General features: G+C 61.7%; 379 protein-coding genes, 6 tRNA genes, 3 rRNA genes, 13 pseudogenes and 1 riboswitch (2 of these 402 only partly in view). Of the genes and pseudogenes, 151 read left to right on the top strand and 250 right to left on the bottom strand.

All coding sequences use genetic code 11. The annotated features are described in order from the left end of the window. The 3 genes from hrpA to AC15MQ_RS10695 all read right to left on the bottom strand — a co-directional run. Nucleotides 1-2,102 carry the 5' portion of an ATP-dependent RNA helicase HrpA gene (gene hrpA, locus AC15MQ_RS10705; protein WP_483080111.1) on the bottom strand. The gene continues 1,831 nt to the left of window position 1, outside the view, so 2,102 of the gene's 3,933 nt are visible here — the first part of the coding sequence; the start codon lies at nt 2,100-2,102; the stop codon falls past the left edge of the window. Between the two features lie 47 nt (nt 2,103-2,149). Beyond that, nucleotides 2,150-2,443 carry a DUF3579 domain-containing protein gene (locus AC15MQ_RS10700; RefSeq protein ID WP_287655371.1) on the bottom strand — a complete coding sequence of 98 codons (294 nt, stop codon included), beginning with the start codon at nt 2,441-2,443 and terminating at the stop codon, nt 2,150-2,152. 100 nt (nt 2,444-2,543) lie between these two features. Next, nucleotides 2,544-2,618 (bottom strand) — tRNA-Val (locus tag AC15MQ_RS10695). A 316-nt stretch (nt 2,619-2,934) separates the two neighbouring features. Here AC15MQ_RS10695 and AC15MQ_RS10690 point away from each other — a divergent pair. Further along, nucleotides 2,935-4,921: pseudogene (locus AC15MQ_RS10690) on the top strand (UvrD-helicase domain-containing protein). A gap of 97 nt (nt 4,922-5,018) precedes the next feature. On the opposite strand, the gene AC15MQ_RS10685 reads toward AC15MQ_RS10690, so the two are convergent. After that, entirely contained in the window at nt 5,019-5,465 is a 447-nt protein-coding gene (locus AC15MQ_RS10685; protein WP_483080110.1) for a c-type cytochrome, read from the bottom strand. 124 nt (nt 5,466-5,589) lie between these two features. Here AC15MQ_RS10685 and AC15MQ_RS10680 point away from each other — a divergent pair. The 3 genes from AC15MQ_RS10680 to AC15MQ_RS10670 all read left to right on the top strand — a co-directional run bounded on the left by AC15MQ_RS10680 (nt 5,590) and on the right by AC15MQ_RS10670 (nt 8,399). After that, nucleotides 5,590-5,666: transfer RNA gene (locus AC15MQ_RS10680), tRNA-Arg, on the top strand. A gap of 146 nt (nt 5,667-5,812) precedes the next feature. Continuing rightward, complete coding sequence (locus tag AC15MQ_RS10675) at nt 5,813-6,805, top strand: glycosyltransferase family 2 protein (RefSeq protein WP_287669104.1); 993 nt, start codon at nt 5,813-5,815, stop codon at nt 6,803-6,805. A gap of 10 nt (nt 6,806-6,815) precedes the next feature. After that, a complete protein-coding gene (locus AC15MQ_RS10670) occupies nt 6,816-8,399 on the top strand; it encodes an ArnT family glycosyltransferase (RefSeq protein WP_483080109.1) in 1,584 nt (527 codons plus the stop codon). On the opposite strand, the gene AC15MQ_RS10665 is transcribed toward AC15MQ_RS10670, so the two are convergent. Further along, the gene (locus tag AC15MQ_RS10665; RefSeq protein ID WP_483080108.1) at nt 8,356-8,754 is read right to left on the bottom strand and encodes a GtrA family protein; all 399 of its coding nucleotides are present in this window, start codon (nt 8,752-8,754) and stop codon (nt 8,356-8,358) included. The genes AC15MQ_RS10670 and AC15MQ_RS10665 overlap by 44 nt on opposite strands. 82 nt (nt 8,755-8,836) lie before the next feature. Between AC15MQ_RS10665 and AC15MQ_RS10660 the strand changes: the two genes are divergently transcribed. Then, the gene (locus AC15MQ_RS10660) at nt 8,837-9,634 is read left to right on the top strand and encodes a ChbG/HpnK family deacetylase (protein ID WP_483080107.1); all 798 of its coding nucleotides are present in this window, start codon (nt 8,837-8,839) and stop codon (nt 9,632-9,634) included. Nucleotides 9,635-9,656: 22 nt separating this feature from the next. Here the strand turns inward: AC15MQ_RS10660 and AC15MQ_RS10655 are convergent, their stop codons facing one another. Together AC15MQ_RS10655 and AC15MQ_RS10650 are read right to left on the bottom strand one after the other, a co-directional pair. Further along, entirely contained in the window at nt 9,657-10,412 is a 756-nt protein-coding gene (locus AC15MQ_RS10655) for a GNAT family N-acetyltransferase (RefSeq protein ID WP_483080106.1), read from the bottom strand. Next, nucleotides 10,409-11,614, bottom strand: coding sequence for an MFS transporter (locus tag AC15MQ_RS10650; RefSeq protein WP_483080105.1), 1,206 nt, complete (start codon nt 11,612-11,614; stop codon nt 10,409-10,411). Before AC15MQ_RS10650 ends, AC15MQ_RS10655 begins: the two co-directional genes overlap by 4 nt. Before the next feature lie 468 nt (nt 11,615-12,082). Here AC15MQ_RS10650 and AC15MQ_RS10645 point away from each other — a divergent pair, with 468 nt between their 5' ends. Further along, nucleotides 12,083-12,319: a hypothetical protein gene (locus AC15MQ_RS10645; protein ID WP_483080104.1), complete on the top strand. Its 237-nt coding sequence runs from the start codon at nt 12,083-12,085 to the stop codon at nt 12,317-12,319. A gap of 91 nt (nt 12,320-12,410) precedes the next feature. Here AC15MQ_RS10645 and AC15MQ_RS10640 read toward each other — a convergent pair. From AC15MQ_RS10640 to AC15MQ_RS10585, 12 genes and pseudogenes are all read right to left on the bottom strand, one after another. Beyond that, nucleotides 12,411-12,533: pseudogene (locus AC15MQ_RS10640) on the bottom strand (Tn3 family transposase); the annotation flags it as partial. 172 nt (nt 12,534-12,705) lie between these two features. Beyond that, entirely contained in the window at nt 12,706-12,909 is a 204-nt protein-coding gene (locus AC15MQ_RS10635) for a hypothetical protein (RefSeq protein ID WP_483080103.1), read from the bottom strand. Nucleotides 12,910-13,009: 100 nt separating this feature from the next. Next, entirely contained in the window at nt 13,010-13,717 is a 708-nt protein-coding gene (locus AC15MQ_RS10630) for a vWA domain-containing protein (protein WP_483080102.1), read from the bottom strand. A 109-nt stretch (nt 13,718-13,826) separates the two neighbouring features. Then, nucleotides 13,827-14,465 (bottom strand): hypothetical protein, encoded by a 639-nt coding sequence (locus AC15MQ_RS10625; RefSeq protein WP_483080101.1) that lies wholly within the window; start codon nt 14,463-14,465, stop codon nt 13,827-13,829. 393 nt (nt 14,466-14,858) lie between these two features. Beyond that, nucleotides 14,859-14,993: a hypothetical protein gene (locus tag AC15MQ_RS10620; RefSeq protein WP_483080100.1), complete on the bottom strand. Its 135-nt coding sequence runs from the start codon at nt 14,991-14,993 to the stop codon at nt 14,859-14,861. Between the two features lie 267 nt (nt 14,994-15,260). Then, nucleotides 15,261-20,927, bottom strand: coding sequence for a tetratricopeptide repeat protein (locus tag AC15MQ_RS10615; protein WP_483080099.1), 5,667 nt, complete (start codon nt 20,925-20,927; stop codon nt 15,261-15,263). A gap of 72 nt (nt 20,928-20,999) precedes the next feature. Further along, nucleotides 21,000-21,719 (bottom strand): hypothetical protein, encoded by a 720-nt coding sequence (locus tag AC15MQ_RS10610; protein ID WP_483080098.1) that lies wholly within the window; start codon nt 21,717-21,719, stop codon nt 21,000-21,002. Nucleotides 21,720-21,773: 54 nt separating this feature from the next. Further along, complete coding sequence (locus AC15MQ_RS10605; protein WP_483080097.1) at nt 21,774-22,691, bottom strand: hypothetical protein; 918 nt, start codon at nt 22,689-22,691, stop codon at nt 21,774-21,776. Beyond that, entirely contained in the window at nt 22,651-23,226 is a 576-nt protein-coding gene (locus AC15MQ_RS10600) for a protein DA1 (protein ID WP_483080096.1), read from the bottom strand. Before AC15MQ_RS10600 ends, AC15MQ_RS10605 begins: the two co-directional genes overlap by 41 nt. Before the next feature lie 255 nt (nt 23,227-23,481). After that, entirely contained in the window at nt 23,482-23,727 is a 246-nt protein-coding gene (locus AC15MQ_RS10595) for a hypothetical protein (protein ID WP_483080095.1), read from the bottom strand. Nucleotides 23,728-23,737: 10 nt separating this feature from the next. Beyond that, entirely contained in the window at nt 23,738-24,991 is a 1,254-nt protein-coding gene (locus tag AC15MQ_RS10590; RefSeq protein WP_483080094.1) for a protein kinase domain-containing protein, read from the bottom strand. Between the two features lie 11 nt (nt 24,992-25,002). Further along, nucleotides 25,003-26,430 carry a protein phosphatase 2C domain-containing protein gene (locus tag AC15MQ_RS10585; protein ID WP_483080093.1) on the bottom strand — a complete coding sequence of 476 codons (1,428 nt, stop codon included), beginning with the start codon at nt 26,428-26,430 and terminating at the stop codon, nt 25,003-25,005. Between the two features lie 485 nt (nt 26,431-26,915). Between AC15MQ_RS10585 and AC15MQ_RS10580 the strand changes: the two genes are divergently transcribed. From AC15MQ_RS10580 to AC15MQ_RS10570, 3 genes and pseudogenes are all read left to right on the top strand, one after another. Next, entirely contained in the window at nt 26,916-27,956 is a 1,041-nt protein-coding gene (locus tag AC15MQ_RS10580; RefSeq protein WP_483080092.1) for an IS5 family transposase, read from the top strand. A gap of 1,102 nt (nt 27,957-29,058) precedes the next feature. Further along, nucleotides 29,059-30,333, top strand: coding sequence for a DNA recombination protein RmuC (locus AC15MQ_RS10575; RefSeq protein ID WP_483080639.1), 1,275 nt, complete (start codon nt 29,059-29,061; stop codon nt 30,331-30,333). Nucleotides 30,334-30,476: 143 nt separating this feature from the next. Next, a pseudogene (locus AC15MQ_RS10570) lies at nt 30,477-30,599 on the top strand (IS1595 family transposase); the annotation flags it as partial. 151 nt (nt 30,600-30,750) lie between these two features. Here the strand turns inward: AC15MQ_RS10570 and AC15MQ_RS10565 are convergent. From AC15MQ_RS10565 to AC15MQ_RS10550, 4 genes are all read right to left on the bottom strand, one after another. Then, on the bottom strand, nt 30,751-31,182 hold the full coding sequence (locus AC15MQ_RS10565; RefSeq protein WP_483080091.1) for a hypothetical protein: 432 nt from the start codon (nt 31,180-31,182) through the stop codon (nt 30,751-30,753). Beyond that, on the bottom strand, nt 31,182-32,384 hold the full coding sequence (locus AC15MQ_RS10560) for a recombinase family protein (RefSeq protein WP_483080090.1): 1,203 nt from the start codon (nt 32,382-32,384) through the stop codon (nt 31,182-31,184). The genes AC15MQ_RS10565 and AC15MQ_RS10560 overlap by 1 nt, the downstream gene beginning before the upstream one ends. A gap of 460 nt (nt 32,385-32,844) precedes the next feature. Beyond that, entirely contained in the window at nt 32,845-33,468 is a 624-nt protein-coding gene (locus AC15MQ_RS10555) for an RES family NAD+ phosphorylase (RefSeq protein WP_483080089.1), read from the bottom strand. 61 nt (nt 33,469-33,529) lie between these two features. Then, nucleotides 33,530-33,910 carry an antitoxin Xre-like helix-turn-helix domain-containing protein gene (locus tag AC15MQ_RS10550; protein ID WP_483080088.1) on the bottom strand — a complete coding sequence of 127 codons (381 nt, stop codon included), beginning with the start codon at nt 33,908-33,910 and terminating at the stop codon, nt 33,530-33,532. A gap of 171 nt (nt 33,911-34,081) precedes the next feature. On the opposite strand from AC15MQ_RS10550, the gene AC15MQ_RS10545 reads away from it, so the two are divergent. Together AC15MQ_RS10545 and AC15MQ_RS10540 are read left to right on the top strand one after the other, a co-directional pair. Further along, a complete protein-coding gene (locus AC15MQ_RS10545; protein ID WP_483080087.1) occupies nt 34,082-34,318 on the top strand; it encodes a hypothetical protein in 237 nt (78 codons plus the stop codon). Between the two features lie 150 nt (nt 34,319-34,468). Next, complete coding sequence (locus AC15MQ_RS10540) at nt 34,469-35,005, top strand: hypothetical protein (protein ID WP_483080086.1); 537 nt, start codon at nt 34,469-34,471, stop codon at nt 35,003-35,005. Between the two features lie 151 nt (nt 35,006-35,156). Here the strand turns inward: AC15MQ_RS10540 and AC15MQ_RS10535 are convergent, their stop codons facing one another. Then, nucleotides 35,157-35,957, bottom strand: a complete 801-nt coding sequence (locus tag AC15MQ_RS10535) for a hypothetical protein (protein WP_483080085.1) — start codon at nt 35,955-35,957, stop codon at nt 35,157-35,159. 261 nt (nt 35,958-36,218) lie between these two features. Here AC15MQ_RS10535 and tnpA point away from each other — a divergent pair, with 261 nt between their 5' ends. The 17 genes from tnpA to AC15MQ_RS10450 all read left to right on the top strand — a co-directional run bounded on the left by tnpA (nt 36,219) and on the right by AC15MQ_RS10450 (nt 65,474). Then, entirely contained in the window at nt 36,219-36,650 is a 432-nt protein-coding gene (gene tnpA / locus AC15MQ_RS10530) for an IS200/IS605 family transposase (protein WP_483080084.1), read from the top strand. A 337-nt stretch (nt 36,651-36,987) separates the two neighbouring features. Next, nucleotides 36,988-37,332: an AAA family ATPase gene (locus AC15MQ_RS10525; RefSeq protein WP_483080638.1), complete on the top strand. Its 345-nt coding sequence runs from the start codon at nt 36,988-36,990 to the stop codon at nt 37,330-37,332. A 31-nt stretch (nt 37,333-37,363) separates the two neighbouring features. Then, nucleotides 37,364-37,894 carry a hypothetical protein gene (locus tag AC15MQ_RS10520; protein WP_483080083.1) on the top strand — a complete coding sequence of 177 codons (531 nt, stop codon included), beginning with the start codon at nt 37,364-37,366 and terminating at the stop codon, nt 37,892-37,894. 16 nt (nt 37,895-37,910) lie between these two features. Next, nucleotides 37,911-38,228: a hypothetical protein gene (locus AC15MQ_RS10515; RefSeq protein WP_483080082.1), complete on the top strand. Its 318-nt coding sequence runs from the start codon at nt 37,911-37,913 to the stop codon at nt 38,226-38,228. A 585-nt stretch (nt 38,229-38,813) separates the two neighbouring features. Further along, complete coding sequence (locus AC15MQ_RS10510) at nt 38,814-39,446, top strand: hypothetical protein (RefSeq protein ID WP_483080081.1); 633 nt, start codon at nt 38,814-38,816, stop codon at nt 39,444-39,446. Between the two features lie 552 nt (nt 39,447-39,998). Next, the gene (locus AC15MQ_RS10505; protein WP_483080080.1) at nt 39,999-42,170 is read left to right on the top strand and encodes a vWA domain-containing protein; all 2,172 of its coding nucleotides are present in this window, start codon (nt 39,999-40,001) and stop codon (nt 42,168-42,170) included. Between the two features lie 38 nt (nt 42,171-42,208). Continuing rightward, nucleotides 42,209-45,625 carry a tubulin-like doman-containing protein gene (locus AC15MQ_RS10500; RefSeq protein ID WP_483080079.1) on the top strand — a complete coding sequence of 1,139 codons (3,417 nt, stop codon included), beginning with the start codon at nt 42,209-42,211 and terminating at the stop codon, nt 45,623-45,625. A 15-nt stretch (nt 45,626-45,640) separates the two neighbouring features. Continuing rightward, nucleotides 45,641-47,821, top strand: coding sequence for a hypothetical protein (locus tag AC15MQ_RS10495; protein ID WP_483080078.1), 2,181 nt, complete (start codon nt 45,641-45,643; stop codon nt 47,819-47,821). After that, nucleotides 47,818-51,024 (top strand): hypothetical protein, encoded by a 3,207-nt coding sequence (locus AC15MQ_RS10490; protein WP_483080077.1) that lies wholly within the window; start codon nt 47,818-47,820, stop codon nt 51,022-51,024. The genes AC15MQ_RS10495 and AC15MQ_RS10490 overlap by 4 nt, the downstream gene beginning before the upstream one ends. A 2-nt stretch (nt 51,025-51,026) precedes the next feature. Further along, nucleotides 51,027-51,755, top strand: a complete 729-nt coding sequence (locus AC15MQ_RS10485; RefSeq protein ID WP_483080076.1) for a hypothetical protein — start codon at nt 51,027-51,029, stop codon at nt 51,753-51,755. Nucleotides 51,756-51,840: 85 nt separating this feature from the next. Further along, nucleotides 51,841-52,431 carry a DUF350 domain-containing protein gene (locus AC15MQ_RS10480; protein WP_483080075.1) on the top strand — a complete coding sequence of 197 codons (591 nt, stop codon included), beginning with the start codon at nt 51,841-51,843 and terminating at the stop codon, nt 52,429-52,431. A 40-nt stretch (nt 52,432-52,471) separates the two neighbouring features. Further along, entirely contained in the window at nt 52,472-54,001 is a 1,530-nt protein-coding gene (locus AC15MQ_RS10475) for a hypothetical protein (RefSeq protein ID WP_483080074.1), read from the top strand. Between the two features lie 104 nt (nt 54,002-54,105). Beyond that, the gene (locus AC15MQ_RS10470) at nt 54,106-54,525 is read left to right on the top strand and encodes a PGDYG domain-containing protein (RefSeq protein ID WP_483080073.1); all 420 of its coding nucleotides are present in this window, start codon (nt 54,106-54,108) and stop codon (nt 54,523-54,525) included. After that, on the top strand, nt 54,522-56,405 hold the full coding sequence (locus AC15MQ_RS10465; protein ID WP_483080072.1) for a potassium channel family protein: 1,884 nt from the start codon (nt 54,522-54,524) through the stop codon (nt 56,403-56,405). The genes AC15MQ_RS10470 and AC15MQ_RS10465 overlap by 4 nt, the downstream gene beginning before the upstream one ends. Before the next feature lie 11 nt (nt 56,406-56,416). After that, the gene (locus AC15MQ_RS10460; protein WP_483080071.1) at nt 56,417-61,450 is read left to right on the top strand and encodes an AAA family ATPase; all 5,034 of its coding nucleotides are present in this window, start codon (nt 56,417-56,419) and stop codon (nt 61,448-61,450) included. A 265-nt stretch (nt 61,451-61,715) separates the two neighbouring features. Further along, on the top strand, nt 61,716-62,783 hold the full coding sequence (locus AC15MQ_RS10455) for a hypothetical protein (protein ID WP_483080070.1): 1,068 nt from the start codon (nt 61,716-61,718) through the stop codon (nt 62,781-62,783). A gap of 150 nt (nt 62,784-62,933) precedes the next feature. Further along, the gene (locus AC15MQ_RS10450; RefSeq protein WP_483080069.1) at nt 62,934-65,474 is read left to right on the top strand and encodes a tetratricopeptide repeat protein; all 2,541 of its coding nucleotides are present in this window, start codon (nt 62,934-62,936) and stop codon (nt 65,472-65,474) included. 89 nt (nt 65,475-65,563) lie between these two features. Here AC15MQ_RS10450 and AC15MQ_RS10445 read toward each other — a convergent pair whose 3' ends face one another. The 3 genes from AC15MQ_RS10445 to AC15MQ_RS10435 all read right to left on the bottom strand — a co-directional run bounded on the left by AC15MQ_RS10445 (nt 65,564) and on the right by AC15MQ_RS10435 (nt 69,943). Further along, nucleotides 65,564-67,984 (bottom strand): S9 family peptidase, encoded by a 2,421-nt coding sequence (locus AC15MQ_RS10445; protein WP_483080068.1) that lies wholly within the window; start codon nt 67,982-67,984, stop codon nt 65,564-65,566. 415 nt (nt 67,985-68,399) lie between these two features. Beyond that, complete coding sequence (locus AC15MQ_RS10440) at nt 68,400-69,470, bottom strand: helix-turn-helix transcriptional regulator (protein ID WP_483080067.1); 1,071 nt, start codon at nt 69,468-69,470, stop codon at nt 68,400-68,402. 209 nt (nt 69,471-69,679) lie between these two features. After that, complete coding sequence (locus AC15MQ_RS10435) at nt 69,680-69,943, bottom strand: hypothetical protein (protein ID WP_483080066.1); 264 nt, start codon at nt 69,941-69,943, stop codon at nt 69,680-69,682. A 453-nt stretch (nt 69,944-70,396) separates the two neighbouring features. Here AC15MQ_RS10435 and AC15MQ_RS10430 point away from each other — a divergent pair, with 453 nt between their 5' ends. Continuing rightward, the gene (locus AC15MQ_RS10430; protein ID WP_483080065.1) at nt 70,397-71,689 is read left to right on the top strand and encodes an ISNCY family transposase; all 1,293 of its coding nucleotides are present in this window, start codon (nt 70,397-70,399) and stop codon (nt 71,687-71,689) included. Nucleotides 71,690-71,959: 270 nt separating this feature from the next. Here the strand turns inward: AC15MQ_RS10430 and AC15MQ_RS10425 are convergent, their stop codons facing one another. Both AC15MQ_RS10425 and AC15MQ_RS10420 read right to left on the bottom strand, forming a co-directional pair. After that, nucleotides 71,960-72,538: a cyclin-dependent kinase inhibitor 3 family protein gene (locus AC15MQ_RS10425; RefSeq protein ID WP_483080064.1), complete on the bottom strand. Its 579-nt coding sequence runs from the start codon at nt 72,536-72,538 to the stop codon at nt 71,960-71,962. 5 nt (nt 72,539-72,543) lie between these two features. After that, nucleotides 72,544-74,802: an AAA family ATPase gene (locus AC15MQ_RS10420; protein WP_483080063.1), complete on the bottom strand. Its 2,259-nt coding sequence runs from the start codon at nt 74,800-74,802 to the stop codon at nt 72,544-72,546. Between the two features lie 878 nt (nt 74,803-75,680). Here AC15MQ_RS10420 and AC15MQ_RS10415 point away from each other — a divergent pair. The 3 genes from AC15MQ_RS10415 (at nt 75,681) to AC15MQ_RS10405 (ending at nt 78,314) form a co-directional block, all read left to right on the top strand. Then, nucleotides 75,681-76,439: a homing endonuclease associated repeat-containing protein gene (locus AC15MQ_RS10415; protein WP_483080062.1), complete on the top strand. Its 759-nt coding sequence runs from the start codon at nt 75,681-75,683 to the stop codon at nt 76,437-76,439. 226 nt (nt 76,440-76,665) lie between these two features. After that, nucleotides 76,666-78,027 (top strand): IS4 family transposase, encoded by a 1,362-nt coding sequence (locus AC15MQ_RS10410; protein ID WP_483080637.1) that lies wholly within the window; start codon nt 76,666-76,668, stop codon nt 78,025-78,027. 113 nt (nt 78,028-78,140) lie between these two features. Further along, nucleotides 78,141-78,314, top strand: a complete 174-nt coding sequence (locus tag AC15MQ_RS10405; RefSeq protein ID WP_483080061.1) for a hypothetical protein — start codon at nt 78,141-78,143, stop codon at nt 78,312-78,314. A 70-nt stretch (nt 78,315-78,384) separates the two neighbouring features. Here AC15MQ_RS10405 and AC15MQ_RS10400 read toward each other — a convergent pair whose 3' ends face one another. Further along, entirely contained in the window at nt 78,385-78,888 is a 504-nt protein-coding gene (locus AC15MQ_RS10400; RefSeq protein WP_483080060.1) for a metallophosphoesterase family protein, read from the bottom strand. A gap of 43 nt (nt 78,889-78,931) precedes the next feature. On the opposite strand from AC15MQ_RS10400, the gene AC15MQ_RS10395 reads away from it, so the two are divergent. After that, nucleotides 78,932-79,972 carry an IS5 family transposase gene (locus tag AC15MQ_RS10395; protein WP_483080059.1) on the top strand — a complete coding sequence of 347 codons (1,041 nt, stop codon included), beginning with the start codon at nt 78,932-78,934 and terminating at the stop codon, nt 79,970-79,972. Between the two features lie 169 nt (nt 79,973-80,141). Here the strand turns inward: AC15MQ_RS10395 and AC15MQ_RS10390 are convergent, their stop codons facing one another. The 6 genes from AC15MQ_RS10390 to AC15MQ_RS10365 form a co-directional block, all read right to left on the bottom strand. After that, entirely contained in the window at nt 80,142-80,900 is a 759-nt protein-coding gene (locus AC15MQ_RS10390) for a hypothetical protein (RefSeq protein WP_483080058.1), read from the bottom strand. A 775-nt stretch (nt 80,901-81,675) separates the two neighbouring features. Then, nucleotides 81,676-83,172, bottom strand: a complete 1,497-nt coding sequence (locus tag AC15MQ_RS10385) for a complex I subunit 4 family protein (protein WP_483080057.1) — start codon at nt 83,170-83,172, stop codon at nt 81,676-81,678. Beyond that, nucleotides 83,165-84,664, bottom strand: coding sequence for a complex I subunit 4 family protein (locus AC15MQ_RS10380; RefSeq protein ID WP_287669134.1), 1,500 nt, complete (start codon nt 84,662-84,664; stop codon nt 83,165-83,167). Before AC15MQ_RS10380 ends, AC15MQ_RS10385 begins: the two co-directional genes overlap by 8 nt. After that, on the bottom strand, nt 84,661-86,211 hold the full coding sequence (locus AC15MQ_RS10375; protein WP_483080056.1) for a proton-conducting transporter transmembrane domain-containing protein: 1,551 nt from the start codon (nt 86,209-86,211) through the stop codon (nt 84,661-84,663). Before AC15MQ_RS10375 ends, AC15MQ_RS10380 begins: the two co-directional genes overlap by 4 nt. Further along, nucleotides 86,211-89,417: a DUF2309 domain-containing protein gene (locus AC15MQ_RS10370; protein ID WP_483080055.1), complete on the bottom strand. Its 3,207-nt coding sequence runs from the start codon at nt 89,415-89,417 to the stop codon at nt 86,211-86,213. Before AC15MQ_RS10370 ends, AC15MQ_RS10375 begins: the two co-directional genes overlap by 1 nt. Further along, the gene (locus AC15MQ_RS10365) at nt 89,418-90,887 is read right to left on the bottom strand and encodes a complex I subunit 4 family protein (protein WP_483080054.1); all 1,470 of its coding nucleotides are present in this window, start codon (nt 90,885-90,887) and stop codon (nt 89,418-89,420) included. Nucleotides 90,888-91,008: 121 nt separating this feature from the next. Between AC15MQ_RS10365 and AC15MQ_RS10360 the strand changes: the two genes are divergently transcribed. From AC15MQ_RS10360 to AC15MQ_RS10345, 4 genes are all read left to right on the top strand, one after another. Beyond that, nucleotides 91,009-91,302, top strand: coding sequence for an acylphosphatase (locus tag AC15MQ_RS10360; protein WP_483080053.1), 294 nt, complete (start codon nt 91,009-91,011; stop codon nt 91,300-91,302). Between the two features lie 56 nt (nt 91,303-91,358). Then, nucleotides 91,359-92,252 (top strand): Dyp-type peroxidase, encoded by an 894-nt coding sequence (locus tag AC15MQ_RS10355; protein ID WP_483080052.1) that lies wholly within the window; start codon nt 91,359-91,361, stop codon nt 92,250-92,252. A gap of 172 nt (nt 92,253-92,424) precedes the next feature. Continuing rightward, a complete protein-coding gene (locus tag AC15MQ_RS10350; RefSeq protein ID WP_287669149.1) occupies nt 92,425-94,074 on the top strand; it encodes a mechanosensitive ion channel family protein in 1,650 nt (549 codons plus the stop codon). A gap of 108 nt (nt 94,075-94,182) precedes the next feature. Next, entirely contained in the window at nt 94,183-96,204 is a 2,022-nt protein-coding gene (locus AC15MQ_RS10345) for a spermidine synthase (protein WP_483080051.1), read from the top strand. Between the two features lie 81 nt (nt 96,205-96,285). Here the strand turns inward: AC15MQ_RS10345 and lysA are convergent, their stop codons facing one another. Both lysA and lptM read right to left on the bottom strand, forming a co-directional pair. Further along, a complete protein-coding gene (gene lysA, locus AC15MQ_RS10340; protein ID WP_483080050.1) occupies nt 96,286-97,530 on the bottom strand; it encodes a diaminopimelate decarboxylase in 1,245 nt (414 codons plus the stop codon). Further along, nucleotides 97,527-97,730 (bottom strand): LPS translocon maturation chaperone LptM, encoded by a 204-nt coding sequence (gene lptM / locus AC15MQ_RS10335; RefSeq protein ID WP_483080049.1) that lies wholly within the window; start codon nt 97,728-97,730, stop codon nt 97,527-97,529. Before lptM ends, lysA begins: the two co-directional genes overlap by 4 nt. A 44-nt stretch (nt 97,731-97,774) precedes the next feature. Here lptM and cyaY point away from each other — a divergent pair, with 44 nt between their 5' ends. After that, entirely contained in the window at nt 97,775-98,092 is a 318-nt protein-coding gene (gene cyaY / locus AC15MQ_RS10330) for an iron donor protein CyaY (RefSeq protein WP_287669158.1), read from the top strand. 109 nt (nt 98,093-98,201) lie between these two features. Here cyaY and AC15MQ_RS10325 read toward each other — a convergent pair whose 3' ends face one another. The 4 genes and pseudogenes from AC15MQ_RS10325 to AC15MQ_RS10310 all read right to left on the bottom strand — a co-directional run bounded on the left by AC15MQ_RS10325 (nt 98,202) and on the right by AC15MQ_RS10310 (nt 101,584). Continuing rightward, nucleotides 98,202-99,596, bottom strand: a complete 1,395-nt coding sequence (locus tag AC15MQ_RS10325; protein ID WP_483080048.1) for a carbohydrate porin — start codon at nt 99,594-99,596, stop codon at nt 98,202-98,204. A gap of 1 nt (nt 99,597) precedes the next feature. Then, on the bottom strand, nt 99,598-99,870 hold the full coding sequence (locus tag AC15MQ_RS10320) for a DUF6587 family protein (RefSeq protein WP_483080047.1): 273 nt from the start codon (nt 99,868-99,870) through the stop codon (nt 99,598-99,600). A gap of 1 nt (nt 99,871) precedes the next feature. Beyond that, nucleotides 99,872-101,306 (bottom strand): annotated as a pseudogene (feoB, locus tag AC15MQ_RS10315) (ferrous iron transporter B). Next, nucleotides 101,303-101,584, bottom strand: coding sequence for a FeoA family protein (locus tag AC15MQ_RS10310; RefSeq protein ID WP_483080046.1), 282 nt, complete (start codon nt 101,582-101,584; stop codon nt 101,303-101,305). The pseudogene feoB and the gene AC15MQ_RS10310 overlap by 4 nt, the downstream one beginning before the upstream one ends. A gap of 17 nt (nt 101,585-101,601) precedes the next feature. On the opposite strand from AC15MQ_RS10310, the gene AC15MQ_RS10305 reads away from it, so the two are divergent. Next, the gene (locus AC15MQ_RS10305; RefSeq protein WP_483080045.1) at nt 101,602-101,919 is read left to right on the top strand and encodes a hypothetical protein; all 318 of its coding nucleotides are present in this window, start codon (nt 101,602-101,604) and stop codon (nt 101,917-101,919) included. A 5-nt stretch (nt 101,920-101,924) separates the two neighbouring features. On the opposite strand, the gene AC15MQ_RS10300 is transcribed toward AC15MQ_RS10305, so the two are convergent. The 3 genes from AC15MQ_RS10300 to AC15MQ_RS10290 all read right to left on the bottom strand — a co-directional run bounded on the left by AC15MQ_RS10300 (nt 101,925) and on the right by AC15MQ_RS10290 (nt 105,395). Beyond that, the gene (locus AC15MQ_RS10300) at nt 101,925-103,673 is read right to left on the bottom strand and encodes a PocR ligand-binding domain-containing protein (RefSeq protein WP_483080044.1); all 1,749 of its coding nucleotides are present in this window, start codon (nt 103,671-103,673) and stop codon (nt 101,925-101,927) included. A gap of 61 nt (nt 103,674-103,734) precedes the next feature. Then, nucleotides 103,735-104,868, bottom strand: coding sequence for a sensor histidine kinase (locus tag AC15MQ_RS10295; RefSeq protein WP_483080043.1), 1,134 nt, complete (start codon nt 104,866-104,868; stop codon nt 103,735-103,737). Then, nucleotides 104,823-105,395 (bottom strand): PAS domain-containing protein, encoded by a 573-nt coding sequence (locus tag AC15MQ_RS10290; protein WP_483080042.1) that lies wholly within the window; start codon nt 105,393-105,395, stop codon nt 104,823-104,825. The genes AC15MQ_RS10295 and AC15MQ_RS10290 overlap by 46 nt, the downstream gene beginning before the upstream one ends. A gap of 647 nt (nt 105,396-106,042) precedes the next feature. Between AC15MQ_RS10290 and AC15MQ_RS10285 the strand changes: the two genes are divergently transcribed. The 5 genes from AC15MQ_RS10285 (at nt 106,043) to lon (ending at nt 111,266) form a co-directional block, all read left to right on the top strand. Then, a complete protein-coding gene (locus AC15MQ_RS10285) occupies nt 106,043-106,363 on the top strand; it encodes an H-NS histone family protein (protein ID WP_287666481.1) in 321 nt (106 codons plus the stop codon). Nucleotides 106,364-106,611: 248 nt separating this feature from the next. Beyond that, the gene (galE, locus tag AC15MQ_RS10280) at nt 106,612-107,616 is read left to right on the top strand and encodes a UDP-glucose 4-epimerase GalE (RefSeq protein ID WP_483080041.1); all 1,005 of its coding nucleotides are present in this window, start codon (nt 106,612-106,614) and stop codon (nt 107,614-107,616) included. A 5-nt stretch (nt 107,617-107,621) separates the two neighbouring features. Further along, entirely contained in the window at nt 107,622-108,443 is an 822-nt protein-coding gene (locus AC15MQ_RS10275) for a symmetrical bis(5'-nucleosyl)-tetraphosphatase (RefSeq protein WP_483080040.1), read from the top strand. Nucleotides 108,444-108,506: 63 nt separating this feature from the next. After that, nucleotides 108,507-108,884 (top strand): Hsp20/alpha crystallin family protein, encoded by a 378-nt coding sequence (locus tag AC15MQ_RS10270; RefSeq protein WP_287666486.1) that lies wholly within the window; start codon nt 108,507-108,509, stop codon nt 108,882-108,884. A 9-nt stretch (nt 108,885-108,893) separates the two neighbouring features. Continuing rightward, complete coding sequence (gene lon, locus AC15MQ_RS10265) at nt 108,894-111,266, top strand: endopeptidase La (RefSeq protein ID WP_483080039.1); 2,373 nt, start codon at nt 108,894-108,896, stop codon at nt 111,264-111,266. Between the two features lie 34 nt (nt 111,267-111,300). Here lon and gpmI read toward each other — a convergent pair whose 3' ends face one another. Continuing rightward, the gene (gene gpmI / locus AC15MQ_RS10260; RefSeq protein WP_483080038.1) at nt 111,301-112,941 is read right to left on the bottom strand and encodes a 2,3-bisphosphoglycerate-independent phosphoglycerate mutase; all 1,641 of its coding nucleotides are present in this window, start codon (nt 112,939-112,941) and stop codon (nt 111,301-111,303) included. A gap of 126 nt (nt 112,942-113,067) precedes the next feature. After that, nucleotides 113,068-114,042, bottom strand: coding sequence for a hypothetical protein (locus tag AC15MQ_RS10255; protein ID WP_483080037.1), 975 nt, complete (start codon nt 114,040-114,042; stop codon nt 113,068-113,070). A 189-nt stretch (nt 114,043-114,231) separates the two neighbouring features. Between AC15MQ_RS10255 and AC15MQ_RS10250 the strand changes: the two genes are divergently transcribed. Beyond that, nucleotides 114,232-116,901: a cation-transporting P-type ATPase gene (locus tag AC15MQ_RS10250; RefSeq protein WP_483080036.1), complete on the top strand. Its 2,670-nt coding sequence runs from the start codon at nt 114,232-114,234 to the stop codon at nt 116,899-116,901. 101 nt (nt 116,902-117,002) lie between these two features. Here the strand turns inward: AC15MQ_RS10250 and AC15MQ_RS10245 are convergent, their stop codons facing one another. Further along, nucleotides 117,003-117,236 (bottom strand): hypothetical protein, encoded by a 234-nt coding sequence (locus tag AC15MQ_RS10245; RefSeq protein ID WP_483080035.1) that lies wholly within the window; start codon nt 117,234-117,236, stop codon nt 117,003-117,005. Nucleotides 117,237-117,247: 11 nt separating this feature from the next. Then, nucleotides 117,248-118,189 (bottom strand): DUF3616 domain-containing protein, encoded by a 942-nt coding sequence (locus AC15MQ_RS10240; protein ID WP_483080034.1) that lies wholly within the window; start codon nt 118,187-118,189, stop codon nt 117,248-117,250. A gap of 126 nt (nt 118,190-118,315) precedes the next feature. On the opposite strand from AC15MQ_RS10240, the gene AC15MQ_RS10235 reads away from it, so the two are divergent. Next, the gene (locus AC15MQ_RS10235) at nt 118,316-118,777 is read left to right on the top strand and encodes an MliC family protein (RefSeq protein WP_483080033.1); all 462 of its coding nucleotides are present in this window, start codon (nt 118,316-118,318) and stop codon (nt 118,775-118,777) included. A gap of 7 nt (nt 118,778-118,784) precedes the next feature. Here AC15MQ_RS10235 and AC15MQ_RS10230 read toward each other — a convergent pair whose 3' ends face one another. From AC15MQ_RS10230 to AC15MQ_RS10185, 10 genes and pseudogenes are all read right to left on the bottom strand, one after another. Next, entirely contained in the window at nt 118,785-119,237 is a 453-nt protein-coding gene (locus AC15MQ_RS10230) for an outer membrane lipoprotein (RefSeq protein WP_287666503.1), read from the bottom strand. Between the two features lie 11 nt (nt 119,238-119,248). After that, nucleotides 119,249-120,184 (bottom strand): carbohydrate kinase family protein, encoded by a 936-nt coding sequence (locus AC15MQ_RS10225; protein ID WP_332335312.1) that lies wholly within the window; start codon nt 120,182-120,184, stop codon nt 119,249-119,251. Nucleotides 120,185-120,275: 91 nt separating this feature from the next. Then, nucleotides 120,276-120,902, bottom strand: a complete 627-nt coding sequence (locus AC15MQ_RS10220; protein ID WP_332335311.1) for a DUF3426 domain-containing protein — start codon at nt 120,900-120,902, stop codon at nt 120,276-120,278. A 225-nt stretch (nt 120,903-121,127) separates the two neighbouring features. Next, a pseudogene (locus tag AC15MQ_RS10215) lies at nt 121,128-121,226 on the bottom strand (MJ0042-type zinc finger domain-containing protein); the annotation flags it as partial. Between the two features lie 3 nt (nt 121,227-121,229). Then, nucleotides 121,230-122,120 carry a 50S ribosomal protein L11 methyltransferase gene (gene prmA / locus AC15MQ_RS10210; protein WP_483080032.1) on the bottom strand — a complete coding sequence of 297 codons (891 nt, stop codon included), beginning with the start codon at nt 122,118-122,120 and terminating at the stop codon, nt 121,230-121,232. Nucleotides 122,121-122,135: 15 nt separating this feature from the next. Continuing rightward, a complete protein-coding gene (gene accC / locus AC15MQ_RS10205; protein ID WP_287666514.1) occupies nt 122,136-123,500 on the bottom strand; it encodes an acetyl-CoA carboxylase biotin carboxylase subunit in 1,365 nt (454 codons plus the stop codon). Between the two features lie 15 nt (nt 123,501-123,515). After that, complete coding sequence (accB, locus tag AC15MQ_RS10200) at nt 123,516-123,968, bottom strand: acetyl-CoA carboxylase biotin carboxyl carrier protein (RefSeq protein WP_287666516.1); 453 nt, start codon at nt 123,966-123,968, stop codon at nt 123,516-123,518. 84 nt (nt 123,969-124,052) lie between these two features. Then, nucleotides 124,053-124,544, bottom strand: coding sequence for a type II 3-dehydroquinate dehydratase (aroQ, locus tag AC15MQ_RS10195; protein ID WP_483080031.1), 492 nt, complete (start codon nt 124,542-124,544; stop codon nt 124,053-124,055). Nucleotides 124,545-124,592: 48 nt separating this feature from the next. Then, a complete protein-coding gene (locus tag AC15MQ_RS10190) occupies nt 124,593-125,144 on the bottom strand; it encodes a TlpA family protein disulfide reductase (protein ID WP_483080030.1) in 552 nt (183 codons plus the stop codon). Continuing rightward, nucleotides 125,141-125,749, bottom strand: coding sequence for a hypothetical protein (locus AC15MQ_RS10185; protein WP_483080029.1), 609 nt, complete (start codon nt 125,747-125,749; stop codon nt 125,141-125,143). Before AC15MQ_RS10185 ends, AC15MQ_RS10190 begins: the two co-directional genes overlap by 4 nt. Nucleotides 125,750-125,859: 110 nt before the next feature. Between AC15MQ_RS10185 and mpl the strand changes: the two genes are divergently transcribed. Beyond that, a complete protein-coding gene (mpl, locus tag AC15MQ_RS10180) occupies nt 125,860-127,260 on the top strand; it encodes a UDP-N-acetylmuramate:L-alanyl-gamma-D-glutamyl-meso-diaminopimelate ligase (RefSeq protein WP_483080028.1) in 1,401 nt (466 codons plus the stop codon). Here mpl and cyoE read toward each other — a convergent pair. From cyoE to AC15MQ_RS10165, 3 genes are read right to left on the bottom strand one after another with little or no spacing between them, the layout of a single operon-like run. Further along, a complete protein-coding gene (cyoE, locus tag AC15MQ_RS10175) occupies nt 127,222-128,109 on the bottom strand; it encodes a heme o synthase (RefSeq protein WP_483080027.1) in 888 nt (295 codons plus the stop codon). The genes mpl and cyoE overlap by 39 nt on opposite strands. Nucleotides 128,110-128,131: 22 nt before the next feature. Then, entirely contained in the window at nt 128,132-128,722 is a 591-nt protein-coding gene (locus AC15MQ_RS10170) for an SCO family protein (protein ID WP_483080026.1), read from the bottom strand. A gap of 8 nt (nt 128,723-128,730) precedes the next feature. Then, nucleotides 128,731-129,552 (bottom strand): SURF1 family protein, encoded by an 822-nt coding sequence (locus tag AC15MQ_RS10165; protein WP_483080025.1) that lies wholly within the window; start codon nt 129,550-129,552, stop codon nt 128,731-128,733. Between AC15MQ_RS10165 and AC15MQ_RS10160 the strand changes: the two genes are divergently transcribed. Further along, a complete protein-coding gene (locus tag AC15MQ_RS10160) occupies nt 129,551-129,751 on the top strand; it encodes a twin transmembrane helix small protein (RefSeq protein WP_287666535.1) in 201 nt (66 codons plus the stop codon). The two genes, AC15MQ_RS10165 and AC15MQ_RS10160, sit on opposite strands and share 2 nt — an antisense overlap. Here the strand turns inward: AC15MQ_RS10160 and AC15MQ_RS10155 are convergent. From AC15MQ_RS10155 to AC15MQ_RS10135, 5 genes are all read right to left on the bottom strand, one after another. Continuing rightward, nucleotides 129,739-130,599 (bottom strand): cytochrome c oxidase subunit 3, encoded by an 861-nt coding sequence (locus AC15MQ_RS10155; RefSeq protein ID WP_287666537.1) that lies wholly within the window; start codon nt 130,597-130,599, stop codon nt 129,739-129,741. The two genes, AC15MQ_RS10160 and AC15MQ_RS10155, sit on opposite strands and share 13 nt — an antisense overlap. 2 nt (nt 130,600-130,601) lie before the next feature. Then, nucleotides 130,602-131,207: a cytochrome c oxidase assembly protein gene (locus AC15MQ_RS10150; RefSeq protein WP_287666538.1), complete on the bottom strand. Its 606-nt coding sequence runs from the start codon at nt 131,205-131,207 to the stop codon at nt 130,602-130,604. A 162-nt stretch (nt 131,208-131,369) separates the two neighbouring features. Further along, a complete protein-coding gene (gene ctaD / locus AC15MQ_RS10145; RefSeq protein WP_287666540.1) occupies nt 131,370-132,977 on the bottom strand; it encodes a cytochrome c oxidase subunit I in 1,608 nt (535 codons plus the stop codon). 23 nt (nt 132,978-133,000) lie between these two features. Next, nucleotides 133,001-134,182: a cytochrome c oxidase subunit II gene (gene coxB / locus AC15MQ_RS10140; RefSeq protein WP_332335302.1), complete on the bottom strand. Its 1,182-nt coding sequence runs from the start codon at nt 134,180-134,182 to the stop codon at nt 133,001-133,003. A 28-nt stretch (nt 134,183-134,210) separates the two neighbouring features. After that, on the bottom strand, nt 134,211-134,684 hold the full coding sequence (locus AC15MQ_RS10135) for a DUF2244 domain-containing protein (RefSeq protein WP_483080024.1): 474 nt from the start codon (nt 134,682-134,684) through the stop codon (nt 134,211-134,213). Nucleotides 134,685-135,039: 355 nt separating this feature from the next. On the opposite strand from AC15MQ_RS10135, the gene AC15MQ_RS10130 reads away from it, so the two are divergent. Genes AC15MQ_RS10130 through AC15MQ_RS10120 form a run of 3 tightly spaced genes read left to right on the top strand, consistent with a single transcriptional unit; the run spans nt 135,040 to nt 141,086 of the window. Further along, nucleotides 135,040-136,311 carry a TolC family protein gene (locus tag AC15MQ_RS10130; RefSeq protein ID WP_483080023.1) on the top strand — a complete coding sequence of 424 codons (1,272 nt, stop codon included), beginning with the start codon at nt 135,040-135,042 and terminating at the stop codon, nt 136,309-136,311. Continuing rightward, nucleotides 136,308-137,930 (top strand): efflux RND transporter periplasmic adaptor subunit, encoded by a 1,623-nt coding sequence (locus AC15MQ_RS10125; RefSeq protein WP_483080022.1) that lies wholly within the window; start codon nt 136,308-136,310, stop codon nt 137,928-137,930. The genes AC15MQ_RS10130 and AC15MQ_RS10125 overlap by 4 nt, the downstream gene beginning before the upstream one ends. Nucleotides 137,931-137,954: 24 nt before the next feature. Then, nucleotides 137,955-141,086: an efflux RND transporter permease subunit gene (locus AC15MQ_RS10120; protein WP_483080021.1), complete on the top strand. Its 3,132-nt coding sequence runs from the start codon at nt 137,955-137,957 to the stop codon at nt 141,084-141,086. A gap of 57 nt (nt 141,087-141,143) precedes the next feature. On the opposite strand, the gene AC15MQ_RS10115 is transcribed toward AC15MQ_RS10120, so the two are convergent. Together AC15MQ_RS10115 and rpoH are read right to left on the bottom strand one after the other, a co-directional pair. Then, entirely contained in the window at nt 141,144-144,482 is a 3,339-nt protein-coding gene (locus AC15MQ_RS10115; RefSeq protein WP_483080020.1) for a cadherin-like domain-containing protein, read from the bottom strand. A 376-nt stretch (nt 144,483-144,858) separates the two neighbouring features. Beyond that, nucleotides 144,859-145,713, bottom strand: a complete 855-nt coding sequence (gene rpoH / locus AC15MQ_RS10110; RefSeq protein WP_287666552.1) for an RNA polymerase sigma factor RpoH — start codon at nt 145,711-145,713, stop codon at nt 144,859-144,861. Nucleotides 145,714-145,955: 242 nt separating this feature from the next. On the opposite strand from rpoH, the gene bufA2 reads away from it, so the two are divergent. The 3 genes from bufA2 to AC15MQ_RS10095 all read left to right on the top strand — a co-directional run bounded on the left by bufA2 (nt 145,956) and on the right by AC15MQ_RS10095 (nt 147,897). After that, nucleotides 145,956-146,219 (top strand): BufA2 family periplasmic bufferin-type metallophore, encoded by a 264-nt coding sequence (gene bufA2 / locus AC15MQ_RS10105; protein WP_287666555.1) that lies wholly within the window; start codon nt 145,956-145,958, stop codon nt 146,217-146,219. A gap of 80 nt (nt 146,220-146,299) precedes the next feature. Then, nucleotides 146,300-147,139: an MNIO family bufferin maturase gene (gene bufB, locus AC15MQ_RS10100; RefSeq protein WP_483080019.1), complete on the top strand. Its 840-nt coding sequence runs from the start codon at nt 146,300-146,302 to the stop codon at nt 147,137-147,139. After that, a complete protein-coding gene (locus AC15MQ_RS10095; RefSeq protein ID WP_483080018.1) occupies nt 147,136-147,897 on the top strand; it encodes an HvfC/BufC family peptide modification chaperone in 762 nt (253 codons plus the stop codon). Before bufB ends, AC15MQ_RS10095 begins: the two co-directional genes overlap by 4 nt. Nucleotides 147,898-148,080: 183 nt before the next feature. On the opposite strand, the gene nudB is transcribed toward AC15MQ_RS10095, so the two are convergent. From nudB to AC15MQ_RS10045, 10 genes are all read right to left on the bottom strand, one after another. Beyond that, nucleotides 148,081-148,536: a dihydroneopterin triphosphate diphosphatase gene (gene nudB, locus AC15MQ_RS10090; RefSeq protein WP_287666561.1), complete on the bottom strand. Its 456-nt coding sequence runs from the start codon at nt 148,534-148,536 to the stop codon at nt 148,081-148,083. Beyond that, complete coding sequence (locus AC15MQ_RS10085) at nt 148,533-148,976, bottom strand: barstar family protein (RefSeq protein ID WP_483080017.1); 444 nt, start codon at nt 148,974-148,976, stop codon at nt 148,533-148,535. The genes nudB and AC15MQ_RS10085 overlap by 4 nt, the downstream gene beginning before the upstream one ends. Further along, nucleotides 148,973-149,380, bottom strand: coding sequence for a guanyl-specific ribonuclease (locus AC15MQ_RS10080; protein ID WP_483080016.1), 408 nt, complete (start codon nt 149,378-149,380; stop codon nt 148,973-148,975). Before AC15MQ_RS10080 ends, AC15MQ_RS10085 begins: the two co-directional genes overlap by 4 nt. Nucleotides 149,381-149,385: 5 nt before the next feature. Continuing rightward, the gene (aspS, locus tag AC15MQ_RS10075) at nt 149,386-151,188 is read right to left on the bottom strand and encodes an aspartate--tRNA ligase (protein WP_483080015.1); all 1,803 of its coding nucleotides are present in this window, start codon (nt 151,186-151,188) and stop codon (nt 149,386-149,388) included. Nucleotides 151,189-151,214: 26 nt separating this feature from the next. Continuing rightward, nucleotides 151,215-151,850 (bottom strand): DUF502 domain-containing protein, encoded by a 636-nt coding sequence (locus AC15MQ_RS10070; protein WP_287666567.1) that lies wholly within the window; start codon nt 151,848-151,850, stop codon nt 151,215-151,217. Beyond that, the gene (locus AC15MQ_RS10065; RefSeq protein WP_483080014.1) at nt 151,835-152,176 is read right to left on the bottom strand and encodes an FmdB family zinc ribbon protein; all 342 of its coding nucleotides are present in this window, start codon (nt 152,174-152,176) and stop codon (nt 151,835-151,837) included. Before AC15MQ_RS10065 ends, AC15MQ_RS10070 begins: the two co-directional genes overlap by 16 nt. Nucleotides 152,177-152,279: 103 nt before the next feature. After that, nucleotides 152,280-153,140 (bottom strand): prepilin peptidase, encoded by an 861-nt coding sequence (locus tag AC15MQ_RS10060; RefSeq protein ID WP_483080013.1) that lies wholly within the window; start codon nt 153,138-153,140, stop codon nt 152,280-152,282. Then, nucleotides 153,140-154,378, bottom strand: coding sequence for a type II secretion system F family protein (locus AC15MQ_RS10055; RefSeq protein WP_332335289.1), 1,239 nt, complete (start codon nt 154,376-154,378; stop codon nt 153,140-153,142). The genes AC15MQ_RS10060 and AC15MQ_RS10055 overlap by 1 nt, the downstream gene beginning before the upstream one ends. Nucleotides 154,379-154,391: 13 nt before the next feature. After that, on the bottom strand, nt 154,392-156,107 hold the full coding sequence (pilB, locus tag AC15MQ_RS10050; RefSeq protein ID WP_287666576.1) for a type IV-A pilus assembly ATPase PilB: 1,716 nt from the start codon (nt 156,105-156,107) through the stop codon (nt 154,392-154,394). A 240-nt stretch (nt 156,108-156,347) separates the two neighbouring features. Continuing rightward, a complete protein-coding gene (locus AC15MQ_RS10045) occupies nt 156,348-158,636 on the bottom strand; it encodes an NADP-dependent malic enzyme (RefSeq protein ID WP_287666579.1) in 2,289 nt (762 codons plus the stop codon). A gap of 298 nt (nt 158,637-158,934) precedes the next feature. Here AC15MQ_RS10045 and fusA point away from each other — a divergent pair, with 298 nt between their 5' ends. Beyond that, nucleotides 158,935-160,983: an elongation factor G gene (gene fusA, locus AC15MQ_RS10040; RefSeq protein WP_287666581.1), complete on the top strand. Its 2,049-nt coding sequence runs from the start codon at nt 158,935-158,937 to the stop codon at nt 160,981-160,983. 23 nt (nt 160,984-161,006) lie between these two features. Further along, entirely contained in the window at nt 161,007-163,484 is a 2,478-nt protein-coding gene (plsB, locus tag AC15MQ_RS10035; RefSeq protein ID WP_483080012.1) for a glycerol-3-phosphate 1-O-acyltransferase PlsB, read from the top strand. A 26-nt stretch (nt 163,485-163,510) separates the two neighbouring features. Here the strand turns inward: plsB and AC15MQ_RS10030 are convergent, their stop codons facing one another. Further along, a complete protein-coding gene (locus tag AC15MQ_RS10030; protein WP_483080011.1) occupies nt 163,511-164,152 on the bottom strand; it encodes a transglycosylase SLT domain-containing protein in 642 nt (213 codons plus the stop codon). A gap of 588 nt (nt 164,153-164,740) precedes the next feature. Here AC15MQ_RS10030 and AC15MQ_RS10025 point away from each other — a divergent pair. Then, on the top strand, nt 164,741-166,045 hold the full coding sequence (locus AC15MQ_RS10025) for a hemolysin family protein (RefSeq protein WP_483080010.1): 1,305 nt from the start codon (nt 164,741-164,743) through the stop codon (nt 166,043-166,045). 297 nt (nt 166,046-166,342) lie between these two features. Here AC15MQ_RS10025 and AC15MQ_RS10020 read toward each other — a convergent pair whose 3' ends face one another. The 7 genes from AC15MQ_RS10020 to AC15MQ_RS09990 all read right to left on the bottom strand — a co-directional run bounded on the left by AC15MQ_RS10020 (nt 166,343) and on the right by AC15MQ_RS09990 (nt 175,906). Continuing rightward, entirely contained in the window at nt 166,343-166,804 is a 462-nt protein-coding gene (locus tag AC15MQ_RS10020) for a hypothetical protein (RefSeq protein ID WP_483080009.1), read from the bottom strand. A gap of 23 nt (nt 166,805-166,827) precedes the next feature. Beyond that, complete coding sequence (locus AC15MQ_RS10015) at nt 166,828-169,932, bottom strand: efflux RND transporter permease subunit (RefSeq protein ID WP_483080008.1); 3,105 nt, start codon at nt 169,930-169,932, stop codon at nt 166,828-166,830. A 9-nt stretch (nt 169,933-169,941) separates the two neighbouring features. Beyond that, nucleotides 169,942-171,123: an efflux RND transporter periplasmic adaptor subunit gene (locus tag AC15MQ_RS10010; RefSeq protein ID WP_483080007.1), complete on the bottom strand. Its 1,182-nt coding sequence runs from the start codon at nt 171,121-171,123 to the stop codon at nt 169,942-169,944. Between the two features lie 16 nt (nt 171,124-171,139). Continuing rightward, entirely contained in the window at nt 171,140-171,646 is a 507-nt protein-coding gene (locus tag AC15MQ_RS10005) for a hypothetical protein (RefSeq protein ID WP_483080006.1), read from the bottom strand. Between the two features lie 38 nt (nt 171,647-171,684). Continuing rightward, entirely contained in the window at nt 171,685-172,905 is a 1,221-nt protein-coding gene (locus tag AC15MQ_RS10000; RefSeq protein ID WP_483080005.1) for a TolC family protein, read from the bottom strand. A 185-nt stretch (nt 172,906-173,090) separates the two neighbouring features. Continuing rightward, entirely contained in the window at nt 173,091-175,286 is a 2,196-nt protein-coding gene (locus tag AC15MQ_RS09995; RefSeq protein ID WP_483080636.1) for a copper-transporting P-type ATPase, read from the bottom strand. A gap of 110 nt (nt 175,287-175,396) precedes the next feature. Next, nucleotides 175,397-175,906, bottom strand: coding sequence for a hypothetical protein (locus tag AC15MQ_RS09990; protein WP_287666599.1), 510 nt, complete (start codon nt 175,904-175,906; stop codon nt 175,397-175,399). Between the two features lie 410 nt (nt 175,907-176,316). Here AC15MQ_RS09990 and AC15MQ_RS09985 point away from each other — a divergent pair, with 410 nt between their 5' ends. After that, nucleotides 176,317-176,916, top strand: coding sequence for a hypothetical protein (locus AC15MQ_RS09985; protein ID WP_483080004.1), 600 nt, complete (start codon nt 176,317-176,319; stop codon nt 176,914-176,916). A gap of 33 nt (nt 176,917-176,949) precedes the next feature. Beyond that, on the top strand, nt 176,950-177,828 hold the full coding sequence (locus AC15MQ_RS09980) for a hypothetical protein (protein ID WP_483080003.1): 879 nt from the start codon (nt 176,950-176,952) through the stop codon (nt 177,826-177,828). 181 nt (nt 177,829-178,009) lie between these two features. Here the strand turns inward: AC15MQ_RS09980 and AC15MQ_RS09975 are convergent, their stop codons facing one another. The 5 genes from AC15MQ_RS09975 to AC15MQ_RS09955 all read right to left on the bottom strand — a co-directional run bounded on the left by AC15MQ_RS09975 (nt 178,010) and on the right by AC15MQ_RS09955 (nt 184,905). Further along, nucleotides 178,010-178,261: an AarF/UbiB family protein gene (locus tag AC15MQ_RS09975; RefSeq protein WP_287666607.1), complete on the bottom strand. Its 252-nt coding sequence runs from the start codon at nt 178,259-178,261 to the stop codon at nt 178,010-178,012. Between the two features lie 219 nt (nt 178,262-178,480). Then, nucleotides 178,481-181,615 (bottom strand): efflux RND transporter permease subunit, encoded by a 3,135-nt coding sequence (locus tag AC15MQ_RS09970; protein WP_483080002.1) that lies wholly within the window; start codon nt 181,613-181,615, stop codon nt 178,481-178,483. 35 nt (nt 181,616-181,650) lie between these two features. Beyond that, a complete protein-coding gene (locus tag AC15MQ_RS09965; RefSeq protein WP_483080001.1) occupies nt 181,651-183,015 on the bottom strand; it encodes an efflux RND transporter periplasmic adaptor subunit in 1,365 nt (454 codons plus the stop codon). Continuing rightward, nucleotides 183,012-184,241, bottom strand: coding sequence for a TolC family protein (locus AC15MQ_RS09960; protein ID WP_483080635.1), 1,230 nt, complete (start codon nt 184,239-184,241; stop codon nt 183,012-183,014). The genes AC15MQ_RS09965 and AC15MQ_RS09960 overlap by 4 nt, the downstream gene beginning before the upstream one ends. 223 nt (nt 184,242-184,464) lie before the next feature. Continuing rightward, on the bottom strand, nt 184,465-184,905 hold the full coding sequence (locus tag AC15MQ_RS09955; protein ID WP_287666614.1) for a DUF411 domain-containing protein: 441 nt from the start codon (nt 184,903-184,905) through the stop codon (nt 184,465-184,467). Between the two features lie 272 nt (nt 184,906-185,177). Here AC15MQ_RS09955 and AC15MQ_RS09950 point away from each other — a divergent pair, with 272 nt between their 5' ends. From AC15MQ_RS09950 to AC15MQ_RS09925, 6 genes are all read left to right on the top strand, one after another. Next, the gene (locus AC15MQ_RS09950) at nt 185,178-185,861 is read left to right on the top strand and encodes a heavy metal response regulator transcription factor (RefSeq protein WP_287666617.1); all 684 of its coding nucleotides are present in this window, start codon (nt 185,178-185,180) and stop codon (nt 185,859-185,861) included. A 14-nt stretch (nt 185,862-185,875) separates the two neighbouring features. Further along, entirely contained in the window at nt 185,876-187,273 is a 1,398-nt protein-coding gene (locus AC15MQ_RS09945; protein ID WP_353849906.1) for a heavy metal sensor histidine kinase, read from the top strand. Between the two features lie 232 nt (nt 187,274-187,505). Beyond that, on the top strand, nt 187,506-188,960 hold the full coding sequence (locus tag AC15MQ_RS09940) for an SPOR domain-containing protein (RefSeq protein WP_483080000.1): 1,455 nt from the start codon (nt 187,506-187,508) through the stop codon (nt 188,958-188,960). 370 nt (nt 188,961-189,330) lie between these two features. Then, the gene (locus AC15MQ_RS09935) at nt 189,331-190,041 is read left to right on the top strand and encodes an alpha/beta hydrolase (protein ID WP_287666625.1); all 711 of its coding nucleotides are present in this window, start codon (nt 189,331-189,333) and stop codon (nt 190,039-190,041) included. 2 nt (nt 190,042-190,043) lie between these two features. Further along, nucleotides 190,044-190,550: a M48 metallopeptidase family protein gene (locus AC15MQ_RS09930; protein ID WP_287666628.1), complete on the top strand. Its 507-nt coding sequence runs from the start codon at nt 190,044-190,046 to the stop codon at nt 190,548-190,550. 135 nt (nt 190,551-190,685) lie between these two features. After that, nucleotides 190,686-191,450, top strand: coding sequence for a ParA family protein (locus tag AC15MQ_RS09925; protein WP_287666631.1), 765 nt, complete (start codon nt 190,686-190,688; stop codon nt 191,448-191,450). 40 nt (nt 191,451-191,490) lie between these two features. Here AC15MQ_RS09925 and AC15MQ_RS09920 read toward each other — a convergent pair whose 3' ends face one another. Then, entirely contained in the window at nt 191,491-192,717 is a 1,227-nt protein-coding gene (locus AC15MQ_RS09920; protein ID WP_287666634.1) for an esterase/lipase family protein, read from the bottom strand. A gap of 125 nt (nt 192,718-192,842) precedes the next feature. Further along, nucleotides 192,843-193,403 (bottom strand): sugar transferase, encoded by a 561-nt coding sequence (locus AC15MQ_RS09915; protein ID WP_332335281.1) that lies wholly within the window; start codon nt 193,401-193,403, stop codon nt 192,843-192,845. Nucleotides 193,404-193,946: 543 nt separating this feature from the next. On the opposite strand from AC15MQ_RS09915, the gene AC15MQ_RS09910 reads away from it, so the two are divergent. Continuing rightward, nucleotides 193,947-194,768, top strand: coding sequence for an XDD3 family exosortase-dependent surface protein (locus AC15MQ_RS09910; RefSeq protein ID WP_483079999.1), 822 nt, complete (start codon nt 193,947-193,949; stop codon nt 194,766-194,768). Nucleotides 194,769-194,803: 35 nt separating this feature from the next. Here the strand turns inward: AC15MQ_RS09910 and rpoD are convergent, their stop codons facing one another. The 14 genes from rpoD to AC15MQ_RS09840 all read right to left on the bottom strand — a co-directional run bounded on the left by rpoD (nt 194,804) and on the right by AC15MQ_RS09840 (nt 207,901). After that, nucleotides 194,804-196,762 carry an RNA polymerase sigma factor RpoD gene (gene rpoD / locus AC15MQ_RS09905; RefSeq protein WP_287666640.1) on the bottom strand — a complete coding sequence of 653 codons (1,959 nt, stop codon included), beginning with the start codon at nt 196,760-196,762 and terminating at the stop codon, nt 194,804-194,806. Nucleotides 196,763-196,814: 52 nt separating this feature from the next. Further along, nucleotides 196,815-198,560, bottom strand: a complete 1,746-nt coding sequence (gene dnaG / locus AC15MQ_RS09900; protein WP_483079998.1) for a DNA primase — start codon at nt 198,558-198,560, stop codon at nt 196,815-196,817. A gap of 42 nt (nt 198,561-198,602) precedes the next feature. Next, a complete protein-coding gene (locus tag AC15MQ_RS09895; RefSeq protein ID WP_332335278.1) occupies nt 198,603-199,052 on the bottom strand; it encodes a GatB/YqeY domain-containing protein in 450 nt (149 codons plus the stop codon). A 116-nt stretch (nt 199,053-199,168) separates the two neighbouring features. After that, on the bottom strand, nt 199,169-199,381 hold the full coding sequence (rpsU, locus tag AC15MQ_RS09890) for a 30S ribosomal protein S21 (protein ID WP_012807257.1): 213 nt from the start codon (nt 199,379-199,381) through the stop codon (nt 199,169-199,171). Nucleotides 199,382-199,548: 167 nt separating this feature from the next. Beyond that, nucleotides 199,549-199,986 (bottom strand): nuclear transport factor 2 family protein, encoded by a 438-nt coding sequence (locus tag AC15MQ_RS09885; RefSeq protein WP_483079997.1) that lies wholly within the window; start codon nt 199,984-199,986, stop codon nt 199,549-199,551. A 13-nt stretch (nt 199,987-199,999) separates the two neighbouring features. Further along, complete coding sequence (locus AC15MQ_RS09880) at nt 200,000-200,770, bottom strand: SDR family NAD(P)-dependent oxidoreductase (RefSeq protein WP_483079996.1); 771 nt, start codon at nt 200,768-200,770, stop codon at nt 200,000-200,002. 4 nt (nt 200,771-200,774) lie between these two features. Further along, on the bottom strand, nt 200,775-201,317 hold the full coding sequence (locus tag AC15MQ_RS09875; protein WP_287666653.1) for a DUF3833 domain-containing protein: 543 nt from the start codon (nt 201,315-201,317) through the stop codon (nt 200,775-200,777). Beyond that, nucleotides 201,317-202,573 carry an MFS transporter gene (locus tag AC15MQ_RS09870; RefSeq protein WP_287666656.1) on the bottom strand — a complete coding sequence of 419 codons (1,257 nt, stop codon included), beginning with the start codon at nt 202,571-202,573 and terminating at the stop codon, nt 201,317-201,319. The genes AC15MQ_RS09875 and AC15MQ_RS09870 overlap by 1 nt, the downstream gene beginning before the upstream one ends. A gap of 2 nt (nt 202,574-202,575) precedes the next feature. Beyond that, the gene (locus AC15MQ_RS09865; RefSeq protein WP_287666659.1) at nt 202,576-203,103 is read right to left on the bottom strand and encodes a chalcone isomerase family protein; all 528 of its coding nucleotides are present in this window, start codon (nt 203,101-203,103) and stop codon (nt 202,576-202,578) included. Next, a complete protein-coding gene (locus AC15MQ_RS09860) occupies nt 203,103-204,332 on the bottom strand; it encodes an SAM-dependent methyltransferase (RefSeq protein WP_287666662.1) in 1,230 nt (409 codons plus the stop codon). The genes AC15MQ_RS09865 and AC15MQ_RS09860 overlap by 1 nt, the downstream gene beginning before the upstream one ends. Continuing rightward, entirely contained in the window at nt 204,329-205,111 is a 783-nt protein-coding gene (locus AC15MQ_RS09855; RefSeq protein ID WP_483079995.1) for a DUF1365 domain-containing protein, read from the bottom strand. Before AC15MQ_RS09855 ends, AC15MQ_RS09860 begins: the two co-directional genes overlap by 4 nt. Continuing rightward, complete coding sequence (locus AC15MQ_RS09850; protein WP_287666668.1) at nt 205,108-206,448, bottom strand: NAD(P)/FAD-dependent oxidoreductase; 1,341 nt, start codon at nt 206,446-206,448, stop codon at nt 205,108-205,110. Before AC15MQ_RS09850 ends, AC15MQ_RS09855 begins: the two co-directional genes overlap by 4 nt. A 16-nt stretch (nt 206,449-206,464) precedes the next feature. Continuing rightward, a complete protein-coding gene (gene folE2 / locus AC15MQ_RS09845; protein WP_483079994.1) occupies nt 206,465-207,265 on the bottom strand; it encodes a GTP cyclohydrolase FolE2 in 801 nt (266 codons plus the stop codon). 66 nt (nt 207,266-207,331) lie between these two features. Beyond that, nucleotides 207,332-207,901 (bottom strand): glutathione peroxidase, encoded by a 570-nt coding sequence (locus tag AC15MQ_RS09840; protein WP_483079993.1) that lies wholly within the window; start codon nt 207,899-207,901, stop codon nt 207,332-207,334. A gap of 285 nt (nt 207,902-208,186) precedes the next feature. Between AC15MQ_RS09840 and AC15MQ_RS09835 the strand changes: the two genes are divergently transcribed. Beyond that, nucleotides 208,187-210,202 carry a hypothetical protein gene (locus AC15MQ_RS09835; RefSeq protein WP_483079992.1) on the top strand — a complete coding sequence of 672 codons (2,016 nt, stop codon included), beginning with the start codon at nt 208,187-208,189 and terminating at the stop codon, nt 210,200-210,202. Nucleotides 210,203-210,681: 479 nt separating this feature from the next. Here the strand turns inward: AC15MQ_RS09835 and AC15MQ_RS09830 are convergent, their stop codons facing one another. Then, nucleotides 210,682-211,227, bottom strand: a complete 546-nt coding sequence (locus AC15MQ_RS09830) for a septal ring lytic transglycosylase RlpA family protein (RefSeq protein ID WP_483079991.1) — start codon at nt 211,225-211,227, stop codon at nt 210,682-210,684. Between the two features lie 282 nt (nt 211,228-211,509). Here AC15MQ_RS09830 and AC15MQ_RS09825 point away from each other — a divergent pair. Next, nucleotides 211,510-212,245: pseudogene (locus tag AC15MQ_RS09825) on the top strand (formylglycine-generating enzyme family protein). 208 nt (nt 212,246-212,453) lie between these two features. On the opposite strand, the gene AC15MQ_RS09820 reads toward AC15MQ_RS09825, so the two are convergent. The 3 genes from AC15MQ_RS09820 to AC15MQ_RS09810 form a co-directional block, all read right to left on the bottom strand. Then, nucleotides 212,454-213,335, bottom strand: coding sequence for a dihydrofolate reductase family protein (locus AC15MQ_RS09820; protein WP_483079990.1), 882 nt, complete (start codon nt 213,333-213,335; stop codon nt 212,454-212,456). A 205-nt stretch (nt 213,336-213,540) separates the two neighbouring features. Continuing rightward, nucleotides 213,541-213,984, bottom strand: a complete 444-nt coding sequence (locus tag AC15MQ_RS09815; protein WP_287666688.1) for an OsmC family protein — start codon at nt 213,982-213,984, stop codon at nt 213,541-213,543. Then, entirely contained in the window at nt 213,981-214,304 is a 324-nt protein-coding gene (locus tag AC15MQ_RS09810; protein WP_287667566.1) for a hypothetical protein, read from the bottom strand. Before AC15MQ_RS09810 ends, AC15MQ_RS09815 begins: the two co-directional genes overlap by 4 nt. Here AC15MQ_RS09810 and AC15MQ_RS09805 point away from each other — a divergent pair. Both AC15MQ_RS09805 and AC15MQ_RS09800 read left to right on the top strand, forming a co-directional pair. Further along, nucleotides 214,225-215,526, top strand: coding sequence for a PQQ-dependent sugar dehydrogenase (locus AC15MQ_RS09805; protein WP_483079989.1), 1,302 nt, complete (start codon nt 214,225-214,227; stop codon nt 215,524-215,526). The two genes, AC15MQ_RS09810 and AC15MQ_RS09805, sit on opposite strands and share 80 nt — an antisense overlap. A 181-nt stretch (nt 215,527-215,707) precedes the next feature. Then, nucleotides 215,708-215,917: pseudogene (locus AC15MQ_RS09800) on the top strand (HU family DNA-binding protein); the annotation flags it as partial. Between the two features lie 212 nt (nt 215,918-216,129). On the opposite strand, the gene AC15MQ_RS09795 reads toward AC15MQ_RS09800, so the two are convergent. The 4 genes from AC15MQ_RS09795 to AC15MQ_RS09780 are packed head-to-tail and all read right to left on the bottom strand — an operon-like array spanning nt 216,130 to nt 218,163. Continuing rightward, a complete protein-coding gene (locus tag AC15MQ_RS09795; protein ID WP_483079988.1) occupies nt 216,130-216,933 on the bottom strand; it encodes a sulfite exporter TauE/SafE family protein in 804 nt (267 codons plus the stop codon). A 6-nt stretch (nt 216,934-216,939) separates the two neighbouring features. Then, the gene (locus AC15MQ_RS09790; RefSeq protein WP_483079987.1) at nt 216,940-217,395 is read right to left on the bottom strand and encodes a DUF6691 family protein; all 456 of its coding nucleotides are present in this window, start codon (nt 217,393-217,395) and stop codon (nt 216,940-216,942) included. A gap of 10 nt (nt 217,396-217,405) precedes the next feature. After that, nucleotides 217,406-217,837, bottom strand: coding sequence for a YeeE/YedE family protein (locus AC15MQ_RS09785; protein ID WP_287666690.1), 432 nt, complete (start codon nt 217,835-217,837; stop codon nt 217,406-217,408). Then, entirely contained in the window at nt 217,834-218,163 is a 330-nt protein-coding gene (locus AC15MQ_RS09780; protein WP_332335257.1) for an ArsR/SmtB family transcription factor, read from the bottom strand. The genes AC15MQ_RS09785 and AC15MQ_RS09780 overlap by 4 nt, the downstream gene beginning before the upstream one ends. A gap of 82 nt (nt 218,164-218,245) precedes the next feature. Here AC15MQ_RS09780 and AC15MQ_RS09775 point away from each other — a divergent pair, with 82 nt between their 5' ends. The 4 genes from AC15MQ_RS09775 (at nt 218,246) to AC15MQ_RS09760 (ending at nt 221,242) form a co-directional block, all read left to right on the top strand. Next, nucleotides 218,246-219,106, top strand: a complete 861-nt coding sequence (locus AC15MQ_RS09775; protein ID WP_287666693.1) for an MBL fold metallo-hydrolase — start codon at nt 218,246-218,248, stop codon at nt 219,104-219,106. A gap of 161 nt (nt 219,107-219,267) precedes the next feature. Further along, nucleotides 219,268-219,633, top strand: coding sequence for a carboxymuconolactone decarboxylase family protein (locus tag AC15MQ_RS09770; protein WP_287667505.1), 366 nt, complete (start codon nt 219,268-219,270; stop codon nt 219,631-219,633). A gap of 299 nt (nt 219,634-219,932) precedes the next feature. Beyond that, nucleotides 219,933-220,421: a cytochrome C gene (locus AC15MQ_RS09765; RefSeq protein ID WP_483079986.1), complete on the top strand. Its 489-nt coding sequence runs from the start codon at nt 219,933-219,935 to the stop codon at nt 220,419-220,421. A gap of 194 nt (nt 220,422-220,615) precedes the next feature. Then, nucleotides 220,616-221,242 (top strand): SAM-dependent methyltransferase, encoded by a 627-nt coding sequence (locus AC15MQ_RS09760; protein WP_332337360.1) that lies wholly within the window; start codon nt 220,616-220,618, stop codon nt 221,240-221,242. Between the two features lie 76 nt (nt 221,243-221,318). Here the strand turns inward: AC15MQ_RS09760 and AC15MQ_RS09755 are convergent, their stop codons facing one another. From AC15MQ_RS09755 to AC15MQ_RS09680, 16 genes are all read right to left on the bottom strand, one after another. Continuing rightward, the gene (locus AC15MQ_RS09755) at nt 221,319-221,885 is read right to left on the bottom strand and encodes a DUF3299 domain-containing protein (protein ID WP_350497790.1); all 567 of its coding nucleotides are present in this window, start codon (nt 221,883-221,885) and stop codon (nt 221,319-221,321) included. Between the two features lie 30 nt (nt 221,886-221,915). Continuing rightward, on the bottom strand, nt 221,916-223,190 hold the full coding sequence (locus tag AC15MQ_RS09750; RefSeq protein ID WP_287666701.1) for an ABC transporter permease: 1,275 nt from the start codon (nt 223,188-223,190) through the stop codon (nt 221,916-221,918). Then, nucleotides 223,178-223,900: an ABC transporter ATP-binding protein gene (locus AC15MQ_RS09745; protein ID WP_287666702.1), complete on the bottom strand. Its 723-nt coding sequence runs from the start codon at nt 223,898-223,900 to the stop codon at nt 223,178-223,180. Before AC15MQ_RS09745 ends, AC15MQ_RS09750 begins: the two co-directional genes overlap by 13 nt. A gap of 7 nt (nt 223,901-223,907) precedes the next feature. After that, the gene (locus AC15MQ_RS09740) at nt 223,908-224,483 is read right to left on the bottom strand and encodes a DUF2796 domain-containing protein (protein WP_483079985.1); all 576 of its coding nucleotides are present in this window, start codon (nt 224,481-224,483) and stop codon (nt 223,908-223,910) included. A 139-nt stretch (nt 224,484-224,622) separates the two neighbouring features. Then, nucleotides 224,623-225,405, bottom strand: a complete 783-nt coding sequence (locus AC15MQ_RS09735; protein ID WP_287666707.1) for a metal ABC transporter permease — start codon at nt 225,403-225,405, stop codon at nt 224,623-224,625. Next, on the bottom strand, nt 225,402-226,307 hold the full coding sequence (locus tag AC15MQ_RS09730) for a metal ABC transporter substrate-binding protein (RefSeq protein ID WP_483079984.1): 906 nt from the start codon (nt 226,305-226,307) through the stop codon (nt 225,402-225,404). The genes AC15MQ_RS09735 and AC15MQ_RS09730 overlap by 4 nt, the downstream gene beginning before the upstream one ends. A gap of 19 nt (nt 226,308-226,326) precedes the next feature. Further along, on the bottom strand, nt 226,327-227,700 hold the full coding sequence (locus AC15MQ_RS09725; protein WP_483079983.1) for a hypothetical protein: 1,374 nt from the start codon (nt 227,698-227,700) through the stop codon (nt 226,327-226,329). Between the two features lie 73 nt (nt 227,701-227,773). Next, nucleotides 227,774-228,055, bottom strand: a complete 282-nt coding sequence (locus AC15MQ_RS09720) for a hypothetical protein (protein ID WP_287666711.1) — start codon at nt 228,053-228,055, stop codon at nt 227,774-227,776. Nucleotides 228,056-228,704: 649 nt separating this feature from the next. Then, nucleotides 228,705-229,904, bottom strand: a complete 1,200-nt coding sequence (locus AC15MQ_RS09715; RefSeq protein ID WP_483079982.1) for a DUF3142 domain-containing protein — start codon at nt 229,902-229,904, stop codon at nt 228,705-228,707. Nucleotides 229,905-230,183: 279 nt separating this feature from the next. Beyond that, nucleotides 230,184-231,113: a hypothetical protein gene (locus tag AC15MQ_RS09710; RefSeq protein WP_332335246.1), complete on the bottom strand. Its 930-nt coding sequence runs from the start codon at nt 231,111-231,113 to the stop codon at nt 230,184-230,186. Nucleotides 231,114-231,256: 143 nt separating this feature from the next. Then, nucleotides 231,257-232,060, bottom strand: coding sequence for a YfaP family protein (locus tag AC15MQ_RS09705; RefSeq protein WP_483079981.1), 804 nt, complete (start codon nt 232,058-232,060; stop codon nt 231,257-231,259). After that, complete coding sequence (locus AC15MQ_RS09700; RefSeq protein ID WP_287666719.1) at nt 232,057-232,878, bottom strand: YfaP family protein; 822 nt, start codon at nt 232,876-232,878, stop codon at nt 232,057-232,059. The genes AC15MQ_RS09705 and AC15MQ_RS09700 overlap by 4 nt, the downstream gene beginning before the upstream one ends. Nucleotides 232,879-232,889: 11 nt before the next feature. Further along, on the bottom strand, nt 232,890-234,551 hold the full coding sequence (locus AC15MQ_RS09695; protein WP_483079980.1) for a DUF2300 domain-containing protein: 1,662 nt from the start codon (nt 234,549-234,551) through the stop codon (nt 232,890-232,892). A 32-nt stretch (nt 234,552-234,583) separates the two neighbouring features. Further along, nucleotides 234,584-239,269, bottom strand: a complete 4,686-nt coding sequence (locus AC15MQ_RS09690) for an alpha-2-macroglobulin family protein (protein WP_483079979.1) — start codon at nt 239,267-239,269, stop codon at nt 234,584-234,586. Continuing rightward, nucleotides 239,203-239,922, bottom strand: a complete 720-nt coding sequence (locus AC15MQ_RS09685; RefSeq protein ID WP_483080634.1) for a DUF1175 family protein — start codon at nt 239,920-239,922, stop codon at nt 239,203-239,205. Before AC15MQ_RS09685 ends, AC15MQ_RS09690 begins: the two co-directional genes overlap by 67 nt. Next, nucleotides 239,922-241,550: a DUF2138 family protein gene (locus AC15MQ_RS09680; protein ID WP_483079978.1), complete on the bottom strand. Its 1,629-nt coding sequence runs from the start codon at nt 241,548-241,550 to the stop codon at nt 239,922-239,924. The genes AC15MQ_RS09685 and AC15MQ_RS09680 overlap by 1 nt, the downstream gene beginning before the upstream one ends. 426 nt (nt 241,551-241,976) lie before the next feature. Here AC15MQ_RS09680 and AC15MQ_RS09675 point away from each other — a divergent pair, with 426 nt between their 5' ends. Beyond that, on the top strand, nt 241,977-242,894 hold the full coding sequence (locus tag AC15MQ_RS09675) for a MerR family transcriptional regulator (RefSeq protein WP_332335240.1): 918 nt from the start codon (nt 241,977-241,979) through the stop codon (nt 242,892-242,894). 10 nt (nt 242,895-242,904) lie between these two features. On the opposite strand, the gene mnmC2 is transcribed toward AC15MQ_RS09675, so the two are convergent. From mnmC2 to AC15MQ_RS09615, 12 genes are all read right to left on the bottom strand, one after another. Next, nucleotides 242,905-243,594: a tRNA (5-methylaminomethyl-2-thiouridine)(34)-methyltransferase MnmC2 gene (mnmC2, locus tag AC15MQ_RS09670; RefSeq protein WP_483079977.1), complete on the bottom strand. Its 690-nt coding sequence runs from the start codon at nt 243,592-243,594 to the stop codon at nt 242,905-242,907. 149 nt (nt 243,595-243,743) lie between these two features. Next, nucleotides 243,744-243,857: ribosomal RNA gene (gene rrf / locus AC15MQ_RS09665) — 5S ribosomal RNA — on the bottom strand. A gap of 85 nt (nt 243,858-243,942) precedes the next feature. Next, a 23S ribosomal RNA gene (locus tag AC15MQ_RS09660) occupies nt 243,943-246,829 on the bottom strand. Between the two features lie 226 nt (nt 246,830-247,055). Next, nucleotides 247,056-247,131, bottom strand: a tRNA-Ala gene (locus AC15MQ_RS09655). 52 nt (nt 247,132-247,183) lie between these two features. After that, nucleotides 247,184-247,260: transfer RNA gene (locus tag AC15MQ_RS09650), tRNA-Ile, on the bottom strand. 61 nt (nt 247,261-247,321) lie between these two features. Next, nucleotides 247,322-248,857: ribosomal RNA gene (locus AC15MQ_RS09645) — 16S ribosomal RNA — on the bottom strand. The 16S, 23S and 5S rRNA genes sit together here with 2 tRNA genes alongside, the layout of an rRNA operon. A gap of 475 nt (nt 248,858-249,332) precedes the next feature. After that, the gene (gene tyrS, locus AC15MQ_RS09640) at nt 249,333-250,532 is read right to left on the bottom strand and encodes a tyrosine--tRNA ligase (RefSeq protein WP_287666736.1); all 1,200 of its coding nucleotides are present in this window, start codon (nt 250,530-250,532) and stop codon (nt 249,333-249,335) included. Between the two features lie 489 nt (nt 250,533-251,021). After that, the gene (locus AC15MQ_RS09635; RefSeq protein WP_287666738.1) at nt 251,022-251,282 is read right to left on the bottom strand and encodes a YfhL family 4Fe-4S dicluster ferredoxin; all 261 of its coding nucleotides are present in this window, start codon (nt 251,280-251,282) and stop codon (nt 251,022-251,024) included. A gap of 13 nt (nt 251,283-251,295) precedes the next feature. Further along, nucleotides 251,296-251,793, bottom strand: a complete 498-nt coding sequence (gene coaD, locus AC15MQ_RS09630) for a pantetheine-phosphate adenylyltransferase (RefSeq protein WP_332337358.1) — start codon at nt 251,791-251,793, stop codon at nt 251,296-251,298. Further along, complete coding sequence (rsmD, locus tag AC15MQ_RS09625; protein ID WP_287667511.1) at nt 251,786-252,340, bottom strand: 16S rRNA (guanine(966)-N(2))-methyltransferase RsmD; 555 nt, start codon at nt 252,338-252,340, stop codon at nt 251,786-251,788. Before rsmD ends, coaD begins: the two co-directional genes overlap by 8 nt. A gap of 4 nt (nt 252,341-252,344) precedes the next feature. After that, nucleotides 252,345-253,640 (bottom strand): M16 family metallopeptidase, encoded by a 1,296-nt coding sequence (locus tag AC15MQ_RS09620; protein ID WP_483079976.1) that lies wholly within the window; start codon nt 253,638-253,640, stop codon nt 252,345-252,347. 10 nt (nt 253,641-253,650) lie between these two features. Then, a complete protein-coding gene (locus AC15MQ_RS09615; RefSeq protein WP_350497610.1) occupies nt 253,651-255,018 on the bottom strand; it encodes a M16 family metallopeptidase in 1,368 nt (455 codons plus the stop codon). 95 nt (nt 255,019-255,113) lie between these two features. Here AC15MQ_RS09615 and ftsY point away from each other — a divergent pair, with 95 nt between their 5' ends. The 3 genes from ftsY to ftsX are packed head-to-tail and all read left to right on the top strand — an operon-like array spanning nt 255,114 to nt 257,685. Continuing rightward, on the top strand, nt 255,114-256,106 hold the full coding sequence (ftsY, locus tag AC15MQ_RS09610; RefSeq protein WP_332335236.1) for a signal recognition particle-docking protein FtsY: 993 nt from the start codon (nt 255,114-255,116) through the stop codon (nt 256,104-256,106). Beyond that, a complete protein-coding gene (locus tag AC15MQ_RS09605; protein WP_332335235.1) occupies nt 256,103-256,789 on the top strand; it encodes a cell division ATP-binding protein FtsE in 687 nt (228 codons plus the stop codon). Before ftsY ends, AC15MQ_RS09605 begins: the two co-directional genes overlap by 4 nt. Further along, the gene (gene ftsX / locus AC15MQ_RS09600) at nt 256,786-257,685 is read left to right on the top strand and encodes a permease-like cell division protein FtsX (protein WP_483079975.1); all 900 of its coding nucleotides are present in this window, start codon (nt 256,786-256,788) and stop codon (nt 257,683-257,685) included. Before AC15MQ_RS09605 ends, ftsX begins: the two co-directional genes overlap by 4 nt. 81 nt (nt 257,686-257,766) lie before the next feature. On the opposite strand, the gene AC15MQ_RS09595 is transcribed toward ftsX, so the two are convergent. Further along, complete coding sequence (locus AC15MQ_RS09595; protein ID WP_287666751.1) at nt 257,767-258,141, bottom strand: diacylglycerol kinase; 375 nt, start codon at nt 258,139-258,141, stop codon at nt 257,767-257,769. A 188-nt stretch (nt 258,142-258,329) separates the two neighbouring features. On the opposite strand from AC15MQ_RS09595, the gene rpiA reads away from it, so the two are divergent. Next, nucleotides 258,330-258,992, top strand: a complete 663-nt coding sequence (gene rpiA / locus AC15MQ_RS09590; RefSeq protein ID WP_483079974.1) for a ribose-5-phosphate isomerase RpiA — start codon at nt 258,330-258,332, stop codon at nt 258,990-258,992. A 77-nt stretch (nt 258,993-259,069) separates the two neighbouring features. Here rpiA and AC15MQ_RS09585 read toward each other — a convergent pair whose 3' ends face one another. From AC15MQ_RS09585 to AC15MQ_RS09570, 4 genes are all read right to left on the bottom strand, one after another. After that, nucleotides 259,070-259,342 (bottom strand): oxidative damage protection protein, encoded by a 273-nt coding sequence (locus AC15MQ_RS09585; RefSeq protein ID WP_287666756.1) that lies wholly within the window; start codon nt 259,340-259,342, stop codon nt 259,070-259,072. A gap of 68 nt (nt 259,343-259,410) precedes the next feature. Next, nucleotides 259,411-260,730 carry an amino-acid N-acetyltransferase gene (gene argA / locus AC15MQ_RS09580; protein ID WP_287666759.1) on the bottom strand — a complete coding sequence of 440 codons (1,320 nt, stop codon included), beginning with the start codon at nt 260,728-260,730 and terminating at the stop codon, nt 259,411-259,413. Between the two features lies 1 nt (nt 260,731). Beyond that, nucleotides 260,732-262,417: a polyphosphate:AMP phosphotransferase gene (pap, locus tag AC15MQ_RS09575; RefSeq protein ID WP_483079973.1), complete on the bottom strand. Its 1,686-nt coding sequence runs from the start codon at nt 262,415-262,417 to the stop codon at nt 260,732-260,734. Next, nucleotides 262,410-263,168, bottom strand: a complete 759-nt coding sequence (locus AC15MQ_RS09570) for a 16S rRNA (uracil(1498)-N(3))-methyltransferase (protein WP_350497614.1) — start codon at nt 263,166-263,168, stop codon at nt 262,410-262,412. Before AC15MQ_RS09570 ends, pap begins: the two co-directional genes overlap by 8 nt. A gap of 56 nt (nt 263,169-263,224) precedes the next feature. On the opposite strand from AC15MQ_RS09570, the gene AC15MQ_RS09565 reads away from it, so the two are divergent. The 5 genes from AC15MQ_RS09565 to AC15MQ_RS09545 all read left to right on the top strand — a co-directional run bounded on the left by AC15MQ_RS09565 (nt 263,225) and on the right by AC15MQ_RS09545 (nt 268,916). Next, nucleotides 263,225-263,776 (top strand): thioredoxin family protein, encoded by a 552-nt coding sequence (locus AC15MQ_RS09565; protein WP_287666767.1) that lies wholly within the window; start codon nt 263,225-263,227, stop codon nt 263,774-263,776. Between the two features lie 6 nt (nt 263,777-263,782). Further along, the gene (locus AC15MQ_RS09560) at nt 263,783-264,637 is read left to right on the top strand and encodes an inositol monophosphatase family protein (RefSeq protein ID WP_332335229.1); all 855 of its coding nucleotides are present in this window, start codon (nt 263,783-263,785) and stop codon (nt 264,635-264,637) included. Between the two features lie 136 nt (nt 264,638-264,773). After that, nucleotides 264,774-265,865 (top strand): iron-sulfur cluster carrier protein ApbC, encoded by a 1,092-nt coding sequence (apbC, locus tag AC15MQ_RS09555; RefSeq protein ID WP_483079972.1) that lies wholly within the window; start codon nt 264,774-264,776, stop codon nt 265,863-265,865. 131 nt (nt 265,866-265,996) lie between these two features. Then, nucleotides 265,997-266,563, top strand: coding sequence for a dCTP deaminase (dcd, locus tag AC15MQ_RS09550; protein ID WP_287666772.1), 567 nt, complete (start codon nt 265,997-265,999; stop codon nt 266,561-266,563). A gap of 115 nt (nt 266,564-266,678) precedes the next feature. Then, nucleotides 266,679-268,916, top strand: a complete 2,238-nt coding sequence (locus AC15MQ_RS09545) for an arginine/lysine/ornithine decarboxylase (protein WP_287666775.1) — start codon at nt 266,679-266,681, stop codon at nt 268,914-268,916. 90 nt (nt 268,917-269,006) lie between these two features. On the opposite strand, the gene AC15MQ_RS09540 is transcribed toward AC15MQ_RS09545, so the two are convergent. Then, nucleotides 269,007-270,443, bottom strand: coding sequence for a hemolysin family protein (locus tag AC15MQ_RS09540; protein ID WP_287666777.1), 1,437 nt, complete (start codon nt 270,441-270,443; stop codon nt 269,007-269,009). A 384-nt stretch (nt 270,444-270,827) separates the two neighbouring features. Here AC15MQ_RS09540 and hisG point away from each other — a divergent pair, with 384 nt between their 5' ends. The 3 genes from hisG to AC15MQ_RS09525 all read left to right on the top strand — a co-directional run bounded on the left by hisG (nt 270,828) and on the right by AC15MQ_RS09525 (nt 273,934). After that, nucleotides 270,828-271,472, top strand: a complete 645-nt coding sequence (gene hisG / locus AC15MQ_RS09535) for an ATP phosphoribosyltransferase (RefSeq protein WP_287666779.1) — start codon at nt 270,828-270,830, stop codon at nt 271,470-271,472. Beyond that, nucleotides 271,469-272,782: a histidinol dehydrogenase gene (gene hisD, locus AC15MQ_RS09530; RefSeq protein WP_483079971.1), complete on the top strand. Its 1,314-nt coding sequence runs from the start codon at nt 271,469-271,471 to the stop codon at nt 272,780-272,782. The genes hisG and hisD overlap by 4 nt, the downstream gene beginning before the upstream one ends. Before the next feature lie 555 nt (nt 272,783-273,337). Beyond that, entirely contained in the window at nt 273,338-273,934 is a 597-nt protein-coding gene (locus tag AC15MQ_RS09525) for a tetratricopeptide repeat protein (protein ID WP_483079970.1), read from the top strand. 223 nt (nt 273,935-274,157) lie between these two features. Here the strand turns inward: AC15MQ_RS09525 and AC15MQ_RS09520 are convergent, their stop codons facing one another. Both AC15MQ_RS09520 and AC15MQ_RS09515 read right to left on the bottom strand, forming a co-directional pair. Then, nucleotides 274,158-274,667 (bottom strand): DUF1269 domain-containing protein, encoded by a 510-nt coding sequence (locus tag AC15MQ_RS09520; RefSeq protein WP_287666785.1) that lies wholly within the window; start codon nt 274,665-274,667, stop codon nt 274,158-274,160. Nucleotides 274,668-274,890: 223 nt separating this feature from the next. Further along, nucleotides 274,891-275,982: a DUF2914 domain-containing protein gene (locus AC15MQ_RS09515; protein ID WP_483079969.1), complete on the bottom strand. Its 1,092-nt coding sequence runs from the start codon at nt 275,980-275,982 to the stop codon at nt 274,891-274,893. A 244-nt stretch (nt 275,983-276,226) separates the two neighbouring features. On the opposite strand from AC15MQ_RS09515, the gene AC15MQ_RS09510 reads away from it, so the two are divergent. Next, nucleotides 276,227-276,739: a hypothetical protein gene (locus tag AC15MQ_RS09510; RefSeq protein WP_332335223.1), complete on the top strand. Its 513-nt coding sequence runs from the start codon at nt 276,227-276,229 to the stop codon at nt 276,737-276,739. Nucleotides 276,740-276,818: 79 nt separating this feature from the next. Here the strand turns inward: AC15MQ_RS09510 and ssb are convergent, their stop codons facing one another. Further along, on the bottom strand, nt 276,819-277,298 hold the full coding sequence (gene ssb, locus AC15MQ_RS09505; RefSeq protein ID WP_287666790.1) for a single-stranded DNA-binding protein: 480 nt from the start codon (nt 277,296-277,298) through the stop codon (nt 276,819-276,821). Nucleotides 277,299-277,348: 50 nt separating this feature from the next. Then, nucleotides 277,349-278,530, bottom strand: coding sequence for an MFS transporter (locus AC15MQ_RS09500; RefSeq protein WP_287666792.1), 1,182 nt, complete (start codon nt 278,528-278,530; stop codon nt 277,349-277,351). 94 nt (nt 278,531-278,624) lie between these two features. Between AC15MQ_RS09500 and uvrA the strand changes: the two genes are divergently transcribed. From uvrA to AC15MQ_RS09445, 11 genes are all read left to right on the top strand, one after another. Continuing rightward, nucleotides 278,625-281,492, top strand: coding sequence for an excinuclease ABC subunit UvrA (gene uvrA, locus AC15MQ_RS09495; protein ID WP_483079968.1), 2,868 nt, complete (start codon nt 278,625-278,627; stop codon nt 281,490-281,492). Then, nucleotides 281,493-281,969 carry an HU family DNA-binding protein gene (locus AC15MQ_RS09490; RefSeq protein WP_332335221.1) on the top strand — a complete coding sequence of 159 codons (477 nt, stop codon included), beginning with the start codon at nt 281,493-281,495 and terminating at the stop codon, nt 281,967-281,969. A gap of 189 nt (nt 281,970-282,158) precedes the next feature. Next, nucleotides 282,159-282,605, top strand: coding sequence for a helix-turn-helix domain-containing protein (locus AC15MQ_RS09485; protein WP_287652175.1), 447 nt, complete (start codon nt 282,159-282,161; stop codon nt 282,603-282,605). A gap of 37 nt (nt 282,606-282,642) precedes the next feature. Further along, on the top strand, nt 282,643-283,161 hold the full coding sequence (locus AC15MQ_RS09480; RefSeq protein WP_287652176.1) for an IS630 family transposase: 519 nt from the start codon (nt 282,643-282,645) through the stop codon (nt 283,159-283,161). A gap of 87 nt (nt 283,162-283,248) precedes the next feature. Further along, nucleotides 283,249-283,764, top strand: coding sequence for a hypothetical protein (locus tag AC15MQ_RS09475; RefSeq protein ID WP_483079967.1), 516 nt, complete (start codon nt 283,249-283,251; stop codon nt 283,762-283,764). An 88-nt stretch (nt 283,765-283,852) separates the two neighbouring features. Next, nucleotides 283,853-283,928: transfer RNA gene (locus AC15MQ_RS09470), tRNA-Ala, on the top strand. Between the two features lie 955 nt (nt 283,929-284,883). Next, nucleotides 284,884-287,031 (top strand): type I restriction-modification system subunit M, encoded by a 2,148-nt coding sequence (locus AC15MQ_RS09465; protein ID WP_483079966.1) that lies wholly within the window; start codon nt 284,884-284,886, stop codon nt 287,029-287,031. Beyond that, entirely contained in the window at nt 287,028-288,425 is a 1,398-nt protein-coding gene (locus AC15MQ_RS09460) for an AlbA family DNA-binding domain-containing protein (RefSeq protein ID WP_483079965.1), read from the top strand. The genes AC15MQ_RS09465 and AC15MQ_RS09460 overlap by 4 nt, the downstream gene beginning before the upstream one ends. Nucleotides 288,426-288,534: 109 nt before the next feature. Further along, the gene (locus tag AC15MQ_RS09455; RefSeq protein ID WP_483079964.1) at nt 288,535-289,788 is read left to right on the top strand and encodes a restriction endonuclease subunit S; all 1,254 of its coding nucleotides are present in this window, start codon (nt 288,535-288,537) and stop codon (nt 289,786-289,788) included. Further along, complete coding sequence (locus AC15MQ_RS09450) at nt 289,785-290,918, top strand: Fic family protein (RefSeq protein ID WP_483079963.1); 1,134 nt, start codon at nt 289,785-289,787, stop codon at nt 290,916-290,918. The genes AC15MQ_RS09455 and AC15MQ_RS09450 overlap by 4 nt, the downstream gene beginning before the upstream one ends. Before the next feature lie 52 nt (nt 290,919-290,970). Continuing rightward, complete coding sequence (locus tag AC15MQ_RS09445; protein ID WP_483079962.1) at nt 290,971-294,000, top strand: type I restriction endonuclease subunit R; 3,030 nt, start codon at nt 290,971-290,973, stop codon at nt 293,998-294,000. Between the two features lie 50 nt (nt 294,001-294,050). Here AC15MQ_RS09445 and AC15MQ_RS09440 read toward each other — a convergent pair whose 3' ends face one another. After that, nucleotides 294,051-294,461, bottom strand: a complete 411-nt coding sequence (locus AC15MQ_RS09440; RefSeq protein WP_350495649.1) for a Uma2 family endonuclease — start codon at nt 294,459-294,461, stop codon at nt 294,051-294,053. 459 nt (nt 294,462-294,920) lie between these two features. Between AC15MQ_RS09440 and secA the strand changes: the two genes are divergently transcribed. Together secA and argJ are read left to right on the top strand one after the other, a co-directional pair. After that, nucleotides 294,921-297,632 (top strand): preprotein translocase subunit SecA, encoded by a 2,712-nt coding sequence (gene secA / locus AC15MQ_RS09435; RefSeq protein ID WP_483079961.1) that lies wholly within the window; start codon nt 294,921-294,923, stop codon nt 297,630-297,632. 109 nt (nt 297,633-297,741) lie between these two features. Continuing rightward, complete coding sequence (argJ, locus tag AC15MQ_RS09430; RefSeq protein ID WP_350495651.1) at nt 297,742-298,980, top strand: bifunctional glutamate N-acetyltransferase/amino-acid acetyltransferase ArgJ; 1,239 nt, start codon at nt 297,742-297,744, stop codon at nt 298,978-298,980. 58 nt (nt 298,981-299,038) lie between these two features. On the opposite strand, the gene apaG is transcribed toward argJ, so the two are convergent. Further along, nucleotides 299,039-299,422: a Co2+/Mg2+ efflux protein ApaG gene (gene apaG, locus AC15MQ_RS09425; protein ID WP_483079960.1), complete on the bottom strand. Its 384-nt coding sequence runs from the start codon at nt 299,420-299,422 to the stop codon at nt 299,039-299,041. Nucleotides 299,423-299,624: 202 nt separating this feature from the next. Between apaG and rpe the strand changes: the two genes are divergently transcribed. From rpe to AC15MQ_RS09405, 4 genes are all read left to right on the top strand, one after another. Next, nucleotides 299,625-300,314, top strand: a complete 690-nt coding sequence (rpe, locus tag AC15MQ_RS09420; protein ID WP_287653712.1) for a ribulose-phosphate 3-epimerase — start codon at nt 299,625-299,627, stop codon at nt 300,312-300,314. Beyond that, nucleotides 300,314-301,000: a phosphoglycolate phosphatase gene (locus AC15MQ_RS09415; RefSeq protein WP_287653714.1), complete on the top strand. Its 687-nt coding sequence runs from the start codon at nt 300,314-300,316 to the stop codon at nt 300,998-301,000. The genes rpe and AC15MQ_RS09415 overlap by 1 nt, the downstream gene beginning before the upstream one ends. Nucleotides 301,001-301,137: 137 nt before the next feature. Next, nucleotides 301,138-302,610, top strand: coding sequence for an anthranilate synthase component I (trpE, locus tag AC15MQ_RS09410; RefSeq protein WP_483079959.1), 1,473 nt, complete (start codon nt 301,138-301,140; stop codon nt 302,608-302,610). A gap of 190 nt (nt 302,611-302,800) precedes the next feature. Continuing rightward, nucleotides 302,801-304,330: a hypothetical protein gene (locus AC15MQ_RS09405; protein ID WP_332335212.1), complete on the top strand. Its 1,530-nt coding sequence runs from the start codon at nt 302,801-302,803 to the stop codon at nt 304,328-304,330. A gap of 114 nt (nt 304,331-304,444) precedes the next feature. Here the strand turns inward: AC15MQ_RS09405 and mog are convergent, their stop codons facing one another. Further along, entirely contained in the window at nt 304,445-305,044 is a 600-nt protein-coding gene (gene mog / locus AC15MQ_RS09400; protein ID WP_483079958.1) for a molybdopterin adenylyltransferase, read from the bottom strand. Further along, nucleotides 305,031-305,570: a ribosome biogenesis factor YjgA gene (gene yjgA / locus AC15MQ_RS09395; protein ID WP_483079957.1), complete on the bottom strand. Its 540-nt coding sequence runs from the start codon at nt 305,568-305,570 to the stop codon at nt 305,031-305,033. Before yjgA ends, mog begins: the two co-directional genes overlap by 14 nt. A 115-nt stretch (nt 305,571-305,685) precedes the next feature. Between yjgA and pmbA the strand changes: the two genes are divergently transcribed. Together pmbA and AC15MQ_RS09385 are read left to right on the top strand one after the other, a co-directional pair. Next, on the top strand, nt 305,686-307,059 hold the full coding sequence (gene pmbA / locus AC15MQ_RS09390) for a metalloprotease PmbA (protein WP_287653720.1): 1,374 nt from the start codon (nt 305,686-305,688) through the stop codon (nt 307,057-307,059). A gap of 106 nt (nt 307,060-307,165) precedes the next feature. Then, nucleotides 307,166-308,245 (top strand): TRAP transporter substrate-binding protein, encoded by a 1,080-nt coding sequence (locus tag AC15MQ_RS09385; protein ID WP_287666859.1) that lies wholly within the window; start codon nt 307,166-307,168, stop codon nt 308,243-308,245. A 100-nt stretch (nt 308,246-308,345) separates the two neighbouring features. Here AC15MQ_RS09385 and AC15MQ_RS09380 read toward each other — a convergent pair whose 3' ends face one another. From AC15MQ_RS09380 to AC15MQ_RS09360, 5 genes are all read right to left on the bottom strand, one after another. Further along, entirely contained in the window at nt 308,346-309,845 is a 1,500-nt protein-coding gene (locus AC15MQ_RS09380; RefSeq protein ID WP_483079956.1) for a TRAP transporter large permease, read from the bottom strand. Next, entirely contained in the window at nt 309,845-310,432 is a 588-nt protein-coding gene (locus tag AC15MQ_RS09375) for a TRAP transporter small permease subunit (protein ID WP_350497323.1), read from the bottom strand. The genes AC15MQ_RS09380 and AC15MQ_RS09375 overlap by 1 nt, the downstream gene beginning before the upstream one ends. A 405-nt stretch (nt 310,433-310,837) precedes the next feature. Continuing rightward, entirely contained in the window at nt 310,838-313,942 is a 3,105-nt protein-coding gene (locus tag AC15MQ_RS09370; protein WP_483079955.1) for an efflux RND transporter permease subunit, read from the bottom strand. Beyond that, on the bottom strand, nt 313,939-315,039 hold the full coding sequence (locus AC15MQ_RS09365; RefSeq protein WP_350497324.1) for an efflux RND transporter periplasmic adaptor subunit: 1,101 nt from the start codon (nt 315,037-315,039) through the stop codon (nt 313,939-313,941). Before AC15MQ_RS09365 ends, AC15MQ_RS09370 begins: the two co-directional genes overlap by 4 nt. Next, nucleotides 315,036-315,707 (bottom strand): TetR/AcrR family transcriptional regulator, encoded by a 672-nt coding sequence (locus tag AC15MQ_RS09360; protein WP_483079954.1) that lies wholly within the window; start codon nt 315,705-315,707, stop codon nt 315,036-315,038. The genes AC15MQ_RS09365 and AC15MQ_RS09360 overlap by 4 nt, the downstream gene beginning before the upstream one ends. Before the next feature lie 303 nt (nt 315,708-316,010). Here AC15MQ_RS09360 and AC15MQ_RS09355 point away from each other — a divergent pair, with 303 nt between their 5' ends. Then, nucleotides 316,011-317,642: a methyl-accepting chemotaxis protein gene (locus AC15MQ_RS09355; protein WP_483079953.1), complete on the top strand. Its 1,632-nt coding sequence runs from the start codon at nt 316,011-316,013 to the stop codon at nt 317,640-317,642. Between the two features lie 61 nt (nt 317,643-317,703). On the opposite strand, the gene AC15MQ_RS09350 is transcribed toward AC15MQ_RS09355, so the two are convergent. Next, complete coding sequence (locus AC15MQ_RS09350) at nt 317,704-319,356, bottom strand: NAD(P)-binding protein (protein ID WP_332335205.1); 1,653 nt, start codon at nt 319,354-319,356, stop codon at nt 317,704-317,706. A gap of 3 nt (nt 319,357-319,359) precedes the next feature. Beyond that, nucleotides 319,360-320,859 carry a polyamine aminopropyltransferase gene (locus AC15MQ_RS09345; RefSeq protein ID WP_287653729.1) on the bottom strand — a complete coding sequence of 500 codons (1,500 nt, stop codon included), beginning with the start codon at nt 320,857-320,859 and terminating at the stop codon, nt 319,360-319,362. A 333-nt stretch (nt 320,860-321,192) separates the two neighbouring features. On the opposite strand from AC15MQ_RS09345, the gene ydiK reads away from it, so the two are divergent. The 6 genes from ydiK to AC15MQ_RS09315 all read left to right on the top strand — a co-directional run bounded on the left by ydiK (nt 321,193) and on the right by AC15MQ_RS09315 (nt 328,592). Beyond that, nucleotides 321,193-322,317: an AI-2E family transporter YdiK gene (gene ydiK, locus AC15MQ_RS09340; protein WP_287653730.1), complete on the top strand. Its 1,125-nt coding sequence runs from the start codon at nt 321,193-321,195 to the stop codon at nt 322,315-322,317. 85 nt (nt 322,318-322,402) lie between these two features. Beyond that, nucleotides 322,403-323,008: a riboflavin synthase gene (locus tag AC15MQ_RS09335; protein ID WP_287653731.1), complete on the top strand. Its 606-nt coding sequence runs from the start codon at nt 322,403-322,405 to the stop codon at nt 323,006-323,008. Between the two features lie 224 nt (nt 323,009-323,232). Then, entirely contained in the window at nt 323,233-324,390 is a 1,158-nt protein-coding gene (carA, locus tag AC15MQ_RS09330) for a glutamine-hydrolyzing carbamoyl-phosphate synthase small subunit (protein WP_287653785.1), read from the top strand. Next, a complete protein-coding gene (carB, locus tag AC15MQ_RS09325; RefSeq protein ID WP_287653732.1) occupies nt 324,368-327,574 on the top strand; it encodes a carbamoyl-phosphate synthase large subunit in 3,207 nt (1,068 codons plus the stop codon). The genes carA and carB overlap by 23 nt, the downstream gene beginning before the upstream one ends. A 66-nt stretch (nt 327,575-327,640) precedes the next feature. Next, complete coding sequence (greA, locus tag AC15MQ_RS09320) at nt 327,641-328,117, top strand: transcription elongation factor GreA (protein WP_287653733.1); 477 nt, start codon at nt 327,641-327,643, stop codon at nt 328,115-328,117. 10 nt (nt 328,118-328,127) lie between these two features. Next, complete coding sequence (locus AC15MQ_RS09315) at nt 328,128-328,592, top strand: DUF4149 domain-containing protein (protein ID WP_483079952.1); 465 nt, start codon at nt 328,128-328,130, stop codon at nt 328,590-328,592. A gap of 65 nt (nt 328,593-328,657) precedes the next feature. Here the strand turns inward: AC15MQ_RS09315 and AC15MQ_RS09310 are convergent, their stop codons facing one another. Next, nucleotides 328,658-329,017: a YhbY family RNA-binding protein gene (locus AC15MQ_RS09310; RefSeq protein ID WP_483079951.1), complete on the bottom strand. Its 360-nt coding sequence runs from the start codon at nt 329,015-329,017 to the stop codon at nt 328,658-328,660. A 168-nt stretch (nt 329,018-329,185) separates the two neighbouring features. Between AC15MQ_RS09310 and AC15MQ_RS09305 the strand changes: the two genes are divergently transcribed. The 5 genes from AC15MQ_RS09305 to AC15MQ_RS09285 all read left to right on the top strand — a co-directional run bounded on the left by AC15MQ_RS09305 (nt 329,186) and on the right by AC15MQ_RS09285 (nt 335,880). Further along, nucleotides 329,186-329,818 (top strand): RlmE family RNA methyltransferase, encoded by a 633-nt coding sequence (locus tag AC15MQ_RS09305; protein ID WP_287653736.1) that lies wholly within the window; start codon nt 329,186-329,188, stop codon nt 329,816-329,818. Nucleotides 329,819-329,924: 106 nt separating this feature from the next. Then, nucleotides 329,925-331,808, top strand: coding sequence for an ATP-dependent zinc metalloprotease FtsH (ftsH, locus tag AC15MQ_RS09300; RefSeq protein ID WP_287653737.1), 1,884 nt, complete (start codon nt 329,925-329,927; stop codon nt 331,806-331,808). Between the two features lie 61 nt (nt 331,809-331,869). After that, the gene (folP, locus tag AC15MQ_RS09295; RefSeq protein ID WP_483079950.1) at nt 331,870-332,733 is read left to right on the top strand and encodes a dihydropteroate synthase; all 864 of its coding nucleotides are present in this window, start codon (nt 331,870-331,872) and stop codon (nt 332,731-332,733) included. 216 nt (nt 332,734-332,949) lie between these two features. Next, nucleotides 332,950-334,317 carry a phosphoglucosamine mutase gene (glmM, locus tag AC15MQ_RS09290; protein WP_287653740.1) on the top strand — a complete coding sequence of 456 codons (1,368 nt, stop codon included), beginning with the start codon at nt 332,950-332,952 and terminating at the stop codon, nt 334,315-334,317. A gap of 342 nt (nt 334,318-334,659) precedes the next feature. Further along, on the top strand, nt 334,660-335,880 hold the full coding sequence (locus tag AC15MQ_RS09285; protein WP_483079949.1) for an IS110 family RNA-guided transposase: 1,221 nt from the start codon (nt 334,660-334,662) through the stop codon (nt 335,878-335,880). A 109-nt stretch (nt 335,881-335,989) separates the two neighbouring features. On the opposite strand, the gene AC15MQ_RS09280 is transcribed toward AC15MQ_RS09285, so the two are convergent. From AC15MQ_RS09280 to AC15MQ_RS09265, 4 genes are all read right to left on the bottom strand, one after another. Further along, nucleotides 335,990-337,201, bottom strand: coding sequence for an exo-beta-N-acetylmuramidase NamZ family protein (locus AC15MQ_RS09280; protein ID WP_287666888.1), 1,212 nt, complete (start codon nt 337,199-337,201; stop codon nt 335,990-335,992). After that, nucleotides 337,201-337,818: a DOMON-like domain-containing protein gene (locus AC15MQ_RS09275; protein ID WP_350497330.1), complete on the bottom strand. Its 618-nt coding sequence runs from the start codon at nt 337,816-337,818 to the stop codon at nt 337,201-337,203. Before AC15MQ_RS09275 ends, AC15MQ_RS09280 begins: the two co-directional genes overlap by 1 nt. Before the next feature lie 101 nt (nt 337,819-337,919). After that, a complete protein-coding gene (locus tag AC15MQ_RS09270) occupies nt 337,920-338,981 on the bottom strand; it encodes a CobW family GTP-binding protein (protein WP_350497331.1) in 1,062 nt (353 codons plus the stop codon). A gap of 140 nt (nt 338,982-339,121) precedes the next feature. Next, nucleotides 339,122-339,574 carry a Fur family transcriptional regulator gene (locus AC15MQ_RS09265; RefSeq protein ID WP_287653746.1) on the bottom strand — a complete coding sequence of 151 codons (453 nt, stop codon included), beginning with the start codon at nt 339,572-339,574 and terminating at the stop codon, nt 339,122-339,124. A gap of 411 nt (nt 339,575-339,985) precedes the next feature. On the opposite strand from AC15MQ_RS09265, the gene msrB reads away from it, so the two are divergent. Both msrB and msrA read left to right on the top strand, forming a co-directional pair. Further along, a complete protein-coding gene (msrB, locus tag AC15MQ_RS09260; RefSeq protein WP_287653748.1) occupies nt 339,986-340,492 on the top strand; it encodes a peptide-methionine (R)-S-oxide reductase MsrB in 507 nt (168 codons plus the stop codon). Beyond that, nucleotides 340,489-341,097: a peptide-methionine (S)-S-oxide reductase MsrA gene (gene msrA, locus AC15MQ_RS09255; RefSeq protein WP_350497333.1), complete on the top strand. Its 609-nt coding sequence runs from the start codon at nt 340,489-340,491 to the stop codon at nt 341,095-341,097. Before msrB ends, msrA begins: the two co-directional genes overlap by 4 nt. Before the next feature lie 21 nt (nt 341,098-341,118). Here msrA and AC15MQ_RS09250 read toward each other — a convergent pair whose 3' ends face one another. The 4 genes from AC15MQ_RS09250 to AC15MQ_RS09235 all read right to left on the bottom strand — a co-directional run bounded on the left by AC15MQ_RS09250 (nt 341,119) and on the right by AC15MQ_RS09235 (nt 344,458). Then, nucleotides 341,119-342,309 carry a class I SAM-dependent rRNA methyltransferase gene (locus AC15MQ_RS09250; protein ID WP_287653751.1) on the bottom strand — a complete coding sequence of 397 codons (1,191 nt, stop codon included), beginning with the start codon at nt 342,307-342,309 and terminating at the stop codon, nt 341,119-341,121. A gap of 221 nt (nt 342,310-342,530) precedes the next feature. Continuing rightward, on the bottom strand, nt 342,531-342,662 hold the full coding sequence (locus AC15MQ_RS09245; RefSeq protein WP_483079948.1) for a hypothetical protein: 132 nt from the start codon (nt 342,660-342,662) through the stop codon (nt 342,531-342,533). A gap of 86 nt (nt 342,663-342,748) precedes the next feature. After that, nucleotides 342,749-343,399, bottom strand: a complete 651-nt coding sequence (locus AC15MQ_RS09240) for a DUF47 domain-containing protein (RefSeq protein ID WP_287653755.1) — start codon at nt 343,397-343,399, stop codon at nt 342,749-342,751. Between the two features lie 15 nt (nt 343,400-343,414). Then, complete coding sequence (locus tag AC15MQ_RS09235; protein WP_483079947.1) at nt 343,415-344,458, bottom strand: inorganic phosphate transporter; 1,044 nt, start codon at nt 344,456-344,458, stop codon at nt 343,415-343,417. Nucleotides 344,459-344,590: 132 nt separating this feature from the next. On the opposite strand from AC15MQ_RS09235, the gene ypfJ reads away from it, so the two are divergent. The 3 genes from ypfJ (at nt 344,591) to AC15MQ_RS09220 (ending at nt 346,807) form a co-directional block, all read left to right on the top strand. Next, nucleotides 344,591-345,451 carry a KPN_02809 family neutral zinc metallopeptidase gene (gene ypfJ / locus AC15MQ_RS09230; RefSeq protein WP_483079946.1) on the top strand — a complete coding sequence of 287 codons (861 nt, stop codon included), beginning with the start codon at nt 344,591-344,593 and terminating at the stop codon, nt 345,449-345,451. A 13-nt stretch (nt 345,452-345,464) separates the two neighbouring features. Further along, on the top strand, nt 345,465-346,316 hold the full coding sequence (locus AC15MQ_RS09225; protein WP_483079945.1) for a peptidoglycan DD-metalloendopeptidase family protein: 852 nt from the start codon (nt 345,465-345,467) through the stop codon (nt 346,314-346,316). Nucleotides 346,317-346,507: 191 nt separating this feature from the next. Then, nucleotides 346,508-346,807: a hypothetical protein gene (locus AC15MQ_RS09220; RefSeq protein ID WP_287653759.1), complete on the top strand. Its 300-nt coding sequence runs from the start codon at nt 346,508-346,510 to the stop codon at nt 346,805-346,807. Here AC15MQ_RS09220 and AC15MQ_RS09215 read toward each other — a convergent pair. The 21 genes and pseudogenes from AC15MQ_RS09215 to aroC form a co-directional block, all read right to left on the bottom strand. Next, nucleotides 346,804-347,991 (bottom strand): O-succinylhomoserine sulfhydrylase, encoded by a 1,188-nt coding sequence (locus tag AC15MQ_RS09215; RefSeq protein WP_483079944.1) that lies wholly within the window; start codon nt 347,989-347,991, stop codon nt 346,804-346,806. The two genes, AC15MQ_RS09220 and AC15MQ_RS09215, sit on opposite strands and share 4 nt — an antisense overlap. Beyond that, nucleotides 347,991-349,517, bottom strand: a complete 1,527-nt coding sequence (gene purF, locus AC15MQ_RS09210; RefSeq protein WP_287653760.1) for an amidophosphoribosyltransferase — start codon at nt 349,515-349,517, stop codon at nt 347,991-347,993. The genes AC15MQ_RS09215 and purF overlap by 1 nt, the downstream gene beginning before the upstream one ends. Nucleotides 349,518-349,525: 8 nt before the next feature. Then, a complete protein-coding gene (locus tag AC15MQ_RS09205) occupies nt 349,526-350,014 on the bottom strand; it encodes a CvpA family protein (RefSeq protein ID WP_287653761.1) in 489 nt (162 codons plus the stop codon). Further along, a complete protein-coding gene (locus AC15MQ_RS09200) occupies nt 350,014-350,859 on the bottom strand; it encodes an SPOR domain-containing protein (protein WP_483079943.1) in 846 nt (281 codons plus the stop codon). Before AC15MQ_RS09200 ends, AC15MQ_RS09205 begins: the two co-directional genes overlap by 1 nt. 273 nt (nt 350,860-351,132) lie before the next feature. Further along, nucleotides 351,133-352,455, bottom strand: a complete 1,323-nt coding sequence (gene folC / locus AC15MQ_RS09195) for a bifunctional tetrahydrofolate synthase/dihydrofolate synthase (protein WP_287666905.1) — start codon at nt 352,453-352,455, stop codon at nt 351,133-351,135. A 10-nt stretch (nt 352,456-352,465) separates the two neighbouring features. Further along, on the bottom strand, nt 352,466-353,338 hold the full coding sequence (gene accD / locus AC15MQ_RS09190; protein WP_287653764.1) for an acetyl-CoA carboxylase, carboxyltransferase subunit beta: 873 nt from the start codon (nt 353,336-353,338) through the stop codon (nt 352,466-352,468). Next, a complete protein-coding gene (gene trpA / locus AC15MQ_RS09185; protein WP_483079942.1) occupies nt 353,326-354,159 on the bottom strand; it encodes a tryptophan synthase subunit alpha in 834 nt (277 codons plus the stop codon). The genes accD and trpA overlap by 13 nt, the downstream gene beginning before the upstream one ends. Before the next feature lie 2 nt (nt 354,160-354,161). Next, nucleotides 354,162-355,367, bottom strand: coding sequence for a tryptophan synthase subunit beta (gene trpB, locus AC15MQ_RS09180; protein ID WP_483079941.1), 1,206 nt, complete (start codon nt 355,365-355,367; stop codon nt 354,162-354,164). Between the two features lie 148 nt (nt 355,368-355,515). Continuing rightward, nucleotides 355,516-356,166 carry a phosphoribosylanthranilate isomerase gene (locus AC15MQ_RS09175; RefSeq protein ID WP_434735534.1) on the bottom strand — a complete coding sequence of 217 codons (651 nt, stop codon included), beginning with the start codon at nt 356,164-356,166 and terminating at the stop codon, nt 355,516-355,518. Continuing rightward, on the bottom strand, nt 356,166-356,981 hold the full coding sequence (truA, locus tag AC15MQ_RS09170; protein ID WP_287653767.1) for a tRNA pseudouridine(38-40) synthase TruA: 816 nt from the start codon (nt 356,979-356,981) through the stop codon (nt 356,166-356,168). The genes AC15MQ_RS09175 and truA overlap by 1 nt, the downstream gene beginning before the upstream one ends. 3 nt (nt 356,982-356,984) lie before the next feature. Further along, nucleotides 356,985-357,581 (bottom strand): energy-coupling factor transporter transmembrane component T family protein, encoded by a 597-nt coding sequence (locus tag AC15MQ_RS09165; RefSeq protein ID WP_287653768.1) that lies wholly within the window; start codon nt 357,579-357,581, stop codon nt 356,985-356,987. Nucleotides 357,582-357,677: 96 nt separating this feature from the next. Beyond that, complete coding sequence (locus tag AC15MQ_RS09160) at nt 357,678-360,182, bottom strand: motility hub landmark protein FimV (protein ID WP_483080633.1); 2,505 nt, start codon at nt 360,180-360,182, stop codon at nt 357,678-357,680. 165 nt (nt 360,183-360,347) lie between these two features. Beyond that, nucleotides 360,348-360,737 (bottom strand): annotated as a pseudogene (locus AC15MQ_RS09155) (type IV pilus assembly protein FimV); the annotation flags it as partial. A 164-nt stretch (nt 360,738-360,901) separates the two neighbouring features. Beyond that, the gene (gene asd / locus AC15MQ_RS09150) at nt 360,902-362,032 is read right to left on the bottom strand and encodes an aspartate-semialdehyde dehydrogenase (protein ID WP_287666916.1); all 1,131 of its coding nucleotides are present in this window, start codon (nt 362,030-362,032) and stop codon (nt 360,902-360,904) included. Nucleotides 362,033-362,058: 26 nt separating this feature from the next. Continuing rightward, nucleotides 362,059-363,123 (bottom strand): 3-isopropylmalate dehydrogenase, encoded by a 1,065-nt coding sequence (gene leuB / locus AC15MQ_RS09145; RefSeq protein ID WP_483079940.1) that lies wholly within the window; start codon nt 363,121-363,123, stop codon nt 362,059-362,061. Between the two features lie 10 nt (nt 363,124-363,133). Continuing rightward, nucleotides 363,134-363,772: a 3-isopropylmalate dehydratase small subunit gene (gene leuD, locus AC15MQ_RS09140; protein WP_350497340.1), complete on the bottom strand. Its 639-nt coding sequence runs from the start codon at nt 363,770-363,772 to the stop codon at nt 363,134-363,136. Nucleotides 363,773-363,794: 22 nt separating this feature from the next. Then, complete coding sequence (locus AC15MQ_RS09135; protein ID WP_287653774.1) at nt 363,795-363,923, bottom strand: entericidin A/B family lipoprotein; 129 nt, start codon at nt 363,921-363,923, stop codon at nt 363,795-363,797. A gap of 15 nt (nt 363,924-363,938) precedes the next feature. Beyond that, nucleotides 363,939-365,345, bottom strand: a complete 1,407-nt coding sequence (gene leuC, locus AC15MQ_RS09130; protein WP_483079939.1) for a 3-isopropylmalate dehydratase large subunit — start codon at nt 365,343-365,345, stop codon at nt 363,939-363,941. Between the two features lie 51 nt (nt 365,346-365,396). Next, on the bottom strand, nt 365,397-366,584 hold the full coding sequence (locus AC15MQ_RS09125) for an MFS transporter (RefSeq protein WP_332337736.1): 1,188 nt from the start codon (nt 366,582-366,584) through the stop codon (nt 365,397-365,399). Nucleotides 366,585-366,631: 47 nt separating this feature from the next. Beyond that, nucleotides 366,632-366,883, bottom strand: a complete 252-nt coding sequence (locus tag AC15MQ_RS09120; protein WP_287653778.1) for an HP1242/YdcH family protein — start codon at nt 366,881-366,883, stop codon at nt 366,632-366,634. Between the two features lie 79 nt (nt 366,884-366,962). After that, complete coding sequence (gene aroC / locus AC15MQ_RS09115; protein ID WP_483079938.1) at nt 366,963-368,066, bottom strand: chorismate synthase; 1,104 nt, start codon at nt 368,064-368,066, stop codon at nt 366,963-366,965. 172 nt (nt 368,067-368,238) lie between these two features. Between aroC and AC15MQ_RS09110 the strand changes: the two genes are divergently transcribed. Continuing rightward, nucleotides 368,239-368,406, top strand: a complete 168-nt coding sequence (locus AC15MQ_RS09110) for a hypothetical protein (protein WP_483079937.1) — start codon at nt 368,239-368,241, stop codon at nt 368,404-368,406. Between the two features lie 120 nt (nt 368,407-368,526). Here the strand turns inward: AC15MQ_RS09110 and AC15MQ_RS09105 are convergent, their stop codons facing one another. The 4 genes from AC15MQ_RS09105 to AC15MQ_RS09090 form a co-directional block, all read right to left on the bottom strand. Further along, complete coding sequence (locus tag AC15MQ_RS09105) at nt 368,527-368,934, bottom strand: amine oxidase (protein WP_287653783.1); 408 nt, start codon at nt 368,932-368,934, stop codon at nt 368,527-368,529. Nucleotides 368,935-369,102: 168 nt separating this feature from the next. Further along, nucleotides 369,103-369,789, bottom strand: coding sequence for a DUF1345 domain-containing protein (locus AC15MQ_RS09100; RefSeq protein WP_287666928.1), 687 nt, complete (start codon nt 369,787-369,789; stop codon nt 369,103-369,105). A gap of 429 nt (nt 369,790-370,218) precedes the next feature. Further along, a complete protein-coding gene (locus AC15MQ_RS09095) occupies nt 370,219-370,431 on the bottom strand; it encodes a hypothetical protein (RefSeq protein ID WP_287666931.1) in 213 nt (70 codons plus the stop codon). Nucleotides 370,432-370,606: 175 nt separating this feature from the next. Continuing rightward, nucleotides 370,607-370,694, bottom strand: a tRNA-Ser gene (locus AC15MQ_RS09090). A 200-nt stretch (nt 370,695-370,894) separates the two neighbouring features. Between AC15MQ_RS09090 and AC15MQ_RS09085 the strand changes: the two genes are divergently transcribed. Next, nucleotides 370,895-371,587 (top strand): Bax inhibitor-1/YccA family protein, encoded by a 693-nt coding sequence (locus AC15MQ_RS09085; protein ID WP_287655271.1) that lies wholly within the window; start codon nt 370,895-370,897, stop codon nt 371,585-371,587. Nucleotides 371,588-371,648: 61 nt separating this feature from the next. On the opposite strand, the gene AC15MQ_RS09080 is transcribed toward AC15MQ_RS09085, so the two are convergent. Then, entirely contained in the window at nt 371,649-372,524 is an 876-nt protein-coding gene (locus AC15MQ_RS09080) for a polysaccharide deacetylase family protein (protein ID WP_483079936.1), read from the bottom strand. Between the two features lie 37 nt (nt 372,525-372,561). Then, nucleotides 372,562-372,933 (bottom strand): Mth938-like domain-containing protein, encoded by a 372-nt coding sequence (locus AC15MQ_RS09075; protein WP_287666982.1) that lies wholly within the window; start codon nt 372,931-372,933, stop codon nt 372,562-372,564. A gap of 146 nt (nt 372,934-373,079) precedes the next feature. Between AC15MQ_RS09075 and alaC the strand changes: the two genes are divergently transcribed. From alaC to AC15MQ_RS09060, 3 genes are all read left to right on the top strand, one after another. Further along, complete coding sequence (alaC, locus tag AC15MQ_RS09070) at nt 373,080-374,264, top strand: alanine transaminase (RefSeq protein ID WP_287655276.1); 1,185 nt, start codon at nt 373,080-373,082, stop codon at nt 374,262-374,264. Nucleotides 374,265-374,273: 9 nt separating this feature from the next. Continuing rightward, entirely contained in the window at nt 374,274-375,509 is a 1,236-nt protein-coding gene (locus AC15MQ_RS09065; RefSeq protein ID WP_483079935.1) for a pyridoxal phosphate-dependent aminotransferase, read from the top strand. Nucleotides 375,510-375,583: 74 nt separating this feature from the next. Continuing rightward, nucleotides 375,584-376,894, top strand: coding sequence for a homoserine dehydrogenase (locus tag AC15MQ_RS09060; protein WP_287655278.1), 1,311 nt, complete (start codon nt 375,584-375,586; stop codon nt 376,892-376,894). A gap of 125 nt (nt 376,895-377,019) precedes the next feature. On the opposite strand, the gene queC is transcribed toward AC15MQ_RS09060, so the two are convergent. Continuing rightward, complete coding sequence (gene queC / locus AC15MQ_RS09055; RefSeq protein ID WP_483079934.1) at nt 377,020-377,718, bottom strand: 7-cyano-7-deazaguanine synthase QueC; 699 nt, start codon at nt 377,716-377,718, stop codon at nt 377,020-377,022. 354 nt (nt 377,719-378,072) lie between these two features. Here queC and AC15MQ_RS09050 point away from each other — a divergent pair, with 354 nt between their 5' ends. Further along, nucleotides 378,073-379,131, top strand: coding sequence for an SMP-30/gluconolactonase/LRE family protein (locus tag AC15MQ_RS09050; RefSeq protein ID WP_287655280.1), 1,059 nt, complete (start codon nt 378,073-378,075; stop codon nt 379,129-379,131). A 40-nt stretch (nt 379,132-379,171) separates the two neighbouring features. Here the strand turns inward: AC15MQ_RS09050 and AC15MQ_RS09045 are convergent, their stop codons facing one another. The 18 genes from AC15MQ_RS09045 to AC15MQ_RS08960 form a co-directional block, all read right to left on the bottom strand. Continuing rightward, nucleotides 379,172-379,639: a phasin family protein gene (locus tag AC15MQ_RS09045; RefSeq protein ID WP_287655282.1), complete on the bottom strand. Its 468-nt coding sequence runs from the start codon at nt 379,637-379,639 to the stop codon at nt 379,172-379,174. A gap of 88 nt (nt 379,640-379,727) precedes the next feature. Next, the gene (locus AC15MQ_RS09040; RefSeq protein WP_287666988.1) at nt 379,728-381,113 is read right to left on the bottom strand and encodes an alpha/beta hydrolase family protein; all 1,386 of its coding nucleotides are present in this window, start codon (nt 381,111-381,113) and stop codon (nt 379,728-379,730) included. A 171-nt stretch (nt 381,114-381,284) separates the two neighbouring features. After that, nucleotides 381,285-381,647, bottom strand: a complete 363-nt coding sequence (locus AC15MQ_RS09035) for a PilZ domain-containing protein (protein ID WP_287655285.1) — start codon at nt 381,645-381,647, stop codon at nt 381,285-381,287. A gap of 26 nt (nt 381,648-381,673) precedes the next feature. Then, a complete protein-coding gene (queE, locus tag AC15MQ_RS09030) occupies nt 381,674-382,333 on the bottom strand; it encodes a 7-carboxy-7-deazaguanine synthase QueE (protein ID WP_287666989.1) in 660 nt (219 codons plus the stop codon). Nucleotides 382,334-382,337: 4 nt separating this feature from the next. After that, complete coding sequence (gene ybgF, locus AC15MQ_RS09025) at nt 382,338-383,129, bottom strand: tol-pal system protein YbgF (protein ID WP_332337726.1); 792 nt, start codon at nt 383,127-383,129, stop codon at nt 382,338-382,340. 1 nt (nt 383,130) lies between these two features. Then, nucleotides 383,131-383,661, bottom strand: coding sequence for a peptidoglycan-associated lipoprotein Pal (gene pal, locus AC15MQ_RS09020; protein ID WP_287666992.1), 531 nt, complete (start codon nt 383,659-383,661; stop codon nt 383,131-383,133). Between the two features lie 40 nt (nt 383,662-383,701). Beyond that, entirely contained in the window at nt 383,702-384,994 is a 1,293-nt protein-coding gene (gene tolB / locus AC15MQ_RS09015; protein WP_483079933.1) for a Tol-Pal system beta propeller repeat protein TolB, read from the bottom strand. Nucleotides 384,995-385,205: 211 nt separating this feature from the next. Further along, nucleotides 385,206-386,375 (bottom strand): cell envelope integrity protein TolA, encoded by a 1,170-nt coding sequence (gene tolA / locus AC15MQ_RS09010; protein WP_483079932.1) that lies wholly within the window; start codon nt 386,373-386,375, stop codon nt 385,206-385,208. An 11-nt stretch (nt 386,376-386,386) separates the two neighbouring features. Continuing rightward, nucleotides 386,387-386,791 carry a protein TolR gene (gene tolR, locus AC15MQ_RS09005; RefSeq protein ID WP_483079931.1) on the bottom strand — a complete coding sequence of 135 codons (405 nt, stop codon included), beginning with the start codon at nt 386,789-386,791 and terminating at the stop codon, nt 386,387-386,389. A 4-nt stretch (nt 386,792-386,795) separates the two neighbouring features. Further along, entirely contained in the window at nt 386,796-387,473 is a 678-nt protein-coding gene (tolQ, locus tag AC15MQ_RS09000) for a protein TolQ (protein ID WP_034924219.1), read from the bottom strand. After that, on the bottom strand, nt 387,470-387,913 hold the full coding sequence (gene ybgC / locus AC15MQ_RS08995) for a tol-pal system-associated acyl-CoA thioesterase (protein ID WP_483079930.1): 444 nt from the start codon (nt 387,911-387,913) through the stop codon (nt 387,470-387,472). Before ybgC ends, tolQ begins: the two co-directional genes overlap by 4 nt. Nucleotides 387,914-387,989: 76 nt before the next feature. Beyond that, nucleotides 387,990-389,054 (bottom strand): Holliday junction branch migration DNA helicase RuvB, encoded by a 1,065-nt coding sequence (ruvB, locus tag AC15MQ_RS08990; protein ID WP_287655292.1) that lies wholly within the window; start codon nt 389,052-389,054, stop codon nt 387,990-387,992. After that, nucleotides 389,051-390,142, bottom strand: coding sequence for an AI-2E family transporter (locus tag AC15MQ_RS08985; protein WP_287655293.1), 1,092 nt, complete (start codon nt 390,140-390,142; stop codon nt 389,051-389,053). The genes ruvB and AC15MQ_RS08985 overlap by 4 nt, the downstream gene beginning before the upstream one ends. A 7-nt stretch (nt 390,143-390,149) precedes the next feature. Beyond that, nucleotides 390,150-390,725 carry a Holliday junction branch migration protein RuvA gene (ruvA, locus tag AC15MQ_RS08980; RefSeq protein WP_287667005.1) on the bottom strand — a complete coding sequence of 192 codons (576 nt, stop codon included), beginning with the start codon at nt 390,723-390,725 and terminating at the stop codon, nt 390,150-390,152. Nucleotides 390,726-390,738: 13 nt separating this feature from the next. After that, entirely contained in the window at nt 390,739-391,305 is a 567-nt protein-coding gene (gene ruvC, locus AC15MQ_RS08975; protein WP_287655295.1) for a crossover junction endodeoxyribonuclease RuvC, read from the bottom strand. Then, complete coding sequence (locus AC15MQ_RS08970) at nt 391,302-392,165, bottom strand: DMT family transporter (RefSeq protein WP_287667008.1); 864 nt, start codon at nt 392,163-392,165, stop codon at nt 391,302-391,304. The genes ruvC and AC15MQ_RS08970 overlap by 4 nt, the downstream gene beginning before the upstream one ends. 170 nt (nt 392,166-392,335) lie before the next feature. After that, nucleotides 392,336-393,004, bottom strand: a complete 669-nt coding sequence (locus AC15MQ_RS08965; protein WP_483079929.1) for a ComEA family DNA-binding protein — start codon at nt 393,002-393,004, stop codon at nt 392,336-392,338. A gap of 247 nt (nt 393,005-393,251) precedes the next feature. After that, complete coding sequence (locus tag AC15MQ_RS08960) at nt 393,252-394,031, bottom strand: IclR family transcriptional regulator (RefSeq protein WP_287655298.1); 780 nt, start codon at nt 394,029-394,031, stop codon at nt 393,252-393,254. A 302-nt stretch (nt 394,032-394,333) separates the two neighbouring features. Between AC15MQ_RS08960 and AC15MQ_RS08955 the strand changes: the two genes are divergently transcribed. The 3 genes from AC15MQ_RS08955 (at nt 394,334) to AC15MQ_RS08945 (ending at nt 402,432) form a co-directional block, all read left to right on the top strand. Continuing rightward, on the top strand, nt 394,334-395,206 hold the full coding sequence (locus tag AC15MQ_RS08955) for an LpxL/LpxP family acyltransferase (protein WP_483080632.1): 873 nt from the start codon (nt 394,334-394,336) through the stop codon (nt 395,204-395,206). A gap of 146 nt (nt 395,207-395,352) precedes the next feature. Further along, nucleotides 395,353-397,128: a carbamoyltransferase family protein gene (locus AC15MQ_RS08950; protein ID WP_287655299.1), complete on the top strand. Its 1,776-nt coding sequence runs from the start codon at nt 395,353-395,355 to the stop codon at nt 397,126-397,128. A 1,704-nt stretch (nt 397,129-398,832) separates the two neighbouring features. Next, on the top strand, nt 398,833-402,432 hold the full coding sequence (locus AC15MQ_RS08945) for a bifunctional diguanylate cyclase/phosphodiesterase (protein WP_483079928.1): 3,600 nt from the start codon (nt 398,833-398,835) through the stop codon (nt 402,430-402,432). A 298-nt stretch (nt 402,433-402,730) separates the two neighbouring features. Here AC15MQ_RS08945 and AC15MQ_RS08940 read toward each other — a convergent pair. From AC15MQ_RS08940 to AC15MQ_RS08930, 3 pseudogenes are all read right to left on the bottom strand, one after another. Continuing rightward, nucleotides 402,731-403,186, bottom strand: a pseudogene (locus AC15MQ_RS08940) (LacI family transcriptional regulator). Beyond that, nucleotides 403,183-404,220: pseudogene (locus AC15MQ_RS08935) on the bottom strand (recombinase family protein); the annotation flags it as partial. The pseudogenes AC15MQ_RS08940 and AC15MQ_RS08935, both read right to left, overlap by 4 nt. Before the next feature lie 9 nt (nt 404,221-404,229). After that, a pseudogene (locus AC15MQ_RS08930) lies at nt 404,230-404,598 on the bottom strand (DUF2924 domain-containing protein); the annotation flags it as partial. Here AC15MQ_RS08930 and AC15MQ_RS08925 point away from each other — a divergent pair. Next, a complete protein-coding gene (locus AC15MQ_RS08925; RefSeq protein ID WP_483079927.1) occupies nt 404,546-404,656 on the top strand; it encodes a hypothetical protein in 111 nt (36 codons plus the stop codon). The pseudogene AC15MQ_RS08930 and the gene AC15MQ_RS08925 sit on opposite strands and share 53 nt — an antisense overlap. A gap of 5 nt (nt 404,657-404,661) precedes the next feature. On the opposite strand, the gene AC15MQ_RS08920 is transcribed toward AC15MQ_RS08925, so the two are convergent. The 6 genes and pseudogenes from AC15MQ_RS08920 to AC15MQ_RS08895 form a co-directional block, all read right to left on the bottom strand. Continuing rightward, the gene (locus AC15MQ_RS08920; RefSeq protein ID WP_483079926.1) at nt 404,662-405,168 is read right to left on the bottom strand and encodes a GNAT family N-acetyltransferase; all 507 of its coding nucleotides are present in this window, start codon (nt 405,166-405,168) and stop codon (nt 404,662-404,664) included. Further along, on the bottom strand, nt 405,165-405,443 hold the full coding sequence (locus AC15MQ_RS08915) for a type II toxin-antitoxin system TacA family antitoxin (protein ID WP_483080631.1): 279 nt from the start codon (nt 405,441-405,443) through the stop codon (nt 405,165-405,167). The genes AC15MQ_RS08920 and AC15MQ_RS08915 overlap by 4 nt, the downstream gene beginning before the upstream one ends. A gap of 424 nt (nt 405,444-405,867) precedes the next feature. After that, a complete protein-coding gene (locus AC15MQ_RS08910) occupies nt 405,868-406,269 on the bottom strand; it encodes a hypothetical protein (protein ID WP_483079925.1) in 402 nt (133 codons plus the stop codon). 227 nt (nt 406,270-406,496) lie between these two features. Beyond that, a complete protein-coding gene (locus AC15MQ_RS08905; RefSeq protein ID WP_483079924.1) occupies nt 406,497-408,599 on the bottom strand; it encodes an alkyl/aryl-sulfatase in 2,103 nt (700 codons plus the stop codon). An 849-nt stretch (nt 408,600-409,448) separates the two neighbouring features. Then, a pseudogene (locus AC15MQ_RS08900) lies at nt 409,449-410,670 on the bottom strand (IS110 family RNA-guided transposase). Nucleotides 410,671-410,997: 327 nt separating this feature from the next. Next, the gene (locus AC15MQ_RS08895) at nt 410,998-412,218 is read right to left on the bottom strand and encodes an IS110 family RNA-guided transposase (protein ID WP_483079923.1); all 1,221 of its coding nucleotides are present in this window, start codon (nt 412,216-412,218) and stop codon (nt 410,998-411,000) included. A gap of 259 nt (nt 412,219-412,477) precedes the next feature. Between AC15MQ_RS08895 and AC15MQ_RS08890 the strand changes: the two genes are divergently transcribed. The 3 genes and pseudogenes from AC15MQ_RS08890 (at nt 412,478) to AC15MQ_RS08880 (ending at nt 416,954) form a co-directional block, all read left to right on the top strand. Continuing rightward, the gene (locus AC15MQ_RS08890) at nt 412,478-413,527 is read left to right on the top strand and encodes a Fic family protein (RefSeq protein ID WP_483079922.1); all 1,050 of its coding nucleotides are present in this window, start codon (nt 412,478-412,480) and stop codon (nt 413,525-413,527) included. A 777-nt stretch (nt 413,528-414,304) separates the two neighbouring features. Beyond that, nucleotides 414,305-415,529: pseudogene (locus AC15MQ_RS08885) on the top strand (IS110 family RNA-guided transposase). A gap of 201 nt (nt 415,530-415,730) precedes the next feature. Beyond that, on the top strand, nt 415,731-416,954 hold the full coding sequence (locus tag AC15MQ_RS08880) for an ISAzo13-like element ISCap1 family transposase (protein ID WP_483079921.1): 1,224 nt from the start codon (nt 415,731-415,733) through the stop codon (nt 416,952-416,954). Nucleotides 416,955-417,084: 130 nt separating this feature from the next. Here AC15MQ_RS08880 and AC15MQ_RS08875 read toward each other — a convergent pair whose 3' ends face one another. Further along, nucleotides 417,085-418,095, bottom strand: coding sequence for an AraC family transcriptional regulator (locus AC15MQ_RS08875; protein WP_483079920.1), 1,011 nt, complete (start codon nt 418,093-418,095; stop codon nt 417,085-417,087). A gap of 225 nt (nt 418,096-418,320) precedes the next feature. On the opposite strand from AC15MQ_RS08875, the gene AC15MQ_RS08870 reads away from it, so the two are divergent. Beyond that, nucleotides 418,321-420,741, top strand: a complete 2,421-nt coding sequence (locus tag AC15MQ_RS08870) for an arylsulfatase (RefSeq protein WP_483080630.1) — start codon at nt 418,321-418,323, stop codon at nt 420,739-420,741. 25 nt (nt 420,742-420,766) lie between these two features. Then, nucleotides 420,767-421,117: a hypothetical protein gene (locus AC15MQ_RS08865; protein ID WP_287655468.1), complete on the top strand. Its 351-nt coding sequence runs from the start codon at nt 420,767-420,769 to the stop codon at nt 421,115-421,117. A 182-nt stretch (nt 421,118-421,299) separates the two neighbouring features. Here the strand turns inward: AC15MQ_RS08865 and AC15MQ_RS08860 are convergent, their stop codons facing one another. From AC15MQ_RS08860 to AC15MQ_RS08835, 6 genes are all read right to left on the bottom strand, one after another. After that, nucleotides 421,300-422,571, bottom strand: a complete 1,272-nt coding sequence (locus AC15MQ_RS08860; RefSeq protein WP_483079919.1) for a recombinase family protein — start codon at nt 422,569-422,571, stop codon at nt 421,300-421,302. Between the two features lie 107 nt (nt 422,572-422,678). Beyond that, nucleotides 422,679-422,852 carry a hypothetical protein gene (locus AC15MQ_RS08855; protein ID WP_483079918.1) on the bottom strand — a complete coding sequence of 58 codons (174 nt, stop codon included), beginning with the start codon at nt 422,850-422,852 and terminating at the stop codon, nt 422,679-422,681. 129 nt (nt 422,853-422,981) lie between these two features. Continuing rightward, nucleotides 422,982-424,778 (bottom strand): lipid A export permease/ATP-binding protein MsbA, encoded by a 1,797-nt coding sequence (gene msbA, locus AC15MQ_RS08850; protein ID WP_483079917.1) that lies wholly within the window; start codon nt 424,776-424,778, stop codon nt 422,982-422,984. 166 nt (nt 424,779-424,944) lie between these two features. Then, a complete protein-coding gene (locus tag AC15MQ_RS08845) occupies nt 424,945-427,242 on the bottom strand; it encodes a penicillin-binding protein 1A (protein WP_483079916.1) in 2,298 nt (765 codons plus the stop codon). Between the two features lie 34 nt (nt 427,243-427,276). Beyond that, nucleotides 427,277-429,844: a tetratricopeptide repeat protein gene (locus tag AC15MQ_RS08840; protein ID WP_483079915.1), complete on the bottom strand. Its 2,568-nt coding sequence runs from the start codon at nt 429,842-429,844 to the stop codon at nt 427,277-427,279. Continuing rightward, entirely contained in the window at nt 429,822-431,135 is a 1,314-nt protein-coding gene (locus AC15MQ_RS08835; protein ID WP_483079914.1) for a hypothetical protein, read from the bottom strand. Before AC15MQ_RS08835 ends, AC15MQ_RS08840 begins: the two co-directional genes overlap by 23 nt. Before the next feature lie 438 nt (nt 431,136-431,573). Here AC15MQ_RS08835 and AC15MQ_RS08830 point away from each other — a divergent pair, with 438 nt between their 5' ends. Genes AC15MQ_RS08830 through AC15MQ_RS08820 form a run of 3 tightly spaced genes read left to right on the top strand, consistent with a single transcriptional unit; the run spans nt 431,574 to nt 435,857 of the window. Continuing rightward, nucleotides 431,574-432,506 carry an AAA family ATPase gene (locus AC15MQ_RS08830; protein ID WP_483079913.1) on the top strand — a complete coding sequence of 311 codons (933 nt, stop codon included), beginning with the start codon at nt 431,574-431,576 and terminating at the stop codon, nt 432,504-432,506. A gap of 19 nt (nt 432,507-432,525) precedes the next feature. Beyond that, entirely contained in the window at nt 432,526-433,866 is a 1,341-nt protein-coding gene (locus AC15MQ_RS08825) for a DUF58 domain-containing protein (protein ID WP_483079912.1), read from the top strand. Beyond that, nucleotides 433,863-435,857, top strand: a complete 1,995-nt coding sequence (locus AC15MQ_RS08820; RefSeq protein ID WP_483079911.1) for a transglutaminase-like domain-containing protein — start codon at nt 433,863-433,865, stop codon at nt 435,855-435,857. The genes AC15MQ_RS08825 and AC15MQ_RS08820 overlap by 4 nt, the downstream gene beginning before the upstream one ends. 34 nt (nt 435,858-435,891) lie before the next feature. Here the strand turns inward: AC15MQ_RS08820 and ppc are convergent, their stop codons facing one another. Beyond that, complete coding sequence (ppc, locus tag AC15MQ_RS08815) at nt 435,892-438,681, bottom strand: phosphoenolpyruvate carboxylase (protein WP_483079910.1); 2,790 nt, start codon at nt 438,679-438,681, stop codon at nt 435,892-435,894. A gap of 29 nt (nt 438,682-438,710) precedes the next feature. Next, nucleotides 438,711-440,552, bottom strand: coding sequence for an SUMF1/EgtB/PvdO family nonheme iron enzyme (locus tag AC15MQ_RS08810; RefSeq protein ID WP_483079909.1), 1,842 nt, complete (start codon nt 440,550-440,552; stop codon nt 438,711-438,713). Between the two features lie 16 nt (nt 440,553-440,568). On the opposite strand from AC15MQ_RS08810, the gene AC15MQ_RS08805 reads away from it, so the two are divergent. From AC15MQ_RS08805 to AC15MQ_RS08790, 4 genes are all read left to right on the top strand, one after another. Continuing rightward, nucleotides 440,569-442,929, top strand: a complete 2,361-nt coding sequence (locus tag AC15MQ_RS08805) for an MFS transporter (protein WP_483079908.1) — start codon at nt 440,569-440,571, stop codon at nt 442,927-442,929. Further along, complete coding sequence (locus tag AC15MQ_RS08800; RefSeq protein ID WP_287654675.1) at nt 442,926-443,957, top strand: ABC transporter substrate-binding protein; 1,032 nt, start codon at nt 442,926-442,928, stop codon at nt 443,955-443,957. Before AC15MQ_RS08805 ends, AC15MQ_RS08800 begins: the two co-directional genes overlap by 4 nt. Continuing rightward, a complete protein-coding gene (locus AC15MQ_RS08795) occupies nt 443,948-444,802 on the top strand; it encodes a formyltransferase family protein (protein ID WP_483079907.1) in 855 nt (284 codons plus the stop codon). Before AC15MQ_RS08800 ends, AC15MQ_RS08795 begins: the two co-directional genes overlap by 10 nt. A gap of 165 nt (nt 444,803-444,967) precedes the next feature. After that, nucleotides 444,968-445,627 (top strand): MT-A70 family methyltransferase, encoded by a 660-nt coding sequence (locus AC15MQ_RS08790; RefSeq protein ID WP_483079906.1) that lies wholly within the window; start codon nt 444,968-444,970, stop codon nt 445,625-445,627. 114 nt (nt 445,628-445,741) lie between these two features. Here the strand turns inward: AC15MQ_RS08790 and AC15MQ_RS08785 are convergent, their stop codons facing one another. Then, entirely contained in the window at nt 445,742-446,155 is a 414-nt protein-coding gene (locus tag AC15MQ_RS08785; protein WP_287667938.1) for a type II toxin-antitoxin system VapC family toxin, read from the bottom strand. Next, nucleotides 446,152-446,403, bottom strand: a complete 252-nt coding sequence (locus AC15MQ_RS08780) for a type II toxin-antitoxin system Phd/YefM family antitoxin (RefSeq protein ID WP_287654679.1) — start codon at nt 446,401-446,403, stop codon at nt 446,152-446,154. Before AC15MQ_RS08780 ends, AC15MQ_RS08785 begins: the two co-directional genes overlap by 4 nt. A 265-nt stretch (nt 446,404-446,668) precedes the next feature. Here AC15MQ_RS08780 and AC15MQ_RS08775 point away from each other — a divergent pair, with 265 nt between their 5' ends. Continuing rightward, nucleotides 446,669-448,465, top strand: coding sequence for a gamma-glutamyltransferase family protein (locus AC15MQ_RS08775; protein ID WP_483079905.1), 1,797 nt, complete (start codon nt 446,669-446,671; stop codon nt 448,463-448,465). 2 nt (nt 448,466-448,467) lie between these two features. Continuing rightward, a complete protein-coding gene (locus AC15MQ_RS08770) occupies nt 448,468-449,718 on the top strand; it encodes a DUF1615 domain-containing protein (RefSeq protein ID WP_483079904.1) in 1,251 nt (416 codons plus the stop codon). Nucleotides 449,719-449,763: 45 nt separating this feature from the next. Here AC15MQ_RS08770 and AC15MQ_RS08765 read toward each other — a convergent pair whose 3' ends face one another. From AC15MQ_RS08765 to rapZ, 9 genes are all read right to left on the bottom strand, one after another. After that, the gene (locus AC15MQ_RS08765; protein ID WP_483079903.1) at nt 449,764-450,963 is read right to left on the bottom strand and encodes a hypothetical protein; all 1,200 of its coding nucleotides are present in this window, start codon (nt 450,961-450,963) and stop codon (nt 449,764-449,766) included. A gap of 53 nt (nt 450,964-451,016) precedes the next feature. Continuing rightward, the gene (locus tag AC15MQ_RS08760; protein WP_287654683.1) at nt 451,017-451,742 is read right to left on the bottom strand and encodes a hypothetical protein; all 726 of its coding nucleotides are present in this window, start codon (nt 451,740-451,742) and stop codon (nt 451,017-451,019) included. Next, entirely contained in the window at nt 451,742-452,305 is a 564-nt protein-coding gene (locus AC15MQ_RS08755) for a hypothetical protein (protein WP_483079902.1), read from the bottom strand. The genes AC15MQ_RS08760 and AC15MQ_RS08755 overlap by 1 nt, the downstream gene beginning before the upstream one ends. Next, complete coding sequence (locus tag AC15MQ_RS08750; RefSeq protein WP_287654685.1) at nt 452,302-452,580, bottom strand: DnaJ domain-containing protein; 279 nt, start codon at nt 452,578-452,580, stop codon at nt 452,302-452,304. Before AC15MQ_RS08750 ends, AC15MQ_RS08755 begins: the two co-directional genes overlap by 4 nt. 125 nt (nt 452,581-452,705) lie before the next feature. Further along, nucleotides 452,706-453,545: a methylenetetrahydrofolate reductase [NAD(P)H] gene (gene metF, locus AC15MQ_RS08745; protein ID WP_287654686.1), complete on the bottom strand. Its 840-nt coding sequence runs from the start codon at nt 453,543-453,545 to the stop codon at nt 452,706-452,708. 7 nt (nt 453,546-453,552) lie between these two features. After that, nucleotides 453,553-453,906: a phage holin family protein gene (locus AC15MQ_RS08740; RefSeq protein WP_287654687.1), complete on the bottom strand. Its 354-nt coding sequence runs from the start codon at nt 453,904-453,906 to the stop codon at nt 453,553-453,555. Between the two features lie 24 nt (nt 453,907-453,930). Further along, complete coding sequence (gene ahcY / locus AC15MQ_RS08735) at nt 453,931-455,343, bottom strand: adenosylhomocysteinase (RefSeq protein ID WP_287654689.1); 1,413 nt, start codon at nt 455,341-455,343, stop codon at nt 453,931-453,933. A 105-nt stretch (nt 455,344-455,448) separates the two neighbouring features. After that, nucleotides 455,449-455,521: riboswitch (S-adenosyl-L-homocysteine riboswitch) on the bottom strand. A 75-nt stretch (nt 455,522-455,596) separates the two neighbouring features. After that, the gene (locus AC15MQ_RS08730; RefSeq protein WP_287654709.1) at nt 455,597-455,971 is read right to left on the bottom strand and encodes a NusG domain II-containing protein; all 375 of its coding nucleotides are present in this window, start codon (nt 455,969-455,971) and stop codon (nt 455,597-455,599) included. Then, nucleotides 455,971-456,852: an RNase adapter RapZ gene (gene rapZ, locus AC15MQ_RS08725; protein WP_287654690.1), complete on the bottom strand. Its 882-nt coding sequence runs from the start codon at nt 456,850-456,852 to the stop codon at nt 455,971-455,973. Before rapZ ends, AC15MQ_RS08730 begins: the two co-directional genes overlap by 1 nt. A gap of 83 nt (nt 456,853-456,935) precedes the next feature. Between rapZ and AC15MQ_RS08720 the strand changes: the two genes are divergently transcribed. The 3 genes from AC15MQ_RS08720 (at nt 456,936) to AC15MQ_RS08710 (ending at nt 460,481) form a co-directional block, all read left to right on the top strand. Next, nucleotides 456,936-458,099, top strand: a complete 1,164-nt coding sequence (locus AC15MQ_RS08720; RefSeq protein ID WP_483079901.1) for a M20 aminoacylase family protein — start codon at nt 456,936-456,938, stop codon at nt 458,097-458,099. Between the two features lie 236 nt (nt 458,100-458,335). Continuing rightward, nucleotides 458,336-459,016, top strand: a complete 681-nt coding sequence (locus tag AC15MQ_RS08715) for a response regulator (RefSeq protein ID WP_483079900.1) — start codon at nt 458,336-458,338, stop codon at nt 459,014-459,016. Beyond that, nucleotides 458,985-460,481 carry a sensor histidine kinase N-terminal domain-containing protein gene (locus tag AC15MQ_RS08710; protein ID WP_483079899.1) on the top strand — a complete coding sequence of 499 codons (1,497 nt, stop codon included), beginning with the start codon at nt 458,985-458,987 and terminating at the stop codon, nt 460,479-460,481. Before AC15MQ_RS08715 ends, AC15MQ_RS08710 begins: the two co-directional genes overlap by 32 nt. 67 nt (nt 460,482-460,548) lie before the next feature. Here the strand turns inward: AC15MQ_RS08710 and AC15MQ_RS08705 are convergent, their stop codons facing one another. After that, nucleotides 460,549-461,373, bottom strand: partial view of a LysR family transcriptional regulator gene (locus AC15MQ_RS08705; protein ID WP_287654694.1) — the 3' portion only. Its footprint extends 87 nt past the window's final position; the window shows 825 of its 912 coding nt (coding positions 88-912); its start codon lies off the right edge, out of view — the gene reads right to left on this strand; the stop codon is at nt 460,549-460,551.

Here is a 461,373-nt window from a genome sequence, read left to right as displayed (position 1 = left end):
AGCAGGTGCGCGCCCACCCGCTCCAGCCATTCAGGCTCGATGCGCGCGACGCAGCGGGCGAACAGGCGTGTCGTTTCACTGATTTCAGCGGCGACGAGCCACTTGCCGGCCTTTTTCTGCAGTGCCGATCCCGGATGGATCAGAAACTTGATGCCGCGCGCACCCAGGTAATGCGCCGACTCTTCCGACTTGCAGCCGATGTTGCCGAGCAAGCCGGCGAGCAGTGCGCGATGAACCGCGTCGTAAGTCGCCGGCAACTGGTTCTCGTGCCACTGCTGCTCGACGACCAGCGCGTGCAACTGGCTGTGGATGTCCCGCCACTCGCGCATGCGCAGCGCGGAGAGGTAGTTCTCATGACAGGCCTCGACGAGTTTGCGTTGCGACTTGCGGTGCTCGAATTCGGCCTGATACCAGTCCCAGAGCCGCAGCCAGGAGAGAAATTCCGACTTCTCGTCGGCAAACTTCCGGTGTGCCGCGTCGGCCGTACCTTGCCGCTCCTGCGGCCGCTCGCGTGGGTCCTGTACCGAAAGCGCGGCGGCGATCACCAGCACCTCGCGCAGACACCCTTCGTCGCGCGCGGCGACGATCATCCTGCCCAAGCGCGGATCGAGCGGCATTTTCGCCAGTTCCTGGCCGATCGCGGTCAACGCATGCTCGGCGCTGACCGCGCCGAGTTCGAGCAGCAACTGGTAACCGTCGCTGACCGCCTTGCGCGGTGGCGCGTCGAGAAACGGAAAGTCCTCGATGTCGCCGAGGCGCAGGGCCTTCATGCGCAGGATCACCCCGGCCAGCGAGGCGCGCATGATTTCCGGATCGGCGTAGGCCGGTCGCAGCGCGAAATCCTGCTCGCCGTAGAGGCGGATGCAGACGCCCGCGGCCACCCGGCCGCAGCGCCCTGCCCGCTGGTTGGCCGAAGCCTGGGCGATCCTCTCGATCTGTAGTTGCTCGACCTTGTTGCGGTACGAATAACGCTTGACGCGTGCCAGGCCCGAATCGACGACGTAGCGGATGCCGGGCACGGTCAGCGAGGTTTCGGCGACGTTGGTCGCCAGAACGATCCGGCTGCCGACATGCGGTTTGAAAATCCGCCCCTGTTCCTCGGCCGAGAGCCGGGCAAACAGGGGCAGGATCTCGGTGTGCGGTGGGTGGTGCTTGCGCAGCGCCTCGGCCGCCTCGCGAATCTCGCGTTCACCCGGCAGAAAGACCAGGACATCGCCCGGCCCGACACGATGCAACTCGTCGCAGGCTTCGGCGATCGCGTCATAAAGGTCGCGTTCGTCGTCCGGGGCGGTTTCCTCCTTCTCGGTCTGCAGCGGACGATAACGCACTTCAACCGGATACAGCCGGCCCGACACCTCGATCACCGGCGCGCCGTCAAAGTGCTGCGAAAAGCGTTCGGCGTCGATCGTCGCCGAGGTGATGATCAGTTTCAGGTCACGCCGCTTTGGCAGCAACTGTTTGAGGAAGCCGAGCAGGAAGTCGATGTTCAGGCTACGCTCGTGCGCCTCGTCGATGATCAGCGTGTCGTACTGCTCCAGCCAGGGGTCGCCCTGCGTTTCGGCGAGCAGAATGCCGTCGGTCATCAGCTTGATGAAGGCGTCTGGCGAAGTCCGGTCGCTGAAGCGAATCTTGTATCCGACCAGACGTCCAAACTCGCTCCGCAACTCCTGCGCGATGCGTGCAGCAGTGGCACGTGCGGCGATGCGTCGAGGCTGCGTGTGGCCGATCAGACCCGTCGTGCCGCGCCCGATTTCGAGACAAATCTTCGGGATCTGCGTGGTTTTTCCCGAACCCGTTTCACCGCAGACGATCACCACCTGGTAGCTGTCGATCAGCGCCGCAATTTCCTCGCGGCGCAAGTTGACCGGCAGGTCGTCGGCAAACTCCGGTGTCGGCAAGCGCACGCGGCGCGCGGCGACGGCGGCACGCGACTGTCCCAGCAGGCGGTCGTGCTCGGCCGACAGCGCCTCACGTTTGCCGCCAAAAAGGTGCCTGAGATCGCGCGCCAGGGAGCGCAGTCGACGCTGGTCGACGGCCAGACAATCGGCGAAGAGGTTGCTGGAGGCGTGCGGGGGAAACGATCTGGGAGACCTGGCCGTCATCGTCGGATACAACCGGCGCTCACGAGCGCGCCACTCGCCACAGACGCCTACGAGCGGGTCGCAGCGACGTCCTGAATCAGTTGCAGATCGTTGTCCTGTGCAAAGTGAAGGACAAAACGATAAGCCATCGGCTCAACTTCGTACAACCGACCGTCCACGTAAACCGCCTTCTCACCTTTGTAGTTCCGCGGGCCGACATAAGGGGAATAGCGCATTTTCTTCTCGGCCCCAAAAGCCGACAGAACACCACAGAGTCTCTCCGCCCAGTCGCTTGGCCGAAACTTCTTGCCCGCGATGGTTAGACCGACGATGATGAAAGAGGAGTGCGGCGTAGTGGTCATATCTCGGTGGTAGGGTAGCGAGCTGAACCGCGAATTACTCTCTTGGATTGTCGTTGAACGCCTGCCAGGACGGTCGACAGCCCTGTTTCAACAGGTGTGATGGTGGGCGATAGTGGGTTCGAACCACTGACTTCCACCGTGTGAAGGTGGCACTCTACCACTGAGTTAATCGCCCAAGTTCCTGTATTGTGGATGCCCCTGACAGCCAAGACACGACCGGCAACCGGCCAGACGCAGCAACGGGCACTCCTGCACAATCCATGCTGCTTAGGTCCAGTGCCACCGTCAAACTGAAAGCGCTGCACCGTATCTCCACCGTAAGCCACAGGAGCTGCGATTACATCACAAGTCGCTAGTCCGGTCAATCCAGGCGATCAACCCGAGCACACCGCGACCGCAAGTGTCGGTGCTCTCTCCCCGGCAGATTCCGGCTGTCTGGCACCGGCTTGGTGGCGTGCTAGAATCGCGCCCCGTTCCAGCCCTTGTCCACGATGTCTGTTCTGAACCCTCCGCAACGCGAAGCGATCCGCTACCTCGACGGCCCGCTGCTGGTATTGGCCGGCGCCGGCTCGGGCAAGACGCGCGTCATTACCGAGAAAATCGTGTACCTGATCGAGTCCTGCGGCTTCAGCCCGAGCAACATTGCCGCCATCACGTTTACCAACAAGGCGGCGCGCGAGATGCAGACGCGTGTGCACCGGCTGCTCACCGGCAAGCCCTCGCGCAACCTCACGATATCGACCTTTCACGCGCTCGGTGTGCGCATCCTCCGCGAGGACGCCGGCACGCTGGGCTACAAACCGACCTTCTCGATTCTTGATTCCAGCGACTGCCTTGGCATCGTCTCGGAACTTGCCGGCAGCACCGACAAGGCCACCATAAGAAAACTGCAGGCACTGATCTCAAACTGGAAAAGCACCCTGATCTCGCCGGACGAAGCACGGAAAAACGCCCGGGACGAAACCGAAACACTCGCGGCAAACGCGTTCGCGAGTTATTCGGCCACCCTGCAGGCTTATCAGGCGGTCGACTTCGATGATCTGATCGCGCTTGCCCGTGGCGCTTTTCGAAAGCCAGCCGGGCGTGCGCGACAAATGGCAAAATCGCCTGCGTTATCTGCTGGTCGATGAGTACCAGGACACCAACGCCAGCCAGTACAAACTGCTCAAGCTCCTGGCCGGACCGCGCGCCGCATTCACCGCCGTTGGCGACGACGATCAGGCGATCTATGGCTGGCGGGGCGCCGACATCGCCAACCTGCGGGGACTGCCGCGCGACTATCCGAACCTCAGGTTGATCAAGCTCGAACAGAACTATCGCTCGACCGTACGCATCCTCAAGGCGGCCAACGCCTTGATCTCGCACAACGAAAAACTGTTCGACAAGAAGCTGTGGTCGGACCTGGGACACGGCGACCAGATCACCGTAAATGCCTGCCCGGACAAGGAAAAGGAAGCGGAATCGGTCGTCATGAAACTGCAGGCACATCGCTTCGAACATCAGGGAGCGTTCCGGGATTACGCGATTCTCTATCGCGGCAACTTCCAGGCGCGGGCCGTCGAACAGTTCCTGCGCAACCAGCGTATCCCCTATCTCTTGTCCGGCGGGCAGTCCTTCTTCGAAAAGGCGGAAATCAGGGACCTCACGGCCTACCTGCGTCTGCTGGCCAACAGCGACGACGACCCAGCCTTCCTGCGCGCCGCCAGCACCCCCAAGCGGGGTATCGGTACCGGCACGCTGCAGGCACTCGGCAGCTACGCCGGCGAGCGCCGGACTTCGCTCTTCGCTGCGGCCTTCGAACACGGTCTTGCACAGCGTCTGCAAGCGCGCCAACTGACACCACTGCTCGAGTTCTGCAACTTCATCAACCGCCTGCAACTGCGTGCCCAGCAGGAACCTGCCGCCCAGGTGCTTCCCGACCTGCTGACCGCGATTGCTTACGAGGCGTGGCTATACGACCAGGATGAGGCGCGCGCCGCCGGGGTCAAGTGGGGCAACGTCAAGGAGTTCTGCGACTGGCTGAGCAGGAAGGGCGAGGAGGAGCAGAAAACGCTGATTGACCTCACCCAGAGTATCGCGCTGATCAGCATGCTCGACAGACAGGATGCCGAGGTCGACGCGGTCCAGCTGTCGACACTGCACGCCGCGAAGGGTCTGGAGTTCAAGCACGTCTTCCTGATCGGCGTCGAGGAAGGCATTCTGCCTCACCGCGAAGCACAGTCGGCAGAGCGCATCGAGGAAGAACGGCGCCTGATGTACGTCGGCATCACACGCGCACAACGCTCGCTGCACCTGAGTTATTCCGAAAAGCACCAGCAGGGTCGAGAACTGATCCCCTGTCAGGCCTCACGCTTCATCGCCGAGATGGGTAGCGAAGACCTGCGCTTCATCGGAGGCAAGGCGGCGGCCGCGCCGGACAAAGCCGCCAACGCGCAACGCTTTTCAGCGCTGAAAGCCATCCTTGGCAAGGTGCAATGAAGGCGGCGCTGCATGCGGCCGCTTCGGGCAATCCGCCGGCGAAAGACAAAAGAGGCCGAAAAGGCCTCCTTGTCCTGTCCTGGCTTCGCGTACGGCGCTACTTCGACAGACCCACCAGATGCTCCACCGCCGCCTTGACCTCGGCATCGCTCAAGTCGGGGTTCCCCCCCTTGGGCGGCATCGCGTTCTTGCCGTTGATTGCACTCTTGATCAGCGCAGCGCTGCCTGTCGCAATACGCGGCGCCCAGGCCGCCTTGTCGCCCGCCTTCGGTGCACCGGCGGCACCGCTGGCATGGCAGGCCATGCACACCGCGTTGTACACAGTGGCGCCGTCGCGCGGCTTGCCGTCAGTCTTGGCCGCCGCTGCCTTGGCCAACTCCACTTTCGCCACCGGCTGAATGCGTGCTTCCGCATCGTCATTACCGGCCGTCTTGGCGCCCCCTTTGCCAATCATCGACAACGGCCAGATGACCACGATCAGGATGACTGCGATGACGATGGTGATCATCAGGATCGACCTCGAAGAGTGTTGTGACTGAGCCATGCCAAATCCTTGGTAGTCTGCGGTTAAGATGCGCGATTGTACCGCCGTTTCGCGCCGCCAAAAAGCCCCGGGCGGAGCCAGGGTGGACTCACTGGAGCAAACCGGTTAAGCTCTCTCCCTGCACGCGCCCGTAGCTCAGTTGGATAGAGTACTGCCCTCCGAAGGCAGGGGTCGGACGTTCGAATCGTCTCGGGCGTGCCATCAAGCTGAGCACACGAACCATCTGCGGATGGCTTTTTCTTTGGTACGGACCCCACACGCAATGCCCCTCCCGGTCGGGCGCCTGGATCAAGCGCAGAGCGCCGCCTTCGCACGCCAGGGCGCCATCCGCACGAAGCCCGTCGTTCATGGATCCTGATCTGCCGGATTCGACGATGCCGGGACCGCGCACCGGGTTGCCGTGTCTGAGTTGCGTCGTGCCGGCACTGAACGAACATGACAACCTGGCCCTGCTCCTGCCAGCACTGGCCGAAATGCTGACGCAAATCAGTTCGGTGTGGGAGGTTATTGTTGTCGATGATGGCAGCAGCGACCGCACTCCGGAGTTGATGAACGTCTTCGCCGGGATCAGCGGCTTCCACTATCTGCAGTTGTCGCGCAACTTCGGCAAGGAGGCGGCACTCAGTGCCGGGCTGGCGACGGCAAGCGGCGATGTCGTGGTCTGCCTTGATGCCGACCTGCAACATCCCCTCGCCCTGATTCCGGAGATGCTCGAGCGCTGGAAGGCGGGCGTCGATACCGTCTATGCGGTCAGGAAGAATCGCGGCGATGAATCCTGGCTCAAGCGTGTCGGGGCCGCGATTTTCTACGGGATTCTCGGACAGGGTCAGAGAGTCCGCATTCCCCCGGATGCCGGTGACTTTCGCCTGATGGACAGGCAAGTCGTCGACGCTCTGCTGCAATTGCCTGAACGCACCCGCTTCATGAAGGGCCTGTACGCCTGGGTAGGCTTCAAGGCCGAACCGATCCTCTACATTCCCGCCGAACGCCTGCATGGGCGGACCCATTTCAACCTCTTTCAACTGATCCACTTCGCGGTCGATGGCATCACTTCGTTCTCGACCTGGCCGCTGCGCGCTTTCAATCTTGTCGGCAGCCTGGTGGCGTTGCTCGCCTTTGGCTATGGCATCTACCTGGTCATCGATTATTTCCTGAACGGGCATGATGTTTCCGGCTGGACGACCATCGTCACCGGAATGTTCTTCTTTTCCGGAATCAACCTGATGGCACTGGGTACGATTGGTGCCTACATCGCGCGCATTTTCGACGAGGTCAAACAACGTCCGTTATACGTGGTCAAGCAGAACACGCGGCTGAAGTTGCCTGACGGCAAGTCTTGAGAAAGCGTTTGTGAGCACGCCCGGAGCACGCCTGTTTGCGCGGTTGGTCGACACCCGGTCGGCGCTGCTGGTCATCGTCGCGACCGCCGTGTGGCTGGCGGCGACGGCCGGAGTCCGCCCGCTGATGCTCCCCGACGAGGGGCGTTATGTCGGGATCGCGTGGGAAATGCTGACTTCCGGCGACTGGCTGGTTCCCCGACTCGACGGCCTGCCGTTTTTCCACAAACCACCGCTGTTCTATTGGTTGACCAGCCTGAGCCTGGGTCTTTTCGGCAGTCATCAACTGGCGGCGAGAGTGGCATCGCTGCTCGCCGCCACACTTGCCGCCGGCGGCATGTACCTGTTCGCCCGCCGCTACCGTGGCAGCCAGGTCGCCACGATCGCCGTCGTGGTCCTGCTGACGCAACCCATTTTCTACGCTGCAGCGCAGTTTGCCAATCTCGACATGCTGGTTGCCGGCCTGATTTCGCTGGCCATCCTGTCGGGTGCCGACGCCTTGCTGCGTCTGGAAAAAGGCAACCCCTACCACGCCGCCCTGGCCCGGACCTATGGTTTCACCGCGCTCGGCATCCTCGCCAAGGGGCTGATCGGCATCGTACTGCCTGCCGGCGTGCTGTTGCTCTGGCTGCTCTGGCGCCGGTCATGGCGCTTCCTGCCGGCAATGCTCTGGCCTTACGGGTGCCTGCTCCTGCTACTGATCGCGCTACCCTGGTTTTTCTGGATGCAACATCTGTATCCCGGATTCTTCGATTATTTCGTCGTCTATCATCATTTCCAGCGCTTCTCGGAAACGGGATTCAACAACCAGGTGGCTTTCTGGTTCTATATTCCAGTCATTCTTCTCTGCGCCCTGCCCTGGTCACCCTGGTTCGCGCGGGTGTTCATCAAGCCCTGCTGGACCGACATGGACGCCAGCGGCCTGCGCAGCCTGATGGCCATCTGGCTAGGGGTGATCGTCGTCTTCTTCTCTCTGCCCAGTTCAAAACTGGTGGGCTATATCCTGCCGGCGATTCCGCCGTTTGCCTACCTGATTGCCGAATCGTTGTCGATCTGGCTCGATCGGAACCGGGTACAAGCCCAACGCTGGTATGCCGGTACGTTGGCTGTGGCCGTTGTGGCCTGTCCTGCGCTGGTGGTCGGCGTCGCCCTGGCCGACAAGGTCTCGGCAAAGCCTCTCGCCGCCACCGCTGCCATTATCTTCCAGCCACAGGACCAACTGCTGATGGTCGACGAATACCAGTACGACCTGCCGTTTTACCTGCAGTCACGCCAGCCCGCCTGGGTGGTCAGCGACTGGAACAATCCGGAAATCCCCCGGCGCGACAATTGGCGCAAGGAACTCGCCGACGCCGGAAAATTCGAGAACGCCAGCCGGCAGGCGGTACTACTGAGCAGCGCACAGCTCGGCGAGCAACTCTGCCGTCCGGACGCGCGCGTGCTGTGGATATGGGGCCGCGCACAGGCCACCGCATTCCTGCCGTGGCTGAACGAGCAGCCGCCTTTCGGGACCAGCGGAAAACACGTGTTGTGGCGCCTGACGCCGGAAACGCTCAGCAGGCTTCCGCTCTGCTCCGGAAAGCCCAGAAACGGCTGAACACGAAGGTCAATACGGCAATGGCCACCAGAATGCCGCCCAACAGCAAATCGTAGGGGATGTCGGTGAGAGTCAACAGGCAGGCGTAGGACACTTCGTTGATCATGAAGCCGGCCGCTGAAACCAGAAAGAAACGCCGGCAGGCCACGGCCAGGGATTGGCGCTGCTGACGAAAAGTCAGAAGATAGTGACCGCTGAAAGACACCAGGAAGGCGACCAGCCACCCGCAGACATTTGCCGCCAGCGGCGGCAAATGCCAGACCGCGACGCACGCGACGGCAATCAGCCAGTGTGTCGCGGCTGCGGCACAACCGACGAAGACAAACCAACCGAGCTGCCGGATCATTCCTGCCATGCAAAAGACCTGTAATAAGGCGTCTACGCGATCCCCGAATCAAGCCCGGAAAGGGATCGTCATCTGCGCCGATGATTTCGGGATGAGCGCCGGCATCGACGCGGGCATCCTCCAGTTGGCCAGTGCCGGCCGCCTCAGCGCCGTCAGTTGCCTGACCCAGGGAGCGACATGGAAACACCAGACACGGTCGTTGGCGGCGCTGCCGGTGGACATCGGATTGCACCTCAATTTTACGGAGTCCTTCGCGAGCGGGCAGTTTTTCCTGCCGCTACCGCGCCTGATTGCCGCCTGCTACGGGCGACGCCTGCCTGCCGCAGCGATCGCCGCGGAGATCAACGCCCAGCTTGATGCCTTCGAGGCCGGCTTTGGACGCCCGCCGGATTACATTGATGGCCACCAACACGTTCACCAATTGCCGATGCTGCGCGAAAGCCTGCTGCAGATCATGGCCCTGCGCTACCCCGGGCAAGGCCTCTGGCTACGCTCGACAAAGCCGCCATGGCGTGGGAACCCGTATCCGCTGAAGGCCGCCATCATCTCGATGCTCGGAGCACGGAGAATGCGCCGTCTGGCCAGCGCACAAGGGTTGCCGATGAACAGTCGCCTGTTGGGCGTCTATGACTTTTCCGCAAGCCGCGAGAAATACGCGGACCTGCTCAGGACCTGGCTGGCCATCGCCGCTGAGGGCGACCTGCTGATGTGCCACCCGGCGGTTTTCGCCGAACCCGAAGACTGCATCGGACCGCAACGCGAAAGGGAATTCTCGGTGCTATCCGATGGCCGCTTCCCCAACTGGCTGGAACAGCAGGGCTTGACCCTGTCGCGGCTGTCGCAGGAGACCGCCTGCCCGACAGGCACGTCCGGGCGGCATCCGGGGTGAGGAGCGGTCACCACTCTCCTCCTCAGATCGTTCTCGCACGCGGGCAGAGGCCAGCTTCAGCGGCGAGCGCCGCCCGCGTCAGCGACGAGAGCGCGACGCGCTGCTCTCCGCCGGCGTCGAAATTGGCCGGGTCAAGCCAGCGCGAGAAAGCGGCGTCAAGGGCCGGCCATTCGCGGTCGATCGTAGCGTACCAGGCGGTATCCCGATTGCGGCCCTTGACCACCGTCGCTTGTCGGAAGATGCCTTCAAACGCTAGGCCAAGGCGCTGCGCCGCCGCCCGCGAAGGCGCATTGAGGGCATCGCATTTCCACTCGCAGCGTCGGTAACCCAGTTCAAAAGCGTGTTTGAACAATAGATACAGGGCTTCGGTGGCTGTCGGCGTGCGCTGCAGAAGCGGCGAGAAATGGATATGCCCCAGCTCGATCGAGCCACTTTCCGGAGCAATCCGCAAGTAGCTGGCCATCCCGAGGGCACGCCCGGACGCCCGCTCGATGACCGCATAAAAGAGCGGATCGCGATCGCCGCAGCGCGTTGCCATCCATGACTGGAAAGTGTCGATGTCGGCGAATGGACCATACGGCAGGTAGGTCCAGTTGTGCCCTGCGGTGTCGACCGCGTACGCCGCGTAGAGACTCGCGGCATGGCACTCGGCAACGAGCGGTTCGAGTCGAGAAAAGCGCCCCTCCAGCAGCAGCCCCGCTGGCAGTGGCGGCACCCGCCAACCGGGCAGCGGCTCCCCGACGGGTTGCTCGTCAGCGCTGCCGGAGCGCAGGCTCATGCCGCTGCCGGCAGCGCCGCCTCCCTGATCGGCAGATTCAGCAGCGCCGCTGCCGCCGCCAGCGCGATGTCGGCGTACCACATCCAGGCGTAGTCGCCGAACTGCGTCAGCGCGATGCCGCCCAGGTAGGCTCCGAGGAAGCCGCCGATCTGGTGCGAGAGCAGTGACATGCCGAACAAGGTGCCGAGATAGCGCACGCCGAAGAGTTTGCCGACGATCGCCGCGGTCGGCGGCACGGTCGCCAGCCAGGTGAATCCGAGGCCGGCCGCGAAAACGTAGAAGGTCAGTTCGGTCTTCGGTGCGAGCAGATACAGACCGACCATCAGCGCGCGTGACCCGTACATCCAGAACAGGACATACTTGCTGCGATAGCGCGAGACGCAGGAACCCGCATAGAGGCTGCCGGCGATGTTGAACAGCCCGATTATCGCCAACGCCCAACTGGCCACTGTCGTCGGCAGACCACAAAGGTCCACCTCGCCCGGCAGATGCGTCACCAGAAAGGCGATGTGAAAACCACAGGTGAAGAAGCCGAGATTCAGGAGCAGATAGCTCCCGTCCGCCATCGCGTCCTGCACGCTCTGCCACAGGCCCGTTTCACCAGCAGAAGGCGCAGGTGGATTTTCGACCGGCTTCGAGACCACCCGCACCAGGGGCAAGGCCGCCAGGGTCATCAACGCCAGCGACCACATCGCCCCCATCCAGCCGAGCACCTGAATCAGCGCCTGCAGGATCGGCGCGAAGACGAACTGGCCGAACGAGCCACCGGCGTTGATCACCCCCGAGGCGGCGCCGCGGGCGGTGATCGGCAGGCGTTGGCTGGAAGCCCCGATCAGAACCGAAAAGCTCCCTGCCCCCGAACCGATCGCCGAAAGCAGGCCGAGCGAGACGATCAGTCCCCAGGTGCTGCTCATGAACGGCGTCAGCGCACTACCGAGGGCCAGCATCAAGAGCCCGCCCAGCAGCACCCGCGCCGGTCCGAAGCGATCAGCGGCAGCCCCGGCGAGAGGCTGAATGGCGCCCCAGGTGAATTGCCCGATGGCCATCGCCAGGCTGATCGACGCCACGCCAAGACCGGTGGCCGTATTCAGCGGCGAAAGAAAGAGCCCGAGCGATTGCCGCGCCCCCATGGTGACCATCAGGATACCGGCCGCCGCCAGGGTGATCGCCCACAGCGACGGTTGATTGAGCGTTCGAAACATGGCGGCGACCTTGGTCAACAATGCAGGAGGACGCATTGTAGAACGAGTCGCACCGGACCACCGTCAGTCGACGACCGATGTGATCAGGTATCGCCCAGGACACACCACACCGCGCCGTCATGTTCCTCTAGGATATCCGCGCCAGATTCCGGGACATCCAACGGAACCCGCTGATCACCAGCTCCGTTCCGACATAGGCGACGAGGCGCGCAATGAACGGTGTTGCTCCGGCGCGAAATTCATCAGATACATTTTCTTGATACCTTCGAGCAGATGGAGACTAGCGGGTGCGTCTTGACTGGCAAGTTGTTCTCCATCTACGAGCCGCGACTTGATGTCAGCAAGTGGCATTACGTGAGGACGACTTTGCCGCAGACCTCTCGCCGGTGTTGCGTGGCGAGTTCCCGATGAGTATAAGCGCCCGGATCTCTTCTCCGCCACACCTGCACCAAGGACATCAGGAACGTCTTGAAGCAGCTTGAGATGCGGCTCTCTGACCCGCCCGACCAGATTGAAGCCATCTTTCGTCTCGACACTCCGTTTGGCAGCAGCGGGTCGCAAGCGCTGATTGCGTTCGAGCACGGCACACGCGGCCTGTCCGGCGTGGCCAACGCCTACCAGTTTCTCGACGCCTCCTTGCGGCGCCGGTACGCGTTGCCGCCTTTGATGGCTAAAATGCCGATCCGGTCAATGGGCACCGAATAAGCGACACACTGCCGTCTATTCGACTTGAGGAAACTTGGCTTATGCGCTTGCGTGGTGAGACCGGAGCATCGCGCATTGGCATCACCACAGCCGCTATGGGCTGCGCCAGCCGGGTTGGCCGGTTACCCTCCTGGAGGGTGCGCATTATGGTGGTGGCCGGTACGCGGCCGAGCTTTAGGGAACCGGTCAGGCGCAGCATGTGATCCCAATGCGGTATGAATTTCTGCAAAATTACTTACTTCGGCCCCTGTAGAAAAGGCAAGCGCCACGGGCCATGCCTGACCTCAGACATGGCCCGTGGCGCAGCTTGATTTGTCCTGCTCAAGAGTCAATGCCCTCGGCCGCTGATTTTCTTGGTTCGTTCGCCCGGATGACGGCTTTTTTGGTCAGCGCGGAGGACGCCAACGGTCTTCCCAACTTTCATCCCAGTGAGGATGTTTCTTGAGAATGGCCGTGATCTGGTCTTGCGCGTTGCCGATCGTTTTCAGCGCAAAGGCTTTGTCTTCCGGCTCCGGATAGCTCCTGTGCTTGTTGATATGCTCGCGGATTGCTGCGCGCTGGCCTTCGAGCTTTTTGTCGTCGTTGGACATGGAAATCTCCTGGTTCAAGGTCATCATAAAAGGACACCGGCCCGCAGGAAGCGGGCCGGTGACAGAAGCACCGCCTTCGGAATGAGGGCGGAACGGGGGGTTACACGGCGCTTGCGACCGACGCCAGTGCTGCGCAGGCATTGGTGCCAGCACGTTGAGTGACGCGTAGGGTGTGTCCGACCTTGGCCAGGAAAGCCAGGAGCTGAGGGCCGGTCATGCACTTGCCATGGTGCTGGTGACTGGTTGCGAGCCTGCGGAGTAATATGTCGTCCGCATCGCCTCCAAAGGCGCAGGTCACGATGATGCACCCGCGTTGTTTCAGTGCCTCGGCTTCGCGCTCGGCTTGGGCTATATCTTCGGTACAGCCGTCGCTCAGCAGAAATAGGACGGACGCGAGGAGTTCGCTATCGGGAGGTGCGACAAATCCGTCGAGAAGCTCTCGGACCTTGGCCAGCCCTTGGCCGATATTGGTGCCATAGCCACTCGGCTGGATCGGGTTAAGCGCTGCCAACGTTGTCGGGGAAGCAAAGTTGCTAACCACCCAGGCTCCTTCGTTGAATGCGACGACCCCGTGCAGAAATCCATCCCGGTTTTGAGGATCGCACAGCAACTGATTGAACTCGGCGAATGCCCGATTAGCCTCTTCAGTTTTGTGTTCGGCACCCATCGACGGCGATACGTCGACGACCGAAACAACGCTTTGGATGGCGCGGATTTTGAAGCTCTTGAACGGGGGCGGAGCGGCCAGCAACGTATGGCCGAAAATGCCCTGAGAGCCCCCACGCGTGGACGGATTTTTCTGGTTCATTTTGAGACTCCTTATGAGTGATTGCGGCACTGCCCCCGCCGCAGGGGTGTTGCGGATGCAAATTGAACTGGCAGAAACGGGGTGGGGTTCAGGCCCCACTCCGCCTGGCTTAGATGGAAGGGACGGTGTCGCCACGTACGGTGGTGGCGCCCGGCCCGATCGAGCTCTTGATCGTGGCCGTCAGACGCTCAGCCAGCTTGTTGGCTTCACGGGTGCCGGGATTGGCATCGAGCTCGAAAAAAAAGCCGTACTGGCCGGCCCCCTGAGACATCTCTTTCATGTTTGATCCCGGTGTCCCGACGACGAAGAGATAAATTCTCCGTTTCGCCAGAGCGGCGCCGAGATCGCGCAAAGACCGTCCCGACTTAAGCAGCTTGGTACTGGATGTCTCGAAAACGATCATCGCCTTGCTCACCTCGCTGCCCCCGCCGAAAGGATAGTACTGCTCGGCTCTTTCGACGCTCCAGGCGAATGTTTCGTCCGGGTCGCCACCACCTTCGCGAGTGGCTGCTTTCTGTTCGCGCAAAAGTTCGGTGCCTGTGCCTTCTTCGAGGCGGGGTTCATCCTCCTCGCCCACATCCTGGTCGCGCATTCCGAGGTAGCCCCAGGTGACCTTGGCCAGGCTCGCCTCAAGCGCCGAAACCATGTTTTCGGTCACTTGCTCGATCGCAACACCCCAGGTCTGGGATGAACCGCTGAGGTCATCGAAGACGAGGATGGAAGCGGCGATAGGTTTCTTGCCGCCCATCGTCTGCCGCATCGGCGGCGGACTATTGAATGCAGGGGCGTCCATCGCCTGAACCAGCACTTTTTTGTCAAACAGCTTCCCGAATTTCTTCAAAACAGACGTGATCATGGTGACCTCCTGGAGGTTGTTAATTTAGGGGCGGACAGCGCCTACAAGTGAATGCCGGCACCGACGAAGTTTTCGGGTACCGGCGCGCAATGCGCGACATCAAAACCGGGTTGGGGATCGGCGGCACAGACCGCCTAAGAGTGAATGCCGACGCCGCACGATATTTCTGGTGTCGGTTTGAACTTCGCCTCGAAAATGAACTGCGAGACTTCGGTGGTCGCGATCTCTTAAGCGTAAATGCCGGCACCGAAGGCTTTTTCTGGTACCGGCTTGATACGCGTTGGGTCAGAAGCGCAGGACAGGAACGTCGTAGTCCGCAATACGCGTATTGATCGCTTCGCGCATCTGATCGATGAGCTGATCCAGCCACAACAGGTAGGCGTCGATGCTGCGGTCAATGGACGCCTCGTGCTTGGACACCGTGCGCCAACAATACGGCCGTGCCGTCGGGCACGGTAATGGCCGACAACCGAGCCTCAGCTGGCTGAGTTTGAGGCCCCGTTGGCGAGCGAGGGGGCTGAGCGAATCATAGGCAATGGCATGGCATTTCCTTTCCAGTGGGACGACGAAGTTGTCGTTACTGGTAAATGCCGATGCTGCGCGATTTTTGTGGGGAATTGCTTTCCCGAAGGGGAATAGGCAGGGCCGAGTCCAGTCGGCACCGCCTATTCTCCGGGCTTGTTGCCCTCAGTGGGTCGCTATTCCCCGCTGCGGATAGCCGTAGATCTGGATGAAGGACGCCAGCTCCCTGAGGTTGAAACGCAGATCAGCGTCTTCCTTTGTATCGTTGATGAACCCCTCCACCCACGTGCCAATCGTCTCCCTCAAATGCTCGATAGACAAAGGCTTTTCGTCCAGTTTGTCTAGCTTGCCTTTAGTGCCGGGAATGCTCTGCAAGATGACATGGAACCAGTCCTGCCATGCCGCATGGTCGAATCCGGCCAGCTTGCCGTCCTCGGTCTGCGGCAGGACCGCCAGCAAGCCTTCGACATAGGCGGTTTTACAGTATTCACCGAAGCACTTCACCGTATCGATGCGCCCGTCAGCCTGCCGATCCTTTCCGCCCCCCGGCCAGCGGGCTTCGGCGAACTCGCTGCGAGCGCGCAGCGTCGCCCGGTACGCGGCGTCCTCCCGATCGGCAAAGGTGTGCTGCAGGTGGTAATTGACCAGGGCGGAGAAGAACGGCATGTAGGCATCGAGCACCGGAATCCAGCTGCCGACGACGACCTTCGAACCGCGCAGCAGGAAGGCACTGGCCACACCCAGGGCGTTGCCCAGGTCATCCTCGCTCGTGCGCCCGACCAGACAGGCACTCAGGAAGACCAGGTCGGCCTGCAGCCGGGCCGCCATGATCCGCCCGACGTTGAGCTTGCCGGCTTCGCCCCCGCCCAGTAACAGGTGGGCGTCGGCGCCATGGCTGTGATGCCCGTGACAGGCAATGTGCAGGTAGCCCAGGCGCTGTCCGGAGAGGCGGGCAAGGTCCTCGGCCGTGCGCAGCACTGGCGCCTCCGGTTGGCCCTGCAGATGCTGCACCAGAACCGCTTCCTGCCATGCCATGGGGATCGGGGTCGGACGGTCCGACGTCATGCCCTGCAGCCACGCGGTCTTCTGCCAGCCGGCCGGCAGCGCCGGGTCGCAGGCGACGACCAGCGCATGCTGGGTGGCGCGCTCGTCCACCGGTCGGAAGTGGCGCTCGAGCAGGAAATACGGCAGACCGGGATAGACCACGGTCAGGCGATTGTCTTCCTGCCCGTCGGGCAACAGCCGTTGCCAGGGCAGTGCATGCAGCAGGTCGTCGGTGCAGACGACCAGGTGCCCGATGCCGTCGAGGTGTGGTGCAATCGCCTCCTCGAAGGCTCGATCGAAGTCCCGCAGCAGCGTGCCCGGCGTCTCATCGGACAGCGCGGCGGCGTTCTCGTCCTCGGCGCCGGCCGTTTTTGACGCAGCCTTCCCTCCGGCAGATCCGTCTCGCCACACGCCTGTATCGGTCCGGGGCGTGTAGCCGACAAAACGCCGGGCGAGCGGCAGCAGGCGGCCAAGATCGAGGACGGTTCCCGATCCGTCGGCGCGCAGCACATACCCCAGCGCCAGATTGCCGTCAGCGTGGAGCACAAGGAGAATCAGGATACCTTCGCCAGGCGCGAGACGGGCGACGATCTCGGCCTGGGTCACCGGTTTGAAGGCACCGGCAAAACGGTAGCCCGGGTCATATTCAGCGACCGCTTGGACCAGTGCTTCCCGCTCGGTGCGCTTGGCCTGGATCTTTTGCTGAAGGATGGCCAGATGCTCGACTACTGCCTCCCGCGCTGGTGCCGCCATCGCCGCTCGGTGGCCGTTCTCGCCTCCCATGGCGTTGCCGCTGCCATTGCTGCGTAGGGCCTCGAATTCCAGCAGCAGCGCCTGGAACTCGCGGCTAACCTCGGCGAGTTGGCGCTTGGTCTCATCGGTCACGCTGTCCGCTTCCAGATCGGCCTGTATCCAGTGCATGACGTTGCGCGACTGCACCGCCTGCGCAATTTCCGGCAGGACAGAATTTTGTCCGAACGCGAGAACATGAATGACGTACTTCCCGACGAAGCTGAAGAAATGCTTCAGATCGTCGACGGAGGAAAGGCTTCCCACCCGTTTATCCAGTCGGGCGAGAAAGAGCGCCATGGCTTGAGAAAAGAAGGTCATCAGCTCTTCTTCCACCAAGGAATAGGAACGTGTTTCGGCGGTTTTGCCCCCGTATTCCGACGCCTCCTCAACCAAACTTGGCCAACCGTTGTACATAGTATCCTCGTGATGAAGGAGTAGCATGCGCAGCCGTCTCATCTGCTCCTTGCAGCTTCGTGCATCTCCTACCACGGACAGCCAGTTCGCCAGGGTGCCGAGGCTCATGGCGAGGTCCGGGGTATAGGCGGCCGGATTGTCCCGGGCGAGGGCTTCGCAGAGATCCACGGCCCGCCGGGCGGACGCCAGCGCCGCCGAGCGTTCCCCGGCCTCGGACAAGTGAATCGCCAGGTTATTGAGGCTCCTGGCGAGGTCCAGGGTATAGGCGGCCGGATTGTCCCGGGCGAGGGCTTCGCAGAGATCCACGGCCCGCCGGGCGAGCGCCAGCGCCGCTTGGTGCTCCCCGGCCTCGGACAGCCGGTTCGCCAGGGTGTCGAGGCTCATGGCGAGGTCCGAGGTATAGGCGGCCGGATTGTCCCGTGCGAGGGCTTCGTAGAGATCCACGGCCCGCCGGGCGGACGCCAGCGCCGCCGGATGCTCCCCGGCCTTGGACAGCCAGTTCGCCAAGTTGTTGAGGCACATGGCGAGGTTCGGGGTATAGGCGGCCGGATTGTCCTGGGCGAGGGCTTCGTAGAGATCCACGGCCCGCCGGGTGGACGCCAGCGCCGCCGGGTGCTCCCCGGCCTCGGACAGCCAGTTCGCCAGATTGCCGAGGCCCCCGGCGAGGTTCGGGGTATAGGCGGCCGGATTGTCCTGGGCGAGGGCTTCGTAGAGATCCACGGCCCGCCGGGCGGACGCCAGCGCCGCCGGATGCTCCCCGGCCTTGGACAGCGGGTCCGCCAGAGTGTTGAGGCTCGTGGCGAGGTCCGGGGTATAAGCGGCCGGATTGTCCCGGGCGAGGGCTTCGCAGAGATTCACGGCCCGCCGGGCGGACGCCAGCGCCGCCGGATGCTCCCCTGCCTTGGACAGCCACATCGCCAGGGTGCCGAGGCTCCTGGCGAGGTCCGGGGTATAGGCGGCCGGATTGTCCCGGGCGAGGGCTTCGTAGAGATCCACGGCCCGCCGGGCGGGCGCCAGCGCCGCTTGGCGCTCCCCGGCCTCGGACAACAGTTTCGCCAAGCGATAGAGGTTCCCGGCGAGGTACGGGGTATAGGCGGCCGGATTGTCCCGGGCGAGGGCTTCGTAGAGATCCACGGCCCGCCGGGCGGGCGCCAGCGCCGCTTGGCGCTCCCCGGCCTCGGACAACAGTTTCGCCAAGCGATAGAGGTTCCCGGCGAGGTACGGGGTATAGGCGGCCGGATTGTCCCGGGCGAGGGCTTCGTAGAGATCTACGGCCCGCCGGGCGGGCACCAGCGCTGCCGGGCGCTCCCCGGCCACGGCCAGCCAGTTCGCCAAGTTGTTGAGGCTCCCGGCGAGGTTCGGGGTATAGGCGGCCGGATTGTCCCGGGCGAGGGCTTCGTAGAGATCCACGGCCCGCCGGGCGGGCGCCAGCGCCGCCGGGCACTCCCCGGCCTCGGACAGCCGGATCGAAAGGTGGTGGAGGCTTCCGGCGAGGTCCGGGGTATAGGCGGCCGGATTGTCCCGGATGAGGGCTTCGTAGAGATCCACGGCCCGCCGGGCGGGCGCCAGCGCCGCCGGGTGCTCCCCGGCCTCGGACAGCCAGTTCGCCAGATTGCCGAGGCTCCCGACGAGGTACGGGGTATAGGCGGCCGGATTGTCCCGGGCGAGGGCTTCGTAGAGATTCACGGCCCGCCGGGCGGGCGCCAGCGCCGCTTGGCGCTCCCCGGCCTCGGACAACATGTACGCCAAGTGGTTGAGGTTCCCGGCGAGGTACGGGGTATAGGCGGCCGGATTGTCCCGGGCGAGGGCTTCGTAGAGATCTACGGCCCGCCAGGCGGGCACCAGCGCCGCTTGGTGCTCCCCGGCCTCGGACAGCCGGACCGCCAGGTTGTCGAGGCTCCTGGCGAGGTACGGGGTATAGGCGGCCGGATTGTCCCGGGCGAGGGCTTCGTAGAGATCCACGGCCCGCCGGGCGGGCGCCAGCGCCGCTTGGTGCTCCCCGGCCTCGGACAGCCGGACCGCCAGGTTGTCGAGGCTCCTGGCGAGGTACGGGGTATAGGCGGCCGGATTGTCCCGGGCGAGGGCTTCGTAGAGATCTACGGCCCGCCAGGCGGGCACCAGCGCCGCTTGGTGCTCCCCGGCCTCGGACAGCCGGACCGCCAGGTTGTCGAGGCTCCTGGCGAGGTACGGGGTATAGGCGGCCGGATTGTCCCGGGCGAGGGCTTCGTAGAGATCCACGGCCCGCCGGGCGGGCGCCAGCGCCGCTTGGTGCTCCCCGGCCTCGGACAGCCGGACCGCCAGGTTGTCGAGGCTCCTGGCGAGGTACGGGGTATAGGCGGCCGGATTGTCCCGGGCGAGGGCTTCGTAGAGATCCACGGCCCGCCGGGCGGGCGCCAGCGCCGCTTGGCGCTCCCCGGCCTCGGACAACAGGTTCGCCAAGCGGTTGAGGTTCCCGGCGAGGTACGGGGTATAGGCGGCCGGATTGTCCCGGGCGAGGGCTTCGTAGAGATCTACGGCCCGCCGGGCGGGCACCAGCGCCGCCGAGCGCTCCCCGGCCTCGGACAGCCGGACCGCCAGATTGCCGAGGCTCCCGGCGAGGTCCGGGGTATAGGCGGCCGGATTGTCCCAGGCGAGGGCTTCGTAGAGATCCACGGCCCGCCGGGCGGGCGCCAGCGCCGCTTGGTGCTCCCCGACCTCGGACAACAGGTTCGCCAGGTGGTTGAGTTTCCCGGCGAGGTACGGGGTATAGGCGGCCGGATTGTCCCGGGCGAGGGCTTCGTAGAGATCCACGGCCCGCCGGGCGGGCGCCAGCGCCGCCTGGTGCTCGCCGACCTTGGCCAGCCGAATCGCCAGGGTGTTGAGGCTCCCGGCGAGGTTCGGGGTATAGGCGGTCGGATTGTCCCGGGCGAGGGCTTCGTAGAGATCCACGGCCCGCCGGGCGGGCGCCAACGCCGCCGGGCGCTCCCCGGCCTCGAACAGCAGGTTCGCCAGGCTGTTGAGGCTCGTGGCGAGGTCCGGGGTATAAGCGGCCGGATTGTCCTGGGCGAGGGCTTCGTAGAGATCCACGGCCCGCCGGGCGGACGCCAGCGCCGCCGGATGCTCCACGGCCTCGGACAGCCGGTTCGCCAGGGTGTTGAGGCTCGTGGCGAGGCCCGGGGTATAAGCGGCCGGATTGTCCCGGGCGAGGGCTTCGTAGAGATCCACGGCCTGCCGGGCGGGCACCAGCGCTGCCGGGCGCTCCCCGGCCACGGCCAGCCAGTTCGCCAAGTTGTTGAGGCTTCCGGCGAGGTCCGGGGTATAGGCGGCCGGATTGTCCTGGGCGAGGGCTTCGTAGAGATCCACGGCCCGCCGGGCGGACGCCAGCGCCGCCTGTTGTTCTCCCAGCGAGGACAGCGTTAGACTTTTTTCGTGAAACACCCGCGCTTGAAGTACAAGTAGCTCTTCGGAAAGAGGAGCATCGAATTCCTCCAATAAATCTTCCGTGATCGTCAGTTCCAGCAATGCATCCTGCGGACGATCAGTGCTCCCAAAATCCATTGCTTGCCGGAGATGCCTCTTGACCTCATCGATTCTTTCTTGCACTCAGTTCTCCTTCCGAGCCCACCCAGGCCGATGGCAGCGCTTATTTTTACCGCTTCGGCCCCAATATTTGCCTCAACGTCGTGCGTACAGTAACTCGACGTTGAGTTCACCGTTTTCGCCGTCCCATGCCCCGACCCACAAAAAATCTGTGCTGTCCGAGGACAGGCCAAGTGCTTCCAAGTCGGGTGAAGGAACGTGCACCACCTTCTGCAAGGGGGTGCACTGCCATTGGCTCTCCACGTGCTGCCGATGGCTGTGGTTATCGGTGACGAATACACGAAGCGCTGGCATCTCTACGACTTTGCGTATGCTGCAGATCCATTTTTTGTCTTCAAAAGCGACCACCGGGCGAAGAGCGAAGCTCACACCGTCTTTTCCCCAGGCAGGCTTTTTTTCGCCGAGAATCCAGATATCCTTGCCATGGGCCGTGTCCGGCGCACCTTCACCACGAACTTCCGTCCGGCGAGCCAGCGCGGGCATGTAGGTGGGCTGGATTGCCTCGAACGCCGTGTGATAAGTGTCCTCCAGCAGCTTCTGGAGATTGTCGATCAGCGCCCGCCCGGCCTCGGGCAGCTTGGCCAAGCCTTCGAGCATGCCGGAAACCAGAAACGCCCTCTTTTCGCCTGCCGGCGCTCTTTGTTGAAGCCTGGTCAGGGCCTTGGCAAAGACAGCCTTATGCGGTTCATAACGCTCGGCAAATTCCGCGTCGCGCTGCTCCTTCGGCTTCATGAAGTGAAATTTCATGAAGGCACTTACATCATTTTCAAATTGCTCATCCCATTTATCAGTCATTTTAAACTCCATAATTTTCGCTTTCCGCGTGTATTTGAATTTCGCTCATCGGCATTACAGGCCGAGTTTTGTGAGTTCGCGTTGATCGCTGAGACGGTCGGCAAGCTGATGGCCGACAAACATATTAAATTGGTGTTGCTTGTCCCTCGCCTGATAGTCAGTCAATTTTATTTCGTCTGCGACCGAATCTCGAATTTGTCTCATCACCTGTAGATCTGTGATTTCTTGGAATTGGCCATGATCAAGCCAATTCAGGTAGTGCCTTCTAAAGCACTCCCATATGGGCTTTTCAGGATCATGCTCGGCAAAATGAAGCTCTATTATTACATTGCGCACGCATACTCGGAATTTGGCTACCGAGGAGGAGGCAACGTCACCTCGTTGAATCGCTTCGTAATACAGTGTCTCCAAAATGTCGAAATCGTCATTTTCATCGTCAGTACCCGCTGCAAACAATGCATCCTTGCCGATTTCCTTCTTGCACCATTCCCTGAACATCGTCCGCACCAAGTTACCGCCGATCCAAATGGCTACTTCGCGTATGGACGTCGGGTCACCTGCGAATTTTCCGCCATACCCATAAGCAGAATTCTTGCCATATTTGATGCGGATGCGTTCATCCGCAAGACTATAAGCCAAGGCGTCATCTATAAGCTCGATCACAGTCAAAATAAGGAATTCATTGAAAGACGATCCTGCATCATTGGGGTTGTGCGCGAAGCCGTATGCTTTACGCAACTCCCCTTTGTATATCCAGCCTGCATAGGAACGGAAGAATTCCATAACTGAGGTCAGGTGATCCACCTGCAGCGTTATACCATGCTTGTTATTGAAAGCATCGTCTTGGTTATATAGAGCGGCTAACGCCTCAAAAATCTCGTATATTTCACTTACTCTTTTCTCTTGTCGTTCTTTGTGCTTGTTCAAATACTCACGATTCGCTGTACCTTTTGGTTTTGTTTGTTCTTGCATAACGCCCCCCTTGACGAAAATGTTCCATCAACCCGGAGAAGCTCCGGATCTGCTTGTACTGCTGACGCACCTCCCGAAACCCATCGCCATATAACGGGCTGGGATCCTGACGCAACTGCTCCTCAAAAATCCGCGCCGCCGGGGCATCGAATTGTTTGAGCCAGAAATACCCCAGGAGGTTGGCGGTACCCTCTTCCAGAGCGGCGTCGAGGTTCATCTTATTGACGGAGGAATATACATGAAAACACTCATGTGCCAGGGTGCTGCAGCATAGCAGGCGGGGCATGCCTTCGCGCAGCAGGACGCGGAAATTTTGGTCAATGATGATGCCGCACCAACTGCGCGAATTCGTCACTGTCAGACCGAGGGTGTTCGCACATCCCCCCGTGGCAACGATGTCTGCCCGGCTCGCCAAGGTGACGACCTTGCTGGGCAGGACCGATTGCAAGTCGATGGCGAGCTTCTCCTTGAGAAAGCCCGTCACGTCAGTCCACAATTGACCCACCTGGTCTTGTTTGCAGATGGCGGTCGCCATGCATCCAGGGCAAAGCCCGGACGCACCGGTCGGTATTTTCTGAAGAGTGTTTGGGTGATACGGACGGGAACAGGCCCAACAAATGGACATCGCAGAGGCATGGTGAGCACAATAGCCTTGCCCCCACGAATCGATGAAATATCTTCCTTGAATCGGTTGATGGCAAACCTGACAATCGAGGTTCATGACGAACTCCAAAGAAAAGGGGTGGCGCCTGGCGCCACCCCCGGGTAATTGAGAGAAAAACCGCGAAGACTAGCCATCGCGACCCGAGCCAATGAACCTGTTGTTCCGGTCCCGATAGATCGGGTCAGTACGGCGATTTCCGTTAAAGACCCTGAACCACTCATCGGACATATTTGTGAGCACGTGACCGAGGAACGTATATCGAGCATCGGCATTCATCCGGTTTTGCAGAACGCGATCCTTGAGGCTAACCGGCACTGCCGGCGGGCGCCCGAAGCGGGGGAGGGGCAGCAGATTCAACAGATTGAAACGCATGGTTTTTCCTTTACACACTGATCACATACAGTTCGACATCGGCCACTCGCAGCACCGCGTCCTTCGAGGGGGCTACCAAGACCGACTCGCGCTTGCCGATCGGACGCCAGGAACCATTGGCATCGCGATACCAGGTTCCGTTCATCGAGTTGTTGTCGGTGACACGCAGAAACGGGCCGACACGCTGAACATCGATGTGCTGACCGGAGACCTTGGACGAAAGGAGGTCGGAACGACCGATCTTCTTCCCTGCGGCCGACGGAATGGGGATCCGGTTGCCGTTCGGCAAGACCAGGGCGGGGGTGCCGAAATCGGCGTGGCAGTGAGGGCAGGCGCGTTTTCGGGAATCGACGAACACCGGCTGACTGCACTTCGGGCACGCGAAAACCCGCCCCTCTTCGAGCAAGGTGCGGAAATACTCGGCCCATTCTGATGCACTCGGGCGCTGGTCCGGATGGGCACTAAAGCTGTGCCGGAACAGGTGCGCCAACCGCGTATCGAGCATTTCGGCCTTGTAGATCGCCGACGCGGCCTCTTCCGGCCGCTGGGGGTTGTAAAGATCGACAATCCAGCGACCTTGCGCCCGTGCGGCCTTGAACTCATCTACCGACTTTGCATGACTCGCATCGTCCTGGCGCAGGATCAGGATATGCAGCAAATGAGCCATCGCATAGACGTCCGCGGCGGCAGAGACGTAGCGCGGATCGCCGGTTTTTCGAATCTCGGGGGCGAACCACGTTTCGTCACCCAGCATCACGGGGCCGTGCGGCATGCCGGGCGCGACGTAGTTGTCTAAATCGATGTACAAAACCGAATCGTCGGGAAGCCGGAAGATGTTTTCCGGCCGAAAATCTCCAAGAGCGACGTTCTGTCCATGCAGGATCGCCAGCCCGGCCGTGACCACTGCAGCGAATTTGATATCTGAGTCATAGCCGGGGCTGGCGACAGTGCCGTCCAGGTAGGCACCGAACGTAGGGGCGTCGATATATTCGGTGACGTATCCCTGTTCCCCGCTGGCGGCAGCGACCATTTCGATGGGCAGAACAATCGGCGGATTGCCTTTGAACGGGATCCTGGACAGGTACTCCGCGCGCTGAATATCGACCCCGCTTGCCCCGCGGAAAATTTTGATCGCCATCGTCCTATTGGTTTTGAGGTCCTTGCCCTTGTATACGTCTGCCTGCCCCCCGACACCGATATGGTCAATTACGCGGTACTTGTTTTTGCCGCGAGTGCTTCGGACAGTTTCGCCGTTCCTGATCATGATGTTCTCCGTTAAGGGGTGGCCAGCGCCACGATGGTCATGTTGTCGTCAGCGAGAAAACTGCCGTCGTTGCTTCGTAACGTGCCGTAGTAAGCAACGACGTTATCGATGACGTTCTGCAAGGAGGTGCTGTTGCGATAGCGATCGGTGAGATATGTCATGAAGTGCTCGCCATCGACCCGGTCAAACACTCCGTCACTGCCTAGGGCGAGAAGCTCCTCTTTCCCCCGCCGAGCTTCCTTGAACTGCGGAGCGCCGTAGGTGGTGGGTCCGATGAGACGGGTCACCTCGTTCTGGTGGGCTCCCTTATGGGCTTCCATCAACGGCTCGACACTCCCATCCGACCGGCATACGTAGGCTCCGCCATCGCCCATCCATCCGCAGATGTATTGCTCCGCATCGGCCCCAACGACAATCAGCGTTGTCGCGAGTGCTTCTTCCTCTGGCTCATAACCGAGATGCCGCGCGATCTCGGCCATGACCTCACTGCTTCTGGCGAACACCGCCTCGATGGCGGTACGCAACGTCCCTTCGCCGCTCAAACGGGCCAGGACTTGCCATGCCACCGCGGTAACGATGCGACTGGCACGATTGCCGTCGGTGTACCCTCCGAGACCGTCGGCGGAAATCAGGAAGGTTGTCTTGTCCTGCAGATGAACCCCGCTCGCGAAATCGTCATTTTTGCTCCGAACCGGCCCCTTGGCGCTGATGATGCCAAGTTGTGATGGGGCCAAAGCATGCAGTTGTCTCTGATCGCCTTTGCTGGGCATAAACCGCCATGCGTCGAGCGGCGTAACGTCGAGTGCAATGCACTGATTTGCAAAGGTGAGAGCGAACTCGGCATCCGGCGAGAGGCCGCTCACCGGCTCGCCGGGCTCCTCGGTTGGGGCCTCCGTTACGTCCTGGACGGCTTTATCCTGCGGCGCGGCACCGTCTTTATCTTCGCCGCGCCGGCGACTTATGAATGGAGAGCTTGCGCCCCTTATGCCGGCGACCAGCGCCCCGCCGGTGACAGCGCCAGCAAGAGCGCCGGCGGCCATCATCAGAGACGGGTCAGTGGCTACGGTCGGCTCTGTGGCACCTGATGCCAAAGCACTGGCCCCGTTGGCGCTATTCGGGGGGATATCAAAACTCGGCTCGGTCCACTTCGTCACTTCTGTGTTCACTGTCATCGAATTTCCGTTCCAATAGGGGGCCTGCCAAAAACTGTTTCGCATGACAGGGGGTTCTGCCAGCGGCCCGTTATATATGTCTGTAATGCTCAGTTCCGAATGACATTCGGCCGTTCTGAAGAGCGGCTCATCGCGCTTCATCGTGCCGCAAGCGCCGCCAATAAGATCTCCTTCAAACAACCGGTAGCTGATTTCACTTTCGGCGCCCATACCGGGAGCCGCTTGGGATAGCGCCAGAACAGCGCTACAGATCATGCTCAATTTCATGGTTTGTTCCTCGGGATGCGAAAGTTGATAAGAGATCTGCCCAGGCGGCGAAGTCGCAAAGCGATGGCGATGCCGACTTTGTGGCATCCCGCCCCGGGTTGCGTCTGCGCTGAAATGCCTCTCTGCACGTTGTTCCAGTACGAGCGGAGACCATCGCCAGCCCGTCGAAAGAACTCGCCGCAACGCTCAACTCGTGTAGGGTTACCGGGTCTGCTTATCCGGACCAGACGCTTGAACTCGTCTGGGCTCAGCGAAACTCGCTGAAAATGGGAACTGTATTTCCCGCTCGTTTTTCCGCTCATCGTGCTCACCTCCGGTTCGTGGGTTACCTGAAGTAAAAATGCCGACCACTAGGGGGTTTTTTGGGGAAATTATTTTTTGGGGCCTCCGGAGAAGACTTTCCAGTGCAGTCAAGAGGGGCGTTGGTGTAGTATATTGGCATCGCCCCCGGAGGGTCCGGGGTGGGCTGTCGGAGGAGATCGATCATGGCGATGCGCGTGAAGCCGGACACTGGCGAGGTGGGGCTGAAGCAACAGTACCGGGTGACGAACTGGTCGGAATACGATCGGGCCTTGGTCAACCGGGGGAACCTGACGATCTGGTTTGACGAGGCGAGTATTCGGGACCAGTGGACTCCTGCACCACCGGTGGGCCGTGGCAAGCCCGGGCTGTACTCGGACACCGCCATCCAGACGTGCCTGACGATCAAGGGGCTGTTCCAGTTGCCGTACCGCGCCACGGAGGGACTGATCAAGTCGCTCATGCGCCTGTGCCAACTGGACTTGCCGGTGCCGGATCACACCCATATGTCGCGACGGGCTGCGCAGCTTTCGGTGAAGATTCCTCGTCGGCCGCGCAAGGGTCCAACGCATGTGGTGGTCGATTCGACGGGACTGAAGATCTTCGGCGAAGGCGAATGGGCGGAGGCGGGGTTGCGTGAAGCATCGCTTCGCGCCGCCGGAGCCGGTCGGCTGTGCAAAGCCGACCGTGGAACGGTGCGTCAGCACGGGGTGGGTAAGCGTCGCACGTGGCGGAAGATCCATCTGGCGGTTGACGAGACCAGTAAGGACATCATCGGCATCGAAGTGACGACCACCGCTTGGGGCGACAGCGAAATCTTGCCCGGCCTGCTCGATCAGGTCGAAGGCGAGATCGCCCAAGTCTCGGCCGATGGCGCCTACGACAGCCACGGCTGCCATGCGGCGATCGCCGAGCGGGACGCGCGTGCCACCATCCCGCCCCGCGATGGAGCGGTTGCGTGGGGAGACGACCACCCCCGCGACGCCATCCTCCAGGAAATCGAAGCCAAGGGACTCGCCAGCTGGAAGAACGACAGCGGTTACCACCGGCGCAGCATCGCCGAGAACATGATGTTCCGGCTGAAGCAACTGGGCGACAGCCTGTACTCCCGAACCTTCGAGCGGCAAGTGACAGAAGCTCACGTTCGCGCCGCCATCCTCAACACGTTCACCTACCTGGGCATGCCGCGTTCTGACCGGGTAGGGAAAATTGCGTCCGCTGCATGAAGCAGCGCGGGAAAAAGGGAGAGTCATGCCGAAAAAAGGGAGAGTCATGCCGAAATTTCGCAACCAAGCCAAATGGCATATTAGTAGTTTCTAATAGTGCACCAACGCCGCTTTGAGCGGCTCACATAATGAAAGCCCCCGGCTTTGCCGGGGGATGGTTACTAAATGTTTCACCATGGCTTTTAAATATTAATTATCTCGACTGAATCTGCTGCCTGATCGAATTGCTACCTCTTTTCAGCATCGTAAGGTTACAAATTTTCTATAACAAGTATAAGAAAGGTTTTCAGTGACCGATATTCTGCTAATCGTTACTATTATCCTGCTTCTTTCTACTCTGGCCCTCTTAACTGTTCTATTGAAAAGAGCATCGCAGGCCGATGCCTCAGTGCTTGCACCCCGTCTTGATGCATTTGAAAAGGCACAGGAGCGTACCGAGCGTGCGGTTAGAGAGGAGGTGGCTCAAAGCCGGGACGAATTGAATAAATCGGATCGAGAGCAACGCCAGGAACTTACCGAAGCTTTCAAAACATTCGGTGATTCCGTGGTGCATAGGATGATGGACATTGCCAATGTGCAGAAGGGACAACTTGTGGCCTTCACTGGCCAACTTGATTCTTTTGCCAAAGCAAGTGGTGAAAGATTTGAGGCTGTTCGAGCCGAATCTGCTACGGGAGCTAAACAGCTACGCGAAGAAGTGGTGGGTACGCAAAAAGCTTTGTCGGAGACTATCACCGGAACTATGAGCGAATTGGCAAATGTCCAGAGAAAACAACTCGATTCTTTCTCAGGTCAACTTGGCTCGTTTGCCAAAGCCAGCGGAGAAAGACTCGATGGAGTCCGGGCCGAGTTAGCTTCTGGAGCGAAGCAACTTAGAGAAGAAGTAGTAGGTACACTGAAAGCACTTTCCGAGTCCATTACAAAAAACATGGGTGAAGTGGCCAATGTTCAGAAGGGGCAACTCGATTCTTTCTCAGGCCAGCTTGGATCCTTTGCTAAAGCCAGCGGAGAAAGACTCGACGGTGTACGTGCCGAATCTGCATCAGGAGCGAAGCTCCTTCGTGAGGAAGTCGTGAAGACACTCAAGAGTATCTCTGAGACGATGGCAAAGACGATGGTAGACTTAAGTATTGCCGAGAAAGCTCAACTTGAGTCATTTTCCGGGCAAATCGCCTCATTAACTAAGACCAGCAGCGATAAACTCGATGGTATCAGGGTGGAGTCCGCTACAGGAGCCAAGCAGTTAAGGGAGGAGGTTATAGCAGCTCTGAAAGGTATTACGGAAGCCACAACCAAAACAATGAGCGAGTTGGCCAATCTCCAGAAGATACAACTTCAAGCAATGTCACACGAAATTGAGAAGCTTTCAGGTTCGAACGAGAAAAAACTTGAGGCGGTTAGGGTCACTGTAGAAACTAAGCTCCAGAGCATACAGACCGATAATGCCAAACAGCTTGACCAAATGCGGCAAACCGTAGACGAAAAATTGCAAGGAACGTTAGAGAAGCGTTTAGGAGAGTCCTTCAAGCAAGTCAGCGAACGTTTGGAGCTCGTACACAAGGGGCTTGGTGAAATGCAGTCGTTAGCTACAGGGGTGGGCGATCTTAAAAAGGTACTTACCAACGTCAAGACTCGCGGAACGTGGGGTGAGATACAACTTGGTGCGTTGTTGGAGCAGGTACTCAATCCCGATCAGTTCGCTACAAATGTGGCAACAAAAGACGGTGGCGAGCGTGTCGAGTTTGCAATAAAGTTGCCAGGACAAGGAACGGACAAAGATGAAATCATCTGGCTTCCAATAGATGCCAAGTTCCCTGTCGAAGACTACCAACGTCTGATGGATGCGCAAGAGAGAGGCGACGTCGACGGAGTGGACGCTGCAGGGAAACAGTTAGAGGCTCGTGTTAAGGCTTGTGCAAAGGACATCTGCTCGAAGTACCTGAACCCACCCAAGACTACAGACTTTGCTATCCTTTTCTTGCCTATCGAAGGTCTCTTCGCAGAGGTGATACGCAGGACAGGGCTGACTGAATTTATACAAAGGGAATGTCGTGTAATTATTGCAGGCCCAACTACTCTGTGGTCAATTTTGAGCAGCCTACAAATGGGCTTTCGGACACTTGCTATCCAGAAGCGCTCCAGTGAAGTCTGGAATCTCTTGGCTGCAGTTAAAACTGAGTGGACAAAATATAGTGAAGTTCTCGATGCTGTCCAGAAGAAGCTGAATCAAGCATCCGACACAATCGAGAGAGCAAAGGTGAGATCAAGAGCTATTGGCAGGAAACTTAGGGAAGTGCAAGAGCTTCCAGTAGGAGAGGCGGCCGCCTTGCTTCCTCCGAGTGCATCAGGAGATGACGGAGAGTATGATGAAGAATGAGTTATTAATGCGGCATTATGGAGCAGCCACCCCAACCTCCTGGGGGCCGTCCCGGCGCCGACGCTTTTTTCCGTCAAGCGCATCCTGTGAGCCCGGCCACGGATACACTGGTGCACACGACATACCCCCCGTGAGCCCCTGCGATGAGTCTGCATTTCCTGCTGAAAGCCGAAGCCCGGACGCGGTCCCTGGTGGAAGTCCTGGGCATGAGCGACGATGATGCCTTTACCCTGTTCCGGCGCGTGCGCTGGGGCGATGGGGACGAAGAGTTGGTCCTGGAGAACAGTGCCGCGCTGTCGGCATTCATGCTCGTGAAAGTTCGCCTGATGTTGGGTACCATGATCCTTGAAGACACGTCAGAAGAGATCTGCCCGCACGATGGTTTTCGGCTAACGCTCAGGTAAGCTTCGGCGCTGGTCAGGCTCCAGCCGTGCGAGGTTTCAATGTGCTCTGGGTTGAGGGGGGCAGGCGGTACAGGTGTGTTCTCTGGAGTTCCCACTCCACCGGAAACGGCAGCATCAGATCCTTCAACGTCAGGCTCGCAGGCTGCTTTCCGGCAAGGATCGCCTCCACGATATCCGGCGCCAGCAACGCCAACCGCACCACACGACTGACAAACGACCCACCGATCTTCTCCGCCCTCGCGATATCCTCCAGGCATCCATAAGTCCCATTCTCCAGCAGCTTCTGCCACCGAAACGCCCTGGCGATCGCCTTGATCATCGTGTTGTCGATCGTGGCCATCGGCGCCGGGTTGCCCTGCGTGCCATCCGGCAATAGGATCACCTTGCGCCCACCCCGCAGCTTGAAGGTCATTGGCAGATCAACAGAAATCACATTGCTGTCCATCACGCGGCCTTTCTCGGGGGCATCACCGACTGGATCAGTTCCTTCATGCCCGCCGTCTTCATGTCGATGCGAAGGCCCGTGGGGCTGACCGTCACCCGTTCCACCAGCAACTGAATGATCCGCGCCTGCTCGGCGGGGAAGAGTTCATCCCACACCGGCTCGATCGACTGCATCGTCGTGATGACCTCCTGCGCATCCGCCACCGGATCGAGCGCCACCACCTCGCGAATGGCCTGCGACATCACTTCGGGCGCCAGCAGCACTTTCCTCACCTGCGCGATCACCGCCGCCTCGATCTCGCCGGCCGGCACGCGCGCCACCGAGCACGCCTCCCTGCCGATCTTCATCGACGCCGTATTCACGTAGTAGCGATACACCTTGTCACCCTTGTGCGTCGCGCCCGGCGTCATCGCCCAACCATCATCGGCGAAGATCAGTCCCTTCAATAGTGCAGGTGCTCGGGATGGCCGATTCTGCCGAGCCCGTTCTTCCGGCTCCCCACGCCCCAACATCGCCTGCACCTGCTCCCACACCGCCCGATCCAGAATCGCCTCATGCTCGCCGGTGAAGTGCTGGCCCTTGTACGCGGCGATCCCGATGAAGACCGGATTCTGGAAGAGCTTGTACAGATAGCCCTTGTCGATCAGCTTCCCGGCGCGGGACTTGTCCTTGAGCGTCGTCCAGGACTTCGTCGTGACGCCTTCGGCGCGCAGTTCGCGACACAGGGTGGTTACCGACCCGAGCGCGAGGTACCGCGCGAAGATTCGCCTGACCAGCGCCGCCTCGGTGACGTTCGGCACCAGTTTGCGCTCGACCACATCGTAGCCCAGCGGCGGCATGCCGCCCATCCAGATCCCCTTCGCCCGACTGGCGGCGATCTTGTCCCGCACACGCTCCCCGCCCAGCTCCCGTTCAAACTGCGCAAACGACAAGAGGATGTTCAGCGTCAGCCGTCCTCGGCCGATCATCAAGAGGCCGCGCGCCGCGAGCTCATGCACCGGATCATCGAAGGTCTTGCAATCACTGCGGCGATAGTCCACCACGCCACGCTCACAGGCCGAGAGCAGCGCTTGCTGTTTGGCCTGCCGGCACCGCTCATTGTTCTGACACCACAGGTCAAGGATGTACCAAGGCGGAATCCAGTCAGCGTCGTCCCAGTAGCGGTCACAGTGCTCCGGAGATATGGTGGGCGGCAGATTCATGGGGGCCAATTTTACTTGGCACACCTTGGAACCGTAAGGACTGCCGGGCGCTGGTCATCAATGACTTTCCGATTGGCCCATGCGAATCGTGCGAAGGGAAGTGGCCGGGACAGCCCCAGCGGTACCAGGACGGCGCAACGACGCTGGCAGCGGACCAGTGAGACCGTCACCGATCGGCTCAACCAGGCGATGGCCACCGTACCCTGAAAAAATATTGCCAGATGTTGGGGATGTCTGTGTGCTGCGGCGAAAATCTGCGGAGCGTCGCCAAATCCGGGGCGCCGAGAGGGTGTCGCACCTCGGACCGTTTTTCGCTACAGTCACGGCGATGGTTGGGAGAGTCGCGGTAGCGAAGACACATCTCTCCTTGGCGGCATGATCCAAACAATACTCCCGCCGGCTACGCTCGCGGGTGCCTTTATTTGGGTGCTGCGAAAAATCTCGGGGCGTTCGCTACGAGCTACTTCTTCGCCGCAGGGCAAGGCATCGCCAATGCGATCACTTCGTGATCGCGCCGCCAGATCACTCCGCGCGGATGAACGGCGAGCCACCAGTTCTGTTGGGTGGGCAGAGGCCTCCTGCTCGAGAAAGCGTTGGGGGTGAGCACCGCCAGACACCAGCTCGTCTGAGGGTCGCGCACGGACCCATAGACGATGGCACCCACACCGGCATCCCTGGCGGTGCGAGCGAAGGACTGCGTCGCGGTATAGTCAGTGGGGTGCGTCCAGGACACGGTATCGGTGCTGAAGGGCGCCTTGCGGAGGTCAACCGCAGTCGTACGCACCTCGGAACGGAAGGCGGTGTGTGCAACCGGGCCGATCCGGTCGAGGCCTTCTGCATCTTTCAGGAACCGCCAGCGCCAGTAGCCCAGCTCGGCGCAAGCCGTACGAACCGTTGCCGCGCCGTAGAACACGCCCGGGTCAGAAACGGATCGGAAGCGAGAGCCGTGAGCGGTGGGAGGGTATCGAAACGGCGTGGCTAATAGGTAGTCGAGCCCGTCCGTAGCGTCGGGCAATGCCGGTTTACTGGCTTCGAGGAGCGACTCCAGGACTTCCTGTTCTGCGGCGTCATCGACGATCTTCATCGTCGATGCCACATGTTGGGCTTCGACGACGCGCCAGATCAGGCCGCGCCAGTCCCGGGCCTCAGACGAGACCGCGAGAGGCGTCCAGGTAGTGGACGACACGAACGAGTCCTTCGGTGGTGCTGATGAGATCGACCGGGCGACCGTTGAGCCCTTGGTTGTTACTGGCGAGCCATTTGCGTGCGGTTCCTTGCTCACCGACGATGGAGTCCAGCGAACGGAACGCGCGGACGAACAACAAGGCCAACTCCCATTCCTTGCGCTTCTGGTCCAGGTGATAAGCGCCGGAGTACAGTCGGGTGACCGTTGCGGCACTGACACCCAGGACCTTGGCGAGTACGGACCGCTGGATATCCAGGTGATCAGCCGCACGGGTCACTGCCTTGGTGAGGACCGCGGCGGGCTGGGGGATGTTCGCTGCTTGAACGGTAGTGCTTGGCATCTCGCTCTCCTTTCTATGGAAATTATAGGCGATGTAAATTTCCGTGGGAAGTCACATCCTCAGCATGCGTGTAATCAATGTGGCAGGAGACAACACTGAAACTGATAGGTACCAAGGATGACTGCTCATAGCGCTTGACTTCCTGTAACATACATTGAACGAGTTGGCGGAGTGTCATTCGCCGCGACCCAGACGCTCGACTGGTTGCACTCGGGAGTACGCCAGTCCCCTAAGGGCATTGCCGGGATTGACAGAAGGCTGCGCCAGATTCCCTGTTTCGGCCGCAACCGCATCTTCCTGCTGGCGCTCGACGAAGTGGAATTCGTCCACTCCGACATCGGCGGCGTGCAGATCGTCGGCAACCAGCGGCAGGGCACCACCAAATTGAGACTGAGTGCACGTCGATAATCCGCTGCCACCTTCAGTTCCTGGTCAACCTCGAACAGATCGCCGAGATCTAATTGCTCGAAAATAGCACCGCGGAGATCGCCACCCGCAGCGGCAGGCGGGTGCTGGTCAGTCGTCGGCATCTGCGCGAGCTGAAGGAGAGGTGACTCATTGTCTGACCGAGCGACGTTTGGTCTGGTGGAGCGATCCGCGAACGCGGGAGGCGCAGCGCACTCGCTGGTGTGCCAGTTCGATGCCTGGGTGGCAGCCCATTCGGATCGACTGCCGTTTCCCCTTCGGCAGCTTGAACGTACCGGCGACCACGCGACCTATCGACTGGTCGGCATCACTGATCACCTCTCCGTGTTCGTCGGCAATGACAGCCTCAGCGTGGTAGTCGAGTGGCAAGGCCAGTGCTGGGACATGCTGCTCAGCCTGGATGCCGTAGGCGAAGCGGTCGACGGCGGCTATCGCTGTCAACTGTGCTGTGAGGATCACGCCGAAACCGCGCTGTTTACCACCCTGGACCGTCTTTGGGAAGACCATCTCTTCCTGCCGTTCGCGAACTGGATTGACCAGGCGCTCCGTTCCGCCACCCACTTGTACATTGAAAGCACGCCAACATTGAGCGCCACCTGGGCAAGTGTAGTCACGCTTGACAGTGAAGTGGGTGAGCGTGATGGCGTAGCGCTCCCACTACGCATCTGATCCGCAAGCAGACCACTTCGGCCAATGGACGGGCACCAGAGAAATGGCAGCACCTGACGGCGACCTCCGTCGCGCAGATGCACAACCGGGGTTGCCGACACTTTGGCGACTCGATACAACGATGGCGAACAGGTGAACTTTCGCCGTTTGTTCATCGGGACTTGCGCTTCCCTTTCTTGGCCTTTCTTGCGGAACCCACTACCGGTGCGGCACTGCTCTTGAGCACTTTCGAGTCCTCAAAGCTGTCAAATTCCGCCGCCGACATTTCAAAAAACTCAGCGTTTTTCAGAGAGTCGACTACCTCGCTTTTGCGATCGCCAAGCCCAAAAAATGACAGATCGTAGCAAATGCTGTGAAGAATCTGCAGCAGGGTTGGTGGCCCAAAATTGATCTCTTCCATGGCGATTGCCCGGCCAGCCTTCGCCTTCAGATCCCGGCCATGAACAAATACCTTCGAAGTCCGCTCCAGTCGGAGTGGATAGTGCAGACATGTCCGGACACTGGCGCCGCACATGCTCCACTCTTGCCGGTCACCGACGTTGCTGCCATTCGAACCAGGGTCGCGCTGCGGGAACCCGATTCCCACCAGCCCCAGGCGCGTCATCACTTCATAGGACTCGGTGCGCAGGTCAACTGCGCAAGGGCGGGTCAGAAGCAGATATTCCACCTCGTCCGGTTCGTCGGCGCCCGTGTCGGAACCTGACTCCCCGGCAAACGCTTCCTCGACCAACTCCACTGCCCAAAAGCGGCGAAGGACCTGCAACAAAGGCGTGTTGTTCTTCAGAAGCAGCAGGACATCACGCAAGGTGACTCCCTCATCCAGGACCGCCAACTCGCAGAGGTATTCGACCGCTAGTTCGGACACGTCAGTCTCGACGAGGTAGGGGTCCGAATAAAACAGCAAACCGCCGGGTTTCAGCTGGACGTGGCTAGCTGGCTCGATCAATTCCATTGTTTTCTCCTCGGTGGGGCCTGTTGGCCATGTGCGCCCGGCAACGACGCCACGCTTGAGGCGGCTCGGCGGCGGCCATTGTCGCGCAGTCTATGGTGGGAAGCGAGTCTCCTGCCCCGTGGCTGGCTACTACAGTTTTTTAACCAAGCCGGGAAATCCCCCGGCTCTGCCGGGGTGGCCGTAGAAGTTTGACATTTCAGGGAGTCCATCAGGGAAACTTGAGGTCGTGAGCCGCCAAGCACATGACTGTGGAGAATCCCGATGGACGAGTTTGATAGCCTAAGTCACTCGAAGTGGGAGTGCAAATATCACGTGGTGTTTATCCCGAAGTGTCGACGCAAGACACTCTATGAGCAGTTGCGAAGATACCTTGGGGAGTTGTTCCGCAAGCTGGCTGAGCAGAAAGAGAGCCGGATCGAAGAAGGGCATCTGATGCCCGATCACGTTCACATGCTGATCTCGATCCCTCCGAAGTACGCGGTATCGCAGGTGGTTGGGTACATCAAGGGCAAGAGTGCGATTCACTTGGCCCGTGTGTATGGTGAGCACAAAAGGAACTTTGTTGGCCAAAGCTTCTGGGCGCGCGGGTACTTCGTCTCAACCGTAGGGCGAGACGAAGCAGTGATCCAGCGGTACATACAGGACCAAGAGCACGAGGATAAGCGCCTGGATCAGCTGAGCCTATGGCGTTGATTTGCCACCTTTAGGTGGCGCAAGAAAGTCAGGGTCGCGTTAGCGACCCTGTTTAGCCGCTTTGAGCGGCTTACACAATGAAAGCCCCCGGCTCTGCCGGGGGATGGTTACTGGCGCATGTTCGGGTAGCTCGGCTGGCGGGCAAATAGCACGCAAGTTTTCCCGAGGGATGCCGTAAAATTGAGCCGCGGGGTCGCCCGTATGCTCTCTCTGCCAGACTCGCAGGCGCCTGCGCCTGGCGTGTGATAGGTCGGTGAGCGCACTGTTCGGAATTCGGCAATTCCGCAGAAACCTGTCGGCAGGTCGATCAAGCAACAAGAACGAGAGGAGGTTCCTCATGAGTTCATCACCAGACTGGCGCGATGTCTTTTGCGGCCGCGATGACGAGCTGAAGCAACTGATCGGCGCCTACGACGCTGTCACGAACGGTGCCGGCCCTCGCCTGGCTGTGGTCTGTGCCGAGCGCGGCATGGGCAAGACGCGCCTGGTGCAGGAGCTGTATCGCACAAACTGTCGAGCGGACGCGATCCGGATGACTACTGGCCCGACGCGTCACTCTTCAAGGGCAACAATCTGCGTGTTGCGCCGGACTTCAACGACCCGCAGACGACGGCACACTTCGCTGCCTCCACCACCAACGAACGGCCGATGCCGTTTCTCTGTGGGGATTCCGACTCAATGATCCGGAGGACCGCAACGCGATCCGTTCCGACATGGCGGGACACCGGCGTACCCTGGGCCCGCACCTGGAACGTGCGCGTTTTGCTCGCAAACACGCCGCAAGGGTCACGGCACTCAAACACCGCGCCAAGGGCACAGCCAAGGACGCAGCGCTGAAGATTGGCGAGGCATTGCTGGAGAGTGTCCCCGGCGTCGGGCTTGGAAAGAACCTCATCGAGGTCGGCATCGGTGTGTTCAAGACGGGTCGTGATCATCTTGCAGCGATTGAGCAGAATGAACAGTTCAGGCAGAAAAACATCGCGGATCTGGTCGAGCAACGCAGGCACGATATCTACCAGCGCACTCTGGACGAACTGTCCGGGCTGCTGCGACCGACCGACCAGCTCGTCCGACTACCGGCGGTGGTCTTCTGCGCCGACGCGCAGTTCGCCCGCGACGGGGGCGACGAAGGGGCGCTGTTCTTCCTCGAACAGCTTTGGCAGAGGGCCACGGCGGAGCAGTGGCAGATGCTGTTGGTTGCCACTCACCAGTGCGTGCAGCCGTGGCGAAAACAAAGGCGCTGAGGAGTATGCAGCATCGGTGGTCGAGACCGTTCGCAAGACGCGAGAGCAGGCATCCAATTACGTTGGTTATTCTCAGCTTATCAAACAGTTGGCAGCCGCCAGGCAGCACGTGAAGAGAACCGTCTCGCAAGCGACTAGTGACAAGCTGAGGGCGGAACTTGTCACAACCGCTCGTGATGGCCTCTTGAAGGGCCTTGAGAAGAATGCCGAGAGGATGGAGACGGTAGCAGCAACACTCGGTGAGGCCGGGCTAGACGCCGAAGCCAAGGAGTTTCGGAACAAGGCGCGTGCCATTCGAGAGCGCAAATCTGGCACGGACACCTCCGCACCTTGAGGTCTCTTCGGATCATGCCGCTATCTATAGGGGAGGCAGGGGCGACGCAGGGAAGTAACCGATGAATGCACGAGACCTCCAGCGAATGAGTATACGAAGAAGAATAGGCTTTTGGCGGTTATATCCGCGCTTGCCGCACGCAAGCGCGACAGCGCTCTCGTCATGCCGCGGCCGCAGGGTCGAAGCGCGCAGAATCAATCTGGTTGACGAGACGGCGTTGCGCCGTTTAAGTGGCCGGCGATGTCTTGACGCCCGCCCGCCTCAAGTGCAAGCCATCGCTGCCGATATGATCTAAGGGAATGGAGATTGGGCGGTGCCTGCTGCGCTTCCGTTGGTGCCGCACAGGGTGGCTTCTTGATCGCGCCGGGGGATCTCGCCGGCTTTGGAGGCAGGCGCGTTTGCCTGACAACCGCAAGTCGGTCGAGGATTTACTGAGCGATCCCGAACAAGAGTCTTCAAGGAGGGTGCTCGATCCATCCTGTTTGGTGCCATGAGGGACGCAGAAAGAAAGATGGTAGCTCACGTGACGGCCACTTGCCCGGCCAATACAGCGATCACCATGAAAGCACAAGGAATACAGGAACCATGACTCCAGGGAATCCACAGAACCCCATGCAACCGATGTTCAGGCTGGACAATCCCGACGCGAGTCTGAACAACCCGTACCGGACACGCATTCCGCCGACGCCACGGCCGCCGGGCAACGTTCCCTACGTGGTCGATAACCTCTGGGAGTGGGCGCGGCCGGAAGGGTTCCCAAGCCGACGGCAGTGCGTTTGCGCGAGCCCCACTCCAGCGTTGGCTCAACAATATGGCGGTACGGCGGCCGGCCGTGTTTACGAAGTTCGGCAGTTGGTCGGCGCGCGCGTCGCTCAGTTGGAGCTTCCGGACGCCAAGCTCCATGCCGATGCCCGGAGCCTGCACAAGACGCTGCTACAGCTGCTCGGCGGCAGCAGCTTTCTCACCGGAACCTGGGCAGCGCGACAGGCCCTCGCACCACTCTGGATGCCCTGCCTCACGCGTGACGAAGTCGAAGCCTTGTTTGCGACCGAACCAGCGCTCGCGGCCATCAAGACCCGTCTCATGGACCAGATCGGTTTCTGGAAAGACGTGCGACTGGTTTCCTTAAGCAGCCCCTGGCCGTTCCCGCAAGGGGAGATCTTCTTCGAAGCGCAGAGTTGGCACCTCGTATTAGTGGCGTCTGGGGTGGGATCTTGATCCTGGAAACTGCAGTTGCGGCCAGGGGTTCTTCAAGGCTGCCCTTTTTTGCGTGGCGATCGGCCAACGAGATGAGTGAGCTGCGCTTGATGCACAAGCCGGTCGACGACGGTCAGTGTCAAGTGCCCCAGACGCAGCCTGGCTTTGGGCAAGCGACTTTGTCTAATGTTCCCCAGCTTGATGCCGCTACCAAGAACACAGGTGCGCAAGCGCTCGAACGGGCTGCGATGTGAGGGTCGCTTCGTAGAATGAGAGGGGGATCATGGCGACGCAGTTTCTGGCTCCTTGGCAGCCGCGCTTCGGCCTTGGCCGCTGGCATGACGCGGTGTGTCACCGGGCGACCTCAGTCGTCGCACATCGCGTCGGACAGGTTCCGGACTGCTCCAGGCCGCCGCACTGGCCTGTCACAGACAAACCACAACACCGCCAGGCTTGGCGGGGCTTCGCCTGCCTTTTCGCCCAGCCGAGACGCGGTGCGATGCCGCGCCCCAAGCACGCGCCGGCGCTTCTTCGGCACAAACGAAAGTCAATGATCGCCACCGGAGCCGAACGATGAGACACCCGAAAGTCGCTGACCCGTCCCATGATGCTCGCTTCCCGAGCCACCTCTACCGGCTGGTGATTTTTCTGATTTCGCTCACTTTGCCCAGCGTCGCGTTGGGCAAAGTGATCGCGCTGGTGTTCGACGACTCCGGGTCGATGTTGAATCGCGACGGGCGCTTGGGCTACGCCAGCTACTCGCTGCAAACCATTCGCGCCCTGCTCCCCAAGGCAGACACCTTGAATGTCTTCTATCTGAACCAGTCGACAACTCTCAACCTGGGCAAGGACTCACCTGCATCCGAGGTGAAGACCATTCGCGCTCGGAGCCAGGTGAAGAACGGACAAGGCACACCTTACTCTGCCGTGCCGCGGGCGGTCGAATTCCTGAAGCAGAGCAGTGATCCCGATCGTTGGTTGGTCGTCGTCACGGACGGAGCGTTTGCTCGCCAGAGCGTGCCGCCGAATATGAATGAGCATGTCCGCGCCGTCAAGGCGGACATGCCCGACTTGAAAGTGGTTTTCCTCCGGATCGGCGGGAAGGACGACGATGTCAACAAGGAGGTGGCAGAATTTGCCCTGGTCAGCGAACCCTGGAAATCCTTGGCCGGCGCCGAAATCATCGAGGTCAAGGGAGCCGACCAGATCATCCCAGCGATGTCCGAGATCGCTTTTTCAATTACCTCCCTGGCCGGTGACATCGGCAAGGCCAGCGATCATGCTGGGAAAAAGGAATTGTCATTCACGCCTGACTTTCCCATTCGCCGACTGGTCGTCTTTCAGCAAGCGCCCGACCAGAAACAGGTGAGAACTCTGGTCCAGGCTACCACCAACAGCGGCACTGTCGCAACGATCGACGCGCCGATCCAGACCGACACTCCGATGGGGCAAGCACCGGCAGCGAACGTCTTCGGCAGTGTCTCCCACGTCAGTGCGAAAGACGGATCGCTGATTCCTGCCGGAACGCCCATCCGACTGGTGTTCGACCGCGAGTTTTCCAGGAACGTGGGCGTCCAGATCTTCCCGGAAGTCGATGTGGACCTGGACCTTTCGGTATTCAACCAGCGTGGTGAACCGGTCAAGCCCGAAAAGGGAGTATTCAAAATCTGCAAGGGAGAGTCCGGACGCCTGGTCGCCAAATACGTTCTTCCCAACACGGTGAGTGGAGTGCTCGGGCAGATCGACAAGGCCGACGCCAGCCTGCAGTTCGGCAAAGACAAGCTGACGCCAAAGCTGGCAAACTCGGAATATAGCCACCGCTTTCAAGCCCCGAATGTACCGATCGCCTTCCGGTTCCGGACCGAGGTCAAAGGCTACTTTCGCCTGCAGCGCAATGGCGAGATCCGCGGGGTCGAGTGCGTTCCCCGCATGATCACGCTGGCCACCGGGCCGGCAGACAGCAAGCCTCGCGACATATCCGAGCCGTGGACGACACCCGTCACCGAGCTCGACAAGGCCACCCCGCTCGACGTCATCCCGCTGGTGGACGGCAAGCCAGTCAGCGCCGAAGAGTTCAAGTCCTGGGAGGGGGCGTTCGTCTCCGACGCCGGCCCGATCGACGTCGAGCGGATCGGCAACGGCTGGCGTATCCGACCCAAGCTGCGCCTGGGATCGCCCGCCTTTACCCCAGTTGGCGAATGGCGCATTCATGTCAAGATCGACAGCAAGCGGGAACTGGATACCAACAGGATTCCCGACACCATCAGCCTGCAGGTCGCTGACCCCGGCCTTCTGAGGCGATTCGGCCCCCTGATTCTGAAGGTGCTGGCCAGTCTGCTGACCGCGGCCTATGTGCTTGGCTTGATCAGAAAACCCCGTTTCCCGAAGCGCGCGACGGTCACGCGGAAAACGCACGACTCGAACACCAGGGAGGCGATCCACGACTATGGGAAGACCCTCCTGCGGGACAAGGTTGCAAAGCTCGAGTGGCTGATTCCGTACAAGCCCGAGCAGGTATCCATTGGGGAGCTCTCATTCCGCGCAAGAAGCAGAGTCGCCATTGAGCTGGGCAAGCGGCTCGAGGGGATGACGATCGACGCAGATCCGGGGAGTCCCCAGCCGACAAAGAGGAGGGTCCTTATCCACAACGGCGCAAGGATTGAGTATCCGTTGCAGGGAAGCAAGACAATGCTGGTTGTTTTCTATGCAGCCGGGGTACCCAGGGCTGATGAGAACGCTTTCTGAGTCTCCAGTCGTTATAAATATTCTTGAGGAGCAAGCACATGAGTGAGCCAAACACATTCAACCCAACCTTGTTGGTCGGCGTGGGTGGCAGAGGATCAGCCATCGTCGACATGATCTACAAGATGATCCCGCCGGAACAGCGGCGGTTCGTCAAGATCCATGCCTTCGACACCAATGTCAATGATCTGAGAGAACTCGGATTGTCAAGGGATGACCAGACCCAGACCTCGACAACCGACATTGTCAGCAACTATCTAAGTAGAAAACCGCGAGCAAATGAGCCCTGGCAGCCGCACTTCCCCTGGTTTCCCCAGAATCCGCCTCCCGAAATTCTGAACAGAACCCTGACCGAAGGTGCTGGCCAAGTCCGCTTCCTCTCCCGACTTGCCTTTCGAGCGGCCATTGAAGCGGGAAAAATGGAAGCCCTGCGCGCCAAGGTTCGTTCGCTTTACGAGGCCAGCGGCGCTTCTTACCAAACCAAGCCGCGCGTCTTCATCGTTTCAACGATTGCCGGCGGAACCGGTTCCGGGATCTTCGTTCAAGTGGCGCTGCTCCTAAGGAGCTATTTTCGGGAGTTGCTGCAGGACAAGGGGGTGGGGGTTCTCATCAAGGGCGCTTTCGTGCTGCCAGACGTTCTGATAGATACCCACGTGATTTCGGATAGCCGCCAACACCAGAATATTCGGGCCAACGCCTATGCGGCGCTGAAGGAGCTGGACGCGATTACGAAAATGTCCCGGGGCGATAAGTTTCGAGGCTACCGGAACATCGAGCTGGAATATTGCCCGGGACAAATCAACAACCAGGGCGAGGTCAGCAGCGTTTTGCCGCTGAATCTCTATCCTTACGATTTCAGTTTCCTTTTCGAGTCATCGACCTGCGAGGGTGGAGTATACAGCGATTCCGCAATTTACGAGCGTCAGGTCGCCCGTTCGGTACACACGCAGTTATTCAGCCCGATTGCCGCCAATACCTATTCTGAAGAAGACAATCAGATTCTGAATCTGATCGAATCCGCGGGCGACAACCGTTACTGCGGCGCTGGTGTCTCGTCGCTGGAGTATCCGTACTCTGACCTTCTCGAATACTGCGCCACGCGCTGGGTTGCCGACCAGCTTTCTGACAGGTGGTTGCAGATCGATCGCGAATACAAAATGGAGGTCCTGCAACACGAGCGCGACGAGGCGGCGGGGATCAAGCGAGGTGCCGTTCCGGACAAGGGGGAGCGCTACCTTGACATGTTTAGAGACCTCGGCGGAAACGACGAGAACCGATTCTTCTCCGAGATTCATGCGACTCTCTTCGAGGCGCTCCCGGAGGGTAGGCGGGGCGCCCCCAAGGCAGAAGGGTTCGTCAAAGCGTTGCGCCAATACCTCGACGGTGAGGGAGACAAACACTTGAATGCGGCGCACAGCGCCTGCGCACTCAGAGACGATGGTGCCATGTTCACGAAGCGTGGGCAGGATGATTGTCAGGACGCCAGAGGCGAAGTTGCTCGAGTTGAGAAGGCCCTCGCTACTCTGCAGAACCAGACGGAATCGTTCATCGATGAGCAATGGCGTTCTTATGAGCGCGAGATCATCCTTCGCGACGCGATGGACGCGCCGAAACTGAGGTCTGACCGCCGACAACGCATCAACACCTGGATGCTCAACGACGACCAAAGCGCGCTTCACCCCCTGGCTGCACGCGCTTTCCTGTATTGGGCGAAGCAGATCATCGACAAAGATCAGAAGGCAGCGGACGTCGAGGCCACGAAGGCTTTGTCGGCCATTGGGCACGTCTGCAAGGAATTTGATCTTCCCGAAACCGATATCGTGGAGGATGCATCCGCAAGGCTTTCTGACGATCTCGCCCAGCCATTCTACAAACGAATCTTCGGCGACAAATTCAAGGAGTTCGGCGACCTTTATATTGTCAATGCAACGCGCCGTCTCGAACTACTGGTTTTGTATCGGAAAGCGAAACTGGTCGCTCTGGTTTATAAGGCGCTTTCCGCACACGTCGGGAAGTTGATCAAGCTTTGGGAAGCGCTGTTTGCGCAACTGGAAGACGTTTCTCGGGAGATGAAAGCGCGCGTCAAAGCGATGGCCGTTGAGCACGAACAATCGACGGACCCGACGACGCAGTATGTGTTGGCCAGTCGCCGCCTGAAAGAAGCGCTCTGGGACGACGTTCGCCCGGCGCTCGGCCTCAAGGGCATGCCTCCCGGAGTGAACCGACGTCTCGCCGAAGCGATCTATCTGCAGTTCGCTGCCAAGGAGCTCGGTGTCGGCGTGATCAAGGCGAACACCGATGGCAGCCGCCTGGCGGAAGACGAACTCGACAGAGGATCGGTGGAGTGGTGCCGCAACAAACTGCACGAGGACGGGTTGTTGAATTTCGACGTGATCAAGGCCATGCGCAAGGAAGCAGCTCTTTTACAGGAGAACGAAGGCGACTCCATAACGTTGCGTATCGCGCAAGTCGATCGGCTGGCACAACCGCTGATTCCCATGACAACAGATCATTGGCTTGTGAAATGGGGGCTGAACGACGAGGTTGCGAGGACCATTCCTGCTGCCGATCAAAGCAAGTGGTTTAAAGAGAGCAAAGGGGTCGTGGCAAATGGCGGCTTTTCGCCCTATGTCATCACGCGCTATCGTGCCAATTACGGCCTGACCTCCTCCGACTTCCTCAAGTTCAAGGCACCAAGCGGCCCCTATTTCATGGCCTATCGTGATCGGATCAAGGCGCTAACGCGCGCAGACGGGACGACAGTTACCCCGCATCTGGACGCTCGCTGGCACGCGTCGGCCTATATGCCTGACCCTAACAGGGAAGAGGCTGAGCGCGATCGCGGAAAGATTCGCAAGGCTTTTGTCCTCGGGCAGATCTACGGCTTAATCCGCAAGCTAAGGGAAGATGGCGTGGACCTGTGGTGTTTCACCCGGGCCGATGGAAAGACCGAATCGATCAAGATTGGCAACGAACAAGTGGATGGACGTAGCGCTTACAGGCTTTTCGAGGCGCTGGCCTTTGACCCCGGCGTTTGCGACCAGGCTTGCGAACAGGCCTTGCGGCTCCAAAAGAAGGAGATGGAGTCACCGGCGGTAATCGGGAGCGATGGCAGCAGCATCGATAAGCACACATTCTGCACGGGGGCACGCCGGTTCAACTTGATCGACGGCATCTTGTCGATGGCCCAGATAAATCGCAGCGCCGTCGACGCGAACAAGGTAAGTGACGCCACCACGGAGTTGTTGAAGGAGTTGTTCCAGGACGTTCTCAAGCACTATGCTGCAGCATTTGGCGCAGGGAAGGAACATTCCGCCAGGACAAACGCGATCAAGTTCGCGCAGGCCCTGATCAAGGAATCTCCGACCTGGTCTGGCGCCGACAAGGACAGCAGGGAGCTGGCCAACTGGACGGGTACATTCAAGGAAGTGTTTGGCGACGAGCCTTCGTTCGCCTGAGCATCGGGTCGAACCATGCCGAACCTCACGCTCTTCATCGACCTGACGCCAAAGCCCAAGATCAATGATAGCCCGGCGACGGCAGGTTATCTTGGCCAACGGCCATGGACGAACCTCTTTTTCTACGGCAAGGAAGCCGACGGGTGTCTCTTGCGAGAAAGCGCCCCGGAAACCGATGAGGATCTGAAGGCTCTGGGGCAGAGACTCAGCGAACGGCGGCTATCGAGGCCTTCTCTGCCACGGTGGACGCGCATCATCCTGCTGATTGATGACACGAGCAACACGGCGTGGCCACTCCGGATTCGTCTCGAGGTGATTCTTGAAAGCCTGCCTGGAGGGGCAACCAGGGTGCCGGTAGGCGTCATTCGTCTCAATGGAAGCGCCAGGAAGACCGCAGGAATCCCCGACGCGACGATAAAGTTCAACGAGCTTCCCGAGCCATTCATGACAAAGGCGAACGACTCGGGCAAGAGCTGGAGCGACTGGTTGCGAGTTGCGGACGTGGAAACGTCACAGATCTTCAACAAATGGAAGGACGATACTCGGCGACAGGTTTGCGAATTCGTCAACACCCGGGTCCAGGCGGAAGACGCTGCCGGCGGGAGAACGGAGACCATCGACCAGGCCAGCAACGTGACCGATCTTCGCCGGGCGAATCGCTATCACGAGAGGGTCAAGGCGGCTTGGAAAGGGGTTCGGGATGATTTTGCGTGCGGCGACGAAGCGCAACCTGCCACCGCAGGCGAGTCGCGGTTCCTGGGACGCCTCAAGCAATGCGACGACACCCGGAGGATTCCGCATATTGCCCAAGAGGTCTTTGACAAGTCCGTCAATTTTCATTTCGGCTTCGCTACCGGAGACCGGGCGCTCCATCTCATCGATCTGGCAGCCAGCGAGGAGCCTTCCCGAAAAGAGGAGGCGCTGTGCCTGGTCAAGCTCATCGAGCTTCTCGCTTCAGATGCTTTCTGGAAGGAATTTCTGGATAAAAACAGCCATCGCCGCCACGTGGCGGACGTGGAACTCGACCTCCATCAACTGTGGGCCGAGTTGGGCGCTTACCAGCACAGGGTGAGCGGGATGAGCGAACGACTCGCCGCTCGTCGCGGCGCTCTCGATAGGTCACGGCTTGATGTTGGATTCTGGTCAGCAGCAATAGCAGACAGGAACCTCCCGTTCGATGCTTCGGAGGTCGACGGCAATCTCCGGGAGGGGTTCCGCGATGGGCGGTTTCCGCTGCTTGCCAAGGTCAACAGGGATGCCGAGCAGTGTGATCCCATTCTTCAGGAACTGTCGGAGAAAGCGGCAGATCTTGCGAAGAAAGTCGACCAGACCTGCCGGGAACTCCAGTCAGACTTTGAGCAGCGCCTCAGCAAGATCACCCGGAGCGGCGAAGAGCAACTGGAGCCAACCGTTCTTCAGGAGCGCAGGGAAAAGTACGAAGAGGACTGGAGAGCGCAGCCGGAAGAGTCTGCCAAGGCGAGTCGGGGCAATTGGCCGATCGTCAAGGAGGAGATGCAAGCCAGAGTTTCCGAGCTTCGCCGGTGCCGCCCCCGACTCCCGCAGGTCATGTTTACCGTCGTTTCTGGAGTGGTCGTCCTGGCTCTTGGTCTTGTACCCGGACTGATTGGAGACGCGGGTGCAGGATGGGTCCATCTGGCAGCCGTTCCGGCGAGCGGATTTCTCCTGGCGCCCAGTCTGGTTTTTGCGCTGCTCTGGTGGCAACGCCACCACTATGTCTCGGCGCTTCGTTGCCAGGCGACGCGTTCATTCCATGACTTCCAAGAAAAGGAAAATGCCTATTTCAAGCGCTGGAAAGAGAGCGCCATTGCTGCGACAAAAAGACAGGAGGCAGCCAGGAACATCGAGGAGATCGATCGTGCTCTGGGCAGACGTCGTCAGGAGGACAAGCTTCTTGAATGGCACGTGCAGCAGCTTGCTGCGCATGCGGAGCTTGCCAACAGTGCTCTTTCCTTGATCGATTCAGGAGCTGCCGATCCCGTGACGGCGGAGTGGGCAGATGTCGCGAATTTCAATCTGACCAAGCCGCCCCAAAGCAATCCCCTCTATCGACTGCATTTGGGCCAGGTCAACGCCGAGGTGAGTGTCGTGTTTGGGGATGCCGGACAACGGAGGGTGAGGCTCGACGGAATCCAGGGCGTCAAGCGTTTCGAGCTGAGGGGCAGGAGAGAGCCGTGATCAGCCTGCAAGACCTGCCGCTCGTCGCCGCCCAGTTGTGGCCCCTGCTGATCGCCATTGGCCTGCTGTGGCTTCTCGCGCTGGGGCGCAGGTACCGCTACCAACTGTGGTTCCTGCCGATCACCGCGGGCATTTTCGTCGCGGCTTGTGGGTACGCCCTCACGCGTGCGTCAATGGCCAGTTCCGCGGGCTGGTTCTGGCCACAGGGGCCGGTACTCGGCAGCGCGCTCGACGCCTACGACCTCAACCTCGTTTTTCTCTTCCTCTTCCTGGTCGTCAAGGCCAGCTTCATCGGCACCTGGTTGATCGGCCGGTTCATCCGCCTGCTCTTGGCCAGGCGACGGAACGAGTCCTCGCTGATGGGCGATCCTCCTGGCGTCCTTGCCGACATCTTCTACAGGCAAGCCCCAAACTCTGGCGTGGTACTCCGGGGTGAGTGGGTTTTCCCGGCCAAGGTATTGCTCCTTTTCTCGGCAGTCGCTGGCTTGCTGTTGGTGGCACTTGGCCTCGCCGCACTGTACCCGACGACCCTGGGTCTGGAGGCGTTTCCTTCCCTGCCACTGATCGTCTTTCTCGAGCTTGCCTTCTTCCTTGGTGGACCCCGCCCGGTCGCGGCCCGGGCAGATGCCAGCGGGGCTGCCGCATCGGGAGAGAGTGAAGAAGACCTCGAAAAGCTTTGGGAAGAGTGCCAGAGACGGTGGTCCGAACAATGCCTGGTCGCCGGCCGCTTCCGGACTCCAAAAGATACGCGCGAACGCGTGTTGATGAGCAGGGTGGACGATTTGCTGAAACGTGGCAAATGCGTGATTCTTGAGCGTCCCGATTTCTCGCTCATCAGCAAGGCACTTGAACATCGCATCAATGGTCTTCTCACCGAGCGGAAGAAGGTACTGGTCCTCGCGGATGGCTACGACGCGCGCGACGAGGCGCAGGCATGGCTGAGCGCGGTCATTCCCAGCCTGTGGCAAGTTCACCGCTACGAAAGCAATGCCACCGGCGCGGATCTGCGCGAGGGGGTCAATCTGGCCGAGACCGGTGCGTTCATCGCCAGCTATGGCCGGGTGCCGGTTGCGACTGAGGGAACGGCCCTGGTCATTTTCCTGGGCGAGGCTCGACTGCTCGTCGAAGGAACTGCCGCCCAGTTCATCGACCAACTCTATGCCGCCAACGAGAAGTGTGGCATCCAGTATGTCATCGTTTCCGAAGCCCGCCACGGCCTCGAGTCCGCATTGAGAACCAATCTTCCCCGGTTTGCACGCGAACTGGCGCCGGCGCGCCGGTACCCAGAGACGTCGTTCTTCATCCTCTGGCGCCAGGAATCCGCTGCAGGGTTCCAGGACGCCTTGTTCCCGGGTTTCACCCACACTTTCCTGGGTGCCGAACCCATCCTCGCCGTCCCAGCGTGGCGTGATCGCATCGAGAATATCCGGTTTGCCGATTCCGGCGCCCTGCCGATCGACGAGTACACGGAAGAGATTGACAATCACCGGAATCACTTCGAAGGCGGCCCGATCAGCAACCGCGATCTTGAAGGCGCCCGGCCACTGAGCCAGAGCAGCCGCCGCTGGGGGGCTCCGTGGCAAACCCTTCGTGTGCCCAAGGCCTACGTTCTGGTTCGCGACTCCTACTTCAATCTGGCGCTTGCGCTGGATCGTTGGCTACCCGCGGCAGAAGACGCGGCCCTGGTTCATGTCGTCTCGCCGGCTTATCTGTTGCGCGACTATCTGGCCGACAATGTCGACTTCTTCCTGCTCACACCACTGCATCCCCTCGCACCGCGGGTCTCGGCTTCGGAGCCCTCGGTCGCGATGGAATTGCTTGAGATCCTGACGAGAGACAAAGAGGGCGCAAGGGAGAAAGACGTGTCGGCGCTGCTGAATCTGATCCCTGCGCCGGCTCGTTCCACGGAAAGCACGGCAGGGCGGCTCGACGACCTGTTTTCACGCGTTTTCGGAGTCCACCTGGCCGAAAACGATCTGCTCTCTATAGAGAGCAGTGACATCTTCACCGGCACGGAATTCCAAAGAGAGCAGCGTTTCACGATCCCGGCTTCAGTTAAGAAGTGCCTCCCGGACTGGACACCAAATTACACCATCGTCGATGGCTCAATCGCCAAGGAAGCGAAGGCCAAGCTCGGGGAGATCGCCGGCGAACACCTTGCGCAAACGCTTCTGCCCGGACAGATTCGGAGCTTCTGGAGAGAGTATTACACCTGTGCTCATGTTGACACCGGGAATCGTCGCGTCGTGGTCACGCACACCCTGATTGAAAGCGAACCGGTGTATCGATCGGTGATCGAACTCGAGGGAGTGAGGATCTCCTCAGCCGAGACAGCAAACCAATGCCTCTCGGCCCGAAAACGCGTCGGGCAATGGTGGCTGTGGGCAGATATTCACGCGTGTTCCCTGAAGGCCACTACCTGCGCCTACTTTGCATTCGCCAAATCGCTTGCGCCCGAATCCGTCCATACCAGGTTCGTTCGCTTTGATCCCCCGCCAAAGGGGCTGACACGGAACTACAGCGGCGATAGCGGGCGGGTACTGGCGATTCGCTTCGAGCCAACCGGGACGGGATCCCTTGGCGCTCGAACGATGTTCACACTGGCGACACTGATCAACGAGTTGATGCCCTCGATGTTCCCCGAAAGCCATCACCTGATCTTTGCCGTTGCCCCTGCGGGATTTGGAGATCAGGAGAACCGTGCCGACATGTGCGGCACTGTAAACCAATACTTGACTCGCTACCGCCTGAAGGAGGGGCTTCCGGGATACGAGTCTTCGCTACAGATCTTTGAAGACTCTGTCACGGACATCGGCATGCTGGAAGCCTTCCGCGATTCCATCGACTACGTCTTCGGTATTCTTCATGACTATCTGATATGGGTGACCGATGCGGAAGCGGCGGTCCGTTGCGAAGAAACCTGCAAGGTGCCAGATGCGCAGTGGCGGGGGGGCATCAACCCTGACGCGCGACTCGACTTCCTGAAGTACGGGAATCCCGAACTCAGCGCCCTGCTGGATCTCGACGGTCTCAAGGCCTTCTTTGCAACGCTCGGCTACGACAGGCGACGTGACACCCTGGCGGCTAAGCGGCAAGCCTTTCGGGCCAGAAGACGGCCCGACCCTGTCGTTTCGCTTGCAGCCACGCCCGCTGCCGAAGACCTGGCAGTCGAGGTTATACAAGCATCGGACGCCAGGAGCTGACAATGCCTTTGCTGACCCGCCAGTTCATCGAACTGCTCTCGAACTTCCCTCACAAACCGGATCTCATGGCAGCGCTTGCCGTGATTGTCGTGCTTGTCCTCGGTTTGTCCATCGACTCAAATCTACACTCGGTTCTGGCGAGTGCGGGGCTAAGTTATCTCGAAATACTCGCAATGGTCTGGTCGCTGGCATTGATTTACGGAATCATCCTGTCTTTCCGAGGCGATTTGTACGTGTTCCTTGACGACGAAACAACACCCGGCGTGACCGACATCTTCGCGACCATGGCACTGGTATTCGTCGTGCCGTTTTCTGTCGCGTTTCTGACCGCCTTTGCGACCCGCGTTTCAGTCGAAGTCCTGGAAGCGCTTGGCCTTGATTCGGTCGCCTCGGGCATCATCGGGCTGCAGCCGGATCTGATTGGCGCAATGGCTTTTCTTTCGTTCTGTTGCAGCATGATGGTCATGCTCGCTCGTTCGGTCGCTTACAACGACTGCGGTTCACTGGCCGTTCTTGCCGTTGTCGTGAAAGCGACTCTGGCATTGATTGCAATGTTGCTCACCATTGTTCTGCTCCAGGTAGCCACGGACCGGACCAGGCCATTCCGACAGCGTGCCATGGACACCCTCACGATTGGTCTGCAGTTGGTACTACTGGCCCAACTCCTGACTGCTCTCGTGCGAACGCCAGCACGCACGATCCCTGCTCTTTTGGAAAAACAGGAGCCGTGAGAGTCTCAACCAGGATTCGTTCCGGGGTCATCTGCGACTGCCTGGTTGTCCCTTGTTCTTGCGTTTCACCATGGAGTTCTCGCTCATGGACTACCAGATACTAGCCATCGCGACCTACGAGGTAATCATCTCCATGGCATGCGGCATGCTCACACTCTATGTCAGCCTGCGGATTATTGGTCGCACCTTGTTGCGAACGGCAAACGGCAGCCTGCTACAAGAGGCAAATACCGCGGCATCCCTTTTTGCCGCGATGATGATTCTGGCGGAACTGCTCATCGTCCGGCAGAGCATTCTCCCCGCAGTGGATGCGCTTCGCGCCATGGTGGCGGCCAATCATCAACTTACCGCGCTTATGGTCGCCACATCTTTGGGCTATTTTCTCACGTTCTACGTGATCAGTCTCGTGGTCAGCCTGACCTGCCTGTACCTTTCGATAATGATTTACATCAAAGCAACTCCAAAAATGGATGAACTGGAGGAGTTGCGTCGCAACAACCTATCGGTGGCAGTGTTGATGTCTGCCGTTGTCATCGGAATGGCGCTGTTCATTCAATCCCCAGTCGAGCGTCTCATTGGAAGTCTGGTGAATTACGAAGCGATAGGTCGTGTTGAACTGGCTCCATCCACTCCCGACCCGTCAGGAGCAAAGTTATACTACATGCCCAGAGAATAGCGCCGTGACTGCGTACAAACGCATGGCCTGGCCCAGCGCAATGCCTCTGATTGCAATCGCCGCCATCCTGCTCTGCTGCGCGGTATGGACTGTCAAACAACTGAACGAGCGCCTCTCGCCAATGCTCGCCTCAGCACCCCGAGGCTTCACCTCCTGGATTGCCGAACTGATAAGCGAGCGATTGTCTCCCATTCAGGCATCGGCACTTGGCGGTATGAAAGCGGAGAGCTACGTAAAGAACGATCATACCAACCAGACGATTCGGGTGGACCGCGGCCGTTATGTCTTCAGCTACGTATTCCGAGACCATAAGCAGCGCGACTGGAGGTGGGACTGGGCGTTCGAGCAAGCGCTGACGCGGCAGGACATCGATCGATTTGGCCTACCCGTGCGATACCGGCAAGCGGACCTGGAGCATAACCTTCGGGCAGGAATGGTTCGGCTGACGAACGGCACTGTAGATCCCGACTTCGCCGCCTTGATACCTTACTACAAACCCTATACACGCCATCTGTATGACATGGCGCGAGACGCCACGCGAAACGATAGCCGGGAAGAACTGGTTCGGTTCCTGCTGGCATTCGTACAGGACATACCCTATGGAATTCCTCCCGATACCGTCGGCAAGAAGATGATCCTGGGGATTCTGACCCCACCTCAGGTATTTGTGGAAGGATGGGGCGACTGCGATACGAAATCTCTTCTTCTGGCGACAATTCTTGCCCATGACACATCCATCGGCCTGCTGCTCATCTCGGTCCCCGGACACATGCTGGTCGCTATTGAAGGAATCCCTCGCCCTTATCAGCAGATAGTTCGCCATCGCGGCAAGACCTACCTCCTCGCAGAGCCAACGGGCCCTCGGCGCAGCGCAATTGGAGAGACGGCGATGCGCTACAACATTCAGAAGATCGAGCAAGCCCTGCCCCACGCTGGAAGCTCTTCGACAGCCAACCCAGTGGCTTCAGGGTCAGCCAAAAGCGCTCGGGTTCTTACTGGAAAGGCCGCAACTGTCGTTTCGGAGCGTGAAAGCCGGGGACTTCTCGACCTTAGACTGGCAACCGAACCAGGGCGTAAATTTGCCGCAACGCTTGCATTTGAAGGTCACTTCGCAGAGGATCGGGCGATAGCGCAACCGCTGCAAGGGGGAAGTACGCAGGTCCTCGCTCGTCTGACCAATCCAGGCGACTATACAGTCGAGATATTTATGGATAATCCTGGGCGGCCCCACGAATATCGTCATGTACTCTCTTACCCGTTTAGTCTGGCGAATGCAGCACCTGCATCGCCGCCATTTCCAAAGACTTACCAAAGCTTCCAGGATTCCCAAGCAACCTTGCAAAGCCCGCTTGATGGCCAGCTTAAACCGGGACAACGTGTACACTTTAGATTGTCAGTGCCCCACGCGGAAAAGGTTTTCATTCAGACAGGGGGGGCGTTCGTCGCACTGAACAAAGCGGAGCAGTCGTTCTCGGGGGATATTACGGTAAAGCGAGGCTACTTGCTGGTATTGGCTAATACCCCTGTTAAAGACGAGTTTAGATCACTTATGAAGTATCGTGTCGAGTAGGGACCGGGGAACCTTACCTCTGGTCGCACGGGAAATGATCGGCTGTATTTTCCACATTGATTTCCGAAATCCCACTCTTGCCATTTGCCAGAGGACATTGAACCATGCCGCCTTCCCGAAAATACCTCAAAATGCCGATACTCGCCGCTGTCGAGTTTTCTCAAGCGTGCGGCACTGTTGAAACCTTGGAAGGTACCGTTCGATATGAAGCCGGAGATGCGTTAATGACCGGTGTCGAGGGAGAGTGCTGGCCCATCGCCAGATCCCGATTCGAGAAAACCTACGAGCCCGTGTCGGAGTTACGCATGGGCGAAGATGGCCTCTACCGTAAGCACCCGATCGTGGTTGCCGCAGTTCAGACGGAGTCGGACATGGTAATCGCGCTGGATCTCCATAACACGGAACTCCTTGCCCGCCCGGGCGACTGGATCGTTACTGCGCCAGATGGGGAGCAATGGGTTGTCGCCCAGGAGATCTTTCTGAAGACCTATGTGCCAGTAGAGGAAGCTGAGGAGAAGCAATGAAGGGAGCGAAAATGCGGGGCGGGATGATCCTGGCAGGACTATTGTTGATCGGCATGGTCCTCGGCGTGTGGGGTTTGGTTGAGTCAGGAAAGCGCTTTCTCGATGCCTGCTATCTGACCATGCAGTTGATCACCCTTAATGCCGGGCTGGAAGACGGAGAAAAACCATGGCAACTCGAGATCGCCCGCTTTCTTCTGCCCGGAATCGGGGCCTACGTGGTTCTGGAGGGTATTTTTCTGCTCGCAGGGCGCCACTTGTCTGTCCTGAAGCTGGAGTTCCATACCAAAGACCACTACGTCATCTGCGGCCTCGGTGATCGAGGCATGGCTTTGGCGCGAGATCTCCTAAAAGGCGACAAACACGAACGGAGCAGGACGGTTGCCGCGATCGACATCGATCCAAGCAATCTCCATGCCATGTTGTTCATCGAGATGGGCGGCGTTTTTCTCGAGGGTGATGCACGCGAGCCATCCATCCTGAAACAGGCCCACATTCAGCGAGCTGCGCATCTGATTTTGCTGACGGGCACCGATGCCACCAACCTCTGCGTGCTTCGTCAGGTCGTCAAGCTCACAAAGGGTAAGCGAACAGAAAGCAGGGCATCTTCCTGCGTCCTGAAGTGTCATACACACCTTACCTCCCGAGAAAACAGGGCACTTTTCGATGCGGGTGGCGAGTTATTCCCGCCCATCCGGGATAGCATCGAAATGCATGTGTTCAATGTTTACGAGAACGCTGCAGTCGCGCTGTTCCAGGAACACATCTTGGGTGCGAATACGGATACCGTGACGCCAGGGGCTGCGCCGGTCAATGTGCTGATCGCTGGCTTCGGGCGCATGGGCGAAGCGGTCTTGCTGGAGGCCATGCAGCTAGGTCATTTCTGCAATCACGTGCCCCTATCACTCACGGTTTTCGATGACGATGCCCAGAGCGCGGAACGACACTTCTTTAAGCGCTACCGCGAGGTTCCTGAACACTTGGGCGACAAGGGGCTCAAACTTTGGAACCTGCGTTTTGTTGATACCCTTGGCCCTGATGCAGCAGGCCGTTTGGGTCATTACTCGGATATCCTCGCCTGCCATGATGACGAAGACGTCGCGCTCACTTGCATTAACAATCTGCGGGAGCGCTGGCAGTGCGAGGAGGACCGGCTATCCACGCGGTTTTTCCTCTACTCCTCCTGTGGCCAAGCTAGTTCCATCTCGGTTATCCACCCCTTCGGTGACTTCCGCCAAGTATGCAGATCGGAAAATGTTTTCCACAGTACTAGTGAAAGGATGGCGAAGGCCAGTCATGAGATGTACGCCTGGAAAAGGCTCAAGGACTGTCACGCCTCAGTTGGAAGCGACAGCCAGTCGGAAGCTGCCCTGGCGGAGCATGATCGCTCGGGACCGCCATCGGAAGAATTATCGTGGAATAGCTTGTCCCTGCTTAAGCAGGATTCCAATCGAACCGAAAAGCGGCATTATGGGATCAAACTGCACGCCCTTGGCTTGCGAATATCCAGCGAGCAAAATGAAGCCCCAGACTCTTCGCCGATATACTCCGGCGACTTCCCTTGGCTGCTCGATTTCAACTTCCAATATGCTCCGTTGCTATTGGCCAGCAGCCTGTCTTCGACCCATTTGAACACCAAAGAGCTGATCGATCGCATCCATCAATTGGCTAGGGCAGAACACAGCCGGTGGAATGCGTTTCATGTGCTCAATAACTACCATTATGGCAATAAGGATGAGTGCAAGCGGAGTCACGACTGTATGTTGTTCTGGGCAGAACTATCGGCAACCCGGCCCGAGGTGCTCAAGTGGGACTACAAGAATATTTATCAGATGGCCGATGTCTTGCGGTTGACAGGACAAGGAATATCGTCGATCTATTAAAGGGAAACTGAATGAGTTCCGATAAAATCGTAAGGCTTTTTGTTTCCTCAACTTTTGAAGATTTTCGTGCCGAGCGAACAGCCCTGCAGTCGTATGTCTTTCCGGCGTTGCGCGCGCACTGTGAATCAGCGGGATTTCAATTTCAGGCGGTTGATCTCCGCTGGGGCGTAAGCGAGGCAGCGAGCAGGGAGCACCGGGTAGTTGACATTTGCCTTGAGGAAATAAGGATCTGCCAGAAAATTTCTCCAAGACCCAATTTCATGGTCCTGCTGGGGCAGCGTTGTGGATGGCATCCGGTGTTGTCGCGTATTCCCCAGGATGAATATCAAAGACTGATGCAAGCTGCGCTCGCCCCGGAGAAGAACCTGATTGATGATTGGTACCGCCTGGACAATAACGCCGTTCCACCTCAACGAGTCCTGCGTACCCCATCTGAGAACGAGATCTTTCCCGAAGCCGAAGTGCGAGAAATTCTGCTATGGGCAGCCGTCAGGATTAGTCTGCCGCAGGAGCGTCTGGACTATTACTCGCTTTCGGCTACCGGCCTGGAGATTCTTTGTGGAGCATTGGATGAAAGCTCCGCGCCAGATGCTGAACAGCATGTCCATGTCTTTTCCAGAACGATTCGGAACTTGCCTGCCAGTTCTGGCGTGTATCGTGACCTCACGCAAGGGTCCGCGGATGTGAATGCCGCCACGCAGCTTGAAGAACTTGTTGACAGGCTAAAGAAACGTTTGGGTAGTAACAATCATTGGCAGTACGAGGAGTCCTGGACCGGAGTCCAGGACCCAGAACGGGAAAACCCTGAGATCACTCATGGGAAGCTTGATGCGTTGTGTACCGAAGTCTTGCGACGTCTCCGTCTCACTATCGATGGTCAGATCGCTCAATTCCAAGGACGCTCTGATGCAGAGCGCGAGAATAGCGCGCACGCGGAGTTCGCTGCCGGGCGAAGAAATAATTTTCTCGGCCGGAAAGAGGAGATCATGGCGTTCTCTCGGTTTGTCAGCAGCGACTCCGCGGAGTCTGCCTCCATCCTTCTGATACATGGTCCCTCCGGTTGTGGCAAGAGCGCATTTGTGGCCGAAGCCGCTTCTCGGCACGAGGGCGCAGCCTGCGTGAGGTATGTCGGCATTACGCCCAGCTCGTCCGATGCGACCGATCTGCTGGATGGCATGTATCGCGAACTGGGCGCGACTGACGAACCTCCGGAATCGAGCCGGGATATTGGTGAACGCATTGCAGAACTGCTCGCAAAAAAGCCGTGCCTGATCGTAGTGGATGCCGTCGATCAGTTGGGAGAGGGCGACTTGGTGCGTTTTCTGCAGAGTCTGCCATCGGATGTGCCCTCTGGGAGCAAGATGGTCATTACCTGCACCGACGAGAAGCTTTCTCAGGTCAAGGGTGAGCTCGGTAAATGCCAACTGCTGCCAATTTCTGCTCTGTCGGCTAAACACGCTGGTCGACTGCTGGATGCCTGGCTGGATGAAGACGAAGACAACCGGCGGACCCTCTCATTCGAACAACGAAGGGCCATTCTGGAGGGCTTTGTCGCTGCCGGACATTTGCCGCTTTACCTGCGTCTTGCGGCTTCCCTGGCTAAGCAATGGGAGTCGTGGTCAAAGATTCACCATTTGCCGGACACTCTGCAGGGACTGATCAATAGTTTTTTTGACCGGCTTCATTCTGAGCGTGGGCACGGTAAATTATTCGTGGAGAGTTCGCTGTCATTCATCGCGGCAATGCGAAATGGCTTGGCCGAGGAAGAGCTGATTGATGTTCTGGGGCGGGAAGCCGACGTCATTGCCGAATATAGTCGCGACCACCCCAAGTCTCCGCCCATCGACGGTCTGCCGCCGATCCTCTGGTCCCGCCTGAAGCACGATTTGCAACCCTTCCTTGTCACGAGGGAGGCGCAGGGCAAGCACGTGATGACCTTTTTTCACCGCCAGTTTCAGGTGGCGATCGAGGGCCGATGGCTCGCCGACGATAAGGGAAAAAAAGTCCACGGACGCTTGGTTGCCTATTTCAAACCTCAATCGAATTACTTGGATGTTCCGCGTCATCAGCCTAACGCTCGCAAGACGGCAAATCTGGTATGGCATCTGGCGCGGGCAGGCATGAATGAGCATGTTTCTGCCGTTCTGCAGGACTTCGACTTCGTGATGGCAAAATGTCTCGCGAATCAGATTGAAGATCTTGTAGGGGATTACCGGGGTATTTCACCAAGCGCTTTTGGTGCCATGAATCTTTGGCGTTCTTTTGTCTTGAGCCATGCGAATCTCTTGCGCCGAGGAAGCAAGCTATGGCCATCAAATCGGATTTTGCTCCAGTTGGCCTTGGAGCACGCGGATGAAAGCCCTCTCACGGTGGCCGCGGAGGCCTGGATTAGAGAAGGCAGATGTGATTGGCCGGTGCTGACAAGGGCCGCGCGGCCGCAAAAACCAGAGGCGGCAAATGGTCGGGTCGTGCTCGAATTGCACGAACATGGAGTCGTTGGTCTATTGCAGCTTCGCGATGGCCGCTTGCTGTCATGGGACAGCGGTGGGTTTATTGCATTGTGGAACGATGACATCGGAGCCTTCTTGCCCAATCAGCACTTCTGGAAAGTTCAGGGAGCAGTTGAAGTTGGCCCAGGAAGGGTCGCCTCATGGTCGTCAAGCGAGCTCATGGTATGGGACGTTGACAGACCGCATCTCCTTGCGTGCGAGCGGATTCATCGGCAGCCAATCGAGGGGATTATCACCCTCGACGAGCAGATGTTTGCGACCTGGGCTAATGAGGCTCTGATCTACCTTTGGAACGTTGCCGATGGAAAATTGCTGAGCGTACTCGAGGGCCACGAGGATGAAGTAACCATGCTGCTGTACAGGGGCGACGGCCGCATCATTTCAGGGTCCAAGGACGGCACGCTACGGGTCTGGAAATTCACTGGAGGCGATTGTCTTCGTGTTGTGGCTTCGGGTTCACGTATTGCTGGCGGAACGTTGTGTCCGGATGGCAGCATCCTTACATGGTCGGGTTCGGATGTAACGCTTTGGTCACCGACAGTGGCTAACCCAAGAACCTTCGATACTGCCGAAGGATACTATAGCGAAGACGAAAGCAAATACGCTGTTGTCGGTGCGATGATGGTGGCCTCGAGTGATTGGATCGTGACATGGACCGAGTCGCCCGTGCAGTCTCTGAAACTCTGGAGTGCCCAGTCGTTGGAGCTTTCTGGCATAGGCCTCCTTATGGACGGAGACAGGGCACTCGGTGTCCATGAAGTGCCTCTTCCATTGACAGGCGGCAGCTCTGAACGTATGCGCTTAGACCCCGCCGTCCACAGGAACGAAACAGCAACGAGGGGGAAAGAAGGACAGGAAAGACAGCGAGAATTGAAATTGGAAAACGAGGCTAAACGGTCACGCTCCGAACTTGCTGGGTTTGCCGATAGAGAATGCCTTTGGGTGCGCGGTAGATACCATGCGTTTCTTTTTCTTCTGCCGCAATCTCCGGAGTCGGCCAACGAGGATGATGATAGCGATTACTTGCCTTTTTGGAGCTTCAGTAGATTTTCCGCCGGCGTGGGAGAACACAAATGTGTAACTATTAAGGACCTCGTTGTCGTTAGATCTGACCTCGTCATCACCTGCGCTCCAACGGAAACGATTCTCTGGAGAGCTGGTGCGAGTGTGCCGATGGACGCGATTATTCTCAGCTCTGGTGATTCCAATGGAACCTCAGGAAACAAAGGAGTCCTCGCGCTAGACAAAAATCGTTGCGCGCTCTGGGATGGGGGCGGAGCGATTATCCTGTTGGAACTGAATCACCTATCGAATGACGAGGACGTCGATCTCCACCGTACCAGGTATGGCGCTACTATCCATCCTCCTCAGGTCACTAGCGCAGCGCTGCTTGAGAATGGAACCTGCCTTTCTTTGTATCATGATGGAAAGCTGGAAAATATCTCTCTTGCGGACCAACAGATCATTTCCTCGGCGCAGACGGAGCGGTCGGGAATTGGTAAGATAAACGGGGCCCGACTCATCGGCGATTCCGGAGAAGTCCTGACGCAAAGTGGCCTTATCGATATGAAGAGCGGAAAGCGTCTTCACCGTTTCCCTGGCGACCATCTTGGAGTCATTGGATCTCGGACATTCTACTCTAAGAAAGGGACGCTTTTCTGTTTCATGTCGCCCTGGGAACAGCCGCTTTGGAGCACAGAGATTGTTCCTGCTGACACGCTGGACATGATTAGAGGTGTCACGCGCATAGATGCCAGTGCTATCGCCTGTTGGGCGCAGGACGGAAAAGTTCATATCCTTGACATGGCGAGCGGTGCTGCGTTGGGAACGTTGGATCACTGGTCTGCAGATGATTTGGAGCGGTTAAAGCGAGATTACCGGAGAAAAGAGATCGATGACCAAACGGTGGATGAGTGGGTCAATGATATACGTGACATGAAGAGAGTTATTAGTGTCATCGCGGTGCCCGACAATCGTCTCCTCACCACGACAGAAGATGGCTACATATCGCTTTGGGATCTTGGCGTTGGAGTCATGATAAAAACAGTTTTTCTAGCAGAAGATGGGTTTGCGTGGCTAACAGCAGGATTTGGCGGGAATATCGTCATAGCATGTTCAGGTCGCGGGAACAGGTGCGTGGTCCACATGATCGATGTTTTCTCCTTGATCTCACACCAACTGATTCCCTCATTTGACTGGGGCTATGTAGAAAAGATACGCGTATGCGGCGAGCACCACATTGTCGTGTATGGGGATTATTTCCGTCGCCTTGTCAGTATCGATGATGGAAACATCCTCTGGAGCGAAGCAAGGTGGTTGGATCATCCGCGCAACTCCCGGCCGGTAGTATTGCTATCGGCGCCAGCGGGTGATAAGCGCGCCGGCGAGCCAATAGTCGCATATTGGCACGGCGAGATGGCGGCTGCCGAGTGCTTTGGAACATGGAAGGACACCGTTGTTTATAAGTGCGGCGTGGAGATCGAATACCTGAAACTTCGTGCCCCTTCTTCGGCGATCGTAGTTTGTGGCCTATGACCCCGAGGCCTCAATGATCATTCGGGCCGCGCTGCACTCGCGGAACTGCTCTGGCGATGTGGCGAGAGCACGCGCAGCCCTCGCGTACCCCAGAGTTGCGCGCTGCTGGTATGAAATGGCAGCCGCACAGGGTGATTCCAGCGCTCGCAAGCTGCTGGGAAATCTTTAGGGAATTGGCTCTGTTCTTGCCGGTATTCGCCAACATCAGTTGCAGATCTCGGTCGGAACAATGGGTCAGACCGTTTCAATGATGAGAAGGGGACTCATGGTTTACGCTTTTCTACCCCATCTCGGTTCAACATGGTTGTGCGAGACAGACGGGCCGCAGGTCAACCCGCTTGCTCGCGTTCCTGGCAGCCCCCGGGCGGACAGGAAGTTTTCAACGGATGGCGGCGAGTTCGGCTTTCGGGAGCAGGCCGGCAAGAAGATCGGACACTACCGTTTGCTGGCTGAAGCACCCTGGTTCGAATGCCTGACCCCGCCAACAGTGGTTTCACCAGGAAACGTAGTGGATGATTTCGTCATTCACGACGGGATGTTCATAGCAGGCGGGCGTAGCAAGATCGCCGAGTCGCTGTGGGTGCATCCCCCCGGGGCTGAGCAGCCCTGGACCTCGATCCCGTTGCCAGCAGGTCTTGGGCTGAGGGGAAAATCCATTGACGCGCTCTTTGTGCGCGACCATACCCTCGTTGCGTTTGACAACATTGCTCTTACCAAGTGGATCTTGCTCTACGAACTGTCGCCCAAGCTCAGCGCCCTGGGGGCAGAGAAGGTAGCGTTGCCAGACCACACGAGCTACGAGCACGTCACGACGGTGGCTGAGGGAAACGGGGTTTATGCCGTCTACTCATCTGGGATCAATCACGGTACCGTAGGCCTGTTTTTGTCACTTCTTTGCTCGATGAGCCTCCAGGAGCGAGTTCTGTGGAGTGCTTACATTTCATCCAGATCAATGCCTACTAGTCGGGGGCCAGCTCGGGAACCGATTTCACCTATGGCTGCGCTGTTACAGGCCATCCAGGACATGGCGTTTTGTGGCGAGCATTTGCTGCTGGCGGCGGGCACCATGGGGGTGTATGTGTCGGACGCGGCGTTTCACCGACAAGCCAAATCTCTTGATTCGGGAGTGGCGATCGGCAATCCATTCTTTTCCGTGCCATTGCAGAAGTTTCTCAATGTTCAGCGCCTGGTATGTCCGCGTGGGCAGGCTTTGGGCCTGTATGTGGTCGGCTTGACCGCTGCTGGCAAGCTTGTTTACGAATGGGTTGGCGTGGAACAGTTGCGGCTGGCTCTGCTGGCCGCAGACTCATCCGTCAGGTTCGATGCATCATGATCCAATTGATCGCAGCTTCTGAGTTGCCCTGTGTGGCCGGGTAAGGGGCAACTGAACCAAGTCTTTTGAAATCAATCTGGCGCTCACGACAAGCCAGCAAAGCAGCCCGCACGCACTAGCGGCATTCAGGTCGCAATGGAGGAACAGGCATTGAAGCAGTTCGGCACACCCAAACGTCCCCAGGCCAGCGATACCTTCACGGATCGCGACGAACCGCGAGCGATACTGCGTTCGCTGTTCGGACGACTCTACGAGAGGCAGGTTCGCGGGAAAGGCGGTCTCGAACCGTCGCTCGTGAGTTTCTACGGCGTCGGCGGCGTCGGGAAGACCACCTTGCTCAACCGGGCCCTATCTGAGTTTCATCAGTCGCTGAAAGACGAAACCGATCGCGATTTCGTGCATCTCGCGCTGCTCGACCTGAATGGTCAGGAAATGGGTCCGCAGTTGCCGGGCCCGGCCCTGTTGTGGTTGCTGCGCAATGCGTTGCAGCACCATCAAATCACAACGCCGCTGTTCGACTGTGTTTATCTTCTGTACTGGGAAGACGATCACCCTGGGCAGTCTCTGAAAATCCCCGGACCAAGAGCACGTGACCTGTTCGGAGCAGCGGTTGAACAGGTCGATGATCTGATAGAAAGCGGGGGCATGCTCAAAGGCTTCCTTCGGCTCTGGGACAACGGCGTCCAGGCGAAACAGCGCAGGCGGGTGGCTGAACGCTGGAACGGCATCCATCCCAGCCAGTGGTCCCGGCGAGAACGTCAGGAGCGTATGGGTGAACTCCTGTGGATGGACCTGGTGAACATTCTCGAGGAAAAGCCCCTGTTGCGCCTGGGGATCCTGATCGACGAATACGAACGCATTCAGTCAAGCGCGCCTAACGAAGGGGATGCTCAGAGCGCAATTGCCGATCTCCTGGGCAACCTGCTGGTCAACGCGCCGGACGATGTTCGCAAACGCTGCTGTGTGGTCGTCATGGGTCGGGAGATCCTGCGTTGGGAAGAACTCCACGGAGCGGAATGGCGGCCACTGATCGAATCGCACATTCTCGGAGGCTTGACGACCGAGGACGCCCGGAAATTCCTGTTGGATAAAGTCGTCCCCTGGTTCGTGAAAAATGGACAGGCACCCATCGCCGAGGCCCTGCGGACCCAGGAAAAAGGCATACTCGAACTCACTCTCAGCAGCACGACCGGCGAATGGAACGGCCACCTGCCGTTCCACCTTGATCTCGTCATCGAGTCTGCCTGTATGGACCCGGAAGGCTTCTCGCCTTCGCAGCTAGCCAATGATCCCAAGCATCGCAGTCGGTTGGAGGATCGCTTTCTGGGCTATCTGAAAGGGCGGGACAGTAATCTGCTGAAGGCGCTTCAGGCACTGGCACTCGCCATTTCCTTCGACCGCCCGTTGTTTGAGCACCTGATCCGGGAACAATGCATCGTCGGGTACGCTGCACAAGAGTTCCTGACCATCGTCGGCGAGGACCATTCGTATATCCGCCCACACCCGACGATTCCTGGCAACCATCTGTTTCACGGTCAGATGCAGATCAGCCTGGTGAATAGCCAGATCCGGGTTGCTGAGAGGAAATCCGGATCCGCAGAGGTGCTCAGGAGGATTCTCGACTACCGCGTCAGCGCAGCGCAGTTTGAATCGCAGGCACAATGCAGCGAAGCAAACTGGACGGCTTACTTGTTGGGTAGCCAAACGCTGCAAAGCGAGTTGAACCAATTGTTGCCGCCAGAGGAAGTGCTCGATTATGCGAAGAAGCTTGGCAGGAGCTTTGATTCACGAATGTATGTCCGGATGCGCTTGCCGATCTATGACTGGCTATACGAATTCGCGAAGACGAAACTTGAACCAGACCACCCGAAAACGCTGAGTCTCGTGGCAAAGCTTGCGAACTTACGGCATTCTGCGGGATTGTTTCAGGAGGCGAAAACGCTCCATCAATTGGTAGTCGAGGGACGGCAACGCCAGTTGGGGTTTACACACGCGGACACAGTTGTTTCGATGAGCGACCTCGCAAGAACGCTCATGAAACTGGGGGAGACCGATCACGGACTGGAACTCCAGCATCGGGTACTGGCGGAACGGCGACGAACGTGGGGCGGCGAACACCGAAAAACGCTCATAGCCATCAACAATCTGGCGGCATACCTACGGATGGCTGGTCACCTTAGGCAGGCGCGAGAACTCGCCGAACAAGCACTTTCAATCAGGCAAAGGGTTTTTGGCGACCTGCACGCAAGCACGAACTTTTCAAGAGCTACTCTCGCGCGGACCCTTTATGAAGAGGGTGAGCATGCGCGCGCTCAGGCACTGGCGCAGCAACTCCTTGAATACAGACAAGCGAGGCTTGGCCCGGAACACCCACTTACGATAGGGAGCATGATCCTCCTGGCCTCGACATTGCGCGCCCAAGGTGATCTATCTGGGGCACGCAGTCTTCTCGAGCAGGCGATGGCGGCGAAAGAATCTGCGCAAGTCATTGGGCATCCCGTTTCGCTGAAAACCATGCAAGAACTGGCTATGACCGTTTTCGCCCAGGGAAATCCTGTTGAGGCTCGCTGCTTGCTCGAGCAAGCACTGGTAGCAGCACGGAATCAGCTTGGCGATCAGCACAAATTGACGCTGAAGTTAATCGACGATCTGGCTTTGATCCGGAAGCCTGATGAACACACATCTGGCTGATGAGAATCAAGGTCGCTCGGAAACCACGGTGAGGAATCACCCGAGGGGCTGTGAACTTCGCAAAGCCCGTTCCTTGATGGGCGAGATCTTCAACTCTCGACGCGTCCGCGTCCGGCAAAGCGATCGGCCCACGCGATCATTTCTGCCAGGGTGTGCAGTACCGACTCGCGGGCGCGGTAGGAGTGATCCTCGAGAGGCAAAATCACCAGGCGTACGGTTCCCCCTTGGCCGGAAATCGCCTGGAAGAGGCGCTCGGACTGCTCGGGGAATGTCCCGGAATTGCTGTCGACTTGTCCATGAATCAGCAGCAGAGGGGACTTGATTTTGTCTGCCGCCGCAAAGGGCGAGAGATTGCTGTAGATGGTGGGCGCCTCCCAATAGGAGCGCCGTTCTCCCTGAAAGCCAAAGGGAGTGAGCGTGCGGTTGTAGGCGCCGCTTCGCGCAATGCCAGCGGCAAAAAAATCTGTTTGTGCCAGCAGGTTCGCGGTCATGAAGGCGCCATAGCTGTGCCCGCCGACCACCACGCGCTGGCGGTCGATGATGCCGCGTGCGTCCATCGCATCGATGGCAGCCCGGGCCGAAGACGATATTTGTGCAACGAAAGTGTCGTTGGCGGTTTCCGGCGGACCGATGACGGGCATGGCGACCTCATCGAGGACGGCGTATCCGTGCAGGGCGAAATGAAGCGGAGATAGTGGCGATGGCCACGTGTATGTCACCGAAGAGCCCCGGATTTGGCCTGCCTCGGCAGATGTCGAATATTCGCGCGGATAGGCCCACATGATGACGGGAAGCTTCCGTCGACCATCGTAGTCGGACGGAAGGTACAGCGTGCCGGACAGTTCGACGCCGTCCGCACGCTTGTACTTGAGAATCTCTTTGCGAATACGCGAGAGTTCTTGGGAGGGAGGCTGAACATCAGTGATCCTTGTTCGCTTTCCATCATCAAGATCAAGTGCAAGAAGGTTCCGTGGCGACTGCGGGGATTCGCTCCAGATCAGGATCCTTCTTTTCCCAGGATCCGTGAAAGCACAGAACGATTCGTGGTGCCCTGCCGCAGCGAGAAAGACACGCGCCTTCTCCTTCGTCCTGATGTTGAATCGATCGAGAAACGGTCGAGTCCCCTCGGGGCTAGCCCCCTCTCCGGCGAGGAATACGACATCGTCTTCCATGGGGATAACGGTTTGTCCTGACGGAAGAATTAAAGTGATGAAATCGCCAGGGTTGGCATAGTCATCGTTGCGATTCAGCGAGAACAGGGTTGTTCGGTGGGTCTCGCCGTCGGTGGTGAGCGTCGTATGGCTGACAGTCCGCCAACGCTTCTCGCGGTCGTATTCGCGGAAAATGGCTTCGTCCCTGGCAGAAAGCCACTCGATCTTGATGAGGCGCTCGGCGAGGCGTGCGACCGTTTGAGGCGGGGTTGAAGCGTTCGCGTCCCACCGGTAGACAGTTTCGCGGAAATCACTCTTGCGCGTTGGGTCGCCACCGTCCTGCGCTTCGGCCCACACCAGCGTGGCAGCGTGATAGGGTTGCCATTGGAGAAGGCGCGGCCCGGTGACGACGCCTTGCCGAGGAACCTCGTCTTGCGTGTCGCGCACTGCGATTGTTTCTTCCAGAACACCGTTGCGGGAAAGAACTTCGAATGATGCGGCGAACCAGTCATAAGGGACCCGGTAGGAGAATGGGCGACGCAGACGCTTGACGAGAATGTGGCAACCATCAGGTGAAACGCAAGCCCTTTCATAGAAGTCGGGCTTGGCGGCCTTCGTCACCTCCCCGGTGTCGGTATTGATGAAGGACAGTTGTGAAGTGGCGAAGTACGCGAAAGTGGCCTCGTCGGTCGAGGATGAAATCAAATCCTGAAAGGTGCGCAGTTGCGACTTCTTTCCCGCAGCCTCCTTGATGATCGGTCCCTCGGGGTGCTCGGGCAGATTCGGCGGTTTCTTGTAGGTGTCGGGAACCAGCATGGCAAGAAGCGTGCGACTGTCCGCCAGCCAGCTGTAGCCTTCACCATCGGTGAGGATATTGTTGAGCCTGACGTCTCCCAGACGCTTGGATGTGCCAGCGGCAACATCGGCGACCCAGAGTTCGACGCACGTCCGGACTTTGACCTGAAAGGCAATCTTCCTGCTGTCGGGCGACCAGAGGGGGCGGTAAAAGGTACGCAGTGGAGCGGATACCTCGGTGTTCTTTCTGCTGCTCAGATCGTATACCCACATACGAATGTTCTGTGAACGTCGCTGGATGCTGTGGGTGCGGGTGGAAATCCGCGTTCCGGCGAGTTGTGCGGTAGGTTCTGCCAATAGTTCAATTTGCGGCAGCGGGGCGCTTTGGACAAAAAGAATTTTGCTCTTGTCGGGACATGGAAAGGCCAGGGGAACCGGGAGTGCGTCGACGATACGGATGTTTTCGCTCGGCGGTTCGCGATAGGCATTGCGGCCGTCCGCGTCAGCGCTGGCAGTCTTTGCGGGAGCCAGCGGCAGCGAGGATGTGGCGGTCTTCTTGCGCATGAAGGCACCTCGTTCATTTGTTGGCCAAGCAATAGTCGCCGCTTGAATGATAGCCACTTGGGCAAGTCCCAACTTTCGGAATTGCCAGCTTTGCATTGGAGCTGGCGAGACAATAATTGCCACTGGTCGAATAGCTACTGGGACAGCCGCCGACTTTCTCGATGGCAAACTTCGCATTTTCGCTCGGCCGGCAATAGCTGCCGCTTGATGAATAGCCGCTTGGGCAACTACCCTGCCTTGCGATCGGGACAGCAACCAAGTCGCCGGCCGACACATTCAAGGTCAGTAAACTCAATAAAGCGAGGAAGGCCCTTGTCAAAGCCGTGTTGGGCGCTCCTGTCTTTGTCACTGATGAGAACGAGCTCTGGCGCCTGTCGTGCAGCAATTCTTGTTCTTTCAACTGAGGAAAATAGGATCAACTACTCCCTGAACCAAACAGGCCTGCTGAGCTACCGCTGACTTCGTATTGGCTAGCCGCAGCCCTTGTCGTGCGAGCCATCAACTCTCGCAAGACCGGCGGCTCCAGAACCTCCACGTTCGCACCATAACTGAGTAGCCACCAGAGAAGCTGACCCGAGAATTTGACACTGACTTTCACGATCGTACGTTCATCGTCACACGCGACGGAAACCTGTCCCTCGCCTAGCGGCGTTTCTGCCAGACGCTCCGCGGCCTTTCTGCTGAAAGCCGCGACCAGGTCCAGGTTGCTCCCAACCCGGATCGGGTACGTGTGACCGAAGCCAAGCTGCCCCGCCCAAAGGAAAGCATCGACATCGAATGTCACGGGTGGGGCGCGTTCGAGCGATGGGGTGGCGGTTTCGATTCGGTGCATCGGGATGAAGCGTGGACAGCGGTCTTCAAGGTCGAGATTTGAATAGATCAAGTAGAGGGCGACACCCCGTTGCGTGAGTGCCAGCGGCAGAAACCTGGCCTGAAACGTCTGCTGCCCGGTTCGATCATGGTAGGTCACCCGCAAGGCCTTGTCGTCCAGCAGCGCTTCGCGAACAGCCCGCGCAACATCCGGCGACAAGGTTGCCGGGTTGAGCCTCTGGGTCGAGTCGATCAGCCGAAACTTCTTCTTCCAGGACCTCACGCTACGGGGCATCGCGTCCAGTTTGGCTTCGGCCGCACGGAAAAACGGTGTCAGGCTTTGCAGTGTGGCTTCGGGCAAGAGGGACTTGAGGTTCTGCTCGACCATGTAGAACGCCAGCGCCTGCTCTGCAGTCAAGCCAGGCAGCCACATCCTGGGTACGTTCTCCCATGCCCAGTAATGGGTCTTTCCCTCTGCCCGATAGCTGATATCAAACTCTTTGCTGAGCGAATCGAGATCGCGCTCGACGGTTCGCTTGCTGATGTTTTCGCGAGTTTGTTCGACGAGAAGGCGGTGGATGTCTTCAGTCGACTTCGCGGGTTCGCGGGCCTGAGGCACGACCGTCAGGATGATCCATTGGCGCTTGACCTGGTTCAACGAAGGTTCAGTTTTCATTGGCCCGTTTCTTGCCAAGTGATCTCCCACCTGCTCTATTTATTCTGAACGGCATTCCCCAAGAATACTTTAGAGAAACCATTGTCTTGACCAGCCCAGTGCTGCAGGCAATGCCAGCCAATCGGCCACGTGCTCTGCCCGGTCGTCGCGGGCAGGCCGCTCACACGCGGCAGAATGGTGCTTGCACGGGTTGCACGAGCGCTTCCTTCTTACTTGATGAAACCCTGCTGCTTGAAGAACCCGCCGAAGAGCAGGCAACCGATCAGGGTGAACGCGATCATCAGCGGAATTGATGCCGGACCCCACAACAGGTAGGTGTTTCCATCCGCCGGCATCCAGAAGCTTGTCTGGAATAACAGGTTGGCCCAGATGGTGCAGCCAACCGCCCACAGCATGGCAACGGCCAGGATCACGAACCATCCGCCAAAAGCGATGCACAAGGCGCCAAATATCAAGATTGCGGCAATGCTCATCATGTTTCTCCCTGAACTTGGTTCCGCACTTGGTGCGGTCTTGCGTGCCAGACGCTCACCCGGTCTTCCCATGAAGCGAAAACAACCCCAAAATCAGCGGCGTCTCAATAACTGCGATGATTTCCCATGGGGTTTCACATATTTTGAACACAAAGGCAAAACTGATTGCCGCGGTCCATAACACAATTCTTGCTGAGTGTCTTAACTCATCCATTACGTCAGCAGTTCTCATTTCAAACCCATGCAAGGCGGTTGTTGGTGTAGGTTGGCGCACGAAGATTGGCAGGCTTGGGCTATGAAGATTGAGGGAATCACCGGATATCATAAAAATAATTATGTTAAACAGTGTGATATGGTGTTAACCTCGAAATTGATCGAAGTATCGATGATTTTTCAGGCGCCCAGCCCATTTCGACCGTTGCCCCCATTCCCCTGCCGAGCCCCGCCGTCACCTTGATCGAGAAGGTTCGGGATGCATTCCGGGCTTTGCCGGACGGGCGTAAGCAAAGCAACGCCCGGCTCTATGAGATGGAGGATGCGGCCCTGTCGGCCTTCGCCGTCTTTTTCTCGCAAAGTCCGTCCTTCCTCGATAGCCAAGTCAGGATGCAGAAGCAGTTGGGGCGGAACAATGCCTCTTCGCTGTTCGGGGTGCATGAAATTCCCTGTGATAACCAGATTCGCAATCTGCTGGATCCGGTGCCGCCGGGATCGTTATACCCGGTCATGGCCGAAATTGGCGATGCCCTGTACCAGCAAGGCTATCTGACGGGATTTCGCTCGATCAACGACACCTTGCTGATTGCCCTGGACGGCACTGATTTCTTCTCCTCGGAAAACATTTCCTGTGCCGGTTGCGGCGAGACGCGCCTGAAGAACGGCAGGGTTCTCTATCGCCACATTGCCGTGACGCCGGTGCTGGTGGCGCCGGGCCAGGCGAACGCCATCCCGTTGCCGCCGGAATTCGTGCAGCCCCAGGACGGCCAGGACAAGCAGGACTGCGAATTGGCCGCCTCGGCCCGCTGGCTGGCGCGCTGGGGCGAGCGCTACCGCCCGTGGCGCATCACCTACCTGGGCGACGACCTGTACTGCCATCAGTCGCATTGCCTGCGGGTGCGGGCGCAACAGGCCGACTTCCTGTTCACCTGCAAGCCCGAATCCCATGCCACGCTCTACGAGTGGGTCGACGATTTCCAGCGCAACGGGCAACTCGGCCGCGTCGTACAGGCGCGACGTGTCGGCAAGAAGCACTTTACCGACACCTATCGCTATGTCCATCAAGTGCCCTTGCGCAACACGGACGATGCCGTGATGGCCAACTGGCTGGAACTGGTCACCACCGATGCCCGCGGTGCCATCGTCTTCAAGAACGCCTGGGCCACCTCGCATGCCATCACCGACCACAACGTCGCCGCTCTGGCTTCCGCCGGGCGGGCGCGGTGGAAAATCGAGAACGAGAACAACAACACCCTCAAGACCAAGGGCTACCATTTCGACCACAACTTCGGACACGGCAAACACTTCTTGGCCAACCTGTTCGCCACACTGATCTTGTTGGCCTTCTTGGTCCATACCGCCCTGGACTGGATGGACACCCGTTACGCCAAGGTACGCGGCCTGCTGCCCTCCCGCCGCACCTTCTTCGAACACCTGCGCGCCTTGCTACAGTACCTGCCGTTCGATGACTGGGATCACCTCATGCGCTTCATGCAGCAGCGCCTCGCTCCCAACGCCCCAGACACCGGCTGACTTACCCCATCCAACAGTCCTTACCCTCACCACTCGCTACCATGAAATTTGAAATGAGAACTGCTGCCATTACGTTCTCCGTCAATTGCGAGTGTCAACGATCTGTTGCTGGAGATTGTTCGAAACCCTGCGTCATGCGACTTCAACGGCACATGCATGCCGAGTCGGTCTGGCTGGAACCTGGTGGGGCGCTGAGATCGTCCCTTGAGCACAGTAAACGGGCGCTCGAATTACACGTCTCGCATTTCTTGCTCTCCAGATACCGGAACTTCACAGAATGGCCTCGTTCAAGAAAGTCGGACTGTAGGTCATTACGAACCATTCCTGAACAGCCGTTTCGATCGTCTCCGGGCGTGCCAACCTGACCTGAGCAATAGCCTCCTCGGCCGACATGCCCGATTCAATCAGCAAGCAAGCGGCGACGGTTCCCGTTCGGCCCAGACCGCCCTTGCAGTGAAGGAAAACGCGCTGGCCGGCTTGTAGTGTCGCCATGATCTCGCGGCCCAGTTGTGGCCAGAGCCTCCTGAAGCACCCGCCGGGGGGGTACATGTCACGGATCGGCAGGTAGAGCCACTTCATTCCCAGACGCTCGACGTCGCCAGGCAGCGTCTCGACCTGGAGTTCCCCAAGTTCGTGCTCCTCCACCAGCGAGACGACGATTCGGGTGCCCCATTGGCGCACGCGAGCCAGATCGGTGGCGAGGTCACGCTGCCAGTGGCCTGTTCTCGCATTGCGCTGCTTCTTGCCAGGGCAAAACGACATGCCAATGAGCCCCCAGCCGCCACCGGGCTGGACGGAATCGATTCGGATCGGATGCGTATCGCTGTTGCGGACCAAGGCGCTGTTCATCTCGCCTATCCCAGAAAGCCGATGGCAGTGGACTTCCCATCCTTTTTCAGGGCGCACTCACGTTCAAGGCAAAGCAGGAAGTTCTCGGGCGTATAACGCTCACCGAGCAGGCGTTCCTGGCGTTTCACGGTGGCGAAGTCGCCGGGTGTAGCGCCAGCCAGTTTCTGCAGTGTTTGACGAACGGGAAGATCCAGGAGCACGTCGGGGTCGCCGAAGACGGCCTCGGCAAAAAGTGCTTCCCGTTGGGGCAGGGTGAGCGCATCAAAGCGTAGCTTGAAGGCGAAGCGCCGCAGCGCCGCTTCGTCTACATCGTCCATCAGGTTGGTGGTGCAAATGAAGATACCGTCGAAGGCCTCCATTTGCTGCAGCAGTTCATTGACCTGCGTGACTTCCCACGAGTTGTGCGCCTGCTGCCGGCTGCGCAGAAAGCTGTCGGCCTCATCGAGCAGGAGGACCGCGCCTTCCTGGCTGGCATCACGGAACATCCGTGCAATTCGCTTCTCCGATTCGCCGACGTACTTGCCAAGCAGGTCGGAAGCGCGACGGATCATCAGCGGCCGACCGATGGCATCAGCCAGGTGACGTGCGAGACAGGTCTTGCCGGCCCCAGGAACGCCGTAGAAGCACAAGGTGGCCGCCGTGTGCCGGCGCAGCGCCTGCTCGATCTTCGCAACCGGCATTTCGCTATCGAGATTGAGATAGGAGAAATTGCAGCGCGCAGTCTCGGCAAGCTGACTGTTGGCCTGGTGGCTGCGACCCATCGCCGCCTGGCTGGACTGGATCGCGTTCAGCAAGGCCGTCTCGTCGATCTCGCCAGGTTTGGCATGACAAAGCGAGGCGAAGCGGCTTGCCTGATTCACCTGCGCGGGGGACAGGCTGTCGTCGGCGGCCAGCGAAGTCACCAACTTGTCACTGACCGGCGTGTTTTCCAGGCAGCGCCTGATCACCCGCTCGCGGACAGCTTTCGGCGGCGTCCGGAATTCAATGTGAAAGGTGAAGCGACGCAAAAATGCCTCATCGATGGCGTCGATGGAATTGCTGATCCAGATCGCGGGAACGGGCGAATTCTCAAGCTGCTGGTTAAGCCAGGCTTTCGACTGATCAGGACGCGAACTGGAACGTCCCTTCCCAAACAGCGAGGCGAAGGCCGAACCCATATCGGGAAAGACATCTTCGATTTCATCAAAGATGACCAGCGACCCTTCCCGCTCGGACAGGAGGCGTTGAGAGAGGGCAAAGAGGTTCAGGCGAGCCTTTCCAGCGACCGAATCGCCCTCCCTATCGGCAGACTGGACATCGAAGGCCGTGAGCCCGGCGTGTTCGGCAAGCAAACGCGCAAACTCGGATTTCCCGGTGCCAGGCGCTCCATAGAACAGTACATTGGCGCTTTTCACCCGACCGCTGGCCACGTTTTTCAGATAATTCACAAGCCAGGTGAATTCACGTTCGAGATGGGGATAGTCCTGTACCGCGAGGCCAGAGGCCTGTGCGGGTTTGAGAACGGCCCGCAACATGTCTTCCGAGGTCGTGAAGTCCTCGGTCAGGAAGATCTGTCCCGCTTCATCCAGGCGCAGGAAGTCTTCGAGATCGCCGGGAGTACTATCCAGCTTGAGCAGACCGTAGCTTCGCAGGGGGCCGCTCGTGCGCAGCGCGGTCCGAACGGCGGAGACAGGCGCGTCAATGGCTGCTGCCAGCAGAGGGTAGGTGTCCTGGGGCGAAAATCCGTTAATCGCCCGCAGAAAGTTGCGGAAGGGTTCATAGGTGCCCATTTCTACAAAGTCGAGAAGCCGCCGCTCGACCGGGTCCAGATCGAGCAGTTTGCCAAGCAACAGAACATTCCGGTTAGCGGGGGTTTTAAGAGTGGCGTCGGGTTTGAGCCGAACGAGGTTGTCTTCCATGGTTCTGATGAACAACCTGGTGTTTTTCGAATACAGATGAGAAATGACATTCTCGTAGGTATTCCAGGCGTGACGGCCCTTGATCCACGTCCAGATGCTGGCTTCGCCGCCACCCGTGTCGGCGATCGGGGCAAGCGCCTCATCATCGGCTTCTTTCAGGACAGCGCCAAGGTTCTGGATGACCGGTTGGGGCCAGACCACCTGCTTGCCAAGCAGCCGCAGCAGGGATTCGCAATCTTCCATGTAAGCGGCACAGACTTCCGGATGATTCAACAGAATATGCAGGGCAAAAATAGCGCCACGGCGACCGTAGCGATTTGCTACCTCGTTCGAGGGCGTACTTTCCAAATCCAGCGACACGTCCATTTCTGCCTCCTCAATCTGTTGATGAGAGGTAGAATAAAGGTTCATGCGTCAGATTGTGTCGCATGCAGTAGCCGTACTGCTATTTCGCAAGGTAATGAAGGTGATCGGTAAGGACCGCAGATGTCGCGGGTGGCCGTGTACCGCACATCATCCGCGACCGAACAAATATCTCGATAGCATCACCCTCAAACTCCAGAGCGTTTGCGATGGCGTACGTTCTGGCCCGCCAGGACACCAGACGCAAACTGTCTGAGCCAAAAACGAACACCCCGCACAACGCCTTGTTTTGCGGGGTTTTTCGCTTAAACTTCCTGACTTCGCTTACCCCATAAATGTCATATTCTGGCTCTTAGGGGCCGTTTCTCTCCAAACCTCCTGACTTCGGAAATCTAGTACGGTTTTTTCAAGCTGTTGTTTTTGCATGAATTATTGAGTGGTCTTGGCGGATTTTGCGATGGCGTATGCTTTGGTTTTGTGAGGTATGCCAACGCGAAATGTCTGGATGGTCACGAGCAGGTGGCAGGAGTAAACTACTTCTGAACCATCAAAGGGAGCATCGCACATGGCAAGGGACAAGGCATCTCCCTCGCCCTCGCCCGCGACAGATCGCGGGATACGTATTGCTCTGCTGAGCGCTTGTCGACCTACTATGAGCATCAGCAATGGCTCACGGAAGGTCAAGGAGGTACTGTCGCTCCGGACTGGCTGGGCAGGTCCAAACGCAGCCTACCGATGGAAACGACGGCACCTGTTAGCGTTGAGCGACCAGTTGGCCCGGTAGATCGCAGAAACCCTCATAGATCCGAACATTTAATCTGAACTAGTGATTTTATACGCGATGAGTTGTACGGTGCACGTGGCTAAAAAGAAAGATAAGTATGGATTTATCTCATGGGCTTAAAATATCAAAACAAATTTTCTTAGACAGGCAACGCCGTGGATTGACGTGGGGATTAACAGCTATTAATAGGTTTGTCAAAGGGAAGGAAGACCGGATTGGAACTGCTCTTGGCGAGTTTCCAGAGCATTGGCACATAGAAGACAAGATTCTGTGTTGGTTAATGCCGGAATTCACAAAGCTCACTAAAAACTACTATTTTGCTGATGGACCACTGCTCCGAGAAATTGTTTCGCCCCAGAAATTTCGCCAGATCGATGAAGACCTTCTGATAGCGCTTAAATTACGACTTCCTCCAGAGCGCTATGTAATCTCAGACTCAGAGTTAATAAATGAGTTTTCTCGGGTTATGGCATTTCTGGGCAGAGAGCCTACATTTGCTGAACTTGGCCAGCAAGGAAAGTATGCCCCTCGCCTCTACCATAAGAGGTTTGGCGGTTATCGTAACTTCTTAAAAATTATTCAGGGTTCTCCGGATTTAAATCGGGGGCATCAGGCGAAGGCGGGAAAAGTATGTGCTGTCGAACAGCAGACTCAAGATGCTCAACCAAAAACTGAACTCAAAATATGCATAAATCGATTGTTTAACGCCTTTTCTGAGGCAAAGACGAGAGTAGGCAGGACACCAAATCCATTTGATTTAAATGTATGGGATGCTGATGAATTTGACAGGGCATTGACGCATTTCGGTTCATGGAAAGAGTTTGTCAGAAAGACATCGTGTGCACCGCAATTGTAATGTCGCTAACGTTGCGCAAATATGCGCTTTTCAACGCAGCAGGGACTAACGTGTAGTGGCTGGCTGCTTAGCGGCGGTGGTGCTCGCCACCCATAGTGCATACCTTTACACACAACTCATTGAGCATGTTTCGCCGATTTCGTGACTGTAGTGGAGCGATGATTGCGCAAGCGTTTTCGATCTCGCGCGCAGCCATCTGTGCGGGATGCTGTATGGTGTGCGCCCTTTGAGTGGGGCGATGTGCATGGACAAGTGGGCTGCAGAAGAATTTGGCGGAGCAGAACTTGGAGACGGTCGTCTGACCAATCGACTGATCAAGATCGCGAGCGATTTTGCCGACAAACCCACGGCGAGTATCCCGGGCGCCTGTTCGGGCTGGGCCGAAACGCAGGCGGTCTACCGCTTTTTCGATCAGGCCAGCGAGAAAAAGCAGGATCTCGGATGGGAAGACATCCTGACACCGCACATGGACCGCACCATCGTCCGAATGCGCCAGCATCCTGTGGTCCTGTGTCTGCAGGACACCACCGAACTTGACTTCAATGGCCAGTCCATCGAGGGACTGGGGCCACTCAGTTACGAGGCTCAGCGCGGCTTGTATCTGCATCCCACCTATGTCGTGACCCCGGACCGGGAACCGCTGGGGGTCATTGACGCCTGGCTCTGGGCACGGGAATTCAAGGATGCCGACGGAAACCGTCCGGGAATTCTCGAGAGCACCCGCTGGATAGAAGGCTACGAACGGGTGACCGAAGCCGCCGTCACGATGCCCGGCACCCGTCTTGTCTACGTGGCCGACCGGGAAGCCGATATTCTTGGGCTGATGCAACGGGCGCAGGCTCTGGAAACGCCGGCCGATTGGCTGGTCCGTTCCCAACACAATCGCTGTCTTCCTGCGGGCGGCAAACTGTGGGCAAAAGTCCGCGCGGGCGAAGCGCTGGGCGAGATCGAATTCCTCCTGCCCGCGCGTGGCGGGCAAGCCGCCCGTCTCGTGCGCCAGAGGCTCTTTGCCTGTCGCGCCGAGTTGCCCAACGGCCAAGGCGGACTGCTCACCGTGACCTGCGTGATTGCTCAGGAAATCGGGGCACCCAAAGGCGTCAAGCCCATCGAATGGCGCTTGGCTACCAATCGCGAGGCCGACGGCTTCGAAGCTGTTGTGACGTTGATCGACTGGTATCGCGCGCGGTGGGAAATCGAGATTTTCTTCCATGTCCTGAAGAATGGTTGTCGGGTGGAAGCCCTGCAACTGGGACATATCGACAAGATCGAGCTGGCCTTGGCGGTTTACCTGGTCGTGGCGTGGCGCTTGGCGCACCTCGTTCGACTTGGGCGCACCCATCCGGACTTGTCCGCCTGCGAGTTGTTCAGTGAGGCGGAATGGAAGGGCGCATACATCCTGGCTGAGAAAACGCCGCCCGCCACACCCCCCAACCTCCGCGAGATGATCCGGCACATCGCCATGCTCGGCGGCTTCCTCGGCCGGAAGTGCGATGGCGAACCCGGCGTCAAGACCCTCTGGCTGGGCTTCGCGAGGCTCCGAGACTTCGTCCGAGGAGTGGAACATATGCGTTCAATTTATGCAACATGACTTGTGTGTAAGGATATGCCCATAGTGATCTTCTTGATGACGCCACAACGAACGCGGGTGGGCTGTCGGGGTGATGAGCACAGTGGTCACCGGCATCTGGCGGGGCCATCACCGTGCAGTACTTCCGTCTGCAGGAGTGGGGGATCGGGCTCGTGGCGCTGGGCGGATTGATCTTCGGCTGCGGTCTGCCGGGATGGGCAATCGTGCGCTGGGTCTTCAACTTCATCGAGAAGAACCGGGATGCGGTGATTGATGAGGTCGCGAGGGAGGTGAAGGAGGTGCTGTGATAGGGGAGGATCTGATCGGGCAGGTAGCAGTGAGCGATGGGCGTACTCATCCAGGCAATCGGCAGAACTCTCACCGGGTCCTGCATTTGCCTTCTCCGCTGTCAGCCACCTGGCCCTTTGTGTCGAGGAAGGCCCAGCGGTAGCCGTCTTTGCCAAGTTCAAGTTTCAGCACGCCCCAACGACCCGTAATGAGTTTATCGGAATGGCGGCGAGCCCATAGTGGCTTCCTGTCCAGCATGGCGCCCCCCGTACCGACGGTAAAGGCGCGCATGCCGTCGCTTTCATCCACCGATCCTTCAGCATTCAACAACGCGAAGCGCTCGTATAGATGATCGTGCCCGGCAATCACAATGCTGACCCCGCCAGCCGCCAGTGTTCTCCACAGGGCGTCTGTCGATTCATTGTCGCTGCCTTCCCCGGAGCTGAATCGTGGCAGGTGTAGGAAGGCCAGCCGACAGCGTGCTGTCGTTTGGGCGATATCCGCCTTGAGCCATCCGTCCTGCGCAGAGTTCGCGCTCATCGGAATCTGGCTATTGAGGGCGATTAGATGGGCGTTGGTGTAGTATATTGGCATCGCCCCCGGAGGGTCCGGGGTGGGCTGTCGGAGGAGATCGATCATGGCGATGCGCGTGAAGCCGGACACTGGCGAGGTGGGGCTGAAGCAACGGTACCGGGTGACGAACTGGTCGGAATACGATCGGGCCTTGGTCAACCGGGGGAACCTGACGATATGGTTTGACGAGGCGAGTATTCGGGACCAGTGGACTCCTGCACCACCGGTGGGCCGTGGCAAGCCCGGGCTGTACTCGGACACCGCCATCCAGACGTGCCTGACGATCAAGGGGCTGTTCCAGTTGCCGTACCGCGCCACGGAGGGACTGATCAAGTCGCTCATGCGCCTGTGCCAACTGGACTTGCCGGTGCCGGATCACACCCATATGTCGCGACGGGCTGCGCAGCTTTCGGTGAAGATTCCTCGTCGGCCGCGCAAGGGTCCAACGCATGTGGTGGTCGATTCGACGGGACTGAAGATCTTCGGCGAAGGCGAATGGGCGGAGGCGGGGTTGCGTGAAGCATCGCTTCGCGCCGCCGGAGCCGGTCGGCTGTGCAAAGCCGACCGTGGAACGGTGCGTCAGCACGGGGTGGGTAAGCGTCGCACGTGGCGGAAGATCCATCTGGCGGTTGACGAGACCAGTAAGGACATCATCGGCATCGAAGTGACGACCACCGCCTGGGGCGACAGCGAAATCTTGCCCGGCCTGCTCGATCAGGTCGAAGGCGAGATCGCCCAAGTCTCGGCCGATGGCGCCTACGACAGCCACGGCTGCCATGCGGCGATCGCCGAGCGGGACGCGCGTGCCACCATCCCGCCCCGCGATGGAGCGGTTGCGTGGGGAGACGACCACCCCCGCGACGTCATCCTCCAGGAAATCGAAGCCAAGGGACTCGTCAACTGGAAGAACGACAGCGGTTACCACCGGCGCAGCATCGCCGAGAACATGATGTTCCGGCTGAAGCAACTGGGCGACAGCCTGTACTCCCGAACCTTCGAGCGGCAAGTGACAGAAGCTCACGTTCGCGCCGCCATCCTCAACACGTTCACCTACCTGGGCATGCCGCGTTCTGACCGGGTAGGGAAAATTGCGTCCGCTGCATGAAGCAGCGCGGGAAAAAGGGGGAGTCATGCCGAAATTTCGCGACCAAGCCAAATGGTATATTAGTAATTGCTAATAGTGCAGCAACGCCGTCAAGAGGCAATAACCTTGGTCTTGGGAAGATGATCGGCCGGCCTTTCCCAGCATTCGCGGCATCGCTCGGCACGATGAATTACTGAAGTATCGTGAAGATTAGGGCAAGAACAGCCAGTCCTATGGCGACCGGGATCACCACATAGATGACGAAATAGACCACGCCAATGACGAGAGCGAGTCCGGCAATAACGCCGGCAACCGTCAGGATCGACCACCCGCAGTTACTTACCGGGGCTTGAAGCAGCCAATGAAAGTAGAGCCTGAGCAGGAACAGGGGCAAGGCCGCCGCGCCAAGGACAATATCCACGAACCCGTACACCAGAATGACCAAGGAGAGCACGATCTTCTGCGACGCACTCGGTGCCACACGGTACTGTTGGCACAAACGTTGAATTTCGAGCCACAGTCGTTCGGCTCCCTGAAGCATCAAGCCATAGGGCCAGAGAATTGCCGCGATCAAAATCACGACGCAGTTGAAAAGCACCAAGAATAGCCCGGGCACAAACAGGGCGGCTTGGCCAAGCCAGGATTTGGCGACTCCGAAATTGAGGTGCGCAGCAATCAACTCAGAAAAGACGTTCTTCGGACAAGGTCCAGGAAGCGGAATGGCACCGCTTGATGACGGAGCCGCCACGCCCGAAGGTGCCGCTGCCAAAATCGGCGACGTGCCTTTGGTAGGCCCCGGGTTCCGAGAGCCCCGCAAGGCTGAGTCATGGACGCCTTGTGCATTCAGCCGCGGCCCTTGCGGAGAAGGTGATGTGGCTCCGGGTTCGGTGCCAAAGATGCGCTGGAAACCAGCGGGAGAAGAGGGATGGGGATTACTTTGCTGATTCATGTTGTGACTCCTGGTGGGTGAAGGGTCCGAGAACGTTACGAACATGGGTGAGCTGGCGCACCGTCCGTTATAGCTGAAGGTGGAAAATGTGGCGGCGCGGACAGACCTAGCCAAGGGCCCATGGAACTTATGTCAGTCAGGGGCTCGGCGAGGATGCTTGCGCCAAATCTTTCCGATCAGCGGCCCGCTTGGGGGAGCACGGATGCGGCGTGGCATGGCCTTCCTTTCCAGTGGAACGAAGACCGAGGTGTCGTTACTGGTTAATGCCGATGCCGTGCGATTTTTGTGGGGAATTGCTTTCCCGAAGGGGAATAGGTAGCGCCGAGTCCAGTCGGCGCTACCTATTCCACGGGCTGGAGGCCCTCAGTTGACCGCTATTCCCGGCTGCGGATCGCTGGTGCAGAATCGCCACCAGCACTTCGAGCGCATCAGCATCATCTGCGCGTTGGGTCTGAGCATCCCAAGCCCGCGGGTCGCGCGCACGGTTCTCTATAAGAAACATATACTTGCGATTTTGTTTCTTGAGAGATGGCCCCATTGGTTACGGGACTTGGTTACGACTGGGCACTAGGCCAAACTGGTGCTTGCATTGGTGAACTAGTCACGCTCACCGCTTTCCAGCAATTTTTTCCAACGCGGCGGACGCCCCTTGTGGAAACATCCTGGGCACGCTCGATCACCTGACGACACCACTGCCGAGAAACCAGTGACAAGGACGGGTATGTGAAGTTCTATCTTGAATCCGGCCAAACGCACGATCAACGGAACAAGTCCACTACAACCCCGCCAGCGCCGCCACCCAGGCCTCGGCGGCGGGCCGGATCAGTTCGAGGATCGGCAGCGGATAGACGCCAATCGCCAGAATCAGGAGGCTGGGTACCAGCAGCACCGCCACTTCGCGTGGCAACAGGTCGTCGGCGTCGGCCACGTCGGGATTGCGCGTCGGCCCGAGAAAGGCCTGCCGGAACGGCGACAGGAAGCCGGCGGCGGCGAGCACCATGCCGAACAGAGCGGCGAGGCCGGCGCCGGTATGGGTGTGCAGCGCAGCGACGATGATCAGCAGTTCGCCGGGGAAGCCGCTGGTCCCCGGCAGGCCGATGCCGGCCAGGCCGAACAGCAGGAAGAAACCGGATAGCACCGGCATGCTGCGCAGCAGGCCGCCGAGTTGGCTGATGTCGGTGGAAGCGGTGCGGCGCTGCAGAAAGGCCAGCGCCAGGAAGCTGCCGCCGGCGGCAAGGCTGAAGTTGAGCAGTTGCAGCAGCACGCCCTGCAGCGCTGAAACCGAGAACGCGGCCAGGCCGAGCAGCACCAGCCCGACATGCGCCAGGCTCGCGTACGCCAGGACGCTGCGCAGGTTGCTCTGTGCCAGCGCGGCGACGCCGCCGTAGAGGATGGCCACGGTGCCGAAACCGGCGAGCAGCCAGTGCAGGTCGCGCGCGGCGATCGGCGCCAGCGGAATGGCCAAGCGAATCAGGCCATAGGCGCCGAGCTTCAGCCCGACCAGCAGCGCGGTGACCGCCGCCGGCGCGCCCATGGCCAGCGACGGCAACCAGGTATGCAGCGGCACCAGCGGCACCTTGACGCCCAGGCCGACGAGCAGCAACAGGAACACCAGATACTGTCGTGATTCGGGCAGCGGTGTCGCCAGCAGCGTCGGCAGGTCGAAAACCAAAGCCCCTCCCGCGGCCTGCCCGAAAACCAGAGCCAGCAGACCGAACAACAGCGGCACGCCACCGGCGAGCATGACCAGGAAATAACGTACCGCCGCTGCCTGGCGGCCCGCCCCGAGGCCCCACAGGCTGACCAGGAAGTACAGCGGCAGCAGGGTGAACTCCCAGCAGAAAAAGAACAGGATGCTGTCGAGTGCGCAGAAGACGCCCAGCGTGGCCGCTTCGAGCAACAATAGCAGGGCAAAGTACAGGCCCGGCGCCAGCGGCGAGGCGGCGGCCCTGACCCGCCACCCGGCGACGATCGCGCCGCAGAAGAGCAGCGCCGTTGCCGGCAGGAAAAGCAGCGAGAGGCCATCGACACCGACCAGATAGCGGACGTTGAGCCCGCTCACCCAGTCCGCCGAATCGAGCAACTGGAAGTCCGGGTCGGCGCGATCAAACGCCGCGACGATCAGCAGCGCACAGCACAGCGTCGACGCCGCCGTACCGAGCGCGATCCACTGCGCCCAGGGGGCGCGCCGCAGCAGCCCCGTCAGCAGCGCACCGGCCACCGGCAGCGCCAGCAGGATACTCAGCAGTGGCCAGGCGGCGAGTTCAGCCATGTTGAAAATAGGCGGCCAGGGCCTGCGTGGCGGTGTCGGTCAGTTGCAGCCAGGGCTCGGGGTAGAAACCGGCGGCCAGCAACACCAGCAGGGTTGCGCCACCGACGAAATACTCCATGCGGGCGGTACGTGCGATGCGCGCGGCCGGCAGGTCCCTGGGCCGCGGCGCAAGAAAGGCGCGCTGGAAAGCCCACAGCAGGAAACCGGCAGCGGCCACATTGCCCAGCGCTGTGGCGATCGTCGGCAAGGCGCCGAAGGTCTCGATGGCGGCTTCGAGCACCAGGTGCACGGCGTCGAAACCGGGTGTGCCCGGCATCCCCAGCAATGACAGGCCGCCGATCAGGAAGGCGACGGCAATGAAGGGCACGCGATCGAACAGGCCGCCGAGGCGGTCGAGGCTGGTGGTACCGGTGCGGCGGTAGACGTAGCCGACCATCAGCAGCATCAGCGTGATCGCCAGCCCGAAGTTCACCGCCAGCAGCAGCGCCCCCTGCAGGCCGGCCGGGTGCAGCGTAAACAGACCGATGACGATCAGACTGGTGTGGCTGACGACGGCGAAGGCCATCAGGCGGCGCAGGTTGGCCTGCCGGAAGGCCATGATCGCCGCGAAGAATACGCCGACCATGGCGAAAGCGACGACGTAGGACTGCCAGATCATGACCGCTTCGGCGGTCAGCGGCAGCAGGAAGCGCGCCATGCCGTAAATGCCGACCTTGACGCCGAGCAGGAGCACCGGGCCGACGGCGATCAGCCCATAGCCGGCGGAATTCGGCAGCCAGCCGTGCAGCGGAAACAAGGGTGTGCGGATCGCCAGGCCGTAGAACAGCAGGTAAAACGCCACCGACTGGTACTTGCCGATCTGCGGCGTCTGCAGCAGATCGAAGAGATCGAAACTCCAGTGTCCGCCGAGGACATCGGCGTGGCTCCAGACCAGCACCACGGCACCGGCGACGAACAGGCACCAGCCGAAGAGCTGATACTGCAGAAAACGCGACAGGGCGAGGTTCTCCTCCCTGGCCGAGGCCCAGCGCCAGAGCAGGTAAGCGACGAGCGCCAGTTGCACCGCCGAGGCGGCGGCAAACCACAGCAGGTTCATGGTCGTCAGCATGACCATCTGCGACGATTCGATGAGCAGCAGGACGCTGAGCAGTTGCACCGGCGTGAGCTGCTGGCGCGCCATGCCGTAGAACGACAGCAGAACACCGAGCAGCGCCGTCAGCAGGATGAACAGCACGCTGACGCCGTCGGCCGCGGCATGGTAGGCGAACACATCGAGGCGCTCGGCAAACTGCAGGACATTGCGGGTCACGTCGATGCGGGCGTAGAGATCGATCGCCACCACCAGTTCGGCGACCGCAAACAGGCGCCCGAGAACCAGCGCCAGGTCATCCTCGCGCATGATCATCAGCAGCACGGCGGCAGCCAGCGGCAACCATTGCAGCGTCGCCAGCGGCGGGTAGCCGGCTTGCGCGGCCCAGAGAACTTCGTTCACAGAATGACCACCAGCGTCGCCATGACCATCAACATCAGATAACGCGGTTGTTCGAGCAGCGACTCGATGGCATCCGCGTAGCCGACGCCACGCCGCAGGACCCGGCTCAGCGCACCGTCGCCACTGAGCAGCAGGCGGCTCTCCAGGCGCTGCAAGCGGTTCGCGAAGGCGAACAGCGCGCGCCCGGCCAGACCATGACCGCGGATCAGTTGGTCGCTCGCGTCCGTGCCGAGCACCGGTTCATCGTCGCGCGGCGCGCCGACCAGCGGGTCGATGAAACGTTCGTCGAGCGCCCGCACGTCGCGACCCAGAGCCAGGGTCGGGCGAGTCAGCAGGCTGTTGGCCAGGGCTTCGATCCAGAAGCGTTGCAGCACCGCGGTGTAGCACCAGCGCTGCGCGGCCAGCCAACGCGGCAACGGTCGCGCCGGGCGACGCACCAGGTGCATGTACGCCGGTGCGAGCAGGAACTGGTAGGCACGCCAGGCCGCATGCAGGCCGGAATACACAGCAGCGAGCCAGAACAGACCGAGACCACAACAAAAGAACATCAATCCGACCTGCGCCACGACCGAGAAAATGAGCGCCGACTTGACGTCGCTCTGCACCAGCGCGCAGAGGCCGCCGTACAGGGCGGTCGTCAGACCGACGACGGCCAGCAGGGCCAGCAGGTCGGGCACCTGCAGCAACAGTCCCTGCAGACGACAGAGCAGGTAGACGCCAGCGTGCACCATCAGCGAGCCGTAGAACACCGCCGACGACGGTGTCGGGCCTTCGAGGGCACGGGCAATCCAGGGCGTGAATGGCAGTTGCGCCGACTTGACCAGCGCCGCCAGCACGAAACCGGCCGCCAGCAAGCGGGCCGTGACCGTGGACATGCTGCCGTCGCCGGCCAGCCAGACCCACTCGACGGTCCCCGCCGACCACACGGCAAGCCCGATCCCGAGCACGAAACCGGCGTCGCCGACACGGCTGGCAAGGAAGACGAACAAGGCGTTGCCGGTGGCCAGCGGCCTTTCCCAGTTGTAGGCAATGAGCAGCCACGAGCTGATGCCGGCCAGTTCCCAGCCGACGAAGGCAAGCACGGCGTTGGCGGAAAGGACGATCAGCAACATGCCGGCCAGAAACAGGCACATGCCGAGGAAAAAGCGCGGGAAACCGCTCTCACGGTGCAGGTAGGTCGCCGAAAAGCGCAGCGCCATCCAGGCGACCAGGGCGACTATCGTCGCCGCCGGCAGGCTGTAGGCGTCGAGCACGAATGACAGGCGCACCGGTATCGCGCCAATCCGCAACCATTCGCCAAAGACCAGGGGCTCGAAAGCGGCACCGCCGAGCGCCGCGAGGTCAAAAACCAGCAACAGCAACAGCGCACCGAGAGCACCGGCGCTGGCCATCGCAGCGATCAGCGGCTCGCCGGCGTCGCCATTGAATCGCCGCAGGAGCAGGCCGGCGACGATTGCCGCAGCGGCCAGCAAGGGCAACAGCGGCACCAGCCAGACCAGTTGCGTCGTCGCCGCGAGCGCCGGCAACAGGGCTTCCAGCCAGTCCATCAGGCACTCACCGGGCGGCGCAGCAAGGCCGGTGACAGGAGATCACGGCGACCGGCGAACCAGTCGGCCGAACGCTCCACCGCGGGCAGGGCCACGGGCTGCCCGGCGCTGTCGTTCCAGTGCTGCCAGCCGCTGGCCGGATCGAAGAGGTGGATCGCGCCGCTCTGCGGGTGCTTGGCCGCCAGGACGACCCACCGATTGCCGATCAATTCCTGCAGGGGGGGTTGCCGCTGGTAAATCGCGCTGACGATTTCCAGGTGCTGCTCGACGACGACCAGCAGCCGCATCGCCTCATGCACCTCGACCATCTGCAAGGGCAGGCCGGTGCGCAGGTCTGAACTGGCACCCTGCATCACCCCGAACAGGCCGGCAAGGTTGTGTGTGACCTTGCTGCCACAGCCGTATCCCTCGTTGTTCACCGTCGAAAAGTAGTATTCGAGATTGATTCCCGCCCCGACCGGACCCGCCGCCAGCAGCGTCGCCTCCAGCACACGGCCGTCGGCATCGGCAAGCGGATCGTAGGAGATCAGGAAAACGCGTCGATCGAAAAACGCTCCGCGGCTCATCGCACGGCGTCCCACGAACGCCGCGGCGACGGTCGCATGCCCGAGTTCGGGGCGGGCCTGCCCGATGTCGTGCCGCCGGTCAGCGAGATGCTGCTGCGCTTGTGACGGCAAGGGAGCAAGCGGTGCCGAAGCGAAGCGGCGACAGCGCTCGACGGCGTGCAGGCGCAGCGCCTCATCACAATCCTTGCGCAGCGCGGCAAAGGCTGCGCGGTGACTGGACGGAAGCTGCGCAAGGTCGTACCAGACGAAGGTCTCGTCGCAGGTATTGTGTTCGGCACTGACGAAATGCGTCGTCTCCGGAATCACGATGCCCTGTTGCGCGAGGCTTGCGCGCAGCGTCGGCCGGTTGGCCATCGCCGCGAACACGCGTGCATTCGGCCCGCCATGGCGACCGGAACAGGCACCGCAATCGTAAGCGGCAAGATGCGGGTTGTTGCGGCTGTCCGAGCCGTGACCGACGATCACCACCAGCGGTGCGAAGTGCGTCGTCAGCCCGATACTGCGCAGGAAGCCACCGATGCGCGCGACCTGCTCCGCTTCTCCGAAGCCGAGCCGCGGCGCCTCGGGACTGGCGACACGCGTCGCTTCGTCGGCTTCGGCAGTCAGCTGGAGGCCGCCCGGCACCGGCAGGTCGAAAGCGTCCCGGGTGCGCACTAGCCAGGCCCCCAGGCGCCCCGGCGCCAGTGTTCGCGACAGCAGCCCCAGCAGCGCCCATGGCGCGGCGGCGGCGATCAGCAGCGCGGCCGCCAGGGCGCCGCGCCGACTCCCCTGATGCAGCCTCTCCCGCCATGCCAGACGCCACCGGCGACGTCGTTGATGCACGCGCTGCGCCGCCTCGCAGCCGGGCAGCACTGCTTCACGCACGGCATGCTCGGGACGCACCACGACCGGACACAGGGCCGTCGGTGCCTCGTCGTCAAGTCCTTGCCAGAGTATCGGCAAGCCGAAGAATCCGGCCGCACCGAAAGTCTCGACCGCCGGATTGACCTCTTCGAGGTGGCGACGCGTCCCCTCCTCGCGATCGTCCATGCAGAACACGAACTGCGCCGTGCCGGCCGGCACCGGCGCGCGGCCGTGGTTGGCCTGCAGCGCCGCCAGAATCTGCCGCCGATAATGGTGCTCGTAGGCCAGCAGCCAGATCTCGCCACGCTGCTCGTCATCAAGCGAGCCGGCACAGCGCAGCAAGTCTGCCGCGCCCTCCGCCCCGAGCGCACGCAGTTCGCGGCCACATAGCCCGAGACCCTGCGCCAGAACGAACAGCGGCCACGCCGCCAGCTCCGCACGCTCGCTGTCCTCCATGCCGGCGTTGCGGGCCTCGGCAAGCGCGACGGCGACATGCCGCCAGCCATCGTGAACGTCCGCGGACGGCCAGGCGAGTTGCGGGCGCACCGCGGCGAGCAGTTCTTCCGGCAACTGTCGGTTGCCGCAGGCGTGTCGCACGGCCAGTTCGGCCGGGTGACGAGCAAAGTACTCGCCGAGTTCGGCGAGTGGCAGCGGCAAACCCCAGACGCGGTGCACCAGATGTTCGGCATGCAGACGTTCGAGGATCAATCGTACCGCCAGCAGATCGGCCAGCCGAACCGGCGCGTCGTCGCCGGCGGCATGTGATTCCCGCCAGTGGAACATGCCGGCCCAGCCTGGCAATTCCAGCGCCAGCCGCTGCAGATAGGCGCCGGTGCGCGCTTCGTCGATGCCGAGGCGCGTCAGTTCGCTCGCCATCACTTGCAACGGGTCGTCCGGCAGTGCCTCGATTTCACGCCGCGCGCCGGCAAACTCGTCGAGTTCCCAGGCCCAGTCGCTACCGGCACACGCTCGCCAGGCCGCGTAGAAACCCTGCGACTGCGCCGGGTTTTTCCAGGCGGCGAGGCCCTGATCGAGATGCGCGGCGAGATGACGGATCAGCGCCGGCTGCAGCGACTGGCGAAAATCCTCACCAGTCAGGTGGCAGAGCAAGCTCGCCACCGTCCATTCTCCGCCCACACGGTCGAGCAACTCGCGCCAGAGGGCGACGGCAGATTCCGGCGTCGCGTCGACGCCGCCGGCGACCCAGCCGGACACCGGCGGCCGCGCGCCCAGTGCGCATGCCGCCGCCCACAGGTCCGCGACGGCCGCACGCTCATCGTTACCGTCAGCGGCCGCCGTGCTCAGCAGGCGCTGCCGCGCGCCCTGCTCCAGGTCGGCTTGCAGTCGTTCGAAAGCGCCCTTCTCCTCCCTTTGCCAGCGCAAGCGCGTGGCGGAAATGGCCGCCGGCGGAGTCAGCAGCGCTGCCCGCAGGACATCGCCGCGCCGCAGCGCGGTTGGCGTGCCGACACCGAGCAGTTCGTCGACCTGTGTCTGCGCTGTTTGCCGCAAGGCGGCATCGAGATCGCCGGCATCCATGCGCCCCTGCCGGAACAGCTCGCGACAGCGATTTTCGTCGAGCCATGGACGCGCGCCGCTCAGACGCGCAGCCTCCTTCAGGGCGTCGGCAAAAGGCAGATGCTGGAAGGCATGCAGGGTGTTGTGATGAACAAAGTCGCGCAGCGGCGCCTGCGCCGGCAACAGATGCGCAAGGTGTTGCAGGCAGGCCTGCACGTGCCGCACTGCGGCCACCGACGCGGCGGTCGCGGCGGGAGTTTGCGGAGGCCCCGGCGAACTCACTCAGACTCCAAAATGCTGTGCCAGCCGGCCCACCGACGACGCCATCAGGCGCAGCAGGGGGGCTGGATAAAAACCGATGCCGACAATGCCGGCGATCAGCAGCCAGGCCGCGGCGCACTCCGAACGCTTCAGGTCGGCGAAGTGCGCCACGCCCGGCGTCGAACCGAACGGACGCTCGGGGCCGGTCGACAGGCAGCGGATGGCGCGTAACGCATAGGCCGCCGAGACCAGCAAAGCCATCGACAGCACCATCAGCCAGCCGCCCCAGCGGCCATAAGCGCCGACCAGCACCTGCAGTTCGGCGATGAAACCGGCGCTACCCGGCAGACCGACCGACGCCAGCAGGGTAAACACCAGGAACACTGCGAAACGCGGGGCGATGCGATTGAGCGACCCATATCCGGCGAGGTCACGGGTATGCGTGCGTTCGTAGAGCAGGCCGATCAGCAGAAACAGCAGGCCGGCGACCAGGCCATGCGCGACCATCTGCGTCAGTGCGCCGCTGAGGCCGGCGGGGTTCAGCGCGGCGATGCCGAGCAACACGACACCCATGTGCGAAATCGAGGAGTAGGCGATCATCGCTTTCAGGTCGGTCTGCCGCCAGGCCAGAACGGCACCGTAAAGCAGGCTGATCAGGGCCAGCAGCGCCAGCCCGTTCTGCAGGACCTGCACCGCCGCCGGCAAGGTCGCGGCGGCGCGAATCAGTCCGTAGGCGCCCATCTTCAGCAGAATCCCCGAAAGCAGGATGGACACCGCACTCGGCGCCTCGACGTGGGCGAGCGGCAACCAGCCATGCAGCGGCACGATCGGCATCTTGACGCCAAAGCCCAGCAACAGGCCGAGAAAGACCAGGATCTGCGTGCGTACCGGCAACTGCGCGCCGCCAGCGGCCATGTCGGCCATCGCAAAGGAGTGCCCGGGGGCGACATCGTAGAGCAGCAGCAAGGCAATCAGCATGAACACCGAGCCGCCGAGCGTATAGAGGACGAAATTGAGCGCTGCGCGATGACGATTGCCGCCCCCCAGACGGTCGATCAGGAAGAACAGGGGGATCAGCGTCAATTCCCAGCAGACGTAGAACAGCGACCAGTCGCGCGCCGTGAACACGATCAGCAGCGAGGTTTCGAGCACCAGCAGAAGAGAGAAATAGAGCCTGGCGCCGCTGCGGATGCCGGTCGACGAGAAGATCGCGACGAAACACAGGACCGTCGCCAGCAGGACCATCGGCAAGGACACGCCATCGACGCCGAGCGCCAGGTGCGACCCGACTCGCGGATTCCAGGGCCGCGTGTCGAAAAACTGGATTTCGGCGCTGCCCGAATCAAAATCGACCAGCAGCAGAAATGCACAGACCATGGTCGCCGCAGCGACGAGACTCGCCAGGTGGCGCAGTAGATCGACACTGCGACTCGGCAGCAGCGACAGGACGGCGGCGCCAAACAGCGGCAACAGCAGCAGGGCTTTCAGCATCGCCAGACGGCGGCAGCGAGCGGTTCGAGCCGCCCCCCCCTTGATATTCTTGTTCTCATGGACGACGATTATGCCAGTAATGGCGACGCCCGCATCCCTTGTCCAGAGTCCGGAGTTGAAGATGAGCCACACAATCTGCCGTCACCTGCGCATCAGCGGCCGCGTCCAGGGGGTGGGCTACCGCTGGTCGCTGTGCGCCGAGGCCGAACGGCTCGGCCTGTCGGGCTGGGTACGCAACCGCCACGACGGCAGCGTCGAAGCGTTGCTCAGCGGCCCCATCGAGGCCGTTGACGCGCTGACCCTCTGGGCGCAGCGTGGCCCCTCGATGGCCAGGGTCGACAGTGTCGTCTGCGGCGAAGGCAACGCCGCCGAAATCGGCGCGCAGACCGGTTTCCAACAACTGTCCACGCGCTGAACGAAGCAGCCGCAGAGGTCCGTGGCACCGATTTCCGATCCGAGGTTGATTTCCCGATGAATACCCCACAAGCAGGAATCCTGCTCCCTCTGCCGGTACTGGCGCGCTATCTGAGTTTCTCGCTCGAACCCGCCGCGCTCCCTGGCGAATGCCTGCACCGGCTGGCCGATCTGGTGGACGGACAACAGACGGTGGTCGGTTTGGGCAGGGCTCTGGTCTCTGCCCTCGCGGCCGAGGTCCCTGGCCTGCGCAGCTTCCCGGCACTCGCCGGACCGGGGCTGGAACTGCCGGCCACGCCGGCAGCCGTGTGGGTCTGGTTGCGCGGCGACGACCGTGGCGAAATCCTGCATCGCGCCAGACGCATCGCACAGGCCATGATGCCGGCTTTCCGACTCGAAGACTCGCTCGATGCCTTCCAGTACGCCGGCGGCCGAGACCTGTCCGGCTACGAGGACGGCACCGAGAACCCGACCGGCGACGCTGCGGCAAGCACCGCGATCATTGGCCCCGAACGTCCGGGGGTCACGGGTTCGAGTTTCGTCGCCGTGCAACGCTGGACGCACGATTTTGCACGTTTCGAAGCCATGCCCGGCGCGCAGCAGGACCTCAGCATCGGTCGCCGACGCGCCGACAACCAGGAAATCGACGATGCCCCGGCGTCGGCACACGTCAAACGGACGGCGCAGGAAAGCTTTGCCCCGGCGGCTTTCGTACTGCGCCGGTCGATGCCATGGGCCGATGGCAACCGCGGTGGTCTGCTGTTCGTGGCTTTTGCTACCTCCTTCGATCCTTTCGAGGCGCAGTTGCGCCGGATGTTGGGCATCGAAGACGGCATCGTTGATGCGCTGTTCAAGTTCAGCCGCCCACTGTCCGGTGCCTATTTCTGGTGCCCGCCGATGCGCAAGGGACGGCTCGACCTCTCGGCACTGGGCTTGTCAACCACCGCGTAGTGAGCAATCCGTACGTCGACGGGCCTCTCCAGGCCTGCCGATGCCCGGGAGGTGATGCTGCGCTGCCGACCGAGACCCTGTGCCACACCTGGCCGGCCGCTTCGGGGCACGTCGACGAGCGATTTCGGCAGCTATAATCCGGCACTGACTCCACAGCCAACCGAATTTCCTCATGACCTTCTCCTGCATCTTCCGGAAAGTACCCGCAGCACTGTCGCTGTTGTTGCTTGCCTGTGGTTTCTTCCTGGCCAGTGCGGCCATTCCGGCCCCCGCGGTGGAACAGGTCCGGGAAAAGGAGGCCACTCTCAGCTACCACTTCCGGCCGATTGTCACCTTCCGGGCGACCTTCGTCGGCGCAACGCCGGTGATTCGTGTACGGCGGGCGCTGACCCGGATCGATGCCCTGCCGCCAAACCAGATGGAGCAGCAGATCGAGCTGACGCCATTCACTGCCGATGGCACGCGCGGCTTCAACCTGCGTATCGGGGAGTTCGTCCTGTTCAACGTCCTTGAAGGCGACCTCGACCCGGAGGAGAAGATTTCGCTCGAAGCGGCAGCCAGGCGTACTGCCGGTGAAATGGCAGCGGCCCTGCAGGCGGCAGCAACGCAGCGCCATCCGATGGTGCTCCTGAAGGGTGTCGGGCTGGCGGCGGCGGCCACGCTGATCGCGCTGATCCTGCTGTGGCTGATCCGGCGCGCGACCACCCTGGTGGTCGGCCACCTGCAGCACGTGATCGAAGCCGAAGACGCCTCCAACAGGCTGCGCTGGGCGCGGCACGGCTGGTTGCTGGTACAGCGAGTCGCCCAACTGCTGATGGGTTTCCTGTGGTTGAGCGTCGCTTACCTCTGGTTGACCTACGTCCTGGCACGCTTTCCGCTCACCGAACCCCTCGGCGACCGGCTCAGCGATTTCCTTTTCGGGCTGTTGTACACCCTCGGCGTCGGTTTGGTCAATGCCATGCCGGCGCTGACGACGGCGCTGATCATCCTGTTCCTGACCAAGTCCTTCAACGATGCGATCGGCAATTTTTTCAAGGCCGCGCGGGAAGGCCGGGTACAGGTGCCGGGCCTGCACCCGGAAACGGTCACCGCCACCCACCGGATCGTCAGCATCCTGGTCTGGGGTCTGGGAATCGCCGTCGCCTATCCGTTCATTCCGATGTCCGACAGCGACGCTTTCAAGGGTCTGTCGGTCATGTTCGGCTTCATGCTCACGCTCGGCTCGGCCGGGATCGTCAACCAGTTGATGAGCGGCCTGGTGCTGGTCTATTCGCGCGCGCTCTCGGTGGGTGACTTCGTCGATATCGGCGAAAATGTCGGCGTCGTCAGCGAGGTCGGCGCGCTGTCGACCAAGATGATCAACATGCGCAACGAGGAAGTGACGATTCCGAATGCGGTTCTGGTCGGCAGTCCGATCAGGAACTACTCCCGGCTGGCCGGTGCGCGCGGCACGCTGGTGTCGACCAAGGTGACCATCGGCTACGATACGCCGTGGCGACAGGTGCATGCCATGCTGATCGCCGCTGCCGAACAGACGCCGGGTTTGCGGGCTTCGCCCAGGCCTTTCGTCTACCAACGCAGCCTGGCCGACTGGTACGTCGAGTACGAGTTGTTCGCGCACATGGACAAACCGCTCGAACGCGTACCGGTGCTGTCGGCACTGCATGCCCACATCCAGGACCAGTTCAACACCTACGGAGTACAGATCATGTCGCCGCATTTCGTCATCCAGCCCAGCAGCAACGTGATCGTCCCGCCCGAACACTGGCACGCGGCACCGGCTGACCCGGAGGGTCCTCCAGCTCAACCTGAACGCCCCTAGCCCTGGCCGCTGCGAATCCGGCTTGCCGACACGCCGGACTTTGACCTGGCCTGCCTCAAGACGGGCCTGACCGCACCCCGACTACGTTTCGCGCTTCTGAAAGTCCCGATGATCAGCTTCGCCACCACCGTCTTCCTGTCGGCCTTCCTGCTTTTCCAGATCCAGCCGATCGTCGCCAAGATGATCCTGCCGTGGTTCGGTGGCTCGTCCTCGGTGTGGAGTACCTGTCTCGTCTTCTTCCAGGCCGAGCTCCTGCTCGGTTACCTGTACGTGCACCTGCTGCACGAGTTGCTGTCGCCGCGCCGTCAGAACCTGGTGCACGGCGTGCTGCTGCTGCTCAGCCTGGCAACCCTGCCGGTGATCGCCGACCCGGCATGGAAGGACGCCGCATTCGAGAGCCCAACCTGGAGCGTGCTGGTCGTCCTGGCCTCGGCGGTCGGCATGCCCTACCTGCTGCTGTCGACCACCGGGCCGCTGATGCAGGCCTGGTATGCGCGCTCGTTCGCCAGCATGATGCCCTACCGTCTGTATGCCCTCTCGAACCTGGCATCGATGCTGGCCCTCCTGACTTATCCGCTGCTGGTCGAGCCTTATTTCCCGGTCTTCGAACAAGCCTGGGCGTGGTCGGCAGCCTACGTTCTTTTCGTGCTGGCTTGTCTGACGAGTGCCTGGCAATCCTGGAAAGGGGTGTCGAGCGAACGAGAAGTGGCGGCGGAAACGACCAGCACCGCCGCCACGGCGCGCCCGTCATGGCGCGAGTGCCTGCTGTGGGTGGGCCTGGCGATGACCGCCTCGATCCTCCTGCTGGCCATCACCCGCCACCTGACGCAGGATGTCGCGCCGGTACCCTTCCTGTGGGTGTTGCCACTGAGCATCTACCTGCTGAGTTTCATCCTCTGTTTCGATGCGCCCCGCTACTACTACCGCCCCGGCTTCCTGGTGGCCCTGCCGATGGCCTTCCTCGCTCTCGACCAGGTCGTCGACGGTGGCAGCATGCCCGTGCCGTTGCTGGTCGCGCTGCTGTCGCTGTCCCTGTTCGTCTTCTGCATGGTCTGCCATGGTGAACTGGTCAGACGTCGGCCAGCCGTTCGCCATCTGACGCTGTTCTATCTGATGCTCTCGATCGGCGGTGCGCTCGGTGGAAGCTTCGTCGGCCTGCTGGCCCCAGCGGTGTTCAACGCCTACTTCGAACTGCCGATCGGCCTGTTCCTCTGCGCGCTGCTGGTGATCATCGTCCTCTGGCGCGAAATTCAGCCCGTCTGGCGCTGGCTGCTACTGGTCGCCCTGTTCGCCTACGGCTACCGTCTGGCAGGTATCTCGGCCAGCTACGTCGAAGATTACCGGCGGGTGCTGCGCAATTTCTACGGACAACTGCGTGTCTCCGACGTGGACGAAGAAGACCTGGGAATCAAGCGCAAGATCCTGCACGGGCGCATCAATCACGGCGAACAGTTCATCTCTCCCGAACACCGCCGGCAAGCCACGGCCTATTACTGCGAGAAATCAGGAGTGGGCCAGGCGCTGCAGAGCCTCTCCGGCGAAAAGCCACGCAAGATCGGGGTGCTGGGTCTCGGTGCCGGGACGCTGGCCACCTATGGCCGGCAGGGCGATGAAATGCGGATGTACGAGATCAATGAGCAGGTCCTCGACCTGGCGCGCAATGACTTCAGCTACCTTGGCGACAGCGCCGCGCGCATCGTCCCGGTCCTCGGCGATGGGCGCCTGATGCTCGAACGCGAACCGATCCAGAACTTCGACCTGCTGGCGATCGACGCTTTTTCGGGGGACTCGATCCCCACGCACCTGCTGACGATCGAAGCCATGCGTGCCTATCTGCGCCACATGCAGCGGAACGGCATCCTGGCCGTGCACATCACCAACCGCTATCTCGACCTGCGGCCGGTGGTCGCCGCCGCCGCGCAGCAACTCGGCATGACCGCTCTGGTTGTCGACTTCGAGCCTGAACACGGCGAGCGCTTCTGCCGCCATTCCGTGTGGGCGCTGATCGTTCAGAACGATCGCCAGGCCGGCCTGCTGAAGGAAATCCACCAGGCCGAGACGCTCAAGCCCCGGCCTGGCTTCACGGCGTGGACCGACGGCTTCTCGAATCTGCTGGGAATTCTGAAGTGAGGACCGAGACCCGCTGCTCAGGCCGCCCGGCCTGAACCGTCATCCGCCGAAGCCCACCGCGGCGGGTGGGTCAGCACCTGCTCAAGGCAGGCGGCACTCCAGGGCGTACAGATCCTCGACGGTCTCGCGGCGGCGCACCAGATGGGTCTGCGCGCCATCGACCATCACTTCGGCGGCGCGCACCCGGCTGTTGTAGTTCGAACTCATGACCATGCCGTAGGCACCGGCGGACATGATCGCCAGCAGATCGCCGGCGGCCAGCGCCAGTTCCCGGCCGTGTCCCAGGAAATCGCCGGACTCGCAGACCGGACCGACGATTTCCCATGGCATCGGTAAACCCGCGCGCGGCACGACCGGCACGATGTCGTGCCAGGAACCATACAGCGCCGGACGCGCAAGGTCGTTCATCGCCGCGTCGACGATTGCGAAGTTCTTGATTTCACCCGGCTTCAGATACTCGACGCGGGTCAGCAGGAGGCCCGCGTTGCCGACCAGCCGGCGCCCCGGCTCCAGCAGGATGCGCAATTGCCGCCCGGCAAGCTTTTGCAGCAAGGGCTGCAGATAGGACTTGACGTTCGGCGCATCCTCATCACGGTAGCGGATGCCGAGGCCGCCACCGAGGTCAATGTGATCCAGCACGATGCCGTCAGCCGCCAGTTGATCAACCAGCGCCAGCACCTTGTCCAGCGCTTCGGCAAAAGGCGCCGCGTCAAGCAACTGCGAGCCGATATGGCAGTCGATGCCGCTGATCTCGATATTCGCCAGGTTCGCCGCCTGCCGGTAGAGCGCGCGCGCGTCCTCGTAGGCGACGCCGAACTTGTTTTCCTTCAGGCCGGTGGAGATATACGGATGCGTCTTCGCATCGACATCCGGATTGACGCGCAGGCTGATCGGTGCGGTCTTGCCGATGGCTGCGGCGACGCTGTCGAGACGTTCGAGTTCGGCAGCCGATTCGACGTTGAAGCAGAGAATGCCGATGTCCAGCGCCAGTTCCATCTCCCGCGCGGTCTTGCCGACGCCCGAGAAAACGATCTGTCGCGGGTCGGCCCCGGCCTTCAAAACGCGCCGGAGTTCGCCCTCGGAGACGATGTCGAAGCCGGCGCCACGGCGCGCGAGGAGGTTCAGGACGGCGAGGTTGGAATTGGCTTTGACGGCATAGCAGACGAGCCCATCGAAGCCGATCAGTTCGCGCTGGAATTCGTCCAGCGCCGCCTCGATGGCGTGCCGGGAATAAACCCAGCACGGCGTGCCGAACTCGGCGGCGATATCGGTCAGTGAAACCGATTCAGCGTTCAGGACGCCGTCTCTGCGTGCAAAAGCGCTCATCTGGCGGGTTCTCCGGGCGTGTTAGAATTCTTAGCGCTGCCGGCATCGGGCGCCGTGGCCGTGGCCGGCGATGGCGGCGCGATCGCCGCGACCGGGGCCGGAGATGTGCGCGGGGCCGGCGGCAAGGTCAGCGAACCTTTGGTGCCGCAGGCGCCCAGCGTGACACTCGCCAGCAAAGCCAGCACAAGATGTTGGCGCATGGGTCAATTGGTCAATGGTTGAGAGCCGGGGATGGTAGCACAGGATGAATGATAGAGAATTCAACGCGCTCGCCGATGTGGCGCTGAAGCGGATCGAAACCGGGCTGGAACGTAGCGGCGCCGATCTCGACTTCGAGATGGTCAGCGACAGCGTCCTCGAAATCGAGTTCTCCGACCGCAGCCGGATCATCGTCAATCGCCACGACGCCGCGCAGGAGATCTGGGTTGCCGCCCGATCGGGGGGCTTCCATTACCGCTGGGACGGCAGCAACTGGCAGGATACCCGCCATGACGAGGAATTGATGGCAGCACTGTCCAGGCTCGTATCGGAACAGGCGGGGGAGCCGGTTTCACTTGCCTGACGGCCCGTTCCGGCTGCGCACGAACGGCGGTTTCGAACGGTTCATCTTCTGAGAGCGCGGCACGCATCAGGCTCTCCTCGTCGTTCTTCTTCAGTCAGGTCGCCGGCATTCACAACGCCAGTTGCAGGCGAACCCCGGCAACGGTCGCGTTTGGCAGAGCGAGAGCGGGATTGAAGATGCGCTGGACGACCGGCTGCAGGACCACACCGGGGGTGAGTTGTGCCCGGTAAGTCATTTCCACTGCCATTTCCGCGGTCGAGGACAGCGGCTCGCCCAGTTCGTCCGACAACTGCGCCCGTCCCTGCGGACCGACATGGGCACGTGTTGCAGCGATGCCGAAGGTGTCCTTCTCGCGACCGGCGAACGGTCCCCTGAAGCTCAGGCCGGCGCTGAATGAATAGTCGAGGGTATTGGTCTTGCCGTCAGTGAATCCATAGCGCAAGAATACCGCCAGATCACGGTTCGACTCCGGCACACGCCACAGGGTTTGTTCGGTGAGAACATAGGCACCCCAGTGCGTCGCCAGCAGCGGCTCGCCGCCGGCATCGACGGCAACCAGTTCAGGAAAACGTGGGGAGTAGCGCCACAGCCCCAGTGCCAGCTTGCTGATCGGCTCGAACTCGTCTTTTTCCCCCGATTTGGGGCGATCGTTGAGCAACCCGGCCTTGACCGGACTGAAACCGACTTCACCGATCAGCATGCTGCCTGTGCCCTTCTGCCAACTGACATTGGGGCCGGCGGTCGCGATCCGCTCGCTCGGAATTCCACGCGCGACCGCGACCATCGCGTACCACGCAGGATCGGGGTCGATACGCAGGCGCGCCGCATAGGAACTCGTCGGATAGATCGACGGCCCGGCCAGGCTGCCGAAGCTGGCGACTTCGGCAGCCATCCCGAATGACGGATGCAGGAAGACGCCCGATGAATCGGTGATGTAGAACTCGCTGTCGATCGGGTAGAGGCCGACCCGCAGCGAGGCCTTGTCGTCCAGGAAGGATTGTTGCAGCCAGGCCTTGAAGATGCCGGTGCGATTGACCGGCGCTTCGAGGTTGTCGACGCCCATCAGGCTGCCGACATGGTTGAGGTTGACTCTGCCGCCACTGTTGCTGATCAACTGCAGATAGGCGGAGCCGCCTTGCCAGCCGACGAGCTTTTCGCCGTCGAACTGCAGGATCAGGTCGAAGTGCCCCATATAGGCGCCACCACGCTTGAGCCCCCCGGTGGTGTCACGCAGGTAGTCGGCGCTGTAGACCAGGTCGGCCTGGACACCCGCGTCGTAGAGCCGCTTGCGGGAGCCGCCCCAGTCGCCGCTCAGGGTCGTCTCCTGCCAGTTGGGGGTTGCGTCGGTGGCATCGGCTGCGGAACCACCCGCATCTGTGTTGACTTCCTCCTCCGTGGTCACCGCCTCGGCCGCCGCCACTGGAACGGCCAGTGACGACCCGAGCAGAAAAGAGAGCAGTGTCGCGCCGTACAGCGCCCTCAACCTTTTGCCTTGAACTGACATGCTAGTTGCCTTTCGCGTTTTGCCTGATGGTCATGACGTGGTTTGCCGTGGTCTGCTTGCCGGTACATCCGGAACACCCCCCGCAAGTGTTGCGGGTGCTGCTGGCGGCCTTTCGGCCTATCGCTTCGGCAGCGGGTTCGCTCAGTCCGAAGCGCTGGGCGAGCGTCGCCGCGCGTTTGATCAGGGCCAGCCGCAGAGCGCCCGGGAGAAGTCGCCACGCGGCGTAGGTCGCAGCCCCGATCACCGCGCCGGATGTTAACAGTTTATCGAACATCTCAGCCTCCGGTGAGCAGCAGGGCCACGCGATAGGTGACGAAGGCCGCGCCATAGGCCAGCGCAAACAGATAGCCGGCCATCAGCAGCGGGTAGCGCCAGGAGTTGGTTTCGTGCTTGACTACCACCAGAGTGGACAAGCATTGCGGCGAGAAAACGTACCACGCGAGGAGTGAGAAAGCCGTCGGCAGCGACCAGCCGGCGGCCAGCATCGGGGCCAGTTGCCCGGCCACGTCGTCACCGGTCGCAGACAGCGCATAGACCGTGCCGAGCGCCCCGACGGCGACTTCTATCGCCGCCATGCCTGGGACCAGCGCGATCGATATCTGCCAGTTGAAGCCGATCGGAGCGATCACGACTTCGAGCGCGTGACCGAGCATGCCGGCATAGCTGTACTGAATCGCCGGTCCAGCGGCGCCTTCCGGCGGCAGCGGGAAAGACGACAGGAACCACAACACGACCGAGCCCATCAGGCGGTCGAGCAGGAAGGCCGCCCGCGGCAGGTAGCCCGAATCTTCGAGGGCAAGAATGAAGAGAAACAGGATCAGGATCTGCGGCAGGAAGACCAGCACGCTGCCAACGCCGACAACGATCCCGTCGACCAGCAGGCTGCGCAGTATGGTGTCCGGCAGGTGCTCGGTGAGCACCTCGCCGAGCGCTTCGACAGCGCTCTTGATCAGATCCATCGGCAGGCTGGCCCAACTGAACACCGCCTGGAACATCAGGAACAGTGTGGTCGCGAGGATCAGCATCCCCGACAGCGGGTGCAGCACGACGCGGTCGATCCTCTCGTCCAGGCGCGTGTCGAGCGCCGGTTCGCGCAGCGTTGCCGCCAGAATGCGCCGCACTTCGCGCTGGGTGGCGGTGACGTCGGCCACATCGGGCGGCAGCCACGCCGGCGGGTGCGGCCGGTCATCCGGCACGAAAGCTTCGAGTTGGGCAATCAACTCGCTGGCGCCGCCGCGGTTGACGGCAACGGTGCTGACCACCGGCATGCCCAACTCCCGAGCCAGGGCAGGCACGTCGATTTCGATGCCACGTTTGCTCGCCAGATCGGTCATGTTCAGCCAGCACCATCGGCAGGCCCAGGCGCATGACCTCCAGAACGAGCCGCAGGTTGAGCTTGAGGTTGGTCGCATCACTCACGCAGACGAGCATGTCGGGGCGCGGTTCGCCGCCGAGCATGCCCAGTACCACGTCGCGAGTAATCTCCTCGTCGACGCTGACCGCGTTGAGGCTGTAGGCGCCCGGCAGATCGAGTATACGAAACTGTTTGCCCGACGGCGTCGACAATTGCCCTTCCTTGCGGTCCACCGTGACGCCGGGATAGTTGGCGACCTTCTGCCGGCTGCCGGTCAGCAGGTTGAACAGCGCCGTCTTGCCGCAGTTCGGGTTGCCGAGCAGGGCCAGCCGCAGCGCGCCATTGACCGTGCTCATGCCGCCACCCCGCGCGATGGAGCGACCAGCACCTGCTCGGCTTCGAAGCGGCGCAAGGCAAACATGGTATTGCCGACCCGCACCGCTACGGGTTCGCCGCCCGGATGACCGCGGGCGACGACGCGCACCTGCTCGCCGTCGATAAACCCGATCTCGAATAGCCGCAGGGCCAATTCGCAGCCGGTCGTCTCGCTACCCGCGGCGATCGATCCGCAACTGACCGTCGCTTGTTGACCGACTGGAAGTTCAAACAGGGAAATCAACGTCATGAAGTTCATTCGAACCAGTTCCTTTCTTGAAGTGCATCGTTTTCTGCCTGCGCGCGGCCACTTGCGACCAGACATTCCTGGCGGGCGAAGACTTGAAGCCGACCTTCCCCGACGCGGCGCAGATCGAAACGCCATCAGTGCCGCGCATTTTATATGATAATGATTCTCATTACTTTATCTCCGAGCATCTTTTCGATCAACCTGCCCAGCGGTGTATCGCCGCACGAAGAACACTTATTGGCTTGCGGGATACCGGCTACTGCGGGAAACGCAAAGACACCGCGGACGCGGTATTGGGGGGCCCGGCGCGCGCGGGCTGGTCGTCATGGTCCTGTTCTGGATAACCAGATCAGGCAAGCCACTTCAGCACGGCCTCGTACAAGGCGTCGGGATTGACCGGTTTCGTCAGGAAATCGCTCATGCCTGCCTGCAGGCAATGCTCACGATCCGCGGCGAAGACGTTGGCGGTCATGGCGACGATCGGCGTACGCCCGTGCCGCGGCAGGCAGCGTATCTTGCGGGTGGCATCGAGCCCGTCCATCAAGGGCATTTGCATGTCCATCAGGATGAGACTGTAGTCATGGCGTGCGGCCTGGTCCGTCGCCTGGATGCCGTCGGCAGCGACATCGACGCACAATCCGGCATCCTCCAGGAGAAATCGCGCCACTTCCTGGTTGATTGGTTCGTCCTCGACCAGCAACAGGCGATAACCCCTGAAATCCCGCGCCAGCCTGGCGAACGCGTCCTCATCGGGGTGTTCGTCGAGAGCGGTCTGAAGTGCAGCGGATTGCACACCGAGGCACGCGGTGAACCAGAAGATGCTGCCCTCTCCAGGCGTGCTGGACACGCCCGCCGACCCTCCCATGAGTTGGGCCAGGCGACGCGTCATGGCCAGGCCAAGACCCGTGCCACCGAACTGGCGCGTGGTGGAATTGTCGGCTTGCTCGAAATCCTTGAACAGGCGGTCGATAGCCTCGGCCGGGATGCCAATCCCGGTATCCTCGACCTCGAAGCGGACGACGACGGCCTCCGGGGTGTGTTCGATGACCCGTGTGCGGAGTGTCATCGCACCGGTCGCGGTGAATTTCACCGCATTGGTGGCGTAATTGAGCAGGGCCTGTCGCAAGCGGGTCGGATCGCCCATGAGCGGGACGGACAGGGGCTCCAGATCAAGACCGACGTGCAGATGTTTCGCCTGAGCCTGGGGGGCGATCATGTCCACGACACTGGCCACCACGGCGTCGAGGTGGAGGGGCGTGATTTCCAACGCCATCCGGCCCGCTTCGATCCTGGAGAGGTCGAGGATCGCGCTGATGATCTCCAGCAGGTGCCGGCTGGCGCCATCCAGGGTGTCGAGCCAGCCAGCCTGCCGCGCGGAGACTCCACCGGTGCGGACCAGGTAGGCCATCCCCGAGATGGCATTGAGCGGGGTGCGGATCTCGTGACTCATGTTGGCCAGGAAGGCGCTCTTGGCCCGGTTGGCGGCCTCGGCCTGCTCCTTGGCCAATGACAGCTCCGCCGTGCGGACCCGCACCAGATCCTCGAGATGTTCGCGGTATTGCTGCAATTCCTCGTTGGCCTCCTGCAGCCGTGCCCGGGCCAGCCCCATCTCGCCGATCATCTGGGCAAGCCGGCTCAGGAAGTCCATCATCGAGCGCACTTGCCGTTCGGTGAAGATGGGCGCTTCGGCCAGAGCCGCCAGATAAGCCGACTCGTCGAAGCCGAATTCCTCGGACTGGCGCCGGAAGCAGGAGGTGTCCGGCGGTTCGAAGAAGAACTGACCGGTGAAGAAGTTGGCGACGTGCTCGCCACCGACATGGATGGGCACCGCGACGTCGACCAGGCCATTCTGACAGCGATAGACGTTATAGGTCTCCCCGTCGCGCAGGCGCCCGGCGAGAATGGTATCGCTCTGGCGGCAGCGCGACGCTGTTTGGGGATTCACCCGGTGGAACTCGGTGCAAATTCGTTGCCATCCCGTGGCGACGAGGATATTTCCCTCCAGATCAAGGATCGCCGTTACTGCGCCGGTCAGGGCCGTGAAGCTCTCGCACAGCTCCCGCAACACGCCAATGTCCACCAGATCCTTGAATTTCATTGCGTTCTTGCGCGTCCTATCGGGGTGTGGAGGACTTTCTGACGGGGGGCCTGATGGCATTTTACGTCCAGCCCATCACTGGGGGTGACACGCGGGCGTCACGACGGCCTCGATATCCCGCAAGGCGGCCAGTACCTCCGCGAGTGCCATCTGAATCGCGTCGCGCTGGACGGCCTCGCGTCCGTTCACGGCGACCGCTACGTCGATACCGACGGCGTGCAGGATCTCGAGGACCACCTCGACATTGATGGCATGGTCCTCGGCAAGCAGGACGTGTGCGCCACGATGCCGGGTGCGACTCGGCGTCGTCCGCCATGGCGGTCGGGGTCAGGATCGGACCATGTCCGTGCTGCGTCGGCACCCTGAACCAGAAGGTACTGCCCAGCCCTGGGGTGCTGTGCAAACCGACCTCGCCCCACAGCCAGAGCGGCACCCCGTTGGTGTCGACCTCGAGAGTCAACCCCTTGTTGACGGCCGCGTCGCGGACGATGGAGGCGACGTAGTCGAGCACCGCCGAGAGGTGGAAGTTGGAGTGCTCCAGGTCCATCCAACCGGCCTCGATCTTGGACAGGTCGAGGATGTCGTTCACGAGCAACAGCAGGTGCCGTCCGGCGACCTCCATCTTGGACAACCGTTCGAGCTGGGCCGGCGAGGGATCTTCCTTCCTCAGCAGGAAGTTGAGTCCGAGGATGGCGTTCAGCGGGGTGCGAATCTCGTGCGACATGTTGGCCAGGAATTCGCCCTTGGCGGCGTTCGCCGCCTCGGAGGCCTCCTTGGCCCGGCGCAGGGCTGCTTCCGCTTCCTTGCGGTGCTTGATGTCGGACATGAAGGCGACGAGCTTGGGGGGCGTGATGCCGTTGCCGGCGTGTTGGTAAACGGTCATCTCGACCGGGAGTCGGCGGTCGTCCTTGGTGCGTTGCTCGGTCTCGAACTGGAGATGCCCGCGTTGCCGGATTTCCCGTGCGACCTGGGCGAAGGCCTCCGGGGGAAAGTTCGGGTCGATGTCCCACACTCGCCGTTGCAGCAGTTCATCGACACTGTAACCCAGGAACTCGGCTGCGAAACGGCTGGCGTAAATGAAGCAGCCGGCCACAAAATCGGCCCAGGTGATGCCGATCCCGATACTGTCCAGTGCGAACTGAGTGTCCATCAACTGGGCATTCGTCGCTTGCAGTTCACGGGTGCGCTCCCGCACGTGCTGCTCCAGCTCGCTGTTGAACTGCCTGAGCGCGTCCTGCGCCGCCTTGAGCGCCGACACATCAATTCCGACTCCGACCAGCACGGCTTGCGTTCGGTGTTGTCGTGCCAGATGGCGTTGACCAGGGTACGCCCGCGAAACTGGAGGACGCGGTAACTGCTCCAGCAGTCGCCGGTCGAACCGTCCCGATAACGCTGACGGATCTCGAAATGTCCTCCACCGCGCGCCAGGGTAACGGCCATGAGCGCCCGGATTTGATCCGCGGTATGGTCGGCCGGCAGGTCGAACAGCGTGAGTCTGGCGAACGCGTCGCGATCATGGCCCAGCATCTGGCAGGCAGTGTCATTGAACTCGACGAAGCCGTAGGTCTCGGGGTCGATCAGGACGATACCGTCGCTCGCCTGGCCGACGATCGAAGAATAGATATCCTCGCGTTCGCGCAATGCCTTGAATGCCTCGTGCTGACGGCTGATGTCGCGGGCAATGCCGAGTACCCCGATGAGTTTGCCCTGGGCGGTCTTCATCAGCGTCTTGATGGTCTCGAACAGGCCACGATGCTTGTCGAATCACTGAACAAACCATCGTCCCGGCTCCCGCCCACGCTACCCCGAAACTGAATCTGCTCAGGAAATGTAAGGATCTGAGTCATCAGTGACTACAGCCTGGAACTGAACCGCATCGAGAAGCTCAGGCACAAGATGAAGTACGAATGGATAGCCTTCAAAGCCCGCAGTGCCACGACGCTGGAGGCTGACGTAGACAAAATGTTGACCGGCTCCGCCTCTGATTATCGGATGACTTTTTGCTGAGCGCTTACCTGACCCGTCTGGGCCGCTCGACCATCGCCGCTGCTTGTCGAATCAATGAACAAACCATCATCCCGGTACTCGCCCGCGTTACCCCGTGACTGAATCTGCTCAAGCAAAGTAAGGATCTGAGTCATAAGCGCCTAAGGCTCGCCCTCGTCCAGGAAAAAACCAGAAGCATCGCTGGAATGTATTGACGAAAAATGGCGCGCATGGCCTCAGCTGTAGCGCATGTTTTCGGCGTTGTCGGCGTGGTTTTATCCGGATCGGACAAACAACTGGCCATTGTGTTTGCAGGTTGATTCTGGGGCTGTTGCAATTATTGGATTTTGGTGTATAAAGCGATTTTCTTCAAGGAGAAGTATATGGCAACCTACAAGGAACTACTCGCGCAACGTGCGCTGTTGGAAAAAGCGATCGAAGAAGCACGGCAAGCGGAGTTGGCGGATGCCATCGCCCGGACCAGGCAGTTGATTGCCGAGCATGGTTTGACGGCCACCGATCTCGGCTTCAAAATGACCGGCGCGGGCGCAGGAATCATTGCTGCAAAAATCAGGACGCCAGTAGCCATCAAGTACCGCGGTCCGAACGGCGAAACCTGGTCAGGTCGAGGAAAAGCACCGAACTGGCTGACCAGCCTTGAAGCACAGGGCCGACACAAGGACGAATTTCTCGTTTCCCCATAGCAGCGGATAGCGCGATTTCGCTAGTTTTCATAACTTCGAACGATTGTGCGACTGGCCTGCCAGGTATAAAGATGTGCGGCAACTTGCTGCACGGGTTGATAATTGCACGACCGACATCAAGGCCGGCAGAATAATCGCTGCTGCTTGCTACTGGCATTGCGGTATGCTGGCCATGCGTTCGCCGGAGATTATTTTGCCCACCGACCGGGTCGGTTCGGAATACACAAGGCAGTAAGGGAAGCCGGAAAATGAACGTCGTGGTTACCGGGGGTACAGGCTATATCGGCTCGCACGCCTGTGTTGCACTGCTGGCGGCGGGCCACGCTGTCACGGTCATCGACGACCTGTCGAACAGCCGCGTCGAGGTGCTCGATCGTGTTGCACGGATCGCTGGGCAGCGGCCGGTATTCTTTCTTGGCGATGTCCGGGACCGAGCGCTTCTGAGGCAGGTCTTCTCCACGTCGCAAGTCGATGCCGTCATCCATTTTGCCGGGCTTAAAGCGGTTGGCGAATCGGTAGCGCAGCCTCTGCGCTATTATGATTGCAACGTCGGCGGGGCGATTGCCTTGTGCGAAGTCATGGCGGAAGTGGCGGTGAAGACGCTGATTTTCAGTTCCTCGGCCACGGTCTACGGCGACCCGGCCACGGTACCGATTCGGGAGGATTTCCCGCGCTCGGCGACCAATCCCTACGGTGCCAGCAAGTTGATGATTGAAGACATCCTTGCCGATCTGGCGCACGCTGACAAGGAATGGCGGATTGCGCGCCTGCGTTATTTCAATCCGGTCGGCGCACACGAAAGCGGCCTGATTGGCGAGGAACCGAATGGCGTACCGAACAATCTCCTGCCTTACGTGGCACAGGTGGCCGACGGAACGCGCCAGCAGTTAAGCGTATTCGGCAGCGATTATCCGACGCCCGACGGCACGGGAGTGCGCGATTACATCCATGTAATGGATCTCGTCGAAGGCCACCTTGCCGCACTGAATTATCTGCTTGCCAATGGTGGGCTACTGACGGTTAACCTTGGCACCGGTTGTGGTTACTCGGTACTCGACATGATTCGTGCCTTCAAGACTACCAGTGGTCGGCCAATACCCTACGCCCTGGTACCACGTCGGGCAGGCGACGTCGCGACATGCTACGCAGACCCGCAACGAGCCGCAGATTTACTGGGATGGCAAGCACGACGAGATATCGACCAGATGTGCCGCGACGCCTGGCGCTGGCAACAACAGCGCGCAGAAATCTAGCCGGCATGGCGACCTACGCCATCGGCGACATTCAGGGCTGCTTCGACTCGCTGCAGCTTCTGCTCGAAAAATGCCGTTTCGACGCCACAAGCGATCGCCTGTGGCTGGTCGGCGATCTGGTCAACCGTGGCCCACGCTCCCTGGACACCTTGCGCTTCGTGCGGGATCTCGGCAGCGCCGCAATTACTGTCCTGGGAAATCACGACCTCTACCTGCTGATGACGGCAGCAGGACTTGGCAGGCGAAGTCGGGGTGATACGCTGGACGAGATCCTCAATGCAACGGACCGTGAAGATTTGCTCGACTGGCTGCGTCATCGCCCACTTTGCCACCACGAAGGCGAGTATTGCATGGTTCATGCCGGATTGTTGCCGCAGTGGACGGTAGCCCAGGCACGCGCGCTGGCGGCGGAGGTTGAGGCGGCACTCAGCGGCCCCACTTACCTGGATTTTCTGGCCAACATGTGGGGTAGTGAACCAGCGGCGTGGTGCGAGGAACTGGAGGGCTGGCCTCGCTTGCGAGTGATCGTCAACGCGATGACCAGGATGCGCTTCTGCTCACCCGCAGGCGTGATGGAATTCAAGACCAAGGGCGAGTTGTCGGCGGCTCCCGAAAATCACCTTCCATGGTTCGAGGTTCCCGGCCGACGCAGCGCCAACGACGTGCTCGTCATCGGCCACTGGTCGGCGCTCGGACTACGGGTCGAGCCCAACCTGCTGGCGCTCGATTCCGGCTGCTTCTGGGGCCGCCACCTGACCGCGATCCGCCTCGAAGACCGCATGTTGTTCCAGGTTGACTGCTCGGCATGCGAAGCAGAAAACGCCTGAACTATCCGGCAAGCTGCAGATCAGGGGGTGGGCTCAATGCGATCGCGTAACCGGAGCTTCTGGATGTGGGCTGAGGCGTTCGACCTTCTCCAAGGTGCGGAGCAACTGCAACGGCGTTTTTTTACGCTGGAATCCCTGCACTCCGTACCCTCCTGGGAGCCATCGGTCGATCTGTTCGAGAACGGTGATGAACTCAGACTTCTGGTCGCTCTGCCCGGCGTCAATTCGCGACAGGTGGAAGTCGTCCTGGACGAAGCTGGCCTGCTGGTGCGAGGTCAGCGCCCGCTGCCGCCAGCTTTCCATCGCGCCGCGATCCACCGCCTGGAGATCCCCTACGGGCGGTTCGAGCGCCGCATTTCGCTGCCACCCGGTGACTTCCAACTGCACGAGCAATTCCTCGAGGACGGTTGCCTGGTACTCGTCCTGCACCCCATGGCATGAGCCAAGAGCATGCGAACTGACAGGACAGATGCCAATCGCGACACACGGGCGACCGGCACCGGTGTCCTGGTGATACCCGATGATGCGATGGTCATCGTCCCGGTGCGCAATGTGGTACTGTTTCCAGGCATGATCCTGCCGCTGACCATCGGCCGTGAACAGTCGATACTGGCTGCGCAGCAGGCCGTGAAGACGGAGCGACCGGTTGGCATACTCCTGCAGCGGGACGCCGAGATCGAAACGCCGGGCCCCGACGATCTGTGCCTGGTCGGTACAGTAGCCAACATTCTGCGTTACGTGACTCTCCCGGACAACACGCATGTCATCGTCTGCCAGGGGCTGCAGCGCTTTCGGGTCGCCGAATACCTGCATGGCTATCCCTTCCCGGTGGCGCGGATCGGACGCATCGACGAACCGGAGGCGACCGACAGCGAGATTGAAGCGCGCCTGATCCAGCTTCGGGAGCGCGCGCTCAAAGTCCTGCAATATCTGCCGCAAGTCTCACAGGAACTGGGCAACGCGGTCAAGGGGATTGCCCAGCCGGGCGCTCTTGCCGACCTGGTGGCCAGTGTTACGGAACTCAAGATCGCCGATCGCCAGCGAGTCCTCGAATCCATCGACCTGACACAACGACTAGACATCGTTCTCGACTGTCTGCTTGGGCGTCTCGAGGTGCTGCAACTGTCACGCGAACTCGACGAGCGAACCAAGGCGAGCATCGATCAGCGGCAACGCGAATACCTCTTGCGTGAGCAATTGAAGTCGATCCAGAAGGAACTCGGTGAGGGTGATACGGGCAATGCGCTTGAAATCCAGGCGCTGCATAAAGCGATCGCCGACGCACAGATGCCCGAAGAGGTCGCGAACCAGGCCAACAAGGAGTTGAAGCGTCTAGAGCGCATGTCTGACGGTTCGGCCGAGTACTCGATGCTGCGCACCTACCTCGATTGGCTGGTCGAGTTGCCTTGGCAGGAGCCTGAGCCCGATCGTATCGAAATTGCCGACGCCCGCCGCATCCTGGACGCCGATCACTTCGGTCTTGACCAGATCAAGAAGCGCATCATCGAGTTTCTTGCGGTACGCAAGCTCAACCCGAGCGGCCACGGGCCAATTTTGTGCTTTGTCGGCCCACCTGGCGTCGGCAAGACCTCGTTGGGACAGTCAATCGCCAAAGCGCTCGGGCGCAAGTTTGTGCGCGCCTCTCTCGGCGGCGTTCACGACGAGGCCGAAATTCGCGGCCATCGACGCACCTATATTGGCGCCCTACCCGGGAACATCATTCAGGCCATCCGCAAGGCTGGAACGCGGGGGTGCGTGATGATGCTCGACGAAATCGACAAGCTCGGCAGCGGCATTCAGGGCGACCCGTCGGCCGCACTGCTGGAGGTCCTCGACCCGGAACAGAACAACACCTTCCGCGACAACTACCTCGCTTTGCCCTTCGACCTGTCACGAATGCTGTTCATCACCACGGCCAACGTGCTGGACGGCATTCCGGGACCGCTTCGGGACCGCATGGAGATCATTCATCTGCCCGGCTACACGCAGGAAGAAAAGCTGCAGATCGCGCGACGTTACCTCGTCGGGCGCCAGATCGACCAGAATGGCCTCAAGCAAGGTCAGATCGAGTTGTCTGATCCAGCGCTCGTGGCGCTGATCCGCGATTACACGCGCGAGGCCGGCGTGCGCTCGCTCGAACGGCAGATCGCTGCGGTCTGCCGGCGCGCCGCGGTGAATATCGCCGATGGCACGCAATCGGCGATGCGCGTCGAGGAAAGCGACCTGACCGGGATACTTGGGCCCAGCAAATTCGACAACGAAGTCGCGCTGCGCACCGGCCTGGCCGGGGTAGCCACCGGCCTGGCATGGACACCGGTCGGTGGCGACATACTGTTCGTCGAAGCCAGCCGTACCAGCGGCGACGGCAAGCTGATCCTCACCGGGCAACTTGGCGAAGTGATGAAGGAATCCGCTCAGGCGGCGCTAACCCTGGTCAAGACGCATGCCGGCAGCCTCGGCATCGATGGCGACTGCTTCGAGAAGTGCAGTGTCCATGTGCACGTCCCGGCAGGCGCCATTCCGAAGGATGGCCCAAGTGCGGGCGTGGCGATGTTCGTCGCGCTGGCTTCGCTGTTCACCGATCGCCCGGTACGCAACGACACCGCGATGACCGGCGAGATCAGCCTGCGCGGACTCGTCCTGCCGGTCGGCGGCATCAAGGACAAGGTATTGGCTGCGATGCGCGCCGGCATCGAGCGGGTGATGTTGCCGGCCAGGAATCGCCGGGACCTTGAGGAGGTTCCAGAAGAGGCGAAAAAGCGGCTCGAATTCGTATTCCTGGAAAACGTGGAGGACGCGGTGCGTCATGCGATAGCACGATAATCCGCCGCGCCCCCCCACCGAACGGCGGTTGGTGCTACGTGACCAGCAGCAAACTCTCATCCCACTTGGCGTGTTTCTCCAGGCCGAGAAGATTGGCGATCGTCGCCGCGATATTGGAAAGCCCGGCGCCGGGATCCTGTCTGAGAGCCAGTTTGCCGCCGGTCACGTTGTCGTAGAGGATCAGAGGCACCGGGTTCAGCGTATGCGAAGTCTTGGCCTTGAACGATCCATCCGGGTTCTGCGCGGGTTGCCTGGTCTTCTTGTCGATTTCGTACATCTCGTCGGCATTGCCGTGATCAGCGGTGATCAGCGCCACGCCGCCGAGTGCGTTGATCACCGGCAGGATGCGTGCCAGTTGCAGATCGACCGCCTCGATGGCCATCGTCGCCGCGCGGAAGCTGCCGGTGTGACCGACCATGTCGCCATTGGCGAAATTGCAGCGCAAGGTCCGGTACTGGCCACTCTTCAGGGCTTCGATCATGGCATCGGCGATTTCCGCTGCCTTCATCCACGGACGTTGCTCGAAGGGCACCACGTCGCTCAATACTTCCTGATAGGTCTCGCCGGCAAACTTGTTTGAGCGGTTGCCATTCCAGAAATAGGTCACATGCCCGAATTTCTGCGTCTCCGAGCAGGCAAACTGGGTAATGCCTGATTTGGCAAACCACTCGCCCATGGTGTCGAGAATGGCTGGTGGATCGACCAGAAAGCGTTTCGGGAGCTTGAGGTCGCCGTCATACTGCAACATCCCGGCGTAGGTCACGTTGGGCACGCGCACGCGGTCGAACTTGTCGAAAGTGGCCTCTTCAAAGGCGCGCGTGATCTCGATCGAGCGGTCGCCGCGAAAGTTGAAAAAGACTACCGAGTCACCGTCCTCGATGGTACCAACGGGCCGGCCGCCGCTGGCGATCACAAATGGAGGCAGATCCTGGTCAATCGTTCCTGGAAACTTGAGACGCAATGCCTCTACGGCAGCCGAAGCACGGTCGTACTGTTCGCCCTCGCCGAGGACATGCGTGCGCCAGCCCTTTTCGACCATGCTCCAGTTCGCCTCATAGCGATCCATGGTGATGTTCATCCGGCCACCACCCGAGGCGATGCGGGCGTCGAATCCGCCACTGCTCACGTCGGCCAGGAAGGCCTCGAAAGGCAGCAGATAGTCGAGGGCACTGGTTTCCGGGACGTCACGCCCGTCGATCAGGATGTGAATCCGCGCCACCGGCACGCCTTCTTGCTTGGCGCGCAGGACCAAGGCTTGCAGATGATCGATGTGGCTGTGCACATTGCCATCGGAAAAGAGGCCGATGAAGTGCATCACCCCGCGGCCGGCCTGGGCGCCGGCGACGATTTGCCGCCAGGCCGTGCCCTCCCAGATCGACCCGGAGGCTATCGCTCCAGCGACCAGGGCTGCGCCCTGGCTGTAAACCTGCCCGGCGCCAATGGCATTGTGACCGACTTCGGAGTTGCCCATGTCTTCGTCGGAAGGCATGCCCACGGCGGTACCATGGGCGCGCAAGGTGATATTCGGGTACTTGGCAAAGAGATTGTCGAGGGTGGGTTTCCTGGCAGCAGCGATGGCACTGCCGACATCGGATTTGGCAATGCCATAGCCATCCATGACGATCGTGACGATGGGGCCCTGAATTCCAGGGAAAGAGGCAGACTTCTGCAACATGATGGATTCCTGGGGAGGTGGAGAGTTGGGAGCAAAGGCCACTGCGCATCGGCAAGCAGCAGCGTCTGTGCCAGTATACCGCAAGCCTCTTCTGGCAGCCGCGGTAAGCTGGGCCAACTACGGCGATTACTGCTCCTGGAGGCTGGCTGATGAGGCTACCCGCTTGATCCGGTGCCGCAAGCGCGTACGCCTGACCTTGAGCTTGGCGTGCCGGTTCCCGGATCCGCTTCTGCGCGTTCGCCGCCGGGCCCGGTAGCGCGCGACCAGCAGGGCGATCTTGCCGACCAACAGCAGCAGGAGCAACAGCCAGACCAGGGGATACTGCAGAATTTCCTTGAGCAGTTGCCAGACTTCCCCAGTAGGGTTCGAGCCTGCTGGCGGGGTCAAGGGTTGTGGGCCACGGGCACCGCGTTGTTCCATGCGCTGCTCAAGCGAGCCGGCAGCCGGCTGGACGATGGCCAGCGAAGCATCGCCGTGCCCAAACGACAATTCCCCGCCTCGCGCAGCGTAGTGGAAACCTTCGATGCCGGCCAATGAGAAGGTGACCTTCCCATCCGGATCGATGCGTGCGTCCGTGGCTGCGGTGAGTACCTCAACAACCGAGCCCTCGAATTCGAGGACCAGCGCGGCGATTCTCTCACCGGCGTCGGAAGCAGCGTTGGGGTCGGATGTCGCCTGTCGAGACAACGACGGGCCCCGGTTCGGTTGTGTCTTCCCGTCCACCATCGGGCGCAAAGTTGACAGAGCGTCCGACGGATCGATCCCGGCCACTCCCGAATTGCCGTCTTCGACCACTCCCAGGTGTCCAGGCCAGGACTCTGACGACACCCGGTCGCTGCCCGGCATGCGGTTGGCGGGAGAAACGGGGCGGCCATCATTTTCCACCGCTGAACGGAAATGCCCGAGTGTATCCTCGACGGCTGACGGACGCGTGCCTTCAGGAACTCGCGCCACAGCAGCGGCCTCCGTTTGCTGCCGAGCAATTCCGACGTTCGGCGTCCCCTCGGGCTGGGTAATGGGATGCGCACGAGCATTGCCGACCAACTGTACCGTCACCAGCAACCCCACTACCAGGCAGCATCGCGTCCAGCGTGAGATCATTGCGGAAGTCCCAAGGACGTGGTGACCACGACGCGGAAGACTTGCATTCATCGATCTGCTGCCATGCGCCAAGCCTTACGGCCACTGTACAAGTTATAGAATAATCGAAAACACACCCGTTGAGCGCTACTTTCTCCCGGCAAACACAGGGCTAGGGGCGTTTGCCGGGCAACCTCGGGCGATCACCAGATGGACAAAACGGCTCAACAATCGACGGCTTGGCATTGCCTCGACCTTGAAACAGCGGCGGCGCGCCTGGAAGCCCGCTTCGACGACGGATTGCGCGAAAACGAGGTACTTGAGCGCCGGGCGGTGCACGGCGAGAACCGCATGACACCGAAAGCAGGCAAGGGGCCAATACTCCGCCTTGCTCTGCAGTTCGGTCAGCCGCTGGTTCTGGTCCTGCTGCTGGCCGGTACGGTAACCGCGCTGCTCGGCGAATGGGTCGATGCCGGGGTGATCTTTGGCGTCACTCTGATCAACGCGGTGATCGGCTTCATTCAGGAAGGTCGCGCTGAGAATGCTTTGGCTGCGCTGGCCCGCTCAATAAAAAGCGAAGTTACCGTCCTGCGTGGTGGCTGCAAACAGCGCCTTTCCTCGACTGCACTGGTGCCCGGCGACGTCGTTCTGCTGACGGCAGGCGACAAGGTTCCAGCAGACCTGCGACTCTTCCTGGCCAAAGACCTGCGGGCCATTGAAGCCATGCTGACCGGTGAGTCGACTGCGGTTGCCAAGCACGACGATGTGCTGCCGGAGGACACCTCGCTCGCCGATCGCTGCAACATGGCTTACGCGGGCACGGTGATGATCAGCGGCCAGGGGGCCGGCGTGGTGGTGGCCACCGGCGACCGTACCGAAACCGGCCGCATTTCGCGACTGATCGCCGATACCCCGGATCTTGCGACGCCGCTCACGCGCAGAATGGCGGTATTCAGCAACTGGCTGCTGATTGCCATCGGCTTGCTGGCAGTGCTCACTTTTGCCGTCGGCCTGGGGCGCGGCGAGTCGGCATTTTCCATGTTCATGGCCGCGGTGGCACTCGCGGTTGGCGCGATCCCCGAGGGGCTGCCGGCAGCGATGACCATCACCCTGGCTATCGGCGTCTCGCGCATGGCCAAACGGCGGGCCATCATCCGCAAGCTGCCGGCCGTCGAGACACTGGGCAGCACAACCGTCATCTGTTCGGACAAGACCGGTACGCTGACCGAAAACCAGATGACAGTGCGCGAGCTTTACGCAGGCGGCCTCCGCACGACAGTCAGCGGCAACGGCTATGCGCCCGGCGGCAAGATCGGCGAGGGCGCGAAGATCGGCGGCGCGTTGCGGGAATGCATGCTGGCCGGCGTACTGTGCAACGACGCTGCGCTGCACAAGGCCAACCGGCACTGGGAGGTCGTCGGAGACCCGACCGAGGGCGCACTGCTGGTCGTCGCACGCAAGGCCGGGTTCGACGAAGGGACTCTGCAGAAACTGTTTCCCCGCCTCGATGAAATCCCGTTCGATTCAACCCGCCAGTACATGGCGACACTGCATGACATCGAAGGCGTCCGCCTGGCCTATTACAAAGGGGCGCTCGAACAGTTGCTGCCGCACTCGCGGAGCATGCTCGATGCCGGTGGGCTGGCAGTCGCTGTACGCCAGAAGGAGATCGAGCTCGCCGCCCGCAGCATGGCGGAAGCGGGCCTGCGTGTTCTGGGGGTGGCACGTCTCGGCGTCGGCTCGGCACAGGTGCTGGACCCGAGCGCGCCCGAGGGCCTGGAGTTCATCGGTCTGGTGGGGATGGTCGATCCACCACGCCCGAAGGCGATCGCCGCAGTCAGGACCTGCCGTGCAGCCGGGATCGAGGTGAAGATGATCACCGGCGATCATGCATTCACGGCACTGTCGATTGCCCGCCAACTGGGGATGACCAACAACGGCGAGACGGCACTGACGGGTAGTGACCTCGCCGCGCTCGACGACGAAGGGTTACGCGCCGTTGTCAGGACAGTCAACGTCTTCGCGCGTGTCGATCCGACTCAGAAGCTGCGCCTGGTGCGTGCCCTGCAGGCCAACGGAGAAGTGGTGGCAATGACCGGTGACGGCGTTAACGACGCACCGGCCCTGAAACAGGCTGACATCGGCATCGCCATGGGCCTGTCTGGCACCGAGGTCGCCAAGGATGCCGCCGATATGGTGCTCACGGACGACGATTTTGCTGCCATTGAGGCGGCGGTCGAGGAGGGGCGCGGCGTCTACGACAATCTGGTGAAGTTCATTACCTGGACCTTGCCCACCAACTTCGGTGAAGGCCTGGTAATCCTGGCTGCTGTTCTCGCCGGCACCACCTTGCCGATTACCCCTCTGCAGATTCTCTGGATCAACATGACGACTGCCGTCTTCCTCGGCCTGATGCTGGCCTTCGAGCCGATCGAACGCGCCATCATGCATCGACCACCGCGCCCACCGGCGACGCCGATTCTCGACGCGGCGCTGGTCTGGCGAATCGTCCTGGTCAGCCTGCTGTTGCTCGCCGGTTCCTTCGGACTCTTCCTGCTGGAAATGGCGCAAGGGAATTCGCTTGCCGAAGCACGCACGGTGGCGGTGAACGTCTTTGTCGTTGTCGAGGCAATGTACCTCTTCAATTGCCGGTCACTGACGCACTCGGCGCGACGCGTCGGCCTGTTCTCCAATCCCGCAATCTGGTATGGAGTGTTGACCATGGCTTTGCTGCAGGCCTTGCTAACCTATCTGCCATTGATGAATCGCCTCTTCGCCACGGCACCGATCGGCGGCCGGGAATGGCTGGAGATCTTCGCCTTCGGTGTCCTCGCTTTTCTCGTGGTTGGCATTGACAAGCGTCTGCACGCCCAGCGGTGAGTTGCGCACGCACCAGGCAGCGTGCCTCTGGCTCGTTCCCGCCGCGGGACCTCAGATGATCCGCGGCAGATCGATCCCGCAACGACTACCAGAGCCAGCACTTAAAAGGGCATGTCCTTCGGGAAGGCAATCAGGTCATCGTGAGCGAGTTTTTCGATCGCTTCCGGGCCAAGCTTCCGGCTATTCCACACGTAGTTGAGTTTGGCGTAGATGACCGGCATCCGGTCGGGCAGCAGTTCTTCGACCGCGTCGGGGTCCGATTCGAGTTCGGCGATGGCCTCTTCCAGCGCGTCCATGACATCGTTGAGGGTGGCAAGGACCCAATCGGCATCCATATGGTGCTCCTTCAAGTATGCTTTGGTGACGGTTCTATCATGAGTCGTTGTGGGTCGAGAATCATGAAACGGGCAAAGCGTCCGAGATGCCGACTGCCGTCATCGCTGACGATGATGATCCTCTGCTGGCCATCAATGAGCGCCGTGCTGATTCCCTCGGCGTGTTCGAATCCCGGCAAACCGGGAACACTGACCCGGCGTGCGGGATCGCCCCGGGTACCACTCCAGAACCAGAGGCCGAATTGCGTCCGCTCGCGCGTCACTGGTCCGCCGATCACCAGATAGCCGCCGAAGAGAGGCACATAGGCCATCCCTCGGATCCCGTTTCCGTCCAGATCCAGCGTCGCCAGAGTGGCGCCGACGCGCGGCGCATCGCCGGCTTCGAACATGGAGACAAGGTTTTCGACACAAGCCACGATCGCCAGCCGATCGAGCAGCGGGCTGCGGAATCCCAGCATCAAGCGGCTCTGGTCAGGAGCCATCTCCAGCGCTTCGATATTCAGACCACCCCGGGTCTTTACCTCGCGGATCTCGGCCGATGCCGCCAGCAACGGGTGTACCGCCCGCAAGGCGCGCTTCAGCCCAGTCACCACCTTTGGCTCGACGACCCGATTACCCTGAATACGGAAGCGAACCAGCTTCTCCCTGGCAGCCTCCTCGTCCCCGACACTGTTACGGGAATGCGAGGTGATGGCGTAAAGGTATCCCGCCCGGTCGATGGCGACCCCCTCCAGATCATCCAGCCTCCAGAAATCGACGGCGGCGGGATGCAGGAGAGGTGGCTGCAAGGCGGTGCAACGAACGCTGCCGTCCTCATGCACGCTCAACAGGCTCAGCGGGTGCCGCTCTTCGTCCTCGACGATAAGGAAACGCCCGTCAGGCAGCTGCCGAATTCCAGACGGTTCATAGGCGCCGGTCAGGGTTCGGAAGCTGGGGAGTGGGTCAAACTGCACGTCTGCGGCCTCTGTTAACGAATGAGCAGGCCATCGATCCGACTGCCGCTACCGATCAAGGATAGCATCGAGGCTGGCAGCAGGTGAAGTTTCAACGCAAGTTTTCTGCCCTTGGTGCTGCCGGCCATGTTATTTTTTAGTTTTCGTAAACCTTGGGAACATGCGGTGATCCTGAATCGCTTGATCGCCATGAGTGTCCTGGCCGGAGTGCTGACGGCCTGCGCAACCAGTGAGTCGCTGCCTGCACGGTCAACTGCCGACGCTCGCCAGGAGCGGGGCAAGGGCAGCAAGGAGCAGAAGCAACTGAAAATGCAGCTCGCCAGTGGCGTTTATCGTTGTGAGTTCGGCCAGAGCATCGAGATTCAGCGGGTTACCGGTAACCTCAATCTGATCGAACTGCGTTGGCAGGGCCAACGTCACACACTGGAGCGCCAAAGGTCTGCCTCCGGTCTCCCTCGCTACGAGGACCCACAGAACGGATTGTTGTGGATTGACCTGCCCTGGAAAAGCGTCCTGATGGACGCCAGCAGCGGGCGTCCGCTCGCCAATGAGTGTAAAGTGGCGCAGAGGACGACCACCGGTAGCTGACTGCCGGCTAATGCGTGACGCGGGTATCGCCACCGCGGGAAAGAAGACGCACTCTTTCGCCGGGAAAGAAGCGTTCGTCAGTTTCCTGAACGACGGCCACCAGTTGGCCACCATTCAACCTGACCGTGATTTCGAACGCAACTTTCCTGGTCGCACCTTCCTCGATTGCCGAACCGGCCAAGCCGCCGGCCACCGCACCGAGAATCGCGCCTACGATCTGCCCTTTGCCACCGCCAATGTTGCTCCCCGCCACCCCACCCACTGCGGCACCTGCCAGCGTGCCGACTCCTGACTTGCTGCCTTGCATGATGACCTCCCGAACGCTCTCGACGGTCCCCTGGCGGACCGTCATCTCCTGCCGCGCCTGTTGGGGCGAGTAGACACTGGCCGACTGGCTGCTCACGCAGGCGACAAGAGTGGCGCTGACCAGCATCAGGAAAAGCACTCTGAGGAGGTTCATTGCAGTATCCTTTACCAAAGGTTAGTACCAAAAGCCTTGGCAAACAGGTCAGAAATGTCAGCACGACCTGGACGATGGTTCTGACCACCACGATGAGCGATCTTGATCGCCCCCATCACCGCCGCCAGGCGACCGACCTTCTCCCAGTCCCAGCCGGCGGCAATACCGTAGAGCAGGCCCGAACGGTAGGCGTCACCACAACCCGTGGGGTCGACGACGGCCTCGGCCTGAACACAGGGAATCTCATGACAACGACCGTCGGCAAGAATGCGCGAGCCTGCGCCCCCAAGGGTGACGATCAGTGCTTGCACCTCGGTCGCAAGTTGCTCAAGTGATCGGCCTGTTCGATCACACAGCAGCTTCGCCTCGTAGTCATTGAAACAGGCATAATTGGCCAGACGCATGAAACCCAGCAGTTCCTCGCCCGAGAACATCGGCAGGCCTTGTCCGGGGTCGAAGACGAAGGGCACCCCCGCCGCCGCGAGGTCCTGCGCGTGCTGGAGCATGCCGTCACGCCCGTCAGGAGCAACAATCCCAAGCGTGGCGTCCTGCGCATCGGTAACGCGATTGAGGTGGGAGTAGGTCATGGCTCCCGGATGGAATGCGGTGATCTGATTGTCGTCGAGATCGGTGGTGATGAACGCCTGCGCTGTAAAGCTGCCGGCAATCCGGCGCACATGCGCGCGTGACAGTCCGAGGTCGTCCAGGCGTACGAGATAGGGATCGGCATCATCACCAACCGTTGCCATGATCAGCGGGTCGCCATCGAGAAGTTTCAGGTTATAGGCAATGTTGCCCGCGCAACCGCCAAATTCACGCCGCATCTCGGGCACCAGGAAAGCCACGTTGAGAATGTGAATCTGCTCGGGCAGGATGTGATTCTTGAAACGATCATGGAAAACCATGATGTTGTCGAAGGCGATTGAGCCGCAAATAAGAGTGGACATGGACATCCCGACGGTTTAGAGGACTACTTTGAGGAAAAGTATAGCATTGATGGCGACATGCACCGGTCGCCGGCCGTTGCCGGCTGCTGAATCATGGGTAAAACAGGTATAGCCGGTAACCGGCAGCAGCGATCTCCCTGGTTTCAATCCACAGGCGAACATCGACGTCCGCACTCGCCGGGAACGCTTGCTCTGCGAGCGCGGCGGCGGATAGATATTCGTCGGGCAACAGAAGACGGCGGGCAACTATCCGGTCATTGGTATCGGTCAACGTCAGTTCGAGAACCGGGTAAGCCTGAGCGTACGTCGCGCGGTTGCGCAGCGTCACTTGCAAGGCCAGCAACTGCTTGCGCTCCTGGTCTACCTGCAGATCAGAGGCCTCGATGCTGAGCATCTCTACGCGCCGCGGCAATGGCACGTCGGTACCCAGAACGTCGCTCAGCATGGCTAGCGGAGGTTGCAGGAGGGGAGCGGAAATGGCAATGTCGGTACGAAAATGAAAGACCAGTTGTCCGACAAGCAGCAGTGCCAGGAACACGGCGGCAATTGCAAACGGCCTGGCGGCGGGACTGTCGAGCGCCAGGGCACCCCTGCTGGTCGAGCCCCCCAGCCAACGATCGCCGTCAGTGCTTTCCTGGAGGTCATGACCGGGATTGCGCTTGTCCACATCTGCGACAATGTCCAGGGCATCAGGGGTAGTTTCCGAGGGGCTGCCCAACGGCAACTCCTGAGCGCTGTCAGCGGGCGCTGAAACATTCGGTTCGGAAGCAATCATGTCGGCAGGTACCGACGCTCGCAGCGGCTCCTGCGGTTCTTGCGGCCGGGAGCGGGTTGCGGGTGATGGAGGAGCTACCGCCGATTCGCACCGTTCAACCGGCGCGATCCGGCCAGCAGTTTCGAACGACGCCTCGTCGTCAAGCAGGCCATCTAAGGCATTGAACACCGTTCGGCACTGTCCGCAGCGAACCCTGCCGGCACGTGCCCGGAGCTGCTCGGAGGTGACGCGAAAGATCGTCTGGCAGCTTGAGCAGCGGGTCTTCATCCGCTAGCTCTTTACGCCAGCCAGGCAAACCCAACCGTCGCGGGAGGCTACAACGACGAGCGGCAGGTAAGGCGCGTAAGCCGCGATCATTTGGTCCACCTGCTCGACCAGAATCCCTGACAGCGCCAGGCTGCCACCCGGGCGGAGGTATGCGCTGATCGCCGGCGCGAGCACGCGCAGCGGATTGGCGAGGATGTTGGCCACCACAATATCGAACTGGCCATGCACCGCCTGCGCCGATTCCTGGAAACGGGCCTTGACGGCATTATTCCCGGCATTGTCACGGGCCGAGATCACCGCCTGCGGGTCGATGTCCACACCTACAACCTCAGTGGCTCCGAGTCTGGCGGCGGCGATTGCCAAAATTCCTGAGCCACAGCCGTAATCGAGGACCGACACTCCTGGGCACACACACCGCTCAAGCCACTCCAGACACAGGCGAGTCGTCGGATGCGAACCCGTGCCGAAAGCCATGCCCGGATCGAGTACCAGGACAATCGCCTCGGGATCGGGGGCTTGATGCCATGAGGGAACGATCCACAGGCGTTCCGAGACGCGAATCGGCTCGAACTGCGACTGGGTCAATCGCACCCAATCCTGTTCGGCGACGGTTTCCTGCGCAAACGCCGGCAACTCGTCGAGGCCGACCTGCACTGCGCAGGCGGACAGCAACAGCCCGGCATCGGTATCCGGCGCCAGCAGCGCGACCACGCGTGAATGCTCCCAACCGGGCCTGCTGATCGAGCCGGGCTCACCGAACTGTGGCTGCTCGGCGGAGGTCCCGGCATCGGCATCCTCGATACTCACCGCCAAGGCTCCGGCGTCGAGCAGCGCGTCGGCGAGCGCCTCGGCGTGCAGGCAGTCGGTCTGGATGCTGATAGAGAGCCAGGGCATCGTTTTCGGTGGCTGTCAGCCGCCCTTTTTGACCTCGTCCTTGGCCGCGAGCCGATGCTCGAGGTAGTGGATACTCGTACCACCTTCCATGAAACGGGCGTCGTGCATGAGTTCCTGATGCAGCGCGATGTTCGTCTTGATGCCTTCGATGCTCATTTCCGAGAGTGCAATCCGCATGCGGCGGATGGCCTGATCGCGGCTGTCACCGTAGGCAATCACCTTGGCCACCATCGAGTCATAATGTGACGGAATCGTGTAGCCCTGATAAATATGCGAGTCAACGCGGATGCCGGGCCCGCCCGGCGGATGATAGAAGCTGATCTTGCCGGGGGAAGGCACGAAGGTGTAGGGATCTTCCGCATTGATACGGCATTCGATGGCGTGGCCTCGGAAACTGAGGTCACGCTGCCGGAAGCGAAGCTTTTCACCTGCGGCAATCCGGATCTGCTCGGCTACGAGATCTACGCCGGAGATCAATTCCGTGACCGGGTGCTCGACCTGGATGCGCGTGTTCATCTCGATGAAATAGAACTCGTTATTCTCGTAAAGGAACTCGAAGGTACCGGCACCGCGATAGTTGATGCGCCGGCACGCTTCGGCACAACGCTCGCCGATACGCACGATGTGCCGGGTAGCGATACCGGGGGCTGGCGCCTCCTCGATGATTTTCTGATGGCGGCGCTGCATCGAGCAGTCGCGTTCGCCGAGGTACACGGCATTCCTGAAACTGTCGGCAAGCACCTGAATCTCGACATGCCGGGGATTTTCCAGGTACTTCTCCATATAAACATTGGGGTTGCCGAAAAAACTCTGGGCCTCGGAGCGGGTCATGTTCACGGCATTGATCAGTGCCGCTTCGGTATGCACGACGCGCATGCCGCGTCCGCCGCCACCACCGGCCGCCTTGATGATCACCGGATAGCCGACGGCCTTGGCAATCAGCACGATTTCCTTCGGGTCCTCGGGAAGTGCGCCCTCGGAACCCGGAACACAGGGTACGCCGGTAATCCGCATGGCCTCCTTGGCAGAAACCTTGTCACCCATCAGGCGGATGGTTTCTGGGCGTGGGCCGATGAAAACGAACCCTGATGACTCCACCCGTTCCGCAAAGTCGGCGTTCTCGGAGAGAAAACCGTACCCCGGGTGGATGGCCTGCGCGTCCGTGACTTCGGCCGCAGAAATGATCGCCGGTACGTTGAGATAGCTCTGGGCGGATGGCGCCGGACCGATACAGACCGACTCGTCCGCCAATCGAACGTACTTGGCCTCGCGGTCCGCCTCGGAATGCACGACCACGGTCTTGATACCCAGTTCGCGGCAGGCACGCTGGATGCGAAGTGCGATTTCTCCGCGATTGGCGATGAGGACTTTCCCGAACATGGCGGACAGTTCTCCTTAGCCGACGATGAACAAGGGTTCACCGTATTCGACCGGCTGGCCATTCTCGATGAGAATGGCCTTGACCGTGCCTGCGCGCTCGGCTTCGATCTCGTTCAACAACTTCATGGCTTCGATGATGCACAGCGTGTCCCCGACCTTGACGACACTGCCGATCTCGACAAACGGCTCTGCTCCCGGACTCGAGGCGCGGTAGAAGGTGCCGACCATCGGGGCCTTGACGGCATCGCCTTCCGGGAGCGGCGGCTCCTCTGCGGCGTTGGCGGGCGGTGCAGCCCCCGCCGGCGCGGCGTGCAGCGGAGCCTGTGGAGGCAGGGCGTAGGCTTGTTGCGCGAGAGCCCCACCGTATTTGACGATACGGACCCTTTCTTCTGCGTCGTTGATCTCGAGCTCGGTAATGCTCGATTCTTCGACAAGGTCAATCAGTTTCTTCAGCTTACGCAGATCCATGGACGGGCTCCGGAGGGTTGTTCTTGCTTGCGTTCAAACCTGGAAAAAGGCAGCAGACACAAGCCGTAGATGAAATCGAAGGCCTCACTCGACAGAGATTCGGCGCAACAGGTATTCGAGCGCAAGCAGGTAACCCTCGCTGCCGAGGCCGGTGACGACGCCAATCGCCAGGTCGGAAAAACACGAGTGATGGCGAAACGATTCGCGGGCGTAGATGTTGGAGAGATGGACTTCGACGAACGGAATGGCGCTCGCAGCGATGGCATCGCGCAGCGCGATGCTGGTGTGTGTGTAGGCCGCAGGGTTGATGATCAGGTAGCGTACCCCTTGGGTACTCGCGGCGTGCACCCGCTCGATCAGTGCTCCCTCGTGATTGCTCTGGAAGGCTTCCAGAAGCACGCCGGCTGCGGCAGCTCTGTGGGCAAGGGCCAGATTGATCTCGGCAAGCGTGCTCGAACCATAATGTTTGGGTTCACGAGTACCGAGGAGGTTGAGATTGGGTCCATGCAGGACCAGCACGGCAGCCGTGTCCGGCAACTTCCCGGCTCCCGGCGAAGTGTCTTTTTGCTTCTTCATGGGCGCAAGTTTGCCGCAAATCGCAGCATTTTGTCCAGCAGCATGTCTTCAGTGGACAAGCGTTGTACGCAACACGAGGTCCAGGTCGCGCTCAGCAAGTGGCCCCAGGTGGACCAGGGGTACATCGCCACCCGGACTGACGACCAGGGTATAGGGAAGACTGAGGCTTGCGTTCCCCAATTGGCGGGCCAACTCGACGCCTGCCGAGCCAGAAACCAGCAGCGGATAGCTGACAGGATATTGTCCGGCGAAAGCCCGCACGCTTTCCGTGGCATCGAGAGCGATACCGACAAACTGGACGCCTCGCAGCGCGTACCGGTTCTGCAAGCGCGAAAAGGCCGGCATTTCCTCCCGGCACGGTGGGCACCAAGTGGCCCAGAAATTGACGACCAGCGTTTTCCCTTGCCAGGCAGAAAATGAATAGGGTTTCCCGTCCACATCTTCAAGGCGGCTGGCGTACAGATTCGACAAGGCCTCTGGGTTAAGGACCTGTGCCGTCTGTGGCTTCGTACCTGTGTGCTGTGACCCCATGTAGAGCCCTGCCAGCAGCGCAATCAGTGCCGCAACCAAGCCGATCAGGAAAAGCCTGGCCTTGCTCACCGGGACGGAAGTGGGATCGCCGCCAGGAGCTTGTTGACGGCATCGAGGCGTGCTCGCTTGCGAATCCGGCCATCACGCGTCCTGAAGCTGACGCGCTCCTCACGCCGTGGGTAGACCACCAGGTTGGCAATGGCGTCATCGGCGATCATCGTCAGAACCGCCTCGGCACGCTCGGTGCGAGGCGGTCTGTGATGATAGTCGAAGCGTTCGTTGAGCAGGAAGATTTCCACGTCCTTGGCACTGTCGGGAAACAACTGGATGTCTATCTCGGCATGACGGCCGGCGATGCCCTCTAGGACCGCACCCGTCAGGTAGGGATTGAACGGTTGCATGATGGCCATCAGCCGGGCCGCCGTCCGCAACAGACGAGCACTCCTCGCCGGCTGTTCTTCGTTCTGGAAAAGCCGCTGATAGCTCCGTAGCTCTGCCTCGACTTCATTGTCATCGGGCATGAGGGTGCTCTCGGGCAAGCCGAGCCTGCGTGCCGCCTTGCGTTTGGCCAGTGCCAGTTCGCTGATGCCGTCCTCGGCCAGCAGGCGGGCGGCCAGAGCGGCAATCCGCCAGCGCTGTTGTGAATTGCTCGGGCGTTCCTGGCGGTTGCTCATCGGTGCACCCGGAATGGATTGGAAACGCGAAATTGTAGTTGCGTCACGGCGCGACGCCTACGGGGGTACAATCGGCCTTCTTCGGCCCGATTTTAACCTGGATTTGGGACATGCACATTCATATCCTCGGTATTGGTGGTACCTTCATGGGTGGCGTCGCCCAACTCGCTCGGGCTGCAGGGCATCGCGTAACCGGCTGCGACAGTGGCGTATACCCGCCAATGAGCAGCCAACTCGAAGCTGCCGAGATCGAGGTCATCGAAGGCTACGACGCCGCACAAACGGCCTTCGAAGCGGATTGCTACGTCATTGGCAACGCGATTTCGCGAGGCAACCCCTTGCTCGAAGAGATCCTTGACGGTGGCCTGCCTTACGTCTCCGGTCCGCAATGGCTGGCTGAGCATATCCTGAAGGGACGCTGGGTGCTGGCGGTCGCGGGAACACACGGCAAGACGACGGTTTCCGCGATGCTCGCGTGGATCCTTGAGGATGCAGGACTTAGTCCGGGCTTCCTGGTCGGTGGCGTGCCCCTGAACTTTGGCGTTTCAGCTCGCCTGTCTGGAAGCAGCACGGAGTCACCCTTCTTCGTGATCGAAGCCGACGAATACGATACGGCTTTCTGCGACAAACGTTCGAAGTTCCTGCACTACCGTCCGCGCACCGCAATTCTCAATAATCTCGAGTTCGACCATGCGGACATATTCCCCGATCTCGCATCGATCGAAACGCAATTTCACCACCTGGTGCGTACGCTGCCGCGCAATGGACTGATCGTTTCGAACGCCACGGAAGATAACCTCGAACGAGTATTGGAACGCGGCTGCTGGACGCCGGTCGAGCGATTCAATGCGGCCGGCGGTTGGCAGGCTGAGGGAAGCGACAGCGACGGTTCACTGCATCTCCTCGAAGGCGACGACCTGGTCGCCAGTACAAACTGGGGCTTGACCGGTGCCCACAACCGCAGCAACGCGGTCGCCGCGCTGCTGGCAGCCAGACACGCTGGCGTCCCTTTGCAGCGTGGCTTAGCGGCGCTGTCGCGTTTCAGGAATGTCAAGCGGCGTCTGGAGCTTCGTGGAACGGCCGCTGGGGTCGACGTGTATGACGACTTCGCTCACCATCCGACTGCGATTGCAACGACCGTTGGCGGCTTGCGCCGCAAGGTCGGCAGCGCGCGTATCCTGGCTGTCGTCGAGCCGCGCTCGAATACCATGAAGCTGGGTGTGATGAAGGCATTGTTGCCCGCCAGCCTCGCCGAAGCTGACCTGGTGTTCTGCTACGCGGCGAATCTCGACTGGAGCGCCGCTGCCGCGCTCGCACCACTGGCCGACCAGGCAATCGTCGAAGACGATCTAGAGCGCCTGGTGGCTCGAATCGCCGACGTCGCACGTCCCGGCGATCAGGTGCTGGTGATGAGCAATGGCGGCTTTGGCGGCATCCATGAGAAACTCCTGACGGCACTTGCGACCAAGGAATCAGCGCAGGAAGTGATCCACCAACAATGCGGCGAATAACAGTGTCAGGTAGATGATCGAATAGCGAAAAGTGAGCCTGGCCAGTTTGTCGCTGTAATCTCGCCATAGCACAAAGCTATAGACGAGGAAAACGGCGTCCAGGATCAGCGCTGTGGCCAGATACCAGGCCCCGCTCATACCCAGCGTATAAGGCAGGACGGTCGCGGCACTGAGCATGACCACGTAGAGCAGGCTATGCAGGCAGGTGAAGCTTATCCCGTGCGTCACCGGCAACATCGGCAGGCCCGATTTGGCGTAGTCGGCACAGCGATAACAGGCCAGCGCCCAGAAATGCGGCGGCGTCCAGATGAAGATGATCAGGAACAGCACCAACGCCTCGGGGCCAACATGACCGGTGATCGCGGTCCAGCCGAGCAGGGGTGGCATGGCCCCGGAAGCCCCTCCGATGACGATATTCATCGGCGTCGCCGGCTTCAACAGTACTGTGTAGATCAGTGCGTAGCCGAGGAAAGTGGCCAACGTCAACCACATCGTCAGTGGATTGACGAAGGTGTGCAGTACCCATAACCCCAGGCCTCCGACAAATGTCGCGAGAGTCAGTGTTTCGATAGCCGAAACTTCGCCACGCGCCGTCGGGCGCGCGCGTGTTCGCGCCATCAGCGCGTCGATGTTTTGTTCGATCAGGCAATTGATCGCCGCTGCGGCGCCGGCGACCAGGGCAATACCGACCGACGCCGCGATAAACAGCGCGAATGGCGGGAATGATGGAGCGGCGAGAAACATTCCGATCATCGCCGTAAACACGATCAGGCTGTTGACCCTCGGCTTGCACAGCGCGAAGAACGCCCCCAGGCGTTGGCCAGCCGAACGATGGGAACTGCTGCTCATAACGGCCATAGACGGTCCTGTTCTATCCAACCCATGAATATTTCAGCAGGCGCTCAAGGTCCCTGAGCATACCCTGCCCCTCTGCATTTTCAGGATAGCGCATCATCACATTGCCGAGCGGATCGATGACGTAGAAGCGGTAGCGCGCGTCAAGCATCATCCGGTAAAGTTGGCCGCTCTGATCGTCATCGGGTGCAGCGATCAACAGATCCGGATAGGCACGCCGCAACTCCAGCAGCGCCGGATCGGCTTGCAGAACCGCCACACTGTCCCCTAGCAGGACGCGACGAAGGCGCACCATTTCCTTGTTGAGGGCCACCTGCACCTGCCGGATTTGCCGCAGGTCCTGCTGACAAACCGCAGCGCAGGGCCCGGAATTAACCATGACCAATGTCCACTTCCGGCGGAGATCCGCGGTCGGCAGCAGTCGCCCGTCGACAAAGGTAAGTCCGGTTTCCGGCAATGCTATCGGTGGCTCAATGAGCTCGCCATGGTTGCCCAGTTTGGCCGGACGCCATTCAAACCAGTAAAGTGCGAAGGCGACGACGAAGGGCAATGCCAACAGTACGGTAACCAGCAACATGCTGCGGCGACCCGGGGTAAGGGAAAGCATCCCGGCTTTCATCGAGAGTTGGGGGAACAACGGCGAAAATTGACGACCAGCCAGATGATCATGGTAGCTATTGCAAATCCCCACCATTGAAAAGCGTAACCGAGATGGCGCTCAATCCGTTCGTCTGGGCGCGGCCACTCGCGGGCAAATCCCCCGGCAGAACTGTCCGGAGACAGTTGAATGACCACCAGTTGTAGAGGGAAAGGGACCTCCCTGGCGTAACGTGCCAGATCCAGGTTCTGCCATACCACTTGCCAGGAGGTGCTGGCTCCTGCCGGCGCCTCAGGTGCCAAGGTGAGATACCGCGTACCTGGAACAATCGCCATACCGGCGACTTCGAGCACTCCGACCGGAGTCGCCACCTGTGGCCAGCGGCTGTGGTCGGCAAGCGCGGGTACCCAGCCGCGATTCACCAGGACGCGCATTTCGCTACCCTCAAGGCGCAAGGGGGTGAGCACATGGTAACCGGCCAGCTCGTGATGCACCCGGTTATCAATCAAAATCTGATACTCGGGTTCATAGCTGCCGCGCACCAGTACCTGGCGGTAGCGGAGCATTTGCGGGTCGGCTGGCGCACTTGGCAATTGCACTGCCGGCTCGGCACCGCGCGCATCGAACAATGTCTGCAGACCCTCTTTGGCGCTGGCCTTGTTCCATTGCCATTGACCGAAAGCAACGAACAGCGGGATGAGCACAAGCGCAACCAGCGTGGGCAACAGCCGTGGCCGGAAGCGCAGGGGTGACAAAGGTAGCCTGACTTCTCTCGGCACGGTTGCCTGAGCACCATCGCTGCGAGCATAATCGGCACTCCCTTCGCTGGAGTCAGCCATGTTCAAGCTCATCGTGATTCTCTTGCTGTTCGGTGTGGTCGGGAGCCTCTTTTCAGGGCTCTTCTTTTTGTACCGCGACCGAGGCGCAGGCGTCCGTACCGCACAGGCGCTGACGCTGCGTATCGGTCTGTCGATCCTGATCTTCGTCTTGTTGCTGGTTGGTTTCCGCCTTGGTTGGATACCCGGTTACAACCAATAGACGAGGATGAATAGCCCAAGCCAGACGACGTCAACGAAGTGCCAGTACCATGCAACACCCTCAAAAGCGAAGTGCCTTTCGGCGGTAAAGTGGCCCTTCAGGCAGCGCCCATAGACGACCATCAGCATCAGCGCGCCGAGTGTGACGTGGAAACCGTGGAAACCGGTGAGCATGAAGAAAGTCGCACCATAGACGCCGGCGCCGAGGGTTAAGCCCAATTCGGTGTAAGCGTGATGGTATTCCCATGCCTGGAAACCAAGGAAGATGACGCCCAACACGATGGTCAGGAGCAGTCCCAGGTTGAGCTGACTGCGATTGTTCTTCAGCATTCCCCAATGCGCCCAGGTCAGGGTAGCACCGGAACTGAGCAGCAGGGCGGTATTCAGTGCCGGCACACCCCAGGCCCCCATCGGCGTGAAAGCTGCCCCTTTGGGTCCGGCCGACGGCCAGACTGCCGTAAAGTCCTTCCACAGTGAAAACGCCGGGTCCATTCCGGCCAAAGCCGGGACCGAGATATTGCGCACATAGAACAATGCACCGAAAAAGGCTGCAAAAAAAGCCACTTCTGAGGCGATGAACCAGATCATGCCGTAGCGAAACGACTGGTCCTCCCATTGCTTGTAAGAGCCACTCTGGTTCTCGCCGATGATTTTGCCGAACCAGTTGTAAACCACGAACAGGATGACCGCTGTCCCTGCGAGCATTATCCAGGGACCGGGAGCAAAGGAATTCATCTTCAGGATGAAGCCCAAGGCGAGCAGGAACATGCCGCCCGAAAGGATGAACGGATAGGGGCTAGGCTGTGGTACGAAATAGTGTTGCAAATGCGGCGAGGTATGGCTAGTCATGGTCACTCTCTTCCTTTAGGAGCAGTTTTCTGGCCGTCGACATTGAAGAATGCGTAGGACAGGGTCACGGTACGGATCTGTTCATCGATTTCTGGCTTGACGATAAAGGTCAACGGCAACTCCTTCGTTTCACCGGGCCCGAGCGTTTGCTGCGAAAAACAGAAGCAATCCAGTTTCTCGAAGTGCTGCGCCGCCTGTCCCGGGGAAACGCTGGGTACGGCCTGACCGACGATCGGGCGATCCGAACTGTTGTGGACCAGAAACCTGGCCTGATGCAGTTCGCCCGGATGCAGGTCGAGACTGGGCGTCAGCGGTCGCATTTCCCAAGGCAGGCCAGGCATCACCGTGCCGGTAAATTCGACGGTCACGATGCGACTCCGGTCGATTCTCGATGGCACGGCCGCCGGGTTAGCAATGCCGCCGACACCCAGTTTGCTATTACTCGTCTTGCCATTGAAGCCAGTGGCAGCGCAGAGCACGTCGTAAAGCGGCACCAGAGCAAAACCGAAAGCAAAGGCGCCGGCGACCACGACGAGCAGCTTCATGACCAGCCTGCGGTTGCTGCGTTTGGCTACGGCCGGCTGGTTCCCGGCAAGACCTGATTCCATCGCGTCAGGGCCTGTAATACAAGAATCCGGCCAGGTAGATGCCCAGCGCCGTGAGGCCGAGCACCCACGCCAATCGCCGGCTGGTCGCGCGACGCCGCTCAATCTCTGCCGGAGAATAATCCGGTGAATCGACTTTTTCCGGGGATTTCTGCTCGGCCGCTATCATTTGATTACCGGCTGCACTTCCCAGGAATGGTGCGGCGGGGGCGAGGAAAGATTCCACTCGAGACCCTCGGTCCCTTCCCACACCTTGTCGGTCGCCTTGGTGCCGCCCTTGACGCACTTCCATACGTTGTAGGCGAAGATTAGTTGCGAGAAACCCAGAATGAAGGCGCCCACCGTCGAGATGGCATTGAATTCGACAAACTGCAGGGCATAGTCTGGAATCCGGCGCGGCATGCCGGCCAGACCAAGGAAGAACTGCGGCATGAAGGTCAGATTGAACGAAACCACGGTCAACCAGAAGTGCCATTTGCCCAGCGTTTCACTGAACATGTGACCGGTCCACTTCGGCAGCCAGTAATAGACGCCTGTCATGACACCCATGATGCCACCGGCGAACAATGCATAGTGGAAATGCGCGACCACGAAGTAGCTGTGGTGGTACTGAGCGTCGGCTGCAACATCCGCAAGCACCAGGCCGGTCAGTCCCGCCATCCCGAAGAGGACGATGAAGCCCTGGGCAAAGAGCATCGGTGTCTCGAAGCTCATCGCGCCGCGCCACATGGTGGCCACCCAGCAAAAGAAGAGCACGGCCAGCGGCAGTGAAATGAACATGGTGCTGTACATGAAATAGAGCAAGGCCGGCACCGGCAGGCCAGCGGTGAAGAAGTGATGCGCCCAGACGATGACCGAGAGTACGCCAATGGCGATGAAGGAGTACACCTGCGCCTTGTAGCCATAAATCGGCTTCCGCGAGAAGGTCGAAACAACGTGCGGAATAAGGCCCCAGATTGGCAGCAGCAGGATGTACACCTCGGGATGCCCAAAAAACCAGAACAGATGCTGGAAGAGGATCGGATCACCGCCACCGGCAGCATTGAAGAACTGGGTCCCGAAGTGGCGATCAGTGAGCAGCATCGTTACTGCGCCGGCCAGCACCGGAATGGTGGCAATCAACAGAAAGGCAGTAATCAACCAACCCCAGGCAAAAAGCGGCAGCTTCATCATCGTCATGCCGGGAGCGCGCAGGTTGAAGATGGTGACAATGATGTTGATCGAGCCCAGGATAGAAGAGACGCCAAGGATGTGAATCGAGAAAATGGCGAAGTCCACCCCCATTCCGCCCTGCACCGAAAGTGGGGCGTAAAGGGTCCAGCCGGTGTTTACGGCACCATCGCCAATCCCGAAAATGGCCAGGATGAAGGGCAGGGTCAACAACAGCGCCGCTGGCGGCAACAGCCAGAAGCCCCAGTTGTTGATACGCGGTAGTGCCATGTCCGGCGCTCCGATCATCAGGGGAATCTGCCAGTTCGCAAACCCGGTCGCAGCCGGCATCAGTGCAGCAAAAATCATGATCAGCGCGTGCACACCGATCAACTGGTTGAAGAACTCCGGTTGCATCAACTGCAAACCCGGCTGAAACAGTTCAGCCCGCACGGCGAGAATCATCGCGCCACCGACGAAGAACATGATCAGCGCGAATGTCATGTACATCGTACCGATGTCCTTGTGATTGGTCGTCGTCAGCCAGCGCATGACGCTGCCTTGGTAGGGTTCTGCATGGTGACCATGGCTGGTACCGTGGTCTATAGAGGGTGCTGTGCTCATGGTAATCTCCTGATTCCTGGGCGTTAACGTAGGGACTTGATCTGCGCCGGCTGGATCAGATCGCCCTTCTTGTTGCCAAAGCTGTTGCGCTCGAAGGTAATGACGGCTGCGATTTCGGCGTCGGAGAGGGTGTTCTTGAATGCCTGCATGGCAGTGCCCTCCTTGCCATTCAGCACGCGATCCACATGACTATCCTTGAGAAGTTTACCCTCTGCCGAAAGCAGTGGACCGGTGACGATCTTGCTACCCGCAAGTGCCGGGAACACCGGCGCCAAACCTTGCCCTTCGGGTTGGTGACACGCTGCACATTGCTTCTCATAGATGTCCTTGCCGGCGGCCAGCAGCTCATCCTTGCTCCAGGTCTTGTCCGAACCGGCCGCGGCGGCAGCGATCTGCGTCTTCTTCTGATCGACCCAGGCGAGATACTCATTCTCCGGAACAGCGTGCACGACGACCGGCATGAAACCGTGATCCTTACCACACAATTCCGCACACTGCCCGCGGTAGATCCCGGGCTCCTCAATCTTCAGCCAGGTTTCACGAAGAAAACCTGGAATCGCATCACGCTTGACACCGAACTGGGGCACCCACCAAGTATGGATCACGTCGGTTGATGTCAGCAGCACGCGCACTTTCTTGCCAACCGGCAGGACTACCGGGTTGTCCACCTCCAGCAGGTAGTGCTCTCCCTTGGCTTCCTTGTTGGTAATCTGATCGCGCGGTGTACTCGTGGTACTCAGGTACTTGATTCCACTTTCCGGATATTCGTACTGCCATTTCCACTGCATGCCGGTAACCTTGAGGACCATGTCCGCCTTGGTCCGGGTATCCTCCATGTCGAGCACCGCGTGGTAGGCAGGGATACCCATCAGGACGTAGTCGATAAACAGCAGAATCGCAAACGGCACCAGCGCCCACAGCCACTGGACGGTGCCGGTGGGTCCGGTAAACCTGGCCGGCTGATGGCCGACACTCTTTCGATGCTTGAGCATCGAATAGACCATGATGCCAAACACAACCAGGAACAGCACGGTGATCACGATCATGAAATGATTGTGAATCTCGAGTGTATCGCGGGCGATCGGGGTGACAGGCCGGGGGAAATTCCAGCTGTAATCGGCCCTCGCCAGCGAGGGAACCACCGCCAGGAGCAGACCCAGGAACGAAATACCCGCCCGCAGACAGAAACGACGAAGGATCTTCAATTTGTCTCCTTAAAGTACTTGGTCGGGGCTAAACTGCACCCAGGTTTTGTTTCAGTTCTTTGGCAAGCGCCATCTTCTGCTCTTCCGTCAACAGACTGCCCACCTCGACTTGCTTGCCATGCGAACTGATCAGCAAGCGATGGCCGTTCTGGCCCGGAGGCTTGACGTACTGCAACCGCGCCCAGTATGGCTGGAACTCGTGGCGCTCCACCCGCGCACCATGGCGCTTTTCTATCGTCAGGTGCCCCGATTCCAACGTGATCGTCTCAAAGTCGTCAGCAGCCAATTCGGTGCGCAGCAAAGCCCACCACAACAGAGCGAGTTCAAGGCCAGCAAAGGGAATCACTGGCCAAGCACCAAAACACGAAAAAGCGAACGCGATCAGCCCGGAAGCAGTAGCGGTGGCAACAAATAGCCGCCTGCGTCCGGCCACTGACAGCGAGTGGTTCGGGCGGGCCACCCAAATGCGGCCCGAAAGCGTCCGTGCGGCAACCAGGCTCATCAATCCCCTCCCAATAGACCACCCTCCCTGAGCGGTCTCGCTCGACTTGACACAAATCAAGGCATTGATCTGTGAATTTTAGCATGAAATCGGTTTTTCATCGCAACGGATGCTTGCAAGATCATGATTGTGCTCGTGTTCCGGAGCATCACTTTACGCAACGCAACAGGCCACGGGTGCGGCTATTTGACGCAGCATGCCATGTAGTCACCCTTCTCCATGGTGAGGCGTATTGCTGCGCCGAACAATGGCGTGGCAGACCACTGACAAACGCTGACAGTGATCGAGATAGTCCGATGAATACAGACTGAACACGGCATAATTCGTGGCAAACGCGTTGCCATTGGGAGTCCGTATGCGAGAATTCGAGGCCACAAGGGTTTTCGTCTTCGGGTTGATGCTGGGTATGGCCACTCCCGCCGTGTCGCAGGAGATGGCCATCGGCCACAGCATCGAAAACCTGCTCGAATTCGCCAAGAGCCGAAATCCCGAGTACGCCGCCATGCTTGCCGAAGTTGATGCGGCGGTGGAGCGGGTCACGCCGGCAGGCGCCCTGCCCGACCCGAGGTTCCGGATGGAACTTCGAGACATCACCCGATACGGAGATCAGAACCCGACACTCTCGCCGAGTCGCGTCGGCAGCACGCGTTACCTGCTGTCTCAGGACATTCCGTGGTTCGGCAAGCGTGATCTGAAACGCGAGATGGCCGAACTCGAAGTTGACAGTGCCAGAGGGCGTGCCTGGGGAACGTGGTCGGAAATTGCCGCCAGAATCAAGACCAGCTATGCGCAATGGTATTACGTCCGCAGCAACGAGCGCCTGACGCGGGAAATACTTCAACTGATGCAGCGCCTTGAAAGAATCGCCCAGGTGCGCTATAGCAGCGGTCTGGCAGCATTGCAGGATGTCATTCGTGCGCAGGTTGAACAGACGAAGCTCCGTAGCGAACTGGTGGCGCTGCAAACCGAGCAGCATCACCTGCACACCCGCCTGAATGCCTTGCTGGGACGGCCTGCCGAAGCAGCACTGGCAGCGCCGGAAAAACTTCGCCCGCTGCCGGCGCCGGCCAGGCTCGAATTTACCGTACTCGCGGAGCGCGTACGCGCCCGTAACCCGTTGCTGGCATCCGAACTCAGCAAGCTCAAGGCAGCCGAAAAGGGCCGGGAACTCGCGTACAAGAACCGTTACCCGGATTTCACGATAGGCGCCGGTCCAATCCAGTATCAGAGCGCGATCAAGGAATGGGAACTGATGGTCGAAATGAACATACCGTTCCAGCAATCCTCGCGCCGTGCGCTGGAACGAGAATCAGAAGCCCTGCTCTCAGCTGCCCGGGCACGCCGGGAGGCAAGTACCAACCAACTGATCGCCGATCTGGCGGAGAACCTTGCCGGCATCGACGGAGCGCGCCGGACCGAGGCCCTGGCCAGCGGTGATCTGCTGCCCGAGGCCGAGTTGACTTACAAGGCTGCACTCGCCGGCTATGAAAACGGGAAACTGGATTTCGCCACGCTGCTCGACGCGCAACGACAGATTCGTCAGGCCAGACAGGAGCAAATCCGGGCGCAGTCCGAGGGACAGGCACGACTTGCAGAAGTGGAACGGATCCTCGGGGAAGATCTATGAAGCAGAGCACGCGCGTTGCGGTCGGCACCCTGGCTATCGCTGCCCTGGCCGCCGGGGGTGGTTACTGGTCCGGTCAGCGTCAGGTCCCGGGAGATCATGACGAAGCGAAGCCGCATGCTGCCGTCGCCGCCGGCGAGCCCGCAAGAGGAACGCGCAAGATCCTCTACTACCGGAATCCCATGGGTTTGCCCGACAACTCGCCGACGCCGAAGAAGGACCCCATGGGCATGGACTATATCCCTGTCTATGAGGGCGAAGCGGGCGAAGCCGGCAGCAAGCAGATCAGCATCAGCACCGATAAAATTCAGAAGCTCGGAGTCAAAACCGAGGCAGCCAGCCTGCGCTCGCTCGACAGGATCGTACGTGCCGTCGGGCGCATCGAGCCGGACGAACGCCGCCAATATGCCATCGCCCCCAAGTTCGAAGGCTATGTGGAGCGACTGCAGGTGAATATGACCGGCCAGATGGTCGCCAAGGGTCAGCCGCTGTTCGAAGTGTACAGCCCGGAGCTGATCTCTGCCCAGCACGAATACGCACTTGCAATACAGGGCGTGCAGTCGCTGACCAACGCCAGCGGCGAAGCCCGCAACGGCATGCAGCAACTGGCTGATGCGAGCCTGATGCGCCTCAGGAACTGGGACATCTCGGACGAGCAGCTCAGGGCCCTGGCCGGTGCCGCCGACACCAGGCGCACGCTGACCTTCCGTTCGCCTGTTGCCGGCGTCGTGACCGAGAAGAAAGCCGTGCAGGGCGTGCGCTTCATGCCCGGTGAGGTGCTCTACCAGGTGGCCGACTTGTCGACTGTCTGGGTGATCGCCGACATTTTCGAGCAGGACATCGGTGTGGTGAAGGCCGGCGCCCACGCCAGAATCAAGATCAATGCCTATCCGGACAAGGCTTTCGAGGGGAAAATCACCTACGTCTATCCGACGCTCAAGGCGGAAACCCGCAGTGTGCCGGTCCGGATCGAGCTGGCCAACCCAGCAATGCAGCTCAAGCCCGGCATGTTTGCGCAGGTCGAACTGGCGGTGGCGGCCCAGGGTCAGGTGGTCACCGCGCCATCCTCGGCAGTCATCGACAGCGGCACCCGCCAGATGGTTCTGGTGCAGGTCGGGGAGGGTCGCTTCGAGCCACGGGCAGTAAAGCTGGGGGCTCGCAGCGACGACCGTGTCGAGTTGCGCGAGGGCGTCCGGGAAGGCGAGCAACTGGTGGTCACCGCCAATTTCCTGATCGACGCCGAAAGCAACCTCAAAGCTGCCGTCGACGGATTTGCCCACCCAGCGCCCACGGATGGCCAGCTCCCTGCGCGTGACGCCAGCCCCCGCGCCAGGCCAGCGAGCGCGGGCCATCAGGCGGAGGGCAGGATCGAGGCGATCAATGCCGCCAGCGCTACGGTGAGCATCAGTCATGGCCCGGTCGAAAGCCTCAACTGGCCACCGATGAGCATGGCGTTCAAGGTCGCCAACCCCTCACTGTTGAAGGATCTCAAGCCCGGCGCAGCGATTGCCTTCGAGTTCGTCGAGCGCGGTGCGGGGGAATGGGTGATCACTTCGGTCAAGCCGGCTCTCAGGCCGGCGGACACCGGGGCGACTCCTGCCCATCCGCACGCCGGGCACTGACGACACTCCGGAAAGAGCTTAGCCATGTTGACCAAGATCATCGACTGGTCAAGCAGGAACCGCTTCCTGGTCCTGCTGGCCACCCTGTTCGTCATCGTCGGGGGCGTCGTCGCGGTCCTCAGGACGCCTCTCGACGCCCTGCCCGATCTCTCGGACGTACAGGTCATCGTCTACACCGAATACCCTGGTCAGGCGCCGCAGGTCGTCGAAGACCAGGTGACCTATCCCCTCACCACGGCCATGTTGTCGGTGCCGAAGTCGAAAGTGGTACGCGGATTCTCGTTTTTCGGCGCGTCCTTCGTCTATGTCATCTTCGAGGACGGTACCGACATCTACTGGGCTCGTTCGCGGGTACTCGAATATCTCAATTTTGCTTCCGGACGCATGCCGCGGGGGGTGACGCCGCAGATCGGCCCGGACGCCACCGGCGTCGGCTGGGTCTATCAATACGCGCTCCTGGCCAAGAACAAAAGCCTGGCCGAGCTGCGCACCATCCAGGACTGGTATCTGCGCTACCAACTGACCAAGGCACATGGCGTCGCCGAAGTCGCCTCGATCGGTGGATTCGTCCAGACCTACCAGGTCACGGTCGATCCGGGCAGGTTGCGCGCTTACGGCATCCCTCTGATGACGGTCGTCCAGGTCATCCGCGACTCCAACCGGGACGTCGGCGGCCGCATCGTCGAAATGGCCGAAACCGAGTACATGGTGCGCGGCAAGGGTTACCTGCGGGGACTGAGCGACATCGAGTCGCTGGTAGTGAAGAGCGACAAGGGCACGCCGGTGTTGATTCGTGACATCGCTCGCGTCGAGTTGGCTCCCGATGAACGCCGTGGCCTGACCGAATTGAATGGCGAGGGCGAGGTGGTTTCCGGCATCGCCATGGCCCGCTACGGCCAGAATGCCCTCGAGGTGATCCACAACCTGAAGAACAAGATAGCGGAACTCGGCCCGGGCCTGCCGGAAGGTGTAACGGTACAGACCGTCTATGACCGCTCCGACCTCATTCACCGGGCCATCGAAACGCTGACCAGAACCCTGATTGAGGAATCGGTCATCGTCGCGCTGGTTTGCGTCGTGTTCCTGCTGCACGTGCGCAGTGCTCTGGTGGCAATCCTGATGCTACCCATCGGCGTGCTGCTTGCCTTCATCGCCATGCGTCTGCTGGGCATGAATTCCAATCTGATGAGCCTGGGCGGCATCGCCATCGCCATCGGCGCGATGATCGATGCCGCCATCGTCATGATCGAGAATGCCCACAAGCACCTTGAGCGCCTGCCAGCAGGACATTCGGATCAGGATCGCGCCGCCAGCATGCTTCTGGCGTGCAAGGAGGTAGGGCCGGCCTTGTTCTTCTCGCTGCTCATCATCACCGTCTCTTTTCTGCCCGTTTTCAGCCTGGAGGGTCAGGAAGGGCGACTGTTCTCGCCGCTGGCCTTCACCAAGACTTTCTCGATGGCCGGTGCGGCGGTCCTTTCCGTGACTCTGGTACCAGTACTGATGATGCTGTTCATCCGTGGCAGGATCATGCCGGAGGCCAGGAATCCGGTTAACCGGGTGCTGATCTGGCTTTACCGGCCGATCATCGCCGGCGTGCTGCGCTGGAAGAAGCTGACCATCCTGGCCGCCCTGGCAGTTCTCGGGATCTCGATCTACCCGGCGTCCCGGATCGGTTCCGAGTTCATGCCGATACTCAACGAAGGTACGCTGCTCTACATGCCGGCATCGCTGCCTGGAATGTCGATCACCAAAGCGGCGGAACTGCTGCAAACCCAGGACAAGATCATCAAAAGCTTCCCCGAGGTCGAGTCGGTCTATGGCAAGGCGGGACGGGCCAACACGGCAACCGACCCGGCACCGACCGAGATGTTCGAGACGGTGATCAATCTCAAGCCGGAGTCCGAATGGCGTGCCGGCATGAACACCGACAAACTGATCGCCGAACTCGACCAGGCGCTGCAGTTCCCCGGTATCGCCAACGCGTGGACCATGCCGATCAAGGCACGCATCGACATGCTCTCCACCGGCATCCGCACGCCGATCGGCATCAAGGTCTTCGGCAAGGATCTCGACGAGATGGAAAAGCTCGCCAAGATCATCGAGGTCGTCGTGAAGACCGTACCCGGTACCACCAGCGCCTTTGCCGAGCGCATTACCGGCGGCTTCTACATCAACATCGAACCGGACCGCGAGCAACTGGCGCGCTACGGACTGGCGGTCGGTGACCTGCAGAATGTCATCGGCGCAGCCCTCGGCGGCGAAATGGTGACGACCACGGTCGAGGGCCGCGAACGCTTCGGGGTGAGCGTCCGCTACCCGCGAGAACTACGTGCCAATCCGCAGCAGATCGGCCGGGAAGTGCTGGTACCAACCATGGACGGCACCATGGTCCCCCTCGGCCAGATGGCTCGCGTCGAAATCACGAAAGGCGCACCCGGCATCCGCACCGAAAACGCCCTCCTCTCGGCCTACATTTTCATCGATATCCGCGACCGTGACATCGGCGGCTATGTCGCCGACGCCAAGAAGGCGGTGGCCGAACAGGTCAGCTTCCCGCCCGGCTACTACGTCACCTGGAGCGGCCAGTTCGAATACATGGAACGTGCCATCGCGAAGATGAAGATCGTCATTCCCGTTACGCTGCTCCTGATTTTCCTGCTGCTCTATCTCAACTTCAAGCGTTTGACTGAAACCATGATCGTCATGCTTTCGGTTCCTTTCGCCCTGGTCGGCGGGATCTGGCTGATGTGGCTGCTCGACTACAACCTCTCGGTAGCTGTGGCCATCGGCTTCATCGCCTTGGCCGGCGTGGCGGCGGAAACCGGTGTGGTGATGCTGATCTACCTCGACCATTCCTGGGAAGCGGCCAAGGCCAAGTCTCGAGCCGCCGAGCGGGAACCCGAGGTGAGCGATCTTTACGACGCCGTTATGGAAGGTGCCGTCGAGCGCGTGCGGCCGAAGATGATGACCGTCGTCGCGATCATGGCCGGCCTGCTGCCGATCATGTGGGGCACCGGCACCGGTTCCGAGGTCATGAGCCGTATCGCCGCTCCGATGGTCGGTGGCATGATTTCGTCCACCGTTCTGACCCTGGCTGTAATCCCGGCCATCTATGCGCTGGTGAAACAGTGGCGCCTGCGGCGGAACGTCGAGTAATCAGGCTTCGTCGGACAAGTTGCAGCGGGCAGGCCGCCCGGCCCGCCCAACTGAACCTCAGCTACTGAAAGCGTCACCGAGTGGCAGGCCGAGGACAATCTTGTCCACCAGAAACTCGCTGCCGTGCCTTGCTCCCGACTCGTCCGCGAAGACATTCGATCCAAAGCTGCCGTCCGGATTCGCATAGCCACCAAACATGAACTCGCTTCCATGGGCGACGCCGGCATTCAGTTCAATAGCACTAAAAGCAACATCAGAGGCCAGGCTGACCGTCTGCAAGCCGGCACCGCTGTTGGCATGGAAACCCAACTCCTTGACCACTCGGCCACCGTCATCAAGTAGACGCAGACGCCCACTCTCGACGAAAGCCGTCCCATCGTCGTACGAAAAAAACTGTGAAAGATACAGCGTCAGGGTGTTCGCTTTCTCGGCAAGATTGAAACGCAATGCCTCTCTGCCGTCGATCTCCTGCTTTATGGAACTGGTCGCAGCGGATTGTCCGCTGACTCCCAAGCCTCCTGCGTACAGATCGCCGCCAGCCAGCGTCTGCGGACTGGCCTCGGTGGCACTGACCGTGCTCCATATTTCTTCGGTGTCCAGGTAATCTGCCTTATGGACGATCACTATCGCCGGGTTGGCCAATACCGCGGCCCATTGCGCGGCAGATCCCGAAGGCAACTCAGGAGGAAGGGCTGCTGTTGGCGCAATGACATCGATCTTGACGGTTGCCGAATCGCTACCACCCAAGCCATCGCTAACCTTGTAGCTGAAACTGGTCGTACCTGTGAAATCGGCAGTCGGGGTGAAGCTGAAGTGACCGTCGGCGTACGGCGTGAGCGTCCCTTTCAGGCCCTTCACGTTGAGCAGGGAGACGCTCAGGGCGTCGCCGTCACCGTCGTGGTCGTTGGCCAGCAACCCCGGCGCGGCAATTTCCAAGGTCTTGCCAGTTTCCACCGCATACCTGTCGTCATCCGCTACTGGAGCACTGTTGGTCACGTCGATGGCGACCGTCGCCGTGCTGTTGCCGCCGAAACCGTCGCTGACGGTGTAGCTGAAACTGGTCGTGCCGACGAAACCGGCGGTCGGGGTGAAGCTGAAGTGACCGTCGGCGTACGGCATGAGTGTCCCCCGCAGTCCGCTGACGTTGACCACGGAGACGCTCAGGGCGTCACTGTCGGCATCGCGGTCGTTGGCCAGCAACCCCGGCGCGCTGATGTCGAGCGTCCGACCGGCGTGCACCGCGTAGTGGTCGTTGCCGGCCACCGGCGCGCTGTTCACCACGTTGATGGTCGCCGTCGCCGTCGACCTTCCGCCAACCCCGTCGCTGATGGTGTAGCTGAATTCGGTCTTGCCGGCAAAGTTGGTCGTCGGCTTGAAGCTGAAGTGGCCGTCGGCGTACGGCGTGATCAATCCTTTCAGGCCCGTCACGTTGAGCACGGAGACATTCAGGGCGTCGCCGTCAGGATCGCTGTCGTTACCCAGCAATCCCGGTGCCGCGACGTCGAGCGTCTGGTTCGACCGGATCGTGTAGGTGTCGGCAACGGCGATCGGGTTGCGGTTGGTCACGTCGATGGCGACCGTCGCCGTGCTGTTGCCGCCGAAACCGTCGCTGACGGTGTAGCTGAAACTGGTCGTGCCGACGAAACCGGCCGTCGGGGTAAAGCTGAAGTGACCGTCGGCGTACGGCGTGAGCGTCCCCCGCAGCCCGCTGACGTTGACCACGGCGACGCTCAGGGCGTCGCCGTCGGCATCGCGGTCGTTGGCCAGCAACCCCGGCGCGCTGATGTCGAGTGTCCGGCCGGCGTGCACCGCGTAGTGGTCGTTGCCGGCCACCGGCACGCTGTTCACTACGTTGATGGTCGCCGTCGCCGTCGACCTCCCGCCGACCCCGTCGCTGATGGTGTAGGTGAAACTGGTCGTGCCGGCGAAGTTGGTCGTCGGCGTGAAGTTGAAGTGACCGTCGGCGTACGGCGTGATCGTCCCTTTCAGGCCCGTCACGTTGAGCACGGACACGTTCAGGGCGTCGCCGTCAGGGTCGCTGTCGTTGCCCAGCAGTCCCGGTGCCGCGACGTTGAGCGTCTGGTTCGGACGGGTCGTGTAGGTATCGGCTTTGGCGATCGGGTTGCGGTTGGTCACGTCGATGGCGACCGTCGCCGTGCTGTTGCCGCCGAAACCGTCGCTGATGGTGTAGCTGAAACTGGTCGTGCCGACGAAGCCGGCCGTCGGGGTAAAGCTGAAGTGACCGTCGGCGTACGGCGTGAGCGTCCCCCGCAGCCCGCTGACGTTGACCACGGCGACGCTCAGGGCGTCGCCGTCGGCATCGCGGTCGTTGGCCAGCAGCCCCGGCGCGCTGATGTCGAGCGTCCGGCCGGCGTGCACCGCGTAGTGGTCGTTGCCGGCCACCGGCACGCTGTTCACTACGTTGATGGTCGCCGTCGCCGTCGACCTTCCGCCAACCCCGTCGCTGATGGTGTAGGTGAAACTGGTCGTGCCGGCGAAGTTGGTCGTCGGCGTGAAGTTGAAGTGACCGTCGGCGTACGGCGTGATCAATCCTTTCAGGCCTGTCACGTTGAGCACGGACACGTTCAGGGCGTCGCCGTCAGGGTCGCTGTCGTTGCCCAGCAGTCCCGGTGCCGCGACGTTGAGCGTCTGGTTCGGACGGGTCGTGTAGGTATCGGCTTTGGCGATCGGGTTGCGGTTGGTCACGTCGATGGCGACCGTCGCCGTGCTGTTGCCGCCGAAACCGTCGCTGATGGTGTAGCTGAAACTGGTCGTGCCGACGAAGCCGGCCGTCGGGGTAAAGCTGAAGTGACCGTCGGCGTACGGCGTGAGTGTCCCCCGCAGTCCGCTGACGTTGACCACGGAGACGCTCAGGGCGTCACTGTCGGCATCGCGGTCGTTGGCCAGCAACCCCGGCGCGCTGATGTCGAGTGTCCGGCCGGCGTGCACCGCGTAGTGGTCGTTGCCGGCCACCGGCACGCTGTTCACTACGTTGATGGTCGCCGTCGCCGTCGACCTCCCGCCGACCCCGTCGCTGATGGTGTAGGTGAAACTGGTCGTGCCGGCGAAGTTGGTCGTCGGCGTGAAGTTGAAGTGACCGTCGGCGTACGGCGTGATCAATCCTTTCAGGCCCGTCACGTTGAGCACCGAGACGCTCAGGGCGTCGCCGTCAGGATCGCTGTCGTTGCCCAGCAATCCCGGTGCCGCGACGTCGAGCGTCTGGTTCGGTCGGATCGTGTAGGTATCGGCAACGGCAATCGGGTTGCGGTTGGTGACAACGAAACTCAGTGCGATCGTGTCGGCAACAGGAAGCCCCTCCCAAGCCGTATATCTGTCACTTGTCGTGATCACGAACCCGGTCGAAGAGGCGGTGCGCAACTGGCCATTGACCTTCATGAGAGCTCCTTCCGCAGTTGTGACAGAAATTTACCGGCGAATACGACTGGATTTGATCTGAAAGCAAACTCCCTGCCAAAGCTTTCAACCCACTGTATCAGTTGTGTTTCCCACTTATCATGCATTGGCGGTGTAAGATTTTTCGACAGAATCCCTGTCACTGGTCATTCGCTACTCAATCCGAATGTCTCCGCAGTGCTCCCTTGCCATTTTGTGGGAAATGGATCGGCGTAAGCGACACCCCCATGGCCTTCTTCTTGCGGTGTTGTCTTGCCTGGCCATGGCCGTAAGTCAGGATATTCCGGAAAACAATCCGCCATAGCGCGAAAAAAAGGCCGGACGGGCCGGCCTTCGGGCAAGTGAAAGCAGCTTGTGCTCAACTCGCGAGCGGCGCCAGGCACGCACGCATTTTCTGCATCGCTTTGACTTCGATCTGGCGAATCCGCTCGGCGGAGACACCAAACTCTGAGGCGAGCTCGTGCAGGGTTGCCGGGGCGTCGTCGTTCAGCCAGCGGGCTTCGATGATGCGGCGGCTTCGTGCGTCCAGCCTCGCCAAAGCACCCTGCAGACCATCGTTGTGCAGGTAGTCGCGCGCGCGGGCTTCCAGAACATGTACCGGTTCGTTCGAATGATCGGAAAGATAGGCGATTGGTGCAAAAGCCTCGTCATCGTCAGAATCGCCTTCAAGCGCGAGATCATGCCCTCCCAGACGAGTGTCCATTTCGATGACGTCTTCTGACTTGACGCCCAGACGGCCAGCGATATCTGCAACCTGCAAGGTACTGAGTCCCTCGCTATTGGCTTTCATGCTGCGCAGATTGAAGAACAGCTTGCGCTGCGCCTTGGTCGTTGCCACCTTGACCATCCGCCAGTTCCTCAGTACATACTCATGAATCTCGGCCTTGATCCAGTGGATGGCGAAAGAAACCAGCCGAACGCCGCGACCTGGATCGAAGCGTTTCACCGCCTTCATCAATCCGATGTTGCCCTCCTGAATGAGATCAGCGTGCGGCAAGCCATACCCCAGGTAACCACGCGCAATGGCAATCACCAGACGCAGGTGCGAAAGCACCAGTTGCCGTGCTGCAGCAAGGTCGGCTTCATCGCGGAAGCGCGTTGCCAGGCGAAACTCTTCTTCTTCGCTGAGCAGAGGAAATTGCCTGGCTGCCTGGATGTACGCATCAATACTGCCGACCGTGGAAAGCGTAGGTAGAGTCAGGGCTTGTGACATGGTGATCGTTTCTCCGTATGCAATACTCTTGACAGGATTCATTTTAGCACTCGCGACATGAGAGTGCTAATGGCAGAATAAGTTCACCCGCACTGAGCCATGGAAAGCCCGCGCCCGAATGGAAAAAAAATTCTGTGCATTTGTAAGTAATTCGCGCTCGTACGCGTCTAAGCTGTGTCGAAGCTGTGGTTGCAGACTGGCCAGCTTTGACCCATCACCCATCCACCTAGAGGAGAAAACTCATGTCAAATCAAATATCTGGAGTCGCTATCGCCGCCGCTGCCGCCGCCCTTTTTGCGACGGGCAGCATCGTTTCGCCAAGCGTGCAGGCGGCAGAAGGGGCTGCGGTTCACTGCGCTGGCGTAAATTCGTGCAAGGGGCATTCCGAATGCAAGACGGCCAAGAGCGAGTGCAAGGGAACCAACGCCTGCAAGGGTCAGGGCTGGGTAACCAAGGCCAGCGCCAAGGAATGCACCGATGCCGGAGGCAAGGTGGTGACCAAGTAAGTCCCTTGTGGCTGGACTTGGCCGCGCTGCCGACAGGCGAGCGGCCAGGTCCAGCAGCAGTCTGAGTCCAGAGAGACCGCATGAGTAAAACCATCAAGGGCTTCGGCCTCGGTCTACGGACCGAACACTATCGGGATTTCGTCGCTGCACCGCAACCAGTGGACTGGCTTGAGGTCATCACGGAGAACTACCTCGTCCCCGGCGGGAAACCTCTGCACTATCTCGACCAGATTCGCCGCGACTACCCGATGGTGATGCACGGGGTAGCCCTCTCCATCGGCGGCAGCGAGCCCCTTGACCAAGCGTATCTGCGGGACCTGCATGCACTGGCCGAGAGAGTCGAGCCGGCCTGGATCTCGGACCATCTTTGCTGGACCGGCACCTCGTCGCTGAATCTCCACGATCTGCTGCCCCTGCCGTACACCGAATCAAGCTTGCACCATCTGGCGCCACGCGTGATGCAGGTGCAGGATATTCTTGGGCGGGTGCTGTTGCTGGAAAACGTGTCCAGTTATGTGAACTACCGCGCTAACGAGATGAGCGAGTGGGAGTTCATCCGCGAATTGCTAGTGCGTACCGGATGCGAGTTGTTGCTCGACGTGAACAACGTCTACGTCAGCAGCGTCAACCACCGTTTCGATCCACGCGCCTTCATCGACGCCATGCCGATCACAGCCATCCGCCAGATTCATCTCGCAGGGCACGAGGATCACGGCGGCCATATCATCGACACCCACGATCAACCGATCTGCGCTGCGGTCTGGGAGCTCTATGCCTATGCTGTGCGGCGATTTGGTCACATCCCGACGATGATCGAGCGCGACGACAACATGCCGCCGCTCGAAGTGCTGCTCGCCGAACTCGATATGGCGCGATCGGTTGAGCAACGCAGCCTGGCCGATACGAGACAGGCCGCATGAGCACCCTCTTCGAACTGCAACAACGCTTCCAGGACGCCATCCTGCTCGCAGATGCCCCCCTCGGATTGTTCACTGCCGAGAGTACCGGCAGCGGTGGCTTCAGCGTCTATCTGCAAGCCTACTCTGCGCGCCTGACCGCCGCTTTACGCGACAATTTCCCAACATTGCACCGCGGGCTCGGTGATGACGCTTTTGCTGCCTTGGCACGCGCCTACATTGCTGAGAGACCATCGCATTTTCGTTCGATTCGTTGGTTCGGCGACTCGCTGGTGGAATTTCTCGCCGCAGTGCCCGAGCGCTTGCCGCACCCGGCTCTGGTCGACCTGGCGCGCATGGACTGGGCAACGCGTACGGCTTTCGACGCTGCGGATGCCACCCTCCTCGGCTTCGAGGATGTGGCCGCGTTGCGGCCGGACGAATGGCCGGAGCAGGTTTTCAAAGCCGTGCCATCGCTCCAGATCCTTGATCTGGAGTGGGCTGTCGAGCCAATCTGGAAAACGCTCAATGATGATGAGCAGGCGGCAACCGACGCGCCACAGGCCCTCCCGCATGCGCTCCTGGTCTGGCGTCCGACTCTCGAATGCTGCTGGCGATCGGCCGATCCCTGCGAAGCGGTCGCCTTGCGCGCCTTGCGCGCTGGTGCGACGTTTGCCGAATGTTGCACGCGCATTGCCGAGTTTGCGACAACGGAAGCGGCGAGGACGGCGGCGGGATTTCTGCAGCGCTGGATCTCGGAAGGCCTGTTGGCTCGCGATTGACGATCACCATGGCGAATTCACCTGCCGATCCACCAAGCACTTCATGCGCGAAATGCGCAGCACCTTTCGTCTGCGGCGCCAACGCCGGCCTCGCATCCTGCTGGTGTATGCAGCAACCGCAGCTTGCCTGCGCGCCCGTCGCAGGTACCGGCTGCTACTGCCCGGCCTGCCTGGAACAACGGTTTAGCGATCGGCAATGCGCAACCGCTCCGGCAACATGAGGATCACGTCGCGGTTGCTCCACGAAAAACATTTCGCGGCCGCTGCACGCCACGGCAACCAGCAGGAGTTGATATGCTCACCTGGTGCGATGCTGACCGGCCTTGCTTCTGGAAGCTCCAGGGAGAACACGTGCTCGGTGTTGTAGAGCACGCCGGGGGCATATCGATGGCGCCACTCGGCAAAAATCTGGTAGCTGTGGGTGAGTTGCCAATCCAGAAGATTCTCATGCGCGATCTCGATTCCTGTTTCCTCGGCCACTTCACGGACTGCCGTATCCATCAACGGCTCACCCGCTTCCTGGCTGCCGGTAACCGACTGCCAGTAGCCAGCGTGCGCGGCGCGTTCAAGCAGCAGCACCAGCAGGTCGGTCGTGTGGATCACGACCAGAACCGATACCGGCCGTTTGTAGACGATCATCCGTGAGTCGCGAGAATCGCCAGTTCATCGGCAGGCAGATCGTAAAACACCCACATTGGGCAGGCCTGCGACCGCCATTCCGCGACCGCCGCGGCAAAAACCTCATTCAGCGCCTGGAAACCGACCTGGTCCTCGGCATGCAGGATCTCGGCCCGGGCGATGATCAGGACATAGCCTGCCGCCTGACACCACGACAAATCGGTCAGGCAATCCTTCAGGGCATCGAGGTTCTGTCCGTACCATTCAGGGAAACCGAGCACCTGCCCGAGCTCTCCAAGCGCACGGTCGATCCGGTCTGCGTCGGCGAAGCTGACCTGAAAACAGACAAGACCGGCGGCTTCCGCAGCTTCCAGCAGCTCCGTACGCCCGCACGGAGGCAGGCGGTAGATACCGGCGCGTCGACAATCTACCAACACGTTCAGCAACTCGTCGCGCTTCATGGCTGCTCGCGTATGCGGCGAAAACTGCGATAGTGATCGTCCGTGTAGTAATACTCGCCGGAACGGGCGACATCACCAACGCGCCCTTCACCAGCGATGATGCGGCGTGCGCCGCGGTCGCGCCGGCCTGGTGTCGGAACCGTGTACTCTCGATAGTAGCCGCGTGGCTGCGGCGGCAAGCGCCGCTCGAAATTCCCGAACGTCGTGCCGTCCTTCTGCGGAAACGGAAATGGCCCACCCTGCTGGATCCGACTGAGGGTCACCCTGGCCTCGGCAGGCAGTTCGGCCAGCACGACGTCGCGCAGATACTGTGCCTCGCGAGCCTGGAGTGGACCGGCCAGGCCAAGCAACACAGCCAGTACCGCCAGCTGCAGCGTGCGGAAAAGCGCGGTGAAGTGCGGCATCCGTATCAACTCTTGCCAACCTCGACCTGCGTGTCGACCCTCTGGCGTACTCGAATATGCAGCTCGCGCAGCTGTTTCTCGTCCACGCGACTCGGCGCATCGGTGAGCAGGCACTGTGCGCGCTGTGTCTTCGGAAAGGCGATCACGTCACGGATCGACTCGGCACCGCTCATCATGGTCACGATGCGATCCAGGCCAAAAGCCAGCCCACCGTGCGGCGGAGCCCCATACTTGAGCGCTTCGAGCAGAAAACCAAACTTGAGCTGAGCTTCTTCCTCAGAAATGCCCAGCGCCTTGAACACCTGTTCCTGAACGGCCGCCCGGTGAATCCGCACCGAGCCGCCTCCGAGTTCGGATCCGTTCAGCGCCAGATCGTAGGCCTTGGCCAGACAACCGCCGGGATCAGTACCCAGCAGTGCGAGGTGTTCGTCTTTCGGGCTGGTAAACGGGTGGTGACAGGCAGTCCAGCGCCTCTCCTCCTCGTCATAGTCGAACATCGGAAAATCCACCACCCACACCGGCTCCCAGGCGTGTCCATTGACCCAGCCCTTCTCGTGGCCGATCTTGACGCGCAGGGCACCGAGCGCGTCGTTGACCACCTTGCATTTGTCGGCACCGAAAAATATCAGGTCGCCGGAAGCTGCGCCTGTCCGCTCAATGATGGACTTCAGTGCGGATGCGTGCAGGTTTTTGACGATCGGCGACTGTAACCCAGTCTCGTTGAGCTGCGTCACGTCGTTGACCTTGATATAGGCCAGGCCTCTGGCGCCGTAAATGGCGACAAACTGGGTATAGGCGTCAATCTCCCCACGCGTCAGGCTGGCCCCGCCGGGAATGCGCAAGGCCGCGATGCGACCGCCCTCGCTGTTGGCGACCGCAGCGAAGACCTTGAAGGAAACGTCCTTCAAGACGTCGGCAACTTCGACGAGTTCCAGCGTCACCCGCAGATCAGGTTTGTCGGAACCATAGCGCCGCATGGCCTCGGCGTACGGCAGGCGGGGAAATGGATTCGGCAGTTCAGCCCCGATCGCCTCCTTGAACACCGCCCGGATCAGTTCCTCCATGAGCTGGATGATCTCGCCCTCGCTCATGAACGAGGTCTCGATGTCGACCTGGGTAAACTCCGGCTGGCGGTCGGCACGCAGGTCCTCGTCGCGGAAGCACTTGGTGATCTGGTAGTAGCGGTCAAAGCCGGCGACCATCAGCAATTGCTTGAACAGTTGCGGCGACTGCGGCAGCGCGAAGAATTGCCCGGGATGAACGCGCGACGGAACCAGGTAATCGCGAGCTCCCTCGGGGGTGCTCTTGGTCAGCATTGGCGTTTCGATGTCGATGAAACCTGCGTCGTCCAGGAAGCGGCGAAAAGCACGCGCCGTCTGGTAACGAAGCTGCATGTTCTTCTGCATCTGCGGGCGGCGCAGGTCGATCACCCGATGCAACAGGCGAATGTTCTCCGACAGATTTTCTTCGTCGAGTTGGAACGGCGGCGTCACCGAAGGATTCAGGACTTCAATCTCGTAGCAAAGAATTTCGACCTGGCCGCTGGCGATGTTGACGTTTACCGTTCCTTCAGGACGTGCTCGAACCCTGCCGGTAATCCGCAGGCAGAACTCGTTGCGTACCAACTCGGCCACTTTGAACATCGTCGGGCGATCCGGGTCGCAAACGATCTGAGCCAGACCCTCACGGTCACGCAGATCAAGAAAGATCACCCCGCCGTGGTCGCGGCGCCGATGCGCCCAGCCACAGAGCGTCACTTCCTGGCCGATGAGCTGTGTATTGACTTGTCCACAATAATGAGTTCGCATGCTGCCTTCCGCGGGTTGTGCTGGTATCAGTGGCGGCGATCGGTCGCCACCCGAGGTCTGGGTGGTGGCGCCACGACGCCCATCGAGATCACGTACTTCAGGGCCGTATCCACACTCATATCCAGTTCAATGACCTCCGCCTTGGGCAGCATCAAAAAGAACCCGGAAGTGGGATTCGGTGTCGTCGGAACATACACGCTGACATAGTCGCCGTCCAGATGCTGCAGGACATCGCCACCGGGCTTACCGGTAAGGAAAGCGATCGTCCATGCGCCTCGTCTGGGATACTCGATCAGCAGTGCCTTGCGAAAAGCGTTGCCGGACGACGAGAATAGCGTATCGGAAACCTGCTTGACGCTGTTATAAATGGAATTGACCACCGGAATACTGGTCAAGAGCCGCTCCCACCAGGTAACCAGCCGCTGTCCGATGAAATTGGCGGCGAGCACTCCCGTGAGCACGATGACCAACAAGGTGAGAATCGCGCCAGCGCCGGGAATGTCGAAACCCAGCATATTGCGCGGGTGAATCGCTTCAGGCAGGAGGCGCAAAGACTGGTCCATGGTGCCGACGATCAGCACCAACACCCAGGCAGTGATCCCCAGTGGGACCCAGATCAGCAGGCCGGTGATGAAGTAGCGTTTGATCAACTGCCGGCGCACGCTCTGGCTCCCGAGGCACTGGCTGGAGTCGCGTCTGCACTCGCCTTGCTTTCGGTGCCTGCCTTACCATCGGTATTTGCGTCCGTGCTTGCTGGTTTGTCCGTGCTTTCCGGCTTGCCGGTTGTGGACGGAGCCTTGCTATTGCCGCCCTTGAAATCTGTAGCGTACCAGCCGGTGCCCTTCAACTGAAAGCCCGCGGCCGTCAACTGCTTGCTATAAGTCGCTTGACCACACTGAGGGCAGATACGCAACACCGCGTCGCTTAGCTTTTGCAGATGATCTTTCTCAAACCCGCAGGAATCGCAGCGATAAGCGTAAATCGGCATGTCAAACCCTCGAAAAGCACTTGATGAAACTTAAGGAATCGAGATTATACGCGAACCGGCGGCAATTCCGGCTTGCTCGCCGGGCGGGCGCAGCCGGATGGCACTACAGCAAACCGATGTAAGCGCGCGTCAGGGGTTTCCCCCAGAACAGGGCCAGTATCCCTGCCGCAGCCAGATAGGGGCCGAAGGGAATCGGTACACTTCGCCCGCGTTTGATGACCACGATCAGAGTGATGCCGACAACCGCGCCCAGCATCGACGAGAGCAGAATGGTCAGCGGCAGCATCTGCCATCCGAGCCAGGCGCCAAGTGCCGCGAGCAGCTTGAAGTCACCGTAACCCATGCCCTCCTTGCCGGTGGTCAACTTGAAAGCCCAGTAGACCAACCACAGGGAGAGGTAGCCGCCCGCCGCACCGATCACGGCCGATTGCAGATCAACGAAACTCCCCGATACGTTGAACAACAGCCCAGCCCAGAGCAAGGGCAGCGTGATCGAATCCGGCAACAACTGCGTGTCGAGGTCGATACAGGTCAGGGCAATCAGACACCATATCAGCAGCATGGCGCCTGCCGCTGCCCAGCCATAGCCGAAATGCAGAGCGGCGAAGGCGCACAACAGGCCGCTGGTGGCTTCGACCAGCGGATAGCGCGGGGAGATCGGTTTGGCGCAGGCCGAACAGCGCCCACGCAGAAATATCCAGCTCAGCACCGGCACATTCTCGATGGCCGTGATCGCATGACCGCAGTCTGGGCACTGCGAGCGCGGCCTGGCCAGCGAGAACCGTTCGTGCTCGGCCGGCGCTTCACCGCGGAGTTCTGCGCAGTGGGCACGCCATTCGCGCTCCATTATTCTGGGCAGGCGATGAATGACGACGTTGAGAAAGCTGCCCACCAGCAGCCCGAGGACGCCTGCGATAACCGTAAACGTGGTCGGATCCAGATCGACAGTCAAGGCGCCAGGCATTATCCGACGACAGCGCCCAGTTTGAAGATCGGCAGATACATGGCAATCACCATGCCGCCGATCAGCACCCCGAGAACCACCATGATCATCGGCTCCATCAGGCTGGAAAGGGCCTCGACGGCGTCGTCCACCTCCGCTTCGAAGAAATCGGCGACCTTGCCGAGCATGGCATCGAGTGCGCCGGATTCCTCCCCAATGGCGACCATCTGATTCACCATGTTCGGGAACAGTGCGGTATTCTGCATTGCCGTGGTGAGGCTGGTACCGGTGCTCACCTCACTCTGAATCTGCCGCGTCGCCGCCTTATACACATAGTTGCCGGCGGCACCACCGACCGATTCCAGGGACTCCACCAGAGGAACACCTGCTGCGAACATGGTGGCCAGCGTACGGGTCCAGCGAGCGATGACCGACTTGCGAATGATGTCGCCAAAGACGGGCATGCGCAGGAATGCCCGGTCGAAAGCGATCTGCATGGTTTCCGATCGTTTCCAGGTATAGAAGAAAGCGTAGATCGCGCCACCGATGCCGCCAAACAGCGCCCACCAGTACTGGACGAAGAAATCCGACATCGCGATCACCACCAGCGTTGGCGTCGGGAGGTCGGCACCAAAACTCTTGAACACTTCCTTGAACGCCGGAATCACGAAGATCATGATCACTGCGGTGATAATGAAGGCGACAATGATGATTGCCACCGGATAAAACAGCGCCGCCTTGATCTTGGCCTTTATGGCAATCATTTTCTCCTTGTAGTTGGCCAGGCGATCAAGGAGTGTTTCGAGAATGCCGGCCTGCTCGCCAGCCGCAACCAGGTTACAGTACAAGGGGTCAAATTGAATCGGATATTTCCGGAACGCTTGCGAAAGCGAGCTACCCGTCTCGACATCGGCCTTGATATCCAGCAGCAACTTGCCAACGGCCGGGTTGTCGTGCCCGCGACCGACGATTTCAAAGGTCTGCAGCAGTGGCACACCAGCCTTCATCATCGTCGCCAACTGGCGCGTAAACAGCGTGATATCCTTGTCGGTGATCTGCCGACCACCCTTGAAGCGCTGCTTGGAAATCTTGCTGACCAGGATCCCTTGCCGACGCAGCGTGGCCTGCACAACCGTCTGGCTGCTGGCACGCTGCTCACCACGAACGACCTTCCCGGCCTTGTTCTTGCCTTCCCAAAGAAAAACAAATTCCTTGACGTCCGACTCGGTTTTCTTGGGAGGTCTTGCTGCAGTCGCCATTCTTACCTCTTCTTCAAGCGTTGGTGCTGCCGAGAACCTCATCAAGAGAGGTCAGACCCTGCTTGACCTTCAGCAGGCCGGAACGACGCAGGTCATTGACGCCTTCCTTTCGGGCCTGGATCGCAATATCAAGCTCCGTACCGCTGGCCATGATGATGCGCTGAATCGCTTCAGTCACCGGCATGACCTCATACAGACCCACCCTTCCCTTGTAGCCGCTTCCTTTGCAACGCTCGCATTCCCCTGGACCATAGAGGGTCCAGGTACCATCGAGATCGCTTTCCCGGAAGCCGGCATTGAGCAGGGTTTCAATCGGCGTGTCCAGCGGCTTCTTGCAGGTGCACAATCGGCGAACCAGCCGTTGCGCGGTAATCAGCAGGATGCTAGAGGCCAGATTGAATGTCGGGATGCCCATGTTCATCAGGCGGGTCAGCGTCGCTGGCGCATCATTGGTGTGCAGGGTGGACAGCACCATGTGCCCGGTTTGCGCAGCCTTGATCGCAATCTCTGCGGTTTCGATGTCGCGAATCTCACCGACCATGATGATATCCGGGTCCTGACGCAGAAATGCCTTGAGGGCTATCGGAAAGGTCAGTCCGGCACGGTCATCGACATTGACCTGATTGATTCCCGGTAAGGGAATTTCGGCTGGATCTTCCGCCGTGGCAATATTGACCCCGGGCTTGTTCAGGATGTTGAGGCAGGTGTAGAGCGAAACGGTTTTTCCCGAACCTGTCGGGCCGGTAACCAGGATCATTCCGTAGGGACGATGGATCGCGTCAAGCAGAACCGACTTTTGTTCAGGCTCATAGCCCAGAGCGTCGATACCGAGACTGGCGCTGGCTGGATCAAGAATCCGCAAGACGATCTTTTCGCCGTACATCGTCGGCAAGGTGCTGACGCGGAAGTCGATCGACCGATTCTTCGAAAGCACCAGACGCATGCGCCCGTCCTGCGGCACGCGTTTTTCGGCAATGTTGAGTCGTGAAATCACCTTGATGCGCGAGGCGATCTTGTCCTTGATGACCAGGGGCGGCGCTGCCACTTCCCGCAAAATGCCGTCGGTGCGAAATCGGATACGATAGCTTTTTTCATAGGGTTCGAAGTGGATGTCTGACGAACCCTCGTTGATCGCATCGAGCATCATCTTCTGAATGAACCTGACCACGGGGGCGTCATCAACTTCGAGGCTGCTCGCATCATCCACCTTCTCCGGACTCTGCTCGTCGGTAAACTCAAGGTTGATGTCCTCGCTGGTAAAACTCTTCAGGGTCTCCTCGACCGACTCGGACAGCTTGGTGACCAGCGGACCGAGTTTGTTTTCCTCGACGATTACCGGGTCAACTGCCAGGCCGGTCTGAAAGCGAATCTCGTCAAGCGCTCGCAGATTGGTCGGGTCGGCGATGGCGATGGCCAGGCGATTGCCGCGCTTGTGCAATGGCACCACGCGATGAGTCGCAATCAACTTCCGGTCAATGGCGTTCTTCTGAATATAGGAATCGTCGAACGCAGTCAGATCGAGCAGCGGATAACCGAACTTGTCTGCAGCGAAACGTGCAAATTCCAGGAAGGTGCCTTTCTTGGCTCCCACCAGTTGCTCTATCAGCGAAGTCTTCTTGGCCGCTGCTTGGGCGAGCAGAGACTCGGCCTCGGCTTCCTTGAGTCGGCCAGCTTGTACCAGCGCACGGGCGAAACCGCTAAGCGGTGATTGTTGCGGATTGGCTGCCATATTTCGCGATAGGACCCTGCAACGCGTTATGAACCATCAGGTCCCGGCTATACCGAGTTGGCCTACTCGATGATGCATTGCCTGAGAGCGTTTGTAAAGGTCACCGCGCAGGCGAGCGCCAGCACCAGCAGGCCCGCCGACTACCGCAGGCAGCGATGACTGGCATATGCCTCTCCCAAACACAGCGATCACCGCAATCGGCACCCTGCCAGCATGGGGCATCGCTGCAAAGCCACGCCGCTACTTGCTCGCCGCGTCCACCACCACCAGTGCGGTCATGTCAACCACCCTGCGGACCGACGAAGTCGGAGCCAGAACATGCACCGGACGCGCGGCGCCAAGGAGGATCGGCCCCACCGACATCCCCTCGCCGCCGGTCACCTTGAGCAGGTTATAGGAAATATTGGCGGCATCGAGATTGGGCATTACCAGCACGTTGGCCTCACCGCTCAGTGGCGACTCCGGGTCCGATTGCCTGCGGATGGCTTCGGAGAGCGCACTTTCGCCGTGCATTTCGCCGTCGACCTCCAGGTCGGGCGCTCTGGCACGCACGATTCGCGCGGCTTCGGCCACTTTGCTCGCGGAGGCACTCTGTGAGGATCCGAAGTTCGAATGCGACAGCATCGCCACCTTCGGCCTGATCTTGAAGCGACGAACCGCGTCTACCGCCATCAGCGCAATTTCCGCCAGTTGCGCGGCGTCGGGCTCTTCGTTGACATGCGTATCGCAGAGGAACAGCGCGCGTCCGGGCAACAACAAGTGGGTCATCGCCGCCATCGTGCTGCAGCCTGGAGCCTTGCCGATGATCTCATCGACCTGGCGCAGATGATGAGCGAAACGACCGGACAGACCACAGATCATGCCGTCGGCGTAACCGAGCTTGAGCAGGATGGCGCCGATGATGGTGTTGTCGCTGCGCAGGCGGGTCTTGGCGATGTCGATCGTCACCCCTTGGCGCTTCCGCAGTTGATGATAGGTCGTCCAGCATTCCTTGTAGCGCTGGTCACTGTTGGGATCGACCACCTCGAAATGCGTACCGACACGCAGCTTCGAGCCAATCCTCTCGAGCCGTGCGGCAATCACATCGGGGCGACCAATCAGGATCGGGCTGGTCAGGCCTTCATTGAGAATCGTCTGCGTCGCGCGCAGGATCCGCTCATCCTCCCCGTCCGGATAGACGATGCGTGTCTTCCGCCCACGCCTGGCCGCCGAAAACACGGCACGCATACCGACGCCCGTACGGTAAACGAACTCCCTGAGCTTTTCGCGATAGGCAGGCAGGTCGGCAATCGGCCTCGTCGCGATGCCGGAACTCATCGCCGCCTGGGCCACGGCTGGCGCGATGGTGGTTATCAAACGGGGATCGAACGGCTTGGGAATCAGGTACTCCGGGCCAAAGGAAAGGTGCTCACCGGGATAGGCCATGGCGACCTCGTCACTCACCTCTTCCTGCGCCATCGCCGCCAGCGCCTTGACGCAGGCCATCTTCATCTGTTCATTGATGCCCGTTGCACCGACGTCAAGGGCGCCGCGGAAAATGAACGGAAAACACAGGACATTGTTGACCTGGTTGGGGTAGTCGGAGCGCCCGGTGGCCATGAGCACGTCCGGACGCACTTCTCGGGCAAGCTCGGGCATGATCTCGGGGGTCGGGTTGGCCAGAGCGAAGACGATCGGCTGCCTTGCCATGCGCCGGAGCATATCCGGTTCGAGGGCGCCGGCGGCCGAGAGCCCGAGGAACACGTCGGCTCCGTCCAGTGCTTCCGACAGGGTTCTGGCGTCGGTGGTCCGGGCGTAACGCGCTTTGGTCGGTTCCATGTTCTCGTCGCGACCGACGTAGACCACGCCTTTCGAGTCGCAGACGATGATGTTCTCGCGCTGGACACCCAGGTCGCACCACAGGTTGAGACAGGAAATGGCCGCCGCGCCTGCGCCGGAGCAAACCACCTTCACTTCACCGATTTTCTTGCCGGTCACCTTGAGCGCGTTCAGGATCGCCGCCGACGAGATGATCGCCGTGCCATGCTGATCGTCATGAAAGACCGGAATTGACATCCTCTCCTTGAGCTTGGCCTCGATGTAGAAACACTGCGGGGCCTTGATGTCTTCCAGGTTGATGCCGCCAAGTGTCGGTTCCATGGCGGCGATCATGTCGATCAGTCGGTCTGGGTCATTTTCGGCGAGTTCGATGTCGAACACATCGATCCCGGCGAACTTCTTGAACAGACAACCCTTGCCTTCCATCACCGGTTTGGCGGCCAGAGGACCGATATTCCCGAGGCCGAGCACCGCCGTACCATTGGTGATGACACCGACCAGATTCGCCCGCGAGGTGTACAGGCTGGCCGTGCCGGGATCATCGACGATGGCATGGCAAGCGTAGGCCACGCCTGGCGAATAAGCCAGTGCCAGGTCGATCTGGTTGCTGAGACCCTTGGTGGGCTGGACGGCTATCTTGCCTGCAGTCGGGTAACGGTGATACTCAAGGGCTGCCTCGCGAAGTTCGTTCTGGCGTGGATCGTTTTCCATTCTGCCTCCTGACGTGCTGTTCATCAAAGCAAAAGCGCGACACTTTAGCCGACTGCCGCGGTTAACACAAAACTCATGTTATCGCGATATTCGCCAACGCACGCTGCGGGTGCCGTTGCGAAGCAGAAATACAGTTGCACGGCGACCGCCGTAGACCGTGCCATCGGTATCGACCGGGGTGCGGCCTCCACCGCTGCGGGCGTGGCAGAGGTAGAATGATCGGCGCACGCGCAACCGCCATGCCATGGGGCTATTCCTGCGGTGGCGACGGGCATTCGACTTGAATGGGAGATGATGAATGGGCCAGACCGCCACCAGTAACCTTCGCACTGTCGCTCTCGTTGGCCACGGGGCCGCCGGCAAGACCACACTTGCCGAAAGCCTGCTCGCCGCAGCCGGAGCCATCAGCAGCCGCGGCGCTGTCGAGAAAGGCAGCACCGTTTGCGATTTCGACCCGCAAGAGAAGGAATTCGGCCACTCGCTGAATGCCGCGCTGGCAAGTTTTTCCTGGCAAGGGGCGCAGGTGCACCTGATCGACACACCCGGCTTCCCCGATTTCGCCGGCCCGGCGATCGGCGCGCTCGCGGCCGTGGACACGGCCCTGGTGGTGATCAGCGCGCAGAATGGCATTGAGCTTTCGAGCGAACGGATGATGAAACTGGCCGCGGCACGGGGAGTGTGCCGGATGATCGTGATCAACAAGATCGATGCCGAGAACGTCAATCTGCCGGCACTGGTCGGCGAAATTCGCGAGCGCTTCGGTCGGGAGTGCATGTTGCTCGATTTGCCGGCCAAACAGGGCAGCGACGTGGTGGAATTGCTCGGGCACGATGACGGCGAAAGCGATTTCGAGTCGGTGGCAGCGGCGCACCGCGCGCTGATCGATCAGATCGTCGAAGAAGACGAGGATCTGCTCGCGAAATACCTTGACGAAGGCGTCGATCCCAGCCCCGACGAACTGCATCTGCCCTTTGAAAAGGCGCTGCGTGCCGGCCATCTGATTCCAATTCTCTTCGTTTCTGCAAAAACCGGTGCCGGCATCCTGCAGTTGCTCGATGTGCTCGCCAGACTGGCCCCGAATCCGGCAGAGGGTAACCCGCCGCCGTTCTACCGCGGCGAACCCGGCGGTCCGGTGGAAGCCTTCCATGCCGAGCCAGACCCTCAGAAGCACGTGCTGGCGCACGTCTTCAAGGTCGTCAGCGATCCCTTCATCGGCAAGGTCGGTGTCTTCCGCGTCCATCAGGGAACGATCCGCCGGGACTCGCAACTCTTCGTCGGCGACAGCAAGCGTCCGTTCAAGGTCGGCCACATGTATCGCCTGCAGGGCAAGGAGTATGTCGAGGTCGAGACGCTGGTACCCGGCGATCTGGGGGCCATCGCCAAGGTCGAGGAAATCGAGTTTGACTGCGTGCTGCACGATTCGCATGATGAAGACCATATCCACCTGAAGCCTCTCGAGTTTCCGCAGCCGATGCACGGCCTGGCGGTACATGCGCGGCGCAAGGCCGACGAACAGCGTCTGTTCGAGATCCTGCACAAGCTTGAGGTCGAGGACCCCTGCTTCCGCATCGAGCGTCACCCGACGACCAACGAAACGGTGATTCGCGGCATTGGCGAAATGCACCTGCGCGCCAAGTTGACACGTCTGTCGCAGCAGTACAAGCTCGAACTCGACACCAAGCCGCCCCAGATTGCCTACCGCGAAGCCATCACGGGTACCGCTGAAGGGCACTGCCGGCACAAGAAGCAGAGCGGTGGCGCTGGCCAGTTCGGTGAAGTCATGCTGCGTGTGGAGCCACTCGAACGTGGCGCCGGTTTCGACTTCGTCGATATCGTCAAGGGTGGCGTCATCCCGGGCGTATTCATGGCAGCCGTGGAAAAGGGCGTTCGCCAGGCACTTGCCGACGGCGTCGTCGCCGGCTTTCCGGTCGAGGATTTGCGGGTCACCGTACACGACGGCAAATCGCATCCGGTCGACGGCAAGGACATCGCATTTTTCACCGCAGCCCGCAAGGCCACCGTCGACGCGATTCGGGCCGCCAGGCCGATCATCCTCGAACCGCTGGTCAACATTGAAATCCTCGCACCGGACGCGATGACCGGCGATGTCACCGGCGACCTGTCCAGCAAGCGCGGCCACCTGACCGGCACACAGCCGCGCGGCCCCGGCGTGATGGCCATCACCGGTCAGGTACCGCTGGCCGAACTCGAGGGCTACCAGTCACGCCTCAAGTCGCTGACCGGCGGCGAGGGTTCCTACAGCATCGAATTCTCGCACTACGCGCAGGTTCCGCCGGCCACGCAGCAGCAACTGGCTTCGCAACACAAGGTCGTCGAGGAGGAGTAGGAGACCGGGCAGGCGCCGGGCGCGTGACCGTGGTCGACTTTTTCAAGTTATCCGACTGGTTCATCCGGCTGGCCCGCCGCCTGCTGTATCTATGGGTACGCACCTCGGTATTTCCCGAGAATCCTTCCGAACTGGGCCTGGATCCAGCGAAACCGGTTTGCTACGTTCTGCAGGACAGGCATCTCTCGAACCTCCTGGTACTCTTCGAGGAATCGCGGAGAACCGGGTTGCCGCGTGCCGAGGCAACCATCACCTTGGGCAGGCAAGTCCTGCCCCGCTCGTTCTTCTTCCTGAATCGTGACCGCAGCCTTGCCGGCAGGGCTCGCGATGGCAGCAGCTACTCGCTATTGCTCGCCCGCCTGATCAGCCAGGCGATTGCCGACCCCCTGATCGATGTACAGCTGGTACCGGTCGTCATCCTCTGGGGCCGCAGTCCGGACAAGCAGGATTCGGTTCTCAAGGCCTTGTTCTCGGAAACCTGGCGTCCGCCAGGCGCCTGGCGGCAAATGCTGGCCATCCTGCTGCACGGTCGCAATGTTCTGGTTCGTTACAACGCCGCAATTTCACTACGCGATCTCCTGCAGGGAGGGCTCGCTGAAGAACCCGCGCTACGAAAACTGTCGCGCGTGTTGCGAGTCCATTTCCGTCGCCAGCGGCAGATGGCAATCGGGCCCGACCTCTCGCACCGCAATACCCAGGTGGACGCGGTGCTTGCCGGCGAACAGGTGCGCGCGGCGATCGCCAGCGAGGCGGCAATCGCCGGCATCTCGCCAGGAGAAGCCAAAGCCCGCGCCGCCAACTTCGCGATCGAGATCGCGTCCGACTATTCCTATGGTGTCGTGCGCGCGCTCGAACTCTTCCTGTCCTGGTTATGGACCAGGCTTTACGACGGCACCGAGTTGCATAACTTCGATACCGTCACTCGCATCGCTGCGGGACACGAGATCGTTTATGTGCCCTGCCACCGCAGCCATATCGACTATCTGCTGTTGTCATACATCATCATCCGCAAGGGGCTGACGCCACCGCATATCGCTGCCGGCGCCAACCTCAACCTGCCACTGGTCGGATCACTGCTGCGCCGCGGGGGCGCCTTTTTTCTGCGCCGCAGTTTCAAGGGCGAGCCGCTGTATGCGGCGGTGTTCCACGAATACCTGCATCTGATGCTCGCGCGAGGCTTCCCGATCGAGTATTTCATCGAAGGTGGGCGCAGCCGCAGTGGACGGATGCTGACCCCAAAAGCCGGCATCCTCGGAATGACGGTTCAAAGCTTCATTCGCGAGCACGCGCGGCCGCTGGTTTTCGTTCCGGTGTACATCGGTTACGAGAAATTGATCGAGGGCCGCAGCTACCTCGGTGAACTGGCCGGCAAGCCCAAGCAACGCGAATCGTTGTGGGGCCTTGTCACCAGTGTACGCAACATCAAACGCGTTTTCGGCAAGGTACACGTGAATTTTGGCGAACCGCTGGAACTCGCCGGCTTTCTCGACCAGCAACAGCCCGGCTGGAGCGAAGAAACCACGGCCAGCCAATCGCTATGGTCGCGCAGTGCGACGCGCAATGCGGCAGCGGAGCTCGCCAAGCGCATCAACGAGGCGGCCGTAGTCAATCCGGTGAACCTGATCGCACTCGCGCTGCTCGCCACCCCCAAGCACACCGCCGATGAACACGCACTGCAGCGGATGATCGTGCACTACCAGGCACTGCTTCGCGAAGCACCGTATGCGCTGACGACGATTCCCTGCCCGCTCGACGCGCAGCAGGTGGTGACCTACGCCGAGCGACTCGCAGTCGTCGAGCGTTTCGCCGATCCACTGGGCGATCTGATCCGCGTGCGTGACGAGCAGGCGCCCTTGCTCGCCTATTTTCGCAACAACGTACTGCATGTTTTCGCCCTGCCGGCGCTGGTCGCCTGCCTGCTGAGTCACAACCGCCGCCTCGATGCCGCGCGCGTGACACGCGCGGTGAGCGGCATTTGCGCCCTGATGCGCGCGGAACTGTTTCTCCGCTGGCCACCCGGCGAGCTGGAAGCCGCCACTGAAGCAGTCATTCGCGTCCTGCTCGCGCGCGGACTGCTGTGTCGATCGCCAACATCGGGAAGGCTCGCCGCACCGGAACCGATCAGCCAGGAATTTGCCGAACTGCATCTGCTCGGGGAAACCATCCGCCCCCTGCTGGAACGTCACTTCCTCGCCCTGGCGCTCCTCGATCGGCAGGGCAGCGGCAAACTCACCCGCCAGGCGCTCGAAGACAACTGCCACCTGCTGGCACAGCGGCTATCACTGCTCTACGAATTCAATACGCCGGAATTCCCCGAGAAGGCCACCTTCTCCGCCTTCATCGCCAACCTGATCGAGGCCGACTTTCTGCACGAGGACGACCAGGGACTGCTGCACTTCGACGAGCGTCTGATGACCCCGCTGACGCACTCGGAACTCGTACTCTCCGTCGAAGCGCGACGCGCCATTCGGCGCATCGCGGGTGCCGGCGTGGCCAAGTAGCCGCGCACGCAGAAATCCCGAAATGCTCAGGCCCGGCCGCCCGGACCGCGCCGGGCCGCCTGCTCGAGGCGCTCCTTCTCAGCCAGAACCCTGTTCGCATACTCGGTTTCGGCATCCTCTGGCGAGCCCCCATAATGCTGCAGCCCGGCAATCAGGCTGCCACGCCAGCGAATCGCCTCCTCAAGGACGTGTACGCCCACCTGAATGTTGGTTACCGGATCGAGAAACGGCTGCTCGCCAGCTCCGCGCGGCACCTTGTCGAGGTGGTAGCCGGGGATCACCTGCATCAGCCCTTTGGCACCACTCGCACTTTCGGCAAAGGGGTTGAAACGGGACTCGATGCCGATGATGGCGACGATCAACAGCGGATCGAGACGCCGTTCCCTGCCCACGGCCTGTGCTGCCTCGAAGACCGGCACCAGCGCTTCCGGGGCAACCCGGTAACGACGCGAGACATAGTCCAGGACACGCTGCAATCGCGGCGAAAGGATTTCGGAAGCAGGTTTGCTGACGACCACTTCAGCAGCTTCGGCGTCGGCTTCGGCCACAGGCTCGGTGGCCGCCGCTTGCGGCGGCTCAGCCACCGCACTTTCGCCGAAAAACGGCTTGAATGTCCCCAGCGCAACCATCAGTCCGATGGTGATCAGGCTATGTTGTATGAAACTCAAGGTGGCGTCAGTGCGACGCCCGGTTGTATTTCTCAGTGATAATGTTGCGGACATGCTCTCTCCTTCACTTTGGTCGTCGCGCCAATCAAACGGCTCGAAGATGGACGGTTACAGGCGGGTGCAAGGCCTCGAAAACCTGGGGGATAGTTCCCCTGAGGCCGGAACTCTGTACGGCCCGAAGGGCCAGAAAACAGAGCGGCGAAAATGCAGAAGGGCAGCTTCGGTACATCGGTTTGCTGCCGGAGAAATTGCAGTCTATTGATTAATCTCGATTTGGTCAACCCGCATCGAAAATCCGGGAGCACAGCGCCTGCACCTGTGGCCCCGGAAATGCCTTCCGCATCGACTGCCGAGACCCTTTGCCGCAGCCTCCGGCCGAGCCGGCGGCGCAGATGATGGCCGTACCGTGGCCTCGCAATTCGGACCTGGAATCACCTTGTCAAGTTGGTCTGGCAGCGGCCAGGAAGTGCGGACCGAAGGTTTAGCGCCCGGAGGCGCTTGCCGGGAGAACGCCGCACTGTGGTAGTGTTACCACATAGCTCACCGTGGCGACAAGCCAGACGAACTTCTCTAGCGTCGCAACCATCTATGGACATCGTTCTCCTGCTCTTCCTGATCCTGCTCAACGGCGTTCTTGCCATGTCGGAAATCGCCGTCGTATCGTCGCGCCAGTCACGCCTGCAAAAGCTGGCTGACGACGGCAGTGCCGGCGCACGCTCGGCACTGGCGCTGCAACATGAACCGTCAATCTTCCTGTCCACGATCCAGGTCGGCATCACCTCCGTCGGGATCCTCAGCGGTGCCATCGGCGAAGCCACTCTGGCCATTCCGCTGGCGCAATGGCTGAGCGCGTTTCCGTCTCTGGAAGAGCACGCCAGCGGTTTGGCACTGACGCTGGTAGTCGTCGCGCTGACCTATTTCTCGGTGGTGGTCGGCGAACTGGTACCCAAACACCTCGGACTACTGGCGCCAGAACGCGTCGCCGCGCTGATTGCCCCGCCGATGAACCTGCTCTCACTCGCGGCACGGCCACTGGTTTGGCTGCTTTCATCGTCATCCAGCCTGCTGCTGCGACTGCTCGGTGCGAACCATCCGCAGGAAGCCGCGGTCAGCGACGACGAGATCAAGGTCCTGATGGACCAGGGCGCCAAAGCAGGCGTCTTTCACGCAAGTGAGCAGGCGATCGTCTCCAACGTGCTGCGCCTTGACGAGCAACACATCAGCGCGATCATGACCCATCGCAAGGACATCTGCCTGCTCGATCTGAGCGAAACCGAAGCGGAGATTCGCAACCGCCTCGCCGAGAGCCCCCACAAGCGCATGGTCGTCTGCCGTGACGGCCTGGAGCATGTGGTCGGCGTCCTGCGTACCAGCGACCTCCTCAAGGGAGCCCTGCGGGGCGAACCGCTCGCAATCGAGCCCTTTGTCACTCCTGCGCTCTACGTACCGGCCAGCGTCACGACAACACAACTCCTGGAGACGTTCCGCCGCGCCCGCCAACAGTGCGCGCTGATGGTGGACGAATACGGCGAACTGCAGGGCCTGGTCACGCTCACCGACGTGCTGACGTCGATCGTCGGCGACCTCCCGAACTCGGACACCCCCGAAGAGCAGGATATCGTCGTTCGCGAAGATGGCTCCTGGCTGGCTGACGGCAGTATCACCGTCGAACGCCTGAAGACCTTCCTCAAGATGAGCGCCGACCTGCCTGGTGAAGAAGAGCACGCCTTCAACACCCTGGGCGGTTTCATGATGTACATGCTAGGTCGCGTTCCTGTGGCCTCGGATCACTTCGAATTCGCGGACTGGCGTTTCGAAGTAGTCGACATGGACTGCAACCGGGTGGACAAGGTCCTGATCGCCAAGACAGTTCACCCACAGCCTCCGCCATGAGCGGGCGCTCTCCCTGAACTGCCACGACTCCAGGCACACGCCTCCAGAATACCGTCGGCACGCCAGCGCCTGGGCATGGTGGAGCTGTGCGGTGCCCTCGCCCAGGGATCGGCACGCCGCTTGGCGATCACCCTCCTACCCCTGTTTCCGGGCGCGTCGTAGATCCACCTACGTCAAGTACCGACCTTGGTCGTCGGCTGATCCATATGGGGACTTGCGCTTCGCATCGTCGTGCAGGAGGATCATTGCAGTGGAAGGCGAGCTACGGCAATGAACACCGCGTGCCGACCACAGTTCTCAATGCTTGTGATCTCCGTGTCCATCGGCGGCCGCCGTGAGCAGGGGCGTAAACCGCGCTTGCTCAGATCTCGCGCTTGCGAAAGCGACTGACACGACGACCTTCATCTGGGGATCTGATGCGTATTTCCCGATCCCTGTCAGCTTGTTGTCGCCGGACGGAGCCAGCGGTACCGTGATTTTCGATTTCGCAGCCAGGATCGTGGCCGTACCGGTAGCGCCCGCTGCGGGGACTTTCTTTTCGCCATGGTCGGTGAGATAGACAGTGACCGGGTTGTTTTTGGCTTCCGTGCTGTCCTTGGCGACTACCAACTCGAAATGGTAGCTGCCGGCCATGCGTAGCTGTCCGCCATTGGGCCCACTGATTTTGTCGAGAGCACCATCGTCATGGGCGAACGCGCCGTTACCGACGGACATCAAAGCAGCCACCATGGCCAGGCTCGGAATCAGGGTGCGTTGCATGGGTTCTTCCTCATAGGGTAGGGTTAAAAGGACTCTTTTGCTTTTTCGGCCAGCAAGCGTTGCAGGGGTTTCTCACCGAACAGCCAGAACATGACCGGCGTCAACAAGGTGTCGAGCAGGGTGGAGCTGATCAGTCCGCCAAAAATGACCACCGCCACCGGATGCAGGATTTCCTTGCCCGCCGCGTCGGCGGAGAGCAGCAACGGCGTCAGGGCGAAGGCGGCGACCAGTGCGGTCATCAGCACCGGCGTCAGCCGCTCCAGCGAGCCGCGCACAATCATCTTTCGCCCGAATACCTCGCCCTCAAAAGCGCAGAGGTTGATGTAGTGGCTGATCTTGAGAATGCCGTTGCGGGTGGCGATGCCGGTCAGCGTGATAAAGCCGACCAGCGCCGCCACCGACAGCGGTTGGCCGGAGATCCACAAGGCCACCACCGAGCCGACCAGCGCGAGTGGCACGTTGCCCATGACGATGGCCGTCAGCACCGCCGAACGGTAGCGGCTGTAAAGGACCAGGTAGATCATGGCCAACGATACCAGGGCCAGTACTGCAATCAGCCTGGCGGCCTCCTCCTGGGCTTGGAACTGCCCCTCCAGGAGAGGGAAGTAGCCCTCCGGCATCGATGTTCGGTCGATCTCGGCGCGGATGTCGGCAATGATCCGGCTCATGTCGGATCCATCGCTGTTGGCCGAGATGACGATGCGCCGGCGCGTGTTTTCGCGACCGATCTGGTTCGGGCCTTCGCCATCCTCGATCGTGGCGAGGCTGGCGAGCGGCACCCGACCGGTCGGCGTCTCGATCAGCAGGTTCTCCAGGCCGCGCTCGCCACGGGCTTCTTCCGGAAGGCGCAGGGTGAGGTCGAAACGGCGATTGCCTTCAAGGACCTGACCGACCCGTTCGCCGGCCAGCAACTGTTCGAGCCGCTGCAACAGCTCGCCGGAGGTGACGCCGTGGCGCGCTGCGGCGTCATAATCGACGCGGATCTTGTACTGCGGGATCAGCACCTGCTTTTCGATCTGCAGATCGGTAATCCCGGGTATTCTGGCCAGACGCTCCTTGAGGTCGCCGGCCAGCCCGCGCAGGGTATCCAGATCGTCACCGAAGATCTTCAGCGCGATCTGTGCCCGCACACCGGAAAGCAGATGGTCGAGGCGGTGCGAAATCGGCTGCCCGACACTGACCACCGCCGGCAAGCCGGAGAGGCGCTGACGAATGTCGGCGATGATCGCCTCGCGGCCACGTTCCGAGGCTTTCAGGTCGACCTCGATCTCGGAGGAATGGACGCCTTCGGCGTGTTCGTCCAGTTCGGCCCGGCCTGTCCGGCGGCCAACTTCGGTGACTTCCGGCACCGTCAGAAGCAGGTTCTCCGCTTGCGTGCCGATGCGATTCGCCTCGACGAGCGAGGTTCCCGGGTTGAGTAGCACGCTCACCGTCAGGGTGCCTTCGTTGAACGGCGGCAGAAAGGATTTCGGGAACCAGGGGACCGATGCCAGCGCCGTCGCCACGGTGATTGCCGCACCGGCCAGCAGGAGTCGGCCACGATCAAACGACCAGTTGAGCAGGCGTTCGTCCCATTTTTTGAGCCTGGATACCAGGGCACTGTCGCCGTCAGCGATGTGCTTCATCTTCGGCAAGAGGTAGTAGCACAGCACCGGGGTGAGCGTCATTGCCACCGCCATGCTGGCCAGAATGGAAACGATATAGGCCACCCCGAGCGGCGTAAACAGCCGGCCCTCGATCCCCGGCAGAGCAAACAGCGGAATGAACACCAGGACGACGATCAGCGTGGCATAGACGACACCCGAGCGCACCTCCTTCGAGGCCGCGGCAATGACTTCCAGTGCCGGCTTCGGATCGGGCAAACGGCGGTTCTTGCGCAGGCGGCGCAGGACGTTTTCCACCCCGATCACCGCATCGTCCACCAGTTCGCCGATGGCAATCGCCAGCCCGCCGAGCGTCATGGTGTTGATCGACAAGCCGAAGTAGTGGAAGACCAGCGCGGTGAGCAGAAGTGACACCGGAATGGCGGTCAGCGAAATGAAAGTCGTGCGCAGATTGGCGAGAAACAGGAACAGGATGACGGCCACCATGATCGCGCCGTCCCGCAGCGCCTCTTCCACGTTGCCCACCGAGGCTTCGATGAAATTGGCCTGCCTGAAGAGGAACTGCGGTGTTTCGACCCCCGGCGGCAGACTCTTGCCCATCTCGGCCAGAGCTCTTTCGACGGCGCGCGTCAAGGCCACCGAGTCCGCCGTCGCTTGCTTTTGCACCGAGAGAATGACCGCCGGCTTGCCCTTGAAACTGCCATCGCCGCGCTTGATGGCCGGCGCAAAGGTGACCGAGGCGACCTGCCGGAGCAGGATCGCCTGCCCTTTACGCGTCGCCACCGGCTGGTTCTGCAGGTCTTCGAGCCGGCTGCTGCGGCCGATGTTGCGGATCAGATATTCGCGTCCGCCCGCATCGACGAAGCCCCCGGCCGTGTTGCCGCCGAAGTTTTTCAGCGCCGCTTCCAGTTCGCTCAGCGTCACTGCCACCGCCTGCATGCGGGCCGGATCGGGTTCGATGCGGTACTGCTTGACCTGGCCACCGATGGCAATGACCTGCGCCACGCCCGGGATGGTCAGCAGGCGCGGGCGCATCACCCAGTCCGCGTATTCCCGGACCTGCATCGGGCTGACCTTGTCGGGGTCGGCTGGCAAGGCGATGAGCAGGATCTCACCCATGATCGACGAGATCGGCCCCATCTGCGGAACGATGCCCTGCGGCAACTGCTCGCGCACCAGGTTGAGACGTTCCGCGATCTGCTGGCGGTTGCGGTAAATCTCGCTTCCCCACTCGAACTCGACATACACCACCGACAGGCCGATGCCCGACACGGAGCGCACGCGCGTCACGCCGGGCATCCCGTTCATCGCTGCTTCAACGGGGAATGTGATCAACTGCTCGACCTCTTCCGGCGCCATGCCGCCGGCTTCGGTCATCAGCGTGACCATCGGCTTGTTGAGGTCGGGGAAGACGTCTACCGGCATCCTGCGCACGGTCAGGGCGCCATAAATGATCAGCAGCAACGAGACGCCAAGCACGATCAGGCGCTGTTTGAGGCTGGCGTTGATGATGAAATCGAACACGGCGCTCCCTCAACGAATCTGGGAGAGTGATGCGGCGCCGTGCACGACGACCCGCTCGCCGCCGCTCAGCCCGTCGGTCACGGCCACCGAATGGCCGTCCAGCGGCGCGATCCTGACCTTGCGCGAGACAAAGCGCTCGGCGCTTTCGTGCACCCAGACCACCGATTCATTGGCCGCATTGCGCACTACGGCGACGAGGGGAACGGCGACGCCGGACTGGCGCTCGCTGGTCTGGGCCAGCACTTTGAGTGTCTGGCCAACCGCAACCAGAGGCAGCACGCCGGTTTTCGGCAATTCGACACGGAACAGGACCGGCATCGCCTGCTCCTTGAGGCTGCGCCCGATGCCGACGAAGGCCAGATCGAGAACGCCGCCGGCCACCGGCGCGCTGGCCCTGGCCAATCCGTCGAGCAACAGCGGGTCGTAGGCCAGCGCCTCGACCGCCAGGCGCTGCGGATCGATCACCTCGAAAACCACGTCCCGCGCATCGACTACCTGACCCACGACGGCGTTGGCCGCACTGACGACACCGCTGACCGGCGCCACCAACGCTTCACGGCCGAGGCTGCCGCCGACCGCAGCTTTTCGCTGTTTGACGGCGGCGAGTTCGATCTGTGCCTGCTCGATATCCTTTTGCGGAACACTGCCTTGCAGTTGCCTGAAGCGTGCGACACGGCGTTCGAGGACAGTCTCCTGCGCCGCGAGTTCGGCCAGCGCTGACTGCTGCGAACCGCGCTCGATGGCGCTGGCCGCCGGCTGCAGCCAGGCGAGCACCTGTCCCTTGCCGACCCGCTGGCCGAGTACCGCGAGCCCCTTCGGGCCGGCCTCGATGCGCCCGCTCTGGAAAGTCTGCACGCGTCCGCCAGCATTCGGGTCGCCGACGACGCGGCCATTGAGTTCGACGGTGCGGGGAAACTCGCCTTTGAGTGCCGCCTGGGTGCGCAGGGCGAGTTGCCGTTGTGCCGATTTCGGCACGAAGACGCTGCCATCCGGCAAGCGCAAGGCAGGCTCGATGAAGGTCGCCTGTCCCTGGGCGTTGACTGTGTTGACTGTGGCGACCGCCAGCGGGGCTGGAGCGGGTTTCTTCTCATCGCCATGGTCCTCACCGCCGTGCGCCCAGACCTGAACCGTGAGAACACCAGCCAACAGCAGGACAAGAGCGTGACGGCCTGAATTGTGGTAGTCAGACATGGTGAATGGCCCTTTCTTACGCTTGGCGACGCAGGCGACGCGCGACCAGGCCACCGCAGAGCAAGACCAGCGAGATTCCTGCGAAGAGCCACCACGGACGTTCGGTAGTTTCCTTAGCGGACGCTGCCGCCGGGACTTCTCCCACCTCCAGAGTGGCGGAGAGCAGATCGACGATTTCCCCTACCTGAATCGTCAGCGTTAGGGGGTGTTTGCCGGCCTGGGCGAGGGCGGCGGCGGGTAATTGATAGACCCCGTCGGCCATCGCGGTGGCGATACCCTTGGTCCCTGGCCCCTCGACTTCGATCTGTGCGCCTTGAATCGGCCCGTTGTCGCTGGCGCGGTCGACATAGATGAGGAGATCCTTGTCGGCAAGCACCCCGACGATTTCCACATCCTCGCTGCGCACCTCGAAGCGTGGCGCCAGCCGGACATCGGCCGGCTTCGCAGTGGCCCCGTGGTCATGGCCTTCATGGGCGATGACCGGCGCAGACAGGGAATACAGCGCCGGCAGAATAACCGCCATACAAAAAGCGGCCGATGTCGGGATGAATGATGGTCGGGTCACGGCGTGATTCCTCGAGCCTGATTCAGATTGGCCTGCGCGGCGGAAAGTCGGGAACGGCTGCGGACCCCTTCGATACGCGCCTCGGTGGCCTGGGACTGGGCGCGCAGCAGTTCGACGAGCGAGGTCTCGCCAAGCTCGAATGAGCGGCGCATCAGCGTCAGGCGCTCCGCCGCGGCTTGCTCGCGCTCGACCGCCAGCGCCGCACCGAGAGCGGCCGATTCGAGCTGCGCCTCGGCTTCGTGTACATCCGCCTCGACTTCGGCAAGGAGCCGCCGATAGCGGGTCTCGGCCTCGATCAAGACCGTGTTGGCGCTGGCCAGCGGCGGCGCATTGCGCGCTGCGACGGCCAGCGGGATGCTGATGGCAAAACCAATGCTGTCGCGCGGGGTGGCACCAGATAGTTCACGATCGCGGCGATAGAGCACACCGATACTCGGTGCCTCGCGGCGCGACTCCTGAGCGAGTTTGAGTGCCGCGCGGGCGCGCTCGATGACGGCCTGGCCGGCGACGACGCGGGGATCGACCTCCCGATGGGTGGTCACCGCGACCGGTTCCTGCGGGTTATCCGGCAAGCGGTCAGTACCAGTCAGCACCCGGTAGCGTTGCAGGCTGCGCACCACCCCGACTTGGGCGTCGGCAGCGGCTGCGCGCGCACTGGCGGTTTCCTGCCGGGCGAGCAACAGGTCGGAGCGGGCAATTTCCTCCACTTTGAACCGCCTGCCGACATCCGATTCGAGTCCTAGCGCGGTTTTCAGGCGTTCAGCGGCAATCTCTGCTTCACTCCTGGCCATGACCAGCGTCCATAGCGCCCGGCGTAGTTCACCGGCCACAGCGAGCCTTGTCGCCTGGATGTCGCCTTCGTTCTCTTCGCCTTCGGCCTCGGCCAGGCTCCTGCGCGCAGCCTTTTGTCCGGGCAGCCAGAGCGGAATGGAAATGCCGATTTCGCTCTCCTGGTTACCCAGATCGCTGTTCCAGCGGTCGGTCCGGTGCAAAGCGTCAATTTTCGGGGCGGCAGGAAACCAGGATTCGGCCACCGCTCGGCTGGCAGCGACTTCGTCCCGTTTCGCCTCTGCCGTTCGCCCCTGTGGGGAATTGGCCCACGCTTTCTCGAACACCTCGCGCAAGGTTTCCGCCTGCGCGGAGCCTGCTGCGGCAAGCATCACGGTCAGAAGGGTGACCGCCAGCCGTGCCTTCACCTCAAGCGGATAACAATGCATCGGAAGCGCCCATCGTGAATCACTGATGGGCGCGATGTTGCCGGATGCTGACCAACAGAAAGCTGACTGAAAAATTACATATTTGTAAGCAAGTTGGCGCTGCGCGGCGACTCCCCAGATCCATCATGGCAACCGTGGTTGCACAGCGTGGCTTTGCCAAATTCTCCCTTATGCCTTCGCCTCATTCATAGCTTGACGCGATTCAGACGCAGGGCGTTGGTCACCACGGACACCGAACTGAGCGCCATGGCAGCCCCGGCGAAGACCGGCGACAGGAGTAGGCCGAAAGCCGGGTAAAGCACGCCGGCGGCAATCGGGATGCCGAGCGCGTTATAGCCGAAGGCGAAAGCGAGGTTCTGGCGGATGTTGCGCATCGTGGCGCGTGACAGAACAGCGGCGCGCGCAATGCCGCGCAGGTCGCCTTTCACCAGCGTCACGCCGGCGCTTTCCATGGCCACGTCGGTGCCGGTGCCCATGGCGATGCCGACGTCGGCCTGCGCCAGCGCCGGCGCGTCGTTGATGCCGTCGCCCGCCATCGCGACCTTGCGTCCTTCGGCCTGCAGGCGCTTCACATGACCTGCCTTGTCTTCGGGCAGCACCTCGGCGAGCGCTTCGTCGATGCCGAGTTTCCGGGCAACCGCTTCGGCGGTGCTGCGCGAATCGCCAGTGAGCATCACGATGCGCACGCCCGCACTCTGGAGCGCCGCAATCGCTTCCTGGGTGCTTTCCTTGATCGGATCGGCGACGGCCGCCATTCCTGCTGCCGCACCGTCAATGGCAAAGAACACCACCGTCTTGGCTTCGGCACGCCAGGCTTCCGCCCTGCCTTCCCACTGCTGCGTGTCGACACCGCGCTGGGTGAGAAAGCTGCGGCTACCGACCAGCACAGCCTTGCCATCGATCTCCGCTTGCACGCCCAGGCCGTTGACGGCATCGAATGCGCCAGCCGTTCCCGGCGTCAGGCCACGCGTCTTGGCGCCCTCGACGATCGCCAACCCGATCGGATGCTCGGAAAGCTGTTCGACGCCTGCGACGAGCGCCAGCGCTTCATTTTCTGCAAGGCCCTCGGCAACGAAGTCAGTCAGCGCGGGATGGCCGAGCGTCAGCGTACCCGTCTTGTCCACCACCAGGGTGTCGATGTCGCGCATCCGCTCGATCGCCTCTGCGTTGCGGAACAGGATGCCGGCGCGCGCGCCTTGCCCCATGGCGACGGTCATCGAGATCGGTGTGGCGAGGCCGACAGCACACGGACAGGCGATGATCAACACGGCAACGGCGTTTACAAAGGCGTATGCAAGTCTCGGCTCCGGACCAAAAAACCACCACGTGAGCGCCGTCACGACGGCAATCGCCACGACAACCTGGACGAACCAGGCGGCGATAACGTCAGCCAGCCGCTGGATCGGCGCACGCGTGCGCTGCGCTTCACCGACCATGTGAACGATACGTGCCAGCAGCGTGTCCGCACCGACGCGTTCGGCGAGGATCAGCAAGGCCCCATTGCCGTTCACCGTGGCCCCGGTGACCTTGTCGCCGGCCGCTTTGGCCACTGGCACGGGCTCGCCGGTGATCATGGATTCGTCGATGCGACTCGTGCCCTCGAGTACCGTGCCATCCACGGGCACCTTCTCACCCGGCTTGACACGCAGCCTGTTGCCGACGACAACCGTCGCCAGCGCCACCTGTTCCTCGCTACCGTCGTCGCGTAGACGCCAGGCCAGGTTGGGCGCGAGTTTCAGCAATTGTTGAATCGCCTGGCTGGTCTGGCCCATCGCTCGCAACTGCAGGAAATCGCCCAGCATCACCAGGGTCACGATCACTGCCGCCGCCTCGAAATAAGTCCCTATTGCACCGTCATGCTCGCGGAATTCCGCTGGAAACACGCCGGGGAAAAACACGGCGGCGAGGCTGAACCCATAGGCAAGCCCGACCCCGAGCCCGATCAGCGTGTACATGTTGAGCTCACGATGGACAAGCGATAAGTAAAACTTGCGCAGGATCGGCCAGCCGACCCACAGCACCACCGGTGTCCCCAGCAGAAACTCGACACAGCCACGTGGCCGCGGCTGCAGACCGAACAAGTCGTGAAGGCCGATCATCGGCGACATCGCAAGGACGACGAGTGGAATTGACAACGCGATACCGAACCATAGCCGGCGCGTGAGGTCACGCAATTCGGAATCGTCAGTGTTTACAGTCCCCGCGACCGGTACCAGCGCCATCCCGCATTTGGGGCAACTGCCGGGCTGCGGGCTGCGAATCTCCGGATGCATGGGACAGGTATATTCGGCGACACGCGGGATGGCCGCGAGGATCGGTATCAGGACCATGCCGCACTTCGGACAACTGCCCGGTGAGTCACGCACGATCTCCGGGTGCATCGGGCAGGTGTAACGGGGGCTGCGCGTTCCCGCTACAGCGCCTGGAGGCGTGGATCCCGTGTGTGGATGATCGTGAGCGTGCCCCTGATGCGAATGATTCACCTCTGCCTTCATGGCCGGATCCTCGTGACGTCGTGGGTTAGGATCGCGCTTTGCGCGCTGTGCCGGCCGAACAGCACAGAACTTGCCGTTCGATAGACAGCCACCATTACGGGCGGCAAGATCAGCCACTGCAATAGCGGGGAAAGACCAATGCCAAAAATCGTCGGCATGCTCGCCGTATAACCCCAGTTGCCGACGCGATAGACGTTGTACCATTCACTCCATGCGGTAAAAGCCATCGCGCCAATCATCACAATTGCGCCGCCCGCCCATGGGCGCGACACTGGCCAGTTCGCGCGCCAGAGCACCACGCCGGCCAGTGCGAACATCACAAGTGCAATCATGACATCGCCCAAGGTGCAATGAAGCAGCGCCCATGCGACACTCATGCCGTCCGCGGCTGCCCAGATCGTATAGAGCCTGACCTGCGCGATTTCCCACACCAGATTCAAAACGAAGGCGAGTGCCGACCACAGGCCTGCCCGTGCCATAGCGCGCGGATCCCGTCCGCGCTTCATCTCCCCATCATCCCGCCACTCATCGTCCCGGTGGTCATTCCGCCACCAAAAAACAGCAATAGCACGACTGCGGCGACTAACGCGATGACAAGAACCATCTTGACTGTAGCGTCCATGATAGGGGCTCCTTTCAGAGGGTGAATTGAGCACGATGACACTCGGGGAATGGCTGCGATACGCACACCGCTTTCGCCGCCGTTGACGCCGCCCAACAGCTTGCCGATTTTTCACCTTACCGTGTCTTGCCCACCGTGGTCTGTGGGTCACCACACAGAGGTTATGAATGATCGGCTTTTGATTGCCAAGTATTTCGTTGTCGATCAGTAAGTTATATCCTCCCCTGGTAACTTCTCAGAAAGTGGTGGAGCTTCCCGGTGTAGGGGTGCGTTAACTGTGATTAAATCTACCGCATGCTTTCGTCGCCACCCGATTTCCCATTTGAGTTGCTCTCGCCGCTGCCGGAAGGCGAGTTGCCGTGGTTGCGGTCGCTGGTCGCGCGTCTGGACCATCTTGCTGGCGAGAATGCCGAACTGAAGGTACAGGCGTTGCAGCAGGCTGAAACCATTCGGGAGTTGCGAGACGAGATTGCCGTGCTAAAGGGTCAGAAGGGTCGGCCGAAGCTGAAGCCAAGCCGGATGGACCAGGAGACGGACAAGGATAACCAGCGCGGCGGCAGAGGGCGTGGCCAACGCCGCCCTTCTGGTCAGACGGCGAAGACCGCTCGCCTGGAGATTCATGAAGAACGCACGATAGTGGTGGGCGATGTGCCGGAAGGGTCACACTTTCTGGGCCACCGCGCCTTCACGGTGCAGGACCTGAAGATCGGCCCGCACAACACCCGCTTCCTGCTCGAACGTTGGGCGACCCCGGACGGCCGAGTACTGACGGCCGATTGCCCTCCGGAGCTGGGCGGACGGCATTTCGGTCCGGGCCTGCGTGCCTTCATTCTGTACCAGCACCACCACTGCCACGTCACGCAGCCGAAGCTGCACGAGCAACTGCGCGAATGAGGCCTCGACCTCTCCGTCGGCCAGATCGACGCCTTGCTGGCGTCTGGTCAGGAGGCCTTCTCGGCCGAGAAGTCCAGCCTGCTCAAAACGGGCCTGGCCGTCAGTTCGGCCGTCACGGTCGACGACTCCGGTGCGCGCCACCAAGGCCAGAATGGCTACGTCACCGTCGTCAGCGGCCCGACCTTCGCCTGGTTCGGCAGCGCCGACAACAAGAGCCGTATCGGCTTCCTGACCCACCTGCATGACGGCCAGCCGTCCTATGCGCTGAACGGCATCGCCCTGGGCCACCTGCAGAAACAGGGATTGAAGGCGGCGCTTGTCGAGTTGCTGCAGACGAATCCGTTTGCCGGTGACGACTGGGCGGCGTATCTCAACAGCCTCGGTATCTGCGATGAGCGTCGCCGTCGCATCGCCACCGAGGCCGGCTTGTTGGGCGGCCTCGTGGCCAAAGGCATCCATCCGATGCTGGCCATCGTCAGCGATGGCGCCGGGCAGTTCGACCTCCTGGAGCACGGCCTCTGCTGGGTGCATACCGAGCGATTGGTACACAAGCTGATTCCGTCCAACGCGGTCCAGCGCGGCGAGCAAGAACGCGTGCGCGGGGAAATCTGGGCCTACTACGCCGATCTCAAGGTCTACCGGGCCGCGCCAGCGCCGGCGGACACAGAGGCGCTGACCGCGCGATTCGAATCCCTGTTCGGCCAGCGCACCGGCTGGGTAACGCTCGACCGTCTGCTCCGGCGTATCCGACAACATAAAGGCGACCTGCTCCGGGTGCTGACGGACCGGACATGCCGCGGCACACCAACGCCAGCGAGACAGACATCCGGGACTACGTCAAGGTGCGCAAAATCAGCGGCGGTACCCGCAGCGATCTCGGCCGCCAGTGCCGCGACACCTTCGCCAGTCTGAAGAAAACCTGCCGAAAGCTCGGTGTCTCCTTCTGTGCCTATCTCACTGACCGCCTCACCAACGCCGGCAAAGTGCCGCCCCTCGCCGACCTCATGCGCCAACGCGCCGCATGAGCCGCACCACCAGTTCTTGAGAAGCTACCGAGCCCCGCCTGATATGCAGGAAATATGCGTATGGGGTGTTAAAAACCGGTTAACGTGACCGGCGTGTTCATCGACCACGGCATCGCTTCGGGGTGCCGTCTGGCGTAGAAATCCACCCGTTCGCCGGCCGAGAACTCCAGCGTGAGCACCCTTCCCCGCGAGTACTCGGCGACGACATCCGGAATCCAGAGGTCAGGAAAGTCTGCCATCGTGGTGCGAAAGAGCACGATGGAACGTGCTTCGCGATTGAAATCGGTCTCCCGGTCAAGACTCTTGGCAAACTCACGCACCACACCACTACAGGGAGGTCGAGTACGCGTAGACTCGGAAAGAGCGTTTCGCCCAGTGCTACCAGGTAGCTCAATGCCGCGATATCCGTGTCGATCATTATCGCCATGTGATTCTCCCGACCGTGATAGGACGGCCGTTCACCGGGTGGCGACCACTGCCGCGGTCAGGGGCAAACTCGTCTTTCACATCATTCTCTCCTTGCGCTGAGACACACCCGCTTATTGCTCGCTTCCCCGCTTCAGCGACCATTGCTTGACCAGCGAGTAGATCGCCGGAATCACCGCCAGCGTGAGCACCGTCGACGAAATCATCCCGCCCACCATCGGCGCTGCGATGCGGCTCATCACTTCCGAACCAGTACCGGTCCCCCACAGGATCGGCAACAGGCCGGCCATGATCGCTACCACGGTCATCATCTTCGGCCGCACGCGCTCGACGGCGCCTTCCATGACTGCCGCGTAGAGGTCGTCGACGTTTGGCGCGCGCTCCGCCGCGCGGCACTTCGCCTTGACCGCTTCCCAGGCGTGGTCGAGGTAGATCAGCATGATCACACCCGTCTCGGCCGCCACCCCGGCGAGCGCGATGAAGCCGACGACCACGGCTACCGACAGGTTGTAGTCGAGCAGCCACATCAGCCAGACACCGCCGACCAGGGCGAAAGGCACCGAGAGCATGACGATCAGCGTTTCGGTGAGGCGCTTGAAGTTGAGATAGAGCAGGAGGAAGATCGATAACAGCGTTACCGGAATGACGATCTTCATTTTCTCGATGGCCCGTTCCATGTACTCGAACTGGCCGCTCCAGGTGACGTAGTAGCCGGGCGGGAATTTGACCTGTTCGGCGACGGCCTTTTTCGCGTCGGCGACGTAGCCGCCGATGTCGCGGTCGCGGATGTCGACGTAGATATAGGCCGAGAGCAGCGCGTTCTCGGTGCGGATGCTCGGTGCTCCCTTGGCGACGACCACCCTGGCCAATTGCCCGAGCGGGATCATCGCCCCGTCCATGGTCGGGATCAGTATCTCGCGGGCGATCTGTTGCGGGTCGCTGCGCAGTTCGCGCGGATAGCGAATGGTGACGCCGAAACGCTCGCGACCCTCGACCGTGGTGGTCACCATTTCACCGCCCAGCGCGGTGCCGATGACGTCCTGCAGCTCACCGACGGCCAGCCCGTAACGGGCCAGTTGCTCACGGTCGGGTTCGATGTTGAGGTAAAAACCGCCGGTAATCCGTTCGGCGAAGGCGCTGGTCGTTCCGGGAACGGCTTTCACGACGGCCTCGATCTCCTTGGCCAGCTTTTCCATCTCGCCGAGATCCTTGCCAAAAACCTTGATGCCGATCGGTGTGCGGATACCGGTCGACAGCATGTCGATGCGCGCCTTGATCGGCATCGTCCAGGCGTTGGCCACACCGGGGAACTGCAGCGCCTGGTCGAGTTCGGCAATCAGCTTGTCGGTGGTCATGCCGGCGCGCCATTCGGATTCGGGCTTGAGGTTGATCACCGTCTCGAACATCTCGGACGGTGCCGGATCAGTCGCCGTGTTGGCACGCCCGGCCTTGCCATAGACCGAAGTCACCTCGGGAAAGTTCTTGATGATCTTGTTCTGGGTTTGCATCAATTCGGCCGCCTTGGTGATCGACATGCCGGGCAGCGAAGCCGGCATGTAAAGCAAGGTTCCCTCGTTGAGCGTTGGCATGAACTCGGAGCCGAGCCGGGAGGCCGGATAGAGCGAGAGAGCCATGGCGAGAATGGCGAGCAGGATCGTCAGCTTCTTCCAGCGCATTACGCCGGCGATGATCGGTCGATAGACCCAGATCAGAAAGCGGTTCACCGGATTCTTCGCTTCCGGCAGGATCTTGCCGCGGATGAACAGCAGCATCAGCACCGGTACCAGGGTGATCGACAGCAGCGCTGCACCGGCCATCGCGAAGGTCTTGGTGTAGGCAAGTGGCGAGAACAGGCGGCCCTCCTGACCTTCCAGGCTGAAGACCGGCAGGAAGGAAACGGTGATGATCAAGAGCGAGAAGAACAGCGCTGGCCCAACCTCCTTGCACGCGGCGAGCATGGCCTCGGCGCGATCGCTGTTCGAGTGGCTATCGGGCAGACGTTCCAGGTGTTTGTGGGCATTTTCGATCATCACGATGGCGGCATCGATCATCGCGCCGATGGCGATGGCAATGCCGCCCAGGCTCATCAGATTGGAGTTCATGCCGAGCAGACGCATGGCGATGAAGGCGATGAGGATGCCGACCGGCAGCATCAGGATGGCGACCAGCGCGCTACGCACGTGCAGCAGGAAAACGATGCACACCACAGCGACGATGATCGATTCCTCGAACAAGGTTCGCTTCAGGGTGTCGATGGCGCGGTGAATCAGCTCGGAACGGTCGTAGACGGTTTCCACCGTCACCCCCGCGGGCAAGCCAGGGCCGATTTCGGCGATTTTGGCTTTCAGGTTATGGATCACCTCGAGAGCGTTCTGGCCATAGCGCGCCATGGCGATCCCCGACACCACTTCACCTTCGCCGTTGAGTTCGGTGAGGCCGCGCCGTTCATCTGGTGCCAGTTCGACGCGGGCGATGTCGCGGATCAGGACGGGGGTCCCCTTCTCGCTCTTGACAACCAGCATCTCGAGGTCGCTTTGTCCCCGCAGATAGCCCTTGCCGCGGACCATGTACTCGGTTTCGGCCATTTCCACGACCCGGCCACCGACGTCGCGGTTGGAATCGCGGATCACCTGCGCGACCTTCATCAGCGGGATGCCATAGGCGCGCAGCTTCACCGGGTCGACGGTGACCTGATAGGTCTGCACGAAGCCGCCGATCGACGCCACTTCAGCAACGCCGTGCGCCTTGCTCAGTTGATAGCGCACATACCAGTCCTGGATGGTACGCAGTTCGGCCAGAGTCTTGTCTTTGGCGAGCAGTACGTACTGGTAGACCCAGCCGACGCCGGTGGCGTCCGGCCCGAGTGACGGCGTGACGCCTTTGGGCATGCGGCTGGAGGCAAAATTGAGGTATTCGAGCACACGCGACCGTGCCCAGTAGATGTCGGTGCCGTCCTCGAAGATGATGTAGACGAACGACGCGCCGAAGAAGGAAAAGCCGCGCACCACCTTCGATTTGGGCACTGACAGCATGGCGGTGGTCAAGGGATAGGTCACCTGATCCTCAACTACCTGCGGCGCCTGACCGGGGTACTCGGTGTAGACGATGACCTGCACGTCCGAGAGGTCGGGCAAGGCGTCGATCGGCGTGCGCAGGACGGCGTAGATGCCGCCGATGGTAACGAACAGGGTAGCCAGCAGGACCAGGAAACGGTTCCTGCCCGACCATTCGATGATTTTCGCCAGCATGGCGCCGAATCTCCGTCAATGTCCGTAGTGGTCGGTCAGTGACCGGCGTGCGGGTTGGCACCGGCGACAGCCTTGGCTCCCGTCGTGGGTGCCGCGCCGTGGTCGGCGTGGCCAAAGCCGCCGACCGCCGCCCTGAGATTGCTTTCGGCATCGATCAGGAAGTTGGCGGCAACCACCACCCGTTCGCCGTCCTTTACTCCCTCGATGACTTCAAGATAGGTGTCGCTGCGGGCGCCGAGCTTGACCTCGCGCGGTTCGAAGCGGCCTTCGCCCTGCTGGATCAGGACAATCTGGCGCGTGCCGCTGTCGATGACGGCGGAAACCGGCACGGTGACCGCCGCCGCCATGCCCGATACCGCCAATTCCACCTTGGCGAACATCGAGGGCTTGAGCAACAGACCGGGATTGGCAAGTTCGACTCGCACCGGAACCGTTCGCGTCTGGGTGTTCAGCGTCGGATAGACATAGGTGATTGTGCCTTCGAACTTCTTGTCCGGATAGGCGTTGATCATGACTTTGGCCCTGGTTCCGGACTTCACCAGTCCGATGTCCTGCTCGAAGACGTCGGCGATCACCCACACGGTGGACAGGTCGGCCACTTGGTAGAGCGCGTCACCGGGCATGAAGCGCATTCCCTGCACGGCCTTCTTCTCGGTCACGATGCCGCTGACGGGCGAGCGAAAGGTCAGCGTGCGCCGGGTATTCCCGGAACTCGCCAGGTCCCGGATTTGCTCGTCAGAGATGTCCCAGTTCTTCAGTCGAGTGAGGCTCGCATCGGCCAACTGCTGCATGCCGCTGCGGGTTTCACTGCCGGACTTGTTCAGCAACTCGACGCCCTGAACGGCAATCGCGTATTCGCGTTGCGCAGAAACCAGCTCCGGGCTGTAGACTTCGAACAGCGGTTGCCCCTTGCCGACCCACTGACCGGTCACGTTCACCAGCAGTCGCTCGACGTAGCCCTCGAACTTCGGCGCGATCGCATACTGGCGGCGTTCATCCGGCTCGATACGCCCGACGGCGCGAACGATCCGCTCCAACGAGCGCCGGCTGGCGGCCTCGGTTCTGACGCCGAGCTTCTGAACCTTGTCGGTGCTGATCCTGATCTGGTTCGTGGTGGCCGCCGCCTCGTCCCCCTCATTGGCTTCGCCCGCGTAGACCGGGATGTAATCCATTCCCATGGGGTCCTTCTTCGGCGTCGGCGAACTGTCGGGCAAGCCCATGGGGTTGCGGTAATAGAGGATCTTGCGCTCATTCTTTGCCGGCCCAGCCGACTCGGTGGCAGCCTGCAGCGTCGCTTCGTCATGGCCGGAGGCATTCCGTTTGCCGGCCCAATAGCCACCGCCGGCCGCCAGAGCAGCAACAACCAGGGCACCGGCCGCGATTCGCGCACCCAGCTTCATAGATCTTCTCCCAAGAGACGTTCAATTTCTGCGAGGCGCACCTGCCCTTCGGCCTGCGCCTTGATCTGCTCCTGCCTGGCCTGGCGAATTTGCCGCTGGGCATCGAGTAGCGTCGCAAAATCCAGCTTGCCGTTTTCATAGCCAGCGAGGGCGGCCTTGAACGTCAGTTCGGCCTCGGGCAGCAGATCGTCGGTCGCCAGGGCTTCGATCCGACGCGCGCCATCGATGCCGGCAAGGTTCTCTGCCAGTTCGGCGAGCACCTGGTGGGTACTTGCCTCCCGACGCGAGCGGGCGGCGGCCAGCATGGCCTCCGATTCGCGCTCCTGTGAGCGGCGCGACGATAGCTGCAGCGGGATGTTCATTTCGACCATCACTTCCCATTCCTTGATCGCACTCTGGTACTGGATCGGCCCGGCGCCGATAGTGAAGTCGGGGTAGCGGTTCCGGTAGGCGAGTTCCCGGCTTTTTTCTGCCGCTTTGATTTTGCTTAAGTCAGATGCCAGCAGCGGGTTACGGGTGCGGACTCGTTCCTCCAGTATGGCGTAATCGAGCCGGGCGGGCGCCGGCAGCGGACGAAGTCTTTCCGGTTCGGCCAGCGGTGCCGCGGCGGGCCGTGCCAGCAGGGCATTCAGGCGCGTGCGCAGGTGATGTTGCTCTGTTTCCAGGGTCACCAGTTCGCTGCGCAGCCGGGTCTGCTCGACCTGGGCACGAATAACGTCCTGCAGAACCGCGAGACCACCGCTGTAGCGTGCCTGTGCGATCTTTTCGAGGCGCCGCATCAAGTCGAGTATCTCGCGCGTCAGGCGCTCGTTCCGATGGACGTAATACCACTGCGCGTAGCTCGTCTTGATCCTGGCCGCGATGTCCGACCAGGTGCCCAGGGCGCGCCCTTGGGCGCTCTCGCCTTCGAGTTCCGCTACTTCGCGTTTGAGATCGCGCTTGCCGAACCACGGAATGTCCTGCGACAACAGGTAACGCGTACTACCGACGCGGCTCGGCGATAGCGTCGGGTTCTGGTCGCCGAATTTGGTGATGTCCCGCAGTTCCATCCTGAACTTGGGGTCGGGCAGGGCGCCCGCTGGCGTCGCACGTTCGGCGGCCGCGGCCGCTTCCGCCTGCATCGCGGCGTATTCCGGATTCCGGTCCCTGGCGAATTCGAGCAGACTTTCGACCGTACGGCCGATAGCTGCCTCCTGCGACAGCGCAGGTGCCGCCAGACCGAGCATAAACCACAAGACCAATGTCCTCGTGGGCGTGACTCCTCGCATGCAACCTCCTTGAACAATGGAAATCACGTATTCTGGCAGCGAAGCCTACTACGCTTGGCGCCGCGCGATACCGGCGACGGAGATCATCCAGCAGAGGATCGCAGATGGCATTGCTGATGTCGCGCAAGCGCATATACCGTTCAGTCCCCTGTCCGTATCACCGATCTCTTCTCCGGGCAGGCTAGTGTTGGGCGAATACTTTGCTCATACCGTTGGCTTGCACCAACAAAGTTTGGTAGGGCACTGGCGTGGCACTTTCCATACCGGGCGAGCCGGGACGCATCGAGGGCACGGCCAGACCCAACGCCTTGGGTTTGTCCTTGAGCAGGCGCCTGATGTCGGATGCGGGAACATGCCCTTCGACGACGTAGCCACCGATCGTGGCGGTATGGCAGGAGCCCAGTTGATCGGGCATCCCCAGCTTATTTCTGGTCGCCGGGACGTCGTTTACGTCGTGACTGTGGACCTGGAAGCCGTTCTGGCGCAGATGCTCGACCCATTTCCCGCAGCAAACACAGGAAGGACTCTTGAAGACCTCGACGGTTGCCGCGGATTGAGCCAGCGCTGAACCGAAACCCAGTGCTGCCACGACGAGCAGGAGAGAACAAAGGTGGAGTGTCATGGCGGCAGTTCTTGGCGAATTGGATGGACACAGTTTGAATGGAGCAGCCCAACAGAACGCTGACCGATAAATTACATTTCTGTAATCTTGCGGCCCACCTGCGCACAACTCTGGCTTTCGTGTTGCCGGTTCCTTCTCCTTCGCTGCTCATATGCTCTCGCCAAACCACCAGGAAGCTGAGCCGCGCATTACATTCTCGTAATCTTCAAGGAGAGGCCATCAGGCCGGCGCAAAATTGCGCAAATCCATAAACCCGATGAAGGAAAACACTGATGAAAATCCTGGTCGTTGAGGATGAACCGAAAACCGGGAATTATCTGAAACAGGGTTTGCTGGAAGCCGGTTTTGGCGTTGATCTGGCCCGGGATGGCGACGATGGCCTTCACTACGCGCTGACTGATGCCTACGACCTGGTGGTTCTGGACGTAATGCTGCCCGGTATCGACGGTTGGGCCGTGCTTCAGGGCATCCGCAAATCCGGGAAGGACATGCCGGTGCTGTTCCTGACCGCCCGCGATCAGGTCGACGACCGGGTGCGCGGCCTGGAATCGGGCGCCGATGACTATCTGGTGAAACCGTTCGCCTTTTCGGAACTGCTGGCCCGGGTCCGCACGCTACTGCGACGGGGCGGCAAAACCACGGAATCGGAGTTCTTGCGGGCAGCCAATCTTGAACTCGACCTGATGCGGCGACGGGTCAGCCGCTCCGGCAAACGCATCGACCTCACGGCCAAGGAGTTCGCCCTGCTGGAACTGCTGCTGCGCCGGCAGGGCGAGGTACTGCCCCGGTCACTGATCGCCTCGCAGGTCTGGGACATGAATTTCGATAGCGACACCAACGTGATCGAGGTCGCAGTCCGGCGTCTGCGAGCAAAAATGGACGATGGTTTCGAGCCGAAGCTCATCCGTACGGTACGTGGCATGGGTTATGTGCTGGAGGCGACGGAGTGCGACTGAGTGGGCGCAAGTCAATGACCGTCCGGCTGACGATGCTCTTTGCGTTGTCCTCGACGGTAGTATTGTTGTTATTGGGCCATTTGATTGCCGGCTCGATCGAGCGGCACTTCGAAGAGCAGGATATGGAAGTGCTCACAGGCAAATTGACACTGGCCCAGCACGCCCTCGAAAAGGTTCATTCGACTGTCGATCTGGATGTCCTTCCACGGCATCTGGATGATTCCCTCATCGGCCACCATGGCCTGGAATTGGTCGTTGTGACGCCGGAAGGACAGATCCTGTTTGCCACGAGTAGTGCTCGATTCCCCCAGTCGCTGCTTGACAGCCGTGTTCGGATGGATTCGGCAAGCTCCACAGTCTGGGCGACAGAGGACCATCAGCCTTTGCGTGGCATCTCCGCTTTGGCCCGAACAGGGATCAAGGATGCTCAACCAGTCATCGTAGCCGTAGCCACCGACATTTCACACCACGCGCATTTCATGAACTCGTTCAGGTTGACGCTATGGTCGTTTGTGGTCCTGGCCGCTCTCCTGACGGGGTTCCTTGGCTGGCTTGCAGTTCGTCGCGGACTTGCACCGTTGCAAGCGATCAGGCGTGAAGCAGCGGGCATTACGGCGCAGCGACTTGACTCCAGGCTTTCTGCCGACGCGGTTCCCGTCGAATTGGTGGGGTTGGTCGAGGCCTTGAACGAGATGTTGGCACGGCTGGAGGATTCTTTCAGACGACTAGCGGCCTTCTCCTCGGACATTGCCCATGAATTGCGCACTCCGGTCACCAATCTGCTGACGCAGACCCAGGTCACGCTGTCTAAAGCCAGAACGTCCAATGAGTACTGCGATGTACTTGCTTCAAATGCTGAGGAATTTGAGCGTCTGGCAAGAATGATTGCCGACATGCTGTTTCTTGCGAAGTCGGATAACGATCTTGTCATCCCCAACAAGGAGACTCTCAACTTGATTGACGAAGTAAAAGGCTTGTTCGAGTTTTACGAGGCTCTTGCAGAAGAGAAATCTATCGTGCTCACCTGTTCCGGCAGCGGCGTCGTTTCGGGAGACAAGCTGATGTTACGCCGGGCGATCAGCAATCTGCTTTCGAATGCCCTGCGTCATACTCCTGTGGGAGATCGCATAGTCGTCCATGTGGATGACACGGGCAATTCGGTTGTGAAGTTGTCAGTGGAAAATCCCGGTGAAACCATTCCGCACGAACACTTGCCTCGACTGTTCGACCGCTTCTATCGCGTGGACTCGTCGCGGCAACGGGCGAGCGAAGGGGCTGGGGCTGGACTTGGCCTGGCAATCACCCGCTCAATACTGCGGGCCCACGGAGGGGACGCTGTCATCCGTTCTGAGTGTGGCACGACCGTGTGTGAGCTAACGTTCCCGTTTGATCGTTCAGTTTCTGAATGCTAATGGGGTATGCCACGATGCCGTCGAATCAGACATTCGACCTGCCGGTAGGAATTTCGACATTTTCGGCTCTCCGATTGTCTCAAGTAGTGGAGCGGCGGCACTCTAGTGCCCCCTGGACCCCAAATATGCCCGGAGAAGGCGAGAAAACTGGTCGACTTCCGGTACGATGTGTTTGAATGCGCTGCTACAATCCAGACGCACACTTGTGAAACCACTACCGAGGAGGCCGATTATGACCAATACCGCAGAACTGGTAATTCCGCAGGATGAGCAAATTGACACCTTGCCGACCGCGTTGCCCACCGAGCACCTGGACACGCCGGCGACCGAAATCCCGGTCATCGAACCGGAAATGGCTCGGCTGCTGGAATTCACTCGCGCAAACGATTGCAGCGTCACACCCAAAGAGATCAACGCGCAACTCGACCGTGTGTTGCGCGACTACGACGATCTGACGGCGCTATTCGCCGAAAACAATCGTCGTATCTACGGTGAGTTGACTGAAATCAGGCTGTCCGGTGGCGCCGTATCGAGCCAGGTGCATCGGCTCGGCGCCGAATTGCAGCAGCAGAGCCGCTCATTGGCAACACATGCCGCCACTGCCGAGCAACGGATTGATGCAGTTCGCAGCGAAGCACGCGCCTGGCTGACCGACACAGAGCAGCGCTGGGACACTCGACTCGCGAGCAGCAACGCGCGCATCAGTGCGGATGTAGCGCGGCTCGATGCCGGTATCGGTTCGCTGGAAGGTCTGTTCAAGGCTCAGGAGCGAATCCTCGCCGAGCAGCGCGCACGCCTCGATCAGTTCGACGTCACCTACGAACTGCTGGATACGGCGACGCGCGGCAACAAGAGTCGCATTGAAGCGGTGCGCGAACAAGCAGAAAAACAACACGCGATCGTCGAAGCGCGGATCGAGGGTTTGGGCGCATTGCAGCGCGAGCACCATGCCGAGTTGCAGAGCTTGCAGGGTCTGGTCGGTGTCTTGCAGTCTGAAACGCAGCGGCTGGACGCTGCGATCAGCAATGTTGCTGCGGCACTGGCGGACCATCAGGGGTCAACCCAGGACAAGTTCAAGCGCACCCATCTCGCCATCGCCGGCCTGCTGCTGCTGACCATATTGGGCTTTGCCCTGGTCAAGTGGATGCCGGCCTTCGCCCCCGCAAGCTCTGAATCGGCGATCGCGAAAAGCGATGCCCGGATCACCGAAATCAGCACTCAGATTGCGGCACTCTCGGCGGGTGAGGCGGCCAGACAGGAAACCGCGGCAATGCAACAAGCGCGCATTGACCAAGTATCGGGCAAGGTTTCCGTTCTGGAGACAAGTCTCGGCGAATTGCGCGCTGCGATGCGGAGGATGCAGGTGCAGGGCGCGGGGGCCGCGGTGGTGCATGACAGCCGCTGGATACTCCAGCAAAACCCCAAGGCTTATACCGTGCAGTTGGTGGTGTCCCCGAGACAGGCCGATATGGCACGATTCATCGACCGCAACGTGGAACAACTCGCTCTGGGTTCCCTGGCCTTTTCCGTGACCGAGCGCGACCAGCGCCAGCAGTACAACCTGTTCGTCGGTGTGTTCAATAACATAAGCCAGGCGCGCGCCGCCATTGCCGAGCTGCCGGCTGAATTGCGCGCGAACCGACCGTGGGTGCGCCAGTTCCAGTCGGTACAGGAATCTTTGCGTTAAAGGCTCGGCTGCGGCGATAAGGTTGGCCACCGGGTGGTGGCCAGCCTCTTCTTTCTTCAGTCGGACGAGTGTTGGGCACGGTCCGGCCGGTTACGTCCAGTGGAATGCACCAGGCTTGCGTGGCGCTTGACTGCAAACAAGCTCCTGGCCTGTTCCGGGATCGCCTCCTCCATTGCTCCATCGGGACCGGATGCCCCCGTGTTCCGTGCCAATTTCCTTGACCGTCTCCCACCTCGCAGGATCTCCAGACCCCCTTTCGCCTGGAACGTCGGGAACCACCATCCCTTCGCGCCAGCGCGGTTGCCCGTGATACTCAGCACCATGCAGCCTGCTAGAATGACTGCCCTCGACAAGAACAAGGATCCGTCCCATGACTGCCAACCAGACCGGCACTCCCGCTGAAGGGCCGTTGCTTACTGCCGTCGAACGGCAAACCGGAGAGTCCCCGAAGTGCGCAATCATCTGGCTGCATGGCCTCGGTGCCGACGGACACGACTTCGAGCCCATCGTGGACGAGTTCGATTTCGACCAGTTGCCGGCAATCCGCTTTGTCTTCCCGCATGCACCCATGCGGGCGGTAACCATCAACGCCGGCTACGTGATGCGCGCCTGGTACGACATCGTCTCGATCGACTTTGCACCCGGACGGGAGGAGGCGCAGGGAGTACGCGAGTCGGCCGAACAGATCGAAGCGCTGCTTGTCCGCGAGAATGAACGCGGCATCCCCGATGCACGCATCGTGCTCGCCGGATTCTCGCAGGGGGGAGTCATCGCCTTGCACACCGGCTTGCGACACCGACAGCGACTGGCCGGCATCCTGGCACTCTCGTGCTACCTGCCACTGACCGAGACACTGACCGCCGAAGCACATCCCGCCAACCGTGAAGTGCCGATCTTCATGGCGCATGGGCGTGGCGACACGGTGATTCCCTACGATTTCGGGAAGCGCTCGGCGAAACTGCTGAAGACCCACGGATACCCCGTTGAATGGCACGGCTACGCCGCGGAACACACCGTCTGCGCGGAGGAACTGCAGGACATCGAAACCTGGTTGCAACAGGTGCTGGCAAACGCCTGCTGAACATGCTGCCGCTGAAATACCTGGCGGGCTATCCCGAAGAGCTTCGGAACCAGGTCCGCGAGGCCATCAGGCACGGCCGTCTGGCGGAGATGTTGCATGCCCGCTATCCGGCAACGCACGCGGTACGCAGTGACGAGGCGCTGTACGCCTACACTCTGGCGTTGAAAGCGCGTTTCCTGCGCAGTGCCGAATCACCGGCCAAGGTCGTTTTTGACAACCATCTGCAGGTGACGGCGAATGCCCTGGGAAGCAATGGTCACGTGCCGCGCATCCAGGGCAAGCGCATCAAGTCGAAACGCGAGATCCGCGTGGCCAGCGTGTTCAAGGAGGTGCCGCCGGAATTCCTGCGCATGGTCGTCGTTCATGAACTCGCCCATCTCAGGGAGAGGGAGCATGACCGGGCTTTCTACCAACTGTGCGAGCACATGGAACCGGCCTACCACCAGTTCGAGTTCGACCTGCGCCTCTATCTGACCCAGCGCGAACTGTCGAGCGTGTCGACGGCCTGAAACCGCGCGCGTATTCGACCCGGGCATCGTCGCGCCCAGGGAACACGAACACGCTCGCCATAGCCTGCTCCTCGACGCGCTTGCCGGAGTTGACTAAACTGCTGGAAAATCCGCAGCAGCTTTGGGGGGAATGCCATGCGCCGAGTCGTCTTCAACCAGAAGGGAGGTGTGGGCAAGTCCACCATCGCCTGCAATCTGGCCGCCATCGCCGCCACACGCGGCCGCCGCACGCTGCTGATCGACCTCGATCCACAGGGCAACGCCTCGCGCTACCTGCTGGGCAAGGCACTCGACGAACAGAAGAAGACCCTCGCGCACTTCTTTGACGACATCCTGGGTTACAAGCTGTTTCCCGAAACGCTGGCAGCCTACATCGTCCAGTCGCCATTCCCGAACCTCGCCGTACTGCCCTCCGACCAGCGCTTGGAAGAACTGCAGTTCAAGCTCGAATCGCGCTACAAGATGTACAAGCTGCGGGAATCGCTGGACAGCCTGCGTGCCTATGACGAGATCTTCATCGACACCCCGCCGGCCCTGAACTTTTTCACCCGTTCGGCGCTGATTGCCGCGGACACCTGCCTGATCCCTTTCGATTGTGACGACTTCTCGCGGCGCGCCCTATATACCCTGATGGACAGCGTGCGCGAGATTCAGAACGACCACAATCGCCATCTGCGCGTCGAGGGAATCGTGGTCAACCAGTACCAGGCACGGGCCAACCTGCCGCTGCGCCTGGTCGATGAATTGCGTGCCGATGGGCTGCCGGTTCTCGACGCCTTTCTGTCCGCGTCGATCAAGATTCGGGAATCGCACCATCAGGCGCTGCCGATGATCCACCTCGATCCTCGCCACAAGCTGAGCACTGAATTCGCGGCGCTTTACGACCTGCTGTCGCAATGACCGGAAGATGGACGTCTTCGTGACCGCCATGTAAACTGGATCAGCGCCGATCCGGCAGCGCGGCGTCGCCGAGTTCGACCAGCCACGCCCGGATCTGCTGATAGACACGTGCGTCGCCCAACAGTCGCATGTGGCCCAGTTTGCCGAGCCTGGCGCTCTGGACGTCACCTTCGATGGCGTGTGCCGTCGCGCTGCTCAGCGTCACCAGACCATCGCCGAGGAATTCGCCGAGCGGATGATCGGGGTCTTCAGCCAGGCTGGCACCGAGAAAGCGGAAAGCGATGCGGTGCTGCCCGGAGACGGTCTGGGCAGCACCGGGGCCACCCCGCAGGTCCTTGATGCCCTGGCTGCGCCTAGCGGCAATCCTGGCCAGCGGGGTGGTGATGTTGGACAGGTTCAGCGCTGCAGTGGTCAGGTGGCCAAGCCTTTCGAGCGGCGAGCCGAGTTGTGGTGAACCCAGGCTGACCAGCATCCGCGTCGCTTGTGGCCAGCGCAGCCCCGACGTGGCAGCCCGCTCGCAGGCACCCAGCGCCAGCAGGCCGCCCATGCTGTGCCCGACGATCAGCAGGTCGGTAACTGGCCACGGCCAGGCGTCGAGCAATTCCTCGAGGAGCAAAGCCAGTTGTGCGCAGTTTCTGGCGATCGGCAAACCGCTGTTGTAGTGCAGATAGAGTGGCGTGTAATCGAATTCGGCATGCAGTTGGCTACCAAAATCGGTTTCGCCCTCTGCCGCCGCGTCGCCAGTCCGCCAGGAGTGCTCGTCACAACCTAGCCCATGGATGAAAATGCAAAGCCGACCACCCGCTTCGGGAAAGTCACTACGCAGCGCAACGCCGTCAAGCGGAATCGCCGCGCCGTTCGCATGGATCGCCATGTCGATCGCCAGCACGTTGTTGCTGGCGGCAAGGTGGTCACCGAAAGCCGCGTTGAGCGCACTGCGCAGGCCGCTGACCAGGCGACCGGGCGGTTTGCTGGCCGCAAAACCGGTGCGTTGCTTTTCGACGATCGCCGCAGCGGCGAGCAGGCCGCCGCTGCCATGGTGAATTGCCGCATAAACTGCTGCGGAAATGACGTCATGCGCGCTCTGCACAACTTGCGCCGGCCCCGCAACCAACGGGATTCGCCGCAGGATGCCGAATGACTTGCCGGCAATCGCGCGGTGCATCTCCTTGACGCGGAGCGTGGTTTCCTGCACCGCCGTTTTCGCTGCATGGCTATAGCCGGTGCGCGGCGGCGCGGCGTCGGCATGTTTCGTGGCAACTGGCATTGCTCGTCCTTGAAATTGATGGGGAGATCGGTATCAGCCGACCTCCGGCCGACACAGAGGGTTCCCGTTGCGGGCCCGCACTTCGCGAACCTGCTCCCAACCCTGCAAGCACGGCCGGCAATGCGTCAATGCGTCACTCCCTCGCGACGCACCACCTTGACCAGGGTCAGCCAAAGGATCCGGATGTCCAGCCACAGCGACTGCCGTTGCAGGTACTCGACATCGAGTTCGACCTTGCGGGGAATCGGCAACTCGTCGCGGCCGTTGACCTGCGCCCAGCCGGTCAGCCCCGGCAGCAACTGGTGAACACCGCGCTCGGTACGCAGGGCGATCAGGTCATGCTGGTTGTACAGCGCCGGACGCGGCCCGACAAGGCTCATGTCGCCAACGAGAATGCTCCACAACTGCGGCAGCTCGTCAAGACTCGATCGCCGCAGAAACGAACCCACCGGCGTCAGGAACGCCTGCGCGTCCGTCAGCAGATGCGTGGCCACGGCCGGCGTCCCGAGACGCATGCTGCGAAACTTCGGCATTCTGAAAATCCGGTTGTGCCGGCCTACGCGATCAGACCAGTAGAGTGCCGGGCCACGCGAGGTCAACCTGACCAGCAAGGCAAGCAGACAGGCCGGCACACACAGCAGAAGCGCGGCGAGGCCGGCAAGCAACAGGTCGAAAATACGCTTCACCACAGGACATCTCACAAGCAGGACAACTTCAAGAATCGGCACCCGACGGTGACCTCTGCACGGCGCAGCGGGGCAGCCGGCGGCCTTGCCAAACCCAGCCGCGATCCCACGCGCCGCGAGGGCTTTGGGCTATCGGCAATGCGCAGTATACCGGGCCCCGGCACGTTCAAGCGAGCGGCCAGGCACTGGCGTCCAGCACTTGTCGCCTCGGCTACCGACAGCCGCCGCACCGGCACGAAACGAAGAAATCGGCGCCATGTGCACTTGTTCATAACCGTCGACTATCACTCCGGAAGACACTTGACGCCGAAGTCGAGGCCACCCTGCACCTCCGCCAGGTGCAAACCCGGAAACCCCGCTCTCGCGGGACGAAACACGGCCTCTCCGAGGCGCTTTGAGTAGCCATGTTGCAGTCCCATCGAAGTCGAGACGTCCACTATGAAAACCATTATTCATCAGCTATTGAGGCTAGACGTGATCGCGTCGCGGCCTGCCGCGATCTCACCCGCTGCTGTCGCACCGGGAAGACGTTTAATACCACTGTTGCTGTGCGGCCTCGCGACGCTGGCGCTGGCTGTCCCGGAGGTGAACGCGGGTCAGATCTGGAACGGCTGGAACTACGCCATCGACGCGCCCACCGATGGCTCCGGCGGGAGTGCCTTCGAAGAACGCGGCCTCGCTTTCCTTCAGCGCGGCCAGACCGGATACTTCGCCATCAGCGGCGGAGTGCCGCAGGCAGGCGTGCCATACAGCGCACGTAACGGCAATGTGTCCCTTGGCGACCTGTTCCTCAATTTCTCATCGCACAATCTCGACACACCCGGTGAATTCAACGATCCCCAAGTATTTGCGATCCGCTTCGCCAGCGCCAATGATTCGTGGGTCAACGGCGACAGCAGCCAAACAGGTCTCTTTCGAAGCGTGACGCCGATGAGCTACACCACGGCCAATTCCGGCTACGCGAAGCTGCAGGACTACTACGGCGCCAGTCCCGCACATCGGCCAGTTGGCGGCGCGATGGGGGACTTGAATACCACCAGCGACGTCATCAGCTATCTCGGCGACGGCGTCATGTATCCCAATATCACCAGGGGTAGCCTGGTGTCGGGGATCTCGGTGCTCGACCGTGACGCACTCGACGATCTCGACCTCGACTTTGCCCACTTTGGCGCCGACCCGGTTGGCAACCGCGTCTTCGGGTTCTCAGTCGACCTTTCCAGGTTGCCGGCAGGAAAGTTCACGGCACATTTCTTCGAGGAATGCATCAACGACGGCATCGCGCTGAGCGCCAGCCACGTTCCCGAGCCCGGGACGCTGGCACTGCTGGGCCTGGCTCTGGCCTGCGTCGTCACCCGCCGCCGATGAATGCGCCGACGGCAGGATCTCGGGGTTGGTGTACGCTAGCTGTTGCCGTTGTCGAGAAAACTGCGCAGCTTGTCCGAACGTGAGGGATGGCGAAGCTTGCGGAGCGCCTTGGCTTCGATCTGACGGATGCGTTCCCGGGTCACGTCGAACTGCTTGCCGACTTCCTCAAGCGTGTGGTCGGTATTCATTTCTATGCCGAAGCGCATCCGCAACACCTTGGCTTCGCGCGGCGTCAGGGTGTCCAGCACATCCTTGGTAATGAAACGCAGGCTCGAGTAAAGCGCCGCCTCGGTTGGTGCCAGGGTGGCCTGATCTTCGATAAAGTCCCCGAGATGGGAATCGTCGTCGTCGCCGATCGGCGTTTCCATCGAGATCGGCTCCTTGCTGATCTTCAGGATCTTGCGGATCTTCTCTTCCGGCATCTCCATCTTCTTGGCCAGCGTCGCGGGATCGGCTTCGAGGCCGGTTTCCTGCAGGATCTGCCGGGAGATGCGGTTCATCTTGTTGATCGTCTCGATCATGTGCACCGGGATACGGATCGTGCGCGCCTGATCGGCAATCGAGCGGGTGATCGCCTGGCGGATCCACCAGGTGGCATAGGTCGAAAACTTGTAGCCGCGCCGGTATTCGAACTTGTCTACGGCCTTCATCAGACCGATGTTGCCTTCCTGGATCAGATCGAGGAACTGCAGACCACGATTGGTGTATTTCTTGGCAATCGAGATCACCAGCCGCAGGTTGGCTTCGGTCATCTCGCGCTTGGCACGCCGAGCCTTGGCCTCACCCGTAGACATCTGCTTGTTGATGTCCTTCAGTTCGCGCAACGGGATACCGATGCGGTCCTGCAGGGCAAGCAGTTTCCGCTGCTCTTCCTTGATATTAGGCGCATTGCGGGTGAGGATCGCGGCGTAGGTCTTGCCGGCAGCGGCGATCTCCGCATCCACCCAGTCGATGTTGAGTTCGTTGCCGGGGAAAACCTTGATGAAATGCGGACGCGGCATGCGCACCGTATCGACGCAGATGCGCTGGATCTTGCGCTCGCAGGCGCGTGCCTCCTCGACCATGGCGCGTACCGAATCGCACAGGCGCTCGATGGTCTTCGAGGTAAAGCGAATCCCCATCATCTCTTCGGAGATCTGCTGCTGCAATTGCAGATAGGCCTTGTCCTGCGAACCCCTGCGCGGCAGGACACCATGCGCCTTGGTATAGTGCGAGCGGATCAGTTCAAGACGCTCAAGCCCTTCGGTCTTGAGCTTCAGCAACGAGGCCGCCACCGCGGCGCCCTCCACCGCTTCTGCGCTGTCCTCCTCCTCGTCGTCCTCGTCGTCGCTTTCCTCCTCGGCCACCTCAGCCGTCAGATCGTCCAGTGAGCCGTCGGTTTCAGGGTCGATCAGCCCATCGATCAACTCGTCGATGCGCATCTCGTCGCGGGCGATCTTGTCGGCGCAACTGAGGATTTCGGCGATCGTCGTCGGGCAGGCCGAAATCGCCTGGATCATGTGCTTGAGGCCGTCCTCGATGCGCTTGGCGATCTCGATTTCGCCCTCGCGGGTCAACAACTCGACCGAACCCATTTCGCGCATGTACATGCGCACCGGGTCGGTCGTGCGGCCAAACTCGGAGTCAACCGTGGACAAAGCCTGCTCGGCCTGCTCTTCCACGTCGGCGTCGTCGGCCCCGGCGGCAGGCGCGGCGTCCGACATTAACAGCGTTTCGGCGTCCGGTGCCTCATCGTAGACCTGGATGCCCATGTCGTTGAAGGTGCTGATGATGCTCTCGATCTGCTCGGCATCGACGACATCATCTGGCAAATGGTCATTGATCTCGGCGTAGGTCAGAAAGCCCCGCTCCTTGCCGAGCTTGATCAGCGTCTTCAGACGCATCTTGCGCGTCTCGTCGTCGACCGGTGCCGGTTGCGTCCCGACCTGGGCCAACAGATCCGCCGCTGCCTTGGCTTTCGCCGCCTTCGTAGTTACCGCCTTTTCCCTGACCATGACCATTTCCCGGATAGCGTTATACTGGAAAAACTCTCGATGATATCACACCTTAGCCGACGGACCCTGGTCGCCCGCGCGCACCCAGGGCTGTCAGATACTGCTGTTTTTCTTCGCTCGAAAGTCCGCTCACCCCAAGTTGCTGTACCTTCTCCTGCAGCACGGCAAAAACCCGCTTGTGCTCGCCTTCCAGCAACCGTTTGACCGCACCCTCGAACTCCGCGTCGATTCCCTCTTCGGCAAATGGCTGTTGCATTAGTTCAGCGGCTGCGGCACGCAGGATACCCTCGTACTCGCTACCCCGCAGCTTTTCGATCAGCGCCGGATAGGCCAGCATCCGGACCCCGCCATCGCCAATCGTTTCGCATAACAGGCGCACCGCTCGCGCTTCCGTGGAGTTGCCGGGAAGCAGGTCGAGCGGCAAGCCGCCAGCCAATTGCGGCTTCTGCAGCAAGAGGCGCAGCAAAGGCCGCAGCAGCGAAGGCGCTTGCCGCGGCGCCCGTGCCGGCGCCGGACGGGCAAGCGATTGCAGATCGCACAGGCGCTCCACCTCGGCTTGCGAAAAACCGCTGTTCTCGGCCAGCCGTTTGACCAGTTGCAACCTCAGCAGCGACGACTGCAGGCGCCCCAGCAGCGGCTTGGCGTCGGCCACCAGCCGGGCCCGACCTTCGGCACTATTGAGGTCGCAATGGCCGGCCAGTTCGCGCAACAGGAAGTCCGACAACGGGGTGGCCTGGGCGATCAGCCGCTGCAGGGCCTCGCCGCCGCGCTTGCGCACCAGACTGTCGGGGTCCTCACCCTCGGGGAGGAAAACAAACGCGATGCTTTTCTGCTCGGTCAGGACTTCGAGACTGTTTTCCAGAGCCCGCCACGCGGCCTTGCGGCCAGCGGCGTCGCCATCGAAACAAAACACAATGCGCCCGGCCTGGCGCAACAACTTTTGCACCTGCATGGTGGTGGTGGCCGTGCCCAGAGTCGCCACCGCATTGCCGATGCCGTGCTGCGCGAGGGCGACGACGTCCAGGTAACCCTCGACGACGATCACCACATCCTGTGCCCGGATGACGGCGCGCGCCTGCGGCAGGCCAAACACTTCGCGCCCCTTTTCGAACAACGGGGTCTCGGGCGAGTTCAGATACTTCGGCTCGCCCTGGCCAAGCACGCGGCCGCCAAAGGCGATCACCTCGCCCTTCTGGCTGACGATCGGGAACATCACCCGCTCGCGAAAGCGGTCGTAGAGGCGTCCGCGCTCATTGTTGATCACCAGTCCCGCAAGCTGCAGCTCGGAACTGCTGTAGTCGTCAAAAGCGGCAGCCAGGTTCTGCCATCCCTCGGGGGCATAACCGAGGCCAAAGCGGCGCGCGATCTCGCCGCTCACTCCGCGCTCCTTGAGGTAGCTGACCGCCCTTGCGGAGCCCTTGAGCTGTTCGTAGTAGAAGCGGGCAGCGCGCGCCATGATCTCGCTGAGTGCCTGCGATTTCTCGACGTGCTGCCCGGCAGCTCCGTGATCGTCGGGAACCTGCATGCCGGCACGGCCAGCCAGTTCCTTGATCGCATCGACAAAGCCGAGACCCGAATACTCCATGAGAAAGCCGATGGCATTGCCGTGCGCGCCGCAGCCGAAGCAGTGGTAGAACTGCTTGACTGGACTGACCGTAAAGGAGGGAGACTTCTCGCTGTGGAACGGGCAACAGGCGGCAAAGTTGGCCCCCGTCTTCTTGAGCGGAACGTAACCGTCGATCAGGTCGACCAGGTCGATGCGATAGAGCATTTCCTGGATGAAGGAGTCCGGGATCATCGAGCCCCTGGTGCCAGCAGCCGAGCGCTATGGCGCAGACGGTCAGACGCCAGTCAGTTGCGCTTTGACCAGGCGCGACGCTTCGCTCATGTCGACGCGGCCGGCCAGCCCCGTGCGCAGACAGGCCATCACCTTGCCCATGTCGCCAGGGCCGGTGGCCGCAGTCTCGGCGATGGCCTTGGCCACCGCGGCGGCAAGTTCCTCCGTCGACAGGCTGGCGGGGAGATAGGCGCTCAGCAACCGCAGCTCGAAGGTCTCGGCATCGACCAGATCGTTGCGCCCCGCCTGCGCAAATTGCGCGATCGAATCCCGACGCTGTTTGAGCATCCTGTCGATGACGGAGATGATCGCTGCGTCATCGAGCGCGATGCGCTCGTCGACCTCCCGCTGCTTGATTGCCGCCGTCAGCAGACGCAAGGCGCCAAGCGTTTGTGCCGCGCGCGCGCGCATGGCTGCCTTGACGTCTTCGTTGATGCGTTCTTTGAGGGTCATCGAGAGACTCCTTCCTGATTGACGGTGCCGCGAAGGTCACCACGATAGCCGTTCCAGAAACGCCAACAGCCGCCCATCTTCAGACAGGCGGCTGCCCAAGCACCGGCAAACCGGTGTTAATACAGTTTTGGAGGCAGGGTCTGGCTGCGCATCCGCTTGTGATGGCGCTTGACCGCGGCGGCCAGCTTGCGCTTGCGCTCGGCGGTGGGCTTCTCGTAGAACTCGCGAGCTCTCAGTTCGGTCAACAGACCGGTTTTCTCAACGGTGCGTTTGAAACGGCGGATCGCAACTTCGAACGGCTCATTTTCCTTGACGCGAATGGCAGGCATCGGCTCTTCCCAAGTTCAAAAAAATATCACAGTGCAGATTAGCCGCGCATTATAAACCCAGTTTCGGCAGAATTCCTAGAGCGTTTTTGACAAGTGCGTTGTAGAAGCGCAGTTGCCGCCGCGTCCCGACGTAGCGGGCACGGCCAGATCGAGAAGGGCCCGCCGGCTCAGGCCGAGAGTTTCCTTTTCAGTACCCGCAGCAGCCAGCCGATTCCCGGGAACCCGGCGTAGAGCTCTTCCGCGGCATCCCAGTAGTCGCGATGCCAGACGACCTTGCCATGCGCGTCGAATCTGAGGTGCGACGCACCCCGAATCACCCGCGCCGGACCCTGCGCCGACGAGGTCTTGCGGCGGTAATGCAGTTCCCATACCAGCAGCGCGCCGTTCTCGGCGACCACGCTCTCAAGAACGACGAAGCGCGGTTCAGCAACCTGACTGAACATGTGCGCGAAAATGCGCTGGATCGGCTCCAGACCGCGCACCTCGTTGAACGGATCCTTGAAATACGCATCACTCGCGTAGTACTCGGGAAAACGGGCCACCGCTTCCGGGCACAAGCCCTCGAAGAAGGCCACCAGGGCGCGAACGGCAGGCGCATTGCTCATTGCGGGCGGCTGCTCATGCACCGCTGAGAAAGCGAACCAGCGGGAAGTAGAGGCGGTACGGCAGATGCGCGAGCAGTTTCATCACCCGCGTGAAACGCTTCGGATAGTGGATTTCGAAAGCACTCCCGGCAAAACCGTCGATCGTCGCCAGTGCCGCCTGTTCGGCGGTGAGCAGCGCCGGCATCGCGAAATCGTTCTGCGCGGTCAGCGGCGTGGCGACAAAACCTGGATTGATCACCCGCACGCCGATTCCTTTCGGCCGCAGATCGAGATAGAGCGCCTCGGCAAAATTGATCAGCGCCGCCTTCGTCGGGCCATAGATCAGCGACTTCGGCAAGCCGCGATAACCGGCGACACTGGCCACGAAACCAATCTGGCCGTTACCCTGCCGCAACAGTTGCGGCACCACACTGGCCGCGAAGGAAATGGCACCGACGAGGTTGACGTCGATCATCCGGCGGGCTTTGGCCATATCGAGCTCCCAGGCGCGCATGGGCACATAGTCACCTGCCACGTACAGCGCGACATCGACACCGCCCCACTCTGCCAGCAAGGCGTCCCAGGCGGCGTGCAGGCTCGCTGCGTCGGCGGCATCGCAGGGCAGCACCAACGCCCGCCCGCCTCCGGCCGCGGCAACCTCCGCCAGGCGAACCGCGCTGCGCGCCGACAGCGCAACGCGTGCGCCGCGCGCCAGCAGCAAACCGGCGAGCGCCGCACCGATGCCCGTCGAAGCCCCGAGCAGCCAGACGCGTTGATCCGACCAGTCGGCAATGCGTGGATTCATCGTTTCAGCGCCTGGTGAAACTCAGCGTCACGTCGCCGAGATGGAAGCCGAACTTGCGCATCGCCGAGCGGTTGAGCATCACCTTGTCGTCGATCAGATACATCCAGTCGTCGAAGTCGACGTTCCAGACCCGGCCGTCGACCGGCAGGGCGAGCACGTATCGCCAACGCAGCGCGTTGCCGGCGGCCTCGCCCTGCGCCTCGCCGACGACGTCGTCGGCACGGCCGACGTAGCGTGACGCATCAACGCGGGTGATCGTCCACACCCGCCGCGACGTCGTGCCGTCCGACCACGAGAAGTTCTCGTCGAGCGTCCCGACATCGACGCCGTCACGTTTTTCCCAGGTAGCGTCGATGACGACATGAAAGCGCTTGATCACTTCGCCCGAGCGATCCTGGAATATTCCCCAGCCATCGATCGTACCGTTGAAATAGCGCGCCAGATCGAGTACAGGCTGTTCAGCCCGGTAACGCTCGACCGGCGTGCCGGCGCAACCACCGAGACCGAGGATTCCGCAAGCGAAACAGGTCAGCCACAGGGTTTTCATCAGGAGACCTCCAGGGTACCGCGCCAGCGCCACGCGAGCACTGCGGCGGCGGACTTGAAGAGCAGAGGCAGCAGGCAATAGACGGTGGCAAGGCCGGCCGTCGCTCCGCCCTCACCCGGCCGATAGCCGACCAGATCGAGCAAGGGCAGCGACAGACCGGCGGCCAGCGCCAGATTGAGCTTGGCGACCAGGTTCCACCAGCCGAAATACGCGCCGGCCTGCGCTGCGCCGCCGCCCGCCGGACGTTCGCAAAGGTCGGCGAGCAAGGCCGCCGGCAGCGTCAGGTCGGCGCCCAGCGCCGCCCCCGAAAGCAGGCAGACGACGGCGAACGGCCAGACGTCGCCGGCCGTCAATCCCCAGGCCCAGACGAACGCGGCGACAGCGACGAACATCGAGATGACCCAGGTGCGTACGCGACCGAAACGCCTGGCCAGGACAACCCACAGCGGCAGGAACACGACGCCGCTGACGAAGTAGAGCGCGAGAAAGGCCCCGCTCCAGGCCTCGGCCCGCAGCACGTCGGCGACATAGAACAGAACCAGCGTCGCCGGCAAGGCCGCGGCGATGCCATTGACCACGAAGACCGCCAGCAGCCGGCGAAAACGGCTATCGTCAAGGACGCTGCGCAAGGCGCTGAACAGCCCGCCGCTGGCCGGCAGGCGCTCGACCGCGGAGGGGGTGCCGAATATCGTCCAGCTCGCCAGCAGCAGCAACAGCCAGGGGAAGATCTGCGCCAGCCCGGAAAGTCCCTGCGACAAATCCTGCGACAGCAGCCCCGGAAGCGCGGCTGCGAGGACCACACCCAGCAGGCCGAAACCTTCGCGACTGGCGGTCAGGCGGGTACGCTCGCCGGCATCGCGCCCCAGTTCCGCGCCCCAGGCCTGGTAGGCGACGCTGGCCAGCGAGAATCCGAAGTAGGTGCAAAACATGGAGGCGAGCAGCCACAGCGGCACCGCCACGGCCGGCGGCTGCAGCAGCGCCAGCATGCCCAGTGCCAGGCACGGCAGTGCCAGCAGGATCAGCCGCCGGCGGCTCGCCGTCCGGTCGCTCCAGCCGCCGAGCAGCGGATCGAGGCCGGCGTCGAGCAGGCGCGCTGCGAGCAGCAGTGCGCCGAGCAGGCTCAGGCTCATGCCCGCTGATTCGGCGTACAGCCGCGGCACGTGAACATAAACCGGCAGTGCCGCCATGGCCAGCGGCAGGCCGAGCGCACCGTAGGCGAGCAACTGTCGATGCGGCAGCGCCCGCGTGGCGGTCATGATCAAGACTCCGGGCGCTTGAGGAGTGCCGCGCGCAGGCTCGGACTACGGCTGCGGGGGTCGAGCCAGATGCCGAAGAACAGCCGCGCGAACTCGGCATCCACCACTTCGCCGGTCGCCCGGCCACGGTGATAGAACGCCGCGCCACGTCCCGGATAGTGCACACCGACGATGCTGTCGCCCTCCTTCACTTCGGGAAAGACGCGCCGCAGCTCAGGCTCCCAGCGCTGCAACTGCGCTTCACTGGCGCCGAGACGGCGCATTTCGTCGACGCTGGTCTGCACCAGGCGTTCGCGCGGGATGTCGCGCAGGTAGTCGAGCTGCAACGCCGAGGTGGCACCGGTGGCCGGGGTCGTCGTCGGCGCACCGGCGACCCACAGCGTCGCGCGATAGATCGGAAAGCCGAGCCAGCTCATTTCGCCGCTTCCCCACTGCCGCCAGGTAGCTTCCGACTGCCGCACCGCGTCCGGCAGGGCCTGCGCCAGGCCACTGCAGGCCCAGAGCAGCAGCGCCATCAGAGAGGTTTTCATCAGGCGTGTGCCAGTTCGAACTGCACCACGTCGGTACAACCGCTGTTGAAGCCGGCCTGGCAATACGCCAGATAGAAGCGCCACAGACGACGAAAACGCTCGTCGAAACCCTGCGCCTCGATTGCCGGCCAATGCCGTTCGAAGTTGCCGGACCATTCGGCCAGCGTGCGCGCATAGTCGCGACCGAAGGCAAACACGTCGCGCACCACCAGCCCAGCCCGGGCCGCCTGCTGGAAGACAACCGACGGACTCGGCAGCATGCCGCCAGGAAAGATGTGTTGCTGGACGAAATCCGTCCCCTGACGGTAACGCGCGAACAGGTCGTCACGAATCGTGATCACCTGCACGATCGCCCGCCCGCCAGGTGCCAACAACCGTTGCAGGGTCGCGAAGTAAGTCGGCCACCAGCGTTCGCCGACGGCTTCCAGCATCTCGATCGAAACGATATGGTCGAACTGCTCCCCGGCCAGGTCGCGATAGTCGCGCAACTCCAGGGTCACCTGTTGTTCGAGGCCGGCGAGCTGGATGCGCCGGCGAGCAAACTGGAGTTGCGCCGGCGACAGGGTCAGACCGACGACTTCGAGGTCGGCCTCGCGTGCAGCGATCTCCGCGAAAGCGCCCCAGCCACAGCCGATTTCGAGGACGCTCTGGCCTGGCCGGGAATTCAGGCGCTGCAGAATGCGCCGGTACTTGGCGAGTTGCGCCGCGGCCATCGAACACGGCGCATCGCTCGCGTACAGCGCGCTCGAATAGCTCATCGTCGGGTCCAGCCACTGTCGGTAAAAGTCGTTGCCGAGATCGTAATGGGCCATGATGTTGCGGCGCGAGCCAGTGCGCGTGTTGGCATTGAGCCAGTGGCGCAGGCGTGCCGTCAGCAGGCTCCACCATTGACCATAGACCGCTCGCGCGAGGCACTGGCGGTTGTTGGCCAGCAGGGTCAGCAGGCCGGCCAGATCCGGGCTGTGCCAGTCGCCGTCGATCCAGGCATCGGCGAAGCCGACATCGCCACGTTCCAGAATGCGTTCGAACATCGACCAGTCAGCGACCTCGAGTGTCGCCGCAGCGTGCCCGACCTGGCCGAAGCGCTGCAGCGAGCCGTCGGGCAGGCAAATTTCCAGAGATCCGTGTTCGATTCGTTCCAGCAGCGCCAGTACCGCCCCGGCACTACGCGGCTGCGGCTTGGACGCCGGCCTCGAAGGAAGGGTCAGCGTGGATTCCATGCTGTTCATCGGGTCGTCTCCTCAAGTGGAGGTGCAGGCTTGCGAAAGAAGGGGACGCGTTTGCGCCACAGCTTCAGGGCCTGCCAGTGAATGCGCAGGATGACGCCGAGGGTCAGCAGCGGGAAGCGGACAAAGGCCTTGAGCAAGGGCCCACTGGCCAATGGCTCGGCGTTCCCGGAGATCGCGGTATGCAGCAGGTCGCCCGCGGCGTCGCCGTGGTCGATGCGCGCCAGCCGCCAGGCGGCGTTGCCGTCTTGCCCGGCGCGCGCGTGAAAGCGGAAGCGGTAGTGGCCGGCAACGGCCATGAACGGGGAGACATGGAAGACCTTGCTGCGCTCGATGGTCTCGCCGTCGCGGATCGCTCGGCCGTCGGCATGCGTCAGCAGATAGTTGTGGCGCTCACCGAAGGTATTGTTCACCTCGGCGAGGACGGCGAGCAGGTTCCCCGCACGGTCGTGGCAGAACCACAGGCTGATCGGGTTGAAAACGAAACCGAGAACGCGCGGAAAGCACTGCAGCCAGACTTCGCCATCGGCGCGTACGCCTTCCTGTTCCAGCAGAGCGCGTATCCAGGGCAGTGGATGCGAGCCGTCACGCGCACCGTGGTCGGCGAAGTGGAAGCTGAACAGATTCCAGCGATTGACCGAGAACAGCGCACTTGCCGAGCAGGCGACCTCGGAGAGCGGCAACACGCAGAAATAGACCGGATAGACGAAGCGATGCTCAGCCGGCCGCAAACGGCGGTGCATCACCTGTCCGAAGAACAGGCGAGCCGGCGTCTCGTTCATGCGGCGCGCTCCGCCATCCGCCGGAAGGCGGGCGCTGGCGAACTCGCCGCTTCGCGGCCCTGCCACGGTGCGTGACATCCCAGGCCATTGGCCACCTGCAGCGCCGATTTCAGCCCGTCCTCATGAAAACCGTAGCCGTTCCAGGCGCCGCAGAACCACACCCCGCGCTTGCCGGAAATCGCCGGCAACGCGTGCTGTGCGGCGATCGCCGGGCCATCGAAAAGCGGATGCTCGTAGTCGAATTCGGCGATCACCGAGTCCGCCTTCGGCTGGCGCTGCGGGTTCAGCGAGACCATCAGCGGGGTCTTGAAGGGCAGTGGCTGCAGGCGGTTGATCAGGTAGGAGACGCTCACCGGCCGGCGATCCAGTTCCTGAACGCTCGACAGGTAGTTCCACGCCGACCACAGGGCCCGATTGCGCGGCAGCAGCGCCGCATCGCTGTGCAGCACGGCACGGTTCGGTTCGTAGCGGATCGCCCCGAGCAGGCGACGCTCGTCGGGCGTCGCCGCAGCGGCCAGGATCGCCAGGGCCTGGTCGCTGTGGCAGGCCAGCACCACCTGGTCGTAGGTCTCGACTGCGCCATCGGTGACGAGTTGCAGGCCATCATCCGTCCGCTGCACGCTGCGCACCGGCGTGCCGATGCGGATGTCGGCCAGGCCAGCGGCCAGTTTCCTGACGTATTCGCGGCCACCGCCCCTGACCGTTCGCCAGAGCGGCCGGTCGAAGACCTGCAGCAGGCCGTGATTGCGGCAGAAGCGCACGAAGCTGGTCAGCGGGTAGTCGAGCATCTGCCCCGCCGGGCACGACCAGATCGCCGCCGCCATCGGCAGCAGGTACCACTCGGCAAAAGGGCGCGAATAGCGCCCGGCGGCGAGAAACTCGCGCAGGCTGCCGCCATAGTCGGGATACTGATCGATCCAGGCGACGCTTTCGCGGTTGAAGCGCAGGATGTCGGCGAGCATGCGCCAGAAGTCGCGGCGCAGCAGGTTGCGCTTCTGCCCGAAGACGGTCGCCAGGCTGCTGCCCGCCCACTCGATCCCGGGCTCTTCGAGACTGACCGCAAAGGACATCTCGGTCTCGACGCTGGCAACGCCCAGATGCGTGAACAAGGCCGTCAGGTGCGGGTAGGTGTGCGTGTTGTAGACCAGGAAGCCGGTGTCAACCGGGTGGCACACCCCTTCGAGCGACACATCGACGGTATTGGTGTGCCCGCCGAGATAAGCACCCGCTTCATAGAGCGTCACCGCGTGCCGCTGCGCCAGCAGCCAGGCACTCGCCAGTCCGGAAATCCCCGCGCCGACGACGGCGATGCGCTGTCCCTCTGCTGATCCGTGCATGCTCATGTCCGCGTGCTCAAGCGTTGTCGCCGCTGATCTCGGCGTAAGCCGAATGGTTGTGGATCGATTCGAAGTTCTCCGACTTGACCGTCCATTGCGCGATGCGCGGTTCGCGCATCAGGCGCAAGGCAATGTCGCGCACCAGATCCTCGACGAATTTCGGATTGTCGTAAGCGCGCTCGGTCACCCATTTCTCGTCCGGCCGCTTGAGTAGCCCGAAGACCTCGCACGACGCTTCCTCCTCGGCCAGTCGCACCAGTTCATCGGGCGTCATCGCGGCACGCAGTCTGGCGATGATCGTGATGTGCGAACGCTGGTTGTGCGCGCCGTACTCGCTGATCTCCTTGGAGCACGGGCAGAGGCTGGTCACCGGCGCGACGACTTCGAGCGTCAGCTCGGCCGCCTGCCCTGCACGCCTGGCCACGATCATCCGCACGTCGTAGTCGAGCAGGCTCTCGACAGCCGATACCGGCGCTGCCTTGCTGATGAAGTACGGGAAGGCCAGTTCGATCTCGCCGCTGCTCGCGTCGAGGCGCAGCAGCATGTCCTCGAACATGCGCAGCAGACGGTCGGCGTTCAATGGCGCCCGCCGTTGTTCGAGAATCTCGACAAAGCGCGACATGTGCGTGCCCTTGACCTCGGGCGGCAGCCCGACCGACATCGTCACTTGTGCGACCGTGTGCTGCACGCTGCCGTCGGCGTCGAGCAGGGCGAGCGGATAGCGCAGGCCCTTGACGCCCACCTTGTGGATCGCCAGTTGCCGCTGGTCGGCGCTGCCCTGGACATCGGGGAGGAGGAATCGGTCTGGTGCGTTCATGTCTTGTTCTCCGGTGGAGCAATAAGTCGGTGCCTGGCGACAGCGGGCGGGCGACCCCTTCTATCCCTACTTGCCGAGGAATGCATCGATCCTGGCCAGCAATTCCCTGTCGTCCGGCTTGACGCGGCTGCCGAAGCTCAGTACCCGCGTGCCGCTACGGTCGATCAGGTATTTGTGGAAATTCCATTGCGGCGCGTCGCCGGTCGCCCTGGCGAGTTGCGCGTAGAGCGGGCTGGCGTTCTTGCCGACGACGGTGGCCTTGGCGAACATCGGGAACTGCACCCCGTAGGTCAGCCGGCAGAACTCGGCGATCTCCTGGTTGCTGCCCGGCTCCTGCTCACCGAAGTCGTTCGACGGGAAGCCGACGACGACCAGTCCTCGCGCCTTCAGCCGGGCATAGAGTTTCTCGAGTCCGTCGTACTGCGAGGTGAAGCCGCAGTAGCTGGCGGTGTTCACCACCAGCAGCACCTTGCCCTGCCACTGGCAGAGCGATTGCGGCTTCTGATCCTGCAGCGCGGGAAAGCTGTGGTTGAGCAGGGGTGGGCAGGACGCGGACGCGGCGACCGGAAGCGCGGCGAATAAACCGGTCACCAGCATGAAAACAGCCAGCAAGATCGGTCGCGGTAGTACGGTCATCGCTCTTGCCACGGTCGGAGGATCAGTACCACGAGCAAGATTTGCAAGAAACACGGGGCTCCGATGGTCGAGGACATCCCCCCCCATCGACCATTGCGCCAGTATTGGAGCGAGCCACGCCAATCCTGAATCGCTGCCGGCCAAGGCAGATTCAACAGGTTGATGGACTGTGCATCAGGTCGCGTTAAGCGTTCTCGCACACTCACCGGGAAGGCTCTTGACACACTCTTTTCGAGGCTCGCCATTCATTTTGTCCTGGACAATTTATTCAATGATACAGAAGATATGCTTAAACAGCACATCTGTCAAGAGATGCCTATATTTTGTCATGGACAATGTGACGATACGCACAGTCATGTTGCGCGTCACCAGGAACCGGGCGCAAGGCTTGCTCAGCAATTGCATACGGTCAGCGCAGGGGAACATGAGCGCGGGGGGTTAGTGCCGGCCGAAACTCGCCAGCGCCCCGGTTTGCTCCTGGAACTTCTGGCTCGCGGGCTCGGGAGGCGCTATATTCGGGCTCTCGACCGACATGCCGACAATACCCACGGAATTGCCATTTTTCCTTCTCTACTCCCGATGAACGCCTCTCTCTACGAAAAGTATCGCGTCCCACCGACTTACAGCACGACCCGCTTTAGCACGCTGAGTTTTGTATTGCGCAAGGCAGAGATGGCTATGGCCCTTACGGCGGCAGAATGGCAATGGTTGGAGAAACAACAATTGTCCGTTGCAATCGACGTGATCAGTGCCCAGGAAGCGTACCGGAGCGCTCTGGCAGAAGAAATTCGACTTGAAATACTGGACCTGCGACGGAATCGACTACTCTCGTCCAGGATCAACGCCGTGCCAAGTCTCACTGCCGACTCTGAAACCGCCTTGATCCTCTACAAGGTACACAACCTCGAGTTGCTAGACCAAGTAGAAGAAAGGTTTGTTGATTCCAGCTATGCCACTGTCCGCGAGTTCAATCAACTCAAGACACAACTGGATCTGACCGAGGACATCCCCTGCGAAATGACATCGAGGAGGATATTGCTCCAGTTGAGTGAAGGGCAAGTTCTCGCCAGCAATGACTTGGAATGGCTGCGCCAGAAACACATCGTATCCGTCGTCAAGCGCTTGGCGATGCATTTCGGGACCTTGTGCCAAACACATGGAATCAATGCTTCCGAATTGCCCGCCGAAGACCGGCTTCAGCTTCAAATCATCTTGCAGAAGCTGGAAGAACAGACCCTCCCTGACGAACATGAGCAGCGATACCTTCAGCAGCATGGCTTTTTGACGGTTTCAGCCGCTTGCCGGAAGATTGAGTTTTCCTCCCTGAAGGCAAAGTATCAAGCAGCGCAAATGGCAGAAGATTCGCCAAGCACGCACTTGTACTTAGTGCTCAAGAGAATCGACGCTGACCTGCCCTTGGCGGAGGCAGACCTCAATTATCTGAGAAAACGCAAGCTCAACGATACCATCGTACTTGCCGTCGAGCACCACGCCAAACGGCTGATTGCCAAGGTCGAGCAGGGGCTGGAATTGACGACAGAAGACGTCGTCTGGTGCCAAGGCAACCAATCGGAAAAGGTTCTTTTGCTGTCGCTGAAGAAGTTCTTTGGCGTGGAGCATCGCGAGGACACTGTAGAAAGCCCACTCTACCGGATTCTACAAAAACTCAAGACCGAGCAATGCCTCAACGATCAGGAGGTGGTCTGGCTAACCACCGAGGATTGGTGTCAACCGAGGCACCCTATGAGGCCCCCGTCTCAGCCTTCCACAAGAAATGAAAGGAACAAGATTTACGTTTCGTGCTATAGGCTGAAAGCCCTGTTCTGCGAAGCGGAGTTCAAACGCACGAAAAACTTCTGGTTGCTGGCCAGCAGCAGTGCTCACTGGCGCCGGGCGGAGGAGCCGGAACGATCGCTGAGCCTGACTGAACTGGATCTCTCCAGAATCGCAGAAGCCAAGCTCAAGCAAGCCTTGTTGACCACCCGCGGGGGCGCGCTGCGCGATCTGGAACGCTTGGGCGAGGCAGAGGAATGCGCCTTGCAGGCGATCCAGTACTACCCCCACAGCCACAACCCGTACACCTTGATGGGTGCCTTGTGCTATGACACCAGGCGCTATGAAGAAGGAACCCGTTGGTTCGAGGAGGCGAGAAAACGGGGAGCGACGGAGAACGACGAAGACGCCGAGATCAAACGCATCCTGCGCAAGCGCAACGACCCGGAGTTGAAGGAGTATCTGCTGAAGAAAGATCCTGACCGCTACGCCTGGATCCGGAAGTTACGGCCTGCCAAGGGAATGTAATAGGAGAGGATGAACAGCGATTTCACGAAATGGATGTGCTGGTCACCTGGAATTGCACTCATATCGACACTCCGATCAAGTTACCGGTCATGTGGCGCGGTTTGTCCACAGTGATGATCCTACGCTGAAGAATGAGGCCCCTGGCTCGACTCGTTCAATCATGCGCCGCAGCACACTTATCAACCCGAACCCGACCAGTCTCCTAGCGACACTCTATAAGTCCGGCGATGACCCGGCTACCGGCGCGAACCAGCGCCTGTCAGTTGCGCAGGGAGACGATGTCGTCGCCTTCCCGTTCGAGGATATAGCTCGTTGCTACCCGTAATACCACTGCAGTGTGCATTGACGATCAGGAGCCGGCTATGTGCCATCGATTCTGCCTGAGTGCTTACTTCGTCACGTCACCATGCATCGACTGGCGATCCGTCCGCCGTTGTGGTGGGAGGAGGAGCAGTGCCAGCGGATCCTTGTTCAGATCGTCACTTGGCTCGAACGTCGGAGGAGCGTCTGTCTGTCTTGGCGTCATGCGCCGCGACGCCGGCTTTCACACTGCCGTCAGGCATCGGGACCGCCACTGGGGCGACTTCCACCTTGGCCACGCCTTCGTCTTGCGTGATCCCGATCTTCTGCGCCGTGGACGGCGAGAGATCCACTATCCGCCCATTGACATGCGGCCCACGGTCCTGGATGGTGACCACCGCGGTCTGCCCGGTGTCGATATTGGTGACCTTGGCGGTGGTGCCGAGCGGCAGCGTCTTGCTTGCCGCGTTGTTACCCTGCAGTTTCATTGCGGTGCCGTCCGCCATCTTTTTGCCGGCAAATTTTTTCGAGTAGAACGAAGCCTTACCGACTCGCTTGTGTCCCGACAGGTCGGGGTGATGTTTGGCCAGTGCGGCGGCATGCTGCGATGGCGCCGCTTCCTGCGCTGCGGCACGAGCAAGGGGGGTGACCCCGATCGCGCTGCCGCCGACGCTCCAGACCATGAAGGATATGGCCAAGCTCTTGAATCGGGAAATCTTCGGCATGTTGTCAATGCTCCCGCTGGGGATGGTGATTGGGCGTGTCGGACTGGCCGGTGACCTGCCTTGCTGGCCCGGCCTCCCGTCATGCCAGCGCGAACAGAAGCCATGTGCTAGGCGGGCGAAAGCGACAGCCCCATCAGAACGGGAACGTCTTGCTTGAGAATTCATCGATCGCGCCCACAAGGGTATGGATTGAAGCCGACTCGCTCTGTACGGCAGCGCGCATAGAAGAAGGAGGACTGCGGGTATCATCGGGCCAACCCATCCCTGCGAGTGCGCCTCACGATGACTGCTTCTTCCGACCCACTCCGGTCGCCCCTCTGGCCGGACATCGACTGGGTCGAAATACCCGGCGGCGACTATATCTACCAGGACGGAAAGCGTCGCACGCTGCCGACCTTCCATATGGCACGCCACCCGATCACCAATGTGCGCTACCAGGCCTTCATCGACGCCAGCGGCTATGACGACGAGCGCTGGTGGCAAGGAATCGAGCGCCCGCAGCCGCAGGAGTCGCGCTGGCCGCAAGCGACACGGCCCTGCATCAGCGTCAACTGGTACGAGGCCGTGGCATTCTGTCGTTGGCTCAGCGAGCAACTCGGCTACACCGTGCGGTTGCCGTCCGAAGAAGAATGGGAACGCGCAGCCCGCGGCCGCGATGGCCGCGCCTTTCCCTGGGGCGACGATTACCATACGGGCTACGCCAACATCAATGAGACTTGGGACAACGCTGGAGAGTGCAAACTCGAACAGACCACGATCGTCGGCGCCTATCCGCAAGGCGCCTCGACTGAGGGCGTGCTCGACCTGGCCGGCAACGTCTGCGAATGGTGTCTGAACAAACATGCGCATCCGGAGGAAATCGCAGCCCGATGCCAGTGGCGACGCGCGCGTGCTGCGCGGCGGCTCCTGGTATGGCAACCCTGACGCCGTGCGCTGCGCCGAACGCAACTGGAACAGCCCCGGCGAGCGGGTCGACAACGCCGGCTTTCGTCTGGTGTCGTCCGGCCCGATTCGCTGATCCGCGGATTTCTACCGATCATCCTGGCGTCCGCGAAGGCCCCCCATGCCAGTTCTTTGTCGCCATCGGCGCACCGCGACCAGGCAGGCCGTTGCCATCGCGCGATCCAGGGCTGGCAAAAGTCGCGGCACATCGTCCTGTCGGCGCAATACCGGCATCTCTGATCATTCCATCCGGGCCGACCTCGCTATCGGCGTGGATGGTCGCGTCATATCCGGCTCGTCCGGGACTCGGAAAACGAGTATCGCAGAAACAGATGACTGCTGCCGCGCCGCACGTCACGCAAAGTTCCCCACGGGGTCTCCCCCGGCGCGAATGCCTGCCCCATGACCAGGCCGAGCCGCCGGTCGTCCGCCGTATCGCGGCCGGCAATCTGCGGTGCGAGTGTCAGGAACTGCTCGTCGATGAGCCGCTGCGCGTAAAAATCACCCAGCAATCGCGGCCCACCCTCGACCAGAATCAGCTTGCCGGGACTCAGCCGACACACCTCTTCGAGAATGGCGCTGGCCGCGATTGTGCCCACGCTGCTACGCATCGCGCGGACCTCCACCGCATCAGGCACACCCTGTTTGAGCATGCGCTGCGCACCCGCTGTCGTCGTAACGATCAACGTCTGCACCTTGCCGGAGGCGAACACCGGCAACCGAAGATCAATCTCGCCGCTGCCGCTGACGATCACATTCAGGGGTGCCTCGCTTTTACCCAACGCCTTGCTCAGCCGTCGATAGTCATCCGCGAGTTCGGGAAAAATGGCTCTGGCCGTCCAGACATGCTGGCGATCGGCGCCCAGAGTGCCCGCACCGATGATCACCACGTCGGCAATGGCGCGCAACAGGCCCATCACCATGCGATCCTGGGCACTGAATCCGCTGATGTCCCCGCCGCTGGCGTGCCCCTTCACATTGAGTGAGACGACGCCATCCATTGTGGTCACAAAATTGCTGAGGACATAAGGATGCGTACGTGGCTGGGGCATGCGCAGGCTGCCGTACAGCCGCGCCAGCTTGGGAGGCAGCGGCAACCTCTTGCCGCGCTTCGTTTCGAAAAGCTTCTGGAGCGGTGCCAGCGGGGTAGAAGCGCGCCGGGGCATGGGGTCAGTCGCGGCGGACTTCAAAGGGTTGCCATTGGAGAACGCTATCGGTCATCTCGGCCGCGTATTTTCCTTGACTCATGTAGCGACTTCTTTCGGGTCCCCGACTCTGTCGGAGCAAAGCAGCCATGTGCCTTCAATCAATTCACGGCCCCTGAGGTAAGTAAGCGAATCGCCCATACGGGGCGATTCACCGATCAGGTGGTCACCCTACGCGTCTCGGTGTGGCCACCAGGGTGATTTCCGGAACGCTGGCCAGAGCCTTCGACAGAGGGCAGTCACGCTTGGCCGCAGCAGCGATCTCCTGAAACTTCGCGTCGTCAATGCCGGGAACCGTGGCCTGCATGGTCAGCGCGATACGGTCGATGACAAAACCTTCACCCTGTTTGGACAGGCGCACACTGGCCGTGGTATCCACGTCGGTAGTCGCCAATCCCGCTTTATCGCAGGCGAACGAAAATGCCATCGTGAAGCAGGCAGCGTGAGCTGCGGCAAGAATTTCCTCGGGGTTGGTGCCGGGCCGGCCATCCTCGAAGCGGCTGGCAAAACCATACGGGTATTGCTTCAGCGCACCGGTTGCGGTGCTGATCGCACCCAGACCCTGCTTGCCCTGGCCTTCCCAATGAACGCTGGCGGTCTTTTCAATCATGATGTGTCTCCATTATTACCGGGTTTGGCAACTGGCTTGCCGAACGCAATTTTGCGGGTCAAAGAAACAACCGTCTGTTCGCTATCGAACGGACAGCACAAGTGAGCCATGAAAACGTGATCCCTGCGAAAAGCATCTTCAGTTTCATCACCGATGAATTGAAGGTCGAGAATTGAATCGGCGTTTTCACCTGAGGCAATGCACATGCGTTGGTCAAGCCCACACTTGATCGCTGTTTTTATGGGCGTGTCGTCCAGCATGGTCATGCTGACCCTCAGTGCTTGTGGAGATATGGCGACCTTGCCCATCTCGGCTGGCATCGGGCCACACCCTGCGCTGCCAGCGCCACGACACGCACTGTTTCCCACCGTAAATATCGCCACGGCCCAGGGCTGGTCGCCGGGGATGACTCCGCAGTCCGCGCCGGGTACGCAGGTGGTCGCATTCGCCCGCGGCTTGGATCATCCGCGCTGGCTCTATGTCCCGCCGAACGGTGATGTGCTTGTTGCGGAGAGCAATGCGCCGCCCAAACCCGAGGACGGCAAGGGCATCAAGGGCTGGTTGATGGGGCTGGTGATGAAGTGGGCAGGGGCTGGCGTACCCAGTGCCAACCGCATCACCCTGTTGCGAGACAGCGATGGCGACGGCGTGGCTGATGTTCGCTCGGTGTTGCTGGACGGTCTGAACTCGCCTATTGGTATGGCGCTGGTCGGCAACGATCTCTACATCGCCAATTCCGACGCGATAGTACGTTTCCCTTACGCCGCTGGCGACACGCGCATCAGCGCGCGCGCCAGCAAAGTCGTGAATCTGCCTGCTGGTCCGATCAACCACCACTGGACCAAAAATCTGATTGCCAGTGCCGACGGAAGCAAGCTCTATGTGACTGTCGGCTCGAACAGCAACGTCGCCGAACGAGGCATGGAAGCGGAGGTTGAGCGCGCCGCCATCTGGGAAGTGGATATCGGCAGCGGTGCGCATCGGCTTTTTGCCACCGGTCTGCGCAACCCGAATGGTCTGGCCTGGGAACCGCACAGCGGCGCCTTGTGGACGGTGGTTAACGAGCGCGACGAACTCGGCAGCGACCTGGTGCCCGATTACCTGACGTCGGTACGTGATGGTGGCTTTTACGGCTGGCCATACAGTTACTACGGGCCGCATATCGACGAACGTGTGACGCCGCCACGCCCTGATCTGGTGGCCGCAGCGATTGCACCCGATTACGCCCTGGGGCCGCACACCGCGCCGCTGGGCCTGTCATCTTCCGCTGGCACGACCTTGCCGGAAGTGTTCACGAAGGGCATGTTCATCGGCCAGCACGGCTCGTGGAACCGACGACCGCACAGTGGCTACAAGGTCATCTTCGTGCCGTTCGACAAGGGCAAACCGTCCGGCGAGCCCGTCGATGTGCTGACCGGTTTCCTCAGCGGAGACGGCAACGCCTTTGGCCGGCCAGTCGGCGTGGTACTCGACAAGTCGGGAGCGTTGCTGGTTGCCGATGACGTGGGCAATGTCGTCTGGCGAGTCAGTGCCCGGCACTGAGTCAAGCAATCCAAGCCATTCCAGGTCGCGCCTTCGTGCCATATGGTCACTATTTCCCCAACTTTGCTGTTCACGATCGTCATGTACAGGCGAGCTTGGCTTGACACACCGAGGACCCGCATTCACCGATCTAGATGTGGTGATCACCGGTAGCCCAGGGCCAGACGGTAGAATGCGGAGCTTGACGCGCTGCAAACTCATCACCGCCATCGCACCCCGCTTCCCAAACTTGATGGCGAAGGACGCGGAAATCGCGGTGAAAGAAATCCTTGACGCCATCGGGCGCTCCCTGGCACAAGGCGTTCGAGTCGAAATTCGTGGCTTCGGAAGTTTCAGTCTGAACTACCATCCGGCACGTACCGGGCGCAATCCGAAAAGCGGTGAGGCGGTTCCGAGGCGGGGATACCGGGAACGCCTTCCAAGCTGAGTGCGATAGCCTGACCGCTGTCCTCCATGTCCGACGCGTCCTCCCCGGAGTTCGGCAGGATCTGGCCAAATGCCCTGCCGCAGATCGGTGCGGTGGGCGCCTCCTTCGACACGGGGTACGGCAAGGCCGCCAGCGTCCCTGAGGGAAAAATGTTCTGCCCAAAGCAGGAAGCCTGATCAGGAATTGAAAGTTGCTTTGTAGATCAAACCCAAAGCCACGAGGATCAGTACTAGCGAGAACCCAAGCTGGACATGTCTTTCGACGATGCGTGACGCCAGCTTGCGCCCCAGCAGCATGCCGATGGCGGTTGCAAGCGCAAACAGAGCCGTCGTTTGCAGAGGCAGCGCAATGCCATGTACCACGGCGGCCACGACGCCGCCAGAACCAACCAGGGCAATCACCAACAAGGATGTAGCTACGATCCCGTGCATCGACATGTTGGTGAAGCGACGCAGCATGGGCACGATGACAAAGCCGCCGCCGACACCCAGCAATCCGGTCATGAATCCGGTGAGTGCACCGATGCTCACGAATAGTGACGCCGTCGTCCAGGACCAATGAAATCGGCCAGTGGTTGAATCGAGCCGCACCCAGGCTGCATCCTCTGCCGCAACTCCCGAAGCGGCCAGGCACGCTTGTCTCAACAAGCGCCCCGCTACGATCAGCATGACGAGGGCAAATGCGCCCAGCAGCCATCGCTGCGGCAGGATGTTCGCTACGCTAACGCCGGCAGACGTCAATGGCAGACCTGAGATGACCATCACCAACGCAGCCTTGTAGCGGACCAGCCCTTTTTTCAGGCCTTCCACAGCCCCCAGCGCAGCGCCGCCAGCCACTGCGATCAAAGCAACCGGCGCGGCTTGCTGCATCGACCAGCCCATGCCCGAGACCAGTGCAGGAACAGCGAGTATTCCGCCGCCAGCGCCCGTCAGCCCAAGCACCGCACCGACGACGATGCCGAGAATCAGTGTAATTTCCATGCCCGCCTATGCAGTCTTGCCATGGGTGTGTTTGCCATTCGCGGCAGTGACCGAGCGACGTTCAAGAATTTCGAATGCGCCCATTCCTGCCAACATGGCGACCACAAAAATCATCCCCTTGTCCGAGCCACTGCCGAGCAGAACCAGCGCCGGGCCGGGGCATATCCCCGCCAGCCCCCAGCCTATGCCGAACGTAACGCTTCCACCGATCAGGCGACGGTCAAGCTGACGTGACGTGGGCAATTGCATCGGCAGACCGAGCAGCGATTGGGTTCGTCTCCTGGCCAGCGCAAAGGCGAGACTGCCCATTGCAATCCCGCCGCCCATCACCAGGGCCAGGGAGGGATCCCACAGGCCCGCGAGATCGAGAAATGCCAGAACCTTCGCCGGATTGGCCATGCCGGCAAGAATCAAACCCAAGCCAAAGATCAAACCCGATAGCAGGGCAAACAGCAGATTCATCGCGATCTCCCTAAGCCAGCAAATGACGCATCACAAACACCGTGGCGAACCCTGCCGCCATGAACGACAGTGTGGCCACAATTGAGCGGGGCGACCGTCGCGAAAGCCCGCAGATCCCATGGCCACTGGTGCAGCCAGCGCCATAACGTGTACCCACGCCGACCAGCAGACCCGCCAGAATGATCAGGCCTGAGCCTGCTTCGATCCGTATTTCTGGCAATGGGGCCAACACTCGGTATAGCAGTGGGGCCAGGATCAAACCGATGACAAAGGCCGCACGCCATCCCAGGTCACCACGTTGTGGTCGTAGCAGGCCGCCGACGATGCCGCTGATACCCGCAATGCGGCCGTTACACAGGGCAAGCAGCGCCGCGGCGACGCCGATCAACACGCCGCCGGCCAAGGAAGACAGCGGGGTGAAATGATTCCAGTCAATCGTCATGGATTCTGGTCCTTTGGGCAATACAGGTCATACAAGCAGGTCAGGAGCGTCAGAACCTTCGGGTCATGCACCGAGTAGTAAATGTACTTTCCCTCGCGTCGCGTGTTGACCAGACCCTCGGTGCGCAAGACGCCTAGTTGTTGTGACAACGTCGGCTGACTGATCCCCACCAAAGCTTCCAGTTCTCCCACTGACTTCTCGCTCTGGCTTAACTGACAAAGCAACAACAGACGTTCCGGGTTGGCCAAGGCACGCAACACGCATGTCGCCTCGCCAGCGGCAACACGCATCACTTCGATGTTCAATGGGGGGGAGGACCTTTCCATGATTCTTCCAGAAGTTGCTTGACAACAATATATCAGCTGATATTATATTTTACAATATAATTTTTCCGTTCTTGAGGAAATCATGCGACCCCTTGTTGAAGCATTCTTCGATCACGTCACGGGAACCGTCAGCTACGTTGTCTACGACGAACCTAAAGGCCATGCCGCAATCATTGATCCCGTTCTTGCTTACGAGCCGAAATCGGGTCGAACCGCGACAGGACCGGCCGATTGCCTGATCCGGTTCGTCCAGAAAGCAGAGCTCACTCTCGACTGGATCCTGGAAACGCATGCCCATGCCGATCATTTGTCGGCTGCCCAGTACATCAAGTCGAACCTCGGGGGCACCGTAGCGATTGGTGAGCGGATTCGCCAGGTTCAGGCTGTGTTCAAAGGTCTGCTGAATCTGGGCAGCGATTTTTGCCAAGACGGATCTCAGTTCGATCATCTGTTCCACGAAGACGAAGCTTTTGTGATCGGTCGCCTGCAGGGAAAGGCATTGCTTGTTCCCGGACATACACCGGCCGATATGGCCTACGAAATCGGCGACGCAATTTTTGTCGGCGACACGTTGTTCATGCCTGATGTCGGCACGGCGCGCTGCGACTTTCCTGGCGGGGATGCCCACATGCTCTATCGCTCCATCCAGAAGTTACTCTCGCTTCCGGAACAAACTCGCCTCTTCGTGTGCCACGACTACCCTCCGGACGGTCGGCCTGCAAGCTGGGCGACTACGGTCGGCGAGCAACGACAACACAACATTCACGTAGGCAACAACAAGGATGAGGCTGCCTTCGTCGCCATCCGGAAAGAAAGGGACTCCGGGTTGGACATGCCGACTTTGATCTGGCCCTCGATCCAGGTCAACATTCGAGCCGGAGAATTGCCCCCCGCAGAAAGCAATGGTATGAATTATTTAAAAATTCCTGTCAATGCGATTTGAAATCGCGAAGTATGGTGATGAACCATTGATGACATCGCTATTGCCATGGATCAAACGCTTCGCAATCCACAGTGCCACCCTGGGCACGCACACCGACAAAGCAATCATTTAAGGAGAAGAGTTATGCAAGCCAACATAGTGTCTTTAGATCGGAGAAAATCATGAATGCCACAACGACAAGTTATCAAGACCTGACCCGTGCAGTTTCAAAAAACCTTGCAACCCTCCGCGCCGACATTCCGGAGGTGATGAAAGGTTTCAATGAATTGGCTCGCGCCGCAACCCAGAATGGTGCCCTGGACAAGAAAACCAAAGAGCTGATCGCTCTTGCTCTGGGAGTCGCCGCGCATTGCGATGCCTGCATCGGGTTTCACACGCAGGCTTTGGTGAAGCTTGGTGCGACAAAAGCCGAGGTTGAAGAGGCACTGGGAATGGCCGTTTATATGGGAGGCGGTCCATCCTTGATGTATTCAGCGAACGCGGTGGCGGCATTCGATGAGTTCGTCGGCATCCAGGCTACCAAATAAACGCTGGTGTAATTTTTGGAGCTTTCTGGGAGCTTTCTGGGAGTTTGCTGGCCTCGCTTTAACGCGACCCTGAAGCGTTCCGCAACGAGATCCACGAGTTCAGTCTGGAGGAGGCACGGATCTGACCGGGTCTATCTTTCTCACATTGCGAGGTAATGGCCATGTCAACTATTCCTCCCACCCGGGGCAACGGATGGGAGCGTGCGCCGCCTGTTGTTCGACGACGGCCGGATCGAAAATGTCCATGTGCTGCAGACCATGAACACCGAAGAACACACCCTCTCTAGCAGGAGAATGCCATGAAATTTCTTGCCGTTAGTCTCCATTCGCACAGTCAGATACGCCAGTGGATGAATTGGTGTGGCTGGCGTTATCCATGGCTCGTCGGCTTGCTGCTCTCGGGCGCCGCCATGGCCCAAGATCAGCGCCAACTGGTCACTCTGCCGCCGCCAGCCCAGGAAGTATTGCGTCAGGAGATGCTCGACAATCTGCTGGTGATCAACGAGATTCTCACGCTCGTCGGGGGCGGCAAACTCAAGGATGCTGGCAATCTGGCCGAGCAGAAACTTGGACTTTCCGCACAAGGCAAACACCGGGACAAGCCTTTCGATGCCCGCCCGGGGCCTCACATGCCAACGGCGATGCATGCTTTGGCCATAGACGGCCACCGTGCCGCCAGCGAATTCGCCAAGGCGGCACAAACGGGAAACCGGGAGCGGACCATAGCACTCCTGCCCAACCTGACAAGCGCCTGTATAAGCTGCCATTTCTCCTATCGAACACGATGATCGACCGTCAGCACCACACTTTCTGAACTGAATCCAGCAAACGACACATGCTTTGGGTGCTGGCTATTGGGCCGGTGTGTTACTCGCCATTCTGGCGATGTCTGTCGTAAACCGAATAATTCGCGCCAGTCTGGCTGCAAGCCCACACCCACGTTCATCGCTGGTGGAACCTGCTGGGAAAGGATAGGCTTTCAATGAGCCAAGAAATTGCATGGAGTAATCGCTACCGGGAGGCCGGCGAACATTATCTCTTTGGCACCGAACCGAACGAGTTTCTCGCGCATCGAGTTGCCCTCTTGCAGAACGGCCGGACTGCGGTGTCGGTTGCCGATGGCGAAGGTCGGAACTCGGTCTGGCTTGCCGAGCAGGGCCTGGAAGTCACCGCGATCGAATTCTCCGCGGTCGCCATTGAAAAGGCCCGGCGGCTCGCGGCTGGACGCCGCGCCGAGGTCCGCTTCGTCCTCGCCGACATGCTTGCGCCGGACTGGCCGCCGGTGGAACTGCACGGTGCTTTCGACTGGGTGATCGCCATCTTCATTCAGTTCACCGGCCCCAAGGAAAGGGAACGACAGTTCGCGGTGTTGAAGCTGCTTGCGCAGGCGGGTGGACGCATCCTGCTACAGGGCTACACACCCAAGCAACTCGACTATGGGACCGGGGGGCCGTCAGCTGTCGAAAACCTGTACACTGAAGAACTGTTACGAGCAGCTTTCGGCGACTGGAAAATCGAGGAACTCGTTGAATACGAGGATCACATTGCTGAGGGAATGGGACACAAGGGGCGTTCGGCGCTGATTGGCCTTATAGCGCGAAAGCCCTGATCCGGACAATCTGAGAGCAGTGACGTAAGCACGGCCACAAACACAAATCGTTTCATCACCAGACCTCTGGCAAGCTTTACTTGCTGCCTGGCAAAGCATACGGTGCAATCACGCTGGCCTGCAGGCGATAGGCTGAGCGACCCCACGAGCTGTCACCGGCGGAAACTTTCAGAAGACCGCTGACCCATATCGCGTCCATGCTTTGCATGTCCTTGAGGGGCTTGTCGGAGAGCACGTAGATGATCTGGTTGGCAGGCGGTGGCGGAACGTGAATGCAGGCTCCGAAGTAGGGCACGAGCAAAAACTCACGCACTTCGCCCTTGATGCGTTCGAGGGGAATGGCAAAACCTGCGATGCGGATCGCTGCGCCGTTGAGCGACGGCTCGGCGGGTGCGTTGGCCCAGGCGTCGCGCATGCGGGCGAGCGCGTCCATGGCACGCGGATCGGCATCCTGCATTTTCGCCAGATCAAAGCCCTTGAAGGCATCCGCAGGGTTCCAGTTGGGTGGAATTAGCTGCTCCCATGTGACTTCGCGGAAATTCGCTGTCGGCGAGGCAGGCGCCTTGCTGAGACGTTCGCCTACCTGGTACGGCACACGTGGAGGCTCGGCCAACAGTGCTGTCGAGCCGGCAAGAAGCAGCAAGAATGCGAGAGGTTGAAAAGCGCGCATGATTCAGGTCCTTGGGGTAAGTCCATCGATCAGTGAAAGGCGATAGGCGCGCAAACCCGGCAGCAGGCTTGCCACACTACCGGCGAGCAGGATCCAGCCCAGCAGCTTTGCCAGGGAAACCAGATCGTCGCGACTCAGACTCAGGCCATTGAGCGCGATACCATAATGGATTTCGATCCAGGGAGTGCCAAAGAACAGCAGTGCAGCCAGCAAAGCTAGGCCAGTCAGAATTCCACCGACGGTGACCGAAACACCCTCGATGGCAAGCAGCACCAGCAGTTCTCGCGGACGTGCCCCAACGGAACGCAGGATCGCCAACTCGCGCCGGCGGGCATCCAGGCTGGCGAGGATCACGGCCACCAGGCCTCCCAGCCCAACCAGGGCGACCAGCCACGAAACCAGCAGCAGAGCCTGCTCACCCTGCCCGACGACTTCCCAGATCTGATCCAGCGTCACACCGGGCAGCACGCCCATCAGCGGTTCATCGACATCATCCGCGATGGCCCGCTGCATGGCAAAAACATCGCCACGCTGTTTCAGTCCGACGAGTTGGGCGGTAAGGGTCCTGGGCGTGAGATCGAACTTCCTGACCAGTTCGGACGGAATCGAAAAGCCCGGCACCGGAGCGCCACCCTGCCAATCGAGGTGAACAGCCTCCATGCCGGCCAGGCTGATGTGTACGGTGCGATCCACAGGCGTGCCGGTGGGCGCCAGTATTCCGACGATAAAGAAAGGCTTGTCGCCATGGGCGGCACCTTCCAGCGCGCCGCTGCCATGCGTCAGGACGATCTTTTGTCCGAGGCGATAGCCCAGCCGCCTGGCCACCTCGGCGCCTAGAACCGCGTCGAAGACGCCTTCGAAAGGCTTCCCAGCCTGCAAGCGCAGGTGTTGCCGATCGCCATAGCGAAAGTGCGTGAAGTAGTCGAGGGAGGTGCCGAGGACCGGAAAGCCATGATGCGAGTCGCCTAACGACAGTGGAATGCTCCAGGCCACGGCTGGATGTCGTGAGATCTTTTGCGCCGACGTCCAACGCATGTTCTGGCTGGCTTCGCCGATGCGAAAAACTGCGTACAGCATCAACTGGACTGGGCTGGAGCGCGCACCGACCACCAGGTCCGTGCCGGAAACCGATTGCGAGAAACTCTCGCGGACATCGTGGCGGAGTCGCTCGACGCCGACCAGCAAGGTCGTGGCGAGGGCGATGGAGAGCAGCGTGAAGCTCAGGGTGTAGCGCCGATTCCAGGCACTGCGCAACGCGAGCGCGATCAGATAGCGCATGCGACACCTCCGGCGACGGTACGGTTGAGCAGCGGCAAAGCCAGATCGCGAGGGAAATGGTGTGCCAGGCGGCGGTCGTGGCTGACGAACAGTACTGTCGAACCGGCAGCATTCGCCTCATGCAGGAGCAAATCGAGAAAGGCTTCCTGTCGCTCGGCGTCGAGAGCGGAAGTGGGTTCGTCTGCAATCAGCAGTTCGGGATGTCCGATCAGTGCGCGTGCTGCCGCCACACGCTGTTGCTGTCCGACCGACAGATCGGTAGCCGGGCGTCGCCACAAGTCGCGGGCCAGATCGAGATGGCCCAGCAAACGTTCCGCTTCGCCGCGTAGCGAGGCGCCACCGGCTTGTGCCCGCTCACGTCGCCGCGCGGAGAAACGACAGGGTAGCAGAACGTTGTCGATAACCGGCAGATAGGGAACAAGATTGAATTGCTGGAAGACGAAACCGATGTGGTCGGCCCGCAGCCGATCGCGCTGCGTCGACCGCAGGCGCCCCAGAACCTCTCCCAGGAGTTCGATGCTTCCGCTCCCGGGCACCAGCACGCCACCGATCAGGCTCAGCAAGGTGCTCTTGCCGCAGCCGCTCGGTCCATGCAGGAAGGCGTGCTCGCCGCGGCGCAGGCGTAACTCGGGCAGATCCAGGCAAACAGCGCTCTGGCGAGGCCAGCTGAAGACCAGATCCGTGATGGCGACGACCGTTTCGCTTTTCATGATCGGGTTACCAGTTCAATGTGTTGGCCTTGGGCGAGAGTCTGGCCGCAGACTGTCGCTTGGCGGTCACTACTTGCGCGCGGATTTGCCGGTAACCGGGGAAAGCGTCGAACAGTTTCACCTCCAGGCCCCGCAGTGCAGCAGGCTGGGCGCAATGGAAGGTGAATTCGGCATCCAGGTCGGCGTGCTCTTGGCCCGTCCTCGCTCGATCGTCACCCTGCGCGGCGTTCGCTGCAGTCCTGACGACAGGGGCTTCGCCGAGTACTGCGGGGTCGATGACCGCCGACTCCAGCTTGACATTCACGAGCCGGCAGCCAGCGCCTGGAGTGGGTAGAAACAGCTTGTCAGCCTGACGTAACTGATTCGCCATGCGGCGTACCTTGTCCAGTTCCTTGTCGCCTTTGGGCGCCCGCTCGAAACCCAGAAGACTGTCCAGTGGTGATTCGAGCGTAATGCGCAACGTATCATTCTCGACGCCGACGTTGAGTTCGGCAGCCCCGTGAACATGGGCTTTTTCAGCGTGCGCGACGGGATTGACGATGATCAAGGCGGCGGCAAGAGCAAGAAGTGTGCGAGTGAGCATGGGAGATCCTTGTGTTGGAGTTATGCGCAATACATCAGATGGTCGACAATGAATGGTCAGATACATCAGGGTTGCTAGAAGACCAAAGCGTCTGGTTGGTGATGATCGGCGCCGTTGACGCAAGCGTAGCAGCGATCGCCTAGCCCTGCCCATCGTCCATCACGGTCCGCCTGGCGGTAGCCGCGTACCAGAGTAACGCCAGGGCGACCAGGACCCAGACGATGACCGGCCCGGTCGGCAGGTCGAGCGCAGTCGATAGCACCAGACCTGTCGCATAAGCGGTGACGCCCAGCAGCCACGCTGCCGGCAGGCGCCTGTGCGCCATCCGGCGTGTCGCCAGCGGTGGCACGATCAAGGTTGCGAACACCAGATAGAGTCCGACGAGTTGAACCGACAGGGTCACGGCGACCGCGAACATGGCGTAGAAGCCAAGCTGGCCAAGCCGGCCGCGAGCACCGAACCAGAGAATCAGAATCGCTCCGTAGGCCACCGCCACCCAGAGCAGGCGGGCAGGTTGTACCCACAGGATCTGCCCGACGAGCAGATCGCGCAAGTGTTCGCTGCCATGGGGGTTGCTTGCCAGCAGCAACACGCTGCCCGTGGCAGCGAGCACGAAGGTCACGCCGATCACCGCTTCCTGCACATCGGGCCAGATCCTTTCCGTCCAGGTGAGCAGCAGGGCGCCGGCGAGCGCCGCCGACAGCGCTGCCAGCTGTACTGCAGCGCCCGCCGGTTCGAAGCCGACTTGATCGGCTAGCAGCACGCCGCAACCGGCAATCTGCGCAATCGCCAGATCGATGAAGACGATACCGCGGGTCAGCACCTGCATGCCGAGCGGCACGTGCGTCGCCGTCACCAGCAGGCCGGCGGCGAACGCCGGCAACAAAATGGAGGCTTCGACGCTACCGAAGTCGAAGCTCATTGCGCCCCCTTCAGCAAGCGCTGGATCGTGTCCTCGAAGAGGCTGAAGAGATCCTTCGCAGCCCCGTCGCCGCCGACGGTGAATGGCAGGACCACGGCGTTGATCCTGGCTCGCTCGGCAATCCACTGCGACGCACGGTCGCTCTGATAAGCGGCACGCAGGACCATCTTCACAGGCTGCTGTTGCAGCGTTGCGAGCACCTCCGACAGGTGGCCAGTGGTCGGTTCGACGCCCGGTTTGGGCTCGAGGGCAGCGACCTGTTTCAGCCCGAGCCAATCCTCGAGGTAGGTAAACGCCTTGTGCTGCACGAGGATCGGCACGCCTCGCAGCGGTGCGGCCTGCCTTTCCCAATTGGCGATTGCCGTGCTCCAGCGGCTGAGGAATGCCTTGTGGCGCGCCTGGTAGGCAGAGGCATTGGCGGGATCGAGTTCGGCGAGCCGTGCCGCCAACGGCGTTGCTATGCGTGCGATGTTGTGCGCATCGGTCTGGATGTGTGGATTGCCGCCAGGATGCACGTCGCCGTCGGCACGATCGATGCGATCCGGTTTGTCGAGCATCCGCACGTGTTGCGCTGCTTCGAAATAGCCCGGCTTTCCCGGCTGCACCCTGGCATTTCCAGACTGCTGCAGCACCAGCGGCAACCAGCCGACTTCCAGTTCGGCACCAGTCGCGACAACGAGGTCGGCAGTGCGTGCACGGGCGATCAGGCTTGGCCGGGCTTCGATGTGATGTGGATCCTGCAGAGCGTTGGTCGCCGTGTAAACCCTGACCTTGTCACCCCCCAGTTCTTCGATCAATGCTCCCCATTCCGGTACGCTGGCGAAAACGTTCAGCACTGCCAGCGCCGGTGTCGCCAAGGCGGCAGAGATCAGCACCGCCAGGATTTGTAGAAGACGATTCATGTGTGGCCTTTCAAGTTTCTCAGTATTTGTGCGCGCCGTGCGCACCCAGGGTCAGGATGTACTGCAGAAAAACCTGATTATCGGTAAGGTCAGGCTGGAGCTTGCTCTGCTGCACCTGCAGGCGGAAACGGCCAAACTCTGAGGGTGTGTAATCGAACATCAGCGCGTAACGCTGCGGATTGAACCCTGATGAGTCCAGGTAGGCGGCATTCGTGCCGTAGCCGACGGTGCCGGGTTCGAGCCGGTCATAGCGGGCGCCGACACGCCACTCTGGCATGAACTGGTAGACCCCCTGCAGATACCCGCCGCTCTGTCGCGACGAGTAGCTGGATGCGTTGGTCAGACCGAGCGCGCCGTCGCGATCGTAGGTGAGGTTGCCATTCTCCTTGCGCCAGAAGTACTCGCCCTGCAGCTTGAAATTGGTGTTCTGCGCATTGCCGTTGGGTGCGTACTTCCATACGAAATCGGCGATCGCCAAATTGCTCCTGCCGCTGAAAGACAATTGCGAATCGACGCCGGACGTGTCTACTTGCACGTACTCACGATCCTGAGGCTTCAGGCCGAGGTACGACAGGCCGGCACGCCAACTGTGGCTGGTACCGATATCACCGCCGGCGTGCGCGTAGAGAGCATAGTTGCCGACGCCGTTGCGATTGCGCTCTGTGCCCGGAAAGCTTGCGCCATCGCCGACCTCGGCACCCAGTTCGAGGTAGGTGTCGGTCGGCGCCACCCATTTCAGTTGCAAGCCATCACTGCGGAACTGGCCACCAAGAAACGCCTGGTACGGTAGCGGCGCATCGTAGAAATCCCAGCCATGCTGGTGCTGGTCATTGAGATAACCGATGCTCGACAAAAAGCGTCCGAACTTCGGCCTGAGTCCACCGGGAAGGGCGGTCAACACACCATAGGCTTCTTCGACCTCGACGCTGTTGTCAGGAGAGAGCGACAGAATCATGTTGGCGTAGATCTTGTCATCGACATTGGCGCTGAACCCCAACTCGGACTCGGCGATGCTGAATCCGCGCTTGGCTGGCGCGATGTCACCGCTCGGTACGAAGCCGTTGATTGCATATTTGTTTGGATCTTGCGAGAGGTTGGCATAGACACCTTGCAACACCGCATAGATGGCAGGATTGAAGGCGCTGGCCGAAGTCGGTGCGGCGGCAAACAGCGCTGGTGCCGCGACGCTCTGTATTGCGCTGGCCTCGACCTTCGCAGCGGTCTTTTCGGCCTCGGCGAGGCGGCTTTCAAGCGCTGCTATACGTTGCTCGTAAGTCTCCTTCATCTGTTTGACCTGGGCGCGGATCTCGGCCAGATCGGCTTCGTTGGCGGCGTGCGCCGGCAGGGTAAAGCTCAGTGCCGCAACCAGGGCGGCGGAAACGGGGGTACGCATGATGACTCCTCAAGAAAACGGAACGCCTCCCTTGGCAGGGATTTCTGGCGGATCAACGATTCTGGTGAAGCGATCAGGCGGGAGGAGGAGCGCGGGCAAACGGCAGAAGGAGCCGGAGGGAGCAGGAGAACCAGGCTACCTGGGCAAGCGGTACGACAGGGAGGAAAGGTTCGGCCACGGCCTTGGCAGGCGTCGGCACCGGGGAGTCGAGACCATGCACAGCCAGGCAGAAGACGCAGGCATGCCCGCCCCCCTCATCGGCATCCGGCTTGAGATGATCGACGTAATGGAGCAGTGCTGCCGACTGCGCCAGCACCAGTAGCAACGCAAGAATAGCGGATCGAAGCAGCTTCATTCGCTGTCGGTTAACGAAGCCGCGCCGCAGAACATGGCGCAAGTATTATTGCCGTTCTCGCGATCAGCGACCGGCACGCTGATGATCATCTGCATGTCCCGGTACACTCGGCATAACGTCCAAACTGGTCGAGGTCGATGCGCGACAGCGAGAAAATAACGCGCGCACCTGTGCGACGAATAAGCAGCACAACGCTTTCGGTTTCCACAGGAGTCTCGACAGAGCACGTGATAGCAGGCACCATGGTCGAAAATTGAAGCACATGCCAGGCTCAAATGCAACATTGTTGCAAGTGCATCATCTGGATTAGCTGCAAGCACCCCATGACATATAACTGAAATCTGCATGGCGTTGGTGATGGCGAACGTTCTGGCCAGCAGTTAATTGGACCAACCCCTTGGCTGGCTGGTCCTTTTTTTCTTCCTCACGCAAGATTACGGGTTCGTCAAGGTTGGACGTCGCCGTTTGACACGGCTGTGTATCCGTTTCAACAACGTGAGCGTTCGAAATGTTTGATCCTCCATCCGAACAGGCTCCTCAAAACGGGATCGTACCGAGAATCTGGACTACAACCTGGTGCTGATGTGATATGTACTGACACGCAGGCTCTACAATCAAAATGGGCCGGGCCGGGGCCCTGTTCCGCGGTTCACTCATCAATGCGCACCCGACCAGTCCCCGCGCGACACTCCACAAGACCAACAATGACCTGGCCACCGACGCGCAACAGGGCGTTTTGTCTGCGCAGGAAAACGCTCTCGTCGCCTTCCCGTTCGAGGACGTAGCCGTTGCTTCCCGCGATGCCGCGGCAGGGTGCCTTGACGACCAGGGCGGCCGGCAATGTGCCGTCCATCGCGCCGGCGTTGCGTAGCACCACCGTTTGCCGGCCCGGCTGGTCGCTGGACTGCAGTTCGCCGGCCAGGCGCACCGGCGTTTCGCGGTGGGAAATGACGGCGCGCCAGGTGACGGGCGTCCACGCGCGTTGGTCGCCGGCGAGCGGCAGGCGAAACCAGACGACGCCAGCGAAGTGCCGCGGTGACGTCTTTTCTAGCCAGCGCAGGAAAGCCGAAACGGTGGCTGGCGCGGCGAAGAGTTCGCGATCTTCGCCGGGCACGGCGCCGAGCCGCCCGCCATCGATCGGTACCTCGCTCTCGATGGCGGCAATCCGGCCTTGTCCGTCGAGCACGACGCGCGAGCCGTAATTCGGTAATGCGACCCGGAAGGGCTTGCCGGTCCGACGGGCGAGGCTCGCTGTCCACGCGCGCGCGCCAGCGGCATCGAACAGACTGCGCGCCTGCTTGTCGAGCGAATGCAGTTGCAACACGACTTCGTCGACCGTTGCCAACAGGCCATCCAGTTCTCGCGCGCCCAGCCAGTCAGGCAGTACGGTGATTAACAGTCGCTGGCCGGGCGGCAAGGCTCGGCGCAAGGCGACGAGAAAACGCGCGTAGTCGGCGAGTTGACGGCTACCGCAATCGTGGTCGATTTCCAGCGTCGTCGATGTCGGCCAGTCGCCGCGCACGGCGACGAGGTCGGCAACCAGCATCGCGCTGTCGAGCGTTGCCAGCGGCGCGGCGATGCGCACGACGGGAATCGCCGGGCGGCCACTGGCAACGATCGCCGCCCGATCGACGGCAATCGGCTCGAATCGACCCTGGCGATCGATCTCGCCAGCGAGGATCCGCCACGAGCCCACGAGGTCGGCGGAATCGCGCAGTGCCGCACTCAGCGCGGGCTGCCAGCGGCGTTGCCAGACGTAGGCGTCGTGCGCGAGCGGCGTCGGCTTCTCCCCGCAGGCAGCGAGCAAGACTGCCGCCAGCCAGGCCACTGGTAGCCAGCGCGCGCTCACGGGTAAACGAAGGACTTGACCCGCGTTGACAGGTAGGGACGTGCGTAGGAACCGTCCGGGTTGCCGCTGAGCGTCATAGCGACGCGCATTGACGACCAGCAGGTGCGGCTGTTTCGTCCTTGCCGCGGCGGCACCGGCGATCCTGCTGCGGATCGCCGCTCCGAGTTCGCCGCCGGAGTGCCGCCAGCCCCCGCTTGGCGTGTCGAGCGACACCTGCGCCGCCGCAGCGGCGTCAAGGGTGGCTTGATCCGTCGCGAGTGTGACACGAATGAGCGGTCTTCAGCGGACCACCATCCACTTGTCCTCGCTGCCGCGCACCACCAACATCTGCTGTGGGTAGTAGACGCCAAGAACGACGCCGATGCACATCTGGATGTCGTTGCCCTTGATGCGCGAGAAGGCATTGCTGTCTTCAGGACCGAACAATTGGCCGGACTTGGTGCCGACGACGATTTCCGGGTTGCCGGTCGTCACGATGTCAAGGTCGGCGGCTGGGACGATGCGCACGCCGGCAGCATAAGCCTTGTCCAGACATCTGGACTTCCTGATGGCGTCGATATTGAGTTGCATGGAACTGTTCTTGATCCCGGACAATTCCTGGTAGATGGGCTGAAAGCCGGGTTTGAAGGCGGCGGCGCGGTCGCGCACCAACTGTTTGAGGGACTGGAGATCGGCATCGCTGAGCGAAGTCACCGGTGGCTGATGATGCCAGGGACGATCTTCGGCAAAATCGGCGTCGAATTCCCTTTCGAAGCTCACCGGGCCGGTGACGCTCTTCTCCTCTTCGCCCATACCTGTCTGGTTGGTTTCCGAAAAATGCCCCGGCGAAGTTTCCGTGCGGATCACCTGATCCGTGACGGTGGCGTAGCGAAAAAGCGCACGATAGGGCTTGGTACCGTCTGCGGGTGTGAATTCGATACGGATGCGGTTCTTGCCCTTGCGCACCGAACTGCCGAGAGAAGCCGTCGGTGCCCACACGGCAGCGGCCACTTCCCGTTGCTCGAACAACACTGGCACCTGCTGGGCGACCACTTCCTGTCTGGCAACGGGAACGCCATTGACCAACACCCGCGCCTGGCCGGCGACTTGTTCCACCTTGTCCGCTTTGCGGTCGCCGGTGTAGGGCGAGAATTGGAATTCGACATTCAACACGGCCGCCGAAGCGGTAACGGCCCAGGACAGCCAAGCCACAAGCAATGCATTCTTCATTCTCATCCTCTCAAGTCGAGCCGAACACCGTGTGCTCCCGTGCCAAGCGTATGATTTCGGGCACGAATTGTCCAGTCGTCGGGATGGCGGGCAGCATCCGCGGCAGGCGGCGAGCAACACGGCCACTGGCACGCGCCACCAGTTCACGGGTAAACAAAGGACTTGACCAGCGTCAGTTCGCCGGGGCGGCGCAGCGGCACCCGGAAAACCTGCAGTTTTTCATCGGGCGTGCCTTCGCGGGTGATGATGGCAACCTGGGCGATGGTAATTTCCTGGCTCTCTTCCTGCCCGTCAGTCCCCATGCCGCCGCCGAAGTAATTGACGTAGACCTGCCAGTTGCCGTGTGGCGGCGACGGGATGGCATAGATCTCCGGGCCGTAACCGCCGGTGACATCGACGTCGAGCGCGCCGCCGTTGCGGCCGAGACGATCCCCGAAAAAGACGTGCTGACCGTCCGGCGAGAGCACGTGCAGGTCGATGTCGGTCATGTCGCTGTCCCAACTGAGGACAATGCGCAGTCCGACGCGCTGGCGCGCCGCGTTGGCGTCGTAGAAGTTGACGCGCCGCCCCTGCTTGCGGTCCGGGGTGCGTACTTCGACGCTGTTGGCGCCGGGCGGAAACGCGTAGGGACGCGCGAAGGAACCGTCCGCGTTGACGCTCAGCGGCATGGCGACGCCATTGACCACCAGCAGGTGCGGCTGCCTGGCCTTTTCCACAGTGGCGCCGGCGATCCGGCCGCGGATCGCCGCGCCGAGTTCGCTACCATCCTCGCGGCTGCGCGGGCCACCGGCATTGACCCGGCTGGCCGGGTAATTGACGTCCTGCAGGTGCTGCGCCGGCTCGCCGCCGGAGTGCTTCCAGCCGCCGCGTGGCGCGTCGAGCGTGACCTGCGCCTGCGCCGTAGCGGCGACGAGCAGCGCGCACAAGGACCGGACCAGGCGGCTCATTTTTTCTCTCCGTAACGCAGGGCGCGGACAAAGGTCAGATCGCCGACGCGACGCAGGGGGACGACCAGCGTTTCCTGACGCTCGTCGGGGGTGTTCTCGTTGCTGACGATGGTCACGCGGGTGGTGATCAGCGGCTTGTCGTGCGCGTCGGCGTCGAAGTTGTAGCCGGCGGCGTCGAAATTTCCCCAGTAGTTCACGTAGATGAGATAGGCCCCCGGGACCGGCGCGGCGGTGGAGAATATCTCCGGACCACCGCCATCGACGCTATCGACGTCGAGACCGCCGCCCCGCCGCAGCAGCGGTTGCGCCCAGAAGGCGTGCTCACCGTCGGGCGTCAGGATGTGCAGATCGACTTCGGCATGCGCATCGTCCCAGCCGAGAACGATGCGCAGCCTGCTGCGCGTCTTTTCGGCATGGTTTTCGTAGAACTGCAGACGGCGGCGAGTGCCGCCGGGGGCGACGATTTCAACGCTGTTGCTGCCCGGCCCGAACGCCCAGGGTTTGACGAAGCGTCCCTGTTCGTCGGTGTACAGCGGCATGTCGATGCCGTTGACGATCAGCCGGCCAGGCTGGCGATTTTTGCCGGCCTGCCGGAGTTGCCCTTCGATCAGCGTGCGATTCTTCTGGCCGCCGCGATCGACCGGCGGCTTCGGGTAGGCGGCGGCGATGACCGATTCCCGCTCCTCGGCGAGCGCGCCGTTGCGCCAGCCACCGCGCGGGCCGTCGAGCGCGATGCCGCTGTCGGCAGCCGCGCCAGCCGTGCAAAAGGCGGCGACGAGGAAGAGCGGGGAAACGCAATGGCGAGGAATGGTGAGCATGGGGATTGCGGTCAGGGGGTGCCGAGCAGCGAACGCGCCGTCTGTTCGACGAAATCCTCGTCACGGCCGCGAGGATGGTTGGCAAGGGCGAAATGCAGGTATTCGTGGGCGACCGTCAGGCGTTCGTTGGCGCTGCCGATCCCCGACGCATAGATGCGGCGGCGTTCGATGTCGGCGTAGGGGTTGCCGTGATCGAGGCGGCACACACGCGGCAGCGGCGCCGGTGCCTCGAAGCCGACGACGCCGGCCAGCCGCCGCTTCCACACCGCCTGGCGGCCAGCGAGCCAGTTCTCGGCGCTCGCCAGTGGCTGGCATTCGCCGGCATCCGCTTCGCCGACGACGCTGAAGCCGGCACCGCCATAGGCGTGTTCGAGAATTTCGTCCCACCGTTCACCGGCGGCCGCGCCGGCGACGGCGGCCTGCCACGAGAGTTGCTGCGGCGCACTCCGGGTCAGGTGGTAGCGACCGGCAACGCCGCTGAGGACCAGGCCGTCGCTCCACTGCGCGACACGCAGGGCAGCATGCTCCGGTGGCGCCGGCGAAACCCGCTGGGCGCTGCTGTCGTCGTCGATTTCATAGCAGCCGCCCGCATGTCCGGCATGCCGGACGAGATAGGTACGGGCGGCTACCGCCAGTGCCCGCGCGGCTGCCGCCGGTTCGGCACCGGCCTCGCGCTGGATCACGCGGGCAACGTAGTCGTTGAGTCCGAAACGTCCGGCGACGACCGGCCGGCCGCCGGGCCGGCCGAGGCTGAGTTCGCCACGGCTGCTGAAGCTCAGGCGCCGGGTATTGGCGAAACGCGCTTCAACGCTGCCGCGCAGCGGGCCAGTCGCCGCCGGACGACCATCGACGAGGACTTCCGCAAGCGGGTAGCGGCTGAAAAACCGAACGCGCACGCAGGCCTCGTCGGGTGGCGTCGGCTGCGGCAGGCGACCGGCCAGCCAGGGGGCCGCTTGCTCGATGACCTGCGCGCTGCTGCCGCTGCCGCGCAGCCACACCGGCGTGCCGTCCACCAGCCAGCCGGCGAAGCCGCCGATTCGCCGGCCCTTGCCGTCGTGCCAGCTCCAGGTCTTGACGCGCATGCCGTTGCCCAGATGCGAGAGCAGCGGGCGGGCACGCGGTTCGAGACTGACACGCTGCAACGCCGCCATCGTCGCCCGGCGATGATCGCCGTCGATCGCCGCCAGCGCGGCGAGCAACGAAGCGACGGAGACTTCGGTCGCCGGTTGCAGTCGGTCGAGGTCGAACAGCCACGCGGGTGCCCGAGGCGCCTGGCGTGTCCACCAGGCACGCCATTCCGCCGCCGACACGCCGACGCGCCGGGGCATGAAATAGAGGCCACACGATTTGGCCAGCGCTTCGTCGCGGCCGATGCGTTCTCCAGGCGCGCAGCAATAGGATTCCTCGGCCGGATCGCGCCCGCTGCAGCGGTAGTCGGCGACGTTGCGCGCACCGGCACTCAGGTAGGCGTACATGAAAACTTTCCACAAGCTGCCGAGCGGCGTGCTGGCCGGCACGGGCATCGTCTCGCCGCCGTTGGCAGAAACGCGTACTGCGGTGGGGGCTTCCGGATCACCGAAAACGAGTTCCACCGCGGACCCGGCAGTGGCCTCGGCGGCAGTCAGTGACCAGCCCGCAACCAGGCAACAGCAGAGGAAGATCCGTGCAAGCATTCGCCTGGCCGACGCCGGCTGCGGTCTGCGCCTCATTTCACTTGCAGACGTCTTTCCGCCAGCGCTTCGAATGCCTTTTCTTCGGGCTGGTACATGCGCTGGAAACGCGCCGGCGGCAACACGAAGTTGCCGCGGCTGCCGAAACGCAGCAAATGACGAAACACACGGCTTTCGGCGAGCTGGTCGACCGGCACCGAGTAGGACAGTTCGCCAGGTTGGTAGCGCGCCCGCTCCATCGGCACGACGGCATCGCCATCGAGGCCGCGCACGCGAATACCCCAGGTGCCGCGCTCGACATCGGCGCCCGGTGGCAACGGCACCTCGATCAGTCCGTATCGCGGTGGCTGGCCGGCAGTGGCGCTGAGCCTGATCTCTTCGAGGTAGAGGTCGTTGGCACGGAGATCACCATCGCTCGCGGCCTCCGCTCTGAATTCAACCGCTGCACCCGCCGGTGAGTTGCCTGGCGGACGACGTTCGCCGGACTGGCCGGCAGCCGCTTCCGGCTTGGCCGCCGGAACCGCTACCAGGCGGAAGAGACGTCGTTCGACTTTCACCGGCAGCTTGCCCTTTTCCGGTTCGGCCGAGCGGTAACGGACGAAAGCCGTGAGATCCGCAGGCGCCGGGCTGACCAGGGTGATCGCCATCGGTATATCCTTGCCGGTCCAGCGCCAGGTCGGTGCGCCGAGCGGACCGCCTTGCCGCTGCCAGTTGCCCTTGAGTCCCAGCGCTCCGGTCTCGGGCAGCGTACTGCCGCCGAGGGCCTTGTTCCACCACGCCAGCGCCAGGGCACGGTCGAAGGTGGCGGCGCCTGGACCGAGCGTCGCCAGCCAGCGCGCCGCGTCGTCCCTGACCGCGCCCTTGCCTTCCATCGCCAGCAGCGCCTGGCCCAGCGCTTCTGGCTGGGCACGCAGGGCCTCGCGGGCGGCATCGATCGCCTGGGCCATTTCCGGCGCGAGGCCGATCTGTTGCTGGCGGGCCATCTGCCCGATCAACACCAGGCTCAGCGCGTCGGCGGCGGCGCTGGTGTTGCCCAGCCAGAGACTATCCCGCCCACCCGTGGCGAACTTGGCGGGGGGCAGCGCCTTGGCCTCCTGGAGCAGGCCTTCGAGCAGGGTGCGCACCGGTACCTCCATCTCGGCCATGAACCAGACCGCCAGCACGCGCAGCGGCAGTGGCTCCTTGGCGGAGTGCTTGCTGTAGGCTTCCAGGCTCTGCCGCCAATGGCTCGCCGGCAGCTTGAGACCGAGCGCGCGCGCGGCGTGCCAATCGGCGTAGTAGGCGTAGGCGGTAAGCCAGGCGCTGTCGGTGGTCCCCGGTCCCCACCAGCCGAAGGTCGCTTCCGGTCCGGCCATCTGGACCAGGCGCAGGCGCTGGGTGGCGATCGCCTGCGAGATTTCGCGCAGGCGCGGCGCATCGGCGGGCAGACCGCGATAGGCGAAGCTCAGCGGCAGCAGGCGACTGGCCGTCTGTTCCACGCAGCCCCACGGAAATTCGAGGAGGTCGTCGGCGATACGGGCAAACTGACCGGCACTGCCCTGTGCCAGGCTGACCCGGAGGTCGCGCGCATCGCTCGGCAGGGTGAGGCGCGTTTCGGCGTCACGCAGTTCGAGCGACTGGCTGCGCTCCGAAAGCCAGCCCGCCGGCAGCACGCCGATTGCCTGGCGCAGGCTGTCGATTTCCTTGCCGCCCAGGGCCAGGCTGATCGCCACGTCACCCGCAACGGGCTTGTCGATCGGCAGCGGGATGTTGTTCGCTCCCGGGCGCAGCGTCAACTCGCGACGTACGGCCAGGCCACCGCCATTGGCACTGAGTTGCACCTTGGCCTCGGCGCCGGTCTGGTTGAAGGCGACGAGGGTGGCGGCCGGCCGGTCGCCGACGCGGAAGCTCGCCGGACCGGTCCACTTGGCGTAGAAATCCTTGTGCGATTCGACGTGCCGCGTCTGTTGGCCGACCACGCCGGCCGCGGTAATCGCGCGCGCGGTGATGCGCCAGCGGGTCAATGCGTCGGGCATGCGGAAGCTGACGCTGACCTTGCCGTTCTCGCCGGTCATCAGGCTGGGCCACCAGCCGGCGGTATCGGTATCGTCGCGTCGCGGGCGCTCGAGCACCTTGACGCCGCGTTCCGACGGCGAGCGACGGACCGGTGCGCCGCTCTTGGCCGGCAGGCGGGCCAGGTCGTAACCGATGAACGACAGGCTGACGGTCGTACGTACGTTGTTGCGGCGCGGGTGATAGAAGAAGTTGCCGATGCTGGGCGCGATTTCGGGTTGCAGCACGTAGATCATTTCATCGACGACGCCGAGGTTGACCAGCGCCGGTGTCGGCCGCCCGCCAGTCCGGGTTTCCAGTTCGAGAGTGACCGTTTCTCCCGGCGCGTAGCGTTCGCGCGGCGTGCGGATGGCGATATCGACAACCGGCACGGCCACGCGCAGGCCTTTGTTCTGGAAAACGTAGTCGCCATTGGCGAGGTACAGGACGGAAAAGGTGACATTGGGACCGTATTCTTCCTTGACCGGGATGTCCGCGCGCCACTGTGCCGGCGCCACCTGGCTGACGTTCAGCCAGCCGGCCTTGCCACTGAGCAGCGCGTGCGCCTCGACCTGGTCGCGCTCGAGCGTCAGCAAGGCATCCCCGACCGCTTGTGGGAAGGTAATCAACGCGTGCGCGGTTTCACCGGCCTGGTACTGTTCCTTGTCGAAGACGATCTCGACACTCCCCGGGATCGCTTTCATGCCATCGCCGGACACCCAGTGGCTGGTCGCCGCCAGCAGATTGCCTCTGGCGTCGCGCAGACTGACGGTATAGGAACCGGGATCGGGGAAAGCGAGGCTTATGCTGTCGCCACCAGCAGGCGTGTTCTCGCCGGCGGCGGGCGTGCTTTTGCCTTCGGTCAGCGACCCTTCGCGTCGCTGCCGGTCCTCGAGGCGGAGAATCTCCCAGCGCGCCGGGCGGCTGGCCGGGCTGGCGTTGCCCTGTGGCAGGTAACGGAAGTCGACGTTTTCGCCGGGACGCGAGAAATAGGCCGGGGCGGCCAGTTGCCAGAGCGTGGCGCCGCGTTCGACGAGGATTTCCTTGGTCACCCGCACGCGGTAGGCGGCGCCATCCTGGGCCAGCAGACTCAGGATGTAGCGAGCCGGATCATCGGCCGGCGGCAGGCTGAATGCCGCCACGCCATCGCTACCGGTTTTCAGTTCGTCGGCCTTGATGGCGACCGGGAACTGACCACCATAACGCAATTCGCCTTCGACCATGGTCAGCGGCTGCGCCCGTGCCGTCAGTCGCACCAGCGCGCCGACCACCGGCTTGCCGTCGGGATAGCTGAGACGAATGCGCCCGGTCACGGCTTCCCTGGTCTTGAACTCGCTCTTGTCGGCAACCACATCGATCTCGAAGTGCGGCTTGACGTAGTCGGCAACTCGAAAAGCCGCGCCGTAGCTGTCTTCGCCCCTGGCAAAGACGAGTTCCCAGCCGCCGGCCTGGGCGGCCGCGGGCAACTGGAACTCCGTTTCACCGCCCTTGGCCGAGTCGTAGCGCAGCTTGCGCGTGAGGACTTCGGTCCCCGCCGGATCGACGACGGTGACGGAGATGTCGCTCGAAGCGACCGGCTCCGAACGACGGGCACTGCGAAACTCACGGCCCAGGAACTTGACCTGCACGAGGTCGCCAGGACGATATAGCGGGCGATCGGTGACGGCGTAGATCTTGGCGTTGTAGATTTCGCTGTCGTGGTAGAAGTTCTCCGAGATGAAGACGCCACCGGCGGGGTCCTGGCCGTAGACGTAACTGGTCTCGGGACTGGCGGCGGCCAGGCGCGCAACACCGTCGGCAGCAGTCCTGCCGCTCTTCAGGACGCCGACGCCGTCGCTCCAGACAATGTCGGCGTCGGCGACGGGAACACCATCCTTGCGCCGAGCGGTCCACACCAGCATCTCGGTGGCAGCATTCTTGGTCACCGCCACGCTGTCGGAGACAAAGACCAGCGTTACTGCCCGATGCTTGCCGACCGACGCTTCGACCAGGTAGAGGCCGGGTACGCGCCGGCCGAGGGGAACGCGGACGTTGCCTTCGTTGTTGGGCAGGAATTCGCTGCTGCTGCCGGCGAGTTTGACGTCGGCTGGCGGCACGATCGGCTTGGCGCGGTGCACCGGGTAACGGAAGCGGTCGCTCAGCGTCAGGCCGGGCAATGGGGCATAGGCTGGCGGATGGCGCAGGCGCGTCGGCGTCAGCATCGCGTTCGGCGTCTTCAGTTCCGGAGCGGCGGCAGTGGTCGCCCGCCGGGCCGCTGGCGAGAACAGGCGCTTCCATGCGAAGCGGGTGTTGGCCCAGATCTTGTCCCAGGAGAGTTGCAGCATATTGGCCATGCCCTCGGGCTGGGGCCTGGCCGGCACCTTGACACGATGCAGGTTGCTCTGGGCGCGCAGGAAGGCGATCGGCTCGGGGACCCGGTAGATGGCGATATCTACCCCTCCGTACTCCTCCAGTTCCGACGAATCGCGCTGGATCTCGAGGCGCACCGAGGCTTGTTCGTCGGAACCGTAACTGCTCTCGGCGAGCAGAAAGAACTCCTCGCCGCTCAGCGGGCGATAGTTCGAGTGGGCAGCCGCCATCTCGCCGGCCGTTCCGGCTCCGGCAAGACCGAGCAGCGCCAGGATCAGCGCGACAAGAAAGCCAGTCGATAAAAGCCGGCGAAATTGGGATTGTCGTCGCGTGGTCGCCACCTGGTGTCCTTCCATTGCAGCAGTTGCGCCGGCGTGACCGCACGCAGGCCATTGTCTTCGATCTCTTCGGGGGATTGCCGACGTTTGCCGGCGCTTTGCCGGCTGCCAGCGGCAACGGGCTGACCGGTGTGATAAGCGATCCAGCCGGCCATCCAGATCATCAGATGTTGATCGTCGCCCTGATCAAAAAACAGCAGGTCCCCGGCCCTGGCCATGGCGCTTTCTCGGCCAAGCCAGCGGCTGTTCTTCTGGACCAGCGTCAGCGCGGTGACGAAAGCCTGCTGGTCGCCATCCAGCGTCGTCCAGCCGTTGAGCAGCGACGCCTGTTCAGGGCGCAGTTCGATTTCCGGCGGCAGACGTCCTGTGAAGCCGTTGACCCGACGCCAGCGCGGATCGTGCGGACGCAGGGCTTCGGCCACCGCAAAACGCGCAAGACCGGCGCAGTCACGGTGAAACCAGCGTGGCGATGGACCGCGACGAATCTGGTCGGCGACGATGAGCGACATCCAGACCCGGAACCGGTCGGTTTGTGGGCCATCGAGCATGCTGGGCAGCAGCGCCGTCGGGGACCCGTTGTTGAGCGCCGCCGCGGGTCCTCCGGCGATGCCCAGGGTCAGGCTTCCTAGGGCGCCAAGGAACCGCCGGCGTCCGATCACCGTGGACTCTCCTGCAACGGCCGGATATCCAGAGCGACGAAACCATCCGCGCCGACCGCGCCAGGGATGGCGACGACCGCCGGTTGCTCCCTTGCCCAGGCTTCGAGACGTGGCCAGAGGCGATTGCGCGCCACGTCCCTGAAGAACGACTCCTCATCTGCGGGCAGGACCTCCTGGACTTCGGAGCGTATCAGCCGTGCCAGCAACGGCGGATCGAGAACCAGCCAGCCAGGGCCGCGCAGGCCAGCCTCGTCACCCAGCGCCGCTGCCCGCCGGGCAGCGACGGCTAGCGCCGCGTCGACCTGGCGACGGTCGGGAGAAAAGAGAATCAGCCCCGCGTGCTGGGCCAGCGCCGGCTCGAAGGCACGCGCGCCGCCGTCTGGCGGGCGAATGCCGTGGCGCGACGCCACGGTGGCGACATGCATCTGACCCTCGCCGTCGTTGCCCGCGGCTGGGGCGGCGCTGGCGGACCAGGATTTTTCGGCCAGTTGGGCCAGCAACTGGCCGGCATCGGGCGGCATCGCCCCCGTCGCACGTGCGATGAACAGCGGCGCCGCGAGGCGGGAACTGGCATACCAGCAGACGGCAGCAATCGGGTCCAGCGCGGCCAGAGTCGGCGATATCGCCGGGTTGCTGCCGAGCAGCGTTGCCAGCGGCGCCGCCGCAGCCTGCCAGTCGACCGGCAGTGCGGTACAGAAAGCGGCTCCGAGGGGTACTGCACGCCAGATCTCAGCCATGTCATGGGTGACTGGAGGCTTCGTTGGCTGCAGACGGAGGCGGGCCTGCCACCTTCCGCCCTCGTGGTCGAAGCGCAAGCCGGCGAGAGTCGGCAGGAAGTGTTCGTAACCCATGGTCAGGGCCCGCTGACCGACGACGAAAGAGTGCTGTGCGGTCGTCGACGCAGGCAGCTTCGCTTGCCAGGGCTGGCTACCGTGCAGCAGGTCGCCGAGAACCACTTCAGCGTCGGCGGTCAGTTTGCCCTCGATATCGAGCGCCAGCGCGGGGTCTGAAAGAAAGACCCAGTTGTCGCCTCGACCGGCAAAAGCCAGCGTGCGACCACCACCGTAGTCAAGCGTATACAACGTGACCTCGTCTCCGCCCACGGAGAACTTGCCGGCCTGCTTCAACTGCCGATCGTCCAGCGCGATCCGCGCCAGTGCTTCGGTCAACCTGGCCAGCACGCCACGTTCGAGCCTGACGACGACGTGCTCCGGGCGGCCCTTGCCCGAGCGCCAGAACCCGATCTCCGCTGGCCCGGCCAGCAGCGTCGACAGAAACCGATCTTCGATGCCCAACTTGTGCTCGTAGGCCAGGCGACGCAGGCTACCCTCGATTGAAAGCCGCGCCTCGTCCTCTTCGTAATGAAAGACCAGTTGCTCATCCACCAGACCAGCGAGCAGTGGCGCCGCTGCGATGTCTTTCGGTAATGCACTCAGATTGCGTGTGACGAGCAGCATTTCGGGTTGCCGCAGGTCGACCTGCAGGCGCGACACCCCTTTGTAATGCGGCGCCCTGTGCCAGTACCGATAAGCCCCGAAAACCAGGAGGGAGGCGAGCAGGCCGAGGAGCAGGTAAAACCCGGTACGGCGCTGGCGCAGCGCGATGGGAAGCGACAGCTTCAGCATCTGCCGCCACCAGCACGGCACGCCATACCCGCTGGCCTGCGCCAGGTCCGGCGAACCGGTCGCCAAACACGCCAGTGTGGCGTCCGATCTCGCAAACGGTCCTGCGGTGGTGGCGAAAAAACGCTGCTCATGTCGAGTCCTCTCGCATTGTTGGCAGACTGCTGGGCGCGCCGCCCGCACGCCTTCGCTGTCAGCAGCAGTCCCGAAGGTCCAAACTTCCGGCCGGCAAACCCTTGCCCGCATTGTATGCCGATCAGGTTGCAAATGGGGTGCCGCGCCCTACTCCTCGGCAAGGCCGAATTCCCCGGATGACAGCTTCCCCGCACAGGCCAGACCAATTTGTCCTGGACAGAAATAGTGAAATTGATTACAATTGGGCTACAATAGATCGTCTACGGTGCATTACGCCAGATTGACCAGGACACCATGATTACCCGCCCAGAGATGAGCATCAGTACTGTCGAGCGCGACACGGGTCTAGGCAAGGATACCTTGCGTGTCTGGGAGCGTCGCTACGGCTTCCCGCAGCCTGCTCGGGATCACAATGGCGAACGCGTTTATCCAGCCGAGCAAGTGGAACGACTGCGATTGATCAAGCGTTTGATCGACCAGGGCCACCGTCCCGGCAAGCTGTTTGCCGCCAGCGAGACAGAGCTTGCCGCGCTGTGCAGTCCGTGCGTGGCGATCAAGGAGTGCGACCCTGAGCCCGCGGAAAAGCTTGTTCGGCAAACGATGCGGCTGGTGAAAGCTCATGATGTGCCGGCGCTTCGGCAGGCGCTCAGTCAGGCGATGATGCGCATGGGATTGCAAAGCTTCGTCATCGATGTCGTTGTACCGCTCAATCAGGCGGTGGGGGAAGCCTGGATGAATGGCGAGTTTGCGGTCTTCGAGGAGCACCTTTATACCGAGCAGATGAAGTCCCTGTTGCGCCAGGCCATTGGCAGCCTGCCTCCGGGTGGCGGCCAGCCGCGTATCCTGCTCACCACCGTTCCCGAGGAACAACATGTTCTCGGCCTGCTGATGGCCGAGGTGCTGCTGGTCCTCGACGGCGCGACCTGTATTTCACTCGGTACGCAAACCCCCCTGTTCGACATTCAAATGGCGGCGCTGGCGCACAGGGCAGACATCGTTGCCGTGTCTTTTTCAGGAGCCTTCCCCCTCCGGCAGGTCTTGCCACTGCTCAGTCAACTGCGACAACTGTTACCCGCGCCTGTCGAACTCTGGGTCGGTGGTGCGGGCGCCCAACGCGCAGCCGCGCCCTGCGGCATCTCGATGTTGGCAAGCCTGCAGGCGGCAGTCGACGCTCTCGCCGCGTGGCGAAAAAACAGGCGCGGTTGCGACTAGGATTCTCTTCTCACGGCTTTCTGGCGCGCGTGATTTCGCGCTTGCCCAGCGGCCCGGGCAAGCTTTCCAGCAAGAAGCCGCTGGCCTTGAGATTTCGTTTGACTTCGCCCTTGGCACAGTAGGTCACCAGTACAGCGCCGGGGCGCATGCACCGATACAGTTTGTCGAAAATGATTCGGGTCCATAGTTCCGGCTGGACCGGTGGCGAGAAAGCGTCGAAGTACACCAGATCGTACGGATCAACCGGCTCGAAATCCTCGATCCTGGTCTGCAGCTTGAGAAGGGAGAAGTTCTCCCCGAGATGACCCCAGATCCCCCAGGAACACTGATGCATCGCCGCGAAGATCTCCTGGGCTGCGGGACTCGCCAGGCAACTCGCGTAGTTCAACTGCGAAGCGAGTTCCACCGTGACCGGAAACGCCTCAATGGCGACGTATTCCACTGCCGAACTCCCCTGATCGCAGCGCTCCCAGGTCAACAGCGCGTTGAGGCCGGTACCGAAGCCGACTTCCAGAATACGCAGGCGGCCACCGACATTGACGGCCATCTCGTCGTAACCACAGCCAAGGAAAATATGCTGTGACTCGCGTAGCGCGCCATGGCTTGAATGGTAGTGCTCGTTGCACGCGGGGAGATACAGGGAATGCGAACCGTCGCCGGTCGCCACCAGTCGTCGGTCGAAAAAGTCGGAGTTGGTCATCGCGCCGCAGGCAAGAATCTTCGCCGCAGGTAGCGGGGGATGAGCGGGGAAGTGCGAGTGCGCCACATCATGCGTCCACGCAATTGAGGATGCTACCAAGGCAAAAGCCCTCGCCGGGATAATCCGGGGAGGGCTTTTGTGATGGGGGAGCCTGGCGGTGACCTACTTTCACACATGAAGTATGCACTATCATCGGCGTACCTTCGTTTCACGGTCCTGTTCGGGATGGGAAGGGGTGGGTCCAAAGGGCTATGGCCGCCAAGCGTAACGGATATGCACGCCGGGTGAGCGGGGTGCGCAAAAGGGAAGAAGGGGTTGTGATGCATAGGAGTTGCTGCTCAAGGTTATAGGATCAAGCCTCACGGGCAATTAGTACTGGTTAGCTTAACGCATTGCTGCGCTTCCACACCCAGCCTATCAACGTGGTGGTCTACCACGACCCTTCAGGGGGATCAAGTCCCCAGGGAAATCTCATCTTAAGGCGAGTTTCACGCTTAGATGCTTTCAGCGTTTATCTCTTCCGAACTTAGCTACCCGGCAATACGACTGGCGTCATAACCGGTACACCAGAGGTTCGTCCACTCCGGTCCTCTCGTACTAGGAGCAGCCCCCTTCAAATTTCCAGCGCCCACGGCAGATAGGGACCAAACTGTCTCACGACGTTTTAAACCCAGCTCACGTACCACTTTAAATGGCGAACAGCCATACCCTTGGGACCGACTACAGCCCCAGGATGTGATGAGCCGACATCGAGGTGCCAAACACCGCCGTCGATATGAACTCTTGGGCGGTATTAGCCTGTTATCCCCAGAGTACCTTTTATCCGTTGAGCGATGGCCCTTCCATACAGAACCACCGGATCACTATGACCTACTTTCGTACCTGCTCGACGTGTGGGTCTCGCAGTCAAGCACGCTTTTGCCATTGCACTATTAGCACGATGTCCGACCGTACCTAGCGTACCTTCGTACTCCTCCGTTACACTTTAGGAGGAGACCGCCCCAGTCAAACTGCCTACCATGCACGGTCCCAGACCCGGATTCACGGGCCGTGGTTAGAACCTCAAACAAACCAGGGTGGTATTTCAAGGTTGGCTCCACCAGAACTAGCGTCCCGGCTTCACTGCCTCCCACCTATCCTACACAAGTCGGTTCAAAGTCCAATGCAAAGCTACAGTAAAGGTTCATGGGGTCTTTCCGTCTAACCGCGGGGAGATTGCATCTTCACAACCATTTCAACTTCGCTGAGTCTCAGGAGGAGACAGTGTGGCCATCGTTACGCCATTCGTGCAGGTCGGAACTTACCCGACAAGGAATTTCGCTACCTTAGGACCGTTATAGTTACGGCCGCCGTTTACCGGGGCTTCGATCAAGAGCTTGCACCCCATCACTTAACCTTCCGGCACCGGGCAGGCGTCACACCCTATACGTCCACTTTCGTGTTTGCAGAGTGCTGTGTTTTTATTAAACAGTCGCAGCCACCATTTCACTGCAACCCTTTCAGCCTTCACCCGCGAGGGGCTACAACCTATCAGGGCGCACCTTTTCCCGAAGTTACGGTGCAAATTTGCCGAGTTCCTTCTCCTGAGTTCTCTCAAGCGCCTTAGAATTTTCATCCTGCCCACCTGTGTCGGTTTGCGGTACGGTCTCCTGGTAACTGAAGCTTAGAGGCTTTTCTTGGAAGCATGGTATCAATCACTTCGCGGTACAAGACCACTCGTTATCACGCCTCAGCATTAACCCCCCGGATTTGCCTAAGAGGTCTGCCTACACGCTTGAACCGGGACGTCCAACACCCGGCTGACCTAACCTTCTCCGTCCCCCCATCGCATTACCAAGAGGTACAGGAATATTGACCTGTTTCCCATCGACTACGCTTTTCAGCCTCGCCTTAGGGGCCGACTCACCCTGCGCCGATGAACGTTGCGCAGGAAACCTTGGGCTTTCGGCGAGGGAGCTTTTCACTCCCTTTATCGCTACTCATGTCAGCATTCGCACTTCTGATACCTCCAGCATCCTTCTCAAGACACCTTCATCGGCTTACAGAACGCTCTCCTACCATATCCTTGCGGATATCCGCGATTTCGGTGCATAGTTTGAGCCCCGTTACATCTTCCGCGCAGGACGACTCGACCAGTGAGCTATTACGCTTTCTTTAAAGGATGGCTGCTTCTAAGCCAACCTCCTGGCTGTCTAAGCCTTCCCACCTCGTTTCCCACTTAACTATGTCTTCGGGACCTTAATCGGCGGTCTGGGTTGTTTCCCTCTTGACACCGGACGTTAGCACCCGATGTCTGTCTCCCAAGCTCGCACTCAACGGTATTCTGAGTTTGCAATGGTTTGGTAAGTCGCGATGACCCCCTAGCCATAACAGTGCTTTACCCCCGTCGGTGATACTTGAGGCACTACCTAAATAGTTTTCGGAGAGAACCAGCTATTTCCAAGTTTGTTTAGCCTTTCACCCCTATCCACAGCTCATCCCCTAATTTTTCAACATTAGTGGGTTCGGACCTCCAGTGCGTGTTACCGCACCTTCATCCTGGCCATGGATAGATCACTTGGTTTCGGGTCTACGTCCAGCAACTAGGCGCCCTTATCAGACTCGGTTTCCCTACGCCTCCCCTATTCGGTTAAGCTCGCTACTGAACGTAAGTCGCTGACCCATTATACAAAAGGTACGCAGTCACCCCACGAAGGGGCTCCCACTGTTTGTATGCATGCGGTTTCAGGATCTATTTCACTCCCCTCCCGGGGTTCTTTTCGCCTTTCCCTCACGGTACTGGTTCACTATCGGTCGATTACGAGTATTTAGCCTTGGAGGATGGGCCCCCCATATTCAGACAGGATTTCTCGTGCCCCGCCCTACTTGTCGCAAGCTTGGTACCACGATCGGGTTTTCGCGTACGGGGCTGTCACCCACTACGGCGCCACTTTCCAGAGACTTCCGCTAACGCAATCGCTATCACTTGCAGGCTGTTCCCATTTCGCTCGCCACTACTTTGGGAATCTCGGTTGATTTCTTTTCCTCCGGCTACTTAGATGTTTCAGTTCGCCGGGTTCGCTTCCTCACGCCTATGTATTCAGCGTGGGATACTCCTTGCGGAGTGGGTTTCCCCATTCGGATATCTCTGGATCAAAGCTTCATTGCCAGCTCCCCAGAGCTTTTCGCAGGCTTGTACGTCCTTCTTCGCCTGTAATCGCCAAGGCATCCACCACATGCACTTATTCGCTTGATCCTATAACCTTGAGCTCTCTTGCGAGACCTCCAGCTACAGGCAACTCATTTGTGCTCCCCCTTGCGGGGGTTCGATGCAATCACAACCGTATTGCCAATCCCCAGTCTTCCGGGCAATCAGCAATACAACCTTCTTCCATTTTGTTAAAGAGCACAGGCCCCGTAAGGGGTCAGGCCTGCAGGGTACGGACCCTGCAGGCCTGACATCTCACGCGCGGCGGTAAGTTTGGTGGAGGATGACGGGATCGAACCGACGACCCCCTGCTTGCAAAGCAGGTGCTCTCCCAGCTGAGCTAATCCCCCGCTAGTCAGCCACGTGTTTCGACTTCGCTTACAGCAGCCTCCGTCGATACGCTGGTGGGTCTGGTTGGAATCGAACCAACGACCCTCGCCTTATCAAGACGATGCTCTAACCGACTGAGCTACAGACCCTCCGCATGTGCAGCCTGTGACAACCGATAGGTTGTGGGTTCTCGATCCAGTTTTTCTCTAGAAAGGAGGTGATCCAGCCGCAGGTTCCCCTACGGCTACCTTGTTACGACTTCACCCCAGTCACGAACCCTGCCGTGGTAATCGCCCTCCTTGCGGTTAGGCTAACTACTTCTGGCAGAACCCGCTCCCATGGTGTGACGGGCGGTGTGTACAAGACCCGGGAACGTATTCACCGCGACATGCTGATCCGCGATTACTAGCGATTCCGACTTCACGCAGTCGAGTTGCAGACTGCGATCCGGACTACGATCGGCTTTCTGAGATTGGCTCCCCCTCGCGGGTTGGCAACCCTCTGAACCGACCATTGTATGACGTGTGAAGCCCTACCCATAAGGGCCATGAGGACTTGACGTCATCCCCACCTTCCTCCGGTTTGTCACCGGCAGTCTCATTAAAGTGCCCAACTGAATGATGGCAATTAATGACAAGGGTTGCGCTCGTTGCGGGACTTAACCCAACATCTCACGACACGAGCTGACGACAGCCATGCAGCACCTGTGTTCAGGTTCTCTTGCGAGCACTCCCAGATCTCTCCAGGATTCCTGACATGTCAAGGGTAGGTAAGGTTTTTCGCGTTGCATCGAATTAATCCACATCATCCACCGCTTGTGCGGGTCCCCGTCAATTCCTTTGAGTTTTAGCCTTGCGGCCGTACTCCCCAGGCGGTCAACTTCACGCGTTAGCTACGGCACTAAAAGGTTTAACCCTCCCAACACCTAGTTGACATCGTTTAGGGCGTGGACTACCAGGGTATCTAATCCTGTTTGCTCCCCACGCTTTCGTGCATGAGCGTCAGTATTGGCCCAGGGGGCTGCCTTCGCCATCGGTGTTCCTCCACATCTCTACGCATTTCACTGCTACACGTGGAATTCCACCCCCCTCTGCCAAACTCCAGCTTGGCAGTCTCAAATGCAGTTCCCAGGTTGAGCCCGGGGATTTCACATCTGACTTACCAAACCGCCTGCGCACGCTTTACGCCCAGTAATTCCGATTAACGCTCGCACCCTACGTATTACCGCGGCTGCTGGCACGTAGTTAGCCGGTGCTTCTTATTCCGGTACCGTCATCCACACAGGGTATTGACCCATGCGATTTCTTCCCGGCCGAAAGAGCTTTACAACCCGAAGGCCTTCTTCACTCACGCGGCATGGCTGGATCAGGCTTGCGCCCATTGTCCAAAATTCCCCACTGCTGCCTCCCGTAGGAGTCTGGGCCGTGTCTCAGTCCCAGTGTGGCGGATCATCCTCTCAGACCCGCTACGGATCGTCGCCTTGGTAGGCCTTTACCCCACCAACTAGCTAATCCGACATCGGCCGCTCCCAGAGCGCAAGGTCTTGCGATCCCCTGCTTTCCTGCTCACAGAATATGCGGTATTAGCGTAACTTTCGCTACGTTATCCCCCACTCCAGGGCACGTTCCGATGCTTTACTCACCCGTTCGCCACTCGCCACCAGGTTGCCCCGTGCTGCCGTTCGACTTGCATGTGTAAGGCATGCCGCCAGCGTTTAATCTGAGCCAGGATCAAACTCTTCAGTTCAAATCCTAAAACTCTCGCTCGACGTCCCATCAGACCAGATCCCTCCAGCCCAACAGGTCTTACTTCTTCATCTGTGCGAGTCCTACTCTATCCTTCAGCAATCCACTCTCGTAAATCGCCCCGAATCAAGAACCCACACCTATCGGTTGTCTGGTTTTTAAAGAGCTGGCAGAAAGGCCTGTTGGCCAGACTGCCGGGCTGCCTGAGCAGCGAGAGGGCGCATTATACAGTCGTTTGCGGCGGCGTCAATACTTCTTTTCAACGACATGCCGACTACTTCTGCTGCTTACGACGCCGCCCTGAAGACTTTGCCGACTCCCGCCATATGCAAATAAATGTCTGATTTTAATCAGGTTTTATTGTTTGCTCGGCAACGAAGGTGCGAATTATACAGGGCCGGCGACGGACGTCAACCCTCTTGTCGCACTATTTCACGCCCACGGTGCTGCGCCATGGGAAAACGCGCGGCACCGACTCAGACAATGCTCACGCGCGCATACTTGCGCTTGCCAACCTGCAGGACGAAGCAGCCCTTCACTGCCAGCACGAGGTGTTTGTCGTCGATCCGGGAGCCATCGATCCGGACACCACCCTGGTCAATCATGCGCAAGGCCTCGGACGTGCTGGCGGTCAAGCCGGACAGCTTGAGCACCTGCGCGATGGTCATGGGTGGATTCTCGGCCGGCAGACTGACCTCTGGAATGTCGTCCGGGATGGCCCCCTGTCGAAAGCGCGCGTCGAAGTCGGCCAGCGCCCGGGTAGCAGCAATGGCGCCGTGAAAACGCTCGACGATTTCCTGCGCCAGCAACACCTTGATGTCGCGTGGATTGCGTCCGCTGGCGCACTGTTGCCGCAAACCTTCGATGTCCCGAGTACTGCGGAACGAAAGCAATTCGAAGTAGCGCCACATCAGTTCGTCGGAAACCGACATCAGCTTGCCGAACATGTCGCCTGGCGGCTCGCTGATCCCTACGTAATTGCCAAGCGATTTCGACATCTTGTGCACACCGTCAAGACCTTCGAGCAGCGGCATCGTGAGTATGCATTGGGGTGCCTGCCCGAAATGCTTTTGCAACTCACGTCCAACCAGGAGGTTGAACTTCTGATCGGTGCCGCCGAGTTCGACATCCGCCTTCATCGCCACGGAGTCGTAGCCTTGGCAAAGCGGATACAGTAGTTCGTGAACGGCGATCGGTTGCCCACTTCGATAACGCTTGGCGAAGTCGTCACGCTCGAGCATCCGCGCCACCGTATGCAGGGCAGCAAGACGAATCATTCCCGAAGCTCCAAACGGCTCGAACCAGACCGAGTTGAAGCAGATCTCGGTTTTCTCCGGATCGAGAATCCTGAACACCTGCTCCTGGTAAGTCCTGGCGTTGTCGACGATCTGCTCGCGCGACAGCGGTGGTCGCGTCACATTCTTTCCGGTCGGATCACCGATCATGCCGGTGAAATCACCGATCAGGAACATCACATGATGGCCGAGATCCTGGAAATGCCTGAGCTTGTTGATCAGGACAGTGTGTCCAAGATGCAGATCCGGTGCGGTCGGATCAAAGCCCGCCTTGATTCGCAGCGGCCGACCCGCCTTGAGTTTTTCCAGCAGTTCGGTTTCAATCAGGAGTTCTTCCGACCCGCGCTTGATCAGCTTGAGTTCTTCTTCCACGGCGCGCATCCAACCTCTTCTGTCCGGGGTGCTTCTGGTAAGGGAATATTCTTGCAGGACTGCAGGGTTTTGCTGACGACAGACACCCTGCATAACGGGAAACGGCGGATTCTACCGCAATCCCTTTCAGTGATCGACCGCCTTCCACGCCATCGCTGGTCTTCGTTGGCGGCGTGTTGCTGCTGACTGGCTACGACAAGTCGATCATGTACTCCGGCACCCAGGCAGCGATATTCGGCCACCTGCGGTCACCTGAATGGCCTACGGCAGGGTTCCGACAAGGCACAGGGCCGGTCAGGGCCACGACTAGCCGGCAGATCCGCTATCTAGCGCACAGCCCACCGCGCTTTCCAAGTTCGAGGCCCCGCAGCATACCCGCTACCTGGGCTTCCATGGCTTGGAGTCCACGCTCACCACGATCGAATCACCGCCAGAACCAAGCAGGACCAGCATTGGGGCGAGCGGGCCCTGCCAAAAGCAGCAGTTGCCCTTCGTCGCTCAGGCGCCACCCTTGTTACCGGTCAGTTGCTCGTACTTGACCCACAACTGATCCTCGCTTTCCTGGTGCGCAGGATCTTTCGGGATGCAATCGACCGGACACACCTCGACACACTGCGGCGTATCGTAGTGCCCAACGCATTCGGTGCACTTATTCGGGTCAATCTCGTAGATCTCCGCGCCCTGAAAAATTGCTTCGTTCGGGCACTCCGGCTCGCACACGTCGCAGTTGATACATTCGTCGGTAATAATCAAAGCCATTGTTGGATTTCCTTCAGATCGTTGAAATTTCTCTTACTCTTTTGGCCAGTCGGCCGCAGATTGCCGGCTGCACGAACTTGCTGACATCGCCGCCGAGAACGGCGATTTCACGCACCATCGTCGCCGAGATGAACAGGTACTGCTCACCCGGGGTCAGGAATACCGTTTCGACCTCGGGGTAGAGGTTCCTGTTCATCCCCGCCATCTGGAACTCATAGTCAAAATCGGAAACCGCACGCAAGCCCCGGATAATCACCTTGGCCTCCTTGGCGTGCAGAAAATCCATCAGCAGACCGTCGAAACCGCAGACTTCGGCATTCGGGTAGGGCGCCAGGACCTCCTGCGCCATCTCGACCCGCTCGGCGAGCGAGAAAAATGGCCTTTTCGGCTGGTTCTGAGCAATGGCCACGATCACCCGGTCGAAAAGACAGGCCGCGCGCCGCACGAGATCCTCGTGGCCACGGGTCATCGGGTCAAAGGTTCCTGCATAGATTGCCACTCGCCTATTCAGTGCCATCAGTTTCGCCTCGCCGCATCAAGTGATAAAACACCTGTCCGGCTCGACCGTGGCGCACCGTGCGCCAACTACCGCAGCCTTCCAGAAAATCTTCTGCCTCGGCGTAGATCACGCCGTCTGCAGCCAGAACCCCGTGCACGATCGGTGCCAGACGCTCGATCCAGCCCTGGCGGAACGGCGGATCAAGGAACAGGACGTCAAAGCGTGACCCCTCATAACCCACAAATCTTACTGCATCCGAACGCACCATCCGCAGACGCGGGTCTCCTCCGAGGTTTCTCGCGTTGGCTTCGAGCGCCGCCAGCACCTGCGGCGATTGGTCTACCATGACCACCTTGGCCGCACCACGCGACGCCGCCTCGAAGCCGAGAGCACCACTGCCGGCAAACAGATCCAGGCAGGCCAGGCCCGACAGATCCTGCCCAAGCCAGTTGAACAGCGTCTCGCGGACACGGTCCGGAGTCGGCCGCAAATCTGGCACATCGGGAAAACGCAGGACACGCCGACGCCATGCCCCACCGATGATGCGCACCGTGTTCAGGATGTTATTCCCCGGCCACCACCACGGTCACCAGATGCTCTGGTCGCACATGCCGGGAGTACGCTGCCTTGATATCGGCCACAGTCACCTTTTCGATGTTTTCCGGGTAGCGATCGAGATAGTCGAGTGGCAAATCATAGAACCCGATCAGAGCGACATTCTCCAGAATCTTGCGGTTGCTGTCGAGGCGTAACGGAAAGCTGCCGATCAGGTTCTGCTTGGCCGCCTGCAATTCCGTTTCACTCGGTCCTTCGGCCAGGAAGGTGGCCAGCACTTCGCGGGTAACCTTCAACGCGTCGTTGGCCTGCGCCTTCTTGGTCTGCAGGCCGATCTGGAAGGGGCCCAACTGCTGCAACGGCAGAAAATAGCTATGTACGCTATAAGCCAGGCCACGCTTGTCGCGGACCTCCTTCATCAGGCGCGAAACAAATCCACCGCCGCCGAGAGAATAGTTCCCGACAAGCAAGGGAAAGAAATCCGGATCGCCGCGCCGGAGTGCCGGCATCCCGAGAAGGAGATGCGCCTGCACCGCCGGATGCGCAATCCGCTGTTCGCCGCCGGATGGCAATTTCGGCAGCACGACCCCGGCCATGGCAGGGCCCGACGGGAGCCCGACGGTGAGTTGCTCGGCGACCGACTCCGCCTGGGCACGCGACAGATCTCCGACGATGGCCACCGTCGCGCGTTGGGCCGTGTAATGGGCGGCGTGAAAAGCGACGACATCGGCGCGTGCGAGGGAACTCACCGATTCCGGCGTCGCATACCGTCCATAGGGATGCGCGACGTACATTGCCGCCCAGAAGGCTTTGCTGGCAATGGCGTCCGGACGCGTCAAGGCCTCTTTCAGAGCAGAGATGGAACGTGCTTGTTCGCGGTCGAAGACCGCTGCGGGAAACTGCGGCTGACTCAGGATGGCACGCAGCATCTCCAGCGCCGGGCCGCGCTTGTCAGCCATCGACAGCGTTCGCAGCGTGACCGAGGCCCGATCCATATCCACGCCGCCCGACAACAACGCCCCGATGTCGGCCATTCTGCTGGCGATCTGCGTCTCGTCCATGCCGGGAACACCCAGATCGAGGATACCGCGGGTCAGGGAAGCCACGCCAGCCTTTCCCTCGCCATCGTGTGCCGTACCCGCCGCGAAATCGACCTGGACATCCACAATCGGAAGACTATGGTTCTCGACGAAAAGGACACGCGCGCCCGAAGTCGTCTGCCAGCGCTCGATCTTCGGGCCGGCGTGACTCAATTGCGCGACAAGCGCCAGACACAGGCCGATCAACAGCATGCACGGATTCATGAAGACCCTCTCAGTGACGGGGAGCGAATGGCGAACGCGCGCGCGGCGTTGTCGGCAAGGGCTGCGGATCGAGTTCGGCCACGGTCAACTGCTCGTCGCGAAAATACTTCCTGGCCACCGCCTGGATCTGCTCGGCGGTGACCGCCTGCAACTTTTCGATCATGCGCCGGTTCTGGGCATTGGGAATGCCCACCGATTCCAGTTGCCCGATTTCCATCGCCTGTGCAAATATCGAATCCAGTTTGTAGATCTGCCCCGCAATCAACTGTGCCTTGGCCCGCGCCAGTTCGTCGGGGGTCACCCCCTGCGCTTGCACCAAGGCGATTTCGGCACGCAGACCGGACTCCAGGTCGGCACGGGTCTTCCCTTCGCTGGGCGATCCGTACAGATGGAAGACGCCTGGACCACGCCGGGTGGAATCGTAACTGGCCGTCGCATCCACCGCCAGGCGTTGCTGACGAATCAGGTGATTGGTAAAGCGCGCCGCTTCGTGGCCGGCGAGAACCGCCGAGAGCATTTCGAGAGCATAAGGCTCGACGTCGTGATCGACGTCACGGAGCACCGGCACCTTGTAAGCCATCATCACCACCGGCAACTCGGCCGGTGCCTTCACCGTCAGGCGGCGTATGCCGGTCTGCACGGGCTCGTCCTGAGGTTTCCTGCCCGGCAGCGGACGTGCCGGCAAAGGTCCGTAGTACTGCTCGGCCGCCGCGAAGACGGTCTGGTGGTCGACGTCACCGACCACCACCACGTAGGCGTTGTTTGGCGCATACCAGTGCTCGTACCAGGCGCGCGCGTCATTCACGGTCATGTTCTCCAGATCGTTCATCCAGCCGATGACCGGCACACGATACGGATGCGCCTGAAAAGCCACTGCCGACAATTGCTCGAAGAGCAGCGCCTGCGGCTGATCCTCGGTGCGCAACCGCCGCTCTTCCATGACCACCCGTATCTCCTGCGCGAACTCCTGCGCATCAAGTGTCAGATGGCGCATGCGATCGGCCTCAAGCTGCATCATCTCGGACAGCTTCTGCTTTGGAACCTGCTGAAAGTAGGCGGTGTAATCATGGCCGGTGAAGGCATTGTCCCGCCCGCCGGCGGCGGCCACGCGGCGGTTGAACTCGCCGGGGCCCGCGCTCGGCGTCCCCTTGAACATCATGTGTTCGAGCACATGCGCGACACCCGTGGTGCCGTTGGTCTCGTCCATGCTGCCAGCCCGATACCAGACCATGTGCGCTGCGGTGGGTGCGCGCCGATCTTCCTTGACGATGATCCGCAAGCCGTTTGCCAGTTGGTGTTCATAGGTTTCCGCAAGCACCGGCGCTGGAGCAGCCAGCGCCAGCAACAAGGGAATCAATCGCGCGTGACGCATGGGCATGAGTCGCTTCTGATAGAATTTCAGGTTGTCGGGTAATTGCGCCGGCATCTTACCACTGCCGACGTAACCGAGCGCCCCTAAGACACGGAAGTCCCATGTTTGGTTTCCTGAAGAAGCAACCCGGCCAGAAGCCCGCACCAACCACACCGGCGGACACCGAAGTCGCGGTCAATGCCGCCGCCGTACCGTGGCGCGAGCGACTCAAGGCCGGACTCGCACGCACCCGGGCGCAGTTTGGCGGCAAGCTGAAGTTGCTCTTCTCGCGCGGCAAGGTCGACGACGAATTGCTCGAAGATCTCGAAGCCCTGCTGCTGGGCAGCGACGTCGGCCTTGACGCTACCCAGCACCTTCTCTACCACCTGAAGGTACGGGCGAAACGCGACAAGCTCGACACCCCGGAGGCCATCCAGCGAGCGCTGTCGGAAATCCTGCTGGAACTCCTGCAGCCCCTCGAAGAACCTCTCGATCTTGCCTCGCACCGCCCGTTCATCATCATGATCGCCGGCGTGAATGGCGCCGGCAAGACGACCTCGATCGGCAAGCTGGCCAAACACTTTCAGGCCCAGGGTTTGTCCGTACTGCTGGCTGCTGGCGATACCTTCCGTGCGGCGGCACGTGAGCAACTTCAGACCTGGGGCGAGCGCAACAACGTCAGCGTCGTCTCGCAGTTGTCCGGCGACCCGGCGGCAGTGATCTTCGACGCCATCGCCGCTGCCCGCGCACGCGGTATCGACATCGTGCTCGCCGACACCGCCGGTCGCCTGCCGACGCAGTTGCACCTGATGGACGAAATCGCAAAGGTGCGCCGCGTCATCCAGAAGGCCGATCCGTCCGGCCCGCATGAGACGCTGCTGGTACTCGACGCCACCTTTGGCCAGAACACGCTGCAACAGGTGATGGCCTTTGACAAGGCCATCCAGGTCACCGGGTTGGTGCTGACCAAGCTCGATGGTTCGGCCAAAGGCGGGGTGGTCGCCGCGATCGCCCGCCAGTGCCCGAAACCCGTTCGCTTCATCGGCGTCGGCGAGAGCATTGACGATCTGCGGCCGTTCGTGGCCCGCGATTTTGTAGATGCCATGTTCGAGTGATCACCGCCTGCGACGTCACCAAACGCTACCCGGAAGGCCGTGAAGCGCTCCGGAAAGTGTGCTTTGAAATCACGGCAGGCGAGATGGTGTTTCTAACGGGCCACTCCGGCGCCGGGAAATCGACCCTCTTCAAACTGCTCGCCGCGATCGAGCGCCCGACGTCTGGCAGCATCGTGATCAATGGCCAGAACCTCGCTTCACTGCGCAGGAACGCCATTCCGTACCTGCGCCGCAAGCTCGGCCTGATCTTCCAGGATCGCAAGCTGCTGTTCGACCGCACGGTGCTCGACAACGTGCTGTTGCCGCTGGCAATCGTCGGCCATCCTGCCCGCGAAGCAATGCGGCGAGCACAGGCCGCGCTGGCCAAGGTCGGTCTGCCCAATCGCGAAAAGGCCTTTCCAATCGCCCTCTCGGGCGGCGAGCAGCAGCGCCTGGCGATTGCCCGTGCGGTCGTCAATCGACCGGCCATCATTCTCGCCGACGAACCCACCGCCAACCTCGATGCCGCATCGGCGGGCGAGATCCTCGAGATCTTCCACGCTTTTCAACAGGTTGGAGTGACCGTACTGATCGCCACCCACGACCCCCTGCATCTGCCGCATCTGCAGCCACGAATTCTGCGCCTCGACCAGGGCGAGATGAGCGACGCGCAAACCCAGAGTAGCGAGGGTGGTGCCGCGTGAGTGCCTGGCTCGCGCAACATCTGGCGGCGCTGCGGGACGCGCTGCGTCACCTGACGGCAGCACCGCTCAATTCGCTGCTGTCGCTGCTGGTCATCGGCGTCGCGCTGACCCTGCCGACGGCGGGCTGGCTGACTCTCGACAACTTGCGCAAGCTGACCGGCGATACACCCGGCGTACAACAGATCAGCATTTTCCTGGCCCTCGATGCCGGCAAACGCGATCATTCTGAAATCGAATCCCGGCTCAAGGAAGTCAGGGCCGGCCCCTGGCGTTTCGTCCCGCGCGAGGAAGCGCTCAAGCGCCTGCAGGCCTCCGAAGGCATGACCGAAATCATCGCCAGTCTGCCGCGAAACCCGCTGCCGGACGCGTACATCATCACCCCGACTGAGGCGCAGCCTGAAGCGCTCGAAAGTCTGGCCAAGATATTTTCCACCTGGCCAAAGGTTGCGCACGTCCAACTCGACTCGGCCTGGGTCAAACGCTTCGATGCCCTGCTCCGCCTCGGCAAACTCGTCGTCATCCTGCTCGCTGTCCTCTTTGCCGGCGCCCTGGTGACCATCACGTTCAACACCATTCGTCTGCAAATCCTCGCGCAGGCTGCCGAAATCGAACTTGCCAAACTGATCGGGGCAACCAATACCTACATTCAGCGGCCCCTCCACTATTTCGGGCTGCTGCAAGGTGCGCTGGGGGGCTTGTGTGCGGCGGGATTGGTGAGCGCCGGTTTTCAATTCCTCACCCCAGCGGTAGCCGAACTCGCACGCCTCTACGGCGCCAACTTCGCCCTGCAAGGTCTGTCGGCCAGTGACATCCTTGTCCTGACTGCCATTGGCGGCGCCCTGGGCTGGCTGGGAGCGAAGATTTCGGTGCTGATCCATCTTCGCCACATCGTTTGAAGAGCACCGAGGCGACGGACCCACGACAGCAACGCGCAGACCCAACGGGCATGGCGGACAGGAGGCCGGCAGAGACCCCGCTCAGCCGATCAACACGCAGGCCCAGATCGCCAGCACATTGAGCAGCGCCAGCAACACCGCAGCACTACCGATGTCCTTGGCCCGCTTGGCCAGCGGATGCCGCTCCATCGAGATCCGATCGACGGTGGCTTCGATCGCCGAATTGAGTAATTCGACGATCAACACCAGCAACACGCTGCCAACCAGCAGCGCGCGCCCCAGGCCATTCGGCGACAGGAAGAAGGCCAAGGGGATGAGCAGCACGGCGAGCAGCACCTCCTGCCGAAAAGCGTCTTCCGCTGCATACGCCGCTCGCAGGCCGGCACCTGAGAAATGCAAGGCGTTCCATATGCGCCGGATCCCGGTCTGCCCCTTGAACGGACTTTCGTCAGCCACGCGCGCCTCCTGTTGATGGTTCGAGCGGATTATCGCTGATTTCCCCTGGCGCCTGCCACCCGGGCCAACCCGGCTTGTCCCGCAGCGCGCCTCCACGGGCGTCGTGACGCTGCGGCTGTCTTCAATCGCCGGCGTTCGCTACAATGCCACCCTTCGACACACCACCGACGACGAGGCAAAGAACAATCATGACCCAGGACGAACTGAAGAAAGCGGTCGGTCGCGCAGCGATCGCACATGTCGTCGAAGGAGGAATCGTCGGTGTAGGAACCGGCTCGACAGCCAATTTCTTCATTGATGCCCTGGCTGAAATCCGGCACCGTATCCGCGGCGCCGTAGCCAGTTCAGAGGCCACGCGCAAACGCCTCGAAGGCCATGGCATCGAGGTATTTGACCTCAACGACGTAGACCAGATCCCGGTCTACGTGGACGGCGCCGACGAGATCAATGCGGCCATGCAGATGATCAAGGGTGGCGGCGGCGCCTTGACCCGTGAGAAGATCGTTGCCGCCGTCGCCGGAAAGTTCGTCTGCATTGCCGATGCCTCCAAGCTGGTACCGCTGCTCGGCCGCTTCCCGCTGCCGGTCGAAGTGATCCCGATGGCACTTGGCCACGTTCAACGCGAACTGTCGAGGATCGGTGGCAGCCCACGCCTGCGCGCGAATTTCATCACCGACAACGGCAATCTCATTGTGGACGTCCACGGACTCGAGATTGTCGACGCGGTGGCGTTGGAAACACGCCTCAATCAGATTGTCGGGGTTGTCACCAACGGCCTTTTTGCGTGTCGTCCGGCAGATGTTTGCCTGCTGGCGACAGGCGCCGGCGTGCAGACGCTGACCGCCACCTGAACACTGCCACGGCGCCGTTCGCTGCCTCGAACGGCCCGGATGACCCGGAATAACCGCCGGGTACGGGCGACCCCGGTTCAGGCGCCAGGCGGCACGTACCCCTGCACCTTATCGGCACCGCCACCGAAGAAATGCCTCTCCATCTGTTCGGCCAGATACTTGCGATGCGCCGCATCGGCCAGATTGAGACGATTCTCGTTGATGATCATGGTCTGCATGCGAACCCATTGTTGCCATGCTTCCTTTGAAACGGCCTCATAAACACGCTTGCCCAACTCGCCGGGATACGGCGGGAAATCCAGGCCCTCTGCCGCACGGCCGAGCTTGACACAATTCACCATTCGGGTCATGCAATCAACTCCTCAATGACTCCTCGGGATTCCGCCGGCCAGCCCACGGGCTACCTGGCAAGCAGTCCCTAGAGTTCCTTCATCAATACGCTGGAACGACGTTGCAGGTTGTAGACCAGTCGTTTCTCAGCCGGTAACTCGTCAATCTGACGAACCGTAAATCCACGCTCCTTGAACCACTGCGAGGTCACGGTAGTCAGCACGAACAGGCGCTTGACACCAGAAGCACGCGCTTGTGCCTCGATATGCTTCATCAACAGGGCGCCGTAGCCCCAGCGACGATAGTGCGGATGCACGGCGAGACAGGCCAGTTCGGCCTGCCCTTCGCCATAGGGGTAAAGGGCCGCGCAGCCGACGATCACGCCATCGTGCTCAACCACGGAGAAGCGCGTGATTTCGCGCTCGAGCAACTCGCGCGAGCGGCGCACCAGCGTACCATCTTCTTCGAGCGGCTCGATCAGGGCGACCAGCCCACCAATGTCATCGGGCCGGGCGTCGTGCAACTGTTCCAGCGACTCGCGGGTGACTACCGTACCCACCCCGTCGCGGGTAAAAAGTTCTCGCAGCAAGGTGCCATCTTCATCGTAACCAATCAGGTGCACACGGCCGACACCGGCGCGACTGGCGCGGACAGCGCAGGGAAGGTAGCGCTTGAGGTCCGTCGACAGCCAATCACCCAGGCTGATCAGGCGCTCGGCAGCTTCGACCGTCAACTCGTCGAGCAAGGCTCCGTCGATGTCGGTCGCACCCCGACTATCGCTCAGAAAGATCAGCTTGTCGGCGAGCAGCGCGGTGGCCACAGCCTCTGCGACCTCCTCCATCGCCAGATTGAAGATCTCGCCGGTCGGACTGGAGCCGATACACGACAGGAGGACGATGTTGCCGAGCCCCAACTGCGCGCGGATGCCCTCGGCATCGATCTTGCGCACCTGGCCGGAGTACTGCAGATCGACGCCATCGACCACACCCACCGGTTTGGCGGTAATGAAATTCCCACCCACCACCCGGATGGTGCTGTTGGCCATTGGGGTATCGGCGAGGCCCTGCGACAGCAGGGCCTCGATTTCCACGTAGATGCTGCCCACAGCGTCGATGACACAATCAATCGCCTGCGCATCGGTAACCCGGTAGTTGCCGTGATAGACCGATTGCAGCCCTCTCTGGCGCAACAACGCTTCAATCTGCGGCCGTGCACCGTGCACCAGCACCAGGCGCACGCCGAGCGCCGCCAGCAGATTCACGTCATAGGCCAGCGTACGCGCCAGTTGTCCGGCGATGGCCTTGCCTCCGAAGGCGATCAGGAAGGTCTTGCCGCGAAACAGATTGACGTACGGCGCAACCGACCTGAACCAGGCCACGAACTGGGCAGCACTCACGGCATCCGCCATCTCACACCGCCGGTCTGGCCTTCTCGCCGGCCTTGGCGGCTTTCAGATCCTTCGCCTCTTTCTCCTTCTCGACGCGCAAGGTTTTCGCCTTCTGGGCCTTGGCGTCCTGGGCATGCTCGGCTGACGGTGGCCCCTCGGTTCTCGCCTCCTTCAGCGCCTCTGCCTTCGCCGCTCTCGGCATCAGAACCCTTGCCTCCTTCATCGGGTCGACTTTCAGTTCCTTTTCCAGACGTTCGCAGATCGTCCGCAAGACCTTGATCCGGGCAAACAATTTGTCGTTGGACTCGACGATGGTCCACGGCGCGGTACCGGAACTGGTACGGTCGACCATGTCACAGACCGCCGTATGATAGGCGCCTGCCTTCTCGCGGTTGCGCCAGTCTTCCTCGGTGATCTTGAAGCGTTTGTGCTCGATCTGGGCGCGCTCCTCGAAGCGTTTGAGTTGTTCCTCGTCGCTGATCTGCAGCCAGAACTTGATGACAATGCCGCCTGCACGCCAGATGTCATGTTCGAAATCGTTGATCTCGGAATAGGCACGCAACCAGTCCGCTTCGCTACAGAATCCCTCCACCCGCTCGACGAGCACGCGACCAAACCAGGTGCGGTCGAAAATGGCCACTCGCCCGAGGCGCGGCATGTGCCGCCAGAATCGCCACAGATAGGGCTGTGCGCGCTCTTCTTCGGTTGGCGCGGCGATCGGGATGATTTGATATTGGCGCGCGTCCATGGCCGACATGACGCGCCGAATGGCACCGCCCTTGCCGGCTGCGTCCGAACCCTCGAAAGCGAGAATCAACGCCCGTTTCTTGAACTCCGGGTGGCGCATCAACTCCGCCAGCCGCCCCTGCCAGGTGGCCAGTTCCGTTTCGTAGGCCTTCTTGTTCAGACTCTGCGACATGTCCAGCGAACTCAGCACATCGAGACTGTCGACTCGCGGCGACAACGGCGGGGCCACCGGCGAATTCTGCTCGCGCTTTTCGGCCAACCGCCTCTGCAGCGAGTCGAGGATCGTCCGGCCGACGGTCAGAGAACGATAACGGTCGTCGGTGCCCTCGACGATGATCCACGGCGCCCAGGGGGTGTTCGTCGTGCGCAGCAGGTGGCCGGCAACTTCCTGCAATTTGTCGTAAGTCTTCAGACGATCCCAACTCGCCTTGGTCACTCGCCAGCGGGTCAGCGGGTTCGCTTCAATCGACTTCAGGCGCTCGCGTTGCGCATCCTTGGAGAGGTGGATCCAGAACTTGAGCACCAGCGCGCCTTCGTTGACCAGCATCGCCTCGAAACGGTTGAGCTGATCCATGCGCTGGTCGAAATCGGATCGTGAAAGGCTGTTGCTGATTCGCTCGGCGATCGGGTGCGAATACCACGAACCCGAAAAGATCCCGATTCGCCCTTTCGGGGGCAGCGCACGCCAGTACCGCCACATCGACGGGCGGGCGCGCTCTTCAGTGGTCGGCGCGTAAAAGGCATGCGTCGAGAGGTAACGTGGGTCCATCCACTCATAGAGGATGTTGATCGTTTCACCCTTGCCGGACCCGTCGACACCGCTGATCAGAATGATCACCGGAAAGCTGCCGTTTTCGCGCAATTGCTCCTGCGTTTCGAGCAGCGCCGCGCGCAGCTTCGGTTCCTCGACCCGGAACGTTTCCTTGTCGACCTTGTGCCCAAGTTCTGCTGATTCAAACATCAGTAGTCTCCTCCTTCAAGTCACCCCACAAAAACTGGATTGCTGCCAGGGCAGCGAGGCCAGCCGTTTCGGTACGCAGGACACGCGGCCCAAGGCGGACCGAGACAAAACCGGTCAACGCCGCCAACCGCACCTCCTCGGGTGCCAGCCCCCCCTCGGGGCCGACCAGCAGTTCAATTGCGCCGCCGGCCGCCGGCGGCAGCGTCGTCAGAGAACATCCCGCCGTGGGCGCCAGGGTCAGACGCACACTCGCGTTCACGGGCTTCCGCATCAGCCATTTTTCGAGGCTCTCTGGAGCCGCCACTTCAGGCAGCCGATTGCGCCCGCACTGCTCGCAGGCTGCGGCCACGATGCCGCGCCAATGCTCCAGGCGGCGCTGGGCGCGCTCGCCTTCGAGACGCAGCACACTGCGCCTCGAGAGCACCGGGACAATGCGCCCAACGCCCAGTTCGACGGCCTTCTGTACCGTCAGGTCCATCTTCTCACCGGCTTGCAGCGCCTGCACCAGAGAAACCGAAAGCGGCGATTCACGCTCCGTGGCAAGCCATTCGTAGACTTCGACGCTGACCCGCTCACGCACGCCGTCGATTATCCGGGCACGGTATTCCCCGCCGGCCCCGTTGAAGAGCGTCAACGCGTCGCCACAACGTAGGCGCAACACCCTGACCGCATGCTGCGCAACCCGCGCCGGCAAATCGACGCGTTCTCCGACCGCCAGCGGCAGCGGGCAATAAAAGCGGGGGCAATCCACCGTGCTATTATAAGAGCTTAAGGGCTCAGTGGTCGTTGTTTGGAAGGATGTCGGTGATGGCAAGCAATACCCCGGTTTGTGACTTTGGCTGGCAGGCCGTCGACTTCGAACTCGAGGATACGCATGCTTCGCGACACACCCTTGCTTCTTTGCGCGGCCCGAATGGCTTGCTGCTGATGTTCATTTGCAACCACTGCCCCTACGTCAAGGCCGTCATCGACCGTATCTGCCGTGACGCGCGTGACTTGCAGGCACTGGGCATTGGCGTTGCAGCCATCATGAGCAACGACCCCGTCGAATACCCGGAGGATTCCCTGGAAAACATGCAGCGTGTGGCCGAACAACTGGCCTTTTCCTTTCCCTACCTGCATGACACCACACAGGCTGTCGCGCGCGCCTACGGCGCCGTATGCACACCGGATTTCTTCGGCTTCAACCAGCAACTCCAACTGCAGTACCGGGGACGTCTCGATGCCAGCGGACGCCTGCCGGCAGGGCCCCATGTCCGACGCGAGCTCTTCGAGGCGATGCGCCTGATTGCCGAAACCGGACAGGGTCCGCGTGAGCAGATTGCCAGCATCGGCTGCTCGATCAAGTGGCGCGCCTGACTCGGCATGCGCAATGCAAAGAACACCACCACGGTGGCGATCGCCGACAGCGACCTGAAACAGATGCTCGATGCCAGTGTTGCGCTGGTCCGGGAAGTCGCGCAGCGAGAAATCATTCCGCGCTTCTTGCGCGTCAGTCATGGCCAGCGCAAGGACGACGGCTCGCTGTGCTCGGAGGCCGACCTGGCCGCGCAGCATTTTCTTCTTGACCGGCTGACTGAGATTCACCACTGCCCGATCATCGGCGAAGAGATGACGGCTGCGGTACAGCAAGCCAGGTGGCACGACAGCAGCGACGACGACCGCGGACTCTGGTGCATCGACCCGATTGACGGCACGACCAACTTCATCAACGGGCTGCCGTGCTTTGCGGTTTCCATCGCCTGGATGCGCGCGCGGCGCACACGTCTGGCGATAACCTACAACCCGATCACCGACGAGATGTTCTATGCTCGCGAAGGCCATGGCGCCTACCTCAACGGCCGCCGGTTGCCGCTCCGCCAGGTCACCGCGGATATCGGACGCGCCGTCGGCGGAGTAGACTTCAAGCGCATCCCGAAGCTGCTGGCCGATCGTATCGCCGTTAGCCCCCCTTTCTACTCGCAACGTAATTTTGGAAGTTCGACGCTCGACTGGTGCAATCTCGCCGCCGGCCGGCTCGACCTCTACCTGCACGGTGGCCAGATGCTCTGGGACTACGCCGCCGGCAGTCTGATCCTGCGCGAGGCCGGTGGTCAGATGTGCACCCTCGAGCACGACGACTACGATGCCGACGAGGTATGGCGTCGGCCGGTGATCGCCGCGCTGCACCCGGCAGTCTTCGAAGCCTGGCGAAACTGGGTGCGTCAACCCCATTCCTGAAGATCGGCACCGCCCTGGCAGCGCGCGGGAACAATGCATGATCCGTGGCCGGGAGGATTGCCGCGAGCAGTCGACAGCCGGTTTTGGTGTAAACTGGAGTAAATTAGTCCAGTATCTACCACAGGAGCTTTGACCAATGGCTATCGACATTGAAATCGTACAAGCGGCACTGAAGGATCTGATCGATCCCAATACCCATAGAGATTATGTCTCGACACGTTCGGCCAGGAACATCCGGGTTCAAGGCGCAGACGTCTCGCTCGATATCGAGTTGGGTTATCCCGCGCAAACACAGCTCGATGACATTCGCGGCGCAGTCGTCGGAAAACTCGCGGCGATCCCGGGCATCGGCAAGATCAGCGTCAATGTAGCGGTCAACATCGTCGCCCACACCGTGCAGCGCGGCTTGAAACCGCTGCCGGGTGTCAAGAACATCATCGCCATCGCTTCCGGCAAAGGTGGTGTCGGCAAGAGTACAACGGCGGTGAATCTGGCGCTGGCACTGGCGCAGGAAGGCGCCCGCGTCGGGCTGCTCGACGCCGACATCTATGGCCCTTCCCAACCGCAGATGCTTGGCCTGGTGGGACAGAAACCCGAGTCGCAGGATGGCGTCTCGATGGACCCATTGCAGGCGTATGGTCTACAGGCGATGTCGATCGGCTTCATGATCGACATCGATTCGCCAATGGTCTGGCGGGGACCGATGGTCACCCAGGCGCTCGAGCAGTTGCTCAAGCAGACCAACTGGCACAACCTCGATTACCTGCTGGTCGACATGCCCCCCGGGACCGGCGACACGCAACTGACCCTGGCGCAGAAAGTGCCTGTGACCGGCGCGGTGATCGTCACCACCCCACAGGACATCGCCCTGATCGACGCGCGCAAGGGCCTGAAGATGTTCGAGAAGGTAGGCATCCCGATTCTCGGCCTGGTGGAGAACATGAGTATCCACATCTGCTCGCAATGTGGACATGCGGAACACATTTTCGGTCACGGCGGCGGCGAACAGATGTGCCAGGATTACGATACGGAGTTGCTCGGTTCCCTGCCACTGGAACTGTCGATCCGCGAGTTGACCGACTCGGGCAAACCCACGGTCGTGGGCGCCCCCGACTCGCGCGCGGCCGACATCTACCGCGCGATCGCTCGCCGACTGGCGGTCAAGGTCGCAGAACGGACCAGAGACATGAGCACCCGGTTTCCGAACATCGTCGTCCAGAACACCTGAGCGGGCTGGCGCGCGCGACGACGGCCCAAACGCCAGCTTCGCGAGCGCCAGCTTAGCGAGCAGTTTCTTCCGCCTCCCAGACACCGTAGAATGGGGACCTTTCCCATATCGGGGTGTCCGGGTGAAGCGCGATGTCAATCAAATCGGATAGGTGGATCCGCCGCATGGCGGAACAGCACGGCATGATCGATCCCTTCGAGCCGCAACAGGTGCGAGAGATCGACGGCCGCCGCATCGTCTCTTACGGGACCTCGAGCTACGGCTACGACATTCGCTGTTCAAGGGAATTCAAGCTGTTCACCAATCTGAACTCGACAATCGTGGATCCGAAAAACTTCGATCCCAATTCCTTTGTCGAGGTCACCAGCGATTTCTGCATCATTCCGCCGAACTCTTTTGCCCTGGCACGCACCATCGAGTATTTCCGCATCCCGCGCAGTGTGCTGACCATCTGTCTGGGCAAGAGCACCTATGCTCGTTGCGGCATCATCGTCAACGTGACGCCGTTTGAACCCGAATGGGAAGGCCATGTAACGCTCGAGTTTTCGAACACCACGCCACTGCCCGCCAAGATCTACGCCAACGAAGGCATCGCGCAAGTCCTGTTCTTCGAATCCGACGAGGAATGTGAAACATCGTACAAGGATCGCGGCGGCAAGTACCAGGGTCAGACCGGGGTGACCTTGCCGAAGATCTGAGGGCTTTGCCCCTGCCCACCACCCCGCAGGCGCGGCGGGCATGCCGATCATCTACCCCTGGAATCCCCCGCGACACTGTCGTCCTTCCACTCTTGATTTGGTACTGGATTCCCGCATGCACTTCAATTTTCCGGTCATCGTCATCGACAAGGACTACCGTTCCGAGAACACCGGTGGGCTCGGTATTCGGTCACTCGCCAAGGCGATCGAAAAGAAGGGTTTTGAGGTCTTCGGCGTCACCAGCTTTGGTGACATGACTTCCTTTGCGCAGCAGCAGAGCCGTGCCTCGACGTTCATTCTCTCGATCGACGACGAAGACTTCAGAAACGGCAAGGCCGAGCAGACCATCGCCAGCCTGCGTGCCTTCGTCAAGGCGATTCGCTGCCGCAACGAGGATATCCCGATCTTCCTGTACGGCGAGACGCGAACCTCGCGCCACATCCCGAACGATGTCCTGCGCGAGTTGCACGGCTTCATCCACATGTTCGAAGACACCGCCGAATTCATCGGTCGCTATGTGGTTCGCGAGGCCAGGGCCTACCTGGAAAGCCTGTCCCCGCCGTTCTTCCGCGCCCTGACGCACTATGCCGAGGACGGTTCGTATTCCTGGCACTGCCCGGGTCACTCGGGCGGAGTGGCCTTTCTCAAGAGCCCGGTCGGCCGCATGTTCCACCAGTTCTTCGGCGAGAACATGTTGCGCGCCGACGTCTGCAATGCCGTCGAGGAACTCGGGCAACTGCTCGACCACACCGGCCCGGTGGCAGCCTCGGAACGCAACGCCGCACGCATCTTCAACGCCGATCACCTTTTTTTCGTCACCAACGGGACATCCACATCGAACAAGATCGTCTGGCACTCGACCGTTGCGCCGGGAGACATCGTCATCGTCGACCGCAACTGTCACAAGTCGATTCTCCACTCGATCATCATGACCGGCGCCATCCCCGTGTTCCTGATGCCGACGCGCAACCACTATGGGATCATCGGACCGATTCCGAAGGCGGAATTCCGCTGGGAGAACATCGAGAAGAAAATCGCCGCGCATCCCTTCGCGCGCGCGGTCGACGCCAAACCGCGGGTCCTCACCATCACCCAGAGCACGTATGACGGGATCCTCTACAACGTCGAGGAAATCAAGGAAATGCTCGATGGCGTGATCGACACGCTGCATTTCGACGAGGCCTGGCTGCCACACGCGGCCTTCCACGATTTCTATGGCGATTATCATGCCATCGGCGCCGATCGCCCGCGCTGCAAGGACGCGATGATCTTCTCGACGCAGTCGACCCACAAGCTGCTGGCGGGTCTCTCGCAGGCCTCGCAGATTCTGGTACAAAATTCCGAAGGACGGAAACTCGACCGTGACGTATTCAACGAGGCTTACCTGATGCACACCTCGACGTCGCCGCAATACGCCATCATCGCTTCCTGCGACGTCGCCGCAGCGATGATGGAGGCTCCCGGCGGGACGGCGCTGGTCGAAGAGTCGATTGCCGAGGCGCTCAACTTCCGCAGCACGATGCGCAAGGTCGAGCAGGAATGGGGCGCCGACTGGTGGTTCAAGGTGTGGGGACCCGACGACCTCGCGGGTGAAGGACTCGAAGACCGTTCAGCCTGGATACTCAAGCCTGGGGAACGTTGGCACGGCTTTGGCATGCTCGCCGAAGGCTTCAACATGCTCGACCCGATCAAGGCCACAATCATTACCCCAGGTCTGGATGTTGACGGCGATTTCGCCGAGTGGGGCATTCCCGCAGCAATCGTCACCAAGTACCTGGCCGAGCACGGCATCATCGTCGAGAAGTGCGGCCTGTATTCGTTCTTCATCATGTTCACCATCGGCATTACCAAGGGCCGATGGAACACGATGGTCACCGAACTGCAACAGTTCAAGGATGGTTACGACCAGAACCTGCCGTTGTGGAAGGTGATGCCGGTGTTCCTGGCAAAGAATCCGCGCTACGAGGGCTGCGGCCTCAAGGACCTCTGCGGGCAGATCCACGGCGTCTACGCGGCCAATGACGTCGCCCACCTGACCACGCGCATGTATCTCTCGGACATGGAACCAGCGATGAAACCGACCGACGCTTTCGCCAGGATGGCGCACCGCGAGATCGACCGAGTTCCGATCGACGATCTCGAAGGGCGGATTACCAGTACGCTACTAACACCCTACCCGCCAGGAATTCCGCTCCTGATACCTGGCGAGCGCTTCAACGCGACGATCGTTCGCTATCTTCAATTCGCGCGCGATTTCAACGAGCACTTCCCGGGCTTCGAAACCGACGTGCATGGCCTGGTGAAGGCTATCGTCGACGGCAAACCGGTCTACTCGGTGGATTGCGTACGCTGATGAGGGGCTGATGAGGGTACAGGCGTCGCCTCGGCCCGCAGGCAGACGCCTCATCCATGCCCCTCACAGTTCAGCGGTTACGCCAAGCGACTACTGGGGCGCTTCAGGAGTTGCCAGGTTGGTATCCGCCGCCGAAGAGTTTTCAACCAGGCGAACGACGCCGTCGTCACCCACCGCGGTGTCTTCGAACTTCAACAAGGTGATCCGGTGGTTGTCCATCTCCAGCACCGTCAGTTGGCCACCCTCAAGTTTGACGGTATCGCCGACCTTGGGCACGCTGCCGTGCCGCTTGTAGAACAGGCCCGCGAGCGTGACGTAGTCGTCGTCGGTGGGGAAGGGGAAGTCGAGCAGTACATCGAGGTCGGAGACCCGCATTGACGCATCGATCTCGTATTGGCTACCCAGCAGTTTCTTCACACGCCTCGCCTGGCGGGTAAATTCGTCCTCGTAGTCGCCGACGATTTCCTCGAGGATGTCTTCGAGCGTGATAATGCCTTCGGTGCCGCCATACTCGTCGATCACGACTGCCATCTGTTGCCGTGTACGCTTGAAGTCCTTGAGCAGGTCGCTCAACAACTTGCTGTTCGGAACCACGTACGGCGCCTGCACAAACTCGCTGACCGGGCGTTGACTCACCTCTTCGAGGGTCTGGCCACTGCTTTCGGCCATCACGGTCAACAGTTCCTTGATCGCCACCACGCCGACAATCCGGTCCAGGCTCTTGTCGAACACCGGAAAACGTGCGTGCGGGACGTCGCGGAAGACCCGCAGCGCCTCGGCCAGAGTATCCTCCTTAGCCAGGGCGCGGATCCGCGTACGCGGGATCATCGCCTCACGCACCGTGTGCTCGTCGAGCTTGAACACGCCACGGATCATCTCGGTTTCTTCCGGCGCCAGTGTCCCGTCCTTCTCGCTCGCGGAAAGGATCATGCGGATTTCCTCGACGGACATCGTGAAGTGGCTCTCGCCATGGCCCTCCAGATTGCGCTGCCCGAAAATCCGCAGCAACCCGTCGGAAGACAGCTTCATGATGTAGATCAGAGGCCTGAAGGTCAGGTACATGATGTTGATGATGCCACCAACGGCCATGCTCAGCTGCTCGGCCTTGTGGAAGGCGAGCACTTTCGGCGCCAGTTCCCCGGCAACCACGTGCAGAAAGGAAATCACGATGAAGGCAAAAACATAGGACATGGTATGCGCCGCCTTGATCAGCGCCTCGCTATTGCCGAACATCAAAAACGTCGCAACAAAGGTCGAATCGGTCAGATTGCTGATCGTCTCCATACCGACGGCACCAAGACCCAGCGAGACCAGCGTGATGCCGACCTGGGTTACCGAGTAGAAGCGCTCCGGTTCGTTGTGCAGCATCTCGACCCGGGCCGCCCGCCTGTCGCCCTCTTCGGCCAACTGCTTGATGCGGCTGCGGCGCGCCGAGGAAATGGCGATCTCCGAGCCGACAAAAAAAGCATTGCCGGCGACAAAAGCCAGAATCAGCACCAGGTTGAAATAAAGACCCATTTGTTCCATGTACATGCTCCTCCGGTGTCTGCGGCGTCCGACCACACCGATTGTCCCTCTTGCCGCCACCGCGAGGAACAACCCGAGCCAGCGCCATCGTCACCGCGGGCTGCATAACTCTTGCAGTTGTGCAAGGTTTTCCCCCATTCGCGCCGCGGCGCCCGAATAATACGACATTTATGTCCAAACTCCAGCTATTCGCATCCCATCTGCCCGACGGCAAGGCCACCATCGGTCCGACGCGCGGCCTGATTCCGCGTAGACTCGCCGAGTACGCCGGACGAGGAACCGGCCGGGAATCGCGAAAACCGGCGTCCCGCACACCAGGGAACCCGACGACCGGCAGCGATGCATTGCGGTAGAATGCGCACTTTGTCGCCCAGGAAACGCGCCGTGAACGGCATCACCATTGCTCTGTCGAAGGGCCGGATTTACGAGGAAACCTTGCCCCTGCTGGCAGCGGCCGGAATCGAACCGCTCGAGGACCCCGAAACCTCGCGCCGGCTAATCATCCCGACGACCCGCAAGGAAGTCCGCGTAGTCATCGTGCGCGCCACCGACACGCCGACCTACGTGCAATACGGCGCGGCCGACCTCGGTGTCGCCGGCAAGGACGTTCTTCTCGAACACGGTAGCGACGGGCTGTACCAGCCTATCGACCTCAGAATCGCCAAATGCCGGATGATGGTTGCCGTCCCCGCCGGTTTTGACTATGCGCACGCCGTGCGCCAAGGCGCGCGCCTCAAGGTAGCGACAAAATACGTCAATATCGCCCGCGAGCACTTTGCCGCCAAGGGCGTGCATGTCGACCTGATCAAGCTCTATGGCTCGATGGAACTGGCACCGCTGGCCGGACTCGCGGACGCCATCGTCGACCTGGTGTCTACCGGCAGTACCCTGAAGGCGAACAACCTGCTCGCCTGCGAGCATATCATGGACATTTCCTCGCGCCTGATCGTCAATCAGGCCGCGCTCAAGCTGAAACGCGAAACGCTGGCGCCGATTCTCGACGCCATTGCCCGCGTGGTCGAGCAATGATCCGGATCAAGCGCCTGGCCACAACCGACGCCGATTTCGAGGTACGCCTCGACGCTTTGCTGGCCTTTGAGGCGGCACAGGACGAGTCGGTGGACCGAACCGTCGCCAGCATCCTTGCCGATGTCAAGGCGCGCGGCGATGCCGCAGTGATCGAGTACACACGGCGTTTCGATGGTCTCGTTGTCAGCTCGATGAATGAACTGGAACTTTCGCAGAACGAGTTGCAGCAAGCCCTCAGCGGCCTGCCATCGGTGCAGCGAGAGGCGCTCGAAGCCGCCGCCCAACGTGTGCTCGAATACCATCAGCGGCAGCCGCTACGGAGTTGGCAATACGAGGAAGAGCACGAAGGAACGCGCGGCACGATGCTCGGCCAGAAAGTGACGCCGCTGGACCGAGTCGGACTCTACGTGCCCGGCGGCAAGGCTTCATACCCGTCGTCGGTGCTGATGAACGCGATTCCGGCGCGAGTCGCCGGAGTCAGGGACTTGGTCATGGTCGTACCGACGCCCTTCGGCGAGCACAATCCGCTGGTTCTTGCCGCTGCCGCGCTGGCCCGTGTCGACCGGGTGTTTACCATTGGCGGTGCCCAGGCGGTAGCCGCCCTGGCGTATGGCACTCAGACCATTCCGCGGGTGGACAAGATCGTGGGACCCGGGAACGCCTATGTTGCCGCTGCCAAGCGGCGCGTCTTCGGCATCGTTGGCATCGATATGGTTGCCGGGCCTTCGGAAATTCTCGTCATCTGCGACGGACAGACCAATCCCGACTGGGTGGCCATGGACCTGTTCTCTCAAGCCGAACACGACGAACTGGCGCAGTCGGTGCTCATCTGTCCGGATGCCGCCTACATCGAGCGCGTTGCCACATCGCTCGACAGGCTGCTGCCCACGATGCCGCGCCAGCAGGTCATTCGTGCCGCACTGGAAAATCGCGGCGCACTGATCCAGGTGCGCGATCTCGATGAAGCCTGCGGAATCGCCAACCGCATCGCACCCGAACACCTGGAGCTGTCGGTGAGCGATGCCGAAGCCTGGGTAGAGAAAATTCATCACGCCGGTGCGATCTTCATTGGTCGTTACACTTCCGAATCGCTCGGCGACTACTGCGCCGGCCCCAACCACGTCCTGCCGACTTCCGGCAGCGCCCGTTTCTCGTCACCGCTGGGGGTCTACGATTTTCAGAAGCGAACCAGCCTGATCCGCGTCTCCCAGGCCGGCGCGAAGACACTCGGTCGCATCGCGGCAACGCTGGCGTATGGAGAGGGCCTGCCGGCGCATGCCCGCGCGGCCGAGTATCGCCTCGAAAGTTGAAACCCCGGACAAATCGTCGGCACCTTCTCGGTTCGCCGTAGCTAGCTTCCGTCCCACTGGCAGTGAAGTTCGCACGCCCGTCACAGTCCCCTCCAAACGGGGAAGGGAGGGATGCCAATGGCGCCACCGTCAAAGCCAGAAAACCGGTGCTCGGCGCCGGGAGCGCAATTGATCAGCTGGATTGACCGTCCAAAATGCTGGCGACCCACCCGCGCTGCCGACTTTGCTGACACTCGACCGGGAATTCGACCGGGAATCTTTCCCGCTCCTGACAGGAGCTTTTCCGCTGGCCGCAGTCGCGTCGGAACGACAGAATGCGAATCTGGAATCCGAGTGGGGAGTTGCCGACATGCCCGAAAGAAATGCTGACAGGCCGCCATGCCAGCTTGTTCCGACCCCACGGTCAGCCGATTGCAGGCCCGGCATCCGACGCGGAGGGAACCACGCGAGTTCGCGCGCGACCCTTGATGCTGACCGGCAAAGTCCTTCCCCTTTAAACGCCGGGAAGATTGCCGACGGTCGGCAACGATGGGTAGTGGCAGGAGGTGCCCGCTGATGATCGACGCGCTGTTCGACCTTTTCGGCACCTTCCATCAACGCGGTGATCTTGCGCAAGCCGAGGCGATTGCCCGCAGCATCCGCCAGGCCATTCCTGATGACTGTGTCTCACTGCAGTTTCTCGGCTTGACCTGGTACCGCACCGGGCGCCGCGACGAAGCCATCAAGGCCTTCAAGGCCGCGGCGGCGTGCCACCACGAACGCGGAGGAAGCGTCCACGTCGATCGCAGACTGCACGCTGCCACCCAGTGCCTGCGGGCAGCGCGCGGCAACGGACCGACGCTGCCCGGCGTCTGGTACGACCTTGGACTGGCACTGTTCCGCCTGCGGCGCTTCCAACAAGCCATCGACGCATTCCAGACGGCGCTCTCGGGGCGACCGGATTTTCCGGCAGCGCAGCGTGCGCTCGCGCGCAGCATTGCACGCGCGTCTCGCCGTCAGGCCGCTGCCCCGCAGCACGAGGCGTCCCTGGCGGGAAAAAGCCACGCAGCGGGACACGGCCATCGGCCACTATCGATCACCGGTCCGGCCCTGCAGGCACAACACGTACAGCATAGGACGCCTGGCTGCGTTGCCCCAGCCTTCTTGCGGTGAAGCATGGAAAGTACCGCCTCATCGACCGGGCTCGGTTTGAGCACCACTGGCCCCTGCAAGCAGCACAGGCACGGCACGCTGCAGCGGTCCCAGCAAGGGTGCTGGTCGCTGACGATCGCGACGACGCGTGCTGCCAGCGCCTTTTGCCGCAACACCCCCGGCTGCCGCCTTACGGCATTGCCCACCTCGACCGCCGCCACTGCGCCTGGAAGAACGGCTCTGCTCAGGCTTCGCCGGCCGCTGGAGCCCTGGCATTGTCGAGCACGGCCTGGAGCTTGGCTTCCTCTTCGTGTGTCAGAGAAGTCTTGATCACCTTGCCGCCGGTACCCTGCAACTCTTCGAGCACCTTGTCGGGCGTCGCCTTGCGAACCAGCACGAACAGCACCGAGCTACCGTTACTGAAGGTCGCCGCGAGATTTTTCATGAAGTCGTCGTTGATGCCGACGTCGGCCAGCGCGCCGCTCACGGCACCGGCCCCTGCCCCCACGGCCAGACCGAGCAGCGGGTTCATGAAGATCAGGCCGATCAGCGTTCCCCAGAACCCCCCGCTCAGCGCGCCGCTGGCGGTGAGGTTGTAGAGCTGGTGCAGCTTCACCTTGCCATTGCCGTCCTTGACGGCGACCACCGCGTCCTCGAGATCGATGAGGTAATCCTGCTGCAGCTTGCGCAGCTTGGTGCGCACTTCTTCGGCCCGGAACGGGTCATCGTAGGCCACGACGATCAGGTTGCTCATAAGCAGTTCTCCTTGATTCTTGGTAAATGGAAAATGAACGGAACGTCTGTCCAAGCTGGACCACTATTGGCGAATTATAAGCGGGTGGCGTTCGGCTTCACAGCGGGTGATCGCTCCCGCAAACGCCGCATACCTTTCCAGGACTGCGATCCATCGCCGTTCGGCCTGACTGGCCGCGCATCGATCAGATCGAGCGCCGCGTGACAGCCTCTCCTCCGCGCCACTAAAACTCTCGAAGTCGAACTCCATCCGGAGACGGTACTCCCCTTTTCACTCGCACGCTGAGGATGCCAATGGTTCGCCCGTCCTGAGTGGCGACGATCAGGCGCCAGTCCCCCGGTTGAGGGTTCAGTACCCAGGAAAATCCGCGAAAGCCACGTGCCCGGCCACCGGTACTCTGAAAGCGGTTGCGATATACCTCCCGCCAGCCGCCCGCTTCAAGCACTTCCCAGCGGTGTTCGAGGGCAGCCGTCACGCCTGACGGGGCAAAGACCGCGGATACGCCATACAGCTTCTCTCCCTCACGCAGATGCACCGTGGCCGCCTGATCCCGCCAGAATTGCCACGACGGAGCCTGCTCCACCTGAAGAACATAACGCCCGCCCTGTTGTACGAACTCGTGGCCAACCGCCAGATCCTGCTTGACGAGCGGTACCGGGGCGATCATGTCCAGACTCCAGGCCAGGAGCAGGACGCCGGCCAACCCCCACACGGGAAAGATCCTGCCCGGTTGACCAGGGGCCAGGCGCCATTGACCATGTGTCAAGACGACGCCTGCCGCGGTGGAAACATAGAACCAACGCGGATCCAGGCTGCCGATGGCGTGCGGCAACGCGAAATTGAAGAGCAGGATGGCGTTCAGCGCGAACAGGACCCAAATCAGGGTAAAGCGCCGACCAAGGTGTTTTCCCGCAAACTCGTTGCCAACGAGAAGAACACCGAGCAACGCGGCCATCAACCAGGTGCCGATGTGGCCCGAACTCTTGAAATAAAAGATGAAGAGCGCCGAGAAAATGCCGCCAAAGAAGAACTGGAGCAAGAGATAGGGAGCTTGCCATCTGATTTCGGCAAAGCGTCCTTTCACACCTTGGCCTGCTGGCGGCGCGGACAATTCCCGGACCTCACGGTGTGCCAGCCAGAGCGCCAGCAACCCAGCCCCCAGCAGAAAGGCGCCGAGACGCCAGAAGTCGACCACCCTGACCCTCTGACCGATGGTCAGGGCATCCCAGGCAAATCCACTGAGAAATGCCGCCAAGGGGTAACAGCGTCGGAGAACGTTCAAGGTATCGCGGCGTGGCGCCGGGTGTTCAGACAAGGTTGCAAGCCGTTCGCGGAGAAGGGACAACTGAAGGTATCGGTCAGATCACGACCACGACAAGTCTACACCCCTGCCTGCGAGCCGATGGTCCTCTGGAAATCCGGCACGGCATGAAAACGATCAACGGCATAGTTCACCAGTACGGCGTTGATCCGATGCCGAAAGCCCAAGTGTGAACAAATTCACACCGCCAGGATACGGCAGCGCTAGCATTTCGGCGTTACCGAAAGGCGCCCGCAAAATGAAGAACTGTTCCGCCATCAGAAAAGAGTTGCAGTCCACGCCGATGCAGCAGCCCTCCGCCAGGGCAACGCACGACAACTACCTGGGGAGTGCCACTGTCGTGTCGAAGATTCTCGAGGCGCAAGTCCGGGAAATCTTCGGATGGGTGCTTGCCAGGTCGTCGGGGAAGATGACCGCCGACGAAATGCGGGCCGCCATTCGCCTTCGCGGCCCTGAGTTTTCGGCGATCTTCGCTGGCGAAAACTCCGACTACCGCCCTGTCGTCGGCTGGAACTCCCGTTTCGGGGGGCTGCAGGATGTCCTGTGTGTTGAACTCGGGGACTACTGGCATGCGCAGCGCTACGCCTGCGGGGACGACCCTTACCGTGTCCTTTATGCCTGGCTGGTGTGTTCGGTATCCACCTCGATCATGGGCGGCGAAACCGACATGCCTTGCACGACGATGGGAGGGTCCATCCAGCAAGCGATCCGCCTACTGATCGGCATGCCCAGACTGGCAACTTCTTCGTAATGGCCTTTCCCCCGGCGCTGGCGAGATCCCGGCGGAGGTTCACACCACGCCGGAAAGCTGCGCCTTGGGCGCAGATCTACTAGAACGGGATATCGTCGTCCATGTCGTCAAAACTCGGAGCCTTCTTGGCCGGAGCTGGGCGTGCGGAGCCGCTGCCGGAACCTCCCGTGGAAGGCATGCTGCCCCCGTATTCGCCTTCGTTCGACGACGGGGAACCCATTCCTTCGCGGCTACCGAGCATTTTCATGTCGTTGGCGACGATTTCGGTGGTGTAACGTTCGTTACCATCCTTGTCCTGCCACTTGTTGGTCCGGATACGTCCTTCCACATAGACTTGGCGGCCCTTTTTCAGGTACTGGCCGGCCGTTTCTGCCAGCTTGCCGAAAAAGACGATCCGGTGCCACTCGGTGTTCTCCTTGTAGTCGCCCGACGCCTTGTCGCGCACACGATCGGTGGTCGCAATCCGGATGTTGCAGACCGCGTCACCACTCGGCAAATAGCGGGTTTCCGGATCAGCGCCCAGATTGCCGACGAGAATCACTTTATTGACCGAAGCCATGCTGCCCCCCTCCAAGGTGTACGAGAAAAGAAAAGAGAAATCATGGGAGCCTATGCGGCCCCTTGCCGCCTGCGCAGAGGCGGCATGACCATCGTCAGTCCGAGCACCAGCCAGAGCAGCGTCAGGGCTGCACCGCCAGCCCAGACCGCTCCGGCACCGGCATATTTGGTCAGAACGCCACCGATGACGCCACCGAGAAACAGTCCCAGTGCCTGGGTTGTGTTGTACACCCCGAGGGCTGCGCCTTTGGCATGTGGCGGTGCCATACGCGAAATCAGCGAAGGCTGCGTCGCTTCGAGAATGTTGAAGGCAACGAAGAACAGCATCAGCCAGAACGCCAGGCCATAGAGGCCGTGCGCAAACAGGCCGAAACCGGCCTGGACGGCAAGCAGGAGAACGATTGCGGCATTGAAGATCAGCTTCATGTGGCCAAACCGCTCGCCGACAACAATCGCCGGCAGCATGATGACGAAGGACAGCAACAGGGCGGGCAGGTAGACCTTCCAGTGTTCGGCAACCGGCAAGGCGCCGGTGCTGATCAGTTCGCTGGGCAACAACACCCACATCGCGGTCAGCATCAGGTGCAGGGCGAACACCCCGAAATTCAGGCGCAGCAACTGACGATGGCTCAGGACCTCGACAAAGCTTTGCCATGCCGGCTGCCGAGGCACGGCGGGTGCTGCTGGCACCACTCTGAGCACGACAAAAATGGCCAGCATGGCCAGCACCCCGGTCAATGCGAAGATTCCGGGCATGCCAATGCCGACATACAGCAGCGGCGCCCCGACCATTGAAACGGCAAAGACCAGACCGATCGACGAGCCGATCATGGCCATGACCTTGGTGAGATGCTGCTCGCGGGTGAGATCGGCGGCGAGTGCCGTGACCGCGGCCGAAATGGCTCCCGCACCCTGCAGCACCCGACCGGCAATGACGACGTAGATGTCGTCGGCACAGGCGGCGACGAAACTGCCGGCGACGAACAGAAGCAGCCCGAAGACGATCACCGGCTTGCGTCCGAAACGGTCAGAAGCCGCGCCGTAGGCAATCTGCAGACAGGCCTGGGTCAGTCCGTAAGCGCCGAGGGCAATGCCGACCAGCGCCATATCGTTGCCTGAAGGCAAGTCCTTGGCATAGACAGAGAAAACCGGCAGGATCAGAAACAGGCCGAGCATGCGCAGGGCAAAAACCGCCGCCAGGCTGATGCCGGCGCGTTTTTCTTCGCTGCTCATACGGTCGGAATTCGAGACGGACATGGAGTTTGCTGCCGGACGGCGGAATTGCGTATATTAACAGGTTTGCCGCAGCCCCTCAGGCCAGCCACCCATGGACGAAACGAGAGAGATAAGGATCCGCGGTGCGCGCACCCACAACCTGAAGAACATCAATCTCGACCTGCCCCGCAACCGGCTGATCGTGATCACCGGTCTTTCCGGTTCGGGCAAATCGTCGCTGGCCTTCGACACCCTATACGCCGAGGGACAACGCCGCTACGTCGAATCCCTGTCGGCCTATGCCCGGCAGTTTCTGCAGCGCATCGAGAAACCCGACGTCGATCTGATCGAGGGGCTGTCGCCGGCGATTTCGATCGAGCAGAAGGCGACCAGTCACAACCCGCGCTCGACCGTCGGCACGGTCACCGAAATCCACGACTACCTGCGCCTGCTCTTCGCGCGCGCAGGCACCCCGTACTGCATCGAACACCAGCAGCCGCTGGAGGCGCAGACCGTTTCGCAGATGGTCGATCACGTCCTCGCCCTGCCCGAGGAAAGTCGGTTGATGATCCTCGCGCCGGTGGTCGCCAATCGCAAGGGCGAACAGCTCGATCTGATTGCCGAGTTGCGCGCGCAAGGATTTGCCAGGCTGCGGGTAGACGGACAGATCCACGACATCGACGCCATCCCCAAGCTCGCCAAAACGCAGAAACACACCGTCGACGTCGTAGTCGATCGGCTGAAGGTTCGCGAAGATCTTCGCCAGCGCCTGGCCGAGTCCTTTGAAACGGCGCTGCGGCACGCCGAAGGTCGCGCCATCGCCTACGAAATGGACAGCGGCCGGGAGCATTTTTTTTCCGCCAAATTTGCCTGCCCGGTCTGCTCCTATTCACTGCCGGAACTCGAACCGCGGATTTTCTCGTTCAACAGCCCGATGGGCGCCTGCCCCACATGCGACGGCCTTGGCGTCATCCAGTTCTTCGATCCGAAACGGATCGTCGCGCACCCGGAGCTTTCCCTGGCCGCCGGTGCGATCCGGGGCTGGGACCGGCGTACCCCCTTCTACTTCCAGATGCTCTGTTCGCTGGCCGCGCATTACGGCTTCGAAGTCGATACGCCCTTCCGTGAACTCCCGGAAAGCGTCCGGCAGATCGTGCTTTACGGTTCCGGACGCGAGGAATTGCCGTTCGCTTATCTCGGTGAAACCGGCCGAATGACGGCGCGCACGCATGCTTTCGAAGGCATCGTCGTCAATCTAGGACGGCGCTACAAGGAGACCGACTCGCAGGCCATCCGCGAGGAACTGGCCCGGCTGATCAGCAACCAGACCTGCCCCGCCTGCCAGGGTAGCCGCCTGCGCGAAGAGGCCCGCAACGTGCGCATCGGCAGCCACACCAGCGCGCGCACCCTGCACGAAGTCAATCGCCAGCCATTGACCGAAGCGCGCGACTATTTCCTTGGGCTGCAACTGCCGGGCAACAAGGCCCAGGTCGCAGAAAAGGTGCTCAAGGAAATCGTCAGCCGCCTGCAGTTCCTGATCAATGTCGGTCTCGACTACCTGTCGCTGGACCGCTCGGCGGAAACGCTCTCCGGCGGCGAGGCGCAACGCATCCGCCTGGCATCTCAGATCGGCTCGGGGCTGACCGGCGTCCTGTACGTGCTCGACGAGCCATCGATCGGCCTGCATCAGCGTGACAACGAGCGGCTGCTCAAGACCCTCAAGCAACTGCGCGACATCGGCAACACCGTGATCGTCGTCGAACACGACGAAGAAGCCATCCGCAGCGCCGATTACGTGGTCGACATCGGCCCTGGCGCCGGCGTCCATGGCGGCTTCGTCGTCGCCGAGGGAACGCCGGCGGAGATTGCCGACAACCCCGCGTCACTGACCGGCGACTACCTCTCTGGCCGCCGCCGGATCGGCATGCACGGCAAACGCCGCCAGCCCGATCCCGAACGTCTGCTGCGGATCGTCGGCGCGCGCGGCAACAATCTCAGGAACGTCACGGTCGACATTCCGGTCGGCCTGCTGACCTGCGTTACCGGCGTTTCCGGGTCGGGCAAGTCGACGTTGATCAACGATACCCTGTACTCGGCCGCGGCTCGACACCTCTACGGCTCCTCCGCGGAACCCGCCGAGCACGACCGGATCGTCGGGCTCGATCACTTCGACAAGGTGGTCAATGTCGATCAGAGCCCCATCGGGCGTACCCCTCGGTCCAATCCGGCAACCTATACCGGCTTGCTGACGCCGATCCGCGAACTGTTTTCGGGCGTTCCGGAGGCGCGAGCGCGCGGCTACGGCCCCGGCCGCTTTTCGTTCAATGTCAAGGGAGGGCGCTGCGAGGCTTGCCAGGGTGATGGCGTGATCAAGGTCGAAATGCATTTCCTGCCCGATATCTACGTCGCCTGTGACGTTTGTCACGGCAAGCGTTACAACCGCGAGACGCTCGAAGTAGTGTACAAGGGCAGGAACATCCATGAAATCCTGCAGATGACGGTCGAGGTCGCGCGTGAATTCTTCGACGCCGTCCCCGTGGTGGCACGCAAGCTCCAGACGCTGGTCGACGTCGGCCTATGCTATATCACCCTCGGGCAATCGGCGACCACCCTCTCCGGTGGTGAAGCACAGCGCGTGAAACTGGCGCTCGAACTGTCGAAGCGCGACACCGGGCGAACGCTCTACATCCTCGACGAACCGACCACCGGCCTGCATTTCCAGGACATCGAGATGCTGCTGACCGTGCTGCACCGTCTGGCCGAGCACGGCAACACGGTGGTGGTCATCGAACACAATCTCGACGTCATCAAGACGGCAGACTGGCTGATCGACCTCGGCCCCGAAGGCGGAGCCGGCGGCGGCTGTATTCTTGCCACCGGAACGCCGGAGCAGATCGCCGCGGTACCGGCGAGTCATAGCGGGCGCTTTCTGACGCCGCTGCTCAGGCAACCGGGCGCTGGCGCCTCGCCGACTCCTTGAATGAACCCCTTTTCAGCAAATCCCTGGCGGCGAGAGAACCCAAAAACTTGTTTGGCAGCGAAGAAATCCATGCCAAAATCACCGTTTTTTAGTCATTGTCGCTGTCTCTGCCATACCCTTTTCCAAACGCACTCTGAAGTGCAGGAATCAAACTCGAATAAGAACTTTATCCACTCCACTACAGGAGACACCATGAACAAGTCTGAAATGATCGATGCCATCGCTGCCCGTACCGAACTCTCGAAAGCTGCGTCGGCGAAAGCCCTTGACGCGGTGCTCGAGACGATTGTCGATACCGTTACCCAAGGTGAAGCGGTGACACTGGTGGGTTTCGGCTCCTTCAAGGCCAGCGCGCGCGCGTCGCGTGAAGGCAAGAATCCGAAGACCGGCGCGAAGATCCTGATCCCGCAGACCGTTGTTCCGAAGTTCGCCGCCGGCGCAACATTCAAGGCAAGGGTTGCCGGCAAGGACGAATAGTCCTGGCCATGCGCTCGGCAACCGGACTCGGCCAGCCCTTGGCGCCTCCCGCTGCAGTATAATCATTCCCCTCGCTTTCGCCATTTTCAGAGATTGGAGTCTTTCATGCGTAAGCGCTTCCAGATAAATTTTTCGAGTTAAGCCAGTATGCCTGCATACTGTCCGCTCCAACCTCCGGAATGCCTCGCCATGTCCCGCAGAGCCAAAAAGTTCACCCTCACAGCACAAGAGCGCCAGCAACTGACGCAGGTAGAGGAGCGAGGCAGTGACTGGCGCGAACGCCGGCGAGCCCGGACCGTACTTCTCCTGGCTGAAGGAGGGTCCCTTGACGGAGTGGCGAAACAGCAGAAGCTCCACAAGGAAACCGTAGCCAACCACAGGGATGCCTGGCTGGCCAGGGGGTTCATCGGGCTGCGCGACCTGCCGCGCAGTGGTGCCCCTCGCAAACTATCGGAAACGTATCAGCAGGTACTCTGCGCCTGGGCGACGGCTGAGGCCTGTACGGCCCCCCAGTTGAGGGACCGCCTGTCAGAGGAACATGGCGTACAGGTTTCGGTGGGAGTGGTTCAGGCGGCCTTGAAAGAGAAGAACTATGTCTGGAAAAGGACCCGGCACAGTCTAAAAAAAACGGGATGAGGCGAAATTTCGAGCAGCCCAGGTAGAAATAGATGAATTGCTTGAAAAAACAAAGCTTGGCGAACTCACTTTATCGTATATGGATGAAGCCGGCTTTGTGCAGACCCAGCCCAATCGGAGCGCCTGGACCGAGACAGGAGAGGTGCACCTCATCACGGCCGCGCGGGGAAAGCGTCTGAATGTGATGGCCGCGTTGATCTCGACGGGTGAATTGTTCACGGCCAAGTTCTGGGAGACAACGACCGCAGCTCTTTTTGGCGGCTTCCTCGGTCTCCTCCTGGAAAGCGTCGGCAGACCCCTGACGGTGATTCTGGACAATGCTTCCATCCACAAAGCGAAGGAAATCCAGCCCCTGTTGGCCCTGCTGAAAGAGAAGGGCCTCACGCTTTACTTCCTGCCACCCTACAGTCCGGAACTGAACCGCATCGAGAAGCTCTGGCACAAAATGAAGTACGAGTGGATGGCCTTCAAAGCACGGAACTCTGCCGGGCTTGAGGCTGACGTCGACAAAATTCTGGACGGTTTCGGCTCTCATTATCGAATGACTTTTTGCTAGGCGCTTATTCGTGCCGCACTTGCAACCGCAGCGCTCGCCCTTTTCCCGTTTGCCGTTTCTGCACAACAACCCGCGGTCGCCGAAGGCATGACCGCAGTGGCTCCGGGCAAGTTTGCCGGGGTGGTTGAAGCCAAAGTGACCCTGGTCGTCGACTCGATCGACAAGGCGTCGCGCAGTGTGGTCCTCAAAAATGCCAAGGGCGAAACGATGAAGGTCGTCGCCGGCGACGAAATCAAGAATTTCGACCAGATCAAGGTCGGTGACAATGTCGTGGCCAGCTACACCCAGGGACTGGTGATGACCCTCAAGAAGGGCGGTGGCGCGCTTCGCGAGCGTATCGACAGTTCCGAGAAGGGATCCGCCGCAGCGGGCGAAAAGCCAGCCGGCTACGAGGTGAAGGAAGTGACCTTCGTCGCCGACGTTCAACAGGTCGACCTGAAGAACCAGACAGTCACCCTGCGGGGCGCGGTAAAGACCGTTCGCTTGAAGATCAAGGATCCGGAACAACTCAAGCTGATCAAGAAGGGGGATCAGGTTGAGGGCGTTTTTGCTGAAGCTGTAGCGGTTTCAGTCGTGCCGGCACCCGGCAAAGCCAAGAAATAGATTAACCATGGTTTCGCCACGCGACAGGGCATTGCGGATGTTCGTGATTGACGCTGCCAGTGGCGGCGCATAAAATGCGTGGGGTTTTGGGGGCATAGCTCAGCTGGGAGAGCGTCTGGTTCGCAATCAGAAGGTCGGCGGTTCGATCCCGCCTGTCTCCACCAAAAAACAAGCAGTTAGCCTCGGTCAAAAACCGGGGCTTTTTGCATTCTGGCCTTCGTGCAGCCACCATGTAGCCAGATGCGGGCAAGCAGGTCCTTGAGCTACTTCCTCGAAGTACCGTTGCCCGACGGCGAACGCATCTCACCAGTCGTCATGACGTCGTGCCGAACAGAACAATTGACGAGCCCGTTTAGGTCGTCACGCTTCGTGAAGCTCAGGTCGGATAGATATTAGCGGGTTGATTTACATGCAGTAACCGGTGCCCAACGGCAAAAAACCGGCTCGCTCCTGGTGGTGATACACAGGACTACGCAGATATGCCAATGGTGATATGTTTTTCCGATAGATTCTCTCGCATCGGTCGGAATTACCCGGGTATCAGCCGGCTGTGATTCAGTCAGGCCGGGTGTTCCTCCCTCGGGCCACGGCTAGGCGCAGGCCAGCGGCAGACAGGACGGCCAGCAAGGTTCCGAGTGTCGGGTTGCCCTTGGTGGAGAGGGCGCGGGAAAGGCTCTCACGACGCAAGCCGGGCCGTACCTCTTCAGCAGCGGAATGCTGCGCTCGCCTTCGACCTTGTCCTTGATCGTCAGCGCCTTCCACTGAAAATCGACGTCTTCCCACCGGATACCGGCTACCTCTTCACGACGCGCGCCAATCGGCAGTGCAGTCTGCAGATTGGCGCTGATAAGTTTCCGATCTGGCGCACGGCGACGAACCACGCCGGCAACTGCTCTCGCTGCAGGCAATCATCCTTCGCGGTATTCTTCGGTAGTTCGTCGCGGGCCATGCGCGTGATGCAGGCTCCGGCCGGTACTTGGTTGCGGTACTCGGGGCGATCGCTGCACCAGTTCAGGAAGCGGCGCAGCGGTGCCAAGTCCAAGCGGGTATGATCATCACGGGCACAATAAATCGGGCAATTGCAATGCCAATTGACTCCTCACATCTCAGAATCAAGCCATGAGCGCCACCTCAAACTTTCAACAACTCGCCAACTTCATCTGGTCCGTCGCCGATCTGCTGCGCGGCCCCTACAGCCCCCCGCAGTACGAGCGCGTCATGCTGCCGCTCACCGTGCTGCGCCGCTTCGACGCCGTGCTGGCACTCAGCAAGGAAGCCGTGCTCAAGCGCCACGCCGAACTGAGCAGCAAAGGCATCCCCAATATCGACGCCATCCTCAACTACCTGGCGAGGGATGAAGACGGCACCCCGCTGGGCTTCCACAACCACAGCCAGCTCGATTTCTACAAACTCAAGGGCGACCCGGACCACATCGGCCGTCACCTGGCTGATTACATCAACTGCTTCTCCGAGAACATCCGCAAGATCTTCGAGCGCTTCGAGTTCGACAAGGAGATCGAGAAGCTCGAAGAATCCAATCGCCTCTATCAAGTGGTCGCCCAGTTCGCCGAGATCGACCTGCACCCACGCAAGGTCGACAACATCACCATGGGTCTGGTGTTCGAAGACCTGATCCGGCGCTTCAACGAAGCCGCCAACGAAACGGCCGGCGATCACTTCACTCCGCGTGAAGTGATCCAGCTCATGGTCAACCTGCTGCTGGAGCCCGATACCAGCGTGCTCACCCAGGCCGGGGTCATCGTCACCATCTGCGACCCGGCTTGCGGCACGGGCGGCATGCTGGCGGAGGCGCAGAACTGGATTCGCGCCCACAACGAACAGGCCACGGTCAAGGTCTTCGGACAGGACTACAACCCGCGCTCCTATGCCGCGGCCGCCTCCGACCTCCTGATCAAGGGCCACAAGGACGGCCAGGTGGTGCTGGGCAATACCCTCACCGACGACCCGTTTCCGGACCATCGCTTCGACTATCTGCTGGCCAACCCGCCCTTCGGCGTGGACTGGAAGGCGGAAAGGAAAGTCATTGACCGCTGGCCCAACTTCCGCGGCTACAGCGGCAAGCTGCCGCGCATCAACGACGGTGCATTGCTGTTCCTGCTCTACATGATGAGCAAGTTTCAGGACTACCAGCCGGGGAGTGATGGAAAGGCGCGCGACAAGCCGGGCTCGCGTGCTGCCATCGTCTTCAACGGCTCTCCCCTGTTTACCGGCGGCGCCGGCAGCGGCGAGAGCGAGATCCGCCGCTGGATCATCGAGCGCGACCAGCTTGAAGCCATCGTCGCCCTGCCCGAGCAGATGTTCTACAACACCGGCATCGGAACCTTCATCTGGGTGGTCACCAACCGCAAGGCAGAGCATCGCAAGGGCAGGATCCAGCTCATCGACGCCCGCGAGCGCTACACGCCGATGAAGCGCAGCCTGGGCGACAAGCGACGCTACCTCGACCAGGCCGCGCTCGACGCCGTCACCCGCGAACACGGCGCTATTGCGAACAGCCCCACCAGCCGCGTGTTCGACAACACCGACTTCGGCTATCGCCGCATCAACGTGCTGCGCCCGCTGCGACTGCGCTTCCAGATCACCGACGAGGCACGTGAGCGCTTTCTCAACACCTGCCCCGAGCTCTTCGACGCCCTGCAGGCCGTGCAGGACGAACTCGGCACCGAAACGCTGCTGGACTGGAACCGCGTGTGGGACGCCGTGCAGCAGGTGTTCAGGACCCTGCCCGACGACGTCGAAGGCTGGGCCAAGGGCGCCAAGGGCACAGCGCAGAAGAAGATCTTCCGCGGCTGCTTTACCGTTGTGGACCCCGACGCCGCGCCCGTCATCGCCAAGCACCACAAGATCGAGCCGCTGGACCGCGCTGCACTGTTCCCCGGCCAGACCCTGCCCGCCGGCATCACCCAGGATGAGCTCTACGCCCTGCTGGGCCTGTATCCCGAAGACAGGGGCAAGCACCGCGAGTACGAACCCGACCCGGCGCTCAAGGATGCCGAAAACATCCCGCTGAAAGAGGACATCACCAGCTACGTGCTGCGCGAGGTGCGCCCCTACGTGGCCGATGCCTGGATCGACCGCGAAACACTGGATGAGCAGGACGGCGGCATCGGCAAGGTGGGCTACGAGATCAACTTCAACCGCGTGTTCTTCCAGTACCAGCCGCCGCGCCCGTTGCACGTGATCGATGCCGAACTGGCCGCAGTGGAAAAGCGCACCCTCTGCCTGCTCAGCGAGGTGACGCAGTGACCGCGCAGGAACTGCTCGAACGTCTCAACCTGCTGGACGAAAACGAGCGCATCGAGGCCAAGCGCGCCGATGAGGTCGGCAAGTCGCTCCTCGAAACCGTCTGCGCTTTTGCCAACGAGCCGGGCCTCGGAGGTGGCTGGCTGCTGCTCGGCGTGACGCGCGAAGAGCTGGCCCTGTTCCCCGCCTATGAGATCCAGGGACTCGACCACCCCGACAAGATCAGCGCTGATCTCGCCAGCCAGGCTGCGAGCATCTTCAACCGGCCGCTGCGGCTCAACATCCAGGCCGAGGTGCTCGACGGCAAGGCGGTGATCGCCGTATTCGTACCCGAGGCTGCGCCACAGGATAAGCCGCTCTATCTCAAGGCGCAGGGCTTGCCGCGCGGTGCCTTTCGGCGCATCGGCAGCACCGACCAGCACTGCAGCGAAGACGACCTGATCGCGCTCTACCAGGGTCGACAACACGAGAGCTTCGATGCCGGTCTGGTGCCGGACGGCACGCTCGACGATTTTTCCCCCGAAGCCCTCGCCGACTACCGTCAGTCGCGCCGCGACACCAACCCCGATGCCGAAGAGCTGCGCTGGAGTGATGAAGATCTGCTGCAGGCGCTCGGCTGCGTGCGGCTCAACGCGGACGGGAAATGGCAGCCCACCGTTGCCGGGCTGATCCTGTTCGGCAAGCCGGTCGCCTTGCGCCGCACGTTCCCGATGACGCGCGTCGACTACATCCGCGTTTCCGGCCGTGAATGGGTGCCCGACCCCGAGCGGCGCTTCGACAGCCTGGAGCTGCGCGACCCGCTGTTCCGGCTCATCCGCCGCGTGCAGGCGGCCATCCTCGACGACCTGCCCAAGGCTTTCGGCCTCGCCGAAGGCGACCTGCAGCGCAAGGACAGCCCCATCGTGCCGCAACGCGTGATCCGCGAAGCCGTCGTCAATGCGCTGATGCACCGCAGCTGCCAGCCCACCGGCAAGATGCTGGGTGACGATGACAGCTTGTCCAGTAACCCCGAGGGCTTATCTAGTAACCCCCTGAGCTTATCTAGGGACTTGGGCGCCTTATCTAGGGACCCCAACTCCCTAGACAAGGCCGAAGCCGAACGGAAAACCAAACTCCGCCAGACGCTGCTTGCCGGTCTTCCCGGTGAGTTGGCGGCCCGCGTTGGCGCTCTGGGGCGTCGCAGCCCGCCTGATGCCGTCCGCGATGTCGTTCTCGACCTGTTGCACCAGCGCCCTTGGCGGCTGGAAGAGTTGGGGCAGCTACTGCAACGCAACCCGGAGTACGTCCGGCAAAAATATGAGCAGCCCTTACTGGAAGCGGCTCGCATCCGCATGACCCGGCCCGAGGTGCCCAACGACCCGGAACAGGCGTATCGCGCTGTGGAGGAGCGGCCGTGATGCAATCGGACACGGTGGCAATGCCGCCGGTCAATCGGCACGAGATCGATGCGGAATTGACCGGCGTGAAGCAGCAGATTCTGGAGTTGCTGCGGGAGGTGACTGAGTAATGCTCTCAACTGCGCAAGGCTATCTTGACGCATGGAAACCGGCGCGCCTGAAGTTTGCTGCGCCCCTGCGAAATGAACGCATAGCGGTCAGTTCCAACCATGCCGACTACCTCGGCCTTGAGAACATCGGGTCCTGGACGGGCCGGATAATCGAGGCTGAATCAAAGTCGGATGAGGCGACCGACGGGGACACCGGTCTTGCCAATGTGTTCAAGGAAGGCGACGTGCTATTCGGCAAGCTTCGCCCGTACTTGGCGAAGGCTTGCCATGCGCCTCGCGACGGCACCTGCTCCACCGAGCTGCTGGTCATGCGGCCAACGGAAGCTCTCCATCCCAGGTTCCTGCTCTATTCACTGCTAACTCCAGACTTTGTAGGATCCGTTGACGCGTCAACCTTCGGAGCGAAGATGCCTCGCGCCAACTGGGACTTCATTGGCTCACTTGAGATTCGCCTACCACCGATCGACACTCAGTCGATCATCGCCGCCTACCTCGATCGTGAAACTGCCCGCATCGACGGGCTGGTTGCCGAAAAGCAACGCATGCTGGCGCTGCTGGAAGAAAAGCGCGCCGCCCTCATCAGCCGCGTCGTCACCCGTGGCCTCGACCCCAATGCCCTGCTCAAACCTTCCGGCCAGGAATGGCTGGGCGAGATTCCGGCGCATTGGCGCGTCGAGCGCGCCAAGAACCTTTTCATGGTTCGCGATGAGCGTTCGGAAGATGGCTCGGAAGAACTGCTGACCGTGTCACACATCACCGGCGTCACTTCGCGGTCCGAGAAGGACGTATACATGTTCGAGGCCGATGACAAGGCGGGTTACAAACGCTGTATGTCCGACGACCTTGCCATCAACACCCTTTGGGCGTGGATGGGTGCGATGGGCGTCAGCCCCTTGGCAGGCATCGTCAGCCCCGACTATCACGTCTACACTTCGAAAGGCGAGTTGCTGACCAACTACGTCGACCTGTTGTGTCGCTCGCGGCCCTTTGTGGCTGAAGTGAGTCGATGGTCAAAAGGCGTCTGGCCTTCGCGATTGCGCTTGTATCCGGAAAACTTCCTTGAAATCCGGCTACCTGTGCCGCCGCACGAAGAGCAGTTCGAAATTGTCCGCGCTGTCGAAACGGATCAACGCAAGGCAAGAGCTCTGCGCGATAACTTGCAGTTATCGATCACGCTGGCCAAGGAACGCCGCGCCGCACTGATCACCGCCGCCGTCACCGGACAGATTCCGCTGGAGGAGATGGCTTCGTGAAGTTTGAAACATTCAAGGCGGGCCGCTGGACGCCACGCTACCAGTACAAGAGCTTTGAACCGGTGCCGGTCAACCGTGAGTGGACTTGGGAGAACCCCACCATCAATGCGCTGCTGGAGCAGGCTACCCGTGCGCTGGGCGAGTTGAACGCGTTTTCGCTCATCGTGCCCGACATCGACCTGTTCATTGAAATGCACGTGGTCAAGGAGGCGCAAACGTCCAGCAAGATCGAGGGCACGCAGACCGCCATCGACGAAGCGCTGATGTCCGAGGAACAGATCAGCCCCGAAAAGCGCGACGACTGGCGCGAGGTGCGCAACTACATCGATGCGGTCAATGCCGCCATTACCGATCTCCAGCGCTTGCCGCTGTCCAACCGGCTGCTCAAAGACACCCACGCCATTCTGATGCGCGGGGTACGTGGCGAGCACAAATTACCGGGCGAGTTCCGTATCAGCCAGAACTGGATCGGCGGTTCTAGCCTGGCCGACGCGGCTTTCGTGCCGCCGCACCATGAGGGAGTGCCCGACCTCATGAGTGACCTAGAAAAGTTCTGGCACAATGAGGAAGTCGTGGTGCCGCACCTGGTGCGTGCTGCCATCAGCCATTATCAGTTCGAGACCATCCACCCTTTTCTCGACGGCAACGGGCGCATCGGTCGCCTGTTGATTCCGCTGTACTTCATCAATCACGGCCTGCTGGCCAAGCCGTCGCTGTACCTCTCGGACTTTTTCGAGCGCAATCGAACCAGCTACTATGATGCCTTGATGCGAGTGCGGATCAGCAACGACCTGATTCACTGGGTGCGTTTCTTTTTGAACGGTGTGACGCAGACCGCCGCCAAGGGGCGCGACACCTTCCGGCAGATTCTGGCGTTGCGCAACGAGGTGGAGCATGCCACCCTCGGCATGGGCAGACGTGCTACCGCGGCGCGGGAGGTGCTGAATCTTTTGTATCGGCGCCCAATCGTCGACGCGAGCGACCTGCGGCGAGCGCTCGGTGTTTCCACGCCAACGGCTAACGCCTTGATCAAGGCACTGATCAACAAGAATATCCTGGTCGAAATCACAGGCCAGCAACGGGGACGGGTCTATGCTTTTCAACGTTACCTTGATCTGTTTACAAGTTAAAGTTATATCACGAACCTTAACCAACCAGTCTCTCTAGTAAAGGAAGGTGAGCATGAAGCGGCGCACCAGCGAAGCCGCTTTTGAGACCGCCATCGAGTCGGTCCTGCTTGGCGAGGGCTATACGCCGCTCGATGGCACGGGTTTTGACCGCGAGCGGGCGATCTTCCCCGATGAGGCGCTGGAATTCATCCAGGCCACCCAGGGCAGGGTGTGGGAGAAGCTGGCGGCATTGCACGGCGGTCAGACCGGTGCGCGGGTGCTGGAATCGCTGTGCAAGTGGCTGGACACCCACGGCACGCTGGCCACGCTGCGTCACGGTTTCAAGTGTTTCGGCAAGACCTTGCGGATGGCCTTCTTTCGCCCGGCGCACGGCCTGAACCCGGAGCTGGAGGCGCGCTATCAGGCCAATCGGCTGGGGCTCACCCGACAACTGCACTTCAGCCCGAAGTCGGAGAAGTCGCTGGATGTGGTGCTGTCGGTCAACGGCATCCCGGTGGTGACGCTGGAGCTCAAGAACCCCCTGAGTGGCCAGACGGCGGCGAATGCCATTCACCAGTACCGCCACGACCGTGACCCGCGTGAACCGATCTTCGTGTTCACCAAACGCACGCTGGTGCATTTCGCGGTGGATACCGAAGAGGCGCACATGGCCACGCGCCTGGCCGGTTCATCCACTCACTTTCTGCCCTTCAACCGGGGCATGGACGGCGGAGCCGGCAACCCACCCGACTTTGATGCGCGCAACTACAAGACGGCGTACGTGTGGGAAGAGGCCCTGCAACGCGACAGCCTGCTCGACCTGCTCGCCCGCTTTCTGCATCTCGATGTGCAAGAGAAGACGACGGACGATGGCAAGAAGCTACGCAAGGAAAGCCTGATCTTCCCGCGCTATCACCAGTTGCAGGCGGTGCGCCAGATGGTGACAGCCGCTGCCAGCGAAGGTGCGGGACATAACTATCTGGTTGAGCACTCGGCAGGCAGCGGCAAGAGCAATACGATTGCCTGGCTGGCGCACCGCCTGTCCAGCCTGCACAACGAACGCGATGAGCGGGTGTTCGACAGCGTGGTGGTCATCACCGACCGGGTGGTGCTGGACCGGCAGTTGCAGAACACCATTTACCAGTTCGACCACCGCCAGGGCGTGGTGCAGAAGATCGACGAGGATTCGCGCCAGCTCGCCGAGGCGCTGCAAGCCGGTGTGCCGATCATCATCACCACGCTGCAGAAATTTCCGTTCGTGTCCGGGCAGCTGGCCAAGCTGAGCGAGGAGCGCGGCGAAGGCGGCAGCAGCCATCTGCCCGCGCGCAGGTACGCGGTGATCATCGATGAGGCGCACAGCTCGCAATCGGGCGAGACGGCGTCGGAGCTCAAGGGTGTGCTGGGCGGCGCGGAGCTGCGCCGCAAGGCGTGGGAGATGGCCGAGGAGGAGGGCGAGGGCGAGCTTGAGCGCCTGTTCCGCTCCATGGCCAGGCGAGGCCAGCAGCCGAACATGAGCTTTTTCGCCTTCACCGCGACGCCCAAACACAAGACGCTGGCGATCTTCGGCCGCAATGGCCAACCCTTCCACCGCTACACCATGCGCCAGGCGATTGAGGAAGGCTTCATCGAGGACGTGCTGAAGAATTACGTCACCTACAAGACCTACTACAAGCTGATCAAGAAGGCCGAGGACGACCCCAACGTCGAGCGCAAGAAGGCGGCCAAGGCGTTGGCCCGCTTCATGCGCCTGCACCCACACAACATCGGCCAGAAGAGCGAGGTGATGGTCGAGCACTTTCAGCACTTTACCCGGCACAAGATCGGCGGGCATGCCAAGGCGATGGTGGTGACCGGCTCGCGGCTGGAGGCGGTTCGTTACAAGCAGGAGTTCGACCAATACATCCAGGAAAAGGGCTACCCGATCAAGAGCCTGGTGGCGTTCTCGGGTAGCGTTGACGACGACAGGATTCCGGAGAAGAGTTACACCGAAGTGGAAATGAATGGCGGCCTCAAGGAGAAGGCACTGCCCGACGCCTTCGCCAAGCCGGACTTCCGCGTGCTGTTGGTGGCCGAGAAGTACCAGACCGGCTTCGATCAGCCACTGCTGCACACGATGTATGTGGACAAGCGCCTGGCAGGTATTCAGGCCGTGCAGACGCTGTCGCGCTTGAACCGTACCCATCCGCTCAAGGACGACACTTTCGTGCTCGATTTTGTCAATGAGCCCGGCGAAATCCAGGAGGCTTTCCGTCAATACTACGAAGGCTCCGTGATGGGCGAGCAGGTCGATCCCGACAAGCTTTACGAGGTCAAGGCCGAGCTCGATGCCTCGGGGATCTACCTCCAGACAGAAGTGGCCGAGCTGGCACGGGTGTTCTTCGCCCCGAAGCGCCGCCAGAGCCCAGGTGACCACAAGACGATGAACGCGATTCTCGATCAGGCGGTCGCGCGCTTCGTGCAGTTGCAGAACACGGAAGACGAGGAAGCCGAGCTGTGGCGTGGCAAGTTGCAGGCCTTCCGCAATCTTTACAGCTTTCTGAGCCAGGTGATCCCCTACCAGGACAGCGATCTGGAAAAGCTGTTCACGTACCTGCGGCACCTCGCGTTGAAACTGCCCAAGCGCAAGAGCGGGCCGGGCTACCGGTTCGACGAGGAGGTCGAACTCGACTACTATCGCTTGCAGAAGATCAGTGAAGGCTCGATCAGCCTCAACGAGGGCTATGCCAAACCGCTGGACGGCCCGCGCGAGGTGGGGTCGGGCATGGTACGCGAAGAGCTCGTTTCGCTGTCTCGCCTGATTGACATCATCAACCAGCGCTTCGGCGGCGAGCTGAACGAGGCGGACCAGCTGTTTTTCGATCAGATCGCCGAGGCAGCCAGCCTGAACGAGTCCCTGCAAAAGGCAGCCAAGGTCAATTCCCTCGACAAGTTCCAGCTGGTGTTCCGACAGGTGCTTGAGTCGCTATTCATCGAGCGAATGGAGCTAAACGAGGAGTTGTTTACCCATTACATTAGCAAGCCGGAGACGCAGGAGCTCGTTTCAAAATGGCTGGGTAGCCAAGTCTATGACCGACTGGCCGAGGCAAGGAAGGCTGGCAGATAACTAGCGAGTTCCTTGGCGTGCAGCTGATCAGGCCTTGCGACCGGCGGATATCAGACCGAGGAGGATGGCGCCGATGACGGCACCGATGATCGGGGCGACCCAGAACAGCGAGATTTGACCACTTCATCCCGCCGGGTGGTCCTGGGCGAGATGACTTCGAAAATCAGATCGGGTGCGCGGGTCAGCCGTTCACCTTCGGGTTGGTAGCAGATCACCAGCACGTCGGGGCGGACGACGGTGTCTTGCGCAAATTCCACGTCTATTTCAAACACCGCCTGGCAATGCGGGCAATCGTCGAGCGATTCGTCGAGTTGCCGAAAGATGGCGGCGCTGACCTGCTGATGTTCGAAGCTGGGCGACGGGACCATTGCAACCGGTTGGCCGCGAATCAGCTCCCAATCGCCTTCCCATTGCAGGTAATCCTGCAGCGTGTAGGCCTCGCCTGCTGGGTGCATGGACATAGCCTTCATACTCCCTTCGTTTGCAAGCGGACAGGAAATCCGACGCAGCCTCAGAAGTGTATGAAGCCCGCTGTCGGGCCGTCAACCCTGGCATTCGCAGTCGCGACCGGTGCAGACTGCGGATTCGCGTGACCTCCACGACCTGTTTTACCGCCAACCCGCCGCGATCTGACCACCCCGACGGCGCAGGCCGGGGTTACCGGCCAACGCTGCCGGGCCGGCCGGGGCATGCGTCGGGGTGGTGTCGGTGCAGCCGGAATGTGACGCCGGAATTGCGTCAATCGACGCTTGAAGGTAGTATCCATGCCGCGCGCCGCATGATTGGGCTGATCTTGTCAACCTGCCGGTTCGGCGCCCCCATCCGAACCGCTCCGCAATTCCCCACTGCGGAAGAATAGTGGCCCTGCCATTGGCTCGGGTCCTTATATTAACTTCGCAACTTCCTCTACTGTTCCCAGAATGATTTCCGGCCTACTCAAGAAGATTTTCGGCAGCCGCAATGATCGGCTGATCAAGCAGTACTCGCAGGTTGTCCGCAAGATCAACGCGCTGGAAGCAGGTATCAGCGCGCTGTCCGACGAGGGCCTGCGCGGCAAGACGGCCGAATTCAAGACCCGTGCGGCCAATGGTGAGACGCTGGATGCGCTGCTGCCGGAAGCCTTCGCCGTCGTTCGCGAGGCCGGCAAACGTAGCCTGGGCATGCGCCACTTCGACGTCCAGTTGATCGGCGGCATGGTCATGCACGACGGGAAGATCGCCGAAATGCGCACTGGCGAAGGCAAGACGCTGGTCGCAACGCTGGCCTCCTACCTCAATGCGCTGTCCGGCAATGGCGTGCATGTGGTGACGGTCAACGACTACCTGGCCAACCGGGATGCGGAATGGATGGGACGCCTGCACCGCTTTCTTGGCCTGACGGTCGGCGTGAACCTCTCGCAGATGGCGCACGAGGACAAGCAGGCCGCTTACGCCGCCGACATCACCTACGGGACCAACAACGAGTTCGGCTTCGATTACCTACGCGACAACATGGTCTATTCCGGTGGCGAGCGCGTGCAGCGCAAGCTCAGCTTCGCCATCGTCGACGAGGTCGACTCGATCCTGATCGACGAAGCCCGCACACCGCTGATCATCTCCGGACAGGCGGAGGACCACACCGACCTGTACGTGCGCATGGACAAGGTGGCGCCGCTGCTCAAGCGCTGCACGGAGGAAAACGGCCCGGGGGATTACTGGGTAGACGAAAAAGGTCACCAGATCCTGATGACCGAGGAAGGGCACGAGCACGCCGAGGAGATCCTCGCCGCCAACGGCCTGCTCCCCGACGGCGGCAGTCTGTACGACGCGTCCAACATCCTGATGATCCACCACCTCTACGCCGCCCTGCGGGCCCACAATCTGTTCCTCAGGGATCAGCAGTACGTGGTGCAGAACGGGGAGGTGATCATCGTCGACGAGTTCACCGGCCGCCTGATGTCGGGGCGTCGCTGGTCCGATGGCCTGCACCAGGCGGTCGAGGCCAAGGAGGGGGTCAGGATTCAGAACGAGAACCAGACCCTGGCCTCGATCACCTTCCAGAACTACTTCCGCATGTACGGCAAGCTTTCGGGCATGACCGGCACGGCGGATACCGAAGCCTACGAATTCCAGCAGATCTACGGCCTCGAAACGGTGGTCATCCCGACCAACCAGCCGATGCAGCGCACCGACAACAACGATCAGGTCTTCCGCACGGCGAAGGAAAAACATACCGCGATCGTCGCCGACATCCGTGGCTGCCGTGAACGCGGGCAACCGGTGCTGGTCGGCACGACCTCGATCGAAAACTCCGAATTGCTCTCGGCGCTGCTCGACCACGAAAAACTTCCGCATCAGGTGCTCAACGCCAAGCAACATGCGCGCGAGGCCGAGATCGTGCGCGAGGCCGGCCGGCCGGGAGTGATCACCATTGCCACCAACATGGCTGGTCGCGGTACCGACATTGTTCTCGGCGGCAGTATCGAGAAGCAGGTCTCCCAGATCCGCGACGACGAAGCACTGCCCCAGGCCGAGCGCGATGCGCGCATCGCCGAGATCCGCGCGCAATGGCAGAAGCTGCACGAGCAGGTGGTTGCCGCTGGCGGCCTGCACATCATCGGCTCCGAGCGACATGAGTCGCGGCGTATCGACAACCAGTTGCGCGGGCGCTCGGGTCGCCAGGGGGACCCGGGTTCGTCGCGCTTCTACCTCGCGCTGGACGACTCGCTGCTGCGCATCTTTGCCGGTGATCGCCTGAAATCGATCATGGAACGGCTGAAGATGCCCGAAGGCGAGCCGATCGAGCATCCGCTGGTTTCGCGTTCGCTGGAGTCGGCGCAGCGCAAGGTCGAGGCCCGCAACTTCGACATGCGCAAGCAGCTTCTCGAATACGATGACGTGGCCAACGATCAGCGCAAGGTCATCTATGCGCAACGCAACGAGTTGCTGGAAACCGAGGACATCTCCGAAACCGTGACCGCGATGCGCGAAGGCGTGCTGCACGACGCCTTCCGGTTGCATGTCCCGGCGGAGAGTGTCGAGGAGCAATGGGACCTGCCGGGCCTGGAAAAGGCGCTCGCTTCCGATCTGCAGCTGGACCTGCCGATCGTCGAGTGGTCGACGAACGAACCGAGCCTGCGCGACGAAGCCATCCTCAGGCGGATCGTCGACGCGGCTTCCACCTCGTACACGGCCAAGGTCGAGCTCGTCGGCGCCGAGGTCTTTCACCAGTTCGAGCGCAACGTCATGCTGCAGAGCCTGGACACGCACTGGCGCGAACATCTGGCGGCCCTCGATCATTTGCGGCAGGGGATACACCTGCGCGGCTACGCGCAGAAGAACCCGAAGCAGGAATACAAGCGCGAGGCGTTCGAATTGTTCCAGCGGCTGCTTGATAGTGTCCGTGCCGACGTGACGCGTTTGCTGATGACCGTCCAGATCCGCGCGCAGGATGTCGAGGAAACCGCCCCGCACGCCGCCGTGCAGAACGTCCGCTACCAGCATGCGGACTACGACGACGCCTTGGGACAGGGTAATGAGGCATCGGCTGTCGCTCAGAAGCCCCTGCAGACGGGCCCGAAAGTCGGCCGTAACGACCCCTGCCCCTGCGGCTCGGGCAAGAAGTACAAATTCTGTCACGGCAAGTTGTCGTAGCCACCGGCGCCAGCCGGCAGCGTGGTGACGCGCGCTTCCGGCTGCTGATCACCAGGCGAGCGGCCCGGCGCCAACATACCGCTCGCCTGTCTCCGAACGTGAGGTCGCCATGCCCGTCAACTACAGTACCCCCTCCCCGGCAGCCTTGTTCCCGGTCGCTGGTGTTCGTCTCGGGGTGGCCGAAGCAGGAATCCGCAAGCCTGGTCGCCTGGACCTGACGGTTCTCGAGCTGAGCGCCGGTGCGCGCGTCGCCGGGGTGTTCACCGCCAACCGTTTCTGCGCCGCGCCCGTACAGGTTTGCCGCCGCCACCTGGAACTCGGCAGCGACATTCGCGCCCTGGTCATCAATACCGGTGTGGCGAATGCCGGCACGGGTGATGCCGGCTGGCATGCCGCGGTGGACAGTTGTACCGCACTCGGGCAGTTGCTGGGTATCGACGACCGGCAGGTGTTGCCTTTCTCGACCGGCGTCATCCTCGAACCTTTGCCGACCGAGCGCCTGATCGCCGGTCTCCCGGCCTGTGTCGCCGACCTCCGGATCGACAACTGGCATGCCGCCGCGCACGCGATCATGACCACCGACACGGTTGCCAAGGCGGCCTCGCGGCGTGTGGTCATCGCCGGCCGGACCGTCACCGTCACCGGCATCAGCAAAGGCGCCGGGATGATTCGGCCGAACATGGCGACGATGCTCGGTTTCATCGCCACCGACGCCGGCATCGGCACGCCCCTGCTGCAGGAGTTGCTGCGCGAAGCGGCCGATGCGTCGTTCAACTGCATCACCGTAGACGGCGATACGTCAACCAACGACTCCCTGATCCTGATCGCCACCGCGCAAGCCGGCGTTGCATTCGCCGACTCGGCCGCGCCCGGCTACGCGGCGCTACGGGACACGGTGATCGCCGTCGCCAGGGAACTCGCGCAGGCGATCGTTCGCGACGGCGAAGGGGCCAGCAAGTTCATCAGCATCACCGTCGAAGGTGGCCGCGACCGTGCGGAGTGCAAGCGCGTGGCTTACGCGGTGGCCCATTCGCCGCTGGTGAAGACCGCCTTCTTCGCTTCCGACCCCAACCTTGGCCGCATCCTGGCCGCGATCGGCTACGCCGACGTTGAAGACCTCGACGTGGATCGCATCAGCGTCTGGCTGAGCAGCGCGGGAACCGAGATCCTGGTCGCCGAACAGGGGGGGCGCGCGGCGTCATACCGCGAAGAGGACGGGGCAGCGATCATGCAGCAGGCCGAGATCGGCGTACGCATCGAGTTGCGACGCGGCCCGGCCAGGGCTGTCGTGTACACCTGTGATCTTTCCTACGAATACGTGCGGATCAACGCCGACTATCGCAGCTAGACGCGTCGCAGAAGTTCGAGAACAGCGTGCCGCCGTGCTTGAAACTCAAGGGCTGGAATCAGTGCAGGACATGCGGAACCGCCAGGGTGAACTCGGCGATGTCGGCTTCGAACTGCCTCCCGTCGACGGCCGTGAACTGGTAGCTGCCGCGCATCGTGCCCACCGGCGTGTCGAGTTGGCAACCGCTGGTATAGGCGAACTTCTCGCCCGGCTGCAGCAACGGCTGTCGGCCGACAACACCCAGGCCGCGGACTTCCTGCACCTCGCCCTCGGCGTCGGTGATGATCCAGTGGCGTGAAATCAGCTGCGCAGCGACTGTCCCGACGTTGTCTATGGTGATGGTATACGCAAAGACGTAGTTGTCGTTCGTCGGATCCGACTGCTCGGCGATATATTGCGGGACCGCGCTGACGGCGATCTCGTACTTCTTGCTTTCGGCCATGTTTGCTCGATGTCGGAACACTCAGAACCCGCATTGCACACCAAACCGTGTGGGCTGACAAGCTTGTTGTCGCCGCCGGGCGTAGATTCGCTTGCCGCCCGCAACGCCCGGTGACTTTGGCGGTACTCGCGGCGCTCTTGTGCTCTGGGGCGCACGCATTTTGGCATTAGAATATAACCCTGTCCGACTAGGGGTTCCTGCCATGTACGTCATTGCGCCAAGCATCCTTTCCGCCAATTTCGCCAAGCTCGGGGAGGAGATCGTGAATGTCGTCGCTGCCGGTGCGGACTGGATTCATTTCGACGTGATGGACAACCACTACGTGCCGAACCTGACTATCGGCCCGCTGGTCTGTGAGGCCATCCGCCCCCTGACGCAGGCCCCGATCGACGTGCATCTGATGGTCAAGCCGGTGGACCGCATCGTTCCCGATTTCGCAAGGGCCGGCGCCAACATCATCACCTTCCACCCGGAGAGTTCCGAACACGTAGACCGCACCCTGGCGCTGATCCATGAGCAGGGATGTCAGGCGGGCCTGGTGTTCAATCCGGCAACGCCGCTGGATTACATGGACTACGTCATGGACAAGCTCGACGTGGTACTGCTGATGAGCGTCAACCCTGGCTTTGGTGGCCAGAAGTTCATTCCTGCGACGCTCGGGAAACTCAAGGCGGCACGTGCCAGAATCGACGCGTACACGCGCGCCAGCGGGCGGCAAATCCGCCTGGAAGTCGACGGAGGGGTGAAGATCGACAACATCGCTGAAATCGCCCGCGCAGGGGCCGACGCTTTCGTTGCCGGGTCGGCAGTTTTCGGGGCTGCCAGGGACAGCGACCGCAATCGCTACGACAGCGTGCTTGCCGCGCTGCGTGCGCAACTGGAGATCCCGTGATGTCTTCTCCACCCCTGGCCGTACGCGCGGTGCTCCTCGACCTGGACGGAACACTTCTGGACACCGTGCTCGACCTGCATGCCGCAGCCAATGCCATGCTGCGCGACCTCGCTTGCCCCGAAGTCTCGGTCGAGTCGATCCGCAGCTATGTCGGGCGCGGGATCCCCAACCTGGTCAAGCGCGTATTGGCGGGCAGCCTGGCCGCTGCCGACGATGCCACGCCACCGCCAGCCGACGCCCTGAGCGGCTTCAGGCGGCACTACGCCACGGTGAATGGTCGCAATGCCCGGCTTTTCCCTGGCGTGCTGGAGGGACTGCAGGCATTCAAGGCGCTGGACCTGCCGCTCGGGGTGATCACCAACAAGGCCGAAGCATTTACCCTGCCCCTCTTGCAGCACACCGGGCTGTTCCCCTTTTTTGACGTGATCGTCAGCGGCGACGTGCTGCCGCGGGCAAAGCCCGACCCGATGCCCCTGCTCTGGGCCAGCGGTCGGCTCGGCGTGTCGCCGGTCGAGGTTCTGATGATCGGCGATTCGGTGCATGACTTTCATGCCGGGCGGGCTGCAGGATGTCATGTGTTTCTGGTGCCTTACGGCTACAACGAGGGACGCGACATTCGCGAACTGGCTTGTGATGGTATAGTTTCGACCCTTTCCGAAGCCGCGCGACGCGTGGTGCACGCATGAGTGCCCCATACCGACGTCCGACAGCCGCCCGGGCCCGGCCGTAACACGGGTCGGCCTGACTGTGGGGGCCCTGCCCATGTGGCCGATGCGCATCGGTTCGCGCGCTGCATCCTGTAGCACATCCTTGTGGAATTCCGATGACTGAAGCCTATTTCAATCGCCTGGCAGCCGAAGGCTACAACCGCATCCCGGTCACGCTCGAAACCTTTGCCGACCTCGATACGCCGCTGTCGATCTATCTGAAACTGGCCAACGCGCCTTACAGCTATCTCCTCGAATCGGTGCAGGGGGGCGAGCGCTTTGGCCGCTACTCGATCATCGGCCTGTCCAGTCCGACGCGCATTGTCGTCAATGCGCATCAGGTACTGGTACTGAACGGCAACCGCATCGCCGAGCGTGAGGACGACACCAACCCGCTCGACTTCATCGGCAAGTACATGAAGCGCTTTCGTGCCGCTCCGACAACCGGGCTGCCGCGCTTCTGCGGCGGCCTGGTCGGTTGCTTCGGCTACGACACCGTCCGCTACATCGAAACCCGCCTGACGCGCTCCCAGAAAGCCGACGACCTGGGAATTCCCGACATCGTGCTGCTGCTTTCCGAAGAAATCGCAGTGGTCGACAACCTTTCGGGCAAGCTGACACTGGTGGTCTATGCCGAGCCCGGCGTTCCCGGCGCATACCACAAAGCACACGCCCGGCTCAGGGAACTGCTCGCCAGCCTGCGCGAGCCCGTCCGCATTCCGCCCGAAACGCCGCGATCTTCACAGCCGGCGGCGTCGATGTTTGGCGAAGCACAGTTCAGGCAAGCGGTGGTGAAGGCGAAACATTACATCACCGAGGGCGACCTGATGCAGGTCGTGCTGTCACAACGCATGAGCAAACCGCTCGCCGCCAGCCCGATGGCCCTGTACCGCTCGCTACGCTCGCTCAATCCTTCGCCCTACATGTTCTATTTCGACTTCGAGGACTTCCACGTGGTCGGCGCCTCACCGGAGATTCTCGTCCGCCTGGAAGGCGATACGGTCACCGTCCGCCCGATCGCCGGCACACGCCGGCGCGGCGTTTCGTTCGAGGAGGATCAGGCACTCGCCGCCGAGTTGCTGGCCGACGAGAAGGAACGTGCGGAACATGTGCAGCTCCTCGATCTCGGCCGCAACGACGCCGGCCGCGTCGCGCGCGTCGGCACGATCAGACTCACCGAAAACATGATCGTCGAACGCTACTCACACGTGATGCATATCGTCTCGAACGTCGAAGCCAAGCTGCGACCAAAGCTCAGTGCGCTCGACGTGCTGAAAGCCACGTTTCCGGCGGGGACGGTTTCCGGGGCACCGAAGGTCCGGGCCATGGAGATCATCGATGAACTCGAACCCGTCAAGCGAGGAATCTACGCCGGTGCCGTCGGCTATCTCGGTTTCAACGGCGACATGGATCTGGCCATCGCGATCCGCACGGCCATCGTCAAGGACGGCCAGTTGCACGTGCAGGCCGGCGCCGGCATCGTCGCCGACTCCGACCCGGCTTCCGAATGGCAGGAAACCCAGAGCAAGGCGCAGGCCATACTGCGGGCCGCCGAGCTTGCCGAACACGGCCTCGACACGCGCTGCTAATGCAACCAGGCTTGCCGCAGTCTGCCGCCCGGGCTGAGCGTGGCGCCGCCTGCTGAACCCAGCGCCCGGACAGGGGGTACGATTATCCAGGGTACGCGTGTCATTTGATCCACAGCCGTTGCGCGCCTGGATTACAATTGGCTGTCTTTTCCTGGCGCAAGAATGCAATTCGTCGCGAGGTTGACCCTCAATGATCTTCAGATTGTTTCCGAAGCGTCCTGATCATCCTCTGGCCGACGGCCAGGAGTTGAAGAGGATTCTCGCCGAACTGCATGTCGCCCGGGCACAGAACGCGGTTGACGAAGTGGTGGGCTGGTTCGAGTCGCTGAAGCATGCCGAAGATTTCCGTCTGGACCACTTGTTCGACGTGCTCAGGCAGCTCGATGATGCGGCGCAGCCGCATCTGCGTCGTCTGGCGCGAGACTACCTGCACTCGCCGCACCTGTCGACAGTCGAACGCCAACGGCTGTGGGCGCGAAGTTGCACTTACCTCAGCGAAGTTGCCACGGTCTACTCCCTCTGCATCGAGCGCGCCCGTCTGGATCCCAAAGGTCGGGGCAGCGTCGCTTTCAAGGTGTCGCTGCCCCTGCTCAACACCCGCTTGCAGGCAGCATGCTGCACGCGCCTGAAGTGGCTGGCGTATCGCTACGAGCCCCCGGGCGAAGAACTCTGGCGTTGTCTCGGAGAAACCTATCTTGCGGCCGAAGCGGCCGGGCACGCGCAGAAATCGCTGCAGCTTTACCCCGCCCAGTTGGGGCTCAGCAGTGTTGCACAGCAATACCTGCACGCGCTGGTGTTCTTCACTTCTTCCGTTGACGGTCTGATGCCGCTGCAGGTTGAAATGGCCGACCGCTTGATCGCGCATTTCCTGTCGAGCTTCGTCTTTTCCGCCGACTGCCGTCCGGACAGTGTGTATTGGGTCGATGCGGCCAGCGGCGGGGCACCGGCGCGGCTGGCCCGAAAGCCTCGCGCGAGCAGCCCCGGACTGCGTTTCTTTTCCGCCGGCCCGGCGCTGACTGCTCTCGAAGAACTGATCCATGTCGTCGAACGCGGCGAAATTCCGACCACACTGAACCTCGGCGGCGAGTACCCGCAGAAGGTGCTGCTGCCGGTACTGCGTCATCTGCGCCTCTACTGGGCACTGCGACCACCACAGCGGCGACACCAGCGGCATCCCCTGACCACCAGCATCGCCGTCCTGCAGGGGTTCGAGCACAGCTACGTGGTGTTCTCCGGCGCCGTGCCACGCCTGACACGGGAAGCCGGCGTCCAGAGCGCGGTCCTCGAAGACGTCAGCCTCGGGGGGTTCCGCGCCTGTTTCGACGACGCGGGTGGCGAGCGGATCAAGCTCGGCGCGCTCCTCTGCATGCAGGCTGAGGGGGGCGACAACTGGTTGCTCGGTGCTGCAAGGCGTATCAACCGGCTTAAAGGCACACGCGCCAGGATCGGCGTCCAGATACTCGCCAGGCACGCGCAAAGCATCGAGTTGCGGCCACGCCGCAGCGGCTTCGCGGCAGCGGTCGCCATTCCGGGAATCTGGCTGCGTGACGGTGGCGAACCAGACGTATTGCGCATCGTGCTGCCACAGGGGAGCTTCGATGTGCGGGAAACGCTGGACTTCTGCGATGCCGACCAACTGCACGTGCTGACGGCGCTGGAACTGGAGGAAAGCGGCAACGATTACGAGATTGCCCGCTTCCACGAGCAATCAGCCTCTTGAGGTCCAACCCCCGGCACTGTTGAAAACGCTCCAGAACGAACCGTGTCGAAGCCGCGCGCCGGCTTGGGCTGTGGCCAACGTTTCATGCTTCGGCGATCGCTGTGCCGCTCAGCTTTAAGCGGCAGCGTCCGGTGGCCGCGCGGATTTCGGCCGGAAGGTCCTGCTGACCGCGTCGACGGTCTCGACGTACGGTCCCCCGAGCAGGTCAATACAGTAGGGAACGGCAGAAAAGATGCCGTTGACCTGCACCGTCCCATCGGCCGCCCTTACGCCTGCGAGGGTTTCGCAAATCGCCTTGGGCTGCCCAGGCAGATTGAGGATCAGCGCCCTGCCGCGCACGACGCCGACCTGGCGCGAAAGTATGGCGGTGGCCACGAAATTGAGGCTGATGCGCCGCATTTCTTCGCCAAAACCCGGCAACACCTTGTCGGCAATGGCCAGCGTTGCTTCCGGGGTGACGTCGCGCGCCGCCGGGCCGGTGCCACCGGTGGTCAGCACCAGATGACAGCCGGCCTGATCGACCAGTTCGACCAGTGTGCTCTCGATCACCGCCTGGTCGTCGGCAATCAGGCGGGTTTCCATCCGCCAGGGGCTGCGCAGTGCCTTGGCGAACCACTCCTGCAGCGCCGGAATGCCCTGGTCGACATAGACCCCCTGCGAGGCGCGGTCGCTGATCGATACGAGACCGATCAGCAGTTCGTCATTCGCGGTCATCTTCAACTCCGCTGACCACCGTGGCGCCGCCCTGTTCGAGTTCCTTGAGAAGCTGGAAGATCGCCCGGTAACTGCGCGGCGGCTTGCCCTGTGCCTGCTCGAGCAGCGCCGCCCGGCGCAGTGCTCGCAGGTGTTGCAGGTCAACCGACGGCGCGGCGGCGGCAATCTCGTGCAGGACCTTCTCGTCCGCCAGGAATTCGGCTCGCCGCCTTTCGATACGGTGCAGTTTCGCCGTTTCGTCTGCCGATTCGCCGCGAACGACCGCCAGCACCGCCCGAATCGGTTGCGGGTCCACATCGCGCATCAGGCGACCAATGTATTGCATCTGCCGACGCCGCGCATCGTCGTGGCGGAGCATGCGTTTGGCCTCACGTACCGCCGTGCGCAGGTCTTCCGGGAGATCAATCTTGCGCAGACGATCACTGCTCAATTCAACCAGCTCCTCGCCGAGCGCCTGCAACTCCGCCATGGCCCGCTTGCGCTGCGTCTTCGACGGCGGTGCTTGCTCTTCATCAGGGATACTCATCGGCTTGCAGTTCGTCTTTCGCTGTGACAGGTGCAACGGTCAGCGCGCAATGCAGCAACAGGGGCCTTCCGGGGAACTGCTATGATAGCGGCTTTTGCCTTTGGCCACCGCCCTCATGTCCCGTTCAGCCACCATCGCTACTACCGAGTCACGCTTCAGTCACCGTCTCGAAACGCTGCAGGAGCTGGCGCGGGATGTCCTTGCTCATGCCGGCAAACAGGGGGCGAGCGCCTGCGAAGTCGACGTCTCCGACGGCTTCGGGCAGTCGGTGACGGTCCGTTGTGCCGAGATCGAAACCATCGAATACAACCGTGACAAGTCCCTTGCGGTGACGGTCTACCTGGGTCAGAGGAAGGGACACGCCAGTACCTCCGACTTTTCTCCAAACGCCTTGCGCGAGACTGTCGACGCGGCGCTCAATATCGCCCGCTTTACCGCCGCTGATCCGTGTGCGGGTCTGCCCGACGCCGAACTGCTGGCCGTCGACACCCGGCATCTCCCGGATCTCGACCTCTATCACCCCTGGCTGCTCTCGGTGGAGGCGGCCGTCGACCTGGCCCGGCGCTGCGAACAGGCAGCGTTCGCGGTGAGCCCGAAGATCAGCAACTCGGAGGGAGCCACGTTATCGATTCAGGAAGGGCAGTTTGTCTCGGCGAACAGCCTCGGCTTCATGGGTGGCTACCCGACTTCGCGCCACTACCTGGCGTGTTCGGTGATCGCCGGCAAGGACCAGAACATGCAGCGCGATGATTGGTACTCGACGGCACGCGACCCACTCGCCATCGGCTCACCCGAGTCGATTGGCGAGCACGCGGCGCGGCGCGCGCTGTCGCGTCTGGGTGCGCGCAAGATCAAGACCTGTCGGGTGCCTGTGCTCTTCGAGGCACCGCTCGCCTCTTCGCTGATCGGCAATTTCGTGCACGCGGCAAGCGGTGGCAGCCTTTACCGAAAGACTTCCTTCCTGGTCGACAGCCTCGGCAAGCGGGTCTTCTCGAAAAGGGTGCAGATCAGTGAGCGGCCGCATCTGCAGCGCGGCCTTGCCAGCAGCTACTTCGACAGTGATGGGGTGCTGACGCATGACCGCGAAGTCCTGGTCGACGGAAGGCTCCAGGGCTACTTCCTGAGCGCCTACAGCGCACGCAAGCTCGGCATGCAGACCACCGGGAATGCCGGCGGCTGCCACAACCTCATCGTTCATCCAGGCAAACGCGATCTGCAGGGGCTGCTCAAGAAGATGCGGCGCGGCCTGCTGGTCACGGAGTTGCTTGGGCACGGCGTCAACTACGTGACCGGAGACTATTCGCGCGGGGCTGCCGGCTTCTGGGTCGAAAAGGGAGAAATCGCGCACCCCGTCGAAGGCATCACCATTGCCGGCAATCTGCGCGACATGTTCAGGAACGTCGCAGCGGTCGGCAACGACGTCCTGGTCCGCGGCTCGAAACAGGTCGGTTCGATCCTGATTGAGCAGATGAGAGTGGCCGGCGATTAGTTCGGCATCGGTATGTCCTGACTGGCCAATTCCTTTTTGCACGTGGAATTTGTTTCGCTATAATCCATTGGCAATTTTTTTGACGAAAAACTGGAGGAGACAAATAATGGAAAGACGTTCGTTCTTGAAGAATGCCGGTGCCGGCCTCGCTGCCGGCACCATGGCCATGCCCGCGATTGCCCAGAATGCCCCGACCATCAAGTGGCGCCTGGCATCCAGCTTTCCGAAGAGCCTCGACACCATTTACGGTGGTGCCGAACACATGGCCAAGCGGGTTGCTGAAGCCACTGGCGGCAAGTTCCAGATCCAGGTCTTCGCCGGTGGGGAAATCGTCCCCGGACCGGCGGTATTCGATGCCGTCAAGGACGGTACGGTCGAGATGGGGCATACCGTCTCCTACTACTTCTTCGGCAAGGACCCCTCGTACGCGCTGGAAACGGCAATTCCCTTCGGCATGACCAACCGCCAGATGGACGCCTGGATGCGGTACGGTAACGGCACCAAACTGATCGGCGAACTGTTTGCCAAGTCGAATATCGTGACCATACCCTGTGGCAACACCACGACTCAAATGGGTGGCTGGTATCGCAAGGAAATCAAGACGGTTGCCGACCTCAAAGGACTCAAGATCCGCATCGGCGGCTTTGCCGGCGCGGTGATCAGCAAACTGGGCGCGGTACCGCAACAGATTCCTGGCGGCGACATCTATCCGGCTCTGGAAAAGGGCACGATCGATGCCGCCGAGTGGATTGGTCCCTACGATGACCAGAAACTGGGGTTCAACAAGGTGGCCAAGTTCTACTACTACCCGGGATGGTGGGAAGGGGGGCCGCAGGTTACGGCCTATATCAACAGCAAGAAATGGGCCGAACTGCCCAAGGAATACCAGACCATCATGCAGATTGCCTGTGCCGACGCGCACGTCGACATGGTCGCCAAGTACGATTCGAAGAACCCCACCGCACTCAAGCAACTGGTGGGTTCCGGCACGCAATTGAAACAGTTCCCCAAGGAAGTCATGGACGCTTGCTACAAGGCGGCGATGGAACTCTATGCGGAAACGTCGGCGGCGAATCCCGGCTTCAAGAAGATTTACGACGACTACAAGAAGTTCATGGACGATCAGAACCTCTGGATGCGCCTTGCCGAAGGCGCTTACACGAACTACATGTACAGCAAGCGATAAGCGGCTCACGGGAGAAGGACCCCGCAAACGTTTAGATTTGTGGCAGACAGGAGAAAACGGAGGCCTCGGCCTCCGTTTTCATTTCTCCCTTTCTCTCCAGCTACTTGGCCTGATCCTGTTTCATCGCCTCGCGAATGGCCCTGGTGGCCGCGTCGTCGGCATCGGCTGGCGATCCTTGCTGACTTTCCGATCCCGCCGGAGTCGCTGGCGCGCCGTAGTCGGAGGTCGGCATTTCGATCTGCACTGAATCGAGGTCGACCTTGACATCCTTGTCGAGCCCAAAGGTCACCAGTTGCGGGAAAAAGATCAACAGCCCGACCATGATGATCTGAATGCAGACGAAGGGAATCGCCCCCCAGTAGATGTCGGTGGTCTTGACCGAGGCCGGCGCCACCGAACGCAGGTAGAAGAGCGCAAAGCCGAAAGGCGGGTGCATGAACGAGGTCTGCATGTTCACCGCCAGCAGGATGCCAAACCAGATCAGGTCGATTCCCAGCGCTTGCGCCACCGGCCCGAGCAGGGGAACGACGATGAACGACAGTTCGAAGAAGTCGAGGAAGAAGGCCAGCAGGAAAACGAGCACGTTGACCACGATCAGGAAACCGACCTCGCCACCCGGCAGGCCCGTCAGCAGGTGCTCGACCCATTTGTGGCCATCGACGCCGTAGAAGGTCAGCGAGAATACCCGCGCGCCGACCAGAATGAAGACCACGAACGTGGTCAGCTTGGCGGTCGTTTCCATGGCCTGCTTGAGCAGGCTCCAGGACAGGCGCCTGCGGGCCAGGGCCATGATCAGGGCACCGGTCGCCCCCATCGCGCCGCCTTCGGTGGGCGTGGCGATGCCGAGAAAGATCGTCCCCAGCACCAGAAAGATCAGCAGCAGCGGAGGCACCAGCGTCGTCAGAACGCGCAGGAGAAGCCGGCTGCCACGCAGCGTGCGCGCTTCGAGCGGCAACGCGGGCGCCCAGCGGGGCTTGAAGATGGCCACCAGGACCACATAGCCGACGTAGAACAGGGTCAGCGTCAAGCCGGGGATGAAGGCGCCGGAGTACATGTCGCCAACCGATTTGCCGAGCTGGTCGGCCATGATGATCAGCACCAGCGACGGCGGGATGATCTGGGCCAGCGTTCCCGACGCGGCGATGACACCCGTCGCAAGCTTGGTGTCGTAGCCGTAGCGCAGCATGATCGGCAGCGAAATCAGGCCCATCGAGATCACTGAAGCGGCGACCACACCGGTGGTCGCCGCGAGCAGCGCCCCGACAAAGATCACCGCGAAAGCGAGACCGCCGCGCAGCGGCCCGAAAAGCTGTCCGATGGTGTCGAGCAGGTCCTCGGCCATGCCCGAACGTTCGAGAATCAGCCCCATGAAGGTAAAGAAGGGAATGGCCAGCAAGGTGTCGTTGCTCATGATGCCGAAGATGCGGTCCGGCAGCGCCTGGAACAGTTGCGGCCCGAGCAGACCGAGTTCGATACCGACGAGAGCAAAGAAGATGCCGTTGGCCGCCAGCGCGAAGGACACCGGAAAACCGACGAGCAGGAAAAGGACCATCGACACGAAGATGATCGGGGCCATGTTGGCGATCATGAACTCGGCCATCACAGCTCTCCCTTCTGGGCCTTGATGGCCAGTGCGAGTTCTTCTTCGGGAGTCGGCTTGTGCCCTTTCGCGGTCGAGTCAGGACAAAGACCCTGCAGAAAACCGATGCGCTTGATCAGTTCCGAGATCCCCTGGATCACCAGCAGGAAGAAACCGATCGGCACCAGCAGGCGTACCGGCCACACCGTGAGGCCGCCGGCATTACTCGACTGTTCGTTGTTGGCCAATGCCAGCAGGAAGATCGGCCACGACAGGTACATGATGGCAGTGGCCATCGGCAGGAGGAAAAAGATGATTCCGAAGATATCGATCCAGGCCCGCCCACGCGCAGATAATCGGCCCGAAATGAGGTCGATGCGCACATGCTCGTTGCGCATCAGCGTATAGCCGGCGCCAAAAAGGAAGATTGCCGAAAAGAGGTACCACTGGATTTCGAGGAAGGCATTCGAACTGTAGTTCCAGATATAGCGCATGACGGCGTTGCCGGCACCGATCAGGGTGACGACCAGAACCAGCCAGATGATCGCCTTGCCGACGCGCTCGGTCAGCCCATCGATCAGGCTTGAGAGCTTGAGTAATCCATTCACGGGAATCCCTCCATAAAACAACGGAAATTTCGCTCCTCCCAGGCCCGATCGCTTGCGCTTTGCCTCATTGCCGGGCAATTCATCAGGCCACTTAGAATACAGACCATCGCGCAGCCGCATGGCGATACGTCGATGCCATGATTATGGCACATCTCTGGTCTATGCGAGAGTCCTTTCACGATGCGGAACATCTCGCCAATTCAGTCGAAGAAGCGCTCAGAATCAGTAAGATGCAGATTCTTTAAATATTCATTTGGCGAATCTTCGGAAACCTGGCGCAGCCGGTCGGGAGTCGCGGAGCGCCCGACTGTGGAAAATGCCTGCGTGCAGTAGAGCGCTGCCCGACGACGGCGACGCATCGGGAGCCATTAATGGGTACTGTGCGCACCGAAGGTGCTGCAAGAATCAGCCGGGGTGCACCACAGTACCGGCATCGACCGATTTGACCCGGTAGCACGCAGCATACAACGCCGGCAGGAACAACAAGGTCAGCAACGTGGCGATGATCAGGCCGCCCATGATCGCCACCGCCATCGGCCCCCAGAAGACGCTGCGGGTCAGCGGAATCATCGCCAGAATCGCCGCCGCGGCGGTCAGCATGATCGGCCTGAAGCGCCGCACGGTCGATCCGACGATCGCCTCCCAGGCGGGCTTGCCGGCCTTTTCGTCCTGTTCGATCTGATCGACGAGAATCACCGAGTTGCGCATGATCATCCCGGACAGCGCGATGACCCCGAGATTGGCGACGAAGCCGAAGGGCACATCGAAGATCAGCAGCGCCAGCGCAACGCCGATCAGCCCCAATGGTGCGGTGACGAGAACGAGCAGCATCCGGCCGATGTTCTGCAACTGGATCATCAGCAAGGTAATCACGCCAACCAGCATCAGCGGCATCACCGCCTTGATCGAATTCTCGCCTTTCGCCGACTCTTCGGTCGCCCCACCGGCTTCGATACGGAAACCGGGGGGCAGGCCGGCCCGCAACGGATCGAGTTGCGGATCGATCTGCGCGGTCACTGCGGGGGCCTGCATGTGATCACGGATGTCGGCGCGCACGCTCACCGTCGGCAGCCGATTGCGCCGCGCAATCAGGCCATCTTCGAGTCCGTAGCTGATCGTCGCGAGTTGCGCGAGCGGCACATACCGTCCGCTGCGGGTATGGATATTGACGTCCGCCAGAGAACCAATGGCTGCGCGCTCGTCACCGACGGCGCGCGCCACCACGTCGATCAACTGGTCGCCTTCGCGCATCTGCGTCACGGCGACACCGGTGAGCATCGCATCGAGGAAGGTCGCGAGTTCCTGCGAACTGATGCCCAGGGCGCGCGCGCGGTCCTGGTCGATGTCGATGTGGATCGCCTTGCCCATCTCGTTCCAGTCGAAGTTGACCTCCTTGAGGTGCGGGTTGGCGCGCATGATGATGGCGACTTCCGCAGCAACCCGGCGCAGTTCGGCGAGATTGTCTCCGGAGACGCGGAAGACCACCGGAAAACCGACCGGCGGGCCGTTCTCGAGGCGCAGCACACGCGTGCGCAGGCCGCTCCATTGGCCTGCCGCATCGGCGAAGCGGTCTTCCAGCCGTCGCTTGAGCGCCTCGCGCGCCTCGATACCATGGGTCGTGACGACGAATTGCGCAAAACTGTCGTTGAACAGTTGCTGGTCCAGAGGCAGGTAGAAACGTGGGCTACCGTTGCCAAGGTAACTCGCGAAATACTTGATCGACTGGCTCATTTCCGGCTCGGCAAGTGTCCGCTCGACTTCCCGGGCCACCGCTTCGGTCGCCTTCAGGGACGCGCCGTTCGGCAACCACAGATCGACCAGCAACTCGGGACGGCTGGACGCCGGAAAGAATTGTTTCTGCACGCCCAGGGTCAGTACCAGCAGCGACGCCACGAACACGATGGCGGTGGCCGCGATCACCGTCCAGCGATGCCGCAGCGACCATTCGATGGTACCGCGCACGCGGCGATAGAATGGCGTGCCATAGGTGTCGTCGCCGTGCTGCAGAGCCTTCCTGCGCAGCTTTTCGGCATCCAGCAACAGATCGCCCAGATAGGGGGTGAACAGCACGGCCACCAGCCATGACACCAGCAGGGCGATGCTGACTACCGCGAATATCGAAAAAGTGTATTCGCCGGCACCCGACTTGGCGAGACCCACCGGCATGAAGCCGATGGCCGAAATCAGGGTACCGGTCAACATCGGAAAGGCTGTCGAGGTGTAGGCGAAAGTCGCCGCCCGGAAGCGATCCCACCCCTGTTCCATCTTCACGACCATCATCTCGACGGCAATGATCGCATCGTCGACCAGCAGGCCCAGCGCAATCACCAGCGCGCCGAGTGAAATCCGCTGCAGATCGATCCCGAACACGGCCATCAGCAGAAAGGTGATCGCCAGCACCAGCGGAATCGACAACGCCACCACGGCGCCGGTGCGCATGCCGAGACTCAGGAAGGACACCGTCAGGACGATCAGCACCGCTTCGGCCAGCGAGGACATGAACAGGTTCATCGACTGTCGCACGATCTGCGGTTGGTCGGCAACCACGTGCAGATCGATTCCCAGCGGCAACTGCTTCTGCAGGCGTTCGGCTTCCGCATGCAGGCGGTCGCCCAGGCGGATCACGTCGCCGCCCCGGTTCATGGCGATGGCAATGCCGATCGCGTCCTGACCCAGCACGCGCATGCGCGGCGCCGGGGGTTCCGCAAAGCCCCGGTGGACGGTCGCGATGTCGCCCAGCCGGAACAGCCGGCCGTCCGCCTGGATACCGATTTCGCGAATGCTGGCGACGGACCTGAAATCGCCGGATACGCGAAGGCGCACGCGGTCGGACGGCGTCTCGTAAAAGCCGGCCGGAGTCATCGCGTTCTGCTTTTGTAGCGCTTCGAAGATCGCCAGCGGGTTCAGCCCCAGCGTCGCCAGCTTGGCGTGCGAGACCTCGATGTAGATCCTTTCCTCCTGCACGCCGATCAGTTCGATTTTCTTGACGTCCGGCACCTGCCGTAGTTCACGGGCGATGCCGTCGGCCGCGTGACGCAGGGCTGCAAGGTCGAAGCCGTCGCCGGTCAGGGCATAGATGGTGATGAAGGTTTCGCCGAATTCGTCGTTGAGAAACGGGCCCTGCACGCCTTGCGGCAGGGTGTGGCGCATGTCGCCGATCTTTTTGCGAACCTGGTACCAGGTTTCCGCCACCTCCTTTTTCGGCGTGTCGTCCCGGAGGAGAACGATGATCAGCGACTCGCCGGAGCGTGTCTGCGAACGCAGCACGTCGACCCAGGGTACCTCCTGCAGTCGCTTCTCGATGCGTTCGCTGACCTGCAGTTCGACCTCGTGGGCGGTGGCACCCGGCCATAGCGTACGCACCACCATGGCCTTGAAGGTGAAATCCGGGTCCTCGGCACGACCCAGCCGGAAGTACGACAGCACCCCGCCGAGCATCAACACGACGATCAGGTAAGCGACCAGCGAGCGGTGGCGCAACGCCCATTCGGAAAGATTCGGGAGTGTCATCGCGCGGCTGCGTCGGACGGATCACTCTGCGACTGCGGCTCGGCAAGCGGCTTCGCCGGGTCGATGACGCGCACCTGCTCGCCGCTGCTCAGCTTGTGGACCCCGGCAACGACGATCCTCTCGCCAGCCTGTACGCCGTCATCGAGCACGGCCGTGTCTTCCCGGTATGCGGCGACAGAAACCGGTCGCAAGACGACCGTCTGATCGGATCCGACCACCCATAGCGCCGGGCCGCCCTGGTGTTGAAAAATCGCCGTCAGCGGAACCGTCAGGCGGGTGTTGCCGTCGTGGCGAAGAAAGCGCACCGTCGCCGTCATCCCCAGCAGCACTCTGGCGTCGGGGTGACGTATCGACACCCTTGCCGCGTAGGTACGGGTTACCGGGTCGGCAACCGGCGACACTTCGCGGAGCAGTCCGGCGTAGCTGGCCTGACGATCGGCCCATAGCTCGACCGTGGCCGCCCCAAGTGCGCGTAATTCGGTCATCCGCGATTCGGGGATGGCGATCGCGACTTCGAGGGTGTCCGCGCGCGCCAACCGCATGACGGTCTGCCCCGCTGCCACGACCTGTCCGACTTCGACCGCCACCAGTCCCACGATACCCGCCTGCTCGGCCCGCAGGACCGTATAAGAAGACTGGTTGTGCGCCAGGTCGGCCTGCGCCTGTGCTGCCTTGAAAGCCGTCTCCCGGGTATCGAGAGCGGCCTGGCTGACGAAGTGCTTCGCCTGCAAGTTCCGGAAACGGCGCAGGTCGGCCTCGGCAAGTTCCAACTGTGCCGCCGCCGCCGCCGCAGACAGCATCGCATCCGCCGGGTCCAGCCGGGCGAGGACCTGACCAGCCTTGACGACGGCACCCGAGTCAACCAGTCGGGCAGTGATCTTGCCAGCGATGCGGAAGGCAAGTGGCGTTTCGTAACGCGAGCGCACCTCGCCCGAGAAACTGAGCAATTCGTCACCCGCGTTATCGCCAACGACGTGCGTCAGTACCGGCCGCGCTGGCTCAGGCGGTAGCGGCGCCTTGCCGCAAGCGCCAAGCAGGAGCAACAGCGGCAGTGCCGACAGCAGCCGAGCGAGCTTGCGCGCAACAGACGCGTTCATCGCGTCGCCTCGCCCCGACCCAGACCGTGCAACAGCAATGCAAAATGCGCATCGAGGTAGGCTTCGGGGGCCACCTCCTGACCGCACAGACGTAGCGAAAAACGCGAGATCGCCAACATCAGCAACGGTGCGATGATCACGTCGACGGTCGCCTCGACGTCGACCGGGCGAAACTCGCCGGCGTCGATCCCGCGCTGCAGGGCACTGCGCAGCAGTGCCCTGCCACGCCGGATCACTCGCTCGCGATAGTATTGGGCAAGTTCCGGAAAATTCCTGGATTCGGCAATGATCAACTTGCTCACGCCGGCCATCGACGTACTCCCGATCTGCTCCCACCAGCCGCGCAGCAACTGCTGTAGCAGTTCCGTGGCCGACCCGTGGTGATCCGACAAATGCTGCTCGGCAGCGACCAGCGCGGCCACCATTCCGTCTTCGACGACCGCCTTGAACAGCGCTTCCTTGCTGTTGAAATAGAGATAAAGGGTGCCCTTTGAAACGCCCGCGCGCGCAGCGACATGGTCGAGCCGGGTGGCGGCAAAACCCTGTTCGACAAAGAGTTCGAGTGCTGCCGCGGTGAGTTCGGAGGGGCGGGCGTCCTTGCGGCGGCGACGCGTCGTGCGCTCGGCTGGCGAAAGGTTCAATGCAGATCGGAAGGTGGCAGAACTCATCAGGCAACGCTAATGACCGAACGGTCATTAATGTAGTCCCCATCACCGGCAGAGTCAAACCGAGAGGCGGCCTCGGGCGGCCGCGATCGAGTCCGCGAATCACGCCAACGCAGCGCGTCGACCGGGGTGCAGCCGGCACCTTTTGCGCTTCACCTTGTCTGAGGGACGCGTTTCTGGACGTCGGCGTGGCAACAGGCATCGCTCGACCACGTGGAACGGGCTGCCGCCGAGGCTCGCTGGACGCCATCCGTGACCAATCGAACCCTTCACATCAAGCTGTAGGGCCAACCCTGGAGACCTGATATGACCCGTTTCAGCCTGCGCACCCAAGTGCTGCTGGTGGCCATTTCCCTCGCCGGCGGCTTTCTGCTGTTTGGCGCCTGGACATCGCACACCATCAGCGAAACCAAGGTCGGCGGCCCCAATTATCAGCGCATCGTCCTCTACAAGGACCTGGTCGCGGACATCCTGCCGCCACCAAACTACATCATCGAGTCGTACCTGACGACCCTGCAACTGTCCGATCCGGACCGGCGGACCGAGCGCGAAACCCTGCTTGCCAGGCTCGGACAACTGCGTACGGATTACGACACACGCCACAAGTTCTGGCTTGAGCAGCAGTTGCCCGAGAGCATCAAGACTCGCTTCCTGAACGACGCGCATAAAGCGTCGATACGGTTTTTCGAGATCGTGGACCAGCAGTTTCTTCCGGCGGTGAACGCCGGAGACGAGTCCGCTGTGCGCGCCTCACTGAAACAGCTCGAAGTACAGTATGCCGAGCACCGGAAGGCCATCGACGACGTGGTCTCCCTGAGTACCCGAGAACAGGAGGAGGTCGAAGCATTGACGGCCGCGGGCCTGCGCGACGATCTATGGGTACTGCTGGCCGTATTTCTGTTTAGCGGCGGAGTCGCTGCGGCAGGCAACTACCTCTTTAGTCGTTCGCTGCTGACGGGCATTGGTGAAGCGAAGCGACGACTCGGCGATCTGGCCAGCGGCGATCTCGCCCCCCAGACGAGCGTCAGCCGCCGCGCCGATGAAATTGGCGAACTGCTCCGTTCCATCGACGCGACCGGCGAAAAGCTGGCACAGACGGTCCGGCAGATTCGCGCTGCGGCGGAAACGCTGAGTGCTTCGGCGATGCGACTCTCGCAGACCATTGCCGGGGTCGCTGACGGCACGCACCGCCAGAATTCCGCGGTCAGTGCCATGGTCACCACGGTGGAGCAGATGTCGAGCGGCATCTCGGTGATGGCGGCACAGGCTGATGCGGCGAAGAGCAAGGTGCAGCAGGCTGGAACCCGTTGCGATCAGGGAAGCACGGAAATCTCCACCACCGCCACGGTCGTGGAACGACTCGCGACCGACGTGCAGGAAACCGCCGATTCGATGCGGCGGCTGGGCGAACATTCCCGTGAGATTTCCGGCATCGTCGGGGTGATTCGCGAGATTGCCGACCAGACCAACCTGCTGGCACTGAACGCGGCGATCGAAGCCGCCCGTGCCGGTGAGCAGGGACGCGGCTTTGCGGTCGTTGCCGACGAGGTGAGAAAACTCGCTGAACGCACGGCGCAATCGACCGACCGCATCGCGGCGATGATCACGCAGATCCAGTCCGGCGTCGAAGGCGCCGCCAAAGGAATGAGCGAGGGATCGGACAGAGCCCGCATCAGCATCGATACCGTCCGCAGTGCCAGGACGACAATGGACGACATCGCTGCGGAAACCCGCCTGCTCGTCAGCGACATGCAGGCAATCGCGCAGGGGCTCGACGTGCAACGCCAGGGCAGCGGCGACATTGCTCTGGCGGTCGAACGCATGGCCAGCGGCGCCGAGGAGAACAGTACCGCCGCGCTGCAGGTTTCCGCCACTGCCAACGAACTCGCCAACACGGCACGACAGCTCCGCGAAGCGGTGCAGTTCCTGCGCACCTGACGAGCCTGGGAATGGCGGTGTTGTGCCAGCGCGAGAGTCGCTTTGGCACAACACCGGCAATCTACGCCAATGAAGACGTGAAGCGCGCACCGAGACGGCGCAGCGTTCGTTCGGCAGCCAGGACACCGCGGTATTGCGCTTCTTCGAACAGCGAAAAACCACTGACATCGGCGTGCGCAAAGCGCAGGTTCGTCCCGTCGACGGCAAAGCGCCGGCGTGCTGCGCCAGAGATCAGGCCGGGAACCGGCCGTGCCATGGCATGCCCGTTGCGAAAGACGTCGAGGCGTGTCGTCAACTGCCGGATATCGGGATGCGGTCGTTCCAGATCCGCCAGGATCTGTTCCGCCCATACTTCGCGTGCTGCGTCACGCAGCGCCTCCCTGCCCTGCTGCGGGCTCACCTCGTCGAGGGCACGGTAGTAGGTGAGCACGGTCGGCCCGCGCCAGGCGCGCAGGTGTTGATGTGTAGCCACCACATAGCCGAGGCCGGGACTGTCGTAAAGCACATTGTCCCAGGCCGGCGGCGCGCCGGCGCGGTCGTCCGGAAAGCGCGACAGCGTCAGGTTGGCGACCAGCCAGGGCGCGTAGCTGTAACTGCCGGCGGCGACCCTCAGATCCGGGTAACCGGCGAAGACTTTCGGCACCAGGAACAGTGGCGCGGCCCAGATCAGCTGCTCGGTGAGTACGCGCAGCGTACGACGCTCGTCGGGCAACCACAGGTGAACCTCGATACGACGGCCGGCCGCTGGTGCGCTTCCGGCGGCAACGCGGAAGGCGAGCGCGCCGGTGAGCAATCGCGCCCCGACACGTTCGCGGATCGATCGCAGTAGCCCGTTGCTCAGCCAGGCGTTGCCTTCCGGCGCAGTGAGTACGCTGTCGCTGGCTGCGTTCTGCGCCTCGCCGTCGCGGCAGGCAAAGTAATGGATACCGGCCCAGGCCGAAACCGCGGAGCTACCCGCCCCATAGTCGTCGCGGCAGGCATAGTTGACGTACCAGTGCAGATGCGGTGAATCCAGTCGCTGCGCGAGCAGCCAGTCGCGCATGCTCAACTGGTCGAGCGCCAGCAGTTCGGCCGAACGGCTCGACAACGCCATGGGCAAGGCGAAGGCACGCCGCCCGAGAGTGTCGCGCTGACGCCGGAAAGCCGCCATCAGGTCGGCAAAGCGCTGATACTGTCCGCGTTCCGAGGCACCGACGCCGCTCTGAGGGAGCAGGCCTTCCTGCCAGCGGCCGTTTCGATAGAGCCGCTCCTGCGGAGTGGCGCACAGATAGCGCTCGTCATAGCTCGGCCTGACGGCACGCGGATCGCCCTGCAGCACGCCCAGTTCGGCGAGCAACTCGCGTACCGCCGTCGCTTCGCGCGTCGGTAGCGGCAGATAATGCGCGCCCCAGGGATAGGCGCTGATCGTGTTGCGACCGGCCCGTGAATTGCCCCCGGCTTCGCTCTCCAGGTCAACGATCAAGAAATCGGCGAAGCCCGACTTGGCCAGTTTCCAGCCAGCGGAAAGGCCGCCGATGCCGGCACCGACGATGAGCACCGGGACGTGCTGCGTGCTGTCGGGTGGCGCCAGGTCATGCGCAGGCAAGCGATGCCCGAGGGCGAGCGAAGCCCCGAGCAGTTCGCCTGGCGGCAGGGGCGTTGGCGTGCCGCGGCAGCCCAGCAGCGAGGCCGTACCGGCGATCCCCGCAGAGACCATGAATTCGCGGCGGTCCATGCCCTAGCGAATCACCTGTCGCCACTCCTGTTCGAAGTAGCGCACCAGCACCTGACTATTCAGACGGTTCACCTCGGTCTCGACACGCGCCATGTCCTTGGGAAACAGGAACAGGGCCGGAGTGGTATCGGCCGTCAGGAAGCGCGTGGCCACCGCGTACGCCGGCGGTGGCCGATACGCGTGTCGCCCCGCCAGCACGAAACCCCATTCACCAAAGGACGGCACCAGCGCATGGTAGGGTGTGACGAGCAGCCCGACACTCTCCAGCGTGGTGACCACACACCAGAACGACTGCCGGGCGTAGAGCGGCGAGGTGGACTGGATGACCGCCAGCGCATTGGCCGTCAGGTGTTTCTCGAGCAGGCGATAGAAGGAAGCACTGTAGAGCTTGCCGATCGCAAAATTCGATGGATCGGGAAAATCGACGACGACGAAATCGAAGAGATCGTCGTTGTCCTCGAGCCACTGTAGCGCATCGGCATTGACCACGCTGACCTTGCTCGAACGTAGCGCATCCTCGTTGAGCTTGCGTAACGGCGGTGCGCTGGCAAACAGTCGTGTCATTGCCGGATCGAGGTCGACCAGCGTCACCGACTCGATCTGCGGATACTTGAGAATCTCCCGCACGGCCAAACCGTCGCCGCCGCCGAGAACCAGCACGCGCCGCGCCGCCGGCAAAGTGGACAGCCCCGGATGCACCAGTGCTTCGTGATAGCGGTACTCGTCGCGCGAACTGAACTGCAGGTTGTTGTTCAGATGCAGGCGCAGGTCGTCCTTCCAGCGCGTGACGACGATCCGCTGGTACGGCGTGCTCTCGGCATGTACGATGTCATCGGCGTAGAGATGAGCCTCGGCCAGAGAAGTCAACTCGCCGGCTGCAGCGAAAGCGGCCAACAGCACGAGCATCGACGCCCCCCCTTGCACGCCTAGCCAGCCGACGTTGCGCAACTGCTCGCGAAACAGCCAGCAGGCCCAGAGAGCAACCGCAACGTTGAGCAGGCCGAACAGCAGGGCACTGCGCATCAGGCCCAGATGGGGCACCAGCACGACAGGAAAGAGAATCGAAACAGCGAGCGCGCCGAGGTAATCGAAGGTCAATACCTGCGAGACCAGATCCTTGAACGCCAGATCGCGTTCGAGAATGCGCATGATCAGCGGAATTTCCAGGCCGACGAGCACGCCGATGCCGACTACCGCCAGATACAGCGCCAGCTTGAAGGGCGCCGACGACCAGGCGAAGACAAAGAACAACCCTGCCGCCGAAAAGCCGCCGAAGACGCCGACCATCAATTCGACCTGGATGAAGCGTGCCACCAGTCGCCTTTCGACGTAGCGCGACAGCCACGATCCGACGCCCATGGCGAACAGATAGCTACCGATGACCGTCGAGAACTGGGTGACCGAATCGCCAAGAAGATAACTCGCCAGTGCCCCGGCGATCAACTCGTAAGCCAGACCACACGAGGCAACAACGAATACCGAGAACAGCAGGGCGTGATTCATCGTTGCGAACCGGCTCGGCAAGCCAAGCTCGGCGATCGCCGACCGTGGCTACCACAGTGCTGCCGCGCCGCCCGCGCGGGTCTCATGCGGAGTCTGCCGGCATCGGCCGGGTCGGCGCCTGGTTCTGCATGCGCGCCATTCTATTCCCAAACGTGGACGCGTCGCGGTCGGTGAATTGCGCTACCATGCCGCCCAGAGGCCAGCCGTGGCAACGGCTGCGGCGTTGCGGCGAAAGCCGGTGGTCATGCGCGCTCCAACAGCCGGCGCAGCACACTGAAACAATGACCGGGAAATGGGTCCAAGCGCGGCCCATGGCCTCGAAAAATCCCGGATATGCCTGACGAGAAGATGAAGCCGACCGAGCCTCCCCCCGAAATCGCCCGCCCTGCACTGGCAGTGCTCTTCCTCTGCGCGCTGATCGCCGCCTCGGTCTGGATCCTGCGCCCATTCCTGCCGGCACTGATCTGGGCCACGATGGTCGTCATCGCCACCTGGCCCTTAATGCTGCGGGTGCAACAGCGCCTCGGCAACCGGCGGACGCCGGCAGTGATCGCCATGATTCTGTTGGTGCTGCTGGTGCTGATCGTGCCGTTGTCGCTGGCGATTGCCACCCTCGTCGACAATGCCGATCAGATCGCGGAGTGGAGCAAATACCTCACCGAGTTCAGGGTGCCGTCGCCACCCGCGTGGGTCGGCGACTTACCGCTGGTCGGGGTGAAGATCGAGCACGCGTGGACCCAGCTCGCAACCATCGGTACCGCAGAACTCGCGGCCAAGGCCGTTCCCTACGCTGGCAGCATGACCCGCTGGTTCGTCAGCGAGGTCGGCAGCTTTGGCCTGGTCTTCGTTCAGTTCCTGCTGACCGTCGCCCTCTCGGCGGTCCTCTATTCTTCGGGGGAGAGCGCTGCCACCGGCGTGCGGCGCTTCGGCTACCGGCTGGCTGGCGACCGCGGCGAAAAGGCCGTACTGCTGGCCGCACAGGCGGCCCGGGCCGTGGCACTCGGGGTCGGGATCACCGCGCTGGTGCAGTCGATCCTCGGTGGGATCGGCCTGGCCATTGCCGGGTTGCCGTTGGTTGCCGTCCTGACGGCGCTGATGTTCATGTTCTGCATCGCGCAACTCGGACCGGGACTGGTTCTGGTGCCGGCCGTGATCTGGCTGTTCTGGAGTGACAGCACGGCCTGGGGCACTTTCCTGTTGGTCTGGACGGTCATCGTCACTTCCCTCGACAACTTCCTGCGTCCGATCCTGATCAGAAAAGGCGCCGACCTGCCATTATTGCTGATCCTGGCCGGGGTCATCGGTGGCCTGCTGGCCTTCGGACTCGTCGGCATTTTCGTCGGCCCGGTGGTGCTGGCCGTCGCCTACACCCTGCTGCAGGCGTGGGTCAACGACCTTCCGGCCGGTGGCGAGGACGAGCCGGCGCCCAGCGATGCCCGCCTGCCGCCAGGCGCGTGATGCCGGGCCGCGGCGGCGGCGGCGCGGACGACTGCATGCTAGAATCCCGCCGACCCTTGCAACCCTCACCTGATCGGTTTCCGCCATGTTCTCAGGAATCATTGCTGCCCGCGGCAGCGTCACCCGAATCACTCCGCGTGACGACGGCGCCGGCACCGTGCGCTTGACGATCGATGCCGGGCAACTCGGCATCGAAGACGTTGAACTTGGCGATTCCATCGCCTGCGGTGGTGTTTGCCTGACCGTTGTCGATAAACAGCACAATTGTTTCTTTGTTGACGTCTCGCCGGAATCGCTGGCCTGCACCGTCGGCCTGGCGGCACCGGGACCGATCAATCTGGAGAAGGCCCTTCGTCTCGCGGACCGGCTCGGCGGGCATCTCGTCTCCGGGCACGTTGATGGTGTCGGCAAGGTACTGCGTTTCGAGGCCATCGGCGACAATCGCCTGCTCGAGATCCAGGCACCGGAGTCGCTCGCCAGGTACATTGCACGCAAGGGCTCGATAACCGTCGATGGCGTCAGCCTGACCACCAACTCGGTGGACGGCGCCACGTTCACCATCAACCTGATTCCGCACACCCTGGAAGCCACGACCCTCGGCAGTCTTCAGGCCGGTAGCCGGGTCAACCTCGAAATCGACCTGATTGCGCGCTATTGCGAGCGAATTCTGAACTATCAGGATAGCATCTGACGCGGACCTGATGCCCGCAGCAGCAATGACTTACCGTCGACCGCCGAGCCTTTCGTACAGCTGCCGGGATGCGGAATTGCCCAAATAGAGGTGCGCTCCGGTATAATCCTGCGGCTTGCATGGAACCGAGCGGGAGGGCTGCGCGCCCGTCCCGCTTTTGCGTATCTAAAGCTCGGCCCGCCAGCGGATTCAAACAGCAGCATCCACAGGAGTCTTTCGTGTCCTTGTTACCCACGCTTCCGCCCGCGATCCTCGCACTGGCCGATGGCACGATTTTTCGTGGCCTGGCTATCGGCGCCGGAGGCCGTACCAGCGGCGAGGTGGTGTTCAATACGGCGATGACCGGTTACCAGGAGATACTGACCGACCCCTCCTACTGCCGTCAGATTGTCACGCTCACCTATCCGCATATCGGCAACGTCGGGTGCAATGACGAGGACTTCGAATCGTGCGGCAACCATGCCGCCGGGCTGGTAATTCGTGACCTGCCGGTTCGCGCCGAAAGCTGGCGCCTGCAGGAGACTCTGCCCGACTATCTGCAAAAGCACGGCCTGGTGGCCATCGCCGGGGTGGATACGCGCAAGCTGACGCGCATTCTGCGCGAAAAAGGCGCCCAGGCCGGTTGCATCATGGCCGGAGAGATCGACGAGGAACAAGCAGTTGCCGAGGCACGCGCTTTTCCCGGCCTCGCCGGCATGGACCTCGCCAGGGTGGTGAGTGTCGCAGAACCGTACGAGTGGACGGCGGGACAATGGAGCCTTGACGGTTACCGCTCCGTACCGACGCCGCATTGGCACGTTGTCGCCTACGACTTCGGAGTCAAACACAACATCTTGCGCATGCTCGCCGCACGCGGCTGCAAGATTACGGTCGTTCCGGCGCAGACCAGCGCGTCCGAAGTCCTCAAACTCAAGCCGGACGGGGTGTTCCTGTCGAACGGGCCGGGCGATCCGGAACCGTGCGACTACGCCATTACGGCCATCCGCGAAATCCTTGCCCACGGTGTACCGACCTTCGGTATCTGCCTAGGCCATCAGTTGCTGGCGCTGGCTTCGGGCGCCAGGACGATGAAGATGAAATTTGGCCACCACGGCGCCAACCACCCGGTCAAGGATCTCCAGACTGGACAGGTCCTGATCACCAGCCAGAATCATGGTTTCGCGGTGGATGCCGATACCTTGCCCGCCAATCTGCGGCGCACGCACGCTTCGCTGTTCGATGGATCACTGCAGGGTATCGCGCGTAGCGACGTTGCGGCTTTTTCCTTTCAGGGCCACCCGGAAGCCAGCCCGGGGCCACATGACATCGCCTGTCTGTTCGACCGCTTTGTCAAGATGATGCAAGACGAAAAGGCGCACCATGCCCAAGCGCACAGACATTAAGAGCATTCTGATTATCGGCGCCGGTCCGATCGTCATCGGTCAGGCCTGCGAATTCGACTACTCCGGCGCACAAGCGTGCAAGGCGCTACGCGAAGAGGGTTACCGGGTAATCCTGGTAAACTCCAACCCAGCGACGATCATGACCGATCCGGATATGGCGGACGTGACGTATATCGAGCCGATTACCTGGCGGGTGGTCGAAAAGATCATCGCCAAGGAGCGGCCCGACGCGCTGCTGCCGACCATGGGTGGGCAGACGGCGCTGAACTGTGCCCTCGACCTCGCCAGACACGGCGTCCTCGAACGCTTTGGCGTCGAGATGATCGGCGCCACCAAGGAAGCAATCGACAAGGCCGAGGACCGCGAAAAATTCAAGGCGGCGATGACCAGAATCGGTCTCGGATCGGCTCGCTCTGCCGTCGCGCACTCGATGGAAGAGGCGCTGCAGGTGCAGGCGATGATCGGCTATCCGGCGATCATCCGCCCGTCCTTCACGATGGGGGGTTCGGGTGGCGGCATAGCCTACAATCAGGAGGAGTTTGTCGAAATCTGCCAGCGCGGCCTGGAAGCCAGCCCGACCAGCGAACTCCTGATCGAGGAATCGCTGATCGGCTGGAAAGAGTTCGAGATGGAGGTCGTGCGTGACCGCAAGGACAACTGCATCATCGTCTGCGCGATCGAAAACCTCGACCCGATGGGCATCCACACCGGTGACTCGATCACCGTCGCACCGGCGCAGACACTGACCGACAAGGAATACCAGATCATGCGCGATGCCGCCGTGGCGGTGCTGCGTGAGATCGGCGTCGATACCGGTGGATCGAACGTGCAGTTCGCGATCTGCCCGACAAACGGGCGGATGATCGTCATCGAGATGAACCCGCGCGTGTCGCGTTCGTCGGCTCTGGCGTCGAAGGCCACCGGTTTTCCGATTGCCAAGGTGGCAGCGAAGCTGGCGGTAGGCCATACCCTCGACGAACTGGCCAACGACATCACCGGCGGCAAGACCCCAGCCTCGTTCGAACCGTCGATCGACTACGTGGTCACCAAGGTGCCGCGCTTTGCCTTCGAGAAGTTTCCGGTAGCCGATTCGCGGCTGACCACGCAGATGAAGTCGGTCGGCGAGGTGATGGCCATCGGCCGCACCTTCCAGGAATCGCTGCAAAAGGCACTTCGGGGTCTGGAAATCGGTGTCGATGGCTTCGACGAGCGCAGTGTCGACCGCGAGGAAATCGAGATGGCGCTGAGCGAGGCACGGCCGGAACGGATCTGGTACATTGCCGACGCCTTCCGGATCGGCATGAGCCTGGAGGAAATTCATCGGCTGACCGCGATCGATCCGTGGTTTCTGGCGCAGATCGAAGATCTCTACAAGAAGGCCGAGCGCATCCGCGGCAGGCCCCTTGCGGCGTTGTCACGAGACGAATTGTGGTATTTGAAACGTGCCGGCTTCTCCGACAAACGGTTGGCGACCCTGTTGCGAACCACCCAGACGACGGTTCGCCGGCGTCGCCATGAACTGGGCATTCGCCCGGTGTACAAACGCGTCGATACTTGTGCCGCCGAATTCGCGACCGATACGGCCTACATGTATTCGACCTACGAGGACGAGTGCGAGGCGAATCCCAGCGATCGCAAAAAGATCATGGTCCTCGGTGGCGGCCCCAACCGCATCGGCCAGGGAATCGAGTTCGACTACTGCTGCGTGCACGCGGCTCTGGCGATGCGCGAGGATGGCTACGAAACAATCATGGTCAACTGCAATCCGGAAACGGTGTCGACCGATTACGACACCTCCGATCGCCTCTACTTCGAACCGTTGACGCTCGAAGACGTGCTGGAAATCGTCGCCGTCGAAAAGCCGCTGGGGGTCATCGTCCAGTATGGCGGCCAGACACCACTGAAGCTCGCCCGCGATCTCGAAGCCAACGGCGTGGCGATCATCGGCACCAGCCCGGACATGATCGACGCCGCCGAGGATCGCGAACGTTTCCAGAAACTGTTGCACGATCTGGGCCTCAAGCAGCCTTCAAATCGCACCGCACGCACGGAAGTCGACGCCCTGCGGCTGGCAGCCGAGATCGGCTATCCACTGGTGGTTCGTCCGTCGTACGTACTCGGCGGACGGGCGATGGAGATCGTGCACGAAGAGCGCGACCTCGAACGTTACATGCGTGAAGCCGTCAAGGTGTCCAACGACTCACCGGTACTGCTCGACCGCTTCCTCAACGACGCCTGCGAAGTCGACGTTGATGCCATCTGCGATGGTCGGGAAGTGCTCATCGGAGGGGTCATGGAGCATATCGAACAGGCCGGGGTTCATTCCGGCGATTCCGCTTGTTCGCTGCCGCCGTATTCCCTGTCGAGCGAATTGCAGGACGAACTGCGTCGCCAGACCCGCCTGATGGCGCATGGGCTAAAGGTCTGCGGCCTGATGAACGTCCAGTTCGCCATTCAGAAGGGCGTTGTTTTCGTTCTGGAGGTGAACCCGCGCGCATCGCGTACGGTACCCTTCGTTTCCAAGGCGACCGGACTGCAACTGGCAAAAATCGCGGCGCGTTGCATGGTTGGGCAGTCGCTGGCCAGCCAGGGAGTCACCGGCGAAGTGATCCCGAACTACTTCTCGGTCAAGGAGGCGGTTTTCCCGTTCGTGAAGTTCCGCGGCGTCGACACCATCCTCGGGCCCGAAATGAAATCGACCGGCGAAGTCATGGGTGTTGGACTCAGCTTTTCGGAGGCCTTCGTCAAGAGCCAGTTGGCGGCCAGTGTACGGCTGCCCAGTTCCGGCCAGGTATTCATCAGCGTCAAGGAATCGGACAAGGCAAAGGCAGTCACTATCGCCCGCGAACTGCAGTCGGCAGGCTTCACACTACTTGCCACACGTGGGACGGCAGCGGCCATTGCGGCAGCGGGAATTCCCGTCACGGCGGTGAACAAGGTCACCGAAGGGCGTCCGCATGTGGTCGACATGATCAAGAACAACGAGATTGTCCTGATCATCAACACCGTCGATGAGAAGCGCAAGGCGATCAGCGACTCGCGCTCGATCCGCACCTCCGGACTGGCGGCACGCGTGACGATCTACACCACGATCTGGGGAGCGGAAGCAGCAGCGGCCGGAATCCGGAACCGCGGCGAGTTGGTCGTCTATCCAATACAGGATTTGCACGCACAACTCCACTAGATAACCCATAGAACCGTCGCCGCCGCCGACCTGGCGCACCGGCGGTTTTCGTTGGCAGCCAATGATATGAGCAAGGTACCTGTTACCGTTCATGGAGCCGAAAAACTCCGTGCCGAACTGCATCACATGAAGACCGTCGAGCGACCGCGTGCCATCGCGGCGATCGCCGAGGCGCGCTCGCACGGTGACCTTTCGGAGAACGCCGAGTACGATGCCGCAAAGGAACGGCAAGGCTTTGTCGAGGGACGCATCAAGGAAGTCGAGGGCAAACTGGCGAACGCCCAAATCATCGACCCCAAACTGCTCGACGCTGACGGGCGCTGCGTTTTCGGGGCAACGCTCGATCTCGAGGACCAGGAATCCGGTGCCCGCGTGTGTTATCAGATCGTTGGCGAGGATGAAGCCGACATCAAGGCGGGCAAGATTTCGATCAACTCGCCAATCGCTCGGGCACTGATCGGCAAGTTCGCCGGCGACATCGCAGAGGTACAGGCTCCAGGTGGCATACGCGAATACGAAGTCATCGACGTCCGCTACGAATAGGGGATCGGCGATGCGACGCCTTGCCGATGCTCTCCATGACGTGGCGTTGACGCTCTGGGTGGGTGGCTTGTGGGTCATCGGCTATCTCGTCGCACCAACCCTGTTCGCAACGCTGAGTAACGATCGTCAGACGGCAGGCTTGCTGGCCGGCCGGTTGTTCGAGTTGATGGGCTGGGTAGGTCTCGCCTGCGCCGTCTACCTGCTGCTGTTCGTATTGCTGCGTGTGGGCACGACCGCCTTGCGCCGCTGGAACTTCTGGTTGCTCGTACTGATGCTGCTGCTGACCGCGGTCAGCCTGTTCGGCGTGCAGCCGTTGCTGGCGCAACTCAAGGCCGATGCCTTGCCGCGAGAAGTCATGGAAAGCGTACTCCGCAACCGCTTCGCCGCTTGGCATGGCGTTTCGAGCATCCTCTACCTCGTTCAGACCCTGCTCGGGTTACTGCTGGTGACCAGTTCCGGGCGAGCCACAAGGTAGCACCACGGATCGCTGGGTAACCACATCCCTGCGATGCGCGCGCGGATTTCCGTGGCTGAGCGATTTCAGTTCGCTGAACCACCCTGGAAGCTGCGCTTGTTGCGCCGGGGTCCGACGCTCCTGGCGCGCGCTTTGACTGCCTGGATCGGCTTCTCGGGCTGCGGGCGCCAGATCACCAGGAGTTTGCCGATATGCTGCACGGGCGCAGCATCGAGTCGTTCACAAAGGGTGCCGAAAAAGGCTTCGCGGACAGCCCGGTCATCGTTGTAAACGCGGACCTTGATCAGTTCATGGCTGGCGAGACTGGCATTGATCTCCTTGATCACCGATTCTGAGAGGCCACTCTGGCTTATCGAAACCACCGGATTCAGGGAGTGGGCGCGGGCGCGCAAAGCGCGTCGTTCGTCTGAGGTGAGATTGAGCATGCGGGTTACCTTCTTGCTGTGACTGTCGCGTCAGCAACGTACGAGTCGCCCTCCTCCCGGATTGCAGGAGCGGGGCAGTGAGTCAGAGAAACGTTCACCACTTGAGTGGGCGAGGTTTCTGCAAGAGCAATGACTATTTGAAGAGCGCATTCTAGCGGGTTTCGTCCAATGAATCGAAGCAGATCCAGTAATGCCTGGTTGCGTGAGCACGTCAATGATACCTATGTGCAGCGGGCGAAGGCGCAGGGGTATCGCTCGCGTGCCTCCTACAAACTGGTCGAGATGGACGAGAGGGATCACCTGATTCGCGCCGGCGACGTGGTGGTCGATCTGGGCGCGACCCCGGGGGGATGGTCACAGGTGGCGGCCAAGAAGATGCAGGGCAAGGGCCGCATCATCGCCGTCGATCTCCTGGAGATGGACCCTCTGCCAGGGGTAATCTTCGTGCAAGGGGATTTTCGCGAACAGGCGGTTCTCCATAATCTGGAAAATCTGCTCGCCGGCGAAAAAGTCGGGCTTGTTCTTTCCGATATGTCGCCCAACATATCGGGTATCGCGCTCTGCGACCAGGCGCGCGCAGCGCATCTCGCCGAACTGGCTCTGGAATTTGCCCGCAACTGGCTGAAACCCGATGGTGCTTTGCTGGTCAAAGCATTCCACGGATCCGGGTTCAACGATTTTGTGCTGGAAATGCGCAAAACATTCAAGGCGGTTTCCTCGCGCAAGCCCGATGCTTCGCGCGATCGCAGCCCGGAGGTCTATTTGCTCGGCAGAACCTTGAAAACTTGCAGTGATCGTTGATCTGGTGTTTGATTCAGTGGCTGGGAATCAGTTTAGAATATGATGTCGTGGAACAGCAAGGTTTCTGGAATCATCCCGGGCCGGGCAACGTGGAAGAGGTGAAGCATTGAATAACATGTTCAAGAATCTGGCAGTTTGGCTGGTCATCGGTCTCGTCTTGATGACCGTATTCAATCAGTTCAACAATCGCCAGGTAGCCCAGTCGTCGATGGAGTATTCCCAGTTCATCGAGGAAGTGGGCAAGGGAACGATTGCCAAGGTGGTCATCGAAGGGCGAGTGCTCAAGGCAACGACCACCGACGGCCGCAAGCTCACCAGTTACGCGCCTCCTGATCTGTGGATGGTTTCCGATCTCCTCAAACACGGTGTCAAGATCGAGGCCAAGCCCGAGGAGGAGCAATCCTTCCTGATGAGCATCTTTGTCAGTTGGTTCCCGATGCTGCTGCTGATCGGCGTATGGATTTTCTTCATGCGCCAGATGCAGGGTGGCGGCCGTGGCGGCGCTTTTTCGTTCGGCAAGAGCAAGGCGCGGCTGCTCGACGAGTCGACCAACACCATCACCTTCGCCGATGTCGCGGGTTGCGATGAAGCCAAGGAAGAGGTCTCCGAACTCGTCGATTTCCTGCGCGACCCTTCGAAATTCCAGAAACTGGGTGGCCGCATCCCGAAGGGCGTGCTGCTGGTCGGCAACCCGGGTACCGGCAAGACGCTGTTGGCCAAGGCGATTGCCGGCGAGGCCAAGGTGCCCTTCTTTTCGATTTCCGGCTCGGACTTCGTCGAGATGTTCGTCGGTGTTGGCGCGGCGCGTGTTCGCGACATGTTCGAGAACGCCAAGAAGCACGCACCGTGCATCATCTTCATCGACGAACTGGACGCTGTGGGCCGTCAACGCGGCGCCGGCCTGGGCGGCGGCAACGATGAACGCGAACAGACGCTCAACCAGATGCTGGTTGAAATGGATGGTTTCGAAGGCAGTGTCGGAGTCATCGTGATCGCGGCAACCAACCGGCCCGATGTGCTCGATCCGGCGCTGATGCGCCCCGGACGTTTCGACCGCCAGGTGGTCGTACCGCTACCTGACATTCGTGGTCGGGAACAGATCCTGGTGGTACATATGCGCAAGGTGCCGCTATCTCCGGATGTCAAGGCTGACATCATCGCCCGTGGAACGCCCGGATTTTCGGGTGCCGATCTGGCCAATCTGGTCAACGAAGCGGCACTGTTCGCCGCTCGCGGCAACAAGCGGCTGGTCGATATGGAGGACTTCGAGAAAGCCAAGGACAAGATCATGATGGGTGCCGAGCGCCGCAGCATGGTCATGAACGAGGACGAAAGGCGCAACACGGCGTACCACGAGTCGGGGCACGCCGTGGTCGCCAAACTGATGCCGAAATCCGATCCGGTACACAAGGTTACGATCATCCCGCGCGGCCGGGCGCTTGGACTGACCATGCAGTTGCCCGAAGAGGATCGCTACGCCTACGATCGTATTTATCTGCTGAGTCGGATCGCCGTCCTGTTCGGGGGCCGCATCGCCGAAGAACTGTTCATGAACCAGATGACCACCGGCGCTTCGAACGACTTTGAGCGGGCGACACAGATGGCACGCGACATGGTCACGCGCTACGGCATGTCCGATGCGCTGGGGCCGATGGTCTACGGTGAAAACGAAGGCGAGGTATTTCTCGGGCGTTCGGTGACCACACACAAGAACATGTCCGAAGCCACGATGGAGAAAGTTGACGCGGAAATTCGACGCATCATCGACGAGCAATATGCGCTTGCGCGCCGACTCCTCGAAGAGCAGCGCGACAAGGTCGAGGCGATGGCGGCAGCCCTGCTGGAACTTGAAACGATAGACGCCGATCAGATCAACGACATCATGGCCGGCAAGCCTCCACGCCCGCCAAAGCAGCCGCAGGCGCCGTCACCGAGCAAACCGGACCTCAACACACCGGACGCGGCGCCAAGCGCCACTGCCCCAGCCTGAGTAAACACCGGCGCAACGCCTCCCCTGTGCGCTCCCAGCGCCCAGCCCGATTGCTGGCCTGATGTTTCACTGCGGCCCGCACAGACTCCCTTCCGACCGCCCACTGCTGATGGGCGTGGTCAACCTGACGCCGGACTCGTTCTCCGGCGACGGTCTGGCCTGCGACCCGTCCACGGCCATCGCGCACGCGTACCGGCAAATCGAGGCCGGCGCCGACCTGCTTGATATTGGCGCAGAGTCGTCACGCCCGGGCGCACTGCCGACCTCAGTCGAGGATGAACTGACACGCCTGATTCCAGTGCTTGAAGGACTGGACGGCTGCGGCGTACCCCTCTCTGTCGACACCTACAAGCCGGAAGTGATGCGCGCGGCACTCGCGCACGGCGCGGCAATGATCAACGACATCTACGCGCTGCGCATGCCGGGAGCGCTGGCGGCCGTGGCTGACAGCGATTGCGCGCTCTGCCTGATGCACATGCGCGGCGAACCCTTGAGCATGCAGGAGCACCCCAGCTACGGCAATGTCGTAGCCGAAGTCCAGGCCTTTCTCGCACAGCGGGTAGCCGCAGCGCAAGAGGCAGGCATCGCCAGCGATCGCCTGCTCCTCGATCCGGGTTTCGGCTTCGGCAAGACACTCGCACACAATCTCGAACTACTGCGTCATCTGCAGATTTTCTCGTTTGCCGGACTGCCCGTGCTGGCGGGCATTTCGCGCAAGTCGATGCTGGGTACGATCACCGGACGTCCGGTCGGGGACCGCTTGGCTGCCAGCATCGCGGCAGCCTTGATCGCTGCCCAGCGTGGAGCGTGCATTCTGCGTGTTCATGACGTCGCGCCAACACGCGACGCCCTGGCCATCTGGCAAGCCGTAGAGTCCTCCCCTGGAAGCGGCGACTCACCCGCCGGCCTCCCACGGAAGACCTGACCAGCCCTGACATCGGGCGGTCCAGAGGCATTGACGTTTTTGCCCTCGACAGCGCAGACACTGGCGCGCCAACCTGCATTTTTCCTGCCTCTTCCGCCGCCAACGCAGCGCACAAGCGACGAATTGTGTGGTAGTAAACAGCGTCTCCCGCGCCGTTTGCGTAGAATGTCGTCTTGACGGACATCGATTTGTCTGCGCTCGACGGGAGAGAAGATCGTGACGAGGAAGTATTTTGGTACGGATGGCGTGCGTGGGCGTGTCGGAGAAATCCCGATCACACCGGATTTCGTCATGCGCCTGGGACACGCAACAGGAAGAGTTCTGGCCGCCCGCGACACGGCTCGCGTCAATATCAAGGGAAGCGAACGCCCGGCCGTATTGATCGGCAAGGATACCCGCATTTCCGGCTACATGATGGAAGCTGCGCTCGAAGCCGGCTTTTCTGCAGCCGGTGTGGATGTCTGTCTGGTCGGCCCAATGCCTACTCCGGCTATCGCCTACCTTACGCGCGCCCTGCGCCTGCAGGCCGGCGTCGTCATTTCGGCCTCGCACAACCCCTATTACGATAACGGAATCAAGTTCTTCTCCTCCCGCGGTACCAAGCTGCCGGATGAACTCGAATCGGAGATCGAGGCCGCGCTCGACGAACCGCTGACCTGTGTTCCATCGGCAGGACTTGGGCGTGCGCGGCGAATCGATGATGCGGATGGTCGTTACATCGAATTCTGCAAGGGCACTTTTCCTTTCGAAATGGATCTACGTGGGCTGAAGATCGTCGTGGATTGTGCCAACGGAGCGGCTTACCATATTGCACCACATGTCCTTCATGAATTGGGAGCCGAAGTCACCAGTATCGGCACCGAACCCAACGGGCTGAACATCAACCAGGATGTCGGTGCGACCGCACCTGCAGCCTTGCGGGCAGCGGTCATCGCCCAGGGCGCCGACATCGGAATCGCGCTGGACGGGGATGGCGACCGGGTGATGATGGTCGACGCGATGGGTAACCTCTACGATGGCGATCAACTATTGTTCGCGGTCGTCCGCAGCCGATTGCGCCAGGGCTCTGTCGCGGGGGTTGTGGGCACCTTGATGAGCAATCTCGCCCTGGAACACGCCCTCGGCGAGTTGCAGGTTCCTTTTGCCCGCGCCGCCGTCGGCGACCGCTACGTCATGGACATGCTGCGACAGAAGGGTTGGCTGTATGGTGGCGAGAACTCCGGCCACATTCTCTGCCTCGACAGGCACACCACCGGCGACGGCATCGTTTCCGCCCTGCAAGTGCTCTCGGCACTGCGTGAAGAAGGCGGTGATCTGCTGCAACTACTCGGCGGTCTGAAGCTCTATCCGCAAAGGCTGATCAACGTGGCGCTGAGCAAAGGCTTCCCATGGAAGCAGAACCCGCTGATCGACGCTACCCTGCGCGAGGTGGAGAGCGAACTCAATGGCTGCGGCCGGGTGCTGTTGCGTGCCTCGGGGACGGAACCGCTGCTGCGCGTCATGGTCGAGGGCCAGGACTCGCTGATAGTCTCCCGAGCCGCCGAGAAACTTGCCGCTGCGGTGCGTGAAGCGGTTTCCTCTTGATCGATCAATCCTGGGCTCGACGGCCAGCCGCCGAGCGGGATGGACACGGACTGCAGATCAACCGCTGCGGTCGACAGGCTGACCAGCTAACGGTCATTGCAGTTGCCGCCGCCCCGGATGATGAAAGAAGATGCGGGTTGGGAAGCGGCGGGTAGAGGTCGCGCAACATTTTGGCGGCTCGACCCCGCAAGCTAACGTGACCCGCTGAACCGACTCGTACCCCGGATTGCTGCCATCGAGCGCACACATTAAAAGGGCCGTTGGCGACCTGTCGCCTTCAGGCAATTTCGGTTCTGGCACCCACCGCCTCCCGCGTTCAAGTTTATGGCGAAAGGAGACGGTATGGAACTGGTTCCGATCCACAAGCGGGTCATTGGGCTGGATATTCATCAGGCCCAGGTCACGGCGTGCGCGATCATCGAGGAATCGGGCGGCGAGACACGACTCGAGCAGCGGCAATTTGGCGCGTTCAAACGGGACCGGCGGGAGCTGGCGGTCTGGGCGGCGGCGCTTGATCCGGACGAAGTCGTCATGGAAAGCACGGGCATCTACTGGAAGAGTCCGTATGCGGCGCTGGAGGCGGTCGGTATCCGGGCGACGGTGGTCAATGCCCGTCACGTCAAGCAGGTGCCGGGACGCAAGACGGATGTTGGAGATGCCCAGTGGCTGGCCACCCTGGCGCGAGCCGGTCTGCTCCGAGGGTCTTTCGTGCCGCCGGCCCAACTGCGCGAACTGCGTCTGATCGCCCGGCAACGGCAGAAGCTCGTCGGGCTGCTCTCGTCCGAGAAGAACCGCATGCACAAAGTGCTGACCGATGCCGGCATCCGTCTGGGCGTGGTGGTCAGCGATATCCATGGTCAGTCGGCACGCGCGATGATCAAGGGGATTCTCCGGGGGCAGGCTCCGCATGAGGTTCTTCAACTCGCCAGTCGACGTCTCAAAGCCAGCCGCGAGGAATTGCACGATGCCCTGCAGGGCGAATTGACCGCGAGTCACGTGTTCGTTCTTGACGAACTATTGCGGCATATCGAGGAACTCGAAGCGCGCATCGCCCGTTTCGACGCCCGCCTGCTCGCCGAATTGGCGAGCGAGCACAATGCGCTCGCCCTGCTGCAAACCTTACCTGGCGTCGATCTCATCGGCGCCGCCATGCTGCTCGTCGAGATCGGCAGCGACATGAGCGTCTTCGGCACCTCGGACCGCCTAGCCTCCTGGGTTGGCCTCTGTCCGGGCAACAACGAGTCGGCCGGGAAGCGCAAATCGGGACGCGTCCGCAAGGGCAATCCCTACGTCCGCCGACTCCTCTGTGAGTTCGCTCACGCCGCCAGCCGCACAAAATCGGCGTTCCAGGCCAAGTTCCAGTCGTTGATCGTTCGTCGTGGTCACAAACGCGCCATCGTCGCTTTGGCTCACAAAATGTTGCGCACCATTTTTTTCATGCTCAAGCGTGGCGAACATTACCGGGATTCCGCCACCAACTATGAGCAGCTCTCCGTGCAGCGCAACGCCTCTCGCTGGATCAAGGCGCTAACTCGCTTCGGCTTCATCCCCGCAGCCGCTTGATTCACGACAACCGATCTCCATGACCGCTCGCGGTCAGGTACTCGCGCGCTTGGAGACTGGGTTCTTTCACATTAACTGCCACTCGCCCTGAAGCGGTGCCGCCCTCAATTCAGTACAAGAAAAACTCGCGGCGCGCCATCCCCCAACCTTCTTCGTCGGCTCTGCTCAAGGCGTCCAGGTCGGTCGGCGTCGCCGCCGGGTCGTCCACCCACTCGCGCAGCAGCGGCGAGCCATTGATCAGGTCGATGGCCAGGCGATCAAATTCGTACTCGTACGCGAAATCTCGCCACAGGGCGTAATCCGGCAGCATTTGTCGCAGCGCCTTGAAAGCCAGGGCCTGCAGGCGCCACGGACGAAACAGGGCATGCCGGTAACAGCCATCCTCGACGTGAATCTGCACGCCATGGCACAAGTGACCCGTGTGCTTGTGAAAGGTTGGCTCGAACCAGCACTCGCGCAGGCGGCAGCCATCTAGCCATTGAGGGGCCAGCGCCTGCATGCCGCTGATCAAATGACGCGCGTCGATGTCCGGCGCACCAAAAAGCTCCAGCGGCCTCGTCGTACCCCGTCCCTCAGACAACGTCGTACCTTCGAGCATCACCGTGCCGGCGTAGCAGCGCGCCATCGACACGTTCGGAGCGTTCGGGCTGGGGTTGATCCAGCTCCGCTCGCCGAGTGGCCAGCCGTAGCCGGGCGCAGCCTCCGGGTTCCAGCCGTGCATCTTGATCACCGTGCAGTCGACGTCGAGCTTGAGCGTGCTGATGAACCAGCACGCCAGTTCGCCCATCGTCAGGCCATGGCGCATCGGTAGCGCTCCAGCGCCGACGAAGCTCTCCCAGCCGGGACGCAGCAGCAGCCCTTCAACCGGACGTCCCACCGGATTGGGCCGATCGAGTATCCACACCGCCTTGCCGTGCTCAGCCGCCGCTTCGAGCAGATAGCGCAGCGTGGTAATGAAGGTGTAGATACGGCAGCCGAGGTCCTGCAGGTCGATCAGCAGCACGTCGAAGCTGGCCATCATGACCGGCGTCGGACGTCGCACCAAGCCGTAGAGGCTGAACACCGGAATGCCGTGCACCGGGTCGAGGAATTCCGGCGATTCGGCCATATTGTCCTGCTTGTCGCCGCGCAGGCCATGTTGCGGCCCAAAGGCCGCGGTGATCCGCAGATCGGGCAGCGTGGCGAGCGCATCAAGGGCATGCTCCAGATTGGCGCTGACCGATGCTGGGTGGGCAACCAGGGCGATGCGGCGGCCATTCAGAGGCCTCCGCAACGCGTCGTCACTTAGAAGTCGGTCGAGTCCGAACTGCAGTACGGGCATCAGCCAATCCTTCGGGCAGATCTGTGCGGCGGCGCCAATTCCAGTGTGAAACCGTCACGATGGTGAAAATCGGGCAAGGCAGCGGGGTGGTGCAACGCCCAGTAACTGTGGCTGCCATCAAGCACGTCGATGGCTTCGATGACGGCGCAAAGACCGATCTGCAATCTCGCCGCATCTGTACTCCGTGGCAGGACGGCGGAAGCAATCCGCGCTTCGACTTCGAGGCGCCCGGCGGACAGCCTGGCCTTGATCTGCGGTGGAACAGGCAGGAAGCGGGTTTCCTCAAGCTGCCGGTAGTTGCCAAACGCGTAGGCAGCCCACTTGCCCGAGGGTGAGAAGTTGAACTCATGGTAGCCCGGCTCGCCAGCAACGCCGACGAAGACTTCGAAACAGGTATGTTCCCAGAGGCCGTCAGCACACCCCGGCGGTTGCGGTTCCGGAATGAGCAGACGGACCATGTCGCCGCGCAGACAATAGGCGATTTCAAGACTGCCATCGGCCGCGTACGCAGCGTGCGCTTCGAGTGAACGCACTACCGGGGCGGGAGTCGCCGGATGACGAACGAGACTCAGCGTAAACTCGGAGGGAAACATCGGTAGAAAAAGGGCTGGCCGCAACAGTGGGGAATTCTAGCGTCTTCCGCGACCTTGGCGGTGGGCTTTGTCGATTCTGCCGACCGCCAACGAGCCCTGCGTCGCGTTGGCAGTTCGCGACACAGTCATCGGCTGCACGGCAACGCCGGCTCACCGCAGAACATGGCGAAGGCCTGCCTCACGATGTCCTGTGTCAGGGCACGAACGATGAACACCAAACGGCTCTGATGGTCGCCGTCCGGCCAGGCAGGCAGCATCGCTTCCGGGTAGCGCATGTGCTGCACGCACTGCAGCACGCGTGGCCCGTTCTCACCCTGCACCGCAATCAGGCCCTTGACGCGCAGGATGCGATCGCCACAGGTGGCGAGCAGAACATCAATCGCCTCGGCGAACTCCGGCCAGGCAAATGGCTGCTCGAAACGCAGCACGAAGGCATGCACCAGCGCATCGTGGCGGTTACCGGCAGGCACTTGCACTAATTGATCGTGCACTGCGGCGGCGGCCACTTTCTCCTCGGCCAGCCAGCGGCGTACATCGGCCGTCTTGCTGCCCGGATCATAGAGCCCACACCCCATCACCTGCTCTGCGCTGACGACACCCCGATAGACCTCGATCTGCGACGCTCCAGGATTGGCGCGTGCCAGACGGCGGGCAACGCCGGCAATCTCGTCGGGGGTCGCCAAGTCACACTTGGTGAGCAGCAGACGGTCCGCCATCGCCACCTGGCGTATGGCCTCGAAGTGACGACTGAGCTGGCGACCGGCATGGGTGACATCGACCGCCGTGACCACCCCGTCCATGCGAAAGCATTCGGCAATGAAGAAATCTTCGAGCAGGGTGTAGAGCACCGGCGCCGGATCGGCCAGGCCGGTGGTTTCGATGAGAACACGCGCGAAAGCCGGGATCTCGCGCCGCAAACGACGCATGAACAGGTCGCGCAGGCTGCGCGCCATCTCCCCGCGTACGCTGCAGCACAGACAACCCGATCCGAGAACGACGACCTGGTCGTCCACCTGTTCGACCAAGTGGTGGTCTATGGCGACGTCTCCCAATTCGTTGATCAGGACGACGGCATTGGCGAGTGCCGGCTGTCGCAACAGGTGATTGAGCAGCGTAGTCTTGCCGGCCCCCAGAAAACCCGTAAGGACGGTCACCGGGATGGTCCGATCGGGGTCTGGTGCACGCATGGCTCAGGCCTCGCGCTCGCGGTTTCGCGCGCCGCACCCTACCGCTGGCGCGTACGTTGCGGCCGCTTCGCTTCCCCTGCGCGTAACGGACCGCCATGAACTTGTCGAGCTGATTGCAGGCGCCCGGCGGTGATCGCCGATCATCGGTGCTCGCCGGTACAGCCGGCGCATCGACCGCGCAGGTCGAGTTCGAGATGTGACAGCGAAAAACCCTCGGGCAAGCTGGGGGGTGCTGGCGGCGCCGCATCAAGGCAGAACACACGCCCGCAGTTTTCGCAACGAAAATGCGTGTGCGCCGAATGCTCGCCGATGGCGGCCGCCGAGAAGCGGAAGACCCGCTGCGCATCGGCATTTCGGTGCGCCAACCCACTCTCCACCAGCCAGTCGAGTACGCGATAGAGCGTCACCCGATCGACGGGCAGATCGCCGATCGCCTGCTCGATCTCGTGGTGTGTCAGCGCCGCCGGTACCATGCGCAGCAGCCGCAGGACGCGCACCCGCGCCGGCGTCGCGCGCGCACCCGTGCGGCGAATGAGCAAGGCAGCAGTTTCAGCCTCCGCGGCGGATTCGACAGCATTCTTGACCACAGTCATGCAACGATTTAAGCACAGTACGATGCCAGATGCAACAGAGTTGCGCCGGATGGGCACCGCTGCAGGGGCAATAAAACAATGCGGCTGCGCACACGGGGCGTAAGGTTGACGGTTGCTTGAACGACCATAGCGCAAACGGTCATCACTCGTGTCCGCGTCGGCGAGAACTGCAACTGTTGTCCGCCTCCCGGTTGCTGGCTTGGGGAACTGTAGCAGTGCTTTTCGGCCGAACACCTGAAAGCGCTGTCTGTACACGTCGATGCCCGGAACCACAGCAGATGGTACGTCTGTTTCGCAGGGCCGCATTTTGTTTCGGACTGCAGGCAGCCAATCTGTTGGGGTTGATCGCCCCAGCCACCGGCAGCCTGCTGCGCCGGACTGGCGTCCCTTAGTTGTTACTGGAGATATCTCATGGATCGTCGTCAATCACTGAAATGGCTGAGTGGCTTGTCAGCCTTCGTCCTGCCCGTTACTGCCCCGGGCCCAGCCTGGGCCGGTAACGGCAGCAAGTTGCAGAAATCGAAGACCGAATGGGCCGCCCTGCTGCCGCAGCCGGCCTATCGCGTTCTCTTTGAAGAGGACACCGAACGCGCCGGCAGCAGCCCATTGAACCAGGAAAAGCGCGACGGCACCTTCATTTGCGCCGCCTGCCACCTGCCACTGTTCGACAGCGCGACCAAGTACGACAGCGGCACCGGCTGGCCCAGCTTCTGGGAACACCTGCCGGAGTCGATTGCCACCAGGACCGACTTCAAGCTGTTCTATCCGCGTACCGAGTACCACTGCTCCCGCTGCGGCGGACACCAAGGCCATGTCTTCAACGATGGCCCCAAGCCCACCGGCAAGCGCTATTGCAATAATGGGCTGGCCCTGCAATTCGTGCCGCGCTCGGAGAAGCTGCCGGAGTTGCGGACATGAGCACGCGCCTGCGACTGGCGGCGCTGCTGCTCCTGATCGGTGGCCATGCCGGCGGCGCCGAGCCACCCGCGCCCAAAGCAACCGAAGTCCGAACGGCAATTTTCGCCGGCGGCTGCTTCTGGTGCATCGAAGCGGATTTCGAAAAGTTGCCTGGGGTTCTTGCCGCAGAGTCCGGCTATACCGGCGGCCGTACGGCAAACCCAAGCTACGAACAGGTCAGCGCCGGCAACACCGGACATACCGAGGCCATACGCGTGTCCTATGATCCGCAGCGGCTGAGCTATCCGCAGTTGCTCGACTATTTCTGGCGCCATATCGATCCGACGGTCAGGAACCGACAATTCTGCGATGTCGGCACACAATACCGCAGCGGCATCTACTGGCAGAACGAGGTCGAACGCAAGGCAGCCGAAAGCAGCCGTGACGCCTTGCTGGCCAGCGGCAAGCTGCCGCATATCGAAACCGAGATCGTCGCCGCCGCCACCTTCTACCCGGCAGAGGAGTACCACCAGGACTACTACAAGAAGAACCCGATCCGTTATGCCTATTATCGCCAGGGTTGCGGCCGCGACGCCCGGGTAAAGCAGATCTGGGGGAGCAGCTAGTCGCCCTGGCTCGCCGCGCACTCATTCCACCTGGCAGAGAAGACCCTTGAGGTATTCACCTTCACTGAAATTCAAGGCAACCGGGTGATCCGGAGAGGCCCCGAGACGGCGCAGGATACGCGCCTCGCGCCCGGCACCAAGCGCGGCTTCGGCAAGGATCTGCTGGAAGTGTTCACCGCTGATGCCGCCCGAGCACGAATAACTCATCAGCAGACCACCGGGATTCAGCAGGCGAAACCCGAAGACGTTGATGTCGCGATAGGCCCGCGCAGCGCGTTCGGCATGTACCGCCGAAGGAGCGAACTTTGGCGGATCGAGAATGATCAGGTCGAAGCGTCGACCCTGATCATTCAACGCCCGCAGTTCATTGAAAACGTCCGCCTCTCGCCATTCGGCACGGTTCGCGTCGAGATGCGGGTTGAGCGCCAGATTTTCTGCCGCCATGGCCAGCGCAGGGCCGGACGAGTCGATCGACAGCACGCTGCTCGCACCGCCAGCCAGCGCCTGCAGCGAAAATGCGCCGCTATAGCAGAAGCAGTTGAGCGTCGCACGACCTGCTGCGAGGACCCGCGTCAGCACCCGGTTGTCGCGTTGATCAAGGTAGAAACCCGTCTTGTGGCCAGCAACGATGTCGACACGCAGGCGCACGCCGTTCTCGACGATGGCCAGCGGCTCTGGCGAAGCTTCGCCATACGCCCAGCCGGTGACCGGATCGAGCCCCTCCAGTCGGCGGACGCCTGAATCCGATCGCTCGTAGATGCGTGCGCAAGCGCTTGCCCGGTGCAGCGCGGAGATGATCGCCCGTCGCCACTTCTCGGGGCCGGTGGCGGTCAGTTGCAACACCACGGTGTCGCCATAGCGGTCAGCAATCACCCCCGGCAGACCGTCGGACTCGCCATGGATCAGCCGCAAGCCGTCCTGGCCACGCAACTCCGGCAACATTCCACGACGTTCGACCGCCGCCTGGACACGGCGCTTGAAGAAAGCGTCGTCTATGACTTCCTCGGGGTCGAAGGTCCACACCCTGGCCCTGATCTTCGACTCGGGACTCCACGCCGCCTTCGCCAGGGGCCGGCCGTTGGCGGCAACGACGTCGACAGTATCGCCCGGCCGCGCACGACCGCTCAGTCGTTCAACCGCAGTGGCGAAAATCCAGGGGTGACGACGGACCAGCGAGCGATCCTTGCCGGGCAGAATAACGAGCTGAGCCATAGAATCCCGCGCCTGGCATGTCAGCCGGGCGACAATGAAGTTGGAGCGGCGCAGTCTACACCACTGCGGGTGTCTCGCCGAATCCGGGGTTGGGAGTTTGCTGCCGGCCCCCCATTTTTTTGAGGCTCATCAACGAAAGCGCAGGCACGAATACACGCCCGAAACGTGACGCGGCGCGATACCGGAGGTATCGCGCCGCGCGTGCTGCAAACACCGACAAGTCAGCTTTTTGGTTTGGCCGGGGTGCTCATTTCCGTCTGGCCATCCTTGGCTTTTTCAGCCGAGCAGGCGACAGCATGAACACTAGATAGCGCCAGCGCCAAAGCCAACAGGCCGGCGATCAGTTTCCCCATACGCTTCTCCTTGTGGCTGCCGATATTGGCAGGCTCACTCTAGGCCAATCAGATGCGAAATACAACCCCGATAGACCGAGTGGCTTTCAGCACAGCTTGACAACGATGTTGTCTAGCGCCCGTGCCGCATCGGCAACGCGGTCAGCAGCGTTGGACAAGTGGCGATAGGTTTCACGGCGCTTGAACATGTTCAGGTAGTCGTCACCCTGGAAAAGTTCCGTAATCGCCCGTCGATACGACTTTTCGACGGTGCGTTCGGCCTTCCGTGCGGCATTGGCATCAAGACCAGCGCCCGCCGGGTCAGTCGCCAGGCGCGCGAATCCCTTCGCCAGCGCGTCCGTGCCTTCGCGAATATGCAGCGCGATCTGCAGGCTGTGCTTGTCTGGCTGCAGACCCAGCATGTCCATCTCGACGACGGTGGACTTGCAGTAGTTCACGATGTCGTCGAGCGTGGTGATCGCGCGGAAGAGGTCTTCGCGGTCGACCGGTGTCGAGAAGGCGTCGCTCAACACGCTGAGGTTGGCGGCCTTGATCCGGTCGGCTTCGTGCTCGTCGTCGCGGACCTTCTGGCTGACCGTCACGTCGCCGGTTTCCATGAATTCCACGAGCAGACGGGTGGTCTCCGCGGCGTTCGCGCTCTGCTCGGCGAGCATCCCGAAAAAGTCCGCGACGGTCGGGAAGACCCGCTCATACAGACGGCGAAAAATTGGTTTGTCTTCGGCTTGATTGTCGTCCATGGTTCATCTCCTCAGTTAGTGTTGGCCAAGAATGATTCTGGCCAGGGCGTAGCAAACAATGGCAGTGAGTGCCGAAGCGGGGATGGTGATCACCCAGGTCTTGGCGATGTCAACGGCCTTCTTCCAGCGTACGGCACGTGGGTGTTCGGAATAACCGATGCCCATGATCGAAGTGGCGACCACGTGCGTGGTCGATACCGGTGCGCCGACGACCGAGGCAGAGAGAATCAGCAGCCCGGAAGTCAGCTGCGAAGACAAGGCGTGCAGCGGGCGTACGCGATAGATGGCAAAGCCAAGTGTGCGCACGATCCGCCAACCGCCGGACAGGATTCCCAGCGTGATCGCCGTGGCACAGGCCAGGACGACCCAGAACGGCACCTCGAATTTCGGAATGAAACCACCGAGCAAGAGCACCAGCGTCAGCATACCCATGCTCTTCTGGGCGTCGTTGGCGCCGTGCGAAAAGGCGAGGGTGGCCGCACTGACGAACTGCAGCTTCCTTAGGGTGTTATTGGCACTCGGCTTCGAACCGGCCATCAGTTTTCGCGCGATGCGGAAAACCAGGAAACCGCACCAGAAACCGAGCAAAGGCGAGAGGAGCAGCGAAACCAACACCTTCATCACGCCGAGGAGTTTGCCGTCGTGCATCAGCGGCGTCCAACCCCAGATCACGTACTCGGATCCGACGGCCGCGACCACCGCGCCCGCCAGGCCACCGACCAGCGCGTGTGACGAAGACGAGGGAATGCCAAACCACCAGGTCGCCAAATTCCAGACGATGGCGCCGAGCAACCCGCAGAACAGGATCAGTACCGCGAGGCTGGCATCCACAGTCGACAGGTCGACGAACTTGCCGATGGTGTTGGCCACCGCCGTCCCCCCCAACAAGGGTCCGAGAAACTCGAACACGCCAACGACGACCACCGCCTGCGCCGGGGTCATAGCCCGCGAAGCGATGATCGTGGCGACGATGTTCGCCGCATCATGAAAGCCGTTGGTGTAGTCGAAAAACAACACGATCACCACCGTGGCCACGGCCATCCAGTACAAATTTTCCATACGCCCCCTTCCTGTAAAAGGACCCGGAAGGCCCCTTTCTTGTAAAAAGTGTGCCGATTATGCACAAAATTTTAAAGTTGTCCACGTTCTGTTAACATCGTCAGCATCGAAAGCTGGTCTGGAGGACAAATCATGCGTCTGGAGGAGCAGGGCGAAAGCCTGAATATTGAAGACCGGAGGGGGGGAGATGGCGGCATCGGGCGCGGTAGCATCGGCATCGGCACACTGCTGGTTGCGCTTGCCGCCGGTTATTTTTTCGGCGTCGACCCGGCGGTGATCCTCGGCCTGGCGTCGAGCGGCAACCACTCCCCTGTCACGCCGCAACCCGCGCAAAAGCCACCGGCCAACGACGAGATGGCGCGTTTCGTCGCCAAGGTACTCGGCAGTACCGAGGCCACCTGGCGCAGCATTTTCGACGCGGCGGGGCGCCGCTACCAGGAACCGAAGCTGGTAATATTCACCGGCGCCACCCCAACGGCATGCGGCACGGGACGCTCGGCGATGGGCCCCTTTTATTGTCCATCGGATCAGAAGGTCTATATCGACCTGGCATTCTACCGCGACCTCCGGGAACGCTTCCACGCTCCCGGCGAATTCGCGCAGGCTTACGTCATCGCCCACGAAGTCGGTCATCACGTGCAGAACCTGCTCGGCATTTCCGACAAGGTGCACGCGGCGCAACAACGTAGCGGCAACCGTGCTGGAGCCAATGCGCTGTCGGTACGGCTTGAACTGCAGGCCGACTGCTTCGCTGGCGTCTGGGGTCATCGCGCCGACAGCATGCAGAAGATCCTCGAGCCCGGCGAAACCGAACAGGCACTCACCGCGGCGTCGGCAATCGGGGACGATCGCTTGCAGCGCCAGACGCAGGGCCAGATCGTTCCCGAGTCGTTCACTCACGGCACTTCCGCACAGCGCGTGCGCTGGTTCAATCGAGGCATGGACAGCGGCGACATCCGCCAATGCGACACTTTCAGCAGCGCGTCGCTGTAGTCGGGAGACCACCGTGCAGATCCCCCGTATATTCGTTCTCTTTTGCGCACAACTCGTACTCGCTCTGGCGCTGCCCTCGCTCGCTGGCGCCGGCTTGCCGAGAGCGGCCAGCGTTCCCGGCGGCGTGGCCCTGGTGTCCCTTGGTCCGGTATCGGCCAGGCCGCCGCGCGTCTGGCTCGGTGAACAGCAGGTCCTGGTCGCTGCCGAGGGAGGGCAGTGGGTCGCTGTGGTTGGGCTGGCGCTGGACACGCTTCCCGGCGCCCACGAACTGCGGGTGGACGAAGCCGGTGTGACACGCACCGTCCGTTTCAGCGTCAAACCCAAGGACTATCCGGAACAGCGGATCACGCTCAAGGACAACAGCAAGGTGCAGCTTTCGACCAGCGACCTGGAGCGCGTCGAAGGCGAGATCGCAAACATTCAGCGCTTGAAGCGGCATTGGCGCGAAGCCGAGGACACCGACACCGGGTTCATTTTGCCGACGACCGGACGGCTCACCGGGCGCTTTGGTGTCCGCCGCTTCTTCAATGGAGAGGCGCGCGCACCACACGCCGGGTTCGATATCGCTGCCGAACGTGGTACGCCTGTCAGGGCCAATGCGCAGGGTATCGTGCTCGCCGCCGATGACTATTTCTTCAACGGCAACAGCGTTTTTGTCGATCACGGCAACGGCCTGATCAGCCTGTACTGCCATCTGGAGCGCATCGACGTGCAACCCGGAGAATCGGTCAGCAAGGGGCAACGCATCGGCCTCTCGGGGATGAGCGGCCGCGCCACCGGTCCGCACCTGCACTGGAGCGTGGTGCTCAACGGCGCCATGGTTGATCCGGAACTGTTTGTCGCGGTCCCTGGCAAGTCACGCTGATGTGCCCGGCCCGCGCCGGGCAAAGACCATCCACCGTGCCCGCCCGGCAAGGAGAACACCAGCCGGCAATGGTGACGATCCTGAATTTTTGCTTGAACCGCAGCGCTCTCTATGCCACATTGCCAACATAAAGGCCGACATGGCGTACCCGCAGCGGGCGAAGTTACCTACAAAAGAACCATGGAGAACATATGAAACACGTTATTTGGGTCCTCTGGCCTGCGTTCATCGCGGCGGGTATCGCGGAGACAATTTTCTTCACGATGATCGATCCGGCGCAGCTGTACCTCTTTGGAGAACTGGTGGAGTGGTCGGCGACGGCCACCTACTCGACGGGATTTTTTCTCTTCTGGCTGGTCTGCATTGGCTCAAGCATGATGACCTACGCGATGATGCCGGAGATTGCCAAGGCGGCGCTCAGGAAGGCCGCGAACGAGCGCGAGGACCTCGCCCGACCCAGGCGCCGGGAACCGGCTGTCAACGACCGCTAGATCGACGACAAACCGGTTTCGAGGTCGTTCTGCAGATCCACCACGGCTTCGAGGCCAACCGCGACACGCAACAGATTCTCGGTGATGCCTGCGGCGGCGCGCTGCTCCGGCGTGATGCGACCGTGCGTGGTCGACGCCGGATGCGTCAAGGTCGTCTTGGTGTCCCCGAGGTTGGCCGTGATCGATAGCAGTCGACAGCTATCGACAACCTTCCAGGCTTCGGTACGCGCTCCCTTGACGACGAATGATACGATCGCCCCGCCACTGCTTTGCTGTCGCCGCGCGAGTTCGAACTGCGGGTGTGAAGGCAGCCCAGGGTAATGCACACGCGCCACGCGCGGGTGGCTTTCCAGCCACTGCGCCAACTGCAGTGCCCGTGCCGACTGTGCCTGCAGACGGATCTGCAACGTTTCCAGCCCTTTCAACAACACCCAGGCGTTGAAAGCGGAGAGCGTTGGACCGGCCGTACGCAGGAACTTGAACACTTCATCGGTCAGTCTTTTCGGCCCGGCGACGGCACCTCCCAGGACCCGCCCTTGCCCGTCGAGGAACTTGGTCGCCGAGTGCACGACCAGATCGGCGCCAAGATCGAGCGGTCGCTGCAGAATCGGCGTGCAGAAGCAGTTATCGACAACGACCAGAATACCCTGCGCGTGCGCGATCGCCACCAGGGCGGCGATATCGGCGATTTCGGTCAGCGGATTGGAGGGCGTTTCCAGAAAGAACAGCTTGGTTTGTGTTCGCGTCGCCGCTCCCCATGCCGCGGCATCGGTCTGGGAAACGAAGCTGGTCTGGATCCCGAAGCGCGGCATCAGGGTGCCCAACAGCTGCTGGGTGGCGCCGAACAAACCTGTCGAAGCCACGATATGGTCACCGCTGCTGCACAGTGCCATCACCAGCGACAGAATGGCCGACATTCCGGAGGCGGTGGCCACACACGCCTCGGCACCTTCAAGCGCGGCCAGACGATCCTGAAAGGCGGTAACTGTCGGATTGGTGAAGCGCGAGTACACATTGCCCTCGTCCTCCCCGGAAAAACGTGCGGCGGCCTGCGCCGCGCTCGTGAAGACGAAACTTGAGGTCAGGTAGAGCGCTTCGCTGTGTTCGTTGAACTGGCTGCGCTCCTGACCGGCACGCACCGCCAGCGTCTCGAGCGAATAATCCTGGCTATGCCGCATGCTCATCAGCCTTCCGACATCAGGTTCAACTGCAACTGCTTGGACGCCCGGCGCTCTTCCTTGGTGATTGCGTGATGGCCTTCGCGTGCCTGTTCGATGGCCGTCAGATACTCGGCACTGACATCGCCGGTGACGTACGAACCATCGAAGCATGAGGTATCGAAATGGCAGAGAGACGGTTTGAGGTCGCGAATCGACGCCTTGAGTGCTTCGAGATCCTGATAGACGAGGGCATCGGCGCCAATTTCACAACCGATTTCCTCGCCGGTGCGACCGGTGGCAATCAGTTCGCTGCGTGTCGGCATGTCTATGCCATAAACATTGGGGTAGCGCACGGGCGGTGAGGCCGAGGCAAAGTAGACCTTGAGCGCGCCGGCCGCGCGTGCCATTTCGACGATCTCGCGACTTGTCGTGCCGCGTACGATCGAATCATCAACCAGCAGGACGCGCTTGCCCTTGAATTCCTGCGCCACGGTGTTCAGCTTCTGACGCACCGAACGCGCGCGCGTGGCCTGACCGGGCATGATGAACGTGCGGCCGATGTAGCGGTTCTTGACGAAACCTTCGCGATACGGAACCCCGATTCGTTGTGCAAGCTGCATCGCCGATGGGCGGCTCGAATCGGGAATCGGGATCACCACGTCGATCTGCTCGACGGCAATGTGCTTCACCAGCTTGTCCGCCAGACGTTCTCCCATCGACAGGCGTGCTTCATAAACCGACACCCCGTCGATCACCGAGTCGGGACGAGCCAGATATACGAATTCGAAGATGCAGGGCGACAGCACGGCGTTGCTCGCACATTGCCGTTGATGCATGCGATGTTCGAGATCGATGAAGATCGCTTCACCCGGATCGACATCGCGAAGCACCTGAAAACCCAGGGTATCGAGGGCCACGGACTCGGAGGCAAAAAGATACTCCGTGCCCTGCGCCGTCTCGTTGGTACCGAAAACCAGCGGTCGAATGCCAAAGGGATCGCGAAAGGCCAGCAGGCCGTGTCCGGCGATCATTGCCACTACCGCATAGGCTCCCCGGCAACGGCGATGCACCGCAGCCACCGCAGCAAAGATGGTATCGAGGTCGAGCCGACAGCCCCGGGCCGTGGCCTGCAATTCATGCGCCAGAGTGTTCAGCAGCACTTCCGAATCGGAGTTGGTGTTGATGTGTCGCAGATCCTGACGAAACATCTCCTCCTTGAGTTGCTCGGCGTTGGTCAGGTTGCCGTTGTGTCCGAGCACGATCCCGAACGGCGAGTTGACGTAGAAGGGCTGCGATAGTGCCGAATCAAAGGCCGAGCCGGCGGTCGGGTAGCGACAATGGGCAATCCCCATGTTGCCCGGCAAGGCTCGCATATTGCGCGTACGGAACACGTCGCGCACCAGACCGGAGCCCTTGTGCATGTGAAAGGCATCGTCCTCGACGGTGACGATGCCGGCGGCGTCCTGACCACGATGTTGCAGGACCATCAGCCCGTCGTAAAGCAACTGGTTAACCGGCGTGGTGGCAACAACTCCGAGAATTCCGCACATAGTCTTTGTCACCCAAACCTGATTCGTTTAGCCACGTCGGAAGGCAGCCAGGGCTTGCTGGCGAGCACGGCTGTTTCAAGAGGGGCGGAGAAATAAGCCTCACTCCACCACTTTTCCTTTGGCAGCGCCGTCATGCCTCCCAGCGCCACGAGAACCAGCACGAGCACCAGGCCGCGGGCCACGCCGAAAACAGTTCCCAGCAAGCGATCGCTGAGGGTCATTCCCAGCACCTTGAGCAGGCCACGCACCGCCAGGCGAAGCAGCGCCATGGCGATCAGCACCGACACGAACACGGCCACCCAGCCCGCGACCACGCGCAGTGTCGGGTCGGCAATCGCCGTGAACCACTGCGCGGCGTGTGCCCCCCACCATCTCGCCGCAAAGAAGGCCAGCACCCAGGCGACCAGTGCGATGATCTCGCCAACCACGCCTCGCCACATGCCCAGCAGAAGCGAAGCCGTGACGATCATTACCACGAAGTAATCAAAGACTGTCATTACCTGCCGGCGACGACTCCGCTAACGCCAATCCTCTTCAATTTTTCGAGCGCCTTGTCGGCGGCCTCGCGATTCGGGAAGGGTCCGGCACGCACGCGGGTCTTCTTGCCATCCGGTGAATCGAGAACCTCGGTATAGGTATTGACACCCGCACTGCTGATCTTGCCCTGCAATTGTTTGACGTTTTCGGGATTAGTGAAGGCTCCGATCACGATCACCTGCTGTCCACCGGATTTCGCCTGCGGTGCTTCCGACGACTTGCTGGTGGGAGGTGCTGCGGAATGCGGCGCCTCCTCCGCGGCTGGCTTGCCCGCATCTTCAGAGGATGCCTCGGACGACTTCTCAGCGGGCTTGTCGACTTTCTTCACCGGTGCCTTCTCTGCAGCCTTCTCTGCAGCCTTCTCGACGGCCTTTTCAGCCGGTTTTTCAACCTTCTTGTCGAGCGGTTTCTCCGGCACCCTGTCCACGGGCTTGCCGACCTCTTTCTTGACCACCTTCTCCGGCAACGCCTCCGGTAGCTTGGTCGCCTTCTTTTCCGCAGCCTTCTCGGGCAGCGCTTCCGGCGGTTTTGCCGTCTTCTTTTCCACAGCCTTCTCGGGCTGTGCCTCAGGCAGCTTGGTGGACTTCTTTTCGGCCGTTTTCTCGGGCACTTTTTCCGCCGGCTTGACAACCTTCTTCTCGGCGGCCTTTTCAGGCGGATTCTCCGCCGGCTTGGCGACCTTCTTTTCTGCAGGCTTGTCACCTGCCTTGGGTACAGCGACAGCGGCCACCTTGGCTGCCGGCGCGGCGACCTTCGGCGGGGCGTCGCCACCGGCTGCACCGTTCTGCTGCTCGCCATCCGGCACGCTTTTCACCGCCGCCTCCGACGTCGCAGATGTCGCCTTGGCAGCGAGTTCCTTGGGCTTGAACGGCACCTGGTCCTGTCCGGGAATGCGAATCTGGACATCCTGCACCTGCTGTTTGGGCTCCTCGTCCATCACCATCGGCAGAACTACGGCGGCCAGTCCGGCAAACGCGACTGCGCCGACGAGGCGGCGACGAGCCCGTTTTTTCAGTTGCAGTTGCGGATCTGATGTTTCAGTCATCGGTAGCGTGGAGTCCACTCGTCTCGCTGGTGTCTAACGACCACTTTGCATGCTGCGCATGACGGCCGCGACCGTGTAGAACGATCCAAAGACGACAATTCTATCATTTTCCCCAGCCAGTTCGGCAGAACGCTCGAATGCTCGAACCGGTGAAGCAAGACATTCGACCTCACCGCCAAGATCTGCGGCTTTGATGGCGGCTGCCAGCAGCGAAGACGAAGCGCCACGCGGCACGTCGAGGTCGGCGAGCAGCCACAGGGCAACCTTGCCGGCCAGCGGCGCCAGCGAACCGGCGATATCCTTGTCGGCGAGCATGCCGACGACGGCGATGGTCCTGGCGAAGAAACCCATGTCGGCCAGGTTCTCGGCCAACCCAGTCACCGCCTGCGGGTTGTGCGCCACGTCGAGGACGATTGCCGGTTGCCCCGGCAGGACCTGAAATCGCCCCGGCAAGTGCGGATCGATCAGCCCGAGTCGGGTCGCCTGCATCGAAACCGGCAGTCGCTGCCGAAGCACATCGATGACGGCAAGCGCAGCGGCGGCATTGCGCAACTGGCACGCACCCCGCAGTCCTGGGTTTGCCAAGCCGCCGCGTCGCAGTCCTGCACGCCCCCAGAAGGTCCATTGCAGACGATCGCCGAAATATCCGAAATCACGGCCCAGCAAGTGCAGGTCGGCACCGATGGCCGCGGCCTGTGCAAGGAGTGATTGGGGCGGGTCGGGGTCGGCACACACGGCCGGTTTGCCTGCGCGGAAAATCCCGGCCTTCTCGAAACCGATCGACATGCGGGTCGCTCCCAGCCAGTCCGTGTGGTCGAGCGCAATGCCGGTCACCACGGCGCAATCGGACGCGTAGGCATTGACCGCATCCAGGCGTCCCCCCAGCCCCACTTCGAGAATCAGCACCTCCAGGGCCTGGCTGCGGAAAGCCTCCATGGCTGCAAGTGTACCGAACTCGAAATAGGTCAGCGGCACCTGTCCGGCCGCCTGCCTCGCTGCCTCGACCTTGCCAAAAGCTTCGCACAGCGCATCGTCGCTTATCGGCCGCCGGTCGATGCGCACACGCTCGTTGTAATCGAGCAGATGCGGCGAGGTATAACAGCCGACCCGAAAACCGGCAAGGCTGTAGATGGCTTCTAGGTAGGCACAGGTCGACCCTTTGCCGTTGGTGCCGCCGACGGTGATCACCGGACATTCCGGGTGCTGGCGCAACTCGTCCTTGACGCGAAGGACACGTTCCAGCCCCAGTTCGATCCCTCCCTGCCCGCGCGGATGCAGGCTTTCGAGGTGGGCCAGCCAGCCCGACAGGGACGCAGCCGGCGAGAGCGACGCAGACTCGCCCTCGGTGCCGCTCAACGCCCGCGCCTCACTGCAGTGCCGGCCGCTTCTGCAGCATGGCCAGCACGGCTGCAACCCGTTCCTTCATTTCGCGCCGATCGACGATCATGTCGATGGCGCCCTTCTCCAGCAGGAATTCCGAGCGCTGGAAACCCTCCGGTAAAGTCTCGCGAACCGTCTGTTCGATGACCCTCGGACCCGCAAAACCGATCAGCGCCCCCGGTTCGGCAATCACCACGTCGCCGATGAAGGCGAACGACGCCGATACACCCCCCATTGTCGGATCGCTGAGGATCGAAATGAAAGGCAGCCGGGCTTGCGAAAGGCGAGTCAGAATCGCCGTCGTCTTGGCCATCTGCATCAGCGAAAACAGTCCTTCCTGCATGCGCGCACCGCCAGAGGCAGTCACGCAGATGAAAGGCACGGCATCGTCGACCGCCGCCTGCACGGCACGCACGAATCGCTCACCCAGCACCGAGCCCATCGACCCACCCATGAAGTCGAACTCGAAGACGGCGAGAACCACCGGCAGGGTCTTGATCGCGCCACGCATCGCCACCAGCGCTTCGGTCTCGCCGGTCGCCGCGGTAGCGTCCTGCAGGCGCTCAGGATAGCGGCGGCTGTCCTTGAACGACAAGGAGTCGACCGGCAGCACCTCGGAGGCAATCTCGCTGCGCCCCTCGGCATCGAGCAGCAGTTCGATCCGGGCGCGCGCGTCCAGACGCTTGTGGTGACCGCACTTGGGGCAGACGTTGCAGTTGCTCGCCAGGTCGGTCGCGTAGAGCACCGCCTCGCACGCCACGCACTTGCTCCACAGGCCTTCGGGCAGTGATGACCGGCGCGCAATACCGTTGTCATTGCGCTTGATTTTCGGCGGCAGCAGTTTGTTCAGCCAGCCCATGTCGTTCCTCCTGACGTACTCGTTGCCGCGTCCATTCCGCGACGAATCTCCGCCACCAGGGCGAGCACGTTCGCACACGCCTGCGCCGGTACCGATTGCTCAATTTCCTCGATGATCCGGCTGCCGACGACCACCGCATCGGCTATTTTCGCCACCGCTGCGGCAGTCGCCGCATCGCGGATGCCGAAGCCGACACCGACCGGCACGCCGGTACGTGCCCGGATATCCGGGATACGGGCGGCAACCGCGGCGACGTCGAGCGCTGCCGATCCGGTAACCCCTTTCAGCGAAACATAATAGATGTAGCCGCCGGCAAGCGCTCCGACCTGCGCAATTCGCGCCGCGCTGGACGTCGGCGCCAACAGGAAGATCGGAGCGAGTCCATGGAGCCGCAGCGTATGCGCAAAATCGATCCCTTCCTCGGGGGGATAATCGACCACCAGAACGCCATCGGCACCGGCAGCGCCGGCGGCAGCCGCAAAGGCCTCGACGCCCATCGCTTCGATCGGGTTGGCGTAACCCATGAGTACAATCGGTGTCTCCTGGTCTGCAGCTCGGAAGTCGCGCACCAGCCCGAGCACCTGACGGAGACTGACACCTTTCGCCAACGCGCGCTCGGAGGCGCGTTGAATGGTGGGGCCGTCGGCCATCGGATCGGAGAACGGAACGCCCAGTTCGATGATGTCGGCACCGGCGCGGACCAGGGTCTGCAGCAAGGGCACGGTCAACGCCGGATCGGGGTCACCGGCGGTGATGAACGGGATCAGCGCCTTGCGCCCCTGCGCCTGCAGACGCGCGAATACAGCCTGGATTCTTTTCATGGTCAGAATTTGATGCCCGATTTTTCGGCCACGGTATGCATATCCTTGTCACCCCGACCGGAGAGGTTGACCAGCAGAATCCTGTCCTTGCCCAGGGTCGGCGCCAGCTTACCGGCGTAGGCCAGGGCATGGCTAGACTCCAGTGCCGGGATGATGCCTTCGAGCCGGCACAGGTCGTGAAAAGCCTGCAGCGCCTCGACATCGCTGACACTGACATACTCGGCCCGACCACTGTCCTTGAGCCACGCATGCTCCGGGCCGACACCCGGATAATCGAGCCCGGCCGAGATCGAGTGCGTCTCGATAATCTGACCATTTTCGTCCTGCAACAGGTAGGTCCTGTTGCCGTGCAGCACACCCGGACGACCAGCCGTCAATGAAGCGGCGTGACGTCCGGTGGTGAGGCCTTCACCAGCCGCCTCGACACCGATCAGACGCACACCCTCGAACGGCAGGTAGGGATGAAAAATCCCCATCGCATTGGAACCGCCACCCACGCAGGCAATCACCGCGTCGGGCTGACGAGCGCAGTGTTCGTGCATCTGGGCAATCGACTCGCGGCCGATGACCGATTGAAAATCGCGCACCATCATCGGGTAAGGATGTGGACCAGCGACGGTGCCGATGATGTAGAAGGTGTCGGAGACGTTCGTCACCCAGTCGCGCATGGCTTCGTTCAAGGCATCCTTGAGCGTCCTGGAACCGCTGTTGACCGGCACCACGCTGGCTCCGAGCAGCTTCATGCGGTAAACATTGGCCGCCTGCCGCCGGATGTCTTCGGCGCCCATGTAGACCACGCAAGTCATGCCATAGCGTGCGGCAACGGTGGCCGTGGCGACGCCGTGCTGGCCGGCACCGGTTTCGGCGATGACGCGCGGCTTGCCCATCCGTCGCGCCAGCAGCGCCTGGCCGATGCAATTGTTGATCTTGTGCGCGCCGGTATGGTTCAGGTCTTCACGCTTCAGGTAAATCTGCGCACCGCCGAGGAGCTCAGACCAGCGCCTGGCGTGATAGACCGGACTGGGCCGACCGACATAGTGTTTGAGTTCGTACTCGAATTCGGCGACGAACTGCGGGTCGTGCCGCGCGACGGCGTATGCTTCGTTGAGCTCGGCGAGCGCAGTAATCAGCGTTTCCGCCACGAAGATGCCACCGTAGGGGCCAAAATGGCCGCTGGCATCGGGTAAGTCATGGGCATGCATGGCCATAAACAATCTCCTTGCGACGTGTTGCGACAGGACGCTGGAACAGCGTCCGGGGAAAACCCTCAGTCGTCGCTTCAGGTATGTTTAGCCACGTAGCGGCGCCAGCACGTCCGTGTCCGCCCACCAGTCTTCCTGCGCATCTGCCATTCCGTCAAGACTTCATCTCGCGGCCGTCGCCGCTCATCGACCCAGCCGCACGCACTGCCGCCACAAAGGCACGCATCTTCCCGACATCCTTGATGCCTTTGCTCGCCTCAACCCCTGACGAGACATCCACTGCCTCGGGCCGCAACCGGCACACCGCCGCAGCCACGTTCTCCGCATCCAGTCCACCGGACAGAATCAACGGCCTGCCCAGCGCAGGGGGCACCAGTGACCAGTCGAATACCCTGCCGCCGCCACCGTAGCCGTCAACGAAGGCATCGAGAAGGATCGCCTGCGCACCAGGAAAGGCAGCCGCGTATTGTAGCAAATCCATTCCCGGCCTGACGCGCGCGGCCTTGATGTAAGGTCGGTCGAACTGCCGGCAATAGGCCTCGTCTTCATCACCATGCAGTTGCAGCAGGTGAATCGGCACCGCAGCGAGAGTCGCCCGCACGGTGAGCGGATCGGCATTGACGAAGAGACCGACAATGCTGACAAAGGGCGGCACGGCACGCGCCAACCGAACCGCCGTCGGCAGATCGACGTAACGCGGACTCGGTGGGTAGAATACCAGGCCAATGGCATCCGCCCCGGCGTGCACGGCTTGCTGCACATCCTCGACGCGAGTCAATCCACAGATCTTGATGCGTGGCGCCATCACCCAGCCCGGCCTGTTCCGCAGTAATCGAAAGCGCCGGGTAAGAACAAAGTTGCAGCGGTGTGGGGTAACCCCCAGTGCGGCTGATAGCGCACCGCGGCGAGGTACAGTCCGGCAGCCGCAAAGGTCGGTGCCGCCAGGCGTCGATCACCACAGGCCAGCAACTCGGCGATCCATTCCGGGGAATGCTTCCCTTGACCGACGGCAACAAGGCTGCCGACGAGATTACGCACCATGTGGTGAAGGAAGGCCGAGGCCTCGAAATCAAAGACGACGAGATCGTCAAAACGGCGGACCTCGGCTCGGCGCATGATCTTCACCGGCGATATGGCCTGACACTCGGCGGCGCGAAAGGCGGAAAAATCGCGCTCACCGAGCAACAGGTCCGCCGCCGCCTGCATCGCCGCAACATCCAGAGGATGATGGTACCAACCGGCCTTGCCGTGCCAGGCCCCTGTCCGGTGCGCACGGTTGATCAACAGATAGCGATAGTGCCGCGAGTACGCCGACGCACGTGCGTGGAAGTCATCCGCCACGATCTGTGCCCAGCGCACGGCCACTGCTGCCGGCAGGAAAGTGTTGGCGCCGCGCACCCAGGCAAACATCGAGCGCTCCAACTGGGTATCGAGATGCACTACCTGCCCCAACGCATGCACGCCGGCATCGGTTCGGCCGGCGCAGACCACCGTTACCGGCACTCCGGCGAACTGCCGCAAGGCGTCCTGCAACGCATCCTGGACGGTACCACCGCCCGGTTGTTGCTGCCAGCCACGAAAGCTGCTGCCGTCATACTCTACCGCCAGGGCAAGTCTCATCGCTCACGCCTGTGCATGGCCGTAGAGCAGCACGACGCTGACCAGCAGCAAACCGATGATCAAATAATCGCGTCCAGGAAAGTGGCGATCGCGCAACTCGAACACCTCGCTGCTGCTGACTTCGGGCACGTCGAGCAGCCGCCGCCAGTCGCGCGGCCGCGGTGTCGTCTCAAGGTACTGCAGGACCAGCAGTACCCGAACAATCCCGCGATCGGTATCGACGCCGCAGCGCCGCAGCGGCCACAGCAGACGATGCGCGGCAGTCAGGAACTCCGGCACGGACAGCCGCTGGCGTAGCACCGCTACCGCCATCAATACCAGCAACAAGCGCCCGACTTGCGTCAAGGCCTCGCTCAAACCCTCGGCACTGGGCGCCATGGCACCGCCCCAGACGGGCTCGCCAGCTCGACCCCAGGCAAGAATGACGAACAGGGACAGGAACAGCCAACGCGCTCCCCAGGCAAGCCGGATGGCACGTTGCAAAGCCAGACGACCGAACAGCGGCGGTACCAGAAAGGCCACCGCCAACAGGCTGCCCTGCAGGCCCTGTACGGCCACCAAACTCAGGAGCCAGGCGACTAGGCAGGTGGTCGGGTGCAAGGTGGCGTTTTCGGTGAGCGCCCGGGATCTGCACTGGAACGGACCGCAGGCACGGAAGCACGCGGCCGGTTCGGTGATCGATCCCAAGCGCGCGGATCAGTCGCGCAATCCGGCAAGGAGGGCTCGCGCAGCTTCTCGTTGCGCCGTGTCCCCCTCGTTGGCGACCTCCTGCAAGAGTTCGCGAGCGCCTTCGATGTCGCCCATTTCCTGATACGCCCTCGCCAGGTCCATCTTGGTGGCCACCTCTTCGCCGGCACTGATCAGGGACTCCGTCCCGGCGTCGGCAGCCGTGGCGAAGTCGAACACCGAGCTCGGCTCGGTTTGCGACTGTTGCACCGAAAAGTTCGGGTTGACCAGGGTGTCCTCCTGGTCGGCCTCGAAGGAAAACTCCGGGGAAATATTCGGAGTTGACGCCTCCGCACGATCCTCGACATCAGGCTCAGCCAGATCCAGGCTGATCGACGACATGTCAAAGGCTGGATGCTGCATCGCCTCGCCGAGGACCGTCGACTCGGTCAACCGGACATCAAACTCCAGCGCCTCATCCAGAGCCTCCGCATTCGGCGAACCGATGTCGAGTACCTCCTCATCGGTTTCGGCGCGCGTAAGCGTCGTTACCCCCCAGTTCGACTCGCCAGGCACCTCCTGTCCAAGGTCGAACTCGAAATCGAGTCCTACTCCGGGCTCCGGAGCACTCGGCAAGGAGTCGGCCCCAACCAGCATGGTGACTGCGAGTGAGGTGGCGTCTTCCACCAGTTGCGGGCCAGGCGCTTCCACTACCGCCGGTATCGACGTGGTATCAGCCAGATCAAAGTCCAGGGCATCACCTTCGACGGTGTTCGGAAACGAGAGCGTCGTTTCCAGGTAGCCGTCGTCAACCTGGGCTGGCGGTCGCGGCGCCGGTTCGCTGCTGCCGAGATCGAAGTCCAGATCGGCAAGATCGGAGGGTTGCAGCTTGGCTTCTTCAGCCGGGCTCCAGGCCACCGCGGTCTGCACCGGCGGTACATCCACCAGTACCGGGACCTCCGGCGGCTTGGCGGGAGGCTTGACGAGCGTATCCTGCAAGGCGAACGCTGCCGCGGCGGTGCCCGCCAGCGCGGCATCGCGAGGTGCTGGCTGGGTCTGTGCGGCGGCACCGTAGAGTGGATTGCTCGGGTCAAGCTGGAGGCCCATGGCCACCGCCTTCTCCCATTCGGCGCCGACTCCGCCGGTGGCATCGTGAAGTTCCGTGGCCAGTTTGGAGAACGGCTTGAGATCCTGTCGATTGAGGTAAATCTCTAGCAACTTCAGATGAATGGCGTAACGCCGTGGATCCTTCTGCTTGGCCTCAAGAAGGATCTCTTCTGCCTGCGCATCGCGGCCGTACGCCATATAGACATCGGCTTCGGCAACGGGATCGACCTCATCGGTGTCAATGCTGCCCGGACCCGCCTGGCTGAAGTCGGTCTGGACCATCGAGTCGGAGGTATCCACACTCTGGCCGCCGGCGCTGTTGAAGACCGACTTGGCGACCATGGCCTCGCTGAGGGGCGAAAGGGTACTGGTCGCACCCAACGGCACCTCGGCGTTGCTCGGACGACGACGCTTGGCCAGCCAGTAGGCAGCGAGCAGGGCCGCGATGGCTCCGCCACCGGCCAGGAAGGCCGTACTTCCCAGCACGTCTTCGATGAAACCCGGCTCTTCCGGCGGCGTGACCACCACCGGCTTGGGCTTTGGCAGTTCGGCCGGCTGCGGTGGTGGTGGTGGCGCAGGCGGCGCCACCTCGACCTTGACTTCAGGCTTGACTTCCTCGGGCTTAACCAGCGCTTCCGCCGGCTTGCCATCGGTCAGCTGCTGGTCGGCAGGCTTGGCGACGGTCACCCCTGCGGCAGCAGCGGGAGGAGGTTCTGCCTTGACCGGGGCAGGCACGGCACTGGCCGTCGGCGCCGGCAAAGGGGCGGCGGCAAGGTTTGCCGGTCGTGGCTCTTCCGGCATTTTCCTGGCTTCGACGGGAGGCGTGGTCTTGCCAGCGGCCTGTCTCTCCAGGTCGGCCAGCGTCTGGCTCTTGAGTTCAACCAGTCGCTGCAGTTCGGCCACGTTCCGCTCAAGGCTCGCCAGACGCTCATTGGCATCCTTGAGCGCCTTTTCCTTGGCGATCAGGTCCTCGTCGGTTCGCCTCGATGCGGGCAAAGGTTTGACGCCGGCAAGGTCGGTTTTCGATACCTTGAGTTGATCCTTGGGTTCGCTGGACGGGCCTGCCCGGTCTTCCACCCTGGTGGTGATCCTGCCGGCAGCCTGCTGCCGTGGCACCTCCTCCCGGCTCGGCAAATCGCCAGCCACACCGGCGAGCTTCCGACGGTAGGCTCCCCAGTCCGATGACTGGGCGGCAATCACCGTCTTCGCTTCTTCCCGCGGAATCGACTCGAGAGCCGCTTTGTCCGGAACCGAAAGAATCTTGCCCGCTTTCAGGCGATTGATGTTGCCGTGGTCGAAAGCGTCCTGATTCGCCCGAAACAGGGCCAGCAGCATCTGGTCGAGAGACACCCCATCAGGCCGCAGTTCGCTGGCAATCTTGCCCAGTGTTTCGCCGCGCCTGACCTCGTAGGTACTCCCCCCATCCATGGGTTTCTGCACCGATTCGCTGGTCCGGCCACGGTAGGGCGCGGGCCTGGCCGGCTTGTCCTCCAGCGGGCGCGTGTCGACGGTCTGTCGCGCTACGGCCACTGGCCGGGCGATGGCCGGCGCCGAAGCCGCTGTCGCCTTGCTGGTGAACTCGGGTGGATCAAGCAGGAAAGTGTATTCACGAATCAAGCGGCCGGTTGGCCAGTTGAGTTCAAGCAGTAGATCGACGAACGGATCGTTGATCGGCTTGGTCGAGGTCAACCTGATGATCGCCTGACCATTCGGGCGCTTATCGACGGCCAGCGTGATCCCCGACAAGGACGGCGCGAAGTCCACACCCGCTTGTTTGAAGGCGTCCTGCGAAGCAAGCTGGGCTTTCATCCCGGCAAGCTCTTCGCGGGTCGCAAAGACTTCCAGTTCCGCGCGCAAGGGCTGTCCCAGCGCCGAAAAGACGTTCACCTTGCCGAGCCCGGCAGCCTCGGTAGCCACAGGCAAAGCCGTGAGCGTCAGTGCCGACGCCACCGCCAATACCGAGGTCCGCAGTCTGAGATTGCTTGCTGTGAGATTTGTTTTCTTGGCCACGGCGCCACCTTGAGCGTCGAAATCGGGATTATTAAAATAACATCATGAAGTTAGCCATGCAAGCTAAACATGCGGCGGTAGCGGCAGCCGGCTGCACCCCGGAAACCGGACGCGCAAGCCCGGTTTTTCTCCATCAATCAGTTATCGATCAGAATCCGAAGCATCCGGCGTAGCGGTTCGGCCGCCCCCCACAGGAGCTGGTCACCGACAGTGAACGCACCAAGGTACTCCGACCCCATCGCCAGCTTGTGCAAACGGCCCACCGGGACCGAGAGAGTGCCGGTGACGGCCGCCGGCGTCAGTTCGCGCTCGCTGGCCTCGCGTCGATTCGGCACTACTTTCACCCAGGGGTTGGCCTGCGCGATAATGTCCTCAAGGTCGGCCAGAGGAACGTCCCGCCTGAGCTTGATGGTCAGGCCCTGCGAATGGCAGCGCATCGCGCCGACACGAACGCACAGGCCATCGACCGGGATGCTCCCGGGAGTGCGAAACGCGGGCAGACCGAGAATCTTGTTGCACTCGGCACCGCCCTTCCACTCCTCCTTGGACTGACCGCCCTCGACCTCGGCATCGATCCAGGGAATGACGCTTCCGGCCAGCGCCGTGTTGCGGAAATTGGTGGTCGGAAAGGCCGCTGAACGCATGCTTTCGGCAACCTTGCGATCGATCTCGAGGATCGCCGAAGCCGGTTCGGCCAGTTCAGCCTTCACCGCGTCGTGCAGCACCCCCATCTGCTGCAGCAGTTCACGCATGTTCTGCGCCCCGGCTCCCGAAGCGGCCTGATAGGTCATGGCACTGATCCATTCGACCAGGTCGTGCCGGAACAGGCCGCCAAGCCCCATCAGCATCAGCGAAACCGTGCAGTTGCCGCCGATCCAGTTGCGGCCGCCTCTGGCCAGCGCATCCCTGATGACCTCAAGGTTCACCGGGTCGAGGATGATCACGGCGTCGTCGTGCATGCGCAGGGTCGAAGCGGCGTCGATCCAGTGTCCTCGCCAGCCGGCGGCACGCAGGCGGGGGAAGACCTCCTTGGTATAGTCGCCGCCCTGACAGGTGATGACGATATCCATCCGGCTCAGGGCCTCGATCGACATCGCGTCCTGCAGCGGCGCGGCCTCCTTGCCAGCCAGCAGCGGCGCCTTGCCGCCGACTGCCGAGGTCGAAAAATAGAGCGGCTCGACGTGCTCGAAATCACCCTCTTCGACCATCCGCTGCATCAGCACCGAGCCCACCATGCCCCGCCAACCTACCAGACCAAGCTTCATCATGTTCTTACCTTTTTCCTTAACCCGATTCAAAGTGCCGCCAGCACTGCGTCACCCATAGCCCGCGTACCCAGCTTCTGCGTCCCATGCTCGTAGATGTCGGCCGTCCGATAGCCCAGTGCCAGCACTTTCCTGACGGCGCTCTCGATGCGCAAGGCGGCATCCTCCTGCGCAAACGTGTAGCGCAACATCATCGCCACTGAAAGGATCGTGGCCAGCGGATTGGCCAGCCCATGACCAGCAATGTCCGGAGCGGAACCGTGACAAGGCTCGTACAGACCCTTGTTGTCGGCATCCAGCGAGGCCGACGGCAACATGCCGATCGATCCGGTGAGCATCGCCGCTTCGTCAGACAGGATGTCTCCGAACAGGTTGCCGGTGACCAGCACGTCGAACTGCTTCGGATTGCGCACCAGTTGCATCGCTGCATTGTCGACCAACATGTGGCTGAGTTCGACATCCGGATATTCGGCGGCCGTTTCGTTGGCCACGTCGCGCCACAGCTGGGTCGTCTCGAGCACATTCATCTTGTCGACCGAGCACAGCTTCCGGTTGCGCTTGCGGGCCGCTGCGAAAGCAACGCGCACAATACGGCGAATCTCGCTTTCGCTGTAGTGCATGGTGTTGAAGCCGAAGCGCTCCTGGTGACCATCGACCGTGCGCATTTCAATACCGCGCGGCTGGCCGAAATAGATATCCCCGGTCAGTTCGCGGACGATCAGGATGTCGAGCCCGGCCACCACTTCCGGTTTGAGCGTCGAAGCATTGGCCAGTTCGGAATAAAGGATCGCCGGGCGCAGATTGGCAAACAGGCCAAGTTGCTGGCGAATGCCGAGCAGACCACGCTCGGGACGCTGCGCGCGTGGCAGGTTGTCCCACTGCGGGCCCCCGACAGCACCGAGCAGGACCGCGTCGGCGGCCTTGGCGAGGCGCTGCGTGGCCTCCGGGTAAGGCTCACCGGTGGCATCGACCGCGCAGCCGCCAAGCAGCGCTTCTTCCAGCTCACAGCGCAGGTCGAGCGCCTGCAGCACGCGCACCGCTTCGGCCATGATTTCCGGGCCGATACCGTCGCCGGGAAGAATGCAGATCTTCATTTTCGCTCCCTCAGGCAAACAACCAGGGCTGCTCGATGCGCCGCCGGTCTTCAAAGGCCTTGATCAGTTCAGCATGACGCAGGGTCAGACCGATATCGTCCCAACCGTTGAGCAGGCATTCCTTTCGGAAAGCATCGACAGCAAACGGCAAGGCCCGGCCATCGGGGCGAATGACCTGCTGCCGCTCGAGATCGATCAGCAGCCGATAACCCGGCGTCGCCCCGACCAGCGCAAACAGCGCATCGATCTCGGCAGCCGGCAGGACGATCGGCAGGACACCGTTCTTGAAGCAGTTGTTGAAGAAGATGTCGGCAAAACTCTCGGCGAGCACCGCGCGAAAACCGAAGTCGAGCAAGGCCCAGGGGGCGTGTTCGCGCGAACTGCCGCAGCCGAAGTTCTTGCGCGCCAGGAGAATCTGCGCGCCCTGATAGCGCGGCTGGTTGAGCACGAAGTCCGGATTGAGTGGCCGCCGCGAGTTGTCCTGTCCGGGTTCGCCGACATCGAGATAGCGCCATTCGTCGAACAGGTTGGGGCCAAAGCCCGAACGCTTGATCGACTTCAGAAACTGCTTGGGAATGATCGCGTCGGTATCCACGTTGGCCCGGTCGAGCGGCGCCACGAGTCCCTCAAGGCGAACGAACTTGTCCATACTCCTCCTTGTCAGGGCCGCTTCAGCTGGCCGCCCTCTCGATGGCCTGGCCACCCTTCTGGATATCCTTGCCCAGGCCGTGCATGGTATTGCACGCCGGCAGCGACAGCGCCGCCAGAACCAGCATCAGCATCCACGTCGCTTGCTTCATGTCCTCTCCTGCCCCCTAGAGCCACTCGCCGACATCGCAGAAGTGCCCGGCGATCGCCGCGGCGGCAGCCATTTCAGGGCTGACGAGGTGAGTCCGTCCGCCGGCCCCCTGTCGCCCTTCAAAATTACGATTCGAGGTCGCGGCACAACGCTCTCCGGGTTCGAGGCGGTCGGCATTCATCGCCAGACACATCGAACAGCCCGGCTCGCGCCACTCGAAGCCGGCAGCGATGAAAACCTGGTCCAGTCCCTCGCTTTCGGCCTGCTGCTTGACCAGCCCCGAGCCCGGAACGACCAGGGCCTGCCGGATGCTGCCGGCCACCTTCCGGCCCCTGACAATCCCGGCGGCAGCTCGCAGATCCTCGATCCGCGAGTTGGTGCACGAACCGATGAAGATCTTGTCGAGCCAGATCTCCCGAATCGGCAGGTTCGGGCGCAGCCCCATGTAGCTCAGGGCACGCTGCATACCTTCGCGCCGCGTCGGATCCGGCTCACTGGCCGGGTCAGGGACACAGGCATCGACCGGCACCACCATCTCCGGCGACGTACCCCAGGTCACCTGTGGCCTGATGTCCGCCGCCGACAGTTCGACGACGCAATCAAAGTGGGCGTCGGGATCGCTGTGCAGCCGGCGCCAGGCCACGACGGCACGCTCCCACTGCTCGCCCTGCGGAGCGAATGGACGACCGCGCAGGTAGTCGATCGTCACCTCATCGACGGCCACCAGGCCAAGGCGGGCGCCCGCTTCGATGGCCATGTTGCAGAGCGTCATCCGCCCCTCCATCGACAAGCCGCGAATCGCGCTGCCGGCAAACTCGATGGCATAACCCGTGCCACCGGCAGTACCGATGCGGCCGATGATGGCCAGCGCCACGTCCTTCGCCGTCACGCCTTTGCCGAGCACCCCATCGACCTGCAGAAGCATCGTCTTCGACCGCTTCTGCAGCAGGCACTGCGTGGCCAGCACGTGTTCGACCTCGGACGTGCCGATGCCGTGCGCCATGCAGGCGAAAGCGCCGTGCGTACTGGTATGCGAGTCCCCACAGACGACCGTCATGCCCGGCAGCGTCGCACCGCTTTCCGGGCCGACGACATGCACGATGCCCTGGCGCGGGTCCCGGAACGGGAAGTAGGCCAGCGCACCGACTTCACGGATATTGGCATCGAGCGTCTCGACCTGCAGACGCGACACCGGGTCCTCGATGCCCCGCTCCCAGTGGTCGGTGGGCGTGTTGTGGTCGGCCGTGGCGACGATCGAGGACACCCGCCAAGGCTTGCGGCCAGCCAGCTTGAGACCTTCGAAGGCCTGCGGGCTGGTCACTTCGTGCACCAGATGGCGGTCGATGTAGATCAGTGCGGTCCCATCCGCTTGCTGATGGACGACATGGTCCTGCCAAAGCTTCTCGTACAAGGTCTGCGACATCGATGAATATCCTGCGAGGTTCGCCCCCGGTGGGCAACATGAACGGCTGGATTATGTCACACCGCGATCAACACTGTCAGCGCCAGCGCATGCGTCCAGGTCAGCCTTCTTCACCCACGTGGCGACGACAACGAGTCCCACCAGCGCAAAGGCCGAACTGATGGCATAGGTCGGGGCCGCGCCCCAGGCATCCCATGTCCAGCCGCTGAGCAGGCCACCGACCAGGCCGCCGGCGCCGAACGACAGGCTCGAATACAAGGCCTGCCCGCGCGCCTGGCAATGACCAGGGAACCAGCGGTTGACGGCGGCGATGGCGGCGGCGTGATAAGCGCCAAAGGTCAGCCCGTGCAACAACTGCGCGAAGATCATCACCGACAGCCAATCGGCGCCCCAGGCGATCAGCAGGAAGCGCAGCACGGCAGCGGAAAAGCTGACCAGCAGCAGGGTACGCAAACCAAACCGGCGTAACAACCCGGCCATGAAGAAGAACACCACGATCTCGGCGACGACGCCGAGCGACCACAGGCAACCGACCAGAAACTTGCTGTAGTGATGATCGGAAAGGTGGATCGAGTAGAAGACGTACAAGGCGCCGTGCGCCGCCGACATCGCAAAACACGCGGCGAACAGTGCCCTGACGCGCGCTTGACGGATGATCGTGGCCACCGGCAGATGCGCCTCGGCCGACTCCGACGGCAGCGCCTCGGGAACCGCCCAAGCGTAGACCAGGATACCGCCGAGCGTGCCGACGATCACCCACAACAAACCCGGCAGGGGCACGCGGTCGAGCAGCGCGCCGGTACCCATCACCGCGGCGATGAAACCGATCGAACCCCACAGCCGGATACGGCTGTAACGCGCCGGTTCCGCGCGCAGATGGTCGAAGGTCAGGGTTTCGACCAGCGGCAACGCAGCGCTCCAGAAGAAAGCCAGGAGGGCCATGGCCATCAGCATCGGTACGAAGCCGCTGACGACGAAAAATGTCGAGAAACCCAGCAGGCTGAGCAGGCCCGCCAGACGGACGACAGCCACCCGCTGCGCCAGTCGATCGGCGAGCGCGCCCCACAGATAAGGGGCGAACAGCCGCATCAACTGCATCTGCGACATCAACAGACCGATATCCCAGGCCGAAAACGACAAGGACTGGAGATAAAGCCCGAAATACGGTGAAAACGCGCCGATGAAGGCGAAATAGAAGAAGTAGTACCCGGAGAGGCGCCAGTAGGGCAGAGCGTGCATCCGGCAATTCTACCGGATGCACCCGACCCCGCCGGGTGACGAACGGCTCAGCCGCCGCTCTTCTGCGCCACCAGCATCCGGTACATCTGGTCTTTCAGCCACACCCGATGTTTCTTCATGTTTTCGATCGTGAAGTCGTCGACCGGCAGGTCTTCCTCCTCGAGACGTTCGACTTCCCTGGTCAGGTTCTGGTATTGATCATACAAGTGGCCGAACTGCTCGCTCGACGCTTGCAGTGCGTGAATGAAATCGAGGTATTCAGGGAACTCATGGTGAAGATCGTGATGCTCAACTTGCATGATCGTGGCCTCTGGCAAATCCCGGCCCGCCCTATGCGCGACCGGACCGCGCGATTATAACCATTGGCAAGGCCACCCGTCATCCCGCCACCCTACCCGGAATGGGTGGGGTGTTGCTCGACACATCGGCGCACTGGGCACGATGTCGCAAGGCTTGGTCGATCAACACCAGGGCCAGCATCGCCTCGGCGATCGGCGTCGCACGGATGCCCACGCAGGGGTCGTGTCGACCGTGCGTTTCGACCATTGCAGCCTGTCCGTCGAGCGTCACCGTGCGGCGCGGCAGGCGGATGCTCGAAGTCGGCTTGATGGCCAGGTTCACGATCACTTCCTGGCCACTGGAGATGCCGCCGAGCACGCCCCCGGCATGGTTGCTGAGGAAACCCTGCGGCGTCATCTCGTCACCATGCTCACTGCCCTTCTGGGCAACGCAGGCAAAGCCGGCCCCGATTTCGACGCCCTTGACGGCGTTGATGCCCATCATTGCATAGGCGATCTCGGCATCGAGACGACCATAGACCGGCTCGCCCCAGCCCGCCGGCACGCCGTCGGCCGTCACCGTGATCTTCGCACCCACCGAATCGCCGGACTTGCGCAGACGGTCCATGTACTCCTCCAGTTGCGGCACGATCGCCGCGTTCGGGGCGAAAAAAGGATTGCCGTCGATCTCGGCCGCGTTTACGAAGGGAATCTCGATCGGCCCGAGCTGGCTCATCCATCCTTGGATTCTGATCCCAAAGCGCTCGGCCAGCCACTTGCGGGCGATCGCCCCGGCCGCCACACGCACCGCCGTTTCACGCGCCGAGGAGCGGCCGCCGCCGCGATGGTCACGAAAGCCGTACTTGCGGGTATAGACGTAATCGGCGTGTCCGGGCCGAAAAGTCTCGGCAAGATTGCCGTAGTCCTTGCTGCGCTGATCCTGATTGCGGATCAACAGGGCGATCGGCGCGCCCGTCGTGCGGCCCTCGAAAACGCCGGACAGGATCTCGACCGCGTCGGGTTCGCGCCGTTGCGTTACGTGCCGCGAGGTCCCCGGCTTGCGGCGGTCGAGTTCCCACTGGATGTCCGCAGCACTGATCGCCAGGCCGGGCGGACAGCCATCGACCACGCAGCCAATCGCCGGTCCGTGTGATTCACCAAACGAAGTCACGGCAAACAGGGTGCCGATGGTGTTGCCGGACATGGTCGCCTCTGGAATGTTAAGATGGCCGCAAAGTCTACCACAGCCCTGCGCGCCCCCCGGCGCACGGCACGGGTCAGGACATCGGCGCGTCCAGGGCAGTAGACCGGACACCAGCGGGCGCACCAGGCAGTGCGCTGGCGGTGCAGAACATTCGTTGATCGAGGCTCGCCAGATGACCCGCAATCCGACACGCCCCGGCAAGCCATCCACCCCCGCCCCGAAATCCGTCGCCCCGCAGCGCCCGGCGGCGGTCGGCAATGCGCTGCGCCAGGCGCAAACACGCTGGCAGCGCACCACCCGCTATGGCTGGGACAAGGGTGGCAGCGGTGGCGGTCGCTGACGCGAGGACTTTCAGTCGCCCGACCGGGCCTGCGCAGCGGGCGATGGTGCTCTGCCGCCAACCTGAAACAAAAAACCCCCAGGGAAAAACCTGAGGGTTTCCGGCATCCGGAAGGGCGGTTTATTTGACCACTGCAACCGCAGCGATGGGCTTGGCTTCCGTCTTGACCTCGGCCTTGACCTCCGGCTTGGTTTCAGCTTTGGCTTCAGGCTTGCTGTCGGTCTTCGCGGGCTTGGCAACATGCTTCACCGGGTGTGCCTGGTGCGCCTGCTTTTCTCCCTTGACTTCGGTCCTGGCTTCAGCCTTGACGTCGGTCTTGGCGGCAGCTGCGGTCGTCGGGTGGGCTGCGTCGGCCTTCACCGTCTCGATGGCTTTCGGTGCTTCCACCTTCTTGTCGGCAGCCGCCGGGGCCGTCACCTTGGTCGCCGGGGCGACGGAGGTCGTCGGAACAGCGGGCGTATTTCCCTGGGCAAAAGCAGCGGAAGCAAAGCCAGCGGCAACAACCAGAGCGATCACAGTCTTCGTCATTTTGAATCTCCTTGGGCAGTCTTGATTGATTTGGTTTCGGACACTGCGTTATTGCAGCGCCTTGTGCCGAATAACGCCGTCGTCTACGCAAGGGATGTCAGGACAAGTGTAAGGCGATGTATCGCTCTGTGACCGCCGCGTTGATCGCGAAAGCAAGGGTGCGTACGTTCAGAGCAGGCCGGAAGCGATGTTGATCGTCAACGCCAGGATCGTGGTGTTGAAGAAGAAAGCCAGGACGCAGTGTACCAGTCCGGTTCGGCGCATTGAGCGGCTGCTCAGGCTGACATCGGCGGTTTGACCGGAAGTGCCGATCACACAGGAGAAATAGAGAAAGTCTCCGTAGTCCGGCGCATGACCGCCTGGAAAGTCGAGGCCGCCGGGATTGCCCCGCGCCTGCGCAGCGTAAAAATCATGCGCGTAATGCAACGCGAACATCACCTGCGTGAACGCCCAGCAGGACACGATGGTCAACGCCGCCAGGCCGACATGGGCAAGACGCAGTGTCTCGTGCGTGTTCTGCGCTACCCCGAGCTCGACGACGATCGCCACGAGCCCCACGATCGCCGCTGCGACGACCAACGCGAGGACCACGATTCGCCCTTCGTCCTGCTGCAACGCCCGTGCCCGGATTCTTTCGTGGGTCGATCGGAACATCATCCACACCGCGAGCAGCAGGTAGAGACACGCCCCGACGTTCCAGCCGATGATCGCGCGCGTGTTGCCGGGCAGCGCCAGCGAACGCGGAAGAAGAAATGCCGTCATCACCCCGATCAATGCACAGATGAGCAGCCGGGGCCGCGCCATGAGCACGCGCACCAGCCTGGGGCGCGGGGATTGCACAGGAATGTCCGCCATGCGCGTATCTTACCCCGGAAAACGCCCATCGGAATTACACGGGGAGGTCCAGGGCAAGGCCGTCATCGGGGCAGCGCTGCGCTGGTAGACACCGACCGCCAGACGTCTTGCCGGGAAGGTAGCGCAGGCCGCGGGAGCAAATGCCTTCCTTCCGGCGGTAGCCGCAGTGGTGTCCGACCGGAGACGCACAACCTGGTCGTCGAGCAGCCACCGTTCCATATTATTGTTCTAGGATGTCTATCTGCACGGTTGCGACATCAGGCGCATGGACCACGAGATCAGGAGCGCCCTCGACCTGGCGCTCACCGACGCCATTCGCCAGGGGCGAGTGCTCTGCGACAACGAAGCGGCCATGACCGAACCGGCACGCTCGACCTGAGTGTTAACGGCTAATCTCAGATCCGGTTGCACACGCGTGGACCACGCTCGTTAGAGGAGATCCCGCCAGGCAAACTGCAGCTTGTCGCCAGTGATCTGCTCGAACGCCAGGCCCTTGCCGTCGGCAGCGACGAGCATCTGCGAACGAACCTGGAGTGGTTTGAACGCAAACGAATGGACCATGATGGAGAGGGGGGTGAATGCCATACGTCTTAACAGGCCATTCAGAACGGCTGCAAACAGCTTGCCACGCTCCTGCTTCATTCGGGTAATTGAGTCTTTATCCGCCATATGCTGCTTACGCTGTTGTGCTTACCTTCTGCTTACCGCCGCTATTCTTGCTGGCTTGTTGCCACAGTTGAATTCGGTGCATCCACCATTCACCAAGCACTCTGCCCCGTTCCGGATGCCGCTAAAATAGTGCAAGGCTTGTTTCAATTGGCGGAAGCGGTGAGATTCGAACTCACGGACGGTTGCCCGTCGCCGGTTTTCAAGACCGGTGCAATCGACCACTCTGCCACGCTTCCTGCAACTTCACCAAGGCCCGTTCTTACTGTCGCCAGTTACGGCTCAGGATCTTGAGGGAACTGAATGATAGCACGGCGCCTTCGCCGCCCCATCGCCGAGAGCACAGCGTTACGTCCCGTGACACCTTGAGCATTGAAACTTTCGCCTTATTTGGCTAGTCTTAGCGCCGTAATCGTAATTTCACATACAGGAGAACAGTATGCAACCCCAGTTTCAGATGACGGGCCAGGCCAGCGGCGAGTTGGCACTGCAGCAGAACAAGGTCCTGCGCAACACCTTCATGCTGCTTGCCTTGACCATGCTGCCAACCGTGCTTGGCGCACTTGTCGGTGTACAGATGCAGTTTGCCTTCTTGTCCGGCAGCCCGCTGATGTCCTTCCTGCTCTTCCTTGCGATCGCATTCGGCTTCATGTGGGGCATCGAGCGCACCAAGAACAGTGGCATGGGCGTGGTCCTGTTGCTTGGCTTTACCTTCTTCATGGGTCTGATGCTGTCGCGCATTCTGCAGGTGGCGCTCGGCTTCAGCAACGGCGGTTCGCTGATTGCCATGGCTGCAGGTGGTACCGGGTTGATCTTCTTCTCGCTCGCCGGCATAGCCACGGTGACCAAGAGGGATTTCAGCTTCCTGGGCAAGTTCCTGTTCATCGGCATGATCGTCGTCCTGCTGGCAGCGCTGGCCAACGCCTTCTTCCAGATTCCGGCCTTGTCGCTGACCATCTCGGCGATTGCCGTGATGGTCTTCTCGGCCTACATCCTTTATGACATCAGCCGGATCGTCAACGGTGGCGAGGACAACTACATTTCAGCAACGCTGGCGGTCTATCTCGACATCTACAATGTCTTCGTCAGCCTGCTCAACCTGTTGATGTTCTTCAGCGGCGATCGCGACTGATCGGGATTCCTGGTCGCACTCTTCAAGCGAGGGCGGTGCGCAACCCGCCCTCTTTTTTCGTTCAGTCCTGGAGGAACGCGCGCCCCTGAACCAGGCGTGAACCCGTTCGGCCCGGGATTTCAGCGAAGCCAAGCGTATGGCGCGGCAAGGTCGTGATGTTGCGCGACACCAGCAAGTCGCGCAAGGCGACCAGTTGATAGCCGCGGCACCGCCACTCGGAGAGCAGGCGTTCAAGCGTGGCGCTGTACTGCATCCCTTCAAGCTCGGCCCGCAGGGTGAATACGTGGTCGCCACCAACCCTGGTGGATTCTTCGACGAGGCGATCGATGGCCTGGTCAACGGAAGGTGTGCCGGTAGCCAGCAGTTCGTCGAGCGTCGGCAGTGTCGTCGGAAGTTGCGGGCAAAGCACGATTTCCCCATCGATAACCGGGATGAAGGGGAACTTCCCGCGACAATCGCTGGCGTAACAAAAGCCCAGCCGTTGCGTCAGACGCAGCGCATGACGATTCATCCGCCACCCTGGAGCAGCGTGTGCGTGCGGGGGTGTGGCGAAAATGTCCTCGTAGCGGCGATAGGCCTGCGCCATTTCGGCTTCAATCCAGGCGTTCTCGGCGGTCATCACCGCGCTTTCCCAGCGGACTCGATTCCAGGCGTGAATTGCCACTTCAAAACCCGCATCTCGTGCCTGGCGCATGTTATCTGCGTGGCGCGCGCCAATATCAGGGGCTGGCAAGAACAGCCCATAGAGGCGGGTAACAAAATCGTAGTGACGGCTCGGCGAGAAGGCACGGGCCTCACGACCACTGGTGTCGGGACCGAGCGAGAAAAAGAAGCTGCCCGACGCATCGTTTCGCTGCAGCAAATCGATCAGTGCCGGGACACCGAGCAGCGTGCCACGACAGGTGTCGACGTCGATCTTGAGGGCGATACGCTTCATTTACCGTAAGTGACGCGTCAGCGCCCCTCGACAGCGCTCAGACAAGGAGCAGGCCGACAGCGACTTTACGCCCTTCGCCCATCAGGATATTGTAAGTGCGACAGGCTGCCGGCAGATCCATCACTTCAAGCCCTTTCTGTGCCTGGACCAACGGCCGCAGCAACTCCGGGTTCGGGAAGCGCAACTGATTACCGGTGCCCAGCAGGATGATTTCAGCGTCCAGTGAGGCGAGCAGTTCAAGGTCTGCGGCGCACAGCGTTTCGAAGGTGGCCTGCGTCCAGTTCGGCAGCAGACGATCAGGCAGCACCGCCAGGTTACAGTTGTGGCGGACGCCATTGACACTGACATAGCCTTCGCCGTAGGCGGTGAAGGTGTTCAGTCCATCGGTTTTTTCGAGCTGCAGTTTCATGAAAATTGCGGTGCACAGGACGTTAAAGTAGGATTATAGCTTTTTTGTCGACCGCGTTCAGACGCTGACCGAGCCTGATGGCCGCGCTGCGCCGCACGGCGATCGATGTTTCGCCAACTGCGTTGACCACTAGTCGAGCCTGGATCATGAGAGAGTTTTCCCGCATCAAGCGTTTGCCACCCTACGTTTTCAGCATTACCGCGGAATTGAAAATGGCTGCCCGCCGGCGCGGTGAAGACATTATCGACATGAGCATGGGCAACCCGGACGGCCCAACGCCGCAGCACATTACCGACAAGCTGGTCGAAGCGGCGCTGCGCGAGAACACGCACGGTTATTCGATCTCCAAGGGCATTCCGCGACTGCGCAAGTCCATCTGCGACTGGTATCAACGGCGCTACGATGTCAGCTTCGACCCGGAAACCGAAGCCGTGGTGACCATCGGTTCGAAAGAGGGCCTCGCGCATCTGATGCTCGCGACCCTTGACCGCGGCGATACCGTGCTGGTTCCCAATCCGTCCTACCCGATTCACATCTATGGGGCGATCATCGCCGGCGCTGACATCCGCTCGGTACGCATGACGCCGGACGTCGATTTCTTCGATGAGGTGCAACGCGCCATCCGCGAGTCGATACCAAAACCGAAGATGATGATTCTCGGGTTTCCGAGCAATCCGACGGCGCGCTGCGTGGATCTCGAGTTCTTCGAGCGCATCGTGACTCTGGCCAGGCAGCACGACATTCTGGTGGTACACGACCTGGCCTACGCCGACATCACCTTCGATGGCTATCAGGCGCCGTCGATCATGCAGGTCGCGGGTGCGCGCGAAGTGGCCGTCGAGTTTTTTACCATGTCCAAGAGCTACAACATGGCCGGCTGGCGGGTCGGTTACATGGTCGGCAACCAGGAACTGTGCAACGCCCTGGTGCGGATCAAGAGCTATCACGACTACGGCACCTTCACGCCGATTCAGGTCGCCTCGGTGATCGCGCTCGACGGCCCGCAGCAGTGCGTCGAGGATGTGCGTCAACTCTATCAGGGTCGTCGCAACGTGCTGGCCAAGGGGCTGCACGAAGCCGGCTGGATGGTCGAGATTCCGAAGGCCTCCATGTATATCTGGGCGAAAATCCCCGCGGCCTATCAACAGATGGGCTCGCTGGAGTTTGCCAAGAAACTGCTCAACGAAGCCAGAGTGGCGGTGTCGCCGGGCGTCGGTTTCGGCGAGTATGGTGACGATCACGTCCGTTTCGCGCTGATCGAAAACGAGGAGCGCACGCGCCAGGCGATTCGCGGCATCAAGGACATGTTCAGGAAGGACGGCCTGCTCTAGGCCAAGACAATGAAACCGGTACTCAAATCGAACAAGCTCGACAACGTCTGCTATGACATTCGTGGCCCCGTGCTGCAAAAGGCCAAACAGATGGAGGAAGAAGGCCACCACATCGTCAAACTCAATATCGGTAACCTTGCTGCCTTCGGGTTCGAGGCACCGGAGGAAATCCAGCTCGACATGATCCGCAATCTGCCGACGGCTGCAGGTTATTCGGATTCTAAGGGAATCTTCTCGGCGCGCAAGGCAGTGATGCATTACACGCAACAGAAGCACATCAAGGGCGTCACACTCGAAGACATCTATATCGGCAATGGCGTCTCGGAACTGATCGTGATGGCGATGAACGCCCTGCTCAATGCCGGCGACGAGGTGCTGGTGCCGGCGCCCGACTACCCTTTATGGACGGCCGCAGTGAGCCTGTCGAGCGGTACGCCGCGCCACTACCTCTGCGATGAAGCCAACGACTGGCTGCCCGACCTCGACGACCTGCGCGCCCGAATCACGCCGAATACGCGTGCGCTGGTGGTGATCAACCCGAACAACCCGACCGGTGGCCTGTATCCGGACAGCACACTGCGCGAAATGGTGGCCATCGCGCGCGCGCACAACCTGATCATCTACGCCGATGAGGTGTACGACAAGGTGCTATACGACGGCACCACGCATACGGCGATTGCCTCGCTGTCGCAGGACGTGCTGACCATCACCTTCAATGGCCTGTCGAAGAACTACCGCTCTTGCGGCTACCGCGCCGGCTGGATGGTCGTCTCCGGCGACCTGCGCGAGGCCCGTGACTATATCGAGGGTCTGGACATGCTGGCCTCGATGCGTCTGTGTGCCAACGTGCCGGCGCAGCATGCGATCCAGACCGCCCTGGGTGGCTACCAGAGCATTGACGACCTGGTCGCCCCGGGGGGACGAATGTGCCGCCAGCGCGACCTGGCGCACGAACTCATCACTGCCATTCCCGGCGTCAGTTGCGTCAAACCCAAGGCGGCGCTGTACATGTTTCCGCGCCTCGACCCGCAGGTTTACCCGATCGACAATGATCAGGATTTCATCGCCGAACTGTTGCAGGAAGAACGTGTGCTGCTGGTTCAGGGCAGCGGCTTCAACTGGCCGGCTCCCGATCACTTCCGCCTCGTTTTCCTGCCGCATGAAGATGACCTCCGCGACGCGATTGCGCGCATCGCGCGTTTCCTCGCCGGCTATCGCCAGCGCGCTGGAACGCGGCAGACCTAGGCCGCGACGCATCGGCTCCGCGCTGATCCGCACTCGCTGTTTTCCTTTCCACAACCCTTACTCGTGACTGCTCTATGAAACCTATCAATGTTGGACTTCTCGGGATCGGCACTGTCGGTGGCGGTACTTACTCGGTACTCAAGCGCAACGCTGAGGAAATCACCCGCCGCGCGGGTCGTCCGATTCAGATCAGTATCGTTGCCGACAAGGATCTCGAACGGATTCGGCAGCTCACGGGTGGCGCCTGCAGGATGAGCGATGACGCCTTTGCCGTGGTCAGCGACCCGGAGGTCGACATCGTCGTCGAACTGATCGGTGGCTACGGTGTCGCCAGGGATCTCGTTCTGCAGGCGATCGACAACGGCAAGCATGTGGTGACCGCCAACAAGGCTTTGTTGGCGAAGCACGGCAACGAGATTTTTGCCGCTGCGCAAAAGAAAGGGGTCATGGTCGCCTTCGAAGCCGCCGTCGCCGGCGGCATCCCGATCATCAAGGCGCTGCGAGAAGGCCTTACCGCCAACCGCATCGAGTGGATCGCCGGCATCATCAATGGTACGACCAACTTCATCCTCTCCGAGATGCGCGACCAGGGCCTGTCTTTTGACTCCGTGCTCAAGGAAGCACAGCGTTTGGGCTACGCCGAAGCCGATCCGACTTTCGACGTCGAAGGCGTGGACGCCGCGCACAAACTGTCGATCATGTCGGCGATCGCCTTCGGGAACTCGATGAGCTTCGACAAGGCACATATCGAAGGCATCAGCAAGCTCGACGCCGCCGACATCAAGTATGCCGAACAACTCGGCTACCGTATCAAGTTGCTCGGCATCACCAAGCGGACCGCCGAAGGCGTCGAACTGCGTGTGCATCCGACGCTGATCCCGGCCAAACGCCTGATCGCCAACGTCGAGGGCGCGATGAACGCGGTGCTGGTCAAGGGCGACGCCGTCGGCGCAACGCTCTACTACGGCAAGGGTGCCGGCGCCGAGCCAACGGCATCGGCAGTGATCGCCGATCTCGTCGATGTAACGCGCATGCATACCGCCGACCCCGAGCACCGCGTCCCGCATCTTGCCTTCCAGCCCGACGCGATGGTCGATCTGGCAATTCTGCCGATTGCCGACGTGGTCAGCAGCTACTACCTGCGCCTGCGCGTCGAAGACCGCCCGGGAGTGCTCGCTGACGTGACACGAATCCTCGCCGATGACGGCATCTCGATCGTCGCCATGATCCAGCGCGAGCCTGGCGAAGGTGAGGAGCAGACCGACATCATCATGCTCACCCACAAGACGCGCGAACGAAATATTGACGCCGCCATTGCCGGTATCGAAGCTCTGCCGGCGGTCAGGGGTAGGATCATTCGCTTGCGGCTGGAAGAATTGCTGTAAGGGAGGCGGTCGGCGGCGGATCAGGAGAAGCGCGAACGGTACACCCTTCGCGCAGTCTGCGAGGCGTACTGTTACCCCTAGTCGGTACGGGCACCGCACCGGTCGGTCATCGCCACACCGTTGGTTCAGAAGGTGTAGCGTGTCGGGTCGGTCAAGCCGGCGGCGACGAAGCCGGCGCGTCGCAGTCGGCACGAGTCACAGACCCCGCAGGCGCGGCCGTCTTCGTCGGCCTGATAACACGAAACCGTCAGCCCGTAGTCCACTCCGAGCTCGCTGCCGCGCCGAATGATCCCGGCCTTGTCGAGCGCGCTCAATGGTGCGTGAATGCGCAGCCTTGTGCCTTCGACGGCAGCCTTGGTGGCGAGGTTGGCCATCTGCTCGAAGGCTGTGATGTACTCGGGGCGGCAGTCGGGATAACCCGAGTAGTCGATAGCATTGACTCCGACAAAGAGGTCCCCACTGCCGAGTACCTCGGCCCAGGCCAGAGCCAGCGACAGCATGATGGTATTGCGTGCCGGCACATAGGTGACCGGAATGCCCGGCTGCACACCGTCGACGGGAACGGCGATGCGGCTGTCGGTCAGCGCCGAACCACCGAAGACGTCGAGCCGCAGCGACAGTGTCCGGTGCTCGCAGGCACCGAGCGCTGCGGCAACAGCCGCCGCGGCCCGGAGTTCGACGCGATGACGCTGGCCGTAATCGATCGACAGACAATGACAGGCGAAACCGCGGGAGCGGGCGATCGCCAGCGTGGTTGCGGAGTCGAGCCCACCGGAGAGGAGGACGACGGCCGGCCTGGTCGGAGATGAAAGTTGCGTGCTCATGGGGTGGCGAATATACTGCTTTACGACGCAGATGGGTTGTCTTTGGCGTGAAAGTTGTATCGCTGGCTGGCACCACATGCAATTGTTGGTTTGCAGGAGCGCTGTGGTGACGCGCAGAGCGTGTGCTCTGGTGATCAGACACCGCTGGCAGGTGGGCAAGTAATGCAATCGGTGTAACGTACGCTGCAAGTGCGCAGCTCTCTTCCAGGACACACTCCGTCCTGACGGCAACAGGAGCGGGTGGCGGTGGTTGCGAAACGCGCGACCGGCTACCGGATGCAAGGCCGCCGGGAGTTGGGCAAATCGCCGCCACGGGCCTGGCCCATGGCGTTCAGTTACCGATGCGGAGGTCCCGTGATGATATCCCTGTACGCTGCCCTGGTATCCCAAGCCCCGCCGTTGAGCGGCCCTGTCGTAACCTTGTGCCGTGATGTTTCGAATGCCGAAAGCATCGTTTTTTCGGGCACGCAACGACTGTTCGTGACTGGCCGTGAGGGGGTGTATGAACTGCTCGGGCCTTCCGACGATGACTGCGACAAAAAGCGTATTCCGGTGCGCGTCAAGGGGGTGCCGAAGCGCTGCATGAAGAACGGGATCGCGGCTCATGGCGATTATCTGTACCTGGCATGCGCGCATGTCATGCAGGGAAACAATCCCCTGCTCAATGCACTGATGGACGATGTCAATGAACTGCAGCAAACGCTGACGGGGTTGCTGCGCCTGTCGCTCGCGGCAATGACCTATCCAGTCGAATCCTGGATCGTCCGGTGCGATCTCAGGCAGATGCCACTGGCCTTTACGGAACTCGTCGCCGGGCTTCCCGGAAACATACTGGCCAACGGCATCGCCATCAGTACTGACGGCGAGTCACTCTATGTCGCCAACAGCGGGCCGAGCATCTCGACCGGCATCTACAGGGTACCCACCGACGCTGCCGGCGACGGGTCCAAAGCGGGGCTGTGGTGTCGTCCTCCCGGCTGCAAGCCCAATGGATTGAAGGTCAAGGACCAGACACTCTATTACACGGGCAACACCACACCGGCCGCCGTGCTCGGTAGCGTGCCGATCAACGATGACGGCAGTGCCGGCGAACCGCGGGTGATCTATACGGGCCCGTTTCACCTCTTCGACGATTTCGAAACGGTCAAGGAGGGTTTCGTCATTACCCAGTTCAGTAACGACTACATGGGCGTCAGCACCGGTTCTCTGCGCATCGTGTCGATGGGTGGAAGGGAACTGGCGGTGCTCAAGCGCCAGGAGATCGATAGACCGTGCGCGGTGGCAGTAGCAAAGACCAGCGGTGCGTTGTTCGCGGCGGGTGATGTTCTGATCGTCGACAAGGGCGTCGGGGGGGTCCTGCTGTTCAAGCCGGACGACCCCTGGCGCGACTGGTTGCAGGTGGCCCCAAGCTGACAGACCGAGCGCCGAAAACGCCGCCTTGGTGTGGCGGCGGCTACGGAATCTTCAGCACGTCCTTGATTTCCTCCAGGCTCTCGGGGATGCGCTTGACGATGGCGTCGGTGGCCTGTTGATTTGCCCTGATCACGATTTCGGCCAGCCCGCGCATTTCGCCGACTGCCGTCTCGAAGGCTTTTCTGGCGAGTTCGGTTTCCGCTGCGATGAGTTCCTGCGGCGAACCGCTGCGGGACAGCCCTTCAATCGCTGTATTGAGCTGTTGCAGCGTGGCGTGCAGGATCTTCACCTGCCACTCGCCGATCGCTTTCATCCCTTCGAGCGCCGCGCGATTGGAGGCGCTCAACGCTTCCAGGTTGTCCCGTTGCATGGCCACCAGGGCGTCCATGTTGACGCCGGGTACCTTCAGCCCTGCCAGGACTTTCAGTAGCCCTTCCGTACCCTTGGTCACGTCCATGCTGGCGACCGCCTTGCCCCAGTCGCTCAGTAGTTGGGAAACATCCGCCATTTTCCAGTCCTCCATTAGCTTTCAGGTCCCGGCAGACGGCGTGACGCCGATGTCCACCAGGTAATTGTCGTCAGCCTGCTCGGGCACTTCACTCGGCCGGGATCTCAAGCAGATTCTTTCCTCCGGCGAGAATGTTGATCATCTGGGCCACCGCCTTGATCTGAGTGCCGCGCTGCGTGTGGTAAGCGGTGTGGGTGTAGTTCTGCCCCCACCAGTCCCAGCATCCCCGAGGATTAAGCGGTGGCGTCAATGGGAAGGCGCCGCCGCGCGCCTGAATCTGGGGGTAGAGCACGATGATCTGATTGGCTTGAGCCCATTCGTTGTAACCTGCAAACTTCGCGAACAGATTGCCGGAGTGACCGATTCTGCCATCGGTCGTCCCGCCCTGGCGGCAGCCGTGGAACGCAACATGCAGCTTGCACGGCCGCCCGTCCTTGCATGCCTTCGGGATGAAGACGTAGCCCTCCCTGGCCATCGAGGCATTCTGCAAGGCATTATATGGCGTATCGGAGAACTTGCCGAAAACCTGTCGCTGGTCGAAGGCCAGAACCTCACTCTCTGCTACAGGCACGCGCGCGGCTTTGAGCGCCTGCTCGCCGTAGATACGCTTGAAGATGGCACCCGCCAGGTCCACGTCGGCGAGATCCCGGCAGACCGCTTCCTTGCCTCGCGGTGGGCAGGGCGTCCCGGCCGCGTCTGCGGCAGCGGGCGGACAGAGGCAGTGATTTTTCAGCGCACTCGCCTTGGCCACCGCCTCGCAATCGTCGATATAGGCGTCCTTGTCGGCGGCAGGGGGATCGGCAGGCGGCAATGGGCACGACCCCACCACATCACCTGCAGGCTTGTCGAATCCGTCTCTGACCATCGTGTGGCGGGCAGGAAAAGTGCGGCGATAGGCCATGTTTTCCGCGGCCACGCCACCTTTGTTGGCGTCGGCGTAGAAATGGAAGAGCGCGTCCATCACGCCCAGTGGAACGATTTGGTCGTGCGCGCCGCTGAACAGGTACACCTTGCCGTTCCTGAGGTTGTCAAGCTTGCTGATAGTCCCTGCGGTTTCCTGCTTCTTCGCTTCTGCAAACGAGGCGCGGGCTACGTGTTCGATTTCGGTCTTGTTCCCGGGAGCCAGGTCGGAGTTCCTGCACCACCGGGCATCCAGTCCGAGCGCCGAGCATTCGAGCATGACGAACTGGCTGCAGCGGGTGACGGCATCCAGAATCGTCCCGTGTGCACAGTAATAAGGACCGCCGGCAATGATCCCGGCACCCATGATGTGTTCGGAATGCGCGACATGAAACTGATGGGCCATGAATCCGCCCGAGGAGATGCCGGAAACGGAGATCTGGTCGGGGTCTATGTTGACCCCGGCGACAACTTGCTCAAGTGCCGGGGCACCGCCTGCCGCGCCGGCAAACGCGAGCATCCAGAGCGCCGGCAGCCGCGACAGGCATCGCCTGATGATTTGCCTTGCGAGCATCCTTCCCCCCTCCTGATGACGGGCATGCACGGCACCGATTCCTCCACGCAGGCCGGAAGTCAGTCATTTAACGTATGACATGCTGCGGCGCAGCACCCAGCATAGCGCAGGATGCGCACAAGTCAAGACTGGTGCGGCTGCCAGCAGACACCACAGCCGGCAGACCGCCCTCTATGAGGAAAGCAGCGCCGAGAGTTCGCGCTGCAACAGATCGGCGTTGCCGAGGTTCAGCTCAACCAGCCGACGCAGATGCGTCACGCTGTCGATGTCGATGCTGTGGCAGAGCAGGCCTGCCCGTGCGCCTTCGACATGTGCGACCGTCGCCTGCATGCGAATCTCATTGGCGATTTCGTCCAGCGGCACGCAGAGGGCAGCCGCAACTCCCAGCGGCAGTTCTGTGTCAGCGGGGAGACGCAGCAGCGCGCCCTTCAGGGACAGGTCCAACACCTGCACCGCAAGCGCTTGGGTACCGAGAACCAGTTGCGCTGGCGAAGCAAAGGCGATGCGGGAATAGTGGCGTCGTTCGTCGTTCACGGGAGTTGCCTCAGTGAGTTTGAGTTCTACTTGCTGCGCATGTTACCCCAAAGCACTTTGTGGAGTTGCAACTGAAAACGCACCGGCAGGCGATCGGCGAGTATCCACTCAGCCAGGGTTGTCGCCGACAGTTCACCGGCAACCGGCGAAATGAGCACGCGGCAAAGATCAGCAAGACGCTGCTCGACGATCAACCGGCGTGCCCACTCGTAGTCGGTGCGGTCCTTGAGGACGAACTTGAGCTCATCTGCGGCATTCAACAGGGCCAGGTTCTGCCAGCGATTGCGATTCAGTTCTCCGGAGCCTGGCGCCTTGAGATCGACGATCCGCGAAACGCGGGCATCAACGCCGCTGATATCGAGCGCACCGGAGGTTTCCAGGGATACAGAATAGCCGGCATCACTCAGTTCGCACAGCAACTGCAGACACGCCGGCTGCGCGAGCGGCTCGCCGCCGGTCACGCAAACATGCTGCACGCCGTGCTGCGCAACTTCGGCGAGGATATCGGGCAGCGCTATCATCCGGCCACCGCTGAAGGCGTAGCTCGTGTCACACCAGACACAGCGCAACGGGCAGCCGGTCAGTCGTACAAACACCGTCGGCAAGCCGACCCTTGAACTCTCGCCCTGCAGGGACAGGAATATCTCGCTGATCTTCAGCGACGGTGTGCTGACTGCGGCCTTCAAGCGCCTACTTTTTCAGTCTCTGCCTGGCGGTAGTAGCCGCAGCACTTTCCGGGTACTTGGCCAGCAAGGCTTCGAGCGTACTCTTCGCGCCCTTCGCATCGGCGAGTTCCTGCTGGCAGGTGGCGACGTTGAGCAGCGCATCGGGGGCCTTGGCGTGCGCCGGCCACTTGTTGGCCACCACCCGCTGTGCATCGATCGCCTTCTTGCAGTCGTGCAGCGCGTAGTGGGCGTTGCCGAGCCAGTATTGTGCGCTTGGGGTCAGCGTGCTCTCCGGATGGGCCTTGGCAAAGGACTCGAAAGCCGCCGCCGCTTCCTTGAGCTTGTTCGCCTTGAACAGATTGAGTGCGGCTTCGTATTCGCGGGTTTCGGCCGCCGGATCGCTGACGACCTTTCTGGGTGCCTCGACCACCGGCTTGCTCTCTTCCGCCGGTCTTGCCTCAACGTTCGCCGCGGCCTGTGGTTCGAGTTTGCGCAGGCGACCGTCGAGATCGACGTAGAAATCCTGCTGCCGCTTTCTGGCCGATTCCAGTTCGTAGGTCAGCGTCTCGACCTGACCACGCAGGCGCGAGTTCTCTTCACGCAGGGCCTGAATCTGGTTCGCCAGTTCGATTTGTCCTTTGGCGAAAGTGTCGAGGCGTTCGTTGGTCTTGACCGCCAGGTCCTTGACCTGGCGGCGTGCTTCTTCATCATCGAAGAGGCCGGCCTGGGCCTGTTGAGCGGCCAGGGCAGCAAGCGAAAAGGCGATCGCCAGAACACGCATCCTGCCCGACCGGCACACCATGGGCGTTGCCGCCATCCTAGAACTCGCCGTTGTAAAGCATGTCGCCGCGACGATTCTCGGCCCAGGCCGCTTCGCCATGGCCTTCGTTCTTCGGCTTCTCTTCACCCAGGCTGACCGACTCGAGTTGCTCCTCACGGGCACCGAGCAAAGCCAACATCTTGCGGATGGCATCCGCGCGCTTCTGACCCAGAGCCAGGTTGTACTCGCGACTGCCGCGCTCGTCGGTATTACCCTGGATCAACACCTTGAACTGGCGATTCTCGGTCAGGAACTTGGCATGCGCGGTCACCAGATCCTTGTACTCGGCTTTGACTTCATAGCTGTCGTAGTCAAAATAGACGCTGCGTCTGGACAGGATGCTCTTCGGATCGGTGAGCACCGCCGGCAGCCGGCCGGTCTCGACTCCACCCGTCGTCACCGTCGTCACCGACGACCCGCCGCCGCGGCTCTCGACGGGTGCGCCTGCCGCTGCGTCGCTGCTCTCGGGCGTCGAACTGCACGCGGCCATGACGAGAGCCAGGGCGGCCGGGATGAGGAGTTGCTTCATGGTGTTTCTCCTGCGCAAGATTCGTGATTGGAATGATTCTTCATTTGTTGAGGGGACCCCACGCCGGCTCACGAACATCGCCCGCCGCAATCGAAAGGCGCTGCTTGATCCGTCCATCGATCGAAACTGCCGACAGGACGCCACGGCCGCCGACCTCGGTGGCAATCAGGATCATTCGACCGTTCGGTGAGAAAGTGGGGGATTCGTCCTTGTGCGAGTCGGTCAGGATCTGTACCTGCCGGCTGGCAAGGTCCATTACCGAAAGCCGGAAACTGCCGTCGCGGCGACTGATGAAAGCCATCGACTTGCCGTCGGGGGAGAGGCGTGGCGTCACGTTGTAGCTGCCCTCGAAGCTGACTCGCTGCGCGTCGCCGCCACCGGCGGCAATGCGATAGATCTGCGGGCTGCCGCCACGGTCCGACGTGAAATAGACGAATTGTCCGTCGGGAGAAAAGTTGGGTTCGGTATTGATCGCATTGGCTGTCGTCAGGCGTTGCACGCCTGAGCCATCGGCGTTGACCGTGAAAATCTGCGAGCCGCCGTCCTTGCTCAGCACCACCGCCAGCTTGCGCCCGTCAGGCGACCACGCCGGCGCCGAATTGGAACCCTTGAAGTTGGCCACGACGATGCGTTTTCCCGAGGCCAGTGAATGCACATACACCACCGGCTTCTTGTTTTCGAAGGACACATAGGCCAGGCGGCCGCCCTCTGGCGACCAGGAGGGCGAGATGATGGGCTCCTTCGAGATCAGCGCCACCTGTGCATTCTGGCCGTCGGCGTCGGAGATGTGCAACTCGTAACGTGCAGCGCCGGCCTTGATCACATAAGCGACCCGTGTGGAAAAGATGCCGGGTTCACCGGTCAGCTTTTCGTAGATCATGTCGGCGATTCGATGGCCGGCGGCACGCAACATCGGCTTCGAGGTCACGAAAGCGGAGCCGCCCAGCACGCTCTGCTTGGTGACGTCGTAGAGCCGGAAACGAGCCTCACGACGCCCGTCTGTGCTTTCGCCGATGCTGCCGGCGGCCAGCGCGTCGGCACCCCGACTTTTCCACTCCTCGTAGACCGGGGCGGACGCCTCGGTCATGACCGCTGCGCCAGGGTCGATCATCTTGAACAGGCCGCTACGTTCCAGGTCGCCACGCACGACGGAGGTGATGACGCGTGCGGCGCTGGCCTCGCCGCCAAAATCGGCGATCGCCACCGGGATTCGGTTGGCGCCGGCACCGGTGATTTCAATGGTCAGTTGGGCGTGCGCCGACGCCTGCAGCAGGGCTAGCGCGCTGATGGCCACGAGGCCGAAACGACGAAGTTTGAGCACGATTCCAAGCATGGGGCAGTCCAGTACAGAATGCGCGATTATATCGTCTCTGAATGCGCTTGATTTGTAACGAAACGTGATCTTGCCGAATGCCGGACGCTGCAGGCATGACCTGGCACTTGAAGATCCCGAGAACGAGTTCGCTGGAGTCAGCAAAGCGGTCGATTTGATGGGCGTTCACGGTGGTGAGCAAAGGCCATGGCTGCGTAACCGCGGTGCTTTGCTAGTCGTCCTGGGGTTTATAGTACAGATTCAGAACACGCTCGAAGAGTTCGGGTTGGGCCGGCTTGGGCAACGGCGACGACTTGCGGATCGCCCGCTCGATCGCAGCATCGAGCGCCGGGTTGCCACTCGACCGGAGCAGCCTGACGTTGAGCACTTCGCCGGATGGAAGTTGAGTCACTTCGAACTTCGCCTCCGGGTTGCCCTGGATGCCGGGCGGTAGGGACACGTGGCCGCGAACCTTCAAGCCAATTGCTCGCACGTACGCCTTATTGTCGAGCGACTGCGCACGCGCTTTCTCGGCCGACGCCTGCTCGGTCTGCAACTGCTTGCTTAGACGCTCCTGAGCTTCATTGCGTGCGCGCCTATCCTCGGCGGCTTTCTGCTCAGCCTTCTGCTGTTTGAGTTCCTTTTGCTCTCGGTCCAGGGCATCGCGCAGGTTTGACCTCGGATCCGTTTCCGGTTTGCGCGGCTCGTCCTTCCGGGGCGCTTCTTTCGCCTTTGGCTCGTCTTTTCGTTCAGGTTCCCGGGGTTTGGGTTCTTCCTTGCGCACGGGTTCCTTTGCCTTGGGCTCTTCCTTGCGCGGAGTTTCCTTCGGTTTGGGTTCTTTCGGCGTTTCCTTCCTTGGCGATACTTCCTTCGGCTTCGGCTCCTCCTTCTTCGGCGGCTCATTGACCTTGGGTTGTTCTTCCTTCTTCGGCGGTTCCTTGGGCTTTTTTTCTTCCTTCAGGGGAATATCGGGCTTGATGGGTGGCCGGGGTTCCGCTTTCGGCTCGGGTTTCGGCATCGCTTTGGCAACCGGCCGGGGTTCAGGTTTCGGCTCCGGAATGGGAGCCGGTTTCGGAATCGGTCTGGGTTCGGGCTTTGGTTCCGGTTTGGGTTCGGGTTTCGGCTCCGGTTTGGGTTCGGGTTTTGGCTCCGCTTTGGGTGCGGGCTTTGGTTCTGCTTTGGGCTCCGGCCGGGGTTCCAGTCTTGGTTCGGGTTGGTTCGCGGGAGCCTGGACGGCACGCCAGACTTCGACTTCGACGGCACTCGGCGGCGTGCTCTTCCACTGCACACCGAGGAACAGCGCAGTGATGAGCAGCAAGTGGACGGTCGCCGAGAGAGCCAGCGAAGGCCACTTCGCCGGTTCGTCCTGCGGTGGCCGGAGGATGGGTTCGACAGCTTCCACGGCTCAGGAACTCACCGGCCGCTTTGCTCGACGAGAAGGCCGATGCGTTTGACCTGCGCCTTTTGCAGCGCGGCCATCACATCCATCACCGCCTGATAGTTGACCTTCTTGTCGCCGGCCACGAGAACCGCTTGTTCGGGGGTCTTCTGCGCCGCCACGACCACTTCTCCCAGATCGCCGAGACTCACGCGCCGGCCCTCGGACTTTCCGGGGAGAACCAGACTCAGCTTGCCGTCGGCGGCGACGTCTACTCGCAGGGCTTCCCCTGGTGTCTGCGCTGCCTTGCCCACCGAAGGCACATCGATCGTGCCGGTGGTCATCATCGGTGCCGTCACCATGAAGATGACCAGCAGCACAAGCATGACATCGATATAGGGAACGACGTTGATTTCGTTTTTCAGACGGCGCGGACGCATGGCCTTACCTCATCTGCCGTTGCAGGATGTTCGAGAACTCCTCCATGAACGACTCGAAGCGCGACGAGAGCCGGTCGATTTCGTGCGCAAAACGGTTGTAGGCGACCACCGCCGGAATCGCCGCGAACAGGCCGATGGCGGTGGCAACCAGCGCCTCGGCGATGCCGGGGGCAACCGCGGCGAGCGTCGCCTGCCCGACGTTCGACAGGCCGCGGAAGGAATGCATGATTCCCCAGACGGTTCCGAACAGACCGACGTAGGGGCTCACCGAGCCGACCGAAGCGAGGAAGGCAAGATGCGAGTCGATACTGTCCATCTCACGCTGGTAGGTCGCGCGCATGGCGCGTCGCGAGCCGTCGATGACATCTTTCGGGTCGAGGTTCTTCTGGCTGCGCAGCTTGGTGAATTCGCGGAAGCCCGCCTCGAAGATGCGTTCCATGCTGCCGGTGCTGTGGCGGTCGTTGATCGCGCTCTGGTAGAGGCTGTTCAAGTCGCCACCGCTCCAGAAGTCGCGCTCGAACTGCTCGGTCTGTGCGCGCGCCGCCTTGACGGTGAACCATTTGCGAAAGATGTAGTACCAGGACATGAACGAGACGCCGGCCAGCAACAGCATGACCGCCTGCACCACGGCACTGGCGTTGAGGATCAGGTGCAGAATCGAAAGGTCTTGCGAGACATTCATTGCAGGGCTTCCAGTTTGGTACGCAGAAATGAGGGAATCGAGGTGGCTTTCATCAGCTTCGAATTGACGCAAACGATGCGGATGCTGCCGCTGACCAGTTCTTGCCAGCCGCCGTCGACGTGCGCATCGGCGCGCCGGATGTGCTGGCGAAAATGCAACTGCGCGCGGCTGATCTTCTCCACTTCCAGGCCGACGACGAGCTGATCGTCGAGCCGCGCCGGCTTCAGGAACTCGATCGCGACGCCACGCACGACGAAGGCAATTCCCGGATCGCGCAGCAGCTCGGCCTGCTGATGGCCGATCGCGCGCAGCCATTCGGTGCGGCAGCGCTCGAAAAACTTCAGGTAATTGGCGTAATAAACGACGCCGCCGGCGTCGGTGTCTTCGTAGTAAATACGCACCGGAATGGTGAACGCGTTGGGTTTTTGCTCGTATTTCATGGCCGGCGCCGATTCTAAGGCAGCCCCCTGGAGGCCACTGTAAGGGTTTGTGACTGGTGGCCGATGCACCACGGGTTCAGGGCGTTTGCCACAACGCGCCCTGCGGTTCGCCAGGCAATCTCTCGAGGCCGAGGTGACGGTAGACGGCTGCCGTCGCCACGCGCCCGCGCGGCGTACGTTGCAGGAAGCCCTGCTGGATCAGATAGGGTTCAAGCACATCCTCGATCGTATCGCGCGCCTCGCCGATGGCGGCGGCGAGGTTATCGACTCCTACCGGGCCACCGCCGAACTTGTCGATGATGGCGAACAACAGTTTGCGGTCCATGACGTCGAGCCCGCCGTGATCGACGTCGAGCATCGACAGCGCCGCATCCGCCACTTCGGGCGTGATGCAGCCGCCGGCCCGCACCTCGGCAAAATCGCGAACTCGCCGCAGCAGGCGGTTGGCGATGCGCGGTGTGCCGCGCGAACGGTGGGCGATTTCCAGCGCGCCGCCGGCATCGGTAGGCACCTTGAGCAGTTGCGAAGAGCGGGTGACGATCAGCGTCAGTTCCTCGGGCGTGTAGAACTCGAGCCGCGAGACAATCCCGAAGCGGTCGCGCAGCGGATTGGTCAACATGCCGGCACGGGTCGTCGCGCCGACCAGCGTGAACGGCGGCAGATCGAGTTTGACCGAGCGCGCCGCGGGACCCTCACCGATCATGATGTCGATCTGAAAGTCCTCGAGCGCCGGATAAAGAATCTCTTCGACAACCGGCGAGAGACGGTGGATCTCGTCGATGAACAGTACGTCGCGGGGTTCGAGGTTGGTCAGGATGGCGGCGAGGTCGCCTGCGCGTTCGAGTACCGGGCCTGATGTCGAACGCAGGTTGACACCCATTTCGGTCGCGATGATGTGCGCCAGCGTGGTTTTTCCCAGCCCGGGCGGACCGAACAGGAGCACGTGGTCGAGCGTGTCGTTGCGCTTCCTGGCGGCCTCGATGAAGATCGCCAGTTGCTCGCGAATCTTCGCCTGCCCGACGTAGTCGGCCAGGCGCCGGGGCCGCAGCGCGCGCTCAATCGCTTCTTCCTGGGTGGATTTCGCTTCTGCCGAAATCAGCCGCTCCCCCGGAACGCTGGCGAGGTGGTCGTTCTCGATCATGGTGACGCTTGCTTTCCGGCCGTGTCTCGTGATGCCGACGGTTCCGAGTGAACATGCGCCAGCCACTCGCGGATCAGGACCTGCCCGAGAGCCAGCAGGGTCGGTCCGAGGAACAGGCCAATGAAGCCGAAAACCAGTACGCCGCCGAAAACGCCGACCACGATCAGCAGCAGCGGCAGGCTGGCGGTACGCGAAATCAGGATCGGTTTGATGAAGTTGTCGACACTGCTGATGCCGAACATGCCCCACAGCACCATGAACAGGGCCCAGCCGGTCTGTCCTTCGTGGTAGAGCCAGACGGCCGCACCGAGCCAGATCAGCGTCGCGCCGACCACCGGCACCATCGAAAAGAAGAACGTCGCGACGGTCAGGATGACGATTCCAGGGACGCCGGCGATGATGAACCCGATCATCGCCACCACCGCCTGTGCCGCCGCGGTTCCGACGATTCCGACCATCACCCCGGTGACCGTCCCTTCGGCCAGCGCCAGCATGCGCTCGCCCAGGTCGCCGGCAAGCGCGCGGCTGCTGGTGTGCAGTGCCTCGGCATAGATGTGCGCGTCACGGAAGATGAAGAAGACGAAGAAGATCACCAGCACCAGTTGCAGCAGACCCTGCGCCAGCAGCGAAGCGGCGCTCAGCGCCAATCTGCGGGTCGGGTCTACAAACTGGTGCAGCAGATTGTTCATCTCTTCCCGGCTCTCGATCAGTTCGTGCCAGTAAGCGGCGGCATCACGGCCGATGATCGGCAGCCTCACCAGCCAGGCCGGCGGGTCGGCGGGCAATCCACCCTCCATCAGCGGCTTGAAATAGCGTATTGCCATCTCGACACCGTCGGCGAGTGACCCTGAGAGCAATGCCATCGGCGCCACCAGCAGCATCAGCAGCAGGATCGACACCAGCAGCGCGGCCAGGTTGCTGCGGCCGCCGCAGAGGGTCAGCAGGCGATTGCGGATCGGCAAGGTGGTGACACAGATGACGACGGCGAACAGCAGGGTGCCGGTGAACGGTAGCAATACGGCAATGCAGCCGATCAGCAGCAGCGCGACCAGAGCGATCTGGATGAGTTGTTTGTGGCCGGGGTTCATTGTCGATTCAGACTCTTGACAGCAGCTTGAGCGCCTGGCGGATGCCATCGGAGATGGTGACGTCGGCGGGCAATTGCTTCATCGCCGCAGCGGCTTCGCGCTCATTGTAACCTAGCGCCAGCAGCGCATTGAGGATGTCATTGTGCGCGTCGTCGGCAGACACGCTGGTGGTCGGCAGCGCGTCGGCGAGTTTTCCCTTGAGTTCGAGCAGCAGGCGCTCGGCGGTCTTGATGCCAATGCCTGGCACCCTGGTCAGGCGTCCGACCTCCTGACGGGCGACCACCAGGGCCAGATCGCTGACCGAGAGCCCCGAGAGCACCGACAGAGCCATGCGCGCGCCGACACCTGAAATCTTCAGCAACTGGCGAAAGGCGAAGCGCTCCGCCTCGCTGGCAAAACCGTAGAGGAAGTGCCCGTCTTCGCGGACCAGGAAATGGGTCAGCAAGCTGAGCTTTTCGCCGTTCGCCGGCAGGCTGTAGAACGTGCTCATCGGCACGTCGAGTTCATAGCCGACGCCGTGTACGTCGAGCACCACCTGTGGCGGGTTTTTTTCGAGGAGGATTCCAGTCAGTCGGCAGATCATCGCTTGCTCTTGCTCATCGACGCAGGCCTTTTCCGGCAATCAAGCGGCCGTTGCGTACGTGCAAACCAACGTCGGCCAGTCGTCCTAGCCCCTGTCCGCCATGCGCGTGGGCAATGGCACAGGCGAGCGCATCGGCGGCGTCGGCGCTGGGGTCCGCCGACAAGCATAGCAGCCGGCGGACCATGTGCTGAACCTGTACCTTGTCGGCGTGACCGTTGCCGACTACGGCCTGTTTGACCTGCAGTGCTGTGTACTCGGCAACGTCGAGTCCGCTGGAGACCAGCGCGGTGATCGCCGCGCCTCGCGCCTGACCGAGCAGCAGCGTGGATTGCGGATTGACATTGACGAAGACGATCTCGGCTGCTGCCTGGTCGGGTCGGTGTAGCGCCACCAGGTCGCACAGGCCGGCGTAGATCGTCCCCAGGCGACCGGGCAGCGAGTCCCTGACGTTGGTCCGGATACAGCCGCTGGCCAGGTAGGCCAGCCGGTTTCCGGTCTTCTCGATCAGACCGAAGCCGGTGATGCGCAAGCCGGGGTCGATGCCGAGGATGCGCAGCACCGGTTTGGCCGCGTCGATCATCGGACGGGTGCCCGCGCCAGATAGACACCACCTACTGCCAACACCATCCCGGCCAGGGCCAGGCCGCCTAGCGTTTCGCCGAAGACCAGCCAGGCGATGATCGCCGTGCTCGGAGGCGTCAGATAGAAGAGACTGGCGACATTGACCGCACTGCCGCTGCGAATCAGGACGTTGAGCAGGCTGATCGCGCCGAACGAGAGTACCAGCACCAACCACAGCAGGGCGAAGGCGAATTGTGGCGTCCATTCGATGTGCATGCTTTCGCTGGTCCACGCGGCCAGTGCGGTCACCGCCGCTGTCGGCAGGAACTGAATCACCGAACCGGTGCGCAGGTCGAAATGCGGGCAGAAGCGCTTCTGATAAAGCGTGCCGAGGGTGATTCCGAGCAGCGCTACGGCCGCCGGGAGCAACATCGCGGCCAGCATCACGTTGCCGAGTTTGTTGGCCACGACCAGTGCCACGCCGGCAAAGCCGAGCACCAGGCCCAGCCATTGCCGCGGCGATACCCGTTCTCCGAGCAGGAAGCCTGCACCACACGCCGTGAGCAACGGTTGCATGCCGACTACCAGTGCCGTGACGCCGGCCGGCAGACCGTGCTTGATGGCCATGAATACCCCGCCGAGATAGATGGCATGCACCAGCAGGCCGGACACGCCGATGTGAACAACCTGGCGCACATCGGCTGGCCACGGCGCGCGGGTGGCCAGCGCAAAGGTGGTCATCAGCGCGAGCACCAGCAGGTAGCGGGCGAGCAGGAAAGTCAGGGGTTCGGCGTACGGCAGGCCGAATTTGGCGCCGACGAAACCAGTACTCCACAGGAAGACAAAAAGAAAAGGCAGCAGTGATGGCAGGGGGCGCATGGGGTCGGCTTATTGACGCAGGGCCGGAGTGTAGCAAGCATCGTAGCAGCGGTGGCAGCAAAAGGCCCTGGTGTTGGAATTGCACGCCTCGCGGTCGTCGCTACCCGGAGTGACGAACCCCGCCGGAGCGGGGTTCGTCTATGGTGGATGGCGATACCGGCTGTGCCGAATTATTTCTTCGGTGTGCCCGCCTCGGCATTTTTTGCAGCGTCCTTCTTCTCTTTTTTGTTAGCCTTCTTGGCATCGTCCTTGCTCACCGAGGTCTCTGCCTTGGTCGGCCCGCCTTTGGCTGTGGTGGCTGCCGCCGCTGCCGGTTCGACCTGACTGGCCGTCACCGCCTTGGCAGGTGCTGCCGCTGTTGGCGTCGCTGTTGGGCTTGCTGTTGGCGTTGCTTTGCCTGGTTCAGCCTTGGCCGCTGGAACTGGCAGGGTTGCTGGCGCGGCAGGTGCTTTTGTAACGCTCGTCGGCGCGGGTGTCGCCGCGGTGGCTGTCGGCGCTGGTGCCGGAGTGGGGCTGGCTGCCGGGCTCGGCTTGGCCGGCTCGTTGGCCGGTGCAGCAGCCTGGGCCGGCGTCTTGGCTGTCGTCAAACCGCTCAGTGTCACATCGTTCTTCATCTTTCCCAATACCGCCGGGCCGATACCCGGAACCTTGGTGAGGTCATCCACCGATTTGAAAGCGCCGTTCTTGGTACGATAATCGATGATCGCCTTGGCCTTCGCCGGACCGATGCCGGTGAGCATTTGCAGTTCTGCCTCATTGGCGGTATTCACGTTGACCGCGGCCAAGGCATTTGCTGCGATCATCAGCAGAGCGACCAACAGGGTAATCAGCTTGTGCATGGAATTCCTCCGGATGAGATGGGGTTTGCAGGTCACCATGCGTCTCTCGCCATGGTGCCGTGCATCTGTGATTAACGGTGCAGCAGACGTTTGCGTTGACCCAAGCGTGGAATTCCCCGCCTCGGGCGCATGCGCCGGGAATCCCGCGAGGCATGCCGACCGGTTGGAAGGTGCGCGCAAACCGCATTCGGACCGGACGAAACGGCTCTCGTATCCCATGGCAGGCGACCGCGTTCGCCGGGGGAAACTACTTGCGCAGGGGTTTGCGATAACCCAGGGCCTTTGATATCTCATTGGCCGTCGCCTTGATCGGTGTGATCCAGTCCGGGTTGTGGCGGTCGCTGGGCGCAGAGATCGAGAGGCCGGCGACCAACTGGTCTTCGTCGTTGCGGATTGGTGCGGCAAGACAGCGCAGGCCGATTTCGGCTTCTTCGTTGTCGTAGGCAAAATCGTGGCGGCGGATCTTGTCGAGTTCCTTTTCCAACGCGTCGAGGCGCGTCAGGGAATGCGGGGTCTTCCCGGGCAGGCCGGTACGCCTGGCGTAGGCACGCACATCGGCCAGCCCGTCGGCGGCCAGAAACAGCTTGCCAACCGAAGTCAGATGCAGCGGTGCACGCCCACCCACCAGGTAAACCACGCGCACCAGCGAACGGCCGCTCGATGTTCTTTCGACATAGATGATTTCATCGTCGTGGCGAATGCCGAGATTCACCGCTTCGCCGATCAGTTCGTGCAACTGCTGCATGAATGGCAAGGCGACCTGGCGGATGTTGATCCGCGATTTGACGATGTTACCCAATTCGAGCAGTCGGATACCGAGCGTGTAGGTTCCGACATCGTGCCGTTCGACGATCGCGGCGCTGGTCATCACCGCCAGGATTCGATGCGCCGTGGACGGGTGCAAGCCGGTGTTCTGCGACAGGATCTTGAGACTCACCGGGTCCGGCATGTCGGCCAGCACGTCGAGCAGCGACATCATCCGCTCGATGACCTGAATCGAACCTTTCTCTGCCTGTTGTTCGGCCATCGCCTGGGTGTCCAACCTTCCATCTGTCGCCATCGGAGAATACTCGCGGCTGCTCCGCCAATCGCCCACCGCAGCTTGTGCGGCGCAATATCTTACCATCATGCGCGCCGCCCGGTTGACATGTGACGGGTTTGCGCCGAGCAAAAGTGACTGGGCGTACCCCGATGCAAGTACAATGTCGCGCCGGTGCTGTGCGCGCATCGGCGCAGTCAACAGTGATCCAACATTTCATCGCCCGAGGAACCCTTGCCGCAGCGAACTCTCAACCCTGGCATCCTGTCCGGAGAACTGCTGAGACGATGCTGAGCCGGCTACTCGTGGCGGTATTATGGATGCTGCATTTTCTGCCGCTGTCGATCCTGGCGCGCATCGGCAAAGCGCTCGGAACCATCCTCTTCAGTGTTGGCCGCAGGCGACGGCACATCGTGATGGTGAATCTTGGTCTGTGCTTTCCCGATCTCGTTTCACGCCAGCGACTACTGTTGGCAAAGGCGCATTTCTGTGTGCTCGGCCGCAGCATGCTGGAGCGCAGCCTGCTCTGGTGGGCAAGTCCGGACAGGCTGTCGAAATTGATCCACGTTGTCGGCGAGGAAAGGATACGGACGCTCCTCGATGCCGGTCGTCCGGTTTTGCTGCTGGCGCCGCACTTTGTCGGACTTGACGCCGGCGGCGTCGGGATCGCCATGCGTTTCGACAGTGTCAGCATCTACGCGGTGCAGTCCAACGCCGTTTTCGATCGCCTCCTGCTACGCGGGCGCAGGCGCTTTGGTGATCAGCTTCTGCTCTCCCGCAATGAGAGTGTGCGGACCAGCGTCAGGGCGATGAAGGCCGGGCGTCCGCTCTACTACCTTCCGGACATGGACTTCCGTAGCCGGGATTCCATCTTTGTCCCGTTTTTTGGCGTGCAGGCGGCCACCATCACCGGTTTGTCGCGTTTGGCGCGGCTTGCAGGCGCCGCCGTCGTCCCCTGCGTGACGCGTATCCTGCCCGGCGCCGAGGGCTACATCGTTACTGTCGGAGAGCCATGGCAGGACTTTCCCTCCGAGGACGTCGAAGCCGATACCAGGCGCATGAATGCCTGGATCGAGACGGCGGTACGTACGATGCCGGAGCAGTATTACTGGGTGCACCGTCGTTTCAAGACCCGGCCGCCCGGCGAACCTCGTCCCTATTGATCCTTGCGGCGTTTCGCTGGTCGGACCGGCTTGTTCCGACGAGCGAACAGAAGATGGTCCGAGGCAGGTATACTTGCCGATTTCGTCGATCCGGGACCGCTGATGCACGTCCTGGGCCGAAGGTGTGATCCTCTGAGACCTCGACCTTGGCACTGACCCTACTAGGACTGTCCGGCGCGCTGACCCACGACCCTTCGGCAGCGCTTTACATCGACGGCGTGCTCGTCGCAGCCGCAGAAGAGGAACGATTCGTCCGCGACAAGCACGCCAAGAACCGCATGCCCTACGAAGCCGCGAAGTTCTGCCTCGACTTTGCCGGCATCAAGCCCGCCGATGTCGACGCCGTTGCCATCCCCTTTGCCCCGATCAGCCTTTCCGAGCCCGCGCGCTGGCACTACGCCAAACGCTACTGGTACGCGCCGGAGCGAGCCTTGGACGCCATTCTGAGCGGAAACAGGCGCTATTACCGCTATCGGAAGCGTATCGAATGGTGCCTGCAGCAACTCGGTTTCGATTTGAAAAAAACGGAAATCGTGCCGGTCGAGCATCATCTGGCGCACGCGGCGAGCGCCTACCATTGCTCGGGATTCCAGGAAAAGACGGCGATTCTCGGCATCGACGGCAAGGGCGAGTACGCCACCACTTTTTTTGGCTACGGCGAGAATGGCCGGATTCACAAGCTCAAGGAATTCTACGATCCCGATTCGCTGGGCGGTTTGTACGGCGCCTTGACCGAGTATCTGGGTTTCGAGATGCTGGACGGCGAGTACAAGGTGATGGGCATGGCGCCCTATGGCGACCCCGGTAGATACGACTTCTCGCGCCTGGCCAAATTCGAGAACGGTGAATTGACCATCAACACCGACTATGCCAACGTTATCGGCCTGCGTCGCTACAAGGAAAACGGGAAAGGCTATTATTTTTCGCCGAAACTGGTCGACTGGCTGGGTCCGCGGCGTTCGGGAGACGTCGCCGACGATCCCTACATCCACTACGCGGCAAGCATGCAGAAGCTTTTCGAGGATCTGTCGTTGCAGATGATCGACTATTACCTTGCCGACATTCTCCGCGACACCGGACGCCTCGCCTTTTCAGGAGGCGGCGCGTTGAACGTGAAGCTCAACCAGAAAATCATCGCCCGTCCCGATGTCAGGGAACTCTTTGTCCAACCCGCTTCCGGCGATGCCGGGACGGCGGTCGGAGCAGCCGCGTATGTCTCCGTGCAGCGCGGCGTGGCGGTCGAAAAGATGGAGCACGTATACCTCGGGCCTGCGTACAGCAACGAAGACGTGATCGCCGCCTGTGCTCGCCATCCGGCGCAGCCTGCATGGCAACGGATCGGGCAGGTGCCGCAGCGCGTCGCCAGGCTGCTGGCCGACGGACACCCCGTGGCGTGGTTTCAGGGGCGGATGGAATTTGGTCCGCGCGCCCTCGGCGGCCGCTCGATTCTGGGCTGCCCGAGCGTTGCCGGGGTCGCCGACCGGATCAACGCCCAGATCAAGTTCCGCGAGCGCTGGCGACCGTTCTGCCCGAGCATGCTCGACAGCGTCGGGCCGCAGATGTTGAACAGCGGACATCCCGCACCGTTCATGACCTTTACCTTCGAAGTTGCCCAAGGCTGGAAGGAACGTGTCCCCGAAGTCGTCCACGAAGACGGTACCTCGCGTGCGCAGGTGTTGAAGCGCGAGTACAACCCGCGTTATCACGACTTGATGAGCGAACTCGAGAAGCTGACCGGTAACGGCGTGGTCCTCAACACTTCGCTCAATCGCCGCGGCGAACCGATGATCTGCTCTCCGACAGATGCACTGAACATGTTTTTCGGGTCAGATTTGCAGTACCTGGTGATGGAAGACATCCTGGTCGTGAAGGCGGCGGAGTCGTGCGCAGTCCCGGCAAGTCAGGTTGACATCCGAAACTGAAGGAACAGTTGTTTCAGCAAGCCGCAACCCTTCGGGAGTTGTGAGACGAAATTGCCGTGCTCAGGGGTCAGAGGGGCGGGCAGCTGATGAAACCGAGACGGATGGACAAACAGACGGACCAGGATGGACTGCCCGGTGGTATGGGTCATCCACCATCAATGCCGTGGTTCGGATCCGTGGCATCAACGCCGCTTCCCCCATCTGCGCGCCGCCCATTACGCTCCGATCTTCTCTTCGCGCATGCGGCGAACATTCAGACCCTGATCAACCACACCAGAATGCTTCGCTGGAACTGTGGATGTACGCTCCACGGACAATGCCTTGAAGCAATTGCTCGCCCTGCAGTTGTGGAAGTGCGTTCAGTGATTGCCATCGCGCCTTGGTGAAATGGCGCCATGATCACCGCGGGGCTAATTGCAAAGTGGTTGCGGGTGAAATCGATCCATCGGACTTCCCATGCGCGACGCCTACGCACCGAAGTCCGATCAATTCGTTATGCTTTCCTGGGCAGGACCTGCGATTGCAGAGTTGAGGCGTCTGTCGTTGTACCCATAGGCACCGAGTCGCTCATTTGAAATCCCGGTCACCGGGAATGGCGGGTGTCTAAACTTCGGATCTCGGTAAAGTGAGGCAATTGTCGATCCGGACGATGATCGTCAGCCCCGAAGCCTGTAGAATGCGCACGGGCCTGTAGCTCAGTTGGTCAGAGCAGAGGACTTAGCGAGGGCAACCTGAACATCTTCTGAAGTGTGGTTGCCCTCATGGGTTGCTCGTTGCCAGTGCAGTTCTGGTAGCGGGTAGAACTGGTCAAATTCGGTGGAAGCTCACTCCCTTGGGATATGCCAATACCGAGCCAAATCCCTTAGGCAACACGGGGAAAGGTGTAGAGACTAGACGGCCAGCCTGTAACGGGAAGGTATAGTCCAGACCACAAACTCGAAAGAGGCGGCGAAAGCCGTAGTGGTAAGCATAATCCTTTGGTCCAGGGTTCAAGCCCCTGCGGGCCCACCAGACAAGAAGGCCAACCCCTTATCGGGTTGGCCTTTTTTTGCGTACTGCCGCGTGTTGGCGCGGGTTCGTGCGGGTTCCTGTGGACTTCGTGGTTTCCCGCGGGCGCCCGGATTCGGCCGTTTTCACTCTCTCCGGGCCATTTTTCTCTCCGTCCTCGCTCACCGCTGGACGCCGAAGTCCACGAGTTCATGAAATTGCACCGTTACGAATCAACAGCTTATACGTGGTCCATTCAAGCGGTTGATTCGTGGCATTGGTAGGCGGCGGGAACAGCGGCGCCATGCCAGCAAGCGAGAAATGCTGGATCCCTGGCTGGCGAGCAGCGTCCGATCAGATCCCGACGTTCAGTGCCGCCGGCGCGAGCGTCTGCTCGGTGGCCGGTGCTGCCATTGACGGGCTTGTCGAAGCTCCGAGCCGACGAATGACCGTTTCCGAATTCACTGCAGGACTGCTCTGTGCCCATTGCGGCCAATGGATCATCGATCGCTGTGAGCCAAGGCCGCTGCTGCAGGAGCGGCCACGCGCCGGATCACGGGCAGTGCTTGGCGGGCGATTCTGGGGGTCTTCCGCCATTCGCGGCTCATGCGGGTGCGAAATTGGCGATTGACTGCCGCATAATGCGTCAGCAATGCATCTTGCAGGCTGGTTGGATTTCCTATCATTGCCGATGCATCGACGACAAAGACACGTGAAATGATTGCTCTGCTGCAGCGCTCGCTCAAGACCCGGGTGACCCTGTTCACACTTTCCATTTTCGTCATCAGCATCTGGGCGCTGGCGTTTTACGCGAGCCGGGTGCTGCGCGCGGATATGGAGCGCCTGCTGGGCGAACAGCAGTATTCGATCGTTTCCGTACTCGCCGCCGAGATCAATCAAGAGTTGGGTGACCGCTTGAGTGCGCTGGAAAAAGTTGTCGAAAGACTTACCCCGGCCATGCTGGGCGACGCGGCGACCATGCAGCGATTCCTCGAAGACCGCCCGGTTCTTCAGGCCCTCTTCAACGGCGGCGTCATCACCTACCGGACAGACGGTACCGTGATTGCTGACAGTCTTCCCGCAGCCGGGCGGATTGGCGCCAATTACCTGGACATCGATACCGTGGCGGCTGCGTTGCAAGAGGGCAGATCAACCATCGGCCGGCAGGTGATGGGCAAGAAATTGCGGGCGCCGGTTTTCGGTATTACCGTGCCCGTTCGCGATCATCAGGGCAAGGTAATTGGCGGTCTGGGTGGCGTGGTAAATCTTGGGACGCCCGGCTTTCTGGACAAGATCACCGAAAGCACCCACGGCACGACCGGCGGCTACTTGATAGTTGCGCGGGAATACCGGTTGATTATCACTGCCACCGACAAAAGTCGCATCATGGAAACACTCCCTCCGGCCGGCGTCAATTGGTTGGTTGACAGGTTTATTCAGGGCTACGAGGGGCCGGGTGTCGTCGTCAATCCACGGGGTGTGGAGGTGCTATCCTCGGCCAAGGGCATTCCCGCAGCAGGCTGGTACCTTGCAGCTTTCCTGCCCACCGCGGAAGCCTTTGCCCCGATTCGCGCGATGCAAGAGCGCATGCTGCTGAGTACCATTCTTCTTACGCTGCTGGCCGGAAGCCTGACCTGGTGGATGTTGAGACGCCAACTTGCACCGGTGGTGGCGACCGCCCAGACATTGGCCGCCCAGTCGACTGCAGGCCTGCCGCTCCAACCCTTGCCCATCACGCGCCAGGACGAAGTCGGCGACCTGATCGGCGGCTTCAATCGCCTGCTGCTAACCCTGGGCCAGCGTGAAGACGCTCTGAAGGAAAGCGAAGAAAATCTCGCCGTCACCCTGCACTCTATCGGCGACGCGGTGATCGCCACGGATACTGTCGGCCGGGTGACCCGGATGAATGCCATGGCGGAGCGTCTTTGCGGATGGATGCTGGCCGACGCCCTGGGTCGCCCCTTGTCCGAGGTCTTTCGCCTTTTCAATGCCGATACTCGCGAACCGGGAGTCAATCCGGTGCAATCGGTCCTCGCGCATGGTCACGTGGTTGGCCTCGCCAACCATACGGTATTGCTGGCCAAGGACGGTCAGGAGTACCGGATTGCCGACAGCGCGGCCCCTATCCGCAATGCTGCAGGAGGAATCGTCGGCGTGGTGCTGGTGTTCAGTGATGTCACCAAGAATTATCGCGCGGAGAAAGCGCTGCGGGATAGCGAGGAACGCTTTCGCAATCTATATGAACAGGCACCACTGGCCTATCAGTCTCTCGATGCGGCGGGCAACATTCTGCAAGTTAACAACGCCTGGCTGAAGTTGTTCGGCTTCACGCATGACGAGGTAATTGGACGTTTCATCGGAGATTTCCTAGACGAAAGTTCGCTCAAGACCCTGGGTCGGGAGTTTCCTCAGTTTCTATCAAGAGGCAAGGTGGATGGACCGGTCTTCGACATCAGACGCAAGGACGGTAGCAATCGGCTGGTTGAGATCAACGGTCGAATTGGCTATGACAGCGAAGGCAATTTCTGCCAAACCCACTGCATCCTGACCGACATTACCGAGCGCAAGAAGGCTGAGGCGGCATTGCTGGAAAGCGAAGAGCGCTGGAAGTTTGCACTCGAAGGCGCAGGTGAAGGCGTTTGGGATTGGAATATCCAGACTGGTGACGCACTGTACTCGAGACGATGGAAAGAAATGCTCGGTTTTGCCGAAAATGAGATCGGGAATAACTCCTCCGAATGGTCGAGCCGTGTCCACCCGGAGGACATGCCCAAGGTGATGGCGGCAATCCAGGCCCATATCGACGGCAAGACACGCTCGGCCGCGATTGAGTTTCGCATGTTGTGCAAGGATGGCACTTGGCTATGGATGCTTGGCCGCGGCATGGTGGTAAGCCGCGATGCCAACGGCAAGCCTTTGCGGCTCGTTGGCACCAACGCCGACATCAGCGAGCGCAAGGCGACGGCCGACAAGATCGAACGTTTGGCCTTCTACGACCCGCTCACCGATCTGCCCAATCGGCGGCTCCTGCTCGACCGGCTGGAACAGGCACTAGCCAGCAGCACCCGCCACAATCGCCATGGTGCATTGATGCTGCTCGACATGGATGATTTCAAGACCCTCAATGACACGCTGGGGCATGACGTTGGCGACCAGTTTCTGGTAGAGGTGGCAAGCCGCCTTCAAGCCGCCGTTCGTGAAGGCGATACTGTCGCGCGTCACGGCGGAGACGAATTTGTGGTGATACTCGAAGATCTCAGCGAAGATGCGCTCGCCGTCACGCAGGCAGAAAGCGTTGCCGTGAAGATTCTGCACGTCGTTAGCCAGCCTTACCTGCTCGATCTGACTCTTCGAGCGGACTTGAAGAACACGCTCAGCTATCACTGCACATCGAGTATCGGCATCACCCTGTTTCGAGGCCACTCCCTCTCGGCCGATGAGTTGATGAGACGCGCCGATACGGCCATGTATCAGGCCAAGGCCGGTGGCCGCAACTCGCTGCGCTTCTTCGATCCGGAGATGCAGGCAGTCGTCGCTGCCCGAGCCACCCTGGATAGCGATCTGCGCGAGGCGGTGCGGGAGGGCCAGTTCTGCCTTTGCTACCAACCGCAGGTGGACAGCGCCGGAAACCGGACGGGTGCCGAGGTCTTGGTGCGCTGGCAGCATCCGCGGCGCGGCATAGTGCCTCCAGTCGAGTTCATTCCTCAGGCCGAGGCAACAGGACTGATTATTCCCCTAGGTCATTGGGTACTTGAAACTGCATGCGCCCAACTGGTGGCCTGGGAAGCCCTGCCGAAGATGTGTCATCTCACGGTGGCGGTCAATGTCAGCGCCCGCCAGTTCCGCCATGGGGATTTCGTGGATCAGGTACTGGCGATGATCGACAGCACCGGAGTTAACCCTCAGAAACTGAAACTGGAACTGACCGAGAGCCTGCTGCTGGATGATGTGGAAGACACCATCAGCAAGATGACCGTGCTGAAAGCCAGAGGCGTCGGCTTTTCGCTGGACGACTTTGGCACGGGCTATTCTTCGCTGTCTTATCTGAAACGCTTGCCGCTCGACCAACTCAAGATTGACCAGTCCTTCGTCAGGGATGTGCTGACGGATCCCAACGACGCCGCCATCGCCCGAACCATCGTGGCCCTGGCGCAAAGCATGGGTCTGGCCGTGATCGCCGAGGGCGTAGAAACAGAGGCACAGCGTGAATTTCTTGCCGCCAATGGCTGTACTGCTTACCAGGGCTTCCTTTTTGGTCGGCCAATGCCTCAGGAGGAGTTTTCGCATCCGACCGGAGTGACTACAAGGGAAGTGTAAGCCGTCATGCACGGTGTCAATGACAGCACAGGGGTCTGACTCGGTTCCGACTACCTGCCGCAGAACCTGTGCGTCGGCAACCTGTCTGATCGGACCGACAGTTTCCTCAAGCGCGCGTCTCTTAATAGCCGATAGTATTCGTTGGTGCCTGCATCCACGAAGCGGACGCAGGCGCACGTTGCTAGCTTTCGCCGCAATACCCCCCGCGGCCGAACCTCAGAAGTTCACACCGGACTCGCCATTAGTCATCAAAGGGTTTGCCGCCCACCACCCCGTCGGGGTCTGGTTCCGGTCGCGATCACTCTGGCCGCTTCTCCCCGCCACCCACACCAATCCTCGCGCGCGGCTCCTCCCACACCACCGGCGGACTGATCGCCAGCTCATGCACCGTGACGTGAGGAGGCAGGGTCTCGTCCAGGATGGCCGCCACGATGTCCGGCGCGAGCGTGGTCAGGTTGAGCATTCGGCACATGTAGCTGTTGTCGATCTTCTCGCGAGCGGCGAGTTCGGTGATGGATTTGGCTTCGCCCGATTCGAGCATCGCTAGCCACCGATAACCACGGGCCAGCGCCAGCTGCATCGGCGTTGCCGCGACATCCCAAGGCCGCGGTTCGGCAGCTTCACCGCCCGGCAGGGTAACCAGTTTCCGCCCGCTGCGGCGCTTGATCTAGATCGGCACCGACAGGGTCAGCCTGCCGTCGCTGGCCGCGATCACATCTGGCGCACCGGTCTTGCGGATCCGAATCCCGTTCATACCAGAACCTCCTGCCGCCGTTCGGCCGGCTCCGGCCGCAGATCCAGCACCACTCGCTCGATGCCATTGGCGCGCAGGCGCACTTCCAGATCGGTGGGCGAAACGATCACCTTCTCGACCAGGAGTCGGACGATGCGGGTCTGCTCGGCCGGGAACAACTGGTCCCATATCGCATCGAGGCGCGTCATGGCGACGGTGACCTTGGCCTCGTCCAGGGTCGGATCCTGTTTGCTCGCTTGCGACAGCAGGTCGCCGAGAAGCGCCGGGGCGCGCAGGATTCCGCGCAGTTGTTCGAGCACCGCCGATTCCAGTTCGGCTGCCGGCAAGCGGGGCAGGCCGGACGCGCCCGCCTGCTCCTTGGTATCGCGCATCGGGATGTAGTACCGGTAGCGCCGCCCGCTACTCTTCTTCGTCGAGTGCCAGGGCGACAGGGCGCGCCCGTCGTTGCCGAAGACGATCCCCTTGAGCAGGAAGGGGACGACCGCCTGGGTGGCGCCGCCGCGCACCCGGCAGTTGGTGGCGAGGATCGTGTGCACGCGGTCCCACAACTCACGTTCGATGATCGCCGGGTGCGCCCCCGGGAACCACTGCTCCTAGTGTCGTAACTCGCCGAGGTAGGTGCGGTTGTTCAGTAGTTTGTAGATCATCCCCTTGTCGATCGCCCTGCCCTCGCGGACCTTGCCGTCCTGCGTGGTCCAGGCCTTCGAGGTGACGCCGTCCAGCTTCAACTCATTGAACAGGGCGGTGCTCGAACCGAGTTCGACGAAGCGCTGAAAGATGTGCCGGATGAGTTGGGCTTCCCGCTCGTTCGGCACCAGTCGCCGGTTGTCGACATCGTAGCCCAGGGGTGGCACTCCACCCATCCACATTCCCTTGGCCTTTCTGGCGGCGATCTTGTCGCGGATGCGCTCACCGGTGACCTCGCGCTCGAACTGCGCGAAGGACAGCAGCAAGTTGAGCATCAGCCGGCCCATCGAGGTCGTCGTGTTGAACTGCTGGGTCACCGAGACGAAGGAGACGCCGTACCGCTCGAAGAACAGCGGTCCCGACCACCGGGTTCCGGTGATCTCGCGCGCGATCATCGACAGGCTCGGGTACATCCGGCCGTTGAACTCGTACTGTCCGTCGGTGGTGGCGATCACGCAGTATTCGACGTCGCGATATTCCCGGGTCAGCACCGTACCCGCGGTAGGCCGGGTGTCGCGGTCGCGCTTCTGGACCTTGCCCGGTTCCAGGAGGGATTCGATCCGACGCTGGTTTTGCTCCAGCAGTTTGGCGTCGACCTTGCGGAACTCGCCCAACACCGGCGTGCCGATGCAGTCTCCGTATCTGGCGATTGCCAACAAGCAGGCGCAGATTATGACCAAGGCCGCGACCGAGACGGGCTTCACTCCTGCATCGCGCTCGCGCATCACGTTGCCCGTGGCGGCGGCGGACAAACTGGATCCCTGGAACGAGATCGCCGGCTGATTCTTTCAGGGCTGTTTGTCGATCAAGCGCAGCATCAGCGTCATCGGATGCACGGGCGACACCTGAAATCCGTAGTGCTCGTAAAACCCCTTGGCCTGGTCATGAAGGGCGTGTACCAGAAGCGCCCGGACGCCGGCGTTTTGCGCGACGGCAGCCGCCCGCTTGACGGCATCCTGCAACAGCGAAGCGCCCAGCTTGATCCCATGCGCACGATGATCGACGGCAAGCCGGCCCAGCACGATCACCGGCACGGGGTCCGGCACGGGGTCCGGCATATTGCGCCGCACGGCACTCGTGGCCATCTGGTGGGAAACGGCGCCAGCGGCGAGCGCGTAGTAACCGCGGACACGCTGGTCTTGATCGGTCACCACGAAAGTGCGGCTGGCACCGCTCAGTTGGTTAGCCAGGGCTCGCCGCTTCAGCCACTCGTCGAGAAGGACCTCGCCACACGCGAATTCATCGACCCGATGCACCGCCAACAGCGGCTGCGGAGCGTTGAGTTGGAAGCTCATGCCGGGCTGGCGTCGACTTCCCAAGGCGTCTTGACCGCCATCAGGCGCTCCAGCCCCGCATCGCGGACCGGTGGTGCATCGAGCAGGTCGGAGAACTGACGAAACTTGTCGGCATCCAGGCGGAAGAAAACCTGATCGAGCACTACCGACTGCGCTTTGTCGCAGGCGGCCTCGAGCATGAAGTCGGATCGGTTCTTGCCCAATAAGGTCGCGGCATGATCAATCAGATCCCGCTGCTCCGGGAGGGCCCGCAAGTTGATGGCGGCGTCACGCATAAAATGGTCCTTCGCGGCATACACAATAGATATACGTAGCGTAGCGAGGCGTGTATCTATTGTCAACACACTGCCGTGGGCATGGGTCAGACGGGTTGGCAAGGGCATCACGAGCGCTTTCCCGGTGGTCGCGGGGGAGTGACAGGAACGAACAGGGCGCTTTGGTAAGCCCAAGGCGGCCGCTCTACACGACGGCCGGGAACCGACCAGCCTCCTATGCAAGAATGGCCGCTTTGGAACACGAGGCTCGAATGCCTTCTGGCTATAAGTACTCTTTGAGCGCTACTTACGCAATGCGGACGTAGGCGAACTGCCACCATTCCCGGCAACCGTCCCAGACGCCGAACCTCGGACGCACACACCGGACTGGCCAACAGGCAGCATGTGTCTCCTGCGGCCACCACCCGACTGGATCCAGGCGCGATCACTCCGGCTGCCGCCCACCGACACCACCACCAATCCGCTTCCGTTGCTCCTCCCACAGCAGCGGCGGACTGATCGCCAGATCATGCACGGTCACGTGAGGAGGCAAGGTCTCGTCCAGGATGGCCGCAACGATGTCGGGCGCGAGCGTGGTCAGGTTTTCTTCGCTCTCGGCCGGAGCCAAAAGTCTTCTAGCGCGTCGACCTGACCCATTACGAATCCACAGCTTATACGTGGTCCAATCAAGCGGTTGATTCGTGGCATTGGTAGGCGTTGGAAACAGCTGCGCCATGTCAGCGAGCGCGAAAAGCTGAATCTCTGGCTGGCTGGTGATCCGTTGCCGGCCAACTTCCGACCTTGAGTGTCGCCGTTCGAGCGTCTGCCCGGTGGCCGGTGCTGCCATTGACGGGCTTGTCAAAGTTTAGCGCCGACGAAGGACCGCTTCCGAATTCGCTGTAGAACTGCTCGCGACCCGCTGCGGACATAGGACAAATGGAAACCCGGCGGCCGGTTAGTACACCAAGCAGGCTTTGACACCGGCAAATCGTCGTCAATCGTTGAAGCCATGCAAACGGCTATCTGTAGGCCGCACCCGCTCGTGACGGGCACGGCCTCGATGCAGAAGACTGACTAGTCAGTTGCAGATTGAATTGACATCCGCTCCTGCTCGAACGGATCCTTGGCCGTCTTTGGCGCCGGCTTTTCAGCCATGGTGCCCGGAAGTATTTCGAAGATCGGGGCAAACTGGACAAGCATGCCCCTCAGTTGGTCAAAAGGCTTGCGATCACCGTCAAACCTCGCCTTGCCAGACTTGAGCAGATCGTCAAAGGTGGCGGTACCCCCCATTACGCTCTCAAGATCGGTTCGGTTGACGGTGATTGTCAGGTCCGGGTTCTTTGCCTGCTGCCCCTTGATGTTGGTAAGGGTTGAGTTGCGCAGTTCAACCACGAATTTCTCGCCGTTGTCCGGCGTTACCAGGTTGATGACGAACTTTATCCCCTCCGCCTTTTTGCTGTCCAGTCGAATCCCCATGTAGTCGAGCCAGAGGTCGGTCGTCATCGCCCGGATCGTATCTGGTCCAGTCCCCTTGGGTGGAACACCACCGGGAATCCCGTGACGGAGTTCATAAGCGCCAGCGAGAAAGCTGTTACGCACGCTTGGGCTTTCCTTCTGGTAACCGATCTGCTCGTAGGCATCAGCCAGCAGGTCCTTGGCGGACTGGTTCTTCGGTTCGGCATAGACAAGCTTGTTGAGGATCTCCACGGCTTCACGATACTTGCCTTGAGCAATCAGCTGCTCCCCCTTGGCCATGATCTTCCTGGCACCACCCATCATCTCAACATACAGAGGAGCGGAATCCTTCGGTGAGAGTGGGATCAACGTGGCCGGGTTGGCGTCCCAGTAACCCAGGTAGCGGTTGATCACCGCCCGGCTGTTGTGCTCTTCTGAACCGTGGTAGCTGTGGGCAGCCCACTGATTTTGCAGGCTCTTGGGCAGTTTGTAGACATTCTGGATTTCGTTGATCGTTACGCCCTTGTTGGCCTGGTGCAACACCTCGTTGTTGAGGTTGGCATAGCCGTCGCGCTGGGTGCTCATGATCTCCAGAATACGCTCGTTGCCAAAACGCGGCCAACTGTGTGCAGCGAACATGACTTCTGCCGTCTGACCATAGCGGTACACCGCCACGTTGATGTTCTTTGACCAGGCCAGAGCATCCCGTACCAGCGCGCCGCGCAAGGTGTAGATGTTGTGTATCGTGCCGGTGATGTTCTCCGCGGCCCAGAATGCCTTGAGATCGGGGAACCAGGTGTTCATCTCCGCCGGAGCTTCGGTGCCGGGGGTGTTCTGGAACTCCATTCGCACACCGTCAACGACGAGTTCTTCAAAGTCCTTTTCGACAAAACGGGTCGGTTCGATCAGACCGGTATTTCCGGCAGCGGTATTCTTGCCGATGGACTGGTCTACGTGGCCATAGGGACTGCGTGGCAGCAGGATGCCGTACTGAAAGAATGCCCGCCGCATCATGGCGGTGCCGGCATAGACGTTTTCGGTAACCGCATGCTGCATAAAACCGACCGGAGCGATCACCTGCACCTTGCCGCTCTTTACGTCAGCCTCGTCAATGACGCCGCGTACGCCACCGTAGTGATCAAGGTGGGAGTGCGAGTAGACGACAGCCACCACCGGACGTTTGCCGAGCTTCTCGTTGATGAACTCCAGCGCTGCTTTGGCAGTCTCCTTGGCGGTCAGCGGGTCGAAGATGATCCAGCCGGTATCGCCCTTGATAAAGGTGATATTGGCCAAGTCAAAGCCGCGCACCTGGTAGATCTTGTCGGGCAGGACTTCGTAGAGTCCGTAGGCCATGTTGAGGATCGCCTGGCGCTGCAGGGAAGGATTGACACTATTAAAGTCCTTGCCCTCAAGCAGGAACTGGTAGCTCCCCATGTCCCAGGCTACATTGCCGGCCTCGGCCATGATCTGCTTGTAGGTCGGGGCAGCGATAAATCCTTTCCTGGCCTCTTCGAAATCTCGCTTGTCCTGAAACGGCAGGGTCTTGCGCAGACCGTTCTGTAGTTCGATGGTGAACGTTGACGGCTCTTTCCCTTTCGGGTCGAAGTGCTTCGACGGGTCGGCGGTCACGATAGCACCGCCGCCAGCCGCAGAGGCCAGGCCGGCGAAGCACGCGAACCCCAACGTGGATACCGCACAGATGTGTCGCAGCTCAATTTTCATGCATTTATCCTTGTCCATTTGACCCTGATGTTTCGCATATTCACGTCACTTCTCTGTGACCCTGGACTTCCAACTCGTCGTGCTGTCAATATACAGGATGCCAGAGTTGAAAGGGCTTACGTAGCGTACGACCGTTGCGCCTGTCGTTCCTGAATCCTATCGGCTACGCCAGAATGCTTGTCTGAGTTGATTCGGGGACGAAGAAATGGCCGGTCATCGCAATAAAGCTGCCAGTCAAGATTCGAATTGCTGAGTATGTTGAACGACCAGAAGTGGCGGAAAGTACTCGTTGAGCGCTGCTTCCGCAATGCGGACGTAGGCGAACTGTCACCATTCCCGGCAACCGCCCCCGAAGGCCGAACCTCGGAAGTCTACGCCGGACTTCACGGTTGGCAGGGATTTGCGAGCGCGTGTCGAGGCGTCAGTCGAGCACTCGCCGCTCAAGCTGACCGCTTGATGTCCAACTCCTGGGGGGGTTGGCACCTCTCACTTTGGCCGGAGAGCGGACCACCCCTCTGACAGGGATTGACATGGAAGAGCGGTTCATGAACACCCGTGAAGGCCAACTCGGATCGTTCGTCAAGGCGGTCGCTGCTTTCGCCGCAGACAAGCACCGGAACCCGGAGCGATCAAAGGCAAAGTGCGTAGGCCCAAGTCGTAGTCGTTGTGCCCACGCGGATTCGGTCGCTGAGTGATGAAGCCGACAGAACGATGTCTTCGGCCAACACCTGCATTTCATGGCAAACACCAAAATTGGGTGTTAATGGGTGTATTATAATGTGAAAGAACCCAGTCTCCAAGCGCACGGGTACCAGACCGCGAGCGGTCATGGAGAGTGGTGGTCGTGAATCAGGCGGCTGCGGGGATGAAGCCGAAGCGAGTCAGCGCCTTGATCCAGCGAGAAGCGTTGCGCTGCACCGATAGCTGCTCATAGTTGGTGGCGGAGTCCCGGTAATAGTCGCCACGCTTGAGCATGAAGAAGATGGTGCGCAACATCTTGTGAGCCAAGGCGACGATGGCGCGCTTGTGGCCACGACGAACGATCAGCGATTGGAACTTGGCGTGAAACGCCGATTTGGTGCGGCTGGCGGCGTGAGCAAACTCGCACAGGAGTCGTCGGACGTAGGGATTGCCCTTGCGGACCCGTCCGGACTTGCGCTTTCCGGCGGATTCGTTGTTTCCTGGACAGATACCCACCCAGGAAGTCAGGCGATCGGGGTTGCCGAAAACGCACATATCGCTGCCGATCTCGACGAGCAGCATGGCGGCACCGATGGTGTCGACACTTGGCAAGGTTTGTAGCAGGGCCAGCGCATTGTGCTCGCTCGCCAACTCGTGGAGTAGACGGGCGTCGAATCGCGTGATGCGCGCTTCGAGTTCCTCGATATGCCGCAACAGTTCGTCCAGAACGAACCGGTGACTCGCGGTCAATTCGCCCTGCAGGGCGTCGTGCAGCACTTCACGGCTAGCCTTGAGGCGTCGGCTGGCGAGAGGCAAGACCTCGTGCGGCGCCTGCCCTTGGACAATTCCCTTGACCATCGCCCGCGCCGACTGACCATGAATATCACTGACCACGACGCCCAGCCGCACACCCGCATCGGTCAGCACCTTGTGCAGGCGGTTTTTCTCCGACGACAGCAAGCCCACCAGCTTCTGCCGCTGCCGGGCGATCAGACGCAGTTCGCGCAGTTTGGCCGGTGGCACGAAAGACCCGCGCAAAAGACCGGCACGGGCGAGCGTCGCCAGCCACTGCGCATCGCCGATATCCGTCTTGCGGCCCGGGACCTGCTTCACATGCCGGGCATTGACCACCTTCGCCCGAATGCCGGCCGCCTCGAGTGCCGCATAAAGGGCTCTTCCAGTAGATCCCCGTGCTCTCCATGACGACCTCGTCTGGGCGAAGCGTCGCCACCCAAGCCGCCAGCTCGCGCCGATCACGTTTGAACCCACCAAACTGCCGCTGCTCGATTCGTGTCTCGCCGCTCGCTTCTTCGATGATCGCACACGCCGTGATCTGCGCTTGGTGAACGTCCAGGCCAATCACTCGCTTGTGGATCGGAACCAGTTCCATCTCGTCTCCTTTCGCCATAAACTTGAACGCGGGAGGCGGCGGGTGCCAGAACCGAAGTTGCCTGAGGGCGACAGGTCGCCAGCGGCCCTTTTAATGTGTGCGCTCGATGGCAGCAATCCGGGGTACGAGTCGGTTCAGCGGGTCACGTTAGCTTGCGGGGTCGGACCGCCAAAATATTGCGCGACCTCTACCCGACGCCTCCCAACCCGCATCTTCTTTCATCATCCGGGGCGGCCGCAACTGCAATGACCGTTAATGTGAAAGAACCCAGTCTCCAAGCGCGCGAGTACCTGACCGCGAGCGGTCATGGAGATCGGTTGTCGTGAATCAAGCGGCTGCGGGGATGAAGCCGAAGCGAGTTAGCGCCTTGATCCAGCGAGAGGCGTTGCGCTGCACGGAGAGCTGCTCATAGTTGGTGGCGGAATCCCGGTAATGTTCGCCACGCTTGAGCATGAAAAAAATGGTGCGCAACATTTTGTGAGCCAAAGCGACGATGGCGCGTTTGTGACCACGACGAACGATCAACGACTGGAACTTGGCCTGGAACGCCGATTTGGTGCGGCTGGCGGCGTGAGCGAACTCACAGAGGAGTCGGCGGACGTAGGGATTGCCCTTGCGGACGCGTCCCGACTGGCGCTTCCCGGCCGACTCGTTGTTGCCCGGACAGAGGCCAACCCAGGAGGCTAGGCGGTCCGAGGTGCCGAAGACGCTCATGTCGCTGCCGATCTCGACGAGCAGCATGGCGGCGCCGATGAGATCGACGCCAGGTAAGGTTTGCAGCAGGGCGAGCGCATTGTGCTCGCTCGCCAATTCGGCGAGCAGGCGGGCGTCGAAACGGGCGATGCGCGCTTCGAGTTCCTCGATATGCCGCAATAGTTCGTCAAGAACGAACACGTGACTCGCGGTCAATTCGCCCTGCAGGGCATCGTGCAATTCCTCGCGGCTGGCTTTGAGACGTCGACTGGCGCGTTGAAGAACCTCATGCGGAGCCTGCCCCCGGAGAATCCCCTTGATCATCGCGCGTGCCGACTGACCATGGATATCGCTGACCACCACGCCCAGACGGATGCCGGCATCGGTCAGCACTTTGTGCATGCGGTTCTTCTCGGACGAGAGCAGCCCGACGAGCTTCTGCCGTTGCCGGGCGATCAGACGCAGTTCGCGCAGTTGGGCCGGCGGCACGAAAGACCCTCGGAGCAGACCGGCTCGCGCCAGGGTGGCCAGCCACTGGGCATCTCCAACATCCGTCTTGCGTCCCGGCACCTGCTTGACGTGACGGGCATTGACCACCGTCGCCCGGATACCGACCGCCTCCAGCGCCGCATACGGACTCTTCCAGTAGATGCCCGTGCTTTCCATGACGACTTCGTCCGGATCAAGCGCCGCCGCCCAGACCGCCAGCTCCCGCCGGTCCCGTTTGAACGCGCCAAATTGCCGCTGCTCGAGTCGTGTCTCGCCGCCCGATTCCTCGATGATCGCGCACGCCGTGACCTGGGCCTGATGAATATCCAGCCCAATGACCCGCTTGTGGATCGGAACCAGTTCCATACCGTCTCCTTTCGCCATAAACTTGAACGCGGGAGGCGGTGGGTGCCAGAACCGAAATTGCCTGAAGGCGACAGGTCGCCAACGGCCCTTTTAATGTGTGCGCTCGATGGCAGCAATCCGGGGTACGAGTCGGTTCAGCGGGTCACGTTAGCTTGCGGGGTCGAGCCGCCAAAATGTTGCGCGACCTCTACCCGCCGCTTCCCAACCCGCATCTTCTTTCATCATCCGGGGCGGCGGCAACTGCAATGACCGTTGGTTCATGCTTCGACCCGATACGCTACAGATCACCCCGGAAATCCTCCGCTTGATCGCTGGGATCGACGAGTTCAAAGGAGCCTGGCGTGCCTTGGGCACGCTCGCGCCCGATCGTCTGTCAGCCTTGCGACGGGTTGCCACCATCGAGAGCATCGGCTCGTCCACCCGTATCGAGGGCAGCAAGCTCTCTGATCGCGACGTAGACAAACTGCTATCCAACCTGGCCATTCAGTTCTTCGAAACTCGAGACGAACAGGAAGTCGCCGGCTATGCCGAACTCATGGATCTGGTGTTCAACTCGTGGCAAGACATTCCGTTCAACGAAAGCCACATCAAGCAGTTGCACCAGATACTGCTTCGCCACAGCGAGAAGGACACTCGGCATTGGGGCCAATACAACACCAACTCCAATAGCGTCGCCGCCTTCGATGAAAACGGCGTACAAATCGCTATCGTGTTCGATACGGCCACGCCATTTGACACACCCCGCCTGATGACTGAACTGGTGGGCTGGGTCAATCAGGAACGTGAGAAGGCTCAACTACATCCGCTCCTGATCATTGCCATCCTCGTGGTAGTTTTTCTCGAAATCCACCCGTTCCAAGACGGCAACGGGCGGCTCAGCCGTGTGTTGACCACGCTGCTGCTGAACCAGACGGGCTATGCCTATGTGCCGTACAGTTCCCTGGAAAGCGTCATCGAGTCGAACAAGGAAGCCTACTACCTGGCCCTGCGGCAGACGCAAGGCACGATCCGCACCGATACACCCAACTGGCAACCGTGGCTGGTGTTTTTCCTGCACTCGCTGGCCGAGCAAGTCCGCAGGCTGGAGAAGAAGGTTGAGCGCGAAAAAACCGTATTGGCCACTTTGCCAGACCTGTCAATGCAGATCGTCGAGTTCGCGCGCGAGCACGGGCGTGTCACGATTGGCGATGCCATCAAGTTCACAGGGGTCAGCCGCAACACCTTGAAGCAGCATTTCCGCAACCTCGTGGAGCGAGGCCACCTGAGTCAGCAGGGCAGCGGGCGGGGAGTTTGGTACGATCTGCGCTGAAGTTCGGTGTGGCCCAGTAGCCTTTCGGCCAACACCCCATCACATGGACAAACACCCTCACACGTCCTCACCAGTACTCACATGCCCCGATAGCGAGTGGTGATCCAGGGTGCGATTGCACCACCAGACAAGAAGATCAATCCCTCATCGGGTTGGTCTTTTTTTGCGTACTGCCGCGTGTTGGCGCGGGTTCGTGGGGGTTCCTGTGGACTTCGTGGTTTTGCTCGGGCGCCCGGAATCGGCCGTTTTCACTATCTCCTGGCCATTTTTCTCTCCGGCCTCGCTGCCCGCTGGAGGCCGAAGTCCACGAGCGCCTCGAATAGCCGCGTTACGAATCAACAGCTTACACGTGGTCCAATCAAGCGGTTGATTCGTGGCATTGGTAGGCGGTGGGAACAGCGGCGCTGTTCCAGCGAGCGCAAGATGCTGGCTGGATCTCTGGCTGGTTGGCAGGCTGGCAGGCCGCCCCCGGCCACTACCAGCCGTAGCAGGCCAGAAAAACGAGCGGTGCGAACGGCAGCTAACGGTCATTGCAGTTGCGGCCACCCCGGATGATGAAAGAAGAATCCGAGTTGGGAAGCGGCGGGAAGAGGTCGCGCAATATTTTGGCGGCTTGACCCCGCAAGCTAACGTGACCCGCTGAACCGACTCGTACCCCGGATTGCTGCCATCGAGCGCACACATTAAAAGGGCCGCTGGCGACTTGTCGCCTTCAGGCAATTTCGGTTCTGGCACCCACCGCTTCCCGCCTTCGAGTGTATTGCGAAAGGAGACGGTATGGAACTGGTTCCCATCCACAAACGAGTCATCGGGCTCGACGTTCATCAGGCCCAGATCACGGCGTGCGCGATCCTTGAGGAAGCGGATGGCGAGACACGCATCGAGCAGCGGCAATTTGGGGCCTTCAAAAAGGACCGGCGGGCGCTGGCGGTCTGGGCGGCGGCGCTGAATCCCGACGAAGTGGTCATGGAAAGCACGGGCATCTACTGGAAGAGCCCGTATGCGGCGCTGGAGGTCGGTGGGCATTCGGGCGACGGTGGTCAATGCCCGCCACGCCAAGCAGGTACCGGGGCGCAAGACCGATGTCGGCGACGCCCAGTGGCTCGCCACCCTGGCGCGTGCCGGTCTGCTGCGCGGGTCCTTCGTGCCGCCGGCCAAGCTGCGCGAACTCCGGGTGATCTCCCGGCAGCGCCAGAAGCTGGTCAGCCTGCTCACCGCCGAGAAGAACCGCATGCACAAAGTGCTCACCGATGCAGGTATCCGCCTGGGCGTGGTCGTCAGTGACATCCATGGTCAGTCGGCACGGGCCATGATCAAGGGCATCCTCGACGGCCAGGGCTCCGCACGAGGTGCTCAATCTCGCCAGTCGACGTCTCAAGGCTAGCCGCGAGGAATTGTACGATGCCCTCCAGGGCGAATTGACCGCGAGCCATGTGTTCGTTCTCAACGAACTGTTGCGGCATATCGAGGAACTGGAAGCGCGCATCGCCCGTTTCGACGCGCGACTGCTCGCTGAGTTGGCGAGCGAGCACAATGCACTGGCACTTGCTACAAACCTTGCCGGGTGTCGACGTCATCGGCGCGGCCATGCTGCTGGTCGAAATCGGTAGCGACATGAGCGTCTTCGGCACCCCAGACCGCCTGGCTTCCTGGGTCGGCATGTGCCCCGGCAACAATGAGTCGGCGGGAAAGCGCCAGTCGGGACGCATCCGCAAGGGCAATCCCTACGTCCGCCGACTCCTCTGTGAGTTCGCCCACGCCGCCAGTCACACCCGAGTCGGCGTTCCAGTCCAAGTTCCAGTTGCTGATCGTTCGCCGTGGCTACAAACGAGCCATCGTCGCTTTGGCTCACAAAATGTTGCGCACCCTCTTCTTCATGCTCAAGCGGGGCGAATATTACCGGGATTCCGCCACCAACTATGAGCAACTCTCCGTGCAGCGCAACGCTTCTCGCTGGATCAAGGCTCTGACTCGCTTCGGATTCATCCCCGCAGCCGCTTGATTCACGCCAACTCATCGTCATGACCGCTGCCGGTCAGGCTTTCGTTCGCCTTCCGGGTGGCTTCTTTCACATTAACTCATCAGAATCAGGGCGTGCAGCTCGGTGACAGGTTATCCCCGCACCCCCAAGAAGACGACTTCTCACTTAGGACGTAAGCAAAAATAACTTGAACATTTGTGGTAATTGTCTTATGGTTTCTGCATGGAGCAAGAGCTAGCCATAGAAGCCAAGTATCAAGCGCTGTGTGGAAGGCTGGATGAGGCCACGCTTCGCCTTTGGGCGGCGACGGAGGCACGAAGCCTGGGGCGTGGTGGCGTCACCTTGGTCGCCAAGGCGACTGGCCTGTCGCGCACGACGATTCATGCGGGTTTGAGTGAACTGAACGCACCGGTTTCGACTGGAGAGCAAGGCGTGCAACTCCGAGCGCGAGCGGTAGGAGGTGGGCGAAAGAAGCTGATTGACAAGGATGCCAGCTTGCTGAGCGATGTTGACGCCTTGGTGGAGCCGACAACGCGTGGTGATCCGATGTCGCCGCTGCGCTGGACCTGCAAGAGCACCTATCGGTTGGCTGAAGAACTGAGGCGGCAGGGGCACACGGTCAGCCAGCGAAGCCTGTGTGATTTGTTGAGTCTGGCAGGCTTCAGTCTGCAATCAACGCGAAAGACCCGAGAGGGTGGGCAGCATGAAGACCGCGATGCCCAGTTCAGCCACATTGCCCGCACCGTTGCGGAGTATCAGGCGGCAGGTGATCCGGTCATTTCGGTGGACACCAAGAAGAAAGAGTTAATCGGCGACTTCAAAAATGGCGGCAAAGAGTGGCAACCCAAGGGCAAGCCAGAAGAAGTCCGGGTTCATGACTTCATTGACCGTGAACTCGGCAAGGTCGCACCCTACGGGGTTTATGACTTGACCACCAATACGGGCTGGGTCAGTGTCGGCATCGACCACGATACCGCCGAATTCGCCGTCGAGAGCATCCGGCGCTGGTGGCGTGAAATGGGGCAGGTGACCTACCCGAGTGTTCGCCGTCTGCTGATCACCGCGGACGGCGGTGGTAGCAATGGTTATCGCGTGCGGCTATGGCGAAGGGAGTTGCAAAAACTGGCGGATGAACTGCGCCTGACGGTTCAGGTGTGTCATCTCCCGCCTGGAACCAGCAAGTGGAACAAAATCGAGCATCGCATGTTCTGCCACATCACCGCGAATTGGCGCGGCCGACCGCTCGTCAGTCGTCAGGTGGTGGTGAACCTGATCGGCAACACGACCACCGAGACCGGCTTGCGAATCCAGGCGGCGATCGATGAGAACGCTTATACGTCGGGAATCAAGGTGTCCGACGAAGAGCTGGCTTCGCTTACCATCGAGCGCGACGCGTTTCATGGCGAATGGAACTACCGGCTGATACCTCGGGACAATGACAAATAACTCGTATTGTTCAAGTTATTTTTGCTTGCGTCCTTAAAGCAGAAGGCATCTGTTTCCAGATGGTCGCCGGGCATTACGACCTATCTGACATCAGAAAACTGCAATTAGAGGGGTAGAAACATCGCCCCGCTCAAAATTCCATACGCAACGCTCCCGGCGTCGTACCGAACCAGCGGCGACAGGCCCTGCTTAGCGATCGCTGTTCGCTGTAACCGAGCAGAATTGCCACTTCCGACAAGGGCAGGGCGGGTTGAGCCAGGAACTCGCGCGCCTGGCTCCGTCGAACGCGATCAAGGATTTCGGAGAAGCTGATTTGTTGCACCTCTAGACGCCTTTGCAGCGTACGCTCGTTCATTGCCAGTTGCTGGGCGATGCTATCCAGGCTGCAGTCGCCATTGGCCAGTTGGCGTGCGATCAGTTCTTCGATTTGTTGGACAAGATCAAGTGGATTGCGTCGAATCAGGTTAGCCACAAAGCGTTCGACGGCAACGCGAACATTTGGATTTCCGCTGTCCAGCACCTGTTCAAGGAGTGCTTTGGGAACAATAACGCCGTTACCAGACTGCTGGCACGCCACTTCACATTCAAAGAATTCTTGGTAGCGTGAGAGGGATACGCCGGGAGGGTGCTGAAACACCACCTGCCAGTCAGCGCCAATATCCCCTTTAAGCATGCGCAGGGTCTGGATCAGTAACAAACAGCACATTTCCACAGACTGTCGATGTGCTCCGCAAATTTCCGGGGGCAGTTCGTAACGCAGCCATATGAGTTCCTCGGCGGGCCCGGCTTCCATCCGAAGCGAGGTGCGCGCTACGTGGTAAGGCAAATTGCGCGCGATCGCAATCAAAGCACTGCCCACGGTGTCAGCGCGACGGGCGACCATTGCGATGGGGCCGAGAGCCGAATAATCCTGGCGTTGTGCGAGGAGCAGGCCAAAGTCGGGTACAGCGAGCTGTGCTGCCGCGTTCTCGAGCACGCGCACTGTGGCGGACATGCTGATCGTCGCTTCCGGTTGCGCGAGCATTTGTGTAGTCAGCCCAACGTCACGAAGCAAAACTTCTGCGTCGCCAGCGAGTTCCTTGACGAGTTCGGTAAAACCGGTGAGCGCACGAGCGCGCACCAAGAGAGGAGAAGTATTCATGTACGCATGATTAGTGGAATGTCGTCAAATGTCCAATCGATGTCGTCTATTGTCCTATGCCGAAGACCAATTCCGGAACAGCATTCCACTTGGTAAATTCCACACTACAGTCTATTGTGAGCCTTGCGTCAGGTCCTTCGGTATCACGACATTCGGCTATTGGAGCAAGCGATGATAAAGCAGTTATTCGGGTTGGCAGTATCCTGTATTGCTTCTCTCGGCCTCATGAGCCTTGCTTCGGCGCAACAGGTCACCGGCGTGCTGGGCTCGCCCAGCGCTACCACGACCATCAGCGGCAAGCAGTTGCCGCCGCCCGACCCGAAGTTCGGCGGGGTGATCAAGGACAGGGCTTCGGAGTCCACAGCATGGTGGCCGCCACGCGTCGTGCCACCGAAGAAGGCGCCCAACGTGTTGCTCATCATGACCGATGACGACGGCTTCGGCTCACCCAGCACCTTCGGCGGGGTCATCCCGACCCCGGCGCTCGACCGCATCGCGAAGAGCGGCCTGCGCTACACGAACTTCCATTCCACATCGCTCTGCTCGCCGACGCGGGCGGCGCTGATTACCGGGCGCAACCACCACTCTGTGGGCTTCGGCGTGGTGGGCGAGATCGCCACCGGCTTCCCCGGTTACGACTCGATCATCCCGATCGAGAAGGGCACCATCGGCACGATCCTGAGGGACAACGGCTACGCGACCTCATGGTTCGGCAAGGACCACAACACCCCCTTCTTTGCCAACAGCCAGGCGGGCCCCTTCGAGCAATGGCCGAACGGCATGGGTTTCGAGTACTTCTGGGGCTTCGTCGGCGGCGACGCCAGCCAGTGGCAGCCGAACCTTTTCCGCAACACGACGCCGATCTTCCCGTTCCAGGGCAACCCTGGCTGGAACATGCAAACGGCGATGGCCGACGAGGCGATCCAGTACATGCGACAGTCGAAGGCGCTGGCACCGGAGAAGCCCTTCTTCGTCTACTACGTGCCCGGCGCCACGCACGCGCCGCATCATCCGACGCCAGAGTGGATCGACAAGATCAGCGCCATGCACCTGTTCGACGACGGCTGGGAGAAGCTGCGCGAGACGATTTTTGCCAACCAGAAGCGTCTCGGCATCATGCCGCCCAACGCTCAGCTGACGCCGTGGCCGGACGGACAGGACATATACAACGGCGCCAAGCTGCCGCGCTGGGACTCGCTGAGCTGGGAAGAGAAAAAGCTGTTCATCAAGCAGGCGGATGTCTATGCGGCCTATCAGGCTTACGCCGACAACGAGATCGGCCGTGTCATTCAGGCCGTCGAGGACATGGGTCAGCTCGACAACACGCTGATCATCTACATCAGCGGCGATAACGGCGCAAGCGCCGAAGGCATGGTCAACGGTACGCCCAACGAATTCACGACCTTCAACGGCATCCCGGTGCCGGTCAAGGACCAGTTCCTTTGGTACGAGTTCTGGGGCTCCGACCGTACCTTCCCGCACTATTCGGCGGCGTGGGCCTGGGCCTTCGACACACCGTTCAAGTGGATGAAGCAGGTGCCCTCGCACTTCGGCGGCACGGCGCAGGGCATGGCGATCTCGTGGCCCGGCCACATCGGCGACCCGGGCGGCATCCGCCGCCAGTTCCACCACGTCATCGACATCGTGCCGACCATCCTCGAGGCCACCGGCATCCCGGCGGCCCAGACGATCAACGGCATCAAGCAGCTCCCGATCGAAGGCACGAGCCTGGCCTACACCTGGGACAAGGCCAACGCCAACGCGCCGACCCGGCACACGACGCAGTACTTCGAGATGCTCGGCAATCGCGCCATCTACCATGATGGCTGGGTCGCGGCGACAACGCCGGTAACGCTGCCCTGGGAGCTCTCCACAAAACCGCCGCCGGACGTGATCACCGGCTACAGGTGGGAGCTCTATAACGTCATGAACGATCCCACGCAGAACAACGACCTCGCGGCGAAGATGCCTGACAAGCTCAAGCAGATGCAGAACATCTTCTATCTGGAGGCGGCCAAGTACAACGTGCTGCCGCTCGACAACACGACACTGGCGCGCTGGAACGCGCCGAAGCCGAGCCTGACGGCCGGGCGCACCGAGTTCACCTACTCGGGCACGCTGGCCAACGTGCCCGGCAGCACGGCACCGCATATCCTGAACAAGTCCTACACGATCACCGCCGAAGTCACGATCCCTGCGGGGGGTGCCGAAGGCATGATTGTCACCCAGGGTGGCCGTTTTGGAGGCTATGGCCTGTTCCTGAGCAAGGGCGAACTCGGGGTCGGCCGGGGCAAGGTGGTGTTCCTCTACAACCTGCTCGACCTGAAGCGCACGATCTGGGAAGGGCCTGAACTGGGCCAGGGCAAGCACACCATCGTCTTTGATTTCAAGTCCGCCGAGCCGGGTCTGGGCAAGGGCGGGACCGGTGTGCTCTACGTGGACGGCAAGGAAGTGGCGCGTAACTCGATGCCCAACTCCACGCCGATCACCTTTGCCGAGGACGAGACCTTCGACGTCGGTCTCGACACGCGCACCGGCGTCGCGATGATCGAGTATCGCTACGACTCCCCGTTCAAGTTCACCGGCACGATCGACAAGCTGACCTTCAATCTCGAACCGGAACCCAAGTCAGCTTCAAAGCCCTGATGGCTTCAAAATTGTCAGAGTTGAAATGAAAAATGCCCTTGTCCTTGCAGCCTTGAGTGAAGCCGCGACTGGGCTGGCATTGCTGATCGCCCCGTCGCTGGTCGCACGTTTACTGCTGGGCGAGGAACTGAGCGCCATCGCGATCCCAGTCGCGCGCGTGGCCGGTATCGCGCTGATTGCACTAGGAATCGCCTGCTGGCCAGGAGGGGCGCTGGCCGGCATGATGACCTACAGCGTGGCCGTCACGGTGTACCTCGCCTATCTCGGTTTCACCGGCGGTTCGACAGGCATATTCCTTTGGCCTGCGGTAATCCTGCACGTGATCTTGACCGTGTTGTTGGCACGGGCAGTACATGGTGAACAAATAGCGGTCTGACATGGGTTGAAACGGATGAGTCAGCGATGGTCAATCCAAAAGCCTGAATTGCGGCATAGCGATCAGAAAGCAGCCAGACTGATTGCCAATGTCATCAGTCGGTTCAGTCTCGTATGCGACCACCACACCCGCCTGGATCTGGATGCGGCCGCGATCACTCCGAATGCTTCTCCCCACCAACCCTACCAATCCGCAACCGCTGCTCCTCCCACAACACCGGCGGACTGATCGCCGCGCAGCGCCGGGGCGCGCAGGATGCCGCGCAGTTGTTCGAGCCCCGCCGATTCCAGTTCGGCCGCCGGCAGACGTGGCAGACCGGACGCCCCCGCCTGCTCCTTGGTGTCGCGCATCGGGATGTAATACCGGTAGCGCCGCCCGCTACTCTTCTTGGTCGAGTGCCAGGGCGACAGGGCGCGCCCGTCGTTGCCGAAGAAGATCCCCTTGAGCAGGAAGGGGACGACCGCCTGGGTGACGCCGCCGCGCACCCGGCAGTTGGTGGCGAGGATCGTGTGCACGCGGTCCCACAACTCACGTTCGATGATCGCCGGGTGCGCCCCCGGGAACCACTGCTCCTTGTGTCGTAACTCGCCGAGGTAGGTGCGGTTGTTCAGTAGTTTGTAGATCATCCCCTTGTCGATCGCCCTGCCCTCGCGGACCTTGCCGTCCTGCGTGGTCCAGGCCTTCGAGGTGACGCCGTCCAGCTTCAACTCATTGAACAGGGCGGTGCTCGAACCGAGTTCGACGAAGCGCTGAAAGATGTGCCGGATGAGTTGGGCTTCCCGCTCGTTCGGCACCAGTCGCCGGTTGTCGACATCGTAGCCCAGGGGTGGCACTCCACCCATCCACATTCCCTTGGCCTTGCTGGCAGCGATCTTGTCGCGGATCCGTTCGCCGGTGACCTCGCGCTCGAACTGCGCGAAGGACAGCAGCAAGTTGAGCATCAGCCGGCCCATCGAGGTCGTGGTGTTGAACTGCTGCGTCACCGAGACGAAGGAGACGCCATACCGTTCGAAGACTTCAACCATCTTCGAGAAGTCCGCCAGGCTGCGCGTCAGTCGATCGATCTTGTAGATCACGACCACGTCGATCCGGCCGGCCTCGATGTCGGCCATCATGCGCCGGAGTGCCGGACGTTCCATGTGGCCGCCTGAGAACGCGGGATCGTCGTAATCGTCCGCCACCGGAATCCACCCCTCGGCACGTTGACTGGCAATGTAGGCATGCCCGGCGTCGCGGTATTCCCGGGTCAGCACCGTACCCGCGGTAGGCCGGGTGTCGCGGTCGCGCTTCTGGACCTTGCCCGTTTCCAGGAGGGCTTCGATCCGACGCTGGTTGCGCTCCAGCAGATTGGCGTCGACCTTGCGGAACTCGACTTCCTGCAGGTAGTGGGCGATGCGGCGTTCTAAAATCGCTCGGTTGTAGTTGGGCGTTCGGCGCCGAACAGTTTTTGCCAAAGCGCCTTGATTTCAGGCATCGGCAGTTCAGGCAAGCGGGCGATCTGCGCCAGGACCGACGGCGGCGTGGCGGGAATGCGAGGGGTCGTGTTCATCATGACTCCGGTTTATTCCTTGTGGACGGGGTGTGAATGAACGCTCTGGTCGCCGGAGAAGGCAAGCTCAAACCGGTTCTCTCGGGCCAGGTTTGCCGCCTGCGGAGACTGCCCATAACTGCGCAGGCGGATGAGCCCTTTGGCCAGCAACGACGCGATCTCGTGCCGACGCTGTTCCGTGGTCATGTACTCCGGGGGGAGATGGGCGACTGAGCAGTCGCTGTGCGCCGATGGGCTCTCGACTCGCGAAGTTGCACTTCGGCTTGGGTGATATCCCAATTCTTCATACCGTTGTGTGCCAGAAGCAATAACTGATTACACTGGTGTATTTTCATCGCCGAACTGCAGGGCGTGCAGGCGGGCGTAGTGGCAATTGCCGGCGAGCAGTTCGGCGTGCGTGCCGCGCTCGACGATGCGTCCCTGGTCCATGACCAGGATCAGGTCGGCCCTTTCGATGGTCGACAGGCGGTGGGCGATGACCAGCGTCGTCCGCCCGGCCATCACGCGGTCGAGCGCGCTCTGGATGTGGCGTTCCGACTCGGTGTCCAGCGCCGAAGTCGCCTCGTCGAGGATCAGGATCGGCGCATCCTTGAGCAGCGCGCGGGCAATCGCCAGGCGCTGCCGCTGTCCGCCGGACAACATCACGCCGTTCTCGCCGATCAGCGTGTCGAAGCCGGCATCCAGCCGGTCGATGAACTCGCGGGCAAAGGCTGCCTCGGCGGCCGCCTCGATCGCCGCCCGCGGCGCCGACGCCAGGTCGCCGTAGGCAATGTTGCCGGCCACCGTGTCGTTGAACAGCACCACCTGCTGGGTCACCAGCGCGATGTGCCTACGCAGGTTGCGCAGCGTGTAGTCCTCGACATCGACGCCGTCGATCAGGATGTGGCCGGAATCGTGGTTGTAGAAGCGGGCGATCAGGTTCGCCAGTGTGGACTTGCCGCTGCCCGAGCGTCCGACGAGGGCCACCATCTGTCCCGGTTCGACCGAGAAGCTGACCTTGTCGAGCACACATTGCGCGCTGCCGGGATAGGCGAATGAGAGATCGCTGACTTGCAGCCGGCCCTCGACCCGCTCCCTTTCGACGGTCCCCTGATCGGGTTCCGGCGCCTCGTCGAGTTGGGCGAAGATGCTCTCGGCGCCCGCCAGCCCCTTCTGGATGGTGGCGCTGACTTCGGAAATCTGCCGGATCGGCTTCGGCAACATGCCGGCGGCGGTGATGTAGGCAACAAGGTCGCCGGCCGAGGCGTCGCCGCGCAGCAACAACACCAGCACCAGCAGCGCGGCCATGGTGCTGAAGGTGACGAACTGCAGCGCCGGCGTGTAGCTGGCGGCGGTCCTGACCATGCGCAACTGCTTGGCGGTATTGTCGGCGCTGGCCGCGCGAAAGCGCGCCGACTCGTAGTCCTCGCCGCCGAAACTGCGCACCACGCGGTAACCCTGGATGGTTTCCGACGCGACATGCGTCAGGTCGCCCATGGCCACCTGGATCTTCCGGCTCTGCTTGCGGAATTTCCGGCTGGCGCTGGCCACCATCAGGGCGATGATCGGCAGGATGGCGACCATCACCAGCGTCAGTCGCCAGTTCATCCACAGCAGATAGCCGAACAGGAAGACGATGGTCATGCCTTCGCGAATCACCACCTTGATTGCCTCGGTGGCGGCGCCAGTGACCATCGTCACGTCGTAGGTGATGCGCGAGATCAGGTGTCCGGAGTTCTGCTGGTCGAAGTAGTGGTTCGGCAACCGCAGCAGGCTGTCGAAAAGACCACGCCGCAAGTCGTCGATCAGGCCGAGCGAGACCCGCGCCAGGTAGTAGTTGCCGAGGAACGAGCCAAGGCCCTGCCAGCTCACGACGACCACCAGCAGCACCGGCAGGGCGTGGATCAGGTCCATCTCGCCGAGCAGGGGCAGTGCGTACGGTATCTTGCCGCCGGCTGCGTTCAGGCCATCGATGAAGTACTTGAGAATCCCGGCCAGCATCGGTTGCGACGAGGCGAACATCAGGTAGCCGAGCAGGCTGACGCCGAACAGCCCGAGAAAGGGCCGCAAGTAGCCGAGCAAGCGAAAATAGATGCGCAACGAGGAAGGCGTGGGCTGGCTGGCGGAGGACATTGGGGACGGCGGCCTGCGGGGAACTGCGAGGCCGGAGTGTAACACTGTATAACACGGTAACCCGCCGTCCCGACCGCTCAGCCGGCGCCGCAGACCGACCCTGCCACACCGGCGAGACGCCGATCGCGGCAGCGTACGTTGGCAGCCGTACCGCCGGCGCTGGTCGTCAGTCTTCGGGCTTGATGCTGTGGTCGACCGGCGGCTCCGGTTCGAGTTCGGCAGGCGCGTTTTCCTGGTAGAACAGCTCCTCGGCCGGACCCTTGCCGCTGCTGCTCGGAGAGGCGACGGCGACGACGCCCTCGGGAGCCGGCAGGAACGACTCGGGAATGTCCTTGAGAACCTTGGCCATGTAGCTGATCCAGGTCGGCAGCGCGGCGGTACCGCCGGTTTCGCCGCTGCCCAGATTGCGCGGCTGGTCGAAACCGATCCACGAACAGGCGACGACGGTTTGCTGGTAGCCGCAGAACCAGGCGTCCACGTGCTCGTTGGTGGTGCCGGTCTTGCCCGCCAGATCCCGGCGTTTGAGCGTGGACGATGCCCGCGCCGCGGTACCGTAGATGGTCACATCACGCAGCATGCTGTCCATCAGGTAGGCGTTGCGTGGATCGATCGCGCGCAGGGTTTCGTCGCCGGCGGTGATCGGTTCGGCGCGCGCCAGCACCTGTTTCTTGTCGTCCTGGATCTCGCGCACGACGTAGGGCCGGATGCGGTAACCGCCGTTGGCGAACACCGCGTAGGCGGTGACCATCTCCCAGGGCGTGACCGAGCCGGCGCCCAGCGCCATGGTCAGGTACGGCGGGTGCTTGCTGGCCTCGAAGCCGAAACGGGTGACATAGTCCTGCACAAAGCGCACGCCGCTCGCCTGCAGCAGGCGGATCGAAACCATGTTCTTCGACTTGGCGAGCGCGGTGCGCATGCGCATCGGGCCCTCGTACTTGCCGTCGTAGTTCTTCGGCTCCCACGACTGGCTGCCGGTGACCGAAGACGGGAAGCTGATCGGTTCGTCGTTGATCACCGAGGCCGGGGTGAAGCCCTTTTCGAGTGCGCCGGAATAGATGAAGGGCTTGAAGCTCGACCCCGGTTGCCGCCACGCCTGCGTGACGTGATTGAACTGGTTGCGGTTGAAGTCGAAACCGCCGACCAGTGCGCGGATTGCGCCGTCGTGCGGATCGGCGGCCAGGAAAGCGGCTTCGGCCTCGGGGAGTTGCACGATCCGCCAGGTGTCCTTGTCGTCGGTCTGGACGCGAATCACCGCCCCGCGCCGCAGGCGCTTGTTCGGTGGCGCCTTGTCATCGATCATCCGGGCCGCGAACTTCAGGCCTTCGCCGCTGAGGGTGACGATCTCGCCACCACGGCGGTAGGCGCGAATCCGCTTGCTGTCGATATCGAGCACGATCGCCGGATGCAGGTCCTCGGCATCCTGGAATTCGAGCAGCAGCTCGTCGAGGGCCTCGTCCTGTTCGGACTTGATCTCGCTGATGTCGACGTAGGCCTCGGCACCGCGATAACCGTGCCGCCGGTCGTAATCCATGACGCCGCGGCGCACGCTGTTGTAGGCGGCCTCCTGATCTTCCCTGACGATCGTCGTATACACCCGCAAGCCGCGCGTATAGACGTCGTCGGGAAAACGCTCGGCGGCAATCTGGCGGGCCATTTCGGTGACGAACCCGGCGTGCACCGGCGTGCTGTTGACCTCGCGCTTGATCACCAGCGGCTGCTGCAGGGCGACTTCCTGCTGCGCATCGGTGATGAATCCCAGTTCGTTCATCCGCCGCAGCACGTACTGCTGACGGAGCCGCGCGCGCTTCGGGTTGATCACCGGATTGAAGGTCGAGGGAGCCTTGGGCAGACCGGCCAGCATCGCCGCTTCGGCCAGCGTCAGTTCGCCGAGCGGCTTGCCGAAATAGATCTGCGCGGCCGCGGCGAAACCGTAGGCGCGCTGTCCGAGAAAGATCTGGTTGATGTACAGCTCGAGGATCTGGTCCTTGCTCAGATTGTGCTCGATCTTGAACGACAGCAGCGCTTCGTAGAGCTTGCGAGTATAGGTCTTTTCCGACGAAAGGAAGAAGTTCTTCGCCACCTGCTGGGTAATCGTCGATGCCCCCTGCCGCTTGCCGCCGCTCACCAGGTTGGCGTACAGGGCGCGCAGGACGCCCTGCGTATCGACGCCGCCGTGCTGATAGAAGCGCTCGTCCTCGGCGGCCAGGATCGCCTGCTTCATCACCGCCGGAACGTCCTGGATGCTGACCACCGCGCGCCGCTCCTCGCCGAACTCGCCGAGCAGGTAGCCATCGGCCGTATAGACGCGCAACGGCACCTTCGGCCGATAGTCGGTCAGGATCTCCAGCGACGGCAGGTTCGGGTAGGTCATGCTCAGGACTACGGCGGCCATGGCCACCGCCATCGCCGCCAGACCGAGGATCACGACCAGCGGGTAAAGCAACCAGCGGAGTACAGTAGGCAACAGAAGTTCCGGCAGAAAGGGCGAATGCCCGACATTATATTGGACGGCGGCCCGGAAAGGCCCGTGCATCGCGCGGGCGCGGCGCCTGGGGTGCGCCGGCTACGTTGGACGCAGCACGCATTCCCAGCGCCTGCAATTGTTGTGCGTAGCGCGCCACCCCCGGAAACTGCTGACTCAGTCGGTGATAGAGTTCAATCGCCTCGGCGCACACCGCCGCGTGCTCGCCGGGCAAAAGGGCGACATTGGACAGGGACACGGCCAGATCGTCGAGCGACTGCGGCGTGCCACCCAGCCGCTCGATGAGCTGACGGCTGAGCGTCAGGCTTTCGCGGTAGGCGTTCTCGGCCTGTGCCCAGTCGCCCTGCGTTTCCGCCACACCACCGACCTTGTCGAGTGCTACCGACAGGTCGCGCAGCGACTCCGGCGTGCCACCCAGCCGCTCGACAAGCTGACGGCTGAGCGCCAGGCTTTCGCGGTAGGCGTTCTCGGCCTGTGCCCAGTCACCCTGCCGCTCCGCCACACCGCCGACATTGTAGAGCGCAACCGACAGGTCACGCAGCGACTCCGGCGTGCCACCCAGCCGTTCGACGAGTTGGCGCCCGAGCGCCAGGCTTTCGCGGTAGGCGTTCTCGGCCTGTGCCCAGTCACCCTGCGTTTCCGCCACACCGCCGACCTTGTAGAGCGCAACCGACAGGTCGCGCAGCGACTCCGGCGTGCCACCCAGCCGTTCGACGAGTTGTCGCCTGAGCGCCAGGCTTTCGCGGTAGGCGCTCTCGGCCTGTGCCCAGTCGCCCTGCCGCTCCGCCACACCGCCGACATTGTCGAGCGCAACCGACAGGTCACGCAGCGACTGCGGCGTGCCACCCAGCCGTTCGATGAGCTGATGCCTGAGCGCCAGGCTTTCGCGGTAGGCGTTCTCGGCCTGTGCCCAGTCGCCCTGCCACTCCGCCACACCGCCGACCTTTTCGAGCGCAACCGACAGGTCGCGCAGCGACTCCGGCGTGCCACCCAGCCGTTCGACGAGTTGGCGCCCGAGCGCCGGGCTTTCGCGGTAGGCGTTCTCGGCCTGTGCCCAGTCGCCCTGCCGCTCCGCCACACCGCCGACCTTTTCGAGCGCAACCGACAGGTCGCGCAGCGACTGCGGCGTGCCACCCAGCCGTTCGACAAGCTGACGGCCGAGCGCCAGGCTTTCGCGGTAGGCGTTCTCGGCCTGTGCCCAGTCGCCCTGCCGCTCCGCCACACCGCCGACATTGTCGAGCGCAACCGACAGGTCACGCAGCGACTCCGGCGTGCCACCCAGCCGTTCGATGAGCTGATGCCTGAGCGCCAGGCTTTCGCGGTAGGCGTTCTCGGCTTGTGCCCAGTCGCCCTGCCGCTCCGCCACGCCGCCGACCTTGTTGAGTGCTACCGACAGGTCGCGCAGCGACTGCGGCGTGCCACCCAGCCGTTCGACGAGTTGGCGCCCGAGCGCCAGGCTTTCGCGGTAGGCGTTCTCGGCCTGTGCCCAGTCGCCCTGCCGCTCCGCCACACCGCCGACATTGTAGAGCGCAACCGACAGGTCACGCAGCGACTCCGGCGTGCCACCCAGCCGTTCGATGAGCTGATGCCTGAGCGCCAGGCTTTCGCGGTAGGCGTTCTCGGCTTGTGCCCAGTCGCCCTGCCGCTCCGCCACACCGCCGACCTTGTCGAGCGCAACCGACAGGTCGCGCAGCGACTGCGGCGTGCCACCCAGCCGTTCGACGAGTTGGCGCCCGAGCGCCAGGCTTTCGCGGTAGGCGTTCTCGGCCTGTGCCCAGTCGCCCTGCGTTTCCGCCACACCGCCTAGCATACCGAGTGAGACCATCAGGTCGCGCTCGCCCGCGTCGTCAGCGGCCGCGCGACGCCTGGCCAGCAACAGCGCGCTGCGGGCAACCCCTTCGGCATCAGCGGGCCGGCCGGCAGCGAGCAGTTCCTCGCAGGCTTGCCACGCGGTCGGCAGAAACGCCTGCTCGGGGAGCGGTCCCGACGCCATCCGCTGCCATTCGGCGAACGCCGGCAACGAGTCGTTCCCCGTCGCCACCCGCGCCGCTGCTTCCACCCCGACATGGTTCGGCTTCAATACGCCGTCTGGAGGCAGGCGCAGCTCTTCGCTTAGGTCGCGTTTGTGCCAGATATCTGGCGCTATGGCACGCGTCTCGGGACGAAAATGGGCCGGCAGGACGAGCAGCAGCGGCCGCTTCAGGTCGCGTTCGAGCAAGAAGCGGCGTTCGTTGAGACGCGCGAGAAACAGCGTGCGGGCACGATTCCACTGCTCATCGCCAGGGTGTCGCTGAAGCGCGTACCAGACGCCGCCGGCCTGCGTCGACAGTTCCGCAAAACGGCCGACGAGTTCATCGACCGCCGCCTCGGGGTGGCGCACGAAGCTGTCGCTGGCTTCGCGGCGCTGCAAGGGCCTGCCCTGCAGCGCCAGCCGCTGGTCGAGCCAGTCGGCGATCTGCAGTGATGGGCCGACATCGGCGAACAGAAAGATCAGCGAGAAGCCTGCGTCCTGCCACTCGAGGTGGCGCAGCAGATTGACGGCGACACGCTCGGTGGGCGCGTCAAGCGCCAGAGCGGACGTCATGCGCGTCGACCAGTTCGCGCAGCAGCGGATGCACATCGTACCAGTCGCTGCCGTTGCGGTAATTGAGCACCAGCCGGTTGTCGAGAAAGTGCGCCAGCGTCGGCAGGTCGGCGTCCTTTTCCAGGCAGGTGTCGTGGGTCCTGGCAATGCGCTGCAACCACGCCAGATGCTCACCGGGAATCGGCAGCATCTCGCTGCGCGCGGCGTTCTCGGCCTGCCCGACGGCAGTGCGCGCCAGCGGCAGTTGCGCGTCGTCGCGCACCGCCGGCAGGCACAGACGGATCAGGCGAAAGAACTCGCGCAGGTCGCCGCCCGAACTGATCGCCAGTTGGTCGAGCGCTGTCTGCTCGAACAAGGCCCGCCAGCCCGGATAGCGCCTTTCGACCACCGTGCGCAGAACGCCCAGCCCATCCGGATCGGTGTTGCGGCTGCGGTCCCTGAAGATGTGCGTGCTGACCAGCCGACGCGGAACGGCACCGCCCATCAACGCTCCGGCCCCAGGGCCAAGCACCGACAGGTACGGCGGAATCGTATAGACGAGATGCAGCAATGGCACGCGCAGGAGCTCAGCATGCCCGAAAAACAGGTTGCGAACGCTCTCGTAGACCGCCATCGCTTCGCGGCCGACGCCGCGGATGCGTTCGACCGAATCGATCAGCAGCACCACCTTGCGCGCCGGGTCTGCCTCGCGCTGGCGAACGAAGCCCACCGCCTCGCTGAGGAAGTCGTGTGCCTCGCGCGCCAGTTGAGCCACGTGGCCGCGCGCCGCCTCCTGGACGCGGCGCTTGAAATCGGGGTCGCTCTTCAGCGCTGCCTTGATGTCCAGGCCGGGCAATTTCGCCGTGAATTCGCCTACCTCTACCCGGCTTTCCATGAATCGGGTGAAGCGCTGCCAGTAGCTGCGATTCCCCGGCGATGCGCCGTAGGCGGCCAGCACCTGCTCCGACATCGCGCCGGCTACAGATACCAGGAAATCGCTGATCTCGACCTCTTTGGTGAGCAGCAGGAATTCCGAAAGATCGGCGTAGAAGACCACCGCCCCGCCGTCCTCGAGCCGCTTTTTCAGACGCTTCAGTTCGGTGCTCTTGCCGGTGCCGCGCTGGCCGGTAAATAAGCACACGCCACCGCCGTCTTGCCACTCGACTTCGTTGGCGATTTCCTCAACGGCATCGCTGGATCCCTGGCAGTTGACCTGCGCCACGTACACCGGGTCACCCGGTTCGAGCACGCGGTCGGCGAGCGCGTTGTAGAGCGTCTTGAGTTGTTCGCGGGTGTTCGCCGTCAAAGGCATGCTGCAGTCTCCGTAGGCCTGGCCCTGCGACGCGGGCCGCGCGGCCAGGAATCTCTCCCTGACACCGGCAAGTGCAGGACATTCGCCAGTTGAGCAATATAGCCAGCTGAGTATCCGCGGCCTGGTCAACCCTGTCAACCGCAAGCCTTGTCCAACGTGGTGTGAGCCTGAGCGAGGTACCGGTCCGCCTGAAGGGCGCCACGAAGCCTTCCGCCACTGCCCTGCGCAAGGCTCCGCAGGTGTCCGAAATGGATAAGGAGGTATACATGTGACCTGTTGCGTGCTGTGGGTTCTGAAATTTGCTGTAAATTTCGGACTCGACTCAATCCGCCGACCGATGGACAGGGTAGAACCATTGATCCAGCGACTTGACCCACGGCTCCGCCCTGGCCAGGTGGTTTGCGCGGGAATACCGCCCCCTGCCGGAGTGACTTCCCGATGACCGAGATCACCGCGCCGCGCGCCATCGCGGCCAACCTGGCGAAGGTGTTGCATGGGCAGCAGGCCAACGTGCGCAAGATCGTTGCCGCCTGGGTGGCCGGCCTGCACGTGCTGCTCGACGACTACCCCGGCACCGGCAAGACGACGCTGGCCAAGGCGCTCGCGCGTTCGATCGAGGCCACTTTCTCGCGCGTGCAGTTCACTCCGGATCTGCTGCCCAGCGACATCGTCGGCGTCTCGATCTTCGACGCGCAGACGCAATCCTTTCGCTTCCACGCCGGACCTGTGTTCGCCCATGTCCTGCTGGCCGACGAAATCAACCGCGCTTCGCCGCGCACCCAGTCGGCCCTGCTGGAAGCCATGGCCGAGGCGCAGGTGACGGTCGACGGCCAGCGGCGGATGCTGCCGCAACCCTACTTCGTCATCGCCACGCAGAACCCGGTCGAGCAGGCCGGCACCTATCCGCTGCCCGAGGCACAACTCGACCGCTTCGGCATCCGGCTCGCGCTGGGCTACGTCGATGCCGCCGAGGAAGAGCGCCTGCTCGACTACAGCGCCGCGCACCATCCGCTCGATCAGCTCGTGCCCTGCGCCACGGTGGCCGGTCTGCTGGCGGCACGCGATGCCGCGGCGGCGATCCCGGTGGCGCCGGTGTTGCGCCGCTACATCGTCAGCCTGGTCCAGGCCACGCGCACGCACCCGGCGGTACAGATGGGAGCGAGTCCGCGCGCGTCGATGGCGATCTTCCAGTTGGCGCGGGCGCTGGCCCTGTTCGATGGCGCCGCGTTCGTCACCCCGGACAGCATCCAGGACATCGCGCCGGACGTGCTCGCCCACCGCCTGGCGCTCGATTCGCAGGCGCGCTATTCCGGCTCTACCGCCGCCGAAGTGGTCCGCGAGATTCTCGCGCGGATCCCGGTGCCGCTCTGACTGGCGGTCGCCGGCGGCGATGCACAAGCTCACGCTCTTCCGCCTGGTTTTCGTGACCTCGCGCGGGCTGCGCGAGCGGCTGACGCCAGCCGGTCTGGTGATTGTCGCGCTCACGGCCTTTGCCGGGGCTTTCGGGCTCGACACCCAGGCGAATCTGGCGCACCTGCTGTTCTCCCTGGGCGCCGGCGGCGTCGCCGTGGACGCGGCCGGCGCCCGGCTGTTGCGCCGGCGTGCGCCACGCCTGGCGGTGCGCCGCCATTTGCCCGAGTTCGTGACCGCCGGTGAGCCGGCGCGCTACCGCATCGAAGTGCTGAACCTGCAGGCGCATCCCGTGCAGGCCGGCGAGCTCGTCGAACAACTGCGCCAGCCGTGGCCGTCGCCGGCATCGCTCGCACATTTCCGCAGCGCGGCGGCGACCAACCGCTTCGACCAGCGGATCGGCTACCCGGCGTTCCTGGACCTGTTGCGGCGGCTGCGCGCGATCGACGTGCAGCGGATCCGGGTGCCGGCGCTGCACCCCGGCCAGCGGGAGGACATTGAGGTGCCGCTGCGGCCCAGCGCGCGTGGTCTCGCCGTCTTCGAGCATCTGGCGCGGGTCATCACCGGTCCGCTCGGACTGGTGGAAACGCGCGTACCGGTCGCCGCCGTGGAAGCCACGCTGGCGGTGCTGCCGACGCGCCTGCCGGTAGAACTGCCGGCCGCCATCAGCCGTCGTCTGCACCAGCCCGGGGGCGTTTCGCTGGCGCGGCACGTCGGCGATGCCGAGGAGTTCCGCTCCCTGCGCGACTACCGGCCGGGCGATCCGCTGCGGGCCATCCACTGGCGCAGTTTCGCCCACACCGGCAAGCCGGTGGTGCGCGAATTCCAGGAGGAATTCTTCGCGCGGCACGCGCTGCTGCTGGATACCGCGGCAGCGTATGCGTTCGCGCCGGCCTTCGAGACGGCGGTTTCGCTGGCCGCCTGGCTGGTCGCCCAGCCGCGCGACGCCGACAGCCTGCTCGACCTGCTGTTTGTCGGCGAGCGGGTGCATCGCCTGACGGCTGGCCGCGGTCTCGGCGGCGCCGATGCCCTGCTGCGGGTGCTGGCGACCGTCGCGACCACGCCACCGGCGAGTATCGACGTCCTGCTGGCGACGCTGGAGCGCAACGCCGCGCAGCTTTCGTCGGTGATCCTGATCCTCCTGGCGTGGGACGAGCCCCGCCGGCACGCGGTGCGGCGCCTGCTGGCGCGCGGGGTGCGACCGACGGTGCTGGTCGTGGCGCCGCATGACCCGCAAGCGGCGGGCGACGATGCGGGCTTCGCCGGCATCGTCAGGCGCATCGCCGTTTCCGAACCCGCCGCCGCGACGTCGGCGACATGACGACGCCGGCCTGGCTGCAGGCGGCCGCGCTGCTGCTGTGGGGATTCGCCAGCGGCCAGCAGGCGCTGGCCGCGCTGCTCGCCGTCGCCCGCCTGCTGGCCGCGGCCAGCGGCGTGCGGCTGACTTTGTCGGATCGCGACCTGAACCGTGCGGTCGATCTGTCCGCACTCGCCGTGCTGCTGACCGGCGCGGGATTCCTGCTGGTTCAGGGCCTGCCGCAAGGCTTGCTGGCCGGCACCGGCTGGCTGCCCGCGGCGCTCTTCCCGCTGCTGCTGGTCGATGCGCTGAGCGCCACGCCGCTGCGGCTGCGGCATCTGGCGTTGACCTTGCGTCGCTCGACGCACCCTCAGGCCGACCGCCTGGCGAACCTGGGCGCGCCCTACCTGGCGATGACCCTGCTCGCCGCGAGCGTCCTGGCCAGGCCGTCGCCTTGGTTCTTTTGGGCCCTGGCGAGCGTGCTGGTCCTGTGGTTGTACGCTGCGCGACCCGCGCCGCGCACGCCCGCGCTTGCGGCTTTCGTGCTCGCCGCGCTGGTGGCAATCGCCGTGGCCTATGGGGTCGGCGCCGGGCTGCAGCGCACGCAACTCGCGTTGCAGGAATGGGGCATCGATGCCCTGTCCGATACCGACCCCGACCCTTACCACAGCCAGACGCGGATCGGCGACCTCGGTCGCGTCAAGCGCTCCGAGCGCATCCTTTGGCGAGTCGAGCAGGCGCCGCCGGCGGTGGCGCCGCTGCTGCTGCGCAACGGCGTGTTCAGCCGCTACGCGAATGGCGCCTGGCTGGCGCGGCGGGATTCCTTTACGCCGCTGCCACCGACGCCGGCCAGCGGCCCGGCATGGCTGACGCTGCACGGGCAAAGCCGCAAGGGCATCGCCATCGTGCCGGTCCCGATCGGCGCCGAACCCGTCGGGAATGATCCGGGAATGCTGCGGCGCAATGCCTATGGGATCATCCGTGCCGAAGCAGCGCCGCCGCTGCTCGATGTCGTGGTGGCCCGGGCGCCGGTCGCCGTATCGACCCACCCCGAAGCCGCCGACCTGTCGCTGCCGCCCGCTTTTGCCGAACTGCTGCAGCGCTTGCCGGCGCTGGCGGCGCTGGCGCCAGGCAGCTCGCAGGAACGGCTGACGGGTCTGCAGGACTGGTTCGCCGGACACTTCCGCTACACCCTGTTCCTGGGCGACGAGCAGCGCGGCGGACGCGACCTCGAACGCTTCCTGCTCAGCGATCGCGCCGGCCATTGCGAATATTTCGCCAGCGCGACCGTGCTGCTGCTGCGCGCCCTGGGCATCCCGGCGCGCTATGTCACCGGCTATTCGGTGCAGGAGTACAGCCGACTCGAAGCGGCCTTCGTGGTGCGTCAGCGACACGCGCACGCCTGGGCCGAGGGCTTTGTCGATGGCCGCTGGGTCGAGGTCGATACGACACCCTCGACCTGGCTGACGGTCGAGGAGGATGTGGCTCCGTTCTGGCGGCCGCTGGCAGATCTGCTGTCCTTTGCCTGGCGGCGTTTCGCCGAATGGCGGCGAGATGTCGCCGCATCGGAGTTTCCGGTAACGACCCTGGCACTCGTCGCGCCGCTGGCGGCACTGCTGGCGTGGCTGGTGCTGCGACGCGCGCGGCCGCGACGGAAATCCGGCGGGGCTGGCACCTGCGACGCGCCGGAATACCCGGCCGGTGCGGAGATGCGATCGTTCCGGGCGCTCGAACAGGAGTTTGCGCTCCGCGGGTTTGGGCGGCACCTGGGCGAACCCCCGCGAGCGTGGCTGGCGCGGCTTGGCCGCGAAGGCCGCCCGGTTCTCGACGCGCCGCGGCTGACGGCGGCTGGCGAGCTGATCGAAGCCCTGTACCGGGAGCGCTATGGTCCGCCCGTGACTACGCATTCGCCCCCTGCTCCCGAAAGCGCCAACCCGATCGATGCAGGATCAATCCGTGTAAAGAAAACCCCGCCGCGGCGGGGTCAGCAGAATAAACGGGGAAACCCGGAGTGATCCATCTCAAAGCTTGCGGATCACATGTCCATGTTCAGCCGCTGTTGCGCAGGCCGGCAGCAATGCCATTGATCGATAGATGAATCCCGCGCCGCACGCGTTCGTCGACCGTCTCCGTTGCATCGCCGGCGCGATGGCGGCGCAGCAGTTCAACCTGCAGGTGGTTGAGTGGATCCATATAGGGGAAACGATTGCGGATCGAGCGGCGTAACAGGGGATTGTCGGCAAGCAGTTCGTCCTGCTGTTCGATCGCCAGCAGATAATGACGCGTGCGCTCGAATTCAGCACGCAGGCGACCGAAGATCTCGTTACGCAAGCTTGCGTCGCTCACCAGATCAGCGTAACGCGAAGCGATCGCCAGGTCTGCCTTGGACATCACCATGTCCATGTTGGAAAGCAGGGTCCGGAAGAATGGCCAACTGCCGAGCATGCGTCGCAGCATCTCCAGGCCATCCGGATTGTCCTTGAGCCAGGCCTCAACAGCCGAGCCAAAACCGTACCAGCCGGGGAGCATCAACCGGCACTGTGCCCAACTGAAAACCCAGGGAATGGCGCGCAGGTCCTCGATGCGCCCGGAGGCCTTGCGCGCGGTGGGGCGGCTACCGATGTTCAGGCCCGCTATTTCGGCGATCGGCGTTGATTCGCGGAAATAGCGATTGAAGCCTTCAGTCTCATAAACCAGCTCGCGGTAGGCCCGGAAAGCCCGTTCGGAAAGTTGTTCGAGCACGGCCCGGTAAGCCTGCGGCTCGGTTTCGTTTTCGAGATCGAGGAGCGTCGCTTCGAGTGCTGCCGCAGCCAGAATTTCGAGGTTACGGCGACCCACTTCGGGATTTGCATACTTCGACGAAATGACTTCGCCTTGCTCGGTGATACGGATCTGGCCGGAGACGATGCCGGCCGGCTGTGCCAGGATCGCCAGGTAGCTCGGGCCGCCACCGCGGCCAACCGACCCGCCGCGCCCGTGAAACAGTCGCAGACGCACACCGGCAGCCGCGAAAACGCACGCCAGTTCAACCTCCGCCTTGTACAACTCCCAGCCGGAAGTGAGGAAGCCGCCATCCTTGTTGCTGTCCGAGTAGCCGAGCATGACTTCATGCTCGTTGGCACGCGAGGCGACCAGCGCGCGATAGGCGGGCAGGGCGAAGAGACGCCGCATGACTACCGGGCTGTTGCGCAGGTCGCTGATCGTTTCAAATAGCGGGATGATATTGATCGTCAGCTCCGGCGCGTTAGCGTCTGCCGGGGGCTTCAGCAAGCCCGCTTCCTTGAGCAGCAATGCCACTTCGAGCAGGTCGGAGGCGCCATCGGTCTTCGAGATGATGACATTGGGCAGGGCGGCGTTGCCGTAGCGGGCGCGCAGTTCGCGCGCAGCGAAGAAGATCGCCAGTTCACCGTTCGTTTCGTCGGAGTACTCCAGATGCGGCGAGTAGAGTGGGCGCGGGCTGACGATTTCCTCGCAGAGCAAGGCGACACGCCGATCTTCGTCGAGTGCCGCATAGGCCGGCAGGCTGTCGATGCGCCCGGCGCGGGCGAGCAGTTCGGCGACCGTCCGCTCATGCACTTCGGAGTTCTGTCGCAGATCGAGCGGTGCCAGATGGAAGCCGAATATCTGCACGGCACGCACCAGACGACGCAGGCGGCCGGCGGCGATGAGTGCCGAACCGTGCTCAACCAGCGAGTCGACAAGCACTTCGAGGTCGCGCTGCAGCCCGGCAGAGTTTGCGTAAGGCTGCCCCTCGCCGACCGCGTGACGCAGGGCCTCATGCTGATCGAGCGATCTTGCGGTGGCCGACAGGCGAGCATAGATGCCGGTCAGCGCACGACGATAAGGCTCGTCGGCACGGTGCGGCGAATGATCGGGAGAACTCTCGGCAAGGGCCGCCAGTGCCGGCGATACCTGGAGCAGCAACTGCGAGAGCGGCAATTCGGCGCCGAGCGCGTGGATCTCCCCGAGATAGAAATCGAGCACAGCCGTCGATTGCAAGCGTAGCGTGGTTTTCAGGATGTCGGCGGTGACGAAGGGGTTTCCGTCGCGGTCGCCGCCAATCCAGCTGCCGACACGGAAGAATGGCGGCAGTTGCCAGTCCTCGCCGGGGAAGCGTTTCAACAGGAGGTCCTGCAACTGGCCGTAGAGGCGCGGCAGTTCGGCGAAGAAGGTGTCGTCAAAATAGCTGATGCCGTTCTTGATTTCATCGACCACGGCCAGCCGGGTCGGACGCAACATGCGCGTGCGCCAAAGCCTGAGTACCGCGCGGCGTAACGTGACGTCGTTCTCCTCCTGTTCTTCAGGCGTGAGCCGCATGCGGTCACGCTGGTCGAGCAGGCCCGCTATCTCGTGCTGACACTTCAGGATGCACTTGCGGGAAACTTCGGTCGGATGCGCGGTGAGCACCGGCGAGACCAGCGCCACATCGAAGAAATCGCGAATCTTCCCGACCGACACCCCCGCTTCCTGTACGCGGTCGAGCGCGTACGTCAGGCTGCCTGCACGCGGTACCGAACCGGCGAGGTCGTGCGCGCGGCGGCGGCGGATATGGTGCTGATCCTCGGCGATGTTCGCCAGATGCAGGAAATAGCTGAAGGCCCGAATGACCGAGAGCATCGAATCGCGCGGCAGATTGTTGAGAATGGCTTCGAGTTCGGCGCGCGTTGCCGGATCGAGTTCGCTGTCCGGGCTTTGGCTCAAATGCACCGAGGCCTGGCGGATGTGCTCGACGACGGCAAAAACGTCGTGGCCTTCCTGATCGCGAACGGTGTCGCCGAGCAGGCGGCCGAGCAGGCGGATGTCGTCTCGCAGCGGGAGATCCTTGTCGGTAGCGGGCATATCGGTCCAGTAGATGAGTTGGTAACAGACTACGGCCGCCCCTGCTCGGCATCGGCAATCGGCAGCGCCACCCGGAAACCGAGCAACTGGCTGCGATAGCTGGGCGAATTGCCGTTGCGCGTCGCGGCGCGCACCGAAGCCGGGCCGCTCCAGCCGCCGCCGCGATAGATGCGGCGGGGACAATCGTCGGTGATGCGCGCGCGACCATCGCTCGGTGCGCCGATGTAGTTCACGGTCTGGCAGTCCTCGACCCACTCCCAGACGTTCCCGAGCAGGTCGTGAAGGCCGAAGGCATTGGGCTTGAAGCGGCCGACCGGTGCCGTTTCGACGTAACCATCATGACAGTCGTGGGCTTCCCATTCGAATTGGCGACTCTGCTGGGTGTCGGCATCATGCACGTTGGCATGGTCGCAGGCCAGGCCGGGATCGTCACCCCAGAAGCGCGAAGTGCGTGTGCCTGCGCGCGCGGCATATTCCCATTCGGATTCCGAGAGCAGCCGGTAGGGCTTGCCGGTCTTCCGTGCCAGCCAGGCGAGATAGGCCCTGGCGTCCAGCCAGCTGACGCAGACTGCGGGATGCTCGTCGGTCTGGCTGAAGTCGGGGTCACGCCAACTGCGCCCCGGCTGATTGACCCACTCCGGCCCGATCCAGATGTAACACGAACCTTCGCCGCGGTAGCCGCTGTCCTTGACAAAAGCCGCGTACTGGCCGCGCGTCACTTCATGGCGGCTGACGGCCAGCGGGTGCTGGAGGGTCACCAGGTGGCGCGGCCTTTCGGCGTCGCCACTGCCTGCTTCCCGGCTCGGAGCGCCCATCTGGAAGGCGCCGGCCGGAATCACCACCATCTCGGGACACTGCGGGCAATCCCGGAAGACCTTGCTGTTGCCGCCGTCGCGTTCAAGCCCGCCGCTCTCGTGCCCTGGCGGCAACAACAGGCGGCGCAGGCGCGCCTCGGCCAGAGACGCGAACTGGCCAAGGGGGTATTTTTCCAGGTAGGCACGCAAGTCGTCAGGGTTCTTGCTGGCGCGAATGCTGTCCCAGAAGCTCAGCTCGAAGGTCGCAGCTTCGCCGAGCGCCGGCGCGCCGGCATTCGGCGAAGCCGCGAGCGGCAACGGCCCGCCGACGAAGTAGAAATCGCCCTCCAGGCTGCCTTCCATCCAGGGCTCCTGCTGGCCGTCGGAATCCTTCTTGACACCGCCAACCACCCGTTTGAGCGTCTGTTCTATCGGCTGGTGCGGCACTTCCATCTGGCTCAGCAGGTGCTGTGTATAAAGCCCGTGCTCGTCGTCGCCGTCGGCGGCAACGCTTCCCGGCCGGGTGGCGAAGGAGATCAGGGTGCCGGAAGGGGCTTCGACGCGTGCCAGACCGCCACCGCCAGAACGGAAGCGGCGCGTAAACGGGTTGTTGCGGCAGGCGTCGAGGAAGATCAGGTTGAGCTGTGTCTTGCTCTCCTCCATGATTTCCAGGACCTGACCGACGCTGAGGCTGTGCAGCGGCAAGTCTTCTTCGCCGGCGATCTCGGCGTCGATGGTCGGCAGGTAATTCACGCCTTTCAGTTGCATGCCGTGACCGGCATAGAAGAATAGCGCCACACTCCCCGGCTGCAGGTGGCTGCGAAACTCGCGCAGCATCGGCGCGATCTGGCGGGTGCGCAGGTCTTCGCGGACGATGACCTCGAAGCCGAGCTTTTCGAGCTTGGCGGCAATCGCACGCGCATCGTTGCCGGGGTTGCGCAGCGGCGATGCGCGGTACGCCGAATTGCCGACCACCAGGGCGACGCGCTTCTCCTCGGCATGCAGCGGCATCGCCGCGGCAAGCAGCAGACTGACCAACACGACAACGAATAGACGCAGGGCTGGCAGGGTATCCATGGAAACGGATGGTATTATGAAACAGCCCGCGACATCACGCCGTATCCGCCCAGTGGCCGCCGTCCCTACCCCAGCAGATTCCGCCGTCGCCCGCCAGCCGCACGTTGCCTGGCGACGGCTGGCGTTCTACCTCGTCGCTGCGCAATGCCTGGCGCTACTGCTGCTGGCGTGCATGCTGCTCAACAAGCACCACCGTCTGCTCGACGAGTTGACGCTGTCGCGCATCGAGATCCAGGCGAGCGAACTGGCAGCCGCCCTGCGCACCGGGGTGACGAGCGGCCTGCGACCCGACGAGATATTGCGGCTGCAAGCGATGGTCGAGCAACTGAAGGACGCCGAGCCGGCCATCGCGGCCATCGATGTGCTGTGCGCCGAGGCACCCTCCGCCCGCATCGTCTTCGCCGACGACCGCACGCGGGTCGGCAGGATGCTGCCCGCCGACGTCTGGCAGCGGCTTTCGTCGGCACAGGGATTCACGCATGCCCAGTCCGACGCCGGGCCGCAGATCGCGGTCGCCGTGCGCGACATGAGCGGATTTGCCGTCGGCGGCCTGCGCGTAAGCGCCGACGCGGTGCCGCTGGCCGCCGCCGGCGAGGCCGTGACCGCCGCCCTGTGGTCACGGGTCGGCGCGGCGATCGGCGCGACGACGGTGGTCACCCTGGTCGTTCTGGCCTGGCTGCGGAGCCGTGGCGGCGACGCCGCCCTGCGGTGGCGAATCCTGTTGCTCGCGCTGAGCAGCACACTGGCCGCGAGTGCCGTCGTCGCCCTGCAGGCCGATGCGCTGTTTGCCGAGCGCCTGCGACCAGCGCTGACGGCCAAGGTACAGGGTGTCACCCGGTTGCTGGCGAGCAAGCTCGAACACGCGGCCGCCCTGGGTATCCCGCTCGACCAGTTGCCTGCACTCGGCGACTACTTCGCCGCGATCATCGCCCGCCATCCGGAAGTGGCGGCGCTGCGCCTGCGCGACGCAAGCGGCCGCGTGCTGGCCGAACACGGCACGGCGCGCAGCGGCTGGATCGAGCGCGCGGCCGGCGATGCGCGCGTCGCCGCCGCGACCGACGAGCGCTTTGTCGCCCACCGGCTGTGGGAACTGGCCGTCGACGTGGGCATCGTGCTGGTCGTCGCGGCTCTGCTGTTCCGGGAACTGCTGGCCGCACTGCTCGGCGCGCTGCCGCGCGCCGACGGCACGTCGGTACTGAACGTGCTGCAGTCGGCACGCCTGCCGCTGTTTCTCTTCATCCTCAGCGAGGAAGTTTCGCGTGCCTTCCTGCCTCTGTACGTGCAATCGTTCGCTACCGGCAACGGCTGGCTTGGCGAGGAAGCGGCCATCGGCCTGCCGATCACCCTTTACATGCTCTGCTTTGCCCTGGCGACACCATTCGCCGGCCGCTGGGCCGACCGCCAGGGTGTCGCCCGCGTGTTCTCCGCCGGCGTCGGCCTGGCGCTGGTCGGTTTCGCGTGGACGGCGCTGGCCACCACCTACTGGCAGTTGCTGCCGGCGCGCGCGCTCTGCGCCTGCGGCTACGCTGCCGGGACCATGGCCTGTCAACGGCAGTTGATCTCGCTCACTCGGCCGGCCGAAAGGGCGCGCGCCCTGGCGCTGTTCGTCGGCGTGGTCGGCATTGCGGCGATTTGTGGTTCGGCACTCGGCGGCGTGCTGGCCGATCAGTTCGGATTTCGCCCGGTGTTTGCCCTTGCCGCCTTGCTGACCGTGCTGGCACTCGGCGTCTTCCACGGTACGCCGGGCTGGACGACAGGCACGCGCGCGGCCGGACCGCTTCTCGGGCTGGCGGAGATCGGCAGGCTTTTCGGCAACCGCCGCTTTGCCTTGCTGGTGCTCGGGAGTGCAATCCCGGCGAAGATCGCGCTGGCCGGCTTCCTGTTCTACCTGGTGCCGCTCGCGCTGCATCAACTCGCGTATGACCCGGCCGCGATCGGCCGGGCGGTGATGCTCTATTTCGTGCTCGTCGCCGCGGTCAATCCGATCGCATCCCGGCTGTCGGACCGCTACAGCCTGCGCCTGTCGCTGACGCTGATCGGCGGCCTGGTGACCAGCCTCGGCGGACTGCTGGCAATGCCCGGCGGACTCGGCGTCGAGGAAGCGCTCTGGGCCGGTATCACTGCCCTGGGCATCGGTACCGGCCTGGCTGCCGCACCGACGCAGGCGCTGGCCAGCGAAATCGGCGCCGACGCCGGCGCCACATCGGTCGCCGTCGTGCTGCGCAGCAGCGAGCGGCTGGGCAGCGTCGTCGGTCCGCTGTGGGCTGGGGTCTGGTTGGCTGCCGCGGGTTGCCGCGGGGCGATGCTGGCGATCGGTGCGACGGTGCTCGCCGGGACCATGCTCTGCGTGTTCATTCGCAGAGCGAGGGTCCAGTGAGCCGCGGCCTGTGGATGCTGCTGCTCTGCGGCGCCTGTGGTGCCTGCGGCGCAGCGGCGGAACCGCGCTCGTACGAGGTGTTGATGTTGCTCTTCCGCGGCTGTGAGGAATCGTGCCGGGGATTCCAGGACCACTTCCGGCGGCAGGGGGTGCGCGCCCGCTTCACGCTGCGCGACGCCGAGCAGGAACCGCGGCGAATTGCCGGCTTCGTTGCCGAAGCCAGGCGCCTGCGGCCCGACCTGATCGTCGCCTGGGGAACGACCGTCGCCCTCGAAGTCGTCGGTCAGTGGGATGCAGTCGACCGCGCGCGCCACGTCACCGACATCCCGGTGGTCTTCATGGCCGTCACCGATCCGCTGCGCAGTCGCCTGGTACCGACTCTCGCTGGGTCGGGACGCAATCTGGCAGGGACGCTGTATCTGCTGCCGGTCGCCGAGCAGTTGCAGGCGGCGCGGGCGTATATGGAGTTCCGCAAGCTGGGTTTCCTGTACAACCCGGCCGAAGCCAATTCGCTGATCAGCCTGCAGGACCTGCGCGCGCAGGCCTCGCGTTTCGGCTTCGACATGGTCGTCGAGACGCTGCCCGTCGGCGGCAACGGCCAGCCGGTGGCCAGCGACATTCCTGGACGCATCGCGGCGCTGGCGGCAGCCGGCGTCGATCTGCTCTATTTTTCCCCTGACAGTTTTCTCAACAGTCAGCGCCGGCTCGTGACCGGCGAGGCTCTGGCACATCGCATGCCGGTCTTCGCCGCCGCCGAGGCGCCGGTGACCCAGGCCGATGCGCTGTTCGGGGTACTCAATCGCTACGACCAGATCGGCCGATTCACCGCCCGCCTCGCGCTGCGCATCCTGCAGGACGGCGCACGGCCCGGCGAGCTGCCGGTCGAGTTGCCGCGGCAGTTCTCTTACCTGATCAATCTGCGCGTCGCCCATCGTCTGGGTCGCTACCCGCCGTTACCGCTGCTCGACATCGCGGAGATCGTCGGTCGCCCGGAATGTCGCGACAGGAAAGGAAACCGATGCGACTGATCGTCTGCGTCAAACGCGACCTGCACGGCTGCGTTTTTCTCAACCGGCTGTTGCCGCGGCTGGCGCAGCACCGCGTGCGGGTCCTGCTTTCGGACAAGGCCCGGCCGGCCGAACTCGGCGTCCCCGAGCTGGCGGAGTTGGCCTACCTCGAACGCGGACTGCCCCTGCAACGGCTGTTCCCGCTGCTCGACCGACTGCCGACTACAGCGACCGGCGCATGGGCAAGCTTCGCCGGCCTTGAAGAGCGCCACGGCGTGCGTTGCGAGCTGGTCGCCGACATCAACACCCCCGTCGTCCTCTCCGGACTCCTGAGCTTCGCTCCGGACCTGATCGTTTCCGCACGCTTCAGCCACCTCTTCGGGCCGGCCGCGATCGCCGCAGCCCGCTTCGGCGCCGTGAACGTCCACCCGGGCGAACTGCCCGTCCATGCCGGCCTGTTCGCACCGATGCGCACGGTCGCCGAGGGCAATCGGCAACTGGCGTGCTGCCTGCACTTCATCGATGCCGGCATCGACAGCGGGCCCATCATTGACCTGCAGCACCTGCCCTACGACCAGGATCTCGGGCTGCTCAGCCAGATCACGGCACTGTATCCGCTGGCGATCGACCCACTGCTGGATCTGCTCGACCGCCTGGAGCGCGCTGCCGATGTGCCGACGGTCGCCCAGGACAAAAGCCGGCGCCGCTATCGCACCACCCCCGACGCCGCCGAAGTGCGCCAGTTCCTCGTCGCCGGCCACCGCTTCTGGACACCTCAGGGCTACGACGCGGTGCTCGCCCGCTTCATGCCGAACGGCAAGGCCATGGCGAACCTTGAACGGCCCCTTGCCCAGCCGGAACCCTGAAATCCACGCATGGAAGCACGCCTGCGCTATTCTTGCCAGGATTTCCATGTTCCCCCTGGAATGGGACGACAAACTGTTGCCGCGCCTGGCAGGCGGTGGGGGGGGTAGCTACCCGAACCACGGGTTCGGCACCAGCCAGTCCCTTGACTTTGAAGATTGACCAAGATGACTGAACCTTTTCCAGAAGCGGCGAGCGACCTGCTGCAACGGATCGGCGACCGGAAGTTCGCCACCGTGCTCGCCGACCCGCCGTGGCAGTTCCAGAACCGCACCGGCAAGATGGCGCCCGAGCACAAGCGCCTGAACCGCTACGCCACCTTGACGCTCGGCGACATTCTTGCCCTGCCGGTGGCGGCCATAGCCGAGGACACGGCGCATCTCTACCTGTGGGTGCCGAACGCCCTCCTGCCGGAAGGTCTGCGCGTCCTCGCCGCCTGGGGCTTCGCCTACAAGAGCAACATCGTCTGGCACAAGATCCGCAAGGACGGCGGCCCGGACGGGCGCGGCGTCGGCTTCTATTTCCGCAACACCACCGAACTGATCCTGTTCGGCGTCAGGGGCAAGCACGCCCGCACGCTGGCGCCCGGCCGCCGCCAGGTGAATATCATCAAGAGCCGCAAGCGGGAGCATTCGCGCAAGCCCGACGAAGCCTACGCTCTGATCGAGTCCTGCTCGCCGGGTCCCTACCTCGAATTGTTCGCCCGTGGCGCGCGCGATGGCTGGACCACCTGGGGCAACCAGGCCGACGCGTATTTCCCGGACTGGCCGACGTACGGCAACCACTCGCAGGCGGAAACCGACGCCAGCGTGCTGGCGAAGGGCTGATCATGGCCTGACCCTGGCAATTACTGTCGCGGCAACTCGACTTGCGGGTCCATTTCAACGCCCGCAAGCGACGGACTCTCGTCGAGGAACTGGCCGTCGGAGACTTGGACTACATCACTCGGTCCAGGGATTGATGACCTCCACTCCAAGGTCCGCAAAGTCCCGCACGTTGCGAGTGACAAGACGGAGGCCATGCTGCGCGGCCGTTGCTCCGATCAGGCTGTCGATGGCGGGAATCGGGCGGCCTGCGGCGGCCATCAAGCGTCCCCAGCGGTCTGCCACATGGCTGTCGACCGGCAGAATGCGGCCGCTGAAGAAGATTGGCAGTTCCACCTCCAGCCAGTCCAGCAGGGTGGTCCGCCGATCGCCGGCCGCCACGCCTTGGACGCCCTTGCGTAGCTCGCCCAGGGTCAACACACTGAGGAACAAGGTCGCGGCCGGACGACCGGAGCACCATTCGACAACGCCCGCATTGGCCGTCTTGCGGCGTAATTCCGAGATAACGTTGGTATCGAGCAGGTAACTCAAAGCGTCAACTCCCGCGTGACGCTCCGGTCACGTTCGAGGTCGAGTTCTTCGAGGCCATACAGCGGCGATCTGCGGATGAATTCGACCAGAGATTGTCCGCTGCCCGACAGACGCTCGAAGGTCGCCCGTGAAACAACGACAGCCACCGACCGCCCGTGCACCGTAATGTCTTGTGGTCCTTCGCTCTCGGCCAGTTTGACCACCTCCGAAAGGCGAGCCTTGGCCTCCTGCATTTGCCATGCGTGCATATTGACCCCACCGAGTTCTGACCAGACAGACTATATTTTAACGCAGGCAGCGTACTGTACTGTCTTCCGGATTGGCTTTCACCAGCTGGATCGAGATGGCAGGCTTATGGGCAAGTTCATAAGCGTGCGCTGATATACCTGGAAAGGCAAGGCACCGACTGGCATCGGTCAATGAACCCAGGAGTGTTTACTCCGGAGCCTTTCCTGTTGACGACAACGCGGCCTGGATGAGACAAAGTCAACGTGTTTCTTTCGCCGGGTCGCCATGAGATTCCCCTGCTTCGCTGTCATTACCGCCGTGCTGGTCAGCGGCTGCATCAGTGCGCCGCCGACGACGCCGGTGATCGACGCCGGTACTGCCGACATGCGGCAGCCGGAAGGCCCCTCGGGCGTCAGCACGCAGCTCGGCTGGAAGGGTCGGAAGTTCGCCATCGCCAGCGCGCATCCACTGGCCAGCGCCGCCGGACTGGCGATGCTCCAGGCCGGCGGCGCGGCGGTGGACGCGGCGGTCGCCGCGCAGATGGTGTTGACCCTGGTCGAACCCCAGTCCAGCGGCATCGGCGGCGGCGCCTTGCTGCTGCACTACGACGGGCGTGCGACGGTGGCCTTCGACGGCCGCGAGACGGCGCCGGCGGCGGTCAGCGAAACGCTGTTCATCAAGCCCGACGGTCAGCCGATGCATTTTCACGAAGCCGTCGTCGGTGGGCGCGCAGTCGGCGTGCCGGGTACCGTGCGCATGCTCGAAATGGCGCACGCCGAGTACGGCAAGCTGCCCTGGGCGAGCCTCTTCGAGCCGGCTATCCGGCTGGCCGAGGACGGCTTCGCGGTCGGCCAGCGCCTGCACACCCTGCTCCAGGCCGATCCACACCTCCACAAGGATCCGCAGGCCGCCGCCTATTTCTACGGTCAGGACGGACAACCGCCAGCCATCGGCAGCACGCTGCGCAACCCCGAACTTGCCGACGTCCTGCGCAGGATCGCCGGCGACGGATCGCGGGCGCTGCATGCTGGCGAGATCGCGCAGGCGGTGGTCGACAAGGTGCAGGGGCATCCCGACAACCCCGGCACACTGAGCCTCGCCGACATGGCCGCCTACCAGCCGAGGCGGCGTTCTCCGATCTGCAGCCGGCACACGCCCAGGGCAGTCGCGCCGCCGCGAAGTTACGTGATCTGCGGTTTTCCACCGCCGGCTTCCGGGGCCATCGCCATTGCGCAAATTCTCGGTATCCTCGACCACACCGAGGCGCCTGCACTGGCGTTTTCAGACCCGCTGTGGATGCACTATTACGGCGAAGCGTCACGCCTGGCTTTCGCCGACCGTGCCCAGTATGTCGCCGATCCGGATTTCGTCGCCGCGCCGGGCGGCGAATGGCAGGCGCTGATCAGCCCCGCCTACCTGGCCGAGCGTGCGCGGCTGATTGGCCCTCGGAGCATGCGTCTGGCCAGTCCGGGAACGCCATCGGCACAGGTCAGGAGCCAGGCACCGATGCCGGAGCAGGCCGAGCACGGCACCTCGCACCTCAGCGTCGTCGACGGCTACGGCAACGCGCTGGCGCTGACCACGACCATCGAGGACGCCTTCGGTGCCCGCCAGATGGTCAGAGGTTTTCTGCTCAACAACGAACTCAGCGATTTTTCCTTCATCGCCCGCGATGGACGTGGCACGCCGATCGCCAATCGCGTCGAGCCCGGCAAACGCCCGCGCTCGTCGATGAGTCCGACGCTGGTCTTCGACGCCCAGACCGGCGAGTTGGTGATGAGCGGCGGCTCGCCAGGCGGCGCGCTGATCATTCACTATACGGCCAAGCTGCTCTATGCGACTGCGTACTGGGGTCTGGGAACGCAGCAGGCGATCGACCTGCCCAATTTCGGTTCGTTGAACGGCCCGATTCTGCTTGAGGAAAAGCGCTTCGCCGCGTCGTTCATCGCGGCACTCCAGGCGCGTGGCCATGCAGTCAGGGAAATCCCGATGAACAGCGGCCTGCAAGCCATACTGAAAGATGCCGGCGGCTACGCCGGTGGCGCCGATCCGCGGCGTGAGGGACGGGTGATGGGCGAGTGAAAGTGACCACCGCAGCCACAACCGGGCACCCTTTCCCGCGGCACCTGATGCTCGCCTGTCTGCTCGCCGCCGGCCTCGGCGGCTGTGCCACCGACGGCCAATACGAACCCCGATCGCCGGCAGTCTCGCCGCCGCCGGTGCGCGCAACACCACCGCCCACGGCGCCACCGACAGCGCCACCGACAGCGCTGCCGCGTCCGTCGCCCGTCCCGCCAGCCTCCCCGCACGAACGTGATGGCCGTGCCTTGCTCAACCGTCTGCTGCCGGCAAACATCGGCGACCGTGCCGGCTGGACGACGGACATTCTGGCGGCGCTCACCGCCCTGCAGATCCCGGCGCTGCCGGAAAACCTCTGTGCCGCGATCGCAGTCATCGAACAGGAGTCGAGCTTCGTCGCGGACCCGCCGGTTGCCGGGCTGTCGCGCATCGCCTGGCAGGAAATCGAGCGGCGACGTGAAAAGTACAGCATCCCCAGGCTGGTCCTGGACCTTGCCCTGCGCAAGTCCTCCCCGGACGGACGCACTTACCGGGCGCGCATCGACGCCTTGCAGACCGAAAGACAGATGAACGCGCTCTACGACGACATGCTCTCGGAGTTGCCGGGCGGCAAGACCCTTTTCGGCGGCTATAACCCGATCCGTACCGGCGGCCCGATGCAGGTGAGCATCGCCTTTGCCGAGGAACAGATTCGCCAGCGCCCTTACCCCTACGTGCGCCGCGACAGCGTGCGCAACGAGGTGTTCACACGTCGCGGCGGCGTCTATTTCGGAATGGCCATGCTGCTCGACTACCCAGGCTCCTACAGCCAGATGCTCTACCGCTTTGCCGACTTCAACGCCGGCCGCTACAGCAGCCGCAACGCGGCGTTCCAGGACGCCGTCAGCCGCCTCAGCGGTCAGACGTTGGCGCTCGACGGCGACCTGCTGCGTTATCAGGACGGCGTTCCGACAGACGGCAGCAGCGAAACCCAACGGGCGATCTTCCTGCTGCGCGCACGCCTGCGCCTCAATGAAGCCGAGATCCTGCGCGATCTCAAACTCGAAAAGTCTCCGGCCTTCGAGCACAGCGTGCTCTACCAGCGCCTCTACGCCCTGGCCGAGGCGACCAGCGGCGCGCCGCGGCCACGCGATCGCCTGCCGCAGATCGACCTGAAAAGTCCAAAGATCACCCGCCAACTGACCACCGAGTGGTTTGCCCGCCGCGTCGAAGAGCGTTACCGTACCTGCCTGGCCAGGAGACCGGCCGAGGCCTGAAGCGGATCGACTGCCCGCCGCATCCCGACCTGGCTCACGATGCCCCTAGACGACGATGCAGTTGTCCCGGAGGAAATCAAGGGCGTCGCGGCAGGTCGTGTCGGCGGCATCGAGGAGAACGGCCTCGGCCTCCGCAGCGAACTCCCTCCACAGTGCGGCCAGGTCATCCTGCATCTCGTAGGGCGCGGCGGCCCGGATGAAGGCGAGCACCGGCTGCTTCCTGAAACCGTCGGCGCGCAGCTTGCGGACCAGAGCGCGTGCTGCGGCTCTGGACAATGCAGGTTTGGGTGCGATGTCGGCTGCCAGACAGAGAAAAATCGTCAACAGGGAATTGTCGTCCGTCTTGCCGCCGGTAATCCTTTGCCAGTCCTCCGACACCGCCGCATCGAACAGGCTGGCGTCCTCCGGACCGAAATCACGCAGAAAGTACAGTGGCTCCAGGTCACGGATCAACTGGTTCATCGGCTGTGAAGCGTCGAGCACCTTCGGCAGGTCCTCGGCCTCGACCCGTTGCAATTCGCGTCTGGCAACCGCCCGGTACGGCTCGGGCACGACCTTGAAGATCTCCTGCAACCGTTTTCGCCCTTTGGCGGGAACCCCTTTCTTCCTGATCGCGTCGAAAATGGCGATCAGGCCGGCGGCGTTGGGCACGGCGGCGGGCGTGGTCGCGCTCAGATAGACGAGCATGGCGGTTCGGATCACCGATTCGACGGCGACGGTCGACACGTCCGCGGCGGCCATGCCGAGGTTCTCGGCAAACCACAGTCCGGCGGCAATCGCCAGTTGGTGGGTCTGCCGTTGGGCAAGTGCCTGGCGGTATTCGGCCAGGGTCCGCAAGGACCAGTCTTCGAGAAACTGCTTCTGGGATTGCCTGGCGAGGACGCCGTAGGAACCGTCCTCGGGCATCGCCCACAGCCGCTTGAGCATTTCGGAGCCGCCCCGTGAATGCGAGAGGAAGGTCTGGTCGCGCAGCGATCGCGCCGCTCTGGCGAGATCGCCGCCACTGCTCTCTTCGAGGAACAGACTGACCAGATTGACGATGCGCGCACGTGCCTCCTCGATATTCGGTCGCAGGTACTGGGTGCCGAAGAACTCGGCAATCTGCACCATCCCCTTCGGCGCGTCGTTGAGGATGTCGGCGAGTTTCTGCTGGGTGACGATTCCGTTGCGCACGCCGTAAACGAGCGCTCTTTCGAAAAACGGTCGATCGTCAAGTAGCGCAACCTGCTGGCTGCTGGGCGGCATGGGCTGGGACATCCGTTTCCGGGCTGCTATCGGTCCAGGCGTGGGCGGCCGAACTACAGCGCCGACTCTTCATCCGGCTCAGCCAGCGAAGCCGCAGCTGCGAAGCCAGGGGTCGCGGTGCCGTTCTCCGCGGATTCCGCCGCCCTGGCCCGCGCCCTCAGGATCAGCAGCACGTCCCGGAAGATCTCCGGGTGCTGGTAACGCAGCATCCACGCCAGTTCCATCCAGTCATGATCGTCGACCTCGCTATGGCTCAGGAACGGACGATCGGCATCGGCATCGGAGAGCGCATCGAGACGTTCGTCATCGCTCATTTCGGCAGCCGATTCGTCGGTTTCGCCAAAGAAATCGAAGGTCCCGTTCCGGAAGAAATACTCGATGTTTTCGACGCGCTCGCAGAAGTAATCGGCCAGCACCTCGCAACCCCCTTCCAGTTCGCCGATGGCTTCGATGAACTCCGCGGGATCGCTGCCAACCCGGAAAAGCACCGAGTTGATCATGCCGTGCAGGCGCTCGTGACCGGCATCGCCGTAGCGCCTTTCGAGGACGATGGCGCGGGCAAACTGCTCGGGTGACACCAGGAGGTTGACCACCGACTCCCGCGACGCATCGAAGTCACGAAGAACCGCCAGCAGGTCCTTGGCAGGGAAGTCGTCGAGCGCCACCACCAGGGCCTCGTCGCCTTCGCTTTCGACCAGAGCGACCAGGGCGGCTTCGGCGCCGACGATGTCGCCGACGCGAATCAGATTCGCTGCTTTGGCGAGTACCGGATGGCTCATCAGTGGTCTCCGGAGAAGCGATCCCTGCGATCGAAGCCCTGCTCGGAAAGCCAGTCGGCACCGGCCTCTTCGAGGTCGACATCGTCGTCGGACTCCGCGCGCCCATCGTCATCATCGCCGCAGCCGTCACCCTTGCTGCCCTGCGAGGGTCCATCGCCGGACTCCGAAGGGATCGCCGAACGGCCGAGCAGGTACTCCAGGCACGCGGTCACGACCAGGAACTGCTCGCCATTCGGGTCCTTGAGGACAATGTTGGCCAGGGTTTCGGCCCACGGTTCCAGGTGTACCGACGCCTGCAGTTCCGACCAGGTGGGCAGGTCTTCCGGCTCCTGTGCGGCGAGGTCGCGCATCACTTCCGGACTGTCGAAGCGCATCCCGCCGTGGAAGGCGACGGCGACCATCTCCGGGTTGCACTCGATCATCGGCAGCAACTGGGACACCTGGCCCCGCTTTGCCTGCAGCCGTTTCGCCAGGACATCGTGTCCCGCCGAATCGGTCGTCAGGTCGTCGAGTTCTGCCTCATAGGCGGATTTCAGTTCTTCAAAAAATGACGAGAGTCTCACGGCAATACCCCTTCAAGATAGTTCTTCCAGATCTCCCGCGCCGTTTCGAGCGGCTTCTCGAGCAGATTGCGGCGTCGATTCTCATCATAGGCGTAGCGTCGCGCGACGTCCGAAAGCGTTTCGTAGGCTTCCTGGACATCGCGGAATTTGTCCGTCGCTTCCGGTGCCGTGTTCCGGTCCGGGTGAAACTGCAAGGCCTTCCTGCGATAGGCCGACCTGACCTCGTCGCCTGACGCGTCGCTGGCGATACCCAGAATGGCGTAATGGTCCTTCATGCACCCTCAACAAGTCGGTGGGCGTGCCGCCCGATGGCCCATTCTAGCAGCCTCGGCGCGCCCGCATGCGGGCAGGGCCGCTCGACGGCAGCCTGCCGCACGCGGCGCTTGTGTACCGTTGCCGATCAGGCAAGCCCCAGGCGCTGCCACAGGGTGCTGGTCAGCAGCACCTGATTGAGGGTGTAGAAGTGCAGGCCGGGCACCCCACTGGCCAGCAGTTGTTCGCAGAGGTGCGTGACGACATCCAGGCCGAAGGCCTGGATCGATGCCGTATCGTCACCGTAGCTTTCGAGCCGGCGCCGGATCCAGCGCGGAATCTCGGCGCCGCAGTTGTCGGAAAAGCGCGCCAGACTGCTGTAGCTGGAAATCGGCATGATGCCGGGAACGATCGGGACGTCGATGCCGATCGCCCGGGATTCGTCGACGAAGTTCGCGTAGGCATCGAAGTTGTAGAAATACTGGGTGATCGCCGAATTGGCGCCTGCATCGAGCTTGCGCTTGAAGGCCAGGAGGTCTTCGCGCGGACTCTTGGCCTGCGGGTGATACTCCGGGTACGCGGCGACTTCGATGTGGAACCAGTCGCCGGTTTCTGCACGGATGAATTCAACGAGTTCGTTGGCGTAGCGAAACGCACCGGGTCGGGCCATCCCCGACGGCAGGTCGCCGCGCAGCGCCACGAGCTGCCGGATACCGTGCGCCCGGTACTGGTCCAGGATGCTGCGAATGCTCTCGCGCGTCGAACCGATGCACGACAGGTGGGGCGCCGCGGCGTGGCCTTCGCTCTGGATTTCGAGCACGGTATCGAGGGTGCGGTCGCGCGTCGAACCACCGGCACCAAAAGTGACGGAGAAGAAGCTGGGTTTGAGCAGCGCCATGCGCGCGCGCGCGGCGCGCAGCTTCTCCGCACCCTCGGGCGTTTGCGGCGGGAAGAGTTCAAGACTGAAGGTACGAAGGTCAGGGGTCATGACGAGACTATGACGTACGTTTTCCCGTCGGCAGGAGCGACGAAAGCAGCGACGAGAAAATACTGTAGAGGATGGCGCCGAACACTCCCGGCCAGAAACCGCCGACGACGAAGCCTTCCAGCAGCGAACCCGCCAGCCAGAACATCAGGCCATTCAGGACGAAGAGAAAGAGCCCCAGCGTCAACAGCGTGACCGGAAGCGTCAGCAGGAGCAACAGGGGGCGCAAGACGGTGTTCACCAACCCGAGCACCAGGGCTGCGACCATCGCCGACCCGAAAGACGCCACCTGTATCGATGGCAGCAGGTAGGCGACGGCAAGCAGCGCGAGGGCGTTGAGCAACCAGAGCAGGATCAGTCGCACGGCGGTCCCCTGTCGAGGTGAGTATCAGTAGCGATAGTGGTCGGACTTGTAGGGGCCTTCCTTGGCGACACCGATGTACGCCGCCTGCTGATCGGTCAGTTCGGAAAGCTGCGCATTGAGTTTCTTGAGTTGCAGGCGGGCGACCTTCTCGTCGAGGTGTTTGGGCAGCGTATAGACGCCGATCGGGTAGTCGGCATTGCGCGTGAACAGCTCGATCTGGGCGATCGTCTGGTTTGCGAACGACGAACTCATCACGTAGGACGGATGGCCGGTACCGCAACCGAGGTTGACCAGCCGACCCTTGGCCAGCAGGATGATGCGCTTGCCATCCGGGAAGATGACATGGTCGACCTGCGGCTTGATCTCTTCCCAGGGGTAGACCTCGACCGAGGCAACGTCGATTTCGTTGTCGAAGTGGCCGATGTTGCAGACGATCGCCTGGTCCTTCATCTTCTGCATGTGCGCATGCGTAATGACGTGGTAGTTGCCGGTGCAGGTGACGAAGATGTCGGCCTTGTCGGCGGCGTAGTCCATGGTCACCACGCGGTAACCTTCCATGGCCGCCTGCAGCGCACAGATCGGATCGATTTCGGTGACCCACACTTGCGCCGACAAGGCGCGCATGGCCTGCGCAGAGCCCTTGCCGACGTCGCCATAGCCGGCGATCAAGGCGACCTTGCCGGCAATCATCACGTCGGTGGCGCGCTTGACGCCATCCACCAGGGACTCGCGGCAGCCGTAGAGGTTGTCGAATTTCGACTTGGTGACCGAGTCATTGACGTTGATCGCCGGAAACTTGAGTTCGCCCTTGGCGTGCATCTGGTACAGGCGGTGGACACCGGTGGTGGTTTCCTCGGTCACCCCCTTGACCGCCGCCAGGCGCAGCGAGTACCAGCCCGGGTCGCTGGCCAGCTTGGCCTTGATCGCCGCGAACAGGATCGTCTCTTCCTCGGAAGTCGGGCTGGCCAGCACCGAAGCATCACTCTCGGCACGCGCACCGAGATGCAGCAGCAGCGTCGCGTCGCCGCCATCGTCGAGGATCATGTTGCTGTAACCGCCATCCGGCCATTCGAAAATGCGGTGGGTGTAGTCCCAATAGTCCTGCAGCGACTCGCCCTTGACGGCAAAGACCGCCACGCCGGCGGCGGCGATGGCGGCGGCGGCGTGATCCTGCGTCGAGAAGATGTTGCACGAGGCCCAGCGCACCTCGGCACCGAGAGCGGTCAGGGTCTCGATCAGCACCGCGGTCTGGATGGTCATGTGCAGCGAACCGGTGATGCGCGCGCCCTGCAGCGGTTTGGCGGCAGCGAATTCCTCGCGAATCGCCATCAGGCCCGGCATTTCGGTTTCGGCGATACGAATTTCCTTGCGGCCCCAGTCGGCGAGACCGAGGTCGGCAATCACGTAGTCTTGAGTTTGGGTAACAGCATCCGACACAGTAAGGCTCCTTGAGAACTGTGACCGGGAGAGGAAGTGCGGGTGCCTGCTGGCGGAAGAACCTCCGCCTACGCCCACCCATCTTCCCATGCCCGGCACGGGTTGGTTGGATGAGCGCCGTTCGAGAAATCCGAGCCTGAAACTGTCGGACGACAGCCCTGCAGCGCTCCTCGGATTAGGACGGATTATAACCCGGCTTCTGCCGTCCAGACTGTGACGAAATGCACTCACCGGCGCAGAAGTCGGAATTCGTTCAGTAAGACAGCGAATCGTAAGTCGGCTTGCGCCCCCGGATCTCGACACTGACCTGGTTGGGCGCACAAATCGCAATCTCGCCGGGGCGCGCCAACCACCCCTGGCGTACGCAATACTGGCGGGGACCGGGGTCCGAGGCGACGCGAGCCCGACCCCGCTCGACGACGACCGTGGTAATGCCCAGCGGACCGGGAACGTCCAGCCTTCGGTTGCGCGCCAGATCGAGTTCAGAAAAGACTTCGCCGCCGCGGCGGACGATTGCCTTCTCGGCGACGCCGGCCTGCCACGCCAATGGAAACGACACGCCGCAAACCGCGAGACCCAGCAACATCACCAGCCAGTCACCGGGCTTGAGCAGCCCGATCCAGGGTATCACTGGGTGCCGTTGGTGGCCATCAGGAGCGGGCGCGACTCACGGTGACGAACCAGCACGCGCGCGCAACCACGAAACTCGCGGCCCAGCCACTCGGCGAGGTAGACCGAGCGATGCTGACCACCGGTGCAGCCAATACCCACCGTCAGGTAGTTGCGGCTGTCCTGGACATAGCAAGGCAACCAGGAGCGAATGAAGCCGGCGATGTCACTACGCATGCGCAGGACTTCGGGTTCGGCCTCGAGGAAATCAATCACCGGAGCATCGCGACCGGTGAGCGGCCGCAGATTTGGATCGTAGTGTGGATTGGGCAGACAACGAACGTCAAAAACCAGGTCGGCGTCGAGCGGAATGCCGTTCTTGAACCCGAAGGACTCGAACAACAGGGTCAGGCCCTGCGAAGGATCGTCGGTGACCTCCCTGGTCACGAACTGACGGACCCACTCGCGTAGTGCGCTGGCCTTGACACCACTGGTATCGATGTGGTGACCGAGGGCACCCAACTCGCCAAGCCGGATGCGTTCTTCGGCAATCGCTTCGGTCAATGTCAAGCGGTCGCTGGCCAACGGATGTCGGCGTCGCGTTTCGGAATAGCGCTTGATCAGGGTGGCATCCTGCGCATCGAGAAACAGGAACTGCAGATCGAGTTCGTTGGCACGCAGAGCGTCGAGCTGTAACGGCAGCATGGCGACGCTGTCGCCACCGCGGATGTCGATCACCACGCCCACCTTGTCGTAGCCCTGCAGGTCAAGCTGGCCGACAAGCTGCTGCAACAACTGCGAGGGCAAGTTGTCGACGCAATAATAGTTGGCATCCTCAAGCACCTTGAGGGCGATCGATTTGCCGGAACCGGACAGGCCGCTGATGAGAACGAGATGCATGACCTCAAGGATAACGGAAGCCCGGCTCCCCGGGCAAGTCACTCTGGAATAAACTTGCAGCCTACCGTTGACAGGCCGGTCTTATGACACATCTGAACATCCCTTTTCTCGATGAACTCGCGGCAATCCGGCGCGACATCCACGCGCACCCCGAACTCGCATTCAATGAGCTGAGGACCGCCGAACTGGTGGCTCGCGAGTTGACGCGTTATGGACTGGAAGTCCATTGCGGCCTGGCCGGCACCGGTGTCATCGGCGTTCTGCGCAAGGGGAGCGGCACACGTGCGATTGGCCTGCGTGCGGACATGGATGCGCTGCCTTTGCAGGAGAAGAACGATTTCCCGCACCGCTCGAGAGACCCCGGCAGAATGCACGCCTGCGGGCATGATGGGCACACCACGATCCTGCTCGGTGCCGCGCGCTACCTCGCCGAACACCGCGATGACCTGGATTTCGACGGCACGGTTTACTTCATCTTCCAACCCGCCGAGGAGTCCGAGGGAGGCGCCGCCGTAATGATCGCCGACGGTCTCTTCGACAGGTTTCCAATGGAGGCGGTGTTCGGACTGCACAACTGGCCCGGAATTCCGGTGGGCGAAATGGCGGTGCGGCCAGGGCCGGTCATGGCCGGCACCTGCACCTTCGAGGTTTCGGTCCGCGGCCACGGTTGCCACGCGGCGATGCCGCATCAGGGGGTCGACACGCTGGTGGTCAGCAGCCAGCTGGTACTGGCCCTGCAGACCGTCGTCGCCCGCAACCTGCACCCTTGCGAATCGGCGGTCGTCAGCGTCACCCAGATCCACGCCGGCGAGGCGTGGAACATCATTCCCGACGATGCCGTTCTGCGCGGTACCATCCGCAGCTTCAACGCCGAAACACAGGAACTTGTCGAGCGCGCCGTCGAGCGGCTGTGCACTGGAATCGCCAGCGCTTTCGGAGCGCAAATCTCGGTGCGCTTCGATCACCGCTATCCGCCGACGGTCAACAGCGTCGCACAAAGCGAGGTCTGCCGGCAGGTGGCGACGGCCTTGCTCGGTCCGGACAAGGTGCGCACCAACGAACTGCCGTCGATGGGCGCCGAAGACTTCGCTTACATGCTGCGCGAGAAACCCGGTTGTTATGTCTGGCTGGGCAATGGTCCGGGCACGGGAGGCTGCACCCTGCACAATCCACATTACGACTTCAACGACGAAATCCTGCCGCTGGGAGTGAATTACTGGGTCCGCCTGGTGAGCGCCGTGCTGTAAGGCATTTTTTGTTACACTCGGGGAGGGGTCAATGGGGTGCCGTGCTTCGGCCACGACCAGGCCCCGACGCCACAGGTCCAAAAAATGGCGGGGAGCGCCCGGTGCAGTATTCAGGCGCTCCCCGAGTTTCGGCCGAAGCCGGAACTCCCCAGACCATAAAAAGGAGAACAGCATGTGTAGCTTAAAGGCGTGGACTTACAAAGAACTTACGCGCACCAGATCGGGAATCGCGGGTCATGCGTATTCTCCTCGCTGAAGACGACCGCATCATCGCCGATGGCCTTTGCCGCTCGTTGCGCCAGGGGGGCTACGCGATCGACTGTACCTACAACGGCATAGACGCAGATACGGCACTGCTGACCAACACCTACGATCTGCTGATTCTCGATCTTGGCCTGCCGAGACTACCGGGACTGGACGTGCTGCGGCGCCTGCGGGCGCGCCAGTCAGGCACGCCGGTATTGATCCTGACCGCGCTCGACGGCATCGACGATCGCGTCAAGGGACTCGACCTCGGCGCCGACGATTACATGGCCAAACCCTTTGAACTGGCCGAACTCGAAGCGCGCGTACGCGCACTGAGCCGCCGCTCCTCCGGCACCTCGCGAATGATTCAGTGCGGTTCGCTGGCTTTCGATCAGACCGACCGTTGTGCGCTGGTAAATGGCGAAATGCTCGATCTCTCGGCACGCGAGCTGGGGCTGCTCGAAATCTTCCTGTCACGGGCGAAACGGCTGGTCAGCAAGGACCAGTTGGTTGATCACCTCTGCGGCTGGGGTGAGGAAGTCAGCCACAACGCGATCGAGGTTTACGTCCACCGCCTGCGGAAGAAGCTCGAATCGACAGGAGTGAACATCATCACCGTGCGCGGGCTCGGCTACTATCTTGAGAAACCTGCGGAAGAGAGAAAATCCTGACCTCCAGCGCTCGCTGTTCGGCGAGATTCTGGACTGGATGCTGGCACCGCTGCTCTTTGTGTGGCCGATCAGCATTGCCTTTACGCACTATTTCGCCAACAGTGTGGCGAGCTTTCCCTACGACCAGTCCTTGCGCGAACACGTGGCGGCAATATCACGCCAGATCAGTTTTGTCGATGGGCGCGCGCAACTCGCGCTGCCCGGCCTGGCACAGAGCTTTCTGCGATCGGATGAGATCGACAACGTCTATTTTCACCTCCTGGACCACGGCGGCCAGCTGATCGCGGGCGACCCGGAACTGCCGGTACCGCGAAAGCCCGAGGCATTTCTGAACCGCGAGCACAGCGAGGTCCATTTCCGCGATGACGAATACCGTGGGCAGGCCCTGCGCATTGCCTATCTGTATCTTTTCGACGCGAGTGCGCCGGCCGACCTCGGGGTACTGATTGAAGTCGGGGAAACGACGGAGAAACGCTCCCAACTGGCGAACAAGATCATCGCCAGCGTCATTCTGCCGCAGTTTGTGATCATTCCGCTGGCGGTGGTGCTGGTCTGGTTCGGTTTGTCGCAGGGCTTGCGTCCTCTGACCCGTCTGCGTGACCGCATCGAAGCCCGCCGCGAAGGCGACCTGTCACCAATCGCCCTACGCCGCGTTCCGGAAGAATTACGGCCGCTGACCGAAGCGTTCAATTCCATGCTGACCAGAATGCAGCACAATGTCGCCGCCCAGCGGCGTTTCATTGCCGATGCCGCACATCAGATGCGAACTCCGCTCACCGGCCTGAAAACGCAGGCGCAATTGGCCGTGCGCGAGACCGATCCGACAGAACTGCGGCATGCCCTCAGGCAAATCCTGATGGGTGCCGATCGCGCGTCGCATCTGGTCGATCAGTTGCTGTCGCTCGCGCGTGCCGAAGCCAGCGGGCACTCGCAGCAGACGCTGGTGGCTCTCGACCTCGAGCACTTGCTGCGTGAAGTCGTTGAAAGCTGGGTGGTTCACGCCCTCGAAAAATGCATCGATCTGGGCTACGAGCCTGCGGGCACGGTGTTCATCCAGGGCAACGCCTTTCTGCTGCGCGAGATGGTCAACAACCTGCTCGACAATGCCCTGCGCTACACGCCGGCTGGCGGCCGGGTGACCGCGCGGGTGGTTGCCCAAGGCGATTTCGCCCTGCTCGAAATCGAAGACAGCGGACCGGGGATTTCCGACGAGGAGTCACAGAAGGTTTTCGACCGCTTTTACCGTGTCGAGGGGACGGACAGCGAGGGCAGTGGTCTCGGACTGGCCATCGTTCGGGAAATTGCCGAAGTCCATCAGGGCGCCGCCAGCCTGCGGCCCAATACCCGCAAGGTGCGTGAGGACGAACCGCCGGGTTGTGTCGCCAGGATCGTCTTCCCGGTTTACCGCCTGCAGCCCCCACCGGCAGCCATTGCCGAGCCCGTCCGCACCGGCGGATTTGCCTGAGGACCGATCGTTCGCCCACTTTCCCGGAGCGGCGGGCTCGCGCACCGGGAACCGCTGCGTAGCGGCCTCACACCAGCCTTCTCAGGTAAGCCGGCGCGAACTCGACGACGAAGTCCCAGAACGCGGCAAGAGCCGGGGTGAGGTGCTTGCTCCGGTGGCGAACGATGTGCCAGCGGCGCATGACCGGCGTCCCTTCGACTTTGAGGATGCACAGACGTCCGACACTCAGTTCCAGCCCCAGGGTGTGCAGCGAAATGAAGCTGATGCCAAGCCCGGCGACGACCGCCTGCTTGATCGCCTCGTTGCTGCCCATTTCCATGCCGATCCGCGGCTTGATCGAACGCTCCTGAAAGAACTCTTCCATCGCTGAGCGCGTGCCCGATCCCGACTCGCGCACGATCAGGGTTTCACCGGCAAGATCCTCGATGGCAACGCTGGCGTGCCTGGCCAAGGGGTGATCGGCGCTGGCCACGATCACCAGCGGGTGCGGCGCAAAGGATACCGCCACCGCATCGAGTTCGGCCGGCGGCCGGCCCATGATCGCCACGTCGACCTCGTTGCCGGCGAGCAGGCGACTGACGGTGTCGCGGTTGTCAATCAGCAGGCGAATGCGTACATCGGCCTGTGTTCTGCGAAATTCGGCCAGCAACCCCGGCGCGAAATACTCGGCGGTACTGGCCACCGCGACGGCAATGCGCCCGCCCTTCAGTCCCTTCAAGGCCAGCAGCGCGGCATCCGCCTCCTTCAGCGACTGCAGAATCTGGCGCGTATGGTCAAGCAGAATTTCGCCTGCCTCGGTAAGAAAAACGCGCTTGCCGATCCGTTCGAACAGCAAGGTGCCGCTGACCTCCTCCAACTGCTTGATTTGCAGCGAGATGGCAGCGTGCGTCAG

The organism is Candidatus Accumulibacter propinquus (genome assembly GCF_056856495.1).
Note: the sequence above shows the minus strand (reverse complement) of the source record. Positions and strands in the feature narration are given on the sequence as shown.

What these genes read in the sequence shown, in the direction of transcription:
- purF (WP_287653760.1), bottom strand. Translation starts at nt 349,517, where the DNA reads ATGTGCGGAATTCTCGGAGTTGTTGCCACCACGCCGGTTAACCAGTTG.
- AC15MQ_RS09740 (WP_483079985.1), bottom strand. Translation starts at nt 224,483, where the DNA reads ATGCTCACTCGCACACTTCTTGCTCTTGCCGCCGCCTTGATCATCGTC.
- AC15MQ_RS10160 (WP_287666535.1), top strand. Translation starts at nt 129,551, where the DNA reads ATGTTCAAGCTCATCGTGATTCTCTTGCTGTTCGGTGTGGTCGGGAGC.
- AC15MQ_RS09930 (WP_287666628.1), top strand. Translation starts at nt 190,044, where the DNA reads ATGCTGCCGCTGAAATACCTGGCGGGCTATCCCGAAGAGCTTCGGAAC.
- AC15MQ_RS09760 (WP_332337360.1), top strand. Translation starts at nt 220,616, where the DNA reads ATGAGCCAAGAAATTGCATGGAGTAATCGCTACCGGGAGGCCGGCGAA.
- AC15MQ_RS10360 (WP_483080053.1), top strand. Translation starts at nt 91,009, where the DNA reads ATGAGCCACACAATCTGCCGTCACCTGCGCATCAGCGGCCGCGTCCAG.
- AC15MQ_RS10635 (WP_483080103.1), bottom strand. Translation starts at nt 12,909, where the DNA reads ATGTCCAACGACGACAAAAAGCTCGAAGGCCAGCGCGCAGCAATCCGC.
- AC15MQ_RS10385 (WP_483080057.1), bottom strand. Translation starts at nt 83,172, where the DNA reads ATGGCTGAACTCGCCGCCTGGCCACTGCTGAGTATCCTGCTGGCGCTG.
- AC15MQ_RS10600 (WP_483080096.1), bottom strand. Translation starts at nt 23,226, where the DNA reads ATGGCGACCGCCATCTGCAAACAAGACCAGGTGGGTCAATTGTGGACT.
- AC15MQ_RS10495 (WP_483080078.1), top strand. Translation starts at nt 45,641, where the DNA reads ATGCCGAACCTCACGCTCTTCATCGACCTGACGCCAAAGCCCAAGATC.
- AC15MQ_RS10440 (WP_483080067.1), bottom strand. Translation starts at nt 69,470, where the DNA reads ATGAAAACTGAACCTTCGTTGAACCAGGTCAAGCGCCAATGGATCATC.
- metF (WP_287654686.1), bottom strand. Translation starts at nt 453,545, where the DNA reads ATGACCCCTGACCTTCGTACCTTCAGTCTTGAACTCTTCCCGCCGCAA.
- AC15MQ_RS09780 (WP_332335257.1), bottom strand. Translation starts at nt 218,163, where the DNA reads ATGGAAAGGTCCTCCCCCCCATTGAACATCGAAGTGATGCGTGTTGCC.
- rapZ (WP_287654690.1), bottom strand. Translation starts at nt 456,852, where the DNA reads ATGCATCTCGTTCTCATCAGCGGCCTGTCCGGTTCCGGCAAATCGATC.
- ruvB (WP_287655292.1), bottom strand. Translation starts at nt 389,054, where the DNA reads ATGATCGAGAACGACCACCTCGCCAGCGTTCCGGGGGAGCGGCTGATT.
- AC15MQ_RS09215 (WP_483079944.1), bottom strand. Translation starts at nt 347,991, where the DNA reads ATGAGCATGCGGCATAGCCAGGATTATTCGCTCGAGACGCTGGCGGTG.
- AC15MQ_RS08750 (WP_287654685.1), bottom strand. Translation starts at nt 452,580, where the DNA reads ATGAAGGACCATTACGCCATTCTGGGTATCGCCAGCGACGCGTCAGGC.
- nudB (WP_287666561.1), bottom strand. Translation starts at nt 148,536, where the DNA reads ATGATCGTCTACAAACGGCCGGTATCGGTTCTGGTCGTGATCCACACG.
- AC15MQ_RS09730 (WP_483079984.1), bottom strand. Translation starts at nt 226,307, where the DNA reads ATGAATCGTCTTCTACAAATCCTGGCGGTGCTGATCTCTGCCGCCTTG.
- AC15MQ_RS09545 (WP_287666775.1), top strand. Translation starts at nt 266,679, where the DNA reads ATGCACTTCAATTTTCCGGTCATCGTCATCGACAAGGACTACCGTTCC.
- AC15MQ_RS10290 (WP_483080042.1), bottom strand. Translation starts at nt 105,395, where the DNA reads ATGAAGACCGCCCAGGGCAAACTCATCGGGGTACTCGGCATTGCCCGC.
- mpl (WP_483080028.1), top strand. Translation starts at nt 125,860, where the DNA reads ATGCACATTCATATCCTCGGTATTGGTGGTACCTTCATGGGTGGCGTC.
- AC15MQ_RS09490 (WP_332335221.1), top strand. Translation starts at nt 281,493, where the DNA reads ATGAACCCCTTTTCAGCAAATCCCTGGCGGCGAGAGAACCCAAAAACT.
- AC15MQ_RS09355 (WP_483079953.1), top strand. Translation starts at nt 316,011, where the DNA reads ATGACCCGTTTCAGCCTGCGCACCCAAGTGCTGCTGGTGGCCATTTCC.
- AC15MQ_RS10060 (WP_483080013.1), bottom strand. Translation starts at nt 153,140, where the DNA reads ATGCCTGGCGCCTTGACTGTCGATCTGGATCCGACCACGTTTACGGTT.
- AC15MQ_RS10675 (WP_287669104.1), top strand. Translation starts at nt 5,813, where the DNA reads ATGGATCCTGATCTGCCGGATTCGACGATGCCGGGACCGCGCACCGGG.
- AC15MQ_RS09415 (WP_287653714.1), top strand. Translation starts at nt 300,314, where the DNA reads ATGTCTTCTCCACCCCTGGCCGTACGCGCGGTGCTCCTCGACCTGGAC.
- AC15MQ_RS09315 (WP_483079952.1), top strand. Translation starts at nt 328,128, where the DNA reads ATGCGACGCCTTGCCGATGCTCTCCATGACGTGGCGTTGACGCTCTGG.
- AC15MQ_RS10580 (WP_483080092.1), top strand. Translation starts at nt 26,916, where the DNA reads ATGGCGATGCGCGTGAAGCCGGACACTGGCGAGGTGGGGCTGAAGCAA.
- AC15MQ_RS09120 (WP_287653778.1), bottom strand. Translation starts at nt 366,883, where the DNA reads ATGCAAGTTGAGCATCACGATCTTCACCATGAGTTCCCTGAATACCTC.
- AC15MQ_RS09870 (WP_287666656.1), bottom strand. Translation starts at nt 202,573, where the DNA reads ATGACCGCCACGCGGGCGCTGCCGCATCGACAGTTGCTCGCCTACGGT.
- tolR (WP_483079931.1), bottom strand. Translation starts at nt 386,791, where the DNA reads ATGCGTCCGCGCCGTCTGAAAAACGAAATCAACGTCGTTCCCTATATC.
- msbA (WP_483079917.1), bottom strand. Translation starts at nt 424,778, where the DNA reads ATGTCCTCCGCCAGCCAGCCCACGCCTTCCTCGTTGCGCATCTATTTT.
- AC15MQ_RS09365 (WP_350497324.1), bottom strand. Translation starts at nt 315,039, where the DNA reads ATGAACGCGTCTGTTGCGCGCAAGCTCGCTCGGCTGCTGTCGGCACTG.
- AC15MQ_RS09810 (WP_287667566.1), bottom strand. Translation starts at nt 214,304, where the DNA reads ATGCCAGCCGAGATGGGCAAGGTCGCCATATCTCCACAAGCACTGAGG.
- ssb (WP_287666790.1), bottom strand. Translation starts at nt 277,298, where the DNA reads ATGGCTTCGGTCAATAAAGTGATTCTCGTCGGCAATCTGGGCGCTGAT.
- AC15MQ_RS10390 (WP_483080058.1), bottom strand. Translation starts at nt 80,900, where the DNA reads ATGAATCAGCAAAGTAATCCCCATCCCTCTTCTCCCGCTGGTTTCCAG.
- AC15MQ_RS10400 (WP_483080060.1), bottom strand. Translation starts at nt 78,888, where the DNA reads ATGCCAATATACTACACCAACGCCCATCTAATCGCCCTCAATAGCCAG.
- AC15MQ_RS08840 (WP_483079915.1), bottom strand. Translation starts at nt 429,844, where the DNA reads ATGACGTCCGCTCTGGCGCTTGACGCGCCCACCGAGCGTGTCGCCGTC.
- AC15MQ_RS09995 (WP_483080636.1), bottom strand. Translation starts at nt 175,286, where the DNA reads ATGCACCCGGAGATCGTGCGTGACTCACCGGGCAGTTGTCCGAAGTGC.
- AC15MQ_RS09615 (WP_350497610.1), bottom strand. Translation starts at nt 255,018, where the DNA reads ATGCCCATGCGTCACGCGCGATTGATTCCCTTGTTGCTGGCGCTGGCT.
- leuD (WP_350497340.1), bottom strand. Translation starts at nt 363,772, where the DNA reads ATGGACAAGTTCGTTCGCCTTGAGGGACTCGTGGCGCCGCTCGACCGG.
- AC15MQ_RS08915 (WP_483080631.1), bottom strand. Translation starts at nt 405,443, where the DNA reads ATGCGTGACGCCGCCATCAACTTGCGGGCCCTCCCGGAGCAGCGGGAT.
- AC15MQ_RS10005 (WP_483080006.1), bottom strand. Translation starts at nt 171,646, where the DNA reads ATGGCGGTTATTCTGCCGGCGCTGTATTCCCTGTCTGCGCCGGTCATC.
- AC15MQ_RS10120 (WP_483080021.1), top strand. Translation starts at nt 137,955, where the DNA reads ATGTTGACCAAGATCATCGACTGGTCAAGCAGGAACCGCTTCCTGGTC.
- AC15MQ_RS10590 (WP_483080094.1), bottom strand. Translation starts at nt 24,991, where the DNA reads ATGATCAGGAACGGCGAAACTGTCCGAAGCACTCGCGGCAAAAACAAG.
- AC15MQ_RS10020 (WP_483080009.1), bottom strand. Translation starts at nt 166,804, where the DNA reads ATGCAACGCACCCTGATTCCGAGCCTGGCCATGGTGGCTGCTTTGATG.
- AC15MQ_RS10555 (WP_483080089.1), bottom strand. Translation starts at nt 33,468, where the DNA reads ATGAAGATCGTCGATGACGCCGCAGAACAGGAAGTCCTGGAGTCGCTC.
- AC15MQ_RS10125 (WP_483080022.1), top strand. Translation starts at nt 136,308, where the DNA reads ATGAAGCAGAGCACGCGCGTTGCGGTCGGCACCCTGGCTATCGCTGCC.
- AC15MQ_RS09175 (WP_434735534.1), bottom strand. Translation starts at nt 356,166, where the DNA reads ATGGCGCCACGCATCAAGATCTGTGGATTGACTCGCGTCGAGGATGTG.
- AC15MQ_RS09485 (WP_287652175.1), top strand. Translation starts at nt 282,159, where the DNA reads ATGTCCCGCAGAGCCAAAAAGTTCACCCTCACAGCACAAGAGCGCCAG.
- AC15MQ_RS09135 (WP_287653774.1), bottom strand. Translation starts at nt 363,923, where the DNA reads ATGAAGCAAGCGACGTGGATGCTGATGCTGGTTCTGGCGGCGCTGTCG.
- AC15MQ_RS10365 (WP_483080054.1), bottom strand. Translation starts at nt 90,887, where the DNA reads ATGCTGAAAGCCCTGCTGCTGTTGCCGCTGTTTGGCGCCGCCGTCCTG.
- AC15MQ_RS09100 (WP_287666928.1), bottom strand. Translation starts at nt 369,789, where the DNA reads ATGGCGGACATTCCTGTGCAATCCCCGCGCCCCAGGCTGGTGCGCGTG.
- rpiA (WP_483079974.1), top strand. Translation starts at nt 258,330, where the DNA reads ATGACCCAGGACGAACTGAAGAAAGCGGTCGGTCGCGCAGCGATCGCA.
- lptM (WP_483080049.1), bottom strand. Translation starts at nt 97,730, where the DNA reads ATGCGCCAACATCTTGTGCTGGCTTTGCTGGCGAGTGTCACGCTGGGC.
- asd (WP_287666916.1), bottom strand. Translation starts at nt 362,032, where the DNA reads ATGATGAAGCTTGGTCTGGTAGGTTGGCGGGGCATGGTGGGCTCGGTG.
- ybgF (WP_332337726.1), bottom strand. Translation starts at nt 383,129, where the DNA reads ATGGCGGCAACGCCCATGGTGTGCCGGTCGGGCAGGATGCGTGTTCTG.
- trpE (WP_483079959.1), top strand. Translation starts at nt 301,138, where the DNA reads ATGACTGAAGCCTATTTCAATCGCCTGGCAGCCGAAGGCTACAACCGC.
- AC15MQ_RS08775 (WP_483079905.1), top strand. Translation starts at nt 446,669, where the DNA reads ATGAGATTCCCCTGCTTCGCTGTCATTACCGCCGTGCTGGTCAGCGGC.
- AC15MQ_RS09510 (WP_332335223.1), top strand. Translation starts at nt 276,227, where the DNA reads ATGAAGAACTGTTCCGCCATCAGAAAAGAGTTGCAGTCCACGCCGATG.
- AC15MQ_RS09105 (WP_287653783.1), bottom strand. Translation starts at nt 368,934, where the DNA reads ATGACGAAGACTGTGATCGCTCTGGTTGTTGCCGCTGGCTTTGCTTCC.
- AC15MQ_RS10585 (WP_483080093.1), bottom strand. Translation starts at nt 26,430, where the DNA reads ATGAAATTGAGCATGATCTGTAGCGCTGTTCTGGCGCTATCCCAAGCG.
- AC15MQ_RS10185 (WP_483080029.1), bottom strand. Translation starts at nt 125,749, where the DNA reads ATGAGCAACCGCCAGGAACGCCCGAGCAATTCACAACAGCGCTGGCGG.
- leuC (WP_483079939.1), bottom strand. Translation starts at nt 365,345, where the DNA reads ATGTCGCAGACCTTGTACGAGAAGCTTTGGCAGGACCATGTCGTCCAT.
- AC15MQ_RS08790 (WP_483079906.1), top strand. Translation starts at nt 444,968, where the DNA reads ATGACTGAACCTTTTCCAGAAGCGGCGAGCGACCTGCTGCAACGGATC.
- AC15MQ_RS10235 (WP_483080033.1), top strand. Translation starts at nt 118,316, where the DNA reads ATGTTATTTTTTAGTTTTCGTAAACCTTGGGAACATGCGGTGATCCTG.
- AC15MQ_RS09830 (WP_483079991.1), bottom strand. Translation starts at nt 211,227, where the DNA reads ATGCCGAAGATTTCCCGATTCAAGAGCTTGGCCATATCCTTCATGGTC.
- AC15MQ_RS10660 (WP_483080107.1), top strand. Translation starts at nt 8,837, where the DNA reads ATGAGCGCCGGCATCGACGCGGGCATCCTCCAGTTGGCCAGTGCCGGC.
- folP (WP_483079950.1), top strand. Translation starts at nt 331,870, where the DNA reads ATGTTTCACTGCGGCCCGCACAGACTCCCTTCCGACCGCCCACTGCTG.
- AC15MQ_RS09095 (WP_287666931.1), bottom strand. Translation starts at nt 370,431, where the DNA reads ATGAAGCAGGAGCGTGGCAAGCTGTTTGCAGCCGTTCTGAATGGCCTG.
- apaG (WP_483079960.1), bottom strand. Translation starts at nt 299,422, where the DNA reads ATGGCCGAAAGCAAGAAGTACGAGATCGCCGTCAGCGCGGTCCCGCAA.
- AC15MQ_RS09525 (WP_483079970.1), top strand. Translation starts at nt 273,338, where the DNA reads ATGATCGACGCGCTGTTCGACCTTTTCGGCACCTTCCATCAACGCGGT.
- AC15MQ_RS10500 (WP_483080079.1), top strand. Translation starts at nt 42,209, where the DNA reads ATGAGTGAGCCAAACACATTCAACCCAACCTTGTTGGTCGGCGTGGGT.
- AC15MQ_RS09245 (WP_483079948.1), bottom strand. Translation starts at nt 342,662, where the DNA reads ATGGGGAAACTGATCGCCGGCCTGTTGGCTTTGGCGCTGGCGCTATCT.
- AC15MQ_RS10560 (WP_483080090.1), bottom strand. Translation starts at nt 32,384, where the DNA reads ATGAATCTGCCGCCCACCATATCTCCGGAGCACTGTGACCGCTACTGG.
- AC15MQ_RS09725 (WP_483079983.1), bottom strand. Translation starts at nt 227,700, where the DNA reads ATGCGTACCCCCGTTTCCGCCGCCCTGGTTGCGGCACTGAGCTTTACC.
- AC15MQ_RS10150 (WP_287666538.1), bottom strand. Translation starts at nt 131,207, where the DNA reads ATGGAATCAGGTCTTGCCGGGAACCAGCCGGCCGTAGCCAAACGCAGC.
- AC15MQ_RS10650 (WP_483080105.1), bottom strand. Translation starts at nt 11,614, where the DNA reads ATGTTTCGAACGCTCAATCAACCGTCGCTGTGGGCGATCACCCTGGCG.
- AC15MQ_RS10415 (WP_483080062.1), top strand. Translation starts at nt 75,681, where the DNA reads ATGGATTTATCTCATGGGCTTAAAATATCAAAACAAATTTTCTTAGAC.
- AC15MQ_RS08895 (WP_483079923.1), bottom strand. Translation starts at nt 412,218, where the DNA reads ATGGAACTGGTTCCGATCCACAAGCGGGTCATTGGGCTGGATATTCAT.
- AC15MQ_RS09085 (WP_287655271.1), top strand. Translation starts at nt 370,895, where the DNA reads ATGCAACCCCAGTTTCAGATGACGGGCCAGGCCAGCGGCGAGTTGGCA.
- queC (WP_483079934.1), bottom strand. Translation starts at nt 377,718, where the DNA reads ATGAGCACGCAACTTTCATCTCCGACCAGGCCGGCCGTCGTCCTCCTC.
- AC15MQ_RS08965 (WP_483079929.1), bottom strand. Translation starts at nt 393,004, where the DNA reads ATGCACAAGCTGATTACCCTGTTGGTCGCTCTGCTGATGATCGCAGCA.
- rpe (WP_287653712.1), top strand. Translation starts at nt 299,625, where the DNA reads ATGTACGTCATTGCGCCAAGCATCCTTTCCGCCAATTTCGCCAAGCTC.
- AC15MQ_RS09385 (WP_287666859.1), top strand. Translation starts at nt 307,166, where the DNA reads ATGGAAAGACGTTCGTTCTTGAAGAATGCCGGTGCCGGCCTCGCTGCC.
- AC15MQ_RS10270 (WP_287666486.1), top strand. Translation starts at nt 108,507, where the DNA reads ATGTGGGCTGAGGCGTTCGACCTTCTCCAAGGTGCGGAGCAACTGCAA.
- accD (WP_287653764.1), bottom strand. Translation starts at nt 353,338, where the DNA reads ATGGGCTGGCTGAACAAACTGCTGCCGCCGAAAATCAAGCGCAATGAC.
- AC15MQ_RS09080 (WP_483079936.1), bottom strand. Translation starts at nt 372,524, where the DNA reads ATGAAGCGTATCGCCCTCAAGATCGACGTCGACACCTGTCGTGGCACG.
- trpB (WP_483079941.1), bottom strand. Translation starts at nt 355,367, where the DNA reads ATGGCCATGCATGCCCATGACTTACCCGATGCCAGCGGCCATTTTGGC.
- AC15MQ_RS09465 (WP_483079966.1), top strand. Translation starts at nt 284,884, where the DNA reads ATGAGCGCCACCTCAAACTTTCAACAACTCGCCAACTTCATCTGGTCC.
- AC15MQ_RS09060 (WP_287655278.1), top strand. Translation starts at nt 375,584, where the DNA reads ATGAAACCTATCAATGTTGGACTTCTCGGGATCGGCACTGTCGGTGGC.
- aspS (WP_483080015.1), bottom strand. Translation starts at nt 151,188, where the DNA reads ATGCGAACTCATTATTGTGGACAAGTCAATACACAGCTCATCGGCCAG.
- AC15MQ_RS08910 (WP_483079925.1), bottom strand. Translation starts at nt 406,269, where the DNA reads ATGGCAGCACCGGCCACCGGGCAGACGCTCGAACGGCGACACTCAAGG.
- AC15MQ_RS09285 (WP_483079949.1), top strand. Translation starts at nt 334,660, where the DNA reads ATGGAACTGGTTCCGATCCACAAGCGGGTCATTGGGCTGGATATTCAT.
- AC15MQ_RS09775 (WP_287666693.1), top strand. Translation starts at nt 218,246, where the DNA reads ATGCGACCCCTTGTTGAAGCATTCTTCGATCACGTCACGGGAACCGTC.
- AC15MQ_RS08830 (WP_483079913.1), top strand. Translation starts at nt 431,574, where the DNA reads ATGACCGAGATCACCGCGCCGCGCGCCATCGCGGCCAACCTGGCGAAG.
- AC15MQ_RS08810 (WP_483079909.1), bottom strand. Translation starts at nt 440,552, where the DNA reads ATGGATACCCTGCCAGCCCTGCGTCTATTCGTTGTCGTGTTGGTCAGT.
- AC15MQ_RS09270 (WP_350497331.1), bottom strand. Translation starts at nt 338,981, where the DNA reads ATGCGTGCACCAGACCCCGATCGGACCATCCCGGTGACCGTCCTTACG.
- AC15MQ_RS08875 (WP_483079920.1), bottom strand. Translation starts at nt 418,095, where the DNA reads ATGAATACTTCTCCTCTCTTGGTGCGCGCTCGTGCGCTCACCGGTTTT.
- AC15MQ_RS08865 (WP_287655468.1), top strand. Translation starts at nt 420,767, where the DNA reads ATGAAAAATGCCCTTGTCCTTGCAGCCTTGAGTGAAGCCGCGACTGGG.
- fusA (WP_287666581.1), top strand. Translation starts at nt 158,935, where the DNA reads ATGGGCCAGACCGCCACCAGTAACCTTCGCACTGTCGCTCTCGTTGGC.
- argJ (WP_350495651.1), top strand. Translation starts at nt 297,742, where the DNA reads ATGCCCGTCAACTACAGTACCCCCTCCCCGGCAGCCTTGTTCCCGGTC.
- AC15MQ_RS10565 (WP_483080091.1), bottom strand. Translation starts at nt 31,182, where the DNA reads ATGGACAGCAATGTGATTTCTGTTGATCTGCCAATGACCTTCAAGCTG.
- msrA (WP_350497333.1), top strand. Translation starts at nt 340,489, where the DNA reads ATGAGCACGCGCCTGCGACTGGCGGCGCTGCTGCTCCTGATCGGTGGC.
- AC15MQ_RS10165 (WP_483080025.1), bottom strand. Translation starts at nt 129,552, where the DNA reads ATGGCTGACTCCAGCGAAGGGAGTGCCGATTATGCTCGCAGCGATGGT.
- dcd (WP_287666772.1), top strand. Translation starts at nt 265,997, where the DNA reads ATGTCAATCAAATCGGATAGGTGGATCCGCCGCATGGCGGAACAGCAC.
- AC15MQ_RS09925 (WP_287666631.1), top strand. Translation starts at nt 190,686, where the DNA reads ATGCGCCGAGTCGTCTTCAACCAGAAGGGAGGTGTGGGCAAGTCCACC.
- AC15MQ_RS09220 (WP_287653759.1), top strand. Translation starts at nt 346,508, where the DNA reads ATGAAACACGTTATTTGGGTCCTCTGGCCTGCGTTCATCGCGGCGGGT.
- AC15MQ_RS10685 (WP_483080110.1), bottom strand. Translation starts at nt 5,465, where the DNA reads ATGGCTCAGTCACAACACTCTTCGAGGTCGATCCTGATGATCACCATC.
- ftsY (WP_332335236.1), top strand. Translation starts at nt 255,114, where the DNA reads ATGTTTGGTTTCCTGAAGAAGCAACCCGGCCAGAAGCCCGCACCAACC.
- AC15MQ_RS10460 (WP_483080071.1), top strand. Translation starts at nt 56,417, where the DNA reads ATGAGTTCCGATAAAATCGTAAGGCTTTTTGTTTCCTCAACTTTTGAA.
- AC15MQ_RS09835 (WP_483079992.1), top strand. Translation starts at nt 208,187, where the DNA reads ATGCTTAAACAGCACATCTGTCAAGAGATGCCTATATTTTGTCATGGA.
- AC15MQ_RS10625 (WP_483080101.1), bottom strand. Translation starts at nt 14,465, where the DNA reads ATGGGCGGCAAGAAACCTATCGCCGCTTCCATCCTCGTCTTCGATGAC.
- ruvC (WP_287655295.1), bottom strand. Translation starts at nt 391,305, where the DNA reads ATGATCGACGCGGCCAAACCGGTGCTGCGCATCCTCGGCATCGACCCC.
- AC15MQ_RS10080 (WP_483080016.1), bottom strand. Translation starts at nt 149,380, where the DNA reads ATGCCGCACTTCACCGCGCTTTTCCGCACGCTGCAGCTGGCGGTACTG.
- gpmI (WP_483080038.1), bottom strand. Translation starts at nt 112,941, where the DNA reads ATGTTGCAGAAGTCTGCCTCTTTCCCTGGAATTCAGGGCCCCATCGTC.
- AC15MQ_RS09440 (WP_350495649.1), bottom strand. Translation starts at nt 294,461, where the DNA reads ATGTCCATGCACCCAGCAGGCGAGGCCTACACGCTGCAGGATTACCTG.
- AC15MQ_RS09885 (WP_483079997.1), bottom strand. Translation starts at nt 199,986, where the DNA reads ATGAGCAATGCGCCTGCCGTTCGCGCCCTGGTGGCCTTCTTCGAGGGC.
- AC15MQ_RS09040 (WP_287666988.1), bottom strand. Translation starts at nt 381,113, where the DNA reads ATGCTCGCAAGGCAAATCATCAGGCGATGCCTGTCGCGGCTGCCGGCG.
- AC15MQ_RS09990 (WP_287666599.1), bottom strand. Translation starts at nt 175,906, where the DNA reads ATGAAGCGCGGACGGGATCCGCGCGCTATGGCACGGGCAGGCCTGTGG.
- mog (WP_483079958.1), bottom strand. Translation starts at nt 305,044, where the DNA reads ATGACCGCGAATGACGAACTGCTGATCGGTCTCGTATCGATCAGCGAC.
- AC15MQ_RS10255 (WP_483080037.1), bottom strand. Translation starts at nt 114,042, where the DNA reads ATGATCTCACGCTGGACGCGATGCTGCCTGGTAGTGGGGTTGCTGGTG.
- yjgA (WP_483079957.1), bottom strand. Translation starts at nt 305,570, where the DNA reads ATGAGTATCCCTGATGAAGAGCAAGCACCGCCGTCGAAGACGCAGCGC.
- AC15MQ_RS08805 (WP_483079908.1), top strand. Translation starts at nt 440,569, where the DNA reads ATGAAACAGCCCGCGACATCACGCCGTATCCGCCCAGTGGCCGCCGTC.
- AC15MQ_RS09950 (WP_287666617.1), top strand. Translation starts at nt 185,178, where the DNA reads ATGAAAATCCTGGTCGTTGAGGATGAACCGAAAACCGGGAATTATCTG.
- leuB (WP_483079940.1), bottom strand. Translation starts at nt 363,123, where the DNA reads ATGAAGATCTGCATTCTTCCCGGCGACGGTATCGGCCCGGAAATCATG.
- AC15MQ_RS08920 (WP_483079926.1), bottom strand. Translation starts at nt 405,168, where the DNA reads ATGAGCTTCCAACTCAACGCTCCGCAGCCGCTGTTGGCGGTGCATCGG.
- AC15MQ_RS09735 (WP_287666707.1), bottom strand. Translation starts at nt 225,405, where the DNA reads ATGAGCTTCGACTTCGGTAGCGTCGAAGCCTCCATTTTGTTGCCGGCG.
- AC15MQ_RS10465 (WP_483080072.1), top strand. Translation starts at nt 54,522, where the DNA reads ATGAAGGGAGCGAAAATGCGGGGCGGGATGATCCTGGCAGGACTATTG.
- AC15MQ_RS09680 (WP_483079978.1), bottom strand. Translation starts at nt 241,550, where the DNA reads ATGCTGAAGCTGTCGCTTCCCATCGCGCTGCGCCAGCGCCGTACCGGG.
- AC15MQ_RS10245 (WP_483080035.1), bottom strand. Translation starts at nt 117,236, where the DNA reads ATGGATGCCGATTGGGTCCTTGCCACCCTCAACGATGTCATGGACGCG.
- AC15MQ_RS09820 (WP_483079990.1), bottom strand. Translation starts at nt 213,335, where the DNA reads ATGCCCCGGCGCGCTTCTACCCCGCTGGCACCGCTCCAGAAGCTTTTC.
- AC15MQ_RS09745 (WP_287666702.1), bottom strand. Translation starts at nt 223,900, where the DNA reads ATGAAAAGCGAAACGGTCGTCGCCATCACGGATCTGGTCTTCAGCTGG.
- AC15MQ_RS09785 (WP_287666690.1), bottom strand. Translation starts at nt 217,837, where the DNA reads ATGACGATTGACTGGAATCATTTCACCCCGCTGTCTTCCTTGGCCGGC.
- AC15MQ_RS09585 (WP_287666756.1), bottom strand. Translation starts at nt 259,342, where the DNA reads ATGACCCGAATGGTGAATTGTGTCAAGCTCGGCCGTGCGGCAGAGGGC.
- AC15MQ_RS10610 (WP_483080098.1), bottom strand. Translation starts at nt 21,719, where the DNA reads ATGACTGATAAATGGGATGAGCAATTTGAAAATGATGTAAGTGCCTTC.
- AC15MQ_RS09520 (WP_287666785.1), bottom strand. Translation starts at nt 274,667, where the DNA reads ATGAGCAACCTGATCGTCGTGGCCTACGATGACCCGTTCCGGGCCGAA.
- AC15MQ_RS09250 (WP_287653751.1), bottom strand. Translation starts at nt 342,309, where the DNA reads ATGGCTCAGCTCGTTATTCTGCCCGGCAAGGATCGCTCGCTGGTCCGT.
- AC15MQ_RS09960 (WP_483080635.1), bottom strand. Translation starts at nt 184,241, where the DNA reads ATGCTCGGTCTGGCGGCACCTGCGCTGTCGCAGGAGGCAGCTATCGGC.
- aroC (WP_483079938.1), bottom strand. Translation starts at nt 368,066, where the DNA reads ATGTCCGGCAACACCATCGGCACCCTGTTTGCCGTGACTTCGTTTGGT.
- mnmC2 (WP_483079977.1), bottom strand. Translation starts at nt 243,594, where the DNA reads ATGACCAACTCCGACTTTTTCGACCGACGACTGGTGGCGACCGGCGAC.
- pmbA (WP_287653720.1), top strand. Translation starts at nt 305,686, where the DNA reads ATGTCCCGTTCAGCCACCATCGCTACTACCGAGTCACGCTTCAGTCAC.
- ppc (WP_483079910.1), bottom strand. Translation starts at nt 438,681, where the DNA reads ATGCCCGCTACCGACAAGGATCTCCCGCTGCGAGACGACATCCGCCTG.
- AC15MQ_RS09920 (WP_287666634.1), bottom strand. Translation starts at nt 192,717, where the DNA reads ATGCCAGTTGCCACGAAACATGCCGACGCCGCGCCGCCGCGCACCGGC.
- AC15MQ_RS10535 (WP_483080085.1), bottom strand. Translation starts at nt 35,957, where the DNA reads ATGGAATTGATCGAGCCAGCTAGCCACGTCCAGCTGAAACCCGGCGGT.
- AC15MQ_RS10285 (WP_287666481.1), top strand. Translation starts at nt 106,043, where the DNA reads ATGGCAACCTACAAGGAACTACTCGCGCAACGTGCGCTGTTGGAAAAA.
- secA (WP_483079961.1), top strand. Translation starts at nt 294,921, where the DNA reads ATGATTTCCGGCCTACTCAAGAAGATTTTCGGCAGCCGCAATGATCGG.
- AC15MQ_RS09265 (WP_287653746.1), bottom strand. Translation starts at nt 339,574, where the DNA reads ATGACTGTGGTCAAGAATGCTGTCGAATCCGCCGCGGAGGCTGAAACT.
- AC15MQ_RS08905 (WP_483079924.1), bottom strand. Translation starts at nt 408,599, where the DNA reads ATGAAAATTGAGCTGCGACACATCTGTGCGGTATCCACGTTGGGGTTC.
- AC15MQ_RS09380 (WP_483079956.1), bottom strand. Translation starts at nt 309,845, where the DNA reads ATGGCCGAGTTCATGATCGCCAACATGGCCCCGATCATCTTCGTGTCG.
- AC15MQ_RS08780 (WP_287654679.1), bottom strand. Translation starts at nt 446,403, where the DNA reads ATGCACGCATGGCAAATGCAGGAGGCCAAGGCTCGCCTTTCGGAGGTG.
- aroQ (WP_483080031.1), bottom strand. Translation starts at nt 124,544, where the DNA reads ATGAAGAAGCAAAAAGACACTTCGCCGGGAGCCGGGAAGTTGCCGGAC.
- pap (WP_483079973.1), bottom strand. Translation starts at nt 262,417, where the DNA reads ATGTTTGAATCAGCAGAACTTGGGCACAAGGTCGACAAGGAAACGTTC.
- AC15MQ_RS09795 (WP_483079988.1), bottom strand. Translation starts at nt 216,933, where the DNA reads ATGGAAATTACACTGATTCTCGGCATCGTCGTCGGTGCGGTGCTTGGG.
- ypfJ (WP_483079946.1), top strand. Translation starts at nt 344,591, where the DNA reads ATGCGTCTGGAGGAGCAGGGCGAAAGCCTGAATATTGAAGACCGGAGG.
- AC15MQ_RS10325 (WP_483080048.1), bottom strand. Translation starts at nt 99,596, where the DNA reads ATGTCAGTTCAAGGCAAAAGGTTGAGGGCGCTGTACGGCGCGACACTG.
- AC15MQ_RS10025 (WP_483080010.1), top strand. Translation starts at nt 164,741, where the DNA reads ATGGACATCGTTCTCCTGCTCTTCCTGATCCTGCTCAACGGCGTTCTT.
- greA (WP_287653733.1), top strand. Translation starts at nt 327,641, where the DNA reads ATGAGCAAGGTACCTGTTACCGTTCATGGAGCCGAAAAACTCCGTGCC.
- AC15MQ_RS10085 (WP_483080017.1), bottom strand. Translation starts at nt 148,976, where the DNA reads ATGAAGCGCGACGAGTTGCTGAACGTGTTGGTAGATTGTCGACGCGCC.
- AC15MQ_RS09770 (WP_287667505.1), top strand. Translation starts at nt 219,268, where the DNA reads ATGAATGCCACAACGACAAGTTATCAAGACCTGACCCGTGCAGTTTCA.
- AC15MQ_RS09455 (WP_483079964.1), top strand. Translation starts at nt 288,535, where the DNA reads ATGCTCTCAACTGCGCAAGGCTATCTTGACGCATGGAAACCGGCGCGC.
- accC (WP_287666514.1), bottom strand. Translation starts at nt 123,500, where the DNA reads ATGTTCGGGAAAGTCCTCATCGCCAATCGCGGAGAAATCGCACTTCGC.
- AC15MQ_RS10375 (WP_483080056.1), bottom strand. Translation starts at nt 86,211, where the DNA reads ATGGACTGGCTGGAAGCCCTGTTGCCGGCGCTCGCGGCGACGACGCAA.
- AC15MQ_RS10470 (WP_483080073.1), top strand. Translation starts at nt 54,106, where the DNA reads ATGCCGCCTTCCCGAAAATACCTCAAAATGCCGATACTCGCCGCTGTC.
- AC15MQ_RS10630 (WP_483080102.1), bottom strand. Translation starts at nt 13,717, where the DNA reads ATGAACCAGAAAAATCCGTCCACGCGTGGGGGCTCTCAGGGCATTTTC.
- AC15MQ_RS08820 (WP_483079911.1), top strand. Translation starts at nt 433,863, where the DNA reads ATGACGACGCCGGCCTGGCTGCAGGCGGCCGCGCTGCTGCTGTGGGGA.
- tnpA (WP_483080084.1), top strand. Translation starts at nt 36,219, where the DNA reads ATGGACGAGTTTGATAGCCTAAGTCACTCGAAGTGGGAGTGCAAATAT.
- AC15MQ_RS09065 (WP_483079935.1), top strand. Translation starts at nt 374,274, where the DNA reads ATGAAACCGGTACTCAAATCGAACAAGCTCGACAACGTCTGCTATGAC.
- AC15MQ_RS09790 (WP_483079987.1), bottom strand. Translation starts at nt 217,395, where the DNA reads ATGAATCTGCTGTTTGCCCTGCTATCGGGTTTGATCTTTGGCTTGGGT.
- AC15MQ_RS10655 (WP_483080106.1), bottom strand. Translation starts at nt 10,412, where the DNA reads ATGAGCCTGCGCTCCGGCAGCGCTGACGAGCAACCCGTCGGGGAGCCG.
- AC15MQ_RS10000 (WP_483080005.1), bottom strand. Translation starts at nt 172,905, where the DNA reads ATGCATTGTTATCCGCTTGAGGTGAAGGCACGGCTGGCGGTCACCCTT.
- carB (WP_287653732.1), top strand. Translation starts at nt 324,368, where the DNA reads ATGCCCAAGCGCACAGACATTAAGAGCATTCTGATTATCGGCGCCGGT.
- AC15MQ_RS09075 (WP_287666982.1), bottom strand. Translation starts at nt 372,933, where the DNA reads ATGAAACTGCAGCTCGAAAAAACCGATGGACTGAACACCTTCACCGCC.
- AC15MQ_RS09305 (WP_287653736.1), top strand. Translation starts at nt 329,186, where the DNA reads ATGAATCGAAGCAGATCCAGTAATGCCTGGTTGCGTGAGCACGTCAAT.
- msrB (WP_287653748.1), top strand. Translation starts at nt 339,986, where the DNA reads ATGGATCGTCGTCAATCACTGAAATGGCTGAGTGGCTTGTCAGCCTTC.
- truA (WP_287653767.1), bottom strand. Translation starts at nt 356,981, where the DNA reads ATGAGACTTGCCCTGGCGGTAGAGTATGACGGCAGCAGCTTTCGTGGC.
- AC15MQ_RS09445 (WP_483079962.1), top strand. Translation starts at nt 290,971, where the DNA reads ATGAAGCGGCGCACCAGCGAAGCCGCTTTTGAGACCGCCATCGAGTCG.
- AC15MQ_RS10455 (WP_483080070.1), top strand. Translation starts at nt 61,716, where the DNA reads ATGGTTTACGCTTTTCTACCCCATCTCGGTTCAACATGGTTGTGCGAG.
- AC15MQ_RS09970 (WP_483080002.1), bottom strand. Translation starts at nt 181,615, where the DNA reads ATGCTGGCGAAAATCATCGAATGGTCGGGCAGGAACCGTTTCCTGGTC.
- AC15MQ_RS10420 (WP_483080063.1), bottom strand. Translation starts at nt 74,802, where the DNA reads ATGGACGTGTCGCTGGATTTGGAAAGTACGCCCTCGAACGAGGTAGCA.
- AC15MQ_RS09110 (WP_483079937.1), top strand. Translation starts at nt 368,239, where the DNA reads ATGACCCGCAATCCGACACGCCCCGGCAAGCCATCCACCCCCGCCCCG.
- AC15MQ_RS09710 (WP_332335246.1), bottom strand. Translation starts at nt 231,113, where the DNA reads ATGAAGAATGCATTGCTTGTGGCTTGGCTGTCCTGGGCCGTTACCGCT.
- AC15MQ_RS10250 (WP_483080036.1), top strand. Translation starts at nt 114,232, where the DNA reads ATGGACAAAACGGCTCAACAATCGACGGCTTGGCATTGCCTCGACCTT.
- AC15MQ_RS09345 (WP_287653729.1), bottom strand. Translation starts at nt 320,859, where the DNA reads ATGAATCACGCCCTGCTGTTCTCGGTATTCGTTGTTGCCTCGTGTGGT.
- trpA (WP_483079942.1), bottom strand. Translation starts at nt 354,159, where the DNA reads ATGAAAAGAATCCAGGCTGTATTCGCGCGTCTGCAGGCGCAGGGGCGC.
- AC15MQ_RS09805 (WP_483079989.1), top strand. Translation starts at nt 214,225, where the DNA reads ATGGGCGTGTCGTCCAGCATGGTCATGCTGACCCTCAGTGCTTGTGGA.
- AC15MQ_RS10170 (WP_483080026.1), bottom strand. Translation starts at nt 128,722, where the DNA reads ATGCTTTCCCTTACCCCGGGTCGCCGCAGCATGTTGCTGGTTACCGTA.
- AC15MQ_RS10135 (WP_483080024.1), bottom strand. Translation starts at nt 134,684, where the DNA reads ATGAGCCTGGTTGCCGCACGGACGCTTTCGGGCCGCATTTGGGTGGCC.
- AC15MQ_RS08795 (WP_483079907.1), top strand. Translation starts at nt 443,948, where the DNA reads ATGCGACTGATCGTCTGCGTCAAACGCGACCTGCACGGCTGCGTTTTT.
- AC15MQ_RS10510 (WP_483080081.1), top strand. Translation starts at nt 38,814, where the DNA reads ATGACTCCAGGGAATCCACAGAACCCCATGCAACCGATGTTCAGGCTG.
- ruvA (WP_287667005.1), bottom strand. Translation starts at nt 390,725, where the DNA reads ATGATCTGCCGACTGACTGGAATCCTCCTCGAAAAAAACCCGCCACAG.
- apbC (WP_483079972.1), top strand. Translation starts at nt 264,774, where the DNA reads ATGGCTATCGACATTGAAATCGTACAAGCGGCACTGAAGGATCTGATC.
- AC15MQ_RS09205 (WP_287653761.1), bottom strand. Translation starts at nt 350,014, where the DNA reads ATGACAGTCTTTGATTACTTCGTGGTAATGATCGTCACGGCTTCGCTT.
- accB (WP_287666516.1), bottom strand. Translation starts at nt 123,968, where the DNA reads ATGGATCTGCGTAAGCTGAAGAAACTGATTGACCTTGTCGAAGAATCG.
- folE2 (WP_483079994.1), bottom strand. Translation starts at nt 207,265, where the DNA reads ATGAACGCACCAGACCGATTCCTCCTCCCCGATGTCCAGGGCAGCGCC.
- AC15MQ_RS08960 (WP_287655298.1), bottom strand. Translation starts at nt 394,031, where the DNA reads ATGGCCGAACAACAGGCAGAGAAAGGTTCGATTCAGGTCATCGAGCGG.
- AC15MQ_RS09370 (WP_483079955.1), bottom strand. Translation starts at nt 313,942, where the DNA reads ATGACACTCCCGAATCTTTCCGAATGGGCGTTGCGCCACCGCTCGCTG.
- rpsU (WP_012807257.1), bottom strand. Translation starts at nt 199,381, where the DNA reads ATGCCTGCCATTCGCGTCAAGGAAAATGAGCCGTTCGAAGTTGCGATC.
- AC15MQ_RS09705 (WP_483079981.1), bottom strand. Translation starts at nt 232,060, where the DNA reads ATGAGCCGCCTGGTCCGGTCCTTGTGCGCGCTGCTCGTCGCCGCTACG.
- tyrS (WP_287666736.1), bottom strand. Translation starts at nt 250,532, where the DNA reads ATGCGCGCCGTGGAAGAAGAACTCAAGCTGATCAAGCGCGGGTCGGAA.
- AC15MQ_RS10320 (WP_483080047.1), bottom strand. Translation starts at nt 99,870, where the DNA reads ATGTTCGATAAACTGTTAACATCCGGCGCGGTGATCGGGGCTGCGACC.
- AC15MQ_RS09695 (WP_483079980.1), bottom strand. Translation starts at nt 234,551, where the DNA reads ATGCTTGCACGGATCTTCCTCTGCTGTTGCCTGGTTGCGGGCTGGTCA.
- AC15MQ_RS09985 (WP_483080004.1), top strand. Translation starts at nt 176,317, where the DNA reads ATGCTTTCGTCGCCACCCGATTTCCCATTTGAGTTGCTCTCGCCGCTG.
- AC15MQ_RS10095 (WP_483080018.1), top strand. Translation starts at nt 147,136, where the DNA reads ATGAGCACCCTCTTCGAACTGCAACAACGCTTCCAGGACGCCATCCTG.
- AC15MQ_RS10350 (WP_287669149.1), top strand. Translation starts at nt 92,425, where the DNA reads ATGACCTTCTCCTGCATCTTCCGGAAAGTACCCGCAGCACTGTCGCTG.
- AC15MQ_RS10595 (WP_483080095.1), bottom strand. Translation starts at nt 23,727, where the DNA reads ATGCGTTTCAATCTGTTGAATCTGCTGCCCCTCCCCCGCTTCGGGCGC.
- tolQ (WP_034924219.1), bottom strand. Translation starts at nt 387,473, where the DNA reads ATGAATGTCTCGCAAGACCTTTCGATTCTGCACCTGATCCTCAACGCC.
- AC15MQ_RS10045 (WP_287666579.1), bottom strand. Translation starts at nt 158,636, where the DNA reads ATGGAAAACGATCCACGCCAGAACGAACTTCGCGAGGCAGCCCTTGAG.
- AC15MQ_RS08765 (WP_483079903.1), bottom strand. Translation starts at nt 450,963, where the DNA reads ATGCCGCCCAGCAGCCAGCAGGTTGCGCTACTTGACGATCGACCGTTT.
- galE (WP_483080041.1), top strand. Translation starts at nt 106,612, where the DNA reads ATGAACGTCGTGGTTACCGGGGGTACAGGCTATATCGGCTCGCACGCC.
- cyaY (WP_287669158.1), top strand. Translation starts at nt 97,775, where the DNA reads ATGAATGATAGAGAATTCAACGCGCTCGCCGATGTGGCGCTGAAGCGG.
- AC15MQ_RS08715 (WP_483079900.1), top strand. Translation starts at nt 458,336, where the DNA reads ATGCGTATTCTCCTCGCTGAAGACGACCGCATCATCGCCGATGGCCTT.
- AC15MQ_RS08945 (WP_483079928.1), top strand. Translation starts at nt 398,833, where the DNA reads ATGATTGCTCTGCTGCAGCGCTCGCTCAAGACCCGGGTGACCCTGTTC.
- AC15MQ_RS10355 (WP_483080052.1), top strand. Translation starts at nt 91,359, where the DNA reads ATGAATACCCCACAAGCAGGAATCCTGCTCCCTCTGCCGGTACTGGCG.
- AC15MQ_RS10055 (WP_332335289.1), bottom strand. Translation starts at nt 154,378, where the DNA reads ATGGCGACTGCAGCAAGACCTCCCAAGAAAACCGAGTCGGACGTCAAG.
- AC15MQ_RS09240 (WP_287653755.1), bottom strand. Translation starts at nt 343,399, where the DNA reads ATGGACGACAATCAAGCCGAAGACAAACCAATTTTTCGCCGTCTGTAT.
- AC15MQ_RS09405 (WP_332335212.1), top strand. Translation starts at nt 302,801, where the DNA reads ATGATCTTCAGATTGTTTCCGAAGCGTCCTGATCATCCTCTGGCCGAC.
- AC15MQ_RS10115 (WP_483080020.1), bottom strand. Translation starts at nt 144,482, where the DNA reads ATGAAGGTCAATGGCCAGTTGCGCACCGCCTCTTCGACCGGGTTCGTG.
- AC15MQ_RS08880 (WP_483079921.1), top strand. Translation starts at nt 415,731, where the DNA reads ATGGAGCAAGAGCTAGCCATAGAAGCCAAGTATCAAGCGCTGTGTGGA.
- tolB (WP_483079933.1), bottom strand. Translation starts at nt 384,994, where the DNA reads ATGCTTGGAATCGTGCTCAAACTTCGTCGTTTCGGCCTCGTGGCCATC.
- AC15MQ_RS08870 (WP_483080630.1), top strand. Translation starts at nt 418,321, where the DNA reads ATGAGCCTTGCTTCGGCGCAACAGGTCACCGGCGTGCTGGGCTCGCCC.
- AC15MQ_RS08720 (WP_483079901.1), top strand. Translation starts at nt 456,936, where the DNA reads ATGACACATCTGAACATCCCTTTTCTCGATGAACTCGCGGCAATCCGG.
- AC15MQ_RS10310 (WP_483080046.1), bottom strand. Translation starts at nt 101,584, where the DNA reads ATGAACTTCATGACGTTGATTTCCCTGTTTGAACTTCCAGTCGGTCAA.
- AC15MQ_RS10155 (WP_287666537.1), bottom strand. Translation starts at nt 130,599, where the DNA reads ATGACTAGCCATACCTCGCCGCATTTGCAACACTATTTCGTACCACAG.
- AC15MQ_RS09335 (WP_287653731.1), top strand. Translation starts at nt 322,403, where the DNA reads ATGTTCTCAGGAATCATTGCTGCCCGCGGCAGCGTCACCCGAATCACT.
- AC15MQ_RS09840 (WP_483079993.1), bottom strand. Translation starts at nt 207,901, where the DNA reads ATGACCGTACTACCGCGACCGATCTTGCTGGCTGTTTTCATGCTGGTG.
- AC15MQ_RS09700 (WP_287666719.1), bottom strand. Translation starts at nt 232,878, where the DNA reads ATGCTCACCATTCCTCGCCATTGCGTTTCCCCGCTCTTCCTCGTCGCC.
- AC15MQ_RS10010 (WP_483080007.1), bottom strand. Translation starts at nt 171,123, where the DNA reads ATGTCTGACTACCACAATTCAGGCCGTCACGCTCTTGTCCTGCTGTTG.
- AC15MQ_RS10505 (WP_483080080.1), top strand. Translation starts at nt 39,999, where the DNA reads ATGAGACACCCGAAAGTCGCTGACCCGTCCCATGATGCTCGCTTCCCG.
- lon (WP_483080039.1), top strand. Translation starts at nt 108,894, where the DNA reads ATGCGAACTGACAGGACAGATGCCAATCGCGACACACGGGCGACCGGC.
- AC15MQ_RS10485 (WP_483080076.1), top strand. Translation starts at nt 51,027, where the DNA reads ATGCCTTTGCTGACCCGCCAGTTCATCGAACTGCTCTCGAACTTCCCT.
- AC15MQ_RS09045 (WP_287655282.1), bottom strand. Translation starts at nt 379,639, where the DNA reads ATGGCGGATGTTTCCCAACTACTGAGCGACTGGGGCAAGGCGGTCGCC.
- AC15MQ_RS08985 (WP_287655293.1), bottom strand. Translation starts at nt 390,142, where the DNA reads ATGAACCCCGGCCACAAACAACTCATCCAGATCGCTCTGGTCGCGCTG.
- AC15MQ_RS10435 (WP_483080066.1), bottom strand. Translation starts at nt 69,943, where the DNA reads ATGAGCATTGCCGCAATCTTGATATTTGGCGCCTTGTGCATCGCTTTT.
- lysA (WP_483080050.1), bottom strand. Translation starts at nt 97,530, where the DNA reads ATGAGCGCTTTTGCACGCAGAGACGGCGTCCTGAACGCTGAATCGGTT.
- AC15MQ_RS10525 (WP_483080638.1), top strand. Translation starts at nt 36,988, where the DNA reads ATGAGTTCATCACCAGACTGGCGCGATGTCTTTTGCGGCCGCGATGAC.
- dnaG (WP_483079998.1), bottom strand. Translation starts at nt 198,560, where the DNA reads ATGATCCCGGACTCCTTCATCCAGGAAATGCTCTATCGCATCGACCTG.
- AC15MQ_RS10665 (WP_483080108.1), bottom strand. Translation starts at nt 8,754, where the DNA reads ATGGCAGGAATGATCCGGCAGCTCGGTTGGTTTGTCTTCGTCGGTTGT.
- hisD (WP_483079971.1), top strand. Translation starts at nt 271,469, where the DNA reads ATGATCCGGATCAAGCGCCTGGCCACAACCGACGCCGATTTCGAGGTA.
- AC15MQ_RS08890 (WP_483079922.1), top strand. Translation starts at nt 412,478, where the DNA reads ATGCTTCGACCCGATACGCTACAGATCACCCCGGAAATCCTCCGCTTG.
- AC15MQ_RS10475 (WP_483080074.1), top strand. Translation starts at nt 52,472, where the DNA reads ATGCCTCTGATTGCAATCGCCGCCATCCTGCTCTGCTGCGCGGTATGG.
- AC15MQ_RS09875 (WP_287666653.1), bottom strand. Translation starts at nt 201,317, where the DNA reads ATGAAAACCCTGTGGCTGACCTGTTTCGCTTGCGGAATCCTCGGTCTC.
- AC15MQ_RS09160 (WP_483080633.1), bottom strand. Translation starts at nt 360,182, where the DNA reads ATGGATGGGGGGAGTACCTACGAGGTCAGGCGCGGCGAAACACTGGGC.
- AC15MQ_RS10445 (WP_483080068.1), bottom strand. Translation starts at nt 67,984, where the DNA reads ATGCGCAAGAAGACCGCCACATCCTCGCTGCCGCTGGCTCCCGCAAAG.
- AC15MQ_RS10225 (WP_332335312.1), bottom strand. Translation starts at nt 120,184, where the DNA reads ATGTCCACTCTTATTTGCGGCTCAATCGCCTTCGACAACATCATGGTT.
- ctaD (WP_287666540.1), bottom strand. Translation starts at nt 132,977, where the DNA reads ATGAGCACAGCACCCTCTATAGACCACGGTACCAGCCATGGTCACCAT.
- AC15MQ_RS09500 (WP_287666792.1), bottom strand. Translation starts at nt 278,530, where the DNA reads ATGAGCAGCGAAGAAAAACGCGCCGGCATCAGCCTGGCGGCGGTTTTT.
- AC15MQ_RS09865 (WP_287666659.1), bottom strand. Translation starts at nt 203,103, where the DNA reads ATGAAAACCTCTCTGATGGCGCTGCTGCTCTGGGCCTGCAGTGGCCTG.
- AC15MQ_RS09280 (WP_287666888.1), bottom strand. Translation starts at nt 337,201, where the DNA reads ATGCCCGTACTGCAGTTCGGACTCGACCGACTTCTAAGTGACGACGCG.
- AC15MQ_RS10130 (WP_483080023.1), top strand. Translation starts at nt 135,040, where the DNA reads ATGCGAGAATTCGAGGCCACAAGGGTTTTCGTCTTCGGGTTGATGCTG.
- AC15MQ_RS09750 (WP_287666701.1), bottom strand. Translation starts at nt 223,190, where the DNA reads ATGCGCTATCTGATCGCGCTCGCGTTGCGCAGTGCCTGGAATCGGCGC.
- cyoE (WP_483080027.1), bottom strand. Translation starts at nt 128,109, where the DNA reads ATGAGCAGCAGTTCCCATCGTTCGGCTGGCCAACGCCTGGGGGCGTTC.
- AC15MQ_RS09855 (WP_483079995.1), bottom strand. Translation starts at nt 205,111, where the DNA reads ATGAACGAGACGCCGGCTCGCCTGTTCTTCGGACAGGTGATGCACCGC.
- AC15MQ_RS09560 (WP_332335229.1), top strand. Translation starts at nt 263,783, where the DNA reads ATGCGCAATGCAAAGAACACCACCACGGTGGCGATCGCCGACAGCGAC.
- bufA2 (WP_287666555.1), top strand. Translation starts at nt 145,956, where the DNA reads ATGTCAAATCAAATATCTGGAGTCGCTATCGCCGCCGCTGCCGCCGCC.
- AC15MQ_RS08855 (WP_483079918.1), bottom strand. Translation starts at nt 422,852, where the DNA reads ATGACCACGGAACAGCGTCGGCACGAGATCGCGTCGTTGCTGGCCAAA.
- AC15MQ_RS09360 (WP_483079954.1), bottom strand. Translation starts at nt 315,707, where the DNA reads ATGAGTTCTGCCACCTTCCGATCTGCATTGAACCTTTCGCCAGCCGAG.
- AC15MQ_RS10575 (WP_483080639.1), top strand. Translation starts at nt 29,059, where the DNA reads ATGGCAAAGACGATGGTAGACTTAAGTATTGCCGAGAAAGCTCAACTT.
- AC15MQ_RS09895 (WP_332335278.1), bottom strand. Translation starts at nt 199,052, where the DNA reads ATGACCCTCAAAGAACGCATCAACGAAGACGTCAAGGCAGCCATGCGC.
- AC15MQ_RS09620 (WP_483079976.1), bottom strand. Translation starts at nt 253,640, where the DNA reads ATGAATCCGTGCATGCTGTTGATCGGCCTGTGTCTGGCGCTTGTCGCG.
- AC15MQ_RS10230 (WP_287666503.1), bottom strand. Translation starts at nt 119,237, where the DNA reads ATGAACCTCCTCAGAGTGCTTTTCCTGATGCTGGTCAGCGCCACTCTT.
- rpoD (WP_287666640.1), bottom strand. Translation starts at nt 196,762, where the DNA reads ATGGTCAGGGAAAAGGCGGTAACTACGAAGGCGGCGAAAGCCAAGGCA.
- pal (WP_287666992.1), bottom strand. Translation starts at nt 383,661, where the DNA reads ATGAAGCAACTCCTCATCCCGGCCGCCCTGGCTCTCGTCATGGCCGCG.
- AC15MQ_RS08925 (WP_483079927.1), top strand. Translation starts at nt 404,546, where the DNA reads ATGACCAAGGCCGCGACCGAGACGGGCTTCACTCCTGCATCGCGCTCG.
- AC15MQ_RS09965 (WP_483080001.1), bottom strand. Translation starts at nt 183,015, where the DNA reads ATGAAGCTGGGTGCGCGAATCGCGGCCGGTGCCCTGGTTGTTGCTGCT.
- AC15MQ_RS09955 (WP_287666614.1), bottom strand. Translation starts at nt 184,905, where the DNA reads ATGACACTCCACCTTTGTTCTCTCCTGCTCGTCGTGGCAGCACTGGGT.
- AC15MQ_RS10605 (WP_483080097.1), bottom strand. Translation starts at nt 22,691, where the DNA reads ATGCAAGAACAAACAAAACCAAAAGGTACAGCGAATCGTGAGTATTTG.
- AC15MQ_RS10425 (WP_483080064.1), bottom strand. Translation starts at nt 72,538, where the DNA reads ATGAACAGCGCCTTGGTCCGCAACAGCGATACGCATCCGATCCGAATC.
- rpoH (WP_287666552.1), bottom strand. Translation starts at nt 145,713, where the DNA reads ATGTCACAAGCCCTGACTCTACCTACGCTTTCCACGGTCGGCAGTATT.
- AC15MQ_RS10700 (WP_287655371.1), bottom strand. Translation starts at nt 2,443, where the DNA reads ATGACCACTACGCCGCACTCCTCTTTCATCATCGTCGGTCTAACCATC.
- AC15MQ_RS10065 (WP_483080014.1), bottom strand. Translation starts at nt 152,176, where the DNA reads ATGCCGATTTACGCTTATCGCTGCGATTCCTGCGGGTTTGAGAAAGAT.
- AC15MQ_RS09565 (WP_287666767.1), top strand. Translation starts at nt 263,225, where the DNA reads ATGGCAAGCAATACCCCGGTTTGTGACTTTGGCTGGCAGGCCGTCGAC.
- AC15MQ_RS08970 (WP_287667008.1), bottom strand. Translation starts at nt 392,165, where the DNA reads ATGCGCCCCCTGCCATCACTGCTGCCTTTTCTTTTTGTCTTCCTGTGG.
- AC15MQ_RS09235 (WP_483079947.1), bottom strand. Translation starts at nt 344,458, where the DNA reads ATGGAAAATTTGTACTGGATGGCCGTGGCCACGGTGGTGATCGTGTTG.
- AC15MQ_RS09850 (WP_287666668.1), bottom strand. Translation starts at nt 206,448, where the DNA reads ATGCACGGATCAGCAGAGGGACAGCGCATCGCCGTCGTCGGCGCGGGG.
- alaC (WP_287655276.1), top strand. Translation starts at nt 373,080, where the DNA reads ATGAGAGAGTTTTCCCGCATCAAGCGTTTGCCACCCTACGTTTTCAGC.
- AC15MQ_RS09765 (WP_483079986.1), top strand. Translation starts at nt 219,933, where the DNA reads ATGAAATTTCTTGCCGTTAGTCTCCATTCGCACAGTCAGATACGCCAG.
- prmA (WP_483080032.1), bottom strand. Translation starts at nt 122,120, where the DNA reads ATGCCCTGGCTCTCTATCAGCATCCAGACCGACTGCCTGCACGCCGAG.
- AC15MQ_RS08760 (WP_287654683.1), bottom strand. Translation starts at nt 451,742, where the DNA reads ATGAGCCATCCGGTACTCGCCAAAGCAGCGAATCTGATTCGCGTCGGC.
- AC15MQ_RS09310 (WP_483079951.1), bottom strand. Translation starts at nt 329,017, where the DNA reads ATGCTCAATCTCACCTCAGACGAACGACGCGCTTTGCGCGCCCGCGCC.
- AC15MQ_RS10345 (WP_483080051.1), top strand. Translation starts at nt 94,183, where the DNA reads ATGATCAGCTTCGCCACCACCGTCTTCCTGTCGGCCTTCCTGCTTTTC.
- AC15MQ_RS09935 (WP_287666625.1), top strand. Translation starts at nt 189,331, where the DNA reads ATGACTGCCAACCAGACCGGCACTCCCGCTGAAGGGCCGTTGCTTACT.
- AC15MQ_RS10480 (WP_483080075.1), top strand. Translation starts at nt 51,841, where the DNA reads ATGGACTACCAGATACTAGCCATCGCGACCTACGAGGTAATCATCTCC.
- AC15MQ_RS10275 (WP_483080040.1), top strand. Translation starts at nt 107,622, where the DNA reads ATGGCGACCTACGCCATCGGCGACATTCAGGGCTGCTTCGACTCGCTG.
- AC15MQ_RS10395 (WP_483080059.1), top strand. Translation starts at nt 78,932, where the DNA reads ATGGCGATGCGCGTGAAGCCGGACACTGGCGAGGTGGGGCTGAAGCAA.
- AC15MQ_RS10300 (WP_483080044.1), bottom strand. Translation starts at nt 103,673, where the DNA reads ATGAAATTCAAGGATCTGGTGGACATTGGCGTGTTGCGGGAGCTGTGC.
- AC15MQ_RS08835 (WP_483079914.1), bottom strand. Translation starts at nt 431,135, where the DNA reads ATGCCTTTGACGGCGAACACCCGCGAACAACTCAAGACGCTCTACAAC.
- AC15MQ_RS09860 (WP_287666662.1), bottom strand. Translation starts at nt 204,332, where the DNA reads ATGAACAGCATGGAATCCACGCTGACCCTTCCTTCGAGGCCGGCGTCC.
- AC15MQ_RS09540 (WP_287666777.1), bottom strand. Translation starts at nt 270,443, where the DNA reads ATGGAACAAATGGGTCTTTATTTCAACCTGGTGCTGATTCTGGCTTTT.
- bufB (WP_483080019.1), top strand. Translation starts at nt 146,300, where the DNA reads ATGAGTAAAACCATCAAGGGCTTCGGCCTCGGTCTACGGACCGAACAC.
- AC15MQ_RS10520 (WP_483080083.1), top strand. Translation starts at nt 37,364, where the DNA reads ATGGCGGGACACCGGCGTACCCTGGGCCCGCACCTGGAACGTGCGCGT.
- uvrA (WP_483079968.1), top strand. Translation starts at nt 278,625, where the DNA reads ATGGACGAAACGAGAGAGATAAGGATCCGCGGTGCGCGCACCCACAAC.
- argA (WP_287666759.1), bottom strand. Translation starts at nt 260,730, where the DNA reads ATGGCGGATGCCGTGAGTGCTGCCCAGTTCGTGGCCTGGTTCAGGTCG.
- ybgC (WP_483079930.1), bottom strand. Translation starts at nt 387,913, where the DNA reads ATGAAATACGAGCAAAAACCCAACGCGTTCACCATTCCGGTGCGTATT.
- AC15MQ_RS09940 (WP_483080000.1), top strand. Translation starts at nt 187,506, where the DNA reads ATGACCAATACCGCAGAACTGGTAATTCCGCAGGATGAGCAAATTGAC.
- AC15MQ_RS09945 (WP_353849906.1), top strand. Translation starts at nt 185,876, where the DNA reads ATGACCGTCCGGCTGACGATGCTCTTTGCGTTGTCCTCGACGGTAGTA.
- AC15MQ_RS08825 (WP_483079912.1), top strand. Translation starts at nt 432,526, where the DNA reads ATGCACAAGCTCACGCTCTTCCGCCTGGTTTTCGTGACCTCGCGCGGG.
- AC15MQ_RS09720 (WP_287666711.1), bottom strand. Translation starts at nt 228,055, where the DNA reads ATGAAGCTGCTTCGATCCGCTATTCTTGCGTTGCTACTGGTGCTGGCG.
- AC15MQ_RS09350 (WP_332335205.1), bottom strand. Translation starts at nt 319,356, where the DNA reads ATGGACCGCCGCGAATTCATGGTCTCTGCGGGGATCGCCGGTACGGCC.
- AC15MQ_RS09815 (WP_287666688.1), bottom strand. Translation starts at nt 213,984, where the DNA reads ATGATTGAAAAGACCGCCAGCGTTCATTGGGAAGGCCAGGGCAAGCAG.
- AC15MQ_RS09125 (WP_332337736.1), bottom strand. Translation starts at nt 366,584, where the DNA reads ATGCACGCTCTGCCCTACTGGCGCCTCTCCGGGTACTACTTCTTCTAT.
- AC15MQ_RS09475 (WP_483079967.1), top strand. Translation starts at nt 283,249, where the DNA reads ATGACCGCAGTGGCTCCGGGCAAGTTTGCCGGGGTGGTTGAAGCCAAA.
- AC15MQ_RS09675 (WP_332335240.1), top strand. Translation starts at nt 241,977, where the DNA reads ATGATTACCCGCCCAGAGATGAGCATCAGTACTGTCGAGCGCGACACG.
- AC15MQ_RS09880 (WP_483079996.1), bottom strand. Translation starts at nt 200,770, where the DNA reads ATGAATCCACGCATTGCCGACTGGTCGGATCAACGCGTCTGGCTGCTC.
- AC15MQ_RS10550 (WP_483080088.1), bottom strand. Translation starts at nt 33,910, where the DNA reads ATGCCAAGCACTACCGTTCAAGCAGCGAACATCCCCCAGCCCGCCGCG.
- ydiK (WP_287653730.1), top strand. Translation starts at nt 321,193, where the DNA reads ATGCCTGACGAGAAGATGAAGCCGACCGAGCCTCCCCCCGAAATCGCC.
- pilB (WP_287666576.1), bottom strand. Translation starts at nt 156,107, where the DNA reads ATGGCAGCCAATCCGCAACAATCACCGCTTAGCGGTTTCGCCCGTGCG.
- AC15MQ_RS09635 (WP_287666738.1), bottom strand. Translation starts at nt 251,282, where the DNA reads ATGGCTTTGATTATTACCGACGAATGTATCAACTGCGACGTGTGCGAG.